Source organism: Streptosporangium sp. NPDC049248, assembly GCF_040678965.1.
Lineage (GTDB): Bacteria > Actinomycetota > Actinomycetes > Streptosporangiales > Streptosporangiaceae > Streptosporangium > Streptosporangium fukuiense.
In genome coordinates, this window is record NZ_JBFAQY010000003.1 from 1 (window position 1) to 420,412 (window position 420,412).

Consider the following 420,412-nt stretch of genomic DNA (forward strand, 5'->3'; position numbering starts at 1 on the left):
GGGCCACCTCGACGGCCTGCTCCTCGTCGAACGGCCGCACCTCGGCCCCGGTGTGGTCCAGGCGCCCGCCGACGGTCACGTCGCGGGGGCGCGGGCCGTTCCGGTGAGAATGGCCGACCGGCTCTCCCACCCTGGCCGGGGCGGGAGAGCCGGTCGGACGCCGGGTCCGGCCGGGCGGCCGGATCCGGTCCCCGGTGATGCTCAGTGCTTGGCGAAGTTCTGGGTCCAGTAGATGCCGCGTGAGCTGTCGGCCACGCCCACTCCGAGATGGGTGTAGGCGCAGTTCATGATGTTGGCCCGGTGACCGGAGCTGTTCATCCAGGCCCGCACCACTTCGGCAGGGGTGCGCTGGCCCATCGCGATGTTCTCCGCCCAGGCACGCATCGGGCTGAACCCGCTCGCCTTGATGCGGGCGGTCATGTCCGTGCCGTCAGGCGAGGTGTGGCTGAAGTAGTTCTTGGCCGCCATGTCGTCGGAGTGGCCCTGCGCGGCCGAGCGCAGCCGGGGGTCGGAGACGAGCGGGGCGCAGCCGCCCTTCTGTCGTTCGGCGTTGGTCAGGCGCACCACCTCCTCGGAGGTGGTGGACCCTCCCGGTGCGGGGGTGGGAGCGGTGGAGGTCGGAGCCGGTGTCGGCTTGGTGGTGGCCGTCGGGGTGGGGACCGGGCCGGGGGTCGGGGCGGTGGAGGTGGGGTTCGGGGCCGGGGTGGCCGTGGGGGAGCAGGCGAGCCTGACGGCCTTGGAACGGCTGACGTTGCCCCGGTAGTCGGTGGCGACGGAGTAGTAGACGCCGGGAGCGCACCGCAGTCTCACGGTCACCCGCCCGTTGGTCCCGCGCAGGGAGGCGCTCTTGACGACCGGGTCGGCGCCGGCCACGGCGCGCTTGATGCGGACGCGGACCAGCGCGGTGTCGTCGCAGCCCAGCCGTGCGGCGGAGGCCTGGATCCGTCCCGCCGCGGTGACGTAGGGCTTGGCGGCGTACACGCGACACTCGGCCAAGGGGGCGGACGCGGCGTGCGCGGTGGCGATCGGCGTGCTGAGGGCCGCCAGGCTCCCGAGGCACAGCAGTACCCCTAGTGGTCTGCGCATGTCGGTTCCTCCAGTTGGTGAGACGCTGGACGGTTCCGCATTCTGTCGGGGGCGGGTCGGCTTTGTCAGCACATTACCGACATTAATTGCGGGCTCCAGGTAAACCAGAGTGATCACATAGGCGTCTGGGGCTGACGATGCACCGGTCCAAGTCGGGGCTCATCTCCCCCCCGGGAAGTCCCTTTGTGGCCTGCCTGAGCTGGACATTCATCACATCAGCCGGTATGAAGATCGACTGGGCCGGGTGAGGCGAAGGGGGCTCCCCGGCGGGGAAGGTAAAATATTCACGTTCCCTGGGCCTACCAAGCGGTCACTCGCTGCGATTGAATGTGGCATGATCTCCCCGGCGCCCTCACCCGCCGTCGTCACCGTGCCGCGCGGCGTGCGCATCGGCTACGGTGTCGGCTCAATCTGCACCGCGACCTTCTCCACCGTCCCCGGCCTGCTGCTGCTCTTCTACATGACGAACGTGCTGGCGGTTCCCGCCTGGATCGCCGGGGTGGTGGCCTTCCTCCCCAAGCTCTGGGACATGTTCATCAACCCCTGGGTGGGCCAGCGCTCCGACCGGACGGTCTCCCGCTTCGGGGCCCGCCGCCCGTGGATGCTGCTGGGCGCGCTCACCCTGCCGGTGACCTTCACACTCACCTTCGCGGGCCCTCCGCTCACCGGCCTGTCCGCCGCGCTGTACGTCGGCCTCTGCTACTTCCTCACCGCGACGGCCTACGCCTTCTACGAGGTGCCGTACAAGGCCATGCCTGCGGAGATGACCGACGACTACCACGAGCGCTCCTCCCTGCTGCAGTGGAAGATGGTCTTCGTCGGCCTGGGGATCCTGCTCTCCGGGGCCGTCGCGCCGATGATCGCGGGCACCGAGGTCTCCGGCTACCGGACCATGGGGCTGGTCGTCGGCGGGGTGCTGCTGCTGTCGATGCTCGCCGCCTTCTTCGGCACGGCCCGCGCCCCGATGGTCGCGCGGGCCGAGGCGGAGTCGTCGCTCGGCGCCCAGTTCACCGCCGCCCGCTCGAACCGGACGTTCATGGTGCTGCTCGGCCTGAGCTGCGCCCAGATGCTCGCGGCCGGGATCATGCTGGCCGGCTCACCGTACTTCGCCACCTACACGCTGGGTGATCCGGCGGCGACCACCACGCTCTTCCTGGGCATCGTCGGCCCGCTGCTGATCACCATGCCGCTCTGGGTCTGGCTGTCCAAGCGTTACGACAAGCGCGGGGCGATGATCCTGTCGTCGGCGCTGTTCACGGTGGGCACCGTCGGGATGGCCTTCTCCGGACCGCTCGGCTCGGCGTACGCGCACGCCTGCGTGCTTCTCGTCGGCATCGGTTACGCGGGGTTCCAGCTGCTGCAGTTCTCGATGCTCTCGGACGTGATCGTCCACGACACGCTGGTCACCGGAAAGCGGCGTGCCGGAGTGTTCACCGGGCTGTGGACCGCCGCCGAGACCGTGGTCTTCGCGTTCGGCGCGTTCATCCTCGGCTGGCTGCTCGGTGCGACCGGGTTCGTGGAGTCCGACCCCGCCACGCCGGTCGCGCAGCCCGAGTCGGCGACCACGGCCGTGTTGTACGGCACGACGCTGCTGCCCGCGCTGCTGATGGTGGTCAGCATCGTGCTGACCACGCGCTACACCCTGACCGCGGAGAAACTCAGGAAGGCCGGGGCGGGGGCGGCCGAGACCGGAGCGACAGAGACCCAGAACGGCTGAGGCGCGGCCAGGGGCAGGAACGGCCTCGGGGTGATCATGGTGTGAGGTCGAGGGCAGCCGTTCGGAGCACCCCTCAGGGAGCGTCCGCCGGGAGCCCCCGGGCTCCGGCTCCGCTGAGCGCTTTCGGCCGCGAGGTCATGACAGCAGCTGAGGCGTGATCATCAGGAAGCCGCAGTCGCCGAAGGAGACGACGTCGCCCGGCCGGACCTTCGCCGGGCCCACCAGGCGCCAGTCGTTCAGCCGGGTGCCGTTCAACGAGCCGAGGTCGACGAGGACCCAGCCGTCCTCGTCGCGGCGGAGCTCGGCGTGCACCCGGGAGACGGTCAGGTCGGCGAGGACCAGGTCGCAGGCGGAGCCCCGGCCCACCACGTAGCGGGTCCGGTCGTCGGCGGGCAGTGCCAGCCTGGGCAGCCTGGGACGCCGCCAGGCCGACTCCACCCGCTTGGTGAAGTCGGAGGCCGAGGCGACGACCTCGGTGACCATGCGGCGGAACCGGCCGCGTTGCGGCAGGTCGGCGACGAGATTGTCGAGTTCGCCCTGATTGCGCGCACGCAGGGCCATGTCGACGCGGCCGAGGAACGTGTCGTGCGACAGATGCCCCTCGACAGCACGGTCACGGAGCTCGTTGATCGCACGATCGCGATCCCCGTCGGAGGCGCGGGACGGGGGATGCGTCGAGCTCATCCTCCGAGTATCGGCCCCAAGGGTGGAACCTGTCCAGAATATGCAGATCTCTTGCAGCGGGCATACTGAGTATGCATACTCAGTATGCATGGCGATCCGACACGGGCTCCTCGCCCTGCTGAGCCAGGGACCTCGCTACGGCTACCAGTTGCGCGCCGAGTTCGAGGCGTCGACGGGGGCGACCTGGCCGCTCAACATCGGCCAGATCTACACGACGCTCTCCCGGATGGAACGCGACGGCCTGGTGAGCCCCGGCGAGCAGGACGAGCAGGGCCGGGTCGTCTACTCGATCACCGAGGCCGGTCTGGCCGAGATGGAGCGATGGTTCGGCACCCCCGTCGCCCAGTCGGACCGGCCTCGGGACGAGCTGGTCATCAAGCTCGCGATGGCGGTCACCGCCGCCGCGGACATACGGCCGATCATCCAGGCCCAGCGCACCGCGACCATGCGCACCTTGCAGGAGTTCGTCCGAGCCAAGCGGGCGAACGTCGAGGGTCCCGCCCAGCGGCTGGTGCTCGACTCGATGATCTTCCAGGCCGAGGCCGAGCAGCGCTGGCTCGACCACTGCGAGGCAGTGCTCACTGCCTCCCCCCAGACGCAGGAGAAGCAGAAATGAGTTTCGATCCGGTCGTACGGCTCATGGACGTGAGCCGCGTACACGGAGACGGGCCGCAGGCCGTACCGGCGCTGCGGGAGGTGAGCCTGGACATCGCCGCAGGCGAGCTGGTCGCGGTGATGGGGCCGTCGGGGTCAGGCAAGTCCACTCTGCTCAACCTCGCCGGCGGCCTGGACCGGCCCACCTCGGGTGAGGTCGTGGTGGCGGGCACGCCGCTCTCCGGCATGACCGCCGGGGGGCTCGCCGGGCTCCGCCGCCGCCATGTCGGCTACGTCTTCCAGGACCTCAACCTGATCCCGTCGCTGACCGCGGCGGAGAACGTCATGCTCCCGCGCGAGCTGGACGGCGTCAGGGCCGGGCAGGCCCGCCGCGAGGCGGGGGACGCCCTCGCCGAGGTCGGTCTGGCCGACGTCGCCGACCGCTTCCCCGACGAGATCTCCGGCGGCCAGCGCCAGCGAGTGGCGATCGCCCGTGCCCTGGTCGGGGAGCGGCGGCTGATCCTGGCCGACGAACCCACCGGCGCCCTCGACACCCCCACCGGCGACGACATCCTCCAGCTGCTGCGCGCCCGCTGCGACGCGGGGGCCACCGTGCTGCTCGTCACGCACGAACCCCGCTACGCCGCCTGGGCCGACCGAGTGATCTTCCTGCGCGACGGCGAGATCGCCGACTCCACCGCCACGCCCCTGGAGAGTGCCCGGTTGAGCGCGGAACGCACCCCCACCTCGGGGCCGCGGAGCGGAGGAGAGGCATGAGCGCCCTCCTCGCCGCACTGCGGATCTCCCGCCGGAGCATCGTCCGGGCGAAGGCGCGTAGCGCGCTCATCATCGTGATGATCGGCCTGCCCGTCCTCGCGGTCACCGCCGTGCTCACCTTCTCCGCGACCGAGAACCTCCGGCCGGAGGAGCGGCTGACCATGGACCTGGGTGCGGCCGACGCCAAGCTGACGGACACCGGGGCCGCCGGGCCGATCAGGCAGGACGCGACGGGCTACGACTGGCGACCTCGAAAGGACGGTGGGTCGCCACGGTCCCGGGCGGAGATCCTGGCCCTGGCCGGACCCGGCAGCCGGATCATCCCGATGAACAGCGGCTCAGCGGAATACTGGACGGGGACCGCCTATGGTTTCGCGCAGGTCCTGGAGGTCGACCTGCGCGACCCGATGGCGGGTGCCATGTTCCCGCTTGTCCGGGGGGGCTACCCGCAGGCCGCCGATGAGGTGGTCGTCACCGACTCCATGGAGCCGGCCGTGGGCTCGACCCTCCGCTACACCCGTGACGACGTGCCCAAGCGTGTGGTGGGAACGGTGGTCTCGCAGCCGGGCAACCGCAGGCGCGCGATCATCGGGCTGCCCGGCTCGCTGAACCCCGGCTCGGGGGTGACCGACGCCGAGCGGTCCTGGTTGCTGGACGCTCCCGCGCCGGTCACCTGGACCGAGACGCGCCGGTTCAACCAGGCGGGGGTGACCGTGCTGTCGCGGGCGGTGCTGGAGAACCCGCCGCCCGTGGGAGGCGGTCCGGACCAGGCGGTCGAAGAGCCCAGGATGAGATCCACCAGCACGCGCAGCGGCGTCCTGGCAGCCGTTTCCGGGGTGACCCTGGCCGTGCTGGAGGTCGTGCTGCTGGCCGGGCCCGCCTTCGCCGTCGGCCTGCGGCGCCGGCGCAGGGAGCTCGCGCTCATCACCGCCCAGGGCGGCTCGGCCCGCCACCTCAGGCTGGTCGTGCTGGCCGACGGGCTGACCCTGGGCCTGGCCGCCGCCGTGCTGGGAGCCGCCCTCGGGATCGCCGTCGCCAGGGGGATCGTGGCCTGGGCGGGGATCTGGCCGGCCGGTGGTCTTGGGGCGTTCGAGATTCCCTTTGGGCAGATCGTGCTGGTCGCGGCGCTCGCCGTGGTCAGCGGGGTGGCGGCGGCCGTGGTGCCCGCCGTACAGGCCGCCCGGGCCGACGCGGTCGCGGCACTCGCCGGCCGGCGGGCCGAGGCGCGTGACCGGACCGGATGGCCGCTGCTCGGGCTGGTCCTGCTGACAGCGGGGGCCGGGGCCATGGTCTACGGGGTCCGGTCGACCGACGCGGTGGTCCTTTTCGGCGCGGTGCTCGGGCTGCTCGGCCTGGTCATGGTGACGCCCTGGCTCATTCGGCGGATCGGCGGCCTGGCCGGAGGGTTCCCGCTGCCCCTCCGGCTGGCCGTCCGCGATGCCTCCCGCAACCGCGGCCGTACGGCCCCCGCCGTCGTGGCGGTGCTGGCCGCGGCGGCGGCGTTCAGCACGGTCGCCGTCGGCGTCGCCAGCAGCGAGCGGGCGTCGGAGGAGTACTACCGGCCGGCCTATCCGACGGGCACCACGGCGATCCACGGCGACGACGTGACGGAGGAGTCCTGGAAGGAGATCCGGCCGATCGTCGATCGGACGCTTCCCGGCGTGCCGCTGGTGGAGACCTACCGGCCCATCGACGCCAAGGGCAGGACGGTGGACTTCCGCGCGCGAGATGGCAACTGCAACCGCTGCATGACCTCGACGGGCCCGCTGAACGAGATCCCCGTGGGCGGGCCGGACCTGCTCCGCCTCCTGCTGGGCCGCACCGACCGGGCGGCCGAGGCGGCGCTGGCGGAGGGGAAGGCCGTGGTCTTCAATCCGAAAGCGATCAGGGACGGCAGGCTCCGTCTCCGAACCTGGACACATGGCAGCGACCAGGAGGAGCAGGTCCTCACCGTGCCCGCGGTGCTGGTCACCGTTCCGGGACCGTTCAACGTGCGCGGTGTGCTGCCGGTCGCCGCGATCACCAGGGCGGGGTTCATCCCCAAGCTCAGCCACCTGCTTGTGGATCCGGCGGTCGCATCGCTGACCCCGGAGCAGGAGCAGCGGCTCAGCGGGCCGGTGCGCGCCGTCACCCCCAACGTCGCGGTCGAGACCGAGCGAGGGGTCCGGCGGAACAGAGCCGACAGGGTCACCGGAATCATGTGGGTCATGGCGGGCCTCGCCTCGCTGGTGGTGCTCGGCGGAACGCTCACCGCCTCCGGGCTGGCCGCGGCCGACGCCCGTCCCGACCTCGACACGCTCTCGGCGGTCGGGGCGCGTCCCCTGACACGCAGGCTGGTGGCGGCGGGGCAGGCGACGGTCGTCGCCGGATTCGGTGTGCCCCTGGGACTACTCGCCGGGCTGGTCCCCGGGCTCGCGCTGGCGAGTCAGGTGAGCCTGCGGCGTGACGCCGAGCGTGAGATCGCACTCAACGGGGTCCCGTTCGAGAAGCTGGGCGTCATTCTCAGCGTGCCGTGGCAGACGCTGCTGGTGGTGGGCATCGGCCTGCCGCTGCTGGCGGCGCTGATCGCGATGGCGTCCGCCAGGACCAGGGTGACACCGACCCGGCGGCTGGGGTAGCCGGGCCGGCCCGCGGGGCGGGTGCTCAGCGCCCGTGCCCCGCGGACCGGTTCAGTCGGTGACGTCGGCGCAGACCACGTGGGCGCCCAGTTCGATCATCCGCTGCTCGCTGCGGGCGTCGGCGACCCTGGCCATCAGGATCGGCGCCTCGCTCGCGGCGAGCTGCGGCAACCGGGCGCGCACCCCGCGATGGATGTCCCTGACCACGTCCTCGGCCGCCGACATGTGCACCTTCACGTGCAGCATGATTCCCGGAGCGCCGGAGGAGGTGCTGGCCTCGGAGATCCACACGTGATGGACGAGCGGGTAGTCGACGAGCAGGTACGAGATCGCGGCGCGCAGCGCGGGCAGGATCGGGTGCTCGCACCGCCGGTAGCCGGGATCCACCATCTGCATCGGCCCCGACAGGTGGGGCCGGGGCGCGGGGATCCACGGCTGGGCGGGCGCGGCGGGCACCGGCGTTCTCTGCGGGCGCGCCGGCGCGGGACGCGAGACCGTGGCCATCGCCCCGGTCGCGTACGCCGTCGGCGTCGTGCTCGACAGCACGGGCGCGGGGCCGCTGCGCTTCGAGAGCAGGTACCGCTGGAGATCCTCGATCGGTACGGCTGCGGCCGCGGGTCCCGCCGCGTCGATCACTATCTCCCGCACGCCGGTGACCCGCTGGATGTCGAGGACTGTGTCGGCGTCGCACGCCGACAGCGAGTGGCTGCCACGGTGCCGCGCGTAGGTGTCCGCCGAGGTGTATCCGAGCAGGACACGCTCACCGGCCTGCGTCGTGCCGAGCACGACGGAGCGGTCAGGTCGCACGGCGACCAGGAGTCCCCATTCGGCAAGCGCCGCCAGCAGCCGGTGTGGCTCGCCGTGCTGCGCGAGTACGTTGCCGAGAGCGGGGTTCCCGATGCTCATATGAGGAACGATAGGTAGTGACCCACGGCTTATCAGGGTAATCGCGAAGTTTTCTTAGGATCAAGACCAACTTGAATTTTGGTGCATGGGATGTGTCAGGAGCGGGTACCGGCGTGCTGGATCATGGGGCGGTCGCGTCTCGCATCTCGGGACACTCGTGAATACGTTCACAAGCGTCGATAGACTACGTGAGGTCCGTGCACCCTCACCGCCTAGTAAGGATCCAGCCTGTGAACAAGCCCGTCGTACTGGTCGCCGAGGAACTTTCCGAGGCCGGTCTCGCGGTCCTGGGCGCGGACTTCGAAGTCCGCCACACCGACGGCGCCGACCGTGCCCAGTTCCTGCCCGCGCTCGCCGACGTGGACGCGCTCATCGTGCGCAGCGCCACGCAGGTCGACGCCGAGGCGATCGCCCACGCGCCCAAGCTCCGCGTCGTCGCCCGCGCCGGTGTCGGTCTGGACAACGTCGACGTGGAGGCCGCCACCAAGGCGGGCGTCATGGTCGTCAACGCGCCGACCTCCAACATCACCAGCGCCGCCGAGCACACCGTCGCGCTGATCCTCGCCTCCGCCCGCAACGTCGCCCAGGCGCACTCCGCGCTCAAGGGCGGCGAGTGGAAGCGCTCGAAGTACACCGGCGTGGAGCTCGACGAGAAGGTCGTCGCCATCCTCGGTCTCGGCAAGATCGGCCAGCTGGTCGCGCAGCGCCTCCAGCCGTTCGGCGTCGAGCTGATCGCCTACGACCCCTACCTGCAGCCGGCCCGCGCCGCGCAGATGGGCGTCCGCCTGGTCACGCTGGAGGAGGCCCTGCGCGAGGCGGACTTCATCACGGTGCACCTGCCCAAGTCCAAGGAGACCATCGGCCTCATCGGTGACAGGGAACTGCACGCGGTCAAGCCGAACGTCCGCCTCATCAACGTCGCCCGCGGCGGCATCATCGACGAGAACGCCCTCTACTCCGCGATCAAGGAGGGCCGCGTCGCCGGTGCCGGCATCGACGTGTTCCCGAAGGAGCCGGTCACCGACAGCCCGCTCTTCGAACTCGACCAGGTGGTCGTCACCCCGCACCTGGGCGCCTCCACCCACGAGGCCCAGGAGAAGGCCGGCACCCAGGTGGCGCGTAGCGTGAAGCTCGCCCTCGCCGGGGAGTTCGTGCCCGACGCGGTCAACGTCCAGGGCGGCGCCGTCGCCGAGGACGTCAAGCCGGGCCTGCCGCTGGCCGAGAAGCTCGGCCGGGTGTTCACGGCCCTCGCGGGCGAGGTCGCCACCAAGCTCGACGTCGAGGTGCGCGGCGAGATCGCCGCCCACGACGTCCGCGTGCTGGAGCTGGCCGCGCTCAAGGGTGTCTTCACGGACGTGGTCGAGGACTCCGTCACCTACGTCAACGCCCCGCTGCTGGCCAAGGACCGCGGCGTCTCGGTCGAGCTGGTCACCAGCGCGGAGAGCCCCGACTGGCGCAACGTGGTGACGGTCCGCGGCGTCCTCGCCGACGGCCGCGCGGTCTCGGTCTCCGGCACCCTGTCGGGTCCGAGGCAGATCACGAAGATCGTCGAGGTCAACGGCTACCAGATGGAGATCGAGCCGACCGACCACCTGTCGTTCTTCACCTACACCGACCGCCCCGGCGTCGTCGGCGTGGTCGGCCGCATCCTCGGCGACCACTCGATCAACATCGCCTCGATGCAGGTGGCCCGGGACGTCAAGGGCGGCAAGGCCCTCATCGCACTCACCGTCGACACCGCCATCCCGGCCGACGTGATCGACCAGATCGGCGCGGAGATCGGCGCCGACAGCGGCCGCTCGGTCGACCTGGCCGACTAGCGGCAGGCAAAGGATTCACCGAGGTGGCCGTCGCCCCGCACCGCGGGGCGACGGCCACCTTTCGTCTCGATATGTGAGAAGTGTGTACGCCGGGCGAGACGGCGTTCCGGCCGCCAGGTAGCCTGAGATGAAATGCGCCAGGTCCCAACCTGCCGCGACGGGGTCTGACAGGGGTGGGCCGGCGACTCTCCGGTGCCACGCCCAGATCACCGGTCCGTGATCCGGACCCGTGACATCAGGCCTGGTCGGAGCCCTGATCGGAGTCTCGACCATCGCCCTGCTCGCATCCGACCGAGACGAGATTCGCCATGTACGACATGTATCCCTGGAACCACGCCGAAGAGGTCAAGGACGAGGCCGCCGAGGCGCTCCAGACCGCCCTGGACCGCCGGGACAACGGTGGTTCTCCCATCCGCTGAACCGGTTCCCGGCGCCGACGGGGTTCCCTCGGCCGATCAGCCGGCGTGTCTCATCCGTCGGTCGCTAGTTTGATCTGCTCGGTCAACCTGACCCCCTGCGGATCGGGGCGCACCGCGCCGACGAAGGAGGACCGGCGCCAGGCGCTGAGCTTCTCCTCCTTGACCACGTCGCCGCTCCGCGGGGCGTGGACCATGTAGCCGGGCCTGGTGATCATGCCGACATGGCCGAGACCGCTGAAGAAGGCCAGGTCACCGGCCTTGAGGTCCTTCCAGGCGATCTTCTTGGAGAAGGCGGCGTACTGGTCGTTGGTGACGCGGGGCAGCTTGATCCCGGCGGCGCCGTAGGCGCGGAGCATCAGGCCCGAGCAGTCGAAGCCGCCGTTGCCGGTGCCACCCCAGACGTAGGGCGTGCCGCGCTTGGACATGGCCCACTTGACGGCCGTCTGCCAGGCGGGCTTGGGGGCCGCGCTCTTCAGTGCCGCCTTCAACCTGACGGTGCCGAGCGTGGGAGCCTCGGGGGAGGGGAGAGGGGAGGCGGCCAGTGCCGCCGTCGGCGCCATGGCCGAGGCCGCGAACACCGCGGCGCCTGAGACGAGGAGGGACAGGACGCGAGAGTACATCTTGCCGGACAGGATGATTCCTTCCATAAGGCCGGCCGGGTGAGCTGTCGGGCTCGGGCGTGGAGGCCGCCCTACGGCGCGAAAGCGCACCGATTCGCCCCAAGGAATCCCGTGATGGCAGCCGGGAACGCGCTCCGGGGCGGAGCGAGGTTCCCGGGGGCCCGGTGGATCCCGAAAAAAGTGGTTCCCCGGCTCCGTACGGGCCGGTAGGGGGATGGTCCGTACGGATTAGGCATCAATGTGAATGGGGAGGACGATAACGAAACCTCACGAAACGGTCAATAGGGAGCAAAAAAGGACAAAGTGATCACACGGGCGGACGTGCGGACACGTCCGAAGGGTGAGATCGGTGTTCGATCACCGAGACGGACAGGTAAGGTGCCTGCATGGATTCGCGTAACATTCGCCTGGCGGTCATCCCCGGGGACGGGATCGGAGTCGAGGTCGTCACCGAGGGCCTGAAGGTCCTCGAAGCGGTCGGCACCAAGGTGGAGACCACCACGTACGACCTCGGGGCCAAGCGCTACCACGAGACCGGTGAGACCCTGCCCGACCCGCTGCTCGACGAGCTACGCGGATACGACGCGATCCTGCTCGGCGCGGTCGGCGACCCCAGCGTGCCCCCGGGCATCCTGGAGCGCGACCTGCTGCTCAAGCTCCGCTTCCAGCTCGACCACTATGTGAACCTCCGCCCGGTCAAGCTCTTCCCCGGCGTCGAGACGCCGCTGGGCAAGGCCCGCCCCGAGGACATCGACATGATCGTCGTCCGGGAGGGCACCGAGGGCCCCTACGCCGGTGCCGGAGGGGTCATGCGCCGCGGCACGCCGCACGAGATCGCCACCCAGGAGTCGCTGAACACCGCCTACGGTGTCGAGCGCGTGGTGCGCTACGCCTTCGAGAAGGCGGTGGCCCGCCCCCGCAAGAAGCTGACGCTGGTCCACAAGACCAACGTGCTCACCTACGCCGGTGACCTCTGGGCCCGCACGTTCGACCGGATCAGCGTGGAGTACCCCGAGGTCCAGACCGACTACTGCCACGTCGACGCGGCCTCGATGTTCTTCGTCAGCCAGCCGGAGCGCTTCGACGTGATCGTCACCGACAACCTCTTCGGTGACATCCTCACCGACATCGGCGCGGCGATCGCCGGCGGCATCGGCCTGGCGGCCAGCGGCAACGTCAACCCCGACCGCACCGCGCCGAGCATGTTCGAACCGGTGCACGGCAGCGCCCCGGACATCGCGGGCCAGGGCAAGGCCGACCCGACCGCCACGATCCTGTCGGTCGCCATGCTCCTGGACCACCTGGGCCTGGCCGACGAGGCGGCCCGGGTCGAGCAGGCCGTCGCCGACGACCTGCTCGAGCGGCTGGCCGGCTGGGCCGGCCGGACCACCCAGGAGATCGGTGACGACATCACCGCGCGAGTAGCCGGCTGAGGAAGCCGCCCCCTCGACCCCGACGCGCCTGGCGGCTCCTCCGAGCCGCCGGGCGCGTTTTTGTTTCCCACGCACTGCCGGTTTTCGGCATGGATGCAGTAGTTTCCCGTTACCCGGTCCAACACACAATGGACCCAAGGGTAAGCCAGACACCAAGGTAAGGATCCGCGTCATGACCACCGCTCAGAAGCTCAGCTTCGACGTGCAGCTCTCCGACCACGCGCGCACCGCGGCCGAGCGCGAGCAGGTAATGGCGGCTCCGGGGTTCGGCCAGGTCTTCACCGACCACATGATCTCGATCGACTACACCGAGGGCGAGGGCTGGCACGACGCCCGGCTCATGCCGTACGGCCCGCTCAGCCTCGATCCCGCGACCGCGGTCTTCCACTACGCGCAGGAGCTCTTCGAGGGCATGAAGGCGTACCGCCAGCAGAACGGTGCGATCGTGACGTTCCGCCCCGAGGCCAACGCCGCCCGCTTCAACACCTCCGCACTGCGGATGGCCATGCCCGAGCTGCCCGAGGAGACGTTCGTCGAGTCGCTGGAACTGCTCGTCCAGACCGACCGCGAGTGGGTGCCGACCACGCCCGGACACAGCCTCTACCTGCGCCCCTTCATGATCGCCACGCAGCCGGCGCTCGGGGTCAACTACCCTTCCAGGACCTACAAGTACATGGTGATCGCCTCTCCGGCGGCGGCCTACTTCGGCGGCGGGCAGGCGGTCAGCGTCTGGCTCTCCACCGAGTACACCCGCGCGGCCCCCGGTGGCACCGGCTTCGCCAAGTGCGGCGGCAACTACGCCGCGGCCTTCGTGGCCCAGCGCCAGGCCGTCGAGCAGGGCTGTGACCAGGTGGTCTGGCTGGACGCGAGCGAGCACCGCTACGTCGAGGAGATGGGCGGGATGAACCTGTTCTTCGTCTACGGCGACCGCCTGCTGACCCCGGCGCTCACCGGCACGCTGCTGCCGGGCATCACCCGCGACTCGATCCTCGCCCTGGCCGCCGACCTCGGCCTGCGGGCGGAGGAGGGGCGGCTGTCGATCGAGGAGTGGCAGCGGGGCTGCGAGTCGGGCGAGCTCACCGAGGTCTTCGCCTGCGGCACCGCCGCGGTGGTCACCCCGGTCGGCTCGGTCAAGGGCGCCGACCGCGCCTGGACGATCGGTGACGGCACCCAGGGGCCGGTCACCGGGAGGATCCGCGAGGAGCTGGTGGGCATCCAGTACGGTTCCCGCCCGGACCCGCACAACTGGGTCCACAAGATCTGCTAGTCCCGCGTTTCGGGTACGGCCTCGGTCGATCCGGGCGGTCACCCGCGATGTCGGCTCTCATCAGGCATCTGAACTGCGACGTCGCCTCACAGGTGCCGCCAAGGGGTGCGAAGAGACCCGGTCAATACGTTACGGTCGGTCACCGCGATGGTCCCAACGGGGGAAGGCCCGGTCTCCAGCTGGCCGGGCCTCCTCCATGAGCGGGTCTATCCTTCGCTCAGTTTGCCGGTGTCGATCGTGAGATTCCACGGCGCAGGCAGTTCAAGCGGCTTGCCGATCGACTCAGTGATCTCGTCGGCGTAACCCTCAGGGCCCGGTCGGCTGAGCAGTCTGAAACGGTTCGCGAAGGTGTCGATCACCAGGTAGAGCGGAACTCCTGCGAGCGCGCAGGCCCGCGGCTTGACCACATGGTCATCGTGAACGCTGCTCGGGGAGACGACCTCTGCGACCAGCAGCGTGGCGTTCGCGTACACGTGGCTGGGATCCCAGAGGCGAGGGTTCGGGGGAACGACGATGAGGTCGGGTTCGAAGCGGTCCGCCTGCACCTGAAGGAGTAGCCTGGCTTCCGGGTAGACGCGCCATCCTTTCTCCATGGAGAACGGTATGAGCTGGGCCATGAGCTGGTAAACGACGTCGGCGTGAGCGATCGTGGGCGTCTCCCTCACCACGATCCGGCCGTTGATGATCTCGATTCGATGCTTCTCGAACCGCTCGACGAGCTCCAGGTAGAGTCGCTCGAGCTCACCCTGATCGGTGATCTGGTAGGCGATCGATCTTTCCATGAGTAGTCCCACAGGGTCATCCTTTCCCTCCGCGCAGGTGGGCGCAACGTGTTTGACATGTCGCTTAAAGTAATCGGAAAGATTCCCGCCCGCCCCGGATTCGGAAAAGTTCTCGTCAGTGCTTTCGAATCATGGTGAGGCCGTCGGCGATGGGGAGCATGATCGAGGTGACCCGCACGTCGGCGCTGACCATGTCGTTGAACTCGCGGATGTGCCTGACCGTCTCGTCGTCCCTGGCGGGATCGGCGACGTGGCCGCTCCACAGCGTGTTGTCGACGAGGATCACCCCGCCGGGGGCCAGCCGCGACATCAGGATCTCGTAGTAGACGGGATAGTTGACCTTGTCGGCGTCGATGAACGCCAGATCCACCGCGGGATGCTCGGGGAGCTCGTGCAGCCGCTCGGCCGCCGGGCCGATCCTCAGCTCGATGCGGTCCGAGACCTGTGTCTTCTCCCAGTATCTCCGGGCGATCGCGGTCCACTCCTCGCTCACGTCGAAGCAGGTGAGCCCGCCGCCGGGGGCGAGCCCGCGGGCGAGGCAGATGGAGGAGTAGCCGGTGAAGGTGCCCACCTCCACCGCGTTCCTGGCGCCGCCGATCTGGGCGATCATGGTGAGGAACCGCCCCTGGTCGGGAGAGATCTGCATTCCCGCGCTGTCGCCGGTCAGCTCGCGGGTCTCGACGGCGAGTGCGTCGAGGACGTCGTCGGGCAGGGTGGTGTGCGCGAGCAGATACTGCCCCACGGCGGGGTCGAGATAGGTCGCCTTCATGAGCCCCATTCTGGTCGGTGGGAGATGGTCGCGGGGGGTGAAGCCGAGCCGTGTCGGCAGGTCGCGAGTCTCGAATCCTAAGATCGATGTGTCAGATGCTGTCAGCGTGTGGCAGACTCCAGAGCATCATGTTCTACGGTCTGCTCATTATCGGCAGGCGCGCTGGCTGAAAAGGGACACCGCCAGCGCGCAGACCTCTCACGTCCGTGAGGGGTTTTTTTGTTTCTCGAAGCCGAATGAGCGCGCGGCGAATCATCGAACCGCGAAGGAGAACGACATGGCCGACGACCGCTTCCACGTGTACGACACGACCCTCCGTGACGGGGCCCAGCAGGAGGGGCTCAACCTCACGGTGGCCGACAAGCTGGCCATCGCGCGTCACCTGGACGGCCTGGGCGTCGGTTTCATCGAGGGTGGCTGGCCGGGGGCCAATCCCAAGGACACAGAGTTCTTCCGGCGAGCTCAAACAGAGCTCGACCTGAAGCACGCGCAGCTCGCCGCGTTCGGCGCGACCCGCCGGGCAGGTGTGAAGGCAGCCGACGACCCGTTGGTGGCCGCGCTGCGCGAATCCGGCGCGCCGGTCGTGACCCTTGTCGCCAAGAGTCACGACCGGCACGTGCAACTGGCCCTCCGCACCACCCTGGAGGAGAACCTCGCGATGATCCGCGACACGGTCTCCCACCTGCACACGGAGGGGCAGCGGGTCTTCCTCGACGCCGAGCACTTCTTCGACGGCTACAAGTCCAACCCGGCGTACGCGCTGGAGGTGCTGCGCACCGCCGCCGAGGCGGGGGCCTCGGTCGTCGCGCTCTGCGACACCAACGGGGGCATGCTCCCCGACGAGCTGGCCGAGGTCGTGCAGGCCGCCGTCGGCACGTCCGCCAGGATCGGCATCCACTGCCACGACGACACCGGCTGCGCGGTCGCCAACTCCCTGGCCGCGGTGCGGGCGGGCGCGACGCACGTGCAGGGCTGCGCCAACGGATACGGGGAGCGCTCGGGCAACGCCAACCTGTTCACGGTCGTGGCCAACCTGCAGCTCAAGCGGGGGTTCGAGCTGGTGCCGAGGGAGTCGCTGGCCGACATGACCAGGATCGCCCACGCGATCACCGAGGTCACCAACGTCACCCCCAACTCCCACGCCCCCTACGTCGGGGTCTCCGCCTTCGCGCACAAGGCCGGGCTGCACGCCAGCGCGATCAAGGTCGACCCCAACCTCTACCAGCACATCGACCCCGCCGAGGTCGGCAACGACATGCGGATGCTCGTCTCCGACATGGCCGGACGCGCCTCGGTCGAGCTCAAGGGCCGCGAGCTGGGCTACGAGCTGGCTGCCGACACCTCGCGGGAGCTGGTGACGCGGGTCAAGGAGATGGAGTCGAAGGGCTACACCTTCGAGGCCGCCGACGCCTCCTTCGAACTGCTGCTCCGCGACACCGTCGCGGGCGAGCGCAGGCGCCACTTCCAGGTCGAGTCCTGGCGGGTGATCGTCGAGCGGACCCGCGGCGGCGAGGTCGTCAGCGAGGCCACCGTGAAGCTGCACGCCAAGGGCGAGCGGATCGTCGCCACCGGCGAGGGCAACGGCCCGGTCAACGCCCTCGACCGGGCCGTACGGCAGGGACTTGAGCGGCTCTACCCCGAGCTGGCGGGGGTCGAGCTGATCGACTTCAAGGTGCGCATCCTGGAGGGCACGCACGGCACCGACGCCGTCACGCGCGTGCTGATCACCTCCAGCGACGCGGCCGGGGAGTGGTCCACCGTCGGTGTCGACGAGAACATCATCGAGGCGTCCTGGCAGGCGCTGGAGCAGGCCGTCACCTACGGTCTGCTGCGCGCCGGCCACACCGGCTGAGGCGGCACCCGAAAGAGAGCCGGAGGGCGGTCCGGGGGGTGCCCCCCGGACCGCCCTCCCGACCTGGCGGGCCAGGTCGGTCCCGCCGGGGGCGAGGTCGTCAGGAGAGGTCGGCGCCGCCGACGCGGAAACTCACCGGGCCCTCGGAGGTCTCCACGCTGACCTTGCCGCCGGAGCAGGAGAGCGACGGCTTGTCGGTGCCGGGCACCAGCACGGTCAGCACGGAGTCGCCCGAGGCGGGTGCGACGACCGCGGGTGCGGGGTGCCGCCGCAGGTAGGCGGAGGAGACCCAGCCCTGGTAGGGGTTCTTCTGGCCGCGGACCACCTTGAGCCCGCCGACCGGCTTGCAGGAGGGCATCGAGACCTGCACGAGCGTCGCCTTCCAGCCGGCCTTGTCCTTCACCACGACCTGGCCGCCGCTGTTCGAGACGGTGGACAGGTCACGGGAGAAGTGCCAGAGGTTGCGGACCGAGGAGCCCTTGGGGACCGTGTCCAGCACGGCCATCAGGTCCCGTTCGTGGTTGACGAGCACCGAGCGGGTCCTGGGCACGCCGTAGGCCCGGTCGGTCAGCCGGTAGCTCTGCCGCTCGGACCCGATCGAGGATCTGCTCAGGGTGGTGGCGGTCTTGCCGCGGAACCTGGCCCCGGACACGACCGAGGTGTTGTGCGCCTCGGCCGACATCGTCCAGTGCCGGTAGCCGCTGTTCTCGTACGAGTCGAAACCGACGTCGACCAGGACGTCGCGGCCCTGGGCGTAGTAGGTCACGCCCAGGTGGTCCTCGTGGCCGTGGTACTTCATGCCGGGCCCGAAGCGGATGGAGTAGAACGCCGACTCGGGCTTGTTCCAGGCGGTGCGCCCGTAGACGTAGCCGTTGCCGAACACTCGCACCGTCTTCTTCGGGTGGGAGTAGCCGACGGGCCGCACGTCCGCGCCGCCGTCACCGATCGGGACCATGAACCCGTCGGGCTGGGTGGAGTGGGAGATGAAGTCCTCCAGCGACTCCCAGCGGCGTGAGATGTCGGCGGGCACCTTCCGCCCGCACGACTTGATGTTCTCCATCGCGACCTTCAGCCGCTCGTAGACGTAGATCGCGTAGCGGGGGGCCTGCTCGCGCAGCGCGCCCTGGGAGTCGACGTCGAGCTTCACGGTCTCGGTGAGCCGCCTGATCGCGAGGCTGGACCACTGGTCCCGGCCGTAGCGGCAGCCGATGCCGAGCAGCGCGATGTCCTGGTCGATGCCGTGGTTGTGGCCCTTCTCGTACAGCTTCGGGTCCGACAGCATCTTGGCGTGCTCGGCCAGGCTGCGGGAGAGCCACGACTCGTTGACGTGCTTGCTGAGGCAGACCAGCGCGGGGGCGCGCAGCGCGATCGGGTGCTCCTGCCAGGCGTACGGGCTGGCCCCCGCGCCGCCGCGTGGGTTGTCGGCGACCCAGTCCTTGGCGATCTCGGCGGCCCGTGTCAGGTACGCCTCGTTGCCGTTCGTCTCGTAGTCGGCGACGAGACGGCCCATCCAGCGCAGCGAGTGGAAGACCATGCTCCAGGAGCGGTTCCGGTAGGGGTCGGTGCGCCAGTCGACGTTCTTGCCGATCTTCACCGGGGCCAGGTCGAGGAAGGCGACCTCGCCGTTCATGATGTCCGTCGCCGTGGGCGTGGCCGGCAGCCAGTCCCCCTGACACTCGGCGGTGCGTTTTACCTCCCGTGCCTCCGCGGTGCCGACTGTGGCGCCGCAGGTCGTCAGGAGGACAAGGGAGAGAGCGAGTGCTTGTGTGCGGCGGCGCACGCCAGTTCCTTCCGGGCCAAACGAAGAGGGCGGATCATGCTGTCCGAATCCCACCAAACCGGTCAAGTCGGGATGGGTGCTTCCGGGACATCGTTAGCAACTAGATGCGGGTTTCCCAGGTTTCCCAGGTTTCCCGGCACGCGTGGCCTGATCCTGCCGGTCGATGTCCCGGCCGCCTCTCGCGGGCGCCGCCGCGTTTCGGCAGGCTGAGCGGCATGAGACTCGCCGACATCGCGATCCCCGACACCCCGGCCGCCCGCGGCTCGCTGGAGGTGGCGACCGCCTACTGCTCGCCCGCCCTGCTCAACCACTCCGTGCGCGCCTACCTGTGGGCGGCGGCCTACGGTGCGATGAACGACATCGCCTTCGACGCCGAGCTGCTGTACGTCGCGTCGATGATGCACGACATCGGCCTGGTCAAGGAGTTCGACAGCCACACCGTGCCGTTCGAGGAGGCGGGAGGCCATGTCGCCTGGGTCTTCGCCGCCGGGGCCGGGTGGCCCGTCGAGCGTCGCGTGCGCGCGTCGGAGATCGTCGTACGCCACATGTGGGACAGCGTGGACCCCGGGGCGGATCCCGAGGGGCACCTGCTCGAACTGTCCACCGGGCTGGACATCTCCGGGCGGCGGTCGGAGGACTTCCCCGCCGGGCTCCGGGCCGAGGTGCTTGAGCGTTACCCCAGGCTGGGGATCGGCCCGGAGTTCGCCGGATGCTTCGCGGACCAGGCCGCGCGCAAGCCGGACAGCCTGGCCGGGCGGTTCGTCCGCTCGGGGATCGCCGAGCGGATCGCCGCCAACCCCCTGGACCGCTGAGCGCACCGGCCCCGCTCCCGGAAACGAGGGGAGCGGGGCCGGCCGGGCGCCCTTCGGCGAGCGATCAGGCTCCGGGCGCGGGCCCGGTGCTCTGTACGACTTCGAACGACCACAGCTCGGCCCCGGAGGCCGCCGGGCCCTGCCCGTGGCCGTGCCCCTGGGCCGGGCCGGCCGCCTCCTGCCCGTGCCCGTGACCCTGGCCTTGGCCGGCCTCGGCGGTGGCCTGGGCGTGACCCCGCTGGAAGGCCTGGCTCTCGGTCCAGCGCTTGAAGTCCTCATCGGAACGCCAGCGGGTGTAGACCAGGTAGCGGTCGGTGCCGTCCACCGGGCGGAGCAGTTCGAACCACTCGAACCCGTCCGCGGACTCGACCACTCCCGCCCGTCCCGAGAAGCGGCGCTCCAGTTCCTCGCGCATCTCCGCGGACACCGTCAGCACGTTTATCTTCACGACCGAAGGCACATCGTCTCCTCGAAGCGTTGGTTTCCCCGATCACCCTATGCGGCGCTCCGTCAGGTGACGGTCCTGCGGGGGTGCGGCGCGTCCCCCAGGCTCACCCGGGCGACGGCGGGTATGCGCTCGGTCTCCAGGGTCTGGCGCATGTGCGGGATGACCACCCCGCTCAGCTGCTCGCGGACCGCGCTCATCGGCGCGTCCTCGACGATCGCCACCCGCATCCGTACGGCGGGGTGTTCGCTCGTGCCGGTCATCGCGGCGGTGGCGCCGATGATCGAGGGATGCGAGCCAGCCTCGGCGGCCGCCGCGTCGGTCACGCTGTGCGCGTCCACCTCGGTGATCCCGGCGGGACCGCCGTCCAGGCGGATGCCGCTCAGCCTCCGGCTGCGTCCCTGGACCAGCAGCCAGCGCAGGCCGAACAGCGCGAGCACTATCGCCGCCGCGGCGACCACCCACCACAACCACGGGTCGTAGCGGGCGAACGCCGCACGCGTCTGGGCGTCCACGAGCGGTCCGCGGGCGGAGGCCACGGCCGGAGGGAACGCCCCCGCGCCGCGCGCCATCACCAGGGCGCTCAGGGCCATCAGCGCCAGTCCCACGAGCAGCAGCCCCAGCCGGTTGCCCCGGGCGGTCTTGTCGTCCATGGCGCTCACTTCCCTCGCAGGTGCACGTGGACGGGATGGTGCCAGACGGGGGAGAGCGCGGCGATCCGCGCGGTCACCGCCTCCCGTACGGCGTCGGCCAGTCCGGTGGTGTCCCGGACGGCGCTGTGGGCGTCCACTCGGACGGTCTTTCCCACCAGCCGTACCTTGGCCTGGTCCACTCCCCGCACCCGCTCGGCCGCGTGGGCCAGTGACCGGGCGAAGCCCCGGCGCTGCATGCCGATGACCAGGTCTTTGTCGCCCGTCCGCACCGGGATCAGCGTGGGCCGCCCCGGGATGAGCGCGAACAGCACCAGCAGCAGGCCCAGCAGGCCGACCAGGCCCGCGCCCGCCATCACCTGCCGGTCGCTCCACGGCGTCGACGACGCCCAGGTGAGCATCCGGTCGTAGGGCAGCAGGCGCAGCGGGTGGCCCACCAGGGCGGAGATGACCTCCAGCGCCACCAGGACGCCGATCGCCGTCATCACCACGGCGGTGATGACGGCGGGGATCACCCGGCGCGGGCGGAAGGCTCTGACCGCCGCCCGGTCGGCGGAGGCGTTCCTCACCACCTCGTCGGGTGCCCGCGGCGCGGACGGCGCCACGGACGCCGCGCCGGGTGCGGCCGGAATCTCCTCGGTCGGCCCCGTCTCGGAGACTTCGGAGACATTGCCGGAGAAGGACTCGGCCGGGTCGGGGGTCTGGGAGGTCATCGCCCCTCCTCCCGCGACGGGACGTCGGTCCCGTGGGCCGCCGCGTCCGGTGTCCGGAAGTCGGGCCGGCTCCCGCCTTCGGCCCCCGAGGTCTCGGGCGAGGTCTCGTACGAGGTCTCAGGTGAGGTCTCACGCGAGACCTCGTACGAGGTCTCGGGCGGGCTCTCCGGAGCGCGGATCACGTTGGTGACGTCGATGTCGATGTGGCCGACGTCCATGCCGGTCAGCGTCGTGACCCGTTCGGCGACGTGACGCCGGACCTCGTCGGCCACCTCGCGGATCGGGGCCGGGTACTCCATGGTCACGTCCAGCCGGAGCGTCGCGAGCGTGCCGTCGACGGCGGCGCGGGTGCCTCCGCGGAGGGACAGCGGTCCACGCTCGCCGACCTTCCGCACCCGTGCCACCTCCCTGGCCGCACCGGCCGCGATACGCGACACCACCCGGTCGGATATGTCGGTTCTGCCACGCAGTTCGGCCGGTACGGCCCGCTGTGACGGCTGGGCGGGTACGGCGGGTGGCGCGGACCGCCCGGTTCCGGCGGGGGCGGAGCCCGCCCGCTCGGCGGGCAGGCCGCCTGAGTCCGCGGCCGTTTCCGAGGAGGAGGCGCGGTGTTCGACGGGGGTGTTCATCGCCGTCTCGCCGAGATCCTGGACAGGTTGACCTCGCCGACCTCGGCGAAGTGGCCGAGCAGGAATCCGATGGCACCGAGCACCAGCACCAGCAGGAACGCCCAGAAGCCGCCGAAGGCTCCGGCGAAGCCCAGCAGAACGCCGACGATCGTGCCGAGCACGGACCACACTGGGAAATTGTTCATGTCAAACCTCCGATATGGACATTCACCGGCAGGTCATCCGCCAGCGGGGCGACCGCCGCACGTACCTCGTCGGCGATCTCCGGCAGCGGGCGCCCCAGCCTGACGACCACCGAGATCTCGATCCCGTCCTCGTGCAGCGCGACGCCGGACACCCTCTCGCCGGGCAGGTAGGTCGCCACCGTCCCGAACGGGCCGCCCGAGAGGTCGACGACATCGGGGCAGCGCCGTACGGCGTCGGCTATCCCGTGCGCGAGACCCGCCCCCCGGCGGACCGGTTCCCGCTCGGCGGCCGTGGCCGGTTCCTCGCGGGGCGGACCCGTCTCGCCCGGTGCGGCGGCCGTCGTGCGGGCCGGGGCCCGTGGTCTCTGGGCGGGTACGGCCCCGGCCGGGGCCTGGGTGGCGGGCGGGTGGACCGGGTGCTCCGGCCTGTGCGCGGGCATGGCGGTCGCCGGGGTCGGATGCTCCGGTCCGTGCGTGGGCGCGGCGGTCGCCGGGGCCGAGGTGGGCGGCCGGCGGGCCGGATCGCCCGGGTCGTTCGCGGGCGCGGCCATCCGGTGGCCGGACCCCGCCGTCACCGGACGCGTCGTCTCCTCGCGGGCCGGATCCCCGGGCCCGCGCGCCGGATCTCTCACTGGACGCGCGGCCCCGGCTCGGACGACTCCTCCGCGGAGTCCTTGTCCTGGCCGGGCATGTGGACGTCGGAGACCTTGATGTTGACCTCGGTGACCTCGAGCCCGCACATGCGCTCGATCGCCGTGATCACGTTGCGGCGTACGGCGGCGGCCAGGTCGGGAATGGCCATGCCGTACTCGACGACCACTTCGAGGTCGGCGGCGGCCTGACGCTCGCCCACCTCGACGGAGACCCCCTGGGTGATGTTCTGGTCGACGCCGACCATGCCGCGTACCGCGCCTATGGCTCGCGCGGTGCTCGCGCCCATGTTGTGCACGCCGGGAATCTCCCTGGCCGCCAGGCCCGCGATCTTCGCTACGACGCCGCTCTCGATGGTGGTGGTTCCCTTGGGAGTGACCAGGCCACCCTGGGACCCGGGGCTGTCGGTGCGTGCCCGGGGCACAGGCATCTCTTCGCCCTTGAGCCTGTTCGCCGTGCTGGCTTCAGTCACGTCCGTTCCTTCCCCCGAGGGAAGACCTTCTGCTGGCCTCCCCGGTGCTGACAGAAACGGTCATACCCCTCATATTGCCACTAACCATGACATACTTATTTTTAACTCAATCATGGTCGTATCGGGAAAATGGCCTTTATAGGTATTTTTGGCTGTATATAGCCCAGAGGGCTCGGCAGTGTGGTGGAGGGACCGGTCGGGCGGGGGCACGAACCTCCCGGAGACGCGGGTGCGGTCAGCCGAGACCCCGAGCCCTACTAGCCTTGTCGTGTGCGTATAGCGAGGTTCTCCACAGGAGACGGTGTCGGGTTCGGGGTGGTCGAGGGTGGCCCAGGGGAGGAGTTCGTCTCCGCGATCTCCGGTCATCCGTTCGGGCCGATCCAGTTCACCGGTGAGCGTCACTCGCTCTCCCAGGTCAAGCTGGTCGCGCCCATGCTGCCCAGCAAGGTCGTCGCGATCGGCAAGAACTACGCCGACCACGCCCACGAGATGGGCGGCGAGGTCCCCGACGAGCCACTGGTCTTCCTCAAGCCGTCGACCTCGGTGATCGGCTCGGGTGAGGCCATCGCCTACCCGACGACCCTGTCCCGGCGGGTCGACTACGAGGGAGAGCTGGCGGTGGTGATCGGCAGGCTCTGCCGGGAGGTGCCCCGGGAACGGGCCCACGAGGTCATCTTCGGCTACACCTGCGCCAACGACGTCACGGCGCGGGATCTGCAGAAGAAGGACGTCCAGTTCACCCGGGCCAAGGGCTTCGACACGTTCTGCCCGCTCGGCCCGTGGATCCAGACCGAGCTCGACCCGAGCGACGTCGGCATCGTCACGTCCGTGAACGGCGAGGTCAAGCAGAGCTCGCGTACCTCCAAGCTCATGTACGACATCCCCGCGCTGATCGCCCACGTGAGCGCGGTCATGACCCTGATCCCCGGCGACGTCATCCTCACCGGGACGCCGGAAGGGGTCGGCCCGCTCAGCGTCGGCGACGAGGTCAGCGTCTTCATCGAAGGAATCGGCACTCTCAGCAACCGGGTGGTCTCCCGTGATTAGGGTTCGTTTCGCCCCCTCGCCGACCGGCATGTTCCATGTCGGCGGCGCCCGCTCCGCGCTGTTCAACTGGGCCCTGGCCGAGAGGGCCGGCGGCAGGTTCGTGCTCCGCATCGAGGACACCGACGCCGCCCGCAACCGGCCGGAATGGACCGAGGGCATCATCTCGGCGCTGGCCTGGATCGGGATCAACGACGGCGCCCCGGCCTTCGAGGGACCCTACTTCCAGTCCTCGTACGAGAAGCAGCACCGCGAGGCCGCGGCCAGGCTGCTGGCCGAGGGCCGGGCCTACTACTGCACGTGCACCCGCGACGAGGTCAAGGCCCGTACCGGGTCCGAGCACCAGGGCTACGACGGCTTCTGCCGCGACCGGGGCCTGTCCGAGGGCGCGGTCCGCTTCCGCACCCCCGACGAGGGCGTCACCGTGATCTCCGACCTGGTCCGCGGCACCGTCGAGTTCCCCAACAACGCGATGGAGGACTTCGTCATCGCGCGCGGCGACGGCTCCCCGCTCTTCGTGCTGGCCAACGTCGTCGACGACGTCGAGATGCGGATCAGCCACGTGGTCCGCGCCGAGGAGCACCTGTCCAACACCCCCAAGCAGCAGCTGCTCTGGGAGGCGCTCGGCGTCGCACCGCCCACCTGGGCGCATGTGCCGGTCATCGTCAACGAGAAGCGCCAGAAGCTGTCCAAGCGCCGCGACAAGGTCGCCCTGGAGTCCTACCGCGAGGAGGGCTACCTGGCCGAGGCGATGGTCAACTACCTGATGCTGCTCGGCTGGGGCCCCGGCGACGACCGGGAGATCATGCCCTGGTCGGAGATGGTGCCGCTGTTCAGGCTGGAGGACGTCAACCCCTCCCCGGCCTTCTTCGACGAGAAGAAGCTCCGCGCGTTCAACGGCGAGTACATCAGGGCGCTGCCCCTGGCGGAGTTCGTCACCCGCTGCGAGCCGTGGCTGGACCCGAGCTGGGACCGCGAGACCTTCGCCAAGGTCGCCGAACTCGCCCAGACCCGCATCGCGGTCCTGTCCGAGATCACCGCGAACGTGGACTTCCTCTTCCTGGACGAGCCCGTCTTCGACCAGGCGTCGTGGGACAAGGCCATGAAGAACTCCGCCGTGGAGATCCTCACCGGCTACCTCGACCGTATGGAGACGGTCGACATGGATCCCGAGTCGCTGAAGACCGCGCTGGAGGAGGTCGGCCTCGAACAGGGTCTCAAGCTCGGCAAGGCCCAGGCGCCCGTACGCGTCGCCGTCACCGGCCGGACCGTGGGCCTGCCGCTGTTCGAGTCGATCGAGGTCCTCGGTCGTGAGCGCTCCATCGAGCGTCTCCGTGCCGCCCTCGCGAGGCTCAAGGCCTGATCGGGCTTCGCGGCTTCGAGCGGGCTTTCGCACCCGATCGGATGTCTCGAGGGGCCCGGAAGAGAAAGAGGTCCCAGGCCCGGCCGAGCCCGGGGCTCTGGAGAGGCTTCCGGCCTGCATGGCCTGCACGGCCTGAAAAGGATGACGGCCCGCCCTGGTCTCTGCCCCGGGCGGGCCACCACTTTCTCCCGTGACCGCGGCCACGGGAAGGACCTCAGGACGGGGAGCCCGAGGGACGTCCCTGCTTCGTGCCCCGCCCGGCGAGCTCGTCCCAGAAGCCGAGGTTGTGGGCCGAGGCGCGGTCGAAGGGCCTGATACCGTCCCGTCCCGGGGACAGCTCCTGCACGTACGGCGTGCCGTGTCCGGGACGCACGCGCTTCCAGACGGGCAGTCCCGGCCGGTTCGGGTCGCCGGCGGCGGCGAACCTGGACCAGTAGTCGATCATCGTGTCGCCGAGCCGCCGCTGCTCGGGGGTGAGCGGGGCGGACTCCCAGCCGACCCCGAAGAGGAACGACAGCTCGGAGCCGTGCGAGGCGAGCGGCCTGATCCCGTTGGGCAACGGGAAGAGCTCGGGCGCCGTACGGTCGGTGAACTCGTAGGAGAAGGTCGGCACGTGCCGGGCGAGCAGCAGGTCCGTGTCGCGTGCGGGCCAGGCCCAGTCCAGGTCGCTCATGACGGCCGCCACCGTCTGAAGGGGTGAGCCGCCGTGGGCGTCCGGCGGATACTCGGCGAGCACGTCCGATCCCGCGGCGCCGAACTTCCCGTTGACCGCGGACTCGTACTCCCCGGCCGTCATCGGCGGGAACAGCAGCGACGTGAACAGCGTGCCCTCGTCCCTGGTGATGCCCGTCAACATGGGCACGCGGTGGAAGCGGCCCTCCTCGAACACCTTCGAGGGATCCTCGGGCAGCACCGCGTTACCGTACGCGGGCAACGGGAGCGGCTGCTGGGCCAGCAGGTCGGCCACCGGCTTGTCCCGCAGGCAGGCGAGCGCGGTCTGGGGGTCCGCGCACCCCAGCGCGGCGGCCAGAGCCTGTCCGTGGCCGTCGTGGGCGGCCCGGGGCACCCAGAGCGGGATGTCCAGGACCGGCCGCAGCGCGGTGCCCTCGAAGGTCCCGGTCCCGCACGGGGTGCTCTGGGTGATCGCCCGGTGGAACAGACCCGCCGCGGAGGGGGAGGCGAGCTGCGCGCACACCGAGTGCGCCCCCGCCGACTCGCCGAACAGCGTGACGTTGCGCGGGTCGCCGCCGAACGCCGCCGCGTTGCGCCGCACCCAGCGCAGCGCCGCCTGCTGGTCCTCGATCCCGAACGCTCCCGGGTTCTCCAGCCCGGGATACCCGAAGAACCCGAAGACGCCCAGCCGGTAGTTGACCGTCACCACCACGACATCGCCCCGCACGGCCAGCCTGCGGGCGTCGTAGTCGCTGCCGGCCCCCTTGGTGAGGCTCCCGCCGTGCAGCCACACCATGACCGGCCTGGGCCGCTTGCCGCCCGCGGGGGCGGTCACATCGAGGTAGAGGCAGTCCTCCGCCTCGCTTCCCGGCAGGCCCCAGATGTCGGCGGTCTGCGCGCACCGGTCGCCCGGCGCGGTGGCGTCGCGCACTCCCTGCCACGGGGTGACGGCCCGCGGCGACCGCCAGCGCAGCTCACCGACAGGTGGCGCGGCGTACGGGATGCCCTGGAAGGACAGGTGATCCTTACCGGCCCTGCCCCGCACCCATCCTGAGTCGGTACGTACCGTCATCGGGTTCGCGCCGCCCGCGGTGGCCGGCGCCGCGCCCCCCGGCGGCGCGGTGCCGGCGGGTGCCGCCGCGGCCCCGGCTCCCGCGGCCCCCGGTACCAGCAGCAGGGCACAGGCCAGGCCGGATACGAGCGCGGCGCCCGTCATGTTCCATTTCCATGGTCGTTTCACGATGTTCAGTGTGCGTACCGCCCGTGCGAAGCGCATTGAGGGCACGTACCCGGGTGGGGTGCGGTTTCCCGCACCCCACAGCGGGAGGAAGGGCTAAACCAGCAGGCCGCGGCGCTTCAGCAGGGGCTCGATACGCGGGTCGCGGCCGCGGAAGTCGCGGAAGGCGTCCATCACGTCCCGCGAGCCGCCGACCGACAGCAGGGTGGAGCGGAAGTGGTCGCCGTTGCCGCGGGTCAGGCCACCGTTCTCGGTGAACCAGTCGACGCTCTCGGCGTCCAGCACCTCGCTCCAGATGTAGGAGTAGTAGCCGGCGCTGTAGCCGCCCACCCCGCTGACGAAGATGTGCGCGAAGTAGTTGGTCCGATAGCGGGTGCGGACCAGGTCGTAGGCGATCCCGGCGCGCTCCAGGGCCGCGTTCTCGAACGCCTCGGCGTCCTCGACGGTCTCGCCCGCGGCCAGCCTGTGCCAGGCCCAGTCCAGCAGCGCCGCCGCGAGATACTCGACGGTGGCGAAGCCCTGGTTGAACTTCTCCGCGGCCCTCATCTTCTCCAGGAGCTCCGCGGGTACCGGCTCACCGGTCTCGTGGTGCCTGGCGAAGTTGGCGAGGACCGAGGGCCAGGTGGCCCACATCTCGTTGACCTGCGAGGGGTACTCCACGAAGTCGCGCGGCACGTCGGTGCCGGAGACCCGGGGGAAGCGCACGTCGGAGAAGAGGCCGTGCAGGGCGTGGCCGAACTCGTGGAAGGCGGTGTTGACCTCCTCGAACGTCAGGAGCGTCGGACCCTCGGAGGGCTTGGTGATGTTGAGGTTGTTCATCACCACGGGCAGCTCGCCGAACAGGTGCGACTGGGTGACCAGGTTGTTCATCCAGGCGCCGCCGCGCTTGGTCGGCCGGGCGTACGGGTCGAACAGGAACAGGCCGAGCGGTGAGCCGTCCGCGTCGGACACCTCGAAGACCCGGACGTCCGGGTGGTACCCGGCCAGGTCGTCCCGGTCGGCGAAGGTGATCCCGTACAGCTCGCCGGCGGCGTGGAAGACACCGTCCCGCAGCACCCGGTCCAGCTCGAAGTAGGGGCGAAGGTCGGCGGCGTCGAAGTCGTAGCGGGCCTTGCGCACCCGTTCGGCGTAGAAGGACCAGTCCCACGGCTCCAGGGGGAAGCCGGCCTGCTCGCTCAGCGCCTCGGCCTCCCGGCGGGCGTTGGCCACCGCGGGGCCCACCAGCTTGCCGAGCATCTCCTCGACGGCGTCGGTGGTCTTGGCGGTCTGGTCGGCGACGGAGTAGGCGGCGTGGTCGGGAAAGCCGAGCAGGGCCGCCCGCTCGGCGCGGAGCGCCGCCATCCTGGCCGCCAGCTCGAAGTTCTCCGGCGCCCGGCCGACGGACAGCTCGTACAGCCTCCTGCGGGTCTCCCGGTCGGTCAGCTCGGCCAGCGCGGGCTGGTTGGTGTAGTTGAACAGCGGCAGGACGTACCTGCCGTCCTTCTCGATCGCCTTGATCGTGCTCTCGGCGAGCCCGTCCAGCAGCTTGACGTCCTCGACGACCAGCGCGGAGGCCGTGGAGGCCGTGAGCAGGTTCTGGGAGAAGGTCGTGGCGAGCCTGGTCAGTTCCTCGTTGAGCGCCCTGAGGCGATCCTGGTCGTCCTCGGACAGGTCCGCGCCGGCCCTGACGAAGTCGACGCGGTACTTCTGCAGCAGCCACGCCTCCTCGGGGTCGTCGGTGGCCACCTGTCTGATCCGGGCGTACAGGGAGCGGTCCAGGCGGATGGAGTCGGCGTGCTGGGTCAGCCGGGGGGAGACCTGGGTCTCGATCTCCCGGATGCCGTCGGTCGTGTCGGAGGCGGAGATGCTGCTGAAGACGGTCACGGTCCGCTTGAGAATCCGGCCCGAGCGCTCCAGGGCCTCGATCGTGTTGCCGAACGTCGCGGGCTCCGGGTTGTCGGCGATCTCCCGCACCTCGCGCAGCTGCTCGGCCATGCCACGTTCGAAGGCGGGAAGGTAGTGCTCCTCCCTGATCAGGGCGAACGGCGGCAGCCCGTACGGCAGCGTGCTGGGTTCGAAGAACGGGTTCTCGGCCAAGGCTGGGACTCCTCTCGGGTGGACGGATCTCTCAGCAGGGTTACACAACCGACCTTCGTTGCGGCAGCCCGGTGATACCGCGATTCGGCCGCCGGCAATCGTTTTGGTCTTGACCCCCAACCTGGGCTATTCTTTCGGAGGCGCCAGCGAGTCCCGCAAGGGAGTCCAGCGCGGTGGGGTATGGTGTAATTGGCAACACGGCTGATTCTGGTTCAGTTGTTCTAGGTTCGAGTCCTGGTACCCCAGCTGCATCTTCTCAGGAAGATGCCGCAGATTCGGCTCCCTCCGAATCTGATGACAGTGTGTAGGGTCCCGTCGTCTAGTGGCCCAGGACGCCGCCCTCTCAAGGCGGTAGCGCCGGTTCGAATCCGGTCGGGACTACCACTGTCTCTCGCAAGGCTCCGTCGTCTAGTGGCCTAGGACGCCGCCCTCTCAAGGCGGTAGCGCCGGTTCGAATCCGGTCGGGGCTACAAGTGCGAAACCCCCGGGAGCAACGGTTCCCGGGGGTTTTTGTCGTTTCAGGGGCATATGAAGCCCGCCTGACAGGTGAATCTCTCAGATCGCCTTCCACTCCCGGTGTACGGCCAGGTGACGCCTGAACGCTCCTGCCGCGGTGGAACCGGAAAGGGACGGGGCGGCGCCCCGTCCCTTTCCGGTTCCGTTCCTAGTTCTGCCCCGAGCGGGCCTTGAACAGGGCGCGCTTGGCGGCCTTGCCCACCTGCTTGTCCGGATGCGCCTTGCCGATCGCCTCCAGCAGCTCCTCCAGGTGCGGGTGCGGCACCTTCCAGATCACTTCGAGCAGGCTGACCAGGTTCGGCACGTTGCCGATGTCGTCCAGGCTGCTGACGAACTCGGGACGGCCCAGGCCGGCGGAGATGGTCAGCATGTCGAGGATCAGCCAGTGGGTGTCGGCCTGGGTGGGCGTGGGAGCGTCCTCGACACCCAGCTGGGCCAGGTGGGTGGCCGCGTACGGGCGCAGGGACGGCTCGTCGAGGGCCTCCCGCCAGGCGGGGACGGCCACCTCGCCGAGCGAGCCGACCATGCTGGCCGCCTGGACCCGGATCAGCGCGTTCGCGTCGTCCTCGGCCGCGGCCTCCAGCAGGTCCCTGGCGGCCTGCTCGGGGGCGCGCAGCTCCATCCAGGCCTCGAACTCGGCGTCCGCCTCCTCCTCGGGCAGCTCGGAGCCGAAGGAGAGCAGGTCCAGGGCCGTCATCGCGTCGATGGCGGGCCGGGCGTCCAGCTCGATGTCGGCCTCGTCCACGAGGTGGACCACGCCCTCCATGCCGAGCGGGGTCAGCCGCACCTGGTCGTGCTCGACCTCGACCATGCCGTACCCGGCCAGCCAGTCGAGCACCGGGTTGAGCGGGTCGCCGTACTGCGCGGTGGCGGCGGCCCAGGCCTCCGCGCCCAGGTCGTCGTACTCGGCGGCGGCCTCGGCCAGCTCGGTGCGGAGCTCGGCCAGCGGCTTGGAGCCGGTCGCCAGCAGCACCCGGACCAGCAGCGCCCTGGTCAGCCCGGACAGGGCGATCGTGGCCTCCTCGTCCGCCAGCTCCGGGTCGCCGTAGTCGATGGAGTGCAGACCGGCCATCCACGCGTCCAGGGCGTCGTCGTCCTCCTCGAAGGGCCACTCCGCGGTGTCGGCGTCGATGCTGACCGTGTCCTCCCCCTCGGGCTGGAGGAAGTCGAGGTCGATCGCGAGGTTCCAGATGTTCCAGAGCGCGGGGACGGAGTCGGCCAGCGACTTGTCGCCCTTCTCGGGAACCGGGATGCCGAGGACGGCCAGGGCCTCGGTGATCTCGGCGTCGTCGAGCAGGCTCGTCTCGCCCACCCGGCGCTCCGAGCCGACCCAGATCGCGAGGTCGCGGGCCTTGGAGATCAGGGGTGTCCTGCGGGTGGCCTCGGCCAGCTCGGAGTCCGGGCGGAGCCTGATCGTCGGCAGCTCGGAGAGCTCGTCGGCGAACGGCTCGAAGTCACCGAGCCCCTCGGACTCCTCCTCGTCGTACTCGTCGTCCTCGTCCTCCTCGACGACGAGATCCTCCATGGCGTCGACGAAGTCGTCCTCGAGGCGGTCGAGCTCGGCGAGCAGGTCCCCCAGCGGCGCGGAGCCCTTGGCCAGGCGGTCGGACTCCGACAGGAAGGTCAGATAGGCGCGGACCGCGGGCACCATGCCGTCGGCGGCGGCGTCCGGGTCCTCGACGACCTGGGGCATCCGATCGAGGAGAACCGTGCGCAGGTCGGACTGCCTCCACCGGCCGACGTCGTCGGAGGCGATCAGCCGGTGCCACAGCGCGACAGAGCCGACCAGGTTGGAATCGCTGCCGGGCGCGTTCTCACGCGCCCACAGGATGAAGTTCTGGAGCAGGGGACGCAGTTCAGCCGCGGCTGCCTCGATGCGATCTGTCACCTGCCCAGCCTAGGGGGCCGCAGGGGTGCTCGCCTCCTCATATCGCCCACAGATCGCCCACAGGTCGCTCGGTGTCAGTCGCCGCGGAGGTCAGTTGGCGCGGCGCATCGACTCGGTGATCCGCTCGGCGGCGGTGACCACGGGGGCGGCGTGCAGCCTGCCGGGGGTGCGGGTCAGACGCTCGATCGGGCCGGAGACCGACACCGCGGCGACCACCTTGCCGCCCGCGCCCCTGATCGGCGCCGAGACGCTGGCCACACCCTGCTCGCGCTCGCCGACGCTGTGCGCCCAGCCTCTGCGCCGCACGCTCGCGAGCGTGGCCGCGGTGAACTTGGCCCCGCGCAGGCCCCGGTGCAGGCGGTCGGGCTCCTCCCAGGCGAGCAGGATCTGCGCCGCGGACCCCGCGAGCATCGGCAGGGCCGAGCCGACCGGTACGGTGTCGCGCAGCCCGCTGGCACGCTCGGCGGCGGCCACGCAGACCCGCTCGTCACCCTGCCGCCGGTAGAGTTGCGCGCTCTCCCCGGTCAGGTCCCTCAGCTGGGTGAGAACCGGTGAGGCGACGGCCAGCAGCCTGTCCTCGCCGGCGGCGGTGGACAGCTCGGACAGGCGGGGGCCCAGGACGAAACGACCCTGGGTGTCGCGGGAGACGATGCGGTGGTGCTCCAGGGCTACGGCCAGCCGGTGGGCGGTGGGACGGGCCAGGCCGGTGGCGTGGACGAGCTGTGCGAGGGACGCCGGGCCGGCTTCAAGGGCGTTGAGCACGAGGACGGCCTTGTCCAGTACGCCGACTCCGCTAGAGTTGTCCATACACCGATACTGCCGTCTCGACATATGAGAAAGCAAGTGGGTGCGGGATAGCCGATCGCAAGGAGGCGACATGGGCCGCACGCTCGCGGAGAAGGTCTGGGAGCAGCACGTCGTGCGACGTGCGGAGGGAGAGCCCGACCTGCTCTACATCGACCTTCACCTCATTCACGAGGTCACGAGCCCGCAGGCGTTCGACGGCCTGCGCATGGCGGGTCGCCCCGTCAGGCGGCCCGACCTCACCATCGCCACCGAGGACCACAACGTCCCGACCGTACGCGGTCCGATCAACGACCTGGTGTCGCGGACGCAGGTGGAGACGCTGCGCAAGAACTGTGCGGAGTTCGGCGTCCGGCTGCACCCGATGGGCGACGCGGGGCAGGGCGTGGTCCACATCATCGGCCCGCAGTTCGGCCTGACCCAGCCCGGCATGACGATCGTGTGTGGTGATTCTCACACCTCCACCCACGGCGCCTTCGGCGGCATCGCGTTCGGCATCGGCACCTCCGAGGTGGAGCACGTGCTGGCCACCCAGACACTGCCCGCCTACCGGCCGAAGACCATGGCCATCGAGGTCTCCGGCGAGCTGCCCCCCGGCGTCACCGCCAAGGACCTGATCCTGGCGATCATCTCCAAGATCGGCACCGGCGGCGGCCAGGGCCACATCGTCGAGTACCGGGGCGAGGCCATCCGCAAGCTCTCCATGGAGGGCCGGATGACGGTCTGCAACATGTCCATCGAGGCGGGCGCCCGTGCGGGCATGATCGCCCCGGACGAGACCACCTTCGAATACCTCAAGGGCCGTCCGCACGCGCCGTCCGGCGCCGACTGGGACGCCGCGGTCGAGTACTGGAGGTCGCTGGTCAGCGACGAGGACGCGGTCTTCGACACCGTCGTGGAGATCGACGCCGCGACGCTGACCCCGTTCGTCACCTGGGGCACCAACCCGGGTCAGGGCGCCCCGCTGGGCACGTCCGTGCCCCGTCCCGAGGACACCGAGGACCCGGCCGCCGCCGCGCGTGCCCTGGAGTACATGGGCCTGACCGCGGGCACCCCGCTCCGCGAGGTCAAGGTCGACACGGTCTTCGTGGGCTCCTGCACCAACGGCAGGCTGGAGGACCTGCGCGCCGCGGCCGAGGTGCTGCGCGGGCGCCAGGTCGTGACGCGCACGCTGATCGTGCCCGGTTCGATGCTGGTCAAGCTCCAGGCCGAACAGGAGGGGCTGCACGAGGTCTTCAAGGCCGCGGGCGCCGAATGGCGCGAGGCGGGCTGTTCCATGTGCCTGGGGATGAACCCCGACACCCTCGCCCCCGGCGAGCGCAGCGCCTCGACCTCCAACCGCAACTTCGAGGGGCGGCAGGGCAAGGGTGGCCGTACCCACCTCGTGTCCCCGCAGGTCGCCGCCGCGACCGCCGTCACCGGCAAACTCACCGCGCCCGCCGACCTGTAAGGAGCCCTCGCGATGGAAGCGTTCACCACCCACACCGGCCGGGCCGTGCCGCTGCGCCGCAGCAACGTGGACACCGACCAGATCATCCCCGCCGTCTGGCTCAAGCAGGTCAGCAGGACCGGGTTCGAGAACGGCCTGTTCTCCGCCTGGCGCGAGGACCCTGGCTTCGTCCTGAACGACCCCGTTCACGAGGGCGCCTCGATCCTGCTGGCCGGCCCCGACTTCGGCACCGGCTCCTCCCGGGAGCACGCGGTCTGGGCCCTGCAGCAGTACGGCTTCCGCGTCGTGATCGCGGCCCGTTTCGGAGACATCTTCCGTAATAATTCCACCAAGATGGGCCTGCTCCCGGTCGTCCTGCCGGGCGAGATCGTCGAGGCGCTGCAGGCCGCGGTCGAGGCGGACCCGACCCTTGAGATAACCGTTGACCTGGCAGGACGTCAGGTCCGCTGGGGCACGGAGGTCGCTGCCTTCGAGATCGACGACTACACGCGCTGGCGGCTGATGGAGGGCCTGGACGACATCGGGCTGACCCTGCGCAACGCCGACGCCATCGGGACATACGAGAATGGTCGGCAGCCATGGCTGCCGACGACCGTCTGACGAGTTCAGAAGACGAGCTGGCGTGGCGGCTGCGCGAGGCGCACCGCCGCGTCCGGTCCCTGCCTGTCTCCGTCGAGGAGAGAAAACGTCTCACCAGGCGCCTGCTGGCCATCTGCGATATGGCCAAGCGCGACCTCGATCACGCCACAGGGCGTCTTGATTTGTTCCTTCTCAGTATTGATGTCGTGGTTTCAGATACGCCGAGCACTGGAAACATTGCGGAAGGTGATTGAGTCATACGGCTCCGTCCCCTAATTTCAAGCGAGCAGGGGGTTTCTCATCGTGATCGTTGATGAGAGATCTGTGATGAGACCCCTCGCCGTGACAAATCGGGTGAGACGGGTTTTCTGCCCCGTGACCCACTCCCGGACATCGGTAAGCAGGGGGAGCAACCTTATGAACAAAAAGGAACTCGTCGACGCCATCGCGGATCGGGTGGGCGACAAGAAGACGGCCACCGAAGCCGTGAACGCGGTGCTCGACACGATCCAGACCACCGTCGCGAGTGGTGACAAGGTCTCGATCACGGGGTTCGGTGCCTTTGAGATGGTGCACAAGCCGGCCCGCACCGCCCGCAACCCCTCGACGGGTGCCGAGATCCACGTCGCCGAGAGTTGGGGGCCGAAATTCCGGCCCGGTTCCGACTTCAAGGAACTCGTCAACAACGGCGGCAAGAAGGCATCGAAGAAGAAATAGGTCTCGGCGTAGACGCCCGGACTCCCGAAGCGGGAGCCCGGGCGTCCGGCTTTCCGACCGGCGCCGCCGGATCGGGACGCCCGGCCGGAGCCGTCGAAAAGTGTTCCGCCACGTTCGACGGACTCGTCGGCGGGGCGCCGCGGAGATGATCGCGGCTCGGACCGCCGGGGAAGCCGGTTACCCGGCCGCCTCACCGGCCGGGTACGGGGAAAGTCGAGAGGGTGATGTAGGAGACGTCGTCGCCGTTCATGACGATGTTGACCCGCTGACCCGCCCTGAGCAGCCGGAGCGGCCCCGCGTCGAAGGCCGCCGCGCCGAACGGGATCTCGGTCCCGTCGTCCAGGAAGACCGACCCCGACCGGGTCGCCTCCTCGAAGCTCCGCACCGTCGCCTGCACACGCCCAGGGTAGCCCCCGGACGGGAATCCCGCCCCAACCCGGGACTATCGATCCCTGTCGCGTTCCTCCGGCCGCGAAGGGCCGCCGGACACCGAGATCCTTTCCGCCATGGCCAGCGTGCGGGGGCCGACGCCCAGGACCAGCGCCTGGCGGAGGTCGTCCGGGGTGTCCACGTCATGGCGGACCGACTCCACGCCCGCCACACAGAGCTCCTTGGCGCCGCGCCGCAGGTGCCGGTCCCGCGACTCGCCGCCGAACCCCGGCGTGAACGGCGTGCCGGGCCGTACGCCGTAGAAGGTCGTGCCGATCTCGGAGGCGTCGGGCAGGAACATCTGGTCGAACTCCGCGGCGGCGGTCAGCACGCGGGCCAGCTCCGCGGGGCGGAGGGCGGGGAGGTCGGCCTGGAGGGCGCCGACGGCGTCGCAGGGCGCCAGCCGGGCCGCCTCCAGGGCGCCGTGCCGCAGGGCGGCGTTCAGCCCCGCCTCCGGGTCGCCGACCACGTGCGCGCCGACCCCGCCGAGCGCCTCGGCGGCCACGGGGTCACCCGTCACCACGACCACCCGCGTGACGAGCGCGCACCTCAGCGCCGCCTCGACGGTGTCGCAGGCGATCGCCACGGCCAGCGCGGCCCGGTGCGGGCCCGCCGCCGCAGACAGGCGGGTCTTGGCGGCGACCAGCGTCTTGACCGGGACGACAAGGGTCCAGGCGGAACTTTCCTGAGCAGGCATAGCGTTAAGCATCCCGTCTCGACATCTCGGGGAGCCAACCGGGAGACTTGGTGCGCAAACCGCTCATACGGAGGAGCCCATGAGACGCCCCGGCTGGCCCTCACGATTCTGGGTCGCCTTCGCCGTCGCGATCGTCAAGCCGATCTCGTGGCTCCTGGTCAAGAAGGACTGGCGTCGCAGCGACCGGTTGCCCAGGACGGGCGGAATCATCGTGGCGACCAACCACCTGTCGTGGCTGGATCCGATCCTCATCTCGCACTTCCTCTACAACAACGGCCGCTGGCCGGTGATCCTGGCCAAGTCGGGTCTCTTCTCGGTGCCGCTGCTCGGCCCCCTGCTGAGGGCGCTCCAGGTCATTCCCGTCTACCGGGGGAGCTCCGACGCGGGACGCTCGCTGGAGGAGTCGCGGCGCCGGTTCGCCGCGGGGGCGTGCGTGATGTTCTATCCGGAGGGTACCTGCACCCGCGACCCGGACTTCTGGCCGATGGAGGGCAAGACCGGCGCGGCCAGGCTGGCGCTGGAGACCGGCGCGCCGGTGATCCCCGTCGCGCACTGGGGCGCCCAGGAGATCCTGCCGTACGGTGCCAAAAGGCCCAGCCTGCTGCCGCGCAAGACCTTCCGCGTGCTGACCGGGCCACCGGTCGACCTGTCGAAGTACCGGGGGCAGCCGCTCCAGGCCGACGTGCTGCGCTCCGCGACGACCGAGATCATGTCGGCGATCACGGCCCAGCTGGCCGAACTCCGCGGGGAGAAGGCGCCCAAGGCGCCGTTCAAGCGACCTTCCGACAACTGACTTCGGCGTACGGTGTTGACATCCTCCCCTCCCCGAAGGGAGGGGATTCCCACGGTCGCCCGTGAGAGTTCCTGAATCACCGCCGGTCGCCCGCCAGGAGAAATCCCTTGAGGTCCTACACCAGCTCCACAGGCGTTTCACCTCTCCGCCAGCCCGGCGGTGAGGACCTAGCCGGTCACACTCGTAGTGGCCCGGCTGTCGCCACCGCCGGACACGGTACCGAACCGTACGGCGTCGCGCCGTGTCTTCTCCCCCGCCCGGAGGCGGAGGTTTCCACGCCCAAGGAGAACCGATGACCAAGGCGGCTGTATTCGGCACGGGATCGTGGGGGACGACCTTCAGCATGATCCTCGCGGGGGCGGGTACCCGGACGGTCCTGTGGGGCCGCAGCGCGGAGGTCGTCGAGGCGATCGACCGGCGGCACGAGAACCCCGTCTACCTGCCGGGCGCGGTGCTGCCCGAGACGCTGCGCGCCACGACCGACCCGGCCGAGGCTCTCGACGGCGCCGACTTCGTGGTGCTCGCGGTGCCCTCCCAGACCCTGAGGGAGAACCTGACCCGCTGGAAGCCGCACCTGCCGCCGGAGGCGGTGCTGGTCAGCCTGATGAAGGGCATCGAGCTGGGCACCACCAAGCGGATGAGCGAGGTGATCTGCGAGGTCGCCGGGGTGCCCCAGGAGCGGGTCGCGGTGGTGTCGGGCCCCAACCTGGCCGGGGAGATCGTCCGGGGCCAGCCCGCCGCCACCGTGGTCGCCTGCACCGACGAGCGGGCGATGGAGCGCCTTCAGGAGGCCTGCTACCTGCCGCCCTGGTTCCGCCCCTACACCAACCCCGACGTCGTGGGGGTCGAGCTCGGCGGGGCCGTCAAGAACGTGATCGCCCTCGCGGTCGGCATCTCGGCGGGGATGGGGCTGGGCGACAACGTCGGGGCGATGCTGATGACGCGCGGGCTGGCCGAGATCTCCAGGCTGGGCACGGTGCTCGGCGCGGACCCGCACACCTTCGCGGGGCTGGCGGGCATGGGCGATCTGGTGGCGACCTGTACCTCCCCATTGTCGCGGAACCGTACTTTCGGGGAGAATCTTGGGCGGGGTATGACCCTGGCCGAGGTCATCGCCGCCACGAAACAGACCGCCGAGGGGGTCAAATCCTGCGAGTCGGTGCTCGAACTGGCCAGAAAGCACGACGTGGAGATGCCGATCACCGAAGTGGTGGTGGCCGTCGTCCATGACGCAATGCCTCCCAGCGAGGCCGCGGTGCTCCTGATGTCGCGGACTCCCAAGCCGGAACGGTACGGCCTGTGAAGACACGGTGTGGCCCATGAACAGACGGATGCGCAGGCGCAGGGGGGAGAACACCCGGTCGGTGCACCTGCCGGCTCCCGAGCCGCCCCCGCAGAGACCCTTCGGTCTCCCCGTGTGGCGCAGTTCCGCCTGGGGCTTCGGCGACTCCGCCGAGTACGCCGAGGTGTTGGAGGAGAAGGGGTCCGGCCACGTCTACGGCCGGATCGACAACCCCACCACCGCCGCGTTCGCCTCGGCGGTGGCCTCCCTGGAGGGGGCCGCGGCGCCCGAGGACGTGGCCGGGCAGGCGTTCGCCTCGGGGATGGCCGCCGTGAACGCCGTCCTGATGACGTTCCTGCGCGCGGGCGCGCATCTGGTGGCGCCCACCCCGCTGTACGGCGGGACCCACTCGCTGATCACCAATGTGCTGTCCAGGTTCGGGGTCAGCGCGGACTTCGTCGGCTACGGCGACCTGACCGGGGTGCAGGCGGCGATCAGGCCCAACACGAAGATCATCTATGCGGAGACGCTCTCCAACCCGACCATGGCGGTCTCCGACATCCGCGGCCTCTACCGGATCGCCCGCGCCGCGGGGGCGCTGCTGGTGGTCGACTCCACCTTCGCCACCCCGATCGTGTGCCGTCCCCTGGAACACGGCGCCGACCTGGTGATCCACTCCGCGACCACGTACCTCGGCGGCCATGACGACTGCGCCGGGGGCGTCGCGGTGGGCCGTCCCGACCTGATCGCCCAGCTGCGCGAGGTCAGGATCGACACCGGGGGCACGCTCTCCCCCGACGACGCCTTCCTGCTCCGCCGGGGGCTCGCGACCCTGCCGCTGCGGGTCCGCCGGATGTGCTCCACCGCGATGGTCTTCGCCGCGGCCGTGGCCAAGCACCCCGCCGTGCGCCGGGTCGACTACCCGGGGCTGCCGGGACACCCCGGACACCAGCTCGCCAGGCACCTGTTCGATTCGGGACCCGAGGGCACCAGGTACGGCGCCTGCGTGACGATCACTCCGCGCGGTGGCTACGACGCCGGCGTGGCCCTGGCCGACGCCCTCAGGCTCGCCTCGATCGCCCCCTCCGCCGGAGGAATCCACACCAAGGCCGCGCACGTGGCCTCGACCACCCACCGGCGGCTCGGCGGGGCGGCGGGGATCGACGAGGCGGCCGTCCGGTTCTCCATCGGGCTCGAGGACGCGGAAGATCTCATCATGGACGTGACCAAGGCACTCGACTCACTACCCGCATCGAGTAGATAGGCGCGTCTAACAGCCGGATTGCCCCCTAACAGGGGGTAGATTCGAGCATCATGAGTGAGCAGCACGAACCTCTACCGAGGGTCGCCGTCGTCTTCGGCGGTCGCAATTCCGAGCACGCCGTCTCCATTCTCGGAGCGGGAAGCGTGTTGGAGGCCATCGACAGGTCCAAGTACGAGGTGGTCCCGATCGGGATCGCCCAGGACGGCCGGTGGGTGCTCGCCTCCGGGGAGCAGCGATACGGGATCGAGAGCGGCGAGTTGCCCGCCGTCGACGCGGCGAGCGCGACGCTGGCGCTGACATCCGGTGACGGCTCGCTGGTGGCGTACGACCCCGGCAGCATTCCCGTCGAGCTCGGCCACGTCGACGTCGTCTTCCCGGTGATGCACGGCCCCTTCGCGGAGGACGGCACCATCCAGGGGCTGCTGGAGATGGCCGGGGTCCGCTATGTCGGCTCCGGGGTGCTGGCCAGCTCCGTCGGCATGGACAAGGCGTACATGAAGATGGTCCTCGCCGCCTCGGGCCTGCCCGTCGGGCCGTATGTCGCGATCCGCGACCGCGACTGGCGGACCGACCGCGGCCGGGTGCTCAAGGAGGTCCAGGAGCTCGGCTGGCCGGTCTTCGTCAAGCCCGCCCGCGCCGGGTCCAGCCAGGGCATCTCCAAGGCCGCCGACCTGGAGGAGCTTGAGCGGGCCATCGAGTTCGCCCGCGAGCACGATCCCAAGGTGCTGGTCGAGGCCGCGATCACCGGCCGCGAGATCGAGTGCGCCGTGCTGGAGTCGCCGGGCGACGAGGCGCCCCGGGCCAGCATGCCCGGTGAGGTGCTGGTTCACGGAGACCACGAGTTCTTCGACTTCGAGGCCAAGTACCTCGGGGACGACATGTCCCTGTCGGTGCCCGCGGACATCCCCGAGGAGACGGCCGAGCAGCTGCGGGCGATGGCCGTGCGCGCCTTCGAGGCGCTGGGCTGCGAGGGCCTGTCGCGGGTCGACTTCTTCTACACCACCGACGGGCGACTGATCGTCAACGAGATCAACACCATGCCCGGCTTCACCGCGATGTCGGTCGCACCGCAGCTCTGGGCCGCCACCGGGGTGCCCTACGCGGAGCTGGTCGACCGGCTGATCCAGCTCGCGCTGCGCCGCTCACCCGGTCTGCGGTAGCGCTGCCTTGATCGGTGCCGCGAGATCGACCAGCACGTTCTGCGGGGTGTGCTCCCGCGCGACCGTCACCTCGACGTAGGCCGCCCTGCCGACCGACGTGAACAGCGTCGGTCGGGCCGGGTCGGCGTACCACGCCACTTCGTTGATCTCGGGCACCTGGTCGGTGGGCGACATCGTCACCGGCCGCGGCACCCCGCAGCGCAGCGCGATGCGGCCCTGCCCCCACACGGCGACGTAGGGGGAGGCGGGGGTGGACTCGACCCGGTCCGCGCCGTCGAGTCTCCGCGGGAGCCGCTCGGCGAGCGCCTGGCACGCGGCGGCGGCGGGTCCCTCGGGGACGGGCGGCTCGACCCGGACGGCGCCGCCGCATCCCGCCAGGATCAGCAGGGCGCAGGCGCACCCCGCCAGGCGGATGGACCGCAGTGGCATGTCACGTTCCCGACGGTCAGATACGGACTCAGATATGGACGATGGGACACGTCAGTGTACGCGTGATCCCCTCCACACCCTGAATCTGCGCCACCACGAGCTTTCCCAGCTCATCGACGTTGCGGGCCTCCGCCCGCACTATCACGTCGTAGGGTCCGGTGACGTCCTCGGCCTGGGTGACACCAGGAATGCCGGAGATCTCCGAAGCCACGTTCGCGGCCTTGCCGACCTCGGTCTGAATAAGGATGTAGGCCTGCACCACAACGACCTCCGGGGCGATTGGATCAGTGCCGAAGGGCCACCGTACCCTGTGATGAACGGGAGGTGTGTCATCACAGTCGGAGATCTCGGCGAATTCGGAGTTGTTGCACGTATTGCCGGACGCTTGCCGCAGGGAGGGACCGTATTGCTCGGTCCCGGGGACGACGCCGCGGTGGTGAGCGCTCCCGACGGGCGGGTCGTCGTGACGACTGACCTGTTACTCGAGGGTAGGCACTTCCGCCGTGATTGGTCCAGTGGCTACGACATCGGGCGCAAGGCCGCGGCGCAGAATCTCTCGGACGTCGTGGCGATGGGAGCGGACCCCACCGGCCTCGTGGTCGGCCTCGGGCTGCCCGCCGACGCCGCCACCGGCTGGCTGGACGACCTCACGGACGGCTTTCGCGACGAGTGCCACCTCGTCGGCGCCAGCGTGGTGGGCGGCGACATCACCCGCTGCGACCTCGTCGTGATCGCCGTCACCGCCCTCGGCGACCTCGGCGGCCGGGCGCCGGTCACCAGGTCCGGGGCCAGGCCCGGTGACGTGGTCGCGGTCGCGGGCCGCCTCGGGTACGCCGCCGCGGGCCTCGCGCTGCTCCGTGCGGGCCTGGCCGGGCCGGTGGAGCTGATCGACGCCCACCGCCGCCCGTGCCCTCCCTACCCGCGCGGCCCCGAGGCCGCCGCACTGGGGGCCACCGCCATGCTCGACGTGAGCGACGGCCTGCTTCAGGATCTCGGCCACGTGGCGGCCGCGGCCGGAACCGCGCTCGTGCTCGACCCGGAGGCGTTCCACATCCCGCCGGTGATGCGGGAGGCCGCCCGGCTGCTCGGCACGGACCCGCTGGAGTGGGTGCTCTCCGGCGGCGACGACCACGCCCTCGCCGCGACCTTCCCGGCCCGGGTACGGCTCCCGGAGGGCTGGAGTGTGGTGGGCCATGTCATCGAGGGTGAGGGAGTGCAGGTCAAAGGCATGTTGCTGGACCGTGGCGGCTGGGATCACTTCCGGGAGTGACCTTTACCACTCGTTGTTACATCTGCGAAAATTGCCACAAACGGTTATTGAACTGGTATGAAGTTGGGCGGTCGAGATTCCCTCCGAGAAAGGGGCGATATGGGCCGCCATGGTGGAAACGGGGAAGCGGCTTCCCCGGACCGGGGGAAACGCGGGCCGGGGCCCGATCCGGCACCCGGTCACCGGGACGAGCCGATCGGGCGCCGGCTCCGTCCCGAGGAGTCGATGGTCACCGAGCCCCAGACGGGTTTCCTGGGTTCGGGATGGACGTCGGAGTCCGAGCCGTCCGTCACATGGCCGGAGGACGAGGAAAGGTCCGGCGGACGGACCAGAATGACCTTGCTGATCGTCGCCGCGGTGGCGGTGGTGCTCGGCGGGACCGCGTTCGGGATCCGGACGCTGACCGGCTCCGAGAGCTCCGCCGCCGACTGCCCGGTCGCCGGTTGCGCCACGGCGGTGTCGAACCAGCCGGAACCGCTGCCCGACCCCGCCGGTGAGACCGAGCCCACCGAGGACCCCGTACCGGCCGACGAGCCCGAGGAGGCGGGCGACGAGACGACGGAGGCCACGCCCGTCCCGACTCCCGCCTCCACCCGCAGGGAAGGCGGAGTCACCTCCACCCCCAGGCCCACCACGACAAGGAAGGCCACCCGCGCGCCCCTGGCCTCCGACGAGCCGTCGCCCACCGGCGAACCGGAGCCCACGCCCACCTCCGAGCCCCTCGTCGTCGGTAACCACCGAACACCCGCTCCCGAGCAGTCCCCGAGCACCACGGCGCCCGTCCCCGTGCCCACCGCCACCTTCGAGGCGCCCGCGCCCGCCGCGGGAGGCGCCGTGATCATGGTGGGCGCCGCCCTCGTGAAGAGCAGGGCACAGTCGTACACGGTCAGGCTCGTGGTCGCCGCGGACGAGAGCGTCGAGAACCTGAGGGTGAGCGTGCCGGTCAACGGGACGGTCTCCTCGGTGCACGGAGCCGACTGGGAGCAACTCGACGACAGCCTGGTGATCGACTCGCCGGAGGGGCTGGAGGCGGGCGAGGAACTCGTCGTCGTCTTCACCGCGAGCGGTGACGCGGGGATTCCGGAGACCTGTCGGAGCGACCGGGGAGAGTGCGCCGTCGTCTGACCCGGCGTCTGACCCGGCGTCTGACCCGGCGTCCCGGACCCGGCCGGTGCCGTCGGATCCGGCCCGGTCGGGCCTCGGTCGCCCGAGCCGGTGCCGCCGCGGCTCTTCCACGCGGCCAAGGCGTGGCGGGAAGTGGACGGGGGTGCTCAGCCGGTCGGCACGGGGCTGGTTGGATGGGGGCATGACCGTTCTGGCTCCCCCTCGCGTGCTGACCGTCGCCGGCTCCGACTCCGGAGGTGGTGCGGGCATCCAGGCCGACCTGAAGACCATGCTGGCCCTCGGCGTCCACGGCATGAGCGTGATCGCCGCGGTGACCGCACAGAACTCGTTGGGCGTGCAGGGCTACTGGGAGCTTCCCCCGGAGGCGGTCCGCGCCCAGCTCGACTCGGTGCTCGGTGACATCGGTGCCCAGGCGGTCAAGACCGGCATGCTCGCCTCGCCCGTACTGGTGGAGACGGTCGCCGAGGTGCTGGCAGGGCTGGACGTGCCCGTCGTGGTCGATCCGGTGGGAGTCTCCAAGCACGGTGACGCGCTCCTCGCCCCGGAGGCGGTGGAGACGGTCAGGTCGAGCCTGCTGCGCACGGCCACGGTGGTCACCCCCAACCTGTGGGAGGTGCTCCAGCTCACCGGTGTGAAGGTCACCGACGAAGCCGACCTGCGCCGGGCCGCCGACGCGGTCCTGGCGCTCGGGCCCGAGTGGGCGCTCATCAAGGGCGGCCACCTTCCCGGGGCTCCTGTCGATCTGCTGACCGACGGCACGCGGGAGTTCCGCTTCACCGCGGAGCGCCACGACAACCGGCACACCCACGGCACGGGCTGCACCCTGGCCTCCGCGATAGCCTCCCACCTGGCCCTCGGCGAGGACGTCCCCGCCGCGGTGGAGAAGGCGAAGGCGTACGTCACCGGCGCGATCGAGCACGGTTTCCCCCTGGGGGCCGGCATCGGCCCGGTGGACCACGCCTGGCGGCTGCGCTTCCGCTGAACGCGGAGAACCCGCCTCGAACGCGGTGGAGCCGTACCGAACGCGGCAGAGCCGGCCTCGGCGGGCAGGCCCGTCCCCGGCGGCGAGACCCGTTGGGAACGGCGAAGCCCGCCACCCCGTAGAGGGGCGGCGGGCTTCGCGGAAGTCCGACTAGCGGGTGACCTTGCCGGCCTTGATGCAGGAGGTGCAAACGTTCAGCCGCTTCGGCGTGCCGTTCACCACTGCGCGCACGGGCTGGATGTTCGGGTTCCAGCGGCGGCGGGTGCGGCGGTGCGAGTGGGAGACGTTGTTGCCGAAGGTCGGCTTCTTAGCGCAAACGTCGCAGACGGAAGCCACGGTTCGCTCCTTAGATCAGTCGAGAGGCTCGATCCGCCGCACTGGCGGGCGGTCATCGGGCATGCCGGGACGACCGGCTGGCCACACGAGGATACCCGATGTTCGGCCCTACAGGCGAACGTGAGCCGCCGTGAACGGTCGAACGGGGATAATCTCCGGAGGCAACCGTAGCGCATCCCGGGACGCGCCATGGCGGGTCGCGTCCGGCGGGCGGCGATCGGCCGGTGCGGGCCGGGCCGGACAGGCCGTGCGGACGGGTTGTGTGGACGGGTTGTGTGGACGGGGAACCACCGGTCGCGGCATCGGGATCTGCCAGGGGAGACCGGTGGGATCGACGAGGGCGAGCAGGAGCAGGAGGGCAGGAATGCTGCAGGTTCTCGACCCGCCCTCGGTGCGGAGGTGGTCGCGGCTGGCCGCGGAGACGCTGGGGAAGGCGCGCGAGGAGATCGACGCGCTCAACGTCTTCCCGGTGCCCGACGGCGACACCGGTACCAACCTGCACCTGACCATGCTCTCCGCGGCCGAGGCGCTCGACGGGCTGCCCGCGGACGCGGGGACGGCGGCCACCTGGCAGGCGCTCGCGCAGGGAGCGCTGCTCGGCGCGCGGGGCAACTCCGGGGTGATCGTCAGCCAGGTGCTACGCGGCCTCGCCGAGGTGTTCAGAGAGGCCGAGGGGCGCGGCACGGACCTCTGCCGTGGCCTGGTCAGAGCCGCCGAGCTGGCCCGTGCCGCGGTGGCCAGGCCGGTTGAGGGCACGATCCTGAGCGTCCTGACCGCGGTCGCCGCGGCGGTGCGCGACGGCCGCGGAGATCTCGCCTCGATCGCGAGAAGGGCGGCCGAGGAGGCGCGCTCCGCGCTCCGCCGTACCCCCGGGCAGCTCGACGTGCTGGCCCGCAACGGGGTGGTCGACGCGGGCGGCGCGGGCCTGACGATCATTCTGGAGAGCCTCGCCGCGATCGTCACCGACTCCTACACCGGGCGGGTGGACATCCCCGCCCCGGCCCACCGGATCGGCGCGGAGGTCGCGGGGGAGAGCGCGGACGGGCCCGGCTACGAGGTCATGTACCTCCTGGAGGCCGGAGCGGCACAGGTCGCGGCGCTTCGCGCGGAACTCGACGCGCTGGGCGAGTCGCTGGTGATCGTGGGTGGGGACGACCTGTGGAACGTGCACGTCCACGTGGACGACGCGGGCGCGGCGATCGAGGCGGCGGTCCGGCTGGGGCGGCCCCACCGGATCAGGGTGACGTATCTGGTCGGCGCGGACAGGACCCACCCGGCCGCGCGGGGCAGGGGAGTGGTGGCCGTGGCGGCGGGACCCGCGCTGGCCGCGCTGTTCGAGGAGTCGGGGGCCGTGGTCGTCCGCCGCGAGCCGGGCTCCAGCCCGCCGCTGGCGGCGGTGCTCGCCGCCATCCGCGAGGCCGGCTCGGAGGTCGTGGTCCTGCCCAACGACAGCGGGACGCGCGAGGTCGCCGCGGCCGCCGCGGAGGTGGCCAGGGAGGAGGGCCTGGTGGTCGGCGTCCTGCCGACCAGGGCCTCGGTGCAGGGCCTGTCGGCGCTGGCCGTGCACGACCCGCTGCGCCGCTTCGACGACGATGTGGTGGCCATGACCGAGGCGGCCGCGCACACCCGCCACGGGCACGTCTGGGTGGCCGACCGCGAGGTCATGACGAGCGCGGGCCTGGCCGAGCCGGGTGACGTCCTGGGGGTGGTCGACGGGGACGCCGCGCTGATCGGCAGGGACCTCGGGGCCACCGCCCTGGAGGTCGTGGGCCGCATGGTGTCCTCCAGCAGCGAGCTGGTGACCGTTCTGGAGGGCGTCGACGCCCCCGAGGGGCTCGCGCGCGCGGTGCTGGACCACCTGGCCGAGACCAGGCCGGACATCGAGGTGGTGCTGTACGAGGGCGGCCAGGGCGGCTACCCGCTGCTCATCGGCGTCGAGTGAACCGGGTGGGTGAGCGGGCGCCGTGGGTTCGCCGACAGGCGCGCGTGAACCGTTCCGTGGGCCGGGCCGGGCGATTTCTGTCCCCCGCACACGGTAGAAAGCTGGGGTGACGAGCTTCGACGAGCCGCTGGCGAAGGCGCTGGACCCCAAAACCGCCAAGTTGCTGGAGAGCGTTCTCGACCTGCGCACCGTCGGCGACCTGCTGCGGCACTACCCGCGGCGCTACGCCGAGCGGGGTGAGCTGACCGACCTCGACGACCTGCGGGTCGACGAGCACGTCACGGTGGTGGGCGAGGTGACCAGGGCGATGCGCAGGCCGATGCGGAACAAGGGCGGCACCTGGCTGGAGGTCGAGGTCGTCGACGCCCGCCGCAGCAAGATCTACCTGTCGTTCTTCGGGAAGGCGTCCCACATCGCGGAGACGCGGCTGCGGCCGGGCAGGCGCGGCATGTTCGCCGGGAAGGTCGGCGCCTTCGGCCAGGGCGAGAAGCGCAAGTGGCAGCTCTCCCACCCCGAGTTCGAGATGATCGAGGAGCACGAGACGGGGGCCGAGGAGTTCGCCGCCGCGCTCGTGCCGATCTATCCGGCGGGCAAGGACGTGACGCCCTGGGCCATCCGCAGGGCGCTGGGCGTCGTCCTCGACACGATGGGCGAACTCGACGACCCGCTTCCCGAGGAACTGCGCACCCGGCACAGGCTCCCCGGTCTGTCGGACGCGCTGCTGGCCGTCCATCGGCCGCGCGACCACGCCGACGTGGCCAGGGCGCGCAAGCGGCTCAGGTTCGACGAGGCGTTCCTGCTCCAGGCGGTGCTGCTGCAGCGCCGGATGGCCGCGGCCTCCTGGCCCGCCACCCCCAGGCCCGCGATCTCCGACGGGCTGCTCGCCGACTTCGACAAGCGGCTGCCGTTCGAGCTGACCGAGGGGCAGCGCGAGGTGGGCGAGGAGGTCGCGGCCGACCTGGCCATGGCCCACCCCATGCACCGGCTGCTCCAGGGCGAGGTCGGGGCGGGCAAGACCGTCGTCGCGCTGCGCGCGATGCTCCAGGTGGTCGACGCCGGGGGACAGGCCGTGCTGCTGGCGCCCACCGAGGTGCTCGCCCAGCAGCACCACAGGTCGATCTCGGCCATGCTCGGCGACCTGGCAGGCGGGGGCATGTTCGGCGGCACCGCGGTCGCCCTGCTGACCGGCTCGCTGGGCGCCGCGGCCCGCCGCTCGGCCATGCTCGACGCGGCCTCGGGCACGGCGGGCATCGTCGTCGGCACCCACGCGGTCCTGCAGGAGCGGGTCCAGTTCGCCGATCTCGGCCTGGTCGTGGTCGACGAGCAGCACAGGTTCGGCGTCGAGCAGCGCGACGCGCTTCGCGAGAAGGCCGGGGCCGGCCGCCCGCACGTGCTCGTCATGACCGCCACCCCCATCCCCCGCACGGTCGCCATGACGGTCTTCGGCGATCTCACGGTCTCCACGCTCTCCCAGCTGCCCTCCGGGCGTGCCCCGATCACCACGCACGTGGTTCCCGCCGCGGAGAAGCCGCACTTCCTCGACCGCGCCTGGACCCGGCTGCGCGAGGAGATCGGGCTGGGCCGCCAGGCCTACGTCGTGTGCCCGCGCATCGGCGACCTGGAGGGTGACGAGGGCGACATGTCGAAGTCCGACGACGAGCGCAGGCCGCCGCTGGCGGTGCTCGACGTGGCGGAGACGCTCTCGCGGGGGCCGCTGCTGGGGCTCCGTACGGAGGTGCTCCACGGCAAGCTCCCTCCCGAGGAGAAGGACGCGGTGATGAAGGCGTTCACCAGGGGAGAGATCGACGTGCTGGTGGCGACCACGGTCATCGAGGTCGGCGTCGACGTCCCCAACTCCTCGGTCATGGTCATCATGGACGCCGACAGGTTCGGCGTCTCGCAGCTCCACCAGCTCCGCGGCCGGGTCGGCCGCGGCGGGCTGCCCGGTCTCTGCCTGCTGGTGACCGACTCTCCCGGCGGCACGCCCGCCAGGGCGCGGCTCGACGCCGTGGCGGCCACCCTGGACGGCTTTGAGCTGTCCCGTGTCGACCTGGAACAGCGCAGGGAGGGTGATGTGCTCGGGGTGGCCCAGTCGGGACGCAGGTCGTCGCTGAAGATGCTCAGGCTCCTCCGTGACGAGGACGTCATCCACGCCGCGCGCCTGGACGCCGAGGCGATGCTGGAGGCCGACCTCGAGCTGGCGGGGCACCCCGTGCTCCGCGCGGAGATCGACAGGCTCCTGGCGGACGAGCGCGCCGAGTACCTGGAGAAGACCTGAGGGCCGACGGTGGCGATGCCCGGCGGGGCTTCGTGGCCGGGGCCGGCGGACGCGCCGTGCCCAACTGCGGGGACGGCCTCCCCCCGAATGCCGTCCCCGCCTGGGCCCACTCCCGGGTCAGGTGCCGAGAGCACCGGCGTGCGGAAGGGCTCACGATCACGCCGGTCGGCCTCCCCCTGGGTCACTTGGAGGCCGCAGGAATCATCATGCAAGGGACCGGCACCTGACGGAACGACCCTTACGCTTTCGTCGCCACTCCTTGCCCACTCTTGACCTAGATCACCTACCAGGACCCTTTTGACCTGCGGTTATGTGATGCGTCGCGACACGCCGTGCTGCGTGTGGCGCACCCGGGCCGCTCCGGGGGCAGGCGCCGGGGACGGGCGGCGGCACCGTGCGGTGCCATCGCGCGGTGGCGCCGCGCGATGGCACTGAGAGGATGGCCGGGTGAGCCGAGTCATCGCGGGAAGCGCAGGAGGACGGCGGCTGGCAGTGCCGCCGGGGCGGGGGACCCGCCCCACGAGCGACAGGGCCAGGGAGGGGATCTTCTCCACGGTGGGGTCGCTGATCGGCCCGCTGGAGGGGTGCCGGGTGCTCGACCTCTACGCGGGCTCGGGCGCGCTCGGGCTTGAGGCGCTCTCCCGGGGGGCCGCCCGGGTGCTTCTCGTGGAGTCGGACGCCAGGGCGATCCGGACGATCAGGCAGAACGTCACCTCGCTGGGGCTGCCCGGGGCCGAGGTCGCCGCCGACAGGGTCGAGCGGCTGCTGGCCAGGGGCGTCGGAGAGAGCGGGGAGCCGTACGACCTCGTCCTCGCCGACCCGCCGTACGCGCTGGGCGACGAGGAGGTGGGGACGGTGCTCGAACTGCTGCGCGACCGAGGCTGGCTGGCCGAGGACGCGCTCGTCGCGGTGGAGAGGGAGAGCCGGGGAGGGGACCTCCGCTGGCCGGCGGGGTACGAAGAGGAGAGGGTCCGTCGTTACGGTGAAGCGGCCGTTTGGTACGGTCGCGCCGCCGGGAATCCTTAAGAGCAGGGAGTCCACCTTGCGTCGCGTTGTCTGTCCGGGATCCTTCGATCCCGTCACGAACGGTCATCTGGACATCATCGGCCGGGCTTCCCGGCAGTACGACGAGGTCGTCGTGGCCGTACTGATCAACATCGAGAAGAAGAGCCTCTTCACGGTGGACGAACGTATCCAGACTCTCCAGACGGTCACCAAGGAGTACGGGAACGTCCGCGTGGACAAGTTCCACGGCCTCCTGGTCGACTACTGCAGGCAGCAGGAGATCCCCGCCATCGTGAAGGGCCTGCGCGCGATCAGCGACTTCGACTACGAGCTCCAGATGGCGCAGCTCAACTACCGGATGTCGGGGGTGGAGACCCTGTTCATGGCCACCGGGCCCGAGGTCTCCTTCCTGTCCTCCAGCCGCATCAAGGAGATCGTCAAGTATGGTGGGAGCGTGGCCGGGCTAGTTCCCGATCTTGTCCAGGAGCTCCTGGTCGAACGGCTCAGGGGCTAGGCCCTGCTATTCTCTTGTTTCGGCCTTGCACGATGGCGATGATGCGCCATGCCTAACGAGAGCGAAATGACTCATCCCAACCTTGACCCCCGAGCCCCATGGGTGATCTCTACCCATGACCTGGGGCGACGACCAGGGTCGATGCGGCGGATGGACCTCGTTCTCCCGGCACCGGCGGACATCGGCGTCGACATGATCGGCGTTCCCAAGGACGCCGAAGTCGAGCTGGACATCCGGCTTGAGGCGGTCATGGAGGGTGTGCTCGTCACGGGCACTGCGCAAGCCCCGCTGCGGGGGGAGTGCGCACGCTGCCTGGAGCCGGTCATCTCGCGAGCCGAGGTGGGCTTCCAGGAGCTGTTCTTCTACTCGGCAGAGGATGCTGCCGAGGGTGACTCGCTTCTCGACGGTGAACTTCTCGACCTCGAACCCGCGTTTCGCGACGCGGTGGTGCTCACACTGCCGTTGAGCCCGGTCTGCAGTGAGGACTGTGCCGGGCTCTGCGTGGAGTGCGGGGTCAGGCTGGCGGATGCCGGGCCTGACCACGGCCACGAGGTGATCGACGCCCGCTGGGCGAAGCTGCAGGGTCTGATTCCGGAACATAACAACGATCAGGAGAGCTGACGTGGCTGTCCCCAAGCGCAAGATGTCGCGGAGCAACACTCGCTCCCGCAGGTCGCAGTGGAAGGCCGCCGCGGTTTCGCTCGTGAGCTGCCCCCAGTGCCGCTCGCCGAAGCGTCCGCACGTGGCGTGCCCGACCTGCGGCACCTACAACCGCCGTCAGGTGATCGAGCCCTCCGCCTGATCGCAGTCTGACAGACGGATGCCGGCCGGGTCCTTTCCGGCCCGGTCGGCGTCACCGTCCGCCCACCCTGCGATGGCGGTCCGCCCGCGGTTGTGGTGGACGCCGGGGTTCGCGGTAGAACGCGTGCCCTCCCGGCGCCCACCACATCTTCGGGCATCTCTCGTTTCTTCGCCATCGCGCATTCGATGAGAGAGCGTGCGAGGAGAAGCCGTGGGTACGAGTGTCAAACCGGTCGCCGTCGAGTTCGTCAAGGACGAGCTTGAGCGCCTGCTGTCGGTGCGTCTGGACGTCGCCATCCTGGAGCGTGCGCTGACGCACCGTTCCTACGCGTACGAGAACGGCGGCCTGCCGACCAACGAGCGCCTGGAGTTCCTGGGCGACTCGGTGCTGGGCCTGGTCGTCACCGACACCCTCTACCGCAACCACCCCGACCTGCCCGAAGGGCAGCTGGCCAAGCTCAGGGCCGCGGTGGTGAACATGCGCGCCCTCGCCGACGTGGCCCGCTCGCTGGGTCTCGGCCGTTTCCTGCGGCTCGGCCGGGGTGAGGAGGGCACCGGGGGGCGCGACAAGTCCTCGATCCTCGCGGACACCCTTGAGGCGCTGATCGGCGCGATCTACGTGAACAGGGGGCTGGACGAGGCGTTCCGCGTCGTCCACCTGCTCTTCGACCCCCTCATCACCCGCTCCGCCTCGCTCGGTGCCGGGCTCGACTGGAAGACCTCCCTGCAGGAGCTCACCGCCTCGGAGTCGCTCGGCGTGCCCGAATATCATGTTGAGGAGAGCGGCCCCGACCACGCCAAGTCCTTCACCGCGGTCGTTCGCGTCGGCGGAGAGGGATACGGTTCGGGATCCGGCCGCTCGAAGAAGGAAGCCGAGCAGCAGGCGGCGGAGGCGGCCTGGAACAGAATCCGCCAGGACCGCGACAGGCGCGAAGCCGGCTGACCGTCGCCCAAGGAGGGGTGCATGCCCGAACTGCCCGAGGTCGAGGTGGTACGCCGTGGCCTGGAGCGGTGGGTTTCCGGCAGGGTCGTCGCCCATGCCGAGGTGCTCCACCCGAGGGCGATCAGACGGCACCTTCCCGGAGCGGAGGAGTTCTCCACCCGGCTGAAGGGCCGCACCGTCGGTGCGGCGGAGCGCAGGGGTAAGTATCTCTGGCTGCCGCTGGACGGCCCCGACGCCATCCTGGCGCACCTCGGGATGAGCGGCCAGCTGCTGGTCGTGGAGCCGGACACGGTACCGGAGAAGCATCTGCGGGTCCGGATCGGCTTCACCGACGGTGGCCCGGAGCTGCGCTTCGTCGACCAGCGGACCTTCGGCCACGTGCTGGTGACCGCCATGACCCGGGCCGGCGGCCGGGCGGTGCCCGAGCCGATCGCGCACATCGCGGCCGACCCGTTCGAGGAGCATTTCGACGACGAGGCGTTCGCCCGCCGGTTGCGCGCCCGGCAGACCGAGGTCAAGCGCGCGCTGCTGGACCAGTCGCTGATCAGCGGTGTCGGCAACATCTACGCCGACGAGGCTCTCTGGCGGGCCAGGTTGCACGGCGCCCGGCCCACCGGGACGCTGACCAAGCCGAAGATCTCCGATTTGCTGGGCGCCGCCAGGGCGGTGATGTCCGCCGCGCTGGCCGAGGGCGGCACATCCTTCGACAGTCTTTACGTGAATGTCAATGGTGAGAGCGGTTACTTCGACCGTTCCCTCGCGGTCTACGGCAGGCGTGACGAACCCTGCCCGCGGTGCGGCGCCCCGATCGTTCGCGAGTCGTTCATGAACCGTTCCTCCTACAGCTGCCCTCGCTGCCAGCCCAGGCCGAGGAGGGCCGCGGCGTGACGGACGTGCGGCTGACCGCCTGGGTCAGGGGTCGCGTGCAGGGTGTGGGTTTCCGCTGGTGGACCCGGTCCAGGGCGTTGGAGCTCGGCCTGGTCGGCTGGGCGCGCAACACGGCCGACGGCCGGGTCGAGGTGGTCGCGCAGGGGGCTGAGAAGTCCTGCGCGATGCTGCTCGAGCTGCTCAGGGGCGGTGAGACACCCGGCAGGGTGGACGGGGTCGTCGAACGTTGGAGCGAGGTCAAAGGCGGTCTCGAGGGTTTTGTCGAGCGCTGACCACTTTCCTAAACCGCCCAAAATACGGTATAGTTGACTGTCGAGAGTGCCTACTGGTGCATCCATTCGGAGCGTTCAGCTTGACCGTCTCCCTCACCGGTGCGACTCTTGACAAAGAACCACGCGCACCCCTCCCGCGGCAAAGAAGTGCGCGAACCAGTCTGGTCACTCAGCGTGGAGGACCCTTTACTATGGCGAAGGCTCTACTAGGCCACGTCGGCGGTCCCGACCCTCGTATGGTCTCGGAAATGCGTCGTCTCCAGCAGCGCATCCGTGATCTCGAGGGAGAGCTCACCCGGCTCCAGGCCCAGAACGACGAACTCGCGGCAAGCGCCCGCGACGAGGAGTTCAACCGTCTGCAGGATCGCGAGCCGGCTCTCACCTAACGGGGTCGGGGCGGAAACACTGTCCGGGGACGCCTCACCGGGGCGTCCCTTGTCATATATGTCATATATGTCGTGCGAGGAAGGCCAGCTGCTCGGGTAACACCCTGCGGCGGTAGGCCGTGTCCTGGCATCCTTCGCTGATCCCTCCCTCGGCAGTGGCACCCAGTGCCTTCAGGGCCTTCAGCATGGTCTGGGTCTGCCGTGCCCACGCGTCGCGCTCCCCACATCCCAGCCAGACCGGGATGTTCACGAGTTCGCGCAGCGGCGCCTGCGCCGCGCTCACCGCCGGCGACGCCGCGACGACCGCCCCCACCTGTGCGGGGCCCAGCTCCGCGGCCAGCCTCAGCGCCCCCGCGCCACCCGCCGACCAGCCCATCAGCCCGATCTTCGCGGTGTCCATCCCGTTCATGCTCAGGTAGGGCAGCAGGGTTCCCGGGATGTCGGCGGAGGGCCAGTCGTCGATGGCGGCCAGCGCGAAGCGCCCGCCCCCGGCGGCCAGGTAGCGGTCGATCGCGTAGACGTCGAACGGTGTGCGCGCGTCACCCGCGGCCCCGTGAAGCATGATCACCACAGGCAGCCCGTCCGTCGCCCCCGGAGGCATCCCGACGATGACCCGGCGCCGGTCGACCCGGCTGCGCTGGAGCGTTCCAGGAGACGTCACCGGGGGCACGGGGACCGCGCCGCAGACGATCTGGGCGTACGCCCCCCTGATGCCGTCCGGGCCGGCCGCCAGCGCGGCGCCGCCGAGGCCCAGCGCGGTCAGCCCGCCGCCCACCAGGAAGGCACGCCGCCCGAGATGACCCCTGCCGCCCGATGGGCGTGACGGAGCTCCGTCAGCACCGCGTTCCGCGTTCATGCAGGGCACCATAGGCGGTGTGCGGGCGGGTGCGGGTGAAGAACGGTAGTCTTCCCGCGTTGGCGAAGCCGTGGGCTGACGGGGGAAGACGCGTTCATCGGCGCCCGGGGGCACGGCGCGACACGCGGACCGGCGCGACCACACCGTGAATGGGGGGTTCTCCTTGTATCTCAAGACCCTTACCCTGCGCGGTTTCAAGTCCTTCGCCTCGGCCACCACGCTCCGCTTCGAGCCGGGCATCACCGCGGTCGTCGGCCCCAACGGATCCGGCAAGTCCAACGTGGTCGACGCCCTGGCCTGGGTCATGGGGGAGCACAGCGCCAAGTCGTTGCGCGGCGGCAAGATGGAGGACGTCATCTTCGCCGGCACCTCCTCGCGGGCACCGCTGGGCCGCGCCGAGGTCACGCTGACCATCGACAACACCGACGGCATGCTCCCGATCGACTACACCGAGGTGACGATCAGCCGCCTGATGTTCAGGGCCGGCCAGAGCGAGTACGCCATCAACGGCGACACCTGCCGCCTGCTCGACATCCAGGAGCTGCTGTCCGACTCCGGCATCGGCCGCGAGATGCACGTCATCGTCGGCCAGGGCCAGCTCGACCAGGTGCTGCACGCCGGACCCGAGGAGCGCCGGGCGTTCATCGAGGAGGCCGCGGGCGTCCTGAAGCACCGCAAGCGCAAGGAGAAGGCGCTGCGGAAGCTCGACGCGATGCAGGCCAACATGACCCGGGTACAGGACCTCACCACCGAGCTGCGCCGCCAGCTCAAACCGCTGGGCCGCCAGGCCGAGATCGCCCGTAAGGCCGCCGTCATCCAGGCGGACCTCCGCGACGCCAGGCTCCGGCTGCTCGCCGACGACGTGCTCACCCTGCGGACCACCCTGGAACGGGAGATGGCCGACGAGGCGGCGGTCCTCGCCCGCCGCACCGCGGTGGAGACCGAGCTGGAGCAGGGCCAGGCCGCCGAGGCCGAGCTGGAGGCCGCCGATGCCGAGGCCCAGCCGCGCCTGACCGCCGCGCAGGAGACGTTCTTCCGGCTCTCCTCCCTCCGCGAGCGCCTCAGGGGCCTGGCGGGCCTCGCCGCCGAGCGGCACCGGCACGCCGTCGACACCGCGGTGGAGCGGCGGGGGCGCGACCCGGAGGACTTCGAGCGTGAGGCCGAGGAGGTCCGCGAGCAGGAGCGGGTCCTGGTCGAGCTGCTGGAGGGGGAGCGGGAGTCGCTCGCGGAAACCGTGGCCAGGCGTACCGAGACCGAGGCCGCGCTCGCCGCGGAGGAGCGGCGGCTGGCCGCGGAGGCCAGGGCCGCCGCCGACCGGCGCGAGGGCCTGGCCAGGATCAGGGGGCAGGCCGGGGCGGCGCGCAGCCGGGCGGGGGCCGCCGAGGAGGAGATCGGCCGGTTGCGGCGCTCGCTGGAGGAGGCCGAACAGCGCGCCGAGGAGGCCCGCGCCGAGCACGACAGCCAGGAGACGGCCGAGCCGGCCGCCGATCCGGCCCTCGCCGAGGAGCTGGAGATCGCCCTGGAGACGGTCGAGCAGGCCAGGGAGTCCGTCGAGTCGGCCAGGGCCGGGGTCGAGGAGGCCAAGGCGGCCGTCGCGGGCCCGAACGCCGCGCTCGGCGCCGCCAGGGCCGCCCTCGCCGCGGCACGCAAGGCCGACCAGCAGGCGCAGCGCCAGGTGGCCGCGCTGGAAGCCAGGTTCGAGGCGCTGGAGATGGGCCTGGCCGGCGGTGCCGACGGCGGTGCCGCGCTGCTCGCCGCCGACCTGGCCGGGGTGCTCGGGCCGGTGGCGACCATGCTGTCGGTGCGGCCCGGTGCCGAGGTGGCCGTCGCCGCCGTGCTCGGGGCCGCCGCCGAGGCCGTGGCCGTCGAGTCGCTGCAGAGCGCGGCCGACGCCATCGAGTTCCTCCGGGGCCGCGACGGCGGCCAGGCAGGCCTCGTCATCGCCGCCGGTGAAGCGGCGGTCCCGCCGGGCCAGGTGCCGCAGGCGGGCGCGGAGTGGGCGATCGACCTGGTCACGGTCTCCACCGAGCTGCGGGCCGCCGCCACCCACCTGCTGGCGGACGTGCTGGTCGTGGACGACCTCGCGACCGCGAGGAAGACGGTCGAACAGTATCCCGGGCTGCGGGCCGTCACCCGCTCCGGCGACCTGCTGGGGGCCCACGCCGCCGCCGGCGGCGGTTCGGCGGGCGCCACCTCCGCCATTCAGATGCGGGCCGCGCTCGACGAGGCGACCGCCGACCTGGCCGAGGCCAGGGTCGCCGCCGAACTCGCGGCGACGGAGCTGGAGGAGACCGCGGAGGCCGAGGGGAAGGCGCAGTTCGCGGTCGAGAACGCCCAGGCGCGGATCGCCGAAGCGCAGACGGGAGTGCAGAACGCGCAGGCCGGGGTCAACGCGGCACAGGCCGTCCTGGACCAGGTCCGGGCGAGGCAGCGCGACGCGGACCAGAAGGTCGCCGCGGTGGCCAGGAGGCTCGCCCAGCTGGACGCCGCCGCCAGGGCGGCCCGGGACGAATGCGAGCGCCTGGCGGCGGGCGTACGGGCCGCCGAGGAGGCGCGGGACCGCGACGCGGCCGGTCTCGCCGAGCTGGAGGAGCGGCTCGCCGCGGCCGTGGCCGCCGAGGAGCGACAGATCGAGCCCAGCACCGACCTGCGCGACGAGCTCGCCGAGATCTGCGCGGCGGCCAGGCAGGACGAGATGGAGGCCCGCCTCACGGTACGGACGGCGGAGGAGCGGGTCAGGGGCATCGACGGCAGGGCGGAGGAGCTGACGCGCGCCGCGGAGCGTGAGCGCGAGGAGAGGTCCAGGGCGGCCGAGCGCAGGGAGCGGCGGCGCGAGCAGGCTCGGGTGGCCCAGGCGGTCGTCAGGGGCGCGGAGCTGGCGCTGCGCACGCTGGAGGCCTCCCTGGCCGCCGCCGCGGGAGAGCGCGACGAGGCGGAGCGGGCCCGCGGGCAGGTCGACGCCTCGCTCAAGGCGATCCGGGTCCGGGTCCGTGAGCTCACCGGTGAGCTGGACAAGCTGGTCAACCGGGCACACGGCAGCGAGGTGGCCCGCACCGAGCAGCGGCTCCGCCTGGAGCAGCTCCAGGAGCGGGCGGTGGAGGAGTACGGCGTCGAGGCGGACACCCTCATCGCCGAGTACGGCCCCGGTGAGCCGATTCCGACGGCGGACGGCGAGCCCGTTCCCTACGACCGCGAGGAGCAGCTCAAACGGGCCAGGGCGGCCGACCGGCAGATGGCCCAGCTCGGCAAGGTCAACCCGCTCGCGCTCGAGGAGTTCGCGGCCCTCGAGGAGCGGCACTCGTTTCTCACCTCGCAGCTGGAAGACCTCAAGAAGACCCGCCGCGACCTGCTGCTCGTGGTCAAGGAGGTCGACGAGCGGGTCGAGCAGGTCTTCGGCGCCGCCTTCGCGGACGTGGCCCGCGAGTTCGAGACGATCTTCACGCGGGTGTTCCCCGGCGGTGAGGGCAGGCTGCTGCTCACCGACCCGGAGGACATGCTGACCACCGGTGTCGAGGTCGAGGCCCGGCCGCCGGGCAAGAAGGTCAAGCGGCTGTCGCTGCTGTCCGGTGGCGAGCGGTCGCTGACCGCGGTGGCGTTCCTCGTGTCCATCTTCAAGGCGCGGCCCTCGCCGTTCTACGTGATGGACGAGGTCGAGGCCGCGCTGGACGACACCAACACCCAGCGCCTGCTCACCCTTTTCGAGGAACTCCGGCAGACCTCGCAGATCATCATCATCACCCACCAGAAGCGCACTATGGAGATCGCCGACGCGCTGTACGGCGTGTCGATGCGCGGGGACGGCGTCACCCAGGTCATCAGCCAGCGCCTGAGGGAGAACGAGTCCGCCTGAACCTCCCGGGTTCCCGGAGAGGCCGGGCGGTGCTCCGGGGGCGTCCTCCGGGACGGAGCGGTGGGAGGTCGTGAGCCTGCCCGGGTCTCCGGGGACGGTTCCGGAGGGCCGGTGCGGGGCCGGGCGGTCGTGAGCCCGCTCCGGTGCTCGAAACCGTGTTTTCGAGGACGAACCAGGACGGTTCGCGCGGTGAGATGGTGACCGACGGTGAGGAACCGCGAACCCGTCCGGACCCCTTGAGGTCGGAGCATCCCGGGGCGTCTGGAAAACTGTGGTCTTGTGGAAGCCTATCTCGGCATAATCGCGATCATCGTCGTCGTCGCCCTGCTGGCGGCAGGCGGCATGCTCCTGCTGTTCAGGAGGGGGGGCACCAGCGCGCCGCCGCGGGTCGAGGCGCCCGAGGCGCCGCCGGCCCCCGAGGAGACGCGGGCCCCCGGCAAGGGCGCGGTCATGGACGACGAGGCGACGACCACCGTGCCGCCGCCGGCCAGGCCGGTCGAGCCCGAGGTCGTCGTCATCCCGGAGATCGAGATCCCGCCGCCGTCCGCCGGCCGGATGGTGCGGCTCCGCGCCCGGCTGGCCCGGTCGCAGAGCACCCTGGGCAAGGGGCTCCTGGAGCTGCTCTCCCGTGACCGTCTCGACGACGACGCCTGGGACGAGATCGAGGAGACCCTGATCACCGCGGACGTCGGCGTGGCGCCGACCCGGGCGATGGTCGACGAGCTGCGTACCCGGGTGAAGGTGCTGGGCAGCCGGACACCCGAGGAGGCGCGCGCCCTGCTCAGGGAGCAGCTGCTCACCCAGATCGGTGCCGGCATGGACCGTACGCTGCACGTCAAGCCGCACGGTGAGCGTCCCGCGGTGGTCCTCGTGGTCGGGGTCAACGGCACCGGCAAGACCACCACCACGGGCAAGCTGGCGCGCGTCCTCATCGGTGACGGCGGCAAGGTCGTGCTGGGCGCCGCCGACACCTTCCGTGCCGCCGCCGCCGACCAGCTGCAGACCTGGGGAGAGCGGGTCGGGGCCGCGGTGGTACGCGGCCCGGAGGGCGGCGACCCCGCCTCGGTGGCCTTCGACGCCGTCGCCGAGGGCATCAGCGAGAAGGCCGACGTGGTGATCGTCGACACCGCCGGGCGGCTGCACACCAAGACCGGCCTGATGGACGAGCTCGGCAAGGTCAAGCGCGTCATCGAGAAGAAGGCCACCGTCGACGAGGTCCTGCTCGTCCTCGACGCCACCACGGGCCAGAACGGCATGCGCCAGGCCCAGGTGTTCGCCGAGGTGGTCAACATCACCGGCATCGCCCTGACCAAGCTCGACGGCACCGCCAAGGGCGGCATCATCATCTCCGTCCAGCGCGAGCTGGGCGTGCCGGTCAAGCTGGTCGGCCTCGGTGAGGGTCCCGACGACCTCGCCCCGTTCGATCCCGAGGTCTTCGTGGACACGCTCCTCGGGGGGTGAGCCCCGCCGGGCCGGTCGGTCTCGGGGGAGGCCGACCGGCGTGGCCCGGTTCGATCCCGAGGTCTCGGAGATCGAGCCTCGCTCTCAGTGCGGGGCGTGGGACCGGGTGCCGATGGGGACGACCAGCGGGGTGCCGGCCACCGGGTCCTCGATGACCTTGGCGTCCAGCTCGAAGACCTCCGCCAGCAGGGCCTCGGTGAGCACCTCGGACGGGGACCCGGCGGCGACGACCCTGCCGTCTCGCATGGCCACCAGGCGGTCGGCGTAGCGGGCGGCGAGATTCAGGTCGTGCAGGACCATCACCACGGTGCGGCCCAGCTCGCGGTGGAGCCTGCGCACCAGCTCCAGCACCTCGATCTGGTGGGCGAGGTCGAGGAAGGTCGTCGGCTCGTCGAGCAGCAGCAGGTCGGTGCCCTGGGCGAGGGCCATGGAGATCCAGGCCCGCTGCCGCTGCCCGCCCGACAGCTCGTCCAGCGGGCGGTCGCCCAGGTCGAGCAGGCCGGTCATGGCCAGGGCCGCGCCGACCGCGGACTCGTCGTCGGACGACCACTGCCGGTACCAGGTCTGGTGCGGGTGCCGTCCCCTGGAGACCAGGTCGGCGACGGTCAGCCCCTCGGGTGCCGAGGGGGACTGGGGCAGCACGCCCAGGACCCTGGCGACCTCCCTGCCGGGCATCCTGTCGATGCGCTTGCCGTCCAGCAGTACCTCGCCGCCCGACGGCTTGAGCAGCCGCCCCATGGCGCGCAGCAGCGTGGACTTGCCGCACCCGTTCGGCCCGATGACGGCGGTCACCGTCCCGGCCTCGATCCCGAGGTCGAGGCCGTCGACGACGACGCGGTCCCCGTACCCCAGTTTGAGGTCAACGGCCTGGAGTCTCACGTACGGGCCTTCCTGCGCACACGGATGAGGAGATAGATCAGGTAGGGGGCGCCGATGACTCCGGTGACCACGCCCACCGGCAGCTCGACGGGGCTGAACGCGGTCCTGGCGACCAGGTCCGCGCCGACGGTGAGGACCGCGCCGGCCAGGGCCGAGACGACCAGCGGGGGTTGTGCCACCCCGGCCAGGCGCAGCGCGATCTGCGGTGCGGCCAGGGCGACGAACGCGATCGGCCCGGCGGAGGCGGTCGCCGTCGCCGCGAGGAGTACGGCCGCGAGGATCATCAGCCCCCTGGTGAGGTTCATCCGCACCCCCAGGCCGGTCACGGTGTCGTCGCCGAAGCGCAGTGCGCCGAGCGAGGCGGTGCCGAGCAGCGCCGGTGGGACGAGCAGGGCCAGCGCGATCGCGACCGGCGTCACGTGCTCCCAGCCCCGGCCGTTCAGCGAGCCGCTGATCCAGACCATGGCCCGGCTGCTGTCGTTGACGTCGCCGACGGTCAGCAGCCAGAACTTGAGGTTGGTGCAGATCGCCGAGACGCCGATGCCGACCAGGACCAGCCGGTAGCCGTCCATGCCTTTGCGCCAGGCCAGCAGGTAGACGGTCAGCGCGCCGACCAGACCGCCGAGCAGGGCCGCCGCGGGGACGCCCGCCTCGGCGAGGACGCCGCTCACGCCGCCCCAGGTGTTTCCCGCCGCCACGATGACCGCGACCACGGTCACGCTGGCCCCGGTGGTGACGCCCAGGATGTCCGGGCTGGCCAGCGGGTTGCGGGCGATGGCCTGGACGATCGCCCCGGACAGGGCGAGCGCCGCGCCGACCCCGGCGCCGGTCAGCGCGCGGGGAAGCCGGAGTTGCATGACGACGAAATGGTCGGGCCCGTCGCCGGTGATGGCGCGGAGGACCTCGGAGACGCTCATCGGGATGTCGCCGAGGCGCATGCTGAGCGCCATGAGCAGCACCGTTGTGCCCAGCAGGACCAGTGCGGCGGCCACGGAGCGCGGCCGGAACAGCCAGGAGGCGGGACCGATGCGCAGCGCCCGCCTGCTGAGGCGAGGGGGCGCGGTCGAGGTCACCGTCGAGGTCACAGCCGCACCGGCCTTCTGCGCCGTACCAGGGCTATGAAGAACGGCGCGCCCGCGAGGGCGAGGACCACGCCCACCTCCAGTTCGCCGGGATGGGCCACCACGCGGCCGATGACGTCGGCGAGGAGCAGGGCCGAGGCGCCCGCCAGGCCGGAGTACGGCAGCAGCCAGCGGTGATCGGGGCCGGAGAGCGGCCGGGTGAGGTGCGGGACGATCAGGCCGACGAAGGCCAGCGCGCCGCAGACCGCCACGGAGGCGCCGCTGAGCAGGGTGATGGCGGCGATGCCGGCGGCACGGGTGACGGCGACGTTCTGGCCGAGCGCGCGGGCGACGTCCTCGCCCAGGGAGAGCGCGTTGAGGCCGGGCGCGCCTGCCAGGGCCACGATCAGGCCGACGGCGATGAAGGGGAGCACCTGCCAGGCCACGTCCGCGCCCCTGGCCGCTATCGACCCCAGCTGCCAGAAGCGGAAGGTGTCCATGGCCTGCTCGTCCAGCAGCACCAGCGCCGAGGTGAGCCCGTAGAGGAAGGCGCTGACGGCGGTGCCGGCGAGGGCCAGGGTCACCGGCGTGGGGCCGCCCCGGCCGCCGGCCATGCCGAGGGCGAACACCCCGGCGCTGGCGACGAGGGCTCCGGCGAGGCCGAACCAGATGTAGCCGTACGGGCTGCCGACCCCCAGGACCACGATGCTGAGGACCATGGCGAAGGCCGCGCCCTGGGTGACGCCGAGCAGTCCCGGGTCGGCCAACGGGTTGCGGGTGTGGCCCTGCATGAGGGCGCCCGCGACACCGAGGGCGATCCCGGCCATGACGCCGATGGCGGTTCTGGGGATGCGCAGCGACCGGACGATGATGTCGTTCTCGGTACCCGTGGGGCCGGTGAGCGCGTGCCAGACGTCGGCCGGCGGGATCGGTTTGGCCCCGAACGCGAGGCTCAGCGTGACCGCCGACGCCAGGAGAGCGAGCAGTCCACCCAGCACGAGGAGGCGGCGGTGGTGGATTCTCCGGATGGTGCCGGGCGGGGCGGCCCGTGGAACGGACATGGCATTGATCACCTGACCTCCCCTTTTTTGCGTGATCGAGGCTGAGTATGCCAGTTTAGGTATAGCTAAGCTAAATAAGGGTTACCTAAACTTTGTGAGGAGATCCAGGAATCATGAGAGCATTGCGCGCCCTGGCCGTCGGGGTGGCGGGAGCCGTGCTGTCCGCGGGTCTCGCCGCCTGCGGGTCGAGCACCCCGGAGACCACCGGTGCCTCCGGCGCGTCCGCGGCTCCCGCGGCGAGCGACGCGGCGGCCTTCCCCAGGACCGTGAAGCACGTCATGGGGGAGGCGACGATCCCCGCCCAGCCCAAGCGGGTCGTGGCCCTCGACCAGAGCTTCGTCGACGCGGTGCTGACCCTGGAGACCGAGGTCGTCGGTTTCACCAGTTACCGGGGGATCGAAGGGGAGCTCCCCGACTACCTGACCCCGGTCCTCGGCCACGCCAAGGAGGCCACCTCGGTCGGGACCCTGGAACAGCCCAGCCTGGAGCGGATCCTCGCGCTCAAGCCCGACCTGATCGTCTCGGCCAAGGTTCGCCACGAGGCGCTGTACGACAAGCTGTCGCAGATCGCGCCGACGGTGTTCAGCGAGACCACCGGGGCCATCTGGAAGGAGAACCTCCAACTCGTGGGCCAGGCCCTGGGCAAGGAGGACCTCGCCGAGCAGAAGATCAAGGAATACCAGGACCGCGCCGGTAAGATCGGCGAGTCCATCAAGGCCAAGGAGGGCGAGCTGCCCACCGTCTCCATCGCCCGCTTCGCGGGTGAGCCGACGGTCCGGCTGTACGTGGAGAACTCCTACTCGGGCCTGGTGCTCAAGGACGTCGGCTTCCCGCGTCCCGAGGACCAGCCGACCGTGACCGACGCGATCATGGTTCCGATCAGCCAGGAGAACATCTCCCAGCTCGACGCCGACCACATCTTCGTCGCGGCCTACGAGGACCCGGCGGTCGGGCCGGTCAAGGAGAAGTTCGAGGCCAACCCGCTCTGGGGCAAGCTCAAGGGCGCCAAGCACGACGTCAACGACACCGTCTGGATGAGTGCCGTCGGCATCCAGGGCGCGCACGCCATCCTCGACGACCTCGCCAAGATCTTCGAGGTCGACCCGGCCCGGGCCGGCTGACCGGCCGGGAGGGGCGGGCCGCCTGTCCCGCCTTCCGATGCCAGGACCGGCACGGGCTCGACGAGCCGTGCCGGTCCCTGCGCGTCGCGGCCGGTCCGCGACAGGGGCGCCCCCCCGGGCGTGGTCTTCTCAAATACTGATCGATTTCGGGTACCCGCACATCACATACTCGGATGCGAACACGGTACGAGCCGTGTCCGCCAGGGGAAGCGGGCGGTGAACCGCCAGGGGGTGCCGGGCCGTCTTCCAGGTGGTGATTAATTCCGCGACGCGTGGGAAGCGGGGAGACGTGGAGATGGGTCTCGGAACTTCTGCGGGCGCGGGCCCCGACCCGGTGACGGGTCCAGGGGGCGTGGCGGTTGACATCTTTCCTAACCCGAAAGTTGCTGCTACCTGGGGTTATGTGATGATAGACACACCTTCGACTGAATCTGGAGAACGATGTTACGATATTGATACTTGTTCGGCTGTAGGGCGTGTCGTACCCGCCGTTGGCGCAGTCAGCGAGCAGTCTCCCGATCGCGCAGGGCTTTTAACGGCCCCCTTACGGGGTGCCTGCGAGCATCGGCTACGCCGTCAGAAAGGGTGTAGCGCAGTCTTGCCGGGCGGTAGCGGGGGGAAAAGCACGAGGGGGATCCAATGATCACGATGACGGAAGAGCAACGCCAGGACTGGTTCGAGCGCGATGTCGTGCCGGTCACCAGTCAGCTCTACGCGTCCGCGATGCGCCTGACCCGCAACACCGCCGATGCGGAGGACCTGGTCCAGGAGACCGTCACCAAGGCGTTCACCTCCTACCACCAGTTCCGCGAGGGCACCAACCTCAAGGCGTGGCTGCACCGCATCCTGACCAACAACTTCATCAACGACTACCGCAAGAAGCAGCGCTCGCCCAAGCTCTCGGCCGCCGAGGAGATCGAGGACTGGCAGCTCGCCGCCGCCGAGTCCCACACGTCAAGCGGTCTCAAGTCCGCCGAGACCGAGGCGCTGGAGCAGCTGCCGGACAGCGCGGTCATGAACGCCCTGCGTGCCCTGCCCGAGGACTTCCGGGTCGCCGTCTACCTGGCCGACGTCGAGGGCTTCGCCTACAAGGAGATCGCCGAACGGATGGGCACCCCCATCGGCACGGTCATGTCCCGCCTCCACCGGGGTCGCCGCCAGCTCCGCACCATGCTTGAGGGCTACGCGCGCGAGGAGGGCGGTCTTCGCTCGGCGATCGAGCAGGCCAAGGTGGCCTGAGTCGTTTGTGCGGTGGCGATGGGGCGGACGGGTCTGCCGGGCTCGGCCGTCGAGCAGCGGGCCCGGCCGGTTTGAGTCGTTGACGGGGCGAAGGGGTCAGCCGGATGCGATCAGCGCGACCGCGGCGAGCGTGAAGCCGATGCCCACGGTCTGCACGGTGTTGAGCCGCTCCCCCAGCACCTGGCGGGCCAGCAGCAGCGTGCTCGCCGGGTAGAGCGAGACCAGGACGCCGACGAGGCTCAGCAGCCCGCGCTGCTGGGCCAGCATGAACAGCACATTGGCCACCATGTCGAGTACTCCGGCCGCGATGATGACGCGCAGCGTGCCCGGCCCGGGGCGCAGGGTGCGGCCGGTGGTCAGGGCCAGCAGGGCGATGAGGGTGACCGAGGCCAGACGCGCCCCGACCAGAGGCCACGCGCCGCCCTCCGCGGGGGCCTGGGCGAGCAGGATGAAGAAGCCGCCGAAACCCGCGCCCGCGGCGAGGGAGGCCAGGATCGGGCCGTACCCGCCGCCGCTTCCCCCGCCGGAGGAGTCGCGGCTCACCAGCAGCACCGCCAGTAGCGCCAGGACCACGCCCACCAGCGCCATCGGCTCGGGGCGCTCCCCGACGGCCAGCCCGAACAGCACGGGCAGCACCGCCGAGACGGTCGCGGTGATCGGCGCCACCACCGACATCACACCGGTGGCCAGGGCCCGGTAGAACAGCACCACCGCCGCCGCGCCGCAGAGCCCGGAGGCCGCACCCCAGGCCAGCGTCACGGGCGCGGGGGTCCCCGGCAGGATCGGCAGCAGCACGACGGCCACGGCCAGCCCCGCGATCTGGGAGAGGACCACCACGGCGAGCACCCGCGACCGGCGGGTGGCCATGCCGCCCAGAAAGTCCGCGGTGCCGTAAACCATCGCGCAGGCCGTTGCCAGCACCACAGCGGTCATACGTCACCTCAGTTCAATGAAATGTACTCCTAGTACAATATATGGAGTGCAATAGAGTGCAAAACGAGTTAACTAGACTGAACTCATGGACCCAGAGACGATCACCGCCGCGGTCGCCAACAACGTGCGGGCCCAGCGGGCGCACCGGCAGATGACCCTCGACGAGCTCGCCGCGCGCTCCGGGGTGAGCCGGGGCATGCTGGTCCAGGTCGAGCAGGGCAGGACCAATCCGAGCATCACCACGCTCACCCGCATCGCCGACGCGCTCGGGGTGACCGTCGCGCGGATGGTGGAGGTCTCCGACACACCCGTGGTCCGGATCGTCCACAGCACGGACGTGGTCACCTTCCCGCACGGCGACTCCAGCACCGCGCGCCTGCTGGTCGGCACCGACGCGCCCGCCATCCTGGAGCTGTGGGACTGGCGGCTGGCCCCCGGCGACCACCACGACGGCGACGCCCACCCACCGGGCACGCGCGAGATGCTGACCGTGCTGGAGGGGCGGCTCACCCTCTCGGTGTACGGCAGAAGCCACATCGCCGAGGAGGGGGACGCGGTCGTGTTCAACGCCGACCGCCCGCACCGGTACGCCAACGAGGGGGACGTCCCGCTGCGGTTCGTGATGGTCGTGACCGAGCCCCGCGAGACGCCGGATCGCTGACCGATATGAGATGTCCGCTGGAAAGAGCCTTTTTAAGGCTCTAACTGGTCTCATCAGATGAGACGTCGCCCCCGGGTGCGCATCTCATTCGATGTGGCGTCGAAGTGGCGCGTCGGTACAGGCTAATCGGCGGTCTATGTCCCATCCTGGGAAAGACCCGGCTATGACCTTGCGGGGGACGCGGCCGGGGCCGCTCGCCGTCCTCGCGTTGCTTTCGGGGGGAAGCATGCGGGTACGGATGGTGTCGATGGCCCTGCTGCTCGCAGCGGCTGGGTGCGCTTCTCCGATCACCACGACAGGCGCGCCCCCGCCTACCGCGACCATCGCGCCCACCGGGCGGGCCACGCCGATCGGGCCGAACGAGCCGACCGCCCCCATCGTGCCCATCGTGCCCGCCGGGCCGACCGGACCCCCGGGGCGTACCGCGCCCGCCGGTGCCCCCGCCGGCGCTCCCGCCGCCGGCGCGCCCTCGGCGACCGCCTCGGGGACGGCGGGCGCGAGGAAGGCCGAGGCCCGGCCGGACTGGCCGGTGGGAGACTTCCCCGTTCCGCGCCCGGCACGCAGGATCAACTGCGAGCGGGTCAGATGCGTGGCGCTGACCTTCGACGACGGTCCGGGGGCCTACACCGCAGCCCTGCTCGACATGCTCGCCAGGCACCGGGGCAGGGCGACCTTCTTCGTCGTCGGGCAGATGGTGCCCGGGGACGGCGAGCGGATCCTCCGCAGGATGGTGGCCGAGGGACACGAGCTGGGCAACCACAGCTGGAGCCACCCGGAGCTGCCCGGGCTGTCGGAGGCCGGTATCAGAGAGCAGCTGAACCGTACCCAGTGGATCGTCAAGCGCGCGACGGGGGTGACGATGGACCTCATGCGCCCGCCGTACGGGGCGACCGATGCCCGGGTCGCCGCGGAGAGCCGCCACCTGGGGCTCGCCCAGATCCTGTGGGACGTCGACACGCTCGACTGGCGGGACAGGGACTCCTCGATCGTCGCCCGCCGCGCGGCCGAGGCGACACCGGGCTCCATCGTGCTGATGCACGACATCCATGCCTCCACCGTCCAGGCCGTTCCGCGGTTGCTGCACCATTTCGCCGCCAGGGGCTACCGGTTGGTGACGCTCTCCGAGCTGTACGGGAGGCGCCTGGTGTCGGGCAGGAAGTACCCCGTCGACAGCGGCTTCTGAGATCCTCCGAGCCGGCCCTCGTGCCGGATGGGGGTCCGGCGGAGCGTGAACCTCCCGCGCCTGTTTCCCGACTGTTCCTCCTCGAGGAGGCAGGGTGACTGACGAACTGCTGGTGGTCCGGTGCCGGCTCGGCGAGCGCGAGGCGTTCGCCGAGCTGGTGAGGGCCTGGCACGATCCGGTTTGGAACTACGTGCGGCGCATGCTGGGACCCGCGCAGGCCGACGACGTGGCCCAGGAGGTCTGGGTGGCCGTGGTGCGCGGGCTGCCGCGGCTGAGGGAGCCGGGCAGGTTCGCGCCCTGGCTGTTCACGATCGCCAGGCGTGCGGTGGCCGACCGGCTCCGCGAGGAGTACGCCAGACCCGAGGTCCTGACGGAGGAGGAACGCGCGACCGGCGACCCGGCCGACGCCCTCGCGGACCGCGCCGGCCTGCTGGCGGGCCTGTCGGAGCTGCCGGTCAGGGAGCGGGAGATCCTCGTGCTGTTCTACCTGCACGACCTCTCCCTGGAGGACTGCGCGCAGATCTGCGCCGTCCCCGTCGGCACCGTCAAGTCACGCCTGTCCCGCGCGCGGCGCATGCTGCGCGACCGGCTCACGGAGAAGGGATATCGAGAATGAACCCCGACGACATGATCGGCAGGCTGTCCGGGCCGCTGTCGCTGCGCCGCCGGATCGGCAACGTCGTGGCCCTGCTCGGCGGGCTGGGCGGGGCGCTGTTCACCGGTCTGCTGTGGGCCACGGAACCCACCCTGCCGGGTCGTACGCACCTGGCCTTCGGCGCGATGGTCGCGCTCGGCCTGGCCTGGGCCGGCTACGGAGCCTGGGCGTTGACCCGCAGGACGCCGCTGTTCGCCCTCGACCGGGTGGTCGCCGCCTGGCTGGCGGTGGCCGCGACCGTCCTGCTGACGGCGGGAACGGCCGCGATCGCGATCACCAGGGAGACCTGGGCCGGCGCGGCGGGGGTCGCCGTCGCCGCGACGCTGGCCATGCTCGCGGTGACGTTCCTGCTCAGGGCCCGCGCCGACCGCGCCGCCCTGCTGCGACGCAGGCACGAACTCGGTGGCTGAGACCCGCCGCGGCCAGGGCCGCGGCGAGGCAGGCCATCGGGATCGACGGCAGCACATAGCGGTGGTCGAAGTCCAGCGCGGCGATCGGGGCGACGAGCAGGAAGACGGCCGTCGCCCACGGCAGCAGGGCCGGGCGCCGCCGCCCGACGGCTCCGAGGCCGCCCAGCAGCAGGAGCGCGCCGAGCAGCGGGCCGTGCAGGACCCCGGGGTAGGTGTAGCCGCCGAGGAGGTTTCCGTAGGGCTCGACCGACGACATCCCCCGGATGCCGCCGTCGTACTCCCGGCGCACCTGGTCGATCAGCGGGAAGGCGGGCAGCGGCCAGGAACCGACGGGGAACGTCAGGGCGGGGGAGACCCGCAGGGGATGACGCACCGGGGTCGCCGCGAAGGCGAGCGAGGTGTCGCGGGCGACCTCGCGGAGATAGTCGAGCGGCTGCGCGGCGATGGCACGCAGCGCGAAGGACCTGGCCAGGTCGTTGTGGGCGAACCGGCCTCCGGGCAACCTGTTGAGCGAGGCGCCGGCGGCCCAGACGTACTCTGACGCGGCGTCGACCACCGTGCCGTTCGGGCAGAGAACCGCCTCCCGGGCCGGTGGTCTGATCACCGAGCAGTCGGCGAACGTCATCGTGCGCGCCCACAGCGCCACACCGTCGGAGCCGCTGAGCGCGAACCGCCCGTGATGCTGCTGATACCAGCCCGCGTAGGCGGCGAGCGGCAACGTCCCGGCGACGACCAGCGCGACCACCCGCCGCCGACCGGCCCGCCGCAGGAGCAGGTGGAGCAGGACCAGCCCCAACAGGGGCACCGCGACCGTGCGGGTGAGCCCGGCCAGTGCCAGCAGCAGGCCCGTGGCCGCGGCCGCCCGCGCCGAAGGGCGCTCCCGCCACATGAGCACCGTCAGGGCGGCCGTGACGAGGAAGATGACCTGGGTGTCGGAGAGCACGGCGTGTTCGAGCCGCAGGAACGCGGGGTTGAACAGGATCGGCAGGGTGGCCAGGGCCGCCCCCCACCCGGGGAGTGCGTGGCGGCGCAGCACCAGGTAGATCATCAGGGCCGTGCCGAGGCCCATCAGGTGCTGGAGACCCGCGATGAGCTGGACGCTGTGGAAGGGCAGCAGCAGCCGGAGCAGGAAGGGGTACCCGGCCGGATGGAACGCGCCGGAGGGCTCCAGATGGACCGCGGTGTTCAGATAGGTGAAGGAGTCGTACCAGTAGAGCTGGGCGGTGTCGTAGCCGAGCATGACGAGGACGCGGAGCCCCGCCGCCGTCGCGATCGCGACGGCGAACGGCAGGTGACCGCCGAGGAGCCGGTCGCGCGGCCCGCTCCGGCCGGGCGCGGTGGGTACGGTCGTGACGGCGCCGGGTGAGGCGAGCATGGATGGTTCCCCCGTTCAGGGGCCGGGGGGTTCCCGGCACGGTGGGAGCAGTCCAGCGAGTGATCGATAACCTTGACGTCACCGAATCCGGTTACGCCCGCGTTATGCCGCCTGTGGCACGCTGGCGCGACTCGGAGCCAGGGGAGGCACGTTTTGCGGGTGTTGGTGGTCGAGGACGAGAGGATGCTCGCCGACTCGATCGCGGAGGGGCTGCGCGGGGAGGCGCTCGCCGTCGACGTCGCCTACGACGGGGAGGCGGCGCTGGAACGGCTGCGGATCCACGACTACGACGTGCTCGTCCTGGACCGGGACCTGCCGGGCCTGCACGGCGACGACGTGTGCCGGGCCGTGGTCGCCGAGGGCGGCCTGGTGCGGATCATCATGCTCACCGCGGCGGGTGACGTGCGCTGCCGGGTGGCGGGACTGGCCCTGGGAGCCGACGACTACCTGCCCAAGCCGTTCGCCTTCGAGGAGCTGACGGCCCGCGTCCACGCGCTGGGCCGCCGGGTGCGCCCCGCCGACCCGCCGCTGCTGGTACGGGCCGGCATCAGCCTGGACCGGGCGCACCGGCAGGTGTTCCGCGACGGACGCTACGTGCCGCTCGCCCGCAAGGAGTTCGGCGTGCTGGCCGAACTGCTGCGCGCGGACGGGGCGGTGGTCTCCAGCGAGATGCTCCTGGAGAAGGTGTGGGACGAGCACACCGACCCGTTCACCAACACCGTGCGGACCACGATGATGAAGCTGCGCCGTAAGATCGGCGATCCACCGGTCATCGAGACCGTCACGGGAGTGGGATACCGCATTCCATGAGGATGAGCGTTCGTTTCCGGTTGGCCGTCGTCTGCGGCACGGTGGTCCTCTACATCGGCGCCGTTCTGGTCGCGGGACTCGCCTTCCTCGTACGGCAGAGCCTGGAGCCCCGTGACGGGTTGCGGCATCCCCAGCACATCCGGGTCGCGGGCTTCTACTACAGGCCGGAGCATCCCGAGTACCGGGTGGCGGAGCAGCGGGTGGCGCAGGTAAGGCGCGTCTACCAGGCCGACACGATCAACAACGTCCTCACCGTGGGCGGCCTCGCGGTGCTCGTGGCCGCCGGGATCGCGACGGCGGTCGGCTGGCGGGCCGCAGGCTGGGCGCTCCGCCCCGTCGGGGAGGTCACCGCGAGCGCGCGGTACATCGCCCAGAGTCATGATCTCACCGGGCGCATCACCTACGCCGGGCGGGACGACGAGGTCAAGGAGCTCGTCGACATCGTCGACATCATCGTCGGCCGCCTGGCCCGCTCCTTCGACGGCCAGCGGCGCTTCGTCGCCAACGCCTCCCACGAGCTGCGCACCCCGCTCACCATCAACCGCACCCTGGTGGACGTGGCGGTCAGGCGGCCCGACGCGACGGAGGACGTCAAGCGGCTCGGTGAGTCCCTGCTGCTGGTCAACGCCCGCCACGAGCGGCTGATCGACGGCCTGCTCGCCCTGACCGAGGGGGAGCAGGCGGTCCTGGACCGCCGTCCCTTCGACCTGACCGACGTGGTCGAGCATGTGCTCGACCTGGCGGGCAAGGAGGCGGGAGAGCGCGGGGTGACCATCCACCGGCTGCTGGACCCCGCGCCGACCGCCGGTGAGCCGGTGCTGGTCGAGAGGCTCGTGCAGAACCTCGTGGAGAACGCGATCCGGCACAACCACGATGGCGGCCAGGTGTGGGTGACCACTCGGCAGCGCGCCGACCGGGTGGAGCTGGTGGTGGCGAACACCGGGTTGCCCGTACCGCACTACGAGATCGAGACCATCTTCGAGCCGTTCCGGCGGCTGCACGGCGACCGGCTGCGCTCCGATCGCGGCAGCGGTCTGGGACTGTCGATAGTCCGGGTCGTCGCCGAGGCGCACGGTGGTGTCGTGATCGCCGGCTCCAGGGAGGAGGGCGGCCTGACGATCACCGTCGAGCTGCCGCACGAGAGCCCCTGACGGATCCGGTACGGCTCCGTCCCCCCGGGCGGAGGCCGTACCGGGTGTGTGCTCAGGTGAGCAGTAGCAGGAGCGCGGCGAAGGCCGCCCACGCGAGCAGCAGGGCCAGATGTATCCGGCCGGTCATGACCTGCATGGCGATGATCCCCCTTTCCATGGGAAATCCTGCCCGGCCGCTCTTGGAGGACGGTTGGAAGCCGCTGGAGCCTGCGACCGGCGACAACGCGTCGGGCGGCGGATCCTAGTTCCTGGTGATCACGCCGCAGGCGACGCGTCCGCCGGAGTCCCCGGCCTTGAGGGTCTCCGCGTCCGGGCCGCTGCCGCCGGCCGGGTCGCCGGGGTCGGCGGGGCGGTAGCGGTCCGGGATGTTGGCGTGGTTGTCGGGCAGCGTGTGGATGACGATGGAGCTGCCGTCGGAGTCGAAGAGCTGGCCCACCCGGAAGCGGTCGGTCACGACCGTGGTCTCGCCGGTGCCGTCCTCGGCGACGAGGAGGTTGGGCAGGTCGCCGGAGTGCTCGCCGTGCGTGGCCGGGTGGATGGCGAAGTGCGCGCCCGCGCTGGAGAAGGGGCTGCCGGTGACCGGGTCGACCGCCTTGGGATCGCAGACGCCCCGGGTGTGGACGTGGAAGCCGTGATAGCCGGCGTTCAGGCCGCTGACGGTGACGGTGAGCCTGGACTTGTTGTACAGCCTGTGGTCGATGCTCAGAAAGCCGACGTTCTTTCCGGCCGTGTCCTTGATGACGGCCTCGGCCGACGGCCAGGGCCGGCGTGGCGCGTCTGAGGTCGCCTGAGCGTTCGCGCCGCTGCCGGCCACCGACGTGCCGAGTGCGACGACCAGGACGAGACAGGTCCTGCGAAACATGAGAGATCCCCCGTACGGTTCCCGGGCTCCCCGCTGTGGAGGGGAGCGGCCCCAGCACAGGTTCATATCCCAGGAAGGGCGGGCGCCCGCGTCACCACGCCGCGCTTTCGCGGTTTCGGCCTTACCGGAGCCCCTGACAGGCGGTCATCGGGCATTGAGCATCGCCTACTCATGACCGCCACTGAGTGCTCCGGAACGCTGTGCTCAACGAATACCGGCAAGCGCGCGGCCCGCGCCGGAGTGGCGAGGGCACGGGTTGCCACTGGGGAGCTGATGACAGTGATCTGGAAGAGGGCCGCGGCGCTGACCGCGGCGGCGCTGGCGATGGCGCTCGGGGGCTCGACGCTGTCCGCGCAGTCGGCGAGCGCCGATCCCGCGGGCGTCTTCAGGACCCTGAACTGGGAGAACGCCGCCGACCGGACCATACCGGGAACCCCGCCGCCCGGCTTCATCAAGCAGTGGGTGAGCAGTCACGGTGCCACCACCGTGACCAGCCCGGTGCGGGACGGCTCCTACGCGGCGCGCTTCCAGCTCAACAAGAGCGATCCCTTGATCTCCAACGGCAAGCGCGCCGAGATCAGCCAGAGCAACAAGCAGCCCGTCAACGCCGAGCGGTGGTACGGCTTCAGCATCAACCTGCCCAGCGGCTGGGTCCACGACCCCTCGGCCGAGATCGTGAGCCAGTGGCACCAGTGCGACGAGAGCAACTGCCCGAAGGGCTCGCCGCCGCTGGCACTGCTCACCGACGAGGGACACTGGAAGATCGACTTTCGGGGGAACATCATCGACCTCGGCCCCTACGCCACCGGCAGGTGGACCGACTGGGTCTTCCACGTCAAGTGGCGCACCGACGACAAGGGAGTGCTGGAGGTGTGGCGCGACGGGCAGGTGGCCATGCCGCCCTATACCGGCGCCACGCACGCGGGAGGCCCGTACTCGCCGTACTTCAAGTTCGGCATCTACAAGTGGGACTGGAACAAGGAGCAGTCACAGTCCACCACCACCCAGCGGGTCATGTTCTACGACGCGCTGCGGCTGGGCGACGAGCGGGCCGGCTACCAGGACGTGAACCCGGCCGGTGGCGGCACGGACTGCGGCACGGCCACCCTCCCGATAGCGTCCGCGTCCGCGACCACCTTCGAGCCGATCAACCCGCCGGCCCAGGCCGTCGACGGCAACCTGTCCACCCGCTGGTCGGGGCAGGGCTTCGGCGCCTCGCTGTTCCTGGATCTGGGCTCGGTGCGCCGGACGTGCGGCACCCGGGTCGCCTGGCACCTGGGCGACCAACGGTGGAACGACTACACCGTCTACACCTCGCTGGACAACGTGACCTACACCAAGGCGTGGGAGGGCCGGAGCTCGGGCACGACGACCGGGCTTGAGCAGAAGCTGTTCACGAACGGTCCGCGTGACGCCAGGTACGTGAAGATCTCCTTCTGGCAGAACCCGCAGAACGACTGGGCGAGCATCACCGAAGCGGCCGTCCTCGGCTCCTGACCGGTGTCCCACGCGATCCCACCGCTCCCGTGCCGCCGCGCGGCACGGGAGCTCCCCCGGTGAATTCCCCCCATGGAGAGGCGACTCCCGATGCGACGACCCCGCCCCCTTTCCCTGATGATCGCGCTGGCCGCCGCCGGCACCCTGTCCACCACCGGGTTCACCACCGGTGCCCCCACCTCCACCCCCACCCCGGCGCTGGCGTCGTTGGCCGGCCCCGACCCCGTCGACGGGGTGACCATGATCTATCCGACCAGGGCCGGGGGACAGGTCTGGCACCTGTCGAAGACCCCCGCCGCCGACCCCCGCCTCGACGGGGCGACCCTGGCGCCCAACTCGGACGGCACCTTCACCGTGCGGGACACCGCCACCCGGATCGGTGTCTCCACGACCACCTACGACCAGGACGAGCACGAGGACGACCTCGTCTGGCGCCAGCCCGACCTGCGCTCGCGGGGCTTCATGCACGACCGCAACGACTGGCGGAACGTGGAGATCACCGGATACGTCCGCTACGTCAGCGGCACCGACGACGGGGACGCCTTCACCTGGTACGCCCGCGGCGCCCGGCACACCGGCAGCGGCCAGACTCCCGAGGCGTGCTGGGGTACCGCCTACAAGGCGGACCTGCGCTACGCCGACGGGGCCGTCAAGATCGAGAAGGAGATCTACCACCGCAAGGGCGACGGATACGCGAACGGCACCTACACCGGTGGCGGTGCCTCGATCAAGGGCAAGACGGTCGGTTTCAAGGTCGTCATGTACGACATCCCCGGCGGCGTGCGGGTGGAGGCGTACCTCGACCGGGCGGGGAACAACACCTGGACCCGCGTCACCTCCCGTGACGACACCGGTGGATGGTCCATCGACACGGACAACCCCTGCGGCGGCACCCGTACCGAGAAGGTGACCTGGGGCGGCCCGAAGGCGGCGTTCCGCTGGGACGACGCCACCAGGGTCGACGTGAGCAGGCTCAGCGTCCGGGAGATCGACCCCGCCGGCCAGGCGGAACCCTGTTCGGTGAGACTCACCCCCGCCGGTGCCACCGCCAGCACCTGGGAGGCGGCCAACCCGCCCGCGAACGCGATCGACGGGAAGCCGGCGACGCGCTGGTCGGGGGAGGGGTTCGGCGCGAACCTGGTGCTCGACCTGGGCGCCTCGCGGCCGGTGTGCGGGGTCGACGTCGCCTGGTACCAGGGCGACCAACGGTGGAACGACTACACCGTCTACACCTCGCCGGACAACGTGACCTACACCAAGGTGGTGGAGGGCCGCAGCTCGGGCACCACCCTGAACGCGGAACCGTACCGCTTCCCGCGGCACCAGGCCCGGTTCGTCCGCATCTCGTGGTGGAACAGCTCCGCGGGCAACGGCTGGGCCAGTATCGCCGAGGCCACCGCCGTCGGCGCCTCCTGATCCCTCGCGTCCGTGCTCTTCGAACCGTCACGCCCGCGCCTTCCGGACCCCGGCCGGTGTTCCGCGACCCGGGGTCCGGGCGGCCCCCACCGCCGACAGGGAGATCACATATGTCACGAAGGAAACCCGTACGGGCCGCGCTCTGCGCCCTCCTGCTGCTGTCGGCGCTCGGCGCCGGAGGCACCGCGCAGGCCGACGAACAGGCCGACGAGCAGGTTCGAGGCCGGGCCGTCGCCGTCCCCTCCGACGTCGTCCCGGTCATTCCCGGGTGTACCACCGCCCAGCCGGTCTCCGGTGTGACGGCCAGTACCTGGGAGCCGGTGAACCCGCCGCGGCAGGCGGTCGACGGCGACACCTCCACCAGGTGGTCGGGGGAGGGGTTCGGCGCGAACCTGGTGCTCGACCTGGGCCAGGCGCGCACCATGTGCGGCCTGAAGATCGCCTGGCACCGGGGCGACCTGCGGTGGAACGACTTCGACATCTACACCTCGCCGGACGGCGCGGCCTACACCAAGGTCTGGGCCGGCCGCAGCTCCGGGAGCACCGCGGGCTTCGAGAGCTACCCGTACGCCGCGCCGGTCAGCGCCCGCTACGTGCGGATCTCCTTCTGGCAGAGCCTGGAGGGCTCCTGGGCCAGCGTCAGTGAGACCGCCGCGCTCGGCCCCGACGGGGGCCAGGGCGGCGAGCAGGTGGTCGTGGCGGCGGGTGACATGGTCACCACCTGCCAGGGCAGCGGATGCGCGCACACGCGCACCTCCGACAGGGTCCTCGCCATCGACCCCGCCGTCGTGCTGACCCTGGGCGACAACCAGTACGAGAACGGCACCTATGACGAGTTCACCCGCTACTACGCGCCGACCTGGGGCCGGTTCAAGGCGAGGACCAAGCCGACGCCGGGCAACCACGAGTACGGGCTCGGCGACGGAGCGGCGGGCTACTTCGAGTACTTCGGCGCGGCGGCCAAACCCGCGGGGAAGAGCTGGTACAGCTTCGACCTGGGCAACTGGCACATCGTTTCGCTCAACTCCGAGACGAGCCGGACCGCGGGCAGCGAGCAGGTCACCTGGCTCCAGAACGACCTCGCCCGCAACACCAAACCCTGCGTGCTGGCCTACTGGCACCGCCCGCTCTTCAGCTCCGGCTCCTCGCACGGCGACTTCCCCAACATGAGGCCGTTCTGGGACGCCCTGTACGGCGTCCGCGCGGACCTGGTGCTCAGCGGTCACGACCACGACTACGAGCGGTTCGCGAAACAGAAACCGACCGCCGAGCCCTCCTCGTCGGGGATCCGGCAGTTCATCGTCGGCACCGGAGGCGCGTCGACGAAACCCTTCGGCACGATCCGGGCCAACAGCGAGAAGCGCCTGCTGGCGAACGGGGTGCTCAAGCTCACCCTGGCCGCGGGCGGCTACTCGTGGCAGTTCGTGCGGTACGACGGCGCGGTCCTCGACAGCGGGGGTCCGGTCTCCTGCAACTGACCAGGTCCTCACCCGCGGGTGACCGGCCCGGTCACCGCTGCACCGCTCGCAGAGGAGGCGGTTCCACGTGTACCTGTCGACCGTCGGGTCCGCGCCCGTGGCACGGGAGGGCGGCCCGGTCCGTCGCCTGCTGTCGGGCAACGTGCTCGCACTGGGCCTGGTCAGCCTGGTGACGGATGTCTCCGCCGAGATGGTGACCGCGGTGTTGCCCGCCTATCTCGTGCTGGGGCTGCACCTCGGCATGGTCCAGTACGGCGTGCTCGACGGGCTCCACGCCGGCATGACCGCGGTGTTCAGGCTCGCCGGCGGCTACGCGGCCGACAGGTGGCGCCTGCGCAAGGCGGTCGCCGGTCTCGGGTACGGCCTGTCGGCCCTGGCCAGGCTCGGCCTGCTCGCGGCGGGGTCGTCCGTGGCGGGGATCGGCGGCGCGCTGGCGGCCGACCGGATCGGCAAGGGACTGCGCACCCCGCCGCGCGACGCGCTGATCACTCTGTCGGTTCCGGAACCCATGCTGGGGCGGGCCTTCGGGGTCCACCGCACGATGGACGCGGTGGGAGCCTTTCTCGGGCCGCTGGCCGCGCTCGGGGTGCTGGCCCTGGCGGGCTCCGGCCAGGCGTTCCCGGCGGTGTTCGTGGCGAGCTTCTGCGCCGCGACCCTCGGCGTGCTGCTGCTGGCGCTGTTCGTCCGGGACCGGCGCGAGCCGGCTCCGCCCGCCGAGCGGCGGGCCCGGACCTCACCGTGGGAACTGCTCCGGGCCCCGGGGACGCGGCGGGTCTGGTCGGCCGCGGTGCTCCTCGGCCTGGTCACGATTGGTGACGGGTTCGTCTACCTGATCCTGCAGCGCCGCGAGGATCTGTCGATCATGTGGTTCCCCCTGCTGGCGGTGGGGACGAACCTGGCCTACCTGCTGCTGGCGGCGCCGATGGGCTGGCTCGCCGACCGGGTGGGCCGCGGCACGACGGTGATGGCCGGTTGCGGGGCCCTGCTCGGCGTGTACGTGCTGCTCGCGACGGGAGGCGGGTCCATCCCGCTGGTCCTGCTGCTCTACGGAACCTTCTACGCCGCGACGGACGGGGTACTGATGGCGTGCGCCGGGCCTGTCGTGCCTGAACGGTGGCGTACCAGCGGGATGGCGGTCGTGCAGACCGGGCAGGCACTGGCCTACCTGGTCTCCTCGGCGGCCTTCGGCGCGGTGTGGCAGATGTGGGGACCGGCCCCGGCCTGCTGGGCCGCCGCCGGGGCCGTCGCGCTCGCGCTCCCGCTGTGCGGGCGGTGGCTGCGATGAGGGCCCGCGTCGCCGTCGCGATCCTGGCCACCGCCGTCCTGGCGGCGGTGGCGGTCGGGTTCGCGCTGCTGTCCGGCGCCGCGCGGCCGGCCGCGCCCGCGCCACCGTTCACCGCCTCCCCCACCGCGCCGCCGGCCTCCTCGCCCGTCACCGGCCTGCCGGCCGGGCCCGGCGTGCTGGTGCGCGGCACCGCCGAGGGGCCGGAGCACGGCAGGCTCGTCGTCGCGGGCCAGGGCCGGCGCGACGTCCTGGCCCTGGCCTGCGTCCGCGCGTACGTGGCGGGCGGCACCGGCGTCTGCCTGCGCGAGGAGGCGGACGCGCCGGGCTCCTACGAGACCGTGCTGTTCGACGCGCGCCTGCGGGAGACCTGGTCCAGCCCGTTCGCCGGGGTGCCCAGCCGCGCCAGAGTGTCGGCGAGCGGGCGGATGGTGTCGTGGACGGTGTTCGTCCAGGGCGACTCCTACAGCGACGCCGGTGCGTTCTCCACCCGCTCGGGAATCCTCGACACCCGCACCGGGGACGTGGCCGGCACCCTGGAGACCTTCGCCGTCACCCGTGACGGCCGCCCGTACGAGGCCGCCGACGTGAACTTCTGGGGCGTCACGTTCGCCGCGGACGACAACCGCTTCTACGCCACCATGTCGACCGGCGGCCGGACCTACCTCGTCGAGGGCGACTTCGCGGCGCGGCGCGTGCGGACCCTCCGCCGGAACGTGGAGTGTCCCTCGCTGTCGCCGGACGGCACCCGGCTGGCCTTCAAGAAACCCCAGCCGGACGGGACGTGGCGGCCCGCCGTCCTGGACCTGGCGACCATGTCCGAGACCCCGCTGGCCGAGACGCGCCCCGTCGACGACCAGCCCGCCTGGCTCGACGACCGCACGGTGATGTACGGCGTGACGCGGGACGCGCGGCACTCCGACGTCTGGGCCGTTCCCGCGGACGGCGGGGGCCGCGCGCGCCTGCTGGTCCCCGACGCGGAGTCCCCCGCCCCTCTGGGCTGACCCGCCCGGTCCCGCCGCGGAGTCCGCGGCCGGGTTCCGTCACGGCATCCGCCCGGCCTCCCCTATCAGGGACCGCCGCTGCCGGTCCGGCCGTGGGGGTCGTCCGAGGTCCCGTCGCCAGGAGGCGGTCCTGTCAGGGGAAGGGGAGCCGGTCCGGGCCGGTCGCGTCGCCCGGCGGATCCGGTGAGAGCCAGGTCAGGCCCACCGGCGGTACCGGCCGTGGCAGGCCGAGGGCCTCGGCCAGGTCCTCCCGGCCGCGGACACCGAGTTTGCCGTAGGCGCGTTGCAGGTGGTTGGCGACCGTCCGCCTGGACAGGCCGAGGTGCTCGGCGATGGCGTCGTTGGTCATGCCGCCCGCCGCGAGCTCGCACGTCTCGCGCTCGCGCTCGCTCAGCGCCGCCTGCGGCTCGGCCCGCACCGCCCACGGCGGCCCGTACCCCTCGCACAGCCGGGCCAGGCCACGCCCCTGGATCCGTAACCGGGCCGCCAGGCGGTCCGCGCCCCGCCGGGCGGCGAGGTCGGTCGCGGTCGACAGGGCCTCCCTGGCCAGGCTGTTGTACCCGCGCTCCGCCAGCTCGCCCGCCACCGAGACCAGGCCGTCGACGTCCCCGCCGGCGGCCGCCCGGCCGTGCCGGTCGAACAGGGTGAACAGCTCGCTGTCGCAGCGGGCGACGACCTCGTGCAGGGCCTCCGCGACGGCGTGCGAGGGGCGCAGCCGTACCGAGTGGTAGAACGCCTCGACCGCCTTGGTGAACCACCCCGCCGACCGGTAACGCGTGCCCAGCGAGGCCCCGGCCGCCGCGACCCTCGCCCGGTCCGCCTCGGCCTCCGTCTCTCCGCCGGTCCCGCTCTCCGCCCGGTTCCCGTCGGCCAGGGCGTCGACGCGGAGCCTCGCCAGCTCCAGGTGGTTGTGCAGGTTCGACGTGGCGGGCAGCCGCCGAGTGATCTCCTCCAGCGTCCGGCGCCCCTCGTCGAACCGGCCCACCGCGGCCAGGCAGGCGGCGTGCTCGGCGAAGACGTAGATCTGGATCGGAAAGGGCACGTTGCGGTCGAGGAGCGTACGGGCCTCCCGGAAGTGGGGCAGCGCCCGGCTCGGCCGTCCCGCCCACACCTCGCAGATGCCCAGCTCGAAGGTGAGCAGCGCGGCCTCGGCCGAGACCTCCTGCTCGACGGCCGCCCGGTAGCCGGAGCGGGCCACGGCGAACGCCTCGTCGAGCCGGCCCGCCAGGGCGAGGGCCTGCACGTGGCAGGCCGCCGTGGCGGCACCCATCGCGCCCCACACCCGAGGGGCGCCCAGCCGCCCCGCCGTGTAACCGTCGGCCACCTGCGAGGGCCGGCCGAGGTAGATGTTCAGGTATGCCTGGAGCGGGTCGCAGACGCTCGCGATCACGCCGTCCCGCACCCCGGCGGACAGCCGGGCCAGGTCGGCCGGGACCAGTTCGGAGACGAGCCCCGTCGCGCCGTTGCCGAAGGCGATCAGCGCCAGCTCGGCGACGGCCAGCTCGGCGGTGGCCTCTTCGCCCAGGGGCCCCGCGGCGCGGGCCTGCCGGACGATCTCCGCCGCCTCGGCGGGGCGCCGCAGGTTCCAGAACAGGTTGAGCGCGCGCAACGCCGCCACCTTGGCGAGTTCGTCCGGCGAACCGGTCCCGCCGGACATGCGCCTGCCCAGCAGGTACTCCGCCTCGGCCGCCTTGTCCTGGGCGACCAGGGCCCGCGCCAGCAGGTCCGTGCCCGCCGTGGTGCCGGCGTGGCGTGCCAGCCGTTCGGCCAGCGGGGCGTCGCAGCGTGCCAGCGCGTCGGAGGCGGCGCCCACCACCTGGTCGCCGGGCACCGGGTCGCCCGCTGCCAGTTGCCACGTCACCGCTCGCAGCCGCGCCTGGTCCACGGGCACCCGGCCGTGGAGCACCGCGCGGGCGAGCGTGCGGTAGACGCCCCGACGCTCGTCCTCGCCGGATCGGGCCCGGACGGTCTCGCCGTACAGCGGATGTCCCAGCCGGACCACGAGGTCGCGACGTACCCGCTCGACCGCGATCAGCGCGCGCTGTTCCAGCTCCACCAGTACGGAGGTGTCCACGAGCGCCTCGATCACGTCGAGCGACACCGGCTCGGCGTGCGCCACATACGACAGCGCGCGGGCCTCGTCACCGGTGAGGCCGCCGAGCAGGCCCGAGACCAGGTCGCGCAGCCGGTGCTGGGACGGTATCCGGCCCTTCCACCGCCACATCTCGCCGACCCGGCGCAGGGTTCCCGAGGTCAGGCAGGCTTCCACGAGATGGCGGAGGAACAGCGGGTTGCCTCGCGTGACGCGCCACAGCCGGTCGACGGTCAGCCCGTCGACCGGCCCGTCCAGTGCCGCGCCGAGCAGGGCGCCGACCGTCGCGCGGTCCAGCGGTTCCACCGTCGACGTCTGGACGAAGGGACGGCGCAGCAGCGCCGCGACGGCCGGTGCGTCCGTGTGGCCGGTCCTGGCCGTGGCGAGGACGCGCGCCCCCGTGGTGGCGGCCAGATGCTGGACCAGGGCGGCGGACACCTCGTCGAGGTGATGCGCGTCGTCGACGACCACGACGCACGTGCGGTCGCCGGCGGCCTCGCGCAGCGCGCCGGCGGCGGCGGCGAAGACGTTCGCCGTGTCCCGGTGGACCTGTTCGGGCAGCAGGGCCGCCATCGTCGCGAACGGCAGGCCGCTCGACGCCTCGGCCCCGGCCGTCACCGCGACGTGCATGCCCTCGTCACGGCAGCGGAGCACGATCGGGTCCAGCAGCCGGGACTTGCCGACTCCCGCCTCGCCGACGAGCAGCACGCCCGGCTCGCCCTGCCGTCCGAGCCGGGCCACGGCGGCCCGGACCTCGGCCGCCCGTCCGACGAAGGGCCAGGCGGGGCGGTGGTCACCGGCGCCGCGTCCGTCGTCGGGGCCGTCGTGGGGCCCGTCGTGGGGCCCGTCGTGGGGCATCGCCTCCGTCGCGTCGCCGTACGGGCGCACCTGACCCTCCTTGACACCGGAAGTTCATCAGGAATCGACCTTTACCCATGATTATGGTCGGGATACCGCTTGGAATCCGTGGACGGCCATGAATAATCCAACTCACCGGAGCCTGGAGCCGGTGCGGGGACCGATCGGCAGGGAAACGGCCAGACGGGAGTAAGCCCGGACATCCGGAGGTCATGATCGACGATTCCGGAGCCATCGACGCCGTTGGGCCCGTCGCCGGCGGGGGATGGCCCACGGTCGGCCGGGAGGAGGAGGTGCGCGAGATCCTCGCGGCGCTGGCGATGCCGCCGGGATCGGGGGTGCTCCTCACCGGTGAACCGGGGGTGGGCAAGACCCGCCTCGCGGACCTCGTCCTCGACCTGTCCGCCGCGGCGGGAGCCCTGATCATCCGGGGTGCCGCGACCGAGGCCACCCGGGGCATCTCCGGGGTGGGGATCGCCGGCCTGCGGGTCTCCGGTGGTTCCACCGGTTCCCCTTCCGGGCTTTCCGTTGTTTCCGGCCTGCTGGCCGGTGCTCCGCGGGGCGTTCACGACGCCGCCTTGGAAGAGGGGGAGGGGCCGGCCCGGTGGGTGGTGCTCGGCATCGACGACGCCGACCAGCTCGACGCGGCCTCGGCCGCCGTCGTGGGCGACCTCGTCAGGACCGGAGGCGTCACGCTGCTTCTCACCGCGCGCTCCGGGGCGCCTCTCGACGGACCCCTCGCCCGGGTGTGCGGCAGGGGGCCGCTGGTCGTCCTGCCCGTGGCGAACCTCTCCCGCGCCGTCGTCCTCCACCTGCTCACCGACGTCCTGGAAGGGCCGGTCGACGGGCTCACCGCCGACGTGCTGTGGCGGATCACCCGCGGGAACCCGCTGCTGCTCCGGCGCGTCGTCGGCATCGGCCTCGAAACCGGAGACCTCGCGCGATCGCGCGAGGTCTGGTCCTGGCGCGGGTCTCCCGGCGGCCATCCCCGCCTGCACGAGCTCGTCGCGGCCGACCTCGCCACACTCGGCGCGGAGGAGACGAAGGCGCTGGAATACGTCGCCCTGACGGGTTCCCTGCCCCGGGCGACGGCCGAGCACCTGGCCGGACCGGCGATCGTCGGGGAACTGGCGCATCGGGCCGTCATCACCCTCACCCCGCGCGGGGGAACGGACGAGGTCACCATGTCCCATCCGCTTCACCGGCAGGCCCTGCTCGCCGGGATCGGGCCCCTGCGGCGAAGGCAGAGATACCGGGAGCTGGTGGCAGCCGCGGGCGAGGCGGGTGTGCCCGACCCCGGAGACCCGGCGGCGGTGCTCTGGCGACTGGAGGCCGACCTCGACGTCCCGGCGTCACAGGCGCTCGTGGCGGGTGGGCGCGCGCTCGCCTCGGGCGACCCCGTGCTCGCCGAGAGTCTCGCCCATCACGTCCCCGGCGCGCCGGGCGCGGTCCTCCGAGGCCAGGCGCTGATCGCCCAGGGACGGGCGGCGGACGGCGAACGCCTGCTGGCCGACCACGGGGGAGGCACCGCCGAGACGGTGGCGCTGCGCTCGCTGAACCTGTTCTGGGGACTCAGCCGGCCCGGTGAGGCGCACGAGACGATGGCACGCCATCCGGGCACGGAACGATCCGCCGACCTCCGCGTGGCCGAACTCGGACTCGCGCTCTTCACCAGGGCCACCTCGGCGGCCGGGCCCGCGGTGCTCCCCGACGGGGCGGCGTCCGGGGCCGGGCCGCCCGAGGCCCCCGCTCACGGCCCGCTGAACCCGTTGGTCGCCGACGCCGCCACGGTCCTGCGGGCCTACCGGCTCACCTTCCGCGGCAGGCCGGCGCGGGCGGCGGAGGACTTCGACCGGGGACCGCTGGGACTGCCGGCGCGGTGGCCCGCCATGCGGGGCTCGGCCGCGGCCTGTCACGTTCACGCGCTCGTCCTGGCGGGCAGGCTCCGCGAGGCGCTTCTCCTCGTCGACACCTACTACGAGGAGGCCGTACGACGCGCGGAGCCGTCGGAAGTCGCCATCGTCGGGCACGTGCGGGGTCACTGCCGGCTGTGGGCGGGCTCACCGCGGCGGGCGCTCGCCCCGTTGCGGGAGGCACGAGCGCTGGTCGACGAGCACATACCGTTTCCGATGCGGGTCTTCATCGGCTGCGAGTACGCCGTGTGCGTCGCCGCCCTCGGACACTCGCAGGAGGCGTTCCAGGAGCTGGACCGGCTCCGCGAGCTGATACCCGGCGACCTGGGACTGCGCGACAGGCTGGAGTTCAGCCGGATCCGGTTGCTCGCCCACTCCGGCAGGCTGGCCCACGCCACCGATCTCGCCAACCGGCTCGCCGACCGCTACCTACGCGACTCGCGGCTCACCACCGGGGTCGAGTGCGCCTACTACCACGTCCGGCTCCACCCGTCGTCCAGGGCCGCGGCCCGCCTTCGGGAGGCCGCGGGCGCCTGCGACAGCCCGCTCTTCGAACTCTTCGCCGACCACGCCGAGGCGCTGACCGCGCGCGACGGCGCGGTGCTGCGCGGCATCGCCGACCGGTTCGCCGAGCTCGGCTACCTGGGACTGGCCCTGGAGGCCGCGAGTGCGGCGCCCGGCGGCGGCCACGCGGCACGGCGGCGCCTCGACGACCTCGTCGAGCGCTGCGACGGCCACCGTCCCCCGTGGCCCCCGTCCTCGGCGGACGCCACGGCCCTGACCAGCAGGGAGCGGGAGATGTGCGAGCTGGCGGCGGCGGGGCTCAGCGACTCCGCCATAGCCGCGAACCTCGGTGTCTCGGTGCGTACCGTGACCAATCTCCTGGGGAGGGCCTACCACAAGCTGGGCGTCCACAGCCGACGGCAGCTCGGCGCCGTACTCCCGCTGGCACCGGACCCGGAAGGCGGCGGGTGACGGTGCCACAGGCCCCGGACAGGTCCGGCCCGCGTGGTGACGCGGGCCGGACAGGGGCGGTGGTGATCAGTTGGCGCGCTTGGCGCGGGCGGTGGTCCTGGCGCGGGTCGAGGCGTCGAGGACGACCTTGCGGATGCGCACGTTCTCCGGCGTGATCTCCACGCACTCGTCCTCGCGGATGAACTCCAGCGCCTGCTCCAGCGAGAGCTGGCGCGGCGGGATCAGCGTCTCCGTCGTGTCGCTCGTCGAGGAGCGCATGTTGGTGAGCTTCTTCTCCTTGGTGATGTTCACATCCATGTCGTCGGAGCGCGAGTTCTCACCGACGATCATGCCCTCGTAGACCTCGGTGGTCGGCTGCACGAACAGCACGCCGCGCTCCTGCAGGTTCAGCATGGCGAACGGGGTCACCGGGCCCGGCCGGTCGGCCACCAGCGAGCCGTTGTTGCGGGTGCGCAGCTCACCGAACCACGGCTCGTAGTTCTCGAACACGTGGTTCACGATGCCGGTGCCGCGGGTCTCGGTCAGGAACTCGGTGCGGAAACCGATCAGGCCGCGGGCCGGGACCACGAACTCCATCCGGATCCAGCCGGTGCCGTGGTTGGTCATGTGCTCCATGCGGCCCTTGCGGACGGCCAGCAGCTGGGTGATCGCCCCGAGGTACTCCTCCGGGCAGTCGATGGTCACCCGCTCGACCGGCTCGTGCACCTTGCCGTCGACGAGCTTGGTGACGACCTGCGGCTTGCCGACGGTCAGCTCGTAGCCCTCGCGGCGCATCTGCTCGACCAGGATGGCCAGCGCCAGCTCGCCGCGGCCCTGCACCTCCCAGGCGTCGGGGCGGTCGGTCGGCAGGACGCGCAGCGACACGTTGCCGACGAGCTCCTTGTCCAGCCGGTCCTTGACCATGCGGGCGGTGACCTTGGAACCCTTGACCCTGCCGACCAGCGGCGAGGTGTTGGTGCCGATGGTCATGGAGATCGCGGGCTCGTCGACCGTGATGAGCGGCAGCGGGCGCGGGTCCTCGGGGTCGGCGAGGGTCTCGCCGATCATGATGTCCGGGATGCCGGCGATCGCGATGATGTCGCCGGGACCCGCCTCCTCGGCGGGCTTGCGCTCCAGCGCGTCGGTCATCAGCAGCTCGGTGATCTTCACTCGCTGGATGGTGCCGTCGGTGCGGCACCAGGCGACCTGCTGGCCCTTCCTGATGGTGCCCTGGTGGACGCGGCAGAGCGCGATCCTGCCCAGGTAGGAGGAGGCGTCGAGGTTGGTGACGTGCGCCTGCAGCGGGGCCGTCGGGTCGTACGTCGGCGCCGGGATGGTGTTCTTGATCACCTCGAACAGCGGCTCCAGGTCCTCGGAGTCCGGCATGGCGGCGTCCTCGGGACGGTTGAGCGAGGCGCGGCCGGCCTTGGCCGAGGCGTAGACGATCGGGAAGTCGATCTGCTCCTCGGTGGCGTCCAGGTCGATGAAGAGCTCGTAGACCTCGTCCACGACCTCCTTGATCCGGGCGTCGGGGCGGTCGACCTTGTTGATGCACAGGATGACCGGCATCTTGGCGGCGAACGCCTTGCGCAGCACGAACCGGGTCTGCGGCAGCGGGCCCTCGGAGGCGTCGACCAGCAGCACCACACCGTCGACCATGGACAGACCCCGCTCGACCTCGCCGCCGAAGTCGGCGTGGCCGGGGGTGTCGATGATGTTGAGCGTCATACCGCCGTGCTTGACCGCGGTGTTCTTCGCGAGAATGGTGATGCCCTTCTCGCGTTCGAGGTCGTTGGAGTCCATGACACGGTCGTCCACGTCCTGGTTGACGCGGAACGCGCCCGACTGCCAGAGCATGGCATCCACGAGAGTGGTCTTGCCGTGGTCGACGTGCGCGATGATCGCGATGTTCCGCAGGTCGTCGCGGCTGTTCAAAGGCATGATGGAGTCTCACTCTGTGATCGTGGAGGCGGCCGCGGAACCTGCGGCCCTCCTATTTTAGTTGATCCGGACAATCGCTCTCACGCCTCTGACAGATGAAGTGCGGCAATTCACGCTCCGAGCCCCTTGTTTCCGCCTGATGAGGCCGGTCGCGACCGGCCGTCGGACGGGCGATCCCTAAGCTCGGTTCCATGCCTTACGCACCGTCGTTCCCCGTGATGCTGATGACCCGGGACAATCTGCGGATCGACGCCGCGCACACCCCGCCGCGCGGGGCGGCCGACCTCGGGATCGTGCTGGCCCACGGCTTCACCGGATCGCACCGGGAACGCGCCACCCGCCGCATCGCCCACGTGCTCAGCGGGTTCGGCGGGGTGGTGGCGTTCGACTTCCGGGGGCACGGCCGCTCGGGGGGACTGTCGACGGTGGGCGACCTGGAGATCCTCGACGTGGACGCGGCGGTGCGGCACGCGCGGGCGATCGGCTACCGCAAAGTGGTGACCGTCGGGTTCTCCCTGGGCGGGGCGGTGGCCCTGCGGCACGCGGGGGTGCTCGGCGGGGTGGACGCGGTGGTGTCGGTGAGCGCGCCGGCGCGGTGGTACTACCGGGGGACCAGGCCGATGCGCCAGGTGCACTGGGCGATCGAGAGGCCGGTCGGGCGGTTGTTCACCCGGCTGGGCAAGAACACCCGGATCATGAGGGGTGTGTGGGACCCGCTGCCGCTGGCGCCGTACGCGGCGGCCGCGCAGATCTCACCGGCGCCGCTGCTCGTCGTGCACGGGGACGCGGACCCGTTCTTCCCCCTCGACCACGCGTACCAGATCTACGGGTACGCGGGCGAGCCGAAGGAACTGTGGATCGAGCCCGGGTACGGCCACGCGGAGTCGGCGGCCACCCCGGAGCTGGTCCGCCGCATCGGTGGGTGGGCCGTCGCCCGTTTCGGTCCGCCGGAGGGTGTTTACTCCTCTTGAGGATCGGTCACAGCGGGGGACGGGGCGCATGCGGAGCATCTACGTGGCGGGGCTCGGGCGGGGAGACGGCAGGCAGATCGTCGAGCTCGGCCTGATGGAGCTGCTCACCCGGCGGGCCGGTCGCACGGGGGTGTTCCGGCCGATCACCGGGGACGGCGAGGACCGTATCCTGGACCTGCTCAGGAGCAGGTACCGGCCCGCCGCCGCGGCGACGGGGGTGAGCGCCGAGAAGGCCGCGGAGATCTACGCGGAGCGGGGCGTCGAGGATCTCGTCGGCCGGCTGGTCGCCCGTTTCCACACGCTGGAGCGGGAGTGTGACGCGCTGCTGGTGCTCGGCAGCTACTTCGACACCGACGACCTGCCGCGCGAGCTGGGTTTCAACGCCCGCCTGGCCGCCGAGTTCGGCGCCCCGGTGATCGTGGTGGTGGGCGCGCACGGCGACGCCGCCGAGGAGATCGCGGCCGAGATGCGCACCGGCTACCAGGTCTTCTCCGATCTGGGCTGCACCGTGCTCGCGGTGATCGCCAACCGGGTGCCCGAGGGCACGGTCGTCGACTGTGCGCTCCCGGTCCCCTGCTACACCATCCCCGAGCGGCCGTCGCTGTCGGCGCCGACCGTCGGGCAGGTCATGCGGGCGGTGGACGCGGAGCTGATCCAGGGCGACGAGGACAGCCTGCTCCGCGACGTGTTCGGATTCGTGTTCGGCGGTGCGACGCTCCCGGTGTTCCTGGAGCACCTGGCCGACGGTGCGCTGGTGATCGCGCCGGGCGACCGCGCGGACCTGCTGCTGGTCTCGCTGGCCGCCGAGGCGGCCGGTACGGTGAGACCGGCCGGGGTCGTGCTCACCGTGGGGGAGCGGCCCACGACGACGGTACGGGCGCTCACCGCCCGTCTGGCGCCCAGCATGCCGGTGCTCGCGGCCGACGGGGGCAGTTTCGAGGTGGCGACCGTCCTGGCGGGCCTGGAGGGGCGGCTCACCGCGGACAACCCCCGCAAGATCGAGACGGCCCTGGGCCACTTCGACGCCCACGTGGACGCCGCCGCCCTGGCCGACCGGATCGAGCTGACCCGCTCGAAGCGGGTCACCCCGATGATGTTCGAGCACACCCTGCTGGAGCGGGCGCGGACCGACCGGCGGCACATCGTGCTGCCCGAGGGCGAGGAGGATCGCATCCTGCGGGCGGCGGACATCCTGCTGCGGCGCCGCATCGTCGACATCACCCTGCTGGGCAGGGAGGACGTGGTGCGGCGGCGGATCGCCGACCTCGGCCTCGACCTGTCGGGTGTGGCCGTCGTCGACCCGCTGACCTCGCCGCTGCGCGAGTCGTTCGCCCAGGACTACGCCGGATTGCGGGCGCACAAGGGCATCACCTTCGAGCGGGCCGTGGACGTGCTCGCCGACGCCAACTTCTTCGGCACGATGATGCTGCACCGGGGCCTCGTGCACGGCATGGTCTCCGGGGCCGCGCACACCACGGCCGCGACGATCCTGCCCGCCTTCCAGGTCATCAGGACGGTCCCCGGCACCTCGATCGTCTCCTCGGTGTTCTTCATGTGCCTGGCCGACCGGGTGCTCGTCTACGGCGACTGCGCGATCAACCCCGACCCGGACGCCGAGCAACTCGCCGACATCGCGATCTCCTCGGCCCGTACGGCGGAGCGCTTCGGCATCGAGCCGAGGGTCGCGATGCTGTCCTACTCCACCGGCGAGTCGGGCAGCGGCGCCGACGTCGACAAGGTCCGCGCCGCCACCGCCCTGGTCACCGAGCGCGCGCCGGACCTGCTGGTCGAGGGGCCCATCCAGTACGACGCGGCGGTGGACGCCCGCGTCGCCGCGGCCAAGCTGCCCGGGTCGCGGGTCGCCGGCCGGGCGACCGTGCTGATCTTCCCGGACCTGAACACCGGCAACAACACCTACAAGGCGGTGCAGCGCTCGGCCGGGGCCGTCGCGGTCGGGCCGGTCCTGCAGGGGCTGCGCAGGCCGGTCAACGACCTGTCACGCGGCGCCCTGGTCGACGACATCGTGAGCACCGTCGCCATCACCGCCATCCAGGCACAGGAGGTCACGCTGTGAGCCGGGTGCTGGTCCTCAACTCCGGGTCGTCCTCGGTGAAGTACCGGCTGCTGAGCGGTGCCGAGCACCTGGCCTCGGGAGTGGTGGAGCGGATCGGCGAGCTCGGCTCCCCGGTGCCCGACCACCGGGCGGCCCTGAAGGTGGTCGCCGACCTGCTCGCCGCCGAGGGGCTGGGGCTCGACTCTACCGAGCTCGTCGCGATCGGGCACCGGGTGGTGCACGGCGGCACGACCTTCACCGAGCCCACGCTGATCACCGACGAGGTGGTCAGGAAGATCGAGGAGCTCATCCCGCTCGCCCCCCTGCACAACCCCGCCAACCTGACCGGGATCGAGGTGGCGCGGCGGCTCCGCCCCGATCTGCCGCAGGTGGCCGTCTTCGACACCGCCTTCCACGCGACGATCCCCCCGGCCGCCTCGACGTACGCGATCGACCAGGCGGTGGCCGAGCGGCTGGGTGTGCGGCGCTACGGCTTCCACGGCACCTCACACGCGTACGTCTCCCGCCAGGCCGCGCTCCTCACGGACCGGCCGGAGGCCAACGTGATCGTCCTGCACCTCGGCAACGGGGCCAGCGCCTCGGCGGTGGCCGCGGGGCGGTGCGTGGACACGTCCATGGGCATGACCCCGCTGGAGGGCCTCGTCATGGGCACCCGCAGCGGCGATCTGGACCCGGCGATCGTCCTCTATCTGGCGCGCGCCGGAGGCATGTCCCTCGACGAGATCGACGTGCTGCTCAACCGCCGCAGCGGGATGCTCGGCCTCTGCGGTGACAACGACCTGCGCGCGGTGGCGGAGCGGGTGAGCGAGGGCGACCCGGACGCCGAGCTGGCCATGTCGGTCTACTGCCACCGGCTCCGCAAGTACGTCGGCGCCTACTACGCGGTCCTCGGCACCGTCGACGTCATCGCCTTCACCGGAGGGGTGGGGGAGAACTCCGCGCTGGTCAGGGAGCGGTCGCTGGCCGGTCTCGGGGCGCTCGGCATCACCGTGGACCCGGCGCGCAACGTGCGGGGCGGCACGATCATCTCCCCCGACGGAGGCGGTGTGCGGGTCGCGGTGATCCCCACGGACGAGGAGTTCGAGATCGCCAGGCAAACTCTGCTGGTGGTTTCGCGAACCAACGGGGGATAGGGCACGTCTACCCATGGTGGACGTGCGAAATCCGCCGGGAGTGCTCCGGGGACACGGACCGTCGTTCGACGGGCCGTGGGACGGTCAGGCGGTCGCCCAGCGTCGCGGGGGCGTGCTGGGCCGTACGTCCGGCGGGGGTGCCCGTACGGCTTACGGGCACCCCCGAAGGCTCCGGATCAGCCCAGGCGGGCGATCGACTTGTACTCCAGGAAGGACGACAGTCCCTCGGGGCCCAGTTCGCGACCGAGGCCGCTGCTCTTGAAACCGCCGAAGGGCGAGCTGGTCTCGACCATGTAGAGGTTGACGCCGTAGGTGCCGGCGCGCACCTGGCGGGCGATGTCCATGCCGTGCTCGGTGTCGGCGGTCCACACCGTCCCGGCCAGGCCGTAGTCGCTGTCGTTGGCGATCCGGATCGCGTCGGCCTCGTCCTCGTACGGGATCACCGCCAGGACCGGGCCGAAGATCTCCTCACGGGCGATGCGCATCTCGTTGGTCGCCCCGGCGAAGACGGTCGGGGCCACGTACCAGCCGCGGTCGTGGGGGCGATCGAGGCCGCCGACGACGGCCTTGGCCCCCTCGTCAAGGCCGATCTTGATGTAGCCCTCGACCCGCTCCTGCTGCCGCTTGGCGACCAGCGGGCCGATACCGGTCGCCGGGTCGGACGGGTCGCCGACCTGCATGCCCCGCACCATCCCCGAGACCGCGTCCACGACCTCGTCGTAGCGGTTGCGCGAGGCCAGGATGCGGGTCTGGGCGATGCAGGCCTGGCCGTTGTTCATCAGCGAGGCGATCGACAGGAAGCCCATCGCGGCGGACAGGTCGCAGTCGTCCAGGATGATCGCCGCGGACTTGCCGCCCAGTTCGAGCGTGCAGCGCTTGAGCTGCTCGCCGCAGATCGCCGCGATGCGGCGCCCGGCGGCGGTGGAGCCGGTGAAGGCGACCTTGTCCACGCCCGGGTGGGAGACCAGGTGCTCGCCCGCCTCGCGTCCGGCGGCGACGATGTTGACGACGCCGTCGGGGATACCGGCCTCCTTGACCATCTCGGCCAGCGGGTAGGCGTCGAGCGGGGTCTCCGGCGCGGGCTTGACCACGATCGTGCAGCCCGCGAGGAGGGCGGGGGCCAGCTTGATCATGATGACGAACTGCGGGACGTTCCACGGGACCACGGCGGCCACCACGCCGACCGGTTCGCGGCGTACGGTCACGGAGCCGAACGTGCCCGGACGCTCCTCCTCGACGGGGAAGGTCTTGCCGAGCTCGGCGTAGTACTGGAGCATGCCGAGCGGCTGCGGGGCCTGGGCCATCTGGGAGAAGGTGATCGGGGAGCCCATCTCCAGCGTGATGATCTCGGCCATCTCGCCCTGGCGGGCCGCGTAGAGCTCGGCGAGCCTGGACAGGACGGCGGCGCGCTCGGGCATCGTCATCCGGGGCCACGGGCCGTGGTCGAACGCCTGCCGGGCGGCGGCCACCGCCCGGTCCATGTCGGCGGCGGTGCCGTCGGGGACCCGGCCGACCACCTCCTCGGTGTGCGGGGAGATGACGTCGATGGTGCCGGTCCCGGCGGGGGCCACCCAGTCGCCCCCGATGAAGAGCGTGTCGTGCTGGCGCATGATGTGTTGCCTCCTGGTGGCGGGCCAGAGTCACAATTTGAGCGAATGCTTGCTTGGACAGTGTGTCATCCGTGGGGAAGGGCGCCACAAGCCCCACCGCTGCTTGAGACCGAATCATGTTCTGTCTCCGATGGCAAGGGTGACGGAAGTCTCTGCCGGATGGGCGGGGTGGGGTGCCCTGTGCGAGGATTCATCAGGGTTAAACCAGTGACACGTCAGGAAATGTTTACTCAAATCACCCTAAATGGGCAGATGGTTCGTCAATGGTGCGCGAGTTCCTCCGTTCCGGTGGCGAGCCTCAAGATCGTCTTCTATAGTTTCGCTCCGTCCATGAGGGGGGCGCCGGAGGTGAGCGAAGCGTGAGACCGACTCGCTCGGCGATCCTGGCAGCCCTGCTCGCGGTGCTGCTCCTGTCGCCGGCCGTGGCGGGGGCGGCCCCGCTCCGCGCGGCCAAGCCCAACCCGGAGGCCGAGCTCAAGAGGCTGACCCGGGAGGCGGCCGAGATCAACAAGAACTACCGCGGCCAGGTGCAGAGCCTGGAGGAGACCCGGGTCCAGGCCAGCAAGGCCACCGTCAACGCCAAAAGCCTCAAACGCGCCCTGGCGGCGGCCGAGGCCGACATCGTGCGCTTCGCCCAGACCGCCTACATGGGCGGTGCCCTGGACGACGGCAGCCTGCTGAGCTTCCAGGGCGACCCCACCATGGCCCTCAGCCAGGCCGCCACCATGTCCTACCTGGCCAGCCGCCGTGCCACCCAGCTCAACCGGGTCAAGAACCTCATCAAGAAGGCCAAGACCGCGGAGAAGACCGCCGACGCGAAGATCGTCGCGCTCAAGAAGGACATCGCCGACCTCAAGCGCCAGCGGGTCAGGATCGAGGGGCTGCTGGCCAAGTACGGCTTCCAGACCCCCTCGGGCAACGGCGGCCTGACCCCCCGCACGGTCACCATGCGCAACGTCGTGCTGCAGACCTTCCCCATGCCCTACGGTTACGGCTGCCTCCGCCCCGGCGACCCGGGCGACCACGGCACCGGCCGGGCCTGCGACTTCATGATGAGCACCGGTGGCCGCGTCCCCACTCCCGACGCCCTGGAGCGCGGCAACCGCCTCGCCCAGTGGGCCATCGACAACGGCAACAAGTACGGGGTCATGTACATCATCTGGCAGCAGAAGTACTACGACGTCCGCACCGGCGCCGGCTGGAAGATGATGTCCAACCGAGGCGGCAACACCGCCAACCACATCGACCACGTGCACATCTCGATGTTCTGATAAGGGGACGAATAGGCGACTTCCCGGGCGGCGGCTGGTTCGGAGCGGTCACGAACTGCTGCCGTGTCTCCGCGGACACCGACCACGTGAGCATCCGGCTTGAGGCGTCGGACGACGTACCCGAGGAGCAGCGCGAGCCTTGGGCGTGTTTCGGTCGGAGACCGGGGAGATCTGCGCGGCGGAGCTCTACACGGACGCGCAGGACGGGTTCCTCCCCCTAAACGAGTAGGTCCTAAGTCCGATCAGTTGATCGAGTGATGGATTGGGCGGTGGCCCGGTTGCGCCCGTAGGTCACCCGATGCGGCAGGGGGCCGGCCAATGGAGGCAGATGGGAAGTCGACTTTTCGCATCCAGTACCACCCGGTCGCCCAGCGGTTCCCCGAGCCGGACGGTGCTCTTGCCGGATGCGCCGACGCCCATGCACAGGCCGTTGCCGATGCGCTCGTGGACCTCGATTCCGAGGACCACGACGTCGGGCCGCTCGTCGGCCCGCAGGTGGACGGTCGGCATCTTTCGGCCGAGACAGACGCCGTAGTCGTAGCTCACCCGCAGCGTGCGCTCGTCGAGCACCTCGAAGCCTCTGACGTCGGGGGACAGGTGGTCACCGATGGCGTCTTCGACGGTGCCGAGCGTGGCCCGGTCGACCGCGACGTGGTCGATCGGGCCGGGCAGGTTGGAGAAGTACAGCCGCCACGCCGGGACGGTGGCCATGCCGCGCAGGGTCCGCAGGCGCATGGTCGTGAAGGTGGCGGCGGTCATCTTGTACGCCCGATCGTCCTGGCTGGAGGCCTCCTCCTCGTAGGGGGACAGTGCGATCAGCGCCTGGCGTGCGCTGATCACGGGGACCTGCGTGGTGGAACCGTCGTCCCAGCGGATCCGCGCCTCGTCCGGGGGCGGGGGGAGCGGGCCGGCCACGGCGAAGCCGTACTCCTCGTCACTGGAGATCCGCTGCTCCACGTCGTGCGGCATCTTGCTCAGGTCCTCCGTCGGGACGAAGCCGTTGCGCCAGATCTCCGCCGCGCCGCTGGCCCGCCAGGTCCAGACGGCGCGGGCGGCGTGGTCATCGAAGGTGAGCCGTCCGACGAGGAGGTGGCCGCCGCTGACGAGCAGAGTCAACATCAGGAGCATCACGAGTAATCGCGGCATCCGAAGATTATCGAGGGTTCCTGGGACCGACAGGGCACCCTGTAAGGTCGGCGCGCCCGTACCCCGAACTCGGTGCGAGGGACCAGGTATCGCTCAGCGCCTCCTGGCACTGAGCGCTGCCGTTCGGCCACAACCACGCCACCGCCCAGCCCATCACCCGATCATGAGACCTGACACGATGGATGCCTCACTTCCGTTGCGACAGCCTCGCATGCGGCGCGAGTGACCCACAGTGGGAAAAATATATCGCCCAGGTCGGGTTCAAGGATCTGAACTGCGATGAGTATCCATTCAAGAATACATTGGAGGGGCTGTGGGTACCGGCTGGGACTTCTCAATCCGTGCGATCAGAGCAAAGGAAAACCAGGACCAGGGCAATGCTTCTATGCCGAATTCAGAGTCGGCGACGAGAACTCTTTCTGGGTGATGACCGAATAGTGGTCGGCGCACTGCTGGGTACCGGATTCGAGGTTGGTGTCGAATTCGGCACCCAGGCACCGGACCTTTCCGCGTAACCCTTGATCGGTCACAACCGATCAAGGGTTACTTTGGCTCCAGCAAGTACGAGTTACGCGGAACGTAGGTCACACCGCAACGACGAAAGGGACATCAACGCGCGTATCGCATTCTCAGCTCGTCCATTGCGAGGTCCCAGAAGGACCTGTAACGGTTGGCGCCGGGCAGCCCTGGCGCGAGATGCCAGGCTTCCCACTCACCTTCGGCGGTGCTGACGTGGGGATTAAGGAGAGCCACTCCGTCAGCCCAATACCCGATCAGAAGGGTATCGGGCACATACTCCCCTCTGTAATGGATGGAGTCCTGCTCCAGTCCGTAGACGAAGTAGAGCTCGTCGGGCACGCTCCATGAGTTCTCCTGCTTGGGTGCCGACCAGATCTCGGCCCTCGAGGGATCGACATCACGGAGCCGGCCGACTTCTTCGACACGCAGCAGGCAGCAGTCGTCGTCGCTGCCCCACCCGTTGGCGAACAGGAGAAACCGCCGGTAACTCGGCGGCAGCTCCACACCCAGCCGCTCTTCAAGCCGGCGGACCTCTGCTTCGGTAGCCGGGGGATACAGATCGCCGAGTGGACCGACCGCCGGGTGATCAGAACTTTTGGTCACCGGATGCCTTGCGGGGAAGCGTTCAGACCATGCGTGCTGGGCACTCATGGTGAAGAAGATATCCCCGTCCCGTACCACCGGCTCCGGCGTCGCGCGGCCGCGGCGCCGGCTGCCGCTTCCACAGAATGCCCGGCATATACCGCGGGGCGTGCTGCGCCGCCGCGCCCGGCTCGGTGTCGTGCCCTTCGGCTTCGAACTCGGCACGAGGTGCGCACGTACGTGTCCAATCGCCGCCTTGCCCGAGTATGGGGCGGCGGTCACCTGCAGGAGGACCTGCGGGTTCACCCATTCAGAACTTCACGAATCCGTACAGCGCGAGATGGTTCGACTTCGTGCTGCCTACCGTGTGGCCGATGCTCGACGGTTGCACGGTGCCCTTGACGAACAGGTAGTCGATCTTTCTGGAGCCGGAGGTCGCCTTCGTTCCGTAACCGGTCATGCCGAAGCCGCCGAGCGTTGTCGGGGCGATGCCCGTGCGATTGCTGGCTGCACTTGTGCGTGCCGCCCCACACCTCGGGGTCGTCCCAGGCCACGATCGCCTTGTAGGTGCCCGCCGGATAGCCGAACTTGGCCGAGAGTTGATCGGCGTACGCCGTGGCCTGTCCGGTGCCACGTACCTGTTGCACGATCAGGAGGTCGGGTGCCTGCACGTCTGAGGTGCCGGTTTTGCCGTTGTCGTCGACCAGCATCGACGTGAGGTGGTCCGGACCTGAGACCCGGGTGCACGAGCCGTCGGCGTTGTTCCTGACCAGATTCTCGATGTTGTTGTTGTAGACCCGTAAGACGCGATCCGCCGTGGTCGTGGGCGCTTCGTGCGCCCGCGCGGCCGAGGGGGCGGCTGTGGTGAGCGAGGCGGCCACCATCAGCGCTGTCGCGCCAATAGATCGATGATCGAATGACATTGCCGCAGACTACCGATTCTCCCGGGTTCGTGATGGCGCGGGAACATTTGTCCAAGACCGATAGTCGACCGCCCGTGCATATTCTCCGCATGAGTGAGTACGACGTTGAGCGTTCGCATGGGATGCACGTGGTCCACGACGGCCCTCGGCAGGCGCGGCCGCTGTTGCTCATCCACGGATCGGGTGCCTCGAGCGGCACCTGGAGCCCGATGGTCCCGGCACTGGCCGACCGTCATCACGTCATCCGGGTCGACCTGCCGGGCTGCGGCCAGTCTCCGCCCGCGCCGTCGTACGACGTGCCCGCGCAGGCGGGCCGGGTGGCGGCGCTGCTCGACGGGCTCGGCCTTCGTCACGTCGCCGTGGTCGGGCACTCCAGCGGCGGCTACGTCGCCACCGCGCTTGCCGAACAACGTCCCGACCTGGTGGGTTCGCTCGTACTGATCAGCAGCGGCCCGAGTCCTGATGCGCTCCTTCGGCAGCCGTTCATCCTTCGGGTCCTGTTGGCCCCGCCTTTGGGCCCGCTCCTGTGGTCGAGGCGTTCGGATGCGATGATCCGCAGGGGGATCAGCGCGACGGCCGCTCGCCCGGTGGACGTCCCGGACGATGTGGTCGCCGAGGTGCGGGGGATCACCTACCGCGTGATGAGGACGGTGCTGCGCCGGAACACCGCGTACATCGCCGAGCGGGGCGTGCCCGAGCGTCTCGCCGCCCTCCGGGTTCCCGTGCTGGTGATCTTCGGCGCTGCCGACCCCCGCTGGGAGCCGTCGTCGGCGCACCAGTACGACGCGGTGCCGAACGCGCGGGTCGAGCTGCTGCCCGGCGTCGGGCACCTACCCATGTTGGAAGCGCCCGAGACGACCGGCGAACTGCTGCTGGGCTTCACGACAACGGCCGCTGACAGCCCGCCCATGATCCCTGAGACCTAGGCTGGTCACGTGTTGTCGACCGGGACGCCATTCCCCTGGGCGGCGGTGGACGTCGCAGTCCCGCGCCCGTCAGGTCGGCTGCCGGGGGTCACCATGGCCGGGTTCCGCCATCGTGCCCCCGGACTCATGGACATCGCCATGGTCGCGCACCCGTCCGTCACCCTGATCGTCGACCTGAGCGAGGGAGAAGGCATCGTTTACGACGTCCATGGCCGGCGCGAGCGCGGCAGTGTCGTCGTCGGGCTCCTTCCCGGCGATCTTCGGGCAGCCGGCTGCGGGGCCGGCGAGTGCCTCCAGATCCGGCTGGAGCCGGTCGTGGCGGGTGCGATGCTCGGCACATCGGCCGAGCTCAGTGGGACGGTGGTATCCCTCAAGGATGTCTGGGGCCGTGACGCCGGGCGAGCCGAGGACAGGCTGCGCGCCGCCGCGTCGTGGGACGAACGGTTCACGATCGCGGTCGAAATCCTCAACCGCCGGCTGGGCGACCGCCCGCCGGTCGACCCGGAGGTCGCCCACACCTGGCGGCGGACACTCGCCGGCCGGGGGCGAGTGCGGATCGACGGCCTGGCGGACGAGGTCGGCTGGAGCCGCAAGCGCCTGTGGTCCCGCTTCCGGTCCCAGCTCGGCATCACCCCCAAACGCGGGGCCCGACTCGTGCGCTTCGACCACGCCGCCCACCTTCTCGCGGCGGGTCACGCCGCGGCCGGCGTCGCCACCCGGACCGGCTACGTCGACCAGTCGCATCTCCACCGCGAGGTCAAGGCGTTCGCCGGGCTCACACTCACGGCCGTGGCCGTCGCGCCGTGGCTCGCGATCGACGACGTCGCATGGCCGGCTTCATCGCCGACCCGGCCATGACGGGCATCCACGGCGCCGGCACGAGCATGGCCGGGGATTGTCGGTCAGGGCGTGTCGCCGTGTCCGTACTCATCGAGTACGACGTTCCGCGCCACGGCCGGTGACGCCTGATGGCTCGAAGCCGTGGACCGTCTTCATGAGATGGCGGTGAGTGTAGGCGTACAGCCCGGTACGGCCGAAAATCGCTTGCCTCGCGTGGTGGGCTCGGGGAACGTGGTGTCCATGACGCTCTGACGGACAGCACCCCGCCACTCCGAGATGCCACGGCGCCGACGCGCCCCGCAACGCTGTCACCCCATACCCCTTTTAGGGAAGAGAGCCTTTTGTCTCAGCAACACTCCCGGCAGGAGTCCCCGCCGCCGTCCACCACGGCCACGGGTCCGGCCACCGTCACCGTGTTCGCCTCCCCCGCGAGCTGGATCGAGTCCGACGCCCTCGCGCAGTGCCACCAGGTGGCCGCCCTCGACGGTATGGTGCACGTCGCCGCCATGCCGGACCTGCACCCCGGCAAGGGCGCCCCGATCGGTGCCGCCATGGCGTCGACCGTGCTGTACCCGTTCCTGGTGGGCTCCGACATCGGTTGCGGCATCGCCGTGTTCCCCATGAAGCTCAAGCGCGCCGTACCCGAGAAGCTCGCCGCCCGCTTCCCCGACCTCGATCGCGCGCTGGATCCCGAGCAGGATGCCGACGACCCGGCCTGGGCCGTGGTGAAGGGCGACATCCCCGCCGGTCACGTCGAGGGCCTCGGGACGGTCGGCCGGGGCAATCATTTCGTCGAGCTGGCGCGGATCGGGACCGTCTTCGATCCGGGCCACGCGAGCCGTCTCGGACTCGCCGACGGCGACCTGGTTCTCATCGTCCACAGTGGTTCCCGGGGGCTGGGCGAACGGATCCTGCGGGCGCACACCGCGGCCTGTGGCGCGGGCCCCGCCCCCGACCCCGGCGCCTACCTGGCGATGCACGACGACGCCGTACGCTGGGGATCGCTCAACCGGCGGTTGATGGCCGCCCGGGTCGCCCATGCCCTGGGGGCCGAGCCCGCCGAGCCGCTCGTCGACCAGTGCCACAACCTGGTCGAGGTGCGCGACGGGGTCTACCTGCACCGCAAGGGGGCGGCGCCGGGTGACGGCCGCGACGTGCTCATCGCCGGTACGCGAGGCACCCCCTCCTACCTCGTGGCCGCCCACGCCGGGCCGGACGCCGGCCATTCCGTCGCGCACGGCGCGGGCCGCAAGATGTCGCGTGCGGACGCCCTGCGCCGGGGCCGGGCCAAGCACACGGTCGAGGAGCTGCGCCGCACACCGGTGGGGTCGCTGGTGGTGTGCGGAGACCGCCAACTGCTCTTCGAGGAGGCGCCGACGGCCTACAAGCGCATCGAGCAGGTGATCGCCGACCTCGTCGACCATGACCTGGCCACGCCCGTGGCCACCACGGTCCCTCTGGTCACCTACAAGACGCCCGATCTCGGGTCCACGCCCCGGCGGGACCGGCGCCGCGAGCGAGGCGCGCGGTGAGCGTCCACCTGCTCCTGTCGGCCGGGCGTGGCCCGCAGGAGTGCGCCTGGGCGCTGGCCCGGCTGCTGCGCCGCCTGGAAGCCGACGCCACCCGGCAGGACCTGGAGACCCATCGGGCCCAGACCGTTCCCGGTGACCGGCCCGGCACCTACCGATCGGTCCTGATCCGGATATCGGGAGCCGGTGCCGAGGCGTTCGCCGCCTCGTGGACCGGAACCCTGTGCTGGCAGGCCCCCAGCCCCTACCGGGCCGGCACAGGCCGGAAGAACTGGTACGTCATCGCCCAACCGTGCCAGGTCGACATTCCGCGCACGACGTTCGCGGAGGCGGACGTCGACATCGTCGCCTGCCGCACCGGCGGCCCCGGCGGTCAACATCGGAACAAGGCCAGCACGGCGGTACGGGCGACGCACCGGCCCTCGGGGATCGTCGTCGTGGTCGACACCGAGCGGCGGTTCAGCCTCAACCGCCGCATCGCCATGCGGTTGCTGCGACAGCGCATCGAGGACGGCGACGAGACGGCAGGGCGCGCCGTCACCACCGCCCGCCGCCGCGTCCACGACGAGCTCGTACGCGGCAACCCCACCCGCATCGAACGCCCGGAGACGCCGAAGCAGGACCTGGCTTCACAGGAGCAGACGCGCCGACGACCGTGACGGTCCACCCGGCCGTGCCCTACCGAGGAGGACGAACGGTTCCGGTCGCCCCTCGGGCACACGCCGGTACCCGTGAGGAGGCCGTCGGCCTGGCCGGTCGATGGCCGTTCCCCACTACAGAGGATCATCAGGTTGTTCGACCGCGGGTGCGGGCGACGGCCCTTCCCGGTTCGCGGTGCCTGCCACTGGGGTGGCCCAGTCCTCTGAGGTGTTCGCCCAGGTCATGGAGCGATACGAGGGCTCCTTCCGGCGATCTGGAGGTCGTCGTCCGCCGGTGAAAATCGGGTGACATCTCGCATCGCCTGCCGCAATGCTGGGGACGGGCGATGAGTTTTGTCGGTGGCGTCCGTCAGTCTTTGCATAACCACGACTTCTCGCGAGACCCAAGGCCGGGGCGCCGGCCCAGCCATGACCGCGTCGTGTCCGACAACCCCGATCGAGGTGCCGTGCTCAGCCCACAGCTCGACTCACCAGCCAAGCCCGCGACCGCCGTCTCAGGTCGCACCCCGGCCGTGATCCGGCTGCTGGTGCTCGCCACGTTCGTGGTCATCCTCAACGAGACGATCATGATCAACGCGATCCCGCGGCTGATGGAGGCGCTGCACATCACCGAGCAGACCGCACAGTGGCTCTCGACCGCCTTCATGCTGACCATGGCCGCCGTCATCCCGATCACCGGATGGTTCCTGCAGCGGGTGTCCACCCGCAGTGCGTACACCACCGCGATGGGCCTGTTCCTGCTCGGCACGGCGTTGGCCGCCGTCGCGCCGTCGTTCGAGGTGCTGCTGGGCGCCCGCATCATCCAGGCGTCCGGGACGGCTGTGATGATGCCGCTGCTGATGACCACGCTGATGCAGGTGGTGCCCGAGACGGACCGGGGCCGGGTGATGGGCAACGTCTCCCTGGCCATCTCGGTCGCGCCCGCCATGGGCCCGACGGTCTCGGGGGTGATCCTCCAGTTCGGGTCCTGGCGGCTGCTGTTCGCCGTGGTGCTCCCCATCGCCGCCGTGATCACATGGCGCGGCCTGAAGCAGCTCAAGAACGTCGGAGAGCCCCGGTTCAGCACCATCGACTGGTTGAGCGTGGTGACCGCCGCCGTCGGCTTCGGCGGTCTGGTCTACGGGCTCAGCTGGTTCGAGGGTGGTGACGTCCGCGTCGCCGTCGCGATCGTGGCGGTCGGCCTGGTGGCCATCGCCGTCTTCGTCGTCCGCCAGCTGGCGCTGCAGAAGCGCGGCGTACCGCTGCTGGACCTGCGTACCCTGCGCCACCGCACCTATACGGTCGCGCTGATCCTGATGTCGGTGGCCTTCATGGCGATGCTCGGCTCGATGATCCTGCTGCCGCTGTACCTGCAGAACGTCCGCGAGCTCAGCCCCCTGCAGACCGGACTCCTCGTGATGCCGGGCAGCCTCGCGATGGGGCTGCTCGGTCCGACCGTCGGCCGCCTGTTCGACCGGTTCGGTGGCCGGGTTCTGGTCATCCCCGGCGCGATCGGGATCACGCTCGCGCTCACCGGCTTCACCCAGGTCACGATGACCATGCCGTTCTGGCAGCTTCTCGGTCTGCACGCGCTGCTGATGGTGAGCCTGGCCGCGACCTTCACCCCGGTGTTCACCCTCGGGCTCGGAGCGGTCCCACCGCCGCTCTACTCCCACGCCAGCTCGATCCTGAGCACGCTGCAACAGGTCTCCGCGGCCGTCGGCACCGCGCTCGTGATCACCGTGATGAGCGCGCGAGCCGAGGCGCTGAGATCCGCGGGAGCCACGGAGGTGCTCGCCAACCTGGACGGCATGCGGCTGGCCTTCGTCATCGGCGCGGTGCTGTCCGTGGTCGTGGTCGTCACCGCCTTGCTCCTACCGGCCCGAGCGGACAGCGCCGACGAGTTCGAGGAGGCCGACCGATGAAGCCGGCGTGACGGCGGTGAAGTGGGGCACCGTGGTCTATCTCCGCCTGATGCCCGTGGACGCCGGTAGACGATCTCGGGCTGGCCGCGAACGCCGGTGTCGGCAAATGTGCCGGACGACCGCGGTGCCCCAGGACGTGATCACGTCCTGGCGCCTTCGGAGCGCCCCGGGTGTGTCGCTCAGCGCTCGCGTCGGCGTCGGGTCTTACCGCCCACTCCGCCGAACAACGCCAGGCCCCTCACCACGACCACCGGCGCCGACGGGTCGACGTCCGAGCTGCCGTGCACGTCGAAACCGCCGAAGATGCCGACGCCGTGGCAGCGCACCTCCGTCCCCTCGGGCACGATGATCTCGGCCCCACCGAAGATCGCGTTAACCGTGATCTCGACCTCTTTCGCCTCGAACTCGGCGTCGGTCAGGTCGAACCGCAGGCCGCCGAAGACGGCCAGCGCTCTGGTCCGCCGCCGCACCCGCCAGCGGCCCTTGCGCTCGGAACCGCCGAAGATGGCGATGATGTTCTCGGGTTCGGAGTTCGCCCCCGGCAGGTAGGACACCGGGTTCGCGGCCGGACGCTGCCGCTCGACCTGCAGGTCATTGGTGAGGACTTCGAGCTCTCCCACGGTCTTGGCCTGGTAGAGCCTGTCCAGGCGCTCGGAGTACTCCTCGTGGCTCAGCTGGCCGGTGCTCAGGGCTTCACCGAGCAGGGTGCTGACCTGCTCCCTGTTGCTGTCCGAGGCGCGCAGGTGCGACATCTGGGAGTCCCTACGCTGAGGGGGATTTTCCATGCTGGTCACGATAGTTCTCATTCATCCTGCCAGGGAACTCACCAAGGGGGTCGGTCACGTTCAGCTCACCCCGCCTCGGTGATGACGGGTTCCTCACGTCGTGTCCAACCTGTACGGCTCCATCTACCGCGGCGGCGAAACGAACCGGTCGAGTCAGCGACCGGATCGGCTACAGCCGTGCCAACCAGTCGGCGATGACGACGAAGTCGGTGTGCGTGAGGCCACGGCGAGGATCAATGCGATGAAGGAGCGCCTGCCCGTGATGGTGTGCGGACACCCAGGCACGATCGGGGTCGGTGATCTCGTCGTCGACCCAGACGAAGGAGCGTCCGGCCGCCCAGTCGACCAGGCCGCGGGTCTTCCAGTGCAGCGGGCCCTTCTCCTCCGAGTCCGGCCAGTCCACTACCGGTAACTCGGGCAGCCCGAGCAACGGGCCGATCACCTCGTTCGCGTCGGCCATCCATGTCGTCGCCCACACGAGGTCGCACGACAACGCCGACAACCGCGGCCCGTGCCGGGGGTCGATCCTGGACAGCAACGGGTTCGCCCCGATCGGCAGCGGAACATGTTCGGCCGCGGCTACCTGATCGTCGTCGCCGCCGAGGCGATCCTGCTCTTCGGCAGACTCCGGGTGCTCGCCGCCTGGGAACGTCCTGAGCAGACCAACGTGGCCTGGGTGGCGTTCGTGGTCGGGGTGCACTTCGTCGCGTTGGCGCCTGTGTGGAAGGACTGGAGCATCGCCGTAGCCGGTGTGGTTCTCACCCTGCTCGGCACCGCCACCTTCGGCTGGCGCACCATGACGGCTCGGACGGCCTAGCCAGGCCGCCTGCCGCGGGAGGGTACGGGCGAATGTCGGGTTTGACCGCCCACGCGGATGAGCCGGAGCGACGCACCGGCTTGCGTTGACGTCAACGTCAAGGTCTAGCTTCGCGTATGGCGGTTCTCAGCCGCTCGGTGTGCCCGGGATGCGGCGGTAGCCTGCCCGATCCTGGGATTCGCCGGGTTTCACCTTCTGGCGTGAGAGGTCTGTGTGGAAGTTTTCATTGTCGGTGCCAGCGGATATGTCGGCGGTGCGATCGCTGACAAGCTCATCGAGCAGGAACATCAGGTTGTCGGGCTCGCCAGATCGGCTGAAGCGGCGGAAGCCCTTCGCCGGAAGGGCGTGAAAGCGCATCGAGGTGAGGTCGGGGACCTCTCGCAGTGGGTCGACAGGGCCGGAGAGGCCGATGCGGTGGTCTTCGCCTGGCTGGCACCCGATTCCGATGCGTTCCGGGACATGGACATCGCTGCCGTTCGGGCGGTGCTTGCCCGGCTGACCGGCAGCGGAAAGGCGTTCATCTATGTGACGGGCTCACTGGGTACGGGTGATACCGGTCCGGATGTCGAGGTCGACGTCGACACACCTGACAACCCCCCGGCTTTTCTTCGCTGGCGTTCCGACCTCGAAGCCGAGATCCGCCGCTCCTCCCACAGCGGTGTCCGGTCGGTGGTCGTGCGTGCCCCCATGGTGTACGGGCGTACCGACGGCTTCATCGCGGGATCTCTTCTCGCCGAGGTCAAAACCTCCGGGCGGACGCACTACGTCGGTGCCGGCGACAACCTGCTGGCCTTCGTACATGTCGAGGACCTGGCGACGTTGTGTGCCCGCGCGTTGCAGGCAGCGCCGGCCGGCGCCCTGTATCTGGCGGCCAACGGTGAATCCTTGTCCTTCAGGGACTTCGCCATGCGGGCGAGTTCCGCACTTGGCGCCGGCGGCGCCGTCGCCTCACTGCCCCTGCAGACCGCCCTCGCCGTCATGGGGCCGTTCGCAGAGGCCCTGACGTACTCCCAGCGCTTGTCCAGCGCTGCCGCCGAACAAGGACTCGGCTGGAGGCCGACCATGCACGGTGTCGACGCGGAACTTCGTTCACTCGGGGCGGCGATGCGGAGCTGACTCCCTCACCTGTGCTGTAGCCAGGTGTAGTCGACCGGCTGGGCGGTGTTCCACTCCGCGGTCAGGTGGGCGTCGACCGGCAGGTAACCGGCTCCCCGGTAGCAGCGCAGCGCTCGGTCGTTGTCCGGGTGCACGCGCATGAAGACGTTCGCGCGGCCCGCCTCCCAGGCCAGCGCGGTCAGCCCGCGCACCAGTTCCCGCCCGATTCCCCTGCCGCGGGCGGCCGGGGCCACGATGAGGTGGGCCAGTTCGACCTCGTCCTCCTCGGCGTCGAGCCACAGTTCCCCGTAGCCGAGCGGGTCGCTGCCCTCGACGAGCAGGTGGGTCCGTACGTCCTCCCCCCGCTGCCAGTCGGCGACGACCCGCGCTGGCAGCGGGAACTCCTGCCGTCCGCACCACATCGCGACCTCCCGCGACGAGGTGGGCCAGCTCGCGACCGTGGCCGCGTGCGTCATCGCGAAGGGCTGTAGATCCATATCCGCCTCATCCATTCCGTACGCCCGGGTCGCCGCCCCCTTAGGCATGTGCCGGGGAACGGCGCGTCGCTGCGCGGGTGAATGTCAATCCTTCGAGTGACGCGGGCGCTCCTCGGCTGCCCGCACAATTCTGGGCATGACTTCGAGCGACCTGCTACTGGAAAGAAAGATCGGCCCGGTCTCCGTCCTCGATGCGGCCGTCGCGATCGGTCTCGCGCTCTGGGCCGTCGGGTCGGCCTGGAACGGTTACGACGTGCCGGTGCCGTTCCTGCTGCTGGCGACCCTGCCGCTGGCCTTCCGCCGGGTGAACCCGCCCGCGGCGCTGGTCGCGACGGCTGTCGGCGGTGTCGGGCTGCTCCTCAGCGGGATCCATCCCCTGTCCAACCTCGCGATCGCCACGTCCGCCGCCCTCGCCCTCTACACCCTGTTCAGGCCGCTGCCGCGGGCGCAGGCCTGGGGGGTGACCGGGACTATCCTGACCGGGCTGTTCATACTGGGCATGCTGCTGCTCTGGAGAGGCAGATTCGAACTCGCCCTTACCGCGGTTCCCATGATCGCGTTCTGTGTCGGCGGTGTCGCGCTCCTGGCCGACCTCGCCCGCGCCCGTGGCGAGGTCAAGGAGGTCCGCCAGGAGAGCATGGAGCAGATGATCGCCGCGCAGCGCGAGCAGGCCGCCATGGCCGAGCGGGCCAGGATCGCGCGGGAGATGCACGACATCGTGGCGCACTCCATCTCCAGGATCGCGGTGGAGGCCGAGACCGCCCCGTACACGATCAAGGATCTCGGCGAGCCGGCGCGCGAGGGCTTCGAGCAGATCGCGACCACCGCCCGCGAGACGCTGGTGGAGATGCGGCGGCTGCTCGGCGTGCTGCGCACCGACGGCGGGGCGGGCGGCACCTCGCCGCAACCGGGCCTGGCACGCGTACCCGAACTGCTGGAAGAGCACCGCAAGGCAGGGGGGACGGTCGATCTCGATGTCATCGGCGATGCCGTCCCGCTGCCCACGGCCGTCGACCTGTCGGCGTACCGAATCCTGCAGGAGGCGCTGACCAACGCCCGCTCCCACGCGCCGGACGCGAACGTGCGCATCGAGCTCGCCTACCTGCAGGACACGCTGGCCATCAGGGTGAGCGACGACGGCCCCGGACCTTCCCCGAACGCGGGCGGCCACGGCCTGATCGGGATGCGGGAACGGGTGGTCATGCTGGGCGGCTGGCTCAACACCGGTACGGCGCCCGAGGGGGGTTTCCTCATCGAGGCGGGCCTTCCGCTGACGCAGGTGGAGGCGGCGGCGTGATCAGTGTCCTGGTCGCCGACGACCAGAGGAGCGTCAGGCACGGTTTCGCCGCGGTGCTGAACGCCCAGCCGGACGTGACCGTCGTGGGCACCGCCGCCGACGGGGCCGAGGCGGTACGGCTGGCCAGGGAGTTCCGGCCCGACGTGGCGCTGATGGACATCAGGATGCCGGAGCTGAACGGCATCGAGGCGGTCCGCCGGATCGTCGCCGACCTGCCCACCCGCGCCCTCATGATCACCACTTTCGACCTGGACGACTACGTGTACGACGCGCTCTCCGCGGGGGCGAGCGGGTTCCTGCTCAAGGATGTCAGGGCGATGGATCTGGTGGAGTCGGTCCGGGTGATCGCGCGGGGCGACGCGTTGCTCGCTCCCCAGGTGACCAGGCGGCTGATCGCCGAGTTCGCCCGGCAGCGATCCCGCTCGCACCCTCCCGCCGACCTCACCCCCCGCGAGCTGGAGGTGCTGCGGCTGATCGCGAGAGGTCTGTCCAACGCCGAGATCGCCGGGGAGCTGGTCGTCACCGAGCACACCGTCAAGACGCACGTCGCCCGGCTGCTGGCCAAACTCGGCCTGCGCGACCGCGCCCAGGCCATCGTCTACGCCTACGAGTCGGGACTCGTCGTGCCCCACGCCTGAAGCGGTGGAACCGCTGTCGGGGTGCTCTGTTCGGCGAACATGAAGTATAGGAATCGCTATCCTTCTGACGTGGATGGTCACTGGCAGGTCTATCACGTCAATGAGGTTCGGGACTGGATCAACGGTCTGCGCCTGACGGATCCGGAGACCTTCGAACTCATCGATGACGCGATCTATGCGTTGAGCCGTACAGGCCCTGCTCTCAAACGACCGCTGGTCGGTAAGATCGAATCCTCTCGGGTGCCCAACATGAAAGAACTGCGTCCCGGTTCCTCGGGGCGCAGCGAGGTTCGTATCCTTTTTGTGTTCGACCCCTGGCGATCGGTCATCCTGCTCGTAGCCGGTGATAAGGCTGGAAACTGGCGAAGGTGGTATCGCACGGCGATCCCGCTAGCGGAAGATCGTTACGAGATCTACGTGAAGGAACGCGCGGAAGAGGACAGGCCATGAGCAGTTACAGCAGGTGGGATCCGGATGCCTACGTGGAACGTGTCGGAGGGGCCGAAGAGGCCGAACGCAGGCATCGTGCTGTCACCGCCCGTGTCGACGCCTACCAACTTGCGGAGATCCGTAAGCAGACTGGTCTCACGCAGGTCCAGCTCGCTGAGCGGATGGGGGTGACCAAGGGCCGGGTCTCCCAGATCGAGCAGGGCAAGGTCTTCACTGTCGAGGCCATTGCCCGTTATGTCGAGGCGCTGGGCGGACGTCTCGATCTGGTGGCCGACTTCGGAGACCACACCTACAAGGTCGGTGGCGCCGAACAGCTCAAGGCGAGCTGATCGCACCGCTCACCTGGAGGTGTCGTCATGGTCGATCGTTCCGCCGGTGGGCGGGCGGGGCTCGCCCGGGGCTGGCGAACGCGGGACGGGCGGACGCTGGTCGCCGGGCCGGTGGAGCCGTGGGGTGCCGGTCCACCCGGCCTCCGCGAGGTCTTCGGCGGTGAGCCCGTCGACCCGGGCGGCGGGGGAGTGCGCACCTACTACGCGCTGGACTCCTCGGGAGCGGTGCACCGGGTGTACGACACCCGGATGTTCTCGCTGGAGGACGAGCTGTACGTGACGGTGTACCGGGTCGAGGGGGACGCGCTGTACGCCCACCACTCCGTCTACGACCATCGGCACGCCGAGGCGCGGCACGAACGGTCGCTCGAATGCGCGGAACTGGTCCCGCTGGCTCCGGCCCAGGTGCCGCCGTTGGAGTCGGTCCTGGCCGCGGTCGCCGAACTGGCCGACCGGGAACGGGCCGAGGCCGCGGTCCGCGAGGGCGGGCTCGACGCGGTACGCGCCGCTTTCGCCTCGGCGCTGCCGGAGCACCCGGGGGACGGTGTGCTCCGGCTGGAGCTGACCCTGGAGGGGGAGCGGCCGGTCGTACGGCTGAGCGGCGGGCGCGTCCTGTGGCGGGCCACCACGACGGACCTCACCCACAGGGAGCTGCTGGCCCTGCTGCGGGGCGTCCTTCCCGCCGGATACGGTAACCGTCCGGTCGAACTCGTACCGTCGCCGGCCATCGTCGACCACGACCTCTGGGATCCCTGGAACTGACGGGGAACTCAGGCGGTCGGCACCACCATGGGGGTGCCGGTGACCGGGTCGGGCACGACGACGCAGGGCAGGTCGAAGACCTCTTCGATGAGTTCGGCGTCGACGATGTCGGCGGGGGCTCCCTCCGCGACGACGCGACCGGCCTTCATCGCCACCAGGTGGTCGGCGAACCGGTGCCGTAGGCCGCCGATGGTGGAGAAGAACGCCCGCAACCCGGCGGCGGTGGCCGCACGTCCCGTCATCGGCCCGGCATCGCCGAACACCGGCGTGGCGTCCCCGGCCGGCGACCGCACGAAGCCAGGAGGGGTACATGGCCGGAACCGGTCGGCGTGGTTGGCGGGACAAGGTGAAGCTGGCGGAGGAGTCGGCCTACGCCTGAAGCGGCAGGGGCGCCGCCCTACTCGCCGGTGACGCCGTCGATTCGCTCGCGCAGCAGGTCGGCGTGGCCGTTGTGCCGGGCGTACTCCTCGATCATGTGGACCAGGATCCAGCGGTGGGAGCAGTCCTCTCCGTGGCGTTTCCGCTTTCCGATGGCGTCCAGCGATACCTCGGCCGAGAGCTTGCGGGCGTGCTCGATCTCGGCCCGCCAGGTGGCGAAGGCCTCCTCAGCGGAGGCGGTGTCCACGTCGTTGAGGTCGGCGTCGGGGTCGTCGGTCTTGTAGAGGAGGGGGACGTCCTCGTCGTTCAGCACGTGACGGAACCAGACGCGCTCCACGTGTGCCATGTGGCGGACCAGGCCGAGCAGCGACAGGGGCGAGGGCGGCGCGGAGCGTTCACGGAGCTGCTCATGGGAGAGCCCCGCGCACTTGACGGCCAGGGTCTCGCGGTGCCAGTCGAGGAAGTTGTTCAGCATGGCGCGCTCGTCGCCGATGAAGGGAGGGTCAACGCGGTTGTCGATCATGATCCACGATTCTCTCACCGGAGAGTAGCGTCCGGCCATGGCCGATGATCCGCTGGAGTCGCTGCGCCGGCTCTGCTTCGCTCTCCCCGAGACCGCCGAACGACTCAGCCACGGCGAGCCGGCCTGGTTCGTCGGCGGCATCCCCTGACCGGACCCCGACCGCGGCGATGACCCGCACCGCTCACACCGCCCTGCCCGATCAATGCCTTGAAACCGCGCTGTCCGCCATGGCCTGCACCATCGCAGGGTGAAAGCAGGTGGATCACCCCTCGCCGACAGCCGTAAGAGTTCGGTGATCAGGAAGCCGCCGAAGAGCTCGGGGCAGGCATCTCCGGGGCGCGGGATCGAGGGGGTGACGAACGACGAACTGAGCGGTCCCGGGAAGCAGCGGATCGGGAAGGGCAAGCGTTCCTAGAGTATGAACGCTGAGATATCGCGGCTGGCGAAATGGGCGTCCCGGGCGCGGGGCCTGCCCGCGGTCCCGGCTGAGGCGCTGCTGACGGCCCTCTACCGCAGCCACAGGCTCGACCTGATACGGCTCGCGGTACTCCTTGTCGGCGATCGGGAGACAGCCGAGGACATCGTTCAGGACGTGTTCGCCCGGTTGCACGGCCGCCGGCCTGAGACTCTCACGCTCGCCTACGTCAGAACATGTGTGCTCAACGGCTCCAGATCGGTGCTCAGACGACGGATGGTGGAGTCGCGCTGGACGGAGAGGGGCAAGGAGGCGCTCGACTCGTCGGAGACGGCCGTGCTGCTCGGGGAGTCGCGCCGGGAGGTGCTGGACGCGCTGGGCAGGCTGCCGAAGCGGCAGCGAGAGGCTCTGGTGCTCCGCTACTACCTGGACCTGTCCGAGTCGGAGACGGCCCGGACCATGCGCGTCAGGGCGAGTACCGTCCGGTCCACGACCGTCAGGGCACTGGCAAGACTCCACCGCGAGCTGGGAGGCAACGCATGAGCAGGATCATCGAGGACCGGCTGCGCGACGCGATGGCCGCCAGGGCATGGACCGTGCGGGACGATGGTCCACCCCCGCCTCTCCCCGGACCGCGCCGCCCCTTGTGGGGGAGGTGGACGTTGCCGCTCGCGGTCGCGGTGGCGACCGTTGCCGTAGTGGCCGGAATCGGGGTGACCTTACGGGGCGGGGAGAGCGGACGGCCGCCGGTGCTCGCGCCCGCGATCGCCCCCGCGCCGCCGTTCTATGTCGCGGCCGTGGTGACCTCCTCCACGGTCGAGACCAAGAACGCGACGCACACCAGCTCGACCCGAGGCCCGCTGGGCGTCTACGACAGCAGGACCGGTGAACGTACGGCGTGGTTGCCCGCGCTTGCCCACAGCCAGGTCGCCGGACTCGGTGACGGCCGTACCTTCTTCATGGCCGGGAGAGAGCGGGAGGGTGCCCCGCTGCGGTTCTATCGGATCACCCTGACATCGGACGGCGAGATCGGTGAGCGGGTCGCGCTGTCGCTCCCCGCCGATCTGCGAACCGAGACGCTTGATGTGCTGGCCGCCTCACCGGACGGGCGAAAGCTGGCGTACAGCGTCAGCAGGCCGGGGACCGACCGGATGCGCGAGGTGCGAGTGGCGGATGTCGTGACCGGCGAGGTGCGTCGCTGGCGTACGGCCAAATCCGGCTCCATCTACCGGATGGCCTGGGTGGGAGGCGCCCGCACACTGGTGTTCTCCTGGCAGGACAACGATCGGCCGTTCGGCCAGGAGGCGATGCTGCTCGACACCTCCGTCGCGGGCCGCGACCTGTTGTCCGCCAAGCCGGTCGACGGCGACACGACCTTCTTCGCTGCCAGGCCCGGCGGATCGAGCTTCGTCACCCAGGAAGGGGGGAGAAATGTGAGGGCTCCCTCCCTGGTCGAATTCTCAGTGACCACCGGTAGGCGAGTGCGCGCGTGGGTTCCCCAGGAGTGGTTCAAACCGGTGGCGTTCGACGCGTCGGGGCGGGTGCTGCTCGGTATCGTCCGAGGTGGGGCTCCTGCCCGGCTGGACGGTCAGCGGGTGACCCGGATCAAGACGCCCGAACTGCCGCAAGGGCAGGACGTAAGCCTGGAAACCACCTGGTAGGGGCATGGCGATGCGCGGTCCCCGTGTTCGGGCCGCCTGGCGGGTGAAGGTCAGGCGGTCGGCACCACCATGGGGGTGCCGGTGACCGGGTCGGGCACGACGACGCAGGGCAGGTCGAAGACCTCTTCGATGAGCTCGGCGTCGACGATGTCGGCGGGGGCTCCCTCCGCGACGACGCGACCGGCCTTCATCGCCACCACGTGGTCGGCGAACCGGCAGGCCTGGTTGACGTCGTGCAGCACCGCGATGATCGTGCGCCCCTCGTCGCGCAGCCGCGCGAACAGCTTGAGCAGCTGGTACTGGTGGGCGATGTCGAGGAACGTGGTGGGCTCGTCGAGCAGCAGGTAGGGCGTCTCCTGGGCCAGCACCATCGCGACCCAGACGCGCTGGCGCTGGCCTCCGGACAGCTCCTCGACGCCCCGCTCGGCCAGTTCCGCGACGCCGGCCGCGGCCATGGCCTGCTGTACGGCCCGCTCGTCCTCGGCCGACCAGGTGGACAGCATCGACTGGTGCGGGTAGCGGCCCCGGGCGACGAGCCGTCGCACGATGATGTTCTCCGGGGCGACCAGGCCCTGGGGCAGGAACCCGACCTGTCTGGCGATGGCCTTGGGCCGGTAGCCGTTCACATCGCGGCCGTCGAAGCCGACCGTACCGGCCGAGGGCTTGAGCAGCCGGACGAAGGAACGCAGCAGCGTCGACTTCCCGCAGGCGTTGGCGCCGACGATGGCGGTGAACGCGCCGTCGGGCACGTCGAGGTTCACGTGCGCCGACACCACCCGCTCGCCGTAGCCGAGGGTGATGTCCTGGGCGGTCAGGCGCGCTGCCACGGTCGCCTCACTTCCTTGAAGAGCAGCCAGATGAGATAGCACCCGCCGATCGCGGTCGTCACCACACCGACCGGCAGCGCGACCGGCGCCAGCAGCAGTTGCGCGATGAGATCGGCGGCCAGTAGCAGCACCGCGCCGGTCAGCGCCGCGGGCACCAGGGGCACCCCGGCCGCGCCGGCGAGGCGGCGGCCGATCTGGGGGGCGGCGAGCGCGATGAACACGATCGGCCCGGCGACCGCCGTCACGGTGGCGGTGCAGCCGACGCCGACCAGCACGATCAGCAGCCGGAGGCGGCCCAGGCCCACACCCGAGGTGACGGCGAGCTCGTCGCCGAGCGCGGCCTGGTGCATCGCCTGCGACAGCGTGACGAGCAGCAGCGTGAGCACGCCGATGACCAGGAACGGCAGGCGCACCTCGTCCCAGTCGACGCCGTTCAGCGAACCCGCGCTCCACCCGGTCGCGGCGAGCGCGACGTCGAGCTCGGCACGGAGCACGATCCAGGAGTTGACCGCGGTCAGGATGGCGTTCATCGCGATCCCGATGACGACCAGCCGCAGGCCGCTGAGCCCCGCGTCCAGCGACAGCAGGTAGATGGCCGCCGCGGTCAGCAGGCCGCCAAGCACCGAACTCGTGGCGAGCTGCGCGGAGGTTCCGCTCAGCACCGTGATCGCGGCCAGCGCGCCGGTGTAGGCGCCCGCGTCCAGGCCGATGACGTCCGGGCTGCCGAGCGGGTTGCGGGTGAGGTTCTGGAAGATCGCCCCGGCCAGCCCCAGGGCGGCGCCGAAGACGAGCGCGGCGGCCACCCGGGGCAGCCGCCACTCCCGGATCACCAGGGCCGAGTCCCCGTGACCGGCGAGCGCCGCGAACACCTCCGGGGGCGCGGCCCAGGAAGGGCCGTGGCTGAGGCCGAGGAAGGCCAGGGCCAGCGCGACGCCGGCGAGCGCGAGCGACATCAGAAGCGTCCGGCGTTCGATCCTGACCGAGTGGGAGCCCGCGCGCAGCACGACGGCGTTCACAGCGACGCCGCCCCGTAGCGCCGTACGACCCAGATGAGCACCGGGCCGCCGAGGAAGGCGGTGACGACGGCCACCGGGACCTCGCCCGTCGGCAGCAGCACGCGCGATCCGATGTCGGAGATCAGCAGCAGGATCGGGCCGAGCACCATCGTGTAGGCCATCAGCCACGGAATCGAGCCGGCGGCCGGCCGGCGGGCCAGGTGCGGAATCATGAGCCCCACGAAGGTGATCGGTCCGGCCACGGCCGTGGCGGCGCCGGCGAGCAGGGTGACGAGTACGAGGACGGCGAGTTTGGTCCGTGCGGTGTGACCGCCGAGCGTATGGGCGACCTGCTCGCCCAGGACCATGGCGTTCAGCGGCCTGGCCACCGCCATGGCACAGACCAGGGCGATGCCGATCGCCAGCAGCGGGACGGTGTGCGACATCTGCTCGCGGCCGGCCAGCGCTCCGACGGACCAGAAGCGGAACCGGTCGAAGACGTCGGGAAGCATCAGGCGCATGCCGAGCGAGAGGCCCGCGAGCACCGAGCTGAGGGCGACGCCGGCCAGCACGAGCCGGAGCGGGGAGGTCCTGCCGACGGAGTAGACCAGGAGCACCGCGAGCACGGAGCCGGCGAACGCGAGCGTCAACTGCGCGGGCTGCGACCCCGCGACGCCGAGCACACCGCCCAGGTTGATGGCGAAACCGGCACCGGCGGTCACCCCGAGGATGCCGGGTTCGGCCAGCGGGTTGCGGGTCAGCGTCTGGATCAGCGCGCCCGAGGCGCCCAGGGCGGCACCGACGAGGATGCCGAGGATCGTGCGCGGCACCCGGACATCGCGGATGATCAGATGATCGTCGGTGCCGGCGTAGTCGGCGAAGGCACGCCAGATCTCGGCCGGTGCGATCGCGCGCGTTCCGACGCTCACGCCGGCCACCGCCACCACGGCGAGCAGTGCGAGGGCCGCGAGGAGGAGTGCGGCCCTCGCCGGTGGATCAGTCCTCAAGCCCGGCAACTCCGCGCTTCCAGTATCCGGTGAACAGCGAGTCCAGCCGTCCCGCGCTCCACGAGCGCAGTGGCTTGATGTCACCCGCCTCCCCGGCCGCGAACAGGAAGGTCCGCTCCTCGGGCAGGGCCAGGGAGCGCACCGTCTCCGCGAGCGAGGAGCGGTCGCCCTCACGGGCCAGCCAGACGACCTCCACCCCGTCGCGTGCCGCGAGCGGGTAGGCGTGCTCGGCGGCGTCGTCGGTCTCGATCACCACCTGGGCCGAGACGTCGGCCGGGGACTCCTCCAGCCAGCGCGCGACCGCGGGCAGCGCGGTGGCGTCGACCGCGAAGACGTAGTGGCCGTAGTTGTGCGGGAACGCCTTGGCCCCCGGCGGACCGGCGATCGTGAGCTCCTCGCCCACCTCGGCGGCGACCGCCCACGCCGACGCGACCCCGCCCTCGTGGAGCACGAAGTCCAGGTCGAGCTCGCCGGCCTCGGCGTCGTACCGCCGCACCGTGTACTTGCGCGTCGTGGGCGACGGCGTCGGCCAGTCGAGCTCCAGGTGGTCGTTGGCGACCGGGTCGCGGCGGGTGCCGTCCGGATCAGGGAAGACGATCTTGATGTGGTCGTCCGCCTGGTAGCTGTGGAATCCTTCGAGCCCGGGGCCGCCGACGGTCAGCCGGAGCAGGCGCGGGGTCACGTACCGGCGCGCGAGCACCGAGACGGTGCGGACCCCGATCGGGTAGCCGATCCGCGCGGTGCCGGTTCCGGACCGGTGGTGGGCGGCGACGCGACCCCTCGGGTCGCTACGGTCGACGCTCATCGGCCGAGCAGCGGCGCGAGCGCCTCATCGATGGCGTCCAGCGTCTTGATGGCCGAGCCGTACGTCGCCGCCTCGGTGTAGCGCAGCGGGAAGACCTTGCCGGCCTTGACCGCGGGCAGGTTCTTCCACAGCTTGGAGTCGAGGACGTACTGCACCGGCTCGCTTACCGAGCCGTCGCTCTCCAGCGTGTAGGTGACGGCGTCGGCCTCGGCGAAACCGTCCGGCAGTTCCTCGATCGAGGGGTACTCGGTGACGTCGAGCGCGCCGCCGCCCTTCTCCTTGACCTCGCCGTAGTAGGTCACACCGATGTCGGAGGCGATGTTGGTGCCCCACGACCCGGCGAACTCGCGGTGGAACGTTCCCTTGGCGATGTCGCCGTAGGCGCCGACGTGGCCGAACTTCACGCCGTCCAGCGCGCCCTCGTACTTCTCGGCGAGCTCGGCGGCCTTCTTCTCGTACGCCGCCTTGGCGGTCTCGAAGTCGCCGAGGCGGCCCGCGGCGTCGGACTGGCGCCGGGACAGCTCGCGCCAGGCGGAGGGGACGGTCGGGCCGATGACGACGACCGGGGCGATGGACTCCAGCCGCTTCATGTCGAGGTCGGCGAGGGCCGGCTTGGGGACGCCGATGACGATCAGGTCGGGCTTGGCCTTGGCGACGGCCTCGTAGTTGGTCTCGGCGGCCGTCTCTCCGGCGATCTTCTCAAGGCCGTTGTACGTCGCGAGGTCATCCTCGGTCATCATCGCCAGACCGCGTCTCCAGCCGGAGATGCCGACCAGGGGGGCGTCGGCCTCGATGAGCGCCGGCACCGCGTAACCGGTCGCGACGACGCGCTTGGGGGCGGCGGGGATCGTGATCTCGCCGTTGTCGGCGCTGAAGACGCGGGTCTCGGGTGCCGCGGCGGCGGACTCCTCGCCGGAATCGGTGGAACCGCAGCCGGCGACCAGGGCGAGGGTGAGGGCCAGAGCGCCGGCCAGGCGCCGGGGCTGTCGGGAGGACATGGGCGTGTTCCTTCAGTGTGCTTCAGAACGGGCGAACAACCCGACCTCATGGTCAGGCGGTACTTAGGTTAGCCTTACCAATACTTTTTCGATGTCGTCGGGAGGCCATCCAATGTCGATGGGAAGTCACTCTGCGACCGGTGCCGGCCACTTCGGGACCGATCCGCTCTGGTGCGAGGAGTACGGCTACGGCCTGGGCACGCTCACCGGTGTCCTCGTGCTCAGGTACCGTTCGGCGGCCGTGCTCGAATTCGGCCAGAGCAGGCAGGACTTCCTGCACCAGCTCTACTGGTCACCCGACGGCATGCTCTCGACCCGGTACGGTGCCGACACGCAGTTCGTGGGCGCGCGGGAGGCGTTCTGGGCCCACCGCGCGGTGAGCCACGAGGTGCGGGCGGCGGACCGGCAGACCGTGTACCGGATCTGCCTGCGCCAGGTGCCCGAGATGCTCGGCGGGCTGCGCGCCGGCGCGGTGTCCATCGACGACGAGGCGGCCCGGCTCGTCCAGGCGATCGCCCGCCCGGGGTACGACGAGCAGGCGGCACTCGTCGCCCGCGAGCGCATCATGGCCGGGCTCGGCGCGTCGACCCGTGACTTCGTCGGCCACCACGCCACCGGTACCGGATTCGCGATGACCGTCGCCCGCGCGCTGTCACACGACCCGGGCGACCCCGTCCGCCTTGAGGAGTGGGCCGAACGGCTGCACGTCAGCGTCAAGACGCTGCAACGCGACTTCGTGCGCGAGTTCGGCATGCCCTACTCGCAGTGGCGAACCAAGTTGCGCCTGCGTGCCTCGCGGGTGCTGCTGGAGGGCCGGCCGGTGGCCGAGGTGGCCCGCCGCGTCGGGTACGCGACCCCCTCGGCCTTCATCACGGCCTTCGCCAGGGAGTACGGATGCACGCCCGGCCGCTATGCCCTGCACGAGGCCGACTCGGCCTGATCGAAGGGACCGCGCACCGCCCGGGACCGGGCGGTGCGCGGGGGTGTCAGCGGAGCAGCTCGAAGAGGGTCAGCCACCGGTCGGGGTGGACGAAGGCCACCACCGTGTCGCGGTCCACCCGCGCCTCCGCGAACGCGGCGTCGACCCGGTGGGCCGCGTACCGCATCCGCAGCGAGGCGTGCAGCGAACCGCCAAGGCCGGTGAAGCCGTACTCGACGAACTCGCGCCAGGCCGCGTCCCGCCCCGCGGGCAGCAGCCGGACACCGCGCGGCTCGATCCGCAGGATCGCCGAGTCGACGGCGGGAACCGGCCGGAAGCTCATCCGGCCGACGCGGCCGGCCAGCTCCCAGGAGTGACCCGGCCAGCTCAGCACGGTCAGCCTGCTCCAGCGGCCGAAGTCGCCGGACCGCTTGCGCGCGTACTCCAGCTGGGTGAGCAGGGTCGCCGAGGTGAGCCCGGGGGCGCGCAGGCACCAGTCGACGATCCTGGAGGTGATCGAGTACGGGATGTTCCCGGCGACCGCGAACGGCTCGCGCGGAGCCCGCGCGGTCAGGAAGTCACCCCTGATCACCTCGATTCCGTCGTCGCCGCGGGTGCGGGCGGCGAGCCTGCCCGCATGCCGCGGGTCGATCTCGTACGCCACGACCCTCGCGCAGCTTTCGGCGAGGGCGAGGGTGAGAGCACCGGTGCCCGCGCCCGGCTCCAGAAGCAGCCCGTGTGATCCGGCCGCGGCGGCCATCCGCCGGACGGCGTGCGGATCGACGAGGAAGTTCTGCGAGAGGGTGCGTCTGGCCCGGTCGCGTTCGCCGCGACCGTTGCCGTTCCTTACCTTTCCCTGGGTGTGTGAATGGTTTCCGTGCGCGAAGGAGTGCGCCACAGCCGTCGCCCTTTCGGGTCCGAGGTGAAAAAGGTCTCGGAAAAGCCCTGGGCGCGCATCGGGGACGCGTGCGGAACGGAGTGCCGACGCGTCCCTAGCGGGCCAGAGCCCGGCTGCCGCGAGGACGGATCACGTAGCCGACCAGAAGGTTGGCGAAGTAGGTGCACATGGTGCTGGACGCTACGGCTCGTCTCGTCACCTCGCAACGGGTTTTCCGCTCCGCCCCAGGTCAGAGGGGCCGGGTACGGATACGTTCTGGCGGTCGCCCCGGCGGTGTGCTCGAATGACAGGCGTTTGCCCATGAGGCATCCGTGTTCGGCGCGTGCCGCCGACGGCCGCCCCGGGTCGTCGGCGGCCGCTCAAGGAGAGAAGTACTGATGATCACTTTGAACAACGGGGTCTCCATGCCCCGGCTCGGTTTCGGCGTGTACCAGGTGCCCCCGGAGCAGACCGCCGAGGTGGTGACCGAGGCGCTGGAGGCGGGATACCGGAGTATCGACACCGCGAAGCTGTACCGGAACGAGCGGGGAGTGGGCGAGGCGCTGGCCGCCTCAGGTCTGCCGCGTGACGAGGTCTTCGTCACCACCAAGCTGTGGAACGACGGCCAGGGCTACGACTCCACCCTCGCCGCCTTCGACGCGAGCATGGAGAGGCTGGGCCTGGACCGGCTCGACCTTTATCTCATCCACTGGCCCACCCCGGCCAGGGACCTGTACGTCGAGACCTGGAAGGCACTGGAGAAGCTGTACGCCGACGGCCGCGTCCGCGCCATCGGGGTGTCCAACTTCCAGCCCGCCCATCTGAGCCGCCTCATCGAGGAGTGCGGCGTCGTCCCGGCGGTCAACCAGGTCGAGTTGCACCCGGCCCTGCAGCAGGCCGAGTTGCGCGGGTTCCACGCCGAGCACGGCATCGTCACCGAGGCGTGGAGCCCGCTGGCGCAGGGGGCCGTGCTCGACGACCCGGTGATCGTCGCCCTCGCCGGGAAGTACGACAAGACCCCGGCCCAGGTCGTGCTCCGCTGGCACCTCGACCTGGGGAACGTCGTCATCCCCAAGTCGGTGACGCCTTCGCGGATCAGGGAGAACCTCGACGTCTTCGACTTCGCCCTCACGGCCGAGGACATCGCCGAGATCGCCAAGCTGGACGCCGGCACCCGCATCGGCCCCGACCCGGACGCTTTCAACCGCTGAGTGCGGTGTCCGTGCCGTGACGGTGAGGTTCACCGCCACGGCACGGGCCGGCGCCGGGGGCGCGATGCCGGCTCCCGGTGTACGCGGACGTCCGAGCACGCGGCGCCGGGTGTGAAAGACGTGACGTCAGCCCTGTGAGATCCGCCGGCGCAGCCATTCGTAGGAGGCCTTGGGGGTGCGCTTCCCGGTGGGGAAGTCGACGTGGACGAGTCCGAAGCGCTGGCTGTAGCCCTCGGCCCACTCGAAGTTGTCCAGCAGGGACCAGACGTAGTAGCCGCGCACGTCCACCCCCTCCGCCCGAGCCCGCTCGACGGCTTCGATGTGGCCGTCGAGGAAGTCGATCCTGGCCTGGTCGTCGACCGTCCCGTCGGGGGCCGGTTCGTCGGGCTGGGAGCAGCCGTTCTCGGTGATGTAGACCGGTGGGAGGGCGTCGCCGTACCGGGCGCGGAGGCCGACCAGCAGCTCGCGCAGGCCGTCGGGGACGACGGGCCAGCCGAAGGCGGTGGTGGGGTAGCCGGTGACACCCGCGTCCTCGAAGGGGAGGCCCTCACCGGTGGGCGCGGCGATCCGGGTGGGGTTGTAGTAGTTGATACCGATGCCGTCGAGGGGCGCGCCGATCAGATCCAGGTCGCCGTCTCGGACACAGTCCAGGCTCACCCCGTACGCCGACAGGTCGGGATAGGAGCCGAGCAGCACCGGGTCGTTGAACAGGCGGTTGTGCAGGATGTCGTAGGCGTCGGCGGCGGCCAGGTCGGCGGGGTCGGCGGAGGCGGGCCAGACCGGGGTGCAGTTGTTGGTGATCAGGACCTGCTCCGCGCCGCGCGCCCGCAGCTCCCGCACCGCCAGGCCGTGCCCGAGCAGCTGGTGGTGGGCGGCGGGTAGCGCGTCCAGGACCAGGGTCCTGCCGGGAGCGTGGGCGCCCAGCGCGTAGCCGAAGACCATGTGGACGAAGGGCTCGTTCAGAGTGATCCACATCGGGATCCGGTCGGCGAGCCGGTCGGCCACCGCCGCGGCGTACTCGGCGAAGCGGTAGGCGGTGTCGCGGTTCAGCCAGCCGCCCTCGTCCTCCAGGGGCTGCGGCAGATCCCAGTGGAACAGCGTGGCCGCCGGGACGATGTCCCGCTCGCGGAGCGCGTCGGTCAGCCGGTCGTAGAAGTCCAGGCCGGCCTGGTTGATCGCGCCCTTGCCGTCCGGCTGGACGCGCGGCCAGGCGATGGAGAAGCGGTAGGAGTTCACCCCGAGGCCGGACATCAGCTCGACGTCCTCTTCCCAGCGGTGGTAGTGGTCGCAGGCCACGTCGCCGGTGTCGCCGCCGCGGACGCGGCCGGGCTCGTGGGCGAAGGTGTCCCAGATCGAGGCGCCACGCCCGTCCTCGGCGACGGCGCCCTCGATCTGGTAGGACGCGGTCGCCGTACCCCACAGGAACATTCCGGCCTCCAAATGTATGAGTCTGGCTCATGTTAACCCTCGGGCCTGCCCGTGGGGGATGATGGAGAGATGACGAACGTCTCCGGGGGAACGCTTCGCCGCCGCCCTGCCCAGCGCCGCAGCCTGGAACGGGTCGAGCGCATGCTGGACGAGTGCGCGCGGCTGCTGGACGAGGTCGGCTACGAGGCGCTGACCACCAAGGAGGTCGCGCGCCGCGCGGAGGTGCCGATCGGTACCTTCTACCAGTTCTTCCCCGACAAGCAGGGGCTGGTACGGGCGCTGGCGCTGCGCAACCTGGAGGCGTTCCTCGGCCGGATCACGGCCAGGCTCGCGGAGGTGCGGCTCTCCGACTGGACGGAGATGGTCGACCTCGCGATCGACGAGTTCGTCGCGATGAAGCGGGCCACGCCGGGATTCGCCGTCGTCGACTTCGGGGAGGTGCTCGCCGCACCCGGCGGGCCCGTGGTCAAGGGGACCGAACGGATGCTCGACGCCGCGCTGGAGAACAACGTCATCGTGGCCGACCGGCTCCGTACGATCACCGTCGAGCTGCTCGGCGCCCCGATCGGCCCCGAACTGGACCGGGCGCTCTTCGTCGCGGTCGAGGCCGCCGACGCGGTGCTCAAGCTCGCCTTCCGCTCCCTGCCCGACGGGGACCCCGAGCTGATCGCCGAGTGCAAGCACCTGGTCCGCCGCTACCTGTCGGCGCACCTGTCGCAGGGATGACCCCGGGCGCCCGCCCGCGTTGGTGCAGGGGCCGGTCATGAGCGTGTTGTGCGCCCACAGGGTCAGATCGGGCTCCGAGCACAGGTGGTCGAGCATGTCGTCCTCGACCAGGACGTGACCTGAGTCGGGCGGCCGCGTCCCGCACCTGGGTGTAGAGCGAGGGCGCGGGCGTGCTCCAGACCCACTGTGGCCCGATCGGGTTTCGGCGACATCTGGTCGCGTCGCCTCTGGGACCGGATCGGCCGCTGTGCCGACGCGACGGCTCTGACCTGGATGGATGAGATCCGGTAGACCGGAAAGAATGCAAGATCTGTTTTGTCGCGGCTGTCCGCGGTTTCCTCGACCCCGGGTCGCGCGCGGCGCGCGGCAGGGGCGGTGCCGCGTCCAGGGCTGTCCCTGCGGCGTGCCGCTGGGCGGGCGGCGGGTTCCTCTATCCGAGGCGACTTGGGGTTTTCTCGACGAGATCTCGCTTAGTCGATCTCAAGTCGGCAGGAGTACAAAAATCGCGTTTTGCACCTGAATAACCCGGTTTGTCATGGAGGCCTCGTGCGGGCACGTGGACTGCTCAGAATATTGTGTGCGGTGCTCGTCACGGTGAGCATGACGGCCGGGCTACCTCAGACCGCGTCGGCGCGGTCCCAACGGGACGCCGAGACCACCGCCCTGCTGGCAGGGGTGAAGCGGTTCGCCGAGGTGAGCCGGGGCTTCGCCACCCTGGGCAGGCTCGGTGAGCGGCTGCCACTGGTCGGGCTGGTCCCCGGAGCCGAGGCGGGCCTGGGCCTGGAAACCCTGTTCGATCAGGCGATGTACGACCCGATCAAGGACATCACCAGCCTTTCCGAACTCGAACCGGAGTACACCACGCCGGGCCCGCGGGCAGGCAGGCTTCTCGCGAGCACCCGCGAGGAGGGCGGCCTCAAGCGCCTCGACCTGACCCTCGACGTCACCAGGTCGGTCGGCGACCAGCCGGTCAGCATCTCCAGCGCGACGCCCAGGGTGTCGTTCACCACGTCGAAGAGCGTGGACGTCGACCTGAAGCTGAACGCGAAGCTGTCCTTCGGATACGACCAGGTCACCCGGTCCGTCTACCTGATCAAGGACGCCTCCGGCCCCGCGCTGACGGTCCAGGCCGCCGGACGGCTGGACTCCGCGGCGAAGGCCACGGCGGCGTTCGGCATTCTCGGCGTGGACGTGCTGGGAGACTCGGCGCTCGACATCGGCTCCACCCTCACCTTCTCGGCCGCCGATCCGAACGGCGACGGCAGGCTGGACCTGACCGGGACAGGCGAGCTGGCCGCGGAGGGCGCGGCCGCCGGTCTGTTCCGCGTCTCCCCGGCGGGGTCGGCCGCCGCCACCTTCAACCTGCGGGCCCAGCCCTTCGCGGGGGCGCCGGTCGACGGCGCGACCGCGACCGTCAAGGTGAACTGGCCGGACATCGCGACCGGGACGCCACAGGTCACCGTCGCCCAGTCCGACCTGGACCGGCTCAACCGCTTCCAGCACCTGACGCCCAAGGACCTGCTGGACGGGCTGGCGCACCTGGCCAACGCGATCAACGCGGTCCAGCGCTCCCAGTGGCGCAAGGACGCCCAAAGCCCGCTGAAGGGCAACCTGGACCTACCGTTCATGCGCGGCAGCCTGGCGGACGCGGTGCGGGTCTCCGAGGCGATCGAGAAGTTCGTCAAGGACAGCGTCAACGGTGACACCGGCGAGCCGACGTTCACCTCGATCCAGAGCATGCTGGCCGCGCTGGGAGCGGCGAAGAACCTTCCCGGCGGCGCGGTCGTCAAGGTCACCGAGGCCGGATACGACGACTCCGACAAGAAGATCGCCTTCACGATCGTCGTCGACCGCAACGTCAACGCGACGCCGGAACCGCTCAACCCGGCGGGCCAGACGACCAGTGGCGGCGGCACCGGCGTCACCTATGCCGCCCGGACTCTCAAGCACACGGGCAGGAAGTGGGAGAAGGACGAGTTCAAGGGGCGCACGGTCACCGCGGGCACATCGAGCGGCATCGTGGCCGGCAACTCCGCGGACACGATCACCCTGGCCGGCGACTGGCGCACGAGCCTCCCCGCGCCCGGCGCGACCTACCGGATCGCCTCGTCCGATCCGCTGATCGGCCAGGTGACCTTCGGCGACACCTTCAAGGCCGACGCCGGGATCACCAGGGCGAACGCCGCGGCGTCGACGGCACAGGTCATGCGGGGCTACCACGCCTCGGCGACGGTCGTACTCGACCTGAGCGACCCGGTCACCGGCCAGGGCTGCGCGAGCAGGCCGGACGGCCAGGGCAAGGCGTGCCCCTACCGTCACACCAACCCGGACGGCACCTCGACCGTGGTGTCCGAGCTGCCCCGCGCCGCCGACCGCACCCTGCTCCGCACGGGACGCGACCTGTTCGGTGCCCAGCTGTCGGTGCTGACCGGAGTGAACGTCGACGCGGGCGTCGGTTACCTGGGTGTGCGGCTCACCGGCAATCTGTCGATGGGGGCCAGGAACACGGGCGACCTGCTCAGGGTGACGCTCAAGGACCAGGGTGACGTACGGCTGACGCAGCTGTTCGAGCGGCTCGCCGCCAAGCCGGACGAGCTACTCGACGTTCGGGTGAACGCCGAGGCCAGGGGCAGGCTCGCCGTGGGTGTTCCCGGAGCGTCCGACTTCTTCGGCGGCACCATCTCCGGAGACGTCGTGATGCCGGACATCGGCGATCCGGCCACCGTCGAGTTCCGCGGGTTCGACAGGCTCGGCGAGGTCGGGGAGTTCGGTTTCGACCCCGACAACCCCCGCGCGCTCTTCGGCACGCTGATCAAGTCACTGGGGGCGCTGGCGGCCTACCTCGACAACGTCAAGGGGACCGGCCCGGTGCAGGACGCCCTGGCCGCGAGGCTTCCCCTGGTCGGCCGCTCGGTGTCCGAGCTCGTCGCCGCCGAGGAGACAGGCGGCGGCTCCGGTGTCCTCTACGGCAACGGCGGCTGCCGCCCCGACCTGGGCCACCTCACCGACCCCTCGCACACGTTCACCGACGCCTACGTGGGCCGGGGGGTGCACATCGGCAGCCGGCTCCTGCGGGTGGCCGCCGTCTGCGGCGACGACACCCTCGCCTTCACCGAGAAGTTCACCGGCAACCTCCCCGAGACCGGCACGCGGTACCGCCTGCGACCTCCCCTCAGGGACGCGATCGACCGGCTGACCGCGGCTCCGCCCGACACCCTGCAGGGTCTGGTGGACGAGCTGAACAAGGCGCTCGGCGGGCAGGTCGGGATCAACTACCTGCCGGGCTCCCCCGGTGAGCTCAAGATCACACTGAACTACGACAAGAAGGCCACCTCCGAGGAGCCGCTGCGGTTCTCGTTCGGCGACAAGAGCCTGGTCGCCGCCTCCGGCTCCGGAACTCTCGACGTCGGCGTGGACGGCGGGGTCCAGCTCGGCCTCGTCGTGCCGCTCAAGGCCGCCTTCGACCCCGCCGAGGACCTGCGGATCGACCCCACCTCGAATGTGTGGCTCGGGGCCCAGGCGGAGCTGAACGGCACGGTCGAGGGCACCATCGGGCCGCTGCCCGTCGCGCTCGGCAAGAAGGACGACGACCCCCTGCAGGTCAAGCTCGCCTACAGCGTCAACCTGCGCTACCCGGGAGAGACGGAGGAGCCCGTCAAGCTGGCCGACTTCTTCACCGGCATCGACCTGTCGCTCAACGAGACCAGCGACTCGGTCCAGTGCGCCCAGGACCCGCAGCGCGAGCAGACGGACCTGGCGCTGTGCGCGGTGCTCCCCACCTACCTCAACGGCGGTCCGGTGACCACCGACGGCGAGCACGCCTTCGTCGTGCGGCTCCCGCGCGTGGCCCCGCTGTCCGACATGTTCGACCTCACCACCGAACTGCCGGACGGGATCAAACGGCTGGAGGTGCCGGACTTCGATTTCGGCACCCTGCCCGCCGGTATGGAGCTGGACTGGTACAACCTGGGCGACGGCATCGAGCGTTACCTCACGCTGATGGAGTCCGGCCTGCGGTTCGCCGCGCAGGACGGCAAGCTGCCCGCCGTCGGCGACGACCTCCAGCAGGGTGCCGACTTCATCGGAGCCAAGCGCCAGGAGATCAAGGAGGCGCTCTCCAAGCTGCCGAACCAGGGCAGGGTCCCCACCGGCAAGGACCTGCGGACCTGGTACACCACCTACCTCGCGCCCAAGATCGGCCCAGGAGTGCAGCCGGTGATCAGCTGTGTCACCGCGCAGGGGCCCGCCGAGGGAGAGACGTGCGACGCCGTACCGGGCCCGCAACTGACCGGCATCAAGTTCACCATCGACATCGGCGTCGGAGAGCTCGACCCGGTCAAGGGGTGCTCCGGCGACTGCGAGAGCGTCGAGCGGCGGCTGGACATCGGCGTCCCCGGCCTCGCACTGCGCCAGGGAGAGGGGGACGGCGTGCAGGCGAACCTCGCCTGGAGGCTGCACGCCACCGTCGGCCTGGACCGCCAGAGCGGGTTCTTCGTCAACTCCGAGCAGGACGACCGGCCCAACCTCGGAATAGGGGTGAACGTCAAGCTGCCCAAGGAGATCAACGCCAAGCTCTCGATTCTGGACGTGAAGCTGGAGAACCGGCCCACGGCGGCACCCGAACTCTTCGCGGGCGCGTTCATCGTCGGCCTCAAGCCCGTCGGCCGGATCGGCATGGCCCAGCTGGCCGACCCGGGAGATCTCGTGGAGACCACGATGTCGGCTCGGGCGAACATCGACTGGAAGTTCACCGTCCAGGCGGGTTCACCGATGCTGCCCGGCCTGTACGGCGGATTCCGTCTCGACTGGGACCTCACCAAGGGGGGCACACCGGACCCCGACGACCTGCACATCTCCTTCAACGACGTGACCCTGGAGGCGGGCGACTTCTTCCGCACCGTACTCGGCCCGGTGGTCACCCAGGTCAAACGGCTCACCGAACCGGTCAGGCCGGTCATCGACCAGCTCTACGCGCCGATCCCCGTACTGTCGGACCTGAGCAGGGCGGCCGGGGGCACGGACGTGAACCTGATCACGATCGCCGAGAAGTTCAACACCCTCGGCGGGGGAATGGACACGGAGTTCCTGACCAAGGTGGTCGAGGTCACCAGGGTCCTGTCCAGCCTGCCCGACTGCCAGGGCTCGATCGCCATCCCGATCGGGAGCTTCCAGGTGCTCGGCGGCCAGGCGCTGAACACGCCGAACTCGCCGGACGTGGCGGACTCGCTCATCACCGGGGAGCGCTTCGCCACCGAGGATCTCTTCAAGGCGCTGGACGACAAGGCCAGGACCTGCGCGAAGGCCGGTGCCAAGAGCGGCGCCAAGAGCGGCGCGAAGGCGAAGGCCGCCCCGTCCGGCCCCATCGACCACGCGGAGAGCGCCGGGTTCGCCTTCCCCGTGCTCGAGAACAAGGGGAAGGCGATCTTCAGCCTGCTCATGGGCAAGGACGTGGAGCTCGTCGAGTACGACTCGGGCCCGCTGCGGCTCGGGTTCAACTACAGCCAGTCGTTCGGCCCGGTCTACGCCCCGCCGCCGATCATGGTGGTCATCTCCGGCAGCGCCGGCATCGAGGGGCGCATCAAGGCGGGCTTCGACACCTACGGCATCCGCAAGGCGATCGAGGAACGCAAGGTCGACATCCGCGTTCTCGACAGCCTCTACCTGGTGACGACCGACGAGCGCGGGCTCCCGCTCCCGGTGATCACCCTGCGCGGTGAGCTGGAGGCCGGGGCGGCGGTGGAACTGTTCCTCATCAAGGCCGGGATAAACGGGGGCATCTCCCTGACGATCGCGATGAGCTGGGCGGACCCGACCAACGACGGCAAGTTCCGGTTCGGCGAGTTCGTGACCGTGCTGCTGCGCAACCCGCAGTGCCTGTTCAACATGGACGGCAAGCTCAAGGTCTACCTGAAGGCATGGGTGGAGATCGGAGTCTCGATCTTCAAGAAGCGGTTCGACTGGACGATCGTCGAGGCCACCCTGCTCGACTTCGCCGTACGGCCCGACTGCGGGGTCGAACCACCGAAGCTGGCGACGGCGAGTGGAAACGCCCTCGTCCTGCACATCGGCCCCATGCGCGGGGCTCGCGGTGGCGACTGGGCGGATCCGGGCGACGACGCCGAACAGTGGACGGTGATCCAACTCCCCGCCGACGACACGCAGGAGGCGGGATTCGCGGTCAGCGCGCTCGGCTTCCGTGAGGAGTACCGAGGCGATGGGTTCGACCGGGTGCTGGCCGACGGTCGTGGGGCGACCGGCGACCTGCGGTTGCTCTTCCAGGGCTACGCGGGCTCGGACGGCAAGCCGTACCCCTTCGACAAGAAGGTGGTGGCCTTCGGCGGCGCGGCGAACGACGTGGTCATGACGGGTGTGGGCGCGTCCGTGGTGGACGGCGGCGCGGGCGACGACCAGATCACCACGGGTGACCAGTACGGCGGTGCCAGGGCCTTCGTGGCCGGCGGGCCGGGCAACGACCACCTGACCGTGGGCGGCGCGGGCGACTGGGTCGCGGGCGACGGCGGGCTCGTTCCCGGCAAACGCAGGGTCGGTGGCGTCGAGGTCGCGGACTGGGACGGGGACGACACTCCGGAAGAACCGCAGGATCGCGCCGACGACGGCGACGACAGGATCACCGCGGGTCTGGGCGGCAACCACCTGTGGGGCAACGGCGGAGCCGACACGATCAGCGTGGGCTCCGACAGCCCGCTGGCCGCCGGCGACCCGTCCCCGCGCTACCGCGCCCAGCCGAACACCCTGGTCGGCGGGCCGGGCGGGGACACGCTGACCGGCGGCTCGAACGACGACGAGATCTACACGGGTCCGCGGCAGGCCACCGGGCCGGAGGACGAGGGCCCGGAGGACTCGGGGGTCAACTACGTCGACACCGGCGCGGGCGACGACAAGGTCTACGGCGGCAGGGGCGTCGACCTGGTCGCCGGGCGCTCGCAGCCCGGCCAGGTCAGCCGGATCTTCGGCGGCGGTGGCGAGGACGTGCTCGCGGGAGGCTACGGGAAGGACGAGATCTTCGGCGGCCCCGGCGACGACTGGGTGATCGCCGAGCCGTCCGAGGTCGGCGAGGTCACCGGGACGGAGCCGTACGGGCCGGTGCGCGCGGTGAACCACCTGCCACTGCCGGCAGGGGTGACCGCCTCGGCCAAGCTGCTGGTGGGCGGGTACGGCGACGACCACCTGGTCGGCGGGGACGGCGGGGCCACCGTCTTCGGCGACCGTCGTCGCGCCGAGCCGTGCGAGGAGGCCGAGGACGCGAAGGACGGCCGGGACCTCATCCTGGGCGGCGCGGGCCGCGAGGTCGTGTCGGCGGGCGGTGGCGACGACCGCGTCGTGGCGGGCGGCGGCGACGACCGGATCTGCGGCGAACGCGGTGACGACGAACTGTACGGCGGCGCCGGCGACGACGTCGTCGAAGGCGGGTCGGGCAAGGACACCGGATACGGCGACGACGGGGTCGACCAGGTGTCGGGCGGCGGCGGTGACGACACCCTGTACGGCGGCGCCCAGGCCGACACGGTCGAGGGCAACGACGGCGAGGACATGCTCTTCGGCGGCGCCGGGGACGACCTGGTCGTCGGCGGAGACCGTCTCGCCGGAAAGGACGACGGGGCCGACACGCTGTACGGCGACACCGGCGCCGACCGGCTGGTCGGCGACAACGGCACGGCGACGGGGTCGCACGACCTCGACGGGACGCCGGCGACGGCGGGCGCCGGGGACGTGATCCATGGCGGGGACGGCGACGACACCTCCTTCGGCGGGATCGGCGACGACGAGATCCACGGCAACGACGGCGCGGACCACCTGGAGGGCGGCAACGGCGCGGACACCGTGTACGGAGAGGCGGGCGAGGACGAGATCGTCGGCGGAGGAACCGGGGCGCACCCTGACAAGGGGGACACGCTGTCCGGCGGTGACGGGCCCGACGTGATCGCGGGCGACAACGCCGTCCTCGCCACGACGGGGGAGGCCACCCCCGTGGCCCGCAGGCCAGGGCAGCAGCGCGCCCACCGGGTGCAATTGCTGGGCGGCGGCTCCGGCGCGGACGTGGTGGACGGCGGCGCGGGCGACGACGCCCTCTTCGGGCAGGAGGGCACCGACCGGCTGCGCGGCGGGGAAGGAGACGACTACGCCGAAGGCGGCCAGGACACCGACTGGGTGGAAGGCGACCAGGGCGACGACGATCTGGTCGGCGGCTCGTTCACCGGTGCGGCCGACCAGGCCGACGCGTTGTACGGCGGGCCGGGCGACGACGTCGTGCTGGGCGACAACGCCGAGATCCTCCGGGTGGCCGGGGCGGAGAAACCGACCCGCGCCACCGTGCGGCTCGGGTCGCGGGGAACTCCGATGACCGCCAGGACGGTGCGGTCGCTGGGCGGCGCGGCGGGTGCGGACCGGATCTCCGGCGGCACGGGAGTGGACGTGCTCTGGGGCCAGGACGGCGACGACTTCCTCTCCGGCGGCGGCGACGGCGACTACGTGGAGGGAGGCGGCGGAGCCGACGTGCTCCGCGGTGACCTCCCGCTGTCGGCGAACTCCGCGCAGACCACCGTCACCCCGTTGCCCGACCCGGGCTGGCCGGGAACGGCGGGCGGGGCCCAGGACCTCGAAGGCACCGATCCGCAGGCGGGACAGGACGACCTGATCGGCGGATCCTCGGTCCCCGGGGCGCCGGACGGTGACGACGCGATCGAGGGCGGCGGCGCGGACGACGTGCTGCTCGGTGACAACGGCTCACTCGTCCGCACCCTGACCGGGACGGCGGAGCGGGTCTACACCGAGCGGTACCCCGCGGGCCAGGTGCCGGCGAACGCCACACGCGGCCGCACCCACGACCCGGACCTGCCCGGCTCCGCCACCCGGTTCTGCACCGAGGCGCAGCGGACGTGTGAACCCGCGGGCGCGTTCGGCGCGGACCGGATGTACGGCGACGACGGCGACGACGGACTGTGGGGTCAGGACGGCGACGACCGGATCTTCGGCGGCGCGGGGAACGACGACCTGTTCGGCGAACTCGGCGACGACGAGATGGACGGCGGCGCGGGCGAGGACGCCATGCTCGGCGACCGGGGCGGTGTCGTGAACGAACGCGTCGACGCGGGGGACGCGCGACGGCTGAGCTTCACGGTCAGCCTCAAGTCGCCGCCCAAGGAGAGCTACACCGGTTTCCGCGAGGGCACCTACGACCGGCGGGCCGATCTGCTGCACGACGCCGACGGCGATGTCTGGGTCGGCGCGCCCACCGATCCGGCCATGCCGCACGACGGCCTCACCTCGGGTGGCGACGACACCATGCGAGGCGGTCCCGGCCGTGACAGCCTGCACGCCGGGTACGGCGACGACCTGGCCAACGGAGACAGCGGCGGCGACGAGGTCTTCGGCGGCGGCGGCGCGGACGTGCTGTGGGGCGGCAAGGGCTGCGACCCCGTCCTGGACGCGGCGACCCCGGACTGCCTGAGCTCCGACGGGACGTTCGATCCGGGCGCCAGGGGCACCGGCGATCGGATGGTCGACCACGTGTTCGGTGGCGCAGGGGGAACGGAGCCGGCCGTGCTCGGCTCGGACCTGCTCGACTACAACCCCCGGGGCTCCTACCCGGGCAACTGCGCCCCCGGGCGCTGGCCGGCCGACACGCCGACCACCAGCGTGGACCCGTGCCTGTGGTTCAAGCTGACCGACAAGGCCGACGCCCAGGGTGGCGACGACCAGCATCACCAGGGCGTCGACTGGCTGTACGGAGGAGCGGGCCGGGACGTGCTGCAGGGCGACATCACCGCCAACGGGCCGAACCCGGGGGACAGGATGATCGACTGGAACGGCTCGTACAACCTGTTCAGTCACTGCGGCGCGGCCAACGGCGGCCACAACATCGTCCGCCAGCACTCCCCGGCCATGCAGGACTTCCTCGCCAAGGTGGCGTGGGGTTCGGGCGCCGGCCGTACGGCGGCGGACGCGACCACACCCGGTACGTCCGCGTACGTGGAGCTGGCGATACCGGCCAATGACAGCGGCTCGGCCTACCCATCCACACCTGGACATTTCGATTCGCCGTGGGCATGCGCGAGCTGAGAAAGGATTCGTCAATGCTGCATCGACTACTGGCGGTGGTGCTCGTGGCCACCGGCCTCTCCGCCGGAGGGGCGATCGCCCACGCGGAGACCGGACCCGCCGCCGCGAAGCGGTGCGTGCCCGGCGACTGCTTCGCCGTCACCGCCACCCTCGACCGGGCACCGGCCGTGGGGCAGACCGCCACGCTGAGCGTCACGGTCACCTCGAAGGAGAAGGCGGCGAACGTGCGGGTCCTGATGGACCTGCCCGAGAACCTGCGCTGGGTGAGCCCGCCCTCGGGAACGAGCCGGGGCCCCGCGACGATCGGGCGCAGCCACCTGGACCGTGCGAGCCGTACCGGCCCGATGCGGAAGAACGAGCAGGCGCGTTACGTCGGCACGGTGACGGCCACCGCGCCCGGCCCGGCCGCCGTCAACGTCCACGTCACGGACGGGCGGCCCGGCCCGGGCAACGAGGCGCTGGCCTACGTCACCGTCGGGCAGGAGAAGTCCTTCTTCGGCATGGCGCGACCCGCGACCGTGACCCTCGCCCCTCCGCCCGCCGAGACGTTCGCGGCGGTGGACACGACGGTGGACGCGACAGTGGACGTGACAAAGGCGGACACCTGCGTGCAGGGCACGGTCGCGCACCTGACGGTCGAAGGGACCGTCCAGGGCGTTCCCCGGCTCAGGCTGCACGTCATGGACCGGGACGCGGAAGGGGGTGACGACGTGCTCGCCAGAGGCGAGACCGATGACCAGGGCGACTACGAGCTGTGCTTCGACGGAGACGACAGCGACGAGAGCGGTGGTCAGGACGTCTACGTGACGGGTCTGTCCTTCAACGACCACTGGTCGGTCCAGGATCCGAGGAACAGGGCCCTCTACACGTTCCAGACGCCCGTCGTCCCGGATGTCGAGCAGGGCGAAAGAGAGATCGTCGACTACCTCCCCGCGCCCGGCAGCACGGACGAGGGCACGTTCCGGATCTTCACGGCCGCGCACGCCGCGTGGAAGGCGTACACCGGCTGGATCGGGAACCCGGGCGGCTGCTGGGTCGCCGGCGCCTCACCCTGCCGCTCGATACCGATCAAATGGGCCCCCGACTTCACGGTCCCGTACGCCGTCTTCAACAACTGCGTTTCGAGCTGCTCCGAGCCCGACCACATCATCATGAACGCGACGGATCACCTCGCGAAGATGACCGTGGCCCACGAGATCGGCCACTTCATCATGGACTACGCCTACGCCGACGCGTACCCGTCGGCCCCCTCGTGCGGCGGCCTGCGCTGGATGAACCAGGTGACCTCGGAGGGATGCGCCTGGACGGAGGGGTGGGCCACCTGGCTGGCGGTCCAGGCCTACGGGGAGACTCACCGGCGCTGGGGGCCGCTGGACGCGTCGGTCGACCTGGAGAACGCCACCTGGGACACCCCCGAATGGGGAGGAGCGACGGGACCCGACATCGAGGGCCGGGTGGCCGGCGCGCTGATGGACATCGCCGACGGTGACCCAAGGAACGAGATCTACTGGGACCTCTCCTCAGAAGGCCCGGAGAAGGTCGCCTCCGTCGTCGCGGCGAGCAGGCCGAACACCGTCAGCGAGTTCAAGAACGCCCTGCTGGCGGGGATATCGACCCCGGCGGGAAAGCAGGAGGCGCTGGCCGCCTTCTACCAGAACACCATCGATCCGGAGTTCTTCGAACCGCTGCTGGACAGGGTCGAGCTCAACCGCCCGCCCGTGCCGTCCGGCGACTACTCCCTCACCACCGCACGGCCCACCTGGTCGGTGGTGGCCGCGCTCCTGGTCGAGTCTCCCACGCGAGACGTCCACGTGAGCCTCTTCAAGGATCGGTCGCACACGAACGGGATCTCGAGCAAGCAGACCGGCAACGACAAGCCGGACTTCGTCGCCGTCGACGCCACGTCCGGTCCGAAGACCTACTTCCCCCGGGTCCACAACGCGAGCGCGCTCGACAGCGATTCCTACCTCGTCGAGTTCGCCGAGTCGGAGGGCTCGCTCGCGCCGGCGACCTCCACCGAGCTGTCCATGGAATCGGCCGACATCGTCGAGATCCGCACCGCGGACCTCACGACGGGCGAGCCGGTGAGTTTCACCGTCACCCCCCTCGACGGCCAGGATCTCGACATCTTCACAATGGCGCCCAGCGCGTCCAAGTGGGCGAGACCGAGAGCGGACGCGAAGGGCGCCTTCGCCCGGGGACCGGGCATGGCCGAGCGCATCACCATCACACCGACCGTGACCGGCTCCCATGCCGTGATAGTGATCCAGAAGAACGGGAGCGGGCGCTTCACCCTGGCCCGTTCCTGAGGGCCGACCCGGTCGCCGACACCACCGGCGGGGTGCCACCTGCGCCGACGATCAGGTGGTGCCTGGATCCGGGCCGTCACCGGTCAACCGGTGACGGCCCGGCCTGGTCCCCCTTTGAGGGGCCCCGGGCCCCGTGACCGGGGGCGGGATCCCGGCGGCCTTTCAGCGGGCGGCGTCCAGGCGGGCGCGGTGTTCGTCGTCGAGCTTGACGTCCAGGGCACCCAGGACCTCCTCCAGCTGGGCCACCGAGCTCACCCCGACGAGCGGGACCGTCGTGACGTCACCGCCGGTCAGCCAGGCCAGCACCACCTGGTTGACCGTCGCGCCCAGCTCGTCCGCGATCTCCCGTAGCGCGGCGAGCCCGCGGGTGGTGCCCGGGTGCTCGTAGGCGTCCTGCATCGGCCGGTCCGCGCGGGTGTAGGAGCCGGCCATGAGCGCGTTGTACGCCCACAGGGTCAGACCGGGCTCGGCGCGCAGGTAGTCGAGCATGTCGTCCTCGACCAGGGTGTGACCCGCCTCGGGCAGCCGCGTCCCGTACCGGGGGTGCAGGTAGGTGTGGCGGAGCTGCACATGGGTGTAGAGCGGCCGGCCGGTGGCCCGGGAGGTGGCGCGGGCGCGCTCCAGGCTCCAGGCCCGCACGTTGCTCGCGCCGATCTCACCGACCTTGCCCGCTCCGACCAGCTCGGCGAAGGCGCCCAGGGTCTCCTCCAGAGGGACGGTGCGGTCCTCGACGTGGGCCCAGTACACGTCGACGTGGTCGGTGCCCAGCCGCCGCAGGCTGCCCTCGGCGGCGGCGGCGATCGTCGCGGCCGACAGGCCCTCGGCGGAGTCCAGGGTCCGGGCGCCGGGGACGGTCGGCCGGGCGCCGCACTTGGTGCTCAGCATCACCCGGTCACGGTTGCCCCGGGCGGCCAGCCAGCGGCCGAGGGCCAGCTCGCTCTCGTCGCCGGTGGCCCCCTCCTTCCAGAAGGCGTAGTTGTTCGAGGTGTCCAGCAGGGTGCCGCCGGCCTCGACGAACCGGTCGAGGATCGCGAAGGCGGTCCTGTCGTCGAGGAGGGTGCCGAAGTACATGGTGCCCAGGGCGAGGGGAAGGTGTGTCATGGAGATGACCTTGAATGCTGGAGTGGACTCCAGGTCAAGATGATTTCGCCGGGAAGTTTTTGGGCTTGACCTGGAGTGGGCTCCAGGTGGCATGCTGCCCGGTGTGAGTGTGTACACACCGGGACAGGTGGTGGAGGAGACCGGCTTCAGCCTCGACACGCTCCGCTACTACGAGCGGATCGGGTTGCTTGAGTCGATCGACCGCAACGCGGCCGGACAGCGCAGGTTCACCCAGAAGGACGTCGGCTGGCTCGGCATGATCCGCTGCCTGCGCGACACCGGGATGCCGATCGCGGAGATGCTCCGCTTCGCGGAGATGACCAGGGCGGGCGACCACACGGTCCGCGAGCGGATCGCGCTGCTCGAAGCCCACGACCAGCGGGTGCAGGAACAGGTCGACAACCTGCGCGAGCGGCAGGTGGCGATCCGGAACAAGATCGCTTACTACCACTCGGTGGTCGACTAGCGCGCCGGCTCCCCGGCTGCTCCAGCCGAGGTCGTCGCTGCGGCCCCGCCGTCGAACCCGGTGACCATGGCCGTGGACTCTCGCGGCTTATGGTCGGCTAGAACCCGTACGGCGGCTTTGCCACTGGTCGAGGTGCCCTTTTCGGTCCGGCTGTTAAACCGGTATCGGGGAGGGGTCATGATCGCACCGCGCGCACGCCGGATCAACATTCCGCTGCGGCACGTCGCCCTGATGTGCGGCGGGATGCTGTTCGCCCTCCTCGCCAACGTGACCTACCTCCAAGGGCTGGACTCCGAGCGGCTCAACGAGGACCCGCGCAACCAGCGGACGATGATCGCCCGCTTTCACAGCCCCAGGGGACAGATCCTGCTCCACGACGGCACGGTCATCGCGACCAGCCGGAAGGCCGGCGGCGCCACCTACCGGTATCGGCGGTTCTATCCAGACGGCCCGCTCTACGCGGCGATCACCGGGCACTTCTCGCTCCACGGCGGCGCGGGCATCGAGCAGGCGGAGGAGGCCCTGCTCTCGGGAGGCGACCCCCGGGTGAAGGTGCGCGGGCTGGTCGGGGGCACCCGCGGCGGCGCCACGCTCCGGCTCACCGTCGACCGCGGCGCCCAGCGGGCCGCCTACGACGGGCTGCGCGCCACCGGAAAGCCCGGCGCCGTCGTCGCGATCGACCCACGCACCGGCGCGATCCTGGCCATGGTCTCGCTGCCCTCGTACGATCCCAACCTGTACGCGAGCTTCGACGCGGCCAGGCTGGACAGGGTGGACAAGCGGCTGCGGGGTGACCCCGCGAACCCGCTGCTGAACCGGGCGATCCAGCGGAACTACCCGCCGGGGTCCACCTTCAAGGTCGTCACCGGCGCGGCGGCCCTGCACTCCGGGCGGTACGGCCTCGGCACCCGGGTCAGCGCCCCGGCGTCCCTGCGCCTCCCCGGCACCAGCACCTACCTGCGCAACTTCGGCGGCGATACCTGCGGCAACGGCAACCCGCCGCTGCTCCAGGCGTTCAAGCTCTCGTGCAACACCCCCTTCGCGAAGATCGGGGTCGACCTCGGCCAGGACGTGCTGCGCGAGCAGGCCGAGGCGTTCGGATTCGACACGGACGATCTGGAGGTCCCCATGCCGGTGGCCAGGAGCGTCTACCCTCCCGTGCTGGACGACGCGCAGACCGCGATGTCGGCGCTTGGCCAGTTCGACGTCCGGGCCACCCCGCTCATGATCGCGATGATCGCGGCGGCGGTGGCCAACGACGGCTCGCTGATGCGCCCCCACCTCGTGAAGGACGTACGTCTCGCCGACGGCACGATGATCGACAAGGCCGAGCCGTCGGCGTACCGCCGGGTGCTCGGCGCGGAGGAGGCCGAACGGCTCACCGTGATGATGGTCGCCGCCACCGGGAAGGGGAGCACCGGTTCCGCCGCGGCCATCCGGGGGGTGAAGGTGGCCGGCAAGACCGGCACCGCGGAGAACACCGCCAAGGGCAGGGCCCACGCGCTCTTCACCGGCTTCGCCCCGGCCGTCTCCCCCCGGATCGCCGTGGGGGTCCTGGTCGAGGGGGGCGGATCCGGGGGACGGGTGGCGGCTCCCATAGCCAAAGCCGTCATGGCGGAGTTTCTGGGCGGTCAGGCGGAGTAGGTCGTCGAGGGTGGCGGGTGGCGGCTCCCATGGCCAAAGCCGTCACGGAGACTAGACGGAATAGGCCCTGGCCTGGAGGCCGTAGAGGTCGGCGTACAGGCCGTCGAGGCCCATGAGCTCGTCGTGGGTGCCGTGCTCGACGACCTTGCCGTGGTCCAGGACGTAGATCCGGTCGGCGTAGCGGACGCTGGCCAGCCGGTGGGTGATCAGCAGGACGGTGCGACCGTCGGCGTGCTGCCGGATACGTTCGAACAGGGCGTGCTCGGCGCGGGCGTCCAGGGCCGCGGTGGGTTCGTCGCAGATCAGCAACGGGGCGTCCCGGTGGAAGCCGCGGGCCACCGCGATCCGCTGCCACTGGCCGCCGGACAGCTCCTGGCCGTCCTTGAAACGCCGGTCGAGCAGGGTGCTGTAACCGTGCGGCAGCTCGGCGACCACCTGGTCGGCGCCCGCGACCTCGGCCGCCGCGACGAGCGCGGGCTCCCCCTTGTCGGTGCCCATGCTGATGTTGTAGCGGGCGGTCAGCGGCCAGCGGGTGTGGTCCTGGGCGATGACCGCGATGCGGTGGCGCAGCTCGTCGGGATCGACCTCGGCCAGATCGACGTCGTCCCAGCTGACCCGGCCGCCGTCCGGTTCGTACAGCCCGGAGAGGAGTTTGGCCAGCGTGGTCTTGCCCGAGCCGTTCTCCCCGACGAGGGCGATCACCTCGCCCCTGTCGATGTTTATCGTGAGTCCCTGGAGCGCGGGCACGGTGGAACCCGGATAGGTGAAGACGACGTCCTCGGCGGTGATCCGCTGGAAGCTCTCCGGTGCCCGCGCCGGCCGCCCGGAGGGCAGCCTGCGCTCCGCCTCCGCGCAGAAGTCGAGGAAGTCGGTGAAGTACAGCCCCTCCTCGTAGAGGCGGTTCGTGGCGTACATCAGGTTGGCCAGGTAGGTCTGGCCCGAGCGGATCGCCAGCACGGCGGTGCCCGCCACCGCCAGCGGGACCGCGCCCATCGCGAGCAGCACACCCAGGGCCACGTAGACCACGGCGGTGCCGACCCCGCCCAACGCCTCGCCGACGACCTTCGCGAGCACCTGCCGCCGGGCCAGGCCGAGCATGACCGTCTGCTCGGCGGTGGCCACCGCGTCGTACATCCGCATCAGGAAGCCGCGCATGGTGAACGAGCGCACCTCGGCGGCGGGTTCGCGCTCCGCGAGCAGCTCCGCGATGATCCATTTCCGGCGGCGGGCGGGGATCAGCGCGTACATGGTGGTGTAGCGCATGCGCGCGGAGCGGACCGCCGCCCAGGCGTCGGGCAGCACCGCCAGTACCAGCAGCGGCAGCAGGACCGGGTGGAGCACCCCCAGCACGCCCGCCGCGGCGACGATGCCGATGATCGCGGTCAGCGCGTTGATGGCCGTGACCACCACCTCGTCCGCCATGGACACCCCGCGTGCCCTGGCCCGCTGGAGCGTGTCGTGGAAGTCGGGGTCGTCGAAGGCCGCCAGGCCGACCTGGCTGGTCAGCCCGTACAGGCGCTCCTCGGCGATCCGGCCGACCTGGGGCTCCAGCCGTGACTGAGCCCAGCCCGCGCCCGCCTGGGTGAGGGTACGCAGGGTCGCGGCCACGCCCACCAGGATCAGGCTCGGCAGGGCGGCCCGCACTCGCTCGGGAGTCGGGCCCGCCTCGAACAGCGCCGACAACACCCCGGTCGTGGCGAGCAGCCCGAACGCGGTGAAAGCTCCGCCGAGCAGGTTCAGCGTGATCGCGACGGCGGTGTCGCGGGGACTGGCCAGCCACGCCAGCCTGACGGCCTGCGACACCAGCGCGGGAAGCCTGCGGGCGATGGTCAGGAAACCGACCTTCGCCATCTTGTCGGTGTGCGCGTACCACTCGGAGAGGCTGAGCTCGCCGAGCTCGGGGGCCGGATCGGGGGGAGAGTCTGCCATGCGAGCAGTGTGAGCCGCCGCACCGGCGATGGCCATCGAATGGCCGGTTACGGTCGGCGTCGCCTCGCGCGCGGACCGTCACCGTCCGCGACGGGTCGCCGCTCGGAGGCGGTGTGCGCGGCCGCGGCCGGGGACGGGATGATCCGAGGGGCGGAAATGGCCTAAGACTGGGCATGGTTCGGTAATTGATGTCACACTTTCTGTGACGGTTCTACCCTCGACCTCTTTAAGAGCCGATGACCCAGGAAACCGCACATGCTTCCCTCACCGGAGGCAACCTGCCTCTCGAACCCAACGGCTTCGTGGGGCGTGAAGCCGACGTGGAAGAACTCGCAGACCTACTGGGCGTCGCCCGGGTGGTCACCCTCTGCGGGGCGGGCGGCATCGGCAAGAGCAGGCTGGCGATCCGGGTCGCGACCCAGCTGGCGGAGGAGTTCCCCGGCGGTGTCTGGCTGGTCGAGCTGGCCGACGCGGTGCCGGGCGACCTGATCGAGCCCCGGGTGGCCGCCGTGCTCGGGGTCAAGGCCGAGCCGTCCCGCGCGCTGGCCGACACCCTGATCGACGCGCTCGGCGAACGGCGGCTGCTGCTGGTCATGGACAACTGCGAGTCGCTCATCGAGGAGTCCGCCAGGTTCTGCCGCGCCGTGCTCACCGTCTGCCCGGACGTTCGCGTGCTCACGACCAGCCGCGAGCCCCTGCGGGTGGCAGGGGAGACCGTGTGGCGGGTGCCGCCGCTCAGCCTGCCCAGGGGCGAGGGCCACGACGCCGGCGCCAGCGAGGCGGTGCGACTCTTCGTCGACCGCGCCACCGCCGCCTCGCGGGGCTTCGCCATGACCGAGCAGAACGCGGCGGACATCGCCGGGCTCTGCGAGGCGCTCGACGGGATGCCGCTCGCCATCGAGCTCGCCGCCGCCCTGTGCAGGGTGCTGACCGTGGAGCAGATCAACGCCAGGATCCGGGACCGGTTCCGGCTGCTGTCGGCGGGCGACAGAACGGCCCCGGCCAGGCAGCGGACGCTCAGGGCGACGGTCGACTGGAGCTACCAGCTGCTCAACGAGCCCGAGCGGATCCTGCTGCGGCGGCTGGCGGTCTTCACCGGCGGCTGGACGCTCGACATGGCCGAGCAGGTCTGCGCGGGCAACGCCCTGTGGGCCGAGGACGTCCTGGGGGTGCTCTGCGACCTGGTCGACAAGTCGCTGGTCCTGGCCGACGCCGAGGTCGCGGGCGAGACGCGCTACCGCATGCTGGAGACGATCCGCGAGTACGCCGCGGAGCAGCTCGAAGCCTCCGGCGAGGAACCCGAGTTCCGGCGGCTGCACCGCGACCACATGATCGAGCTCGCCGCCCGGATCCACCAGACGATAGTCCGGCGGCCCCGGCCCACCTGGGCCGAGATCTGCCCGATGCTGGTCATGCTGGACGAGCTCCAGGCCAACGTCTGGGCGGCGGTGCGCTGGTCGGTCGAGGCCGCGAGCGACCCGGAGAGCGCGCTCCGCCTCCTGGTGCTGCTCCGCTGGCCGATCATCGCCGGGGGAAGGTTCACCCCGACCGACAAGTGGCTGGACCGCCTGCTCGACACCGCCCCGGACGAACTGGCGCCGTACGTGCGTGGCGACGCCCTCGCGCTGCGCGGGCAGGTGGCCTTCGGGCAGGGCGATCCGGACACCGCGCAGATCGCCTGCACCGCGGCGGTCGAGCTGTGCCGTGAGACGGGCCTGCCCGGACCGCTCAGCGGCGCGCTGGCCATCCTCGCCTGGGTGGCGATCTACCAGCGCCGCCCGGAACGGGCCAGATCCCTGCTGGACGAGGCGCTGGAGGCCGTGCACACCGTCGACGACCCGTGGCACGAAACGGTCATCCGCTCCATGGAGGGCACTTTCGCCCTGTCGGAGGGCAGGGCGAAGGAGTCGCAGCGCTCCTTCGAGGCCGCGCTGGCCATCGCCCACGAGCTGGACAATCACTGGGCCGCGCCGGTGGCCCTCATCGGTCTGGCCCAGGTCGCCTGGCTCCGCGGCGACCTGGCGGAGGCCCGCGCCCACTACGAGCGCGCCCTCGACATGCTCCAGGACATCACCGCTCACTGGCAGTCCATCACCTGCCTGTCAGGTCTGGGCCGGATCGCCCTGGCCCAGGGGGACCTCGTCACCGCGCGGGCCAGGCTGATCGAGAGCCTGCGGCTCTGCATCGGGACCGGCCAGCGGCTCGGCGTGGCCCGCCGGATCGAGACGCTCGCCCAGCTCGCCCTCGCCGAGGAGGACGACCGCAGGGCGGTGCGCCTGGCCGGAGCCTCCGCCGCGATCAGGAGCGCGATGAGCGGGGCCGTGCTGCCGCCCGGGTTCGGGGCACGGATGGAGGAACTGCTCCAGCCCGCCCGGGTACGCCTCGGTGACGCGCTGGTCGCCCAGCTGTGGGCGCACGGCCAGGAGATGTCCCAGGAGCAGGCGGTCCGCTACGCACTTCAGCTCGACGAGCCGTGCGAGACGCCGGTGCTGCTCGGCAGGCCTCCGGTCGTCGCCCCGCTGACCACGCTCACCTGCAGGGAGGCGGAGATCGCCGAACTGATCGCCAGGGGAATGAGCAACAGGGCCATCGCCGACGAGCTGGTGATCAGTCCCGCCACCGCGGCCAGGCACGTCGCCAACATCCTGGCCAAGCTCGGCTTCTCCTCGCGCACTCAGGTCGCCACCTGGGTCGTCGAGCAGAATCGTTCCTGACAGGCGGGCCGGGAGCGGTCACCGGGTCGACCGCTCGGGCTCTACACACCCGGGCTACACATGTGCGGGTGTGAAGATACATCTCGGGATACCCAGTCCGGAGTATGTGCCGGGACCGCCGCTCGCCGTACGTTTTCCTGGTGTTCGACCGATGACGTCCAGCCTTCCGCACCGTGCCGGCCACAGTTCCGGTCCGGAACGGCAGGTCCACACCATCCCGGGCGTCTCGGTCGAGCACGTCGCGGACGTCGCGTGTCCCGGTAGACGGCGAGGCCCCCTCGGAGGGGTGGGGGCCGAAGCCAAGGGCCGCACGCGGCAGCGGGCTCGAGTCGCGCAGGGCTCGAGCCCGCCTTCCGTTGTGGGGGACCGCTCAGGGGTCTGATTTCGGGGGGCGTGGCTCAGAGGGGTCGCTGAACGTCTGGGGCGGACGCCCCGTCTTGGGGGAGGAAGCATTGCTTGTCGTGCGGGTGCGACTCGGCGGGGTCGGGGGGTTCCGTCGACAACCCCCTTCTGAAGAGGGGGCTTGCGGCGCGGCGATGCGCCTCGAAGCACCGCGTCGACCAGCCCCGGCCATGAACGCGGCGGGGTGTGTCGGTGTTCGCGCGGGTCGGTGAATCGCGAACCGGCGGACCCGACCGGCGGGTCGGGTGCTGGAATCCCCGGTTTTCGAGACATGGGAGGACGTCAAGGGGCCGAATACACAGCCATCTACATACATCTGTCGATGCCCCTGTGGACAGGCCGACCCTACCCTCATCGGAATGAGACCCACCTCGCCGTCCACCAGCTGCACACTCACCGAGGCGGTGTTCGGCTACGCGCACGGACGAGGTGATCGGCCGGCACTGATCGACCTCGGCGCCGGCCTGGTGTACGGCTACCGCAGGCTGGCCGCGGAGGTGACCCGAGGAGCCTCGGGCCTGGTGCGGCGGGGGGCACGGCGGCGTCAGGTGGCCGGAATCCACGTGGACAGCGCGGTGGCCCAGACGTTGGCGGTGCACACGGTCATCGCGGCCGGAGGGGTGGCGGCGCCGATCACCTCGGGGTGTGCGGAGATGGCGGACCTGCTGGCCGAGTGGGAGGCACGGCTGCTCATCACCACTCCGCGCCTGGCGGACGCCTCGTTGCGGGCCGTGGAGGACTCGCGGGTCCGGCAGGTGATCGCGTTCGGTCAGGCCCGCGACACCGTCGACTTCGCCGACCTGTTGCTCCTGGAGCCCGTCCCGCTGCCCTTCCTCGACCCCGCGGTGCAGCCCGCCCTGCTGATCGAGGACGGAGGGGTGCTCACCCACCAGGACCTGATCACGAGGATGAGCCTGCTCGACAGGGGCACCGAGCTGGGGAAGTCCGACGTCCTCCTGGTGACCTGGCCACTGAGGTGCAGCCTGGCCCTGACCACCCTGATCGGGCTGGCGTTGATGCGCGGCTCCCTGGTCGTCGTGGCCCCGGGCCTGTCGTCCGAGGACCTGGCGGCGACCATCCATGACTTCGGCGTCACCGTCGTCGCGCTCTCCGACGGCGCGGTCCAGCGCGTCTGAGCCCCGCCCGCCGGTCCTTACAGCCATCCTTTTCCCGTCCCCATCGTCCGGTGCGCCGCGGTTCCGCACCGCCGTGCGGCCGACCGGTTCGCCGTCACCGGAGAGTGTCGTCCGGCGCTCATATCCCGGGATATTGAGCTGTTATCCGCGCGACCTTGACGGCGCTTGGTGTGGAGTGGCTTGATTGCCGTACTGACAACGTTGTCATATTTTCGGGGATTCTGTGCACCCCAAACCCCGAAGGGACGGAGAGCTGTGCGACGACAGTGGATGGCAGCCGTCGCGGTCACCGTGGCGGGCCTGCTCGCCCTGACCGCCTGTGGTGACGGCGGCGGTGACGGTGCCACGCAGAGCCCGCAGGCCGACGCGAAGAAGAAGGTCGAGGTCTTCTCCTGGTGGACGGGACCCGGCGAGGCCGACGGCCTGAAGGCCATGAAGGAGATCTTCGAGAAGCAGAACGCCGGGCTTGAGTTCTTCGACGCGGCCGTGGCGGGCGGGTCCGGGGACAAGGCGCGAGCCCTGCTGACCACCAAGCTGCAGGCCCAGACTCCGCCGGACACCTTCCAGGGGCACGCGGGCGCCGAACTCCAGGGCTACATCAAGGCCGGGCAGCTCGAACCGCTCAACTTCCTCTACGACGAGCTCAAGCTGAAGGACGTCTTCCCCCAGCAGTTGATCGACCAGATCAGCGTCGAGGGCCAGGTCTACTCGGTGCCGGTCAACATCCACCGCTCCAACGTGATGTGGTTCAACCCGGCGGTGCTGAAGGAGGCGGGCGTCACCGAGGTGCCGAAGACGATCCCCGACTTCGTCGCCGCGCTGGAGAAGGTCAAGCAGAAGGGCAAGATCCCGCTTTCGATCGGCTCGGAGTGGACCATGGTCCACCTGCTGGAGAGCGTGCTGCTCGGCTCGCTCGGCACCGACGCCTACAACCGGCTCTGGACCGCGGGCTCCGACTGGTCGGGCCCGGCGATGACCAAGGCGCTCGACGACTTCAAGACGATCCTGTCCTACGCCGGTGACCCGGCCGACGACTGGCAGCCCGCGGCCAAGCAGGTGGCCGACGGCGAGGCCGCGTTCAACATCATGGGCGACTGGGCGTACGGCTACTTCCACAACCCGCCGGACGGTGGCCTGGGCAAGACCTCCAAGACCGACTTCGACTGGGCGCCCTCGCCGGGCACCGGCGGCACGTTCATGTGGCTCTCCGACAGCTTCACCCTGCCCAAGGGCGCGCCGAACCGCGACGGGGCGGTGGCCTGGCTGAAGGTGGCCGCGAGCAAGGAGGGCCAGGACGCCTTCAACCCGAAGAAGGGCTCCATCCCGGCACGCAAGGACGCCGACACCGCCCTCTACACCGACTACCTCGCGGACGCGCTGAAGGACTGGGGCGGCGACAAGCTCGCCGGCTCCATCCAGCACGGCGTGGTGGTGAACGACGCCTGGCGCGTCGCGATCAACGAGGCGGTCGGCCTGTTCCACGGAGACAAGGACGTGGCCGCGCTGCAGAAGGCGCTGGCCGAGGCCGCCAAGAACTCCGGTCAGTGATCTTCGGTTGATCTTCGGTACGGCCCGCTCCCGTGCGGGCCGTACCTCTCAGAAAGGGTGGCCGTGACACGGGTACGCAGATGGCTGCCGGGGCTGCTGCTGGTCACACCGTCGATCATCGCGATCGCGGTCTTCGTCTACGGCATGCTCGGCTGGAACTTCCAGTTGGCGATGACCGACAAGCACGACGAGGTGTCCGAGGGGAGTTTCGTCGGCCTGGAGAACTTCTTCACCCTCTGGGACCAGAAGCGCTGGGGCATCTCGGTCAACCACGCCGTCGTCTTCACCGTGGTCTTCGTGTTCGGGGCGCTGCTGCTCGGCTGGCTGCTGGCGTTCCTGATGGAGAAGGGGATCAGGGGCGAGGGGACCTTCCGGGCGGTCTACCTGTTCCCGATGGCGATCTCCTTCGTGGCGACCGGGGTGGTCTGGCGCTGGCTGATGAACTCCGGTCAGGGCGAGCGGGCGGTCGGGCTGAACCGGCTGTTCGACAGCCTCGGGCTGGAGTTCCTGCAGTGGCAGTGGTTCCGCGATCCCGACTGGGGGATGGCCGCCATGGCCATTCCGGCGATATGGCAAATGTCGGGATATGTGATGGCGTTGTTCCTGGCGGGGTTCCGGGGGGTCCCCGAAGACCTCCGGGAGGCGGCCCGGGTCGACGGGTGCGGCGAGTGGCAGGTCTACCGGCACATCGTGCTGCCGATGCTCCGCCCGGTCACCCTCTCCGCCCTGATCATCCTCGGCCACATCTCGCTCAAGGTCTTCGACCTGATCGTCGCGGTCTCCGGCAAGCAGATCATCACCGACGTGCCCGCCGTCTTCATGTGGGTCGCGGTCTTCGACTCCCACGATCCGGCCAAGGGCGCCACCATCGCGTCGTACATCGTGCTCGCGGTCAGCGTCTTCGTCATCCCCTACCTCGTCTGGACCCTCCGCAGGGAGCGGCGCTCATGACCTCTATCCCTACAGGGGGCGCGGATCCCAGGGACGCCGTCCCCTGCCCGCCCTGGACACTTCGCAGGGAGCGACGCGCATGACGACCACCGTGACCGGTTCCCCCGCCAGTCCCGTACGGGGTGGGAGCCCCGGTGCCGCCGGCGGGCGGGCCAGGCGGCGGGCGCGGCTGTCGCGCGGCGTACGGCTGACGCTGCTGGTCGCCTTCCTGCTCGTCTTCCTGATCCCGATCTACGTGCTGCTGGTCACCAGCTTCAAGCCGCTGACCGAGGCCGATCCCGGCCGGGCCTGGGCGCTGCCCGAGGTGTGGACGGCCGAGCCGTGGCGGGTGGCCTGGGAGAAGCTCGCACCCGGCATCTGGAACAGCGTGCTGCTGGCCGTGCCCGGCTCGCTGATCTCGGCGGTGCTCGGCTCGATGAACGGCTACGTGCTGTCGAAGTGGCGCTTCCCCGGCTCCGATGTGCTGTTCACGCTGTTCCTGTTCGGCATGTTCATCCCGTACCAGGGCGTCATGATCCCGCTGGTGCAACTGCTGGTGAAGCTCAACGAGGTCACCCTGGCGGTCACCGGGGTACCGGGTGTCTTCTACGGCGCGATCCCCGGGCTGCTGCTGGCGCACGTGGTCTACGGCATCCCGATCTGCACCCTGATCTTCCGCAACTACTACGTCACCATCCCCGACGAGCTGATCGAGGCGTCCAGGGTGGACGGCGCGGGGATGCTGCGGACCTACTGGTCGGTGGTGCTGCCCGTCTCGGGACCCGCCTTCGCGGTCGTGATCATCTGGCAGTTCACCTCGATGTGGAACGACTTCCTGTTCGCCGTCTTCCTGACCGGTCCGCAGAGCTGGCCCACCACGGTCATGCTCAACAACATCGCCGGAGCCCAGACCGTCCCCTACAGCCAGCAGATGGCCGCGGCCCTGCTCGCCTCCATCCCCACAATGATCATCTACGTCCTCCTTGGCCGCTTCTTCATGCGCGGCCTGATGGCCGGAGCATTGAAGGGCTGATATCTTGACGATTTTGTGTTAAATATCGCCTCTTTTGCTGGTGTGTGGGCTATTCGGTCTTTAGCGTGCAGGTCATGCTCTCTGTCTCACGGGCTGGTGCGTCGCCGGATGGCAGAGCGGCCGCCGTTGTCACCGAACTGGTCTGCTATCCCGTCAAGGGGTGCGCCGGCGTCTCGATGACCGAGACGCTGCTGACGGAGGCGGGCCTGGCACACGACCGCACCTTCATGGTGGTCGGCGACAACGGTGTGTTCCGCAGCCAGCGGCGCGATCCGCGGCTTGCCGCCATCAGTCCCGAGGTCAGCGCGGACGGGGATCGGCTCACGCTCCGGCTGCCGGGTTTCGACGCGCTGACCGTCCAGGTGGACCTGCTCTCCGCCAGGCGCGAGGTGGAGCTGTTCGGCACGCCGTACCAGGGGATCGACCAGGGCCGGGCCGCGGCCGAGTGGTTGTCGGAGGTGCTGGGCGCGCCGAGCAGGCTCGTGCGGGTGCCGCCGGAGCACCGCCGGGTGACCGACGGCTGGATACCCGGCACGTCCGGCTACGCGGACAGCAGCCCGGTGCATCTCGTCTCCGAGGCCACCCTCGCCCTGCTCAACCGGCGGCTCACCGAAGGGGGCGGCGTCCCGCTGCCGATGGCCCGGTTCCGCCCCAACGTCGTGATCGGCGGAGGGACGCGACCGCATTGGGAGGACGGGGCCCGGCGGATGCTCGTCGGCGACACCGAACTCGGTTACGCCAAGCTCGCCATCCGATGCGCGGTCACGATGGTCGACCAGGACAGCGGCACCAGAGCGGGCCCGGAGCCGCTGCGCACGCTGGCCACCTACCGCCGCGCACCCGAGGGCGGGGTCGCGTTCGGGGTGAAACTCTCCGTCGTACGCCCCGGCAAGCTGGCTCTGGGCGACGAGGTGAACGTCACATCCTGGGGTGAGCCGGAGCTTCGGTAGTCGCGGCCGCGGCGAGCACCGCTTCCAGACCGGGCAGCACCACGGCGCGGAACGCCGCGTCCATCTCGGCGGGTGTGCCGGTCAGCTCGCCGTCGGCCCACCTGCGCAGCAGGGCCATGAACGCGCCGGTGACGCAGGTCACCATCATGTCGAGCGAGGCCGGCGGGGTGGCTTTCCCGGGAAGCGCGGCCAGCAGCTCGTCGCGGACGACGGCGGCCATGATCTGTTCTCCGCGCGTGCCCACGGCGATGCTCCCGCGCCGGCCGAGCAGCGCCTGAGCCAGCCGGCGCTGCTCCTGGAGATGTTCGAAAATCGGCAGGCTGAATGAGAACAGGGTCTCCGAGCGATATCCGGGAGTGAAACGCAGCAGCTCGGAGAGCTCGTCAAGGCTACTGAAGAGCACCTCCTGCTTGTCGGTGAAATGCGCGTAGAAGGTCGAGCGGCCGACATCGGCGCGGTTGATGATGTCGGTGACCGTCACCGCCTCGTAGCCCTTGCTCAGAATCAGTTCCACCAGTGCCTGCCGGATGAGCCTGCGGGTCCGTCGCACCCGCCGGTCCGTGCTCTCCCGCTCCTGGGCTCCGAACACTTTTCCCGCTCCCGTTCGGTTCAGCACGGCCTGGTGAATCTGATTGTTGACCACTTCACGTTGATGAACTGACCATTCATAACCAAACAACCTATGCGGAAAAAGGGGAAGCACCATGGGTATCGGAAAATCCCTGCACGACCATTCGAAGCACGGCGACGGGGGCGGTGTGATCAACTACCCGCGCGCCTACGAGGTCCTGGCCGAGATCGGCTTCGCCGGGCGCCGCCGCCGGGTCTTCTCCCACCTGGCCGCGCTGACGGGCATCCGGCCAGGGGAGCGGATCCTGGACGTCGGCTGCGGCACGGGTTACCTGACCCGGCTACTCGCCCCTATCGCGGGCCCCGCCGGGCAGGTGACCGGTATCGACCCGTCGGCATCGATGCTCGACCATGCCCGCGAGCGCGCACCTCACAACTGCTCCTACCGGGTGGGCGAGGGGCAGGCTCTCCCCTTTCCCGAGGCCTCGTTCGATGTCCTGGTGTCAACCGTCGCGATCCACCACATGCCCTCCTCCGCCCGGGGCACTGCCATCCAGGAGATGTTCCGGGTCCTGCGGCCTGGCGGTCGGTTGCTGATCGCCGAGTTCCACCCGCCGGCCAACCCCGTCGCCGCCCACCTCGTCGGCGTCCTGGTCGGGCCGGCCATGCGGCCCGGCATGCCGGAGCTGCTCGCCGAACTGGTGCCCGGCGCCGGTTTTCAGGTCAGGGCCACCGGCAGGGTGAAGCCGCTGCTGTACTACGTCGAAGCCGTTCGCCCGTCCTCTTGAAGACTCCGATGCGAGCCCCTGAACGGCTGAACCGAATGGATCCCGGCAACGTCTCACGATCATGAGACTGCCGGTCCTGCTGCTTCTTGGCGCGCTGACCGCCTGCGGCGCCCCCGCGACCATGGCCCGAACCCCGGATATCCCGGCAACGGCGTCCGCACCCTCCGCGCGGGAGGCGCCGGAGGTCCTCAAAGCCTCGGCGACTCCACCGCCGTCCCCGGCCTCGACGGACCCGACACCCGAATCCGCGTGTGCTCCGGCGCCCACCAGGAAGCTGAATGTCAGGCTGCTCCGGCAGACGGCCTTCGACTACGACCCGCTCAACTCCCCGGAGGAACTCGCGGAGAAGACCCCGCTGGTCGTCGCGGGCACCGTCGAGGACTTCCTGCCGGGACAGATCGTCGAGGAGGGGATCCCCGGTGACCGCACGCACTACTTGCTGATGCCGGTGCGGGTGACCGAGCGGTTCAAGGGGCCGGCCGCCCGTCTGGTCCACGTGAAGTTCTTCCAGGGCGGTATATGGAGGAACCAGACCCCGGTCAACTCGGTGGCCGACTTCCGGCGGGCGGTGCCCCGGGGTAGCCGGGTCATGCTGTTCGTCTATCCGGACGTCCGCGAGGGAACCGTCATCAAGGACCGCGCCGCGCTCCCGGCCGGAACGCCGATCTACTCGGCCCACCCGCAGGGCGTGCTCCTCGGCCGGGGCCTGACGGTCATCGGCGGCATGGAGGAGATCAACCCGGCCTCCCGCTGGGCCGACCCCTGCGGCCTGGACGGCATCGCCACCCGCCTACGCGCCGCAGGCCACCAAGGACATTGACCAGCACAGGCGGCATCCCTCACCCGACCTCCATGAACGATTCCCGAACGCCCGTCAGCCGTCCCGACCTTCCCGACTGATCGGGATGTCGCTGAACGGCCTCACCGAGAGGCGTCGAGGGCCGGTGAGCGGTTGACCAGGGAGTCGCCCAGGGGGGTGCGGTGGTAGAGGATGGTGCGGCCGATGCGGTTGCCGGTGATGAGGCCCGCCTTGCGCAGGGCGGAGATGTGGCCGCCCACGGTGCCGAGGCCGAGGCCCAGCTGGGTGACGAGCTGGGTGGTGGTGGCCGGGGTCGCGAGCTCCAGCAGCAGGCGGGTCCTGGTCCTGCCGATCAGGTGGGCCAGGCCGTCCGCCCTCTCGGGCGGGATGCCGGTGCCCCGAGCCGGATAGCTGATCGCGTACGGCCAGTCGTCCTCCAGGTAGGAGCCCATCTTGATGGGGAAAACGGTCGGCACGAAGAGCAGCCCGCGCCCGTTGAGCCGGTGGGTCTCGTCCGCGTCCCCGGCCAGCACCTCGATGACACCGTCGGGATCCCACCGGATCCGCGGGGTGAGGTCGTCGAGCGCCGCCGCCCAGCCGTAGGTCGCCAGGCGGCCCGCCCGCTGGATCACGTCCCGCTCCAGGATCGCGTGGAAGCGCGGCCACGCCGGGGAGACGATCTCACCCCACGTCGCCTGGAGCGCCTCGGCGAAGAGCCGTACGACATCGGAGGAGAACAGCACCTCCCTGACGGGCGCGGGGGGACGCGGCATCCCCTCCAGGTTCCTCGCGATCTCGTCGTGCGCCTGCGCCGCCGGAGTGGCCCGTACCACCGCGAGCTCCGCCTCGAACGGGGTGTCCACTCCGGTCGGCGGCGGTGCGGGGAAGTCGGCGTTGTAGTGTCGCTCGCGGAAGAGCGCCACCAAAGGGGCCAGTCCCGGCTGCGTGCGCAGCAGTCTCTCGTACGGCTCCCGCATCCGGTCCGCCCACGACCGCCACTGTCCGGAGCCCCTGGCCCCGGACAGGACCCAGAGGGCGTGCTTGGTCACGATGAGCGGGGAGATGGCGAACCTGCTGGCCATGATGTCGTGCGGGGTGACCTCGATGCGATAGACCACTGAGCGACCTTTCGGATATACCCGAAAGATTAGCCAGCCGTCCGAACGCTCGCCCAGCATCGTCCCCATGACCACACAAGAACGCGGCGCGACCTACACGGAGGTCTTCGCGAGCGGTGAGTTCCGTGTCCTGTTCGGAAGTTTCACCCTTCTGGTGGCCGGTGACCAGGTCAAGATGCTGGCCCTGTCGGCGCTGGTCTACGCGCGGACCGGCTCGCCCGGGCTGTCGGCGGCGGCGTACATGCTGGGGTTCCTGCCCTACGCCGTCGGCGCCACCTTCCTGCTCTCGCTGGCCGACCGGATCCGGCCGCGCGCGCTGATGATCGCGGGGGAACTGGTGCGGGTGGTGACCTGCCTGCTGATCGCCTTCGCCGGGCTGTCCGTCTGGGCGATGCTCGCCCTGGTCCTGGTCACCGGCCTGTTCTCACCGGTCTTCGGGGCCGCGCGGATAGCCCTGCTGCCCGACCTGCTGCCGGGTGACGCGTTCGTGCTGGGCAGGTCCGTGCTGACCGTGACGGCGGCGGGCGCGCAGATCGGCGGGCTGGCCGTGGGCGGCGGCATCCTCGCCGCGACCGGACCCTCGGGGGCGCTGGCCGCCACCGCCGCGCTGTCCGCGCTGGCCGCCGTGGTGCTCCGCTTCGGCCTGCCCGACTTTCCGGCCAGGGGCGCGGAGGCCGGCCCGCCCGGTGAGCGTACGGAGGACGGAGGTCTCCCGGCGGGTGAGGCGGAAGGCGGGGAGGTGCGCACCGAGCAGGCCAGAGGCAGAGGTGCCGTCTGGGAGACCCTGCGGGTCAACCGGGTGCTGCTGGCGGACGCGCGGATACGCGGCCTGCTTCTCGCGCAGTGGCTGCCGGTGACGTTCGTGGCGGGCGGCGAGGCGATGCTGGTCCCCTATCTGGGCAGCACCGCCGGGTACGCGCTCGCCGCGGCCTCCGTGGGCCTGGCGGCGGGGAGCTTCGTCGTCGGCCGGCTGGTCTCGCCCTCCGGCCGGGAACGGCTGGCGTTTCCCATGGCGGTGGCCTCGGGCCTGCCGCTGCTGGTGTTCGCCTTCCAACCGGGGCTCGGGGGAGCCGCGCTGCTCGTGCTGCTCGCCACGGTGGCGTCGACCTCCTACGAACTCGGGTTGCAGCGGTGGTTCGTGGAGGCGGTGCCCGAGCCGGTCAGGGGGCAGGCGTTCGGCCTGGCCTCGGCGGGAATGATGTCCGGACAGGCGCTCGGCGGGGTTCTGGTGGGCGTGGCCGCCGAACTGACCTCCCCGCACATGGCGATCGTCCTGGCGGGGGCCGCGACCGTCTGCTGCTCACTCGCCCTGCACCGCTCCCTGCGGCCGGAGCCCTCCTGACCGGGCCTCCTTGTACGGTCGGAGAGAATGGAGAACATCTCACCGAGCGCTAGGAGATCACCTACGTTGTCCCAGAAGCACGAAGTCCCTCTGGCGGGCGGAGACCGCCCCGGCCTGCGGGCCGACTGTGCGAACTGCTTCGGGCTGTGCTGTGTCGCGCTGCCCTTCGCCGCCTCGGCCGACTTCGCGGTCGACAAGGCCGCGGGGAAGCCGTGTGTGAACCTGCGGGCGGACTTCCGCTGCGGCATCCACGCGAACCTCCGCGAGCGGGGCTTTCCCGGCTGCACGGTCTTCGACTGCTTCGGCGCGGGGCAGCAGGTCTCCCAGGTCACCTTCGGCGGGCAGGACTGGCGGCGGGCTCCGGGCACCGCCGGGCGGATGTTCGAGGTGTTTCCCGTCATGCGGCAGCTCCACGAGCTGCTCTGGTACCTGACCGAGGCACTGGCGTTGCCGCAGGCCCGCCCCATCCACGATGATCTCCGCCGCGCACTGGACGACACCGAGCGCCTCACCCGTGGCAGTGCCGAGGCGCTGGTGGAAACGGACGTGGCGACGGTCCGTCAGGGTGTCAACGCCCTGCTGCTCCGCGCCAGCGAGCTGGTACGGGCCGAGGTGCCCGGCCGCAAGAAGAACCACCGGGGAGCAGATCTGATCGGGGCCAGGCTCAAGGGCGCCAATCTGCGCGGGGCCAACCTGCGCGGGGCCTACCTCATCGCGGCCGACCTGCGGAACGCCGACCTGCGTACGGCCGACCTCATCGGGGTGGACCTCCGTGACGCCGACCTGCGCGGCGCCGACCTCACCGGGAGCATCTTCCTCACCCAGGCCCAGGTCAACGCGGCCAGGGGAGACACCGCGACCACGCTGCCCGCCGGGCTCACCCGCCCCGCGCACTGGTCCTAGGCGGGAAGCTCCCCCGAGCCCCGGGGGATGAGCCGGGTCGGCAGCTCGACCCGCTCGGGAGTGCCGTGGTCGCCCGACAGACGGCGGAACAGCAGCTCGGCTGCGGTCCTGCCGAGCCGCACCGGGTCCTGGGCCACCACGGTGACGCCGGGGACCAGCAGGTCGGCCAGCTCGAAGTCGTCGAAGCCCACCAGGGCCGGACGGTGCCCGGTACGCAGCACGGCCACGGTGATCCGGCCGTTGCCGGTGAACACCGCGGTGGGCGGGGCGTCATCGGAGAGCATCCGGTCCAGCGCGGGACCCGCCTGCTCGGCCGGGCCGGTCGCGACCAGTGACGGGTCGAAGGGCAGGCCCGCCTCCTCAAGGGCGCGGCGGTAGCCGTGCAGGCGCTCGCCGGCGGTGAAGATGGACGCGCTGTCGCCGATGAAGGCGATGCGGCGGTGACCGTGCCGGATCAGGTGGCTCACCCCCGCGCGCGCGCCGCCCGCGTTGTCGCACAGCACGGTGTCGGCGTCCAGCCCGCCCGGCCGGTCGGCGAAGACGGCGGCGATGCCCGCGTCGAGTTCGGGCCGCAGGTAGTCGTGGTCGGTCCCGGCGGGCACGATGACCAGGCCGTCGACCCGGCGCGAGCAGAAGGCGAGGATCAGTTCCCGCTCGCGCCGGGCGTCCTCCCCCGAGGAGCCGCTGAGTACCAGCGAGCCGTGCCGGAGCGCCACGTCCTCGACCGCGCGGCTGAGCCCCGAGTAGAAAGGGTCGGCCACGTCCTCGATGACCAGGCCGATGGTCGCGGTCCTGCCCCGGCGCAGCACGCGGGCGCTCTCGTTGCGCCGGTAGCCGAGCCGCTCGATGGCGGCCGTGACCCGTCCGGCCGTGGCGGGATTGACGCCCGGCTCCTCGTTGACGACCCGGGAGACGGTCTTCAGCGCCACCCCGGCCGCCTCCGCGACGTCCTTCATGGTGGGACGGCCTCGCACACTCTCTGTCACGACTCGATCATCGCCTATGCGCGGCGTACTGACAACGTTGTCAACCGGTCGCGTGGACGATGGTTTCGGTCCCGTCGTCCCAGCGCCAGGGCGCGTGACGCCCGTGCAGGTGCACCCCGCCGATCCACCGGTCGACGCCGTTGAGCGTCACGTGGTCCGCCACACCGGCGAGCACCCGTGCTCCGGTGTCGGTCAGGCGCAGGCCGGTCCCGCGACCGACCGGACGGTCCGCCCGCTCGGCGTCGAGCAGCGGGACGGACGCGCGCGCCATCCGGTCCATCATCGCGAAGCACCAGGTGTCTCCGAGGTACGGACGCGTCTCCCGCGCCCCGGCACGAACGAACGCCGTCTCGGCGTCGGGCGCGCCATCGGCGACCGCGGCCAGGATCCGCCGCTCGGTGAGAGACAGTCCGTCGCGGGTGGCCGGGTACTCCCGGCTGAGCCGGTCGAACGCCTCGCCCAGAAACCGGAGCTCGCCGGAGCGGGCATCGGCGACGGCGCGCAGACCGTCCGGAGTCGGCGCGCGGAAGGCGGCCCAGGCATGGGCGGCGAGCTCCAGCGCGGCGGGGGTCAACCGGATGCACGCGTTCGTGGCGGGCAGTTCGCGCAACTGCGCGGCCGTCAGCTGGCCGAGACCACCGAAACGGGCGATACCCGCGTGCTCGCCGATACAGATCAACGTGACGCGCTGCGCCGGCACCCCAAGGTCGGCGAGGCCGGCGAGGATCTGGATGATCTGAAGCTGGTCGTACAGGTCCGCCTCGAACCACAGCACGTACTCACCGTCGCGACCGGCGGCCAGGAGGCGGTCCCGCTCGGCGAACATGCCGGCGGCCTCGGCCCTGTCGTCGCAGTTCGCCTGAAGGAGGAAGGCGGCTCTGATCCGGCGAAGCTCCTGCGGCCCCACCGCGGGCACCGGCCCTTCGTGCAGCACGTCGCGCCAGTACAGCACGCGCTCGGCGAGCCCGGTCCCGGGCAGATCCGTGGCATCGCCGTTGGTCACGTGCAACGCCGCCCTCATCCAGGCGGGGGGCGGAGCATCCGGCCGTTCCGCGAGGATCTGGCTGCGGGCGGTCGCGTACGACTCGCGGGTCTTGGCCATGCGGGCGCGCACCCGCCGTTTGAAGTCGGACTGCCTGGTCATCGTCATCTCCCGCGGCCCGTCCGCGGGTCCCCCAGCGACCGGTACGGCGGGCGCACGATCGACGACACAACGACCCGGCCGAGAGGTGGACCTCCCTTTGCCTCCTGGGGTGACCCGGCTGGGGCGGGTCGCCGGAGGTTGGGCGCGGACGGACGCCGGCAATCACAGTACCCGGGATCGGGGAGGAGGAGTGATTCGGAACGGGATCCGATCCCACGCCCGGATCAGGACATGGCGGCCCGTACCGCGTCGGCCGGCGGTGTGCCGGGCCGGCCGATCAGGCGGCTGAGGTCGTCGCCGGAGGTGTCGAGGTCGCCGCGCGCGATGGCCCCGTCCAGGCCGGCGACGAAGTGGGCGGTGCCCTCGTCGAGGCCGGCGGACCGGAGGAGGCCCGCCAACTCGGGGACCGTGACGTCGCGGTACACGACCTTCGTCCCGGTCACCTCGGTGATCGTCGCGGCGAGTTCCGCCAGCGTGAACGGCGTGCCGCCCAACTCGTAGACGGCGTTGTGGTGGCCCTCGCCGGTCAGTGCGGCGGCGGCGGCCGCGGCGTAGTCGGCCCGGGTGGCGGCGGCGATCCGCCCGTCGCCGGCGGCCCCGAGGATCTCGCCGCGCTCAAGGTACCGGCCGAGTTGACCGGTGTAGTTCTCGGTGTACCAGCCGTTGCGCAGCAGGGTGAACGGGACGCCGGACTCGCGCAGCACGATCTCGGTGGCCCTGTGCTCGGCGGCGAGGGAGAGTTCGGTGGTGTCGGCGCGCAGGACGCTGGTGTAGGCGATGCGCGCGACTCCGGCGGCCTTGGCGGCCTCGATCACGGCCGTGTGCTGGGGCACCCGCCGGCCGACCTCGCTGCCCGAGATGAGCAGCAGGTTGGTGACGCCCCGCAGCGCGGCGGGCAGCGTCTCGGGCCGGGAGTAGTCGCCCTCGCGTACCACGACGCCCCTGGCGGCGAGGTCGGCGGCCTTGGCGGGGGTGCGGGCGACGGCGACGACGTCGGAGGCGGGGACGCCCCCGGCGAGCAGCGCGTCGATGACGAGACGGCCGAGGGGGCCGGTGGCACCGGTGACGGCGTGGACGGTCATGATCTCTCCTGGAGGTCATCTGTGGTTACCAAGCGATAGTACTAACTTTTACACAGTACTAGTTGTTTTACGACATATGTACCCTTGGGGTATGCCGAACGCGTGTGCCCCCGACCCCGACGCCGGTGAACCCACCGACGAACTCATCAGCGACGTGTTCGCCCGCGGCTGCACCTCCCGGGCGGCCCTGGAGGACGTGGCCGGCAAGTGGGGAATCCTCGCGCTGCTCGCCCTCGGGGAGTCCGGTTACCGGTTCAACGCCCTGCGGCGACGGGTGGCGGGCGTGAGCGAGAAGATGCTGGCGCAGACCCTGCAGACCCTTGAGCGAGACGGCATGGTCACCCGCGAGGTACTGACGGTGATACCCGCCCGGGTGGAGTACTCCCTGACCCCGCTCGGCGCCCGCGTCGCCGAGCGCCTGCGCGATCTCGCGGATCTACTCGAAGGCTCGGTGGACGAGATCGGCGCGGCGCGCGAGGCATACGACAGCCGCCAGGCGTGACCGCGGGCGGGAACGGCTCAGGAGGACTCGCGCCAGGAGGCCCGGGTGGCGCCTCCCGCCGTCCCGGCCGCGTGCAGGTCGGCCTCGACGCGGGCCGCCGCCGCGAGCAGCGGCGGCAGCAGGTCACGGCGGGCGGACTCGGGGATGGTACGGCTCGCGTGGGAGGAGATGTTCATCGCGGCGGCCACCCGGCCGGAGCGGTCGCGGACCGGTACGGCGATCGAGCGCAGCCCCTCTTCCAGTTCCTGGTCGACCATCGCCCAGCCCTGGGCGCGAATCCGCTCCAGCTCGGCTCGGAGCGCGCCCGCGGTCGTGACGGTCCTCTGGGTGAACCTGGGCAGTTCGGCGTGCTCCAGGTAGGTGTCCAGCTCGTCCGGGGGCAGCCAGGCGAGCAGCACCCGGCCCATCGAGGTGCAGTGGGCCGGGAAGCGGGTGCCGATGTTGATGGTCACCCGCATGATCCGGGTGGTGGCCACCCGGGCCACGTAGACGACGTCCTCGCCGTCGAGCACGGCCACCGACGCCGACTCGTGCACCTCGGCGACCAGCCGTTCGAGGTGCGGCTCGGCCATCTCGGGCAGGGAGAGGCCGGACAGGTAGGCGTACCCGAGGTCCAGGACGCGGGGGGAGAGCGCGAACAGCCGCCCGTCGGTCCTGACGTAGCCGAGGTCGACGAGCGTCAGCAGGAACCGCCGGGCCGCCGCCCTGGTCAGGCCGGTCGCGCGGGCGACCTCGCTGAGCGTCAGCTCGGGACTCGTCGCGCTGAACGCCTTGATCACCGAGAGCCCGCGCGCCAGCGACTGCACGTGGCCGGAGCCGCGGTCAACCGGTTCGATCATCGCCGTCCTCCTCGTTCCGATCGAACTCTAGTGCCGCCCGCGCCACCGCGAACGCCCGGTTCGCGGCGGGTACGCCCGCGTAGATCGCGGTCTGCAGCAGCACCTCCTTGATCTCCTCCTCGGTGAGACCGACGCGGAGTGCGGCCCGCACGTGCATGGCCAGCTCGTGCTCCTGCCCGAGCGTGGCCAGCATGGCGAGGGTGATGCAGCTGCGGGTGCGCCGGTCCAGGCCGGGGCGGTTCCAGATCTCGCCCCAGGCGTACCTGGTGATGAACTCCTGGAAGTCGGCGGTGAACGGGGTGGCGCTCGCGGTGGCGCGGTCCACGTGCTCGTCACCGAGTACGGCCCGGCGTGTCGCGTCCCCGGCCTCCCAGCCGCTCATCTCCCTGCTCTCTCCCGCGCTCATGTCCCTGGTTCCTCCCATGCTCGTCCGCCGGTCTTCCCGGCGCTCACCTGCCTGGTCCCGCGAGGTTCCGGTGGGCGGCGAGCGCCCGGTCGACGAAGGTGAGGGCGGAGCCCAGGGCACCCGCCGGGTCGAGGGCCGCGTCGACCTCCTCGGCGGTCAGCGAGACGCCGGGATCGGCGAGCAGGACCTCCCGCAGCGTCAGGCCCCCGGCGGCGGCGCGGGCGCAGGCGGCGTCCACCAGCCGCCGGTCCTGCGGGGTGCCGCCGAGCCGGACGACCACCTGCTCGGCCATCAGCAGCCCCCGGGTCGCGTCGAGGTTGGCGCGCATCCTGGCGGTGTCCACGGTCAGGCCCTCCAGCACCTCACGCAGCCAGCGGGCGGCGCTGCCGGTGAGCCGGAGCAGCTCGCCCAGCGTCTCCCATTCGGCCTGCCAGGGCCCGGCCGCGCGCTCGTGCTCGGCGATCATGCCGCCGAGGAGGGAGGCGACCAGCCCGGGGACGCGCTGGACGCAGGCGAGCACCGACATCGAGCCCACCGGGTTCCGCTTGTGCGGCATCGCGCTGGAGGTGCCCCGTCCGGGCCCGGTGGGCTCGGCGACCTCCGCCACCTCGGTCTGGGCCAGCAGCTTCACATCGTTCGCGATCTTGCCGAGTGTCCCCGCGACGGTGCCGAGCGCGCAGGCCAGCCGGGCGATCGGGGTCCGGTCGGTGTGCCAGGGAACGACCGGCTCGGCCAGCCCGAGCTCGGCCGCGAGCAGCGGCGGCACCTCGTGGCCCCGCTCGCCGAGGACCGACAGGGTGCCCGCCGCCCCGCCGTACTGGGCCGGCAACGGAACCCGCGCCAGCTCGGTTCGGGAGCGGTCCAGCGCGCTCAGCCAGCCCGCGGCCTTCAGCCCGAACGTGACCGGTACGGCGTGCTGGCCGACCGTACGCCCGGCCATGACGCTGCCGCGGTACTCGGACGCCAGTCGCGCGCACGCCCCGGCACAGGCGGACAGGTCGGCCAGGACCGGGGCCAGGGCCCGGCGGGCGACCAGCATCGCCGCGGTGTCGTTGATGTCCTGGCTGGTGGCGCCGTAGTGCACGAACCGCCGCAGGCCGGGCTCGATCCGTGTCCGCAGGGCGGCCACCAGGCCGATGACGGGGTTGCCGCTCCGGGCCGCCTCGGCACCCAGCCCGGCGAGGTCGTAGAGCTCGGGGCGGCAGGCCGCGGCCACCGCCGGGGGCACCTCGGCGGGGACCAGTCCGATCCCGGCCTGCGCGGCGGCCAGCGCGGACTCGACGTCCAGCATGGCGGCCAGCCACGCGACGTCCGACACCTGCGCGGCGGCCCCGCCCCGGGCGAACATCCCGGAGAACAGCCCGGCGGTGGCGGGAGAGGTCACGGTCACCTCCGGATGGTTCGAATGTCGTTCAGGGAGCCTCGTGCACGAGATCGGCCACCGCTTCGGCGAGCGGAACCACCGTGGCCATCGCGCCCCTTCACACATGTGCGCCATGCGAACGAAAGTTCTTTTGGTGAACCTACTGACCCATCGTGCGGACGGTCAACGTGGCGACCATCGTTCCTTGACCTGATGCTCGAAGGGTGCCGACCCCGGCCTTCGGGCCGGGGTCAGCACGAGCGGGGGTGCCTGTTAGGGCGCGAGCATGTCCCGGTTCGCACGTTCCTGCTGTTCGGCCCACCAGGTGTAGGGGACAAGGACAGCTTGGTCTCGCCGTACTTCTCCACGATGGTGTGCTCCCCCTCACAGGCCACCGAGCGGGCTGTGGGAAGGTTGGCCAATGGTCGAGCGGGGGGTCGGTGTGTCGCGGGTGTCGCGGGTGTCGCGGGTGGTGCTCATCGCGGGCTTCGCGCTCGCCTCGCTCAACCTGCGGCCCGCACTGGCGAGCGTCTCCCCGGTGCTGGACGAGATCATGGGCGACCTCGGGCTGACCGCCGCCGGGGGAGGGGCGATCACCACGGCCATGGTGGTCTGCCTCGGCGTGCTGGGCCCGCTCGCCCCGCTGCTCGCCCGCCGTTTCGGCCTGGACCGCACGCTGATGGCCGGACTGCTGATCCTGGCCGCCGGGGTGATGCTGCGCAGCGCGGGAAGCGTCCCCGCGCTCTACGCCGGAGCGGCCGTCGCCGGCATGGCCATCGCCGTGATGAACGTCTCGATGCCCGGCGTGGTCAAGCAGCACTTCCCCTCGCGGGTCGGCCTGTTCACCGGGATCTACGTCTCCGGCCTGGTGCTGGGCTCCGCCGCGGCGTCCGGGCTGATGATCCCGCTGGAGCGTGCCACCGGGTACGGCTGGCGCGAGGTGACCGCGATGGCCGCGATCCCGGCGCTGGCCGCCGCGGCGCTCTGGCTGCCCCAGGCACTGCGCCGACCGGCCCGCTCCGAGGTCGCGCCCAGACCGTTCGCACCGCTGCTCCGCGCCCGGATGACCTGGTACGTCACCGCCTACATGGGCCTGCAGTCGCTGACCTTCTACGTCATGCTGGCCTGGCTGCCGACGATCTTCAAGGACGCGGGGCTCCCCGCCGACCAGGCCGGATACCTGCTCGGCCTCACCAGCCTGGCCCAGGTGGCGGCCACCTTGGCGGTCCCGATCCTCGCCGGGCGCGCGCGATCGCAGGTGTCGTACGTCACCGCCGCGACCCTCATCACGGTGGTCGGATACCTCGGCGTGCTGCTCGCCCCGGCCACCCTCCCGTGGCTCTGGATGATCGTCCTGGGGGTGGGGCAGGGTGCCTCGATCGCGCTGGCCCTGCTCATCATCACGCTCCGCGCCCCCGACCCGGTCTCGGTGACCGCGCTCTCGGCCGTCGCCCAGTCCGTCGGGTACGTGCTGGCCGCGCTCGGACCGCTGGTGGTCGGCGCGATCCACCAGTTCTCCGGCGGCTGGACGCTGCCGCTGCTGGCCGGTCTCGGCGCGTGCGGCCTGCAACTGGTGGCCGGATTCCTGGTGGGCCGCCCGGCGACGCCGACCGGCGTGGGCGAGCCACGACCGGCCGAGGATTCGCCCTCCCGGGCCTGACCCACCCCGGCGATCCCAGCCTTTGTCGATTCCTGAATCACCTGTTTCGCAGGTCGCCGTTCCGATCACGGTCCCGGCCTCGTACGTTCCCAGGCATGATCCGTAGGTTTCAGGTCGCGCTGCTGGCGTTCCTCGCGACCGGTACCGTCGCCTTCGTGTTGCCAAAATCCGAACCCGTGATCGCCGAGCCTCGCGGCGGCGAACCCATCGTCATCGGCCACCGGGGCGCCAGTGCCCACCGGCCCGAGCACACCCTGCTCTCGTACGAGGCGGCCATCGCGCTCGGCGCCGACTACATCGAGCCCGACCTGGTCGCGACCAAGGACCACGTGCTGGTCGCCAGGCACGAGAACGAGATCGGCGGCACCACGGACGTCGAGAGCCATCCCGAGTTCGCGGACCGCCGCACCACCAAGACCGTCAACGGCAGATCGATCACCGGCTGGTTCACCGAGGATTTCACGCTCGCCGAGCTGAAGACCCTCAGGGCCGAGGAGCGCATCCCCGACCTGCGCCCGCAGAACGCCGTCTTCAACGGCCTGGCGGAGATCCCCACCTTCGACGAGGTGGTCGAGCTGGCGCGGCGGCACGGGGTCGGGGTCTACCCGGAGACCAAGAGCCCGAGCTACTTCGACTCCCTCGGTCTCTCCCTGGAGGATCCGCTGCTGGAGGTGCTCGGCAGGCACGGCTGGAACGGGAACGGTGCCCCGGTCTTCATCCAGTCCTTCGAGACCGCCAACCTGCGCGAGCTGAGCAAGAGGACGGAACTGCCGCTGATCCAGTTGATCACCGCCGGCGGCGCCCCGTACGACTGGATCGCGGCCGGAGATCCGCGCAGCTACGACACCATGGTCACCCCCGCGGGGCTGCGTGAGGTGGCCGGTTACGCGGACGGTGTCGGCGTCGACACCCGGCGGATCGTGCCGGCGGGACCCGACGGCCGCCTGCTGCCGCCCACCACGTTCATCCGGGACGCCCACGAGGCGGGACTGAAGGTGCACGCCTGGACCGTCAGGAACGAGAACTCACACCTTCCGGTGGACTTCCGGCTGGGCAACCCGGCCAGCCCGGCCTTCCCCCGGGCCACCGGCGACGTGATGGGCTGGCTGGAGCGGCTCTACCGGCTCGGCCTGGACGGCGTCTTCGCCGACGACCCGGGCATGGCCAGGGCGGTGCGGGCGCGGGTGTTCTGACCCGCCGGGTTCGGTGGGCCTCCGCCCACGGTCTCCTCGGAACGGCCGACCAGAACATCCTCGCCGGGTGATGATCGTGCCCATGAAGGTCTTGGTACTGGGCGGAACTCGGGGAACATCAGCCCCGGACATAGTCCTGGCTGGCCATGGCCAGCCAGGACCTGCTTGGCGTACGGTGCGAACAAGCGCGGCGGTAGACCACCATCCCAGGCGTACATCGCCGTGCTGTCCCTGCGGGCGGTTGGAAACACTCAAGCCGTCCGCAGGGACAGCGGCGAGGTCAGAACGGTCCTCCAGCGGTAGCCCTCATCCCGGTTCAAATCGATCAGGGCGATGCACGACAAGGTGACAGGCACAGCATCGGCGTGCCGACCAAGCATCTCCCGGAGCGGAGCCAGCGGCACCCCGCTGGTGTTCACGTAGGCGAGACTGACATGTGGCCGGAAGCCCTCGGCGGCCTCCGGCACCCTGCCCTGTCCCCAGACCTCGGCGATGGCTTCACGGACAAGCCGGCGCGCCGCGGCCACGGCCTCGACAGGCCGCACCGGCAGATGTACGCCTTCGGCATCCGCCACCACTGGGCCTAGCGTCACCCGAATCGAGCCGAGGCCGGCCACCCGCTCGCTCACCGCGGCGCCGATCGCCGCCGGTTCCTCCTCGCCCACCTCGTCGGCGAAGCCGACGCCCTGAGTGGTCATATGCAGCCACTGGGGCGGGATGGGGTCGAGTATCGCCACGTCATCGAGATCGGGACGCATCCGCGCCACGAGATCGTGCACCTCGGGCTGGTCATCCACGAGGAAGTGCCAGGTGTAGAAGCTGCGGCCTGGCCGCCAGCCTGGCCGCCACCACCAGTGGTCGCGGGTCTCGATGTCGTCTCCTGCCAAGGGGGGGCACCCTTCCGTGTATGGTGTCTCGTCGCAGAACGCGCCGATAGCTTCTTTGATCACTCTGCCCTGCCCCCCGTTGCGGGACGCATCCGGGATCCGGCCGACGATCTCCGCGAGTTGGAGGAGCAGGGGCGCCGCACGCGCCTCCGGAGGGGTTTGCAGGACCGGCGCGAGCGCCTCGACCGCTCCGTCCAGAGCGCCGCCATCGATATGGGCCCGAACCATGTGGAGCACGGTCATCCGCTCGGTTCCCAGGTTCCGGGTCCGCCCGGGTCTGCCCTGGGAGATCTCCACGCTGCGGCTGGCCATCTCCAGCGCCTGGCACGGGTCCGACAGCACCAGGCAAGCGTCCGCCCAGTAGCTCAGCGCGCGTTCCGGCGCGCAGCTCAGCGGCCCGCCGGGGTAGTCCGCTCGCCCCGGTCCGACCTCCTGAGCGTGGCGTAGCATGATGCGCGCTTCGTCGCCGCGGCCGAGCCGGGCGTAGTCCAGGGCGAGAGTGCTGGCCAGCATCACCTCGGTCTCCCCGCCGGCCCGCATGGCGTAGCGAAGCCCGTGCTCGGCGTGGCGCAAGGCATTCTCTTTGCGGTCATCCCAGTAAGCGGCGACCTGCCGGGTCTTGCACACCCAGGCGAGCAGGCCACTATGTCCGCATTCCTCGGCAAAATGCCATGCGGCTCGTGCGTGGCCTTCGGCCGCGTCTGGGCGGCCCAGGTCGGTGCTGACCCACGCCAGGAACGTCATCGCCCAACCGGTGATTAGATACAGGTCTCTACGGCGACGCAGCGGCTGGTGTCTCTCCAGCAGTCGCAGGGCCTCATCTCGGATACGCCGCACGTCGACCAGCAGTGGCCCCGTGGGCACCTTCAGGTAGCTGGCCGCGATGCGCTGGAGGTCAGCGTTGAGGCGCTCGATCGTCGAGGCGCCGGCGTTACTGTTTTCGGCCTCGCTGAGAATGAGGTCGGATTCCCGGGCGTAGAGAGATAACTGTTCGCTGCTAGAAAGCGGCCGGAGATCACGTGTCTACGAAAGGGATGGTGACGCTACTTCGGCGGTTCCGGGAAATGCAGGCGATGCGCCCGGACTCGGCCCCGCTCCGGTGAAGTTAGCGTCAAGATGCCGGTAGTCGATGCGATCGATCTCGGCGCGGTCGGCGGCGTTGTATAGGGCGTACTCGGCGTTGGTGAGTAGCCGACGCCCCTGTACCTGGTAGATGCGGGCGAGGGCGTGCAGTGCCGCTATGCTCGGCCGCCGACCTTTCTCCGGCCAATGTTCGAATTGATAGATCCTGGCCTTGACCATGGTTGACTCGCCGGAATCGAGTTCGTTCCAGCGGTCGGCGACTTCCTGGTGGCTCGCGTTGATCGCCCACCGGAGCGCGATGCGGGGGCCGATTTCCGGATGGTCCGTTTCCCAGACGGCGGCGATTTGATCCCACGTCAGACCGCGGATCCTGAGCTGCTGGGAACGGTGCGCGCGTTGCCGCCTACCAGGATTGGTGGATTTGTCCATTACTGTGTCCGCCTGGTGTAAATAACGAAGCGCTTGGCTTTCACGGCGTACGCGCAGATTCGGCTTCTTGACAGCTAACTATTAAAGCGGGTCCAGAGTTCGCGCCCAGGCCAGAGCCTCGCCGGGCGCTAACTCTTCTGGCTCTCTACCCGCTGGGAATGCCTCCGGACACTTGGAGATCCCGCCACATAAAAGCGGAGCCCGCCACTGGTAGCCGACATCAGGACGGGCTCCTTGATCGCAAAGGAGCTGCGATCCATGAGCAAGGTTAGAGCCATTCGGATCCGCTGGGGAGCAGAGAAACCGCCGCTGCCACTCGGCTGCCGTTGGTGCGGACACGCCCCCTATGCCTACGACGCGCACTCTCTGCCGCATCGCCGCGACCACCGGTGGGAGCAGCCCACTCCCCGGCAGGTATGCGCCCGCATGGCCACCCGGCGGCGCCTGGGCCTGTGCGGTCCGATGCCTGCCGCTGTGCCGTCGCGCCCGCTGAAGACCCACCCGCCCATTACCACCCCCCAGCTATGGTCCGGCCGTCACACGCGGCCGATGACGGCCGCCCCCGGCCGGAGCCACCCGCCGGACGCCTTCCCGCCCCGACGATACGAGCCGCACCGGCGGGAGGTCTTCGCATGACGACCCCAGAGGGCGACACCCCCACAAGCAGGCGCGGCGGCAGTCCCGCCTCCCAGGCGATCGCCGCCGCGCCGTCGTCCGCCGCCCGGCTTCGCGCCGAAGAGCTGGCCGCCGAACTGGACCGCACCCACGGTATCTCGGCCGACGTCCACGAACTCGCCTCCGGCAACGCCATCGTTTCCGTCTACCGCGGCCTCCTGGCCTACACCGACGGTGAGAACTTCTGGTGGACCAGCCCCGAGCTCACCGGACCCGGCGACCACCCGCTCAGCGCCGCCTTGGAACCGGCCGCCGCCGCCGAGCGGCTCGCCGAGCACTACGCGATCCTGCGCACCCGCCCCGCCATCTCGCTGCTGGACGGCGAACTGCCGCTGCTGGCCGACGCGATCCTCGCCGACCATGTTGTCCCGCGCTGATGCCGACGCGGCCCGCGCCGCCCAGCAGGTGCAGGAGTACGCGCCGACCTGGCTGATTATGTGGAGCCTGCGACACCGCCGCTTCGAAGCCTGGCAGTGCGCCGACCCCAACGAATGCCGCATCGTCCACGCGGCCAGCGCCGCCGAACTGTGGGACCTCATGCAGCAGGCAGAAGTCAAGCTGCAGCGGATCTCGCCACCGCCGCTCCTGGCCTTGGGGCTCGTCCCCCACCCCCGCGTCCTGCCCATAGGGGGCGACGAACGAGTCCCGAGGCCCCACCACTCCCCGCAGGAAAGAGACAGGTCTTGATCCCGCCTCACGACACCCCGGCAGGCGACCGGCTGAACGTGGCCACCTGGCACCCGGGCGCCATCGCCGCCCTGCAGAGCCTGCGCATCGAGCTGCACACCCACCGCATCTACCCGGAGATCTTCTACGACCAAGGCCGGCCGCGACTCGTGGTCAGCGCTGACCTGACCGTGTGGGCCGACCAGGCGGGCACGGTCTTCTGCTGGGGCGCCTCCTTCATGGAAGAACCCGCCGACCAGGCGCCGACCGACGACGTGCCGCGAGTTGCGCACCGCATCGCCGGACGACTCGGCACGCACTACGCCGACCCGGTGACCCCACCCTGAGCTGGTGCGGCGGCACACCACACCCCGTCCCGTGCCGCCGCACCTTCAACTCCCCGCGGGCGGTGGTGCACAACCAGGGGCCGCCCGCGGGGCAGGCGACGCGCCATTGGAAAGACGGTCGCCATCTGGCCTGAATCTGTATGGCTGGTCATCCTGAACGCAGACACACGGTAACCGGCTATCTCCACCCCTTTTCGGTCACTTTGAGCACTTGTTTCGTTACAAGCTCCACCAAAGGGAGAACCGTGAAACGTCTCATCATCGACACCCATGCCAGCTCCTGCTACTTCCGGACATCGGTCGGAGGAGACGAGCGCAAAGCACTGGTGCAGATCACCGAGCGCTGCAACCTGCACTGCGCCCACTGCTTCGTCTCCTCCGGCGACTGGGGCGAGCACATGCGCCTGGAGGACCTGGTCGAGACCGTGTTCCCCCGGCTGCGCCGCGCCCGGGTCGAACGCCTGACCCTGACCGGAGGCGAACCGTTCGTCCACCCGAACATCATGGAGATCTGCCACGCCGTCGCCGACATGGGGCTGCCCCTGGGGATCTGCGCCAACGCCACGCAGACCACGCCCGAGCAGATCGCCACCCTGGCCAACCTCGGCAACGTCCACATCAACGTCAGCTTCGACGGGTTCCGGCCCGAAAGCCACGGCAAGTTCCGTGGCAACGTCAAGTCGTTCAACACCACCCTGGTCACCACCCGCGCCTTCGCCGAGGCCGGCCTGCTGCAAGGGCTACTGTCCACTCCCAACGCGCTCACCGATGTGGAGGAGTTCGGCGCGCTGTGCTCCTTCGCCGTCGAGATCGGCGCCGAGTACGTGCTGATGAACCCGCTGTCGTCGTTCGGCCGCGGGGTGAAGAGCCAGGGCCGCCTGGCCGCCGACGCCGACAAGATGCGCGCCATCGCCGACATCACCGGGCGGTTCCGCGAGCAGGGCATCGACGTCGTCCACATCCGCTTCCCCAACGACGACGGCAAGCCGCTCGCCGGCTGCGACGCCGGCAAGCTCATCTACGTCTTCGCCGACGGGCTCACCGCGGTCTGCCCCTACCTGGTGTTCGCCGCCCGCACCCCGCAGTCGCCCTACTCCGACCGAGAGTTCCTCGTCGGCAACATCCTCACCGACGAGGTCGTAGCGGCCCTGGACAGCTACGACCTCGCCGACAACCTCGGCATGGGCGACAACCCCACCTGCCGGTCGTGTTCGATGAACAGCAGCTGCGGTAAGGGCTGCCCGGCCGCGCTCATCTCCCGGGGGCAGCGGATCGGTGAAGTGGACACCGAACAGTGCCCCGTCCCCTTGTTGCAGATCACCACCCGCCCGTCATGACCGGCGGCCTGTTCATCGCGGTGGAAGGCCCCAACGGCGTCGGCAAGACCACCGCCGTCGCGCGCTTCGCCGACCGGCTCCGCTCAACTGGCCGCGCCGTCCACATGACCACCGAGCCGTCCGACACGCCGCTGGGGCGCCTGATCCGCACCAGCGAAGGCGCCCTGACCGGCCGGGCCCTGGCCCTGGCGGTGGCCGCCGACCGATACGCCCACCTGGAGGCCGAGATCCTCCCGGCACTCGCGGCCGGGAAGGTGGTGATCAGCGACCGCTACGTGCAGTCCTCCCTGGTGCTCCAGCGCCTCGACGGCCTGCCCCTGAGAGAGATCTGGCATTACAACGCTCATGTGCCACCTGCATCCCTATCCTTCTACCTGCACCACACCCCCGAAGTGCTATGGCAGCGGTTGGAGCAGCGCGCCAAGCGGTCACGCCTGGAGCGTGCCGGCTCACCCCGGCGAGAGCTCGACCTGTACGAGGACGCGTTCAGCTTTCTTGCCGCTCGCGGCTGGCGTCAGGCACGGATCGACTGCCGCGTTCTGACCCCGGACGGTGTGGTGGCGCAGCTCCTCCAGCACCTGAAGCAGTTCGAAACGTGATACGAGATGAGGTGAGCCAGATGGTCACAGCGCTGACCGTCAACATCGGGGCCGCATCCAGGGAGCGCGCCGAGCTGCTGCTGCGCTGGCTCATCTCCCGTCCCGAGGACGTGTTCCTGCTGACCGAGACCAGCGCGGGCACTGGCACCGCTTACCTGCTGGATCGGTTCCGCCGCGCAGGCTACGCGGTCGTCAAAACGCCCGACGAGGGCGAGCGAGGGGCGGCCCTGGTCAGCCGGATTCCCCTGGCCGGAGATCCCCTCCTGCTCCCCGGGGTGAGCATTCCCGGCCGGGTCGCCGCCGCGGTCCTCGACACGACTCCGCGGACATGGTTCCTCAGCGTCTACGTGCCCAGCCGGGACCGCAGCGCCGACAAGACCACCCGCAAGGAGCTGTTCATCACCTCCCTGCTCAAGGCCCTGCACGAGCTGCCCGCCGAGCAGCGCGACCACCTGGTGGTCGGCGGTGACTACAACGTGATCGCCGCCGATCACGTCCCTCGCCACCCGGGGTTCCTGCCGTTCGAGTTCAGCCTGCTGACCGAGCTGGAAGACCTCGGGTTCGTCGACGCCCACGCTCATCGCTCTCCGGGCGTGCAGGCACACAGCTGGATCGGCCGGACCGGCGCGGGCTACTGCTACGACTACTTCCACGTGGGCGCGGCCCTGGTCGACCGCATCGACGACTGCACCTATCTCCAAGAGACCCGCGAGCTGGGTCTGACCGACCACGCCGCGGTCCGACTGGACCTGGCCCTCGACGCCGTCCGCCTGCCGTACGGAAACCTCGCCGAGCCGGACGAGATCACACTGTTCTAGGCCGGCGCCAGCGCGGCGCGGACCAGCGAGTCGTAGGTGTCCCTCGTGCGCTCCAGCTCAACACCGAGCGAGCGGGCGAAGGCGTCCAGCTCGTCCTGTACGGCGGTGCCGGACTCCTGACCGCTCACCGTGCGCTCGATCTCGACGAACACGCCCGCGTGCTCGACTTCGTCCACGCAGATCACCATGCCGCCGAGTGTCGCGGTTCGGCGGGTCTTCACGATGCGGACCGTGGGGTGGAAGCCCATCGCGACGATGGCGTGGTGCATCTGCTCCCGGTCGGCGACCTCGGTCTCGTGCTCAAGGCAGGCCATCACGTTGTCCAGTGGCCGTTTGATCGTGAACAGGTGCCGATCGCGCTGGGTGCGCAGCCGGGCGAATGTGACACCGAGCTTGCTCTGCTCGTAGGTCCAGCCGTTCTCGGCGTACGCCTGGTCATCCTGCCGCGCCGGAGGCGAGAGGACCGCCCCGCGTCGGGCCAGCGCCTCCTCCAGGGCCGGCAGATCGCGCACCCGGTACTTGACCTCGATCTCCCGCACCCCATGTATCACGTCGGCCTCCCGTGTCTGCTGCGACGCAGGGAGCCTATCGAGAGCACTCTCAGCACGACGTGAAGTCCGCGTACACAGCTGACCCGAATGCGGATAGCCGCACAACACGAACACGGCCCGGCCCTCCGAAGAGGACCGGGGCCGTGTTCGTGCTCCCCGCCGGATCTTCGCCCGGGCCGTCCGTGCTCAGGCGACCTCGACCAGCTGCCCGGCGTCGTCCAGCGGGCGCAGCTCGTCTGCGTAGCTGACCGAGACGCGGCGCATCACGCCGCTGTCGCTGATCGAGTACTGGCCGAGACGCCAGAGCGGCGGCGAGTAGGCGTGGATCGAGACGCTGCCGTGCACCGCGCCGTTCAGCCGGTGGATGTGGTCGGGGCCGAAGGAGAAGGACTCCCCCTCGGAGATCACGGTCTCCAGGTGCTCGCCGCCGATCCGGGGGTTGCACTCCAGCAGCGTCCCGGCCACCACCCGGACCGCGCCGGAGGAGGTGTCGTGGTCGTGCCAGCCGGTGTCGTCCTCGGGCCGCCAGCACAGCAGCCAGACGTCGACGTGGGAGTCACGGTAGAGGGAGGCGTAGTGGCGGCCCCCCTCCTCGGGGAACTCGACCTGCTCCTCCCACCGCGAGGGGTCGGCGGCCAGCTCGTTGACCAGGTCGAGCAGCTCGCGCCGGTCGAGGACACGGGCGGGCAGGGTCTCGTAGCTCATGAGGACTCCCCGCCGCCGCTGTGCACTCGGGTGGCGCTCTCGGCGCTCGGGGCCGTCGTCGCCGGGAGCGCACAGCTCTCGCGGCCCTGGGACTGGTTCACTGACGCGACTCCTTCCGGTTCAACAGACGGTTGGGATTGGTGACCGCGATGGCGTGCCAGGCGGCGTCGCCGAGCCCGGGGTCCGGGGCGGTGGCATAGGGCTGGTCGGAACCGCTGACCACGACGTCGACACCGAGCTCGCGGATGATCGCGTCGATGGCGCGCGGACCGTAGGAGGAGGTCTCCAGGAAGACGCCGGGGTCGACCTGCCCCCGGCCCTCCCCGCCGCGGTTGGCCAGGCGCTCGGAGTGCAGCGGGGCCAGCCCGGCGAGCAGCGAGAAGCAGACCCGCAGGCGGGGGTGGCGGGCCCGGCCGAAGGCGGCGAAGGCGTACCAGGCGGCGTGCATCTGCTGCACGTACGGCACGACGGCGGGCCACCAGCCGGGCACTCCGGCCTCCTCGGCCTCCGGGGCGGGGCCGGGGTGCACGAAGAGCGGCAGGTCGCGCTCGCTGAGCACGTCGAGCAGTGGGGCGACCTCGGCCAGGCCGGCGGCGTCGCGCAGGGTGGTCGCGGGCAGCTGGAGCCCGGCGAACCCTCGCCCCGCATGCCGGGTGTCGAGGCTTTCGGCGAGTCTGCCCGGATCGATCTCGCTGAGGCAGGTCGCCGCCCAGGCGCCGAACGGCGCGGGCAGGGCCAGGGCGTCCTCGTGGTAGGCGTCGATGATCGGCCAGGACTCCTCGGGCGGCAGCGACTCGATGCCGAGCGGGCTGGACAGCGACACCAGGGCCAGGGCGAGGTCCGAGTTCAGCGCGAGGCGTGCGGCGAGGTCGTGGTCCGCGGGGTTGACCCGGTAGGGGGGCTCGCCGTCCGTGTGGAGGATCCAGCCGTCGAGGCGGGGGGCGGCCGTGCGGCGCCTGAGCGTGTCGACGAACGCGGGCGTCCACAGGTGCTGGTGAACGTCGACGGTCACGACCGGCCTCCTCCCGGGCTATCGAGGTATTCCCTACCTAGAATATAGGTAACCACTCTCACCATGCCACATCCAACAGTGACACGGTTCAGTGAACCGTTTCAGTGAACCGTTTCACCCCATGTTGTGTCAATACCTCCGGAAAGATGCGATCCGCTCCGGAGCGCACTCCCGGAGGCCCTGAGGAATAGGCTGGTCCGATGCCCCAGCCTCGGAAACGAGCGACCATACGTGAGGTGGCGAAGGCCACCGGCCTGTCACCCGCCGCCGTCTCGTACGCGCTGCGCGGCATGCAGGTCTCGGAGGAGACCATCGAGCGGGTACGCCGGGCCGCGGCCGAACTCGGCTACGAGGCCGACCCCATCGCCCGCGCGCTGGCCAGCGGCAGAACCGGCATGATCGGCCTGCTCTGCGGTTCGCTGGAGGATCTCTGGCAGCAGGCGCTGGCCGTCGGCATCGGCCGCGCGCTCAAGGACAACGACCGCTACGCCCTGATCCTGGACGCCGCGGGTGACCCCGCCAGGGAGCACACGCTCGCCAGGCAGCTCCGCGACCAGCGGGTGGACGCGCTGATCGTGCAGCCGGTCGACCCCGCGGCACCGCTCTGGGCCGAGCTGTGCGAGGGGCTGCCGGTGGTGTCGATCGGTGACGCGCTGGCCGGCGCGCGCGCCGCGGGCGAGGTCGTCTTCGACAACAGGGCCGGGGTGACCCTGGCCCTGGAACACCTGCGCGAGCGGGGGCACCGACGCCTGGCCATCCTCACCTCGACCAGGGCCAGCACCCCCGACAGGCCCGCCGACGTGCACGTCATGGCCGAGGCCGGCCGGCTGGATCTGGACATCGAGCTGGTCACCGCCCCGCAGTCGCCGGCCTCCGCCACCAGGGTGGCCGGCGAGATGCTCGACGCCGGGCACCGGGCGTTCTTCTGCTTCGCAGACTCGATCGCCTACGGGGTCTACGCGGCCTCGACCGAGCGGGGGCTGGTCATCCCGTCGGAGGTGTCGGTGATGGGCTACGACGACCACCCCATGTCGGGACTGCTCACCCCCGGCCTGACCACCGTCGACTGGGACATCGACGGCATCGTCCGCGCCGCCGTCCGGATGGTGGTGGCCGCCGCCGACGGCAACCCGCGCCGTCGCCGCATCGTCCAGGCACCCCAGCTCCGCGAGCGTGGCTCGGTCGGCTGACCGGCGGGCGGTCAGCGAGGGGCGAGGCCGGGCAGTAGTCCGCGTGCCACGTCGAGGTCGGCGTCCAGCGGGCGGTCGGCCGGCGCGGGATCGAGGGGCAGGTCGCAGGGGACGCCGCGCAGGCGCAGGGTCCGTACGGAGGCCACCAGCTCGCAGGCCAGGACGATCTCCAGCGGCTCGATGGCGGCGAGCGCGGAGCGGGCCGCCTGCGGGGTGAAGCTCGCGTGGTCCTCGGTCCCCAGGGAGAGCACGGCGCCGCCCAGGGTGACGGGGGCGGCCAGATGGCGCAGCTCGGCCAGCGCGGAGTGCGCGACGTATTCGAGGATCATCACCCCGGAGCCGCCGGGGTGCTCGGCGAGGAAGGGGAGCAGCCCCGTATGGGCCGGGTCGTTCAGGGTGGCGAGCCTGGCGGCGCTCATCGTCGCGGTCTGCACGAGCGCGGCCCGCAGGGCGTCGAGGGCGAGCGCGACCCGTGCCGAGTGGAAGTTGCCGTTGTGCCACGCCCGGCCATCGGCGATCAACGGGTTCTCCGGAGCCGCGTTCATCTCCTCGGCGACGGTCCGCTCCGCGTGGCGAAGAGCGTCGAGTGCGGCCCCGTGTACCTGCGGGAAGGCGCGGTAGCCGTACGGATCCTGCACGCGGCGCGGGCTGGTGACGCCGACCAGGTCACGCAGCCCGGCCGCGACCGAGGTCTGTTCGGGGCCGCGCTGCACGACGGGGGAGAGCGGTTCCAGTGAGGCCTCGACGGCGAGGAAGGAGCGGGCCGCGACCGCGGTGGCGGCGGACAGCAGGACTCCCAGGCGGTGGCAGGCCAGCGCGGCGTCCGCCAGGGTCGCCGCGCCCGAGCTGATGAACGGCAGCGCGTCACCGGCGGCGAGCGCGAACCGGGGTACGGGCTCACCGGCCCGCGTTCCGGGAGCAGGGCTTTCGGCCTGTGCGTCTTCGGTCTGTGCGTTCTTCTCGGTTCGTACGCCCTCGGCGGGAGGTCTCCAGGCGAGCTCGCCCACCAGGCAGAGCGCGGTGGTGGCCAGGGCGGTGAGGTCGCCGGTGCCGATGGCGCCGTAGGTGCGGATCGGCGGGGTCAGGCCCCGGTTGACGGCGGCGGCGAGCACCGGCAGGAGTGCGGGGTCGACCCCCGAGCCGCCGGCGAGTAGCTGGTTGAGCCGGACGACGAGGGTGGCGCGGGCACGAAACTCCTCGATCCGCGGTCCCGCGCCGCCCGCGTGGCTGCGGAGCAGGTCGAGACCGGCGGCCTCGGTCTCCACGTCCTTGTTGGCGCCCACCCCGGTGGTCCGGCCGTACACCGGCCCTTCGAGCAGGGTGGCCGTCCGCCACGCCGCCCGCGCGCGGGCCGTGGAGCCCAGTGCGACCCCGGAGCCGTGAGCCGCCCGATCGACCTGCTCGCAGGTCAGGTGGGCGCCGTCAAGGAGGACGACCATCGACTCAGTCGCCGACGATCGCGTCGAGGATCAGGTCGAGGATCCAGCTGACCAGGCCGATGACGATCGCGCCCCAGAACGCGGGCCAGAAGCCCTCCACGTGGAAGGGCAGGCTGAGCTCCTTGGCGATCCAACTGGTCAGCATGAGCAGTCCGGCGTTGACGACCAGGGCGAACAGGCCCAGCGTGAGGATGTAGAAGGCGCAGCCGAGCGTCTTGATGATGGGCTTGAGGACGGCGTTGACGATCCCGAACACCAGGGCGACGGCGAGCAGCGTGCCGATCTCCTTGACGGGGGTCTGCGCGGACACTGTGATGCCGTCCACGAGCCGGGTCGCCGCCCACAGGGCGGCGGCCACCACCAGTATTTTGATGATTATCTTCACGTTTGGGCATCCTCGCATGGATGGTCGGGCGGGCGGCAGATCTGCAGCCCGAAGCGGATATATACGGACACTAGACACTTTGCTAGTCGGCTGAGCGCCTGCTGATCCGATCGATACCGAGTGCCACGGGCACGGTGATCATGGTGGCCGGGGAGGCGGACCGAGTTCCGGCTTCCGGGCAAAGTTTCGCATCCATGACCGGATGCGGTCACGAAAGTGGCGAGATCTTGTCAGGTGCGTCGCCGTCTCGCGAGGAGGACCGCTACCGGATGAGAAAGTCCCAGATGAGAAGTGTGAATCGCCGAGGGGGCCTCATCATGTCGGACGATCGACCATCCAGCGGCCGATCAGGAGATCAGTCCACCGGAGGCGGGACGGAACCCGGAACCCGGCCCGTCCCCAAGCCGGGCCCAAGGCCGGGTCCCGCCCCCAAACCCGGCCCCGGCCCGGCTCCCAAGCCTGGTCCCGGTCCCGGTTCGGCTCCCAAACCCGGACCTGTCCCCGGCCCCGGCCCCAAGCCCGGTCCCAAGCCTGGTCCTGGCCTCAAGCCTGGCCCTGAGTCCGGCCCCGGTTCGGCTCCCAAGCCTGGCCCTGAGTCCGGCCCCGGTTCGGCTCCCAAGCCCGGCCCTGAGTCCGGCCCCGGTTCGGCTCCCAAGCCCGGCCCTGAGTCCGGCCCCGGTTCGGCTCCCAAGCCCGGCCCCGGGTCCGGCCCCGGTTCGGCTCCCAAGCCTGGCCCCGGTTCGGCTCCCAAACCCGGTCCCAAGCCTGGCCCCGCCCCCGGACCCGGCCCCAGGCCCGGTCCCACCCCCGCCTCCGGTCCCGGCACCGGAGGCGGCACCGGCGCCGGGAGGACCGCCGCCGCGAACGGGACGCCGGCACGTGCCGCCGGACGTACGGTGTCGCGGGAGATCCGGCTGGCGTCACGGCCCTCGGGCTGGCCGGTCCCGGAGAACTTCGAGCTGGCCGAGGTCGAGTCTCCCCCTCCGGGGGAGGGGGAGATCGGGGTCCGCAACCTCTTCATGAGCGTCGACCCGTACATGCGGGGACGTATGAACGACGCCGAGTCCTACACCCCGCCCTTCCGGATCGGCGCCCCCCTCGACGGCGGGGCCGTCGGCGAGGTCGTCGTGTCGCGCTCGCCGGACCTCGCCCCCGGGGACATCGTCACCCACGGGTACGGCTGGCGCGAGTACGCCGTGCTCGACGCGGGGCAGGCCCGCAAGGTCGAGGAGATCCCGGGCGTCCCGCTCTCCGCCTACCTCGGGGCGCTGGGCATGACCGGCCTCACCGCGTACGTGGGCCTGCTCGACATCGCGCACTTCAAGAAGGGCGAGGCGGTGTTCGTGTCCGGCGCGGCCGGGTCGGTGGGCAGCCTGGTCGGGCAGATCGCCCGGCTGAAGGGCGCCTCGCGGGTGGTGGGCAGCGCCGGGTCGCCGGAGAAGGTCGCGTACCTGATCCATGACCTCGGCTTCGACGCCGCCTTCGACTACCGCGACGGCCGGATCCGCGAGCAGCTCGCCGAGGCGGCCCCCGACGGGATCGACGTCTACTTCGACAACGTCGGCGGTGACCAGCTGCAGGCGGCCATCGACGAGCTGAGGATGTACGGCAGGGTCGCGATGTGCGGCGCGATCTCGGTCTACAACGCCACCGAGCCGGTACCGGGCCCGAACAACCTCTTCCTGGCCGTGGGAAAGCGACTCACCCTGCGCGGATTCATCGTCTCCGACCACCAGGCGCGGCTGCCCGACATGATCGCCGAGCTGGGCGCCTGGCTCCGCGAGGGCAGGCTCGTCTCGATGGAGACCGTCGTCGACGGCCTGGAGAACGCCCCTCGGGCGTTCATCGACATGCTCCGCGGCGCCAACACCGGAAAAATGCTGGTCAGGCTGGCGCGCTGACTGCGCGTACCGCCGATCGCGCATGATGGTCGCAATCTCGGGGCAGAAGGGGCGTGAGGGGGTGGGTCTGTTGGAAACGGATGAGCTTGAGTCGCTGTCGGCCCAGGAACTGCATGATCGCGCGGTCCACTACGCCGTGCATCACGGAGATCTCGGCTTTCTGTGGGAGTTGCTCTCCTTGATCCCGGCGGCGGAGGCGTCATCGGGACGCGAGGACGAGACGACCAACGACCTCAGCCGGATCTCGGCCCTGCTCAGTGACGCCATGGTCTCGGGTCACGGGGAGCTGGGTGAGGCACTGCGCCCGTTCTACATCGAATACCTGTCCAAACATCCCGATGCCTGAGGCGGGTGTCCTCCCTCGGTAGGGTGATCCGCAGATCGAGGAAGGCCGGGGAGGAGCGCCATGGCGCGGGTGAGAGTGGAACGGACCGAGGACGGGTTCGTGGCGCGTAACGACCGCGGAGCCGAGGTCGCCATGGGCAGCGGTGACGAGCAGGGCACTTTCACCCCGGTCGAACTGCTGCTCGCGGCGCTCGGCGGCTGCAACATCGTCACCGTGGAGCCGCTGACGGCCCAGCGCGGCCACCGCATGGTCCGCCTGGCGATGACCGTTCAGGCGGAGAAGATCGAGGCGAGCAGGCTGGGGCCGATCACCATCAGCTACGACGTGGAGCTGCCCGAGGGCGACGAGAAGGCCGCCGAGGTGCTTCGCGCGGTGGCCCACCGCGTCGAGGAGAGGTACTGCACGGTGAGCCGGGCACTGCGGGAGAAGACCGAGGTCGGCCTCGAACTCCCCTGACCCGGACCGGCCGGCTCCCGGTCCGAGCTCGAACCAGGGAGATCGGTCTCCGGTCCGTGTCCGAAACAGGCCGATCTACCGGAGAAAAGGCGAATTTTCGGGTATTCGGTGGGGGTGACGGAGGCTTCGGTGATACCGGGTCAAGGTTGGGTGTAGGCGCAAAATCAACCTTTGGATGACGCGCCCGTTACATTTGGCCAGGTAGTGTTGTTGCAGGTCAAGGGGTCTGCGAAGCCCGGGGGGAGCGTTGCAGAGACTTTTCACCGGATAAAGAACGCGAGGGGGATCGCGTTCCTGAGCGGAGCCGCCGGAGTCTTGGGGGAGACGATGGCAAAGCCCGCGAGGAGATCGGGGCCGGACAGTTGGGGGACTGTCCGGCCCCGAGTCTATTCCGGAGCAGGACAGCCGCCGGAGTCGACGGCAGACCCCGCGAGGAGATCGGGGCCGGGCGGTCGGGGGACTGTCCGGCCCCGACCCTGTGTGCGGGCCGGACCGCCGAGAACGGCCCGGCCCCGAGCCTCTCGCGGGGAGCAGGGCGGCGGTCAACCGAGGTGCGATCGCGCCGGAGCTGCTGCTAGAGTTACCCCCGTCGCAAGCGCCGCTAGCTCAGTTGGTTAGAGCAGCTGACTCTTAATCAGCGGGTCCGGGGTTCGAGTCCCTGGCGGCGCACTTGCGAGAAGCCCAGGTCGGCATCGTCGGCCTGGGCTTCTCTTCGTGTGCGGGCCGATCTGGCGACGAGCCCTCCGGCCACCTGGGACGTTCGTTGGCGGACCTCGCCGGCCGGGCTCGAACCGGCGTCCACCCGGTCCCGAGCCGGGCGCTCTACCTCTGAGCTACAGCGAGGCCACGTCCATCGCGTGCGGCACCGCCGGCCGGGCTCGAACCGGCGCCCACCTGGATGAAGAGCCAGGCGTTCTACCACTGAACTACAGCGGGCCGCACCCCAGTGTGCTCGATACCGCGTGGCGGACGCCACCGAATAACGGCGTCGCCGACAGGCCCGCACCGGCGTTCATCCGATCCGAGGCCGGGCGGCGCCACCGCTGATCCTGCGGCAGGGCCGCCGGCCTATTTCCCCGGAAGGTCCGTGGCGGGCAGATCGCTGACCACCACCCCGGAGGCCAGCCCGTGACGGGCGTCGTCAGCCAGTTCGGGCTTCACGCTCCTGCCGCTGAACACCCCGGCACGCCGCAGCAGGGCCGCCCACACCGGATCGGCGACGCTCACTCCGTGCACCAGTTCGGGCGTCGGCCGGAACACCGCCACCCCACGTCGAGCCGCGGGCGCGGTCCAGCCCGTCCGCGCCGGGTCCAGCCCGGCCGCACGGCAGGCCGCCTCCACGTCGGTGCGCGTGCAGGCCGCGGTGCCGTCCAGCACCTGCCAGGGCGGCGGCAGCGCCGCCCACACCGCGGTGTTGGGGTCGACGTCGCCGCCGGTACCGCGATGCCAGGCGGCCAGGTCGGCGGCCATCAGACGCATCACCTTGCCCGGACAGGCCACCTGAAGCAACTCCAGCGCGTCCAGCGACGCCAGGCAGGCCAACCAGCCGGTCCGGGCCGCGTTGTAGGCGACCGCCAGGTTGTTCCACGTGGTGGAGTCGTCGCCGGGCCGTACGATCATCGTGGTGCGGTCGGTGCCGGGGTTCCAGCGGGCACGGAGCAAGTCGGCGCTGTGCCGCATGGCGGCCGACCACTGGCCAAGCAGCCGTCCACGCTCCTCGTCGGTCAGGCGTTCCAGGACGTCAGGGGTCGTCCGAACCTGGGCGATCATCCACCAGTCGCTCCGGTCCGTGCACCGGCCGAGCAAGACCTGGGCGATCTCGTCGAACGGGTTCTCCCGCCCGGACAGGCTGAACTCCCGGCGCACCTTGCGCCGCGCGGCGTAGTACGCCACGAAGCACGCGGCGTCGACGTCGGTGACGAACCGCTCCAGGGGGGTGTCCGCGGCGAAGCCGGTGACACCCACCATGAGCAGGCGCCGCTTGTCCTGCTCGGTGCTCAGCGTGCCCGCCTTGGCGGCGATCCGGCCCAGCAACCTGAACCGGCGGTTGTACTGCCGCTTGGACAGATCCATGCCCGCCGCCGCCCGGGCGTCCCGGTTGAGTCGGTCGGCCAGGAAGTCATCGCGGTCCGGCGTCCACCGGATCTCGTGCCCCACGCTCGCCGCGAACTCCAGCAGCGACTCGGGATCGTCGGGGTCGACCTCCACCGACCGCTCGAACAGGCGGCTCGCCGCCGCGACCTGCCGGGCACCACCCACCGGCCTCGCGTAATCGGTGGACATCGAGGAGAACCGGCCCTTGCGGCGGGAGGAGTGTTTGGCCGCACGCTCCAGCACCACACGCTCGCGCCGCGACAGCTGCCCGTCCAGTGCTCGCAGCACCAGGTCGGCGACGTCCTCGGGCCGGTGTCGCCGATCCAGCGAATCGTGCAACTCGGCGAGGATCTGCCGGCGGGACCGGTCTCTGTCCTTGTCCTTGCGGAACGTCATGGGAGCCATGATCCTGGCTGGTTCGATCCGACTTCGACTGGTTTTATCCGGTCGCAGCTGTCTGCTCGGTGGTGTCGCAGGGTCGGCGCAGGCCGTCGAGCGTCAATGTGAGCAGCCGCTCGGCCCTACCGGGATCGGTGGTCGCCTGGGCGATGCCCGCGGTCAGCTCGACCAGGTCGACGAACTCGACGTCCGCCCGTACGGATCCGGCCCGCTGGGCTGGGTGGAGCAGACGCTCGGCGGCACCGCGCAGCATCGCCCAGCAGTCCACCCCGGCCGAGGAGGTGGCGAGCATCATCCGCGCGCCCAGCCCGTGGTCGGTCATGGCGTGCGTGATCAGCAGGCGTAGCCAGGCGACCAGCGCCTCGCCGGGTGGCATGGCCTCGGCCAGCTCTTTCGCCTGCGCGCACAGCCTGGTCAGTCGCCCCTGGAACACCGCCGCGAGCAGCGCGTCGCGGGTGGGGAAGTGCCGATAGAGCGTGCCCGGCCCCACCCCGGCCCGCCGCGCGATCTCGTTCAGGGACGCGTCGGGCCCCTTTTCGGCGATCACGGCCATGGCTGCCGCCACCAGCAGGTCATGGTTACGGCGCGCGTCGGCGCGCATCGGCCGCGTTTGCACGGGACACCTCGGAGGTTGAAGCGGAGAGACTCTCCGTATTATAGTCCCCGGAATATCCGGAGAACCTCTCCGGAAATTCCGAATGGGGCAGGAGACCATGACAAGCACGCGCAAGAACGATGCCCCGCGCCTCGGCAGGGTCGGCCTCTGGACCTTCGCCTTCGACGGCGAGCCGGCGGGCGAGGTGCGCGACGCGGCGGCCGAGATCGAGGAACTGGGCTACGGCGCGGTGTGGTTCGGCGAGGGGTTCGGACGCGACTCGGTGAGCCAGGCGTGGCTGCTGCTTTCGGCGACCCAGCGGATCACGGTGGCGGCGGGCATCGCCAACATCGCGCTGCGCGACCCGATCTCCATGGCCGCCGCCGAACGGGCGCTCAACGAGGCGCACCCGGGCCGGTACGTTCTGGGCCTGGGCGGGCACCGGGTCAGCGACACGCCGATCCAGATGGACGGCTACGCGATCCCCAGCCGGGGCAGGGCGGTGGCCACGATGGGTGCGTACCTCGACGCGATGGACGCCATCCCGCTGAACTCGCCCGCGCCGCCGTACCCGCCACACCGGATGCTGGCCGCGCTGGGCCCGAAGATGCTGGCGCTGGCGGCCCGGCGCACGCTGGGCGCGCACCCGTACTTCGTGCCCGTGGAGCACACCGCGCGGGCCAGGGAGATCATGGGGCCGGGCGCGCTGCTCGCGGTGGAACAGGCCGTGGTGCTGGACCCGGACCTGGACAGGGCGCGAGAGGTGGCCAGGGAGCACGTGTCCCTCTACCGCGGCGCCGCCCCACACCAGATCGCCAACCTACGCCGGCTCGGCTTCGACGAGGACGAGGTCGCGCACGGCGGGGACAGGCTGATGGACGCGATCGTGGCCTACGGCGACGTGGAGGCGATCGAGAAGCGGGTCCGAGCCCACTTCGACGCGGGCGCGGACCACGTGTGCCTGCAGGTGCTCACCGCACGCCCCGGCGAGATCCCGCTGGCCGAGTGGCGTGAGCTGTCCGCCCTGACAGCCCTGTAGTGGCGAGAGCAGATCGGTTCGATGATCGCCCGGCGGGATGGGCCGTTCGCGAGCAGGCTCTACGACCGGCCTGCGAGAGGAGGCTCCGTTTACCGCTCAGCGGCCGGGTTTTCCTACCATGCTGGGGTGGAAGTGCTGAGCGAGCGGGAGTGGCGGGGCCGGGCCTCGGCGCATCGGGACCGGGTCGGGGCCTGGATCGAACCGCATCTGCGCCGTGGCCGGGAGCAGGTCGCCCACCCGGTCGAGGACTTCCTGTTCACCTACTACACCTTCCGGCCCGGACGACTGCTGCGATGGCATCCGGGGGCCGAGGTGATCCTGGCGGGGGCGAGTTCCTACGGGGCGAACTACCGCGACTGCGCCGAAGGCGCGGTGCTGGACCTTGAGCTGGTGCTGCCGCAGCGCACGGCCGCGATCAGTTGGACGAGGGAACTGCTGGCCGCCACCGCGAGCCGTCCGCCCTATCTGGGCTGCTTCGGGATGCACGAGTGGGCGATGGTCTACCGGACGCCGGAGGTGGAGATCCGGCACTCCTCCTTCCCGCTCCGGCTCTCCCCCGAACGGATCGAGGAGATCGTCGACCAGCGCGGAGTACGGTGCGGCCACTTCGACGCGTTCCGCTTCTTCACGCCCCCCGCCCGCCCGCTCAACGTGATCCAGCCGACCCGCGAACGCCAGCGGGAACTGGAGCAGCCGGGTTGCCTACACGCCAACATGGACCTTTACAAGTGGGCCTACAAGCTGTCGCCGCTGATCGGCAGTGAGCTGGTCGCCGACTGCTTCGCGCTCGCCCGCGACATCCGGATCGTGGACATGCGGGCCAGCCCGTACGACCTGAGCGCCCTGGGCTACCGGCCGATCCAGGTGGAGACCGCCGAGGGCCGCGCCGAGTACGCGACCGCCCAGCGCGCCTTCACCGAACGCTCCGCCCCCCTCCGCAGGCGTCTGCTACAGGAGTGCGACCGGCTGCTGGCCCTGACCTGACCGGCACCGCCGCGAGGTTCATGGCCTGCCGAACGGGGCTGCCACCGGGTACCGCACGGCTCAGGGGTCCAGAACGGTGTGCCGGTGGAACAGGCCGCAGAGGCGTTCGAGGCCGAGGCCGCTGATGAGGAGGCGCTCCTTGGCGTCGCTGAGGAGGCCGGCGGTCCAGGTGGTGAATCCGCCGTCGCCGAGGCTGTGGTCGTCCCCGGTGGAGGTGGTGGCGCGAATCTCGAAGCAGGCGCCGTCGTAGTAGCCGCGGCCGCTCACCCGGTCGTCGTCGAAGGCGAACGTGGTGCCCGGATGCGCCCGCGCGAGCCGATCCAGGACGTGTTCGCGTAGGGCCTGGCGATGCCGCCCCTCGGTCAGGTCGGTGAGGAACACGTGTACGGCGGAGATCCGGTGGCCGAGCTCGCGGGCACCGCGCAGGACGTCGAGGTGAACGCCGATCTGCTCGGCCAGGGCAGCCGTCTCGAAGGCGAACGAGCCCTCGGCGCGACCGGCGGTGCACAGCGCCAGCAGCGCGAAGTGCGCCGGCATGCCGGGCCCGGCGAAGAGCTGGGCGCGCACCACCCGATGGGTGGCGGCGAGCCGGACCCGCCGGCGCGATCGAGGGTCGGCCCGCAGTAGTTCCCGGCGGCGCACCGCGCATTCCAGGGCCAGGACGTTGGTGGCGTCCGAGACGACCTCGGTGTTGCGGACGGTGGTGACCATTTTGTGCTGGTCCACGGTCGCCACCGCCGAGTTGGTCCCCAGCGGGCAGACCGGCGACAGCGCCAGCCCGGTGAAACCATGCCGGGCCAGCCGTTCGTGACCGAGCGCGTCCAGGCGGGCCAGTTCGCCCGCGTCCAGCACCGACGGCGCGGTGAAACGGTTGCGCTCGTAGGCCCGCAGCAGGCCACCCGGTGTCACGGTGGCGGCGCGGCGGCGGTAGACCTCCAGCAGCAGCGTCTGCAGGTCGGTGGGCGAGAGCCGTTCGACCAGGGCGCTCAACAACCCGGGTGCGGCCCCCTCACGCAGGACCCGATCGAGCCAGGGGTCGGACTCCGACAGATCACTCATCACCTCATCGTGCTGGACGGCAGAGCACCGCCGCATCAGATTTATCCGTCACGCCCACGCCGCCGCACCTGACTTCTCGTGGAGCCCGGCTCACTCGGCGGGGTCGGTACGAGGGCGATCGCGAAGGTCTGGAGGTAGAGCGGGACGGCGGCATCAGACCGAAGACCGACGCCGAGCAGGGGAACGGCGTCGCGACGGACGAGGCGAAGGCCCGGTAGATCGTCACTCGGGGCTTGACCTGGTCGTCAGAGTTTGCTGACAGGTCGGCAAGGCCCCAGAATCCCCTTCTGGAGGGGATCCATGGGGCGGAGAGCGGACTACGCGGTGCGAGCCGTGGCCCTGGCCCTGGGGGCGCTCGGCCTCGCGGCGCTGGCCGCGCACCTGGTCATCGAGCTCGCGATCAACCCCCGGCCGCCCGGCGTCGGCGACACCGCCCGCGTCCAGGCACTGCTCAGCACCCCGCTGGGCATGCTGATCGTGCTGCGCCGTCCCGGGCTGATCGTCGGCTGGCTGCTCCTGCTGGTCGGGGCGGCCAACGGCTGGGTGACGCTCGCCATCTCCCTGTACGAGGTGTACGGGCAGGGTGCGGTGCCGCTCCCGCCGCCGCTCTACTGGCTCCTCTGTTTCCGTAGCGCCGTCACCACCTGCACGGCGCTCATGCTGCCGCTCGCGCATCCGGACGCCGGCCTGCTGCGGCCCCGATGGCGCTGGGTCTACCTGGCGCTGATCTCGTGGCAGCTGCTCCTGCTGGTGATCGCCATCCCGCGGCTGCACGAGTCCGCCGGGCCGCTCGCGAGCCTGTACCAGGTGTCCGCCGCGATCTGCGAGCCGCTGCTCTGGGTCAGCCTGCTCGTGCTGCTCGTCCGGTTCTGGCGCGCCGGCCCGGACGTACGGCGGCAGATCGCCTGGCTGGCGCCCGTCGTGGCGTTCGACAACCTCGCCTTCAACGAGATCCTCGGCTGGGACTACCTCTGGCTGGACACCGTCGGCGAGGCGGCCGTGCCGATCGCGGTGGCCATCGCCGTACTCCGCTACCGGCTCTACTCGATCGACACGCTCGCCAGCCGGGCCCTGGTCGGCGGCGCCCTGGTGGTCTTCGTCGCCACGGCGTACCTGGCCGTCGGCGCGCTCACCGGACTCTTCCTGGCCGACTACGGCGAGCTCTTCGGCGTGGTCGCGGCGATCTTCGCGGGCCTGTCGTTCCTGCCCGTCCAGCGGCGCCTGCAGCGCCTGCTCGACCGGCTCCTGTACGGCAGGAGCGGCGATCCCCAGGTGCACGCCGAAGCCCTGCGGCGGCAGATTCGGCACGCCGGTCCCGCCCAGGCGCTGGAGGCGGCGGTGCGGGCGGTGGCCGAAGGCCTGGCGGTGACCGGGGCGGCGGTCGAGACCGAGGAGAGCCACGTCGTCGGCGAGCTCGGGGACGACCCTCGCAAGGTCCCCCTGGTGTGGCACGGTGAACCCGCCGGGACGCTGCTCCTCGGCCCGCCCGGGGCGCGGCGCTTCCCCCGGGCGTACGAGCGGCGGATGCTGGCCGTCCTGGTGCCGATCGTCGCCGACGTCGCGCACGCCGTACAGATGGCTCATGACCTGCGGCGCTCATGGGAACAGGCGGCCGGGGCGCGGGAGGAGGAGCGGCGGCGGCTGCACCGGGACCTGCACGACGGGCTGGGGAGCCGGTTGACCGGGATAGCGATCGGGCTGGAGGCGGCGCGGCGATCCCTGGGGAAATCCCCCGAGCTGGCCCATCGGCTGCTGTCCGATCTCCGGGTGGGGATGGACGCCGTGAACGGGGAGATGCGGGAGCTGGTGCAGGGCCTCCGGCCCCGCACTCTGGACACGGTCGGGCTGGAGCAGTCGATCCGGCTGCTGGCGCTGGAGGTGCCGGTCACCGTCGAGGGGAGCCTGGAGGGACTGCCGCCCGCGGTGGAGATCGCGGCGTACCGGATCATGCAGGAGGCGCTGACCAATGCCCGGCGCCATTCCGGTGCGGAGGTCATCACCGTGGCGCTGGAGCGGGCGGGCGATCTGCGGGTGCGGGTCACCGACGACGGGGTGGGCGTCGGCGAGCCGGCTCGGGGCTCGGGCTCCGGCCTGTCGACGATGCGCGAACGGGCCGTCGAGGTGGGCGGCACCTGCTCGGTCCGTGGCGGCGAGCACGGCGGCACCGTGGTCGAGGCCGTTCTCCCCGTCCCGGTATGACCGGTGCGGGCCGGTGGGTACAGGTGGCCGGGAGATGAGCCGGCCCGCGGCGCGCGCACAGCGTAGTGGTGAGAAGCATGGACTTCTGTCGTCAGCGGACCGGTTTCGTGGGGCCGGGTCATCTCCAGGCGCGGCGTCGCAGCAGGAGTCCGGTGGCGGCGGTGAGGATGAGCAGGGAGCCGGTCAGCAGGAACACCCGCCCGTCGGGCCCGCGCTCACCGCCACCCCCGGTCGCGGCGGGCCCCGACGGGGTCTGCTGCACCTTGCCGTTCCCGTCGGTCCCCGTATCGGTCTCCGGCTCCGTCCCCGCGTCGGATTCGGTATCCGTATCGGTTTCGGTTCCCGTATCGGTCTCGGGCTCGGTTCCCGTCTGGTCGGCCGCGGTGACCGTGAGGGGGTAGGTGGTCAGGGCGGTCCGGTTCTGTACCTCGCACTCGATCGACGGCGCGTTGGCGGCGGTCCCGAAGTTCAGGGCGGCCGGCCGCACCGTCGCCGTGCCCGCGTTGGACGGGGTCGTCTTCAGGCTGACCGAAACCGTCGGTAGCGGGATGACCTGGTTCGCGGCGACCGTGGTGAGCGTGCCCACCCCGGTGGCGGAGGTCAGTCCGGGGAGTTCGCTGATGGACGCGTACGCGTACAGGCCGGTGCCGGTGGTCAGTCCCGTCGCGGGTGCCTTCAACCCGGTGCCCTCGGCGTAGGTCCCCTGCCAGCCGATGCTCATCTGCTCGCCCGTCGTGGCGGTGGTCGGCATCGTCAGCGCGACCTCGACCTTGATGTCCTGCTTCTCGGCCGAGCCGGTGGTGGTGCACTGGTATTCCACGATGCCGGTGAGGACACCCGAGTCCTGCCGCACCTCGGTGACGGCGGCGCCGACCGGCTGGAGGAGGAGGACCAGGCCAACGGCCAGGACGGTGACGGAGAGAACGGATCGGACCCGCAAGGCGACTCCCATTGCGACAAATGTGGCGTTAGGGAAGACGTACTAGGAAATTATCCGGTTGTCACCATGTCCGCATCCGGACAGAAGCGTGCCGTCGCCCTCGGAAGACCCTGTAGGTGCGGGCGTACGGCACCGTCCGGGGCTACTCCCCGTGGGGGACGAAGGTCTACGGTGCGTAATGTCATCGCGGTCATCACCGCACTGCTCGTCGTCACGATCGGATTGGGGGCGCCGGCCATGGCAGCGGACCCGGCCTACAAGGTGCTCGTCTTCTCCAAGACCGCGGGATTCCGGCACGACGCCATCCCCGCGGGCGTCACCGCGCTGCGCGAGCTGGCGGCCGAGAACGGTTTCACCGTCGACGCCACCGAGGACGCCGCCGTCTTCGGCACGGCGGACCTGGCCGGATACCGGGCGGTGGTCTTCCTGCTGACCAGCGGCGACGTGCTGAACACCGCGCAGCGGACGGCGTTCGAGTCCTACATCGCGGGCGGCGGCGGATACGTGGGCGTCCACTCGGCCGCCGACACCGAGTACGACTGGGCCTTCTACGGCGGCCTCGTCGGCGCCTACTTCTCCTCCCACCCGGCCATCCAGCGGGCGACCGTACGGGTGGAGGACCGCACGCACCCCTCGACGGCCCACCTGCCGGCGACCTGGGTGCGCACCGACGAGCTGTACGACTACCGCACCAACCCACGCTCCGCCGTCCACGTGCTGGCCACGCTGGACGAGTCGACCTACTCGGGCGGGTCGATGGGAGCGGACCACCCGATCGCCTGGTGCAGGCCGTACCGGGGTGGCCGGGCCTGGTACACCGGCCTCGGTCACACCATCGAGTCCTACACCGAGCCGGACTTCCGGGCGCACCTGTACGGCGGGCTCCGCTACGCGGCCGGGCTCGCCCCCACGCCGAGTCCGACGGTGTTCCCGGGGAACGCGCCGCTGTCGGCGGGGCGTCCGGTCACCGACCGATGACCACTTCCGCGGCGTTCGCCATGCAGCCCCTGCTGCTGCCCGAGCTCTTCCCCCCCGACCTGCGGCACCGGCTGTCGCTGGTGACGCGGACGGACGAGCGAGTGATCGAATCCTTCGACGGGCCGCTCGACGTGGAGATCCTGATCACCGGCTGGGGGTGTCCGAGGATCGACGCGGACGTGCTGGCCGCGGCTCCACGGCTGCGGGCGGTCGTGCACGCCGCAGGCAGCGTCAAGGGGCACCTCACCGCCGAGGTGTTCGACAGGGGCATAGCGGTCTCCTCGGCGGCCGAGGCCAACGCGCGGCCGGTGGCCGAGTTCACCCTGGCGATGCTCGTGCTGGCCGCCAAGCAGGCGATCGTCAAGGCGCGCGCGTACTCCACGCGGGGCTGGTCGGGCGACCCGCTGCCCGGAGTGGCGACGCCGAGCGAGGGCGGTGGCCTGATCGGAGCGGTGGTCGGCGTCATCGGCGCCTCCCGGGTCGGGCGGCTGGTGATGGAGCGGCTCCGCGATCACGGCGCGCACATCCTGCTCAGCGACCCGTACATCAGTCCCGCCCAGGCGGCGGACCTCGGGGCCAGGCCGGTGCCGCTCGACGATCTCTGCCGCGAGGCCGAGCTGGTCACCGTGCACGCCCCCGCGCTGCCGGAGACCCGCGGGCTGCTCGACGAGCGCCGCCTCGCGCTGCTGCGCGACGGCGCGGTGCTGGTGAACACCGCCCGGGGCTCCCTGATCGACACCGACGCCCTGGTACGGCACTGCGCCACCGGTCGCATCGGCGCCGTCCTCGACGTGACCGATCCCGAGCCGCTGCCCTTCGGGCATCCGCTGCTCGCCCTGCCGAACGTGCTGGTCACCCCGCACCTCAGCGGAGCCAGGGGCAGGGAGCTGCGCCGCCTGGGCGAGTTCGCGGTCGCGGAGGTCGAGCGGCTGGCGCGGGGCCTTCCGCTTCGCGGCGCGGTCCGGCCGGCGGACCTGGATCGGATCGCCTGACGCCCCGGCCGACATTCCCCGCGCCGAGACCGAGAAGACGACGTGCGCCACGCGACTGCGCCGATCCGGCTCTGAACCCGTGGAACGACCTGGGCATCGATAGCCTCTCGCTGCCGGAACTGATTCGACGGCTCGGAAAGCGGTTCCAGGTGACCGTCCCGGACGAGGACACCGGCCAGGCCCACACGGTCGGCGACCTCGTCAGGATCATTCAGCGTCTCGCGGGCTCCGACCCGCCCGCGGACCCGACCAGATAGGCACACGATGACGGAACGACTTATCGAACCCCGCGGGCGCGGGTTCCTGCTGTTCGACTCCCACCCCGCCGGATGCGAGAAGATCGTCGGCGACATGTGGGACCGTGTCGCTCCCGCGACCCCCGACAAGAAGGCCGAGCGTCGTCCGGTCGCCCTGATCATCGGCTCCAGCGCCGGCTACGGGATGGCGGCCACGATCGCGGGGATCCGTCGTTACGGCCTCGACGGCGTCGGCCTGTGCTTCGAGCGCCCGCCCACCGGACGTCGCACGGCCACCGCGGGTTGGTACCGCACCATCGCGACCGCCGAACTCGCGGCCAAGGCCGGCCGCGACTGGTCGTTCGTCAACGGCGACGCCTTCGCCGAGACCACCAAGGAGCAGGTACTCGACCTGCTCGCCGAACGGTTCGGCGGCATCGACTACCTGATCTACAGCGTCGCCGCACCTCGGCGCACCGACCCCGTCACCGGGCAGGCCCACCAGTCGGTGATCCAGCCGCTGGGCGAGGGCTACAGCACCAAGACCCTCGATGTCGGCGGAGACGAACCGGCGCTGAAAGAGATCTGGGTCGAACCGGGTAGCCACACCGAGCGGGCCGACACCATCAAGGTCATGGGCGGCGAGGACTGGGCCCTGTGGGTCGACGCCCTGGTCGGCCGTGGCCTGCTGCGCCAGGGGTTCACCACGGTGGCCCTGTCCTACATCGGCTCGCACCTGACCGCGCCGATCTACCGGGACGGGACCATCGGTGCGGCCAAGGCCCACCTGGAGGAGACCGCGCTCACGCTGAACGGAGATCTGGCCCAGGTCGGCGGGCGGGCCATGACATCGGTCAACGGCGCCGCCGTCACCCAGGCGTCCACCGCGATCCCCGGCATCGCCCTGTACGTCAGCCTCCTGCGGGGCGCCCTCGGCGAGGCCATGCAGTCCCCGCTTCAGCAGTCCGTCGAGCTGTGGGACCGGCTCACCGGCGCCCAGGCGCTCGGCCTCGACGACCAGGGACGCATCCGCCTGGACGGGTGGGAGCTGCACCCGCTCATTCAGGAGCAGGTGACCGAGCGGTGGGAGGCCGTCGCCCCCGACACCGTCGGCGACCTGGCCGATATCGACTGGTTCACCTCCGAGGTGCGCCGTCTGTACGGCTTCGACGTGCCCGGTGTGGACTACCACGCGCCGAGCGAGCCTGACCTGCTCTGGCCCACCCCTGCCGAGTAGCGACCGACTGGAGGAGACGTGCTCCGGTTTCCATGTTCGATCTCCGCGCGGTCGCCGTACGACGGACTGTGGTCCCCTTCACGCCGGGATCCGGAGCACATGTGTTGACCTCGATCATGCTTGAGGTTGCAGGCTGGGTGGCGGCGTACACGAGTGAAGGGGAACCCTGTGAAGGCAGCTGCTTTTTTCGAGTTCGGCGGCCCAGAGGTGCTGCGGCTGACGGAGCTTCCCACACCCGAGGCGGGCGAGGGGCAGGTAAGGGTGCGGGTCAGGGCCGCGGGGGTGCAGCCCGTCGACCTGGCCATCCGGCAGGGCCGGCCCGTGCCGTGGGTGGACGGGGAACTGCCCCGGGTGCCGGGCAACGAGTTCTCCGGGGTCGTCGACCAGGTGGGGGAGGGTGTGGCGGGGCTCGTGGACGGGATCTTCGTCGGCGCCGAGGTGCTGGGCTTCACCCTGCTCAACGCCTATGCCGAGTACGTGGTCGTGCCCGCGGGGAACGTCACGCCCAAGCCCGCGAGCATGCCCTGGGAGGTGGCGGGCGGTTTCACCGCCGGGACCCAGACGGCCCACATGGCGCTGCGGCAGCTCGGGGTGGGGGAGGGGGACACGCTCCTGGTGCACGCCGCCGCGGGCGCGGTCGGCACCGCCGCGGTCCAGCTCGGCCGGCTCTGGGGGGCCACGGTGATCGGCACCGCGCGCGAGGAGAACCACGACTACCTGCGCGAGCTCGGCGCGATCCCGGTCGCGTACGGCGAGGGCCTGCTGGAGCGGATCCGCGACCTGGCGCCCGGCGGGGTGGACATGGTGCTGGACGGCGCGGGCGGCGAGGCGTTCGACATCTCCCTGGAACTGGTGAAGGGGGAGCGCCTCCTCACCCTGGTCGAGCACGACAGGGCCGCCGAGCTGGGGGCACAGCGGACCAGGGGGGAGCGGCTGGCGTCCCGCCTGGCCGAGCTCGCCGCCCTGTACGCCGAGGGCAGGCTCGTCTTCCCGGTGCGCAGGACCTACCCGCTGGAGCGGGCCGCGGACGCGCATCGCGAGCTCGGGACCAGGCACGGCAGGGGCAAGATCGTGCTGGTCGTGGGCTGAGGCCGGGGCTTCCGGGGGGAACAGGGGCGCCTCCGGAAGCTCGGGGCCGGTACGGCAGGGGCGAGGTCGTGCCGGCCCGGGGCTCGGGGTTCCGGTGAACGGAGGCGCGGTCGGGCGGGGGCGCGGAACCCGCTCGGTGGGGCCTGGGATCGTGCCGGTCAGGGATCTGTATCCTCGTCCGACTGGCATTATGGGACGTACTCTTAGTAAGGTTTCTTGTTAATAACGTGCTATCCGTCGGCTCGTTGGACATGTCCTGCCTCCATTCCCCGACCCAGGAGGAGTCCACGTGCATCTGCGACACAAGGTGGCCACCGGTGCCGCCGCGGCGCTCAGCGTAGGGTCCCTGCTCGCGCTGCTGCCGTCCACCGCGGCGGTCGCCCACGGTTCCATGTCGAACCCGCCCAGCCGGGCCTACGTCTGCAAGACGGAGGGTCCGGAGACCCCCAAGTCCGACGCCTGTAAGGCGGCCGTCGCGGCCGGAGGCACCCAGGCCTTCTACGACTGGCACGAGGTGTCCCGGCTCGAAGCCGGCGGCAACCACCGCCAGATCATTCCCGACGGCCAGCTCTGCGGCGCCGGGCGCGACAAGTACCGGGGACTCAACCTCACCAGGGCCGACTGGCCCGCCACCCAGGTCTCCCCGGGGCCGCTGACGGTCACCTACCACGCGACCGCGCCGCACGCGAACAGCAACTTCGAGTTCTACATCACCAAGCAGAGCTGGAACCCGACCCAGCCGCTGAAGTGGTCGGACCTGGAGCACATCAGGACCTTCAACAACCAGAACCCCAGCACGTTCACCAACTGGACGATCAACCTCCCGCAGCGGAGCGGCCGCCAGCTCATCTTCTCGATCTGGCAGCGCGTCGTGGGCAGCACCGAGGCCTTCTACACCTGCTCGGACGTGAACTTCGGCGGGGGAGGCGATCCCAGTCCCACACCGACCCCGACGGTGACCCCCACGTCGACCCCGACGCCGACCCCGACCGTCACCCCGACGAGCCAGCCGGGCGGCACCTGGCAGGCGGGCACCGCCTATGCGGCGGGCGCCACGGTGACCTACGGGGGCGTGACCTACCGGTGCCTGCAGGCGCACACCGCGCTGGCGGGCTGGGAGCCGCCGAACGTGCCGGCTCTCTGGCAGCGCGTCTGACCCGTTGACGTCCGGCCGGGACGAGCCACCGTCCCGGCCGGGCGTTCCCCCCGAGGTCCCGCACCGGTTCCGCCTGCCCGACGGCGAGGGCGCCGCGCGGCACGCGCACGGCGGACCGGTCCTCGCCGCCGCACAGCACACCGAGCACCACGCCGAAACACGCGGCACCGTGCCGCGCTTCCTCCCCCGGGGTCAGAGTCCGGGGTCTCCACCCTGGAGGTATTCGATGAGACGTGCGGTCCCGGCGGTCGTCCTGGGCGTCCTGCTGCTCGCGGGCTGCGGTGCCCACAGCATCCAGGAGCTTCGGGGCGGCGCGTCCGGTCACGCGGGGCACGGCGCCGCCGCCCGGAGTGCCGGCCAGGATTCCGGCCACGACGCGCACGACGGACACGGTGCGGGTCAGGGGGTGCCCAGCCCGTCGCCCGCCCCGCCGACGGGGACCGCCGAGGGGGTCGCCTTCAACGCCCCCGACGTGATGTTCCTGCAGATGATGGTGCCGCACAACGCGCAGGTGGTGCGGCTGGTGCGGCTGGCGCGGGAGCGGCAGGTCCGCCCCGAGGTCTCCGAGCTCGCCGAGGCGATCGGCGTGACCCAGGAGCGCGAGTCCAGCACCATGTCCGGCCTGCTGGCCGCCTGGGGGCAGCCCGCGACGGCGCCGGACGACGAGCACGCCGCGCACGGCGGGATGCCCGGGGTGAGTGACGAGGAGGTGGCGGCGCTCACCGCGGCGCCCCCGGCCGAGTTCGAGAGAAGGTTCCTCGACATGCTCATCGCCCAGCAGGACGACGCCTCCCAGATGGCCAAGGTGGAGGTCGCGACCGGGCTGCACGCCAAGGTCACCGAGATGGCAAAACGCGTCGATATCTCGCGTACAGCGCAGATCGCGCAGATGCTGGCTTTGCGTGACAAGTAAGGATTTGTCCCTTTCCCCGCTTCTGTGAGATATTTCCTACCAGCTGTAAGGGGAATTAGGGGAGAATCATGCGCAAGATATTCGGGATCGTGGCCGGACTGATCCTGGCCGGGACCCTGGCCGGATGCGGGGGGACGTCCACCGACACGGCCCAACCGGCCGACGGAACGCCGAAGGCCGACGCCCCGCTCAAGGTCGGGGTCAACCCCGTACCCCACGGCGAGGTGCTCAAGTACGTCAAGGACAACCTCGCCGCCGGCGCCGGGCTGAACCTGGAGATCGTCGAGTTCACCGACTACGTCCAGCCCAACACCCAGCTCGACGAGGGCAACCTGGACGCGAACTACTTCCAGCACATCCCGTACCTGGAGGAGTTCTCCAAGGGCAAGAACATCCAGCTCAGCTGGGTCGCCCCGGTCCACATCGAGCCGCTCGGCCTGTACTCCAAGAAGATCAAGAACGTCTCCGAGCTCGCCGAGGGCGCCCAGGTGGCCGTGCCCAACGACGCGAGCAACCTCGGCCGCTCGCTCAAGCTGCTGGCCGACAACGGCCTGATCACCCTCGCCGAGGGCGTCGGCGTCAAGGCCACCGAGCGCGACGTCGCCGACAACCCCAAGAAGCTGGAGTTCAAGCCCCTTGAGGCCGCCCAGCTGCCCCGCTCCCTGGAGGACGTGGACGCCGCGATCGTCAACGGCAACTACGCCCTGGAGGCCGGGCTGCAGCCCGCGACCGACTCCCTGCTCCTGGAGAAGGGCGAGGGCAACCCGTACGCCAACGGCCTGGTCACCGTCCCCGCCAAGGTGGACGACCCCCGGATCAAGAAGCTCGCCGAGATCCTGGCCGGCGCCGAGGTCAAGAAGTTCATCGAGGACAGGTACAAGGGCGCGGTCCTGCCCGCCCAGTGACCGGCTCCGCGCCGGCGACCCACGGGCCTGACGACTTTTCCGAGGTCGTCAGGCCCGTGACGTCCGTGGGAACGCCGTGGTCGGCAGCTGTCTCCGCCGGGTGACGTTTGGGAGCCGTGTGGGGGATAGATGTGATGCGTTGGCTCGAAGGAGGAGATCCCATGACCATCGCAGGCGGCATCATTCTCATCATGCTCGGCGCCATTCTCACCTGGGCGGTCGAATTCGACATCGCCGGATTCGACATCAACATCGTCGGTGTCATCCTGATGATCGGCGGTCTCGCATGGCTCCTGTTCGCCGTGTACCGGCTCAGCATCGCCCGCCGGGCGGTGGCGGACTCGACGGCCACCACCGTGGTCGAGGACCCGGTCACCCACCGTCGCGTCTACGAGGAGCGGCACTACAACGACCCCCCGGTCGTGTGAGTTAGGTACCGGTCCGGAAGGGTAGGCGTGCCTTCCGGTCAATCGAACGGAGGGCGAGACGTTGAGCAGGGTCGTATCCCGCAGTATGAGCGCCGCGAGTGGAATGCTCGGTGGCGCGATCGCCGGAGCCGTCTTCAAGCAGGTCTGGAAGTTCGCGTCGGGCAAGGACGACGCGCCCCAGGCGACATCGGATGAGTACGGCTGGCGAGAGGTTCTCGTGGCGGCTGCCATCCAGGGAGCGATCTTCGGTGTGGTCAAGGCCGCGATCGACCGTTCCGCGGCGCGCAGTATCCACAGAGCCACCGGCAAGTGATCGACTGCCGGGCCCTTCGGGGCCCGGCGCCCGATCTCCGGCCGAAGGCCCCCGGTCCCGACGGGACCGGGGGCCTTTCTGGTTTTCCGTCCTGATTCCGGGACCGGGGAGCCGTCAGGCGACGCCCGGGTACGAGCGGGCGCCGCCCTTCCGCCATGCCGGGGCGTGGGAGGAGAGCACCCCCGCGTACACGGCGGCGGTCTGGGCGGCGATCTTGTTCCAGTCGTAGTCGGTGCGTGCCCGTACGGCGGCGGCGGCGCCGTACGCCGCCAGCAGGCCCGGCGCGGCGAGCAGCCGGCGCAGCGCGTCCCCCAGCGTGCGCGGCTCGCGAGGCGGGACCAGCAGGCCGGTGACCCCGGGGACGACGGTGTCCAGGTGCCCGCCCACCGCGGACGCCACCACCGGCACCCCGCAGGCCATGGCCTCCACCGGCACGATGCCGAACGGCTCGTACCAGGGCATGCTGACCACGGCGTGCACCGAGCGCATCAGGACCGGGACGCGCTCGCGGGCCACCTTGCCGAGGAACCTGACGCGGTCCGCCACGCCGTGCCTGACGGCCGCCCGCGAGAGCCGGCCCACCTCGGGGTCGTCCGGGTGGCCGCCGGCGACGAGCAGCCTGGCGCCGGGGACGTGGGCGAGGGCCTGGACCGTGGTGTCCACGCCCTTGCGGGGCACGGGACGGCCGATGGCGAGCAGGACGGGGCCCGGACCGAGATCGGCGCGCGGGCCCACCGGGGTGAAGGAGCGCACGTCGACGCCGCAGGGCACGACGCTCGTACGGCGGTGCGGTACGCCCATCCGGCGCAGTTCCGCCACCTCGTCGGCGCAGGTCGCGACGACCGCGTCCGCCTGGTGGGCGATCATCGCCTCGATCCCGAGACGCTCGCGCGGGCTGGTGTCCGCCGAGCCCTGGTGGCGGAGCTTGACCGTACCGAGGGCGTGGAAGGTGTGTGCGACGGGGACGTCGACCTCCCTCGCGGCGACCAGGGCCGCCAGGCCGCTCATCCAGAAGTGGCTGTGCACCATGTCGGGCGGTGCGGCGTTCCAGCGCCTGGCCAGCCACAGGCCGAAGTCCGGCATCCAGGGGAGCAGGTCGTCCTTGGACAGGGTCATGGCCGGGCCGGCCGGGACATGGACCACCGTGACCCCGGGGGCCAGGGCGACACTCTCCTGCTGGAAGGCGCACTCCCTGCGGGTGTAGACCGTCACCTCGTGCCCGCGCGTGGCGAGCGCGATGGAGAGGGCGGCGACGTGGACGTTCTGGCCTCCGGCGTCGGCTCCGCCGACGGTCGCGAGGGGGCTGGCATGCTCTGAAACCATGGCGATCTTCATAGGCACGTCTCCACCGGGTCATGCGGGGCAGGCGTGCCCGCGTCCTGGGCACAGCCGTCTCCTCTGCCCTCAGCGAGTGCTTTAAACGTGTTTGACCTTTAGCTCCCTGGGAAGGCGAGCTTTTTTGGACGGAAAGGAGTTCGACGATGGAGGCTCCGCAGTACGTCGCCGCGCGTGTGCAGCGCGCGCTCGCCGAGGACGAGAGAACCACGGAACTCGGCGTCCGGGTGGATGTCCGAAGTGATCAGCTCTACCTGCGCGGCCAGGTCACCAGCGCCGACCGCCGCGAACTGATCGCCAAGGTGGCCGGGGAGGCGGCCCCCGGCCTGGCCGTCCACAACGAGATCGATGTCGTGAGCGTGGTGGAGCCGGTGAGGGAGGAGCAACTGTGAGCGCGCTGCGGATCGCGGCGGTCGGGGACGTGCACCTGGACGAGAGTCTCAAGGGGAATTACCGCAGGCGGCTCGACGGCATCGAGGATCGGGCCGACGTGCTGCTGCTCGCCGGCGACCTGACCCGGCACGGCACCATGGAGGAGGGGGAGGTGGTGGCGGAGGAGTTCCGCGACCTGCCGATCCCGGTGGTGGCCGTGCTCGGCAACCACGACCACCACTCCGACCGGCCCGCCGAGATCGCCGCGCTGTTGCGCGGGGCCGGGATCGAGGTCCTGCACGACGACGCGACAGTGATCGACATCGACGGGGTGCGGCTCGGCGTGGCCGGGGGCAAGGGCTTCGGCGGAGGGTACGCGGGCAAGTGCGCCAGCGACTTCGGCGAGCCGGAGATCAAGGCGTTCGTCGGCCACACCAAGCGGATCGCCGATCGCTGGCGGGTGGCGCTGAAGGAGATGGAGGCCGACTACCGGATCGTGCTGTCCCACTACTCGCCGGTCAAGGACACCCTCGAAGGGGAACCGCTGGAGATCTACCCCTTCCTCGGCAGCTACCTGCTGGCCGAGGCGGTCGACGCCGAGGGGGCCGACCTGATCATCCACGGGCACGCGCACGCCGGTACGGAGAAGGGCGTCACCCCGGGCGGCATCCGGGTGCGCAACGTGGCGCTGCCGGTGCTGGGCCGGGCGTACGGGGTGTACCTCCTTTGAAACCCTCCCCGGCCTGAAGGCCGGGGAGTCTCCTGTCGCGTCGCGGTCAAGCGGCGCGCGGGGGTGGACGGGCGCCGCCCCCTCCCCCGCGCCACCGGGCGCACCGCCACGGGGGCCGTCGGCGGTGGGGGAGGGGGGACATGAAGAAGCGGGCCGGGGAGACCCGGCCCGCGAGGCTTCTTGGGAGTTCGGGGCGACTTGCGTTTCTGCGAGCGCGAAACTCGCGTCGAATAATCTAGTGGGTTGACATCGAACAGGTGTTTTCGCGAGCGCGGGGCCCGCGTCAGACATTGAAGATGCTCACACCCCCGGGGCCGACGAGGAAACCGAGGACGATGAGGACGATCCCCCAGAGGAGGTCGCGACGGGCCAGGATCACATAGATCCCGGAGATGACGAGGATAACTGCGATGATCCAAAGTAGAGTAGCCATAACCGGCCTCTGCCCTCACAATTCATGACTTAACATCCTCGTCATCGTCATCCTCTGTTCGGTACAGATCGATTATTGGCTGCACGAACCACAGCCAGGCGCTGGACAGGGCCACGACTCCGCCGAACACCGCCGCGGGCCAGGCGTTGATGACCGTCTCCGCGACCAGCGCGACCGAGCTCGTCATCGCGATCGCGAGCCCGGCGGCCCCCGCTATGCCGAGCCCGTTGGCGCGGTGCAGCATCTTCTCCTTCAGCCCGGTCCGGAACAGCAGGCGGTGCTGGGCGGCGGGGGTGATGAAGCAGACGGACGCGATGGCGGCGCTCAGCAGGGCGATGAAGAACAGCCAGTGCCCCAGGGCGTCCACCTTGTTGAAGCCCGCAGCGAACGGCAGCGTCAGCAGGAAGGCGAAAAGCACCTGCACGCCGGTGACCGCGACACGCAGGCCCTGTAGAAGCTCGCCGAGCTCGCGGTCGACGCGTTCCTTACGGCTTTCTCCGGGATGGGGGGTTTCTTTTTGCGTATGTTCGACCTGAACCATACGCTCCGTTTACCCGAGTCAAAGTCCGGCATGCCTACCGTGGAGGCTATGGGGTACGCGTGAGCCATGGGAAGCCACAGTCATGAGGTCACGGACGCAATCCTGGAAACGCTGAAGCGGGCGAGCAGCGGGCTGAAAGAGGCGGATGTCAGGTTCGCGCTCGCCGGAGGTTGCGCGGCGTACGCGCGCGGAGCCGCACCCTCGCTGCACGACGTCGACTTCGTTCTCCCTGTCGAGGACGTGCCGCTCGCGCTCGAAGCGCTGGCCAAGCTGGGCTTCGAGACGGTCAAGCCGCCGGAGGACTGGCTGGTCAAGGCATTCGACGAGGGCAGGCTGGTGGATCTGATCTTCTCGATCTGCGACCATCCGATCACCCCGGAGTTGCTGAAGCGAGCCGAGCCGATGAAGACCTCGGCGGTGATCCTGCCCGTCCTGGAGGCCACCGACCTGGTCATCTCGTGGCTGCTGCCGTTCTCCGAGCACACCTGCGACTACGGCTCGCTGCTGCCCCAGGTCCGTGCGCTGCGCGAGCAGGTCGACTGGAACCGCGTCGCCGCCGTCGTGCAGGACTCCCCGTACGCCTCCACCTTCCTCACCCTTCTCGGGCGCCTCGACGTCATCCCCGACTCCCTCGACTCCTCGGGCGACCCGACCTGGCCCTGAAACGCCGGCCGGACCTTCCGGGGCGGTATCGGAAACGAGAGGGGCCCCGCCAGATGGCGGGGCCCCTCTCGTTTCCGGCGTTCCGGATCAGACGGTGCCCGGTCCGCTCCCGAACGGGAAGCGGCCGTAGTACTCGCCGACGCGGTCCCGGTAGGCGGGCTCCTTGAAGTTGGCCTCGTCGAACTCGGGCGCGCCCTTGATCTCGTGCTTGGTGCGCGCGACGTAGACCTTCTTCTCCTGCGGGTCGATCTGGGTCACGGTGCTCGCCGGCAGGAGGACCTTCTTGCCGAAGATCCACGGGCCGGTGTCGACGACGAGGTAGCTCTCGCCGACCTCGTACGTCGCCTCGTCGACAGAGCCGATCTTCCCGTCGGTGGCCTCCACGTGGTACCCGGCGACATCGAGCGTCCTGTCCTGGCCGTACACGTCGGCGCGGTAGTTCCAGAGCTCAGGCTGCATGATCGAACATCTCCTTTGACTTGGATTCTCCGGGCTCCGGACCAAGTACCCGAGCGAGGAGCCCTAAACGGGATCCGTCCGGGCCGGCCGGTACGGAACACCGCGCGGCCCCTCTCGAACCGCAGGTGGCCGCGCGATTCCATCCCCCACCCCACTCCGCGAAATAACATGCTCATATGTCGGCTCATGTACGGACTACAGCGCCGGGTCCGGTAGTCTTGTCGAGGTCGGGCGCCGCTAGCTCAGTTGGTTAGAGCAGCTGACTCTTAATCAGCGGGTCCGGGGTTCGAGTCCCTGGCGGCGCACTTTGGTACAGGCCGACGACATGGGCATCCTCGCTTCCGGCGGGGGTGCCCACAGTCGTTTCCGGGCCCGGGCGCGCGGTCACCTCCAGCGGAGTGGTGGATGAGTTGATCTCCGCGTGATCCTGTTTCTGCAGACATCGCCACGTCATCGGACAAGTGGGTAAATACCTCCCTGGGTTCATCCGGCGGATTCGTGGAGGTGGCGATGCGGGACCGGCAGGCGTCAGTCCTGTGATCGTCACCGTGCTGCTGGGGCTGGCGGCCTCGGGCCTGCTCGGACTGGGGTTCGTGGCTCAGCAGCACGCGGCCTACACCGAACCGCTGGGGGAGATGCTGCACCCGCGCCTGCTCCTGGACCTGATCCGCAAACCACTGTGGCTACGCGGCATCGCCGCGATGATCTTCGGCCAGGTCCTCGGCGCGCTGGCCCTGCAGCGTGCCGACGTCGCCCGCGTCGAACCGCTCCTGGCGACCAACCTCATCTTCGCCCTGGCCGTGGCGGCGGTCGCATACCGGGAGCGCCTGGGCCGGTGGGAGTGGCTGGGAGCGGTGCTGGTCAGCGGGGGAGTCGCGATGTTCCTGCTGTCCGGGCAGCCGCAGGGCGGCGGCGTGCCCGGCTCGACCTCGGTGGTGTGGGTGGCCATCCTGGCCACGCTGATCCTGGCGGCCGTGCTGGTGCTGGTGGCGGTACGAGCCGCGCTGCCGGTCAAGGCGATGCTGCTGGCAGCGGCAGCGGGCACGCTGTACGGGATCCAGGACGTGCTGACCCGCGCCTCGCTGGTCACGCTGGAGCGGGCGGGGCAGGGACTCACCGGGCTGCTGACCATCTGGCAGCCGTACACATTGCTCGTGGTCGCGGTGCTGGGCATCCTGCTCAACCAGAGCGCCTTCGACGCCGCGCCGCTGCGCGTCTCCCTGCCGGCCACCACCGCGGCCGAGCCCGTCATCGGGATCGTGCTGGGCGTGGCGATCCTCGGCGAGCGCCTGCGCGTGGACCCACTCGCCCTCGCGGGCGAGGTCGCGGGCCTGATCGCGCTGGTGGCGGGAATCGTCATCCTGGGCCGCTCGCCGTTCCTGGCCAAATCCGAGCGGGGCACCCATCGGCGTCCGGGCAGGGAGCGGTGATGATCACGGTCGTCTTCGCCGTGCGCTGCGCGGCCGGCAACGCGGCGGCGTCGGCATCGGATTCGCCGCCACGTTCACGCTGAACCGCCCCCGGTAGCCGGTTCGGTGCAGGGGCCGGTCACATCCTCTCCTTTGATCTTGCCGATGTTCCGCGCGGGCACGATCCGGGTCAGTGAGGCCGCTGGTGGACGTACAGTTCCCGCCGGTCGGCCGGGCTCAGGGCGCGCTGGTCGGGTACCGGCAACTCGTAGCGGACGGCGGCACGGGCGCCGGCCGCGCGTCATCGAACCCTGTCGTATCGGCTTCGCCGGGGTCCGTGACGAGCGGTCCACCACGCCGTACCGCAGGTGAGGATGACGATGGCTGTCAGCGGCAGGTAGGACTTCAACCGGTTCACGACCCACTCTCCCGGGCGGCCGCCTCCTCCAGGCGGGCGCGTTGCGGTTGGACGGTGTACCGCGGGTCCCGGGACGATTCCAGGCCCGCGTGGAAGATGCCGAAGCGGGTGCACAGGGCTCCGGCCAGCAGGGCCGCTCCGGCGCCGACGGCCGCGGTCCTGTCGCGGCGGGCGAGGGTCTGCGCGGCCACCGCCCCGGTCATGTTCAGGGCCTTGCCCAGGCGCAGCAGGACGCCGCCCCGCCCTGTGCCCAGCGGGCGGGCGACCATGCCGAGCCGACGCTCCATGCGGCGGGCGGCGGCGTACTCGGCCAGTGCGCCCGCCACGGCGAGATGGGGCCGGCCTCGGAGACGGGGGCGGCCAGCATGCCCAGGCCACCGGCCGAGGCAGCGGCGGAGCCCGCGAACAGCCAGGGCAGTTCGCGGTACGCCTCGTGCCACACCGGCACGGCCGTGTCGGCGATGAGCGCGGCGGTGTAGGTCGCGAGGGCGGGGCCGATCAGCCCGGCGGTGGCGGTCGCCGCGCGCCCGGTCCGCGGCAGGCGGCCGGTGACGGCGGTCAGCGCGGCGAGGCCGGCCGGCGGCCCGTACGCGCCGAGAATCCAGGCCCCCACGCTCATCGGCGAGGTGACCTTGAACACCCGAAGCATGTTGAGGAACCGGGCCGGACGGCCGAGGTCGTGGATGAGGGTGTACAGGGAGCCGCCGAGCGCGCAGGCGGCACCGGCCTTGGCCGCCCGCGCCAGGCATCGCCGCCCGGTCAGGTCCGCCGCGGCGGCCAGCGTGGAGGAGGCCCCGGCCAGCCCGCCGAGGAAGAGGTAGCCGGCGATGTCGTGGTCGGTCCACGGGATCGGGCGGCAGGCCGTACACTTCCGGCTCGTCCAGCAGCAGGGAGAACGCGCCCGTCCCGCCGACGCCGTCGCCGGGGTCGTGGCCGTACAGGCGGGCCGAGCCCACGCCGGCCTCGTGCAACCGCGCGAGCCTGCGCTCGGCGCGCGCCCGCAACTCGGACAGCTCGCCGAACTGGATGGAGTCGGTCGGGCAGCTCTTGGCGCAGGCCGGCTCCTGGCCGACGCCGAGCCGGTCATAGCACATGGTGCACTTCCAGGCCAGGCCGTCCCGCTCCCTGCGGGCGATCACGCCGTACGGGCACGCGGGCACGCAGTAGCCGCACCCGTTGCAGATGTCCTCCTGCACGACCACGGTGCCGAACTCGGTGCGGAACAGCGACCCGGTGGGGCAGACGTCCAGGCAGGCGGCGTGGGTGCAGTGCTTGCACACGTCGGAGGACATCAGCCAGCGGAACTCGGCGCCGTCGGCCCCGGCAGTGCGGCCCGGCTGCTCGATGAAGGCGACGTGCCGCCAGGTCGAGGCGCCCAGGCCGCCGGTGTTGTCGTAGGACATGCCGGTGAAGCCGAGCGGGTCGTCGGGGATCGCGTTCCACTCCTTGCAGGCGACCTCGCATGCCTTGCAGCCGATGCAGACACTGGTGTCGGTGAAGAAGCCCATCCGCTCCCACCACACCAGCCGTTTGCTTTCGCTCCACGGGCGGCCCTCGGGATCGGCGGAGGCCCGGTTGTACAGCACGCGCCGGTTGGCGGGCCAGGCCCAGGCCCACTCCGCGGCGATCCAGTCCTGCTCCTCGGCCGGTTTGCGGCGTGCGGCCTGGTTGACGCCGTCGGCGTACACGCCGCAGTAGATCCAGCAGCCGCACGCGGTCGAACCGTCGTCCTTCAGGGCGGTGTACGCGGACAGGGGGCGGCCCTCGGCGTCCCAGCCGTTGATCTCGGCGAGCACGGCTTCGGCGACCGGCTCCGCGACCCGCCCCTCGGTGGGGTAGTCCCAGGTGAGATCCAGGATCGGGGCGTCCATGGGGTCGGTGGAGCCGGCGAGCCTGCGGCGGATGATCCGGCCGAGGTGGTACATGAACCACAGGTCGCTGCGGGCGTCGCCGGACGGCTCGACCGCCTGGTGGTGCCACTGCAGCATCCGGTTGGTGTTGGTGAAGCTGCCGCTCTTCTCGGTGTGGGCGGCGGCGGGGAAGAAGAACACCTCTGTGCCGATGGCCTGTGTGGCCAGTTCCCCGGTCTCGATCTCCGGGCCGTCCTTCCACCAGGTGGCGCTCTCGATCAGGGTGAAGTCGCGCACGACGAGCCAGTCGAGGTTGGCCATCGCCATCCGCTGGAACGCCTGCCCTCGTCGTGCCGCTCGTAGTCCTCGTCCCGGTCGCCGGCGGCGGCCACGACCCGCATGCCCTGGTACTGCCAGGTCTCGAAGTCGTAGTGGCGGGTGTCGGCGTTGAAGCCGGAGAACAGCCCGTCGAGGTCCTCGGTGTCGCGGTACTCCTCGGTGATGAGGGTGGCCGCGTTGGTGTAGTTGAGGACGTACTCGCGGAAGTACAGTTCGTTCTCCAGCACGTGGTGGATGATTCCGCCGAGGAAGGCGACATCGGTGCCGACGCGGATCGGCACGTGCAGGTCGGCCAGGGCGCTGGTGCGCGTGTATCGGGGGTCCACGTGGATCACGACGGCGCCGCGCGCCTTGGCCTCCATCACCCACTGGAAGCCCACCGGATGAGCTTCGGCGAAGTTGGAGCCTTCGATGACGATGCAGTCCGAGTGCTGAAGGTCCTGCATGAAGGTCGTGGCGCCGCCCCGGCCGAAGGAGGAGCCCAGGCCGACCACGGTCGAGCTGTGGCACACCCGGGCCTGGTTCTCGATCTGCACCACCCCGAGCGCGGTCAGCAGCTTCTTGATCAGGTAGTTCTCCTCGTTGTCCAGGGTGGCCCCGCCGAGGGCGGCGATGCCCATGGTCCTGGCGGTGCGCCTGCCGTCGCGTTCCCACTCCCAGGTGGCGCGCCGGGTGGCGATGATCCGGTCGGCGACCATCTCCATCGCCTCGTCGAGCCCGATCTCCTGCCAGTCGCGCCCGTACGGCGGCCGGTACAGCACCCTGTGATGGCGCCCCGGCCCCGTCGTGAGCTGGAGGCTCGCGGCCCCCTTGGGGCACAGCCGCCCCCGGCTGACCGGGGAGTCGGGGTCGCCCTCGATCTGCACCACCTTCTCGCCGCGGACGTAGACGTTCTGGGCGCAGCCGACGGCGCAGTAGGGGCACACGGACTTGACCACGCGATCGGCGGACGCGGTGCGCGCGGTCGACTCCTCGCTGCGCCGCGACTTGACGGCAGCCCCCCTTCCCAGCCGGTCGGGGCCGGTGAGCTGGCGCAACAACGGCCAGGAGCGGAACGGGACGCGCCGGCTCATCGAGCCTGTCCCGCGTTGGCGCGCATCTGCGGGTCGGACCAGGCGCGCCGACGCATCCACTGGTGCACGTTGCCCCGCGCCGACGGATTCACCTCCCGTGGATTGACCAGACGCTGGCTGCGCGAGGGCAGCATCCCGGGACGCTCGCGCTGCTCCCGGGTCACCGTGTCGCCGCCGTCGGCGGGCACGCCGGTCGCGACCAGGTAGGCCCGCCCCGGTGGCATGCCGAGCATCTCGCCGATCTCCACATAGCCCTGTCCGCACGCCAGCAGCCGCAGGATCCGCTGTTTGCCCGGCATCTGTCCCCCTTGGTGACCGTTTGCGGATCGATGCCCTGCCCAGGCTGTGCGCACCGCCAGAAAAGCGTCAAGGAATCGGCTGGGCTCTGCGACCCCGCGGCCTATGCGCGACTCGGAGACCGAAGGGTGGCATGAGCCACCCGCCGCCGATCCACCGCGGTTGTCGAGTCGCATCCTCATGATCATGGGGACTCTGGGAGTAATGGTACGTAGTCGCCTGTGTGGTTTAGGCGGTTCCTGTCGGTGAACAGCATTCGATCGGCCGGGTCGCTGCCGGCGAATCGCGGGTCCAGGTCCTGACCGGCACGGCCAGGACCTGGACCCGCGATCTCCGGGGTGGTGATCAGCCGACGTTGGCGCAGATCGCGTAGACGCTGATGCCGACGTCGTTGTAACCGGGCTGGCGGCCGAGGCCGATCCAGCCGCCGCCGTCATCGGTGGGGAAGGAACCCACCAGGACGGCCTGGTTGCCCTGTGCCTCGGCGCCGCCGCCGACGGCCTTCTTCCCGGCGGGGCAGCGGACCACGCGGCGCTGGAAGTTGGGGACGTTGGCGTTCGGGAGCTTGACGATCTGGTAGCCCGTGAAGTCGGCCGCGGCCTCCGTGTCGGCGGCGGCGGATACGGAGGCGGTTATCGCGGTCAGGCTCGCGATGCCGACGGCGACGCTCAGGGTGACGGTCATGAGCTTCCTGCTTCGCATGATCTCTCCTGGGACGGGGAGTGCCTGAATGGTCACGCACAGTAAATTAGCCGTCACGCTGAGTGTCCAGCCTTGATTTTGTCACCGTTCCGCCAGTTGCGGCCGCCGCGCCGATGGGCAGGCGCGCGCGGGCGGAGGTGCCGGGTCCGGCGGAGAGGGCCGCGCGGGAGCTGGAAGTGGAGGTGGCCGGCGGTCGGCCGATGCTGGATGTCGATCACTGCTGAGAGCGCTCTCAGATCAGGATAGGCCCATTTCTTGATTGTTGGCCAGGGGGGCGATGTGTCGCCTGCGGGGGCGAGGTGCGGGTGTCATGCGATGGAACGCCCTGTTTTCTGGGCCTATGCCGTCCCGCCTGCATATCTGCTCTTTACTTATTCGTTACCAACGCGAAACGTTGACTGCTGTGACGCGGGCCGTTACTTTGCGGTGAGAGAGCGCTCTCTCATTCCGGTCCGCTTCGGAGCCCGACTCCTCTCCCCGGAGGCACCCCCCAATGGATCCCTCGATCCGGACCACGGGTCCGGACAACGCGTATCCCCGCGAAGGACGACTCGCCCACCGCATCCGGACCCGCCGCAGGCGCCTCGCCGCCGGCGTGGCCGTCGCGCTGGTGGCCGGGCTGCTCGGCCTCGGCGCCGCCCACTCCGCCGAGGCGGCCACGGTCGGCGCCGGTGGCTACGCCGACACCCTCCCGGCCGGCCGCTCGCTGCCGACCGGCTGCGGCTCCCTCTCCACCAACCCCCGCCAGTGGGTGACGGCCAACGCCCCTGCCGGAGCCGTGCCCACCAACGACTGGTGGTCGTCGATCCTGTTCAAGAAGACCGACTGCGCGTACGGCGAGCCGCTGCATGCCCACCCGATCTCCTACGACACCTTCGGCAATGGCCTCGGCTTCTCCTACAACACCACCCCGCAGATCAGCGGCACCGCCACCGGGGTGGGGGAGTACCACTACCCGTACGTCGAGAACATCAGGGTCGGTGTCGCGGGCCTGAACTCGCCGGACGTCAAGGTCGACGGCTGGAGCGACTGGACCGTCACCCCGTACTGGAGCGGTGGCGGCCGGACCATGAAGGCCACCATCGGCCATGGCCTGCCGTTCGCCTACTTCCAGATCACCGGCGGCGACGCGCAGATCACCGCGGCCGGCACCCCCTCGGTCTGGTCCAACAGCGGCGCCACCATCGGTTTCACCGCGGGCGGCCGCGACTACGTCGCCTACGCCCCGACCGGCGCGACCTGGTCGGTGAGCGGCACGACGATCAGCTCGTCCCTCGCGGGCAAGGGCTTCTTCTCGGTGGCGGCGCTGCCCGCGGGCGGCGACCGCGCGACCCTGGCGAACACCTACGGCCAGTACGCGCACGCGCACGTCACCGGCACCCGGGTCTCGTACTCCTACACGCCGTCCAACAGCACGCTCACCACGACGTATGCCTTCACCACCACGGCCAGGCAGGGCAGCGCGACCGGCACGGTCATCGCGCTCTACCCGCACCAGTGGAACCACCTGACCGGCTCCACGCCGCTGGCGCAGACCTACGTCTCGGCGCGCGGCCAGATGAAGATCGTCACCGGTACGCAGTTCAGAACGTCGATGAAGTACACCGGTGTGCTGCCCGAGGTTCCCGCGGTGGCCGACAACTCGGGCGCCGACCTCACCACGATCACCAACCACCTCAACGCCGAACTCGGCAACCCGATGGACAACCGCGGCGACGACACCTACTGGACGGGCAAGGGCCTGGGCAGGGCCGCCCGCATCGCGGAGATCGCCGACCAGCTCAACCTGACGTCGGTGCGCACCGCCGCGCTGAACGCCATCCGCACCCGCCTCAACGACTGGTTCACCGCCTCACCCGGCAAGACCAGCCGGGTCTTCTACTACAACCCGGCCTGGGGAACCCTGCTCGGCTACCCGGCCTCGTACGGCTCCGACCTGGAGCTCAACGACCACCACTTCCACTACGGCTACTACATCGCGGCCGCCGCGACCCTGGCCAAGTTCGACCCCAACTGGGCGAAGACCAGCCAGTACGGCGGCATGGTGGACCTGCTGATCCGCGACGCCAACAACTACGACCGCGACGACACCCGCTTCCCGTACCTGCGTGACTTCGACATCTACGCGGGCCACGACTGGGCGGCCGGGCACGGCTCGTTCGGCTCGGGCAACAACCAGGAGTCCTCGTCCGAGGGCATGAACTTCGCCAACGCCCTCATCCAGTGGGGACAGGCCACCGGCAACACCGCGGTCCGCGACGCGGGCATCTACATCTACACGACCCAGAACGCGGCGATCCAGGAGTACTGGTTCGACGTGCGCGACCAGAACTTCCCCGCCGCCTTCGGCCACAGCACCGTCGGCATGGTCTGGGGCTCCGGCGCCGCCTACGCCACCTGGTTCAGCGCCGAGCCGGAGATGATCCAGGGCATCAACATGCTCCCGGTCACCGGCGGGCACTTCTACCTGGGCGACAACCCCGGCTACGTGACCACCAACTACAACGAACTGGTACGCAACAACGGCGGCCCGCCCACGGTGTGGCAGGACATCATCTGGGAGTTCCTCGCCCTGGGCAACGGCGACACGGCACTGGCGAACCTCAGGGCAGGCGGAGGCTTCACCCCGGAGGAGGGGGAGAGCAGGGCTCACACCTTCCACTGGATCCGCAACCTGGCAGCTCTGGGCAACGTGGACAACTCGGTGACCGCCAACCACCCGCTGGCCAAGGTGTTCAGCAAGAACGGCGCCCGGACCTATGTCGCGTCCAACATCACCGGCAGCGCGATCACGGTGACCTTCTCCAACGGCACGACGCTCAACGTGCCTGCGGGCAAGACCGTCACCTCGGGAGCCCTCACCTGGAGCGGCGGCAACGCCAACGGGGGCACCACCGGCCCCGACCCGACTCCCACGCCCACCTCGACCCCCACCCCGACCCCGACGGTGGGCCCCTTCACCGCGACGCGCTACCTGCAGTCCGGTGGCGGGCTGCCGGGCACGGCGGGCAGCGCGGGCACCGTCACGCTGGCCGCCGCCAACGGCAACCGCGACGGCACCCCGACCAACGCGCAGGTCTTCACGGCGACCGGCCTCACCGGCACCTACAACGGCGGCTCCACCACGTTCGACCTCTTCGTGGACGCGGGCACCACGGTCGCCAACGGCACCCAGATCCGCGTCTCCTACGATCTGACCGGCAACGGGAGCTGGGACAGGGTGGAGACCTACGCCTACTTCGCCACCGACCCGGTGACGGGCTGGGAGCACTACACGCAGGGCGCGGGGCCGCAGTCCGCCTCGGGGACGCTCGGCAACCTGTCGGGAGGCCAGGTGAAGGTCGAGGTCTGGAGCGCCATCGGCAACGGCACCACCGCCCTCGGCGTCGGCAACCAGTCCCTCGTACGGCTGCCGTTCAGCTGATCCACGACGGGGCGGCGGGTCTCCCGCCGCCCCCGACCTCAGCCGATCTTCGAGGGGAAGGCCGGGAGCGAGAGCTCCCGGCCGTTCTCGCTTCCGGCCGGCAGGCCGATCGGGCTCAGCGTCGGCGGGATGCCCGCCTTCACGACGGCCTCGGTCAGCGGGCGGAGCAGCCGGGCGAGGACGGAGGTCCGCTCGTCACCGAGGGCCCGCCAGGGACCGGCCGCGGCCTCGTCGGTCAGCCGTTCGATCCGCGCGCGCACCCGGGTGCCCTCGGCCGTGAGAGCGCCGGAGGCGTCGACCCATCCGCGCTCGCGCAGGGCGGCGGCACCGGACTGCCACTCCTCGTCCGGCCAGGGGCGTGCCACGCGCAGCAGGTCCAGGTCCGTCTCCCCGGCGGCGACCTTGAGCAGATGGGCCTGGGTGGGGGAGACGCCGTGGGCGACGAGCGCGGCCACGTGCCCGTCTCCCCGATGTTCGCGCAGCGTGGTCGCGGCCTGCCAGAGCAGCAGGTGCGGCTCGTCCGGCGCCGGCAGCGCCTGGTTGGCCGCGCTCAGCACCCGGCCGGCGGTGTCGGCGAGCCGGGCGGCCCGCCAGGCGAGGTCGGCCGCCGCGCGCAGGTCGTCCGGGCCGGCCACCTCGTCGGTGAGCAGGTTCCGCAGCGCCGCCTTCGCCCCGTCGAGCCGGGCGCGGAGCACGTCGCCGGGGGTCGCGAACGTCCACGCGTCGGGGAGTGCCCTGGAGACCTTGGCCGGAGGGAAGCCGTGGAAGGCGGCCGTGACGACGTCGGGGCCGACCGGTCCGAGCGGCGCCGCCCTGGTCGCGAAGTACCCCATCCAGAAGCCGCGCATGCCGACCGCGTCGGACGCCGCCCGAGCCTCCGGGGCGAAGTAGGTGACGGCGTGCAGAGGCTCCAGCAGTCGCCACATGACACGCGGAACGTTCGGTTCGTGCTCCGGCACGGTCTCACACCCTGTCTCATGGATCCTGGCGGATCGGCTGTGCATGTTCATACGGTACTCGGCGAAATGACCGTTGATCGCCTTTGGGAAGATCCGCTCATCTGGTCCGAACACTGACCTGATCAGCGAAGATGGGTCATCCTCCCGGTAAGGTTGGGTCTTCTCAAGGGATGCCGCGCGGGTTATCAAGAACTCGGAGCGAATTGTGATCCCAGACGGTCCATTCTCTGCCGCCGAGCTCCCGGTGCCACCGTCACGTCTGGTCGCCCAACCCCCCCGAGCCGATGGAGAACCGCGTGCGTCAGTTACTCATAGTGATCACAGGAATCCTTTGTGTCGTCGCCATGCTGGCGACGGGCGTCACGGCCGCGCAGGCGGCCGTCCCCGACAGATGGGGTTTCGCCGTCGTCGACGTCACCTCGGGTATCCCCAACCCCGGCCACCAGGCCGGTAGCTGGCCGGGAGGCTTCAACGTCACCGTCTCCCCGGGCGGGGTAGGGCAGACGTTCGTGAGGTTCCCGCAGATCGCGACCACCAAGGGCGTGGTCCACGTCACGGCGATCTCCCAGACCGCCTACTGGTGCCAGGTGCAGAAGTGGGGACCCGCGGGGGCCGACCTGGTGGTGGCGGTGCAGTGCTATCGCTACGGTGGGGCCCCGGTCTCCACCCCGTACAGCATCGTCTTCGAGGAGAGCACCGGCCTGCTGCCCGCGCCGGAGGCGCTCGGCTACGTGTACTACGACGGCACCTCCATCGTCAACCAGTTCAACTCGGCCGGGGCGGGGAACGCCGTCGCCGGCGGCGGAGGCTCCTGGACGGTCACTCTGCCCGGCCTGGGCTCGGCCGGCTTCGCCGGCAACCTGCAGGTCACCGCGGTCGACTCCGTTCAGCCCGCCCGGTGCAAGGTCGCCAACTGGGTCCCGAGCGGAGGCGCGCAGACGGTCCAGGTGCGCTGTCACAACGCGACCAGCGCGCCGCTCAACACCGGCTGGACCCTTACCTACCAGCGGGAGCGGGCCATCACCGGCGCGGCGATCCCGCCGAAGAACTTCGCCTACACCTTCGACAACACCCCGGCCAACCCCGGCCCGTACGGACCGGTTCCTCCGGCGGTGAACTACAACTCCCAGGGCGGGCTGAACACCGTCCAGAGCTCGGGAGTCGGCCAGCGCATGGTGCTCTTCCCGATCGTGGGAGTCCTGCCGGACCACGTCCAGGTCACCGCGTACGGACCCGGTCCGGAGTTCTGCAACCTGCAGACCCTCTGGGCCACCAGCGGAGGTACCGCGTACGTTCGCAACGTCGTCTGCTACAACGCCGGCACCCGCCTCGACTACCCGTCCCTGGTCACCTACACCTCGGCCTTCTGAGACCGCGGGCACGGTCCCGGCCGGACCCCGGCCGGGACCGTGCCCGCGGCGGCGCGACCCCCGCCCGCACCGGCCGCCGCCATCCCTCGGGCGCGTCCTTCCGGAATGGACGCCCCTCTTCCGGGTAGCCGGGGACGATGACGACCTACGGCTTTCACTCCTCACACGAGCAGATCCATCCGGCAGAACTGCTGAAGGCGGTCACCCGGGCCGAGCAGGCGGGGTTCGCGGCGGCGATGTCGTCGGACCACTTCTCCCCGTGGAGCGGGCGGCAGGGGCAGTCGGGGTTCGCCTGGTCCTGGCTGGGCGCGGCGCTGCAGGCCACCGGCCTGCCGTTCGGCGTGGTCAACGCCCCCGGGCAGCGCTACCACCCCGCGATCGTGGCCCAGGCGATCGGTACCCTCGGGGCGATGTACCCCGGGCGCTTCTGGGCCGCGCTCGGCACCGGCGAGGCGAGCAACGAGCACATCACCGGCGAGCGCTGGCCGCGCAAGGAGGTCCGCAAGCGGCGGTTGCGGGAGTGCGTCGACATCATCCGGGCGCTGCTGGCGGGGGAGGAGGTCAGCCACGACGGCCTGGTGACCGTGGACCGCGCCCGCCTGTGGAGCCGCCCGGACGTCCCGCCGAAGCTGGTCGGCGCGGCGGTGAGTGTCGAGACGGCCCGCTGGTGCGCGGAGTGGGCCGACGGACTGATCACCGTGAACGGGCCCGTCGACCGGCTGCGCGAGGTCGTCGGTGCCTATCGGGACGCCGGCGGCCGTGGAAAGGCGGCACTCCAGGTCCACCTCAGCTGGGCCGAGAACGAGGACGAGGCCATGGACATCGCCCACGACCAGTGGCGGAGCAACGTCTTCTCCCCGCCGGTGAGCTGGGATCTGGAGACCGCCGAACTCTTCGACGTGGTCTCCGCGGACGTCTCGCGGGAGAAGGTGGCCGAGGCGGTCAACGTCTCCTCCGACCTGGGCCGGCACGCCGCCTGGATCAACGAGTACGCGGACCTGGGGTTCGAGGAGATCTACCTGCACCACGTGGGCCGGCAGCAGGACGCCTTCATCGACGCGTTCGGCGCGAAGGTCCTTCCCCAGCTGCGCTGACCTCCGGTGCGGCGGCCGTGGCCCGCCGGTGACCTGGGGAATCCGCACCGAAGAGGTCCGGGTGATATCCGGTGACCCCCCACGGCGGCCAATGAAGTGAATTTTCCTCACTTTCGTGACATAGGACGGAAACAATTAAGGCGAAATCAATTCACAGATGCGGTTAGATGTTCTACCTTTGTTGTGGGAGCGCTCCCATCAGAAGGAGGCGCGGTGTCTCTCCACCACAGCTCATCCGCGGCGTACCTCGACGCCGTCCCCGAGTGCGCGGCCGAGTGCCTGCTGTCCGCCGCTCCGTCGAGCGTGCGTGACGCCCGTTCGATGGTTCGCCGGGAGCTCTCCCTGTGGGGTGCGGACGACCTCATAGACGACTGCGTGCTGGTCGTCAGCGAGCTGGTCACCAACGCCGTCAAGCACGGCGGTGCCGCGTGCGCACTGCGAATCCGCGGTGGCGGAGGGCTGGTCCACGGCGAGCTCTTCGACCCCGGGACGGGCGCGCCCCGCGTGTGCGCCCGCGACATGGAGGCCACCGGTGGCCGGGGCCTGCAGATCGTCGACGCCCTCGCCGACGACTGGGGTGTCACCTATTCCCCCTCGGGCGGCAAGACCGTCTGGTTCGTCCTCGGCCGCCCCGAGCCCGCCCGCCCTCATCCCACCGGTATCCCGGCCCTGCGGCTCTGACGGCGGTCCCGAGCACGACGGTCACGCGCCGGATGCGGGCCGCCCGGCGGGGCGTGTTACCGCACCCCGGCAGGTGAAGGCACAATCTCGGCGTATCTCCCCATAGGCTGCGGACAGCCGGCCCCCAGGGAGAGACACGCATCGCCCATGACCACGTACGACCACACCCGTCGCGCCTGTTACACGGGATATGTCACCCAGGCGATCGTCAACAACCTGGCTCCGCTGCTGTTCATCGTCTTCCAGACCCGTTACCAGCTGCCACTGGAGATGCTCGGCCGGCTGGTGCTGCTCAACTTCGCCACCCAGCTGGTCACCGACATCGTGGCAGTGAAGTTCGTGGACCGGACCGGTTACCGCATCCCGCTGGTGCTGGCACATGTCCTGTCGGCGCTGGGGCTGGTGTCGCTGGCGGTGGTCCCGGAGCTGTCACCCTCCCCGTACCTGGGACTGTGTGCCGCCATCGTCGTCTACGCCGTCGGCGGCGGTCTGCTGGAGGTGCTCGTCAGCCCCGTCGTGGACGCGCTGCCCAGCCCGCAGGAGGGCAAGGCCGCGGCGATGAGCCTGCTGCACTCCTTCTACTGCTGGGGACAGGTCGCGGTGGTGGCGGGCAGCACCCTGCTGCTGGCCTGGATCGGTCAGGGCGCCTGGCAGGTCCTGCCCGTCGCCTGGGCACTCATACCGCTGGTCAACATGGTGGCCTTCCTGAAGGTGCCGCTGCCCGCGACCGTCCCGGACGAGCACCGCACCGCACTGCGGGAACTCTTCCGCGCCCCCGCCTTCGCCGCGGCCGTCGTGCTGATGCTCTGCGCCGGCGCGGCCGAGCTGACCATGTCGCAGTGGTCCTCCCTCTTCGCGGAGGAGGGGCTGGGGGTCTCGAAAGTCTGGGGTGACCTGGCGGGTCCGTGCCTGTTCGCGGTCCTGATGGGCGTCGGACGCATCGTCTACGGACTGTGGGGCGAGCGGATCCCGCTGGTACCCGCGATGACCTCGTGCGGCGCGCTGGCGGCCGTCTGTTACCTGGTGGCCTGCCTGTCCGCCGACCCGGTGGTCAGCCTCGTCGGCTGCGCGGTGTGCGGCCTGGCAGTCAGCCTGCTGTGGCCGGGGACCTTCAGCCTCGCCGCCGCCCGCTTCCCGCTCGGCGGCGCGGCCATGTTCGGCGTGCTGGCCGTCTTCGGCGACGCCGGCGGCGCGGCCGGTCCCTGGATCGCCGGAGCCGCCGCGGACGCCTCCGCCGCGGCCACCGGGCTTCTGGGTGATCTGTCGGCCGTGCTCCCCGACGACGGTGGTTCGGGTCTGCGCGCCGGCATCCTCGTCGCCACCGCCTTCCCGCTCGCCGTCGTCGCGGTCACCCTCGCGTACGGCATCCGGGCCGGGCGCGCGGGCATCGTGACAGGCGACATCGTGACGGGTGATGCGGACGGTGAGGCGGCCGGTGACCCGCCCAGGGATCCTCGCCTCACAGGATGAGTCGCGGCGGTGCCGGCGCCGGGCCCCTGCCGACGCTCCGAGTGGTTCAGGGGGTTCAGAAGGGTATGACGAGCCTTGTCATACCCGATCACCGGGCCGCCGACCACAGAGGAGTATTTGATGGATTCGCACCCGTCCGACAGGATCGCCGTGGTCGACGGCGTGAGCGGGGGCATCGGCCCGGCCGTGGCCCACGTGCTCGGCGGGGAGGGCGCATGAGGGACGGCCGCCCCCGCGGTCTCGGGGGAAGACGGTGAGCGAGATCGGCGCGCGGCTCCGCGACGCGCTCCACGCCGAGTTGCCCGCCGCCTACCGGCTGCGCCGGGAACTGCACGCCGAGCCGTGCCTGTCCGGCCAGGAGGAGCCGACGCTCAAACGGGTGCTGGACGCGCTGCCCGAGGGCAGCGCGATGGAGCGGGTGGCCGGGACCGGCGCGCTCCTCCGGGTCGGCGGCGACGGCCTGGCCGTCGGGGTGCGCGGGGAGCTGGACGCCCTGCCGATCCCCGAGGAGACGGGGGTGCCCTGGGCCTCGCAGAACGGTGCCATGCACGCCTGCGGCCACGACGTCCACCTCGCCGCCCTGGTCGCGCTGACCAGGGCGATCGACCACGTGAAGGCGCCGGCGCCGATGGTCGCGGTGCTACAGCCTCGCGAGGAGGGTCCCCCCTCCGGCGCCCGTGACATCGTCGAGTCGGGCGCGCTCCAGCGGAACCTGATCGGCGCCATGATCGCGGCACACGTCCAGCCGGTGCTCGCCGCCGGTCAGACGGCCTGCACTCCCGGCGCGGTCAACGCCTCCGCGGACCAGTTCACCGTCATCGTCAAGGGGCAGGGCGGGCACGCGGCCTATCCCCATCTGGCCCGCGACCCGATCCTGGCACTCGCCCAGGTCATCGTGGCCGCCCAGCAACTGGTCAGCCGCGACGCCGACCCGATGACGCCGACGGTGGTCACCTTCGGGACCGTGGTGGCGGGCAGCGCTCCGAACGCGATTCCAGGGCAGGCCGCCGCTCGCGGCACCATCCGTACGATGTCGGAGTCCTGGCGCCGGCATCTGCACCAGCGCTTCCACGAGCTCGCCGAGGGCGTCGCCCGCGCCTACGGCTGCGAGGCGGAGATGCGGATCACCTACGGGGATCCGGTGCTCGTCAACGACGCCCGCCTCGCCGAGGAGACCGGCTGCATCCTCGTCGACGCCGCCCACCACATGCCCGCCACGTTGCGCTCCTGCGGTGCCGATGACTTCGCCCACTTCGCGTCGGTCGTGCCGTCGCTGATGCTGTTCGTGGGCACCGACACGAAGGCGGGACTGCACAGCCCGTACTTCCTGCCCGGAGACGACACGGTGCGGGCGCTCGCCGAGAGCCTGCTCGCCGGCTACCTCGGCGCCGCGCAGGTGATCGGCGCGGGCCAGGGCCACTGATCCGGTCGCGGGTCAGTACCCCGCGGCGGGATCGACGACCCCCTCCAGCGGGAGGCCCGCCCGCAGGTTGCGCACGTTCCGCTCCAACCGCTCGCAGAACATCCGGGTGACGTACTCGGCGGAGTCGGCGCAGTGCGAGGTGATGAGCACCCTGGGGTCGGCCCAGAGCGGGTGCCCCTCGGGGAGCGGTTCCGGGTCCGTCACGTCCAGTCCGGCGGCGGAGATCGTCCCGGCGCGGAGGGCCTCGACGAGCGCGTCGGTCCGGATGTGCGCGCCGCGGGCGACGTTGACGACGACGGCGTGCGCAGGCAGCAGGGCCAGCTCGGTGGCGCCGATGACGTGGGTCGTCTCCGGCGTCAGGGCGAGGGCCAGCACCAGGATGTCGGTCTCCGGAAGCACCGTGGGCAGGGCTCCGGGCGGCAGCGTCTCCTCGGCGCCCTCGATGCTCTCCGCCCGGCGGCGGATCACCCGGATCCGGCACTCGAACGGCCGCAGGAGCCGGATGAGCTCGCCCGCTATACCGCCGCCGCCGAGGATCGTCACCCGCCGGCCGTGCAGGGACCGGGGATCGACCGGGCACCAGCGGGGGGTGCGCGCCTGCCGGGCGAGGTTGCGCAGGCAGGCCAGCATCAGCGTGAGCGCGTGCTCGCCGACCTGCCCGGCGAACGACCCCTTGGCACAGCTGAAGACCACCGGGCGGTCGAGCACGCCGGACGCGGTGAATCTCTCCACTCCCGCCCAGGGGAACTGCACCCAGCCGATCCGGGGGTGGGCGTCCAGAGTCGAGCGGAGCAGTTCCGGCTCACCGGGGATGAGCCACACCAGGCCGTCCGCCTCGGCGAGCGGGACGTTGACGCCCCCGCCGCCGGACACGGCCTCCTCGACCGCGAGGCGCAGGAGGTCGAGGCCGGGGGAGTTGGGGCGGTCGTAGGCCGCTCCCGCCCCCGGGGACGGGGCTATCGCGATTCGGGCTTCCATGACCGACATTCTGTATGTGGCCCACCGGCCGGGTTTCTCGGCGTCCCGCACTCGTCGCCGGACGCTGGCCGGGATCGATCACCCGGACCCGTGCTTCTCGCGTTCCTTGACCAGCTTGAAGAACTCCTGCTCGGAGGCCGCGAACTCGGTGACGCCCCGCTCCGGGTCGGTCACCACGAAGAACAGCCAGGGGCCGGCCGCCGGCCTCAGCGCGGCCTCGACGGCATCGGCGCCCGGGCTGCCGATGGGGCCGGGCGGCAGGCCGGGGCGCGCGTAGGTGTTGTACCGCGACGTGCTCCGGAGATCCTTGGTCGAGGCGCCGACGCTGAACTTGTTCAGGCCGTACAGGACTGTGCTGTCCAGTTGCAGCCTCATCTCGGGGGTGTGATCGAGCCGGTTGTGGATGACCCGCGCGATCTTGGGCATGTCCCGCCTGTCGGCCGCCTCGGCCTGGACGATGCTGGCGATGGTCAGGATCTCCAGTGGCGTACGGCCGACACGCCTGGCCCCCTCCACCAGCCTGGCGTCCTCGGCGGCGCGGGCGAAGCGCGCCACCATCGCGGCGAGGATCTCCTGCGGGCTCGACGCGGGCGAGACCTGATAGGTCCCGGGGAAGGCGAACCCTTCCAGCGCACCCTTGGCGTAGCCCGGAAGGCCGAGCGCCCCGCCGTCGGCGGCGGCCCGCCTGAACTCCGCCACCGGCCTGCCGGTGGCGGTCGACAGCCGCTCCAGGATCTGCGAGAGCCGCAGCCCCTCTTTCACGGTGACGCTCTTCGCGACCACCTCGCCGGTGCCCTGCCCGATGGGGGCCTCCGCCACCCGGGAGGACAGCCCCCCGACCACGAGCGTGGACCCGAGCGCCAGTACGGTGACGGCCGCGGCCGCCGCCAGGGCGAGGCCACGGCGGCGGGGCCGGCCCCCGGCGGCCCGGAGGAATCGGCTGGGTGGCGGCGGTTGCTCCTGGCCGGCCATGTCGGAGAGGGTCTCGCGCACCAGATCCTCGATGTTCATCGCAACTCCCTTACGGTGCTCAGTTCGGGGGCGGCCTTCCTCAGGCGCTCCAACGACCGGTAGATCTGGCTGCGCACCGACCCCACCCTGACACCGAGCAGTCGCGCGATCTCGGTCTCGGACAGGTCCTCGAAGTAGCGCAGTACGAGCATGGTCCGCTGCCGGGGCGTCAGCCGGGCGAGAGCCGTGCGCATCACCAGGCGCAGGTCCACGCTCTCGGCGTGCCCCTCGTCGGCCTGATCGGGCAGCCACTCGGTGGACACCTCCGCGACGCGGGAACGGCGTCGCCACCAGCTCACCTGCTCGTGGTACATGACGCGGCGGACGTACCCCTCGATGGCCGCCGGGTCGCGAAGAGAGCGCCACTTCGCCGCCGTCTTCGCCAGTGCCGACTGCACCAGGTCCTCGGCGGCGTGCCGGTCACCGGTCAGCAGGTACGCGGTACGGAACAGCGCCCCCGACCGATCGATGACGAACTCCCGGAAGCCCGCCTCAAATCCTGGATCCACCCGTCCTCCTCGCCATGTCACCAAGCAAGGACGCGGACAGGACGCCGATCTATGCCGACACGGCCGAACCGATCCGCACCGTCCGGTGCGGTGGCTCGGTGTCGCGGGTGGTGGACGAGGGCCGTTGATGTCTGTGGCGCGGTGCGGGGTGGAGGGTGAGTGGGTGGTTGAGCGCTGTTCGGTTTTGCGGGTTGGGGAGGGGGCTGAGGGTCAAAACCCCTGCGGAAAAGCCTGTCCCCTCACCCCGCACATACGAGCGGCCCCCGACCGGTCTGGTCGAGGGCCGCTCACCGGGGATGCGTCAGGTCTCCACGCCGATGTGCACCGGACCGGCGTCCGGCCTGACCGCGGTGAGGACGCTCGTCGGGATGCGGAACACCCGGCCGGGAGCCGCCGGCCACCACAGCCGCTTCCGGGCGATGACCCTCCCCTCCTGTCGGAGAACGATCCGGGGGAACGGGATGTAGCGGTCGCTCCACAGCAGCAGGCGGCGGCGGGCCGGGGCCGGATCCTTCGGGCGGAAGATCTCCGGCGCCACCCAGCGGAAGGGCGCGTCGGCGATGAGACGCACCTGCTCGGCCGGGGGGCTGCCGCCGCGCAACCAGGCGATGACGGCGCGCACGACGTGGGCGCCGTCGATCGCCGCGATGTCCGCGGTGTCGACCGGGTGGAGCAGGTTGCCCACGGCGAACACGCCCGGGGTGTCGGTACGCAGCGCGTTGTCGACCAGCGGGCCGTTCGTGCCGGGGTCCATGGTGATTCCCGCCGCGCGTACCAGCTCGTGGTCGGGGATCCAGTCACCGGTGAGGACGAGCGTGTCGCACTCGACGACCCGCCTTTTGCCGGTGTCGAGGTCCTCGATCTCGACGGCCCGCAGTTCCGGCCGGCCGATGACCTTCGTCACCCGGGTGCGGGTGGCGACCCTGGTACGGAAGAGGATCCGGCCGGGGACGCTGAACAGGGAGTAGGAGTCCGGCCGGGGATGCTCGGTGGTCATCAGGACGGTCCGGCAACCGGCCTCGCGCAGGGTCAGCGCGGCCGACCAGCTGACCAGCTCGGCGCCGACGACGACGGCTCTCTTCCCGACCTTCCCGTGCTGCAGGTGGACGAGATTCTGCAGGTGCCCGGTGGTGTAGACGCCGTGGGCGCGGTCTCCGGGAATGAGCCGGGCCGGTCGTGGGCGTTCCCGGGCACCGGTCGCCAGGATCACGGCCCGCGCCTCGACCCGGACGCGGCCCCGCGGGGTGGTGGCCTCGATCGTCCGGTCACCGGCCCAGTTCGTCACGGTGGCGTTCGTCAGGATCTTCGCACCGGCGGCCTCGGCCTGCCGGACGAGCCTCCTGGCGTAGGCAGGACCGCTCATGAAGCGCCGCATGTCCCTGATCCCGTAGCCGGGATGGTCGCTGTGCCGGGGGATGCCCCCGGCCGTGCTCTCCCGGTCGAGGACGAGGACGTCACCGTTGATCCTCGGCGCGAGTTCACGGGCGGCGCTCAGCCCTGAGGGGCCGGCGCCGACGATGACGACGGCCGGGGTGAGGACGGTGACGTCGCCGGTCGACGTCTCCGATGTCGTCGGTGTCATCGTCGCTCCTCCAGCAGCTTCTTGACCTCGGCGCCGCAGAAGAACCCCTGGCAGCGCCCGTTCATCGCCCGGGTGCGGCGGCGCAGTCCCTCCAGGGTGGCCGGCGGGATCGGCGACCGGAAGGTGTCACGGACCTCACCGGCGGTGACCCGCTCGCAGAAGCAGACCACCTTGCCGTAGGCGGGGTCGGCGGCGATCCGGGCGGCGTCCTGGTACGGGCGGGTGAACGCCTCGCCGAGGTTGGGCATGCGGGGCGGCTCCGGCAGCCTCTCCCGTGGTACGAGCGCCAGCCCGGCGTCGCGGGCCAGGCCGGCGACGTGCTCGGCGATGGCGATGCTGGCGGTCAGGCCGGTCGAGCGGATCCCGCCGACCAGCACGTAGCGCCGCCCGGCGTCGGCCTCGATGAGGTAGTCGGGATGGTCGCTCGCCGCGCGCAGGCCCGCGTAGGTCGCGGTGACCTCCTCAAGCAGCAGGTCGGGCATCAGCTTCTCGCCCTTGCCCAGCAGGAACTCGAATCCCTTCTCCGATGTCCCGGTGTCGGTGCGGTCGACGAGGTCCTCGGCGGTGGGACCGAGCAGCACGTTGCCGTAGACGGTGGGGCTGATCAGCACGCCCTTGCCCCGCGAGCTGGGCACCGGCAGAATGATCTTGTTGACCATCGGGCGGGCGAGCTTGTCGTAGACCAGCAGCTCGCCGCGGCGCGGCGTGACCGTGAAACGGTCGTGGCCGAACAGCCGGTCGACGACGTCGGCGCCGAGCCCGGCCGCGTTGACCACCCAGCGGGCGTGCACGTCCCCGCCGGAGGCGCGCAGCACCGTGCGGTCGCCGAGGTCCTCGACCGAGGTGACCGCCCGGTTCAGCAGCAGCGTCACCCCCCGGTTGACCGCGTCCGTGGCCAGGGCGAGGTTGGTGGTCCAGGTGCAGATGATCGACTCGTCGGGAACGGTCAGGCCGCCCAGGGCGCCTTCCCCGAGGTGGGGAAGTTGCCGGTACACCTCCTCGGGGCCGACGATCTCCGTCCTGTGGTACCCGTTCTGCTCCGCCTTCTCGCGCAGGCCCGGCAGCGCGTCCAGTTCCTCGGCGGTCCAGGCCACCAGCAGTGCCCCGGTGTGCTCGACCGGGATGCCGGTCAGCTCGGCGTACTCCGACAGCAGGTGGTAACCCTCACCGACCAGCCGGGATTCGAGGGTGCCGGGCTTGGCGTCGAAACCGGTGTGCAGGATGGCGGTGTTCGCCTTGCTCGTGCCGTCACCGACGTCGTCGCGCGCGTCGAGCAGCGCGACGCTCAGCTCGTGGCCGGCCAGCTTCCTGGCGATGGCCGAGCCGACGATGCCGGCACCGATCACCGCCACGTCGAACGTGGTGTTCATCGTGTTCCCTCCCGCGCCAGGGTGGCGCCGACCGCCTCCGCCCAGCGGGAGCGGAAGTCGGCCGCCTGATCAGCGGACCATCGGGGTTCGTAGGTCGTGCTGGGCTCCCACGGGTCGACCGCGTCCGCGAGGGAGAGCGACGGGTCGAGCGAGGCGCGGGCCAGCGCCACCGCCCCCATCGGGGTGGCGTGCTGGGAGGGGTAGACGTCGATCCGGATCCGCATCAGGTCGGCGACCGCCTGCATGAGGACCCTGCTGCGGGTGAGCCCGCCGTCCACCCGCAGCCGGGTCAGCGGCTGCCCGAGGTCGGCGGCGACGAGGTCGCCGAGCTCGGCGACCTGTGCCGCGATCCCCTGCAGCACGGCGAGCACGAGGTGCCCGGAACCGGTGGAGAGGGTCAGCCCGGAGAACGAGGCCTTGGCGTCGGGACGCCACCAGGGGGCCGCCAGGCCGGCCAACGCCGGCACGCACAGCACCCCCTCGGCATCCGCCGCCGCGACCACGTCTAGGTCCGCGGCACCGCGGATGAAGCCGAGATCCTGGATCCACCGTACGGCGGAGGCGGCCGTGTAGACCTGGCCGTCGAAGCAGTACGAGGTCTCCCCCCGGACCCGCCAGGCGACCGAGGCGGCCAGCCCGGCGGTGGAGCGCGCGGTGGAGGTGCCGGTGTTGGCCAGCAGGAACGCGCCGGTGCCGAAGGTGCACTTCGCCTCGCCCGGGTTCAGGCAGTTCTCGGCCAGCAGGGCGGCCTGCTGGTCGACCACGAGTCCGCCGACGGGGACGTTCCCGCCGAACGCGGAGGTGTGGCCGACCACCTCGTCACAGGAGACGATGCGCGGCAGGCGCTCGGTGCCGAGCCCGAACAGCTCCAGCAGCTCCGGGTCCCAGTCGCCGTCGTCGAGCCGGGTGACCAGCGACCGGCCGGCCGTGGCGACGTCCGTGACGAACTCCCCGGTCAGGTGGTGGATGATCCAGGAGTCGGAGGTGGTGACCACCCCCTCCCCGGTCACGTTCCGGCGTAGCCAGGCCATCTTCGGGGCGGAGAAGTACGGGTCCAGGATCAGCCCGGTGGTCGCGGCGATCCGGTCCTTGAACTCCTCCAGCTCCGCGCAGATGCTCTCCGAGCGGCGGTCCTGCCACACGATGGCGGCCGAGAGCGGTTCCCCCGTGGCGGGGTCCCACGCCAGGACGGTCTCGCCCTGGTTCGCCAGCGTGACGGCGTCGATCCGCACCCCGGCCCGCGCGACGGCCGCTCGGCCGGCGTTGAGCACCGAGTCGAGCAGTTCCCGGGGGTTCTGCTCGACCCCGCCGCCGGGCAGGTAGGTGGGGCGGACCGGGAGCTCGACGAGGCCGAGCACCTCACCGCGGGCGTCGACGACGATCGCCTTGGTGCCGGATGTTCCCTGATCTATCGCCAGTACCGTGGTCACCGTCGGTGGGTCCCCTCCGCGTGCCTGCCCTTGGCCGTACCCGAGGCGTCGGCGGTCAGCTCCGCGTCGATGGAGTGCATGTCCGGCATCACCAGGCCCTTGGCGCCCCTGGTGAACAGCAGGTAGGCGAAGTACACGGCGCCGAGGGCGAGCATGAGGAGCACGTAGACCCACGACTCCACGAACGAGGAGTCACGGAAGAGCAGCAGCTCGAACACCAGCCAGATCAGCGCGACGATGATCACCGGGATCTCCCAGCGGCCCAGGGCGAACCCCTTGCTCGGCGGCAGCGACTTCCGCTTGACCACGTACAGGACGACGGTGCCGGTGTAGATGATCGCCGGCAGCAGGGTGGCGGCGGCGAACAGGCCGAAGAGGGCGTCGGTCCGGGTGGAGAAGACCGCCAGGATCAGCTCGCCGATGACGAACATGAAGAGGGTGGCGTTCAGCGGGGTGCCGAAACGCGGGGAGACCTTGTGCAGGCCCTGCCAGCCGGGGAAGCGCTGGTCGCGGGACATCGCCCAGACCAGCCGCACGCCGGTCATCAGGATCACCATGCCGCAGGCGAAGATCGCGATGACCACCAGCACGAGCAGCGCCGTACCCACCACGGGGCCGAGCGACCGGCTGATCACGTCCGCGACCGGGGTTCCCGACTTGGCCAGCTCGACCGGGTCGCCGGCGAGCAGGGTGACGGCGACGAGGAACAGGAAGCCGAGCACACCGGAGGCGAGGACCGCCTGCCACATGGCGCGGGGGACGACCCGGGCCGGGTCCTTGGTCTCCTCGGCGAGGTTGGCCGCCGACTCGAAACCGACGATGGTGAACGCGCCGAGCAGGAAGCCCAGCATCCACGGGCCGGCCGAGGTGAGCGTGCCCATGCTGAGGTAGCCCTCGGACGGGATGGCGCCGGTGCTGAACAGGTTGGCGAAGTTGACCTCCTTGGCGACGAATCCCACGATCAGCAGCAGCAGGACGAGGGCGATCATGCCGATCAGCTCCGCCGTCACGGCGAAGTTGTTGACCCGCTCGGTCCACTTCGTGGAGAGCCCGACCAGCAGCGCCTGGCACAGGATGACCACACCGGTGATCACCCAGGCGTTCAGCGCGGTGCCCTCGTAGCTCAGCAGCACGGGCATCACGGTGGAGGCGATGGTGTAGTCCACCGCCACGACCACGACACCGAGGAACGAGAACGAGACCCAGCCGATGATCCAGCCGAGCACGGGGTTGGCCAGCCGGGACATCCACTGGTAGGAGTAGCCGGTCACCGGGATGCGGGCGGCCAGCGAGCCGAAGATGAAGGCGACGGCGAGCTGGCCGACGATCACGAGCGGCCAGGTCCAGATGCCCGCGGGGCCCGAGGTGTTCAGCACCGAGCCGTAGGTGGTGAAAATGCCGGTGGCGATCGAGACGAAGGCGAATGCCACGGCGAACGAGGCGAAACGCCCGGTGCCGCGCTTCATCGCCTGCTTGTAGCCGAATTCCTCAACACTTGCGCCGCTCTCCTGATTGCCCGGCGCGGGTGGTGAATACTGGGTCATGGACCTACAACTCCTGTGTTTCCTGTCAGATGGTGCATCGGCGTGGTAGTCCGAGCCGGGTGGCGTTGCCGCGCCGCCCGGCTCCTTCGACGGTCGGGAACGTTCAAGAGAGCACGATCACCCCGTTCCCGCGGGTGATCGCGTCCTGGATGCCGGAGGGTGGTTCCGCCTCGGTGATGAGACCGCCGAGCTCGCCCAGCTCGGCGACTCGGTGCCGGGCGACCAGGCCGAACTTGCTCGAGTCGGCGAGTACGTACGAACGCGTCGCGTTCCTGAGGATGATCTTCCGGACCGCGATCTCGTCCAGGTAGTAGTCGGTCAGGCCGGTCGCGGCGTCGACACCGCCCGACCCGAGGAACGCGACGTCCGGGTTCAGGTCCGCGAAGAACGCCTGGGCCACCGAGTTCGAGAGCGCGAGGTCTCCGCCGCGCAGCCTGCCCCCGCAGACGAGGACCTCGATGCCGGGCCGCTCGGAGAGTTCCGCCGCGACCAGCAGGGAACAGGTGGCCACGGTCCCGGTGAAGTCGAGCGGCAGGGCACGGGCGACCTGGACGGCGGTGGTTCCCACGTCGATCACCACGGTCTGGCCGGGGTGCACCAGCCCGGCGGCGGCACGGCCGATGCGCGTCTTGGCGTCCGCGGCGGTCCCGGTGCGTTCGGCGAAGGGAGCCTCCTCGCCGGCGGCCTGCCCGAGCGTGATGGTCGCGCCCCCGTGCACGCGCGACAGCCTCCCCTGGCGCTCAAGCGCCACGAAGTCTCGGCGGATCGTCTCCGCCGAGACGCCGAGCTCGTGCGCGAGGTCGTCGGTGCTGACGACGCGGGAGACCCGCAGTGCCTCCCCGATGCGCGCGTGCCGCTCAGCGGGCAGCACGATTGCCCACTTCTGTGGAAGTTTGTGCATGCATGAGGGGAATTATGCTTTGGTGTGGTTACCGCGTCAATACTTTGCGCTACCGGGCCGGAAAGCTTTACCGGGATCTCCGCCTGGCGGTAGGCGGAGTGCGGCCCTTTCGTCTGGGCTCATGATCCCCTGGGGCTTTCTCGCCGGGTGACCGCCTCGGGCGTTCCCGGTCATCGGCGGGCATCGGGCGTGTGCGACCGGCCGGCGCGGGCCGGGCGATGACGGACGTACCGTGCGGCCACCGGTGCCGTTCCACGTCGCGGGGGCTTCGGCCGGTCGAACACGAGAGGCCCCGCAGCGGGCCGGATCGCCGAAATGATTAAGAGATATGGCTGACGTTTGAAAGTGGCCGCGATCGCCTCGGTGCCGGTTGGGGGGAGTTTTTTGGTTCCTGGTTACCGGCAGAATCGGTCGTGGCCGTCGTCGTAGCCGTCCAGCCAGCCCCTGTCGTAGTCACTTATTCTCAGTGCCAGGCCGGGCAATTCTCCCGATTTCGCCCTTGGCCTTGAGCAGTCCTGTCCGGCGGCCCGGTAGCCGTCTCGATAGCCGTTCCAGTATCCGCCTCTCGGGTCCCTGGCCGGCGGGGTCGGCTCCGTCACCCTGGCAGGCAGGGTGCTCGCCGCCGGTGACGCGGGATCAGGCGTGGCCGAGGCGTGTGAGAACGGGACCGGTCCAAGGGCCAGGGCCGCGAGAAGCGCCGGGCCGAGCACCATCAACTGTCGCTTTCCGTACATGGGTTCCTCCTCTGAACGGCCGCGAGTCGGATCACTTTGCGGCCATGGGCACCAGGCACGATATAAGGCGAACCCTTTGGAGTCAGGGAGCTGATTGTCTGCTTTCGCATTCTTGAAGTAGGTATATTTGGTGCAAATTTCCCTGCGAATCCGTTTGTTCGGGCAATTTCCAGGAAAAGCGGAAGGCCGCGGTGGCTCGTCCGACGTGGACGGCGTCTTCTGAGGCCTCGGTGCGAGACCGATTCAGGGAACGTGTTGTAGCCTTTCGCGCTCCCCGGGTGAAGGAGTTCGCCGTGTCCTCGACCCCGCAGGAGATCTTCGAGCGTTATGTCTGGGCCGGGATGACCGGGAACGCCGTCGCGCCGGCCGAGATGTTCACCGCGGACGGCGTTTTCGAGGCGCCGCTCGTTCCGGCCGGCTGCGCCTTTCCGGGCCTCCTGGCGGGGCGCGAGGCGATACGCGACGGCATGGCCGCGTACTACGAGCGACCGGTGGACGCCGGCCGTACGGTGAACATGGACAGGTCCCCGGTACGTGCTGCACGCCGCCGCCGACCCGGACCTGAGTGAACGCTGCCAGATGGTGTTCGCCGGCCGGCTTTCGGGAAACAGGGTTTTGTGGAGGTCAGGCGTCCACCGGGCGGAATCCAAGCTATCTGCAAGCCTCCTCCAAGGAGGCTGCGGAAGCTTTGGCCGCGATCGATGGGATAAATCAACCGAATAAAAGAGGAAACCATGCTCGCGCGTTCCAAGCCCAGTACTGTTCTGTCGATGCTAGGCCTCCTTGGGGTGCTGGCCCTTGCCACCGCCGCCCCGGCCGGCGCCGCTCCTGTCGCCACCGCCCCCGCCCTCGTCGAAACCGAACTCGGCATCACCGTCTACGCTCACGACATTGACGAGGAGGGGACCTTTAGCAACGGTGACGAAGTATTCATCAATGTCGTGCGTAATGGAGTAAGTCAGCGCTTCGCCCCGACCAATGGCACGGTCGACGTCAACGAGGACGAAGAGGGCCGGATAGTCGAATTCCCATCGCATTACCCCATCAAGTTTTCGCCGGGTGAGAAGGTGACGGTCCAGGTGTGGGAAGACGACACTTCCGGAGATGACCTCCTCGCCGAGGCCAAGGACGTCATCGTTCAGTGCAACCGCCCGTTCAGCGGCGTAACCGAAATCTCAAAGCGGAAGTACTATCACTACTCGTTCGACGCCAAGTTCGCCGCCTTCAGCTGCTGATTTTCGCATTGTGATGTTCTACGGACGGTGAGAGGGCCGGGCCACCGCGGTATCCCTGTCCACGCGGTATGCGTGAGGCGGCGGGTTGTTCGCCTGACGACGGGCCGAGTGTGAGAAGGGACGGCCGCGCGTGGCCGACCTGTCCGCATGGGGGCTACCGGCCCCCAGGCCGCCGAGGTGGTGGGCGGCCGGATTGAGGAGACGCCGGCCTCCCTTTCCAGCGGAGCGGCGGGGAGGCCGGCGGTGTGGTGTTCATGCTCCTCCCAGTTGGAACCAGACCACACGGCCGGTGGTGGTCTCGTGCCAACCCCAGGCCGTGGCCAGTTTCTGGACCAGCCACAGGCCCCGTCCCCCGCCGCTGTCGAAGTCGACCTCGGTACGGAGCCAGGGGATGCGCCTGGCCGAACCGGCGTCGATCACGTCGCAGTGCAGCGTTCCATTGTGGCGGGCGACGGCCACGATGACCCGTCCGCCGGGGACGCGTCCGGAGTCGGAGTGGCACACGGCGTTGGTGACGAGTTCGCTGACCAGCAGGAGCGCGTCGTCGGTCTGGGCGTGCGCCGAGCCCTCCAGCAACTCACGGACGTAGCGCCGCGCCTTGGGCACGGAGGTGACCTCCGCGGGCAACTCGACCTGGCCCAGCGTTTCCAGCTCCTTCACCATGCCACCCCCCAGTGACTCGCGGAGACGACCTCCGCGAGTACTCCGACCTGCCCACGGAGGCGGCGGATGAACGGCTTCCGGAAGTACGGCCGGCTGATTCGGCGGTGAGCGGGTACCACGAGGGTCGACCACGGCGACGGACAGCAGAGAAGTGGGGTTGTCGAGACCCCACTCCTCTTCTCCTCTGTCCGTTGTCGTGGCTAGTGACCGCATCGACTGCAGGTGTTTCCGCCGCAGTGATCCGGTGCCTGGGCAGAGGTGAGATCGACGACAGGTTCGAACACAAATGTCTGGTCGACGGTGGTCTCGGTCAGGGTCTCTGTGCTCATGGGTTTCCTTTCGCAGTGTGACCCGCCGTGGGCGGGTCACAGCTCGACGACCCGTTGCCGGGCCGCTTTCCGCGCCGTTCGGGTGACCTCTGTGAGGTCGGCGCGGAGCCTGATGGGGAGCCGGCTCAGTAACGGCCGGGGGCGAGGCGTACCACTCCGGCCGCCGCGAACCGGGTGAGCATGCCGGTGACCCGTTCGGCGTCGGCGCCGACCTCCGCGATCACCTCTGCGATCACCTCCGCGACGTTCCGGGTGCCGTCGCAGCGGCCCAGCAGGGCGGCGGTGGCGTCGTTGATCCGGTAGACCCGGAGCGCCGGCTCACCCCACTGGCGTCGCAGCAGGATCGACGTGCGCCGGGCGGGCAGTCGCGAGGGCGGCGGCTCGGCGGTGACGTCGTGGTCGAAGAACGCGACCCGGGCGGCGGGGGAGACGCCGGGCATCCCACGTAGCGGTCCGTCCGGAACGAGGACCGGTTCTCCGGCCGCCTGGGCGGCCCGCCGGTCACCGGCGAGTTGTCCGCACAGCAGTTCGTAGCGGGCGAAGTCGACCAGTGGCGTCGGCACCCGGCCGTCGATCCACGTCACCAGTTGCCCGGCCTCCCCGGAATCCGTAACCCCTTCGCCCGGTCGCGGCCGGCGGACGGTGGCGGCGGCGAACCCGTCCAGCAGTTCCGGGTGGTGGGCCTTCAGCTCGGCGACGGTGGCGGGCAGACAGGCCGTCACCTTCTGCACCAGCTTGCCGCGGACGCTCTCGCCGGTGACCCGGAGTCCCGCGGGGGAGGCGCCGGTCAGCATGGCCAGCTCGGCGTCGCTCAGCCCGTAACGGCGCCGCAGCCGGGCGGGGTGCTCACGCAGCGTCGCCAGCTCGGACTCGCGGGTCAGCACCGCCGCCAGGGCCTCCAGCAGGCCCATCAGACGCTCCCTGCCAGCAGGGTCCGGGCCCGGTCGATCTCCGCCAGCAGCTCGTACGGATCGTCGGGGAAGTTGCGGTCCCGTTCCACCAGGGTGGCCCGAACGGTGGTGCGGCCCACCAGTTCGGCCAGCAGCTCCCACACCCGGGGCGGTACCGGTTCACCATGGGTGTCGAGGGACGGCTCGCCGTCGTCGTTGTCCTCACCGCCCGCCAGATGCACCTGCGCCACCCGCTCCACCGGGATGGTGCCGAGGAACTCCAGCGGGTCGAAATCGTGATTGCGGGCGTTGATGTCGAGATTGGTCAGGTCCAGTAGCAGATGACACTCGCAGTTCTCCATCACCTCGGCGATGAACTGCGCCTCGCTGAGCGGGCCGGCCAGATCCACGTAGTAGGTGATGTTCTCCAGCAGGAACGGCGCCCCCACCGCGTCCTGCACCCGCTGCGCCCGGCGCCCCAGCCGGCGTGCCGCCTGGCGGGTACGGGGCAGCGGCACGAGCACCCCGAGCGCCACCTGATCGGTCCGGGTGAAACAGAGATGGTCGCTGAACCACGGCGCGTCGATCTCGGCGACCAGAGCCGCCAGCGCCTCAAGGTAGACCCCGTCCACCTCGCGGTCCGATCCGATGGACATCTCCACCCCGTGCGGCACGATCGGGAAGCGGGTGGCCAGCGCGCGCAACCGTTCCCGCCTGTCGGCCGGGGCGAACAGGAAGTGCTCAGTGATCACTTCCAACCAGTCGATCCGGTCGGCGTGCTGGTCGATCATCTCTGCGAGCTCGGCCCGGTAACCCAGGCCTGAGCCCAACTCGCGCGGTTCGAACACCGTGCACCCCCAAGATCCGGCGTGTGTCGCCATCCAGGGATCCCGCGTTGTCGGTACTCCCGACATAATTCCCGGGCCCGTTCCCGCCACACTCCCACTATCGGCAAATGCTGAATTATGCTGAAAAAAGCTGATATACACCGAAATATGGAAAGCGTTGATGACGGGTTGCCGGCGACCATGAAGATCTAATCTTCCAAAGATCTTGGATATACAGGCCCGGGAGCCCTTCTCCTCGGCCTCCGGAAGTCCTCCGCCGAGGCTCCCGCCGGAGCGGTTCGCTGCTTTCGCGGTGGTCGCGAGCGGTGCGGACGGACGCGCCGTGGGCGGTGCGCCGTTCCTCGCTGTTCCGGGTCCGCTGGGCGGCCATAAAGTGGGGCTCCAATGGCTTCATATCCGCGTCGGCGCTCCCGCCGGCCGGGAAGGGGTGACCGATGACGGCCCTGGGCGGATTCCACCACGTCAAACTGCCGGTCTCGGACGTGCGCAAGAGCGTCGAGTGGTACGGGCGGGTACTCGGCCTCGAAGTGGCGATCGAGTTCGTCGAGGCGGGAGTGCTGCGCGGCGTGGCACTGCGCGACCGGGACGGCACCCTCATGCTGGCGCTGCGCGAGGAGCCCCGGCTGGCCGGGGAACTGCGGGGCTTCGATCCCGTCGCGCTCGGCGTGCCGACCTACGACGCGCTGGTGGAGTGGTCGGATCACCTCGACGCCGCCGGCACGGCCCACTCCGGAATCGCCGAGGCCAGCATCGGATGGCTGATCAGCGGGGTGACCGACCCCGACGGCATCGAGATCCGCCTCTACACCCTGCAGAAACGCGGCTGAAGCCACCGCCGACCACCGGCGGCCAGGACGACGCGGGTCCGCCGGTGGGTGCTCGGCGCCTCGGTGCTCAGCCGGCCGGAGGGCGCGCGTCCTCTCCGGGCGCCGGGTCGGGACGCATCACCACGGTGAGCAGGACGGCGGAGTCGTCGAGCGCGGTCAGGCTGTGCCGCTCCGCCGGGATGGCGACCTGGTCACCTGCCGTCCCCTCCCAGCTGTCCTGGCGGGTCGACAGGCGTACGCGCCCGTGCAGCACCTGCAGGGTGGCCTCGCCGGGGCTCTCGTGCTCGTCGAGGCCCCGTCCGGCGGCGAGCGCGAGCAGCGTCTGACGCAGGGAGTTCCGGCGTCCGCCGTGGACGGTGTGGGCGCTGCGTCCACTCGCGGCTTTTCGCGCCGCGGCCAGGTGCTCGTTCGTCAGGGTGGTCAGAGAGGTCGTCAGCATGGTGCTTCCCTTCCGTCCCGGCCGGTTCACGCCGTCAGCAGCAGGATGCCGGTGACGAGCAGGGCGGCGACCTTGGCGGTCTCAAGGACGATGTAGGCGTGGTGGTCCTTCGAGCGTGGGGCGTCCTCACCGGCGAGGACACGGTCGGTGCGCCGGGTCAGTCGTGGCCGGATCAGACCGAGCTGCACCGCCAGGACCGCGACGGTGACGACGGCGGCGACCACCGTCCCGGTCGGCGGGCCGGCAATGAAGATCATGGCGATGAGCGCCACGGCGAGGACGGCCTCGACGGTGTTGAGGGCACGGAAGACCAGCCGGCCGATCCCGAGCCCGAGGCGCAGGTCCACCCCGGGCGCGCGGAACTTCAGTGGTGCCTCCAGGAACGAGATGGCCAGCACCATCCCGAGCCAGACGAACGTCACACCGGTGGCGGCGGCCGATGCCGGGGTCATCCGTGGTTCCTTTCTCCATCGCGGGCGTTGCCGGTCACCGGGTGCCGCCCGCTGTCGTGAGGTGTGCGAGGCACAGGTCGGGTTCGGCGAACGGGACGAGCCGGTCGACGGTCACCTGGGCGCCGAGCGCCGCCATCGCCCCCCGCATCAGCCCAAGGTGCAGCGGGCAGATCACCGCGGCCTGGGTCTCGACCAGTTCGACGAACGGGCAGTGCCGCAACCCGATCTGCCGGGGATCGCCCGCCGGCCGTTCCTCCGGCGCGAAGCCGAGGTCGTCGAGCAGCCGTACCAACTCGCGCACCGCCTCCTCGCGGGAAAGAGCGGCGGGCCGGTCGACCAGGAAGCCGCCCCAGGCGCGTCCGGCCTCGGTGGCCCTGGCGGCGGGGTCCGGGTCCGCGGCCAGGTCGCCGACCAGGATCTCGGCGAGCAGGCGGTAGTTGCGCGGCCCGCCGAGATCCATCCCGGGCCGCGCCCGGAACACCAGTGGCGGCCGGCCGGGGCCGGTGGGCGCGACGTGGACCCGCTCGACCTGGCCCGTTTCCGCCAGGGCGTCGAGATGGAACCGCACCGTGTTGGGATGGACGTCGAGTCGCGCGGCGATGTCGCCGATGCCGAGCGGCGAGGTGGATTCGCGGAGCATCGTCAGGATGAGCCCTCGACGGCCGGTCGCCGGCGCCACGGGGCGTTCGGCGGTCCACGTCGGCGTCTCGGGACGCCGGGCGCCTCGCGCGGGCGCCCCTTCGGGCGTCGCGCCGCCCGAGCCGTCGGTGTCATCGGCCCCGTGAGGTCTCCTTCGCCCGGTCATGTCCGGCTCACGCCCCCTGCGGCGGCAGCGCCGTGACCATCGCGGTGTCGACGCCCAGCGCGCCGATCCTGGCCGCACCGCCGGGCGACCCCAGGGGAGCGTCCCTGCCGGGCAGCGGCTCGGTGAAGAACCGCTCGTTGTCGGCCAGGTAGACGCCCAGCGGGGCGGGGAGGTCGTCCTCGTAGTAGATCGCCTCGACCGGGCAGACCGGCTCGCACGCACCGCAGTCGATGCACTCGTCCGGGTTGATGTAGAGGCTCCGGCCGCCCTCGTAGATGCAGTCGACCGGACACTCCTCCACGCAGGCCAGATCCTTCTCGTCCACGCAGGGGAGCCCTATCACGTAGGTCATGCTCCGAGTTTACACAAAAGAAAATTGTATAAATAGACCCGACGGGAGGAACGCGATGCCCGACCGCACGGCAAAGGCCCGGCGCGGGCGTTAACGCCGCTGTTACCGGTGGTCGGATACGACTTCGATCATGCGAATACTGGTGGTGGAGGACGAGCGGGATCTGGCCGACCTGGTGGCGATGGGGCTGCGGCGGCACGCGATGGCGGTCGACGTGGCCTACGACGGCGAGGCCGCGGCGGAACGGCTGGCCGTCAACGACTACGACGTGCTGGTGCTGGATCGGGACCTGCCCGGAATATCCGGCGACGTGATCTGCCAGGACCTGGTGCGGGCCGGGGCGCGTACCCGCGTCCTGATGCTGACCGCGGCCGCGTCGGTGCCCGAACGGGTCGCCGGGCTGGGGCTGGGGGCCGACGACTACCTGCCCAAACCCTTCGACTACGCCGAACTGGTGGCGCGGGTGCGGGCCCTGGGCCGACGCAACCAGCCGCCGCTGCCACCGGTGCTGGAACGGCACGGGATCGTGCTGGACCCCCAGCGGATGCAGGTCTCCCGCGACGGCCGCTTCCTGAGGCTGTCGCTGAAGGAGTATGCGGTGCTGGAGGTGCTGATGCGGGCGAACGGGAGCGTGGTGAGCGCCGAGACGCTGCTGGAGTCGGCGTGGGACGAGCACGTCGACCCGTTCACCACCGTGGTGCGCGTCGTCATCAGCCGGTTGCGCGCCAAGCTCGGCGACCCGCCGTGCATCAGGACCGTGCCGGGCGCCGGGTACCTGCTGTGATCCGGAGTACGACCCGGAGACCCGCGGCGCACCCGGCACGCGGTCGGGGAACGTGCGGCGCCGGAGGTCCGCGGTGACCCGGCACGCGGCCTGGAAGCCTTCCGGCACGGTACGGACGCGCCTCACCCTGCTGTACACCGGCCTGTTCCTGGTCACCTCGACGATCCTGCTCACCGTGGTGAACCTGCTGCTCACGAGCGCGCTGGAGAGCCGGGTCAGCTCCATCACGGAGGACTTCCCGCCCTTTGGCGAACTCCCCCCGACAGCAGGGCCCGCGCCGAGGGCACCCGGGGCGCCTGACCGGCTGGTGCGGCCCGAGGTCGTCGACGCCATGAGCGGTCTGCCCGGCGCCGTGCTGCGCTACCAGTGGACGGTCAGCGCGATCGTGATCGCGGTGCTCACCGTCGTCTCGGTGGTCGCGGGCTGGTGGCTGGCCGGACGGGTGCTGAGCCCGCTGCGGCACATCACCGCCACCGCGCACCGGCTCTCCCTGTCCAACCTGCACGAGCGGATCGCGCTGGCCGGTCCCCGCGACGAGCTCACGGACCTCGCCGACACCTTCGACGCGATGCTGGAACGGCTGGAACGGTCGGTGGACAGCCAGCGCCGTTTCATCGCCAACGCCGCCCACGAACTGCGGACCCCGCTCTCCGTCCAGCGGGCCGCGATCCAGATCGGGCTGGACGACCCGCTGCCGGACCGTCTGATCCCGGTACGGGAGAAGCTGCTGACCGCCAACCGGCGGACCGAGCGGCTGATCGACTCGCTACTCCTGCTCGCCCAGGCGGAACACGGTCCGGGCGGCATGGAGCCGGTGACCCTGGACCCGCTGGTCCGCCAGACGGTCGAGGAGACGGCCGCCGACGGTGTCGTCGTCACCGCGGACACCCGGCCGGTCGTCGTCGAGGGCGACCCGGTGCTGCTCGGCAGGCTGCTGACCAACCTGTTGCAGAACGCGGTCCGCTACAACCGTCCCGGCGGGACCGTGCACGTCGGCCTCACCGCGACGGGCGTCCTGACCGTCCGCAACACCGGCCCGGAGGTACCCGCCGAACGGATCGCCGAGCTGTTCCAGCCGTTCCGCAGGCTGCACTCCCGGACCAGGACCGCCGACGGCGCCGGTCTCGGCCTGTCCATCGTGCTCTCGATAGCCCGAGCCCACCGTGCCGACCTCACCGCCCGCCCCAACCCGGGGGGCGGCCTTGAGCTGACCGTACGGTTCCCCGTCCACACCGGTGCGGAGCCCGGCGGCCGCCGGGCTCCGTGATCGGTGCGGGCCTACTTCAGCAGGGTCAGGGCCTTCGCGACGCCCGGGTCGCGTCCGGCGGACAGGTCCGCGGAGGTCGTCGGGGCCTGGTGGTCGGGGACGACACCGATGGTGTTGACGACCTCCCGGTTCGCCCCGATCTCATGGAACCTGGGCAGGATGAGGACGCTGCCGTCGTCGAGCAGGTAGCCGGCTCCGGGACCCGACACCGCGCCGGCGGTACGGGTGCCGACCAGGGTGCCGAGCCGGAGATCCTTGACCGTACTGGTGAAGGAGTCGCACGCCGAGGCGCAGCCGCGGTCGGTGAGCGCGACCAGGGGCAGGCCCAGCAGCGGCACGGTGTCGTCGCTCCGGTTGGCGGTGCAGTGGTCGCGCACGTCGCACCAGTAGCTGGTGGTCTTCCCGCGCGTCCAGGCGCCGAGCAGCCTGGCGACCTCCTGCGGGCTGCCGCCGCCGTTGCCGCGCAGGTCCAGCACGACCCCGCGCAGGGGCGCCTTCTCCCGCAGGGAGGCGATGGCCGCAAGGACCTTGTCCGCCGCGCCGGGGAAGAAGGCCGGCAGCTTGACGTAGGCGACGGAGCCGGACAGCAGCCTGGAGGAGACCTTCGGCTCCGATCCGGAGACGGGCGCGGGCGTCACCGAGGCGGTGACGGTGCCGCCGGTGGAGGGGCGGCGCAGGGTGAGCCTGATCGCCTTCCCCGCCGGGAGCCCGGCCAACCCGTCAAGAACCCCCTGGGAGAGCACCCCGTTGACGACGAGCGGCACCCCGTCGACCGAGACGAGCTCGTCGCCCGGCCGGATGCCCGCCTTGGCGGCCGGTCCTTCAGGAAGGACGTCGGTGATGAAGAACGGCGGGGTGGCCGCCGGATCGGCCACTCCCGGAGGACGGAGGCCGGAGAGGCGGGCGCCGAGCGACATCCCATCGGGAGTCGGACGATTCCAGTTCGCGTGGTTGTCGTCGAGGCTCTTCACCATGCCCCGCATCGTCGCCTCCGCGACCGCCTGCCGTACCTCGGGAGCGGCGGGCAACGTGTCGACGACCTTCTGGTGGACGGAGCGGAACGCGGCCCAGTCGGCGTCCCTGCGGCCGGTGAGTGCCGGCAGGGTGGCGTTCGGCCGGTCCAGCCCGCGGCGTTGCAGTTCCTGGGTGAGCGCGGCGAACGCGGGCACCAGCAGCGTGCGGGAGTCCAGGACCGGGCCGCTGTAGTAGTTGGCGAAGACGCAGCGGTACGCCTGCTCGATGGTGGTGACGGTGGTCGGCTTCAGTGCCGGAGGTCCGGACGGGCCGGACGGGGGTGTGCACGCCGGCGGCCGGTCGCCGGCCGCGCGGTCGGCACTCGCGCCGGCGGTCCCGGAACCGATGAGAGCGGCCAGCGCGACCGCGACGACGAACGATTTTCTGTTCCTCATGCCACCGAGCATCGCGATCACGCTGTTGCCGGGGGGTGAACGCGAACGTTAACACCGCTGTAGCGGTCCACCTGGTAGGGAGCGGGATTCGCTCGGCACCGCCGGCCGCGGCGGGTCAGCCGGGAGCCTGACCGAGGGCGGTGGCCAGATCCTCCCCGGCCCATCCGGTGCCGTCTCTCCAGATCGTCGTGATGTCGAAGGCGGTGGTCAGCATCGCCGGTGCCCACGCGGGTTCGGGGGCCTGGGGGAGCACGAGGAAGCGGTGCTCCGCGCGGTCTCCGCCGACGTGCTCGACCTCCATGATCCGCAGTACCGCCTCGCGCATCCGCTCGTAGGTGTGCCCGCCCTCTCCCAGGACCTCGTACAGGACCGCTCCCCGCGGCCCCTTGCAGACGATGTCGGCGAGAGGGGACTGGGAGGGGACGAGCCTGGCCCCGTGCAGCTCGGCGATGAGCCGGTAACGCACCTGCTCGTGGACGTGGCACCGCCTGTCGGCGCCGACCCGCTCCTCCAGCGAGGAGACGAAGGACCGGAAGCTCTCATCCGTGGCCGGGGTGTCGGGCTCCATCGTGGTGTTCTCCTCGGGGATGGTGGGTTCCTCCGGTACGGGGGGTGCCGATCCGTTCTGCGCGATGAGCGGTGAGATGGTGGGTTCTTCCGGTACGGGGGGTGCCGATCCGTTCTGCACCGTGATCGGGGAAGTAGCCGGTTCTTCCGGCGCCACGAGCGCCGGGGCCTCCGGTGCGCCCAGCAGCTCGGGGAGCGGCGCCGCGTGGACGACGGTGAGCGACTGGGTGCACCTGGTGATCGCCACATAGAGCCGGCGCGGTCCCGCGGGCCCCTGGCCGGCGATGGCGGCGGGTTCGACCACCACGACGTGGTCGAACTCCAGGCCCCTGGTCATGGTCGCGGGCAGCACGCTCACCGGCGGTACGTCGTCCGCCGCGACGGTTCCCTGCAGCGCTGCGACCTTCCGCTCCAGCTCCTCCAGCAGTGCGGTGCCGTCGGGGGCGATCAGCGCGACCGACCGCGACCGCTCCAGGTCGGCCGTGGCGAGATCCAGTGCCCGGGCGAGGGCCTCGTCCGCCAACCGCTCGGGTCCGGTCCGGGCGATCGTCAGCGAGGTCTCGTCGGCGGGGCGCGCCGACACCGGGACCGTGGTGGACAGGGACACGGCCCTGGCCAGCGGCGCCGCGAACCGCATGACCTCGTCGGGGACCCGGTAGCCCACGGCCAGCTCGGCCAGGTGCCAGCCGTCGCGCCCGCTCAGGATCCCGGCGAGCCGTCCCCACACGTCGTACTGGCGGGCGCCGGTGGTCTGGGCGAGATCGCCGAGCACGGTCATCGAACCGCCGGGGCAGCGGCGGGCGATGGAGCGCGCCTGCATGGGAGTGAGATCCTGGGCCTCGTCCACCACGATGTGCCGGTAACGGCGTGGCTCGTCCCCGGACAACAGATGGCGCAGCTCCTCAAGGCAGACGAGGTCGTCGAGAGTCCAGGGCTCCTCGGAGGCACGGCTCACCCGGGGGCGCAGCACCGCCTCCCGCTCCTGCTCGGTCAGCACGCCGGGAGCCGCCGCGTGGATCGCGTCCGGGTCGTTCAGCGTCCTGCGCAGGATGGTCTCGGCATTGAGTGCCGGCCACACCGCGTTGATCAGGGAGGCCACCCGGCCGTGTTTCTCGATCCCGGACCGCAGGGCGCCGTCCGGGCGCTGCCCGGGGAGCGCCTTGGCGTACCTGCTCAGCAGGCGGTCGACGAACGTATCGACGAACTTGCGGCGGCGGACCAGGTAGGGGCCGCTGGAGTCGCGCGCCTCGACGACGAGCGCCTCGATCTCGGCGCCGGGAAGCGTCAGCGCGGCTCCCCGGTACGGGGTGCTGAAGACGTCGTCACTGATGTGCGAGGCCGGCGCCTCGGGCCGGATGCCGCTCTCGACGACGCGGCGCAGCACCTCGGCCATCCGCTCGTCCGACTTGACCAGGTGCGCCGCGGGAGTGTCGACGGCGCGGACCTCGCCGTCCCAGAGCCGCGCCACCTCCACCGTCGCCACCCCCCGGCTGCCGAGCCTCGGCAGGACCTGGCTGACGTAGCGCAGGAACCCCCGGTGCGGTCCGACCACCAGGACGTCGTCCGGGGCGAGCCCTCGGTTCGTCGGGTCCAGCAACCAGACGACGCGGTGCAGGCCGACCGCGGTCTTTCCGGTCCCCGGGCCGCCCTGCACGACCAGCACCCCCGGCCGCCCGTCGGAGACCAGGTCCAGCTGGTCTCGCTGGATGGTCTCCACGATGTCGCGCATCAGCCCGTCGCGGGCCCGGTCGAGGTCGGCGAGGAGGAAGGCGTCGGCGTTCTCGCCGGGCGGCTCCTCGGCGGGGGAGACGGCCTCCGGGACCTCCTGGAGTCTGCGGTTCGCGACCCGGGGCCGGATGTCGTCGAGGTAGTCGGTCACTGTGCGCCCGTGCAGGCGCAGCTTGCGGCGGAGCCGGATCTCGCCGGGGCGGGAGGCGCGGGCCTTCATCCAGCGGATCGCCTGTTCGGTGGTCCAGCTGATCACGACGAGATCGCCCTCGGCGTCGCGGACCGCGCGGCGCCCGATGCGCCAGGTCTCCCTGCCGTCCGGGTCGTCGGCGACGTCGACGCGCATGAAGACGAGCGGCTGCTCGCCGAGGTCGTCCTCCACCCCGAACTCGGGGGGAACGTCCGGGACGAAGGGGAGGCCGACGTCGGGGTGCTCCTGGCCGTGCGTGCTCCTGATCCGGTCGACGCCGAGCCGCCTGCGCTCGACGCAGTCGTACGCGTGGTCGACGGCGCGCTGCTCCTCGGCGATCACGGCGATGCGCTCTTCGTGCGGAACCACCAGGGCGCGGATGCCCGCGCCCGTCCCGCCTGTCCGGTCGCCACTCACCGCTCCGGCGGCGCGGTCACCACTGGCCGCCAGGGCGACGGGGTTGCCGCCCCGGGTCAGGGTGGCACGGTCGACGCTGCCCATGTTTCCTCCGAGGTCGGTGCCCGGGGCACTGCTGGACTGGGATTTCCCTCGCCGGGACGCGCGGCCCACACCGGATCGGAGTGAGAGGACTCCGCTCGGTAATCCGATCGAGTGTGCGCCGCGTCACACTCATGGACCGTAAGCCATCTTTCGGAAAATGTGAACTGAACGCACAAAGATTTTTTATGTGAACTATGGACTATGGTGTGGTGTCCGCGGTGGAGCTCTCTCGGGAGATCCGCCGCGGCTTCCACCGGAGAGTTACCTTGAGATCGTGGTGAACTCTTCGGTACGGGACACGCGGTCGCTTCGATACTGGGAAAGGCAGGCCGACGCGTACGACCGGCGGATGGCGCTCGTCGAGCGCCGGTTCTTCGCCGGCAGCCGTCCATGGCTGTGCGAGCAGGCGTCCGGCGACACCCTGGAGGTGGCGGTCGGCACCGGCATGAACCTCGCCCACTACCCGGAGGGTGTCCGGCTGACCGGGGTGGAGTGGAGCGCCGCCATGCTCGCGGTGGCCCGGCGCCGGGCCGAGACTCTCGGCCGGGCGGCCGATCTGCGGCAGGGCGACGCGCGCGCACTGACCTTTCCCGACGAGAGCTTCGACACGGTCGTCTGCACGTTCTCACTCTGCGGCATCTCCGACGAGCGGGCGGCGCTGGAGGAGATGGCCCGGGTGCTCAGACCGGGCGGCCTGCTGCTCCTGGCCGACCACGTGGCCTCGTCGTCCTGGCCGCTGCGAATGGGGCAGCGGCTGGTCGACCTCTTCAGCGTGCCGACGGCCGGCGAGCACTACTGCCGCCGGCCCCTGATCGGGGTGCGCGAGATGGGATTCGCGGTGGAGCGGCACGAGCGTTTCAAACTCGGCGTCATCGAGCGGCTCGCGGCCAGGAAGCCGGCCGCCGGGTAGTGGCCTCCGCCCGGTCGCGCCGGCTCAGCCGAGGGCGTGGCCGACGGTGGCGTCGATGTGGTCGGGAACCGGGTCGTGCCGGTCGCCGACCGACGAGGTGCCGGTCGGTTCGAACATCAGGATCGAGGCGCCCCTGGCCGACGACGGCCGGTGCTCGACACCGCGAGGTACGACGAACACCGCGCCCTGTGGCAGCGTGACGGCGCGTTCGCCGGTGTCGGCATCGCGCAGGGCGATGGACAACTCGCCGTCGAGCACCATGAAGAACTCGTCGGTGTTCTCGTGGACGTGCCAGATGTGCTCGCCGGACACCTTCGCGATCCGGACCTCGTAGTCGTTCACCCGGGTGACGATCCGCGGGCTCCACAGCTTGTCGAAGCCGGCCAGCGCGGTTCGCAGGAGGATTGGTTCACCGTTCATGGGGCCATCGTGGCGGGTGGCGTCCGGGCGGTGTGAGTGCTAGGAATCGCACATGTCGCATGGATCCTCGCAGGGGCACCGGGTGACCGTGATCGTGGACAATGGCTCGAACCCGTTCGAGCTGGGCGTGGCGACCGAGCTGTTCGGGCTGCGCCGCCCCGAGATCGACGTGCCGTGGTACGACTTCACGCTCAGCGCCGCGCTGCCCGCCGTCCGCATGCACGCCGGAATGTTCACCCTGTCGGACGTGGCCGGGCTTGACGCGGTCGACGCGGCCGACACCGTGATCGTGCCCAACCGGCCGGATCCGCTGGTGGAGCCGGCCCCGGAGGTGCTGGAGGTCATCTGGCGCGCCGCCGGGCGGGGCGCCCGGCTGGTGAGCTTCTGCACCGGTACGTTCACCCTGGCCGCGGCGGGCGTCCTCGACGGTCGCAGGGCCACCACGCACTGGCGCTGGGCGAAGGCGTTCACCGCCCGCCACCCCGAGGTCCGGCTCCAGCCCGACGTGCTGTTCGTCGACGACGGCGACGTGCTGACCGCGGCGGGCAGCGCGGCGGCGCTGGACCTCGGCCTGCACCTGATCCGCCGCGACCACGGCGCGGAGGTGGCCAACACGGTGAGCCGCCGCCTGGTGTTCGCGGCGCACCGGGACGGCGGTCAGCGACAGTTCGTCGAACGGCCGGTGCCCGCCGTGCCCGACGCCTCCCTCGGCTCCGTGCTCGCCTGGGCGCAGGAGCGGCTGGACCGGCCGCTGACCGTCGCGGACCTGGCGGCCCGCGCGGCGGTCAGCCCCGCCACCCTGCACCGGCGGTTCACCGCCCAGCTCGGCATCACCCCCCTGGCCTGGCTCACGGCCGAACGGGTGGCGCTGGCCTGTCGGCTGATCGAGCGAGGCGAGCTTCGGTTCGACATGGTGGCCCGGCTCAGCGGGCTCGGAACCGCGTCGAACCTGCGGGCCCGGATGCGGCGGCAGACCGGGCTCAGCCCGCTGGCCTACCGGCGGCGGTTCGGGACGGGCGCCGAGCCGGCCCCGGCGGGCTGAGTCCCCGGTCAGTTGGTACGGGTGTTGGGAAGATGATCGCCCAGGTAGCCGATCCAGATCCTGCCGGTGCTGCCGGCGGAGTCGTCGTGGAAGTACATCCGAGGGGCCGGGTACCCGACGGGCCGGAGCTTGATGTGCGACTCCATCAGAATCCGCCCGCTCGGATGCACCTCGGGCGGGACGGCGAACCTGCGGGGTGCGCTGAACTTGGCACGGGTGACCACGCTCTTCGACTCGCGCATGGAGAGCATCCCGGTGGGGATGGTGCGGCGGCCGGGGGAGTCACCGGCGCACCAGTCGTAGAAGCCGCCCGCGAACCTTCCGCCGGACCGTGCCCCCGCGAAGTCGTCCAGGGCACGCAGCGCGTCCCAGGCCTTCGCCGCCCAGGTACGGCACTGGATGTGATGCTCCAGGTCCAGCCGGGCGGCGGCGCCGTAGGTGTCGCCGACCCCGATGTGCCGCAGGCTCTCGCGGGCCTCGGCCAGCACCTCGACCAGGCCGCCGGGCTCGAACACCGGATCGTCCTCGGTCACCCCGTACACCAGCTGGCCCGCCTCGGCGAGCCTGCGCTCCAGCCAGCGGACCCGCTCGGCGAGCTTCCTGGCGCTCGTGACGGCCTCGGCGTACTCCTCGTTGAGCAGCCGGTGCTCGTCGCGGAGGTTCCTCTCCGCCTCGGTGGCAGGCCCGTCGCCGCGCCGTTCCGCGGCGATGTCACGCAGGCCGGAAAGGTGCGCGCCGAGCACGCGGATCTCGCGGAGCACCTGGCCGGAGTCGCCCGGGACCTGCGACGACGTGGCGAGCCCGAGTGCCGCCTCCAACTCCCCGCGCAGTTCCTTGACCACCATGTCCGCGACACTCCGAGCGGTCTCCGCGGTGGCTTCGGCGGCGGTTTCCACGGTGGTCTCGGCGGTGATCTCGGCGGTGATCTCGACGGTGGCCTGCACGGCGGCCTTCGCGGGGGTGACGGCTTCGGCCTTCGGCGCGGTGGGGCGCCTGGTCATGGCCATCATCCGCCGCCGCATCTCCTCACGGGCGAAATCGACCTTCGAGGGCCGGGGCGCGGCGGCGTCGGCGATCTCGCCAGGTTCGGCCCGTCCGGCGAGTACGCGGCACACCACGTCGAGCGTCCGCCGCACGTCGTCGGGGAGCTTACGGTGTGCGGTCTCACCGATCGCCCCGTCGACGATCCGGTCGAGGGCGGCGGCGCCTCGGCTGCGGATCGCGGCGTCGCCCATGGGCGGGTGCCGGCGGGGGTACTGCTCCCCGGCGGGATCGAAGGGGGCGAAGTAGGTGCGGACCGCCGCGCCGAACACGCCCAGCTCCGGGCCCATCGTCTCGTTGAACCGGTCCTGGGCGCGCAGGTCGGCCAGCCGTACGACCAGGCCCGCCCCGGCGACGCCGTCGGCCAGCTGATCGGCGCGCTCCCGCGCCACCTCGGGGTCACGAGGGTCTGGGGAGACGACCAGTATCGGTACCCGGCGCCGGGGCTCGGTCATCACGGAGACGAACCGCTGCACGCCGTCCTCGGTGAGGAGCACCGCGGCGCCCTCCACCTGGACGGCGCCGTCGCTGATTCGCGCGGTGTTCAGGTACGCGCGGAGGAAACCCGGCGCCTTCACCATCGCCGGTTCCGGCTGCCGCTCGGCTCTCTGTCTCCCGCGCTGCTTCGCGCCCCGTCTCGCGGCCGGATCAGGTCCCCCGTGCTGCTCCACGGTGACGACCACCCATCCGGTCATGCCCGGCACCGATTCCGCGTAGGTCACCCGGGTCCGCAGGCGTCCCTGCTCGTACGGCTCGTCCAGCGTGTAGCGGCCGCAGTCGCCGCGTCGCTCCATCACCAGCCGGGCCCCGCCGGCCTCGGCCTCGTCCTTCACCACCGCGGCGCTCGGCGGCGGGAACCCCTTCCGTACGACCCAGTCGGAGAAGCCGCGGCGCAGCCGGATCGAGATCGGAGCGGTGGGATCGCGCAGCACCGCCTGATATAACCGCGTCACATTCGACGTCATGATCACGACACCTTCGTCAACATCGGGGGTACGGCTCGCATCCGGTGAATGGACGTCGGGCGCGTACGAGGTTGGATGTCAGCGGGGCCCGAAGATTCCCGCAGGTGCGCATAGTGCGGCATGAACGCTTATTTGGGAGGGGGTTCCGCAATATCGGTGGTTAATAGGGTGGTATCAGGTGCTTTCGCGATAGGGCGAGGGTGACCCGACGTACCCGCACCGCCAGGGCCGGCTCCGATCGTCGCCGCGCTGGAGGCCGTCAGGGCACGGCGGGACGCCGGCCTCGCGGGAGGCGGCCGCCGACTGGTCGACAGCGTGCTGCGGTGTCCCGACGAGCCCGGTGAGGCGCTGGCCTATTCCGCCGGCTCGGCGGGACCGACATCCCCTCGGCGGTTCAGCGCCATTTCCACGGCCACGACCGGATCGTCATCGTCACCGACGAGCAGACCCGCCCCGGCTGGCTGCCTTCCAACGGTGCCTCCTACGGAGGCGGACCGGAGCGGCGGATCGACGACCTGGTGCCGCGGGACGTACCGCGGTACATGTGGAACTTCGGCGGCTACAAGCACGGTGCCACCCCCTCGGGAAAGGAGAACCGGCACACCTTCGGCGGCCTGACCGACGCGGCCTTCCGAATGATCCCGCTGCTGGAATCCGGCCGCAACGCGGACTGGCCCTTCTGAACGGGACGCGTTGTCGTGATCCGCTGACGTTGTCGTAGCCGAATGTAATGATGGCCTCACGTACTGCCATTAAACATTCCTGGTGGCGGGCGAACGACGATAAGAGCTGAAAACGACTGATAGGAGTAGCGTGGCACTGGGACGAATTCGGGGAGGCGCCGTGATGAGCAGACCTCTTGAGTCGCCCAACCCCCTGGCCAGTGCGGTCCTCGCGATGCTGAAGGCGGCTCGTGAGACGGGCGTCGAGCTCACCCCGGAGACGCTGGCGAGGCTCCTCTATCTCGCGGACCTGGATGCCATCGAGTCGGGGCGAACGCAGTTCAGTGGGGCCACCTGGCGATGGGACGACTCCGGACCCTACGATCACGCACTCACCCGTGCCGAGGACTGGGTGGTCGAGAGCGAGCTGGTGGAGCGGAGAGAGACGCCGTATGTCGATCGCGATTCGTACGCGCTCACCGTGACCGTCGACATCGAGGATCCGCTGAGCGCGGCGGACATGGAGTGTGTCCGGAGTGTGCTGCGCCTCCATGGAGGCAGGAGCGCGGCCGACCTGGAAGAGTTGTCCGCCGAGACCGCGCCCGTGATCGAGGCCCAGGTGGCGGGGGATCGGGGGGTGCTGCTCGATCTCAACCGGGCACGGCGCCGTCAGCAGGTAAAGGCGCGCCTTGAGCGGTTCCGATCGCGGCGTGCGGCACGCCCTCCGGTGGAGGACGATCCCGGAGTGGATGACGCGCTCAGGGCGGAGTTTCTGGAGATGAGGGCCGGCCTCCAACGGGCCAACGCGAAGATGCTGGATGATCGATGAAGGGATCCATCCGCAAGGGTGGCGTCTACCTCGTCTCCGACCGGTCGCTCACGATGCCCCCCAACGATCAACGCAACTACCACCTCAAACGGCCAGTGATCATTCTCAGCGGTGACGCGAAGAACGAGCAGGCCACCTGGTCTCTGGTCTACGTCGTCCCCACATCGACGTCGACCACGCTCAGGACCGAATACTGTGTCAAACTCGCCCAGGGCACCGGCAACCTACCGAGCAAATGCCGGGCGAGGACGATCTGCGCCCAGCCCTTCCTCCAGGAGGAACTCGGTGACTACCTCGGACGGTTGTCACCCCAGGTCCTCCTCCTGATCGAGGAGAACCTGTTCGCCTACCTGGGCACGACCGACTAAGTGCAAGGCCGTCCATCTGGACATTCACTGGCACGGAGGTGTCGCCGGACTCCGGGTCGATCGCGGGTGTCAGCCGGGCTGGCTGCTGTCCTTGTGTTTGCCCCAGCCGTGCCAGCGGTCGATCTCGATCCAGGCGCTGACCCGGCCGCGGTCCCGCTGCGGGTACTTCTTCCCGAGGTACTGCTGGGCCAGCCGGTCGATGTCGGTCAGATCCCTGTCGTCGTGCATCTCGGCGACATGCCCGATGATGCTGACGTGCGTGTACCAGTTGTTCTCTTCGAGCACGGTGAGGGCGACCCGGGGGTCGTCGCGTAGGTGGTTCAGCCGCTTGCGGCCCTCGTCCATGTTGACCAGGATCCGGCCGTTGTCCCAGAGATACCAGGTGGCGGTGGACACCGGCCGGCCGTCGGGCTGAAGCGTGGTGATGACGGCCGGATTCGGCCTCTTCAGCATGGCGACTGCTTCCTCGGGAAGCGGCGGGTTCGACATGACCTCTCCTCTTCGCGTCGGCGTCTCACGTCCCGGACGGTGACGGTCACGCGACCTTCCGTACGCGGTCCGTCCCGTGCTGGAGCGCCGAGGGAACGCCTGTCGAGGCCGGAATCCCCGGCCACGCACAACCGGCCGCAGGAGTGAGAGTGCCCATCTCAGGTCGAGCCGCAAACCCGTGACCCTGGCACTTTTCCCAGATCAAGGCCGGTACGGGGCTCATCAAGGGCGTTCACGGACACAGCCGAGCCCCCGCTCACCGCGATCGGGCGAGCCGGAACCCCAGGTCGTCGATGCGGAAGGTCGGGTGACTCTTGCGGCGGCATGACGCCCGGCATCCCCGGGGACGGTCGTACAGACCTCCGCCCCGGAACACCCGGTACGGGCCGTAGACCTCGGGATCGTAGACGTCCCAGCACCACTCCCACACGTTGCCGATCATGTCGTACAGCCCCCACGCGTTCGGTGCCCTGGTCCCGACATCGTGCACCTCGCCGCCGGAGTTCCCGCGGTGCCAGGCGATCTCGTCCAGCTCCCCGTAGCGCACGCCGGAGGTCCCGGCCCGGCACGCGTACTCCCACTCCGCCTCGGTCGGAAGGCGGTAGCCGTCGGCCTCCCGGTCGCGGACCACGTCCTGGCCGTCGGGGTCGTCGCCCGTCGAGTAGCAGGGACCGAGCCCCGCCGCTTCGGAAAGCAGGTTGCAGAACCGGACGGCGTCCATCCAGGAGACCTCGGTCACCGGCGTCCGCGGCCCCGCCGGACTCGCGGGCGCCTCGCCTCGGACGGCGCGGTACAGCTCGCGGGTCACCGGATGCGGCGCCAGCTCGAAGGCCCCGACCTCGACCTTCCAGATCGCCTTCGTGCCCTCGTCCCGCAGGAAGATGTTCCCGGCGGGGATTTCGACCATGTGCTCGGCGACCGTTCGGCGCGGTGTCGACTCAGGGCTCATCGCAGGTCCTGTTCCACTCGGCTGGTCCGGGTGAACGACATGCGGATACACCCGTTCGGGAACGCTACCAGGCGCCCCGCTCGAGCCTCATCCGAGCGCGACCGCGTCTCAGCGCAGCAGCGATCGCGCGGTGGGTGCCAGCCGGAGTCGCCGAGGAGCGCCGGTGAGCGTTTCCGACAGTTCCGGGAGCACCCGATCGTGCCAGGTGCGCGAGCGGGCCAGCCGCTCCTGGTGATCGGCGAGTTGGTCGGGACCGGTGAACCGGGAGAACCACACGAAGACGTTCTCCCCGGTGCGGACCGGCAGGGCGGGGAAGGTGTTCTCGGCGTACTCGGTCCGCAGGCGGGCCAGCGGTCGTGCTCCGGTCTCGGCCAGCACCGGTCGTACGGAGCGGTCGAAGAAGTCCACGAAGGCGTCGTCGAACGGCCGGTCGCGGTGGTAGATCGTCGCGGTGACGATCGACGGCGGCGCGGCACCGCCGACCGGAGGTCGCGCCGATGCCGGAAAGTCCGCTCCCGAGCGCAACAGCAGCACGTCATCGGAGTCGATCATCGTCGCGTTGGCCCGGTCCCGGTTCGCCTTCCAGACCGGACCGCCGTAGAAGGAGCGCAGTGCCTCGGCCCGGCGTTCCATGTCGGGGAATCCGCGTAGCCAGACGAACCGGTTCGGGGCGTCGAGGTCGCGGAACTGGCCGATGACGGTCATCCCCGCCGCCTCCTGGGACTCGATGAACTCCCTCTCGAAGAGGTCGATCAGCACATCGCGTCCCCCCTCGTGCAGGGTGTACTGCCTGAGCTCGACGATCGGGTATCGGCAGTTCTCCACCGGCGAAGATCCTTCCGTGTCGCTGGAACGAACATTGTTGCTACTGAGGGCATGCGTCATCGCGCCTACAGGCAGTCCCGCAGCACATCGGCGATCGAGGTGCGACCGAGTTCGCGGCGCAGGCTCTGGTCGGCCCGCTCGTAGACCACGCCCAGCACGGGCCGGATGCCCCGGCCGATCGGGCACTCCAGGTTGGGCTCGGTGTGGTGCATGGCGAAGAGCGGTTCTCGCTCCACGGCGTCGTACACCTGGAGCAGGGTGATGTCCTCAGGTGCGCGGGCCATGCTCCAGCCGGCCCCGGCCCCGTGACGGACCTCCACCAGGCCCGCCCGGCGCAGATCGCCGAGGCTGCGCCGGATGATCACCGCATTGGTGTTGACGCTGGCGGCGACCTGCTCCGAGGTCAGCCACTCCTGCCCGCGCCGCTGGGCGAGCGCGATCCAGGTCAGAGCGTGTACGGCGATCGTCAGCCGGCTGTTCGCAGCCATCGCCCTCCTTATTGTAACAACATATGTTACATCCAAACGGCCGACGCCGAACCGGATGCCGGGTGAAGGAGCCGGGCGCGGGCAGGCGCGGCGGTGTCGGCGACCGCGCTCGCGGGGGCCGGGAGGGGTTCACGGTCCGAGACCGGGGCGGCCCCGCCGGGGGACGAAAATCGGATGCGGACAGGGGGTGCTTGCGGGGAACATGGGGCCTGTGAGTGTGCGTATCGACGATCCTGTCCGGCTCGGTGAGAGCCGGCTCCCCGACGGTCGGCTGCTCGGCTGGGCTGAGTGGGGCGCACCGGACGGCATCCCGGTGCTGCTCTGTCCCGGGGCGGCCACCAGCCGGTGGCTCGGTTTCGGCACGGATGCCGTCGACGAGCTCGGAGTGCGTCTCGTCTCCGTGGACCGCCCGGGACTCGGCGTCTCGACCCCCGCACCCGGCCGGACGTTCGCCGACTTCGCCGAGGACGTCCGCCGTCTCGCCGAGCTGCGCGGGCTGGGATGCCCGGCGGTGGTCGGCAGCTCGCAGGGCGCGCCGTTCGCGCTCGCGTGCGCCGTCGAGGGGATCGCCGCGGCGCTGGCCATCGTGTCCGGCGCGGACGAGGTCGCCGCGCCGGAGTTCGCCGAGATGCTGCCCGCGGAGCTGCGCGGGCTCGTCGACCGGGCCGTGCACGATCCGGACGGGGCGGAGGAGTTCTTCGCCGGCTTCGGCGCGGACGCGATGTGGGACATGGTCATGGCCGGGAGCCCGGCCTCCGACCTGGCGGTGTATCGGGATCTGAGGTTCGGGGCCGCCTACCGCAGGGCGCTGGACGAGGGGTTCGCCCAGGGAGCGGCCGGTTATGCCCGTGACACCGTCCTGGCCATGGGGCGATGGCCGTTCGACCTGGGGAGGATCACCGTTCCGGTCGACGTCTGGTACGGCGAGCAGGACACCGGCCACTCCCCGGACCGGGGAGCGACGCTCGCCGCCCGGATCCCCGGCGCGGTACGGCACCTGGTGCCGGAGATCGGCGGCGCGGTGCTCTGGACCCACGCCGAGCCGATCCTCCGCTCCCTTGTCGGGAATGTGGCCCAGGAGGTCCCGGTGGAACGGCGGGCGCGCACCCGCTAGGGTCTGCCGCGCGCCGGCCTTTGCCCTGATGGGCCATCGTCACGGCGCGTGGCGACCTCACCGGCGACGAGTGGTCCCTGCGCCGACGTCACATCCGGGCCGGGGGCGCCGGTACGGTCGGCCCGCGGATTCAGTCGCCGGTGAAGTCGGGCCGGCGTCCTTCCTGAATCGAGGCGAAGCCTTCGCGGAGGTCCTGGGTGCCGAACATCAGTTGGTAGCCCCGGCGTTCCAGGGCGATGCCGGCCTCGAAAGAGGTGTCCAGGCCGAGGCGTACGACCTCCTTGATCTGCCGTACGGCCAGGCGTGGGCGGGAGGCGATCAGCGCGGCCAGTTCCACGGCCCGGTCGATGGCGTTTCCTTCCACCACCTCGGAGACGTAGCCGAGCCGGTAGGCGTCGGCCGCGCTCAGGGGGGCTCCGGTGAGGAGGGCGTACATCGCGTTCTGCCGTCCGATGGCGCGGGGCAGGCGCTGGGTCGCGCCGCCGCCGGGTACCAGGCCGATGGTGACCTCGGTCTGCGCGAAGCGCGCGTTCTCCGCCGCGATGACGAAGTCACACTGCAGGATGAACTCGTTGCCACCGCCGAACGCGTCTCCGTTCACGGCGGCGATCACCGGTTTGCCGCTGTACCAGAACGCCTGGTGGGTGTAGGCGCGGATCGCGCCCACCACGTCGCGGCCGGCCTGTTCGTTCAGGTCGGCGCCGACGGCGAAGACGGTGTCGCCACCGGTCAGGACGATCGCGCCGATGTCGTCGTCCTTGTTGAGGGTGTCGACGGCGGCGGCGAGCAGCTCACGTACCTCGGTGTTGAGCGCGTTGCGCACCTCCGGCCGGTTGAGCCGGACGATCGCGACGCCGTCGCGGGGCTTTTCGATCTCGACGACTGCCATGGTGGCCTTTCTGATGGCCCGATCACGGGCGGAGGGGTGTCAGTGGTGGGACTCGAAGGTGTCCATGTTCGGGTTGTTCCTAAGCCTTCCGAAGATCTCGGAGCCGTTGTTGATCCAGTGCGGGGACTCGGGCGTGCCGGTCGCGCCGTCGAAATCGGCGACGCCGATGAAGCAGATCATGAACCAGATCAGTTCCGCCGCGAACATCTCCGGGTGCTCGCGCGGGATCCGCCCGCCGACCCGTCGGGTCCACTCGGTCATGGCCGTGTCCAGGTCGATCCGGAAGCCCAGTGTGGTGTCGGGGATGTCCGTGTCGTGGAAGGTCACCAGGAGCCGGTCCTTGCCCTCCTCCTTCGTGTGGGTCACCCCCTCGAAGGTGAACGCGGGCCAGAAGGGCCGGTCGTGGAGGTACTCGTCCTCGGTCGGCGAGTGCGAGGTACGGCGGTTGGTGCGGTAGCGGTCGCTCAGCAGCGACCACATGTTGTCCCGGATCACCCCGAACAGCGCGGTGTCCTCGGCTCGGCCGCCGTCATGCGCGTGCGTCGTGCCGTCCCCGGCGGGATTGCCGTTCACGTTGCGTACGCTCCCTGGCTCGTCATTCCTTCGGACTGGATACGCGCCTTCATCCGCATCACCGCACGCGGCGCGTTGACCCCGGCCGCGGCGACGACCCGGCCTTCCCGGAAGTAGGTCGCGAACGGGTACCCGGCCGCCCCGGCCGTCTCGACACGGACCTCGTCGTAGCCGCGCGCGTGGCCGACCATCTGGTACTTGAGCCCGTACTGGTCGGACCAGAAGTACGGCACGTCCGCGAACGCCGAAGGTTCCCGGCCCTCCTGCCCGGCCTGCCAGCTCTCCACGGCGTGCCGCGCCTGGGCCGACGCGTTGCTCCAGTGCTCGACCCGCATCCGCCGCCCGAACAGGGGGTGCCTCCAGTTGGCGACGTCCCCGGCCGCGAAGATGTTCGGCCGCGCGGTGCGCAGGGCCTCGTCGCAGCCGAGACCGTCGGAGAGGTCGAGCCCGCCGCCTCTCAGCCAGTCGCAGGCGGTCACCGCGCCGAGCCCGAGGACGACCAGGTCGGCCGTGGTCTCCCCGCCGTCGTCGAAGGTCAGGACGACCGGGCCGTCCGGCCCCGCCGCCGACAGGCCGGTGACGGTCGTCAGCAGCCGGGTCGTGACACCGTGGGCGTGGTGCTGGTCCAGGCAGAACCGCCCCAGCTCGGCGTCGAACACGGGCTCCATCGGCAGCCGCCCCTGCACGACCAGTTCCACCGGCAGTCCGCAGGACCGCAGCGACGCGGCCATCTCACTGCCGACCAGGCCCGCGCCGACGACCACCGTGCGTGGCCGCCCGGCCAGCCGCTCCCTGATCCGCTCGGCGTCGGCGAGGGTTCGCAGGCAGTGGACCCCCGGCAGCCCCGCGAACCCCTGCGGTACGCGGGCGCGCATCCCGGTGCAGACGAACAGGGCGTCGAAGGGGATCCATTCGCCGTCGGACGGCTCCTCTCCCGCCCCCGTCTCACGGGTGACCAGCACCCGGTCCGCGTCCGGGTCGAGCCGCGCGCACACCGCGCGGTCCGCGATCCGCAGCCGCAGGCCGTGCTCCTTGGGGGCCGGCAGGCGGATCTCGTCGCGGGTGACCTTGCCCTGGATGAGTTCCTTGGACAGGGCGGGCCTGGAGTACGGGGCCGTACCTTCGGGGCCCCGTACCCAGACGACTTCGCCGGTGAAGCCGCGCCGGTCGAGTTCGGTGACCACGGTGTGGCCGGCGAGCGAGCCGCCGGCCACCACGATGGTCTTCGAGGTGTTGCCCACCACGGTCGCTCATTCCTCCAGGGTCAGGGCGAGGACCGGGCAGGAGGTGATCGACTGCCGGACCCGGGCGTGGACGGCCGGGTCGTCGGGGATCTCGTCCACGATGTGCAAAGTCAGGTCGTCGTCGATGTCGAAGACCTCGGGGGCGATGCCCATGCACACGCCGTTGCCGTCGCACAGGTTGCGGTCAACAGTGAGTTTCATGTCGTGTCCTCATACGGGTTTTCAGGAGGCGGTCGAGGGCGCGAGGGCGCTGTCGGCCAGGTCCACGTAGTCCTGGTAGCGCTTCAGCAGCCACTGGTTGAACTGGAGGAGCGACTCCTCCTGGTAGGAGTAGCGGCCGGGGCGGCGGAAGCGGGAGCGCATGCCCTTCTGCAGGGAGGCGTCCGAGCTGGCGTCCTGCTGGTGGAAGAGGACGAGACCATCCTGGGCGATCTTGTAGAGCTGTTCGAAGCGGGGGTGTTTGGTGGACTCCTCCGGATACAGGTGGCCGATGCGCAGGTTCATGTGTTCGGGCCCGTCCGGCAGGACGAGGTAGTAGAACAGGCCCTCCGGCACCGCCCCGAAACCCAGGTTCGGCGGGATAGACGCGAACATGACCTGGTTGCGTTCCTTCTCAGTGAGTGTCGGGATCACCGGGAGCAGGGCCTTGGTGGTCGGGTTGAAGCCGGCGTCGGCGTGGTAGAAGCCGGTCGGGTGGTAGATCGCGCCCTCGTCGGGGCTGATGTCGGCGAAGCTGGTCAGCCTGACGTGCGCGAAGTCGTGCAGCATGCCGTGGAGGTAGGCGCTGTGGTACGGCTCGATGCCGTTCTCCAGCTGGGACTTCCAGTTCCAGTTGTTGCCGCGCAGTTCGGCCACCGGCATGCTCACCATCTCGCCGATGTGGTAGTTCTCCAGTTCGGCGGTCAGTTTGGTGAGCGTGGGCGCGAGCGGCTTCGCGTCCGGGTCGAGGTTGGTGAAGACGAAGCCGTTCCAGATCTCGACCCGGTGCGAGGGCAGGTAGGCCTCTCCCTTCAGGTTCTTGAGGCCGATGGTGTCGTTCATGGACGGCGCCGCGATGAGGTTGCCGTCCAGTCCGTAGGTCCAGGCGTGGAAGGGACAGCGGAAGAGTTTGCCGGTGTTCCCCGACCCCTCGCACACCAGGTGGGCCCGGTGCGCGCAGATCGGACTGAGCACCCGGATCTCCATGTCCTTGCCGCGGACCATCATCAGGGGTTCGTCGCCCATGTCGACGCGCACGAAGTCGCCGGGCTTCGGGATCTCGTCGACGCGGCCGAGGCACAGCCACTGCCGCATGAAGATGGCCTCCTGCTCGAAGGCGTAGAACTCCGGATCGACGTAGCACTCGCGGGGAAGGTTCCATCCGGTGGCCATGTCGCGGGAGCCCTCTTCGATGACCTTGAGGATCCGCCGGAGGTGTGTTGAAACGGGCGCCTGACCCATGATGATGGTGCTCCTTAGGGCTTCTGCGATAGGTGTGAGACGACGCCGGGGGCGTGGGAGTCACACCGTGTTGTCGGTGCTCTCCTGAGCGCCGTGACTTTTGCCGGCCTCGGTGGCCGGTGTGCTCTTGCGGACCAGCAGGTGGTTGAAGAGCAGGTTGAGCAGCAGCGCCACCAGCACGGTGGCCGTGATGGCGCTGCCGAGGATGAACTGCGCGTCCTGGTGGAAGTTCTGGTAGATGGCGGGCACCACGACCGGCAGCATGCCGACGCCGAGGGCGACGGCGACGATGAGCAGGTTCTGGTTTCCCTCGAAGTCGACCTTCTGCAGCATCTGGATGCCCACGGCCGCGGTCATCGCGAACATCACCAGGCCGGCACCGCCGATCACGGGTCCGGGCAGGCTGGCGACGACCTCGCCGAGTTTGGGAATGGCTCCCATGATCAGCAGCAGAATGCCGGTGACCGTGATGACGTAACGGCTTTTGACCTTGGTCAGGCTGATCAGCCCGACGTTCTGCCCGAACGTGGAGTCCGGCACGGAGTTCATGAATCCGGCGAGCACCGCGGCGAGGCCGTCGGTGGCCAGGCCCCGGGCCATGTCCTTGTCGGTGACCTTCTTGCCGACGGCGTCGCCGATGGCGAGAACGCACGCGGTCATCTCGCTGAAGACCACGATCATGGCCACGCACATCGCGATGATCGGGACGACCCGGAATTCCGGCGCGCCGAAATGCAGTGGAGTGGAGAAGCCGAACCATTTGGCGCCGGCCACGGACGAGAAGTCGCCGAGGCCCATGAACCAGGCGATCACCGCCCCGATGACGAGGCCGAAGAGCACCGAGACGTTGCGGGCGAACCCCTTGAACAGGCGGTTCACCAGCACGATGATCACCACGACGGCGAAGGCCAGCAGGATGTACCGCACGCTCGCGTAGTCCGCCGCGGCCGGATCGGAGCCGATGATCAGATCGGCACTGACCTTGATCAGCGAGAGTCCGATGATCGTGATCACACAGCCGGTGACCAGGCTCGGGAAGAACCTCAGCACCTTGGAGAACGGCCGGGCGACCAGGATCCCGAAGACGCCGGCCACGATCATCGAGCCGTACATGGTCGGCAGGCCGTACTCGGAGCCGATCAGGATCATCGGGGTGAGGAAGGTGAACGAGGCGCCCGCGACCACCGGCATCCGGATGCCGAAGAAGCGGGTCAGGCCGACGCTCTGGATGATGGTGGCGATTCCGGCCACCAGCAGGTCGGCGTTGACGATCAATGCGATGGTGTGCGTGTCGAGTTTCAGCACCGCGCCGAGCACGAGCGGAACAGCCACGCAGCCCGCGTACATGATCAACATGTGTTGCAGGCCGAAGAAGAACAGCTGGGGGACGGGCAGCACTTCGTCTACCGGGTGGCGATTCGAAGCCGCTGGCTGGGGGGCGCGGACGGTAGGTGACACGGCGGTCTCCTGGGCACTGAGTGGAACGAGCCCTGGTCCCTCCGGCGGCGTCGACAAGGCCAAGATCCGGAGCTATGGGCAGGCGTGTGCAATACCTGCGTGAGCAGGAATCCTCGCTGCTCCGACGATCGAGGTCACCCGTCGAAGAGCCGGTTCAGTGGGTATCCGGTAGTGCGGTATATGGAGATTAAGGGCGACCCATATCACTGTCAACGACTTGTTTTCCTGCGGACCACTTCTTAGGATCCTGTATACCGTATCCCCAATTCGACCCCCTGAGCGGAGACATAGTGCAGCCGACCGCCCGGCGGATAGGCATGATCACCCCGTCTTCCAACACCGTGGTGGAGCCCGTGACCGGCGAACTGCTGACCTCCCGGCAGGACGTCTCGGTCCACTTCACCCGGCTCCGGGTGACGAGCATCAGCCTCGATCCCGCCGACACCGGCCAGTTCGGCCAGGACTCCTTCACCGACGCCTCACGCCTCCTCGGCGACGCCCGCGTCGACGTCGTCGCCTGGAACGGCACCTCGGGCTCGTGGCTCGGCCCCGGCCGGGACGAGCACCTGTGCCGGGCCATGGAGCAGGTCACGGGCACTCCCGCGACGACCTCGACGCTGGCCGTCCTGGAGGCGCTGCGGACCTTCGAGGTCCGGCGCCTGGGCCTGCTCACGCCGTACACCCGGGACGTCGGCGACGCCATCGCCGCGCACTACGCGGAGCATGGCCTCCCCGTGCACGCGGCCCGCCACTTCGGCCGCACCACCAACTACGACTTCGCGCTGACCACGAGCGCGGAACTGGACGGAGCCTTCGACGAGCTCGCCGCCGCGGACTGTGACGCCGTCGCGGTGGTGTGCACCAACCTGCGCGCCGCCCACCTCGCCGCGGGCTGGGAGAACCGGACCGGCGTCCTGGTGGTCGACAGTGTCGCGGCGACGCTGTGGCAGACCCTCGGACTGGCCGGGGACACGACACCGATCACCGGGTACGGCCGGCTGCTCGCCGGCCTGCCCGCAACCTCCAGGCAGAGATGAGGAACGCCATGGCCAAGGAAATCAAGATCCTTATCGGGGTCGACGTCGACGCCGTCGCCGGCTGGCTCGGCTCCTACGGCGGTGAGGACTCGCCGAACGACATCCAGCGCGGGGTGTTCGCCGGCGAGGTCGGCACCCCGCGTCTGCTCCAGCTCTTCGAGCGGTACGGCCTGCGGACCACCTGGTTCATCCCGGGCCACTCCATCGAGACCTTCCCCGTCGAGATGGCGGCCGTCGCCGACGCGGGACACGAGATCGGGGCGCACGGCTACTCCCACGAGAACCCCATCGACATGTCCCCGGAGCAGGAACGGGACGTGCTCGGCCGCTGCGTCGAGCTGATCCGGCGCCTGTGGGGACGCCCGCCGCGCGGCTACGTCGCCCCCTGGTGGGAGATGAGCCGCGACACCCCGGCTCTCCTCAAGGAGTACGGCTTCTCCTACGGTCACTCGCAGAACTACAACGACTTCCACCCCTTCTACGCCCGGGTGGGCGACGAATGGACGAAGATCGACTACAGCCGCCGGGCAGAGGACTGGATGAAGCCCCTCCAGCACGGCACCGAGGTGGACCTCGTGGAGTTCTGCGGCAACTGGTACGTCGACGACCTGCCGCCGATGATGTTCGTCAAGAAGTCCCCCAACAGCCACGGCTTCGTCAGCCCCCGCGACGTCGAACAGCTGTGGCGCGACCAGTTCGACTGGGTCTACCGCGAGTTCGACTACGGGGTGTTCCCCGTGACGCTGCACCCCGACGTGTCCGGGCGGCCCCAGGTGCTGCTGATGCTGGAACGGCTCTTCGAGAGCTGGCTCGACCTGCCCGGGGTCGAGTTCACCACCTTCGACGCGGCGGCCGACGACTTCCGGCGGCGTTATCCTTTCCAGGGCACCGAGCGGCCGGCACCGGTCGGCGGTGGTCCGGGACCGAGACGGAAGACCGGGGGGACGGCCCTGTGAGCAGGCAGGCGGACGCGTCGGGCTCGTTCGACATCGACGCCGACTACAAGCCGCTCAGGGACCGCGTCCGCGACGAGTTGCGCCAGCGCATCATCGACGACGTGTACCCGGCCGGCACGCGGCTCGTCGAGACCGAGATCGCGGCCCAGCTCGGGGTCTCCCGGCTGCCGGTGCGCGAGGCGATCCGGGCGCTGGAAAGCGAAGGGTTCGTCAGGACGATTCCCCGCCGCGGCGCGGTCGTCGTGGAGCTTTCGGCGCAGGACGTCGAGGAGTTGTTCGACGTGCGCGAGGCACTGGAGGTCCTGGCCAGCCAGCAGGCCGCGACCCAGGCCACCAAGGCCGAGCTGCGGCGGGTGAGGGGCATACTCGCCCGCGGCCGCAAGGCGCTCGACGCCGGGGACCGGGTCGCGCTCGGCAAGGCCAACGAGGCGTTTCACGACGAGATCCTGAAACTGTCGCACAACAGCCTGCTCCAGACCGTGCTGGAGCCTCTGCAGGGGCGCCTGCACTGGCTGCTGCGGCAGACCGGCGACCCGCACGACCTGTTCGAGGAGCATTCCGCGTGGTTCGAGGCGATCGCCTCGGGCTCGGCCGATCTCGCCGCCGAGCATGCGCGCAGGCACGCCCGGCTGAACCGCGAGATCGTACGGACGCTCCTGGCCGAGCGGCAGCACCAGGCTCCGTCGGCCTGAAGCCCCCACGACCTCCGCGGCGCCACCTGGGCCTCGCCGCGTAGCGCGGGTCCCCGTCGCGCCCTCTCACCCCACACGTCGCTCCGCGATGCCGTGATCTCTTTTTCGCATTCCCACCGACCAGGAGCAGCACCATGTCCGATCCCACGCGGGCGACCCTCGACGCCCTGAACGGCACCGACGTCCGGCTGCGTCACGTCTGCAAGGCACGCGACGCCACCGACCAGGTCGGGCCGAGGCGATTCCTGCACGCCGGGCCGCCGATCGAACTCGCCGACATACCCGGGCCCATGCGGGGCGCGATCATCGCGGGCCTGCTGCTGGAACGGCAGGCCGGGTCGGCCGCCGAGGCCGAAGCGATCATCGATTGCGGCGAGGTGAGCATCAGCCCCTGTCACGACGCGAACGCCGTCGGGGCGATGGCCGGGATCATCACGCCGAACACCCCCGTCGTGGTGGCCGAGGCCACGGGTGGCATCAGGACGTTCTCCCCGCTGAACGAGGGCGTCGGCGGGGCCATGCGCTACGGGTCGTACGACGAGGTGACCCTGGCACGGCTGCGGTGGCTCGGCGACGTGCTCGCCCCGGCCCTCGACGCGGCCCTCCGGCGCTCCGACCCCCTCGACCTGCTCGCCCTGGTGGCCGAAGGGCTGCGGCGCGGCGACGACTGCCACAACCGGCTGGTCGCGACCAGCGCGGCCCTGCTGGTGACGCTCACCCCGGGCCTGCTGCACGCTCCCTTCGGTCGCGAGGACATCGCGAAGGTGGTCTCGTTCATCGCCGGCAACGGGCACTTCGCGCTGCCCTTCGCGATCTCCGCCGCCAAGGCGGTCACGCTGGCCGCCGGCGGGATTCCCGGCAGTCCGATCGTGACGGCCATGGCGAGCAACGGACGGGAGTTCGGCATCCGCGTCAGCGGGCTCGGCGACCGCTGGTTCACCGTGCCCGCCCCGATCGGCGACCCGGTCCTGCTGGAGGGGGCGACCCTCGACGACGTCACCCCGACCATGGGCGACTCGATGATCTCCGAGACCGCGGGCTTCGGCGCCTTCGCGATGACCGCGGCGCCGGCGATCATGTCCTTCGTCGGCGGCGACACGGCCAGGGCTCAGGAGATCACCCGGAGCATGCGGGAGGTGTGCGCCGGGACCAGCGGGCGTTTCCTCATCCCCGCCGAGGACTTCCGGGGAACGCCGCTCGGCATCGACGTGCACAGGGTGCGCGCCACCGGCATCGAGCCCGTCATCAACAACGGCCTCGCGCACCGGGAGCCGGGACGCGGGCGGGTCGGCGCCGGGATCACCCCTGTTCCGGTGGAGCCGTTCGCCGCGGCGAGCCGGGCGCTGGAGGAGACCGCTCCCGAACGGGTCGGCGCGGCGGACGAACCGGGGCGCCACGCGTGAGCGATATGAGCATTCCCGCCTTCACACCCGCCGACCTCACCGCCGTCGCCGGCCGATGGGGCCTCGACCCCGGCCTGGTGGACCGGCTCGGCCCCGCGATCGACCGGATGCGTGACACCTACGGTCGCGTGCGGGAACTGGCCGCCGAGGGGCGTCCCCCCGAGCCGCCGCCCATCGCGGTCACCCGGGTCCCGCGCGGCCCGGAGGATCCGTACGGCGCCTGGCTCTACCGGATCGACGATCCCGGGCGGACGGGAAACGGGCCGCTCGCCGGGCGGACGGTGACCGTCAAGGAGTCGATCGCGGTACGCGGAGTGCCAATGACCCTGGGCAGCCGCCTGATGGCCGGCTTCGTCCCCGGGTCCGACTCGGCGGTCGTCGGCCGGGTGCGGGACGCCGGAGGGATCATCGTCGGCACGTCGGTCTGTGAGGACCTGTGCTACTCCGGGTCGAGCTTCACCAGCGCGCACGGCCCCGTCGGCAACCCCTGGGATCCGCGCCGCTCGGCCGGCGGTTCCTCCAGCGGCGCCGCGGTCCTGGTGGCGACCGGGCAGGCCGACTACGGCATCGGCACCGACCACGGCGGCTCGGTCCGCAACCCCGCCGCCTGGTGCGGCGTCTTCGGTCTCAAACCGACGTACGGGATCGTCGAGTACGACGGCGCGATGCCGACCGAGCGCACGCTGGACCACATCGGCGTGCTCACCCGGAGCGCCGCCGACCTGGTCGCCTTCCTGGAGGCGACCGCGGCGCCGCATCCGGGCGGGGAGCACGGGGCGTACGCCGGCCGGTACGCCCGCGAGATCACCGGGCTGCGCGCCGGAATCCTCGCCGAGGGATTCGGCTGGCCCGGCCGTTCCGACCCGCGTCTCGACGACCAGGTCCGCGAGTCCGCGCGGGCGCTGGAACGGCTGGGGCTGACCGTGTCGGAGGTGTCGGTGCCGCTGCACCGGTACGGCAGGGACATCCATCTGCCCATCTCGATCGAGGGCGGGCTCACCACCGTCTTCGAGTCCCGTCTCCAGGGCAACAACCACTTCGGGCCCTACCACCCGAACTTCGGGGAGACCTTCGGCGAGGCGGTCGCCCGCCGCCCCGAGGACATACCGGTCGGAGGGGTGTTGGCGCTCGTCGGCGCCACGCTGCTGCGGGACGCCACCCACGGCAAGGTCATGGCGTACGCGCAGCAACTGCGGGTGCGGCTGCGCGAACAGGTCGATCGCGCGCTGCGCGAGGTGGACCTGCTCGTCCTGCCGAGCGTCCCGATGCCGCCCCACCCGCTCCCGGCCGACCCGCGCGAGGCGGTGATCGGCACCGACCTCCCCTTCGAGATGCACGACAACAACTGCGTGTTCAACCTCACCGGGCACCCGGCGCTCAGCGTCCCGTGCGGATTCGTGGACGGACTGCCGGTCGGCATGCTCCTCGTCGGACGACCCGGCGCGGACGCGCGGCTGGCCCGCGTCGCGGCCGAGTTCGAGGAGCGCGTCTTCCGCTGCCCCCCACCCCCGCGTCACACCCCGGACGCGGGCCTTCCTACCGCGAGGAGCGGACGATGACCGAGCCGGCGCTGAACTTCTTCGGCGAGCCCCTCGAATCCTGCGGCTTCGACCCGATCACCGGATACCGCCGCGACGGCTACTGCTACACCGGCCCCGACAACCCCAAGGGGCACACCGTCTGCGCGATCGTCGACGAACGCTTCATCGCCTTCCAGACCACGGTCGACAACGACATCGCGACTCCCCGGCCCGACCTCGCCTTCCCCGGGCTGAAGCCGGGTGACCACTGGTGCGTCATCGCGTCGAAGTGGTACGAGGCGTATCTGGCCGGCTGCGCCTGCCCGGTTAACCTCGCGGCGACCAACATCCGGGCACTGGAGGTGGTTCCGCGCGCGGCGCTGCTGGAGTACGGGGTGGACCCGCGTACCACGGCCCGGGACGGCGGCCGGGACCCCTCACCGTGAGCCGCTGGAACGCGCTGCGCGCCTACACCGCCCTGCCCGCCACCACCGGATCCTGGTTCCTGGCGGTCACGCTGATCGGCCGTATCCCCGCGACCATGGGGCAGTTGGGCTCGCTGCTGCTGGTCAGCGGGGCCACGGGCTCCCTCGCGCTCGGCGGCGTCACGGCCTCCGCCTTCGCCGCGGGGCAGGCGGCCGGCGGGCCGCTCGTCGGACGGACCGCGGACCGGTACGGGCACCGGCCGGCCGGGCTGGCAGCGGCGCTGCTGCACACGGCGGCCCTCGTCCTGCTGGTGGTGTGCGTGGTGCGGGGCATGCCCACGTGGGCGGCGCTGGTGTCGTCGGCGGTCGCGGGCTTCTCGGTGCCGCAGGTAGGCCCGCTGTCCCGGGCCCGCTGGACCGCGCTGGCCCACCGGGGACGGCTGCCCATGAATCGCTTCCCCGCGGCGATGAGCTTCGAGGGAACGGGCGACGAGTTCGCGTTCGTCCTCGGGCCCGCACTGGTCGGCGTCATCGCGACGGCGACCTCGCCCCCTACGGCGGTGCTCGTGGCGGCCGGGCTCACCGCCACGATGTGCGTGGCGTTCGCCCTGCATCCCACGGCCGCCGCGGTCACCAGGGACGAGCGTCGGGACGGGGGCACCGCGGCCCCGGTGCTGCGCGGCCCCGTGTTCCTCCTCGCCACCGGGCTGGCCGGCCTCGGCTGCTACTTCGGCTCGGTGCAGGCCGGCGTCACCTGGCGCGCGGTCGACGCCGGCGCCGACGGGGCCGCCGGGCTGATCTACGCGGTACTCGGGCTGAGCAGCGCCCTCGCCGGCGTGCTCGTCCCGATGCTGCCCGCGTCCTTCACACCGGCCCGCCGGCTCCAGACCGGCTTCGTCCTGCTGGCCGTTCTCACCCTGCCCCTCGCGATCGTCGGCGGGCTGCACATCGGCGGTCTCTGGCCACTGGGCCTGCTGATCGTGCTGCCCGGTGTCACCATCGCACCGATTCTCGTCACCGCCTACACCCAGGGGGAGATGACGGTCCCGGTGGAGCGGATCTCGTGGGTCATGACCCTGCTCACCTCCTCCGTCGTCGTCGGCTACGCAGTCGGCGCGCTGCTGTCGGGCACCCTCGCCGACCGCTACGGCCCACTCGCCGCCTTCCTGATCGCGCTCTCCGCGGCCGGCGTCGGCGCCACGGCCAGCACCGTCGGTCGGCGCCACCTGGCAGCGCTGCGCCCCGGACTCCCTCCGAGGTAGCACACGCCGCCCACCAGCGGCCAGGTCGACCGCCTAACTTCGCACCAGGGCCCCGGACTCCATCGCGACCCAGATCGCGCCGTCGGGTCCGACCGTGAGCCCGTGGGGTTCGGCGCCCTCCAGCGGATACTCCTCGATCTCGCCCTCGGTGGTGATGCGGCCCAGCCTGCCGATGCCCCACTCGGTGAACCAGAGGGCGCCGTCAGGCCCTGCCGCGATCGCCGACGGCATCGCGCCTTCGGTGGGCAGCGGGTGGAGGGTGACCTCGCCCGCCGCGGTGATGCGTCCGATCCGGTCACCCTGGAGCTGTGTGAACCACATGGCCCCGTCGGGACCGGCGACGATGCCGTACGACGACTTCACTTCGAAGGCGGTGATCGTGCCGTCCAGGGTGATCCGCCCGATCCGGCCGCCGACGAACTCCGTGTACCACAGCGATCCGTCGTGTCCCACGGTGATCACTGTGGGTCGGCCGTCGGCAGGATCGAGCTGGAAGATCGTGGGGTCCTCGCCCGGCACGACCCGCCCGATCTGTCCCTGGTGGACGAGCGTGAACCACAGCGCGCCGTCGGAACCGGTGACGACGCCGTAAGGAGAACCATTGATCAACACTGGAGCTCGCGCGTGAGGAGCCGTGGCCGATACCCGACACCGGCTCCTTTCAGGATGATCTGAGGGAGGTCGTCCGGCTGGTGCAGGGCGGGTTCGCCGATCCCGTCGCCGGGCCGATCTCCGCCGCGTTCGTGACGGCGGCCGTGCAGAACGGCGACGCCGCGCGATCCCTGCACGACTTCTTCATGGCCCGCCACGAGCAGGCGGCCGAAGTGGTGCGGCGAGCCGTCGAGCGGGGCGAGGTGCCGGCGGACACGGACGGCGCCGACGTGATCAGGATGGCCGTCGCCCCGGTCTACTACCGGCTGTTCGTCACCCACGAGCCGGTCACCGAACGCGACGCGGTACGCGCGGCCAACGCCGCTGCCGCCGCCGCCCGCGCGGGCGGCGTCCAGTGCACCGGCCGTAGACCCTGATCATGTCTCGTGAACGGCCTGCCGCCGGTAATGGCCGGTCCGGGCACGGGCTTGGTGGTCCGCTCCCCAGCCCGCCCACACCTCCCGATCATGGGCGTGCGCGCCGAGCGGCTCCATCACCCCGGAGAAGATCTCGGCGAGCAAGGCGTCCAGCGCGTCGCATTCTTTCGGACCGTACGAATTCACATCCTTGATCTTCGCTACCAGCTTCGGAGTGCGGTCGTGCCAGACCTGCCAGGCGTAACCCTTCGGATCGCTGTTCAGCAACTCGGGCGGCGGCTCGTCATTCACCGGAATTTCTCTCGCTCCTTGTCGGCGGGCGTCCGTATGACAACCGTACGCGTCGAGTTCGTGAAATCCGAACACCACCCGTGGCCTTTCCCCTGTCCCGTCGGCACGCCGAGCTCCGGTTTTTCGGTCACCCGTTATCCGCGCTGAATTTTAGATCTCTGCCGCTTTGCGCGACGAATGACACACGCGACATCCACGAGCTGCTCAGGGGCGACAGGATCAGGCTGGACGCGGCCGACCGGGCGGCCTGCCGGGATTCTCCGGGAAGGCCCGGCGGTCCGGCGACATCGGTTTCTGTCGGATCGAAATGCTACTGATTGCGATCACAGTGATTCCGATGACTTGTGGAGCTGCCAGATGGCGACGGTCACCTTCAGGGATGAGACCGCGGCGGGAAAGCCGATAGAGGAGTTCACCCTCCCCGATCTGCCGGAGAGCATCTCGGCGCGGGAACTGGTCCGGCTCCGGGTCCGGGAGGAGGTCGCCCGGTACAACGCGGCCCCCGCCGCCCGGTTCAACGGCCTGGTCCGTCCCGAGGACGCCGAGGTGGAGCTGAACGGCTACCGGATGGGCGCGAAGCGGCGGATCGACTGGGAACGCCAGGCGGACGCCGCCGAGCGGGCGTTCGGCCGCAACGGGTTCCTGCTGCTCGTCGGGGAGCGTCAGATCGACGACCTGTCCGAGATGATCGACCTGACCGTCGACCCGGTGGTGTCCTTCATCAAGCTCGTCCCGCTGGTCGGAGGCTGAGGAATGGGTGTAATCGACGACTTTCCCAGATCGCACGGCTATGTCATGGAATATCTGGACGCGCCGACCCGTGAGACCTTCGCCTGCTTCGACGCGGCCTTCGAGGCGGGGCTGGAGTCGCCCGGCGCGGAGAGCGACCCGAGGATGTTCGGCCGCTGGGCGCAGCTGAGACTCGGCAACGGGCACCACGGGATCGACCACTACGACGAGCGCGTGCTGCGTGTGACCCGGTCGGCCGCCGACGGCGACACCCCGTGGACCTTCGAGGACGTCCGTTTTCTCTGGATGGCCGCCAACGCGCTGATGACCTGGAGACACACCGACTACCCGGAGCTGTACCGGCTCCCGCTCGCCGCGATCCGGCGGCTGGACCACCGGGGACGCCGCCAGATCCTGGAGGGGACGCTGGGGTGGTTCCGGAAGTACCACCGGCCGGTCTGGGACGCCCTGCACGACCAGATGGAGGTTCTGCTGACCGAGCCCGCCGAGCACGGTCCGGCCGGTGTGGTGCGGAACGTCATCTGGGACTGCGACGTCGTCGCGCGCAGGCTGGCCGAGGAGTACGGCGCACGCCTGGCCGCCCCCGAGGTCCTGCCTCTGCTTCTGCACTGGAACACCGCGCGGTCCTCCAAGCCGAGTGAGAGATGGCTCAGGACCGCGAAAGCGCTGCTGACTCCCGAGGCCGCCGGCCTCGTCCACGAGCTCCTCGTCCTGGTGGCGGCTCACCGGGAGAGGCCGGAGGAGAACGTTCACGAGTGGCGGGAGACCGTCTTCCTGCACGAGCGCACCGCCGTGCCGGTCCGCGGCATGGTGTGGACGTGCGAGCTGATCGACGAGCCGTGGGTGACCTCGCTCCTCGGCGACGTCGCGCTGACCTGCGGGACCGGGATCGGCGGGTCGGGCGCCAACTCCCGCAGCGAGCTGCTCGCCAACGCCGCGGTGAACACGCTGGCCCGCCGGGGCGGGCTGGAGGTGGTCGCGGCCCTGGCCAGGGTCCAGGTCAAGGTCCGCAAGAAGAGCGTGCTGGGCAACGTGGCACGCACCCTGGACGCGGTGGCCGCCGAGGCGGGGCTGGGCCGCGAGCAGTTGCTGGACCGCACCGTGCCGGCCTTCGGGCTCGGCCCGGACGGGGTGCGGGAGGAGAGGATCGGCGACTGCCTGGTGCGGCTCCGCGCGGACGGTCCCGTCCTCCAGTTCGTCAACCCGGCCGGGAAAACGGTCAAGTCGGCGCCGCAGGCGATCCGCCAGGCCCCCGAACTGGCCGCACTCAAGACCACTCTGAAGGACCTCAAGCAGGCGCTGCCCGCCGAGCGGTTCCGGCTGGAGCGGGCGCTGATCGAGGAACGGCTCTGGCGCTGGAAGGAGGTGACGGAGCTCTTCCTGGACCACCCTCTCACCGGCCGGTACGCCAGGAATCTCATCTGGCAGGTCCTCCAGGGCCCGGCCGGGCTCCCGGTCGGAACCGACACCGGCTGGGAACTCGCCGATCCGCGAGGCCGCCGGATCCAGCCGGAGCCGGATACTCCGATCCGGCTCTGGCACCCGATCCGCGAGGCGGCCGAGGAGGTACGGGCCTGGCGCGACCACCTGCTGGAGCACGGTGTCCGCCAGCCGTACAAGCAGGCGTTCCGCGAGGTCTACCTGCTGACCCCGGCCGAGGAACGGACCCGCACGTATTCCAACCGGTTCGCCGGGCACACGCTCCGCTACGGCCAGGCCAAGGCGTTGCTGAACCAGCGCGGCTGGAGTGGGCTGTCCATCGGTCACTGGGGCTACGAATACGACAGCCACCAGGGTGAGGCCGTCAAGGAGCTGTCCGGCTGGCAGGCCCGTTGGTACATGTACGTGACGGGAGACGCGGAGGCCGACGGGTGGGGGACCGCGTCCTTCTGCGCCAGTGAGCGGATCCGCTTCCACCGGGCCGACGACCCCGTCGGCCCCGGCGACGACGAGGGGGTCCCGCTGACCGAGGTGCCGCCGCTGGTGCTGTCGGAGGTGCTCCGCGACGCCGACCTGGCGGTGGGGGTCACCTCGATCGGCCTCGACCAGCAGGCCGTCGCCGGGCACGAGGAGTACTGGAACTCCTACGGGTTCGGCGAACTCACCGAGACCGCCGGCACCCGGCGCGACGCGCTCGCCCGACTGCTGCCCAGGTTGAGGATCGCCGACCGGACGGAGCTGACCGACCGGTTCCTACGGGTACGCGGAGACCGGCGGACCTACCGGATCCACCTGGGTTCGGGCAACATCCTGATGGAACCCAACGACGCCTACCTGTGCATCGTCCCCGGCCACGACCGCGACGCCGCCTCCGTCTTCCTGCCCTTCGAGGAGAACGGCGGCATGCTGTCGGTCATCCTGTCCAAGGCGTTCCTGCTCGCCGACGACACGGCCATCACCGACCCGTCGATCACCCGCCAGCTCGGCACCTGAGAGTCGCCCGAAGGACGAGGCGCCCCCGGACGCGGACGACCGCGCCGGGGGAGGATCCGGCCACCCATCGGTGAGATCACGGCGGCTCGCCGAGTCGCACTCAGGAGAGCTGGCGGGTGGCCAGCTGGGCGAACAGGCCGTCCTTCACGGCCAGTAGTTCTTCGTAGGTGCCCTGTTGGACGATCCGTCCCTCGTCCATGACCACGATGCGGTCGGCGGCCACCACCGTGGAGAGCCGGTGGGCGATCACCACCCGGGTGGCGTTGAGCCGGCGGGTGCTCTCGGCGACCCGGCTCTGGGAGGGGTTGTCCAGCGCGCTGGTGGCCTCGTCGAAGAAGACGATGCGGGGCCGGGCGACCAGCGCCCGAGCGATCATGAGGCGCTGTCGCTGACCGCCCGACAGCGTGCTGGTGCCCTCGGAGAGCACGGTGTGCATGCCCATCGGCATGGCCCTGATGTCATCGGCGAGCCCGGCCATCTCGGCCGCCGCCCAGGCGTCGTCCACCGTGTGGATGCTGCTGCCGACGATGTTGGCCTGGATGCTGCCCGCCTGCAGCGCGCCGTTCTGGAGCACCACCCCGCACTGGCGGCGGACGGCGGAGACGTCGAGTTCGGCGAGGTCCTGGCCGTCGTAGAGCACGGTACCCGACAGCGGGATCTCGAAGCCGAGCAGCAGCCGCAGCACCGTGGACTTGCCGCTGCCCGAGGGGCCGACCAGGGCCACGAACTCGCCGGGTTCGATCGACAGGGCGACCCCGTCCAGGGTCAGCGGACCGTCCTGGCCGTAGCGGAACGACACCTGGCTGAGCGCGAGCCGCCCGGACAGGTCGCCGGGGTCGGCCTTGGTGCCGTCGGTCTCCGGCCGGGCCTCCAGGATCGGCTTGATGTTCTCCATCATCGGCACGACGCCCATCGCGCTGACGGCGGCGGCGGTGAACTGGAGGCTGGAGGCCAGCAGCAGGCTGAGCGCGGTGAAGAACGGCAGGAAGGTGGCGACCGAGATCTGGCCCGCCATCGGCCCCGCCACCACCGCGAACACGACCCCGGTGCAGACCAGCGGGAATCCGGCGTTGAACGTGGTCACCGCGTTCTGGATACGACGGGCCGAGGCGGTCAGCGAACGGCCCCTGGTGGCCTCGCGGGTCCACTCGGCGAACGCCCGCTCCTCGGCGGCGGCGGCCCGCAGCTTCGGCATCGCGGTGAGCATCTGGAAGACCCGGGCCGACATGGTCCGCTCGTGCTCGTAGGACTGCCGCTGCCAGCGGAGCTGCATCCGTCCCGCGATGATGGCGAACCCGAGCCCGAACAGCATCAGCCCGGTGGCGACCAGGGCCAGGCGCACGTCGTAGAAGTAGACCAGGACCAGATTGGCCGACCCGGTGAGCAGCCCCAGCGTGGCCGTGGTCAGCATCCCGGAGAGCATCTCCTGCGCCGAGCTGATGCCCAGCACCGTGGTGCCCAGCTCACCGGTGGAGTAGCGGGCGAAGAACCCGGCGGGCAGTGAGAGCAGCCGGGTCCACAGGCCCGACTGCAGGGCCGAGGTGGTGCGGCTCTCGACCCGCAGCACCGCGATGTTCTGCACCACCGACAGGGCCGCGACCACGAACCCGGAGCCGATCACCACCAGGGAGCCCTGCACGATGAGGTCGAGTTCGGCCCGGACCGTGAACACGCCGAGCACCTTGCCCGTCATGATCGGGACGAGCAGCCCGAGCAGCGCGACCAGCACCCCCATGGCGGCGAACCGCAGCAGGTCACGGTAGTTGCCGCTGTCGAGGAACCCCAGGCGCAGCAGCGCGCCGACGGACTTGATCGAGGCGGGCAGCGGCCGGTACAGCACGTGCGCCCGCTTCTCCAGGCCGCGGGCGACGGCCGCGGTGACCGGGGTGAGCACGCCGTCGTCCACCATGACGTAGCCGCGGCCCATGGTCAGCAGGGCCACGGGACGGCCCGCGGAGTTGCTGCCCACCATGGGCCCCAGGTCCTGCGTCCACCACGGGCCGTCCAGTCGTACGAGCCGGGTCCTGACGCCGGAGGCCAGCGCTATCGCCTGCAGGTCGCCCACCGGGCGGTCCTGGTTGCCGCGCCGCACCGGCGGCCGGACCTCGAACCCCTGGTGCGCCGCCACCAGCCGGGCCGCGGCCAGCGCGGGCGGATCGTTGGCCACGTCGGCCAGTTTCACCTGGACCTCGGTGTCCCGCAGCACGGCGTCGAAGCTCCGTACGGCCTGTGTCAGCACGGTGCTCTCGCGTTCACGCAGGCCGGTCAGGGCGGCGCGCTCCTCCTCGCGTCGCCGTTCGATGCGTTCGTCGACGGTGGTCAGCAGGCGGGCGGCATGGGCGGCGAGGAACTCGCAGAGCAGGCCCTCGTCGAAGACCGAGTGCAGCGAGCGGGTCCGCAGCCGGGTCCTGGTGCGGGCGACCAGCCAGTCCCTTTCGGTCAGGCAGATGTCGCTGCCCGCGCCGAGCACCAGATCGTTGCCGTCGCCGACCTCCACGTCACCCGACTCGACGCGCACGCAGCGCACGCCGTCGACCGATCGCACGGCGCGGCCCGCGTCCAGCTCGGCCGTCCCGTTGACGGGCAGTGGGACGAACTGGCGGGGCGGCAGGGGAGCGGGCAGCGCCCGGGACAGCAGTTCGATGCCGCCGCTGAGTCCCTTCACCAGCCAGGCGGCGGCCTCGGCGGGGAGCTCGTGCAGAACCGCGACCGGGACGTCGGCGAGTACGGCGCCGGGCACCGGGCGGGCCACGATCACGTGGCGCGGACCCGACCGCACCCCGCAGGCCAGCACCGTTCCCGCCTCGGCCCGGCCCAGGAAGTTCCAGCGGCCGTCCAGCTCGCCGTCGGCGGTCCGGACCGCGAACAGGTCCACCAGGCCCGACTCGACCAGCAGCATCCGCCCGGGGTTGTCGAGGATCATGAACCGCTCGGTGCCGAGGTCCAGCGGGATGGCGACCCCGGCGAGAGCGGCGGGGCTCACAGTCCCCCTCCGGTGTTGAACAGCCGTGTGTAGATGCCGTCGGCGGCGAGCAGCTCCTCGTGGATGCCGCGCTCGGCGACCTCGCCGCGGTCCAGGACGATGATCTCGTCGGCGTCGCGGATGGTGGACAGCCGGTGGGCCATCAGCAGGCAGGCGCAGCCGCGGCGGCGCAGGTTGTCCATGATGACGTGCTCCGTCTCTGGGTCCAGGGCGCTGGTGGCCTCGTCGAGGATCAGCAGGGTCGGCTCGGCGGCCAGGGCACGGGCCAGTTCGAGCCGCTGCCGCTGGCCGCCGCTGAAGTTGCGGCCGTCCTCGCGGACGAACGAGTTGATCCCGCCGGGACGGGCCAGCACGGCGTCGTAGACGGCGGCGTCGCGGAGCGCGTCGAGCACCACCTCGTCGGGGACCGCCTCGTCCCACAGGGTCAGGTTGTCGCGTACGGTCCCGGCGAACAGCACGATGTCCTGGTCGACGTAGGCCATCGAGCCGGCGAGCACGGTGCGCGGGATCTCGTCCAGCGGGTGGCCGTCGAGCAGGATCTGGCCGGCGCGGGGCTCGTACAGGCCGGTCAGCAGGCGGCCCAGGGTGGACTTTCCGCTGCCGGAACCGCCCACGATCGCGACCCGGCTGCCCGGTGTCATGCTCAGCGAGAGGTTCTTGATGACCGGATCGCTCAGCGGGCCGTACCCGAAGGTGACCTCCCGCAACTCCAGGCGGCCCTCCAGGCGGGCGCCGAGTTCGGTCTCGCCGCCGGTGCGCTCGAAGCAGCGGGCGATCGGGTGCCGTTCCACGTCGTGGATGCGCTTGGCGTCGGCGCTGAGGTCCTGCAGACGGCCGCCGAGGTTGGTGAGCTGGGTGACCGGCCTGCTCAGCGCGGCCAGCAGGGTCTGGAAGGAGATCAGGATGCCGATGCTGAGCACGCCTTCCACCACCCGCAGCCCGCCGATCAGCAGCATCAGGCCGGTGTTCACCGTGGCCAGCAGGGGCGGGACGACGACCAGCACCGCGGTGGGCACGCCGAGCCGCTGCTGGGCGGAGACGACCTTGGCCAGGAAACCCGCCCAGCGGGTGAAGGCGTCGGGCTCCGAGCCGGTGGCCTTGACCGTCTCGATCATGCTGAGCGTGGCGAAGGTGGTGCCGGTGAGGTTGCCGCGGTCGGTGCGCAGTGCGGTGACCGCGTCCTTGCGGGCCCGGGCGACCCAGCGCAGCACCAGGATGTTCAACGCCGCCATGCCGACGCCGATGACGCCGAGCAGCACGTCGTAGCGGACCAGCAGGGCGGCGTAGAACGTCACCAGGACCATGTTGATCACTGTCAGCGCGAGGTCGCGGGAGAGGATCTCGGCCACCGTGTCGTTGGTGGAGATCCGCTTGGCGACCTCGGCCGGCCGGCGTTGCAGGAAGAACTCGATGGGCAGCCGGAGCAGGTGACGGAAGAAGCGAGCGGAGCCGACCAGGCCGACCCTGATCTCCAGCCGCAGGAGGTAGTACTGCTGCACCGAGGTCAGCACGAAGATGGCCGCCGCGGTGAAGACCATGACGATCAGCAGCGGCGGCAGGATGTCAGGGGAGTTGCCGCTCAGCACCCGGTCGATGAACACCCGGTAGTAGGCGGGCCCGGCGATGCCGGGCAGCAGCAGCAGCGCGCTGGCCAGCAGCACCAGCGGCAGGGCGCGTCCGGACGGCAGCCGCCACTGGAGCAGCGCCTTGCTGAGCTTGGCGCGTTCCCCACCCGGCTTGAAATCGGGGCCGGGTTCGAAGGTCAGCATGATCCCGGTGAAGCCGGAGTCGAACTCCGACCACTCCATCAGCCGCGGACCCGACGACGGGTCGTTGATCGCGACCATGGTGCGGCCGAACCGGGTCACCAGTCCCTCGACCACGATGAAGTGCTGGAACGCCCAGAAAATGATCACCGGCCCGGTCTGGTCGCGGAGCAGTTCGGCCTCGACCTGGAATCCTTTGGCGATCATTCCGTAGGAGCGGGCCGCGGCGAGCATCGAGGACGCCTTGGATCCGTCCCTGGACACCCCGCACCGGCCCCGCAGTTCCTCAAGCGGCACGTGCTTGCCGTAGTGGCCCAGGACCATCGCCAGCGCGGCCGCGCCGCACTCGACCGACTCCATCTGGATCACGGTCGGCACCTGGTGGCGGTTCTTCCTGCGGGGGCGCGGGGGCTGCGGCTGCTTCCTGGGCGCGGGTTTCGCGGGGTTCAATGTCGTGTTCGTCATCGGTGCCTCCTCCGCTCAGCGCCCGAGCACCAGGTTGAACGGCGTCTGCTCGCCCAGGTGGATGGAGGCCGACACGGTCACCTGGGAGTCGAGCTGCACGGGCGGTCCCTGCGCGGTCGACCAGGTGTACCCCGAATGCGAGTCCTGGTCGGGGATCAGGTCCACGATGATCATCAAGGGGGCCTGGACCGCCGCGTATCTCTTGGCGGCCAGCTCGCCGCCCACCAGCCCGGCCAGCGCCTCACCGGTCAGGGGGTAGCGGCTGACCGAGGTGACCCGGCCGCGCAGCAGCCCGAAGGCCGCGGCGGGCGCGGTGGACACCTCCAGGTCGACCGGGCGGCCGGGGGCGATCCAGGCCGCCCGGTCGGCGGGTACGAACACCATGGCGACCAGGCGGTCGTCGGGCAGGTCGGTCCGCTCGACCGTGGCGACCGTGGTGCCGACGGCGACCACCTGGCCGTCGCTGACCGTGGTGCCGACCACCTGGCCGGTGAACGGGCTGGCCACCTCCTGGGTCTTGCCGTCGGCGTCCTGCAGCTCGGCGACGGACTGACCGACGATCACCCGGTCGCCCGGCCGGACCAGCACGCGGCGGGCCAGCCCCGAGTAGTGACTCTGGATGCGGGCCGTGCCGCCCGGGTGGGTGAGCACGCCCGGGGCGGCGACCGAGATGCGCAGCTCGCCGACGAACGCCCAGACCAGCCCGCCCGCCATCACGATCATCACGACGAAGACCGCGATCCAGCCCCGGGGGGTGGCCAGCAGGGTGGGGGAGTCCAGCTCGTCGGGCTCGCGCATCCGTTGCAGCGCCTGGTAGCGGAATCTCATCGCGGTCTACTCCTCCGTCCGGGGCCGGGAGCCGAGTACGAGTTCCCCGACCGTGCCCTCAAGGAGCGGGTCGCGCCCCGAGGCGGTGGCGAAGGCGGCGGCGTCCCCGCCGCCCAGGCCGCACACGGCCAGGTCCATCGCGGTGGCCACCAGGTAGAGGGTCTGGTAGAGCACGCCCACGTGCTTGAGGACCAGCGGGTAGGCGACGGTCTCGTACTTCCACATCACCCGGCCGAACCGGGCCGCCACCAGCAGCACCACCTGTGGATCCGCCTCCAGCATGGCGGCGCCCCGAGCCTGGCCGACCAGCGCCTCGGTGGCCTTGCCCGGCTCGGCGACGAGTTCCAGCTCGTGCCGGTCGGTCGCGTAGTGCCACAGCCCGGGCGCCAGCCCCTCGCACGCCGTCACCAGCGGGTAGACCTCCAGCTCGTGTACGGCACCGCCGCTCGGGTACGGCCGGTCGGCCAGTTCCTGGCCGTCGCCGCCGGTCATGGTGCCCCGCCTGCGCAGGCTCCGGTAGAGCAGCTCGCCGAGCTGGGCGAGGGTGATCGGTCTCCGCTGGTCGTGGGCGCGGATCGAGCGGCGCCGTTCGAGCACCTCGGTGAGCGACGGGTCCCCGGCCGCGATCTCGTCCAGGTCGGGCACCGGCAGCGCGACGGTCCGGGTGCCGGCGGGCGGTGGGGAGACCGGCTCCGGTGCGAAGCGGTCCCTGATGGGATAGGTCCCGCCGTATCCGCCGACCGAGGCGGGGAAGCGGGTACGGGAGTGGAAGGCCAGGTCGGCGGGGTGCCACTGCGCGTAGGGGCGCTCGGCCACCTCCACGTCCTCATCGGGACCGCCCGGCGCCAGCAGGCCGGCCGTGGCCAGCAGCCGCAGCACCGGGGCGGGTACGGAGGTGTTCCAGGTCGCCAGCTCGCCGAGCAGCCCGGCGGCCTGCGGCATCAGTTCGACGGCCAGGTGGCGGCCGGGGGTCTGCAGGGTCAGCGTGCCGTCCACCACCCGCGCCTCGGCGAAGCGCGACAGCCGTACCGGGCCGGTGGGGGCCGCGGCCAGCAGCGTCGGACCCCGGCCGACGGAGAAGAGCCTGGCCACCGCGGTGCCGTCCACCGCCGCGGCGTGTTCGAGCAGCCCGGAGGTGTTCAGCCCGCGGAACAGCATGTGCCAGCGGAGCAGTCCCGCCTCGCCGTCCGCCGTGGTGACCGCGCCCGCCAGGGCGGCGTCATCGTGGTCGCCCTCGGCCAGCAGCTTCAGGGCCGTGCCCTGTCCCGGTGACAGGTTCCTCAGTTCGAGAGCCGTGGTGGTCAGTTGGATGCGCTCACCGGAGAACGACGCGTCCCGGCGCAGCCGGGAGACGATGATGGGGTTCATGGGAGGACCGTTCGCTTAGAAGAACACGTTCCAGGAGTTGATCTCGTCCTGGGGGGTCGGCCGGTCGAGCCAGCCGAGCCGTACCGGCGCGTCGTAGAGGCGGCCGGGTGCCAGGCGGCGCCAGAAGTGCCGCAGGCCGGGCGCCATCACCTTGACGACGTTCAGCTCCAGGTCGGGACGGGTCTGGTCGAGGACGATCACTTCGGATCCGGCCGCCTCGATCGAGTCCACGCACCGGCGCACGCACACGGCCAGGTCGGTGGGGGCGGGTGGGCCGACGGTGACCGGCGGGAGACCGGGATCCGGCAGCAGCCAGGGCTCCCGGTCGACCTTGGCCTCCTTGCACCAGGCCAGCATCTCCGGGTCGTCCACCCGGTAGAGCGTGTTGCCCTGCTCGTCACGCCGGTCCACGGTCGGCAGGAACTGGTTGAGCTCGGTGAGCGCGCGGAACGCCGCGATGCGCGGGTCGGGGTGGCAGCCGAAGCCGACCATGACGTCCTCCACCTCGTGGCGGCGCCGGGAGACCGCGGCGTACACCGGGATGCCCACGTCGGTGGTGAGGTCGAGCATCCACAGGTCCCGGTCCATGGCCCCGTAGAAGTCCCGCAGCTCGCCCACGTAGGGGTCGTCCAGCGAGTCGAGGTCGAAGGCGGGGCGGCGCAGCCGGTTGTACCACCACAGCGCCACGGAGTCGCGCTCGACCAGCTCGCAGATGCCCTGCAGGATGGCCTCCTCCAGGGTGTTGCCCGCCGCGCTGCCGTTGGAGTCGGCGATGCAGAAGAAGTGCTGGTAGAGGTCGGGGTGGCCGTACCAGCCGTAGGCGGCGGGGACCAGCCGTTCCTCGTCGCGGGTCAGCGACCAGGCCCGCGACCAGTCGAACGGCACGTCCTCCTTGAACGGGTCGGGCACCTGCTGCAGCCGGTGCGCCGGGTCGGCGTTCCACTCCTTGCGTCCGGCCCGCTGCTCGTCGGAGAAGAGCAGCAACCGGTCCGGGTGCACCGCCGTCGCCGGATCCAGGTCGGCGTAGGCGGCCCGGATGACGGGCTCGTCCCCGCGCCAGACCCCCGAGTACCGTTCGACCGCCTCGCAGAGGGCGCTGACCTTCGCCTGGATCTCCGAGCGCCCCTTGCCGCCGCTCTGCCCGCGCAGGTTGCGGCGGAGCAGGTCCATGCTGTCGTTGACCATGGCGAAGTTGTGGCCGGCGGCGTAGCTGTAGGTCAGGCCGCTGGGGTCGGTACCGATCGAGACCAGCTTGGTGATCGCGCCCAGGTGCGGGCTGATGTGCCGCTCCAGCCGCGCGAACGTGTCCTGCGGCTGGTCGACCCGGTAACCGCCGTCGGTGACGTGGTTGGCCTGCCGCGGGGTGAGCACGATCTTGGGGTTGTCGTCGGGCGGCGTGCCGCACGAGGGGCACTGCGGCTGGCGGATCAGGACGTGCCTGCTGGTCTCCATGGTCGCCAGGTCGAGGGCGACCATCTGGCCGCAGAGCGCGCCCGGCTCGCCGGTCGCCACGATCCTGGCGACCTCGGCCGCCAGCATCCCGGCCAGCGCCAGCGGTCCGGCCGGGATCTGCGCGCGCACCGGGTGGAACGGCGTCCGCTCGCCCCGCTTGCCCGCCAGGTAGCGCTCCAGCTGGCGGTTGCCGCTGAGCCGCTGCGCCAGGCACGACCAGCAGCCGGTGTGGTCGGGATCGAGGAAGGGGCCGAGCCACGGGCTGACGCCGCCCGGCTTGGCCAGCAGCCAGGGGAGCCCGGACGCCAGCTGTGAGGCGTTGCGCCGCTCCAGGGCCGGGTCGAGGTAGTCGTCCACGAGCACGACCGAGACCCCTTCGGCGGGCACCTCGTCGATCGCGCCGGTGAGCACTTTCAGCCCCAGCTCGGTCAGGGCGGCCGTGACCGGGGCGGCGTCCACCCCCTCGGCGGCCGCGACGGTGACCGGCGTGCCCTTCGTGACGGCCGCCGGGTCGATGCCCAGCGCGTCCCAGTAGGCCAGCACCTTCTCCGGCAGGTCCGGCCTGCCCTCCGCGAGGTGCCCCGCCGCCTCGTAGCGGCGCAGCGTGGTCAGCACCGTGGTGAATGGAACGCTCCCGGCCAGCTCCTGGACGATCTCGCTCACCGTCCTGCGGCCGTCGAGGTAGGGGAGCACCGCCGCGGCGGCCTTCCCCGGCACCAGGAAGTCCTTCCCCTCGGCGAACAGGAAGACCCGGGATCCGTCCACGACCTCGACATGGAAATGGGCTTTTAGTCGTGGACTCTCCATCAGCATCCGCCTTTTTATATGAAGCTCTCGACAACCCTCTTCAGTGCGGATTTAAACACGGGGGGACCCGGATGGTGAATGCGCAAAAAATCGTACGCATCGCGCGGCCGATACTTAGGGCGCCGACGTATTCGCCTCGGTATCACCGCGCCGGACGCCCGGGATCGGCGCCGGTGGCCCGGTCCTGAACCGGTATCGCCGAGAAAGACGGGTACCGAACCCGTTGAGATCCGTATCGGGAGAATGGGACGATGAGGCATGGCACCGCTTCTTCACAGAGACAGAGAACTGGCTGTCTTCCGAGAGGCTCTCGACGAACTACGGGCCGGCCGCCCTACCGTCGCGGCGATCCTGGGCGGAAACGGAATGGGCAAGAGTTCCCTGCTCGGAGCCATGACCGAAATGCTTCCCCCGCGCAGTCTGGTGCTGCGGGCGCGCTGTCACCCGAGCGAGAGCCATTTCGCCTACGGCATGGTCCGCCAGCTCTTCGACCCGGTGATGTCCGCCGGCGAGCGGCCCCGCGGGCGGTTCGACCACGCCGCCGCCGACGACGACGGCGCCGCCACCCAGGACCTGCTGATCAGCCTGTTCCACATGACCCGCGACCTGGTCGCGGAGCAGCCGGTGGTCATCGCGATCGACGACCTGTCCTTCGCCGACACGCCGTCGCTGCGCTGGTTCTCCTACATCGCGCGCCGCCTGGACGACCTGCCGGTGATGATGATCGCCACGCTGCCCGGCAGCCCCCCGGCCGGGCTGGGCACGGATCTGGCCAAGCTGCCGTACGCGCGGTTCGTCCAGCTCAGACCGTTCTGTGCCACCTGTACGGCCGACTTCGTCGCCGAGGCGCTGGGTGCGCCGCCCGATGTGGAGCTGGCCGCGCTCTGCCACACGCTCTCGCAGGGGAACCCGCTGGTGCTGCGCCAGCTGACCAGCCGGATGCGGCAGGCCAGGATCAGCCCGGGCGAGCCCGATCCCGACCAGGTGCTGGAGGTCGGCACGGCGGCCCTGTCCGCCACCGTGCTCGAATGGCTGCACGACCACGACCCGGTGGCCTACGAACTGCTCACCCAGCTCGCCGTCATGGGCCCGGACACCGACGTCACCGTGGCGGCGATCCTGCTGAGTCAGGGCGAGCCGCAGATCCGGCAGGCCCGCCGGGCCCTCGCCCAGGCGGGGCTGATCACGGCGGGGCCGCCCGTGCGGTTCCACAACCCGCTGATCCGCACGGCCGTACTGTCGCGCATCGACAACCAGACCCGGCTCGGCCTGCACGAACGCGGGGCCGCGCTGTTGGCCAGGCTGGGCGCGCCGGCCGCCCAGACCGCCGAGCACCTGATGCTCACCGATTCCGACTGGGGCGTTCCGGTGCTGCGCAGGGCGGCCACCGAGGCGGTCGCGGCCCGCGAGTACGACGACGCGACCCGTTACCTGCGCCGCGCGCTGGCCTGCTCCGACGATCCGGCCACCATTCACGAGCTGACCCTGCAGCTCGGCACGGTCGAGCTCCGCCACGACCTGGACGCCTGCGTCCGGCACGCGGAGACGCTGGTCAGCACCGCGCCCGACCCCGTCAGGCGGGCCAGGTCGCTGCTGAACCTGGCCAGCCCCGCGCTGGTCGCCAGCACGGTGGGGGTCCGGCCGTTCGTCACCGTGGCCCACGAGCTGGCGGGCATGGCGGACCCGCCGAGGGAGCCGCTGCTCCGGCTGACCGCGCAGGGAGTGCTGTCCGGGTACCGCGCCGGGTTGCGCAGGTCGGTGCGGATGGCCTCGTCGGGCGTGCCGGACTCGGCCGCCAAGGAGCTGGCCGGCGCGCTGGCGGCGATGGTCGCGGCGAGCGGACGACATCCGGGCACCGCCAGGCGGCTGGCGGCGCGGGCCTGCCGAGAACGCTCCCGCCGGGATCGGCCCGCGGGGACCGGGCTGGTGGGCGCCGCGCTGGCGTTCGGCTGGACGGGGCGCCCGGAGGAGGCGCTGGCCGTGTGCGGCAGGATCCTGCAGGACGCCCGCACCTGGGACCAGCCGGATCTGCACGCGCTCGGGCTGCTGCTGCGGGCCGATATCGGCCACCGGCGGGGCGACTCGGACGACAGCCTGCGGGACGCGCTCGACGCGCGGGAGGGGGCCGAGCGGATCGGCGCGCGGGTGCTGACCACGGCGGCGCGCGCCTGTGGCGCGCGGGCCCTGATCCGGATGGGCCGCACCCGGGACGCCGCGGAGCTGGTACGTGAGATGACGATGCCCGCGGACGCCCATCCCCTGATCAAGAGCCTGATCCTGGAGGTCCAGGGACTGATCGCGGCGGCGGCGGGCGACCACGTCACCGCGCTGAGCCTGTTCCTCGACTGCGGGCACCGGCTCTCCGCCCGCGGCATCACCAATCCCGCCTGCCTGCCCTGGCGCGCGCACGCCGCCAAGGCGTACAACGCGCTGGGCGAGCACACCGCGGCCCGTACGATCGCCGCCGAACCGGCGGCGAGCCCGGAGCACGCGCCGGACGCGCGGCCGGCGCAGGCCCAGATCCTGCTCACCCCCGCCGAGCAGCGGGTCGTCGAGCTGGTACGGCAGGGCATGAGCAGCATGGAGGTCGCCGAGCGGCTCTGCCTGAGCAAGCGCACCATCGACACTCACCTGGGCCGCATCTACCGCAAGCTCGGTATCCGAGGGCGGCACCAGCTGGCCGCCGCCCTCGGCCCGTGACCGGTCCCTGATCGGCCCCTGATCAGTGGGGTGACACCGGCTCGGTGGCCCGTCCGATGCCCAGCCTCGGCTCGGTGACCAGATACAGCCCGGCGGCGCCGGCGCTGTCGGCGGTGTTCTCGCGGTCCTGGCCCGCGGTCAGCTCGCCTGCCAGCACCATCGCGTCCAGCGGCACCGCACCGCCGACGCGGGTGGCGTCGTCCAGGTCGGTCAGGCCCGCGGTGATCGAGGCGAAGGCGCCGTCGGTGGGCGCCTGGGCGCCGCGGACGCGTTTCTTCATCAGCTCCGGATACTGGCCCCTGGCCAGGCGCTGTGCCAGCCAGAAGTAGCTGTTCTTCCCCCGGTACTGCTCGTAGAAGCCGGCGACCATGGAGAACATCCGGCCGTAGGCGTTGCGGTAGTGGGACTCGTAGAATCCCAGCGCCTCGCGCTCGGTGACCTCCCCCGCGTGCGCGGACAGGATGGTCGCGGCCGCCAGCATGCCGCTGTACATGGCCAGGTGCACGCCGGTGGAGAGCAGCGGGTCCAGGAAGCAGGCGGAGTCGCCCGCCAGGAAGTAGCCGGGGCCGCAGAAACCGTCAGCCGAGTAGGAGAAGTCCTGCTCGACGCGGACCTGGCCCTGGAAGTCGCCGCTCGCCACCAGTTCCGCGACCGTCTCCGACTCCGCGACCAGGGTCAGGAACATCTCGTCCGGCGAGGAGAAGGCGGACCTGCGGGCCAGGAACTGGTCCTTGTGGGTGACGAAGCCCACGCTGTAGACGTCGCCGCTGAGCGGGATGACCCAGTACCAGCCGTTGGGGGAGGAGATCACGTTGATGCCGCCCCTGGGGGTGTCGGCCAGCAGGGCGCCGCCCCGGTAGTAGCCCCAGATGGCGACGTTGCGGAAGACGTCGTGCGGCCGCCGGTTGCGGAAGTGCTGCGCGGAGAGCACGCCGGCGCGGCCGGAGGCGTCCACCACGAAGTCGGCCGCGGTCTCCTGGCGGTGCCCTTCGTGTACCCATTCCACGCCCACGGCGCGGCCGTCGTCGAAGCCGACCTTCCTCACGCGGGCCCCGTGGACCACCTCCACGCCCTGTTCGGCGGCGTGCTTGAGCAGGACGTCGTCGAAGTCGGCGCGGTCCACCTGCCAGGATCGCACCTGGTCGCCGAAGAGGTCCGGCCAGTTGATCGTCCAGTCGCGCTCCGCGCCCCAGCGGAGCAGCAGGCCCTCCTTGACCTGGTAGCCGCGGGCCTCGACCTTCTCCCGCGCGCCGACCAGGTCGATGATGGCCCGGCAGGAAGAGGAGATCGACTCGCCGATGTGGTACCGGGGGAAGAAGTCCCGTTCCAGCAGGCGCACCCGGGCGCCGGCCCGGGCCAGCAGTGCCGAGGAGATCGCTCCCGCCGGGCCGCCGCCTATGACCACCACGTCAGGCGCCATGGAATACTCCTCCCGCAGGAAAACTGCTAACCGTTTAATCCTCGCAAGGTGCGGTGAATATTGTTAATACGTATTTATACGCATTTATGGATTAATTTAGGGTGGTGAGGCCGAAGACCGCGCCCAGCGGGTCGGCGAGCAGTCCGCCTTCCAGCGGGCGGGCCCCGGCCGCCAGAGCCGCCGCGACGGCACCGGCACCGGCACCGTCGCCATCACCGGCGCCGGCACCGAAGAACGGCACCCAGCCGGTTCTGGCGGAGGGGCGGATCACCAGGGGCGCGTCGCCGTACAGGCTCCGGTAGAACTCCGTCGCCGTCTCCCGGCCGGAGGTGTGCAGCTCGCAGGCGCACAGGGCGCCGGGCTCGTCCACCAGGACCACGCCCTCGTCCCGGCCGCCCTCCCAGAAGCCGACCGCCGCCCCCGAGGGGTCGACCGCCAGGCAGAGTCGGCCGTTCTCGCCCGCGGGCACCGGGCCCATCACGATCCGGCCGCCCAGGCGCCCGACCTCCGTCCGGGTGTGGCCGAGGTCCTTGGCGGCCAGGTAGACGTTCCAGGACGAGCCGAAGGCCGGGCCCATCGGGCTGGGACCGAGGCCACCGATGATCTCTCCACGCAGGGTGATCAGGTGGTATCCGCGGCTGTTCTCCCTGGTGAACTCCCAGCCGAAGAGGTCACCGTAGAACTGTTTCGCGCCGGTCAGGTCGACAGTGATGTGATCAACCCAGCACGGTGTTCCCGGTCCGTACGCGGTCCGCCGTGGCATGGGGGCTCCTTCTGGATCCTGTCGTCGATGAGTGCCGCGGCCTCCTCCGCGCCGCCGAACTCCGGCATGAGCAGCCGGTAGCGGGGCGCGTCGGCCAGTTCCGTGGCGGCCGGCGGCCAGATGTGCGGCTGGAACGACCAGGGTTCGAGCCTGCAGCGGTCGTCGTCCCCCTGGCAGAGCCTGACCAGCGTGGGTGGGGCCAGCCTGGCGGTGATCGGGACGGGCGGGCCCAGCCGCTCGGGGCGGACCAGGACGGACTCCCCGGCCAGTGCGGGATGAGCCTGCCGCCAGATCGCCGGGTCCGGCTCCTGGCCGATCAACCCGCCGCTTCTCGCCGACTCCAGGGCGCTGCCGCGCAGGTCCAGCGGGATGTGGAAGGGAAGGGTGTGCCCGGTGGTCCGGTCGACCACGAGGAGTTGCCCCGACACCGGCCGCCAGGACCGGCCGGCCAGTGCGGCCGCCACGCCGGCGCCGGGCGAGCAGGCACTGCCGATCAGCGCGACCGTCATGTCGTCCTTGGCCATGACGACGGCACGCATCACCAGGTAGAGATGGTCGAGTACGGCGAACGGAGGGAGCGGTGGTGGCATGGTGCTCCATCCTCGGAACACGCGACGCTGTAGCAACATCCCGTCGGGACGCTGGACCAGCAGTTCTCCCTCTGAGGACTTGTTGGTGAGAAGCTTCACGACCAGTTGTGGTTCGGCGGCCTCCACCAGATGGGGGCCGAACAGGAACGCCAGGTCGGTGGGGTCGAGTTTGGTCAGCACCATGACGGTCATACCGAAGAAACTCAATAACAGGGGCAACTATCCCCCCCTTACGGTTGTCCTTTTATAGGCATTTCTACAACCAGGTCAAGCAGTGTCTACTCTCTCAGATAACGCCAGCCCCGCAAATACGGCTTTAGCCGACATCTCTGGACATTCAAGCAGGGGAAGGTGTCCGGAGTGGTAAATCGTGCGGATGTCGCATTGTGCCACCATTTTTTCCAGCATTTTGGCATTGTCCACGAAGACAGGCATATCCGAATCTCCGATGATCACCGTGGTCCTGGCCCTGATCCGGACCAGATCCTCGGCCGAGTGCCGATGCGCGGTGAGACCCGCCATCGCCCCGCTGTCCAGCTCGGCCCAGGAGTGCCTGCCGATCACCTCGCGTAGCCGGGCACGCAGTTCCGGATGGGCCTCGGTGCCGCGGAAGATGTCCGGCGGGGAGCTCATCCACAGCTCGGCCATCTGCTCCCGCGCGCCGCCCGCCCTGCGCAACATCATGAGCTCCAGGTAACGCCGCCTGGCCGCGGGGTCGGGTGGCGCACCGCCGAGCGTCGGCGCCGCGAGCACCAGGTGACGTACCACCTCGGGTGCCTCCAGGGCCATCTGCAGCGCGACGCAGGAGCCGAAGGAGAGTCCCACGACCCGGTCCGCCCGCTCGGCCGAGGCGATCTCGGCCAGCCGTGCCGCCAGGGCGGGCAGCGTCACACCGGGCCGCAGCGGCTCGGAGCCGCCGTGACCGGGGAGATCCACACCGATGTGCCGCCAGCCGGGCAGCAGCCCCCACAGCGGTTCCCACAGGGTGAGGTCCATGGTGTAGCCGTGCAGCCACAGCACCGCAGGACCCGTCCCCGACTCGACCACGCGCAGCCCGTTCACGCCGGCTCCCGAAAGCCCGCGCAGAACCTCCGGTAGGCCACCACGGCCGCGTCCCCGCCGTCGAAGCGGGGCACCACCCGCGGATTCAACCGTTCCCAGACCACCGCGTCCTCGGCCAGCGCCCGCTCGCTGCCGCCGATGAGCAGCGGCAGCTCGCCCCGCTGCTCGGGGCGGACGCCGATCGCCACCCGCGCCACGCACCCGCCGCTCTCCCGGGGCACGGCGGCGGTGACGATGACCTGCTCCCACCCCGGCGGCCCGAACCGGGTGACGACCACGCCGGGACTGTAGGCGCACGCCAGGAAGCGCGCCCGGGTGACCGAAGGACCGGAGGTGCTCCCCGGCTTGGCCCCCATGACGAACTCGCCCTCGATGATCAGTTCGCCCTCGTCCCCGTCCCGGTGCGCCATCCCGCGGAGCCGCGGCACCTTGTGCACCTCGGTGAAGTGGTCGATGTCGAAGGCGTTCTCCACGATCATCGCAGGATCGACGTCCACCGGCTTGATCACGGCCGCGGTGAGCGGATGGGTCCCGCCCAGCTCCTTGAGCGCCCGGGTGAGCCCCCGGTCGTCGTCGGGGGTGTCCGCGAGCCGGACGAACACGGCCTCGCCGGAGACGATCACGTGGTGCTCGCGTACCGACCACCGCCTGGTGGTGTCGCCCAGCGCGATCCGGCGGCCGTGGAACGGGCAGACCAGGCAGTCGCCCGAGAGCCGTCCCCCGTAGCCGAGATGCGCGCCCCGATGCGGGCAGTCGGCGTCGAAGACCCGGATCCCCGCCTCGTCCCGCACGGCCACCAGCCGCCGGGTCCCGATCTCCAGGGGGGTCACCTCGGCTGTCAGCTCGGAGGTGAAGGCCGGTAGGTACCAGCCGGAATGTGGTTTCCCCAACTGCGCCGTCATCAGCCCATCGCCTCCAGGAGCCGGTCGGCGGCGAGCACCCCGCTGGCGATCGCCCCCTGAACCCACGGCAGTCGCGTTCCCGAGACCGTGGCCTCACCCGCGAAGAAGAGTGTGTCGGCGACCGGCTCGGCCCAGCGCGCGGGAGCCCGCTCGGCGCCGAGCAGCGGCGCGGTGAACGCGCCCCGGCTCCACGGGTCGGCCCCCCAGTCGGCGATCCGCCGCTCCAGCACCCGGGCCCCCGCCGCCCAGGGCAGCGCCACCGTGAGCATGGCCGACAGATCGGGACCGGTGGCGGCCCGCACACAGGCGGCCGCCGCGTCCTTGGCCACGATCAACGCCTCGGGGCGCCCCTCGCGGCAGCTCACGAAGCCGCTGACGCCGTCCGCGTCGAACACCGACGCGGTCTCCGGCGCGGGCACCGACAGGGTCGCGACCACGCAGCAGCCGTCACCCGCCGCCAGCTCCCGGGCAGCCTCGATCTTGTGCTCGGGCAGATCCTTGATGGTGAGCGTGCCGTGGGTCACCACGGCGGGCGGCACGGTCACCACCACCCGCTCCGCCTCCACGGTCCCGGCCTGCGTCAGCGCGGCGATGCGCCCCGGTGACCAGCCGAGCACCTGGACCGGGCGTCCGGTGTGCACCTCCAGCCCCGCCGCCAGCCGTCGCGGCAGCAGGTCGAACCCGCCGGACACGACGTACTCTCCCGGCCCGCCGTCGTCCCCCCGCTGGGCCGCGGCCACACCGGCGGCGCTGAGCCGGTCCGGGTCCGCGGCCCAGATCTGCCGGAACCACTCGCTCGCCACCGGGTAGGGCCCGCCGACGTCGCCGAGCCAGCCGTTCACCGACCCGCCGGCCCCGGCGCCCTCCGCGTGCAGCCTGGCCTCCAGCAACCAGGGCGGATGCGGGGTGCGGGCCAGCGCCCCCATGGGACGGCCCACCCGCCCGCTGATCACCCGGGCCGCGGTCGGCCGCGGCGCCGGCCCGGTCTCCACGAGCCCGTGGACAGGGTTGCGGTCACCGTGCACGACCTGCGCGCCCAGCTCCAGCGGGGGCCCGCCGTCCGCGGGCCGGAAGGTCTTTATCCGCCCGCCGACCCGTGACCTGGCCTCGACGACCACGGTGCGCACCCCGGCCCTGGCCAGGCGGTCGGCACAGGTGAGCCCGCTGACGCCGGCGCCGATCACGAGGACCTCAGTACGCATCCCCGCCTCCCAGCCGCACCGGGAGGGCGCGCAGCCGCCGGGGGATCAACGTGCCGGCCCAGGCCGGCTCCGGATCGGCCAGCGACGCGGCGGGGAACCGCTCGGCCAGCCGGGCCAGCAGCACCGCCCCGGTCTGTCGGACGAGCTGCGCCGCCAGGCAGAAGTGCGGCCCTCCGCCAAAGGCCAGGTGCGGGTTGGGCGTCCGGTCGAGCACCAGCTCCCCGGCCCTTTCGAAAACGGCCGGGTCCCGGTTGGCGGCGGCCACGATCGCCAGCACCCTGGCCCCCTGGGGCACCTGCCCCCCGGGCAGTGCCACGTTCCGGGTCGCGACCCTGGCGGTGAACGGAATCGGCGCCTCCAGCCGCAGCAACTCGTCCATCGCGACGCGCGCCGGCTCGCGGCCGCCCTCGCGCAGCGCGGCCAGCGCCTCGGGCCGGGGCAGCAGCCAGTACAGCGCGTTGCCGATCGCCTCGGCCAGCGGCTGCCACCCGCCCACCACGGCCAGCCCGAGCACTCCCAGCATCTCCGGCCTGCTCAGCCGGTCGTCGGCGGCCAGCCGGGCCAGCGGGCTGGGCGGCGCGGACGCGCAGTGCGCGTCCAGGAACCGGGTCAGCTCTCCCATGGCCGACCTGCCCAGCGCCGCCACCTGCGGCCCGGCCAGCGGGTCCAGATTGATCGAGGCCGCCTGGGCGAGCTGCGCGAAGACCTTCCGGTCGCTCTCCGCCAGCCCGAACAGCCGCAGGAAGACCGAGGTGGCCAGCGGGCCGCCGATCTCCGCGACCGCGTCGACCACGGACCGCTCCGCCAGCCGGTCGAGAAGCCCGTCCACGTCGGCGGCGATCGCCTCGGCCACCGACGCGATCGCCGCGGGTCCGAGCAGCAGCAGCCCCGGGGCGCGCAACCGGGTGTGATCGGGGGGGTCCGTGGTGAGCATCGACGGCGGCAGCTCCTCGTCGCGCGCCCGCCCCTGCTGCCCGGCACTCGCCGAGAAACCCTGGTCACGCAGTACGGCGGCGCAGTCGGCGTGCCCGGTCACCAGCCAGAGCCGCGACGCCGCGTCGTGGTGGACCGGAGCGCGGGCCCGCAGCCAGTCGTAGGCCGGATAGGGATCGGCCCGTCCCGCGGGGGAGAAGGGGTGAGCCAGGTGGGCAGGAAAGCGGATCTGGGTGCCTACCGTCACGCGTCAGTCTCCCTTGCGATCTCTTACCTGATCAGCGCACACGCGCGTTGCGCCAGCCGAACGTCAACGCGGTCAGCAGCAGGCCGCCGACCGCCCACAGTCCGAGGACCAGCGCGATGCGGCCGAGCTCCCACCCGCCCGCCGGTTCCACGACGGTGAAGCCGTCCGGCAGGAACACCGAACGGAACCCCTGCGCCATCCACTTCACCGGGAAGAGCGCGGCCGTGTTCTGCATCCACTCGGGAAGCTGGTGAAAGGGGTAGAAAACCCCGGAGATGAACTGCAGCACCATGAACACCGGCGTCACGATCGCCGCGGCGGACCGGCTGTTCGGGATGGCCGCGCTGTAGGCGATCCCGGCCAGCGCGCAGGTGACGGTGCCCAGCGTCAGCACCCAGGCGAGGGTGAACCAGCGGTGCGCGGTGCTCGGCCAGGGCAACCCGAACGCGGTCACCGCGATGCCGAGCAGCAGCACCGTCTCCACCACGGTGGTCACCACGACCTTGACCAGCTTGCCGATGAAGTAGGCGGGCTTGGGCATCGGCGTCATGGCCAGCCTGCTGATGAGGCCGGTGTCCCGCTCGATGGCGATGTTGATGGCCAGCCCGGAGAAGGCGGTGCTCATCACCCCGGCGGCCACGATGCCCGCCATGAAGACCTGCCGGAAATCGGTCTGGGTGCCCTCCACCTTGCCGTCGAAGATCGCACCGAACACCACAAGCAGGATCACCGGAAAGAAAAGGGTGAAGACCAGGGACTGCCTGTTGCGGAAGAACGACTTCAGCTCGACCGACGACCGGGCGGCACTGGCCCGCCACAGTCCGGGCAGCAACCCCTCCCCGAGTTCCCGGCCGGGGGCACGAACGGAATCGGTGACGCTCACTTGTTCTCCTCCGGCTGTTGTCGGTGCCGGTCGATGAGGTTGAGGTAGATCTCTTCCAGGGTGGGGCGGTGCACGATCAGCTCGGGTAGTTCGGTCTCGGCCCAGGACGCCAGCAGGCTCACCAGCCGGGTCGGCTCCGAGGTCAGCACGGTGACCAGGTCACCCGCGCCCGTCGGTCCCGGTTCGAGCACCGCTCCACGGGGCAGCTCGGGAAGTTCCCGGCCGGCCAGCGACTCGGAGCGCCGGAAGGACACGGCGGCCGAGGTCGTCGCACGCCCACCCAGCTCGCCCGGCGGTGCGCAGGCCACCAGCCGCCCGCCCGCGATCACGCCGACCCGCGCGGCCAGCGTCTCGGCCTCGTCCAGGTAGTGGGTCGTGAGCACCGTGGTGCGGCCGCGGGCGGAGAAGAACCGCACCAGGTCCCACGCCTCACGGCGGGCGACCGGATCGAGCCCGGTGGTGGGCTCGTCCAGAAAGATCAACTCGGGATCGCCGATCACGCCGACGGCCACGTCCAGGCGGCGCTGCTGGCCGCCGGAGAGCTCCGTCGTCCTCTTCTTCTCGTACGCTCCCAGACCGACCATGTCGAGCACCTGCGTGGGCGGCAGCGGCCTGGGGTACATGGCGGCGAACTGCCTGACCACCTCACCCACGGTGAGATCGGGGTAGGCGCCGGTGGACTGGCCGACCACCCCGATACGCGCCCGCCATTCCCGGGGGTCCCTGGCCGGATCCTGGCCGAGGACCTCCACGTCTCCACCGCTCCGCCGTCGCACGCCCGTCAGTATTTCGACGGTCGTGGTCTTTCCCGCGCCGTTCGGCCCGAGCAAGGCGAACACCTCGCCACGGTGTACCCGCAGGCTCAGATCGGTGAGCACCGGGTGCTCTCCATAACGCTTGCTCAGGCCGGTGACGGCGACCGGGTCGTTTTCCGCGGCGGCGGAAACCATCGACTTACTCCTCCGATGGAGACGGGAACGGGAACGGCATGGCGAATTTGGAGATCCAGCGTGTTCAGTGAATTCGGTGAATTCGGTGAATGCCGGAGAATCGGTGGATCAGGTGCAGCAGCAGCACGGGCAGCAGCAGTAGTAGCAGGCCTCCGCGGCGTTGGCGCCGGCCGCGATGTCGGACAGGTCGCCCTCGCTGAGCTCGGCCGCGTCGACCACCGGGGTCTCGGGGATGTGCAGCTCGTACTGGCCGGTCGCCAGGCCGACCTCCCAGAGGCCGACCTGGACGTCCAGGTTGCCCTCCTCGTGCCCCTCGGGGATGTGGCGCACGATGACGATCTCGGCGTCCTCCGGGATGGTCAGACCGGACTCGGCCAGCGCGGAGCGCGGGTCCGCGTTCAGCCGGGCCGCGTACTCCTCGTCCGACCAGGCGGTGATGAGGGTGCGGGTGTAGGCGTTGATGAATTCTGCCCGCTCCTGCGGTTCGAGCGCCATGTCATTCTCCCTCTGTTTGTTTACCGCTGCTTTCTGCGTCGGCAACTGAAAGGACTGTCGCATGGCCTGCGGCATATACCAAGACTTAAGTTGTTCGCCATTGATGTAAGTATTGATACCTTCATCAACGCAGTGTTACATTGGCAGCATGCCACAGTACGGATGTGCTCATCAATGACATTCAATACGTATATCCGGTACTTGTGAATACGTATCGGAGATACTTAAGCACCGTTAAGCGGAGGCGTCGGTGACGACTATCGGCACGCAGCTGCCCCCGGGCCCGCCCGGCCCGGTGGACATGGAACGCATGCGTAGCGACCCACTGGGGTTCGTGACCGGCCTGGCCCGGCGCTACGGGGACGTCACCGGCCACCATGCGAACGGCGAGCCCGTGTTCATGGCGCACCGCCCGGATCTCGCCCGGCACATCCTCAAGGACAACGTCGGCAACTACACGAAGGAGAACACGCCCGACGACCACATGCTCCGCCCGCTACTCGGAAACGGCCTGCTCACCAGCGACGGCGCGGAATGGGCCCGGCAGCGCCGGCTCTGTGCCCCGGCCTTCCGCCGCAGCGCGGTCGCCTCCTTCGACCAGATCATCACCGACGAGACCTCGGCGCTGCTGACCCGCTGGCGTGCCGCCGCGGAGACCGGCGCACCCCAGCCGATCGACCACCACCTCACCTCGCTGACCCTGTCGATCCTGACCCGCGCGGTGCTCGACGTGGACCTCGGCGCGGCGGGCGACGGGTTCGGCCGCGCGGTGGACGCCGTCAATCGCTTCATCGGCCACTACGTACCCGACCCCGATCCCGATCCGGCGGACACGAGCCGCCGCCGGCGGGAGTACGCACGCGCCCGCGCCCTGCTCGACATGATGACGCGCACCGTCATCGCCTCCCGCCGGGCCTCTCCCGCCGCGACCGGCACCCTGCTCGACACCATGCTCGGCGCCCTGTCCGACGCCGACCTCCGCGACCAGGTACTGACCTTGATCATGGCCGGTCACGAAACCACCGCCAAGGCCCTGACCTGGACCTGCTATCTCCTGGACCGCCATCCCGAGGAGGCGGAACGCATCCGGGCCGAGGTCGACCGGGTGCTGGGCGGACGCCCGCCCACGGCCGCCGACCTGCCCGACCTGCCGCTCTGCCGCCGGGCCGTACAGGAGGCGATGCGCCTGTACCCGCCGGTCTGGCTGATCTCGCGCCGCGCGACCGGCCCCGACGAGCTCGACGGCCATCCGGTACGGCCGGGCACGCTCGTCTGCGTCAGCCAGTGGGTCCTGCACCGTGACCCCCGCTACTGGGACCGCCCGGATGCGTACGTACCCGACCGTTTCGACGGCGTCGACCTCCCGAGTCATCTGTACCTGCCGTTCGGCGGCGGCGAGCGCATCTGCATCGGCCAGCACCTGGCGCTGATCGAGGCGACGCTGGTCCTGGCGATGCTCTCTCAGTCGGTACGGCTGACGCTGGAACCCGGTTTCCCGGTGGAACCGGAGGCACTGGTGACGCTACGGCCGAAGCACGGCATGCACATGATCGTGAGCCCCCGATGACCACTCTCCCCACCCCCCCGCACCCCCCGACCTCGTACCCGGGTCGGCCGGATCCCGTTTCCTCAACCCCGAACGCCGGTTCGTACAACCCCGCCACCACCACCGCGGGTGGGCTGGCGGGTGAGCTGGCGCGGCTGGAGGCGCAGGCGGAGCTCTCGTTCGACGAGGAGCTGAACCTGCTGCGCGAACTGGGCCTGACCGCGTCGGGCGGCCCGCTGGTCGAGATCGGCGCGGGATCCGGCGCGATCACCAGGCGACTGCGGCGGGCGCTGCCCGAGTTGTCACTGGTCGCCGTGGACATCGACCCGGACCTGCTCGCCCATGCCGAGGGCGCCGGCGCCGAGCTGATCGTCGCCGATGCCGCCGACCTGCCCCTGGAGACGGCGAGCGCGCAGTACGTACTCCTCAGGTACGTCCTTCAGCACCTTCCCGATCCCGCACCGGCCCTCGCCGAGGCCCGCAGGATCCTCCGCCCCGGTGGCCGCATCCTGGTCACCGAGGTGGACGCCTCCTGCTGGGGACTGGCCGACCCGGTCTACCCGGAACTGGTGGGAATCCACGCCAAGATGGCGGCGACCCAGCAGGCCGCCGGCGGTGACCGCACGATCGGCCGCCGCCTCACCCGCCTGCTCCGGGACGCCGGCTTCACGGAGGTCGCCCTCCGCCCGTTCGCCACCACCAACGACACCCGACCCACGGATGACTTCGCCCCCCACCTCGGCCCAGGACGGCTACAGCCGCTCGTGACCGCCGGAGTGTTGTCGCTCCGCGAGTTCGCCCTCGCCGCCGACCGCTGGAACCGGTTCCGCGCAGACCCCGACGCCTGGGTGATGCTCCTCGGGTTCACCGCAGCCGGTACCGCCCCCGACGCCTCTCAGAACGGCCGTCACCCCACCGAAGGAATCCAGTGAGCACCAACGTCAAGATCTTCATCACGATCTTCTGCTACATCAGCGCGGTGATGGGCCTCGTCACCGCCGTCATGCAGGCCAGCACCACCCCGCCCAACACCCCCGGAGCCATCGGTTCCGGAGTCGTCGGCGGCATCTTCCTGATAGCCGGAGTGGCCCTGAGCCGCAAACCCCGCTACTGATCTCAGAGGCCGGGGTCACGGGCCGGTCGTGACCTTCGAAAAGATCACCTTGTCCTTCTCACGGTTGCCCGACGTCAGGTGCCTTCGAGTTCGGGGATGCCGAGGCGCAGCCGTGGGTGACGAAGTAGATCTCCATGGAGATCGACCCGTTCGGGGCGGAGAGGTCGTGGAAGTTCCGGGTCACGGCCGTTCCGAAGATGCGCGGGTACGTCTCGCGGATGGCCGTGTTGACCCGGGTGGCCAGCTGAACGCCGCCGCTGGCGCCGCCGTCGGAGTCGGAGCCGAAGGTGAGCACCATGCCGACGCGCCGCCCGGCCAGGTTCTCCCGGTGCCTGCGCAGTTCCTGGCGGACCTGTGCGGCCAGTACGACGTCACCGGCGCCGGGGGTGACCCGGAACGAGAGCGTGACCGGTTTCGCCCGGACACCTCCGACGAGGCCGGTGCAGGGGGACGGTGAGGGGGCGGGCCGGGCGGGACTTTTCTCTCCCGGCTCCTTCTCGGCCGGGATCTTCTCCTCCGGGGGATCCTCGGTCCGGGGCTCTCTCTCCGAGGTTTCCCTCTCCGAGGGCTTCTCAGCTGAAGGCCCTTCGGCCGAAGGCTTTTGAGCCGGATCTTCGACCGGGGGCCCTTCGGCCGAGGGTTCTTCAGCCGGAGACCGAACGGAGTCGGCCGGGGACCGGAGGGGACCCGGTTGGAGTCGAGCGGTGTCCGCCACGGGGTCGGTGGGCGAGGGGGGTGGTGCCTGTGCTCCCAGCAGGATGATCGTGAGTCCGAGCAGCAGGTCGGCGAAGAGCCAACCGGCCAGCAGGGTCGTGGTGGAGGTTCTTCGGCGGGCGGTCATTGCGAGGTTCGGGCTCTCTGGCGTGAGTCCGGCTCGTCGTCGCCGCTGTCGTCTGTTCCGCCGTTGCCGTTGCCGATGGCGTGTTCGTTGTCGCCGCCGTCGGCTCGGCCGCCGCCGCCGTTGGGGTCCTCGCCGTTCCCGCTGTCCTTGCCGTTCCCGCCATTCTCGCCGGGGCCGCCCTCCTTGCCGGGACCGCCCGCCGGGAGAGTCCAGAGGCCGTCGGCCGGAAGCCGCAGCCGGGTGCTCGCCCGCTCCGAGCCGGTCACCTCGCGCTCGGCGAGCTCCCTCGACGGCAGGTCGGCCAGCGCGCTCGCGAGCGCGCTGGGAAGCCGGTCGAGCGCCTCCCTCGTCCGCTCCAGCAGGGTGACCGTCTCGATGGTGGTGTCGACCCGGGAGGCATGGGTCCCGGCGACGGCGGACCAGCTCTCCAGGGCCTCCCGAATCTCCGTACCGGCGCCCTCGAAGGTCCGGTGCAGCTCCCTGGCCGTGCCCGCGATGGTGTCGGTGACCCGTGCGCCGAGCAGGTCGACCGCCTTCTCCGTCGAGGAGCCGACCGAATCGATCGAGATGGCCGCGCGGTCGACGGCATGGCCGATGCCCGCCGTCACGCCGACCAGCTCGTTGATCCGGAGATTCAGACCGGAGACGCTGCCCTGGACCGACGTGATGGATCGTACGAGTTCGTCGTTGAACGCCTGGCGCATGTCGAGGGTGGTCCGGGAGATGGTCGTCGACAACTGGTTCCCGACATCGGTGACGGCACGGCCGGCCGTGGATCCCACGGTGTCGATCACGGCCGAGAACCGGGCCACCGCCGCGGCGAGGTCGTCACAGGTGCTGTTGACGGCGGCCAGGTGCCCGCCCAGGTGTTCGACGGCGTCGCGCACGTCGATCGCGCTACCGGCCAGCGCGTCCGTGGTCTTACGGGTGGCCTCCAGGGTCAGGGTGAGCGCCTCGACCAGCTCGGTGTGCACCTTGCGCGCCGTGGTCCCGACGAAGCCGATGTCGGCCGCCGCCCTGTTGAGCTCGGCCCCGAACCGCTCCGGCGCGGAGAGCCGTACCTGGCCGAGTACCAGGCTCGCCTCGGTCAGTGCCCCGCGGAGCCGGACGCGGAGGGCACGGAGCTCCCGCTCCGAGGCGTCCTCCCTGCTGTTCCGCGTGATGTTCTCGAACACGGTCCAGCAGATGAGGCAGAAGATGGCCGCGAGGGTGCAGAGCGCGATGTTGTCGAACTTGAAGAACCCGGGCAACCGGCCGTCGAAGCCCTGCTGCCACATCTCCAGGAAGGGCCGCCGGGCCGCCTCCACGCCACCGGCCGCGAGGACGTCGCCGTAGGCGCCGGTGGCCATCATCAGGCCGAGCCAGGTGATGAAGATCGGTACGAAGACGAGGGCGGGACCGACGGCGCCGCTGAGCCCCCGTCGCCATCCCGGCCTCCTCGGCGAGGACGTGCTCTCCGCCGGTTCCCCGTCCACCAGGATGGTGTCGTCGGGGGAGAAGGCGGCGAACAGGTCGACCTCGCACCAGTGTCCGGCCATGTCGGGATCGGCGACCGCGTCCGCGAGATCACGTAGCTGGTCCTGACGGGCCGCCAGGTGGGGATGATCGGCAAGCTCGCGAAGCTCGCCGGCGAGCTCCAGATCCGTCACGGACAACCGACATCCTCTCCTGATGGCGCTGAGCGCCTTTTCGGCAATCCGGATGGACCGATTCACGCCTCCGGGAGGCGTGATCATTTTGGCATATGGCGCGTATGTCGGCGGAAGGAACGGACCGAGACGGAGGAGAGCGCGGACGGTGCCGTGCGGCACGGTGGGTCAGGTCCATCCGAACTCGAGCGCGCCGTCACCCTGGCCCGCGAGACGTGCGCCTCCGGCGTCGCGGTCCCCCTGGTCGTCCACGAGCACAAGTGGCTCGGCCGCGGCCTCGCGCCGGCCGAACTCGCCGAACGACCGCGCGCCTGCGACGTCGGCCTGGAGTTCCCCCACCCCGTTGCGCAGCGTACGAGCTGACATTGCGCCAAGCGGATCAAGGGCTCGGATCACAAATAGTACGGATTTTTCGTTCCATGTCGCCATAGCTCTAGGCAGGCTGCCCTTGGGTGTGGAAATGTTTCGGCGCCGCACCCGGATCGTCGATTGCGTGTGAAGTGTGGTCGCCTCCTGACCTCGCCGGGTGGGCGTTGGAAAGGTGCACGGAGCGAGATGGCAGGACGCAAGGCGCTGCTGGTGGGGACGCTACCTGGAGAGACTGCCGAGGAGGCGATGCGGGGGGCTCTGGAGCGGCTCGGGCCGCACCTGCGGCAGCTGCCGGACGGAGAGACCGGCGATCGGCGGATCTGGGTCGTTGGGCTGATCATGAGTCTGCTTGGGCATCCGGACCTGGAAGTCGCCCGCGAAGGGGACTGGTCGGACTACAAGCATCAGCGCAACTACCGCGTCCGGCGCGGGCACAGGTTACGCGGGGACAGCCTCGATTTGGGCTATCTGCGCTGGTACGAGATCAACCGACCGGTGTTCGACAAGCTCGTTGAGGGTGACCTCGCATTCCAGGTCGGCGTCCCCGGTGATTTGGACATGACGATGTTCACGCTCGGACCGACCCGGATCGCCGGAAACCGGCAGCCCTTCCGCGAGGCCACCGTCCGTGACATTGCGGCGATCCACGCGAAGTCGCCGTCCGACGTCGTGTTCCAGCTGGAGGTCCCGGTGGAGACGGTCTTCGTGGCGAAGGCCGGTCCGCTCGGCGGCGTCGCCGCCGCCCGCCTCGCCGCCGGTCTGCACCGCACCGTCCGCGACGCGCCGACCGGCACCCGCTTCGGCATCCATCTCTGCCTCGGCGACCTCGGCCACAAGGCACTCAGCCGCCTCTCCTCGACCCGTCCACTGGTACGGCTGGCCAACGCGATCGCCGACGGGTGGCCGAGCGGGCGCACGCTGGAGTACATCCACGCACCCCTCGCCGCCGGCGACGAACCGCCGGTCACCGCCACCCGCTTCTACCGGCCACTCACCGGCCTGCGGCTGCCCTCCACCACCCGTTTCGTTGCCGGTTTCCTGCACGAGGACCGAACCGTCGACGACCAACGCCGCCTCCTCGACACGATCGAGAAGGCCGTCGGCAGCACCGTCGATGTGGCCGCATCCTGCGGCCTCGGCCGCCGCGGCGACACCGCCGCGTACGCCACCATGGACCAGGCCCGCGCTCTGTGCGAGACCGAATAACCGCAGACCATACTTTGCAGAGGACTCTTGACAGAGAACCCTCTGCGAAGTCCTGCGATATGGGGTGTCGGCAACGAAGCTGTCATGAAGTACACGCGATGGCGTCCGGCTCAATCGGCGGGTGAACGCGATCCTTCGGGCCGGTCGGCCGTGAGCATCAACGGGGTGCCGACCCCGTTGTGGGAGGCCGCCTCGGCGAGGAAGGCGGCCAGCCAGCCAAGCGCGTCCAACGACCACTCGGTGAGCACGCCGCGGAATGTGGCCCGGTGCCGGGCGGGCCCGCGCCACAGCTCGTCGATGACGGGGGATTCCAGGACCGTGCCGTCGTCGGTCAGATCGTCGGTCAGATCGTCGGGCAGGGAGACCGAGTCGCACGCGAAGACGTCCTGGGTGAAACCCCGCATCCACCGGAGCATCTCGGGCGCCGCCGAGCGGATGGACGGCTCCTGCCCGCCGTCCAACGTCACCCGCACCGGTGTTCTCCACCGCGGGTCACCGTCGGCGAACCAGCCGGCGTCCTGGAGCAGGGGTATCACGGCTCTCGCCCGCGTCGAGGCGTCGAGGCTCTGCACCGGCAGCAGGAGCTGCACCGCGCGCAGGCGCGGAGCGCCGATACGCGCCACCACGTCGCCCGCACACGAGAGGAACGGCTGGACCGGCAACGGCCGGCCGTCGGGAACCGGCTCGGTCAACGACACCTGAAACCACGCGACGCGTGACGGTTCCGGGCCCTGCCCGGCGTCGTTCATCCCCCACAGGCCGCCGGACACGTTCTCGACGGCCTCGGTGAGCCATCCCAGCGCGGACGACCTCGCGACGAACAGGCTGTACGCGTCCGAGGAGGCGACGTGAGGATCTCGCCACGGATGTGACACCAGCTCGCCGTGCAGAGCCGCGAACATGGTGCTGTCGGGTCTGATGCTCACGTCGCCCTCTTCCGCTATCGCCTGCAGTAGATGTTCCGGCTCGGTGTGTAGAGCTTGCCCGGGTCGTCGGGCAGGCCGACCAGGTCCACATCGACGACGCTACGCCATCCCGTCAGGCTGTTGCTGTTGCATCCGCCGCGTCCGGTCGCCCGGTTGCCGGCGCCGCCGCCGGACCGCACCGTCGCACTGCCCGCCGTGCCGGCGTTTCTCCAGCTGCCGTCGGAGTAGTACTGCTGCAGCTGCACGGTGACGACCGCCAGGGTGGCGTTGCAGTTGCCGTTGACCCACCAGCCGTGCCCGGAGGCCTCGAAGGCGGACGAGGAGACGTGGACGTAGTCCCCCGCGGTGTTGAAGACGCACAGCGCCCGGGTGTTCGTCGCGGAACCGGTGTTCTCCAGGCTCGCCTCGCCCCCTGCCGGAGCCCGGCCGGTATCGGGGGCCGGAGCGGGGGTGGGAGGGGGTGCGAGGACGGACGCCGACGGAACCGCGATCGCCGCGGTCTGCGACATCCCGAGGAGCGCCGCGCTGACGATGCCGGCCGTCATGGAGACCTTGCGGAGTGATTGACGCATGATCGTACCTCCGTGCTGAGTCGAGTCGAGCAGGGGCAGGAACTGTCGTGCGAATCCTGTCCGGCGATTGAAAAAGTGCACGGTGCTGATCTCACGTGATGGCGCCAGACATTGGTAAACGTGTCATTTCCGCTCTGTCGTGTCAACGGAAAAAGAATTATTGGCGACTTTCCACTGGCCGCTTGACCTGCGATTCTCGCATACAAGTGGACAATTCATCGAATAACTATTTATTTCCCATTAAGGCCGTCAGGGGTCTCGTATTTTCCTGGGTGATAATTCATGACAAAGCTTGGAAAGGCGGGCGCCGTATGGAGTCGCCTCGCCGGTCGTCGGTCTTCGACTCGTGGAGCCCGGTGGTCCGACGGAGTCGAACGCCGACAGCCGGGGCGATCATGCCGCCGTCTGTACGGGTGAGGTGCCGGGCGTGGCGGACGGCAGGCTCAGTTCGTCCCCGTCACCCGCGGCCCGATGCGGTCACGTACCGCCACCGCCCGCGGGTCGTCGTAGCCGGCGAGGAGGCTCAGTGCCCCCGCCCAGTGCCGGCGGGCCGCCTCCGGTTCCTCGTCGATCAGAGCCGCGGCCAGGCCGTCGAGCGCCAGGGCCTCATGCCAGGCGTCACCGAGTTCGTGATGGACCGCGGCCGCCTGGCGGTGGAAGTCGGCCGCCTCCGCGTGGCGGCCGAGGTGGCGGTAGGTCTCACCCGCGCCGTGCCAGGCCAGCGCCTCCCGGCTGCGGTCGCCGAGGCGGCGATGGAGCGTGGCGGAGCGGTGGTAGGAACCCAGCGCCTCGGCGAACCGGCCGTCGGCCCGCTGGGCGTTGCCGAGGGTGATGAGCCAGAAGCCCTCCAGCCGGTGATGGCGGAGGCCGAGGGCGATGTCCAGCGCGGCCTGAGCCGACTTCATGGCCTCCTCCACCTCTCCCCGCTCGCACTGCAGGTCGCTCATGAGGCGTAGGACGTTGCCCTCACCGCGCTGGTTGTCCAGGGATCGATGCGCGGCGAGAGCACGCCGGACGGCGTCCGCGGCCTCCGGCAGGCGGCCCGCGTGGTAGTGGGTGCTGGCGAGGTTGGACAGCATGGTGGCCTCCCAGTGAGCGGAGTCCTGCTCCTGGAAGGCGGCGGCGGCCTGCTCGAAGTGCCGTGCGGCGTCGTCCAGCCGCCTCGTGCGGAGATGCGCCAGTCCGATCAGGTTGAGCGAGTGCGCCTCGCCGAGCCGGTCACTCAGCTCGCGCCAGATCGCCAGTGCGTTCCGATGGCATTCGAGGCTCTCGGTCAAGCGATTGATCCGGGTGTATCCCATGCCCAGCTCGGTGAGCAGTTGCCCTTCCGCGACGCGGTCGCCCAGCCGCCCGGCCGCGGCCAGCCCCAGGCGGCCCACGGCCAGCCAGTCGGCGACCGGAGCCGAAGGGGACTGCGCGTTCGACAGGACGGCCGACAACTGCCAGGTGAGCCGGTCCTGCCCGGTCGCGGCGGCGGCTCTGACAGCCTGCAGGAGGTTCGTGTGGTCGCGTTCGGACCAGTCCACGGCGGCGTTGTAGTCGGCGAAGCTCAGCGGATGCGTGCCGTCCGCCGGCGGGGCGAGTTCCAGCCGGGCTTCGGCGGGGTTGATCCAGCTCTGGGCGGCGTCGGCGGTGTGCAGGTACCAGTCCAGTACCCGGCGCAGCGCGGCCTCCTGTCCTTCGGGCGGCTCCTCCTGTTGTGCCTGGTCGGCGGCGTAGGCACGCAACAGGTCGTGGAACTGGTGGCGGTCCGGGGCCGTCTGCTCCAGTAGATGGGCGCCGACCAGGGAGTCAAGGAGCTGCCGGGTCCGGTTGGGAGGCAGCCCGGCGAGGGCCGCGGCGGCGTGCAGGCCGAACTCGGGGCCCGGATGCAGGCCCAGCAGACGGAACAGCCGGGCGGCCTGCTCCGGCAGGGCACGGTAGGACCACGCGAACACCGTACGGACGGCTCCGGCCTCTTCGTCGTCTCCCGTGCTCAGGGCGTCCCACAGGGCGGACTCGTCGCGCAGGTCGGCGATCAGGTCGTCCAGCCGCATGTGCGGGTAGCTGACGGCGCGCTCGGCGGCGATGCGCAGGGCGAGTGGCAGCCGGGCGCACAACCGGGCCAGCTCGGTGAGCTTGTCCTCGTCGTCCTCCGGCCGGTATCCGGCGGTGACGGCCCGCAGCAGCGCGACGGCCTCCGGCTCGGGCAGCGTGCCCAGCGTCAGCCGGTGGGCTCCGTCGCGTACGGCAAGGCTTGACAGGCGGTTGCGGCTGGTGACGACGGTCAGACAGCCCGCGCTCCCGGGCAGCAGCGGACGGACCTGGTCCGGCGTCGCCGCGTTGTCCAGGACGACCAGCACCCGGCGGCCGGCCAGTCGCGAGCGGTAGAGCGCGGCGGCGGCGTCAGGGTCCTGCGGCACGGAATGGGCACGGACGCCGAGAGCGACCAGGAAACGGTGCAGGGCCTCCTGGGCGGTGACCGGCTCTCCCGGATCGTAGCCGCGGAGATTGATGTAGAGCTGCCCGTCGGGAAAGCGGTCCCGAACCTGATACGCCCAGCGCAGCGCGAGCGATGTCTTCCCCACGCCCGCGGTCCCGGCGATCACGCACACCGAGATGACGCGCGGATCGCCGTCTTCGCCGATCAGGATCGTGTTCAGTTCTTCGAACTCGCCGGTGCGGTTGACGAACCCGCGCACATCGGCCGGCAGCTGCCGCGGGGTGAGGTTCGCGTCGGATCTGCCGTGCTCGTGGAAGTGGACTCCGCCGCTGACGTCCCTGGCCTGTACGACATCGCGCGAGGACCCCGACAGTTCGGAATGCGAACTGGCGGGGTGTTTCTCGTCTTCTCCGGGCTTTTTAACGCCTACTCCGCCTTCGTCGTGGGCGAGGGAAGGTGTGCCACCTCGCGGTCGAAGTAGGACATCACATCTTCACCGGCCTCGTAGAGGCTTTTGATGTATTTTTCCCAACCGCCGATGAGGCCGGGATCGGTGTAGCGAACCGCGCCGTTCGGGACGCCGGTTTCGGTGTAGAGAACGTGGTAGAGAGTTCGGCCGCCGAGGATGACCACTTCCGGCAGTGGAGCGGCCCTCTCCGAGGCAGTCACCTTTTCCACGCCGACCACACGGACCCGCTCGCCGCATTCGGCACGCAGTCGCAGCGAGTGCAGTTCCCACCGCATATATGGTGTGAGCGGCCTCTCGACCACGCGTACCCGGTGGAAGAAGGAACCGCGGCGTTCGTCCTCCCGGGTGACCGCGAGCAGGTCGTCTCGCCTTTCGTCGAGAAGCCGCAGCGCTTCCTCCCAATCGCCCCGGCGAAACGCGTCATGGCTGGGACTGCCCTGTTCCTCGAAGTGCTGCCGCCGCTCGAACTTCCAGGAGTCCCGGTTGCGAATCTGCGCGTCCCGTTGCCGGAAGTCGCGCCGGTAGGCGTCCCTGACGAGTCTTTCGCCCTGTGCGGGAACGAGGAAGGGAGCGCGGGGATCAAGCATCGGCGATGTCCGCCTTCGCCGCGCTGAGCATGATGCCCGGGATGACGACCAGTCGCTCGTCCGGGGCGAGGGACACGCCCTCAGGCAGGCGGAGGGTGTACGCGGCGGTGAGGTCCCTGCCGATCACCGCGATGTCACCGTTGTCGAGTTGCCAGATATCTGGGCATTCGTCGCGGCCATCCGAACGGTCCAACTCTTTGGCCGACTTCCCTAATCGCCGCTCGAATGACGCGGAAGGGTCGGCTTCCCAGGAACGAGCCATGCCCGCCTCCACTTGGCTTGGCTGTACGTTCTACCTGTGCGGAGCATATGTTGGACGGCACACTAGGACAACGGAATGGGTGGATTATCGCGCGAACACAGCCGAAAAAAACCCGCCTGTCCGAAACAGGGGGCAAACGAGCTGAGTGGAAGGTGTTCACGGCACCTTCGCGCCGATTTTCGGTACGTAGGGTTACGAAGGTTTGACGCCGAACCGGCCTCGACCTGCCGGTCGTCGATCAGGGGCGGACCGCAGTGGGCCTTTTCCGGAACCGCGCTATGGCCGCGCATTCCGACATCGAGCACGTCGATGCTTGATCTTGGTTGTCGGTGGACTCCGAAGACGCCGAGAACATCATGGCAGGAACAGTGCGTGCGGGATTCTCTGCTGCCGGAAACTCTCATATTCAATGAGAAGGGACAGAAAAGCCGGTGTCATCACCGCCCAGGACTCCATCGGAGGCACGATCCGGGATGGTCAGTCCGTTTCCTGTGGTCTGTAGGGCTTTGGAGCATCGAAGGTGATCCCACCTTCGATATCCCTGGCCTGTACCGCGTTGCCGTGCACGGTGCCGCTGATCTCGTTGTGCACACCACCGGGCTCGGGTGCGGGCTCGGCGACTTCGGGGCGGGCGGAAACGGCGCCGAAAACCGCCAGCCCCAGTCCCAGCAGCCCGACGAAGGCGCCGAGCACGCTGGCGAGCTTGTCGGCACGATCCAGACCGACCGCGATGAAATACCATCCCAGCGCGACCAGGGCTGCCAGCGCCACGGTTACGCCCGACCAGACCAGTGTGCGTCTCGACATGCGTTCAGTGTCGGCCAGGTTCCATAACGGGGGAAGCCCGGCGCCCCGGTGCGTTGATCGCGACGCTCGGTCCTTCGCGAGCGGGCGTCCGTCGACTTCGCGCTACGAGACGGACGTGGGCTTCGCGGAACTGCCCCCCGTAACGCCGTGCGTCAAGCGGTTCAGGGGTTCACAGCAGCCGTCTCTGTACGACGTCGGCGATGACCGCGGTCACGACCTTGCCGACGGCTTCGGCCTCCGCCGGGGCGGCTTCACGGTCGGCGAACAGCAGGTGCCCGGCCCCGATCAGTGAGAGTGCGAGCGCGTCGACGTCGGCGTCGACCGCGATGCGGCCCAGCTCGCATTCGTCGTTGAGGTAGCAGGCGATCATGGCCACGGCTTCCGTCATGACCGGGATGCCGTGGCCCGGCCTGGCGTGGCGCAGCCGGGCGCGCAGCTCGTCCCGGAAGATGACGAGACTGACGATCGCCACCGCGACCGGGTCGAACAGGTCCATCAGCGCGCCGGTGAGGTTGCCGGCGACGGTGCCGGTTCCGGCGGACTCGCGCAGGGCGGCGGTCTGGTCGTCGATCCGGGCGATACGGTCTCGCACGAGCTCGGCGAGGAAGTCGTCGAAGTCGGCGAAGTGCCGGTGCAGGACGCCCTTGGCGACGCCCGCCTCGGTGGTGACCGCACGGCTGGTCAGCGCGTTCGGCCCGTCCTGAAGCAGGACGCGCTCGGCGGCGTCGAACAACTGCCGGCGGACGTCACGGATGTGCACTCCGGTCGGCACCGCGCGTTCCTCCTTACGCTCACCGCGGACGTTACCCTGTTGGCAAGTGGGCGTGTGCCCACTATGGTGGGCGCATGCCCACTATGTCGCAGGGACAATCGCACCCTTCAGAGAATGAGCCGCACAAGGCCAGGCAGGTGGCGGAGTCGTTCGGAGCGGACGCCGAACGCTACGACCGGGCCCGGCCCCGCTATCCCGACGCCCTCGTGGCGCGGATCGTCGCCGCCAGTCCCGGGCCAGACGTCCTGGACGTCGGCTGTGGTACCGGCATAGAGGCCCGGCAGTTCCAGGCGGCCGGCTGCACGGTGCTGGGCGTCGACCCCGATGAGCGAATGGCCGAGTTCGCGCGGCACAGCGGGGTCGAAGTACAGGTGGCGACGTTCGAGACCTGGGATCCGGCCGGCCGGACGTTCGACGCGGTCATCGCGGGCCAGGCCTGGCACTGGGTGGACCCGGTCGCGGGCGCCGTGAAGGCGGCCCAGATCCTGCGGCCTGGCGGCCGGTTGGCGGTGTTCGCGCATGTCCTCGAGCCTCCGCCCGCCATCGCGGAGGCCTTCGCGGCGGTCTATCGGCGGGTGGTGCCCGACTCGCCGTTCAACGGCCGGCCGCCGAAGCAGGGCCTGGACGCCTACCAGGAGATGTTCGCCATGTTCGCCGACGGAATCCGAAAGGCGGACGAGTTCGGCGACCCGGAGCGGTGGCGATTCGACTGGGAGCGGTTCTACACCCGCGACGAGTGGCTGGATCTGCTGCCCACGACCGGTGGCCTCACCCGGCTCCCGGCGGACAAACTGGCCGAAGTGCTGGCAGGCGTCGGGGCCGCCATCGACGCGATCGGGGGCGGCTTCACGATGCCCTACACCACGCTGGCGGTCACCGCGGCACGAACCGGCACCATCTGACCCGGCTTCCCGGCACCGGTTTCCCTCTCGCCTACCGGAAGATCGTCCCCCGTCATCCGGATCCGCTCGTACTGTCGGCAGTGCCACACTCCCCGGTGAGCCGGTCGCGCCGGACATGCCTGGTTCGGGTGCGCGTCGACGCCCACCCGGCCCCCATGCCGCCCCGGCCGGTGTCGGTGCACAAGGAACCACTGTGGACGGGCTACGGGGTCCTGGAGTCGTACGAGCCGGGTGACGACGACGGCGATCCCTACGAGGACGGCCCGCCCGACCTGCTGAACAAGAACGAGCTGGTGGCGGCGCTCCTCGATGGGAGCCGCGTTCATGGCGGCGCGGCCCCGGGTCAGGGGAAGCAAAGAGGGCGCGGTCCGGAGACCGCGCCCTCGGGGGCATGAAGCCCCGGATAAGCCTGTGCTCGCTTTCGCGGCTCCTCGAATGTACGGCATCGGAGCGATCGACCGCGATTTTTTGGAAAGCCTCCGCCGGAGTCCCAGCACTCCAGCCGCACATCGAGATCTTGGCTTGAACTGGTCGTTCCGAACGTCTAGGACATAGCAATCAGGAGGTGAGCCGGGAGAGGAACTCCTGGGTCTCCGGGTCCGTGGAGTAGACGAACGTGCCGATCATTCCTCGGGTCAGGAGCACCTTGTAGGTGTTACGGATCAATCGATCCGCCTGCTCGTCGGTGGTTCCCCGGGTGAGCGCGGGATCCTTGCTGAACGCTCTCCTCGTGTGGAACCTGCCGTCCCGGACGACGAGATCGGGCCCGATGATCACACCGTTCCAGTCGTACTCGAATCCCTGCGCGGTGTAGACACAGCCGACCTGTTCGAACCCTCCGTCCAGGGTCGCCCACAGCGCGCTCGCGGGCGCGCTGCCCACGGCCCTGTCGTTTTTGACGTTCCACGGACGGGACCAGTCGCCGATCCGGACGTCGTGAACGAGGGTGTCGTCGCTCTGCGGGTCGCTCCACGGCCAGCAGAAGCCAGCGGTCATCCGCGCCGAGTAACCCTCGTCCAGTCTCGAACGCAGCAGGGTCTCAAGCTCCTGCGGAGACTCCGCCGGTGACACCGTGAAGTGGTCGTCTCCCGACCACGGAACAGGCTGGTCGCCCCGCAGGCCGAGAAGGTGCAGCACCCACTCCTCGTAGGCGCGGCTGCCTCCGCAGCGGAACTGCCCGTCGAGCGAGATCTCGTGCACCCGTAGGCTCCGGGCCTCGGCGTGCTCTCTGATCTCGGCGGTGGTGCCCATCTCGCCGGGCCGCACGACCTGGTGCTCGTCCAGCAGGAAGACGGGAACGCGGGCGGCGTCGATCAGCTCGTCGACCTGACGGCGGTCGCTGCGCAGCCGCGCGGGTGTGTAGCGGTTCTGTGAGGTCTCGCGGAGGCGGTGGGACTCGTCGCAGATGAGAACCTCAAGGCCGTTCTGCTCGGCGGTCATGAAGCTGTTGAAGTACTTGAAGAGGTTTTTCACCTTCGAGGAGCCCTTGCCCGGGACCTTGCGCAGCGTCCCGGTGAACGACCGAGATCCGGTGGCGTGCAGAACGGCCCGGCCCTGCCTCGACAGCTCGCCCAGCAGGGAGAGCGCGATGACGCTCTTGCCGCTTCCCGGGCCGCCGGTGACGATGACGACCTCCTTCGAGTCCGCCCGGCGAGCCCGGTCCACGGCGTTCAGCACGATCTCGTACGCGAGCCGCTGCTCCGCCAGCAGCACGAACTGCTCCCGGTCCTTGATCTCCCGGGCGGCCAGCTTGAGAAGCTGCTTGGAGGGGCGCACCGCGCTGTTGAGCAGCCGGTCGGCCACGTCCGCGCCGGGCTCGGGAGCGAACTGGTCACGCAGATAGGTGAGGAAGGCGCCCCGCCGGGTCTTGGTGAACAGGCGGCTCCGCTCGTCCTGCTCCCGCGCGTAGAGATCCTGGATGTCGAGGTCGGCCGCGTTGTGCAGGTAGGCCACGCCCCTGAGCGCGTCGTCCCTGCCCTCCAGGGCGCCGACGAAGTCGGCGAGGTAGTCGCAGTAGCCCCGCACCTGGAGCGCGGGGTGCAGCTTGGGGCCGCCCGGAGTGCCCTCGACCAGCACGAGGTCCGGATCCTCCTCGAAGAGCTCGGCCCGGCTCCACTGCTTCAGCTCCACCACCAGGTAGGCGTCGCCACCGGTGCGGCGGTCCACCCCCGCCAGCACGACATCGGCCCGTTTGCTGGTCAGCGGGAGCTGGTACTCGATCAGCATCTCGACGTCGCCCAGCCCGGCGTCGACCAGGTCGCGGGCGAGGACGGGCAGGCTGCGATCCCAGGATCTGCGCTCGGCCTCGGAGGGATTGACGCGCACCGTTCTTCTGAGATGCTCGGCGATGACCTCGCTGAGCCGTTTTTCGGGGACCGAACCGTCGGTCGCCAGCTTGGCCAGACTTTCGGCGGAGTGCCGAAATGCCGTCACGGACCTACCCCCAGGCAGCACGAGAGACTCGTGCGGTATGGGAGCGTGTCCGCGATCAGGCGATCGGCGGAAGCCCGTCGGGCCGCATCACTACGCCCGGCACATTACCGCGATCATCCGACAAAATCAGACGAGCGGTGGCGCCTTCCTGGCCGACCCCCGGTAAGCCTCCACGTCGTAGCGTCTGTCGCTCTGGTCGAGCTTGGCGTGGGCGGCCTCGACGAGATCGACGTTCAGCACATCGGCGAGCCGGGTCAGGTAGACCATGACGTCGGCGAGCTCGGAGCGCAGCCGTCCGGCAGCCTCCGGATTCTCCATGGCCCGCGCGGATTCCTCGGGAGTGAGCCACTGCAGCTCCGCGAGAAGCTCTCCGACCTCCCCGGCCAGGGCCATGGCCAGGTTCTTCGGGGTGTGGAACTGCTCCCACTCTCTGTCGTGCGCGAACCGCCGCAACCTGCCGGCCAGTTCCTCAAGCTCCGTCATGGCAGCACGCTACAAGCCGCGAAAACCAGGGTTCGAGCAACCCCGGTACAGTCTCCGGGATTCCGGTAGATCAAGAGAGGACGAGGTGAGTCAAGACTCCCGGACGCTGTGCGCGATCCTGCTGAATCCCGCGCTCCGGCCCGCCCCCGAGACCATCTCGTTCCGCAACCTCGGCTGCGCTCTTCCCCTGGTGGGCTGTGATCGGATCCGGTTGGCGAACCTGCTGGACGTTCCTACCAAGGATCAGGGGCAGCTCGGTGCCACCGTGATCGAGGAAGCGGAGGTGGCCCGGTCCCGGACCCTGCTCGCGGAGGCGGTCCGCGCCGCCGACGAGATCCTGTTCGCCTGGGGATCGAACCGGGTCACCGGCCGCGTCGGCGTCGTGCTGCGGGAGCAGGTCTCCTGGCTGCGCGGGCACTTGAAGGACGCCGGGGTCCGCCGGACCTGGATGGTGGCGGGCACCCCGCGCCACCCCTCCCGCTGGCGGCAGTACGTCGGGCCGGAGAAGGCGAGGGTGCAGGGCAGTACCTTCGAGGCCCGCCTGGCGAAGGTGCTGGCCGCACACCCGCTCGAATAGCGCGCGGCTCCGGTCGAGGCGAGCGTCATGGCCTCGGCCATCATCGCGACCCCCCGGAGGTGAAAGGCCTTTTATGGCTGAAGGGGAAGAATGCCCAGTATTTTGGTTATTCACCCCTAATAGTATTTTTGGGTGGCCCGTTTGGCCGGGAGAGGACCTGGGGAATGGATTTCGGCGGTCGGGGCGGTGAATCGGTGTAGTTTTGCCGCATAACAGAGCCCTTCGGGTGACCGGTGGAGGCGGATCGGGTGATCATCGACGGTCGCTACGAGCTCGATGCTCTTCCTCTGGGGCAAGGTGGAATGGGCGAGGTCTACGGGGCCTACGACCAGAAGCTCGACCGCAGGGTCGCCGTCAAGCTGCTCCGCTTCCCCTACGGCAAGCCCGACGAGGAACTGGCGAAGCGCTTCCTCCACGAGGCGCGGATCATGGCCAAGCTGGAGCATCCGGGCACGCCGCCGATCCATGACGTCGGAGTCTTCGAGGACCCGAAAGTCGGGCCTCGGCCGTTCATGGTGATGCAGTTCGTCGAGGGCGCCACGGTGGACCACATCCTGGGGGAGCACGGCGTGCTCCCCGTCGGCTGGGCCGCGGGGATCGCCGCGCAGGTCGCCGCCGTGCTGTGCGCCGCGCATGAGCGGGGCGTCTTCCACCGTGACCTCAAGCCGTCGAACCTGATGGTCTGTCCGGACGGCACCGTCAAGGTGCTGGACTTCGGCCTGGCCATGTTCCACGATCCCGAGCTGTCCAGGCTCACCAGGACCGGCACCATCCTGGGCACGCCGCTCTACATGTCGCCGGAGCAGGTCCGGGGTGCGGTGGTCACTCCGCAGAGCGACCTCTACTCCCTCGGACTCATCCTGCACGAGATGCTCACCGGGGAGCGGGTGTTCGACGGGACCTCGGAGTACCGCATCCTCGAGCGGCAGGTGCATGAGGCCGCGCCCTCGGTGCGGGAGCAGCGTTCCGACGTGCCGGCCGAGCTGGACCGGCTCGTGCTGCGGCTGCTGGCCAAGCGCGCGGAGGATCGACCGGCCCGGGCGAAGCTCCTGCACACCGCTCTGCTGTCCTTCGTGGACGAGGTGGGACCGCTGCCGGGGGTGACGAGTCCCGGTCCCAGCCCGGTGCGGATGTACGCGGAGGTGGTCGGTCGCATCACCGACCCCGGGAACAACCGGCCGGAAGCCGTCATGTCGGAGCCGTCCCGGCAGGCCGACCCCGGGAACTTCAGCAGGGAGGACCTGTCCCGGGCCCGGAGCGAGGCCGAGGAGTTGGCGAAGGCGTCCCGCTACGGCCAGGCGGTCGAGGTGCTCGACGCGGTCGTCGCCCCCGCCAGCCGGATGGCCGGTCCTCTCGACGAGGAGGTGCTCGCCGCGCGTCTGCGTCTGGGGGATGTGCTCTTCGAGGGCGGTGACTACCGCCGGGCGGCTCCGGTCTTCGGGGAGCTACGCGTTGACCTGACACGCAAGCACGGCCCGCACGACGAGAAAGTGCTGCACTGCCGCCGCCAGGAGGCGACCTGTCAGGCCCTCATGGGGGAGACGGGGCAGGCTCTGCGGATGTTGAAGAGCCTGTTGGTCGAGGAACAGGCTGTCTACGGCAGGCACGACCCCCGGCCGTTGGAGCTGAGACGGCAGATCGGGCTCCTCGAACTCGGTGCGGGTGATACCGAACGTGCCCGGTACACCCTGTCCGGCCTGCTGGAGGATCTCGTCCGGCTGTACGGGTCGGAGCACCCCGACACGGTCAAGGTCCGGGACGGGCTCGCGCGCCTCTCCATGTGAAGAGGCAGGCCGTAGAGTACGCAGCCAAAAATCAGTGAGCTGAGTACACAACTTTTCTTGCGGTGGCCGCTGTTTTGTGTGTACGTTTTACTTGAGCTTGGGAAATTCTAGTGCGGCCCGCGGCAATGGGAAAACCGTGCGCCCTATTTATGGAACATAGACGTCCTTGGCAGTTGTGTCTGATTTGTGAACTTGTGCCGACTGTGGCCGGACTAGATGGTTTCGGCCTGCCGCAAGCTACTCCAAAGTCCACCAAATCGGGCGAATGTCCTGAAGGCATATTTTGACCGCTTATTTATTTATGGACAGACCGAAAGAGATTTAAGCGCTGTGAGATGTCTACCCCGTCCAGTCCGCGGGGTCCCGCGATGACAGGGGCCAGGCTGGAAGACCTCACCCCCGGCACCCTCGTCGGCGGGGTGACGCCGGACGGTGACGTCACCGTCGTCGCGATCAGGTGGTACGGATCCAACGCGATCAACCTCACCTACAAGACCGGCAACGGTCAGGTGGCCGAGCAACTCCTCTACCGCGACCACGAGAGCAGGCTCACCCTGCATCGGGCGTCCGCCGCCTACGGGTTCGACGGCGACGGCGCGCTGTTCAAGCTCGCCGCCGAGGCGCTCCGCCTCCGGATGGCCGCCCGCTTCGACCCGATGCTCGCGGTGACCACCAGCGACCTGGAGCCGCTCCCGCACCAGATCCAGGCCGTCTACGGCGAACTGCTCGACCGCACCCCGCTCCGCTTCGTCCTGGCAGACGATCCCGGCGCCGGGAAGACCATCATGGCCGGTCTCTACATCAAGGAACTGATGCTCCGCGGCGATGTGGAACGATGCATGATCGTCGCGCCGGGCGGGCTGGTCGAGCAGTGGCAGGAGGAGCTGCTGGAGAAGTTCGGCCTCCGGTTCGAACAGCTCACCCGCCAGCTCATCGACGCCCAGCTCGACCGAAGCGTCTTCGACGGCCACCCGCTGCTCATCGCCCGGATGGACCAGCTCTCCCGCAGCGAGGAGCTGCAGGCCCAGCTCGCCCGGAGCGACTGGGACCTCGTCGTGGTCGACGAGGCCCACCGGATGTCCGCCCGCTACTTCGGCGACGAGCTGAAGAAGACGAGGCGCTACCAGCTCGGCGAGCTGCTCGGCAAGCACGCCCGCCACCTGTTGCTGATGACCGCGACCCCGCACGCCGGCAATGAGGCCGACTTCCAGCTCTTCATGGGCCTGCTCGACTCCGACCGCTTCGAGGGCAGGTACCGCGAGGGGCTCAGCTCCGCCGACACCGACGGCCTGATGCGCCGCATGGTCAAGGAGGACCTGCTCACCTTCGAGGGCACGCCGCTCTTCCCCGAGCGCCGCGCCTACACCGTCCCGTACGAGCTGTCGGAGGCCGAGGACGAGCTGTACGGGGTGGTCACCGACTACGTCCGCGAGCAGATGGGCCGGGCCCAGCAGCTCGCCGCCCGGGGCGAGGGCCGGCGCGGCAACACCGTCGGCTTCGCGCTCACCGTGCTGCAGCGCCGCCTCGCCTCCAGCCCGGAGGCGATCCTGCGCTCCCTGGAGCGCCGCCACAAGCGGCTCGGCCGGCTCCGCCAGGAGATGGCCGCTGGCCCGAGTCCGCTGGAGGGCCGGTTTAAGGACCGGCTCGCGGGCCTGCTGGGCAAAGCCCCCGAGACCCTCGACGCCGACCTCGACGACCTGTCCAGCACCGAGGTCGAGGAGCTGGAGGACGACGTCGTCGACGCCGCGACCACCGCGCAGACGATCGCCGAACTCGACAAGGAGCTCGCCCTCCTCGTCGACCTGGTCGAGCTGGCCCGCAGGGTGCGCAACTCCGGCACCGACCGCAAGTGGACCGAGCTGTCCGAGCTGCTGCAGGGCAACACCCTGATCCGCGACACCGACGGCACCCCCCGCAAGCTCATCGTGTTCACCGAGCACAAGGACACCCTCGAATACCTCGTCGAGCGGATCCGCGGACTGATCGGCCGGGAGGAGGCGGTGGTCGCCATCCACGGCGGCGTCTCCCGCGACCAGCGCCGCCGGATCAAGGAGCTGTTCACCCAGGACCCGGAGTGCCGGATCCTGGTCGCGACCGACGCGGCGGGCGAGGGCCTGAACCTGCAGCGGGCCCACCTCATGGTCAACTACGACCTGCCGTGGAACCCCAACCGGATCGAGCAGCGTTTCGGCCGGATCCACCGCATCGGCCAGACCGAGGTCTGCCACCTGTGGAACCTCGTCGCGATCGGCACCCGCGAGGGCGACGTCTTCTACCGGCTGCTGGAGAAGATCGAGGAGCAGCGCCGCGCCTACAAGGGCAAGGTCTTCGACGTCCTCGGCGAGGCGTTCCAGGACGAGCCGCTGCGCAAGCTGCTGATGGAGGCGATCCAGTACGGGGACCGGCCGGAGATCCGCGACCGGCTCAACCAGGTCATCGACGCCTCGGTCGGCGAGGGCCTCGACCGGCTGATGGCCGAGCGCGCGCTGGCCCACCAGCGGCTGGGCGAGAGCGACGTCGCCGAGTGGCGGCTGCGGATGGAGGAGGCCCAGGCCCGGCGGCTGCAGCCGCACTACGTCCGGGCGTTCTTCCTCGCCGCCTTCAAACTGCTCGGCGGACGGGTCGCCGAGCGCGAGTCCGGCCGCTACGAGATCAAGCACGTCCCCGGCGACCTGCTGGCGCACGACCGGCAGATCAGGGTGGGCGTCCCGGTGCTGCGCCGCTACGAGCGCGTCACCTTCGCCCGCGAGCTGGTCAGGCCCGTGGGCCGCCCCCGCGCCGATCTGCTCGCGCCCGGCCACCCGCTGCTCGACGCGGTGGTCTCGCTGGTCGTCGAGCGGTACGGCACGCAGCTCAAGCAGGGCGCGCTGCTGGTCGACCGCCGGGACGCGGGCGAGGAGCCGCACCTGCTGGCCGCCGTCTCCCAGGAGGTCGCCGACGGCCACGACCGGATCGTCAGCAAGCGCTTCGACTTCGTGGAGATCGGCCCCTCCACCGCCCGTACGGCCGGCGCCGCCCCCTACCTCGACTACGCGCCCGCCTCGGCGGAGGAACGGCACCTGGTGACCGGGGTGCTGGAGGAGGGCTGGCTGGCGAGCGGGGTGGAGGACCTCGCCGTCGGCTGGGCCGTCGAGAACGGCCTGGCCTCGTTCGTCGACGAGCTCAGGGCGCGGCTGGCGGCGGAGACCACCCGCACCCGCGGCCTGGTACGGCAGCGGCTGCTCCAGGAGATCAACTACTGGGACACCCGGCACGCCGACCTGCTGGACGCCGAGCTGACCGGCAAGACGCTCAAGATCCGCCCGGAGACCGCCGCCCGGCGGGCCAGGGACCTGGAGGCCCGGCTCCGCCGCCGGATGGAGCAGCTTGACCGGGGCGAGCTGCTCCAGGTCCGGCCGCCGCAGGTGGCGGGTGGCGCGCTGGTCGTCCCGCAGGGCCTGCTCGACCGGCTGGCCGGGCTCCGCGACGACCCGGCGACGGCGTACGCGCGACAGACGGCCGAGGTGGAGCGGCGCGCGGTGGACCGGGTGCTGGACGAGGAGCGCAGGCTCGGCCGGCTGCCCGAGGAGATGGCGCACAACAACCCCGGCTACGACATCCGCTCTCGGACTGTGGACGACCACTGGGTCTTCATCGAGGTCAAGGGCCGGATCGCCGGGGCGAAGGACTTCCACGTCACCCGGACCGAGGTGCTGACCGGCAAGAACGCGGGCCGGTCCTTCCGGCTCGCCCTGGTGAGCGTGCACCCGGACGGCCCGGCGTACGACGAGGTCCGCTACCTCGTCGACCCGTTCAGGGACGTGGACTTCGGCGACTTTGTCGCCACCGACCTCGGTGGCGACTGGAACAGGGAATGGGCACGAGGAGGAGCACCGGTATGAGCACTGGTACGGGTACGGACGGATACCGGCGCAAGCTGATCGAGGTGGCCCTTCCGCTGGAGGAGATCAACAAGCAGTCGGCCCGGGAGAAGTCGATCCGGCACGGCCACCCGTCGACCCTGCACCTGTGGTGGGCCCGCCGCCCGCTGGCCGCCTGCCGGGCGGTGCTCTTCGCCCAGCTCGTGGACGACCCTTCCTCGCGGCCGGAGGAGTTTCCCACCGAGGAGGACCAGGCACTGGAGCGCAAGCGCCTCTTCAACATCATCGAGCGACTGGTCAACTGGGACAACATCAACGACAAGGCCCTGTACGCGGAGGCCAAGGCTGAGATCTTGAAGTCGTGCGACGGGAATCCGCCGCCGATTCTTGACCCGTTCGCTGGGGGCGGTTCAATTCCGCTGGAGGCCCAGCGTCTTGGGCTGGAGGCGCATGCCTCCGATCTGAATCCGGTTCCGGTGCTCATCAACAAGGCACTGATCGAGATCCCACCGAAGTGGGCGGGGCAGCCTCCGGTGTTTCCGGGGGCTGCCGAATCCCGGATGGGTGACTGGCCTGGTGCGACCGGTCTGGCCGAGGACGTTCGCCGCTATGGGAAGTGGATGCGGGATGAGGCCGAGAAGCGCATCGGGCACCTTTATCCGAAGGCCAAGCTAGCGGACGGAACTGAGGCGAATGTTATCGCTTGGCTCTGGGCTCGTACGGTTATCTGCCCTAACCCGACCTGCGGTGGCACCATGCCGCTGGTTCGTTCTTTCTGGCTTGGTAAAAAGAAAGGAAAGGAGCGTTATGTCGAACCGATTGTGGAGGGTAAGCGTGTTCGCTTTGAGGTTCGCGGCCCTGAAGGTCAGCCTCGGAGTGGCACGATGGATAGAGGGCGGGCTACGTGCTTGATTTGCAACTCCCCGGTTCCAGCTGACCATATCCAGGCTGAAGGAAAGGCTGGACGTATGGGAGTTCAGCTAATGGCAATTGCGGTCGAGGGGCCTCGGATGCGCTATTACCTCGCCCCCAGTGAGGAGCACGATCAGGCGGCGACGGTCCCTCGTCCCGACGATGTTCCGGATGCAGATTTGGCTAATGACCCCAGAAATATCTGGTGCGTAAACTACGGCTTCGACACTTTCGATAAGCTATTCACTAATCGGCAACTTGTCGCACTAACTACTTTTAGTGATCTAGTTTCTGAGGCTCGAGAAAAAGTTCGTACAGATACTCTTGCATTTTCAATTAGTCAAAATTCTATCTCCAGGGCGAGTGATCTAGAGGTTGAATCATATGTGGACGCGGTTGCAATCTACCTTGCCCTTGCAGTTAGTCGACTTGTCGACTATTCGTCGACCGTAACAACTTGGTCGAGTAATCCACAGAATGAACTTCTGCGCAGCACTTTTGCTCGGCAAGCTCTTCCGATGACGTGGGATTTTGGGGAGGGGAATATCTTCGGCTCGTCATCGGGGACGCTGGACATTCTTCTCTCCGCTATAACAAGGAGCATGTCGATACTTCCGGGTGATGGGCATTCTGTAGTAGCGCAAGTTGATGCTGGGGGCCGATCTTACAAGGGGATGGTCATTTCAACTGACCCGCCCTACTATGACAATATTGGCTACGCTGACTTGGCGGACTTTTTCTATGTTTGGCTTCGTCGTTCGCTGGGTTCTATTTTTCCTGATCTTTTAGGTACGCTTCTGACTCCAAAGGCCGATGAGCTTATTGCTAACCCGTACCGTCATGGCGGTATTGAAGGTGCAACACGATTTTTCGAAGACGGCTTTCGGCGAGTTTTTGCGCTAATTCGAAATGGTGCGGTAGAGAACTTCCCTATGACCATTTTCTACGCCTTCAAACAGTCGGAGACTGACGACGGTGGCGAAGCTTCAACCGGTTGGGAGACTCTGCTTGAAGGAATGATCCGCTCGGGTTGGAAGGTCACTGCGACTTGGCCGATTCGTACTGAACGGAGCGGTCGTATGATCAGTGTTGGAACCAATGCGCTTGCCTCCTCGGTAGTGCTGGCCTGTCTGCCTCGGCTCGAAACCGCAGGAACGATCGATCGGCGAGGGTTAATTAGCGAGCTTAAAATGAAACTCCCCGATGCGCTGCGGGATCTTCAGCAGGGCGGTATCGCCCCAGTAGACCTGGCGCAAGCGGCGATTGGGCCAGGAATGGCAGTATTTTCCCAGTACGCGCAGGTAGTCGAGGCAAATGGCTCTCCGATGCGGGTCCGCGCGGCGCTGATTCTGATCAACCAACTCCTTGCCGAAGTGTTGTCTGAGCAAGACAATGACTTCGACTCCGACACCCGCTTCTGCATCAACTGGTTCGAGATTCACGGCTTCGATGAGGGCAAGTTCGGGGACGCCGAGTCGATTTCCAAGGCCATGGATACCTCCGTTGCGGGCCTCGACCGTTCGGGGGTGCTCAAGTCTCGCGCCGGGATCGTGCAGCTTTTCAGCCCGGGGGAGCTCCCAGACATCTACGACCCGGAGGCCGATGACCGGATCTCGGTCTGGGAGGTCGTCATGCACCTGGCCAAGCGGCTGGATGAGCAGGGGATCGGCGCGGCCGGGCAGTTGATGGCCGCCGCGAAGCTCAGGATCGACCTCGACATCGCGAAGGAGTTGGCCTACCGGCTCTTTGCGATCTGCGAGCGACGCAACTGGGCCAAGACCGCACTGCTCTTCAACGCTCTCGGCTCCGAGTGGCGGGAGATCGAGAATGCGGCGCGTACCGCCGCGCCGGTCGGGAGCGGTCAGGGCATGTTCGACCTCACCCCCGAGGAGGACTGACGACATGGCGCTGAGCAACAGGGACAGGATCGGCCGGGGTCTGGAGATTCTCGGGAAGGGTCTTGAGCCGTTCGTCGAGATGATGATGAGCATGGCCACGACCGGTAGCCATGACTGGCTTCAGGTCATCGAGGCACGGGACGCCGTCAAGCACGGCGCGAGCAAGACCTACGAGAAGACCGATGTGCGTTTCCTGCTCCGTGTCATCACCGAGGAGTGGCGGGTCTTCAAGGACAGGCTCTCGCGGGGAGAGCAGAACTTCGCCAGTGAGCTGCGCGAGGTCGGCAACAAGTGGGCGCACACCAAGCCGTTCTCCGGTGACGACACCTACCGTGCTCTTGACACGATGGAGCGGCTGCTGATCGCGGTCGGTGCCATGGACCGGGCCGACGAGGTGCGCAAGCTCCGGCTGGACCAGCAGCGGAGCCTCTACGACGGTGAGACCCGTAAGGCCGCCCAGTCGGTGACCTCCATGCCCAGCATCGAGGCCAACGGGCTCAAGCCATGGCGGGACATCATCACCCCGCACGCGGACGTGCAGGTGGGCAAGTTGGATGCCGCCGAGTTCGCCGCCGACCTGCACATGGTCTCCATCGGGGAGAGCACCAGCCAGGAGTATTCCGACCCGCTGCAGTTCTTCCGCCGTACCTATCTCACCGAGGGGCTGAAGGACCTGCTGCAGCGGGCTGTCGCCCGGGTCGGTAAGGACCCGAACGCCACCCCGGTCTGGAACCTGCAGACCAACTTCGGCGGTGGCAAGACCCACTCGATGCTCGCCCTGTGGCACATCTTCTCCGGGACACCGCTGCACGAGTTCCCGCAGGAGGTCGTCGACCTGCTCGCGGACGCGGACACCAGCGCGATCGGCACCCAGGTCCAGCGGGCCGCGCTCGTCGGCAACCACATCGACCCGAGCGCCGGGAAACTCCACGAGGACGGCGTGCACACCCACACGCTCTGGGGCGAGCTGGCCTGGCAGCTCGGCGGGCGCAAGGCGTACGAGATCATCCGGGAGTCCGACGAGGCGCACACCAACCCCGGAGACGCGCTCCGGCAGCTCATCGCGGCCTACTCGCCGTGCCTGATCCTGATCGACGAGTGGGTGGCCTACGGCAGGCAGCTCTACGGCCGCGACGATCTGCCGGCCGGGACGTTCGACACCCAGTTCACCTTCGCGCAGACGATCACCGAGGCGGTCAAAGCCGTGCCGGGTGCGCTGCTGGTCGTCTCCATCCCCGCCTCCAGCCACAAGGAGGCGGAAGAGGGGATCATGGGCAGTGCGCTGGAGGTCGGCGGAGTCAACGGCCAGGCCGCACTGGACCGGCTGCAGAACGTGATCCGCCGGGTGGCGCTGCAGTGGCAGCCCGCGCGGGCGCACGAATCCTTCGAGATCGTCCGGCGTCGCCTCTTCGAGGAGCCCGACGCCCAGGCGAAGGCCGAGATCGCGGCCATCGCCAAGCAGTTCTGGAAGTTCTACAACGACCACAAGGGCGAGTTCCCGCGCGAGTGCTCCGAGGTCTCCTACGAGAAGCGGATTATCGACGCCTATCCGATCCACCCCGAGCTGTTCGACCGGCTCTATGAGGACTGGTCGACGCTCGACCGCTTCCAGCGCACCCGGGGTGTGCTCCGGCTGATGAGCATCGTCATTCAGCAGCTCTGGCAGGCACAGGACGCCGGACCGCTGATCATGCCGGGTTCGCTTCCGCTCAACCACCCGGCCGTGGTCAGTGAGCTGACGCAGTACCTCCAGGACAACTGGAAGGCCATCATCGAGACCGACGTCGACAGCGAGACGGCCACGCCGGTCCAGGTCGACAAAGAACGGACCGTCTTCGGCAAGCGGGCGCTCACCCGCCGTCTGGCCAGGACGCTCTTCTTCGGCTCCGCGCCGACGCTGACCAAGCAGCACAAGGGCATCGAGCAGCAGAACATCCGGCTCGGCGTGGCCATCCCCGGCGATGTCGTCGGCAACTTCGGTTCCGCGCTGCACGTGCTCAGCGACCGGGCCACCTTTCTCTACGTGGACGGTGCCCGCTACTGGTACGACACCCAGGCATCGGTCACCCGTACGGCCAAGGACTATGCCGAGCGGCTGCACAAGGAGGACGTCTGGTTGGAGATCGTCACGCGACTGCGGGCCAAGGAGCTCAGGTCTCGCGGCGACTTCTCCGCCGTGCACGTCACGGACGACAGCAACGACGTGCCGGACACCGGTGACGCGCGACTGGTCATCCTGCATCCGAGCGTCGTCCACGCCAAGAACGACGCCAACTCCTCAGCACGGAACCTCGCCCAGAAGGTGCTCGACAAGCGGAGCAGCGCGCAGCGGATCAACCGCAACATGCTGGTCTTCCTGGCCGGCGACGCCAAGCGGATGGAGGAGCTGTCGGACGCCGTACGGGAGTATCTGGCCTGGCGGAACATCGCCGGGCGTAAGGACGAGCTGGATCTCACCGTCCAGCAGATCAAGCAGGTGGAGACCCGGCTCGCCAACGCCAACCAGGCCGTCGAGCTGCGGATCCGCGAGACCTACTACTGGGCGTTCGTCCCCGACCAGCAGCCCGGCGGCCACATCACCTGGCAGGAGGAGAAGGCCGACGGCGGCAAGGACCGGCTGGCCGAGCGGGTCAGCGTCAAACTGAAGCAGCGCGACATGCTCCGGGTCGTCCAGGCCGCGTCGGTGATCCGGGGGAACCTCGAGCGGGAACTGGCCAGCGTTTGGCAGCGGGGACACATCACCGTCGGTGAGCTGTGGAGCTACTACTGCCGCTACCCCTATCTGCCGAGGCTCCGCGACCGCGAGGTGCTGGACGGCGGGCTCGCCGCCGGGGTCGACGAGCTCGACTGGGAGCGCACCGGCTTCGCTCTCGCGACGAGCTATGACGGGCAGCGCTTCGAGGGGCTGGCGATGCCGCCGAAGGGCTGGTCCGGACAGCTCACTGACAACACGCTGCTGGTCCGGCCCGATCTCGCCCTGGCTCAGCAGCGCGCCGACGCCCAGGCCAAGGCCGAGGCCGACGCGGCGACCGCCGCAGCGGCCGGTTCGGCGACGATCACGGGGGGCGTCGGTTCCTCGGGCTCGACCTCCGGCGCGGGCACCGGATCGGGCGGGGTGACGGTCGTCGTCCCGCAGCCCGGCGGCGGCACCCCGCCACCACCGCCCGGCCCCAAGAACGTCAGGTTCTTCGGAGCCGCCAAACTCGACCCGGAGTTCTATCAGAAGAGCTTCACCAAGATGGTCCAGGAAGTCATCCAGCACCTGGCCGCGGTGGAGGGGGTGGAGCTGGAACTCAGCATCGAGATCACCGCCCGCAAGCCGGAAGGCTTCCCCGAGGACAAGATCCGCATCGTCTCGGAGAACGCCCGCGTCCTGAAGTTCGACCAGTTCGGCTTCGAGGATCGCTGAGGTCAGCGGTGCACCGCCTTACTGCGGTAGGTGCACCGCTTCCCTATACAAAAGACGCAAAGCTGATTTTCCGGTTTTTACCGAACGTACAGTCATCTTGTCATCGACAAATAATCGCCTTGTTATGCCGGCCCATTGAAAATTGGAATTCGGCCAAGCAAGGTGAAATTCAGAGCGATACCAGACCCCCGACTGATCGCATGGAGCCCGCATGCCGGTGGAGAAAACAGAGCGCGATGTTCAGACCCTGGTGGACCAGATCTCCAGGGGAGAGATCAAGCTCCCGGAGATCCAGCGTGGTTACGTCTGGAAACCCACCCAGGTCGCCAAGCTGATCGAGTCGCTCTACCGAGGCTATCCCAGCGGATCGCTGCTGTGCTGGCGCACGCTGGAGGAACCCGCCACGCGGGACGTCGCGATCGGCGGGGAGCAGGCTGCTCCTGCCGTGCAGCCGCTCTTCCTCCTCGACGGGCAACAGCGGCTGACCTCGCTCCACCGGGTGCTGAGCGATCACCCCGACGCCCAGATCGTGTTCAACGTCGAAACCGAGGCGTTCCAGAACCAGAGCGCGGCGACGGCGAAGGACCCGCGCTGGATCAAGGTGCACGAGGTCGTCCGATCCGACGCCAAGCTGTACCGGCTCATCAGCACGACGCAGGCCGCAGTGCCGGCGCTCGATCCGGATCTCATCGGTGAGCGGCTGGGGCGGCTGGCCGCCACCCGCAATCGTGCCTTCCACATGGAGATCCTCACGGAGTTTCCGTACGAGGAGATCGCACAGATCTTTGTCCGGGTGAACAGCGGCCGTCCGCTCAAGACCAGCGACCTGGCGTTGGCGACCCTGTCGGCCCGTTGGACCGGGGTGCTGAAGAAGCTGGAGGACGAGGCGGCCCATTGGGCTCAGCAGCACTACCAGGACCTCGATGTCACCTTCCTGACCCGGGCGCTGACCGGCACCGTGCTGGGCAGAGGTCTGTCCACGTGGTCCCACGGTCGGCTCGTCGCCGCCAGCGACGAGGAGTTGGAGAACGGGTGGGCCGCCGTCCAGCGGGGTCTGCGTCACCTCGTCCCGTTGCTCCGGGAGAATCTGAAGGTCGGGAACAGCAACCTGATCCCCTCTCATGTGGCGCTGCTCCCGCTCATCGTGCTGCTCGGCGAGCGGCCTGACACCGGACTGGACGGCGAGACGGCCAACGGGATCATCTACTGGTTCCTGCTCGCGAGCATCCGCAACCGCTACAGCGGTTCGACCGACACCCGGCTCGGCCAGGACATCCCGGCCGCGCGCGGTCCCGAGCCGGTGAAGCAACTCCTCGCCAACCTCGGCGTCCGGGGTGGCCACTTCGAGGTGACGGCTCAGGACCTGGTCGGTCGTACGGTCGGAAGTCCCTACTTCTTTCTCAGCTTTCTGGTGGCCAAGAACGCCGGCGCGCAGGACTGGTGGTACGCCACGGAGATCTCCGCGACCGCCGAAGCGGGTCAGAAGCTGGAGTATCACCACATCCACCCGCAGTCGACGTTGAAGAGTCACCGGAACGGTTACAGCAAGACCGAGATCAACGACCTGGCCAACCTGGCGTTCATCTCCGGCAAGGCCAACCGCAAGATCAGCGATCGCTCGCCCAGTGACTATTTCGTCGACCCCAAGCCACCGCTGTTGACGGAGTCTGAGCTCGCGGCCCATTTCGTGCCGTACCAGGAGTCGCTCCGTCATGCCGATGCCTATCGCGACTTCCTGGACGCCCGCCGGGTCCTGCTCGCTCAGGCGATGACCGGCCTGCTCAATCGTTTCCGACCCACCTGGATGGACGAGACCGAGGTGACGTCCGACCCGCTCGCGGGCTGTTCCGTCGAGTTCGTCCTTTACCAGAGCTCCTGGGACACCGGCCAGGTCGTGGTCAACGCCAAGAAGGACGAGTCCGGCTGGACCGGGTCGTTCAGCTTCGCCGACCTCGAATCCGCGATCCAGGCCGCGGACAGTGGTCTGGACAGCGACCTGGAGATCGCGGGCGTGACCGTGCCGGTGCGGGTGGAGAGCGACACCGTCGTGATCCCCATCGGGCCGTTCCTGGTCTCCGGCACTCTCGACGCCTGGCACAAGATGCTCGAACGCGAGCAGGTCGACGCCCAGCCGCTGTCACAGTGCCCCGTCGTCGCTCCCCAGCCCTGGGAAGGCGATCCGATCTCGTTCCCTGTTACCAGTATCGAATAGTGACCGCTGTTTCCCCTGAAAGGCTTCCAGATGAAACCAAAGTCAGCCGGTAGCCAGGAGGAATGGTGACATCCGGCCGCTATCGTACTGTCTTCCATACTGCCCAGGAGCCGGCCGACGCATTCATCGACGCCACCAGAGAATTACGCTCGTGGTTGATCAAGAAGGCTGAACGCAAAGATATCGACATCTCCGCTTATGACGCCGGGCGAGCACGGCTGGGTAGCGGAATTATATTTCTCCACAATGCCAGCTCGGATGGGAGTGGTGCGCAGACCCGGCAGTGGCAGCTTCGCGAGTATCAGGACGATGGATACTGGCTCAGTTCATTGGTCGTTCACGCGCCGCCGAAGCCCAGGAACGCGGAACCGCTCACCTGGTTCTGGCTCGATGTCGAGTATGTGCGAACCGCCGACAAGGTGGATGAGGACCGCAAGCCTGTACAGGCCGCTGTTCCTGGTATCGCTCGTCAACTGCTGGCGGCTGTGAACGCTCGCGACCACTGGGCCGAGCTGACCCCGAATCCCATTCTCATCAGACCTGACAGAGTTGACGAGCTGCTGGAGATCCTCACCGACGAGGAGCGGCGGCTTCCCGCCGTGGTGGCGTCATCACACAGCCATATTCCTTTTCACACGTGGCGCGGAAAGGTTGAGGAGGTGACAAGGTTCCTGCCCGGCCTCGCGAGCCTCTACATCCTCGAACCATTGGCGGAAGCCGTTTTCAACGAAGCCGTGGGTGCTGCTTTCGGCGTCTGGGGAGGCGCGGTGCGGACCTATCTCCCCGGCCTGGATCTGGCGGTCGACGAGGATGCGGTCCGCCATCGGGTGCTGTCCGAACCGCGTATTCAGACTGACGCTCGCCGGGCTAGGCAGCTTCTCACGGGGCTTCCCCGGCGGCTGGCGGCCGATGGCCACCTGCCTGGGCCGCTGAGCAGGCTGGCCCGTACGGCTGTCGCCGCGACCTCCAACTGGCCCAAGCCGCCTCCCGTGCCGGAGGAGAGTGTCGGCCCGTCTCCTGTAGCCCTTCAGCGGGAGGTCACGGACCTTCACCGGGAGAACAGCGAACTCCGGGATCTTCTCGAAATGGCAGGACATGAGGAGAAGAAATTTCGAGAAGAGATCGCTGACTCGCAGAGCGATCTGGTGGACGTCTCAGCAGACCTGGAAGCGGCCAATGAGAAGATCGCCGAACTGGCGGACTGGGTTCGTGTCCTGCGAAGGCGGCTCAAGGACGCCGGGCGTGCGGCTGAGGCGTATGTGCCAGCCGAAGAGCCGACCAGCCTTCCCACCCAGCTGCCGGAGGTTCTGGATCGGCTGGCCGAGCTCGATCGTGTCGAGTTCACCGGAGACGCCGACGCGGTGTGGAAACTTGAAGAGAAGGCGCAGTCGTCGACATGGGCCCAGACCGCCTGGCAGGTCGTCCTCGCATTTCAGGATTATGCCGAAACGGTAGCCGAGGGGAAGTTCAACGGAGACTTCCGGAGATGGTGTTCCGAACCGCCTTCGGGCGTTTCCGCTATTTCCGCAGGAAAAGTTAAATCGGACGAATCGAAGACGGTGCACAATAATGTCAAGATGCGTCGTCAGCGAGAGTTGCCTGTTCCGCCTGAAGTTGATCCTTCGAGGCGCATCCACATGTGGTCGCATATTTATATCGGTGGAAATGCGGGAATGAGTTCGCCGCGACTATATTTTCACGATGACGTGCACGGGACCGGAAAAATCTATATCGGATACCTCGGCCCACACCTGACCGTCAAGTCCACCAACTGACCATGCTGTTGGACCTGTTCTAACACGATCAACACCGACTCGGAGGCGTTCTCCCGAAAATCGTTCGTCTTCCGAGGCTCTATGACGACCTTCGGGGGAACGCCTCCGTTCTCGGTGGATGGTTTCGCCGTTCAGGTGAGTTCGCCGAAGCCGTCGCTCCCGATCTCACCGACGAAGGCGGCCCGTTCGATCCGGCGGAACGTGGAGGTTCCGCCGTCATGCTTCTTGGTGTCGCGGACGGCGAGGGGACCGTCGACGAATACGGCCTCAACGTGGATCGCTCCGCCACCGCTCGGGCTGCTCTTGTGCCGGAGGCGAGGAGGAGGTCAGGGTCCTGGACCTTGTTTTCTCACTCTTTGGAAGTCAGACGAGGTTGTCGTAGTGGCCGTTCTTGATGCCGTTGATGAAGGTGGTCCACTGGTTACGGGGGAAGATGAGGGTTCCGCCGTCGCGGTTCTTGGTGTCGCGGACGGCGACGTCGTTGCCGACGAAGGCCATCTCGACGCAGCTCGGGCCGTCGCCGCTGAGGGTGCTCTTGCGCCAGCGTGCACCGGACAGATCTGGTTGCATCTCGGTTCCTTTCGCTAGTGATCTCTGTGGAGAGATGCGAGTAGCGCAGCCGTGTCGGCGGGGCTGAGCGCTATCGCGCGAAGGTGCTCACATATCTGGTTATACCTCTGAATATCCGTTTCTTTCTCAAGAAATAAGTCGCCGGCCATGCTGTCGATGTGGATCACATCGGGGGCATCCGGGCCGAACTTCAGGACGATGAAGCTGCCGGGCATTCCCGGGTGGGCTCCGGCGGAGAACGGGATGATCTGAACGGTGATGTGCGGACGCTTGGCCTGCTGAGCGAGGTGTGCGATCTGATCGCGCATGATGGCGTCGCTACCGACCTTCCGGCACAGAGCGGCTTGATCCAGGATCGCCCACAGTCGGATCGGTGTGTCTCCCTCCAGGAGTGCCTGCCGCTGCATCCGTGCGGTAACCCGATGCTCGTTTTCGTCGTCAGGGGCGGTCGGTCGCACGCCTCGGATCACCGCTCGCGCGTAGTCCTCGGTCTGAAGGAGTCCGGGGACGAACAGCGATTCGTAGTTGATGGTCTGCTGGGCCTCGGCTTCCAAGCCGATGTAGGCGCTGTACTGGCCGAGAAGGTTCGCTTCGAAGCCGTGCAGCCAGCCGCGCTGCTTGGCCTCCTTCTGCAGGGCCATCAGGTCGGCGCGGGTGTCGTCGGTGACGCCATAGACGTCGAGCAAGGCTATGAGCGTCCTGAGCTGCGGTTTGGTCTGGGCGGTCTCGATTCGGTAGAGCGTGACGATATTGACGTGGGTTTTCTCCACAACGTCATCCTGGGAGAGTCCGGCGGCCTGACGAAGGCGACGTAGCTCGGATGCCAGGCGTCGCAGACGCACCGTGGGAGGTTGACGTTTGCTGGATGGCAAGGGTGCCTTTTCGCCCATTCCCTACCTCTCTCGCGTTCGGTGCATTTCCGGATCATGTGTGAGATACAAATGAAGCCCTTGCGTTAACTTAAAGTGATGCTGCATGCTCACAGAGTCAACCCTTCCAGGTTGGGTTCTTACTGGAAGGCGAAACGCATGTTTTCCCCAGACGGCCGGGCGGGCGATCTTCCCTCCCGAGGCGGCCCACCCCGTACCGGGTGTCCGTCCGGCCTCAGTGGTACGACCGGCGATACATCTGCGACGCTCCCCGGCCGTACTTCCCGTAGGACCGGCACCGTGCCCCCGTCCCCCGTGGGGAAGCGCGGCGTCCCCGGCTGCGAACGGTGCCGGTCCTATGCCCGACGTACCAACCAGGAGCGGGTGAAATGACCGGTGCCACCAGCAGCACGCAGTACCTCAAACTCTCCGTCTTCCCGACCTCGCCCTACTACGCCCGGGTGCACGTCCGGCGCGTACTGGAGAGCTGGCACCGGGACGACCTGATCGAGACCGCCCAGCTCATCGCCTCCGAGCTGGTCTCCAACGCCATCACCGCGCACGCCGCGTGCCCCGACGCCGCCAAGGCGATCCGCTACGCCGATCCGGACCAGATCTGGATGGACCTCTACCGGATGGGCGAGACCATCGTGCTCCGCGTCTGGGACGCCAGCCCCCTCACCCCGGTCGTCCGCGACCCCACCCCCGACGACGAGAACGGCCGCGGCCTCCACCTCGTCGACCTCCTCGCCGCCGACTGGGGCTACTACCGCCCCACCCCTGGCGGCAAAATCGTCTGGTGCACCCTGACTCCGGACTCCGGACCAACGTCCGGAGAGCCGAAGGGCTCACCCGGTCAGGGACCTGGGAGAGGGCCGGGAGCGGGTCAGCCGCCTTACCGCAGATGCGACGACGGCCAGCAAGCCCAGAAGTAGGAAGATCCGGCCTACCGGATGAGTGAGGTGCTTCATCATCGAGGCGCCGGTGGGAGGGCTCTGCGAACTGGACCGGAGAGCACCCCGGGGCGGGGCGGGAGCCGTACGGTAGACCTCGTCGAGGATCCGGTTGAAGCGGCGTTCCCGCCGGGTTCCGGCGCTCAGCGTCCGCCTTTCCCTGACATCGGTCCAGAACTTCCAACCGATGGGGCCGGACAGCACAACGCTGGAAACCGCGCGCAGGTGTGCTTCGGTGATGGAGCGGAGCTCCCACATCATCAGCCAGTGGTTGACGATCATGTTGACGTACATGTGCGCGCGTTGCGCGTCGGTGTCCTCCGAGGTGAAGAAGGCGCCCCAGGAGGCCCGGTACAGCGGGTCCTCCATGGCCATCCGCATCAGGTCACCGTGGAGAGCCCGCAAGGTCTGCTCGCGGTTGGCCTTGCTCTCGCGCGCCTGGAGGATCAGCGACACCGTCACGCCCATCAGCGCGAACACGGCGAGCACCGCGGACGCGGCACCGTAGGTCTGGCCGATGTCGCTCAGCCTGCCCCAGTCGGTGACCTGGTCGTTCAGCAGGGTGAGGAAGAGCGGGGAGAGCACCACGAAGCCGGGTACCGCCAGCACCGTTACGAGGAGCAAGGTGATGGTGAGAAAGCGGCGCCCGCCGTCGGACATGGTGTTGAGCAGGCGCCGGCCTCGCATTACCGGGACTCGTGGGTGGCGTCCGATAACGGGGGAGGGAGCGCGGCCCGGTCCCGGTCCAGGAAGGTGAGCAGGTCCTCGCCTCGGGCGAAGAGGTCTTCGACGTCGTGCCTGCAGGACTCGATCAGAGCGGGGTCTGAGATCTTGCGGGCGCCGCTGAGGGTGCCGCTCTGGTCGTAGACGACCTCGTACATCACCGACGAGCCCAGGATGACCAGCTCGGGCAGGGGCCGCCGGCCTTGGCCCAGTGCTTCGGTGTCCAGGACCCGAATCCGCTCTCCGGCCTGTGCCCTGAGCCGGATGAAGTGCAGCTCCCAGCGCAGGTAGGGGGTGTACGGCCGGGTCACGAGGCGCAGGCGGTGCATTGGGAAGCCCGGGGAGTCCAGGATCGGGGCCTGGATCTCCGTCGCGGTCTCGTCGATGATGCGCAGCGCCTCATGCCAGTCTCCCCGGTCAAGCGCCTGCCAGCTGGGGTTGCGCGGTTCCCTGAACGACTGGCGGCATTCGAGCTTCCAGAACACCCCCTCCAGCTTCTGGAAGTACGGCCAGAAGTCCGAGAGGTATTCGTCGGCGCTGAGCTTCTCCGACTGATATCCCGTTAGATGATCAAGCATCTGGTATATCCCGTTTAGCGGAAATGAGTTGGTTTCTGGGAATGACCACGAGACGCTCATCGTGGGTGAGAGTTACCCCGTCGGGGAGCCGATTTCGGTACGAGTCGGTGAGGTCGCGGCCGATGACGGCGATGTCGCCATTGGAGAGTTCCCAGATATCAGGACAGTCCGGGCTGGCCGTTGTGTTGCCGAGTTCCTGTGCGGACTTCCCCAGCCGTCTGCGCAGCTCGGCGCTTGGATCGGCCTCCCACGGACGGGACATCGCCCACCTCGTTTCGCCCGCTGCCCTCGGAGTTCTCGACGCCCCGAGTTTTACACGCCATCCCTGACCGGGCAACGATCCTTGCCGCCCATCCACTGGATGATCATGGTCGACGCTCCAGGCCGCAAGGAGGCGGCGCGGGCAAGGGCACTTCGGTGGATGGCATTGGAGTTGGAGACCGGAGTCCGTCACCTGATCCTCGATCGCCGCCAGGATGCGCAGAACGCGGCGGACCGGCGAGTCCTCGGCGGACCGGCAGGGCGACCGCCCCGATTCACCCTGGAGCATCGGAGTCCGGCCGACGAACCGCTGCTCTGGCCGGCGGACATCGTGGTGGGAGCGGCGGCGGCCCAGGTATTGGGCCGCACTTCCGTCTACGTGGACATGCTGGGAGAGGTGCTGAGGTCGGTGAGTGTCGACAGGCCCGAAGGGGGCGGTTAAAACGCGATGGCCGGGTGCCCGTCATGCGGCGGGAAGCCCGGCCTCACTTCGCGGTTCGTACCCGACCGCGCATTACCCATCGTAGTTGCGTCGTCGCTCCTGTCGATCGCTATCGAATATCGCGCCAGTTGGCAGCCAGGTGGCAGAAGCGGCTCAACCTCGCCGAGGACGGATTTCCTGCCGGCCTGTGGCTGCGGAGCTGTCTGCCGTCGAATGTGGTGGTCGATCCGCATCGGGCGTTCGGGCAGCCGATCTTCGCGGAGACGTTCCGGACGCACGGAGTCGACGTGCTGGATCAGCTCCTGAACGGCGTTACGACGGGGTGTCTTTTTCGCCGCGGAGTACCCGGAGTGCCTCCTCGGCCCGATTCTGGGCCTCCTGATGCGTCAAGCCGTCCACGGAGGCGACGAAGGAGACGAAGACGTCCTTGTCGGGGGCCTTGAAGCTGAAGGTGTCTCCCAGCGAGGGGAAGATTCTGCGCGTGAGTTCCATCGTGGACGCGGTGATCTTCTCGTTGGGGGTACTGTCCCCGCCGATTGCCGAGAGCATGCCGAACCATGCGCCGAGGCGCCACGTCAGGGCCTTGGCGAAGGCGATGTTGAACGGAATCCCCACGATGGGAATGGAGCCGACGAGCTTGTCCCAGAGCAGGTCCTGGGCGAGGAAGGGAATGTTCGGCTTCAGGTATTCCTTGGCGGCCTCCGCGGTGATGTGGCCCCTGCCGTAGATGCTCCGTACGTCGTTCCACAGGTCGATGTAGAACGGAATCGCGATCACGTCGACGACCAGGTTCGCTCCGCCGCCGAAGAACCCGCTCGCCCCCTGCGCCAGCACGTTTCCCGTCGCGAGGGTGCTGGTTCTTTCGTAAACCCGCGCGGCGCGCTCCTCTTTTTCTTTCATGTTCCCTTCCGCTTTTTCGTGTCCTGCCAGATGGAACGAGGCCGGGGGGCTGGCCGTACCGAGTGTAGAACGAGGATTGATCTCTGGATACGGTCCCGTTTCCCGGGGCGATGGCCGCTCCGCGGGCTGTTGTCCCCGGTGCGTGCCGCAGGGACCTGACGGTGTCCCTCATCCCTTCAGGGGCCGGCGGGGCGAGAGCGGCGTCCGTGGCCGGGGGTAGTGCCGAGCCGGTCGGCCAGGCGCTGTCCGACGCGCCCGAGTGGGAATCCATTCGATATTGACAAGCTTGGGAAGGGCCTGAAAAGGTCTCGCGTACAACGAAGATCATCCGACGTTTTTGGGTCTGACCATTCAGGGAGATCGCGGTGACGCGGAAGAAGCCTCTTGCGCTGACACTTGGCGTGTCATTGCTCCTGTCCACGGGGGTAGCGGCTGACGCGTCCGCGACCAGCTCCGGCGAGGAGCGCTTCCAACCGGGTGTCACCTACGATCTGTCGGTGACCGACGCCGAGCGCGACGCGATCCACGCGGAAGTCGAGGCGTTGGCTGGACGCGTCAACAGCGCGCGGGCGGGGGACGGCACCTACGACCCGCTCAGTCTGATCGGGGCGATGCTGGACGGGTCGAGCTACGACTCCATCTCCCGAGGCGGCACGGCCGCGACGGCGTACCCCTTCCCGGTCAGCAACACCGAAGCCAACCAGAACGAGTACGACCGCAAGGTCGCCAAGCTCGCCTGGGTGGTCAAGCTGGCCACCGACCTGGGTTTCCCGGTGGTCGTCCAACGCCAGCCCGACAAGTACGTCTACGCAGAGATCGGTGATCCGGACGCCCCGGAGATGGTCATGGCGTTGAGCCACCTCGACTCGCCGACGGCTTCCGTTTCGCCGGCCCAGCTGGCGCGCTGGCGGAACGCCGATGGCAACCTCGGCACTCCTGGTGCGTACCACTCGCCCTATGTCCAGGACGGCTGGGTCTACGGGGCGGGCGTGCAGGACGACAGCGGTCCGACGCTGGCGACGCTGCTCGCGGCCAAGGCGCTGCTCAAGGCGGGGTTGCCCCTCGACCGACGCATCCGCATCGTCATGGGAATCTACGAAGACGGCGGTCCCGGCACGCCCTCGACGACGAACACCGCCACCTTCCAGTCCATCCCGTACAACTCGAACCCGAGCTTCTACGACAACTGGGCCTACAAGAACCTCAATCGGGAGGAGATCCCGATCGCGGCCTACACCTCCGACTCGCGGTTCCCGGTCATCGTCGGCAACTCCGGATCGGTGACCCCGTCGGTGTCGATGAGCTTGTCCGCAGACAGTACCAAGGCCTTCCGGCTGACGGATGCCACAGCCGGCGTCACCCTGCGTGAAGGCGATCCGACGCTCAAGGACATCGCCTACGGCAGCACCACGCAGATCGCCTCCCGGGCAATCTTCACCCTCGACGTGGCGGGGGCCGGCTCCGCCGAGCGCGACCGATTCGTAGCGGCGATCACCGCCGCCGCGACCACGAAGGGTTGGCTCCCGGCTGCTCCCCGCACCACCCCCAAGGTGCAGACCATGATCACCGGCGACTCGCTCACGCTGGAGATCAACACCGATGTGGCGATGGAGATGCCGACCCCGCAGTACGGCAGGAATGCCGTCGTGTGGGGGATGTTCCTCCTCTCCAAGGGACTCGGCGCACTGGGAACCACGGCCGCCGACATGCAATTGAAGAAAGCCGCCGACGGCATCGCCGACCTGTTCTTCCGCGACGGTGTCGAAGGCGAGGCCTATATCGGCAAGTACATGGGCATCCCGGCGAGCCTGTTGCGCAACCCGAGCAACGGCACCCCGAACCTGACCTTTGCCCTTATGGGAGGCATCAATTCGGAGACCCCGACGAGCTTTTACCCGGACGCCTCCGGAAGCCTCAGCATGCCGATGTACGTGCGCAGCATGCACGTCACCGCGACTGACTCCAGCCAGGCAACGACGGCGGTCACGGCCGCCTTCCAGGCGAAGGGGTTCACCATCGGCAACCTCGGCTCGCCCGTCGGCGCCGGGTTGTACGTCACTCACGACAACCCGCTGACGGCTCTTCAGTTCGGGAGCTACCAAGCCTCGATCAACCGCAACCCGGAGAAGTTCGCGGATCCATATTCCCTCAGGGACGTGGTCTATCCGCAGGGCACGACCGGCGGCACCCTGGCCGGCAACTTCCGCAACAAGATGACCGCCTTCGGCGCGGTGATCCCGGGTAACGAGCGCTGGTGGCACACGGCCAACGAGCGGATGAAGGTCGACTCGGCAGTGCAGATGACCAAGATGATGGCCGATGGCATGCTGGAGATGGCCCGGTACTCCGGGCCCGCCGGTGCCAAGTTCATGTGGGCAAGCATCCCGGGGCTGAACTCCGACCGGGCGGACCTCGACCTGCTCGACGTCACGATCGGAACCTACAAGGACGCGTCGGCCGCTGTCGGCACGAGCCGGTTGGGCACCCAGGCCCTGCTCGGCGCCACCTCGTTCAACATCCCGATGTGGAACGGGCGCGGCAACTCGGCTCCGACGGCCTCGGCTTTCGCGCTGGGGCACGCCCCGGGAGGGGTCTACCTGCCCCTGACCGACACCGAGTACCTGAACACCACGTACGTGTCGCCGATGCGCTTGGAGTTCAAGGTGGAGCGCCCCGACCACATGTCGGACGCGGCTTGGGCGAAGTTCGTGGCCGGTGGCTACGGCGACTTCCAGTTCAACATTCTCGTCGGCGACGCGGTTGTGCCGCTGGCCGTTCCTGCGGGGCAGAATGCGGACAAGTACTTCTCCTCGCGCATCTCGGCCAACAACCCCGACGCCATCTACCTGTCGGTCAACCTCGCGATCACCGATGCCCCGTACGCCGGGGTGCAGGCCGTCCTCGCGGATTCCAAGACGGACCTGTACACGGTCAATCCGACGTACCTGGCCTCAAACCCAGATCCGTTCCCCGGGCGCGGAGCCATCGAACAACGGGGCTTCTTCCTGTTCGGTGATGGGCAAAAGAACGCGGAGTTCTCTTCGCCCGACGCGGTCTACGTGACAGTCGCCAACGCGGTCATCGATGCCAAGCCGTCGGCGGTGGTGAAGAAGTTGAAGGGCAACAAGAACGAGTTGACCATCACGGTGAAGCAGACCCACATCGACGGCAGCGAGTCTCCTGTGACGGCCACGTTCACCATCGACAACAACGCCGCCGGCACTTACACCGTCGGCGATTACAAGGTATATGTCGAAACCAAGGGCAACACCCAGGTGCGGTCGATCTCCATCGTGTGACGCGTGTGAACCGGAAGTTCAGTGCGCGCACGAGAGGGCAGGCGCGGCGGCGGCAGGATGCCTCGACTCGGGGTTTGCGGCCGCCGGGGTGCGAGGCCGCATTGACAACGGAAGACATCCGGACTCGGCTGGGTCTGCTGAATCAGCGCGACGCCGACCGCTTCCTCGATATCCGGCAGCGGACCTTAGAAGGTGTAAGCGCCGGGCTCGCGATTCCATCGGGGGGTTCCCGGCGCCACTTCCGTGCCCCAGAGAGCACGACACCGTCAGTGTCTGCTTGCTCCCCCTCGGTCGTCAAGCCGAATGGGAGATCGGTGCTCGGTGTGAGTCTGCTCAGCAGGCTGTACCCCGCCCGTCCTGCGCACCCCCGCCCCGAACGACCGGTTCGCCTACGCTTGCAGACAGGTTCTGGCGTGTGGCTACGAACGGCCCGCGCCAGAGCCTCCTGCTGTTCCATTCGCAGAGAGGTCCGACCGCTGTGGCAGTCCTTCTTGCCAGCGCTCTCGACTCCATCACCATCTCCCCGGACGTTCGAGTATCGGGACGTGCTCCGGTCTGTACGGAGGCATTGTCCGAGTGCTCGCCGAGGCGGTGCGTGCTAAGGGCGAGGTCGGTCCAGGTCGAAGGAGCGCACAGGGCGTTACGCGCGATCGTGAGCAGCCACGCCGCCGCGTTCTCCCCCCCGCCAGCCGAGCAGCGCCCTGGTCGCCTTGATGAACGTCTCCTGCGCCAGGTCCTCGGCGAGATGCGGATCACGGGTCCTGCGCAGGAGGAACCCGCACACGAGCGGCCAGTGCTCGCGGTACAGCTCCTCGATGATGTCGCCCCCCGAACGGTTTCGATTGTCACGTCACATGCAGACGCAACCGCGGCGGGAATGGTCACACGGCTTGCCGGCTGAGACAGCGCATCATCCAGGCACTTCGCTGAGACCCTCCGACTGGATCCGCCCCCCTCGAAGGCGGCCGGTGGCGGCGTTGAGGTGCCTGGCCGCCAGGTGCCGTACGGGTGGAGCCTCGTCGGGAGAGGGCAGGCGGCCGGTTTCGCAGACGGGTGCGAAGAGAACGATCAGAATGCGATGGCCGGGTGTCCGTCATGCGGCGGGAAGCCCGGTCTCACTTCGCGGTTCGTACTCGACCACGCGCCGCTCAGCACAGTTGGGCCGTCGATCCTGTCTGATGATCGGAAGGCAGAGCCGATCGGCCAAGGGCATCCCACTTGGCGGAGCGTTACAGCGGGCGACGATGGATCTCGATCAGGGTGTAGGCGGCAAAGGCGTAAGCAGGACTGTAGAGGAAGGGCGGAATGCCGACCCCTGTGCCGTTCCTGTAGCAGGAGTACCAGTCGGGAAGAGACAGGTGATCGGTCGGCGGGCATTGGGTCAGGTCCGACCAGGGGCCGACGACGTTGGCGGCGAGGTTGACCACCGCGAGAATTCCGAGAAAGACCGCCAGGACCAGGGTGGTTCGATCCCGCCACCTTCGCCGGAGCAAGGCCGCCACGGCCACCATGGGTACGGGGAGCGCGAAGGCCAGCACGACGACTTCGGCGTTCCACAGCACCCGCATGATGTCCACGCCGACAGAGCCCAGATAACCGATGCCAAGGCCCTGCGACAGAGGGAGGATCCCGATCCCGTCGATGACGTGGAAGTCGTAGTAGAAGAGACCGGTGCTCGCGATGGCGTCGCTGCCGAACCAGGCCATGACCGAGGGGAGGAGTGCGAGCAACGCGGCCGCCAACCACCACCGCTGTAACCGCATCTGCCCTGCTTCCCGCTACCGGTGCCGAATAACACGAAAAGCATGTCATGCGGGCTTCATGAACCGTCCGGAGTTCGCGGTGCGGCGGCCGGGCGAGTATCCCTTCGACGGCTCCGAGTGGTCCTGACGCCTCCCACCACTCCCAGCTGTCGTTCACCGTCTCCGAAACCATCGCCTCCAGGCTGTTCTTCAGTGAAGGGTCTGGGTGCCGATGACGGACAGCAGGTTCAGCCTGTCGTGGCTCTCGCTGCCGGGAATGGCGGTGTAGACGAGCAGTGAGTGGGCCTGGTCGGGGTCGACCAGCCTCTGGCAGGTCAGTTCCAGGGCTCCGACTTCGGGGTGGATGAAGTGCTTGACCGCGCGAGGGCGTATCCCGATCTCGTGGGCGTCCCACACGCGCCGGAACTCGTCGCTGTGGGCGAGGAGCAGGTCGGCGAGGTGTGCGGCTCGGGATCCGGGGCCGCGGAGGGTGACGATCTCGCGCAACCCCGAGGCGAACATCCGGGTGAGGAACGGATGTTCTTCTGGCGCGTAAAGCTGCCGGACGGCTGGATCGGTGAACCACCGGTAGCCCAGGCTGCGGGCGGGCCCGGTGTATCGGGTCGTGTCGCCGGTGAGCGCGACGCCCGTCGAGGTCTGCCGCAGGGTCTCGCCGAGCTCGGTGACGATCTCCGCGGGAGTGTCGTCCAGACGGTCGAAAATGCGCAGCAGGCCGGGGCTGATGTGCTCGCCGACTCCGCCGCGGGCGGGCGGGTTCTGTCCCGCGAGGCGGAACAGGTGGTCTCGTTCGTCGAGCGAGAGGTGCAGGCCCTGGGCGATCGAGGCGAGCATCTGGCTCGACGGCCGCGGTCCGCGTTCCTGCTCAAGACGGGAGTAGTAGTCGGTCGACATGTGGCACAGTGTGGCGACCTCCTCGCGCCGTAGCCCGTTCGTCCTGCGGCGGGGACCGCGCGGGAGACCGACGTCCTCAGGTTGCAGCACTTCTCGACGACTGCGGAGGAACTCCGCCAGCCCGGCGCGATCGATCATGGCATTCCCTCCGCTCGCGGTGCTGCTCCGTTTCTATCGTCCTCGCGCGACGGCAACCACGGACCGTTGATCCCCCTCTCCGAGGTCTCCGAGGCGGATGAGCCCGCATCCATGGATCGGCAGTCCCTGGAACATCCACGCGGCGTCCGGGACCGTGGATCCGAGACGACAACACAAGGAGCAGAGCAATGTCGCGTCAAGCGATCGACATCACCGTTCCGGACCTGTCCGGAAAGCGCGCGCTCATCACCGGCGCCGGCGACGGAATGGGACTGGGAATGGCCGCGCGACTCGCCGCGGCCGGTGCGGACGTCCTCATGCCCGTCCGCAACCCCCGCAAGGGCGAGAACGCGATCGCCGCGATCCGCCAGAGCCTCCCGAACGCGAAGGTCTCGCTGCGCAGTCTCGACCTGTCGTCGCTCACGTCGATCGAGGCCCTCGGAGACGCTCTCCGCGAGGAGGGGCGGCCCATCCACATTCTGATCAACAACGCGGGCGTGATGACCCCGCCGACTCGGCAGACCACGGCGGACGGCTTCGAACTCCAATTCGGCACCAACCACCTCGGCCACTTCGCCCTCGTCGGCCGCATCCTCCCGCTGCTGCGCGCAGGCCAGGCCCGTGTCACATCGCAGGTCAGCATCGCCGCGAAACGCGGCGCCATCAACTGGGACGACCTGAACTGGGAACGCGGCTACAACGCCATGCGCGCCTATCGGCAGTCCAAGATCGCATTCGGGCTCTTCGGTCTCGAACTGGACCGTCGCAGCAAGACCCACGGGTGGGGCATCACCAGCAACCTCTCCCACCCCGGAGTAGCCCCCACCAGCCTCCTCGCCGCCCGCCCCGAGCTCGGCCGCGACAAGGACACCGGCGGCGTCCGCCTGATCCGCGCGCTCTCGGCCCGCGGCATCCTCGTCGGCACCGTCGAGACCGCGATGCTGCCCGCGCTCATGGCCGCGACCGACCCCGACGCCAAGCCCGGCGCCCTCTACGGACCCAAGGGCCTCGGCGACCTCGGCGGCCCGCCCGCCGAGCAGCGGATGTACTCCCCGCTACGCGGCACGGACGACGCCGAGCGCATCTGGCAGATCTCGGAGCGGCTCACCAGGATCACCGTTCCGACCATGTGACCAACGCCGAAGCCCTCTTCTCCGCCTGCCGAACGGGAAGGGCGATGCTTCTGTCTCGCGTCGATCAAGGAGTCCTGCGATGACTTTCCCGGCATCTCCGAAATTGCCACCGAACCGCATCACCTCCCTGTACGGGGTGATCCGAGGCCGGATACTGAGCCGATCATAAGTTCTGGGACTTTTGCGAAGACCGGAAGGCGAGTCGTCCCTGCTGGGGCGGCAGGCGGACCAGCGGGACCTCCGGAGAATCCCAACACTTGTGATCGCCTCGGTACCCGTCTTCTTCGAGGGGGACGTCTCGGCGTTCAGACGGTGCCGGACGGTTCCGCCGCCCGTTGGGAGCGCGGCAGGTTTGACGGTGGGGTATGGCTTTCCGCGTCCCCAAGCGAAGGAGTTCGCGGTGTCCTCAGCTCCGCAGGAGATCTTCGAGCGTTATGTCTGGGCCGGGATGACCCGGAACGCCGCTGTACTGGCCGAGATGTTCACCGCGGACGGCGTCTTCGAGGCGCCGCTCGTTCCGGCCGGCCGTGCCTTTCCGAGGCGCCTGGAGGGGCGCGAGGCGATACGCGATGGAATGGCCGCGTACTACGAGCGGCCGGTGGACACCGACCGCACGGTGAACGTGGATGCCTCCCGGTACGTGCTGCACGGCACCGCCGACCCGGATGTGTTCATCGCCGAGATCGACACCGCCTTCGACGGGCCCGCGGGAGCCACGACCATGTCGCTGGTGCAGATCTTCCGCCTTCGCGACGGGAAGATCGCCCTGCTGCGTGACTACTTCGCGCCCGAGCAGGTGGACTGATCCGGCCGCCCGGTGGGCTGACAGCGGTGGTGGCCGTCCCCGGGCCCCGCACCAGGGTCGCGAGCGGAGACCTGCTGGCTCTGGCGGGCACTGCCGCCGAACGCTCTCTCCCACGCGGTACGCGGCCGTGCACGGCCTGCCGGCAGTGCTCCGGGCCCGCCGACCCGCGGCCGTGGCGAAGCGGCGCGCCTCGGTCACCGTGGCGTGAGTGCGCGCCCCGCCACCGCTCACGGCTTCAGCTTGAGCCTCTTCCTCGACGCGCCCGGGAACACGACGACCAGGTGCTGCTCCTCTCCCGCATTGACCCGCACGTAGACACGGAGCCGGTAGCGGCCCTTCCCCGCGATCGCCAGGTTCGGCATCGGGGCACCCGCGCCCACCTCTCCGCCCTCGCCCATCTCCGGCACGGTGAGCCGGCCGCTGCGGCTGACGATCGGCACCTCGTTGACCTGATCCCACCCGGCCGTCCGCCGTGGCGGCGCGGTGCGGAGGGCCTTCACGGTAAGGCACAGATCAACGACGTCTTCGACGTGCCCGACGAGCACCGCGCTGCCGGCCACCCCGATGAGGGTGCGGTCGTCGTAGAGCTTGTCTATCGCCCGTTCCGCCGCCTCGCCGACCGCTTCGTCTCCGGGGTCGTGGACCAGATAGCCGTGATCGCCGTCGGCGAACAGGAAGTATTTGGCCGTGGCCTGGACGACCCCCTTCGTCCGGGGCCACGGGTCGCGGCACCTCGCGTTCTCCTCGGCGATGTAGGCGGTGTTCGCCGCCTCCGTCTCCGCGGTCGACCGCAGCAGCTCGGGATGGGTCGCGCCGACGACCTCCGGGCAGACGTAGACGAGGTCCCACGGGTCCGCGCCCCAGGCGGGCCGCGCGCTCCCGGCCCGCGTCAGAATCGCCTCCTGCTCGTCGCGGTCCTTCGTCCGGCACAGCGCCCGCCCGTACGCGAGGACCCCCTGGTCCGACAGGCTGTCCGGGAACATGGGCGGGACCCCGCCATCTGTGCTCCGCGCCCGGCACAGGAACGCGGCGTCGCGTTCCGCGGGTTTCAGGTCGCCGAAACTGGGCCGGTCATAGCAGTCCATCGACCAGCCGGTGTAGGTGAGGTGCGGGGTCTGTTCCGGGTGGACCAGTGCGATGATCGGCAGTACGGCCACGGCCGCCACCGCGACGCGGGGCACGCGCCGCCGCGCGGGCGGAAGGTCCGCCGGGCGGCCCTCAACGGGCAGTTCACGGGCGGTCGCCGCGATCCACACGGTGCCGACGAGCCACACCGCGTCCATCGTGACCAGGATCGCCAGATAGCCGCCGGAGATGCTTCCGAGCAGAATGCTGAGCGGGATCACCAGCGCGTGGGAGCCTACCGACGACCACCCGGCGATCTGCGTGCCGCGGCTCCACCGGCCGTCGCGCCACTGCCCGATGACCGTGATGGCGATCGTCGCCACTCCGCCCAGCATGAAGCCCAGTTCGGCGATGTCGCCCGATCCGAGCTCTGGGAGGTCGAGTTCGTCGAGCAGTTCGTCGGCTATCGCGGCCAGATTGACCGCGAACATCGCGCCGGCCGTCGCGCGCAGCATGCGGGACCGCCAGCGGATGACCAGCAGGTAGAGGACGTCGATCGCGGTCCACAGCGCGAGCTGGAACGCCGCGTCGACCGCGTCGGGAAGCAGCGCGATCGGGTAGCGCAGCACGAGGGTGTACGCCACCGCCAGATACAGCAGCCGGCGCAGCGCCTTCTCCCGGCGGTCCAGCGGTCCGGGCGCGGGGGCACGCAGGATCAGCCAGAGGAACGCGGCCTTCACCAGGGCGGCCACGAGCAGCGCCGCGGTCGTCAGGGTGTCGAACTCGCCGTTTTCGTATAACCCCGCGTAGGCAGGCGGCGACCATTCGACGGCCACCCAGAGCCAGGCGTCGCCGAGCACCAGGCCCGCGACCGCCGCCGCAAGAACCAGACCTACTAATCCAATCCTGATAATCCGCCAGAAATTATCTGAAAGCACGAAGCGCGATCTTAGCGCGGCACCGCCGTACCGGCGGACATGGCGGAACGAGCGGTCCCGCCTCGCCGATCAGAGGATGCGGGATATTCGGCGGGAAATATCCTCATATATCCGTTAATGTTATTCATGTCTGCTTCGACATTCAGAGCCAGGCCGGAAACAGGGTTACGTTTGTTTCGGTGAACGGCCAGACGTGAGCTCTGCGAGGTGTCGGCGGGCGTGACGGGCGACCAGGAAGATCTATCTCCGGACTTAGGGGACAAGCAGCAACGGCTTAATCTGTCATCCCAAATTCCCGCCGAACCGATCGAAAGCAAACAGCGGCCCCTGAGTCGGACACTTCCCGGACATTCGAACCGGGAACCTCCTTTCGGGTGCGTAACGCGTTCGAGGAGCTCGCGGCCTGGCTGGGCGGGCGGAAGGGCCGGATCCCGGAGCTGCCCGAGCCGCTCCGCGGGGCCGGTGTACCAGGCGGAGCAGGCCGCGAAACGCATCCGGGACGGCATCGAGCCGCTCCCCGAGTGCACCGCCGACGCCTCGGCCACCGTCGATCTGCTGTTTTTCTGAATATCATTCACTTTTAGCCGACGAAATCACTCATTCGTTGGAACACGAGCCGTGGTCCGGCCGATCAACCTATGCGTCTCCTCGGAAGATCCCGAGGATTCACGACATCTCCGGAAGGCGGGCGGTTTTGAGCAGGCGGACGATCATCGGGGCCCGCTACGAGCTGGACCCCCTGTCGCGTCGCTCGGGAGGAATGGGCGAGGTCTGGTTCGGCTACGACAAGCGCCTCGACCGGCCGATCGCCATCAAGTTCATCAGGGCCGACAAACTGCCCGACGGCCGGAGCGACGAGGAACTGACCAGACGCTTCGTGCGCGAGTCACGGATCACCGCCCGGCTTGAGCACCCGGGGGTTCCCACGGTCTACGACTGCGGATCACACGGCGACGACCTCTACCTCGTCATGCAGCTCGTCGACGGCGCCTCCGTCTCCGCGCTCCTCGACGAGACGGAGGTGCCCGTCGGCTGGGCGGTGGCGATCGCCGCCCAGGTCTGCTCGGTGCTGGCCGTGGCCCACGCCAACTCGCTGGTGCACCGCGACCTCAAGCCCGCCAACCTGATGCTCTGTTCCGACGGCACGGTGAAGGTGCTCGACTTCGGGATCGCCGCCGTCCGGGCCGGCGCGGAGACGACCCGGCTCACCAGAACGGGCGAGGTGCTCGGCACACCGGCGTACATGGCGCCGGAGCAGGCCACGACCGGAGTCGCCGGCCCGCAGAGCGACCTCTACTCCCTCGGCGTGATCCTGGACGAGATGCTCGCCGGCGAGAACCAGTTCGCCGCCCCCACCGCGCTGGCCTCGATGCGCAACCACACGGACGTCCCGCCCCGGCCGCTACGCGCCAGAAGGCAGGGCATCCCCGAAGGTCTGGAGCGGCTGGTCCTGTGGCTGCTCGCCAAGTCTCCCGAGGAACGGCCGGCCACCGCGGAGGTGGTCTACGAGCGGCTGCTGGACTTCTGCCGCGAGCTGCCGCCCTTTCCCGGTTATGTGAACCTGGACGCGCCGCACCCGGTGCGTATGTACGCCGCGGTCGTCGGACGCGTCGCTCCCATGGGAGCGAACCGGAACCGCCGGCCCGCCGATCCGGTACGGCCGCCACGGATCAGGCTCGCCGGAGAGTCGGCGCATATCAACCGCGACGACCTTGAACGCGCTCGGCGGGATGCCAAGATGCTCAAGGTGGAATCGCGTTTCACCCAGGCGGCGGATGTGCTGGCGGAGGTGATGCGTCCCGCCGAGGGCTCGTTCGGCTCGGCCAGCTCCGAGGTGGTGGACCTGCGGATCGAGCTCGCCGAGGCGCTCTTCCTCGGCGGGGACTACCGCCGGGCGGCGCCCGAGTTCCAGCGGCTGGCGGCCGATGTCGCCAAGGTGGAGGGTCCGGGCAACAACCTCGCACTGCGGTGCCGGTTGATGGAGGCGAACTGCCATGCGGCGGTCGGGGAGATGAGCCTCGCCCTGGCACAGTTCCGTGAGCTCCTGGCCGACGAGAGGCGATTCGGTGCCGACGAGGAGCGGATCTTCGAACTCCGGCGTCAGATCGGGCTGGTGGAACTCGGCTCGGGCAACCGGGCCCAGGCCAGACGCACGCTGGGTGACCTGCTGGGCGACCTGGAGCGGAGATACGGTCCGCAGCACGCCGAGGCCGGTAAGGTCCGCGCGCTCCTCGACGGGCTCGACGATCGATGACGCCCCCGCGAGATTGCGTCCGCGGCCGTGCTGTACGACCTCGTCTCAGCGGCCTCTGGTCGCTCGCGGGGCCGGCTCAGTCGAAGACGGAGACGCGGGTGCGGTGGTGTCGGGGTGTGTCGATCTCGTCGATCACCGCCACCGCGAGGTCCGCGTAGGACAGGTGCGCCGATGCCGCCTGCGGCACGGTCTCTCCCCCGATCCGGTAGCGGCCGGTTCTGGGGCCCGTCGATTCCAGCAGCGCGGGCGGGGTCAGCATGAGCCAGTCGACCGCGGTGTCCCCGGCCTCCCGGAGCCGGTCCAGACCGGCCGTGTGCGCGATGGCGAACGGCCGGATCTCAGCGGGGAAGACCGAGGGGTCGTCCATCACCGGACGCCCGTGGGCGTCGCGGAGGTTCGCGAACAGCCCGACCAGGACGAGCCTGGGCACCCGCGCTTCGGCCAGGCCGTGCAGCAGGGCGTCGGCCGCCTTCACGAAGAACCGCGGGTCGAGGTCGGCGAAGCCCTGCTCCGGGCCGGAGAACGGGCTCACCGCCTGAACCGCGGCGTCATGGCCGGGCGCGATCGAGGAGATCGCCGATGCGTCCGTGACGTCGCCCCGCACCACGCGGACGCCGTCCGCCTGAATGCCGGGGTACCTGTCCGGATCCCGGACCACTGCCGTGACGCGATGTCCGCGCTCACGTGCCTCGGCCGTGACCGCCCGTCCCGCCCGGCCTCCCGCCCCGAAGATGACGATGTCGCTCATGTCGCTCCAATCCGGCCGCGTAGGTCGCCGCCGGACAGGACGGTATCTGGGAGATACTGGTTACCTCAAAGATACCGGGATAGCCTCGTGTCCATGATCGAACCCCTGGACCCGCAGATGTTCGACCCGGTGTGCCCGTCCAGCGCCATGCCGATACAGATCGGCGACAAGTGGACCGCGATGGTCGTGCTCTGTCTCGAAGGCGGCCGGCGGCGGTTCAACGAACTGCGGGGACCGCTGCGCGGCGTCACTCCGAAAGTGCTCACCCAGACCCTGCGGGCGATGGAACGCGACGGTCTGGTCACCCGCACCGCGTACGACGAGAACCCGCCCCGGGTCGAGTACGAGCTGACGACGCTGGGGCGCAGCCTGCTGACCCTCATCGCGGCCGCACGCGCCTGGAGCGGGGAGCACCTCTCCGCCCTCCTCGAAGCCCGTGACGCGCACGACTCCGCACCCGGCCCACCACCGCTGAGAACCGCTGAGACAGGCGTAGACGGGGATCAGCGGTCTCGTTCCGGTAGCCGCAACCACAGATCCGGTGGGCCGACGACGGCCCGCGCGTCGGACGGTCGCAGCCCCGCCGCCGCGCAGCAGTAGGCCACGGCCTGGCCCTGGTAGAGGTACTCGGCGAGAATCTCGTCGGCCGTCAGGTGGCCCCCGGCGTCGCCGCCGCCGGGATGCGTGTCCGAGTCATCGAGGACGCCGTCGCGGCTCACGGCCCCCTGGTTTCCGCTCTTGGGATTGGCGCCCATGCTGTAGCAGACGGTTCCCACGGACAGCGGCAGGGTCACTTCGGGGGTGGAGGGGACGTATCCCCATGGTTGGGTGACGACGCATCCGCCGGGAACGTCGGTGACCCCGACGATCCTCAGACTGCCGTCGAAGTCGGACCACGGATCGTCCAGGGCCGCCTCGACGTCGGCGTCATCGGCCGGCCGGGCCGCCAGCCGCCGGGCGGCCTCGGCCGCGCTGATGTTCGCCACGCACGCCACGCTCAAGCCTTCTTCGTCGAATTCCCCCAGCGCGGCGATCAGGCGTCGCGCCTCCGTGACCGTCGCGGCCTCGGCGGGGGACAGGCCGGGGTGCCCGGCGGGGACCGGGAACAGGTCGGGCGCCGGACCGGCGAGGGCGAGTCGTCCAGGAGACCATCCGGCCATCATGGGCCGCCACGGGTCCGCTCCGGCGGCGACCAAGGCGCGGGCGTTGTCCAGGCGGTGGGCGAAGACGGCCACCCACAGGGCGGTCCGGTCGTCGTACTCGGCGTCGACGTCGTCGACGTGACCGGCCAGCTCGGTCACCGACTGAGGGGTTCCCCACTCGGCCGCGAGGTGCAACGGCTTTCCGTTATAGCCGCCGAAGGCGTAGGCGCCCGAGTTCGGGTCGGCGCCCGCTTCCAGCCTGGCGCGGATCACATCGCGATCGGCCCAGCCGCGCGCGCTGACGCCGAACCATCCCGCCGCCCCGGAACCGGTCATGACGCTCCTCGAATCGGCGTGCAACGGGCAGGGCGATTATGTCGTATCCGAACTGTCCGTCGTTTCGCCTCGGCCCTCTGCCGAGCGGGCAGAGGGCCGAGGTCAGGTTCAACTCCTGGTTCTCACCAGGAACGGGTCTCCGTCGCCTCCACCGGTGGCTCCTGTGCTGCGGGCCACTGACGGGCTTGCCGGAACAGCGCCCATTGGCCGACCCGGTTCGTTCTGTGGGATCGAGGTCAGTCGTCCCACCACTTGCTTCCGCCGGGGCCGGTCTTGTTGCCGTTGGTCGCGCACTGGGTGATGCCGTCGACATTGACGCACACGCGCATCCACTTCCCCTTGTGGTAGGAGAAGTAGGTCCGGTCGCGGTAGTACGGGCCGCACTGGGTCCAGCTCTGTCCCTGGTTCTCGGAGACGTCTATCCACACCTTGTCGCCCGACTTGTAGCCGGAGGCGATGTTGCCCTGGCTGTAGTCGAAGGTCGGTTCCGTGCGCAGCTGGAACACGCGGCCACGGAACGAGGTGAGGCCGTTGTTCTGCGAGGGGGTGCCCGCCCCCTTGTGGGTGATCAGGGGATCCACGGTGACGGTGGTGTAGCCGCACGACACGGCGGCCTGGGCGGCCTGGACACCGGCGAACGGCGCCACGGTCGCGGTCAGCAGCAAACTACCGGCGATTGCCAGGCGGCGGGATGTTTTCATCTCTTCCTTTTCTCCTGTATTTCCGGTGGTGAGGGAACCGATTCGGCGTGCTGCCGGTCTGGTCGATTCCGTGGTTTTTCTTTGGGAATCGACAACTCGGTCGCGGTCGCCGAAGGTGATCCCGGCAAGGCCGGTTCGACGGTCTGCCCGGAAGACGGTTACTCGATCAAATGATCGAACACGGGGTGGGGGTACGGGAACCTGGAAGCTTCCAGGGGTGACGAGAACGTGGCAGATGGTGCGGCCGTCGAGGATGGCCGGCATCGCCCATTCCGTGACCGGGGCCGGTTCATTCGGACGTACCGATGGCGAGACGGGCCGCACAGCGGCGGGAAATAAGGAAGAAGAAGGGGATATGTCGGTGCTAGCCTTCCGGGGTCGGCCGCGGGACTTCGGTGCGACTTCCGGGACCCGCCTTTGAAGCGATGATTCGCAGCTCGTGCCCCCATTCCCCGGCCGGCCCCGTACACCACCTCGGGAGGCGGAGATCGAGACCAGTGCGGATCTGATCGCCGCCGAGGACGTCCTGCTGTTCGTGAACGCGGCGATCACCGCCACCGGCCAGCGTGAGTTCCACTCCGGCGCGGAGGAGCAGAGCCTCTCGCTGGACTTCCTGCACGAGTACCTGCTGGGCAACTACCGCGACCTGTACGCGGCCACCCTCGCCCTGGACGTCAACGATCACAACGCCGTACTGATCGCTCGAAACCTGCTGGTCACGGCGGGGGAGGCGGACCTGGAGCAGCGCCGGGCCGAGGGGCGCCTGATCGCCCGGCGGCTGGCCCTGCTGCCGCCGCCCCGGGTGTACGGGCTCTTTCGCGAGCTGCGCCGCGCCAGGGTCAACAACCGGCGGACCAGGGCGATCATGCGGGACTGGCTGGCCGCACGTCCCGACCTCGCGTTCGACGCGGTGAAGTACCGCGGCGCCGTCAGGGACGCCGTCCGCCATGCCCACCTGAGCCCGGCCGGGGAGCTGGGGCCGTTCCTGTTCACCCCGCACCGGCCGGCCGCCTACACCACACCGATCCTGGAGACCTGGCGGCGGGCCCACTACGAGCAGGCCGCGCTGTACAGGCTGCCCTACACGGTGGCGGAGGGGTTCGCGGCGAAGCACCGCATCGCCCGCGCCACCTTCCTGGAGCGCATCGCACCCCGGCTCACCCGGCTGGAGCGGCTGCGCCTGCAGGAGTCGGCGCGCGGCCTGAAGGTCGACGCGGTGCGGGCCGACCTCACCACGATGCCGCTGACCCGGCTGGCGTCGTACGTGCTCGCCCTCTCACTGGATGATCGCGTGCGCCGCCGCGCCGAGCTGACGGCGGCGCTGCGCGCGGCCGCCCGCCGGACCGCGGGCGATCAGGCCGGGAGCTGGGGCGCGGTGGCCGCCGTCCTCGACGACAGCTTCTCCGCGTACGGCTCGGGGCACAAGCGCCGCCGTCCGCTCGCCGTCGCGCTCGCCTGCCATTTCCTGCTGGAGGCGCTGGCCGCCGAGTACACGCCGCTGTGGCTGTCGGGTCGTACGGACGCGCTGCTCGTCCATCCGTACGGGGCGACGCCGCTCGGCGAGCGCATCCTGGACGGCCTCGAACGCGGGTCCGGGCGCCTCGTCATCGTCTCCGACGGATGGGACAACTCACCGCCGGGGCTCGCGGGAGAGGTGCTGCGGATCTGGCGCACCCGGCTCGACCCGGACCACACCTGCGCCGTCGTGCACCTCAACCCGGTGTACGACGCCGCCGACTTCGACGTACGGCGGTTGGCGCCCACCGTCCCGACCGCCGGGATTCGCGACGCCGAGAACCTGGTCGCCCTGGTGGAACTGGCCCGGTTCGCGGAGGGGCGCACCGGGATCTTCGAGCTCCGTGCCCACCTGGCGCGCCGCGTCGAGGGGTTCCTGCGGGAGGACGCATGACAGATCTCGCTCTGACCGGGCTCACCACCCGCCCCGCGCAGGTCTGGGGTGGCGTACGGCTCGTCCCGCTGGTCCGCGAGGAGCCGATCGAGGACCTGCGGCTCGACGCCCGCCTCTACGACGCGGAGTCCGGCGTCGTCGAGGTGGACTCGCGGACCGAGTACTTCTCCTACATTCCGCACGGGTTCGTGGCGAGCTGGACGCGCGACGGCACCCCCGCCGCGGCGTACGGAACCCAGCTGCGCGGGCCGGCCGAGCGTGACCGCACGCCCGGCCGGATGCCGCTGCGGTTCCACCGCCGGATGGCTCGCCGAGCCGACCGGAACCGGCTGCGCTTCCTGCCGCTGCACCTGGCGCTGGAGGGTTACCTGGCGCTGCACTTCGGCGGCCCGGAGATCGTGTGGGAGGAATGGTCGCACCGCGCGATCAGCCACGGGCTTTCGCCTCGCGTCGAGGAGGCGTACGTGGGCGCGGAGGTCGGCGGCCTGGAGGACGCCCTTCGCGTCTTCGAGATCCACCCCGGTCAGTGCGGCGTCCTCGTCTACGTCGCGGACGCGCTCGCCGCCGCGTTCGTGGTGCCGCATCCCGATGACTACCGCGCCCTGTACGCGACCCTCGTGCACGATCTGTACGGCGAGCTGATCTACCACTACGCGATGCTCAGCGGGCCGGTGCCCGATTTCCGGGCCCGCATCATGGACGCGACGGTGCACTCGCTCGCCGACCTGCGCGCGCGGGCCCGCCGGCAGCAGGACGAGTGGGCGGCCTTCCATGACCGGGTCATGGCGGGCGGGCTGCTGGACGCGGACTACACGTACCGGCGCGTCTACCAGATGGGCGGGTATCGGCTGTCCCGCTTCCTGCCGCCCTTCGAACGTCGGCGTGAGAACCACATCGGCGAGCTCGTCACCGACGGCGCCGGCCGGCTCGCGTACCTCAAGACGTTCCGTCTGTCGGAGAACCAGGTCCGCCGCGGTCATCTGCTGACCCGGCTCGCCGCGGCCGACTGGAACCTGGCCGACACCGCCGTCACGCTCGGCGTGACCGAGCCGCAGCTCGGCCTGCGCATCGAGGCCGCGGGCTTCGGTCACCTCCTCCGCCAGGACGTCCTCGACCACTACCGGGCTCAGGCCCGCCGCGCCGCCCGGTGACCGCCCGGGATCGGCACAGGCGTGCCGGGGAAGGGTGCCGTCGCCGTCGCCGACCGGCTTTCCGGCCCTGCCCCGTGCCATCTCGGTGAGCCACGCGGCGGGGAACATGCCGTACCGGAGCAGGGTCGCCGGCTCGCCGTCCGGCGCCTTCTTGAGGTCGCCCGCCTGCCACTCCGAGCCGAGCAGGACCGGCTGCGCGCCGACCGCGGTGGCCAGGGCGTCGCCGATCACCTTCCGGTGCCCGTCGGCCACCTTCTTGTCGTACCTGTCCAGACGGCCGAGCATGCCGAGGACTGCTTCGGCAGGCCGGCCTCCACTCCCGGCACGGGCAGGTCCTGGTTGATCGTCTGCAGGCGTTCGCGCAGCCCTTGGGGTGAGGTAAAGCCCGTAGTCCGGCCTGCCCGGCCGGGCTCCAGCGGTTCCTTCGCCCGGTGTCCGGCAGCGGTCCGTACGGTGGGCCCGAGCCGCGCGGCGGAGTCGGTGCCTGCCCCGGGTCGCGGCCCGATGTGACAGGGAATGCGCATGGGGTGGCGTATTCGCAGTCCAGGGGCGTGACGGTGGGGCAGTGTCGATTCCCGGCCCCCTCGTTCGACGCGTCAGCGAGGCCGGGTGAGACCGGCGGACCGAGTACGGCGACGGATCCCCGTCGCACCAGAGAGGAATCTCAATGACCGCCGTCCAGTCTGGCACCGTCATCCCCGTCATCCCCGCGACGCGCGCCCTGCTCACCTGCTCCGTCGCCGCCACGACCCTCTTCGCGGTCGTGTCGCTGGCCCAGGCCTTCACCCGCGAGGGCTTCGACCTGACGCGTCACCCCCTGAGCATGCTGAGCACCGGCGATCTGGGCTGGCTGCAGATCGCCAACTTCCTGGTCAGCGGTGCTCTGACGATCGCGGGCGCGATCGGCCTGCGCCGCGTGCTGCGCGGCACGCCCGGCGGCACCTGGGCGCCCAGGCTGATCCTGGTCAACGGCGTCGCGATGGCCGCCGCCGGGGTGTTCGTCATGGACCCGGGCGACGGCTTCCCGGCAGGCACCCCGCTGGGCCAGACGGGTACGTTGAGCGGGAGCGGCCTCATGCACATGGTCGCCGGATCCATCGCGTTCACCGCGCTCATCGCCGCCTGCTTCGTGCTGGGCCGTCACTTCTCCCGCGTCGGCCGCCCCGGCTTCGCCGCCGCCTCGCGGCTCAGCGGCCTGGTCTTCGCCATCGGCGACATCTGGGCGATGTCGGGTGGGCAGGCGGGATCGCTGACCCTGGCCATCGGCGCTATCACCGCGATGGTGTGGGTCGCCGTGGTGGCGGCGGACCGGTTGGCCTCGCTCCGCTAGAGACACCCGGTGGAGACCCGCCGCGGGCCGTGTCCCCTCGCATCGCGAGGGGACACGGCCCGTTCTGCTCGGCCAGGTCGTCTCGCCTGTCGTCACCCTCCATAGCCGGGCCTCGGCGCCCGAGGGCAGGGACGAGGCGTGCGGACATCGGGTCAGACCTTGATCTGACGGGTGATGGACGGGTCGGTGATCGCGGTGTCGTCGGCCAGCAGGAACGCTTTGGAGATGATGACCGACAGCATGCCGCCCTCCTCCTCGAACGGCAGGAAGACCGAGTCGGACCCGCCCCGGGGGACGATGCAGAGATAGGCGTCGTTGGGCTCCATCAGGATGTTGCCCGACCCCAGGTGGATCCGGTAGGTGCGCAGGTCACCGCGGACCCGCAGGAAGCGGTCGGTGAGTTCGGCCCGGTCGGCGATGCGCAGGCGGGGGAGCAGCCGGGCCAGGGCGTCGCGACGGATCTCGGCGGTCTCGGTGAGATCGCCGAAGTTGTAGGACTGCCAGTAGTCGCCCTGCCCTTCGGGGTCAAGACCGACGGAGGAGACACCGACGGCGAGGTCGGCGTCACGCATGACCTCCGACAGCACCAGCGACGGCACCTCGGTCAGCGGTGCCGGTCTACGGAACTCCTCCTGCGACGACTCCTCGTCGGTGCGGTAGAACCGGATCGGGCCACTGACGCAGAACGCGGCGGTGCCACCACCGTCGGTCTCCCAGGACTCCCAGGGAAGGTGCATGTCCCAGCGCGCCTGCCAGCCGAGGACGTCCTTGACGGCCTCGCCCTGCTCAGAGCCGCCCGCCGCGTCCCAGTGACCGAGCGAGAGACCGGTCCAGCCACGTTCGGACAGCAGCGCCTTGGCCTGGCCGTACCGCAGCCGGTGCTCGGCGAAGCGGTTGGAGAGCGCCCCGGACCGTTCCTCGGCCGGGGTGAGCAGGTAGACCTCGCGAAATGCCTGCTTGAACGGCTGCCGTGACCCGATCTCCAGGAGGTGGTCGCGCCAGGCGCGGACCTCCTCGACGGTCTCCCTGATGGGATGCCAGAGCTGCATCGGGGTGTCCGCACGAGGCTGGATCCGGCGGCCGAGCGGGTCGGTGAGCTCCCAGCCGTCGCCGGCCCTGACCGGTGTCCCGGCGGGACCCTGCAGGATCTGCCAGATCAGCCGCCTGCCGTGGACGCCGGTGACGGGGTGGTCGAGGAAGAACTCCTCGACCTGACCCCAGCGCCAGACCCGGTCTTCGGCAAGCGCTCGCTCGACGCGGAACCGTTCGGTGGGCAGGGTCCCGCGTATCTCCTTGAGTGTGTTCCTGAACTCGGAGAGCAGCGCGCCGTGGCTCTCCCTGACCGCTTTCGGCACTGATTTGACTGGTCTGCCTGCCGGGTTGAGGAAGGTCAGCAGCGGTGTGCCCGCCTCGTTCAGCGCCAGGCGGATGACGTGCTCGCCCGCCCTCTCCTCGCGTACGCCGTCGAGGCCGAGTCCGAACGTCGGCGCGGTCCGGTCGAGTAACTGCTCGCGGCTGAGCCCGGCATGGACGGCCACCGTGTCCAGCACCTGTGCGACCTTCGCCAGAATCGACTTCCTCCTGACCTTGGCCTGCATCCGGGCCAGCGGAGCCACCACCTCCAGGCCGCCGTTCCGGCCCAGTACCAGCAGGGCGGCGTTGACCAGCATCTCGCAGCGCGAGTTGGGTCCGGACCCGCCGATTCCGGTGCCCGCCGCCAGCGCCACCTCTCCGAGCAGCGGGACCGTCCAGGGCTCGCCGATCAGCTCGCAGGTCCACACCATGCCACGCAGCAGTGTGGCGGTGCGTTCATGGAGGTATGTCGTCGTGGTCCGTACATGATCGCCGTATCGCTGCTGGACCGTCGACTCCCGATAGGCGGGCACCCGACCCAGGATCTCCCGGATGAGCGCGGTGGCGTCCGGCGTGAGCAGGTCGGCGGCCTGCCCGAGCCAGGCGGGCTTGGGACGCGCCGAGGTGGCGGTCATCCAGTGGCGCAGCAGGGGGAACGTCCGCGGGTCACCGAGGCGCGAGCCGTACTCGGTGACCAGCAGGGCGGCGAAGCCGTCGCCGCCGCCGACCAGGCAGGTGGCGGCCGTTACGGGGTTCTCGGCGTGCCCGGCCAGGAAGACGTCCATGTCGCGCTTGAGCCGCGAGCCGGAGTGCCATGGGTGGGCGGTCATGATCTCCTGGATCCGGCGCATCGTGGGAAGATGGCGGCGTTGTTCCTCGTGGGTGAGCTTCCTGGTGACCGCCCACGGGATGAGCAGCGGGGCCTCGTGGGCGTAACCGTGCAGGATCGGCTCGACCGCTGCCCGCCAGAGCAGTTCGATCTCGTCACCGGTCCAGGCGGGTCTCCGCTCGGAGACCCGCAGGGCCAGCAGCGCGGAGCCGGGGCGGTGGTCGCGGGGCATGCTCATCCGCAACTGCGCCCACACTCCCACCGCGCGCCACTGCGCGTCGCTGAGATCGGACCCGAGCGCGGCGGTGACCTTCTCGGTGAACGTCGGTGCGGGCCAGCACTGCTCCGGTACGTAGAACTCGTCGAGCCGGGCGAACACGTCCGCGCGGGTCCGGTCGAGGTCGCCGAGCCAGCCGAGCTGCTCGGCGGAGAGCTCGTCGAGAAGGCCCATGTCAGAAGTCAACGGTCGTCTCCAGCGATAGGGGGCACCGCCATGACTACCAACCGGCTCCGACAATCCCGGCCGCGGTTTCAGGCGGGCAGATGAGCATCGAGCCAGGTACGCTCGCCCGGATGCGCGGCCATACCGGTCGCCAAGGTCAGCAGGCCCGCGGTGGTCTCGGCGAGGGCGGAGACGGCGAACCGGCTTACGGCAAGGACGTCCGCGGCCGACCGGCTGCCGCCACGCGCCGCGTTGAGCGTCCTGGCCGTGGCCTTCGGGCTCGGAACAGCCGTCATGGCGATACCCGGACTGCCGGTGTGGGCGGTCTTCGCGGCCCACACCGGCCTCGGGCTGGTCGCCGCGCTGGTGGCGTACTTGGGCCTGGCGCGCCGGCCGGCACGCGCCTCCGGCCGTCCGTCCATCGCCATCACCTGGCGCAACAACGTCCGGCTGTGGTCGTCGGTGGTCTTCGATCCGCCGAGGGTCAGGACGGTGACATGCTCTGGATGCCGATGACGGCGAGCAGTCTCAGCCTGTCGGCGGCCTCGCTGCCGGGGGCGGCGGTGTAGGCGACGATGCGGAGATCGCTGCCGTGCACGGTGAGCACGTCGCAGTCGAGCGTGAGCGGGCCGAGCTCGGGGTGGTCGACGGTTTTGGTGTCCGACTCGTGGACGCCGACGACGTGCGCGTCCCACAGTTCCGCGAAACGGGGGCTGAGGTTCCGCAGGTCGGTGACGAGCGATCTCAGGTCGGCGTCGGCGGGATAGCGGGCGGTCGCCGATCTGAGGTCGGCGACCGTGGCCGCCTCGAACCGGGCCTCCTGCTCGGCGGTGTGGCTGACGCGACCGGACCCGCCGGAGAAGTGGCGCCAGAGCAGGTTGCGGTCGCGTCCGCGCAGCACGGACGGGTCCCCGAAGAGCGCGGCCCACAGCGGGTTCCAATCGAGCAGGGTCCAGGCTGCGTCGTGGACGCTGACCGGGGTGCCGTCCAGCTGGTCGAGCAGCCGCCGCACCCCCGGCGTGATGTGGGCCGACATCTGCCCGGTGGTGGGCGGCGGCCGGCCGGCCAGCAGGAACAGGTGCTGCCGCTCCGTCGCGGACAGCCGCAGGGCCCGCGCCAGCGCGGTGAGGATCTGCGCGGACGGGGAGGAGGCCCGGCCCTGTTCGAGGCGGGTGATGTAGTCGGCCGACACCCCCGCGAGCATCGCCAGCTCCTCGCGCCTCAGCCCGGCCGCCCGGCGCGGGCCGCCGGCCGGTAGGCCGACCGTGGTCGGGCCGACCCGGTCCCGCCAGTGCCGAAGCGCGGCACCCAGCTCTCCGTTCCCGGTCATTCATCCAGTATGCGATGGTTCTCCGGCCCCTGCCTGGTACCGCCTGTACCAGGCAGGACGGATTCCCGGTGTTTCCTGTCCGGGGCGGCGTCCGTTGCCTGGTACCGCCGTTCCCAGGAAGCGCGAGGTACTACCTGTGCGGTTCCGCGCCGACGACAGTGGTGGGCATGACAACCACACTGATCACCGGAGCGAACAAGGGGCTCGGCTTCGAGACCGCCCGCCGCCTGATCGCGGCGGGACACACCGTCTACCTCGGGGCACGCGACGAACTGCGCGGGAAGGAGGCGGTGGAGAGCCTCAACGCCCGGGGTGGAGCGGGCGAGGCCCGCCCGCTGCTGATCGACGTCACCGACGACGACTCCGTCCAGGCCGCCGCGGCGGTCGTCCGCGAGCAGGTCGGCCACCTCGACGTCCTCGTCAACAACGCGGGTATCGCCGGACCGCGCAAACCGGTCGGAGAGGTCACCGGTTCCGACACCAGGACCGTCTACGAGACCAACGTCTTCGGCGCCGTGCGCGTCACGCACGCGTTCCTGCCGCTGCTCGAAGCCGGTGACGCCCCCGTCGTCGTGAACGTCGGCAGCGGTCTGGGCTCGCTGGCGGTGACCACCGATCCCACCCGCTTCGAGTCGAAGATACCCGCCCTGGTCTACTGCTCCTCCAAGGCCGCGCTCAACATGCTCACCGTGCAGTACGCCAAGGCGTACCCGAAGATCAGGATCAACGTGGTGGACCCCGGCTACACCGCCACCGACCTCAACGGCCACAACGGTGTGCAGACCGTCGAGCAGGGCGCGGAGGTCATCGTGCGCCTGGCCATGGTCGGCGCCGACGGTCCCACCGGTGGCTACTTCGACGCGGCAGGTCCCGTCCCCTGGTGACAGCCGTTCCGCCCCGGTCGGCCCGCCCCGGACAACGCTAGATTCCGACGTGGATGTGCGAGGCCCACAGAGTCGGGCTGGCCGGGTAGTCGTCGCGGAGCCGCCGGATGGCGTGGTGCAGGGCATGGGCCGCTCGCTCGCTGCGCGGTTCGGTCGTACCGCCGTCGGTGAGGTGGGTGTAGACCTCGTCGGCGACGGTGACGGCGACCCTGTCGTTGATGCTCCACAGGGTGCCGATGACGTGCTTGTAGCCGACCAGTTGGAAGGCGGCGGTGATGTGGACGGCCTGGTCGGCCAGACGCTGGCTGGTCTCCGTGGTGCCGCACGCCGACAGGTAGGCCAGGTCGGCACGGGCGAGGTGGAGCCGGGCCAGAGCCGTGACGGTGAGCGGTCTGGTCTCGTGGTCGTACAGCAGCAGCCTGCCGGCGGCGGGGTTGTTCGCGTCGCTGAGCCCGTGGCAGGCCAGATGGACGATGCGATGACGGGGCAGCGCGGCCAGCACGCCGTCGTGGTCGGCGGCCGGTCCGGTGAGAAGGAGAGAGCCGGGGAGTAACTCGGTCAGGCGCTGTGCCTCGGAGCGGGCACCCGGCAGGGCGGAGACGAGGGCACCGGGGGTTTCCGGCATCGCGACGATCAGCGCGCCCTTTCCCCGGCCGGCATCCGGTCCGGGGGAGTCGCGGTGGGCCTGCCGGGCGTAGCGCAGCGCGCGGAGGGTGGTCGTGTAGGAGGAGACGACCCGGTCCATCACCGTCGGCGGCGTGTCGTGGAGATCGTCCTCGCCGGTGTCCGGCGGAGCCGCACCGTGGTGGCCCGCGGCGTGCAGCGGCAGGAACGCCATCTCCCCGACCGGGCACCACCACAGACGCGGCCACCTACCGCCCACCTCGACCGGGCCGGTCAGGCCGAGTTCGGAGAGCACGGGGCCGGTGATCTCGTCCCACAGCCAGGAGAGCACGGCTCGCACCTGCTGCTGGCCCCGTAGCCGTTCGCCTGGTGAGCCGGTGGTGAGGGCGAGCGCGGACTGGAAGCGGTTGACCTGTTCGACCACGTCGCCGATGGTGATGCCGGGCAGCTCCACCAGCTTGACCGGCTGTCCGGCGTCCGAGGTGAGAATCAGCACGTCACATCGGAAGTTGCTCACGTTCACGATCGCCACCGGTCCGTCGGCCGCCTGTCCGCGCAGGTCGTCGATCCGCGGCGGGAGCAGGAACGTCGCCAGGCCGGGAACCTCGCGAATCCGGGTGAGCAGTTCCTCCCACTCGTCGGCCAGCCGCCGGCGCCGGTCGGCGAGGTGCCGGATCGCCCACCGTGCCTGTTCCTCGCGGGTCTCACCGACCGCTTCACCGCCGGGCGAGGTCATGGGAGGAAGGGCCGGGCCGCCGGTGGCGGGGTCGAAGCCGGAAGGGTCCGTGGCGTCCAGTTCGTCGCGGAGCCGTACGAACTCCGCCGCCTGCTCCGGCGCGTGAGCGTGCAGATCGGAGAGATCTCCCCGGGCCCCCATGGTCTCGGCCAGCAGCACCCCGCGAGCCTGTTCGAGCAGTTCCACCGCCCGGTCCGGGCGTCCCGCCCCGATCGCCGCGGACGCCGCCTCCGCGGCGACCCAGGCCGCTCTTCCCAGGCCGTGTTCGCGATCCGCCCGCGACAGCCGGCGCGGCGAGAACTGCGATAGCAACGCGACGGCGTTCTCCAGTGTGGTGAGCGCCGTCGTGGCGTCCCCCGCCGCCATCGCCAGCACCCCCGTTCCTCTCATCGCGTTGAATCTCGTGCTCACCGATGAGGCCGTCGAGGCGGTGGCCCGGGTGAACAGGGCGCCGGCCTCCCGCTGTGCATCCGGATCTCCGGTCCGCTCGAAGGAGCTCCACAGGGCCCGCCCCAGGGCGAGGGAGATCTCGCCGTGAACGGGATGTTCGGGTGAGGTGGTGGCGAGCGCGTCCCGGTAGGCCCGCACCGCCTCGCCGAGGGTGTTCATGTCTCCGGTCCGCTCGAACATCCTGCCGAGGGCCGCTCCGAGGTTGGCCGAGTACGCCGTGTAGGCGGCGTGTTCGACCGGGGTCGCGGCCAGGGACCGGCGGAACAGCTCCAGCGCCTCGGCTTCGGCGTCCGGATCCTTGGTCCGCTTGGCCAGGTCGAGCAGAGTCATGCCGAGGGTGTTCAGGTACGCGGTGTGGTTGATGTGTTCCGGCGGGGTGACGGCGAGCGCGTCCCGGTTCGCCCGCACCGCCTCCCGAAGGTCTTCCAGATCGCCGGCCCGCTCGAATCTCAGCCGCAACGCGTTGCCGAGCAGCATGGAGCACGGAGCGTAGCGGAGGTTGCCGGAAGGGACGGCGGCGGTCGCGGCCCGGCACACCTCCACCGCCTCGGTCAGTGTGCCGGTGTCCCCGGTCCGGCCGAACAGGATCATCAGGGCACTCCCGAGGTCACGCAGGTAGCCGGCACGGTCGGGGTCGCCGGGCGGGGTGACGGCGAGCGCGTCCCGGTTCGCCTCCACGGCCTCGGTCAGGGCATCCGCGTTCCCGGTCCTGATGAACAGGGCCATCAGGGCGATCCCGAGCTCGCGCAGGCCCCTGCCCCGGTGGGGGGCGTTCCGAGGGGTCGCGGCGATCGCCTCCCGGTACGCCTCCACCGCCTCGGTCACCCTGCCCAGGTCCCCCGTCACCTGGAACGACAGGCGCAGGGCGACCCCGAGCTCGTTCAGGTGCCCGGCGCGGTCGGGGTGTCCGGGGGGAGTGGCGGTGACCGCGGCCCGGCCCGCCTCCACCGCCTCGGTCAGGGTGTCCACGTTCCCGGTCCGCTCGAACAGCGCCTGCAGGGCGGCCCCGAGCCGCGCCAGACGTCTGGCGTGCTCGGGGTGTCCGGGTGGGGTGGCGGCGACCGCGGATCGGTACGCCTGGACCCCCTCGGTCAGCGCGTCCACGTCGCCGGCCAGCCAGAACAGGCTCTGCAGGCAGATCGCGAGGCCCGCCAGAACGTAACCGTGATCCGGGTGGCCGGGCGGGGCGGCGGCCAGGGCCTGGCGGAACAGTGAGATCGCCTCGCGGGTGGGTTCCGGGTCCCCGGTCGCCCCGGACAGGGTCCGCAGGGCGAACCCGAGGTTGGCGCGGCCGGTGACATGGTCCGGGTGGCCGGGAGGGGTGGCGGCCAGGGCGCGCCGCAGCAGGTTCACGGCCTCGACGGCGAGGGCCGGATCCCCGCTTCGCCGGGCGCGCCCGAGCAGGTGCCGAGCCTGCTCGGTCCACTGCTCGGGCCCGTCCTCGCCGAGCTTCGGAAAGCCGGCGACCACGCTCGGATTCTGCCGGAAGTAGGTTCGCAACGGTTCGGGAACGCGGTCGGGAGCGACCCGGTGGACCTGCGCCAGCAGGATCACCGCGGTCCGCATGTCGTCGTCGTCCTTGCCCCCGGACAGCGACTGCCAGCGGAACATGTACAGCATGCCGACGGTGTGCGCGACCTCCATGTCGCCGGCCACGTCACCGACGAGCTCCAGCAGCCGTCTCACCTCGTCCAGGGCGTCGGCACCCAGGAGCCGTCCGGGGTCCCCGGTGGTCGGGAGCGCCAGGATCCGCCTGCGGATCGCGGCCAGAAGAAGCTCTCGCACTGGCGTCCTCCCGGTACCGGCACCGTGTGATGACCCTGCCCGCCTCGCCGTTTTCTGATGTTAGATCACGTATGAACCGCACGCCTTACACTCGCCATGGCGCATACCGGGAGTGAGGATCATGGACGGGCTGGCGGAGCGAGTCGGAAACCTGTGCGCCCTGCTGGGTGCGGACGACGACCTGTCCGGGTACGTCGAGCAGGCGGGTGCGGGTGAGACGCTGGCGGCCGTCGTGGACGCCCTCGGCCGTGGCGAGTACGGCGCGGCGCTGGAAAGAGATCTGGACGCGCTGGACGAGGCGATGGCCAGGTTCGGGCTGGGAGCCGTGACGACCTCCGAGCGCGTCTACCGCCCGGTGGCGGGCACCGGTGGCGGCCATCCCGTGGTGCAGGCGTGGGCCTGTCCCCTGGTGAGGCGGTGCGGCCGCGTCGAACCCGTGACGCGGGAGTCCGCACCACCCGTGTGCGCGGCCCTCGGCACCGCGATGGCGCTGGTACGGGTACCGACATGACCGTCTTCCTGGCCGAGTTGGGCAAGAAGCTGGCCGAGAGATGGCTGACCCTCCTCGTCCTCCCCGGTCTGGTCTATCTGACCTGCGCCGTGGTGGCCGCCACCCTGCGGCACGGCCGCGCCCTGGACGTGGCGGCACTTCGCGACACCGCCAACCGGATCGCCGCGCAGCCGGCCTCCGCCAGCCCCGGCGCCGTCCTGCTGGCCGCGGCCGGGATCCTGGCCGCGGCGGCCGCCGCGGCCCTGACCGCCGCCGCACTCGGGCAGGCGGTCGAGCGGGTCTGGACCACCCCCGGACGCAACCCGCTGGCCCGGCGGCTCACCGAGCGCCGCAGGAAGCGCTGGGACGAGGCCGACGCGCGCGTCCGGCGGGAGATCACCGCCGCGGTCCGGGCCGGAGCGGGCTCCGCGCCCCAGGTCTCCGGCGCGCCGGCCCACGAGGTCGGCGACGCGATCGGCGCGCGGAACGCCATCGGCCTGACACGCCCGCAGCGGCCCACCTGGATCGGCGATCGCCTGTACGCGGCCGACCAGCGTGTCCACGCCGCCTACGACCTCGATCTGGACTCCGCCTGGCCACGCCTGTGGCTCATCATGCCCGAGCAGACCCGGGCGGAGCTCACCGTCGCCCGCGACAACCACACCGCCGCCGCCCGCCTCGCGGGCTGGGCGATCCTCTACCTTCCCCTCGGCTGGTGGTGGTGGCCCGCGATCCCGGTCACCGTCGCCATCGCTCTCACCGCCCGGGTCAGGGCCCGCCAGGCCGCCGCGGTCCTCGCCGACCTCGTCGAGGCCACCGTCGACCTGTACGGCCGGGATCTGGCCGTACAGCTCGGGATCTCCCACGACGGCCCCCTGACCCGCCAGACGGGACTGGCCATCACCGGCACCCTCCGCAAAGACCTGGAATCCCTGCCGGCCGTTCCCGCGACATCCGTGGAGCAGCGGGCGGTCCCCGAGGTCAGGGACCGGGATACCTCCTGAGCCAGGCGTCGGTGATCTCGTGATCTCCGGTGGACCAGGCCGCGAAGTCGTCCGCCAGTTCGGTGATGGCGTCGCGGCCCTCCAGACGGGTGAGCCAACCGGCGGGCAGCGCGGCCTCGCCGTGCAGGGCGCCCAGCAGGTTGCCGCAGAGGGCCCCGGTGGAGTCGCTGTCGCCGGAGTGGTTGACCGCGAGCAGTAGCGCCCGTTCGACGTCGCCGGGCGCGGGGTGCGCCAGGGCGCAGTAGACCGCGATGGCGAGCGCCTCCTCGGCGACCCACGCCCCGCCGAGTGACTCGATCCGCTCCGGGCTCGGGTCTCCCTTCGCCGCCAGGGACACGGCGGCGCGCAGCGCCCGGCTGGTCTCCTCGTGCGCGGGGTAGGTCTCCAGCAGGTCCGTCGCCTGCCGTACGGCCCGCGCGAGCGGCTCGCCCTCCGCCACGGGGAGGTCGCTCTGCCCGGCGGGAGTGACCAGGAAGTGCACGACGGCCGCGAAGGCGCCGGCGGCGAGGTAGCCGGTGGGGTGGCCGTGGGTGAGCTGGGCGCACTCGGCGGCCAGGTCGAAGGCGTGCCGGGGGCCCAGGGGGCTTCGGGGACGCAGGGGGCTCTGCGCGCGCAGGCCGAACGGGGCCGAGCGCATCACCGTTCCGCAGCCCTTGGAGTCGGGGTTGACCGGACCCGGCTCACCGAACGGCGCGGGGACGACCGCGCCCCGGTGTCGCAGGCCCGACAGGCAGGCGTTCCCGGGGGCGCGCCGGGAGTAGAGCCACCTCTGCTCGCGGAGCAGGCCGGTGCGGATCGGGTCGCTCCCAGAAGAGCCGGGGGGCGGGGAGGGATGCCGCTGGGTGTCCAGCCAGCGCAGGTAGGCGCGGTGGACCGCGCCGACATCGCCCCCGCGGATCAACCCCTCCACGGTGAACAGCGTCATCTGGGTGTCGTCGGTGATCAGGCCCACCGCGCCGCGCCAGTCGGGAACCAGCCCGGTCACTCCCTCGGGGCCGTGCTGATGACGGATCCGGCCGATCGACTCGAACTCGATGGGAGCTCCCAGCGCGTCGCCGAGCGCGCCGCCCAGCAGGCAACCTCTCACGCGACTGCGATGGTCCGGCAGGTCATGGGCGGGAGGGCGCACGTCTGTTCACTCCTCGGTGTCGGGATCGGAGTTTGAGACTGTACGCGGAGTCATAACGGAAAATGACCGATATGGGGTGAGCTGGCCGCGTTTTCGAGAGGCACCCAGAACGTGGAGAACGGCGGCCGGGTGAGAAGCCTCCGAAACATGGCGCGGTGCGACATCCGGGAGACGTCCTCGTCGTTTTCGGGAACCGCGAGCGCTCGGGAAGGCAACAACGGGTGTCCTGACCGAGAGCCGAGAGGCCGGATATGAGCGAGACGAGCCGGACCGGGACGGAGGTCGGCGCGGTCCTTCTCCCCGACGAGGTCCTTTCCCACGACGAGGAGGCCCCCGCCGAGGGGGTGGACGACGCCTCCCTCATCGAGCGGTCCCGGCGGGAGCCCGAGGCGTTCGCCGAGGTCTTCCACCGGCACGCGCCGGAGATCAAGCGCTACGTCACCCGGCGGCTGGGGGTCGACGCGGCGGAGGACGTGGTGGCGGACACCTTCCTGGTGGCGTTCCGCGGGCGGGAGGGTTACGACCCGTCCCAGCCCAGCGCGCGCCCGTGGCTGTACGGCATCGCGACCAACCTGATCAGGCGGCACCGGCGCGTCGAGGTGCGGCAGCTGCGCGTTCTCGAACGGACCGGCGTCGATCCGGTGACCGTCCCGTTCACCGAGCGCAGCGACGAGCGGCTGAGTGCCGGCGCGGTACGACGGAGCCTGGCGGCCGCCCTGGCCGGGCTGCCCGCGGGCCACCGGGACGTGTTGCTGCTGGTGACATGGGGTGGCCTGACCTACCCGGAGGCCGCCCGGTCGCTGGGCATCCCGGTGGGCACGGTCCGCTCGCGTGTCAACCGCGCCCGGAGCAAGGTACGCAGGCGGCTCGGCGGAGTCGATCCCACATCTGTCAGCGAGGAATCCGTCCATGAATGAGATGACCCGGTTGAACCGGCTGCGCTCGGAGGTACCCCGGGCAGGAGTGTCCGAGCTACGTGCCGAGGAGCGGCGGCTGCTATCGGAGATCGCCGCTCTCGGCACGGTGCCGCCCGGCCGTCCCGGTCGCCGGACAGGCCGCCTGCCGGGCCGTCCGGTGAGCCTTCGGGCGAACCTCCGTACGAGCGTCGCGTTGGGTGCCGCGGCCATGGCGGTCACCGGGGTCGCGTTCGTCGGCGCCCGTTCGCTCCCCTCGCCGGAATCGGCGGTCCGGGTGGCGCCCGTGGCGGTGGTGGAGGTTCTCCGGCGTGCCGCCGACACCGCGGGCAGCCAGGAGGAACTGCATCCGAAGCCCGGCCAGTTCCTCGTCTACGAGTCGCAGGCCATGTTCCGGGTCAAGCCGGAGGAGGGCCGCTACCTCGACCGCGTCACGATCAAGCTCTGGCTGCCGGTCGAGGGATCCCCCCTGGATGAGGGGGTCATATCGGTCAGGCACCTGGAGCCGGAGCCGTACCCGGGAGAGCCGCTGCCCGCCGAGGCCAGGCGGCGGGTGGGGAGCGGGGGCGAGCCGTCGAAAATCGAGGGCGTCGACATCCGTCCGGACCACCTGCGCACCGACTACGCCTACCTGAGCCGGTTGCCCACCGACCCCGCGGGGATGCGCGAGCACCTCTACACCGGCCTGTCCGGGAGGCCCCTCGATCACTACGAGGCCTGGGGGCGGGTCGGTTCGATGATCACGCAGGCGTACCTGCCGGCCGCCCAGCGGGCCGCGCTCTTCGCGGCGACCGGCACCATCCCCGGGGTGGAGACCGTCGGCGGGGTCAGGGACGCCGCGGGACGCGCGGGGGTCGCGGCGGCCATGGCCAACCGGGAGGGCGGGGTGCGGCACGAGTACATCTTCGACCCGGCCACCTACCGGTACCTGGGTGAGCGCGTCGTGGTGGTGGACGCGGCCAGGGCCGCCGCCCCGGTGGGCAGCGTGCTGACCTCGACGGCGCTGCTGAAGGTCGAGGTGGCCGACCACGCGCCCAGGGTCGCCCGATAGCCGGGGCCGTGCCGCCCTCTTCCGAAGCCTCGCGAGTGACGCCACCGGCGCGGGCGCCCCGTGCGCGCACCGGGGGCACCGAGGGCACCGAGGGGATCGCCAGGTCGGGGCCCCGAAGGTGAGCGGCCCCGACCACCCGATCGTGGCGCACCCATCGAGCGATACGAATCCACGCTTTCACTGCGAATCGGGGGTATGGCGAAGGCACCGGTCTCTGTCACCATTGCCCTATGCACGCCTTCCGCCTCCTGCGCGCCGCGGTGTTCGCGGTCGTGTGCGTGACGGCGTCGCTGGCCATGCACGTGCTGGCCGGAGGCAGCCCGGTCGGGCCGGGCGTGCTGGTCTGGGCGGTGCCGCCGACCGCGGCGGGCGCCCTCCTGCTCGCCAGGCGGCAGCGTGGCTTCGGCATGCTGCTCGGGGCGAGCTTCGCCGCGCAGTACGGCATGCACCTGTGGTTCACCTCCGGTGAGGTCACACCGGTGACCGGGCACGAGCACGGTGCCGGCGGCCTGTACGCGGGTGTGTTCATGCTGCTGGTGCACGCCGTGATGGCGCTGCTGTCCGCCCACTGGCTGGAGCGGGGGGAGCGCGGTCTGGCCATGCTCCTGTACCTGCTCTTCGCCTCGCTCCTCACCCTGCTGCTGTGGCGCGCGCCCGTCGTCCGCCGCGTCGCTCCGCCGGCCGCGCCCGACGACCGGGTGCCACTCCGTACCCGGCTGCTCGCCGCCGCGGTGTCACGCCGCGGGCCGCCCGCGCTCCCGCTCGCCATCTGACATCGGGCCCGCGCCCGGATGCCGTCGTGCCCGCCGGGCACACGACCCCGGACGCCGTGTGTTCCCGGACCGTGAGCCGTCGCGCCCTTCCCGGACGGCTGCCGGCACGGCCGGTCGGCCCGAACTCCTCCGCGCCCTCCCCGGGTGGTGAGCCGGCTTCCCGTCTCCTGCCCGGGGCGGCGAGCGCGGCTCTCGCAGTGCCCTCCCGGTTTTCCGCCCCGATGCCGTCACGCTCTCGCGACGGCCGTCCCGGCGAACCGAACCCCACACCGCGGTGACGCGTACCTGTCGGTGCGTGCGTTCCCTGCGAACGGAGAACCTCCATGACGTCGAACGTCGAGCTCCAGCCCGAGACCGGGCCGTCCACACCGGCCGCCCCACGCACGCCCTCCACCTGGACGACGCTGCGCTCGCTCCTGCTCCGCCTGCACTTCTACGCCGGCATCCTCGTCGCGCCCTTCCTGCTGGTGGCGGCGACGACCGGCCTGCTGTACGCGGCCTCCTTCCAACTGGAGAAGGTGGTCCACTCCCACGAGCTGACCGTCCCCGTCCCCGAGGGGCAGCGGAAGGTGCCGCTGGCACAACAGATCGACGCCGCCACCGCCGCGCACCCCGAGGGAACGCTCGGAGCCGTGCGGACCTTCGACGAGCCGGGCCAGACGACCCAGGTGCTGCTCGACGTGCCCGGCCTCGCGGAGAGCACCCGCCTGGCGGTCTTCGTCGACCCGTACACCGGTCAGGTCCGGGGCGCCCTGGAGAGCTACGGCAGCTCGGGTGCCCTGCCCGTGCGGACCTGGATCTCCCAGCTCCACCGCCACCTGCACCTGGGCGAGCCGGGACGCCTCTACAGCGAGATGGCCGCCAGTTGGCTCTGGCTGGTCGGACTCGGCGGGCTGGTGCTCTGGCTGACCCGTCGCCGCCGGGCAGGCCGGCGGCTGCGCCGCGTCGTCGCGCCCGAGCGCGGCGCCCGCGGCCTGCGCGGGACCCTCTCCTGGCACGGCTCGGTCGGCCTGTGGGCGCTGATCGGCCTGCTCGCCCTGTCGGCCACCGGTCTGACCTGGTCGAAGTACGCCGGAGCCAATGTCGACGTGCTGCAGACCTCGTTCGGCTGGTCCACCCCGTCGCTGCCCTCCTCGGGCGGCCACGGTGACCACGCCGCCGGGGGACACGGGGGAGGCGGCCCCCGGAGCCTCGACGCCGACCAGGTGGTCCGGGCGGCGGCGGGCAGCGGACTGTCCGGGCCCCTGGAGGTCGTCTGGCCGTCCGAGCCGGGGAGCTCGTACGTGGTCAAGGAGATGGACCGGCTCTGGCCGCAGCGCAACGACCAGGTGGCGGTCGATCCCGCCACCGGCCAGGTGACCGCGGAACTGCGCTTCGACGACTTCCCCGTGGCGGCCAAGCTGACCAGGTGGGGCATCGACGGGCACATGGGCGTGCTGTTCGGCCTGGCCAACCAGATTCTGCTGGCCGTGCTGGCGGTGGCGCTGATCTCGGTCATCGTGTGGGGCTACCGCATGTGGTGGCTGCGCCGCCCGACCCGGGGTTTCGCCGCCCCCTACCGGCGCGGCGGCCTGCGGAGGCTGCCCCTGGTCGTGGCCCTTCCCCTGATGGCGGCGGCGATCGCGGTGGGCGTGTTCCTCCCGCTGCTGGGCGTCTCGCTGCTGGCCTTCCTGGTGATCGACGTCGTCCTCGCCAGGATCGCGGGGGCGCGCGCGGGAAGGTCGGGCACCGACGGGTCCGGCACCGACGAGTCCGGTGCCGCCAGGTCCGGAGCCGGGGTCTCCGGCTGAGCGACGGGGGTGCGGGCACGCCCGCACCCCCGTCCGGGTCAGTCCGGGTGGTGCTGGTGCTGCAGGTAGGCGGCGGTCTCCGGGTTGGCCGGGAAGTACGCCTCGATGGCCAACTCGGCGACGGTGATGTCCAGCGGGGTGCCGAAGGTGGCCATGGTGCTGAAGAAGGCCAGCTCCCGGTAGCCGCGGCGGAGCCTGAGCGGGATCACGATGTGACCGGGCCCCGGCCGGTCTATCTCCGGCTCGGGCTGGTCGCAGGGGTAGTCGTCGAGTTCCCGCCAGAGCGCGGCCAGCTCGGGGTCGGCGGTGAGGCTCATCTGACGGCGGAGCCGGTGCAGGAGGTGGGCCCGCCACTCGCCCAGGTTGATGATCCGCTGCGCCATGCCCTTGGGGTGCAGGCTCAGCCGGAGCACGTTGACCGGGGGTTCCAGCAGTTCCGGCGCGACCCCGCGGAGCAGCAACCCGGTGGCGGGGTTGCGGTCGATGAGGTTCCAGCGCTGGTCGACGACCACCGCCGGGTACGGCTCGTGCCCGCTGAGCACCTGCCCCAGCGCCTCGCGCACGGACGCCATGTGCGGGGAGTTGAGCGGTGTCTCCGAGTAGAGCGGTGCGAAACCGCCGGAGAGCAGCAGGTGGTTGCGCTCGCGGAGGGGGAGGTCCAGCTCCTCGGCGAGGTGCAGGATCATCTGCCTGCTCGGTTTGGACCTGCCGGTCTCCACGAAGCTCAGGTGCCGGGTGGAGATGTCCGCCTGGATCGCCAGGTCCATCTGGCTCATTCGCCGGCGCTCCCGCCACTGGCGCAGAAGCTCACCTACCGGCCGGGACGCGCTGGTGGTGGTCATGCGGCCCACGATAACCGGTGATGATCAGCGAAACCATTACTGAAGATGTAATGCTCGCCATGATGTGGAGGAGGCGGCCAGGTGTCCCTTTCAGATGAAGTTGGCGGAAGGGACACGTGTTGAACTGCGACACGACTCTTAGGCTTGGACGACTTCGCGTGGAGCTGTTCAGGTCTTCCTGTCGGCGAGAATGCCCCAAGGCCGGTGGTTCGTGGCCAGGCCAAAGCACCGTCGAGGACGCAATGGGGGCAGACCAAGTACGGGAGAAAGGGACAGGCGTGCCTCTGACCTCGGCACAGTAGGCGGCGGGGGCATGACCTTTCTCCTCGATTCCGCGTGCTCTGGAGGGCCGGTCGGCGAGGATGTCCGCGAAGACATAGCGCCTGGTTAGAGCGGGAGACGAGGAGCTTGCGGAAGGCGCAGCGTCGCCGACGTGACAGCTGACAGCATGCTTATCGTCGCAGAACATGCCTCCGTCGAGCTCCGCAGTGACCGCGAACAACCAGAGGCTGCTGCAGCCCGCACCCATGAAGCCGTTGGATCCACCTTGGTTGGGTGGGGCTGCGGGCGCGTGTCAGCCCAGTGCTTTGCGCAGCAGCGCCGTCAACTGATCCTGTTCGTCGGGTGAGAGTCGTCCGACCGCCGTGCGGGCGAAGGTGAAGGCTGTTGCGAACCGGTGGTTGATCTCGTCTCCTCGGGAAGTTCGCGCGACGAGTCGTGCGCGGCGGTCCCGGGGATTCGGTTCGCGGGTCACGAGGCCGAGCGCCTCGAGACGCGCGACGATCTGGGTGATGTTGGAGGCATCGCAGCCGAGCTCCTCGGCCAAGGCGCCCATACCGCGTCGCTCATCGAGTCGCCCGAGCACACATGCCTGCGCCGAGCTGAGCGACAGCTCGGCCGCGGCCGCCTCGTAGGCGCGGTCATATACGTCGACCAGGTCGAACAGGACGGCCTCGGCCTCGGACGAGGTGGCTACGGGTCCGTTCGGCAGCGCCATGGCTCCCAGTTTAGAGCAGTTACTTGATTCCCTCAAATAGCTGTGGTCCAATAATCCTTGATTCACTCAAGTAAACGAGGAGAGCCGATGGACAGCAGAGCCGAGAGCACAGCGGATGGCGCGATCGTGGTGCCGCAGATGGACGCGATCGTCCTTGACCGGTTCGGCGGAGTCGACGAACTCTCGCCGCGCCGGATACCGCTCCCGGAGATCGGCGACGACGACGTCCTCGTCTGGGTGGAGTTCGCAGGCGTCGCGTCCTGGGACGCGGTCGAGCGAGAGGGGGACTATGACGACGCTTTCGGCGTCGCGTCGGCCTTCCCCTATGTCCTCGGCTGGGACGCGGCGGGTACGGTGGCTGCGGTCGGACGCAACGTCACCCGGTTCGACGTGGGCGAGCGTGTCTACGCTGCGACGATGCCGGTGCGGCGTGGCGGCTTCTACGCCGCGTACGGCGTCGTTGAGGCGGAGTTCGTGGCGCGCGTGCCCGACCGGATGCCGACCGAACAGGCTGGCGCGATGGCTTGGGATGCTCTGACTGCACTGAGCGGCCTCGATCTGCTCGGCCTGCGGCCGAACGAGACGCTCATGGTCTTCGGGGCCAGCGGGGGTGTCGGCCACATGGCCGTGCAGCTGGCGCGGCACAGCGGCATCCGAGTGTTGGCCGTGGCCTCTGGTGACGACGGTGTCGCCCTGGCCCGGCGGCTGGGCGCCGACGACGCCATCGACGGACGCAAAATGGATGTGCTGGCCGCGGCGCTCGAGTTCGCACCAGGCGGGCTCGATGCGGCGCTGGTCACCGTGGGAGGCGAGACCGCCGAACGATCTCTTCGCGCGATCAAGAGCTCGGGACGGATCGCCTGGCCGAACGGTGTCCTGCCCGTGCCCGTAACGCCGCCGGGCGCGACGGTGTCCTACTACGACGGCGATCGTAGCCGCACCGCCACCGATCGGCTGAACGCGATCATTGAGGCGAGCTCCTTCGAGGTCCACGTCGCCCGGACCTTCCCGATGGAGCGAGTCAAGGATGCGCATCGCGCCCTGAACGATCACTACGTCGGGAAGCTGGCCCTCAAGGTCGGATAGGAAGCAACAAGCGGCCCGAGGCTCCGGCTGTCAACGGCATCAACGCCGCTCCCCTCTGTGCCAGGCTCAAGTGGGACACATAGTGAGGAAGTTCTCAGCATGGCATGAGTAGGGCGAGACATGGTGTAGCAGACTGTGACGTAGATGACGGGCAGCCGATGCCGATCCCCGGGGTGGCGTTTGCGGATGTGACGTTCGTGGGTGCGGCCCAGCTGGGTCAGCGCGGTGGTCTTGCCGGTGCCGGACGCGCCGGAGATGATGACGCCGCGGCGAGCCGATACCTGCCTGCGGTTGAGCTGGACCAGCAGCCGGCTGGTGTTGATGACCTGGCGGATCGTCGGGGTGTTCACCAGCGGCAGGTCGCCGTGGTAGTCGCGGCGGCCCTCATCGTAGGCGGCGCGCTCACGACGCGACAGCGCCAACAGCTCGTCAGCCGCGAGCAGCACCGGCGCGGGGGTGCCTCTATGTCTTTCGTCAAGGCACCCATGTTGGGTTTGGGGTGATTTGGGGGCCTGTCGCGCTCGGTGGTGAAGTGTTCAGTGGCGGGGCAGCGCCTCGGCCACGGTGGTCTGGGATGGGTCGACGGTGGTTCGTCCGTCCTCGATGTCCCACAGCGTGTTCTGCAGCAGCCGGGCGAGGGTCCAGCCGGCCGCGTGCTGGCGGTCCAGTCCGAGCGCCTCGGTCAGCAGGTCGAAGCGGCGCCGCACCACCCGGGGAGCGTCCCCGGTGGCGTGGAGCTTCTCCCACCCGGTGTCCAGTGCCGGCCACAGGTCGAAGCCCGGGTCGCCGACGAGGGGTTCGGGGTCGATGGCCAGCCACGGCTCGCGCTCGGCGGCGAGCACGTTGTCGTAGTGCAGGTCCCAGTGCAGCATCCGGTCGCCGGGCTCGCCGACCAGTTCGGTGACTGCCGACGCCCAGCCGTGCAGCCGCCGCTGGTCCTCGGGGTCCGGCAGGGCGGCGACCGCCGCAGGCACGGACGCCAGCATGTCACGCGCGACGTCACCGAGGCAGCGCAGGCCCTCAGGCGCCGGGACGGAGTGCAGCCGGGCCATAAGTTGGGCCAAGGTGCTCATGGCCACATCGTCGTCCTCGACGGAAGCCAGGGTGCGTGAGCCGTCCAGGCGTTCCAGCAGCACGGCGCTGCTCTCCGGGTCGTGGTCGAGCAGCCGCACGATGCCATCGCCGTTCCACGCCCGCAGCCCGATCAGCGCGGCGGTCGTCTCCTCGCGGGGCATCTGGAGTTTGAGCACGGCGCGGGTGTCGTCCGTGCGGCGCACCGGCACCACCAGTGAGGCCTCGCCGGACCCGATGCCGCCGTCGTGCTCCAGTTCCCAACGGTCGAGCAGCTCTGCCACCAGCGCGGGCAGCCGGGCGATCCAGGTCCGTTCCTCTTCACCACCGTTCCTCGTGTACGACGCGACCAGGGCGTCAGGGACTTCGATAACCTGCGGCGAACTCATGGGGGTTGTCCTTCGGGGGAGTGGGCTTCCCACCGCGACCACAGGTAAGGCCGGGGGTCGTGCGGCGGCTGCTTCGGGGATGCGGGGTTCGTAGAAGGTGCCGTCTCGGAGCATGGCAAACAGGACGCTGATGCGTTGGCGGGCGAGGCGGAGGAGGGCTTGGGTGTGGGTCTTTCCGCGGCCTCGCTGGCGGTCGTAGTAGGTGCGGGAGGCGGGGTCGGCGTTCATGCAGGCGAAGGCGGAGAGGAACATGGCGCGTTTGAGCTGCCGGTTTCCGCCCCGTGGGGCGTGTTCGCCATGGATCGAGGTGCCCGACGACTTCGTGGCCGGGGCCAGGCCGGCGTAAGAGGCGAGGTGGGCGGCGGTGGGGAAGCCGGTGCCGTCGCCGACGGTGACCAGCAGGACGGCGGCGGTCCTGACGCCGACGCCGGGCATCGACGTCAGGACCGGGGAAAGAGGGTGCGCCTCCAGCAGGGTGTTGATCTGGGCTTCCAGAGCCCGGCGCTGGGTGTGGACGGCGGCGAGCGAGGCGGCCAGGGAGGGCACGACGATGTCGAGGGTGCCGGTGCCGGGCACGACTACGGTCTGTTCGTCGAGCGCGTCGAAGATGTCGTCGATCAGCCGCTGGGCCATGCGGGGCGCCTTGGGCCGGATGAGGTCGACGAGTCTGCGGCGGCCGGCCTTGCGCAGGGCGGTCGGGGAACCGTAGCGCTCCAGGAGCCAGGTGACGGCCTGGTGGTCGAGGCGAGGGCCGAGGACGCGTTCGAGGCTGGGGTGGAACTGGGTGAGCAGGCCGCGTATCCGGTTGGAGGTGCGGGTGGCCTCGGCGGCGAGGTCCTGGTCGAAGCCGACGAGCACGGTCAGCTCGGCCGTGATCTCGTCGGTCAGTTCCAGCGAGCGCAGGGTGTGCGGCATCGTCCGGGCTGCGTCCGCGATCACCGCGGCGTCCTTCGCGTCGGTCTTCGCCTCGCCCGGATACAGGTCGGCGATCCGGCGCATGGCCAGGCCGGGCAGGTAGGCGACCTTGCAGCCCGCGTCCCGGGCAACGGTCAGGGGGAGAGCACCGATCGAGGCGGGCTGGTCCACGATCACCAGCACGGTGCCGAACTTCGCGAGCAGCCTGTCGAACACCGCCCGCAGTCTCGGCTCGCTGTTGGCATGGCCTTGTCGAAGACCTTCTTGCCAGCCGGGGTGAGCCCGTGCCCGTGGTGGGCGCTCTTGCCGACGTCCATGCCGAGGAAGACGCTTACAGTGCTGGTGTCGAACATCGCACCCTTCCAGAGGAGTTGAACGTGCCGGCCTCGGCAGTGGTGTCGTACGCGCGCATCCACGTTATGCAGACCTGCCGCCCGCGAGCTGTCCGGCATTGCACCGGACCGGGCGGCGGCCGGACCTCTCATCAGCGTCTCCGACGGCACCTCCCGGGCCCGGTGACACCACCTCCCAGGTCATGCCTTCGACAGGGGGGACACAGTCATGCCGGGCCCGGAGGCCAGCGGCCCTCTTGCAGGACCACGAAAAACATAACGGGGGTGGTAGTCGACGAAGTGCCGCCACCCCTCCTTCGTAGTCAGCGGCGCATCGGGAGGAACCTGCCCGCCTCCTCCGTCGGCGCCGGGAAAGTCAGGCCAGGCGTCGAAGCTGCGCGTCATATCCACCTTTCCGCTTCCGCTTCCACGTCGAAGATCCCGAGCGGGACCACCACCCCGGTCAGCGCGTCGCCGGGCTCCTCAGCCGCCTCGACCGGCCCGGGCGGCTCGGACGACTGCGGGTCGGCAGGCTCCAACACGGGAGGGCGGTGAGCAGCCGCGCCGAGACGGGTGCGGGCCGCGATGCGCGATCCGGTGACGTCCACCAGCGCGTCCCCAGCATCGGCGGGGCCGGCCTGAGCCCGGGTCAGCAGCGCGTCCAACACCGTGGCCACCACGGTCTCGTTGGTGTCGTCCAACCCGGCCTCGGCGGTCAGGCGGCGAGCGTAGCGCCAGGTGAAATCCGCAAACGGCGCCGCGACCATCGGCAGGTGCGCCCGCGGGGCGCTCACCCAGCCGTCCGGCGTGCGTACGAACACCTGCGACAGATCGTAAGGGTCGTAGTGGATCTCCCAGAGGCCGTTCTTGTCGGAGCCGAAGGGGAATCCGACAACTCAACCTGAACACCGACACGAACACCGACAGCTTCAACTGCAACCGACACCAGGAGTCCGTGTTCGCCGGAACGCTGGTCCCTGCAACCTTCATTGGCTAGAATTATGTACATGACGGTTCTTTCTCTGGCAGACGCGCGAAACCGGCTCTCCGGCATCGTCGAGTCCGCCGTCAGCACCCACGAGCGGTTCGAGATCACCCGTAACGGCGTGCCCGCCGCCGTGCTGCTGGCCGCCGACGACTACGACACGATGCGCGAGATGATCGAGATCCTCGCCTCGGCCGAAACCGTGGCGGCCATCCAAGAGGGGCTTGCCGACCTGGAATCGGGACGCACCTCCTCACAGGAGGAGGTGGAGGCCGAGCTTCGCCGGACCGGCCGCCTGTGAGCGAGCGGTACGAACTCAGCCTCACCCGTCGGGCCAGACAGGATCTCGCCGAGCGACTGCCGGCGAAGGTCGTGCCTGCGGTCTGGGAGTTCATCACCGGCCCGCTTCTCGACAATCCTCGCCGGGTGGGCAAGCCTCTCGACGAGCCCCTCGCCCCGCAGTGGTCGGCGCGGCGAGGCGACTACCGGGTGCTCTATCTGATCGACGGCGGCCGGATCGTGGTGCAGGTGATCACTATCCAGCATCGGGCGGACGCCTATCGGTCACGATGAGTGGTGAGCTGCGCTTTGATCAGCGGTGGCGGACCTTGGTGGTGAGGCGGTTGAGGATGCGGTCCCACTCGGTGCCGAACGGGTTGTCCTGGACGAGGTAGGTCCAGGTGGCGGTGGGGCGCTTGAGGCCCGCACCGTCGAGGTCCAGGCCGTCGGCGGTGACGACGGCGGTCTCGAAGGTCTCGACCGAGCGTGACTCGATCTCGGCCAGCAGGCGCTGGTAGGCCGGGACCGCGTCCTTGTGGAACTCGTCGATCGGGTTGAGCCGCCCGAGAACCCGCAGGTGGATGCCCTCTCGCAGCTCTCCCAGATAGGCCAGGTGGTCGGCCCAGCCGCGGTCGAGGTGAAACAGCACGATCTGGCGGGCGGCCTCGTGGAGCACCTCCTCGCCGACGCTCTCCACCAGCTCCGACCATCGCTCGGGAGCCGCCGAGGCCAGGGCCTCGCCGGCCACCCGCCCGCGCAGGACCCGGTCGCGGCGCTCCAGCAACTGGCCACGCTGGCGTTCGAGCAGCCGGGTGTAGCGCCAGGTGTTGCGGTGGATCTCCATGTTGACGCCCTCGGCGACCCGCTGGGCATGGCCCACCAGGGAGTGCTCGGGCACGCCCTTGGCGTACTCGTCGGCGACGTAGTGGGCGATCAGCTCGTCCTCGCCGCTGACGTAGAAGACCGAGCCGCCGGGGTCGCCCTGACGGCCCGCGCGCCCGCGGAGCTGGTCGTCCAGGCGGCTGCTGGTGTGCCGGCCCGAGCCGATGACGTACAGGCCGCCGAGTTCGTCGACGCCCTCGCCGAGGCGGATGTCGGTGCCGCGCCCGGCCATCTGGGTGGAGACGGTGAGCGCGCCGCGCTCCCCGGCCCGGGAGATGATGGCCGCCTCCTCGGCGTCGTTCTTGGCGTTGAGGACCACGCACTCCAGCCCTCGGCCGCTCAGGGTCAGCGCCAGGCGCTCGGATTCGGCCACGTCCATGGTGCCGATCAGGATCGGCCGGCCGGTGGCGTGCACCTCGGCGATCTCCTCGACCAGCGCGAGGTCCTTCTCCATCCGGTACTCGAAGAGCCGGTCGGGCTCGTCGGTCCGCACGCACGGCCGGTTGGAGGAGACCACGGCCACCTTGAGGTCGTAGAACTCCCGCAGCTGGTCGCCGACCGCGACCGCGGTGCCGGTCATGCCGCACTTCTCCGGATAGCGGGTGATCAGCGCCTGGACGGTGATCGAGTCGAGGATCTCGCCGGTCTCCGAGGGCGACAGCGCCTCCTTGGCCTCCACCGCCGCCTGCAGGCCGTCCGGCCAGCGCTGCAGCAGCGCCACCCGGCCCCGCGACGGGTTGATCAGGTGCACCTTGCCGTCCCGGACGATGTAGTCGACGTCCTTGGTCAGCAGGGCGTGCGCGTGCAGGGCGAGGTTGACCTCGGTCAGCGTGGCGGGGGTGTCGTAGAGGTCGAGGCCGAGCGCCTGCTCGACGGTGTCGATCCCCTTGGTCGTCAGGTGGACGTTGCGCGCCTGGTCGTCGAGTTCGTAGTGGTAGCCCTTGACCAGCTGCCTGACCAGCGCCGCCATCTCCGGCACCGCGTCACCGGGGTCGGCGGCCCCGGCCAGCACCAGCGGCACCCTGGCCTCGTCGACCAGCACCGAGTCGGCCTCGTCGACCACCGCCACGGCCGGCGCGGGCACGATCAGGTCCTCCACCCGGGTGCTCAGCCGGTCGCGCAGCACGTCGAAACCGATCTCGCTGACCGAGCCGTACGTCACGTCCGCCGCGTACGCCGCCCGGCGCTCCTCGGGCGTGGAGCTCTGCCCGATCCAGCCGCAGGAGACGCCGAGCGCCTCGTACAGCGGGCCCATCCACTCGGCGTCACGCCGGGCCAGGTAGTCGTTGACCGAGATGACGTGGACCCGCTTGCCCTGCAGGGCGTATCCGGCGGCGGCCATCGCACCGGACAGGGTCTTGCCCTCGCCGGTCGCCATCTCCGCGACGTTTCCCGACAGCATCGCCAGCATGCCGACCAGCTGCACGTCGTACGGCCGCAGGTCGAGCGTGCGGCGCGCGGCCTCCCTGACGATCGCGCAGAACTCCGCCAGGTCGTCGACCGAGGGCGTGGGCAGTTCGTCGAGCGCGCGGATCCGCTCCTCGCGGGTCCCGGCATCCGCCACGACCCGCTCGAACTTCGACAGGTCGATGGTGCCGGGGCGTTCGAGGAAGCGCCTGAAGAGCTGAGTTATCGAGGCCACGTCTCCTCCAACGCCCGTTTGCGGGCTCGCGTTCCGTCTCTTCGCACATTGTGGTGCAAAGATCGATTGTTCATGGATCGGAGCGGGCAGGCGAGACCCGGTCGGTGCCGGGCGGCGGCGGGTGGCTCACCGTGGACATCGGGCCGGTGGGACACCGAGGGACACCGAGGGACACCGAGGGACACCGAAGGGCCAGGTCACCGGCCCGGCCGATGACGCGAGATACGAATTTATCCAAGGTTTGTTATGTCATAGCGTAATAAATCGGACTTATTCTCTGCCGGGGAGGCGTGGACATCCCCGATGATCGGCACGAAGGTTGTGAGACCGCCGAACATACGACGACCGCCGAACATATGACGACCACCGTGGAAACGACGACCGCCCTGGAGGCACGATGAGCCTGTCCGACCTGCAGCCCGTTCCCACAGACCAGCTCGCCTTCCGGCTGCCGCAGAAGTTCGACGACGTGAAGGAGGAGCGGCGGCACCGCCAGGAGCGCCTGACCGCCGCGCTGCGGCTGTTCGGCAGGTTCGGCTTCGAGGAGGGGGTGGCCGGGCACATCACGGTCCGCGACCCGGAGCACCTGGACCACTTCTGGGTGAACCCGTTCGGCATGTCGTTCAAGCACATCAAGGTCAGCGATCTGATCCTGGTCAACCACGACGGCCAGGTGGTCGAGGGCCGCTACCACGTCAACCAGGCCGCGTTCGCGATCCACTCGATGGTCCACCAGGCCAGGCCGGACGTGGTCGCCGCCGCGCACAGCCACTCGGTGTACGGCAAGGCGCTGTCGTCGCTCGGCACGCTCGTGGAACCGCTCACCCAGGACGCCTGCGCGTTCTACGAGGACCACGCGCTGTTCGACGACTACACCGGTGTCGTGGTGGAGACCGAGGAGGGCCGCCGCATCGCACAGGCCCTCGGCTCCCACAAGGCCGTCATCCTGCGCAACCACGGCCTGCTCACGGTAGGCGACAGCGTGGACGCCGCGGCCTGGTGGTTCATCACGATGGAGCGCTCGTGCCAGGCGCAGCTGCTGGCCAAGGCCGCGGGGCCCACCGTCCAGATCAGCCACGAGAACGCCAAGCTCACCCACGGGCAGATCGGCAACGACACGGTCGGCTGGATCAACTTCCAGCCGCTGCACGACCAGATCGTCGCCACGGAACCCGACCTGTTCGACTGACGGCCCGCGAGCCGCGTCGCCCTCCTTCGGGGACGGCGCCGCGGCTCGCGGTGATTCGGCACGGCTCAGGTCGTGCCGTTCCCCCCTCCCCTCTCGCCCGCGGCGAGCAAGGCGACCGCGCCGAGCAGCAGGGCGCCGCCGCACGCCGCCGCCACGGTGAGCCGCTCGCCGAGCAGCAGGACGCCGAGGAGCGCCGCGCCGACCGGCTCCACCAGGGAGATCACCGAGGCGGTCGTGGCACGCACCCCGGCGAGCCCGGTGAAGAAGAGGCCGTAGGCCAGCGCCGTCGGAACCGTGCCCAGAAAGGCGATGATCGCCCAGGAGGCGAGCGGGTCGCCGGAGGGCAGCAGGCCCTGGGCCAGTGCGACGGGCAGCAGGCAGAGCCCGCCGACGACGAAGCCGCCCATGGCGGTGCGGTACGGCTCGCCGGAGGAGGCCCGGTTGAGCAGGGTCACGCCCGCGTACCCGGCCGCCGACAGCAGCGCCCACCCGATGCCGGCCGCGGAGAAGGTCGCGGAGCCGTCGTCGAGGGTCAGCATCGCCAGACCGGTCAGGGCGATCGTGACCGCGCCCAGCCCGGCCGCGCCCAGCCGCTCGCCCAGGAGCAGCCGCCCGCCCGCGGCGACGAGGACGGGAGTGGCGCCTATGGTGACCACCGTCGCCACGGCCAGTCCCGATCCGGCGATCGCCGCGAAGTAGGCGGTCTGGTAGACGGCCATCGCCACGCCGGTGACCAGGATCCGCCCGAGGGCGGCCCCGAGCCGGGGCCGCGGCGAGCGGGTCCCGCGGATGGTGGGCGGTCCGGCGGACCGGGGGCCGCCGAGGCCGAGGAGACGGCCGGCCAGCAGGAGCATGGCGGCTCCGGCGGCGAACCGCCAGAAGGAGACGGCGACGGGGCCGAGCCCGCCCGCCTGGTAGAGCAGCGCGCCCGCGGCACCGCCGGTGCCCCAGGCGGTCGCCGCGACGGACACGTACAGCAGGCCCCGCCGCACGGAGACATGCGTCATGGAGGTCTCTCCAGATGAGGTGATCGTCGTCAGGTCGCACGTATGCGGACGGCAAGCACCCACCGGACCGCTCGGGTCCGGTCGTCAGGAGAGAGGGCCGCCCGCTAGCGGGCGGTCGGCGGGGAAGTGATCAGAAACACGGACTCACCCTAGCCAGACGTTCTGTAGATTCTCAATTCGCATTCCCATGGAAACCGGGCTCACGGAAGCTCCCGACGACAGGCTGGTCGCACCAGCGGAGGATCAGATGACGAGGAAGCCGGGCCGGGCCCTGGCGGTTCCCGGGACGCGACGTGATCCGGACGGTGGCCGCACGCTGCACGGCAGGTGGTTCGCCGACCCCTACGCCTGGCTGGAGCGGCTCGACGACGCGGAGACCCAGGCGTGGATCGCGGCGCAGGAGGCCGTCACGCACTCCGTGCTGCGCGCGGAGCCCGGACGCGACTGGCTGCGCGCGGCGGTGTCCCGATCGGCGCGCCACGCGCGGCTGTCGCCGCCGATTCCCGCCGGGCCGCCCGGACGCGAGTTCGTCTGGCGGGCGGAGGCCGGCGACGAGAAGCTCTCCCTCATGCTCCGGCGCCACGGGGGCGCACCGCTGGAGGCGGTGCTCGACCCCAACACCTGGCCGAGCGACGAGGCACTGGTGTTCGCCGTGCCGTCGCCCGACGGCGCGCTGGTCGCGTTCGGGAAGGCCGTCGGCGGTACCCACGACGCGGTGATCCAGGTGCTCGACGTCGAGACGGGGCGGCTCCTTCCCGACCGGCCCCGCGGCACGGGCCACACGGCACCGGCCTGGCGACCCGACGGGTCGGGGTTCTTCTACGCGGCCTGTCCCGAGCCGGGCGAGGTGCCCGCGGGCGACGAGGCGCACTGGAACGCCGTCTACGAGCACCGGCTCGGGTCGGACGAGCCGGCCCGCCGGATCTTCGGTGACGACCACGAGAAGGAGTACTGGTGCTCCGTCAGGATCAGTGAGTGCGGGCGCTTCGCCGTGCTGTACAAGTGGGACTACGTGCACGCCAACGTCGTCCACCTGCTGCGCCTGGCCGACGACGCGTTCCTGCCGGTCGCTCCCGTCATGCGCTCTCTCAACCAGGTGCAGGTGGTCGGCGACTCCCTGCTCGTCCACACCGACCTCGACGCGCCGCGTGGCCGCCTCTGCGTCGCGCCGCTCACCGCCCCGACGGAGTGGCGGACGCTCATCCCGGAGAACTCGGACACGCTGCAGACGGTCACGGGCATCGGCGGCCGGCTCTACGCCGTCTACTCGCACGCGGCGTCGCACCGGGTGCGCATCCACGCCGAAGACGGCGCCTATCTGCGCGACCTGGCGCTGCCGGGGCTCGGCTCGGTGAATCGCAACGAGGGCGAGGGCATCGTCAGCGGTGTCAGCGGCTCCTGGAGCGGCGACGAGGTGTGGGTGAACTTCACCTCGTACGTGCAGCCGCCGTCGGTCTACCGGTACGACTACGCGGCCGACCGCCTGTCGCCGTACCACGTACCCGACGTGGGGCTGGACGCCTCCGCGTACGTGACGGACCAGGACTGGTACGAGTCGCCGGACGGTACCCGGGTGTCGATGTTCGTCGTTCATCACCGGGATCTGCCTCGCGACGGTCGCCGGCCCGTGCGGCTGAACGGCTACGGCGGCTTCAACATCCCGCTGGAGCCGCGCTTCTCCGCGCTGAACGCCGCCTGGCTGAAACTGGGCGGCGTGCTCGCCTTCGCCAACGTGCGAGGCGGCGGCGAGTACGGCCGCGCCTGGCACGAGGGGGCGGTCAAGACGCGGCGGCAGAACGCCTTCGACGACTACATCGCGGCGGCCCGCCGGCTGGAGTCGGCGGGCTACACGACACCCTCCAGGCTCCTCTCGCGCGGCAACAGCAACGGCGGTCTGCTCGTCGCCGTCACCGCCATGCAGGCACCCGAGGCGTTCGGAGCCGTCTACTGCCGCGCGCCCGTCCTCGACATGCTGAACTTTCCGAGATTCGGCCACCTGAGCTCGGCGACCGTCGAATACGGCTCGCCCGACGACCCCGTCGAGGGCGCCTATCTCGCCGGGTACTCGCCGTATCACAACGTCCGAGCCGATCGCCGCTATCCCGTGATGGCGTTCGTGCCGGCGTTGAACGACCGGGTCGCACCGCCGCACGATCCGCTCAAGATGGTCGCCATGCTCCAGTCCGAGGCCAAGGAGGGCGGCCCCTATCTCCTGCTGCCGCTCCGGGCCTCGGGACACGGCGGCGGCACCACGCTGACGGCGCTCGTCGAACAGGACGTCGACGAGCTGAGCTTCTGCTGCTGGGCGCTCGACGTCGCGGTGCCCTCGCCGGACGAGGCGTCCGGTGTGACCTCGCGGGCCGCGCGCTGAGCCGGGCCGGGGACGCTCGTCGTGGGCTCGGAGAACGGGGCCACCGGTTTTCGCCGGTAAACGGTCGGTGAACGTGACAGCGGCTGACAGGTATGGGCGAGAGGATCGTGCCATGACCATGACAGCGAAACTCCTCGCCGTGACCATAGACTGCGCCGAGCCCAGGCGACTGGCCGAGTTCTACGCGGCCGTCTTCGGCTACCAGGTGCAGTACGCGGAGGACACCTACGCCGGTATCGGCGACGGCACGATGACCCTCTACTTCCAGCAGAACCTGGACCGCAAGCCCGCCGCGTGGCCCGGCCCCGACAAGCAGTTCCACCTGGACGTCCGCGTCGCCGACGTGGAGACGGCGGTCCGGGACTACCTGGAGCTCGGGGCCACCAGGCCCGCCTTCCAGCCGGGCGAGGGAAAGTGGGTGGTGCTCGCCGACCCCGAGGGCCACCTGTTCTGCGTCTGCCCGACGGGCGACCAGTAGGCCGTCTCCGGGCCCCGCCGCCGAACCCGGCGAGCGTGGACGGTCATCGCACCCGGCGGCGGGCCGCCGCCGGGTGCGATGAGAGGCGGCGCAAGTCTCTACCCGTTCGTCGTGCGCTCTAAGCTTGCGGGGTGACCCAAGAAGCGCTTCTTCCCAGATGTCCTGTTCGTTCTGCGGGGTGGCGATGACCTGGGTCGGGATATCGATCGCGTTGGTCGGTGCGCTGGGCTACGCCCTGGGGGCCGCGCTCCAGCAGTTCGAGGCGGTCTCCGAGGGCGCCTCGCTGAAGCTGATGAGGCGGCCCCGCTGGTGGATCGGCGGTGTCATCGGGTTCACCGGGGCGTCCCTGCACGCCGTCGCCCTCAGCTTCGCGCCGCTGATAGCGGTACAGCCGATCAGCGTGGCGACGCTGGTGTTCGCGGTGCCGCTGGCGGCGATACTGCACGGCAGACGCCCGCACCGGGCGGAGATCAGCGGTTCGATCGCGGTGGCCGTCGGGCTGCTCGGCCTGCTGCTGCTGGTTCCCGTGCACCCGGTGAAACCGCACCTGACGAACCAGGAGGCGCTGGGCTTCCTCGGCTGCGTCGGGCTGGTCATCCTGGTGACCCATCTGCTGGGGCGGAAGATGGGCGGCTCGGCCAAGGCGCTCATGCTGTCGGTCGCCGCCGGAGCGATGACCGCCAGCGTCTCCACCTTCGTCCGGGTGGTGGGCGGCAACTTCGGCGGCGACTTCGGCAAGCTGCTCAGCTGGTTCACGGTCGCCATCCCGGTGCTGCTCGTCTGCGCGGTCGTGTTGCTGCAGAAGACCTACGAGGTGGGTTACTTCGGCATCTCCTACGCGGCGGTGCAGGTGGTCGACCCGATCACCTCGATCCTCGCCGGCGTGCTCCTGCTCGACGAGGCGGTGCCCACCGGCTGGCTGAACGTGGTCCCCGCGCTCTTCGCGGGCGCGCTGGTGGTCTGGGGGACGGTCGTCCTGGGGAGGCTCTCCCCGGACCAGGGGGTCCCGGCCGCGGCGCGCGAGAAGGCGACGGTCTCGCCGTAGCCGCCCCGGGCGGCGGGTCAGGCCGAGGGTGGCGTCCAGCCGAGCACCTCGTCCATCGCGCCGTTCGCGCGTGAGGGGGCGATCCGCCAGCTGAGCGCCGTCATCGTGTCGCGCAGCCGCACGGCCAGCGGGTTGCGCAGCCGGGTGACGCGGCAGACCGCGGCGGACCGGGCCACGATCCTGGAGGTGCGCTCCAGCCGGGCGGCGGTGTAGTCGGCCAGCCTGCCGGTCTCGCCGTCGCCGACCACGTGGGCCAGCACCACCGCGTCCTCGATCGCCTGGCAGGCGCCCTGGCCGAGGTTGGGGGTCATGGCGTGCGCGGCGTCGCCCAGCAGCGCGACCCTGCCCCGGTGCATGGCGGGCAACGGGGTGGCGAGGTGGTGGACGTCGTTCCGCAGCACCCGTTCCGGTGTGGCGGCGGCGAGCAGTTCCGGGATCGGGGAGTGCCACTCTGCGAACAACCGGCGCAGCTCGGCCGACTGGTCCCCGCCACCGCCGCCCGCGGGGACGGTGTCGGTGGCGTAGCAGTAGGCCGTGTCCCCGGCCAGCGGCATGACCCCGAAGACCTTTCCGCGTCCCCAGCTCTCGTAGGCCTGGCCGGGTATGCCCGGAGCCGGGACGAGCAGCCGCCAGGCGGTGACGCCCGAGTAACTCGGGGCGGGATGCGCCGGAAACAGCGTGGACCTGACGGGGGAGTGGATGCCGTCGGCCCCGACCACCAGGTCCGCCTCCGTCCGCCCGCCGGCGAAGGTCACCAGGCCGCTGTCCGCGTCGACCCCGGTGACCTCGGTGTTCAGCCGGACCGTGCCGCTCGTGAGGCGTGCGGAGAGCGCGGTGACCAGGTCCGCGCGGCGCAGTAGCACCCCGAAGTCGCCGCCGTTGCGCGCGGAGACGGCCTCCGTACTGGTCTTCGCCAGCCATCTGCCGTCGGAACGCCGGAGGCCGCCCGCGCCCTGGATCGCCGACAGCCCGCGGATCTCGTCGCCGGCCCCGATCGTGTCGAGCGCCCTGAGTGCGTTGGCGGCCACGGCCAGGCCGGAGCCGACGGGTTCCAGGGACGCGGCCCGCTCGAAGACCGTCACCTGCCAGCCCCGCCGCTGTAACGCCACCGCCGCCGTCAGCCCGCCGATGCCCGCTCCGACGATCGCCGCGTGTGCCATGGCCCTCTCCTTCACTACGGATGTAGTGAAAGTTACTACGTCCGTAGTTAAACTACAAATGTAGTATTCGAGGGTGAAGTCCCAGCGCGCCGAGCTCATCGCCGACACCGCCATCGACCTGCTCGTGGAGCGGGGGATGCGCGGCCTGACCCACCGGGCCGTGGACGAGGCGGCGGGACTGCCGCCGGGGTCCACCTCCAACCTGGCCCGTACCCGGTCCGCACTGCTGGAGCTGACCCTCGACCGGCTCACCCGGCTGGAGTCCGCCCTGTTCGCGCCGATCCTCGACGCGCCGGGGCTGGACGCGGTCGACGTGCTCGCCGAGATGACGGCCCGGCTGCTCTGGTCGCAGCTGACCGTCGGCCGCCGCCGGACGGTCGCCCGCTATGAGCTGGCCCTTGAGGCCACCCGCCGTCCCGAGCTGCGCACCATCTACGACCGGGCCGGCGAGCGCTTCCGCGATCCCGTGGTCGCGATCCTCGCCGCCGCCGGGTCGGCCGATCCGGTACGGCACGGGCGCCAGGTCGTGGCCTTCGGCGAGGGGATGATGTTCGACGCCATGGTCGGTGCCGGAGCCGAACCGACCCTGGACGACCTCCGCCTGGGGATCGGAGAGCTGCTGCGCGGCATGCTGGGCCGGGAAGGGTAGGGCTCGGCCGGAGCGTCGCGGAGACCGGAGAGGTCCGGAGCTCGAATGGTTCGGGGCTCGGCAGGGTTCAGCGGTGATCCGGGAGACCGGAGAGGCCCGGAAGGGCGGACGGGCCGGTTCGGGAGCCGCTCAGCGGGTCAGGCCGGTGAGGCGGGCGCGGTGGGCGGGCCACTCGTCGTCCAGGATGCCGAAGTAGACGGTGTCGCGCCAGGTGCCGTCGGCGCGGCGGCGGTGGCGGCGCAGGGTGCCCTCGTGAACGCCGCCGATGCGCCTGATCGCGTTCTGCGAGCGGATGTTCAGGTTGTCGGTCTTGAGCTGCACCCGGTTCACGCCCAGCTTGTCGAAGGCGTGGTCGATCAGCAGGACCTTGCACGCGGTGTTCACCGCGGAGCGCCACACGGTTCTGCCGTACCAGGTCCAGCCGATCTCGATGCTGTCGGCGTACCCGGGAGTGTCGATGTAGGTGGTCCAGCCGACCGCCCGGCCGGTCTCCCTCAGCACCACCGCGAACGGCACGTGGTCCGGTGTCTCGATCAGCCGCGCCGCGATCAGGGCCAGTTCGGCCTCGGTGCGCGGGGCGGGGCCGGTCACCCAGCGCCACACCTCGTCGTCGCCGCCGCCGGCGGCGAACAGGTCGGGGATGTGGCCGTCGGTCAACGGCTCCAGCCGTACGGTGTCGCCTTCGAGGGTGAGGGGAGTGGGCATCTGCGCGGTCATGGCAGGTGACTCTAGGGCTCCGAGCGGACCTGCTCGAAGGTCCACTCGGCAGGACTTTCCGGCGACCACTCGGCGGCCGGGGCGCGGCCCCCGGTCCCGTCGCGGAACGGGATCCCGTGAATTTCGGCAGGGTCGGGCGTGTCGACAGGCGTACCGTCTGGTCGGTACACTCTCGGCAGACCGTGAGGAGATCCCATGGATTTCGTGTTCCAGACCGGGACCGGGCAGTCGCGGGGGCGGCTGCCCGACGTCATGGACGGGTTCGCCCGTCTGGTGCTCGCGGCCCGGGTCGCCGGGCGCTGCGGATCTTCTGAAAAGCACCTGACCTGACCTCGCCGTTCCCCCTCCCGCGTGCCGGGACTGCGGGCGGTGCCAGGGGGCCCGGGGTCGCCGGGCGCCCGAATCGATGAAGATCGACGAAGGGAGCGTTCGTGGCGCTGGACGAAGAGGCGGTCAGGGAGCGCGCTGTCGCGTTCCTGGCCGCGCACGATCCCGCGGGGGATCGGCTGGAGTTCCTGCGGGCCAGGTTCGACGCCGGGCTGGCCTGGGTGCACTTCCCCGAGGGGCTCGGCGGGCTCGGAGCCGCCCGCGAGTTGCAGCACGTCGTGGAGCACGAGCTCGCGGGGACGCCGCAGATCAACCTCGGGCTGCAGACGATCGGGCTGGGCATGGCCGCGCCCACGATCCTGACGTTCGGCACCGACGAGCAGCGCAGCCGGTTCCTGCGCCCGCTGTGGACGGGTGAGGAGATCTGGTGCCAGCTCTTCAGCGAGCCCGGCGCCGGCTCCGACCTGGCCACGCTCGGCACCCGCGCGGTCAGGGACGGGGACGAGTGGGTCGTCGACGGGCAGAAGGTGTGGACCTCCGGTGCCCACCACTCCCGGTGGGCGATCCTGGTCGCCAGGACCGACCCGGACGTGCCCAAGCACCGGGGGCTCACCTACTTCGTGTGCGACATGCACGCCCCCGGGGTCGAGGTCAGGCCGCTGCGGCAGATCACCGGTGAGGCCGAGTTCAACGAGGTCTTCCTCACCGGGGTGCGGCTCGGCGACGACCTGCGGCTGGGAGAGATCGGCGACGGCTGGCGGGTCGCGCAGACCACGCTCATGAACGAGCGGGTCGCCATCGGCGGCACGCCGGTCAAGCGGGGCGGCGGCATGGTCGGCCTGCTCTCGGAGGTCTGGCGTTCCCGGCCCGAGGCGCGCACCCACGACCTCCACCAGCGGCTGCTGCGCCTGTGGGTGGAGGCGGAGGTGACCCGCCTGGCCGGGACGCGGCTGCGCGAGCAGCTGTCCGCCGGGCAGCCGGGCCCCGAGGGTTCCGGTATGAAGCTCGCCTTCGCCTCGCTCAACCAGGCCCTGTCCGGGCTGGACGTCGAGCTGCGCGGCGAGGAGGGCCTGGCCTACGACGACTGGACCTTCCGCCGCTCCGAGGGCGTCGACTTCGTCGGCCGGGGTTCCGGGTACCGCTACCTGCGCGCCAAGGGGAACTCCATCGAGGGCGGCACCTCGGAGATCCTGCGCAACATCGTCGCCGAGCGCGTGCTCGGCCTGCCCTCGGAACCCCGCGTCGACAAGGACGTGCCCTGGAAGGACCTGCCCCGATGAGGTACGACGCGAAAGTGGTGAGCGACCGGTGACACTGCTCTACACCGAGGTCGAGGAGGAGCTCCGCGCCTCCGTACGGGGCCTCCTCGCGGACCGCTGCCCGGCTGACGCCGTGCTGAAGCGGGTCGAGTCCGAGGCGCCGTACGACATGGACCTGTGGAAGACGCTGTCGCGGGAGATCGGGGTGGCGGGCCTGCTGGTGCCGGAGGACCACGGCGGGGCGGGGGCGTCGGCGCGCGAGGTCGCGGTGGTGCTGGAGGAGCTGGGACGGGCGGTGGCGCCGCTGCCGTTCTTCACCAGCTCGGTGCTCGCCACGAAGGCCCTGCTGCAGGTCGGCGAGGAGGACCTGATCCAGGAGCTCGCCTCGGGCGAGACGACGGCGGCGCTGGCGGTGTCGCTGGCGGCGTCTCCGTACCGGCCGTTGCCGGAGACCGTCACCGTCACCGACGAGGGGCTGCTGAACGGGGAGGTCAGGGCGGTGGCCGGCGCGGACGTGGCGGACGTGCTGCTGGTGCCCGTCGGAACGGCGCTCTACCGGGTGGAGGCGGAGAACGTCCGGATCGAGGTGCTGCCCTCGCTGGACCTGACCCGGCCGATCGCCACCGTCACCTTCTCGGACACCCCCGCGTCGGCGCTCGGCAGGCTCGACGTGCGAAGGGTGCTGAGCTTCGGCGCGGGGCTGCTCGCCTCCGAGCAGCTGGGCGTCGCCGAGTGGTGCCTGGGCACGACGCTCGCCTACATCAAGGAGCGTCACCAGTTCGCCCGCCCGGTGGGGTCCTTCCAGGCGGTCAAGCACCGGATGGCCGATCTCTGGCTGGACGTGGTGCGCGCCCGCGCGGCGGCCAGGAACGCGGCCGACCTGCCGGCCGGGGACGCCGGGGACCGGGCTGGCTTCGGCGACGCGGAGACGGTCCAGAGCCGTGAGCTGGCCGCGGCGGTGGCCAAGTCGTGGTGTTCCGAGGTGGCGCTGCACGTCGCCGAGGAGAGCGTCCAGCTCCACGGCGGGATCGGGATGACCTGGGAGCACCCGGTGCACCTGTATCTCAAGCGCGCCAAGGCGACCGAGATCGCACTCGGCACCCCCGGTGCGCACCGGGAGGCGGTGGCGGCTCTCGCGGACCTGCCCGCGCCCGCCTGATCCCGCCGCCCCGCTCCCGCTCGCGGGTCGGTGTCATCCGGCTCGCGAGCGGGGAGCGGGGCTTGCCCCGTGCGCCGGGTAGGGGACTTACTTCGTAAAGGGGGGCGTCGGCTCCGGGCGGAGCGAGGTGAGGAGCAGGTCGGCGAAGTGCGCCCCCAGCTCCGAACCCGAGAGCGGGCCCTCCGGGCTGTACCAGGTGCCCAGGTGGTGCACGGAGCCGAAGAAGAAGTCGACGACGATGTCGGCGGGCACGTCCTTCCTGAAGGTGCCCTCCTGCTGTCCCTCGATGACCAGGTCGCGGAAGCGTTCGTGGTAGCGGCGCCGCTCGGCGCGGACGACCTTGCGGATGTCGGGCGCGAGCAGGTGCATCGACCGGAAGAAGATCTTGGAGTCGTCCAGGTTCTCCACGGTGGTCGCCACGACGTCCGCGGCGGCGGTGTGCAGGCGCTCGGCCACCGGTCCCGAGCTCTCGGCGAAGTGGGTCAGCCGCTCCATCTGCATGCGCAGCACCCGGCCGTAGATCTCGCGGAGCAGGTCGTCCTTGGAATCGAAGTAGTGGTACATGGCGCCCTTGGTGACACCGGCCGCCGAGACGATCCCCTGCACCGACGTGCCCTCGAAGCCCCGCTCGGCGAAGAGGCGGGTGGCCTCGCCGAGCAGGCGCTGCCGTACCGGCTCCTGGTCCTGAGTCATACGTGTCCCCCATGGTGTGGTGAGGGAAAGCGTACCGACTGGTTGGTCAAACAGGCGGTCGATTGTCGGAGACGTGTTACTTGCGTCACCTTCGCGGTTACGCGATAGCTGGAGCCCCCAATTGGGTATTTCATAGTCCAAGGATCTTCAGTGTGGCAGGTCCCCCCACATTTCCTTCACGACCACATCGAGCCATGGGGGTTCGTCATGCCCGGCGGATCTATCTACGTGACGCCAGTCGACCAGGTCCACGGCCTGTCACCCCAGGTCATGTACGAGCAGTTCTGGCTCAAGGAGGTCGTCCACCGCAGGAAGATGCGCGGGGTCAAGGCGGCGGTCGGCCTGGTGGTGGGCGTCGCGCTGGCCTACCGGTTCAACCTGTCCGCGCCGATCCTCGGGCTGCTGTGCGGGCTGCTCGTCGGGGCCGCGGACGCGTTCTGGACCTGGCGCGAGTACGACGCCACCGCCGTCTGGCGCGGCAGGCGCAGGGGCGAGACCATCACCGGCAGGCTGCTCCGCCGCAGGCTGCGCAGGGCCGGCTACCACATCCTCGACGGCCGGGCCATCCCGGGCAAGGCCTCGATCGACCACCTCGTCATCGGTCCCGGCGGCGTCTGGGTGGTCGACAACGAGGCATGGCACCCGGAGACCGAGATCGCCCGGTACGGTGACCGGCTGTTCCTCGGCGAGAAGTACGGCACGAAAACGGCGAAGGCGCTCGTCGAGGTCTCCGAGTCACTGGCCGAGGTGCTCTCCCGCGAGTCGGGCATCCCCGTCACCATCGAGCCGTTGCTCGCCGTGCACGGCGGGCAGCTCAGGCGGTCGGTCACCGCGGAGGGGCTCACCCTCCTCAAGCCCCGCCTGGTCGCGCGCTGGATCAAGGACGGTCCGCGGGCGGACTTCGACGACGCCCAGGTGGAGGTGCTCGCCAGGACCGCGGCCCGGGTGCTGCGCCGGATGAGCTGACCGTACGCCGACCGCGGAGGTGGGGGCCGCTCAGGCGAGCTCCTCGATGAAGGCCGCCAGCTGCGCGACGTTCCGGCACTCGTACATGGGCACGATCCCCCCGTACGCCGTCGCCACCGAGTCGCCGGTGTCCCACTGGGCGGTCGGCTCCGGGTTGAGCCAGTAGCTGTGCCGGGCCTCCCTGGTCAGCCGCTTCAGCGTCTCCAGCGCGGGCGGCTGGTAGTTGGACCGGGCGTCGCCCAGGATCAGCAGCGACGTCTTCGGCCCGATGGCGTCGCCGTACCGCTCGGCGAACCTCTCCAGCGCATGGCCGTAGTTGGTCCGGCCGAAACGCACCATGTCGGCCTCCCGCACCAGCCGGGTCATCGCCTCCGCCACGTCGGCACCGGGCACGAAGAACCGGGTGATCTCGTCCACGGTGTCCACGAACCCGAACGCGCGGACCTTGGTGAACTGCTCGCGCAGCGCGTAGGTCAGCAGCAGGGTGAAGTGGGCGAAGGCGGCGACCGAGTCGCTGGTGTCGCAGAGCACGACCAGTTCGGGCTTGTGCGGGCGGCGCGGCCTGTTGAAGGTGGTCAGCGGCACCCCGCCGCTGGACAGCGAGGCCCGTACGGTCCTGCGGAAGTCGAGGCGGCCGCGGTGGCCGAGCCGGTGCTTGACGGTCAGCCTGGCGGCGAGGCGCCGGGCGAGCGGGTGGACCTCCCTGCGGAGCCTGGCCAGGTCGGCCTTGGTGATCCGCAGGAAGTCGAGCTGCTCCAGCGGCGGGCGTACCGAGGATCGGGCGATCCGCTCGATTCCGGAGTCCTCGGCGATCCGGCGGCGCACGTCGCGGGAGACGGCGTCCTCGAAGCGTCTGGTGTTCTCGCCGATCCGCTGCCGGGCGACCTTCTCGGCCAGCCCGCCGCGCTCCTGACCGGCGAGGACCTCGGCGAGCAGGCGCGCCATGAGCGTCTCGGGGGAGAGCGCCCGCATCACCGAGTAGGAGAACCAGTTCTGCCTGCCGGGACTCGCCGCCTGGCGGCCGAAGCGCTCCACCATGGCCCGTGCGAACTCGTTCATCCCCTCGGCGCCCAGCAGCAGCCCGGCCAGCCGGTCGCGCAGCTCGGGGAGCTCGGCGGTCTCCAGATCGAGTTCGGTCTCGTGCGAGGGCCGCAGGCCGGTCGTGGAGGCGGGGAACCACAGGTCGAACAGCGTGTCGAAGCCCGGCCGGTGCGAGGGCCGCTTGACCAGCGTCGCGGCGTACGCGGCCCGCAGCGACTCCCGCTCGGTCAGGTCGATCACCTCCAGTGCCCTGGCCGCGTCCAGCCCCTCGGCCAGCGACACCGGCAGTCCCGCCTCGCGTAGCGCGTGCACGAATCCCACGTGCCGGTCGAGCAGGCTCACCTTCCGCCTCCCGCCCCGTGGGCCGGGTGCCCCGTGTCGGTCACAGGGCCAGCTCCTTGCGGGCCCGGGTCTGGTCGGAGGCGTGCTTGAGCACGACGCCGAGGGTGGCCCCGATCGCCGCCTCGTCCAGTTCGGTCCTGCCCAGCGCGATCAGGGTGTTGGCCCAGTCGACCGTCTCGGCGATCGAGGGCGCCTTCTTCAGTTCCAGGGTGCGCATGGTGGCCACCGTGCGGGCGAGCTGCTCGGCCAGGGCGGCCGTGATCGTGGGCACCTGGGCCAGCACGATGTCGCGCTCGCGCTCCGGCGTCGGGTACTCCAGGTGCAGGTAGAGGCAGCGCCGCTTCAGCGCCTCGGAGAGCTCGCGGGTCGCGTTGGAGGTCAGCACCACGTACGGCCTGCGCACGGCGGTGATCGTGCCGAGCTCGGGGATGGTGACCTGGTAGTCGGACAGGATCTCCAGCAGCAGCCCCTCCACCTCGACGTCCGCCTTGTCGGTCTCGTCGATCAGCAGGACCGTGGGCGTCCGGGACCGGATCGCCGCGAGCAGTGGCCGCTCCAGCAGGAACTCCTCGGTGAAGATGTCGTCGTGGGTGGCGTCCCAGCTCTCGTCCTGCCCGGCCTGGATGCGCAGCAGCTGCTTCTTGTAGTTCCACTCGTACAGCGCCCTGGCCTCGTCAAGTCCCTCGTAGCACTGCAATCTGACCAGTTCCGCCCCGGTCGCCGCCGCCACGGCCTTGGCGAGCTGGGTCTTGCCCACGCCGGCCGGTCCCTCGGCGAGGAGTGGTTTGCCGAGTGCTCCCGCCAGGAAGACCGAGGTCGCGATGGAGTCGTCGGAGAGGTAGTCGACGGCGCTGAGCCGCTCGCTGGCGTCGGCGGGCGAGGCGAACCACATGTGTGCTCCCAGTACAGGACCGAATGTTGTTCTAGCTTACCCGTTGATCGTCACGGATTTCGAAGCCCTGCCCGATGTGCGCTATCCTTCAAGGGCTTCAAGCGCCGCTAGCTCAGTTGGTTAGAGCAGCTGACTCTTAATCAGCGGGTCCGGGGTTCGAGTCCCTGGCGGCGCACCTGCGGAAAAGCCCGGATCGGCAGCGCCGATCCGGGCTTTTCTCTGTGTGAATCCGCGCTGACCCGGGTCAGCGGACCCGGCGGCCGGGGCTGGGCTCGCTCTGGCGGTTCGCCCGGTCCACGGCCGTCACGTGGTAGTTCGCGCCCCGTGCTCCCTCGGGGTCCACCCAGCGCACGTCGCGGCCCGCGGGGATGACCGCGACCAGGTTGCGGGCGTCGGCGAAGTCGCCGGAACCGGCCTGCCGGTCGAACCTGAAGACCGCGAACTGGAACGGGACGTCCCTGCCGGGGGCGACGATGTGCAACTCGGCGCCCCCGGCCACCTTGTGGGCGGCGGCCAGGACCGGGCGGCGCGGTGGCCGGCCGCTCGCGAGGCGCGGCAGCAGCGGGGCGAGGGCCGGGCGGGTGTAGTGGTCGGTCACGGCGGTGCTGACGCTGCCCAGCCGGTCCTCCCGTACATCGCCGGAGTTGTACCAGATATCACCGCTGACCTGGGGGTTGTCCAGGTTGAGGGTGAGGTGCCGGGAAAGCTCGTCCGGCTGGAACCACTGGGCGGGCTGCCCGGCGGCGCCGGCCTTGTAGGCGGCCTGGCCGATCCAGAGCTGGACGTCGGTGCCCGCCGCCACGCCGGACCACCAGGGGATCAGCTTGGCGTAGTCGGCGTTCGACTGGCCGATGTACCAGTAGATCTGCGGTGCGATGTAGTCCAGCCAGCCCTTCCTGACCCAGCCCCGCGTGTCGGCGTGCAGGTTGTCGTACGACTGGCTGCCGGCGGTGTCCGAGCCGAGGGGGTCGGTGGAGCTGTTCCGCCAGATGCCCGAGGGGCTGATGCCCCAGGCGACCTCCGGCTTGGCCTGCCGGACCCGCTGCTGCATCTCCCGGACGAGCAGGTCCACGTTGTCGCGCCGCCAGGAGGCGAGATCGGGGAAGCCCGCGCCGTAGCGCGCGTAGGCCGCGGCGTCGTCGAAGGCCGTGGTGTTGACCGGGTAGAAGTAGTCGTCGAAGTGCAGGCCGTCGATCTCGTATCGGGTGACCGCGTCCATCATCGCGTCCTGGACGAACGCCCGCACCGCCGGGATGCCCGGGTTGTAGTACAGCTTGCCGCCGTAGGAGACGATCCAGTCCGGGTTTTTGCGGCCCGGGTGCTCGGGGTGCAGCTTGGCCGGGTCCGGCTGCATCGACACGCGGTACGGGTTGAACCAGGCGTGGAAGGCCAGGCCGCGCCGGTGCGTCTCCTCGACCAGGAAGGCCAGCGGGTCGTAGCCCGGGTCCTGCCCCTGAACGCCGGTCAGGTACTCCGACCACGGTTCGTGCGGCGAGGGCCAGAAGGCGTCGGCGGTCGGCCGGATCTGGACGAAGACCGAGTTGAGCCGACGGGCCCGCGCGATGTCCAGCCAGGCCAGGTACTCGGCCTGCTGCGCCTCGACGGTCAGGCCGGGCTTCGACGGCCAGTTGATGTTGAGCACCGAGGCGATCCACATCCCGCGCATCTGCCGCAGCGGCGGGACATTGTCGGTGGCGCTGTCGGTGGCGCTGTCGGTGGCGCTGTCGGTGGTGCTGTCGTCGGCGGTTTCGGCGGCGAAGGCGGGCATCGAGGTGAGGGCCGACAGGGGGAGAATCGTCGCGGCCGAGGCCAGGGCCAGACCGTTCAGGACGGAACGTCGGGTGGGTGCGCTCATGCGGACCTCCGGGGGCTGAAGAAGAAGGCGCCGAGCGTGACATTGGCAGAAACTTACTTTCAAATCAATGACAATGAAAGAAAACATCGTCGAGCCGCTCGACAGCGTCCGGGCGACCCTGGACATAAACCGATATAAGCAGTAGGAATAGTATGAAAGATTCCATGACATTCAGGGAGCAGCCATGGCAGCCAAAGTGATCGACGTGGCCACCTACGTCCAGGAATGGCAGGACTGGCACCACCGGCACGAGGCGGTGCTGGCCGATCCCCACGGGTTCCTCGCCGTCACGAACCTGCACTGGCTGACGTCCGAACCGCAGCGCCTGCCGGACGCCCCGGGGGAGTGGTCGACCGGCGGCGAGGGCGTCGTGGTGACCCTCGGCGACGCGGAGGAACTGGTCGTGGACGGCACGCCGGTGCGTGGCCGGTACGTGTTCGGCCCCATCCCCGAACGCGGCGCGATCAATGCCACCTGGGGTGACGCGGTGATCGAGGTGGCCAGGCGGGGCGGGCATGACATCGTCAGGCCGAGACACCCGGACCACCCGCTGCGGGTCGCGTTCGCCGGCACCCCGGTGTTCCCGCCGGACCCGCGATGGCTGGTCACCGGCCGCTACCTGCCGTTCGACGAGCCCCGGCCGACGGACGTCGGGGCCGCGGTGGAAGGGCTGCGGCACGTCTACGACGCGCCAGGGCGGGTCGAGTTCGAGCTCGACGGGCGGACGCTGAGCCTGACGGCGTTCAACGGCCACGCGCCGGGCAGCCTGATCGCCCTGTTCACCGACGCGACCTCCGGCGTGACCACCTACGCCGCGAACCGCGTCCTGCAACTGGGGGTGCCCGACGCCGACAACCAGGTGACCGTGGACTTCAACCGGGCCACGAACCTGCCGTGCGCCTACACCGACTTCGCCACCTGCCCGCTGCCGCCGGCGGAGAACCGGCTGCCGGTCGCGATCGAGGCGGGCGAGAAGATCCCCTACGAGCGCGGCTGACGTCCGGACGGGCGCGCCCGTGCCCCCGTCACGGCCGGAGGTCCGCCGGGTGGCGGGCGCGCCAGGCGGTGTAGTGCGGCTGGCTTTCGAGGGATTCGCGGTGGGCCTCGGTGGCGAGGCGCGTCAGCTCCTCGGCCCGGTGGGCGAGGGCGCCGTCGCGGCGCCAGGCCGCCAGGTGCCTGATCCACAGTGGTGATCCGGCGATCGGGCGGACCACCAGCCCCTGCCCCGAGGGGAAACTGGCCTGGCAGGGCGAGATCGCGTGCTTCTCGGCGATGAGATTACGGATCATCATCGGCTCGATCATGATGTACGGCATCTTCGGGACGAAGCCCTCGTTCTGGCAGGTGGTCACGAAACACTCCGGCCACCCGGCGCCGTCCGGTGGCGAGAGCACCCAGTCGTCGTCCGCCAGCTCCGCCAGCGGCACCTCCTCCAGCACCGCGAGGGGATGGGCCTCGGCCATCGCCACGAAGACGGGTTCCACGGCGATGGGACGCACGCCCACCGAGGGCGGGATGACCAGCTCGTGGCCGGGGTAGTCGATGAGGGTCGCGGCGTCCAGCCGCCGGGAGGCCAGCAGATCCAGCAGCAGGCGGGGCGAGTGCTCGGTGTGCACGGTGATCGAGGCTCCCGGGACCTCGAACAGCCGCCGCAGCAGGCCGCTGAACAGGGGGTTGGCGTAGCCGCCGATGCGGGCGACGCTCGTCTGGCCGCTGGGCGGCAGGGCGCCTGTCATCAGCTCGTCCACGGTGTGCAGCGCGGACCTGGCCCGGGTGAGCACGAACTGGCCGAACGGGGTCGGTGTCACGCCCAACCGGCTGCGCCGGAAGACCTGGCCGCCGAGCGTGGACTCGATCCGGTGCAGCTGGGCGGTCAGGGCGGGCTGGGAGACGCCCAGGGAGGCCGCCGCCTTGCTGAGACTCCCCGCGCCGGCGATGGTGCATAACGCTCGAAGGTGCCGTAGCTCCAGCTGCATGGGCCAAATATAGTGCGGCATAACGCTGGATTTATATGTCTCTGGGATAAGACGAGGCTCCTCGGTTTGGCGCACAGTTAACGGTGATCCCGACTTTTGAAGGAACCCCTATGCCAGTGACCTACCGTCGTTCCGACCTCGTCTTCACCGATCACACGATCACCGTCCCGCTTGACCACTCCAGCCCGGACGGTGCGACGATCGAGGTGTTCGCGCGGGAGGTGGTCGCGGCGGGGCGGCAGGGGGACGGCCTGCCGTGGCTGCTGTACCTGGAGGGCGGACCCGGCCACAGCGCCCCCCGCTCGCCGGCCGGGTGGTTGCACCGGGCCACCCGGGAGTACCGGGTGCTGCTGCTGGACCAGCGCGGCACCGGGCGCAGCACTCCCGCCAACCGGCAGACCCTGGCCGGCCTCGACGACCCCGCCGCCTACCTGCGCCATTTCCGGGCCGACTCGATCGTCAGGGACGCCGAACTGCTCCGCGCGCACCTTGCGGGGGACCGGCCGTGGAGCCTGCTGGGGCAGAGTTTCGGCGGGTTCTGCGCGCTGACCTACCTGTCGCTGGCCCCCGAGGGGCTGCGCGAAGTCATGATCGCGGGTGGGCTGCCGCCGCTGACCGGCCGGCCCGAGGACGTGTACCGGGCGGCCTACCCCCGCGTCCTGGCGCACAACGAGCGGTTCTTCGCCCGCTATCCCGGTGACCTGGCGATCGCCCGTCAGGTGGTCGACCACCTGCACCGGCAGGAGGTGTTCCTGCCCGGCGGGGAGCGGCTGACCCCGCGGCGCTTCCAGACCCTCGGGATCACGTTCGGCACGGAGGGCAGGTTCGACACGCTGCACCATCTGCTGGAGGAGGCGTTCGCCGGTGAGAAGGAGCTGTCCGACGTCTTCCTGCGCCGGGTGGACGCGATGGTCTCCTACGCCGAGCACCCGCTGTACGCGGTGCTGCACGAGGCGTCCTACTGCCAGGGCGAAGCCTCCGGCTGGGCCGCGCACCGGGCGCTGGGCGAGTTCCCCGAGTTCGATGTGGAGCAGGGCGGGCCCGTCCGGTTCTTCGGCGAGATGATCTTCCCGTGGTTCTTCGACGAGGACCCGGCGCTGGTCCCGTTGCGGGCCTGTGCCGAGGCACTGGCCGCCTGCGAGTCCTGGCCGCGCCTCTACGACCTGGACCGGCTGAGCGGCAACACCGTCCCGGTGGCGGCGGTGATCTACCACGACGACCTGTACGTGGACCGCGACAGCTCCCTCCGCACGGCGGGCGCGGTGCGCGACCTGTCCTCCTGGATCACCAACGAGTACGCCCACGACGGGTTGAGCGCCTCGGGCGGGGCCGTGCTGGACCGGCTCGTCACGATGGCCCGCCGGTGAGCCCATCGCTCCATCTCAACTGCCCATAACCCGTCGGTTATGGGCGGCCTTGACCTGCGACTCCCCAGCGGACGCGAACGGGGCGGCAAGCTCGACACTCTCGCGTGATCACCCCGTTATCCGACACCGGTGACAATCTGCGACATTCCCCAAGCAAGGAGAACCCGTGCGCAGATCGTCCGTGGTGGTCGCCACGCTCATGGTCATGGCGTGTCTGTCGACCGGCCCGGCTCACGCCGAGGATCCAGGTCGGACGCGAAAGGTCGAGGTCTTCGGCGAGAACGCCCCCCAGGGCTACACCGAGGTTCCGGTGGAGAGCGGCAAGGCGAGGGGCCTGGCCACGCCGTCCGCCACGGTGACGCCGATCGAGGTCAACGGCCCCAGCGACAAACGCATCGACCTGGTCTATCTCGGCGACGGTTTCACCGAGGCCGAGCAGGCCGCCTACACCGCCCAGGTGGCCAACAGCTGGAACATCCTGGTTCAGCGCGAGCCGTTCAAGAGCTACCGCAAGCTGTTCAACGTCTGGCAGGTGAACGTCGTCTCAGGCGAGTCCGGCGTCGACAACGACCCGGTCAAGGGGGTGCGGAAGGACACCGCGCTGGGCGGTGAGTACTGGTGTGAGGACCTGGAGCGCCTGGTCTGCGTGGACGTTCCCACCGCCGAGTCCTACGCCGCGCTGGCCCCCGCCTTCGACCAGATCGCCGTCGTGATCAACAGCCCCACCTACGGCGGTGCCGGCTACATCGAGGAGAACCTGGTCACCTTCTCCGGCGGGCACCGGAGTGGCCCGGAGATCCTGCCGCACGAGTTCGGCCACTCCATCGGCGACCTGGCCGACGAGTACCCCTACTGGGCCTACCCGGACGACGGCAGCACCTACACCGACGACGAGCCGGTCGAGAAGAACGTCTCGATCTACAACGCCGGGCAGCAGACCGCCCAGCGGACGAAGTGGTGGTACTGGCTGGGCGCCCAGACCCCCGACGGCGGCGTGATCGACACCTTCGAGGGCGGCGCCTACTACAACCTCGGCATCTACCGGCCCAGCGACAACTCGCTGATGCGCACCCTGTACCGGGAGTTCAACCTGGTCGGCCGCGAGGAGATGGTCCGCACCTTCGTCGGCACGACCGGCCTGATCGACGACTCCACCCCGAGCGGCAAGGTCAAGCCGGACAGCACCCTGACGGTCACCCCGGTGGGTCTGCCGACCGTGTCCACCCGCTGGTTCATCAACGGCCACGAGATCACCGAGTGGGTGGGCAGGACCTCGGCGGTGGCCCTGACCAAGAAGCCCAAGGGCCACGGGAAGCCCGAGGCGCCGTGGTGCGGGCGCAAGGACCTGAAGGCCAAGAAGGGCGACTGCGCCTACTCGGTGCAGGTCGGTGACTCCACCGACTTCGTGCGGAACTCCGCCTACAAGGCGGACGTCCTCACCCAGTCGATCACCTGGACGGTCGACAAGCACTGAACCAGGCGGTCCTGCCGCGCCCCGAGCGGGGCGCGGCAGGACCGCGATCGCCGAAAGTCGCTGCACGGGAGCGGGCGTCTCTCGGCGATCTCGTGCGTTCAGGGCCGGATCGTCATCCGGTCTTGGCGAGAATCGCCTTGGTCATCGCGTCGAGACCGACCAGGTTGAACTGCCTTCCGAGGGTACGCATGATCGAGTTCTCCGACGGGCGGTAGATGCCGTACGCGTAGTCGGCGGCCCCCTGGTAGGCGCCGATCACGCCACCGTCGGGGGTGGCCTGGCCCAGGTACCGGTACCACTTGCGCCTGCCCGAGGTGAGCTGCGCGGCGGTGTACTTCGACGCGTTCGCCGCCGACGGCTCGCCGCCGGTGTAGGTGCTGTTGACGGTGGAGTACTCGTCCGCGAGATTACCCATCGAATGTCCGAGCTCGTGGATCGCGACCTGGCCGGAACTCGCGTTGCCTCCCGAGGCCGTGGCGACGCCGCCGCCCGCGCCGTACCCCGCACCGCCGTACTTGGTGCTGTTGGCCAGCGCCACCACCTGGTCGGAGCCGGGGGCCAGCGCGGCGTAGGACTTGGCGGTGGTGGTGTTCACGCAGAGCAGGCGCTCGATTCCCGAGCACCAGAACCCCATTCCGAGCGTGGTGTTCCTGCTGATGCCCTGGGTGGGATCGTTGTCGACGCCCGACTGGGTGGAGACGACGTTGACCATCCAGACGTTGAAGGAGTTCTTGTACGTTTTGAACGGTTCGACGGTGGTCATCTCGGCCCACTTGCTCGCGGCGTGGGACTGGAAGGTGGAGATCTCGGAGGAGGTGTAGCCGTCGCCCACGAAGACCAGGTCGAAGCGCTGGGAGGAGGCTCCGGTCTGCTGCAGGGCGGTGACCGTGGCGGCGACCGCGGCGCGTGCGGTGGCGGGCGCCTCCCGCTTCGGGATCTCGACCTGTCGGATCGTGCCGTCGGGGGAGAAGACCTCCACCCACTCGGTGGATCCCGGCGGGGAGGGTGCGGCGGCGGCGGACGTCGGTACGGCGAGGAAGGCGATGAGGGCCGGTACGAGCAGCGCCAGGCGGACGGGACGGGGCACGGCGTCTCCTTGGGGGTGAGCGCAGTGGATCTAGTGCCCACATCGTGTGTTATCGCCATACGCCCAGATAATCCCCTTTCGACATAACCCACCCGTTATGGCGGTGAATCCTGAGCCCTCGCCCCTCCGCGTCAGGCCCAGGCGGGGCAGACTCCACCGGAACGATCACCGTCCAGGCCCGGCCGGGGCGGAAAGCAGGCGTAGAGTAGGAAGTACCGAGGACATTTCGTGCGTTGACATTCAGGTCGACGTCGCCCAAGGCGATAGGCGACTTCGGTCCCTCACGGACCGAGACGGGCCGGGCGATCATGACGCCAGAGCTTCTTTCCCACAGCACACCGCTCACCGACACCACTCCTGAGGCACGCCTCAGCCTGGATCCCGCCCTCGGCCGCAGGGGCGCCGTGGACGGGGCCTGGTGGCCGTACTCACAGGACGCGGCGGTGGAACTGCCGGACCTCATCGCCGCCGTCGACCGGCGGCTGGACCGGCCCGTCAGGCGGGTGGGTCTGCCCCTGGGGTCCTGGGACGACATCCCGCACCGTGTCGTGGCCCCCGGCCGCCAGGTCAAGGTGGGCTGGTTCCGCAACATGGACCCGCACGTGGTCACCCTGATCTGCGAGGCCATGGAACCCGTCAACCTGCTGGTCATTCCACCCGGCACCGAGAGCGACACGGCCGCGCACGCGCTCATTCTGGCCACCAGGTGCGCGGGCGCCACCCGCCCGGCCGACATCCTCACCGCCGCGGCCTCCTCGGACGTCAGTTCGATCGCCAGGGATGACAGCCAGGCCGTCTGGGAGGGCGAGGGCGGACAGATCGCCGGCTGCGCACCGGCCGTCGGTCACCAGGGCTCAGCCCCTCTCCGAGAGGAGACATCATGACCGTCCTGCAAACTCAGACTTCTCACGGAGCGGGTCCCCAGGCCGCCGGCCCCGCCGCCACCGTCATTCATCTGCACGGCGAGGTCGACGTCTTCACCAGCGCGGCACTGCGCGAGCGACTGCTCCGCGCGTTGCGGCGCGGAGCGAACCCGCTCATCCTCGACCTGTCCGGGGTGTCGTTCTTCGACACCTCGGGGCTGGCCGTACTGGTCGGCATCCAGCGCCGCGCCAGATCACTCGGAGTCACCTTCGAGCTGTCCGCGCCTCGCCACCAGACGGCGGCCCTGCTCCGGATCACCGGCCTGGACCGCACCTTCACCATTCGCTGAGCGTCAGTGGAGCGGATTCCCCGTCACCAGAGCGCGATGGAGCGGGTCAGGATCTTGGTGAGGTCGTCCTCGGTGACCGGCCGGGGAGCGGTGCCGAGCAGGCGCTGCTGCCTCATCGCGCCCTCGGCGAGCGCGGGGACGTCCGCCTCGGTGTAGCCGACGCCGCCGATCCCGTCGGGGAGGCCGATGTCGCGCATCAGCCTGGTCAGCACGCCGGGCAGGTACTCGGAGAGGTCGTCGGGCCTGGCGGCGGACGGGTCGAGCAACTCGGCCGCGCGCAGGTGCCGCTCCGGCAGCGCCTCGAAGGTGAACCTGAACGCCTCGGGAGCGGTCAGCGCGACGGCCATGCCGTGCGGCACCATCGGCTCGCCCGCCGGGTAGCCCTCGGGATGGAAGTCCCTGACCCGCCCGGCGATCGGGTAGGCGTTGGCGTGCGGGATGTGCACGCCCGCGTTGCCGAACCCCAGCCCGGCGAACGTCGCCGCCAGCGCCATCCGCCCCCTGGCCTCCGCGTCGTCCCCGTCGCGCACGGCGGTGCGGAAGGACCGCGCGAGCAGCGCGATGGCCCGCTCGGACCACATGTCGGCCACCGGGTTCGAGCCGCAGTAGGGCACCCGCTCCTCGGGGCGCCTGCGCTCGTAGGAGGTGTACGGCCGGGCGGTGTAGCTCTCCAGGGCGTGGCAGAGGATGTCCATCCCGGCGGCCGCGGTGACCCCGGCGGGCTGGCTCATCGTCAGGTCGGGGTCGACGACGGCGAGCACCGGGCGGAGCCGGGCATGGCTGATCCCGGTCTTCACCTTCAGGTCGAGCACGTCGAGCACGCAGATCGTGGTGCTCTCCGAACCGGTGCCCGTGGTCGTGGGCACCGCGACCAGCGGCTTGAGCGGCCGGGACGGGGCCAGGCCGCCGCCCACCGGCGCGTTGACGTAGTCCATCAGCTCACCCGGGTTGGTGGTGAGCAGGTTGACCGCCTTGGCGGTGTCGATGCTGGAGCCGCCCCCGATGGCGACGAAGGCGTCCCACGGCCCACCGGCGCGGGCGTGCTCGACCGCCGCCAGCAGGCTCTCGTCCGTCGGCTCGACGCGTACGCCCTCGTACACGCTCGCCTGGATGCCGAACCCGGAGAGCTGCTCGGCGATCCGTCGCGGCGCGCCGGTCGCGGCCACCCCGGGGTCGGTGATGACGAGGACGTGCCGGGCGCCGTACTGCCCGAGATCGAAGCCGATCTCGGCCGAGGCACCGGAGCCGAACTTCAGGGCGGGGGCGCCGTAGGTGAAGACGGACTCGGGGTTGCTCGGAGTGCTGAACACGCCCGGCTCCTCTCTCGATGATCTTACCGGTGGCACGGGGAGCCGTACGCGGTACTCCGTGACACTTGATGCCCATTTACCCGCTTGCCGACCCCGGATCTCGCCGATCTTCCCGGCAGGGTCAGAACGGTGCCGGAACGGGCGTCAGCGTGATGTTGACCTGGTAGTCGGAGGTGTCGGTCCTGCCGGCGTTCGGCCGCAGGGTGTAGCGGCTCTCCTGGGTCAGCGGGTTGAGGCGGAAGGACTGGAGGAAGACGTCGTCATCGGCGAATATGACGTCGTTGTCCCGGATGTTGATGGTCGCCAGGCCGCCATTGGCGAGGAAGATGGGCTTGCTCGGGGTGATGAGCTTCCAGGACTGGTCGTTGCTGCCCGGCGGGCACGGGGCGTTCTCGAAGGTGTAGCAGTAGCCCGAGGTGACCGGATGGACCCCATTGCTGGGCGGCCAGACCCGGTAGGTCGTGGTCGTGAGCGGTATCAGCCCGGGACCGGAGATCTTGACGAAGATCTCGTCACCGCCGTTCCCCAGCGTCCGCCACGGGACGATCGTGTTCAGGGTGATCCGGACGTACGGGGCCGCGTCCGAGGCCGAGGCGGAGGTGGCGGGGGCGAGGAGCGGAACCACGAGAGCCGCCCCCGCGACGGCCCTGAGCAGGCTTTTCAGCAGGTTCATGCGGCCATCGTGACCCCGGCCACTTGGGTACCTCTTAAAACCGACTTCGAAGGTCGCCGGCACGTCCCGGGTCGACATCCCAAGTAGCGATATATGCCCTTTTCGCAAGAGAAATGCATGCAAACGGCAAGCCGTCCTCACTAGCATCGCCGCCATGATGAAAAGAACGATCGCGGTGACCGCTGTCGCCGGAGCCGCCGTGCTGGCGGCCCAGCTTCCCGCGTCCGCGAGCTCCTCCACCGCGCTGCTCCGGCTGCGCGGCGGTCTGACGCTGGAGATCCCGAACTCCTGGCGGGTGTACGGGACCGCGGACCAGGTCCGGGTGGTGACCGGTGCCTGCGCGCGGCCCAACGGCGGCTACTTCCAGCCCAAATGCGACAGCTTCTGGATCATGGGGCCGAAGGCCCTCAAGACCGGCGCCGAGGGCTTCGGGCGCTACAACCCCGACCAGGGGCCGTTCTACCCGGCATCCGACGTGGTGCCCTGCGCGACCAACCCCAGGTACGGCCAGGTCCTCGGCAAGGCGATCGCGGTCGGCTACCGCAACATCGGGGTGGCGCACAAGGCGCACTACCGGGTGTGGCCCGGCCGGTGCGTGACGTACACCGGCGGCGAGCAGAAGTCGACGTTCAACCAGCGCGAGTGGTACCTGCCCAAGTCGAAGATCCTGATCGTCGACCAGTGGGCCACCCCCGGCCTGGCCACCATCCTGAAGAACGCGGCCTGGGACAACTGACCGTCAGACCCGCCACCTGGAACCGGACCGGCCTGCCCGCCCCTCGATCGCGGGCAGGCCGACCAGCCACGACTCCCGCCCGCCGTCGCCATCGGGCCCCGATACGGGTACGGCGGGCGTGCTCGCGGCGGACCATCATGCTGGTACGGGCCAGGTGGCGGTCACCCGGCGTCAGGTGAAGATCATCGGTTGTGCTCGCCGAAACCGTGCAGCAGGGTGTCGACCAGGCGGGTGGCCAGGGCGTCGGCGTCCTGCCCCTCGTCCGGTCCCGTCGCCGCCTCGTGGATCAGGGCGTAGTAGACGCGGCGGGTCCAGTCGAGGTCGGCGTCCGCGCGGAGCAGGCCCGCGTCGCGTGCTCTGCGGAACATCTCGTCGCACCGCTCCCGGGCCACGGCGTACACGCGGGCGACCTCGGTGGCCTCGGCGATCTGCTCCATGCTCGCGGCCGGATTCCGGCTGAGGACGCGTTCGGCCGCCTCCAGGATCGTCCGCACGGTCCGTTCCGTGTCCGAGCGCAGCTTGTTCACCCCGTAAGGCTCCTTAAATGTCCCCCTTTGAGGATTACTTGCAACACATATGTTGCATGTCGCACCTTCACTGCATCACAAGTGTTGCGAGTGGATGGGAAGGCTCTGTCATGGATCTGGGACTGAACGGCAAGTCCGCGGTGGTGACCGGTGCCGGCAGGGGGATCGGCCTGGCGATCGTGCGGACGCTGACGGCGTTCGGAAAGGCGCTGAACGACGAGTTCGGGCCGAAGGGCGTGCGGGTCAACACGGTCTCGCCCGGACCGGTGCGGACCTCGCTGTGGGAGGGCCCGGCGAGTTACGGCGCGGAGCTCGCCAAAGCGATAGGGGTGCCGCACGAGGACCTGCTCCGGCTGCTGCCCGCGCGGATGGGCATGACGACCGGCCGGTTCGCCGAGCCCGCCGAGGTGGCCACACTGGTCGCCTACCTGGCCTCACCGCTCGCGGCCAGTATCGCGGGAGCCGACTACCTGATCGACGGTGGCGCGATCAAAACGGCCTGACCGGTCACCCGGACCTCACCTGGCTTCGAAAAAGTGCGATCTACCAGTAATAACGTTTCGCGGGCAGGCTCGGTCGCATGACGATAATCAACCGGCTGAACTACCGGCCGTTTCCCGAGGACCCGCACAACGACAAAATCTCCGCGGAATCGGCCACGACGATGACCTGACAGCGGCGCCGCTTGGCGAGCCAGGCCAGGTACACCCGGACCCGGGAGGGCGTAGGTGCGGCGGGTGTCGGCCGACAGCGGCACCTCCTCACCGGAGTGTACTTCTGAGAACCGGTCACTCTCAGAAGCCGCCCGAACGGGATCGCTGCCATTTCACCGCCGCGAGGCGCGATACCCGCTGGGGGCGGAGATAGAGCGATGAAGATGGCCGAATGCGGTCGCTGTGACCGTATTGATCCGAAATGCGATCGCGGTCAGTGTGAGTGGACTTCAGCTCACGGAGGTGGCTATGGCGGCTCAGGATGCCCTGCTCAAGGTGTACGGCGATCGGACGTACGCGCATGTGGCGATGGTCCGGCACCAGGGTGTCACGGTGGCGTTCGCGATGGACTCGGCGCGACGGATCGTCTACAACGTCCTGGATCTGGGCAAACAGGATGCCACCAAGGGCGTGCTCGACTCCGCGTACTGGGCCGACAACCCAGTCGAACTGCCGTTCCCGACAGAGATCACCGAGGTCGGCTACAGCATCGCGGGCGCGACGGCGATGCCGACGGTCAAGCGGGGCGGCCGGATAGAGGCCAAGGCGAGCGAGCAGCTCGACCCCGACGAGACCAACAGGTTCCTCTCCACGACCGCGCGGCTCTCGGCGGCGGCCCCGTTCCAGGTGATCTCGGACGGCACCTACGTGGTGGTGCTGCGGCAGTCGATCCCCGACGGCCACGCCGACGCGGTCCACAAGCTGACCGGCGGCGGCTGCTCCGGCGACCCTGCCGCGGCCGGCTACCTGCTCAGCGGCGGCAAGAAGGTGCCGCTCGTCCGTGACACGCTCTTATGCGACCGCTTCCTGCTGGTGGAGGGGAAGCTCAAGCCGGTGCTGGAGGTGCGCTTCCGGCGCAGCCGCCACGCCTCCCGCCCTGACTCGGCCAAGGACACGCTGGGCACCGAGGACATGGAGAGCCGGCCGTTCTACGAGCCGACCAGGGAGCTCTCCTTCATCCGCAACCTGAGCGGCGGGCGCTTCACGGCGGTGCTGGTACCGACCGCGATCAGCGGCAGGTGGCGCTGGCAGATCTTCGCGTACAACAGCGTCACCGACCGCGTCGACGGCTTCAACATCGAGCAGGACGCCGACGGCGGCTTCAACACCCAGGGCACGCGTCACTACACCAGCCCCGACCCCAGGTACCGTGACTCCGTCTTCGAGCGCGCCCCTGGCAAATGCCCCTTCACCGGCCTGGACCTGGTGCCGGTGCCGGGCGTCGCGGGGCACGCGGAGACCGCGCTGCTGCTGGACGGCACGGCCGGGCACGTGGACCTGGGCACCTCTGGAGCGCTCCAGTTCGGCCCCGGGGCGTACACGATCGAGGCGTGGATCAAACCGGCGGCCCTCGGCGGGACCGTCCTGGCCAAGGGCGCGGCCTGCCGGTTCGGGGTGAACGCGAACGGCACGGTCTTCCTCGCCCACAACGGCGGGGCCTGGTCGGTGACCTCGCTCGAGCCGATCTCGCTGAACGAGTACACCCACGTGGCCGGGGTCTACGACGGGAGCAAGGCGACCGTCTTCATCAACGGCAGGGCGAGCCAGAGCGCGAGCCTGCAGTACCAGGCGGGCCAGGCCGCACCGGTCCTGATCGGCGCGGCCAACGACACGGGGCAGCCGGCCAAGTTCTTCAACGGCGAGATCGACGAGGTACGGCTCTGGGACCGCGCCCGCACGACCGAGGAACTCAATCGGGAACTGGGCCACCGCCTGATCGGCAACGAGCCGGGGCTGCTCTCGTACTACCGCTTCGACGAGGGATCGGGCACGACCGCCTACGACCAGAGCGACCGCGCCGTCAACGGCACGCTCCGCGGCGGGGTGCGGTGGGTCGGCTCGCAGGCCCCGGTGGGCGATCACCCCGGCGTGCGCCGTGACAGCTTCTCCGTCAAGGACCGGAGCGTGGTCTCCGGACTCTCCTCCGTCATCTACCACCAGCAGCAGTCCACCGCCGTCGGATACAGCACGACCGCCAAACCGGCCAAGCGCCAGGCGCGGGTGCTGCTCGCCTTCGCCACCAAGACCGCCGCCGACTCCGGCGGCCAGGTGGCGGCTGTGGACTTCGGCGTGGGCCGGGACGGGCGGCTGACCCAGGCGCCCGACCTGCTGGACCTGCCGCTGCTGGACCGCCCGAAGCAGAGCCAGGACCTGGACGCGGTCAGCGCGCTGGAGCAGCGGATCAAGTCCCTGGAGACCGAGGTGCGGGACCTGCCCTTGGAGATCGACCGGATCTCCAAGGCCACCGGGAACCTGCCCGCGCTCCAGGCCGACCATGACAGGCAGGCCGCGATCGCCGCCCGCTGGCAGCAGAACCTCGATGGCGACAAGGGCAATTACCTGGCCTGGCTATGGCGGCTGGAGCTGAAGGGGTCTCCCGACCGGCCGGTCATCGCGGTCATGAACGACAGCCCCGATTCGGGGGCGGAGCTGGTGCGAACCTCCGACCGTAACTCGCCCACCGGCCTGTGGAAGTTCGACAGGGTGCCCACGTCGACCAACGACGCCTTCACCTACCGGGCCATCAACGTCTTGTCGGGCAAATTCATCAACGTGGTCGGCCTCTCCCCATTGGACATGGCGAGGCTCAACCAGCAAGGAGACGGCGCGAGGTTCCGCTTGGAGCAGATCGGCGAGTACCACCGGCTCATCAACAGCCACAGCGGGTGCGCCGTCTCCTCGTCGGGCTCCGGCAACACGGTGGTCCAGTCGCGAACGGCCACGACAGATGATTCCGGGCTTATCAAGATGGTGCCCGTCAAGCATGCGAGCGGCTGGGACACCTACCTGAAGGACGCGCAGACCGCGGTCGTCAACCTCCGCATCGCCATCGACGAGGCGCGCATGGCGCAGAGCAGGCTCGATGGGCTGCGCCGCACCCTGGCCACCAAGACCACCGATCTGGACACGGCGCGCAACCAGCTCGCCCAGATGACCGGCGCGGCCCAGGGGTCGACCGACCTGACGGTGGCCATGCCGCTGCTGGCCCTGGACCGCACCGGGCTGAGCTGCGCCGGAGCCGTGCTGGGCTTCGCCCGATGCGCCGACGCGCCCACCCTGATGGAGAGCGCCACCGGCAACGTGGTGCTCTACTTCCGGGGCGTCAACGACCAGTTCTTCGCCGCCTACCTCGACACCTTCGTGATCCCGTCGACGCAGGAGCTGCCCGTCGGCAGCGGCGCGGTCCTCTTCACGGCCCGTGACGCGGGCATCGACCTGGGCGCGCTCACCATCACGGTGACCGACGGCGACTCGCCCAGCCGATGCGACCTGACCATCTCCGGCGGCCAGGAGGGCGAGACCTGGCGCTCGCTGCCGCGCGACACCGCGCGGCTGACCGCGGTGCTGGCCGGAGCCCCGGGCGAGCCCGTCAGGCTCGGCACGGTGGCCAAGGTGAACGGCACGCAGGTGGAGCTGGCCGAGCCCCTGACGACCGCCGTGCCGAAGGCCTCCCACATCATGATCGGCTCTGACGGTTACAGCGCCGGCGCTGACCACGCGGTGGGGGCCAAGAGCCTCACCCTGACCGCCGCCAACCAGACGATCACCGCCGGCGCCCTGGTCACCCTGGCCGGCTACGACTACCAGCGGGCCGTCTGCGCCCGTCCCGGAGTGCCGCTGACGGAGGGTTCGCGCCTGGTCGTCCTCACCGCGGGCACCGTCGCCTCCATCGCGAACGGGACCGCCAAACGCCTGGTCAGCGGGCACGGCGCTCGCTGGCGTGGCGAGATGCCGGGCCGCGCCTACTCCTTCGACGGCCGCCAGCAGCACCTGCGCCTGCCCGCTGCCCAACTGGAGCGCGTGACGGTGACCGGCGACCTGACCATGGAGAGCTGGGTGAACGTCGGGCCGGTGAACGGCAAGGCCAGGATCCTGCAGGCCAACAGCGGCCAATCGCAGTACACGCTGGCACTCGCGGACGCCCCGTTGAAGACCGCCAAGGCGTTCAACGGCGCCGAATCCCACGAGCTGAGCAGGAGCATCGAACTGGCCAACAGGGACTTCACCATCGAACTGTGGGCACGGCTCGAGCCCGGGCAGACCAACACCCAGCCGCTGCTCCTCCACGGCTACCCGATGGGGGCGCAGAACCAGACGCTGCACCTGCAGATCCACGCCAACAACACCTTCGGCTTCAGCCTCTACGGCGACGACCTCAACGTCAATCTGCCCTCCCTGGACCTGGGATGGCACCACTGGACGGTGGTGTACGAGAACGCCACCCGCACCCAGATCCTCTACCTCGACGGCACCGAGGTCGGCCGCCGCATCTCCAACGCCCCCTACACCGGGCGCGGCCCGCTCCTCCTGGGCCACAAGCCCTTCGCCGGCCACTACCTGGCCGGCCAGCTCGACGAGGTACGCGTCTGGAGCCGCATCCGCACCCCCAACGAGATCAGCAGCGAGCGCAACCAGCGGCTCTCGGGCCACGAGCCCGGCCTGCTGGGCTACTGGACCTTCCCCGGCACCTCGGCCAAGGCCTCCCCGATCAAGGGCTACCAGCTGGTAGCCGGGGTCGGCGGCCGCTTCGTCCGCAGCCAGGAGGCCTTCCCCTGCAACGAGTGGACGCACCTGGCCGCCGCCTTCCAGCAGTCCTGGGCCGTCAAGCTGGACGGCGGCGCCTACCTGGAGGTGGCCAAGGACGAGGCGCTGAACGTGACCGAGGACCTCACCCTCGAGGTCTTCCTACAGGCCGATCGGCTCGGCGGCACCATGGGGCTGGTCTCCAAGGGCGAGCTGGGCTTCTCCGGCGGGGTGCCGTACCAGCTCAGTGTGCGGGGCGACGGCAGGCTGGAGTTCGCCTTCGAGGAGCCCGGCGGCCAGGTCGTCCGCTACACCTCCACCATCGGCATCACCCCGAAGGCCTTCCAGCGGGTGGCCGTCGTACGGAAAGGCCGCAAGGTGGAGGTCTCCACCTCCGCCCAGACCCCGCCGGACACCAACCCCGGCAAGGACATCCGCTTCTACATCAACGGGCAGCCGGCCGGCGCCGAGCACTACACCGGCCCCGGAGCCCAGAGCAACAGCAGCAACCTGATCATGGGCAAGGTGGGATCCTCCTCGACCTTCGCCGGTGTGCTGGGCGAGGTACGCATCTGGAACGTGGCCCGCGAGGCGGCTCAGCTCGGCCTGCCGGTCGTCGGGCGCGACAGGGGGCTGCTGGCCCGCTGGCCCTTCGAGGAGAACAGCGGCAACGTCACCCTCGCCGCCGACGGCTCCTACCCGGCGAGCCTGCGCGCCACCCAGTGGGTGCGCGACCCCGATCCGACCGCCAGCCCGTTCCGCCTCTACCGCAACGGCGTGCCGGTCGTCGCCGACCCCATCCCCGACCCGGGCCCTGCCGACTACGGCGACCAGCAGCTCACGCTGGGCGCCCGGCTGCTCGGCGGCGCGGTGGGCGAGCCGTTCAGCGGCATGCTGGAGGAGGTGAGGCTCTGGCGTACGGCACGGAGCGGGGAGCAGATCCTCGACAACCTCTTCACCCGCCTCAAGGGCGAGAAGCAGGAACTCGTCGGCTACTGGCCCTTCGACCGGGACTCCACCTCCCCCACCGCCACCGAGGTGCACGACGAGGGCCTGCGCGGCAACCACCTCGAATTCCCCGCCTCGGCACGCCCGCGCCCGATGCTCTCCAACGCCCCCATCGCCACCGACACCGCCCAGGTGCGCTCCGCGCTGGCCGCCATCCGCACCCCCTTCCACGACATGATCGGCGCCACCCCGGCCGTCGGCGAGTACGCCGACATGCAGCAGACGCTCAAGGGCGAGCCGTTCGGCGTGCTCAAACGCTGCTACAGCTACCTGCGCCAGGGCCGCTGGCACCTGGTGACCGGCTACAAGGTCGGCAACCTCATCTCCGAGTGGGTGGGCCAGGCCCAGTTCGACCCGCAGCTCATCGGCTACATCGAGAGCGCCCCGCCGGTGCCGTCGGAGAACCTGACCGGCGCCGACTCCTTCGCCGGCGCCTCCTCCGTGGAGTTCACCGAGGCCGACCAGGTCACCTACAGCATGTCCTCCAACCGCAACAGCAGCGTCGACACCTCCTTCGGCGTCTCGCTCGGCCAGGACTCCGACCAGAACCTGATGACGATCACCGCGCCGCTCGGCGTCGGGACCGCCATCCCGATCCTGGAGATCGACTACAAGCTCTCGACCACGACGAACCTGGAGTTCTCCAACGCCTGGTCGAGCGATACCAAGCTCTCCCAGGGCCAGAACACCACGCGGGCGGCCAAACTCCGGCTCACCGGCAACCTGGAGGACCCCACCCAGTTGCTCAACTCCGCCGTCGGCCGCCGCTACGTGCCCGCCAACACGGGCTTCGCGCTGGTGCAGTCGGAGACGGCCGACATCTTCGCGCTCCGCCTGGCCCACACCGGCGCGCTGGTCGCCTACCGGATGACGCCCAACCCCGACATCCCCAAGGACTGGAACATCATCACCTTCCCGGTCAACCCCCGCTACACCAAGCAGGGCACCCTGGACGGCGCGGTCGGCTTCGACGACCGCGGCAAGGTCCTCGATCCCGACTATCCCGCCGCCGCAGGCTACGGCCAGCACAGCTTCTTCAAACCCCAGGAGGCGTACGCGCTCAAACGCCGCATCACCCGCGACCAGCAGCGGCTGCGCGCCTACTACGAGGCCGTCTCCGTCCAGACCCATGCCCCCGATCAGACGCAGGCGCAGGCCCAGAAGATCCTGCGGGGCATGGGCGTGACCGCCGACCCCCCCTCGGGCGGCGACCGCAACGCCAACAGCTCGACCCCTGACAAGTTCTCCCACCGCGACCTGGTCAACACCTACGTCTGGACGGCCAAGGGCGGCTTCTTCGCCGAGACCACTCAGGCCACCGACGCCGTCACGCAGACCCACAGCGGCACCTACGCCTTCAAGACGAGCGAGTCGTTCAGCGTCGACTTCACCATCAAGGCACTCGGCGTCGGCCTAGCCGGCAACATCGACGCCTCCGTCGGCGGCAGCACCTCCGTGACCCGCTCCCGGGCCAAGGACGTCAGCCGCACCTTCGGCCTCACCGTCGACTGCGCGCCCTCCGGGGACCTGCAGCGGTACGACAACGGCAAACCCGTCTTCACCGCGCAGGGCAAGCCCGTCCTGGTGCCGGGGAAGGTGGACGCCTACCGCTTCCTCACCTTCTACCTGGGTGAGAGCAGCGCCAACTTCGACGACTTCTTCCACAAGGTCGTCGATCCGATCTGGCTGGCCAACAGCGGCGCCCCCGACGCCGCCGCGCTGCGCCAGGCCCGCCAGACCGCCACCAAACCGCCCTGCTGGCGGGTCATGCACCGGGTCACCTTCGTCAGCCGGGTGCTCCCGCCCGTCCCGCCGCCGGGCGCGCCGCCGGTCGAACGGGCGATGCGGGCCGAGAACATCGCCAGCAACTACGAGCTGATCCAGCGTCTGGCCCCCTACACCCGCACCGCCACGGCGAGCAAGGCGGTACTCGCCACCGCCACCCGGGCCGCGCTCGCCAAGCACCTGCCCGAACTGCTGCCCCACGCCGCCGAGGTCATCGACTACCTGGCCGACTACTACGGCATCCATGACTGACCTACGCCTTCCGGCGACAGATCGCAGAAGCCGCCTTCCCCGAATAACGGCGGCGCCCTTCCGAGGGTCTCCTTGCCGGGTGGCCCCGGTGCATCGCTGCACCGGGGCCACCCGGCAAGGAGGAGGCCGACCAGCAGGGTCCCTGGGCCGATGCTCACCACATCAGGTGAGAACCGACGCCGCTCCGCCAGATCACTTGAGAACTCGCCACTTCGGCTGAGACCTCACAAGACAGGACGGCTGCCAAGACCACCACATCGTCTCCTGCTGAGGCTACTCTGAATCTAGACAGACTAGACAGGGGGACGCTGGTGAGCGGATGGCAGGTCCAGGAGGCGAAACAACGCTTCAGTGAGGTCGTTCGGCGTGCGGTGAGCGAAGGGCCCCAGGTGGTCACCCGGCACGGAGAGGAGGTGGCCGTCGTCATCGACATCGCCGAATACCGCCGCCTCAAAGGTGACGCTCCGGACTTCGGACGGTTCCTGCTCGCCGACCCCGACTGGGACGACGACGTGGAGTTCCCGCGGAACCGGGACCTTCCCCGGGAAGTCGATTTCGACTGATGGGCATCGGCTATCTGCTCGACACGAACGTGGTCTCCGAAGCACGCAAGCGGAATGGCAGCCCTCAGGTCAAGGGCTGGATCGCCGCGGCGCACGGACCCACCCTCTACATCAGCAGCCTGACGGTCGGAGAGATCCGCTGCGGAGTCGAGCTTCGCAGACGCCGGGACCCCGGCCAGGCGACGGTGCTGGAACGCTGGCTGCACGGCCTTCAGCGGCAGTTCGGTGATCGCATCGTCCCCGTCACCGTGGAGGCCGCCGAGGAGTGGGGCCGCCTGAACACCATCCGCCCGCTCCCCACGACGGACGGCCTGATCGCCGCGACGGCCCGGGTGAACGGCTGGACCCTGGTCAGCCGGAACATCAAGGACTTCGCCGGCACGGGAGTGTCCGTCGTCAACCCGTTCGACGTGCTGATCTGAGTCCTGCCGCCCTGGGCGCCGGTGGCGGAGACTACCCCGCCATCTGGAACCAGACCGATCTGCTCGCTCCGTCGTAGCGGGAGCCCCACTCGGTGGCGAGCAGGTCGACCAGCCACAGCCCCCGCCCGCCGTCGTCGTCGGCCTCCGGTACGCGTACGGCGGGCACGCTCGTGACGGAGCCGTCGTCGGTGACCTGCACGTGGACCATCGTGGTGGTACGGGCCAGGTAGACGGTCAGGCGCCCGTCCGCGGTACGCCCGGAGTCGGAGTGGGCCACCGCGTTGGCGGCCAGCTCGCTCAGCAGGAGCAGCACGTCGTCAAGGAGCGGGACCGCGACGCGTCCGGCCAGCAGGTCCCGCGCCCAGGCCCGCACCTCCGGCACGGATGCCACCTGGCCGGGAAAGACCTGCCGCCACGCGCTGTACGGCCCACCCGCCCACGACATCGCGGGAAGTTTGTCTTCTTCCCCGAGCACCGTCGAAGTCCCATCATCGCGATGTCCGAGGTGGCCGTCCTCTTCCCCTGGCTTTTTCGGAACCCTGTCACCGTGGCGTTCGGGGCAGTCCTCCTCTTCCCCCGGCGTTTTCGAGGCTCCGTTGCCGGGGCAACCGTCCTCTTTCCCCGGTGCCTCCCGCTCGGGTCTCATGCGGTCACCGCTGACATGATCATGTCGGCCGCGTTGTCGGCCTCCGCCCAGACCCATTCGCCGCGCTGCCAGAGCCGCGCCCACCAGGGCCGCCAGACGAACGCCCAGCCGCAGTAGCGCCGGACGACCGTGATCCTGACCAGTGCCGTGCCCGTCGCCGTCCGGATCTCCAGAATCGGCTGCCCGGCCACCGGAAGGACCAGCGAGGTGCACACCCCGAGGCCGTGCAGATCCCAGCTGAGCCGGGTCAGATGAACGAATCGCGCACGCCGCTCGACCGCCGTCACGCTCCTGTCCTCCGGATGCCCCCGGCGAACACGACCGAGGCGCGAAAGGTCACCGTTCTGATCGTTCATCACTCGTTCTCGCCCCTGATTTAAAGGTATGAGGATGCTTTCTTTTTCGTCCTGTCGAACCGAGAAGACGTGTGATTAGATTGCCCGCGTGGCAGGTGGATTCATTGCTGGATTGGCACCCCGGTGGATGCTCTGGAATGTCGGGCGAGGGTTTCCCCATACCAGGGCCTGGAATCGCCGCTATAACTAAAAATCCGTTTTTCTCTATTTCAGGAGGAATGCGATGAGCGACGAGATCCCCCCGGACCCGGGCTCCCCCCGGGCGCGCTTCGGCGCCGAGATGCGCCGCCTGCGCGAGGCCGCCCAGCTCTCCCAGAGCGCTGTGGGCAGACGCCTCGGCTGCACCCAGACCCAGATAAGCCGCCTGGAGAGCGCCACCCGCACCCCGTCCAAGTCCGACGCCGAGCGCCTGGACGCCCTCTTCGGCACCGACGGCAGCACGTACTTCGTGGACCTGCGCGAACACATCGTTGCCCGCTATGGCGGCCCGGTCTGGTTCATGAGCTGGGCACAGGAGGTCGAGCCGTTCGCCCTCGTCATGCGCTCGTGGGATCCGCTGCTCGTCCCCGGCCTCCTGCAGACCGAGGCGTACGCCCGAGCGATCTTCAAGCATGCCCCTCGGATCACCCCGGAGGAGATAGAGGAGCGGGTTAAGGCGCGCATGTGGCGTAAGAAAATCCTCGAAGGGGACAATCCCCCACTTTTTCTTACCCTCATCGACGAAAGTGTGCTGCGCCGTAATGTCGGCGGTCCGGAGGTAATGTGGGAACAGCTCACCTACTTGCTAGAGATCGCCCAGCGTCCCTCCGTCTCCGTCCAACTCGTCGATCGGCTCTGCCTCTCCGGAATGGTGGGCCCTTTCATGATCGCGGAACTTCCGGACAACCAGCCGGATGCGATTCATGCAGGCTCTGCAGTGGAAGGACAGGTTTCGGCTGATCCCAGCGTCGTAACCCCGATATGGAATCGCTATGAAGCGATACGTGGATGGGCTTATCCTGACCACATGTCCCTCAAAATGATCGAGGAAGCGAGGCAGGAATGGACCTGAGTGTCGCGGTATGGCGGAAGTCATCGCTCTCCGCAGACGATGGTGGTCAGTGCGTCGAAGTCGCCTCGAACCTGCCCGGTGCTGTCGCGGTTCGCGACAGCAAGGACCCCGACGGTCCCAACCTGCTCTTCACTCCCGGTGAGTGGCGATCCTTCGTCGGCGGTATCAAGTCGGGGAAGTTTGACCGCCTGGTCTGACTCTCTCGAAGGCCGTAAACAGGAAGGAGACAGGGATGGATCTGAGTACCGCCGTGTGGCGGAAGTCGTCACTCTCCGGAGACAACGGCGGCCAGTGCGTCGAGGTCGCCGCCAACCTGCCCGGTGCCGTCGCGGTCCGCGACAGCAAGGACCCGCACGGCCCCAACCTGCTCCTCACCCCCGCCGGATGGCGGTCCTTCGTCCACGGCATCAAGGCGGGAGACTTCGACCGCCTGAGCTGATTGCCGGGATTGAACCCTTTTCGGTTATCCCTTAATGGCGAATAGGATTTCGTCCTTTTCACTATCGCAACCCCCGATCGGTCAACCGGTCGGGGGTTTTGTGCGTCCAGTAACGCTGCCGGGATGAGCCGGGATATGAAGTCTGAGAAACCGCGTTGCGCGGAGAGTGGGCAGACTCGCACGCACTTGGCCGTTGACATCTTCTCGCCTATCCGGCGCTCCCCGACTCGGCCGGCCGCCACCAGTCTGGTAAGCCAAGAGATTAACTCTTCACTGAACACCCCTTATCGTTTATCGTTATTAACGATAAACGATAAGGGGCGGTTTATGGGATGGGTGAGACTGCGAGCATGGTCGATCCGTACCTGGTGGGTGATTTTTGAGAACCTGATCTATCTGGCTTTCGCGATTGGTGTCATCGCCCTGCTCGGCGCCGGATGGATGGCCTCGGGAGTGACCCACACGGGTCCCGCCGTGATGGAGGTACCCCGGCTACGGGAGTGGCCTTTCACCAACCCTCAGCAGGTAGGGCCGTTGAGGATCGGCCTGGACTACAGCGCCTATCTCTCGCTTGACCGTCCGGCGCGGTGGCAGATCCTGCTGCTGAACATGCCATCGGTGGTGACGGCGCTGCTGACCGCCATCATCGCATTTCTGCTGTGGCAGATCGCCCGGACCCTCAGGTCCGGTGATCCATTCGTGCCGCGTAACGCTCGCCGGATTTTCATCATGTCCGGATGCGTGGCCGGATACGGCCTGCTCGTCGAGCCGCTCAGGACGCTGGTGGCGGTAATCATGGTGGACGGGACCTCCGCCGGGGGGATGATCGACACTGACTGGCCGTTCACTCCGGCCCCCATTGGGTTTGCCCTCCTCGTGATCGCACTGGGGTCGATCTTCAAAAGGGGCGCCCGCCTGCGCGAGGACGCGGAAGGGCTCGTCTGACATGCCGCCCGATGCCGAGCACCGCATCCGCGTCCACCTGGATCACTTGCTCGCCGAGCAGGAGATGACACTCACCGAGCTGGCGGATCGAGTCGGCGTGACGATCGTCAATCTGTCGATCCTCAAGAACGGCAAGGCCAAGGCGATCCGATTCTCCACGCTGAGCGCGATCTGCCGCGAGCTTAGGTGTCAGCCCGGCGATCTCCTCACCTACGAGAGTCGGCCCGGCCGCGAGTAGCCGAAACAGGCCAGGGCCGCGATCGAGATCCGGCGTCGGGAGCGGCCTCGTACGGTGATGACCGTGGTGCGGCCGCGCCGTGCCCAGGTGCGCATGATGGACGGCGTCATCGACAGGCCGGTCTCGTCTTCGAAGACGATCCAGGCGCCGAGCGCCGCCGCGTATCTTCCGCGTTCGGCCAGGTCTCCTTCACCCAGCCGGTCACCGCCGCCGCATCGCGCTCGATCGCACGCCGGGCCGGTACCTGGCAGGAGTAGCCGTTGCGGATCAGCAGCTTGCGCACGCCTTGGAGGGTGTAGGGCAGGTGGAAGCGCCGCCCGATCACGGCCGTGATGCGTGCCAAGGTCCAGCGCCGGCCGGGTCGGCCGTGCGCGCTCGGCCCCTTGGTCGGTTCCTGTTCCAGTTCGGCGAGTTGCCGCTCGCCGAGCCGGGGTAGGGAGGCCGGCCCGTGCGAGCGCAGCGCACCGGCCCCGCCGGCCTGCCAGTTCCTGCGCCATCGCTCGTGAGTTCCCGCAGTAGCCGGGTGTCGCCCTCCCGCAGCTTGTCGGGGCGGGTGAGCAGGAGCCGAGCGAGACGGCGTGGGGTGATGACGGGCCGGTCCCTCTCGGCTCGGCCCTGGGTGATGTAGCGGTAGAGCAGGTTGAGGCTGCCCGTGTAACCGAGTTCCTTGATCTCACGGAACAGCTGGAGGAGGTCGGCTAGGCGGCGCGCTGCTCCCGCAGGTGATCGCGATAAGGATCAACGAGGGTGGGCCGGTAGCGCGGAGCGCGGCGCAGCGCCTCGGGCTCACGGGTGCGGGCGTAGCGCTTGACGGTGTTCAAAGACAGATTGAGACGGCGTGCGCATTCCAGCAGGCCGACGCCCTTGTGCAGCAGGTCGTGGATCTGCTGCCAGCGTTCGCGGGTGGTCTGCTCCCGGACACCGGCAGGCCGAGCCGGGTTGACCGTGGCCCAGCAGTAGCTGTGGGAGCGGACCTCGGCGAGGGTCTTGTCACAGAGGTTCTTCCACACATGCCACCTGTCGCTAACCTGCACCGCATCTGGCAACGCCCTTCGTATCGCCTCGCCGTAGGCACCCGAACCGTCCCGGCAGACGATCTCCACTCCGGGGTGGGTACGTAGCCACGCCTCAAGGGCGTCGGCACCGCGACCGGGCAGAACGTCGATGCGCTCGCCGGTCTCGGCGTCGGTGAGGATGGTGGCGTACCGGTGGCGGCGTTTCAAGGCGAAATCATCGACCCCGAGCACCCTCGGGATCCGCAGCGGTGGCAGCGGCAGCCGCGTTAGTGGCCGCAGCGCCGTGGACCTCGACACCGCGACGTCCAGCGCTTGTGAGAGGCGAGCGCCCGCCCGGCCCGCTAGCTCTCTCACCACCGCGCCCAGCTGGCCGGTCAGCCGGCTGGTACGGCGCTGATAGCGCTCCAGCAGCCCGGGCACCTGTTCACGGAACGTCTGCCGTGGGCATTTCCGTGCCGGACAGACCAGCCGCCGTACTACTCGCACCGAGACCAGCACCCGCCGCCCGTCGACCGGGACGTCCGCGACCGTCCGGCCGCAGAAGCCATGCACCCGGCCGGTCAGCACCCCGCACACTGGGCACGGCATCGGCTCATCCCGAGTATGGGCCATGATCCGAATGTGATCGTCCTCGTCCTCTACATCCTCGATGACCAGGGCAGACAGGCCCGAAAACACCACACCCATCAGATCGTCGATCTCCAGCACGCCTCAGGCTGACAGGTGATCACGCAGCGCTACCATCGAATACGGGACAGAGCCGTTTAATTGACAGACCCGATCTCTGCAGGTTGGTGCTCCTCGCGGTCCGCCGCGCGCCAGACCGCGAAGGAGGGGTCTGGCGCGTGGCAGACCCCTCCTTGTTCGCGAAGAGCTGGGGCGTGTCGGGACCCTCGTGAAAGGGCCATAGATGGTGGTGCGGCTATTCGGGCGGCAGATGGCGGGCCGGTCGTTCGACGCGGTTGCCGTCGGGTGTTTCCTCGAAGTAGGTGGTGCCGGACCTTCCGGGGTATTCACCGGTGACGTAGTAGTCGGTGAGGAAGCCGAGGGAGGCGCTGGGGCCCAGGCTGTCGCCGTTGCCTCGCATGGCGGTGAGGGTGTGATGTTCCATCCACAGGCAGGCGGAGCTGTGCGGAGGGATGTTCAGGCCGCGATCTTTGGTCTCCTCGCGCATGGTGGAGACGGTGTTGCGGCGTTCGTAGCCGGTTTCGATGGAGGTGGACACGGAGTTGGTCACGGTGGTGGAGACGCCCACGCCGAGGGGCGCGGCGCTGACTTCGACGCCCACCTGAACTCCCACGGTGATGCCTACCGACCGGGAGAAGGCATCGCTGACCTCTCTGGTGACGCCGGTGGTGACCTCCTGGCGCTCTGGCTGCGGCAGAGTGCCGTTGCGGTTGTCGCGGTAAAGGACCAGCTCGTAGTGCCGCCTGCGCAGAATTCGGTAGAAGGGTGAGTGCGTGACCTTCCACTGGACGTCGCGGGCATCGTCTTTGACCATGAAATAGGGCACGGTCACGGTCCGGTCGGTGATGAGGGCCTGAGCCGGCGGCCGGGCGTGCGAGGTGAGCTCGGGAATCTCCGGGCCTGGTCGCCGGTCGATGACCGCCGGCAGATCCAGGATCCAGGTGACCGGCGTGGGGGCAGGGCGGCCGGAGGAGTTCACGGCGGTGAAGCAGCCCAAAGGCAGGATCAGGCGCTCCTCCAGGTCGTCGTCGGGATGGTGCGGGGTGACGATCGACCACAGTCGCCATCCGCCGGCCTCGAACAGCTGCTGGCCGCACTCGGCGGGGCGTACATAGCTGCGGCCGTTGTGGACGCGTTTGACGCAGACGGTGTCGGCGTACCCGGCATACTGCTCCGGGGGCATGTCGTTGCGCACGGCGATATCACCCAGGGCTACGTAGCCCTCCGGTGGGATCGGCCGCCACAGCGCGCCTGCGGAGGGGAGCGGGCCCAGATACTGCCAGCGGACGGGTCGGCGCAGCAGACTCTGATCGCTGGAGACATCCCGGAGGCTGATTGCCCCGGGCAGTGCGCCGGGGCTGCCGGGCCCGAAGTGCATGCCCGCGGCCCAGCGGTTGTTACCGGGCATGGTTCCCAGGCGCCAGATCCCCGAAGGGTGGGTGCTGCCGTCGGGAACTGGCCAGGTTCGGATGGCGTTACCAAAGCCGATCTCGAGGTCGCCGTAGCGCTGCGTGGCCGACCACGTCAGCGTCTCCGCAGATGGAGCGGAAGGGGCGCCCTGGGACGAGACGAACCCGGACCCTGGAACGGGCGAATCGGGTATGAGATCAGAACTCATCGCAACCTCCATCGTGGGGCAAGCACAAGCGGAACACCGGCGGTCTGCGTTTGCGCATGGCTGCGGTGCTCAACCGGTTGCCGATCCCCTCCCCCTATCCTTCTCGAGTCCCGGCCGCCGCTCTCATCTCAGAGCTTTGCGGTGGCACCGCTCGCCCTTGCTCCGTGCCCCGCAGTTCGCTTTTGTCAGTATTAGCTCCAATTCAGCGGCTGTCACCGGCCCGCCGCTGACCACATCAGGACAGGTGCGTCGGCAGCTTGCCGGGTGGCCACCATGGCCGCTGCTCGGCGAGCTGGTCGTTGACCTCTTGGCGATCCCAGGCGGCGCCGTCCCAGCGGCTGGCGCCGAGAATGTCACGCGTCTGGCGGTACTTGCTGCCCTTCTTGTGCCATAGCGCGCGCAGCAGGTCGGCGAACCCTTCGGGGCCGCCGCTGTCTTCGGGCGGGCAGGCGCGTCCGCCGACGCCACGCCATTCGCCTGGAAAAGGCACTCGCCGGATATACCGGTATCCGGGTCCTCACCCCTACCGGCCTGGACCGTACCAGCACGCTGTATGCCTTCGTCTTCACCGTCGACCCGCACCTCGCCGGATTCAGTCGCGCGGACCTGCTCCGGATCCTGCGGGAGCGAGGTTGCACCGATGTCGAAACGTGTGACTCGATGCCGCCGCTGCACACCTACCCCGCCTTCCAGAGCCCGCGTTCTCCGGTCACGACATACCACCGTGGCCCGATCCGCGGCGATCTGCCCGTCAGCGACCGTCTGGCTGCGACCTCGCTGCGGATCGCCGTCCCCGCTGGCGATGACCAGGAGGGGCTGGCCCACACCGACGCGGTGAGGGGCGCTAACCTCGCCAGATGGCCGATCTTCAGCACCTCGTCGACGACGCCGACCGTGACGGAATTCAGAAGCTTGTGGTCGGCGCCGTCGTGTATCGCGACGAGCGGGTGTTGATCCTGCGCCGTTCCTCCGGTGACGACTTCCTGCCCGGTATCGAGGAACTGCCCTCCGGCGGTGTCGATGACGGCGAGGACCTCCGGTCGGCGCTGGCCAGGGAACTGGCCGAGGAGATCGGCTGGAGCGGCCCGCTCGCCCTCGACCGGGATTTCGTCGCCGCCTTCGACTACGTGTCCGGGGCAGGGCGCAAGGCCCGCCAGTTCACCTTCGCTCTTTCCGGCGACACGAATCCCATCTTCCTGTCCGACGAGCACGAGTCCTACCGGTGGATCACTCTCGACGAGCTGTCCGACTCCGACCTCACCGACGAGACCGCCGAGGCCATCCACGACTGGGCCGCGACCCGCCACTGACCTGCTCCCGGGACGTGAAAGCTCAGTCCTCACTTCTCCGGAACCGAAAATCTGTAGTGGTCGAAGTAGACATCAGTGCTGGGTGGGGGTAGAGTTTCTGACATCGCAAGGAACGGATCCACCAGGGCAGAGCAGGACGTAGGCATCACGACGAACTGCCCGGACGAGTGTGGATGGCAGAAGACGACGCAGAAAGACGGGCAGAAGGTCGGACGTGCCGGGACCGAAGTAGTTGAAGGGTCCTGGCCGTGGACGCGC

Annotated in this window: 376 protein-coding genes, 8 tRNA genes, 5 pseudogenes and 1 riboswitch; of the genes and pseudogenes, 205 read left to right on the forward strand and 184 right to left on the reverse strand. The window is 70.2% G+C overall.

The genetic code is table 11. The annotated features are described in order from the left end of the window. Positions 1 to 201: 201 nt before the first annotated feature. Positions 202 to 1,086, reverse strand: coding sequence for a CAP domain-containing protein (locus AB0K21_RS06645; protein WP_364148409.1), 885 nt, complete (start codon positions 1,084 to 1,086; stop codon positions 202 to 204). Between the two features lie 334 nt (positions 1,087 to 1,420). Between AB0K21_RS06645 and AB0K21_RS06650 the strand changes: the two genes are divergently transcribed. Then, complete coding sequence (locus AB0K21_RS06650) at positions 1,421 to 2,803, forward strand: MFS transporter (RefSeq protein ID WP_343969947.1); 1,383 nt, start codon at positions 1,421 to 1,423, stop codon at positions 2,801 to 2,803. A 135-nt stretch (positions 2,804 to 2,938) separates the two neighbouring features. On the opposite strand, the gene AB0K21_RS06655 is transcribed toward AB0K21_RS06650, so the two are convergent. Next, complete coding sequence (locus AB0K21_RS06655; RefSeq protein ID WP_343969944.1) at positions 2,939 to 3,487, reverse strand: DUF1707 and FHA domain-containing protein; 549 nt, start codon at positions 3,485 to 3,487, stop codon at positions 2,939 to 2,941. 88 nt (positions 3,488 to 3,575) lie between these two features. Here AB0K21_RS06655 and AB0K21_RS06660 point away from each other — a divergent pair, with 88 nt between their 5' ends. Genes AB0K21_RS06660 through AB0K21_RS06670 form a run of 3 tightly spaced genes read left to right on the forward strand, consistent with a single transcriptional unit; the run spans position 3,576 to position 7,476 of the window. Further along, a complete protein-coding gene (locus tag AB0K21_RS06660; protein ID WP_343969941.1) occupies positions 3,576 to 4,103 on the forward strand; it encodes a PadR family transcriptional regulator in 528 nt (175 codons plus the stop codon). Beyond that, positions 4,100 to 4,858, forward strand: a complete 759-nt coding sequence (locus tag AB0K21_RS06665; RefSeq protein WP_364148414.1) for an ABC transporter ATP-binding protein — start codon at positions 4,100 to 4,102, stop codon at positions 4,856 to 4,858. Before AB0K21_RS06660 ends, AB0K21_RS06665 begins: the two co-directional genes overlap by 4 nt. Beyond that, positions 4,855 to 7,476: an FtsX-like permease family protein gene (locus tag AB0K21_RS06670; RefSeq protein WP_364148417.1), complete on the forward strand. Its 2,622-nt coding sequence runs from the start codon at positions 4,855 to 4,857 to the stop codon at positions 7,474 to 7,476. The genes AB0K21_RS06665 and AB0K21_RS06670 overlap by 4 nt, the downstream gene beginning before the upstream one ends. A gap of 51 nt (positions 7,477 to 7,527) precedes the next feature. Here AB0K21_RS06670 and AB0K21_RS06675 read toward each other — a convergent pair whose 3' ends face one another. Then, the gene (locus tag AB0K21_RS06675; RefSeq protein ID WP_343969932.1) at positions 7,528 to 8,382 is read right to left on the reverse strand and encodes a hypothetical protein; all 855 of its coding nucleotides are present in this window, start codon (positions 8,380 to 8,382) and stop codon (positions 7,528 to 7,530) included. A 230-nt stretch (positions 8,383 to 8,612) separates the two neighbouring features. Here AB0K21_RS06675 and serA point away from each other — a divergent pair, with 230 nt between their 5' ends. Continuing rightward, complete coding sequence (gene serA, locus AB0K21_RS06680) at positions 8,613 to 10,202, forward strand: phosphoglycerate dehydrogenase (protein ID WP_343969929.1); 1,590 nt, start codon at positions 8,613 to 8,615, stop codon at positions 10,200 to 10,202. 469 nt (positions 10,203 to 10,671) lie between these two features. Here the strand turns inward: serA and AB0K21_RS06685 are convergent, their stop codons facing one another. Beyond that, positions 10,672 to 11,241, reverse strand: a complete 570-nt coding sequence (locus AB0K21_RS06685; protein WP_364148421.1) for a C40 family peptidase — start codon at positions 11,239 to 11,241, stop codon at positions 10,672 to 10,674. Positions 11,242 to 11,255: 14 nt separating this feature from the next. Continuing rightward, positions 11,256 to 11,486, reverse strand: a riboswitch (cyclic di-AMP (ydaO/yuaA leader). Between the two features lie 141 nt (positions 11,487 to 11,627). On the opposite strand from AB0K21_RS06685, the gene AB0K21_RS06690 reads away from it, so the two are divergent. After that, positions 11,628 to 12,674: a 3-isopropylmalate dehydrogenase gene (locus AB0K21_RS06690; protein WP_343969923.1), complete on the forward strand. Its 1,047-nt coding sequence runs from the start codon at positions 11,628 to 11,630 to the stop codon at positions 12,672 to 12,674. A 172-nt stretch (positions 12,675 to 12,846) separates the two neighbouring features. Next, entirely contained in the window at positions 12,847 to 13,941 is a 1,095-nt protein-coding gene (locus AB0K21_RS06695; protein WP_343969920.1) for a branched-chain amino acid aminotransferase, read from the forward strand. A 206-nt stretch (positions 13,942 to 14,147) separates the two neighbouring features. On the opposite strand, the gene AB0K21_RS06700 is transcribed toward AB0K21_RS06695, so the two are convergent. Together AB0K21_RS06700 and AB0K21_RS06705 are read right to left on the reverse strand one after the other, a co-directional pair. Beyond that, a complete protein-coding gene (locus AB0K21_RS06700; protein ID WP_364148426.1) occupies positions 14,148 to 14,723 on the reverse strand; it encodes a Uma2 family endonuclease in 576 nt (191 codons plus the stop codon). A gap of 115 nt (positions 14,724 to 14,838) precedes the next feature. Next, entirely contained in the window at positions 14,839 to 15,492 is a 654-nt protein-coding gene (locus AB0K21_RS06705) for an O-methyltransferase (RefSeq protein ID WP_343969914.1), read from the reverse strand. Positions 15,493 to 15,769: 277 nt separating this feature from the next. On the opposite strand from AB0K21_RS06705, the gene cimA reads away from it, so the two are divergent. Then, a complete protein-coding gene (gene cimA / locus AB0K21_RS06710) occupies positions 15,770 to 17,344 on the forward strand; it encodes a citramalate synthase (protein ID WP_343969911.1) in 1,575 nt (524 codons plus the stop codon). 100 nt (positions 17,345 to 17,444) lie between these two features. On the opposite strand, the gene AB0K21_RS06715 is transcribed toward cimA, so the two are convergent. Then, positions 17,445 to 19,124 (reverse strand): heparinase II/III family protein, encoded by a 1,680-nt coding sequence (locus AB0K21_RS06715; RefSeq protein WP_364148428.1) that lies wholly within the window; start codon positions 19,122 to 19,124, stop codon positions 17,445 to 17,447. A 215-nt stretch (positions 19,125 to 19,339) separates the two neighbouring features. Here AB0K21_RS06715 and AB0K21_RS06720 point away from each other — a divergent pair, with 215 nt between their 5' ends. Continuing rightward, positions 19,340 to 19,936: an HD domain-containing protein gene (locus AB0K21_RS06720; RefSeq protein ID WP_343969905.1), complete on the forward strand. Its 597-nt coding sequence runs from the start codon at positions 19,340 to 19,342 to the stop codon at positions 19,934 to 19,936. A 64-nt stretch (positions 19,937 to 20,000) separates the two neighbouring features. On the opposite strand, the gene AB0K21_RS06725 is transcribed toward AB0K21_RS06720, so the two are convergent. The 7 genes from AB0K21_RS06725 to AB0K21_RS06755 are packed head-to-tail and all read right to left on the reverse strand — an operon-like array spanning position 20,001 to position 23,639. Then, the gene (locus AB0K21_RS06725; protein WP_343969902.1) at positions 20,001 to 20,396 is read right to left on the reverse strand and encodes an antibiotic biosynthesis monooxygenase; all 396 of its coding nucleotides are present in this window, start codon (positions 20,394 to 20,396) and stop codon (positions 20,001 to 20,003) included. Between the two features lie 50 nt (positions 20,397 to 20,446). Further along, positions 20,447 to 21,034 (reverse strand): alkaline shock response membrane anchor protein AmaP, encoded by a 588-nt coding sequence (locus tag AB0K21_RS06730; protein WP_364148432.1) that lies wholly within the window; start codon positions 21,032 to 21,034, stop codon positions 20,447 to 20,449. 5 nt (positions 21,035 to 21,039) lie between these two features. Continuing rightward, the gene (locus AB0K21_RS06735) at positions 21,040 to 21,744 is read right to left on the reverse strand and encodes a DUF6286 domain-containing protein (RefSeq protein WP_343969896.1); all 705 of its coding nucleotides are present in this window, start codon (positions 21,742 to 21,744) and stop codon (positions 21,040 to 21,042) included. Next, complete coding sequence (locus AB0K21_RS06740) at positions 21,741 to 22,373, reverse strand: Asp23/Gls24 family envelope stress response protein (protein WP_364148436.1); 633 nt, start codon at positions 22,371 to 22,373, stop codon at positions 21,741 to 21,743. Before AB0K21_RS06740 ends, AB0K21_RS06735 begins: the two co-directional genes overlap by 4 nt. Continuing rightward, positions 22,370 to 22,558, reverse strand: a complete 189-nt coding sequence (locus tag AB0K21_RS06745; protein ID WP_343969890.1) for a hypothetical protein — start codon at positions 22,556 to 22,558, stop codon at positions 22,370 to 22,372. The genes AB0K21_RS06740 and AB0K21_RS06745 overlap by 4 nt, the downstream gene beginning before the upstream one ends. Further along, positions 22,555 to 23,133 (reverse strand): hypothetical protein, encoded by a 579-nt coding sequence (locus AB0K21_RS06750; protein ID WP_364148439.1) that lies wholly within the window; start codon positions 23,131 to 23,133, stop codon positions 22,555 to 22,557. Before AB0K21_RS06750 ends, AB0K21_RS06745 begins: the two co-directional genes overlap by 4 nt. A 53-nt stretch (positions 23,134 to 23,186) precedes the next feature. Then, positions 23,187 to 23,639: an Asp23/Gls24 family envelope stress response protein gene (locus AB0K21_RS06755; RefSeq protein WP_343978023.1), complete on the reverse strand. Its 453-nt coding sequence runs from the start codon at positions 23,637 to 23,639 to the stop codon at positions 23,187 to 23,189. Positions 23,640 to 23,951: 312 nt separating this feature from the next. Between AB0K21_RS06755 and AB0K21_RS06760 the strand changes: the two genes are divergently transcribed. Both AB0K21_RS06760 and gltX read left to right on the forward strand, forming a co-directional pair. After that, positions 23,952 to 24,728 carry a fumarylacetoacetate hydrolase family protein gene (locus tag AB0K21_RS06760; RefSeq protein ID WP_343978017.1) on the forward strand — a complete coding sequence of 259 codons (777 nt, stop codon included), beginning with the start codon at positions 23,952 to 23,954 and terminating at the stop codon, positions 24,726 to 24,728. A gap of 28 nt (positions 24,729 to 24,756) precedes the next feature. Then, a complete protein-coding gene (gltX, locus tag AB0K21_RS06765) occupies positions 24,757 to 26,088 on the forward strand; it encodes a glutamate--tRNA ligase (RefSeq protein ID WP_343978020.1) in 1,332 nt (443 codons plus the stop codon). Between the two features lie 214 nt (positions 26,089 to 26,302). Here the strand turns inward: gltX and AB0K21_RS06770 are convergent, their stop codons facing one another. Together AB0K21_RS06770 and AB0K21_RS06775 are read right to left on the reverse strand one after the other, a co-directional pair. Further along, entirely contained in the window at positions 26,303 to 28,000 is a 1,698-nt protein-coding gene (locus AB0K21_RS06770; RefSeq protein WP_364148441.1) for a carboxylesterase family protein, read from the reverse strand. Between the two features lie 93 nt (positions 28,001 to 28,093). Continuing rightward, positions 28,094 to 30,073: a M3 family metallopeptidase gene (locus AB0K21_RS06775; protein ID WP_364148444.1), complete on the reverse strand. Its 1,980-nt coding sequence runs from the start codon at positions 30,071 to 30,073 to the stop codon at positions 28,094 to 28,096. Between the two features lie 174 nt (positions 30,074 to 30,247). On the opposite strand from AB0K21_RS06775, the gene AB0K21_RS06780 reads away from it, so the two are divergent. From AB0K21_RS06780 to AB0K21_RS06790, 3 genes are all read left to right on the forward strand, one after another. Further along, positions 30,248 to 30,319 (forward strand) — tRNA-Gln (locus tag AB0K21_RS06780). 62 nt (positions 30,320 to 30,381) lie between these two features. Further along, positions 30,382 to 30,457, forward strand: a tRNA-Glu gene (locus tag AB0K21_RS06785). 13 nt (positions 30,458 to 30,470) lie between these two features. Then, positions 30,471 to 30,543 (forward strand) — tRNA-Glu (locus AB0K21_RS06790). 194 nt (positions 30,544 to 30,737) lie between these two features. On the opposite strand, the gene AB0K21_RS06795 is transcribed toward AB0K21_RS06790, so the two are convergent. Both AB0K21_RS06795 and AB0K21_RS06800 read right to left on the reverse strand, forming a co-directional pair. After that, positions 30,738 to 32,477 (reverse strand): hypothetical protein, encoded by a 1,740-nt coding sequence (locus AB0K21_RS06795; RefSeq protein WP_364148447.1) that lies wholly within the window; start codon positions 32,475 to 32,477, stop codon positions 30,738 to 30,740. A gap of 90 nt (positions 32,478 to 32,567) precedes the next feature. Continuing rightward, the gene (locus tag AB0K21_RS06800) at positions 32,568 to 33,284 is read right to left on the reverse strand and encodes an IclR family transcriptional regulator (protein WP_030913609.1); all 717 of its coding nucleotides are present in this window, start codon (positions 33,282 to 33,284) and stop codon (positions 32,568 to 32,570) included. A 70-nt stretch (positions 33,285 to 33,354) separates the two neighbouring features. Here AB0K21_RS06800 and leuC point away from each other — a divergent pair, with 70 nt between their 5' ends. The 4 genes from leuC (at position 33,355) to AB0K21_RS06820 (ending at position 36,027) form a co-directional block, all read left to right on the forward strand. After that, entirely contained in the window at positions 33,355 to 34,731 is a 1,377-nt protein-coding gene (gene leuC / locus AB0K21_RS06805) for a 3-isopropylmalate dehydratase large subunit (protein WP_343982259.1), read from the forward strand. Positions 34,732 to 34,743: 12 nt separating this feature from the next. Then, the gene (gene leuD, locus AB0K21_RS06810; protein WP_364148451.1) at positions 34,744 to 35,331 is read left to right on the forward strand and encodes a 3-isopropylmalate dehydratase small subunit; all 588 of its coding nucleotides are present in this window, start codon (positions 34,744 to 34,746) and stop codon (positions 35,329 to 35,331) included. After that, entirely contained in the window at positions 35,310 to 35,564 is a 255-nt protein-coding gene (locus tag AB0K21_RS06815) for a hypothetical protein (protein ID WP_343982264.1), read from the forward strand. The genes leuD and AB0K21_RS06815 overlap by 22 nt, the downstream gene beginning before the upstream one ends. Before the next feature lie 163 nt (positions 35,565 to 35,727). Next, positions 35,728 to 36,027: an HU family DNA-binding protein gene (locus AB0K21_RS06820; protein WP_030913604.1), complete on the forward strand. Its 300-nt coding sequence runs from the start codon at positions 35,728 to 35,730 to the stop codon at positions 36,025 to 36,027. Between the two features lie 190 nt (positions 36,028 to 36,217). Here AB0K21_RS06820 and AB0K21_RS06825 read toward each other — a convergent pair whose 3' ends face one another. After that, complete coding sequence (locus AB0K21_RS06825) at positions 36,218 to 36,424, reverse strand: hypothetical protein (protein WP_343982269.1); 207 nt, start codon at positions 36,422 to 36,424, stop codon at positions 36,218 to 36,220. Between the two features lie 45 nt (positions 36,425 to 36,469). Continuing rightward, the gene (gene cofC, locus AB0K21_RS06830; RefSeq protein WP_364148456.1) at positions 36,470 to 37,165 is read right to left on the reverse strand and encodes a 2-phospho-L-lactate guanylyltransferase; all 696 of its coding nucleotides are present in this window, start codon (positions 37,163 to 37,165) and stop codon (positions 36,470 to 36,472) included. A gap of 67 nt (positions 37,166 to 37,232) precedes the next feature. On the opposite strand from cofC, the gene AB0K21_RS06835 reads away from it, so the two are divergent. From AB0K21_RS06835 to AB0K21_RS06850, 4 genes are all read left to right on the forward strand, one after another. Then, a complete protein-coding gene (locus AB0K21_RS06835) occupies positions 37,233 to 37,946 on the forward strand; it encodes a lysophospholipid acyltransferase family protein (protein ID WP_364148459.1) in 714 nt (237 codons plus the stop codon). A 292-nt stretch (positions 37,947 to 38,238) separates the two neighbouring features. After that, complete coding sequence (locus AB0K21_RS06840; RefSeq protein WP_343982278.1) at positions 38,239 to 39,249, forward strand: NAD(P)H-dependent glycerol-3-phosphate dehydrogenase; 1,011 nt, start codon at positions 38,239 to 38,241, stop codon at positions 39,247 to 39,249. Positions 39,250 to 39,265: 16 nt separating this feature from the next. Beyond that, positions 39,266 to 40,492, forward strand: a complete 1,227-nt coding sequence (locus tag AB0K21_RS06845) for an aminotransferase class I/II-fold pyridoxal phosphate-dependent enzyme (RefSeq protein ID WP_343982281.1) — start codon at positions 39,266 to 39,268, stop codon at positions 40,490 to 40,492. A gap of 50 nt (positions 40,493 to 40,542) precedes the next feature. Then, positions 40,543 to 41,652: a D-alanine--D-alanine ligase family protein gene (locus AB0K21_RS06850; RefSeq protein WP_364148463.1), complete on the forward strand. Its 1,110-nt coding sequence runs from the start codon at positions 40,543 to 40,545 to the stop codon at positions 41,650 to 41,652. Here the strand turns inward: AB0K21_RS06850 and AB0K21_RS06855 are convergent. Both AB0K21_RS06855 and AB0K21_RS06860 read right to left on the reverse strand, forming a co-directional pair. Continuing rightward, entirely contained in the window at positions 41,635 to 42,081 is a 447-nt protein-coding gene (locus AB0K21_RS06855) for a DUF3515 family protein (protein ID WP_343982287.1), read from the reverse strand. The genes AB0K21_RS06850 and AB0K21_RS06855 overlap by 18 nt on opposite strands. Before the next feature lie 28 nt (positions 42,082 to 42,109). Continuing rightward, positions 42,110 to 42,343 (reverse strand): Lrp/AsnC ligand binding domain-containing protein, encoded by a 234-nt coding sequence (locus AB0K21_RS06860; RefSeq protein WP_030913587.1) that lies wholly within the window; start codon positions 42,341 to 42,343, stop codon positions 42,110 to 42,112. Between the two features lie 51 nt (positions 42,344 to 42,394). Between AB0K21_RS06860 and AB0K21_RS06865 the strand changes: the two genes are divergently transcribed. From AB0K21_RS06865 to thiD, 3 genes are all read left to right on the forward strand, one after another. Beyond that, complete coding sequence (locus tag AB0K21_RS06865) at positions 42,395 to 43,351, forward strand: thiamine-phosphate kinase (protein ID WP_364148467.1); 957 nt, start codon at positions 42,395 to 42,397, stop codon at positions 43,349 to 43,351. Positions 43,352 to 43,684: 333 nt separating this feature from the next. Continuing rightward, positions 43,685 to 44,476 (forward strand): hypothetical protein, encoded by a 792-nt coding sequence (locus AB0K21_RS06870; protein ID WP_364148470.1) that lies wholly within the window; start codon positions 43,685 to 43,687, stop codon positions 44,474 to 44,476. 181 nt (positions 44,477 to 44,657) lie between these two features. Then, entirely contained in the window at positions 44,658 to 45,458 is an 801-nt protein-coding gene (thiD, locus tag AB0K21_RS06875) for a bifunctional hydroxymethylpyrimidine kinase/phosphomethylpyrimidine kinase (RefSeq protein ID WP_343982299.1), read from the forward strand. Between the two features lie 150 nt (positions 45,459 to 45,608). Here the strand turns inward: thiD and rpmB are convergent, their stop codons facing one another. Further along, complete coding sequence (rpmB, locus tag AB0K21_RS06880; RefSeq protein ID WP_012894387.1) at positions 45,609 to 45,794, reverse strand: 50S ribosomal protein L28; 186 nt, start codon at positions 45,792 to 45,794, stop codon at positions 45,609 to 45,611. A 364-nt stretch (positions 45,795 to 46,158) separates the two neighbouring features. On the opposite strand from rpmB, the gene AB0K21_RS06885 reads away from it, so the two are divergent. The 10 genes from AB0K21_RS06885 to AB0K21_RS06930 all read left to right on the forward strand — a co-directional run bounded on the left by AB0K21_RS06885 (position 46,159) and on the right by AB0K21_RS06930 (position 54,823). Next, the gene (locus tag AB0K21_RS06885; protein WP_343982319.1) at positions 46,159 to 47,736 is read left to right on the forward strand and encodes a DAK2 domain-containing protein; all 1,578 of its coding nucleotides are present in this window, start codon (positions 46,159 to 46,161) and stop codon (positions 47,734 to 47,736) included. A gap of 106 nt (positions 47,737 to 47,842) precedes the next feature. Further along, positions 47,843 to 50,014 (forward strand): ATP-dependent DNA helicase RecG, encoded by a 2,172-nt coding sequence (gene recG / locus AB0K21_RS06890; protein ID WP_364148474.1) that lies wholly within the window; start codon positions 47,843 to 47,845, stop codon positions 50,012 to 50,014. Between the two features lie 447 nt (positions 50,015 to 50,461). Continuing rightward, a complete protein-coding gene (gene rsmD, locus AB0K21_RS06895) occupies positions 50,462 to 51,040 on the forward strand; it encodes a 16S rRNA (guanine(966)-N(2))-methyltransferase RsmD (protein WP_343982328.1) in 579 nt (192 codons plus the stop codon). A 16-nt stretch (positions 51,041 to 51,056) separates the two neighbouring features. Continuing rightward, positions 51,057 to 51,533, forward strand: coding sequence for a pantetheine-phosphate adenylyltransferase (gene coaD, locus AB0K21_RS06900; RefSeq protein ID WP_030913570.1), 477 nt, complete (start codon positions 51,057 to 51,059; stop codon positions 51,531 to 51,533). Between the two features lie 66 nt (positions 51,534 to 51,599). Then, positions 51,600 to 52,154 (forward strand): YceD family protein, encoded by a 555-nt coding sequence (locus tag AB0K21_RS06905; protein ID WP_343982332.1) that lies wholly within the window; start codon positions 51,600 to 51,602, stop codon positions 52,152 to 52,154. Between the two features lies 1 nt (position 52,155). Next, positions 52,156 to 52,335: a 50S ribosomal protein L32 gene (rpmF, locus tag AB0K21_RS06910; RefSeq protein ID WP_012894381.1), complete on the forward strand. Its 180-nt coding sequence runs from the start codon at positions 52,156 to 52,158 to the stop codon at positions 52,333 to 52,335. 267 nt (positions 52,336 to 52,602) lie between these two features. Next, complete coding sequence (gene rnc / locus AB0K21_RS06915; RefSeq protein ID WP_051752506.1) at positions 52,603 to 53,277, forward strand: ribonuclease III; 675 nt, start codon at positions 52,603 to 52,605, stop codon at positions 53,275 to 53,277. 21 nt (positions 53,278 to 53,298) lie between these two features. Beyond that, positions 53,299 to 54,165, forward strand: coding sequence for a bifunctional DNA-formamidopyrimidine glycosylase/DNA-(apurinic or apyrimidinic site) lyase (gene mutM, locus AB0K21_RS06920; protein WP_364148477.1), 867 nt, complete (start codon positions 53,299 to 53,301; stop codon positions 54,163 to 54,165). Continuing rightward, positions 54,162 to 54,437, forward strand: coding sequence for an acylphosphatase (locus tag AB0K21_RS06925; RefSeq protein WP_343982339.1), 276 nt, complete (start codon positions 54,162 to 54,164; stop codon positions 54,435 to 54,437). Before mutM ends, AB0K21_RS06925 begins: the two co-directional genes overlap by 4 nt. Before the next feature lie 191 nt (positions 54,438 to 54,628). Beyond that, positions 54,629 to 54,823 (forward strand): hypothetical protein, encoded by a 195-nt coding sequence (locus tag AB0K21_RS06930; protein WP_084195478.1) that lies wholly within the window; start codon positions 54,629 to 54,631, stop codon positions 54,821 to 54,823. A 61-nt stretch (positions 54,824 to 54,884) separates the two neighbouring features. On the opposite strand, the gene AB0K21_RS06935 is transcribed toward AB0K21_RS06930, so the two are convergent. Continuing rightward, on the reverse strand, positions 54,885 to 55,679 hold the full coding sequence (locus AB0K21_RS06935; RefSeq protein WP_343982344.1) for a dienelactone hydrolase family protein: 795 nt from the start codon (positions 55,677 to 55,679) through the stop codon (positions 54,885 to 54,887). A 163-nt stretch (positions 55,680 to 55,842) separates the two neighbouring features. Here AB0K21_RS06935 and smc point away from each other — a divergent pair, with 163 nt between their 5' ends. After that, positions 55,843 to 59,529 (forward strand): chromosome segregation protein SMC, encoded by a 3,687-nt coding sequence (smc, locus tag AB0K21_RS06940; RefSeq protein ID WP_364148482.1) that lies wholly within the window; start codon positions 55,843 to 55,845, stop codon positions 59,527 to 59,529. A 279-nt stretch (positions 59,530 to 59,808) separates the two neighbouring features. Continuing rightward, positions 59,809 to 60,990 carry a signal recognition particle-docking protein FtsY gene (gene ftsY / locus AB0K21_RS06945; RefSeq protein WP_343978762.1) on the forward strand — a complete coding sequence of 394 codons (1,182 nt, stop codon included), beginning with the start codon at positions 59,809 to 59,811 and terminating at the stop codon, positions 60,988 to 60,990. 84 nt (positions 60,991 to 61,074) lie between these two features. On the opposite strand, the gene AB0K21_RS06950 is transcribed toward ftsY, so the two are convergent. The 3 genes from AB0K21_RS06950 to AB0K21_RS06960 are packed head-to-tail and all read right to left on the reverse strand — an operon-like array spanning position 61,075 to position 63,991. Next, on the reverse strand, positions 61,075 to 61,869 hold the full coding sequence (locus AB0K21_RS06950; RefSeq protein WP_343978759.1) for an ABC transporter ATP-binding protein: 795 nt from the start codon (positions 61,867 to 61,869) through the stop codon (positions 61,075 to 61,077). Continuing rightward, positions 61,866 to 62,954 carry an iron chelate uptake ABC transporter family permease subunit gene (locus tag AB0K21_RS06955; protein ID WP_364148486.1) on the reverse strand — a complete coding sequence of 363 codons (1,089 nt, stop codon included), beginning with the start codon at positions 62,952 to 62,954 and terminating at the stop codon, positions 61,866 to 61,868. The genes AB0K21_RS06950 and AB0K21_RS06955 overlap by 4 nt, the downstream gene beginning before the upstream one ends. Beyond that, complete coding sequence (locus tag AB0K21_RS06960) at positions 62,951 to 63,991, reverse strand: iron ABC transporter permease (RefSeq protein ID WP_364148489.1); 1,041 nt, start codon at positions 63,989 to 63,991, stop codon at positions 62,951 to 62,953. The genes AB0K21_RS06955 and AB0K21_RS06960 overlap by 4 nt, the downstream gene beginning before the upstream one ends. A 113-nt stretch (positions 63,992 to 64,104) precedes the next feature. On the opposite strand from AB0K21_RS06960, the gene AB0K21_RS06965 reads away from it, so the two are divergent. Both AB0K21_RS06965 and AB0K21_RS06970 read left to right on the forward strand, forming a co-directional pair. Then, a complete protein-coding gene (locus AB0K21_RS06965) occupies positions 64,105 to 65,112 on the forward strand; it encodes an iron-siderophore ABC transporter substrate-binding protein (RefSeq protein WP_364148491.1) in 1,008 nt (335 codons plus the stop codon). A gap of 639 nt (positions 65,113 to 65,751) precedes the next feature. After that, on the forward strand, positions 65,752 to 66,351 hold the full coding sequence (locus AB0K21_RS06970) for a sigma-70 family RNA polymerase sigma factor (protein WP_343978747.1): 600 nt from the start codon (positions 65,752 to 65,754) through the stop codon (positions 66,349 to 66,351). A 96-nt stretch (positions 66,352 to 66,447) separates the two neighbouring features. On the opposite strand, the gene AB0K21_RS06975 is transcribed toward AB0K21_RS06970, so the two are convergent. Next, complete coding sequence (locus AB0K21_RS06975; RefSeq protein ID WP_364148494.1) at positions 66,448 to 67,284, reverse strand: DMT family transporter; 837 nt, start codon at positions 67,282 to 67,284, stop codon at positions 66,448 to 66,450. Positions 67,285 to 67,369: 85 nt separating this feature from the next. On the opposite strand from AB0K21_RS06975, the gene AB0K21_RS06980 reads away from it, so the two are divergent. The 4 genes from AB0K21_RS06980 (at position 67,370) to AB0K21_RS06995 (ending at position 70,193) form a co-directional block, all read left to right on the forward strand. Further along, positions 67,370 to 67,945 (forward strand): XRE family transcriptional regulator, encoded by a 576-nt coding sequence (locus AB0K21_RS06980; RefSeq protein WP_343978741.1) that lies wholly within the window; start codon positions 67,370 to 67,372, stop codon positions 67,943 to 67,945. A 163-nt stretch (positions 67,946 to 68,108) separates the two neighbouring features. Continuing rightward, on the forward strand, positions 68,109 to 69,128 hold the full coding sequence (locus AB0K21_RS06985) for a polysaccharide deacetylase family protein (protein WP_364148497.1): 1,020 nt from the start codon (positions 68,109 to 68,111) through the stop codon (positions 69,126 to 69,128). 94 nt (positions 69,129 to 69,222) lie between these two features. Next, positions 69,223 to 69,744, forward strand: coding sequence for a sigma-70 family RNA polymerase sigma factor (locus tag AB0K21_RS06990; protein ID WP_343978734.1), 522 nt, complete (start codon positions 69,223 to 69,225; stop codon positions 69,742 to 69,744). Then, positions 69,741 to 70,193, forward strand: a complete 453-nt coding sequence (locus tag AB0K21_RS06995) for a hypothetical protein (protein WP_364148500.1) — start codon at positions 69,741 to 69,743, stop codon at positions 70,191 to 70,193. The genes AB0K21_RS06990 and AB0K21_RS06995 overlap by 4 nt, the downstream gene beginning before the upstream one ends. Here AB0K21_RS06995 and AB0K21_RS07000 read toward each other — a convergent pair. Next, positions 70,135 to 71,568 (reverse strand): hypothetical protein, encoded by a 1,434-nt coding sequence (locus AB0K21_RS07000; protein WP_364148503.1) that lies wholly within the window; start codon positions 71,566 to 71,568, stop codon positions 70,135 to 70,137. The genes AB0K21_RS06995 and AB0K21_RS07000 overlap by 59 nt on opposite strands. 153 nt (positions 71,569 to 71,721) lie before the next feature. Here AB0K21_RS07000 and AB0K21_RS07005 point away from each other — a divergent pair, with 153 nt between their 5' ends. Together AB0K21_RS07005 and AB0K21_RS07010 are read left to right on the forward strand one after the other, a co-directional pair. Continuing rightward, positions 71,722 to 72,378 (forward strand): response regulator transcription factor, encoded by a 657-nt coding sequence (locus AB0K21_RS07005; protein ID WP_343978725.1) that lies wholly within the window; start codon positions 71,722 to 71,724, stop codon positions 72,376 to 72,378. Between the two features lie 2 nt (positions 72,379 to 72,380). Beyond that, complete coding sequence (locus tag AB0K21_RS07010) at positions 72,381 to 73,529, forward strand: HAMP domain-containing sensor histidine kinase (RefSeq protein ID WP_343978722.1); 1,149 nt, start codon at positions 72,381 to 72,383, stop codon at positions 73,527 to 73,529. Positions 73,530 to 73,770: 241 nt separating this feature from the next. Here the strand turns inward: AB0K21_RS07010 and AB0K21_RS07015 are convergent, their stop codons facing one another. Further along, positions 73,771 to 74,391, reverse strand: a complete 621-nt coding sequence (locus AB0K21_RS07015; protein WP_364148506.1) for a superoxide dismutase family protein — start codon at positions 74,389 to 74,391, stop codon at positions 73,771 to 73,773. A 273-nt stretch (positions 74,392 to 74,664) separates the two neighbouring features. Here AB0K21_RS07015 and AB0K21_RS07020 point away from each other — a divergent pair, with 273 nt between their 5' ends. The 5 genes from AB0K21_RS07020 to AB0K21_RS07040 all read left to right on the forward strand — a co-directional run bounded on the left by AB0K21_RS07020 (position 74,665) and on the right by AB0K21_RS07040 (position 81,068). Beyond that, the gene (locus tag AB0K21_RS07020; protein WP_364148509.1) at positions 74,665 to 75,888 is read left to right on the forward strand and encodes a heparin lyase I family protein; all 1,224 of its coding nucleotides are present in this window, start codon (positions 74,665 to 74,667) and stop codon (positions 75,886 to 75,888) included. A gap of 90 nt (positions 75,889 to 75,978) precedes the next feature. Then, positions 75,979 to 77,304, forward strand: coding sequence for a discoidin domain-containing protein (locus tag AB0K21_RS07025; protein ID WP_364148512.1), 1,326 nt, complete (start codon positions 75,979 to 75,981; stop codon positions 77,302 to 77,304). Positions 77,305 to 77,414: 110 nt separating this feature from the next. After that, complete coding sequence (locus tag AB0K21_RS07030) at positions 77,415 to 78,782, forward strand: discoidin domain-containing protein (RefSeq protein ID WP_343978710.1); 1,368 nt, start codon at positions 77,415 to 77,417, stop codon at positions 78,780 to 78,782. Between the two features lie 67 nt (positions 78,783 to 78,849). Continuing rightward, positions 78,850 to 80,067, forward strand: coding sequence for an MFS transporter (locus AB0K21_RS07035; protein WP_364148515.1), 1,218 nt, complete (start codon positions 78,850 to 78,852; stop codon positions 80,065 to 80,067). Then, the gene (locus AB0K21_RS07040) at positions 80,064 to 81,068 is read left to right on the forward strand and encodes a hypothetical protein (RefSeq protein WP_364148518.1); all 1,005 of its coding nucleotides are present in this window, start codon (positions 80,064 to 80,066) and stop codon (positions 81,066 to 81,068) included. The genes AB0K21_RS07035 and AB0K21_RS07040 overlap by 4 nt, the downstream gene beginning before the upstream one ends. 133 nt (positions 81,069 to 81,201) lie before the next feature. Here the strand turns inward: AB0K21_RS07040 and AB0K21_RS07045 are convergent, their stop codons facing one another. Continuing rightward, positions 81,202 to 84,048 (reverse strand): LuxR C-terminal-related transcriptional regulator, encoded by a 2,847-nt coding sequence (locus AB0K21_RS07045; RefSeq protein WP_364148520.1) that lies wholly within the window; start codon positions 84,046 to 84,048, stop codon positions 81,202 to 81,204. Between the two features lie 182 nt (positions 84,049 to 84,230). On the opposite strand from AB0K21_RS07045, the gene AB0K21_RS07050 reads away from it, so the two are divergent. Further along, complete coding sequence (locus AB0K21_RS07050; RefSeq protein WP_364148523.1) at positions 84,231 to 86,906, forward strand: LuxR family transcriptional regulator; 2,676 nt, start codon at positions 84,231 to 84,233, stop codon at positions 86,904 to 86,906. A gap of 66 nt (positions 86,907 to 86,972) precedes the next feature. Here AB0K21_RS07050 and typA read toward each other — a convergent pair whose 3' ends face one another. Next, complete coding sequence (gene typA / locus AB0K21_RS07055) at positions 86,973 to 88,826, reverse strand: translational GTPase TypA (protein ID WP_343963043.1); 1,854 nt, start codon at positions 88,824 to 88,826, stop codon at positions 86,973 to 86,975. A gap of 191 nt (positions 88,827 to 89,017) precedes the next feature. Between typA and AB0K21_RS07060 the strand changes: the two genes are divergently transcribed. From AB0K21_RS07060 to AB0K21_RS07070, 3 genes are read left to right on the forward strand one after another with little or no spacing between them, the layout of a single operon-like run. After that, positions 89,018 to 89,797: an alpha/beta fold hydrolase gene (locus AB0K21_RS07060; protein ID WP_343963042.1), complete on the forward strand. Its 780-nt coding sequence runs from the start codon at positions 89,018 to 89,020 to the stop codon at positions 89,795 to 89,797. Positions 89,798 to 89,825: 28 nt separating this feature from the next. Next, positions 89,826 to 91,871 carry a phosphate acetyltransferase gene (gene pta, locus AB0K21_RS07065; protein ID WP_343963041.1) on the forward strand — a complete coding sequence of 682 codons (2,046 nt, stop codon included), beginning with the start codon at positions 89,826 to 89,828 and terminating at the stop codon, positions 91,869 to 91,871. Beyond that, positions 91,868 to 93,004 (forward strand): acetate kinase, encoded by a 1,137-nt coding sequence (locus AB0K21_RS07070; protein ID WP_364148528.1) that lies wholly within the window; start codon positions 91,868 to 91,870, stop codon positions 93,002 to 93,004. The genes pta and AB0K21_RS07070 overlap by 4 nt, the downstream gene beginning before the upstream one ends. A 176-nt stretch (positions 93,005 to 93,180) precedes the next feature. Here AB0K21_RS07070 and AB0K21_RS07075 read toward each other — a convergent pair whose 3' ends face one another. After that, positions 93,181 to 94,614: an aldehyde dehydrogenase gene (locus tag AB0K21_RS07075; protein ID WP_343963039.1), complete on the reverse strand. Its 1,434-nt coding sequence runs from the start codon at positions 94,612 to 94,614 to the stop codon at positions 93,181 to 93,183. Positions 94,615 to 94,973: 359 nt separating this feature from the next. Here AB0K21_RS07075 and AB0K21_RS07080 point away from each other — a divergent pair, with 359 nt between their 5' ends. Next, a complete protein-coding gene (locus tag AB0K21_RS07080; protein WP_343963038.1) occupies positions 94,974 to 95,885 on the forward strand; it encodes a hypothetical protein in 912 nt (303 codons plus the stop codon). Positions 95,886 to 96,176: 291 nt separating this feature from the next. On the opposite strand, the gene AB0K21_RS07085 is transcribed toward AB0K21_RS07080, so the two are convergent. From AB0K21_RS07085 to AB0K21_RS07095, 3 genes are all read right to left on the reverse strand, one after another. Further along, on the reverse strand, positions 96,177 to 97,031 hold the full coding sequence (locus AB0K21_RS07085; protein ID WP_364148532.1) for a hypothetical protein: 855 nt from the start codon (positions 97,029 to 97,031) through the stop codon (positions 96,177 to 96,179). A gap of 609 nt (positions 97,032 to 97,640) precedes the next feature. Next, entirely contained in the window at positions 97,641 to 98,201 is a 561-nt protein-coding gene (locus AB0K21_RS07090; RefSeq protein WP_364148535.1) for an SMI1/KNR4 family protein, read from the reverse strand. Positions 98,202 to 98,434: 233 nt separating this feature from the next. Continuing rightward, the gene (locus tag AB0K21_RS07095) at positions 98,435 to 99,055 is read right to left on the reverse strand and encodes a hypothetical protein (protein ID WP_364148538.1); all 621 of its coding nucleotides are present in this window, start codon (positions 99,053 to 99,055) and stop codon (positions 98,435 to 98,437) included. A gap of 89 nt (positions 99,056 to 99,144) precedes the next feature. Here AB0K21_RS07095 and AB0K21_RS07100 point away from each other — a divergent pair, with 89 nt between their 5' ends. The 5 genes from AB0K21_RS07100 (at position 99,145) to AB0K21_RS07120 (ending at position 104,913) form a co-directional block, all read left to right on the forward strand. After that, positions 99,145 to 99,981: an alpha/beta hydrolase gene (locus tag AB0K21_RS07100; protein WP_343963032.1), complete on the forward strand. Its 837-nt coding sequence runs from the start codon at positions 99,145 to 99,147 to the stop codon at positions 99,979 to 99,981. Positions 99,982 to 100,026: 45 nt separating this feature from the next. Then, complete coding sequence (locus AB0K21_RS07105) at positions 100,027 to 100,839, forward strand: helix-turn-helix domain-containing protein (protein WP_343963030.1); 813 nt, start codon at positions 100,027 to 100,029, stop codon at positions 100,837 to 100,839. Between the two features lie 323 nt (positions 100,840 to 101,162). Continuing rightward, entirely contained in the window at positions 101,163 to 102,353 is a 1,191-nt protein-coding gene (locus AB0K21_RS07110) for an RNA ligase RtcB family protein (protein ID WP_343963029.1), read from the forward strand. Next, positions 102,350 to 103,009 carry a peptide chain release factor H gene (gene prfH / locus AB0K21_RS07115; RefSeq protein ID WP_343963028.1) on the forward strand — a complete coding sequence of 220 codons (660 nt, stop codon included), beginning with the start codon at positions 102,350 to 102,352 and terminating at the stop codon, positions 103,007 to 103,009. Before AB0K21_RS07110 ends, prfH begins: the two co-directional genes overlap by 4 nt. A 419-nt stretch (positions 103,010 to 103,428) precedes the next feature. Next, the gene (locus tag AB0K21_RS07120; protein ID WP_343963026.1) at positions 103,429 to 104,913 is read left to right on the forward strand and encodes an MDR family MFS transporter; all 1,485 of its coding nucleotides are present in this window, start codon (positions 103,429 to 103,431) and stop codon (positions 104,911 to 104,913) included. A gap of 179 nt (positions 104,914 to 105,092) precedes the next feature. Here the strand turns inward: AB0K21_RS07120 and AB0K21_RS07125 are convergent, their stop codons facing one another. Further along, entirely contained in the window at positions 105,093 to 105,698 is a 606-nt protein-coding gene (locus tag AB0K21_RS07125; protein ID WP_343963025.1) for a DUF1707 domain-containing protein, read from the reverse strand. Between the two features lie 169 nt (positions 105,699 to 105,867). Next, positions 105,868 to 106,236 carry a hypothetical protein gene (locus tag AB0K21_RS07130; protein ID WP_343963023.1) on the reverse strand — a complete coding sequence of 123 codons (369 nt, stop codon included), beginning with the start codon at positions 106,234 to 106,236 and terminating at the stop codon, positions 105,868 to 105,870. A 27-nt stretch (positions 106,237 to 106,263) separates the two neighbouring features. On the opposite strand from AB0K21_RS07130, the gene AB0K21_RS07135 reads away from it, so the two are divergent. Next, positions 106,264 to 106,515 carry a hypothetical protein gene (locus AB0K21_RS07135; protein ID WP_343963022.1) on the forward strand — a complete coding sequence of 84 codons (252 nt, stop codon included), beginning with the start codon at positions 106,264 to 106,266 and terminating at the stop codon, positions 106,513 to 106,515. Positions 106,516 to 106,728: 213 nt separating this feature from the next. Further along, positions 106,729 to 107,631 (forward strand): NAD-dependent epimerase/dehydratase family protein, encoded by a 903-nt coding sequence (locus AB0K21_RS07140; RefSeq protein WP_343963021.1) that lies wholly within the window; start codon positions 106,729 to 106,731, stop codon positions 107,629 to 107,631. Positions 107,632 to 107,636: 5 nt separating this feature from the next. On the opposite strand, the gene AB0K21_RS07145 is transcribed toward AB0K21_RS07140, so the two are convergent. Further along, positions 107,637 to 108,107, reverse strand: coding sequence for a GNAT family N-acetyltransferase (locus AB0K21_RS07145; RefSeq protein ID WP_364148546.1), 471 nt, complete (start codon positions 108,105 to 108,107; stop codon positions 107,637 to 107,639). 136 nt (positions 108,108 to 108,243) lie between these two features. Between AB0K21_RS07145 and AB0K21_RS07150 the strand changes: the two genes are divergently transcribed. The 5 genes from AB0K21_RS07150 to AB0K21_RS07170 all read left to right on the forward strand — a co-directional run bounded on the left by AB0K21_RS07150 (position 108,244) and on the right by AB0K21_RS07170 (position 111,583). After that, complete coding sequence (locus tag AB0K21_RS07150; RefSeq protein ID WP_364148549.1) at positions 108,244 to 109,404, forward strand: sensor histidine kinase; 1,161 nt, start codon at positions 108,244 to 108,246, stop codon at positions 109,402 to 109,404. Then, the gene (locus tag AB0K21_RS07155; protein ID WP_343963018.1) at positions 109,401 to 110,042 is read left to right on the forward strand and encodes a response regulator transcription factor; all 642 of its coding nucleotides are present in this window, start codon (positions 109,401 to 109,403) and stop codon (positions 110,040 to 110,042) included. The genes AB0K21_RS07150 and AB0K21_RS07155 overlap by 4 nt, the downstream gene beginning before the upstream one ends. A gap of 69 nt (positions 110,043 to 110,111) precedes the next feature. Then, on the forward strand, positions 110,112 to 110,492 hold the full coding sequence (locus tag AB0K21_RS07160; RefSeq protein WP_343963017.1) for a type II toxin-antitoxin system RelE/ParE family toxin: 381 nt from the start codon (positions 110,112 to 110,114) through the stop codon (positions 110,490 to 110,492). Then, entirely contained in the window at positions 110,489 to 110,821 is a 333-nt protein-coding gene (locus AB0K21_RS07165) for a helix-turn-helix transcriptional regulator (protein ID WP_364148553.1), read from the forward strand. Before AB0K21_RS07160 ends, AB0K21_RS07165 begins: the two co-directional genes overlap by 4 nt. A gap of 27 nt (positions 110,822 to 110,848) precedes the next feature. Further along, positions 110,849 to 111,583: a hypothetical protein gene (locus AB0K21_RS07170; protein ID WP_343963015.1), complete on the forward strand. Its 735-nt coding sequence runs from the start codon at positions 110,849 to 110,851 to the stop codon at positions 111,581 to 111,583. 8 nt (positions 111,584 to 111,591) lie between these two features. Here AB0K21_RS07170 and AB0K21_RS07175 read toward each other — a convergent pair whose 3' ends face one another. Then, positions 111,592 to 111,825 (reverse strand): hypothetical protein, encoded by a 234-nt coding sequence (locus AB0K21_RS07175; RefSeq protein ID WP_343963013.1) that lies wholly within the window; start codon positions 111,823 to 111,825, stop codon positions 111,592 to 111,594. A 155-nt stretch (positions 111,826 to 111,980) separates the two neighbouring features. After that, positions 111,981 to 112,484: a DinB family protein gene (locus AB0K21_RS07180; RefSeq protein ID WP_343963012.1), complete on the reverse strand. Its 504-nt coding sequence runs from the start codon at positions 112,482 to 112,484 to the stop codon at positions 111,981 to 111,983. 418 nt (positions 112,485 to 112,902) lie between these two features. On the opposite strand from AB0K21_RS07180, the gene AB0K21_RS07185 reads away from it, so the two are divergent. Then, the gene (locus AB0K21_RS07185) at positions 112,903 to 113,442 is read left to right on the forward strand and encodes a sigma-70 family RNA polymerase sigma factor (RefSeq protein WP_343963011.1); all 540 of its coding nucleotides are present in this window, start codon (positions 112,903 to 112,905) and stop codon (positions 113,440 to 113,442) included. Next, complete coding sequence (locus AB0K21_RS07190; RefSeq protein ID WP_343963010.1) at positions 113,439 to 114,560, forward strand: hypothetical protein; 1,122 nt, start codon at positions 113,439 to 113,441, stop codon at positions 114,558 to 114,560. Before AB0K21_RS07185 ends, AB0K21_RS07190 begins: the two co-directional genes overlap by 4 nt. Before the next feature lie 50 nt (positions 114,561 to 114,610). Here the strand turns inward: AB0K21_RS07190 and AB0K21_RS07195 are convergent, their stop codons facing one another. From AB0K21_RS07195 to AB0K21_RS07215, 5 genes are read right to left on the reverse strand one after another with little or no spacing between them, the layout of a single operon-like run. Further along, positions 114,611 to 115,387, reverse strand: coding sequence for an ABC transporter ATP-binding protein (locus tag AB0K21_RS07195; protein WP_343963009.1), 777 nt, complete (start codon positions 115,385 to 115,387; stop codon positions 114,611 to 114,613). Further along, the gene (locus AB0K21_RS07200; RefSeq protein ID WP_343963008.1) at positions 115,372 to 116,403 is read right to left on the reverse strand and encodes an iron chelate uptake ABC transporter family permease subunit; all 1,032 of its coding nucleotides are present in this window, start codon (positions 116,401 to 116,403) and stop codon (positions 115,372 to 115,374) included. Before AB0K21_RS07200 ends, AB0K21_RS07195 begins: the two co-directional genes overlap by 16 nt. Beyond that, positions 116,400 to 117,389 carry an iron chelate uptake ABC transporter family permease subunit gene (locus AB0K21_RS07205; RefSeq protein WP_364148560.1) on the reverse strand — a complete coding sequence of 330 codons (990 nt, stop codon included), beginning with the start codon at positions 117,387 to 117,389 and terminating at the stop codon, positions 116,400 to 116,402. Before AB0K21_RS07205 ends, AB0K21_RS07200 begins: the two co-directional genes overlap by 4 nt. Continuing rightward, positions 117,379 to 118,194 (reverse strand): siderophore-interacting protein, encoded by an 816-nt coding sequence (locus AB0K21_RS07210; protein ID WP_343963006.1) that lies wholly within the window; start codon positions 118,192 to 118,194, stop codon positions 117,379 to 117,381. Before AB0K21_RS07210 ends, AB0K21_RS07205 begins: the two co-directional genes overlap by 11 nt. Further along, positions 118,191 to 119,192: an ABC transporter substrate-binding protein gene (locus AB0K21_RS07215; protein WP_364148563.1), complete on the reverse strand. Its 1,002-nt coding sequence runs from the start codon at positions 119,190 to 119,192 to the stop codon at positions 118,191 to 118,193. Before AB0K21_RS07215 ends, AB0K21_RS07210 begins: the two co-directional genes overlap by 4 nt. A gap of 118 nt (positions 119,193 to 119,310) precedes the next feature. Here AB0K21_RS07215 and AB0K21_RS07220 point away from each other — a divergent pair, with 118 nt between their 5' ends. Then, complete coding sequence (locus AB0K21_RS07220; protein WP_343963004.1) at positions 119,311 to 120,132, forward strand: AraC family transcriptional regulator; 822 nt, start codon at positions 119,311 to 119,313, stop codon at positions 120,130 to 120,132. Between the two features lie 46 nt (positions 120,133 to 120,178). Here the strand turns inward: AB0K21_RS07220 and erm are convergent, their stop codons facing one another. Further along, a complete protein-coding gene (gene erm, locus AB0K21_RS07225; RefSeq protein WP_343963003.1) occupies positions 120,179 to 121,009 on the reverse strand; it encodes an ErmE/ErmH/ErmO/ErmR family 23S rRNA (adenine(2058)-N(6))-methyltransferase in 831 nt (276 codons plus the stop codon). Positions 121,010 to 121,386: 377 nt separating this feature from the next. Between erm and AB0K21_RS07230 the strand changes: the two genes are divergently transcribed. Further along, the gene (locus AB0K21_RS07230) at positions 121,387 to 122,199 is read left to right on the forward strand and encodes an aldo/keto reductase (RefSeq protein WP_343963002.1); all 813 of its coding nucleotides are present in this window, start codon (positions 121,387 to 121,389) and stop codon (positions 122,197 to 122,199) included. A gap of 126 nt (positions 122,200 to 122,325) precedes the next feature. Here the strand turns inward: AB0K21_RS07230 and AB0K21_RS07235 are convergent, their stop codons facing one another. Then, positions 122,326 to 123,627: a GH1 family beta-glucosidase gene (locus tag AB0K21_RS07235; protein ID WP_364148965.1), complete on the reverse strand. Its 1,302-nt coding sequence runs from the start codon at positions 123,625 to 123,627 to the stop codon at positions 122,326 to 122,328. A 69-nt stretch (positions 123,628 to 123,696) separates the two neighbouring features. On the opposite strand from AB0K21_RS07235, the gene AB0K21_RS07240 reads away from it, so the two are divergent. The 3 genes from AB0K21_RS07240 (at position 123,697) to AB0K21_RS07250 (ending at position 136,742) form a co-directional block, all read left to right on the forward strand. Then, the gene (locus tag AB0K21_RS07240) at positions 123,697 to 124,353 is read left to right on the forward strand and encodes a TetR/AcrR family transcriptional regulator (protein ID WP_343963000.1); all 657 of its coding nucleotides are present in this window, start codon (positions 123,697 to 123,699) and stop codon (positions 124,351 to 124,353) included. Positions 124,354 to 124,935: 582 nt separating this feature from the next. Continuing rightward, positions 124,936 to 134,433 (forward strand): calcium-binding protein, encoded by a 9,498-nt coding sequence (locus AB0K21_RS07245; RefSeq protein WP_364148568.1) that lies wholly within the window; start codon positions 124,936 to 124,938, stop codon positions 134,431 to 134,433. A 14-nt stretch (positions 134,434 to 134,447) separates the two neighbouring features. Beyond that, positions 134,448 to 136,742, forward strand: a complete 2,295-nt coding sequence (locus AB0K21_RS07250; protein WP_364148571.1) for a hypothetical protein — start codon at positions 134,448 to 134,450, stop codon at positions 136,740 to 136,742. Positions 136,743 to 136,904: 162 nt separating this feature from the next. Here AB0K21_RS07250 and AB0K21_RS07255 read toward each other — a convergent pair whose 3' ends face one another. Beyond that, a complete protein-coding gene (locus AB0K21_RS07255) occupies positions 136,905 to 137,843 on the reverse strand; it encodes an aldo/keto reductase (RefSeq protein ID WP_343962996.1) in 939 nt (312 codons plus the stop codon). Positions 137,844 to 137,946: 103 nt separating this feature from the next. On the opposite strand from AB0K21_RS07255, the gene AB0K21_RS07260 reads away from it, so the two are divergent. Beyond that, entirely contained in the window at positions 137,947 to 138,309 is a 363-nt protein-coding gene (locus AB0K21_RS07260) for a MerR family transcriptional regulator (RefSeq protein WP_364148575.1), read from the forward strand. A gap of 177 nt (positions 138,310 to 138,486) precedes the next feature. Next, on the forward strand, positions 138,487 to 139,953 hold the full coding sequence (locus AB0K21_RS07265) for a penicillin-binding protein 2 (protein WP_343962994.1): 1,467 nt from the start codon (positions 138,487 to 138,489) through the stop codon (positions 139,951 to 139,953). A 51-nt stretch (positions 139,954 to 140,004) separates the two neighbouring features. On the opposite strand, the gene AB0K21_RS07270 is transcribed toward AB0K21_RS07265, so the two are convergent. Further along, positions 140,005 to 141,882 (reverse strand): ABC transporter ATP-binding protein, encoded by a 1,878-nt coding sequence (locus tag AB0K21_RS07270; protein ID WP_343962993.1) that lies wholly within the window; start codon positions 141,880 to 141,882, stop codon positions 140,005 to 140,007. A gap of 320 nt (positions 141,883 to 142,202) precedes the next feature. Between AB0K21_RS07270 and AB0K21_RS07275 the strand changes: the two genes are divergently transcribed. The 6 genes from AB0K21_RS07275 (at position 142,203) to AB0K21_RS07300 (ending at position 150,595) form a co-directional block, all read left to right on the forward strand. Then, on the forward strand, positions 142,203 to 144,596 hold the full coding sequence (locus tag AB0K21_RS07275; RefSeq protein WP_343962992.1) for a tetratricopeptide repeat protein: 2,394 nt from the start codon (positions 142,203 to 142,205) through the stop codon (positions 144,594 to 144,596). Positions 144,597 to 145,357: 761 nt separating this feature from the next. Continuing rightward, positions 145,358 to 146,134, forward strand: a complete 777-nt coding sequence (locus tag AB0K21_RS07280; protein ID WP_343962991.1) for an AMP-binding protein — start codon at positions 145,358 to 145,360, stop codon at positions 146,132 to 146,134. Between the two features lie 255 nt (positions 146,135 to 146,389). Continuing rightward, positions 146,390 to 147,682 carry an ABC transporter substrate-binding protein gene (locus tag AB0K21_RS07285; protein ID WP_343962990.1) on the forward strand — a complete coding sequence of 431 codons (1,293 nt, stop codon included), beginning with the start codon at positions 146,390 to 146,392 and terminating at the stop codon, positions 147,680 to 147,682. Positions 147,683 to 147,745: 63 nt separating this feature from the next. Beyond that, positions 147,746 to 148,633 (forward strand): sugar ABC transporter permease, encoded by an 888-nt coding sequence (locus AB0K21_RS07290; RefSeq protein ID WP_343962989.1) that lies wholly within the window; start codon positions 147,746 to 147,748, stop codon positions 148,631 to 148,633. Between the two features lie 79 nt (positions 148,634 to 148,712). Then, positions 148,713 to 149,645 carry a carbohydrate ABC transporter permease gene (locus tag AB0K21_RS07295; RefSeq protein WP_364148582.1) on the forward strand — a complete coding sequence of 311 codons (933 nt, stop codon included), beginning with the start codon at positions 148,713 to 148,715 and terminating at the stop codon, positions 149,643 to 149,645. A 74-nt stretch (positions 149,646 to 149,719) separates the two neighbouring features. After that, entirely contained in the window at positions 149,720 to 150,595 is an 876-nt protein-coding gene (locus AB0K21_RS07300; protein ID WP_364148584.1) for an MOSC N-terminal beta barrel domain-containing protein, read from the forward strand. Here the strand turns inward: AB0K21_RS07300 and AB0K21_RS07305 are convergent. Continuing rightward, complete coding sequence (locus AB0K21_RS07305) at positions 150,564 to 151,301, reverse strand: TetR/AcrR family transcriptional regulator (protein WP_364148587.1); 738 nt, start codon at positions 151,299 to 151,301, stop codon at positions 150,564 to 150,566. The two genes, AB0K21_RS07300 and AB0K21_RS07305, sit on opposite strands and share 32 nt — an antisense overlap. On the opposite strand from AB0K21_RS07305, the gene AB0K21_RS07310 reads away from it, so the two are divergent. Together AB0K21_RS07310 and AB0K21_RS07315 are read left to right on the forward strand one after the other, a co-directional pair. Then, the gene (locus AB0K21_RS07310) at positions 151,300 to 151,953 is read left to right on the forward strand and encodes a methyltransferase domain-containing protein (RefSeq protein WP_343962984.1); all 654 of its coding nucleotides are present in this window, start codon (positions 151,300 to 151,302) and stop codon (positions 151,951 to 151,953) included. The two genes, AB0K21_RS07305 and AB0K21_RS07310, sit on opposite strands and share 2 nt — an antisense overlap. A gap of 61 nt (positions 151,954 to 152,014) precedes the next feature. Then, entirely contained in the window at positions 152,015 to 152,773 is a 759-nt protein-coding gene (locus tag AB0K21_RS07315; RefSeq protein WP_364148591.1) for a hypothetical protein, read from the forward strand. 101 nt (positions 152,774 to 152,874) lie between these two features. Here the strand turns inward: AB0K21_RS07315 and AB0K21_RS07320 are convergent, their stop codons facing one another. Further along, complete coding sequence (locus AB0K21_RS07320; protein ID WP_364148594.1) at positions 152,875 to 153,870, reverse strand: ArsR family transcriptional regulator; 996 nt, start codon at positions 153,868 to 153,870, stop codon at positions 152,875 to 152,877. 67 nt (positions 153,871 to 153,937) lie between these two features. On the opposite strand from AB0K21_RS07320, the gene AB0K21_RS07325 reads away from it, so the two are divergent. Beyond that, positions 153,938 to 155,212 (forward strand): MFS transporter, encoded by a 1,275-nt coding sequence (locus AB0K21_RS07325; protein WP_343962981.1) that lies wholly within the window; start codon positions 153,938 to 153,940, stop codon positions 155,210 to 155,212. Between the two features lie 66 nt (positions 155,213 to 155,278). Next, positions 155,279 to 156,115 carry a pentapeptide repeat-containing protein gene (locus AB0K21_RS07330; protein ID WP_343962980.1) on the forward strand — a complete coding sequence of 279 codons (837 nt, stop codon included), beginning with the start codon at positions 155,279 to 155,281 and terminating at the stop codon, positions 156,113 to 156,115. On the opposite strand, the gene AB0K21_RS07335 is transcribed toward AB0K21_RS07330, so the two are convergent. From AB0K21_RS07335 to AB0K21_RS07345, 3 genes are all read right to left on the reverse strand, one after another. After that, the gene (locus AB0K21_RS07335) at positions 156,112 to 157,071 is read right to left on the reverse strand and encodes a LacI family DNA-binding transcriptional regulator (RefSeq protein ID WP_343963053.1); all 960 of its coding nucleotides are present in this window, start codon (positions 157,069 to 157,071) and stop codon (positions 156,112 to 156,114) included. The two genes, AB0K21_RS07330 and AB0K21_RS07335, sit on opposite strands and share 4 nt — an antisense overlap. Positions 157,072 to 157,141: 70 nt before the next feature. Beyond that, complete coding sequence (locus AB0K21_RS07340; protein WP_343962979.1) at positions 157,142 to 158,245, reverse strand: hypothetical protein; 1,104 nt, start codon at positions 158,243 to 158,245, stop codon at positions 157,142 to 157,144. 224 nt (positions 158,246 to 158,469) lie between these two features. Next, the gene (locus AB0K21_RS07345) at positions 158,470 to 159,327 is read right to left on the reverse strand and encodes an SDR family oxidoreductase (RefSeq protein ID WP_343962978.1); all 858 of its coding nucleotides are present in this window, start codon (positions 159,325 to 159,327) and stop codon (positions 158,470 to 158,472) included. A 91-nt stretch (positions 159,328 to 159,418) separates the two neighbouring features. Between AB0K21_RS07345 and AB0K21_RS07350 the strand changes: the two genes are divergently transcribed. Then, a complete protein-coding gene (locus AB0K21_RS07350; protein ID WP_343962977.1) occupies positions 159,419 to 159,829 on the forward strand; it encodes a helix-turn-helix domain-containing protein in 411 nt (136 codons plus the stop codon). A 17-nt stretch (positions 159,830 to 159,846) separates the two neighbouring features. On the opposite strand, the gene AB0K21_RS07355 is transcribed toward AB0K21_RS07350, so the two are convergent. The 3 genes from AB0K21_RS07355 to pcaB are packed head-to-tail and all read right to left on the reverse strand — an operon-like array spanning position 159,847 to position 162,464. Next, on the reverse strand, positions 159,847 to 160,668 hold the full coding sequence (locus tag AB0K21_RS07355) for an IclR family transcriptional regulator C-terminal domain-containing protein (RefSeq protein WP_364148600.1): 822 nt from the start codon (positions 160,666 to 160,668) through the stop codon (positions 159,847 to 159,849). Then, entirely contained in the window at positions 160,652 to 161,074 is a 423-nt protein-coding gene (pcaC, locus tag AB0K21_RS07360; protein ID WP_364148603.1) for a 4-carboxymuconolactone decarboxylase, read from the reverse strand. The genes AB0K21_RS07355 and pcaC overlap by 17 nt, the downstream gene beginning before the upstream one ends. Positions 161,075 to 161,117: 43 nt before the next feature. Beyond that, positions 161,118 to 162,464 carry a 3-carboxy-cis,cis-muconate cycloisomerase gene (pcaB, locus tag AB0K21_RS07365; protein WP_364148606.1) on the reverse strand — a complete coding sequence of 449 codons (1,347 nt, stop codon included), beginning with the start codon at positions 162,462 to 162,464 and terminating at the stop codon, positions 161,118 to 161,120. A gap of 394 nt (positions 162,465 to 162,858) precedes the next feature. Between pcaB and AB0K21_RS07370 the strand changes: the two genes are divergently transcribed. Continuing rightward, the gene (locus tag AB0K21_RS07370) at positions 162,859 to 164,097 is read left to right on the forward strand and encodes an MFS transporter (RefSeq protein WP_364148609.1); all 1,239 of its coding nucleotides are present in this window, start codon (positions 162,859 to 162,861) and stop codon (positions 164,095 to 164,097) included. Positions 164,098 to 164,192: 95 nt separating this feature from the next. Continuing rightward, a complete protein-coding gene (locus AB0K21_RS07375) occupies positions 164,193 to 165,290 on the forward strand; it encodes a glycerophosphodiester phosphodiesterase (RefSeq protein WP_343962971.1) in 1,098 nt (365 codons plus the stop codon). 251 nt (positions 165,291 to 165,541) lie between these two features. Here AB0K21_RS07375 and AB0K21_RS07380 read toward each other — a convergent pair whose 3' ends face one another. Further along, positions 165,542 to 166,921: a 2'-5' RNA ligase family protein gene (locus tag AB0K21_RS07380; protein ID WP_364148611.1), complete on the reverse strand. Its 1,380-nt coding sequence runs from the start codon at positions 166,919 to 166,921 to the stop codon at positions 165,542 to 165,544. A 279-nt stretch (positions 166,922 to 167,200) separates the two neighbouring features. Next, a complete protein-coding gene (locus tag AB0K21_RS07385; RefSeq protein WP_343962967.1) occupies positions 167,201 to 167,689 on the reverse strand; it encodes a hypothetical protein in 489 nt (162 codons plus the stop codon). Positions 167,690 to 168,321: 632 nt separating this feature from the next. Here AB0K21_RS07385 and AB0K21_RS07390 point away from each other — a divergent pair. From AB0K21_RS07390 to AB0K21_RS07415, 6 genes are all read left to right on the forward strand, one after another. After that, positions 168,322 to 168,741: a hypothetical protein gene (locus AB0K21_RS07390; protein WP_343962965.1), complete on the forward strand. Its 420-nt coding sequence runs from the start codon at positions 168,322 to 168,324 to the stop codon at positions 168,739 to 168,741. After that, entirely contained in the window at positions 168,725 to 169,051 is a 327-nt protein-coding gene (locus AB0K21_RS07395; protein WP_343962963.1) for a hypothetical protein, read from the forward strand. The genes AB0K21_RS07390 and AB0K21_RS07395 overlap by 17 nt, the downstream gene beginning before the upstream one ends. Beyond that, positions 169,048 to 169,377, forward strand: coding sequence for a hypothetical protein (locus AB0K21_RS07400; protein WP_343962962.1), 330 nt, complete (start codon positions 169,048 to 169,050; stop codon positions 169,375 to 169,377). The genes AB0K21_RS07395 and AB0K21_RS07400 overlap by 4 nt, the downstream gene beginning before the upstream one ends. Positions 169,378 to 169,622: 245 nt before the next feature. Next, positions 169,623 to 170,714 carry a radical SAM protein gene (locus AB0K21_RS07405; protein WP_343962960.1) on the forward strand — a complete coding sequence of 364 codons (1,092 nt, stop codon included), beginning with the start codon at positions 169,623 to 169,625 and terminating at the stop codon, positions 170,712 to 170,714. Further along, positions 170,711 to 171,313 carry a dTMP kinase gene (gene tmk, locus AB0K21_RS07410; protein WP_343962958.1) on the forward strand — a complete coding sequence of 201 codons (603 nt, stop codon included), beginning with the start codon at positions 170,711 to 170,713 and terminating at the stop codon, positions 171,311 to 171,313. The genes AB0K21_RS07405 and tmk overlap by 4 nt, the downstream gene beginning before the upstream one ends. A 20-nt stretch (positions 171,314 to 171,333) precedes the next feature. Next, complete coding sequence (locus AB0K21_RS07415) at positions 171,334 to 172,131, forward strand: endonuclease/exonuclease/phosphatase family protein (protein ID WP_343962957.1); 798 nt, start codon at positions 171,334 to 171,336, stop codon at positions 172,129 to 172,131. Here AB0K21_RS07415 and cyaB read toward each other — a convergent pair. From cyaB to AB0K21_RS07430, 3 genes are all read right to left on the reverse strand, one after another. Beyond that, positions 172,128 to 172,682 (reverse strand): class IV adenylate cyclase, encoded by a 555-nt coding sequence (gene cyaB, locus AB0K21_RS07420; RefSeq protein WP_343962955.1) that lies wholly within the window; start codon positions 172,680 to 172,682, stop codon positions 172,128 to 172,130. The genes AB0K21_RS07415 and cyaB overlap by 4 nt on opposite strands. 186 nt (positions 172,683 to 172,868) lie before the next feature. Then, positions 172,869 to 173,387, reverse strand: a complete 519-nt coding sequence (locus tag AB0K21_RS07425) for a cysteine dioxygenase family protein (protein WP_343962954.1) — start codon at positions 173,385 to 173,387, stop codon at positions 172,869 to 172,871. Positions 173,388 to 173,484: 97 nt separating this feature from the next. After that, entirely contained in the window at positions 173,485 to 174,399 is a 915-nt protein-coding gene (locus AB0K21_RS07430; RefSeq protein WP_343962953.1) for an amidohydrolase, read from the reverse strand. 236 nt (positions 174,400 to 174,635) lie between these two features. Here AB0K21_RS07430 and AB0K21_RS07435 point away from each other — a divergent pair, with 236 nt between their 5' ends. After that, positions 174,636 to 175,589 carry a LacI family DNA-binding transcriptional regulator gene (locus AB0K21_RS07435; protein WP_343962952.1) on the forward strand — a complete coding sequence of 318 codons (954 nt, stop codon included), beginning with the start codon at positions 174,636 to 174,638 and terminating at the stop codon, positions 175,587 to 175,589. An 11-nt stretch (positions 175,590 to 175,600) separates the two neighbouring features. On the opposite strand, the gene AB0K21_RS07440 is transcribed toward AB0K21_RS07435, so the two are convergent. Together AB0K21_RS07440 and AB0K21_RS07445 are read right to left on the reverse strand one after the other, a co-directional pair. Continuing rightward, positions 175,601 to 177,028: an aromatic amino acid ammonia-lyase gene (locus AB0K21_RS07440; protein ID WP_343962951.1), complete on the reverse strand. Its 1,428-nt coding sequence runs from the start codon at positions 177,026 to 177,028 to the stop codon at positions 175,601 to 175,603. 4 nt (positions 177,029 to 177,032) lie between these two features. Next, positions 177,033 to 177,413 (reverse strand): phage holin family protein, encoded by a 381-nt coding sequence (locus tag AB0K21_RS07445; protein WP_343962950.1) that lies wholly within the window; start codon positions 177,411 to 177,413, stop codon positions 177,033 to 177,035. A gap of 896 nt (positions 177,414 to 178,309) precedes the next feature. On the opposite strand from AB0K21_RS07445, the gene AB0K21_RS07450 reads away from it, so the two are divergent. The 4 genes from AB0K21_RS07450 (at position 178,310) to AB0K21_RS07465 (ending at position 180,785) form a co-directional block, all read left to right on the forward strand. Continuing rightward, positions 178,310 to 179,314 (forward strand): NADP-dependent oxidoreductase, encoded by a 1,005-nt coding sequence (locus AB0K21_RS07450; RefSeq protein ID WP_343962949.1) that lies wholly within the window; start codon positions 178,310 to 178,312, stop codon positions 179,312 to 179,314. A gap of 61 nt (positions 179,315 to 179,375) precedes the next feature. Further along, a complete protein-coding gene (locus AB0K21_RS07455; protein ID WP_343962948.1) occupies positions 179,376 to 179,660 on the forward strand; it encodes a hypothetical protein in 285 nt (94 codons plus the stop codon). Positions 179,661 to 179,720: 60 nt separating this feature from the next. Beyond that, positions 179,721 to 180,116 carry an OsmC family protein gene (locus AB0K21_RS07460; protein WP_343962947.1) on the forward strand — a complete coding sequence of 132 codons (396 nt, stop codon included), beginning with the start codon at positions 179,721 to 179,723 and terminating at the stop codon, positions 180,114 to 180,116. A 595-nt stretch (positions 180,117 to 180,711) separates the two neighbouring features. Next, a tRNA-Lys gene (locus tag AB0K21_RS07465) sits at positions 180,712 to 180,785 on the forward strand. A 102-nt stretch (positions 180,786 to 180,887) separates the two neighbouring features. Here AB0K21_RS07465 and AB0K21_RS07470 read toward each other — a convergent pair. The 4 genes from AB0K21_RS07470 to AB0K21_RS07485 all read right to left on the reverse strand — a co-directional run bounded on the left by AB0K21_RS07470 (position 180,888) and on the right by AB0K21_RS07485 (position 183,210). Then, positions 180,888 to 180,959, reverse strand: a tRNA-Pro gene (locus tag AB0K21_RS07470). Between the two features lie 20 nt (positions 180,960 to 180,979). Further along, positions 180,980 to 181,052: transfer RNA gene (locus tag AB0K21_RS07475), tRNA-Lys, on the reverse strand. Positions 181,053 to 181,184: 132 nt separating this feature from the next. Beyond that, positions 181,185 to 182,606, reverse strand: coding sequence for a hypothetical protein (locus AB0K21_RS07480; RefSeq protein ID WP_343962945.1), 1,422 nt, complete (start codon positions 182,604 to 182,606; stop codon positions 181,185 to 181,187). A 43-nt stretch (positions 182,607 to 182,649) separates the two neighbouring features. Next, a complete protein-coding gene (locus AB0K21_RS07485) occupies positions 182,650 to 183,210 on the reverse strand; it encodes a helix-turn-helix domain-containing protein (RefSeq protein WP_343962943.1) in 561 nt (186 codons plus the stop codon). A 112-nt stretch (positions 183,211 to 183,322) separates the two neighbouring features. Between AB0K21_RS07485 and AB0K21_RS07490 the strand changes: the two genes are divergently transcribed. Next, entirely contained in the window at positions 183,323 to 184,243 is a 921-nt protein-coding gene (locus tag AB0K21_RS07490; protein ID WP_343962942.1) for a TIGR03620 family F420-dependent LLM class oxidoreductase, read from the forward strand. 126 nt (positions 184,244 to 184,369) lie between these two features. Next, complete coding sequence (locus AB0K21_RS07495) at positions 184,370 to 185,227, forward strand: 3-methyladenine DNA glycosylase (protein ID WP_343962941.1); 858 nt, start codon at positions 184,370 to 184,372, stop codon at positions 185,225 to 185,227. Between the two features lie 60 nt (positions 185,228 to 185,287). On the opposite strand, the gene AB0K21_RS07500 is transcribed toward AB0K21_RS07495, so the two are convergent. Continuing rightward, a complete protein-coding gene (locus tag AB0K21_RS07500; RefSeq protein ID WP_343962940.1) occupies positions 185,288 to 186,286 on the reverse strand; it encodes a hypothetical protein in 999 nt (332 codons plus the stop codon). A gap of 300 nt (positions 186,287 to 186,586) precedes the next feature. Here AB0K21_RS07500 and AB0K21_RS07505 point away from each other — a divergent pair, with 300 nt between their 5' ends. Then, positions 186,587 to 188,485 (forward strand): sensor histidine kinase, encoded by a 1,899-nt coding sequence (locus AB0K21_RS07505; protein ID WP_343962939.1) that lies wholly within the window; start codon positions 186,587 to 186,589, stop codon positions 188,483 to 188,485. A gap of 118 nt (positions 188,486 to 188,603) precedes the next feature. On the opposite strand, the gene AB0K21_RS07510 is transcribed toward AB0K21_RS07505, so the two are convergent. After that, positions 188,604 to 189,437 carry a hypothetical protein gene (locus AB0K21_RS07510; protein WP_343962938.1) on the reverse strand — a complete coding sequence of 278 codons (834 nt, stop codon included), beginning with the start codon at positions 189,435 to 189,437 and terminating at the stop codon, positions 188,604 to 188,606. Positions 189,438 to 189,596: 159 nt separating this feature from the next. Here AB0K21_RS07510 and AB0K21_RS07515 point away from each other — a divergent pair, with 159 nt between their 5' ends. The 10 genes from AB0K21_RS07515 to AB0K21_RS07560 all read left to right on the forward strand — a co-directional run bounded on the left by AB0K21_RS07515 (position 189,597) and on the right by AB0K21_RS07560 (position 197,672). After that, a complete protein-coding gene (locus tag AB0K21_RS07515) occupies positions 189,597 to 190,403 on the forward strand; it encodes a ThuA domain-containing protein (protein ID WP_343962937.1) in 807 nt (268 codons plus the stop codon). Next, the gene (locus tag AB0K21_RS07520) at positions 190,400 to 191,395 is read left to right on the forward strand and encodes a hydroxyacid dehydrogenase (RefSeq protein WP_343962936.1); all 996 of its coding nucleotides are present in this window, start codon (positions 190,400 to 190,402) and stop codon (positions 191,393 to 191,395) included. Before AB0K21_RS07515 ends, AB0K21_RS07520 begins: the two co-directional genes overlap by 4 nt. 89 nt (positions 191,396 to 191,484) lie before the next feature. Further along, positions 191,485 to 191,652, forward strand: coding sequence for a phosphopantetheine-binding protein (locus AB0K21_RS07525; RefSeq protein WP_364148967.1), 168 nt, complete (start codon positions 191,485 to 191,487; stop codon positions 191,650 to 191,652). Positions 191,653 to 191,659: 7 nt separating this feature from the next. After that, the gene (fabV, locus tag AB0K21_RS07530) at positions 191,660 to 192,868 is read left to right on the forward strand and encodes an enoyl-[acyl-carrier-protein] reductase FabV (RefSeq protein ID WP_343962934.1); all 1,209 of its coding nucleotides are present in this window, start codon (positions 191,660 to 191,662) and stop codon (positions 192,866 to 192,868) included. Positions 192,869 to 193,036: 168 nt separating this feature from the next. Next, positions 193,037 to 193,957, forward strand: coding sequence for an NADP-dependent oxidoreductase (locus tag AB0K21_RS07535; protein WP_343962933.1), 921 nt, complete (start codon positions 193,037 to 193,039; stop codon positions 193,955 to 193,957). A 289-nt stretch (positions 193,958 to 194,246) separates the two neighbouring features. Further along, positions 194,247 to 195,113: a lytic polysaccharide monooxygenase gene (locus AB0K21_RS07540; RefSeq protein ID WP_343962932.1), complete on the forward strand. Its 867-nt coding sequence runs from the start codon at positions 194,247 to 194,249 to the stop codon at positions 195,111 to 195,113. 226 nt (positions 195,114 to 195,339) lie between these two features. Beyond that, positions 195,340 to 196,026 (forward strand): DUF305 domain-containing protein, encoded by a 687-nt coding sequence (locus AB0K21_RS07545; protein WP_343962931.1) that lies wholly within the window; start codon positions 195,340 to 195,342, stop codon positions 196,024 to 196,026. A gap of 68 nt (positions 196,027 to 196,094) precedes the next feature. Continuing rightward, positions 196,095 to 196,931: a MetQ/NlpA family ABC transporter substrate-binding protein gene (locus AB0K21_RS07550; protein WP_343962930.1), complete on the forward strand. Its 837-nt coding sequence runs from the start codon at positions 196,095 to 196,097 to the stop codon at positions 196,929 to 196,931. Between the two features lie 161 nt (positions 196,932 to 197,092). Beyond that, on the forward strand, positions 197,093 to 197,359 hold the full coding sequence (locus AB0K21_RS07555; protein WP_343962929.1) for a DUF6458 family protein: 267 nt from the start codon (positions 197,093 to 197,095) through the stop codon (positions 197,357 to 197,359). Positions 197,360 to 197,444: 85 nt separating this feature from the next. Continuing rightward, positions 197,445 to 197,672, forward strand: coding sequence for a DUF4235 domain-containing protein (locus tag AB0K21_RS07560; protein ID WP_030913067.1), 228 nt, complete (start codon positions 197,445 to 197,447; stop codon positions 197,670 to 197,672). A gap of 114 nt (positions 197,673 to 197,786) precedes the next feature. Here AB0K21_RS07560 and AB0K21_RS07565 read toward each other — a convergent pair whose 3' ends face one another. Continuing rightward, entirely contained in the window at positions 197,787 to 198,995 is a 1,209-nt protein-coding gene (locus AB0K21_RS07565; protein WP_364148622.1) for a glycosyltransferase, read from the reverse strand. A 158-nt stretch (positions 198,996 to 199,153) separates the two neighbouring features. Between AB0K21_RS07565 and AB0K21_RS07570 the strand changes: the two genes are divergently transcribed. Both AB0K21_RS07570 and AB0K21_RS07575 read left to right on the forward strand, forming a co-directional pair. Then, positions 199,154 to 199,399, forward strand: a complete 246-nt coding sequence (locus AB0K21_RS07570; RefSeq protein ID WP_343962927.1) for a BON domain-containing protein — start codon at positions 199,154 to 199,156, stop codon at positions 199,397 to 199,399. After that, positions 199,396 to 200,109, forward strand: coding sequence for a metallophosphoesterase (locus tag AB0K21_RS07575; protein WP_343962926.1), 714 nt, complete (start codon positions 199,396 to 199,398; stop codon positions 200,107 to 200,109). Before AB0K21_RS07570 ends, AB0K21_RS07575 begins: the two co-directional genes overlap by 4 nt. Before the next feature lie 283 nt (positions 200,110 to 200,392). Here AB0K21_RS07575 and AB0K21_RS07580 read toward each other — a convergent pair whose 3' ends face one another. Both AB0K21_RS07580 and AB0K21_RS07585 read right to left on the reverse strand, forming a co-directional pair. Next, positions 200,393 to 200,542, reverse strand: coding sequence for a GPGG-motif small membrane protein (locus AB0K21_RS07580; RefSeq protein WP_165959640.1), 150 nt, complete (start codon positions 200,540 to 200,542; stop codon positions 200,393 to 200,395). A gap of 22 nt (positions 200,543 to 200,564) precedes the next feature. Beyond that, positions 200,565 to 201,083, reverse strand: a complete 519-nt coding sequence (locus tag AB0K21_RS07585; RefSeq protein WP_343962919.1) for a DUF6328 family protein — start codon at positions 201,081 to 201,083, stop codon at positions 200,565 to 200,567. 66 nt (positions 201,084 to 201,149) lie between these two features. Here AB0K21_RS07585 and AB0K21_RS07590 point away from each other — a divergent pair, with 66 nt between their 5' ends. Next, positions 201,150 to 201,746: a hypothetical protein gene (locus tag AB0K21_RS07590; protein WP_343962917.1), complete on the forward strand. Its 597-nt coding sequence runs from the start codon at positions 201,150 to 201,152 to the stop codon at positions 201,744 to 201,746. An 87-nt stretch (positions 201,747 to 201,833) separates the two neighbouring features. Here the strand turns inward: AB0K21_RS07590 and AB0K21_RS07595 are convergent, their stop codons facing one another. Then, positions 201,834 to 202,205 carry a PRC-barrel domain containing protein gene (locus AB0K21_RS07595; RefSeq protein ID WP_343962915.1) on the reverse strand — a complete coding sequence of 124 codons (372 nt, stop codon included), beginning with the start codon at positions 202,203 to 202,205 and terminating at the stop codon, positions 201,834 to 201,836. Between the two features lie 231 nt (positions 202,206 to 202,436). Here AB0K21_RS07595 and AB0K21_RS07600 point away from each other — a divergent pair. Further along, positions 202,437 to 202,510: transfer RNA gene (locus tag AB0K21_RS07600), tRNA-Lys, on the forward strand. Positions 202,511 to 202,741: 231 nt separating this feature from the next. After that, positions 202,742 to 203,635, forward strand: coding sequence for a DMT family transporter (locus tag AB0K21_RS07605; RefSeq protein ID WP_343962913.1), 894 nt, complete (start codon positions 202,742 to 202,744; stop codon positions 203,633 to 203,635). Positions 203,636 to 204,028: 393 nt separating this feature from the next. On the opposite strand, the gene AB0K21_RS07610 is transcribed toward AB0K21_RS07605, so the two are convergent. The 5 genes and pseudogenes from AB0K21_RS07610 to AB0K21_RS07630 form a co-directional block, all read right to left on the reverse strand. Beyond that, entirely contained in the window at positions 204,029 to 204,301 is a 273-nt protein-coding gene (locus AB0K21_RS07610) for a hypothetical protein (RefSeq protein ID WP_364148626.1), read from the reverse strand. Continuing rightward, positions 204,238 to 205,540 (reverse strand): annotated as a pseudogene (locus AB0K21_RS07615) (4Fe-4S dicluster domain-containing protein). Before AB0K21_RS07615 ends, AB0K21_RS07610 begins: the two are co-directional and overlap by 64 nt. 3 nt (positions 205,541 to 205,543) lie before the next feature. Continuing rightward, positions 205,544 to 207,294: pseudogene (locus AB0K21_RS07620) on the reverse strand (molybdopterin-dependent oxidoreductase); the annotation flags it as partial. Next, positions 207,291 to 207,593: a hypothetical protein gene (locus AB0K21_RS07625; protein ID WP_343962909.1), complete on the reverse strand. Its 303-nt coding sequence runs from the start codon at positions 207,591 to 207,593 to the stop codon at positions 207,291 to 207,293. The gene AB0K21_RS07625 and the pseudogene AB0K21_RS07620, both read right to left, overlap by 4 nt. A gap of 343 nt (positions 207,594 to 207,936) precedes the next feature. Next, complete coding sequence (locus tag AB0K21_RS07630; RefSeq protein WP_343962907.1) at positions 207,937 to 208,293, reverse strand: hypothetical protein; 357 nt, start codon at positions 208,291 to 208,293, stop codon at positions 207,937 to 207,939. A gap of 493 nt (positions 208,294 to 208,786) precedes the next feature. On the opposite strand from AB0K21_RS07630, the gene AB0K21_RS07635 reads away from it, so the two are divergent. Further along, entirely contained in the window at positions 208,787 to 211,717 is a 2,931-nt protein-coding gene (locus AB0K21_RS07635; protein WP_343962905.1) for a glycosyl hydrolase, read from the forward strand. A 38-nt stretch (positions 211,718 to 211,755) separates the two neighbouring features. Here the strand turns inward: AB0K21_RS07635 and AB0K21_RS07640 are convergent, their stop codons facing one another. Continuing rightward, positions 211,756 to 212,676, reverse strand: a complete 921-nt coding sequence (locus tag AB0K21_RS07640) for a hypothetical protein (protein WP_364148629.1) — start codon at positions 212,674 to 212,676, stop codon at positions 211,756 to 211,758. 296 nt (positions 212,677 to 212,972) lie between these two features. Here AB0K21_RS07640 and AB0K21_RS07645 point away from each other — a divergent pair, with 296 nt between their 5' ends. The 5 genes from AB0K21_RS07645 to AB0K21_RS07665 all read left to right on the forward strand — a co-directional run bounded on the left by AB0K21_RS07645 (position 212,973) and on the right by AB0K21_RS07665 (position 218,714). Continuing rightward, positions 212,973 to 214,046, forward strand: coding sequence for a hypothetical protein (locus tag AB0K21_RS07645; RefSeq protein ID WP_364148631.1), 1,074 nt, complete (start codon positions 212,973 to 212,975; stop codon positions 214,044 to 214,046). A gap of 137 nt (positions 214,047 to 214,183) precedes the next feature. Next, positions 214,184 to 215,140 (forward strand): TIGR03885 family FMN-dependent LLM class oxidoreductase, encoded by a 957-nt coding sequence (locus AB0K21_RS07650; protein WP_343962899.1) that lies wholly within the window; start codon positions 214,184 to 214,186, stop codon positions 215,138 to 215,140. Between the two features lie 213 nt (positions 215,141 to 215,353). Beyond that, on the forward strand, positions 215,354 to 215,821 hold the full coding sequence (locus tag AB0K21_RS07655) for an ATP-binding protein (RefSeq protein ID WP_343962896.1): 468 nt from the start codon (positions 215,354 to 215,356) through the stop codon (positions 215,819 to 215,821). Between the two features lie 147 nt (positions 215,822 to 215,968). After that, entirely contained in the window at positions 215,969 to 217,291 is a 1,323-nt protein-coding gene (locus tag AB0K21_RS07660) for an MFS transporter (RefSeq protein ID WP_343962893.1), read from the forward strand. A gap of 253 nt (positions 217,292 to 217,544) precedes the next feature. After that, on the forward strand, positions 217,545 to 218,714 hold the full coding sequence (locus AB0K21_RS07665; RefSeq protein WP_343962891.1) for a M20 family metallopeptidase: 1,170 nt from the start codon (positions 217,545 to 217,547) through the stop codon (positions 218,712 to 218,714). A 12-nt stretch (positions 218,715 to 218,726) separates the two neighbouring features. Here AB0K21_RS07665 and AB0K21_RS07670 read toward each other — a convergent pair whose 3' ends face one another. The 9 genes from AB0K21_RS07670 to AB0K21_RS07710 all read right to left on the reverse strand — a co-directional run bounded on the left by AB0K21_RS07670 (position 218,727) and on the right by AB0K21_RS07710 (position 228,773). Next, positions 218,727 to 219,692 carry a D-isomer specific 2-hydroxyacid dehydrogenase family protein gene (locus AB0K21_RS07670; RefSeq protein ID WP_343962889.1) on the reverse strand — a complete coding sequence of 322 codons (966 nt, stop codon included), beginning with the start codon at positions 219,690 to 219,692 and terminating at the stop codon, positions 218,727 to 218,729. A gap of 78 nt (positions 219,693 to 219,770) precedes the next feature. Further along, a complete protein-coding gene (mltG, locus tag AB0K21_RS07675) occupies positions 219,771 to 220,703 on the reverse strand; it encodes an endolytic transglycosylase MltG (protein ID WP_343962887.1) in 933 nt (310 codons plus the stop codon). After that, the gene (locus AB0K21_RS07680) at positions 220,700 to 221,212 is read right to left on the reverse strand and encodes a SigE family RNA polymerase sigma factor (protein WP_343962885.1); all 513 of its coding nucleotides are present in this window, start codon (positions 221,210 to 221,212) and stop codon (positions 220,700 to 220,702) included. The genes mltG and AB0K21_RS07680 overlap by 4 nt, the downstream gene beginning before the upstream one ends. A gap of 301 nt (positions 221,213 to 221,513) precedes the next feature. Then, complete coding sequence (locus tag AB0K21_RS07685; protein WP_343962882.1) at positions 221,514 to 222,794, reverse strand: NAD(P)/FAD-dependent oxidoreductase; 1,281 nt, start codon at positions 222,792 to 222,794, stop codon at positions 221,514 to 221,516. Further along, a complete protein-coding gene (locus AB0K21_RS07690) occupies positions 222,791 to 224,164 on the reverse strand; it encodes an NAD(P)/FAD-dependent oxidoreductase (protein ID WP_343962880.1) in 1,374 nt (457 codons plus the stop codon). The genes AB0K21_RS07685 and AB0K21_RS07690 overlap by 4 nt, the downstream gene beginning before the upstream one ends. After that, positions 224,161 to 225,594, reverse strand: coding sequence for an FGGY family carbohydrate kinase (locus tag AB0K21_RS07695; protein WP_364148636.1), 1,434 nt, complete (start codon positions 225,592 to 225,594; stop codon positions 224,161 to 224,163). The genes AB0K21_RS07690 and AB0K21_RS07695 overlap by 4 nt, the downstream gene beginning before the upstream one ends. Further along, complete coding sequence (locus AB0K21_RS07700; protein ID WP_364148638.1) at positions 225,591 to 227,138, reverse strand: amino acid permease; 1,548 nt, start codon at positions 227,136 to 227,138, stop codon at positions 225,591 to 225,593. Before AB0K21_RS07700 ends, AB0K21_RS07695 begins: the two co-directional genes overlap by 4 nt. Positions 227,139 to 227,241: 103 nt before the next feature. Then, entirely contained in the window at positions 227,242 to 228,039 is a 798-nt protein-coding gene (locus AB0K21_RS07705; protein WP_364148640.1) for a DeoR/GlpR family DNA-binding transcription regulator, read from the reverse strand. A gap of 395 nt (positions 228,040 to 228,434) precedes the next feature. Continuing rightward, positions 228,435 to 228,773, reverse strand: a complete 339-nt coding sequence (locus tag AB0K21_RS07710; RefSeq protein ID WP_364148642.1) for a hypothetical protein — start codon at positions 228,771 to 228,773, stop codon at positions 228,435 to 228,437. 293 nt (positions 228,774 to 229,066) lie between these two features. Here AB0K21_RS07710 and AB0K21_RS07715 point away from each other — a divergent pair, with 293 nt between their 5' ends. Together AB0K21_RS07715 and AB0K21_RS07720 are read left to right on the forward strand one after the other, a co-directional pair. Further along, on the forward strand, positions 229,067 to 229,342 hold the full coding sequence (locus tag AB0K21_RS07715) for a hypothetical protein (protein WP_343962869.1): 276 nt from the start codon (positions 229,067 to 229,069) through the stop codon (positions 229,340 to 229,342). 165 nt (positions 229,343 to 229,507) lie between these two features. Then, positions 229,508 to 230,008 (forward strand): hypothetical protein, encoded by a 501-nt coding sequence (locus AB0K21_RS07720; protein ID WP_364148644.1) that lies wholly within the window; start codon positions 229,508 to 229,510, stop codon positions 230,006 to 230,008. A 252-nt stretch (positions 230,009 to 230,260) separates the two neighbouring features. Here the strand turns inward: AB0K21_RS07720 and AB0K21_RS07725 are convergent, their stop codons facing one another. From AB0K21_RS07725 to AB0K21_RS07735, 3 genes are all read right to left on the reverse strand, one after another. Continuing rightward, a complete protein-coding gene (locus AB0K21_RS07725; protein WP_343962865.1) occupies positions 230,261 to 230,668 on the reverse strand; it encodes an ATP-binding protein in 408 nt (135 codons plus the stop codon). A 457-nt stretch (positions 230,669 to 231,125) separates the two neighbouring features. Next, positions 231,126 to 231,911: a hypothetical protein gene (locus tag AB0K21_RS07730; protein WP_343962863.1), complete on the reverse strand. Its 786-nt coding sequence runs from the start codon at positions 231,909 to 231,911 to the stop codon at positions 231,126 to 231,128. Next, on the reverse strand, positions 231,911 to 232,738 hold the full coding sequence (locus tag AB0K21_RS07735; RefSeq protein ID WP_343962861.1) for a DUF692 domain-containing protein: 828 nt from the start codon (positions 232,736 to 232,738) through the stop codon (positions 231,911 to 231,913). Before AB0K21_RS07735 ends, AB0K21_RS07730 begins: the two co-directional genes overlap by 1 nt. A gap of 434 nt (positions 232,739 to 233,172) precedes the next feature. Between AB0K21_RS07735 and AB0K21_RS07740 the strand changes: the two genes are divergently transcribed. Next, entirely contained in the window at positions 233,173 to 233,565 is a 393-nt protein-coding gene (locus AB0K21_RS07740; protein WP_364148647.1) for a VOC family protein, read from the forward strand. A 67-nt stretch (positions 233,566 to 233,632) separates the two neighbouring features. On the opposite strand, the gene AB0K21_RS07745 is transcribed toward AB0K21_RS07740, so the two are convergent. The 4 genes from AB0K21_RS07745 to fdxA form a co-directional block, all read right to left on the reverse strand. After that, on the reverse strand, positions 233,633 to 234,004 hold the full coding sequence (locus AB0K21_RS07745; protein ID WP_364148649.1) for a cupin domain-containing protein: 372 nt from the start codon (positions 234,002 to 234,004) through the stop codon (positions 233,633 to 233,635). A gap of 26 nt (positions 234,005 to 234,030) precedes the next feature. Next, positions 234,031 to 234,456, reverse strand: coding sequence for a hypothetical protein (locus AB0K21_RS07750; RefSeq protein ID WP_343962855.1), 426 nt, complete (start codon positions 234,454 to 234,456; stop codon positions 234,031 to 234,033). A 34-nt stretch (positions 234,457 to 234,490) separates the two neighbouring features. Beyond that, complete coding sequence (locus AB0K21_RS07755) at positions 234,491 to 235,135, reverse strand: helix-turn-helix domain-containing protein (RefSeq protein WP_343963051.1); 645 nt, start codon at positions 235,133 to 235,135, stop codon at positions 234,491 to 234,493. A gap of 133 nt (positions 235,136 to 235,268) precedes the next feature. Next, the gene (fdxA, locus tag AB0K21_RS07760; protein ID WP_343962852.1) at positions 235,269 to 235,613 is read right to left on the reverse strand and encodes a ferredoxin; all 345 of its coding nucleotides are present in this window, start codon (positions 235,611 to 235,613) and stop codon (positions 235,269 to 235,271) included. Positions 235,614 to 235,743: 130 nt separating this feature from the next. Here fdxA and AB0K21_RS07765 point away from each other — a divergent pair, with 130 nt between their 5' ends. Continuing rightward, positions 235,744 to 236,397 carry a response regulator transcription factor gene (locus AB0K21_RS07765; protein ID WP_364148651.1) on the forward strand — a complete coding sequence of 218 codons (654 nt, stop codon included), beginning with the start codon at positions 235,744 to 235,746 and terminating at the stop codon, positions 236,395 to 236,397. A 73-nt stretch (positions 236,398 to 236,470) separates the two neighbouring features. Continuing rightward, a complete protein-coding gene (locus tag AB0K21_RS07770) occupies positions 236,471 to 237,664 on the forward strand; it encodes a HAMP domain-containing sensor histidine kinase (protein ID WP_364148653.1) in 1,194 nt (397 codons plus the stop codon). Positions 237,665 to 237,675: 11 nt separating this feature from the next. Here the strand turns inward: AB0K21_RS07770 and AB0K21_RS07775 are convergent, their stop codons facing one another. After that, positions 237,676 to 239,073, reverse strand: coding sequence for a S41 family peptidase (locus tag AB0K21_RS07775; protein ID WP_343962846.1), 1,398 nt, complete (start codon positions 239,071 to 239,073; stop codon positions 237,676 to 237,678). A 115-nt stretch (positions 239,074 to 239,188) separates the two neighbouring features. Further along, positions 239,189 to 242,059, reverse strand: a complete 2,871-nt coding sequence (locus AB0K21_RS07780; protein ID WP_364148655.1) for a hypothetical protein — start codon at positions 242,057 to 242,059, stop codon at positions 239,189 to 239,191. 274 nt (positions 242,060 to 242,333) lie between these two features. On the opposite strand from AB0K21_RS07780, the gene AB0K21_RS07785 reads away from it, so the two are divergent. Beyond that, positions 242,334 to 242,969 carry a class I SAM-dependent methyltransferase gene (locus AB0K21_RS07785; RefSeq protein WP_343962842.1) on the forward strand — a complete coding sequence of 212 codons (636 nt, stop codon included), beginning with the start codon at positions 242,334 to 242,336 and terminating at the stop codon, positions 242,967 to 242,969. 24 nt (positions 242,970 to 242,993) lie between these two features. Here the strand turns inward: AB0K21_RS07785 and AB0K21_RS07790 are convergent, their stop codons facing one another. Next, positions 242,994 to 243,389 (reverse strand): cupin domain-containing protein, encoded by a 396-nt coding sequence (locus tag AB0K21_RS07790; protein ID WP_364148657.1) that lies wholly within the window; start codon positions 243,387 to 243,389, stop codon positions 242,994 to 242,996. Positions 243,390 to 243,441: 52 nt separating this feature from the next. Between AB0K21_RS07790 and AB0K21_RS07795 the strand changes: the two genes are divergently transcribed. After that, a complete protein-coding gene (locus AB0K21_RS07795) occupies positions 243,442 to 244,431 on the forward strand; it encodes a helix-turn-helix domain-containing protein (protein ID WP_364148659.1) in 990 nt (329 codons plus the stop codon). Between the two features lie 8 nt (positions 244,432 to 244,439). On the opposite strand, the gene AB0K21_RS07800 is transcribed toward AB0K21_RS07795, so the two are convergent. Next, the gene (locus tag AB0K21_RS07800; protein ID WP_364148661.1) at positions 244,440 to 246,437 is read right to left on the reverse strand and encodes a hypothetical protein; all 1,998 of its coding nucleotides are present in this window, start codon (positions 246,435 to 246,437) and stop codon (positions 244,440 to 244,442) included. Positions 246,438 to 246,955: 518 nt separating this feature from the next. Between AB0K21_RS07800 and AB0K21_RS07805 the strand changes: the two genes are divergently transcribed. The 3 genes from AB0K21_RS07805 to AB0K21_RS07815 all read left to right on the forward strand — a co-directional run bounded on the left by AB0K21_RS07805 (position 246,956) and on the right by AB0K21_RS07815 (position 248,296). Next, positions 246,956 to 247,120 (forward strand): hypothetical protein, encoded by a 165-nt coding sequence (locus AB0K21_RS07805; RefSeq protein ID WP_364148663.1) that lies wholly within the window; start codon positions 246,956 to 246,958, stop codon positions 247,118 to 247,120. Between the two features lie 163 nt (positions 247,121 to 247,283). After that, positions 247,284 to 247,928: a hypothetical protein gene (locus AB0K21_RS07810; RefSeq protein WP_364148665.1), complete on the forward strand. Its 645-nt coding sequence runs from the start codon at positions 247,284 to 247,286 to the stop codon at positions 247,926 to 247,928. Next, positions 247,925 to 248,296, forward strand: coding sequence for a type II toxin-antitoxin system PemK/MazF family toxin (locus AB0K21_RS07815; RefSeq protein WP_364148667.1), 372 nt, complete (start codon positions 247,925 to 247,927; stop codon positions 248,294 to 248,296). The genes AB0K21_RS07810 and AB0K21_RS07815 overlap by 4 nt, the downstream gene beginning before the upstream one ends. A 69-nt stretch (positions 248,297 to 248,365) precedes the next feature. Here the strand turns inward: AB0K21_RS07815 and AB0K21_RS07820 are convergent, their stop codons facing one another. The 4 genes from AB0K21_RS07820 to AB0K21_RS07835 all read right to left on the reverse strand — a co-directional run bounded on the left by AB0K21_RS07820 (position 248,366) and on the right by AB0K21_RS07835 (position 251,047). Beyond that, the gene (locus AB0K21_RS07820) at positions 248,366 to 248,785 is read right to left on the reverse strand and encodes a PPOX class F420-dependent oxidoreductase (protein WP_343962830.1); all 420 of its coding nucleotides are present in this window, start codon (positions 248,783 to 248,785) and stop codon (positions 248,366 to 248,368) included. Positions 248,786 to 249,041: 256 nt separating this feature from the next. Next, a complete protein-coding gene (locus AB0K21_RS07825; RefSeq protein WP_343962828.1) occupies positions 249,042 to 249,734 on the reverse strand; it encodes an SUMF1/EgtB/PvdO family nonheme iron enzyme in 693 nt (230 codons plus the stop codon). 108 nt (positions 249,735 to 249,842) lie between these two features. After that, complete coding sequence (locus AB0K21_RS07830; protein ID WP_343962825.1) at positions 249,843 to 250,559, reverse strand: NIPSNAP family protein; 717 nt, start codon at positions 250,557 to 250,559, stop codon at positions 249,843 to 249,845. A 65-nt stretch (positions 250,560 to 250,624) separates the two neighbouring features. Continuing rightward, on the reverse strand, positions 250,625 to 251,047 hold the full coding sequence (locus tag AB0K21_RS07835; RefSeq protein ID WP_343962823.1) for an Rrf2 family transcriptional regulator: 423 nt from the start codon (positions 251,045 to 251,047) through the stop codon (positions 250,625 to 250,627). 202 nt (positions 251,048 to 251,249) lie between these two features. On the opposite strand from AB0K21_RS07835, the gene AB0K21_RS07840 reads away from it, so the two are divergent. Continuing rightward, the gene (locus tag AB0K21_RS07840; RefSeq protein ID WP_364148670.1) at positions 251,250 to 252,161 is read left to right on the forward strand and encodes an alpha/beta hydrolase; all 912 of its coding nucleotides are present in this window, start codon (positions 251,250 to 251,252) and stop codon (positions 252,159 to 252,161) included. Positions 252,162 to 252,291: 130 nt separating this feature from the next. On the opposite strand, the gene AB0K21_RS07845 is transcribed toward AB0K21_RS07840, so the two are convergent. Genes AB0K21_RS07845 through AB0K21_RS07870 form a run of 6 tightly spaced genes read right to left on the reverse strand, consistent with a single transcriptional unit; the run spans position 252,292 to position 257,705 of the window. Then, positions 252,292 to 253,050 carry an enoyl-CoA hydratase-related protein gene (locus tag AB0K21_RS07845; protein WP_343962819.1) on the reverse strand — a complete coding sequence of 253 codons (759 nt, stop codon included), beginning with the start codon at positions 253,048 to 253,050 and terminating at the stop codon, positions 252,292 to 252,294. Positions 253,051 to 253,089: 39 nt separating this feature from the next. After that, positions 253,090 to 253,623 carry a hypothetical protein gene (locus AB0K21_RS07850; protein ID WP_343962817.1) on the reverse strand — a complete coding sequence of 178 codons (534 nt, stop codon included), beginning with the start codon at positions 253,621 to 253,623 and terminating at the stop codon, positions 253,090 to 253,092. Continuing rightward, positions 253,620 to 254,867 (reverse strand): FAD-dependent oxidoreductase, encoded by a 1,248-nt coding sequence (locus AB0K21_RS07855; RefSeq protein WP_364148673.1) that lies wholly within the window; start codon positions 254,865 to 254,867, stop codon positions 253,620 to 253,622. The genes AB0K21_RS07850 and AB0K21_RS07855 overlap by 4 nt, the downstream gene beginning before the upstream one ends. Positions 254,868 to 254,873: 6 nt before the next feature. Beyond that, positions 254,874 to 255,068, reverse strand: coding sequence for a ferredoxin (locus AB0K21_RS07860; protein WP_343962813.1), 195 nt, complete (start codon positions 255,066 to 255,068; stop codon positions 254,874 to 254,876). A gap of 21 nt (positions 255,069 to 255,089) precedes the next feature. Continuing rightward, a complete protein-coding gene (locus tag AB0K21_RS07865) occupies positions 255,090 to 256,307 on the reverse strand; it encodes an aromatic ring-hydroxylating dioxygenase subunit alpha (RefSeq protein WP_343962811.1) in 1,218 nt (405 codons plus the stop codon). Positions 256,308 to 256,367: 60 nt separating this feature from the next. Continuing rightward, on the reverse strand, positions 256,368 to 257,705 hold the full coding sequence (locus AB0K21_RS07870) for a nucleobase:cation symporter-2 family protein (protein WP_343962809.1): 1,338 nt from the start codon (positions 257,703 to 257,705) through the stop codon (positions 256,368 to 256,370). 377 nt (positions 257,706 to 258,082) lie between these two features. Here AB0K21_RS07870 and AB0K21_RS07875 point away from each other — a divergent pair, with 377 nt between their 5' ends. The 7 genes from AB0K21_RS07875 (at position 258,083) to AB0K21_RS07905 (ending at position 265,060) form a co-directional block, all read left to right on the forward strand. Further along, the gene (locus tag AB0K21_RS07875) at positions 258,083 to 258,802 is read left to right on the forward strand and encodes an aspartate/glutamate racemase family protein (protein WP_364148676.1); all 720 of its coding nucleotides are present in this window, start codon (positions 258,083 to 258,085) and stop codon (positions 258,800 to 258,802) included. An 8-nt stretch (positions 258,803 to 258,810) separates the two neighbouring features. After that, positions 258,811 to 259,758, forward strand: coding sequence for a polysaccharide deacetylase (locus AB0K21_RS07880; protein ID WP_343962805.1), 948 nt, complete (start codon positions 258,811 to 258,813; stop codon positions 259,756 to 259,758). Continuing rightward, a complete protein-coding gene (locus AB0K21_RS07885; RefSeq protein ID WP_343962803.1) occupies positions 259,755 to 260,450 on the forward strand; it encodes a GntR family transcriptional regulator in 696 nt (231 codons plus the stop codon). The genes AB0K21_RS07880 and AB0K21_RS07885 overlap by 4 nt, the downstream gene beginning before the upstream one ends. Positions 260,451 to 260,584: 134 nt before the next feature. Then, complete coding sequence (locus AB0K21_RS07890) at positions 260,585 to 261,853, forward strand: DUF1116 domain-containing protein (RefSeq protein ID WP_364148678.1); 1,269 nt, start codon at positions 260,585 to 260,587, stop codon at positions 261,851 to 261,853. A 5-nt stretch (positions 261,854 to 261,858) separates the two neighbouring features. Then, a complete protein-coding gene (locus AB0K21_RS07895) occupies positions 261,859 to 263,412 on the forward strand; it encodes an amidase family protein (protein ID WP_364148969.1) in 1,554 nt (517 codons plus the stop codon). Beyond that, entirely contained in the window at positions 263,409 to 263,819 is a 411-nt protein-coding gene (locus AB0K21_RS07900) for a DUF2237 domain-containing protein (protein WP_364148680.1), read from the forward strand. The genes AB0K21_RS07895 and AB0K21_RS07900 overlap by 4 nt, the downstream gene beginning before the upstream one ends. Further along, on the forward strand, positions 263,816 to 265,060 hold the full coding sequence (locus AB0K21_RS07905; protein WP_343962797.1) for an MFS transporter: 1,245 nt from the start codon (positions 263,816 to 263,818) through the stop codon (positions 265,058 to 265,060). Before AB0K21_RS07900 ends, AB0K21_RS07905 begins: the two co-directional genes overlap by 4 nt. A 33-nt stretch (positions 265,061 to 265,093) precedes the next feature. Here AB0K21_RS07905 and AB0K21_RS07910 read toward each other — a convergent pair whose 3' ends face one another. After that, entirely contained in the window at positions 265,094 to 265,672 is a 579-nt protein-coding gene (locus AB0K21_RS07910; RefSeq protein ID WP_343962795.1) for a hypothetical protein, read from the reverse strand. 29 nt (positions 265,673 to 265,701) lie between these two features. Here AB0K21_RS07910 and AB0K21_RS07915 point away from each other — a divergent pair, with 29 nt between their 5' ends. Beyond that, positions 265,702 to 266,088, forward strand: coding sequence for a TetR-like C-terminal domain-containing protein (locus AB0K21_RS07915; RefSeq protein WP_364148971.1), 387 nt, complete (start codon positions 265,702 to 265,704; stop codon positions 266,086 to 266,088). Here AB0K21_RS07915 and AB0K21_RS07920 read toward each other — a convergent pair whose 3' ends face one another. Next, positions 266,089 to 266,379, reverse strand: coding sequence for a hypothetical protein (locus AB0K21_RS07920; RefSeq protein ID WP_364148682.1), 291 nt, complete (start codon positions 266,377 to 266,379; stop codon positions 266,089 to 266,091). Positions 266,380 to 266,736: 357 nt separating this feature from the next. On the opposite strand from AB0K21_RS07920, the gene AB0K21_RS07925 reads away from it, so the two are divergent. Further along, entirely contained in the window at positions 266,737 to 267,129 is a 393-nt protein-coding gene (locus tag AB0K21_RS07925; RefSeq protein WP_343962791.1) for a hypothetical protein, read from the forward strand. Positions 267,130 to 267,132: 3 nt separating this feature from the next. Then, on the forward strand, positions 267,133 to 269,562 hold the full coding sequence (locus tag AB0K21_RS07930; protein WP_364148684.1) for a DUF4132 domain-containing protein: 2,430 nt from the start codon (positions 267,133 to 267,135) through the stop codon (positions 269,560 to 269,562). A 100-nt stretch (positions 269,563 to 269,662) separates the two neighbouring features. On the opposite strand, the gene AB0K21_RS07935 is transcribed toward AB0K21_RS07930, so the two are convergent. Genes AB0K21_RS07935 through AB0K21_RS07955 form a run of 5 tightly spaced genes read right to left on the reverse strand, consistent with a single transcriptional unit; the run spans position 269,663 to position 279,237 of the window. After that, positions 269,663 to 272,545 carry an NHLP bacteriocin export ABC transporter permease/ATPase subunit gene (locus AB0K21_RS07935; protein WP_343962786.1) on the reverse strand — a complete coding sequence of 961 codons (2,883 nt, stop codon included), beginning with the start codon at positions 272,543 to 272,545 and terminating at the stop codon, positions 269,663 to 269,665. Continuing rightward, positions 272,542 to 274,776: an NHLP family bacteriocin export ABC transporter peptidase/permease/ATPase subunit gene (locus AB0K21_RS07940; protein ID WP_364148686.1), complete on the reverse strand. Its 2,235-nt coding sequence runs from the start codon at positions 274,774 to 274,776 to the stop codon at positions 272,542 to 272,544. Before AB0K21_RS07940 ends, AB0K21_RS07935 begins: the two co-directional genes overlap by 4 nt. Before the next feature lie 15 nt (positions 274,777 to 274,791). Then, complete coding sequence (locus AB0K21_RS07945; RefSeq protein WP_343962782.1) at positions 274,792 to 275,604, reverse strand: HlyD family efflux transporter periplasmic adaptor subunit; 813 nt, start codon at positions 275,602 to 275,604, stop codon at positions 274,792 to 274,794. A 6-nt stretch (positions 275,605 to 275,610) separates the two neighbouring features. After that, positions 275,611 to 276,972, reverse strand: a complete 1,362-nt coding sequence (locus AB0K21_RS07950; RefSeq protein WP_364148688.1) for a SagB family peptide dehydrogenase — start codon at positions 276,970 to 276,972, stop codon at positions 275,611 to 275,613. Positions 276,973 to 276,987: 15 nt separating this feature from the next. Continuing rightward, complete coding sequence (locus tag AB0K21_RS07955) at positions 276,988 to 279,237, reverse strand: TOMM precursor leader peptide-binding protein (RefSeq protein ID WP_364148690.1); 2,250 nt, start codon at positions 279,235 to 279,237, stop codon at positions 276,988 to 276,990. Between the two features lie 252 nt (positions 279,238 to 279,489). On the opposite strand from AB0K21_RS07955, the gene AB0K21_RS07960 reads away from it, so the two are divergent. Next, positions 279,490 to 281,931: an AAA family ATPase gene (locus AB0K21_RS07960; protein WP_364148692.1), complete on the forward strand. Its 2,442-nt coding sequence runs from the start codon at positions 279,490 to 279,492 to the stop codon at positions 281,929 to 281,931. Between the two features lie 22 nt (positions 281,932 to 281,953). Here AB0K21_RS07960 and AB0K21_RS07965 read toward each other — a convergent pair whose 3' ends face one another. The 10 genes from AB0K21_RS07965 to AB0K21_RS08010 all read right to left on the reverse strand — a co-directional run bounded on the left by AB0K21_RS07965 (position 281,954) and on the right by AB0K21_RS08010 (position 291,378). Next, positions 281,954 to 283,351: an NAD(P)/FAD-dependent oxidoreductase gene (locus AB0K21_RS07965; RefSeq protein ID WP_364148694.1), complete on the reverse strand. Its 1,398-nt coding sequence runs from the start codon at positions 283,349 to 283,351 to the stop codon at positions 281,954 to 281,956. Between the two features lie 91 nt (positions 283,352 to 283,442). Beyond that, complete coding sequence (locus AB0K21_RS07970; protein WP_364148696.1) at positions 283,443 to 284,114, reverse strand: VOC family protein; 672 nt, start codon at positions 284,112 to 284,114, stop codon at positions 283,443 to 283,445. Then, the gene (locus tag AB0K21_RS07975) at positions 284,048 to 284,896 is read right to left on the reverse strand and encodes a hypothetical protein (RefSeq protein ID WP_364148698.1); all 849 of its coding nucleotides are present in this window, start codon (positions 284,894 to 284,896) and stop codon (positions 284,048 to 284,050) included. Before AB0K21_RS07975 ends, AB0K21_RS07970 begins: the two co-directional genes overlap by 67 nt. 75 nt (positions 284,897 to 284,971) lie before the next feature. Then, entirely contained in the window at positions 284,972 to 285,766 is a 795-nt protein-coding gene (locus AB0K21_RS07980) for an alpha/beta hydrolase (protein ID WP_343962767.1), read from the reverse strand. Next, on the reverse strand, positions 285,763 to 286,668 hold the full coding sequence (locus AB0K21_RS07985) for a Rieske 2Fe-2S domain-containing protein (protein ID WP_343962764.1): 906 nt from the start codon (positions 286,666 to 286,668) through the stop codon (positions 285,763 to 285,765). Before AB0K21_RS07985 ends, AB0K21_RS07980 begins: the two co-directional genes overlap by 4 nt. Next, a complete protein-coding gene (locus AB0K21_RS07990; RefSeq protein WP_343962762.1) occupies positions 286,668 to 287,870 on the reverse strand; it encodes an FAD-dependent oxidoreductase in 1,203 nt (400 codons plus the stop codon). Before AB0K21_RS07990 ends, AB0K21_RS07985 begins: the two co-directional genes overlap by 1 nt. Then, positions 287,860 to 289,050 (reverse strand): cytochrome P450, encoded by a 1,191-nt coding sequence (locus tag AB0K21_RS07995; RefSeq protein WP_364148701.1) that lies wholly within the window; start codon positions 289,048 to 289,050, stop codon positions 287,860 to 287,862. The genes AB0K21_RS07990 and AB0K21_RS07995 overlap by 11 nt, the downstream gene beginning before the upstream one ends. Positions 289,051 to 289,081: 31 nt before the next feature. After that, a complete protein-coding gene (locus tag AB0K21_RS08000) occupies positions 289,082 to 289,933 on the reverse strand; it encodes an ABC transporter permease (RefSeq protein WP_343962758.1) in 852 nt (283 codons plus the stop codon). Beyond that, complete coding sequence (locus tag AB0K21_RS08005; protein ID WP_343962756.1) at positions 289,930 to 290,883, reverse strand: ABC transporter ATP-binding protein; 954 nt, start codon at positions 290,881 to 290,883, stop codon at positions 289,930 to 289,932. The genes AB0K21_RS08000 and AB0K21_RS08005 overlap by 4 nt, the downstream gene beginning before the upstream one ends. Positions 290,884 to 290,991: 108 nt before the next feature. Beyond that, positions 290,992 to 291,378: a hypothetical protein gene (locus tag AB0K21_RS08010; protein WP_343962754.1), complete on the reverse strand. Its 387-nt coding sequence runs from the start codon at positions 291,376 to 291,378 to the stop codon at positions 290,992 to 290,994. 250 nt (positions 291,379 to 291,628) lie between these two features. Here AB0K21_RS08010 and AB0K21_RS08015 point away from each other — a divergent pair, with 250 nt between their 5' ends. From AB0K21_RS08015 to AB0K21_RS08025, 3 genes are read left to right on the forward strand one after another with little or no spacing between them, the layout of a single operon-like run. After that, entirely contained in the window at positions 291,629 to 292,945 is a 1,317-nt protein-coding gene (locus AB0K21_RS08015) for a cytochrome P450 (RefSeq protein ID WP_343962752.1), read from the forward strand. Next, on the forward strand, positions 292,942 to 293,856 hold the full coding sequence (locus AB0K21_RS08020) for a methyltransferase domain-containing protein (protein ID WP_343962750.1): 915 nt from the start codon (positions 292,942 to 292,944) through the stop codon (positions 293,854 to 293,856). The genes AB0K21_RS08015 and AB0K21_RS08020 overlap by 4 nt, the downstream gene beginning before the upstream one ends. Continuing rightward, positions 293,853 to 294,038, forward strand: a complete 186-nt coding sequence (locus AB0K21_RS08025; protein ID WP_343962748.1) for a hypothetical protein — start codon at positions 293,853 to 293,855, stop codon at positions 294,036 to 294,038. The genes AB0K21_RS08020 and AB0K21_RS08025 overlap by 4 nt, the downstream gene beginning before the upstream one ends. A gap of 58 nt (positions 294,039 to 294,096) precedes the next feature. On the opposite strand, the gene AB0K21_RS08030 is transcribed toward AB0K21_RS08025, so the two are convergent. From AB0K21_RS08030 to AB0K21_RS08040, 3 genes are all read right to left on the reverse strand, one after another. Then, entirely contained in the window at positions 294,097 to 294,879 is a 783-nt protein-coding gene (locus AB0K21_RS08030; protein WP_364148705.1) for a hypothetical protein, read from the reverse strand. Beyond that, positions 294,876 to 296,534 carry a hypothetical protein gene (locus AB0K21_RS08035; RefSeq protein WP_364148707.1) on the reverse strand — a complete coding sequence of 553 codons (1,659 nt, stop codon included), beginning with the start codon at positions 296,532 to 296,534 and terminating at the stop codon, positions 294,876 to 294,878. Before AB0K21_RS08035 ends, AB0K21_RS08030 begins: the two co-directional genes overlap by 4 nt. Before the next feature lie 162 nt (positions 296,535 to 296,696). Continuing rightward, entirely contained in the window at positions 296,697 to 296,894 is a 198-nt protein-coding gene (locus tag AB0K21_RS08040) for a hypothetical protein (RefSeq protein WP_364148709.1), read from the reverse strand. 189 nt (positions 296,895 to 297,083) lie between these two features. Between AB0K21_RS08040 and AB0K21_RS08045 the strand changes: the two genes are divergently transcribed. Beyond that, positions 297,084 to 298,103: a hypothetical protein gene (locus AB0K21_RS08045; RefSeq protein ID WP_364148711.1), complete on the forward strand. Its 1,020-nt coding sequence runs from the start codon at positions 297,084 to 297,086 to the stop codon at positions 298,101 to 298,103. Positions 298,104 to 298,213: 110 nt separating this feature from the next. Here the strand turns inward: AB0K21_RS08045 and AB0K21_RS08050 are convergent, their stop codons facing one another. The 7 genes from AB0K21_RS08050 to AB0K21_RS08080 form a co-directional block, all read right to left on the reverse strand. After that, on the reverse strand, positions 298,214 to 299,029 hold the full coding sequence (locus AB0K21_RS08050; RefSeq protein ID WP_364148713.1) for a hypothetical protein: 816 nt from the start codon (positions 299,027 to 299,029) through the stop codon (positions 298,214 to 298,216). A gap of 14 nt (positions 299,030 to 299,043) precedes the next feature. After that, on the reverse strand, positions 299,044 to 299,601 hold the full coding sequence (locus AB0K21_RS08055) for a hypothetical protein (RefSeq protein ID WP_343962735.1): 558 nt from the start codon (positions 299,599 to 299,601) through the stop codon (positions 299,044 to 299,046). 443 nt (positions 299,602 to 300,044) lie between these two features. Beyond that, positions 300,045 to 302,282, reverse strand: coding sequence for a tetratricopeptide repeat protein (locus tag AB0K21_RS08060; RefSeq protein ID WP_364148715.1), 2,238 nt, complete (start codon positions 302,280 to 302,282; stop codon positions 300,045 to 300,047). A gap of 167 nt (positions 302,283 to 302,449) precedes the next feature. Further along, positions 302,450 to 303,079, reverse strand: coding sequence for a DUF6879 family protein (locus AB0K21_RS08065; RefSeq protein ID WP_364148717.1), 630 nt, complete (start codon positions 303,077 to 303,079; stop codon positions 302,450 to 302,452). Then, positions 303,072 to 303,341 carry a hypothetical protein gene (locus AB0K21_RS08070; protein ID WP_364148719.1) on the reverse strand — a complete coding sequence of 90 codons (270 nt, stop codon included), beginning with the start codon at positions 303,339 to 303,341 and terminating at the stop codon, positions 303,072 to 303,074. The genes AB0K21_RS08065 and AB0K21_RS08070 overlap by 8 nt, the downstream gene beginning before the upstream one ends. A gap of 477 nt (positions 303,342 to 303,818) precedes the next feature. Then, a complete protein-coding gene (locus AB0K21_RS08075) occupies positions 303,819 to 304,148 on the reverse strand; it encodes a hypothetical protein (protein ID WP_364148721.1) in 330 nt (109 codons plus the stop codon). Between the two features lie 169 nt (positions 304,149 to 304,317). After that, complete coding sequence (locus tag AB0K21_RS08080; protein ID WP_364148723.1) at positions 304,318 to 304,920, reverse strand: TetR family transcriptional regulator; 603 nt, start codon at positions 304,918 to 304,920, stop codon at positions 304,318 to 304,320. Positions 304,921 to 304,994: 74 nt separating this feature from the next. Between AB0K21_RS08080 and AB0K21_RS08085 the strand changes: the two genes are divergently transcribed. Both AB0K21_RS08085 and AB0K21_RS08090 read left to right on the forward strand, forming a co-directional pair. After that, a complete protein-coding gene (locus AB0K21_RS08085) occupies positions 304,995 to 305,822 on the forward strand; it encodes a class I SAM-dependent methyltransferase (protein WP_364148725.1) in 828 nt (275 codons plus the stop codon). A 128-nt stretch (positions 305,823 to 305,950) separates the two neighbouring features. Beyond that, positions 305,951 to 306,217 (forward strand): hypothetical protein, encoded by a 267-nt coding sequence (locus AB0K21_RS08090; RefSeq protein ID WP_364148727.1) that lies wholly within the window; start codon positions 305,951 to 305,953, stop codon positions 306,215 to 306,217. 163 nt (positions 306,218 to 306,380) lie between these two features. Here the strand turns inward: AB0K21_RS08090 and AB0K21_RS08095 are convergent, their stop codons facing one another. Together AB0K21_RS08095 and AB0K21_RS08100 are read right to left on the reverse strand one after the other, a co-directional pair. Then, complete coding sequence (locus AB0K21_RS08095; RefSeq protein ID WP_364148729.1) at positions 306,381 to 308,255, reverse strand: DUF2075 domain-containing protein; 1,875 nt, start codon at positions 308,253 to 308,255, stop codon at positions 306,381 to 306,383. A gap of 126 nt (positions 308,256 to 308,381) precedes the next feature. Beyond that, positions 308,382 to 308,738 (reverse strand): nucleotide pyrophosphohydrolase, encoded by a 357-nt coding sequence (locus tag AB0K21_RS08100; RefSeq protein ID WP_364148731.1) that lies wholly within the window; start codon positions 308,736 to 308,738, stop codon positions 308,382 to 308,384. On the opposite strand from AB0K21_RS08100, the gene AB0K21_RS08105 reads away from it, so the two are divergent. From AB0K21_RS08105 to AB0K21_RS08135, 7 genes are all read left to right on the forward strand, one after another. Then, positions 308,737 to 309,315: a DUF1643 domain-containing protein gene (locus tag AB0K21_RS08105; protein WP_364148733.1), complete on the forward strand. Its 579-nt coding sequence runs from the start codon at positions 308,737 to 308,739 to the stop codon at positions 309,313 to 309,315. The two genes, AB0K21_RS08100 and AB0K21_RS08105, sit on opposite strands and share 2 nt — an antisense overlap. A 248-nt stretch (positions 309,316 to 309,563) precedes the next feature. After that, positions 309,564 to 311,099: a protein kinase gene (locus AB0K21_RS08110; RefSeq protein ID WP_364148735.1), complete on the forward strand. Its 1,536-nt coding sequence runs from the start codon at positions 309,564 to 309,566 to the stop codon at positions 311,097 to 311,099. A 368-nt stretch (positions 311,100 to 311,467) separates the two neighbouring features. Continuing rightward, positions 311,468 to 314,980 carry a helicase-related protein gene (locus AB0K21_RS08115; protein ID WP_364148737.1) on the forward strand — a complete coding sequence of 1,171 codons (3,513 nt, stop codon included), beginning with the start codon at positions 311,468 to 311,470 and terminating at the stop codon, positions 314,978 to 314,980. Next, positions 314,977 to 317,769 carry a DUF1156 domain-containing protein gene (locus AB0K21_RS08120; RefSeq protein ID WP_364148739.1) on the forward strand — a complete coding sequence of 931 codons (2,793 nt, stop codon included), beginning with the start codon at positions 314,977 to 314,979 and terminating at the stop codon, positions 317,767 to 317,769. Before AB0K21_RS08115 ends, AB0K21_RS08120 begins: the two co-directional genes overlap by 4 nt. A 4-nt stretch (positions 317,770 to 317,773) precedes the next feature. Next, on the forward strand, positions 317,774 to 321,178 hold the full coding sequence (locus tag AB0K21_RS08125) for a Swt1 family HEPN domain-containing protein (protein WP_364148741.1): 3,405 nt from the start codon (positions 317,774 to 317,776) through the stop codon (positions 321,176 to 321,178). A 211-nt stretch (positions 321,179 to 321,389) separates the two neighbouring features. After that, positions 321,390 to 323,390 (forward strand): DUF262 domain-containing protein, encoded by a 2,001-nt coding sequence (locus AB0K21_RS08130; protein WP_364148743.1) that lies wholly within the window; start codon positions 321,390 to 321,392, stop codon positions 323,388 to 323,390. Between the two features lie 62 nt (positions 323,391 to 323,452). Beyond that, positions 323,453 to 325,165: a hypothetical protein gene (locus AB0K21_RS08135; protein WP_364148744.1), complete on the forward strand. Its 1,713-nt coding sequence runs from the start codon at positions 323,453 to 323,455 to the stop codon at positions 325,163 to 325,165. Positions 325,166 to 325,296: 131 nt separating this feature from the next. Here the strand turns inward: AB0K21_RS08135 and AB0K21_RS08140 are convergent. The 3 genes and pseudogenes from AB0K21_RS08140 to AB0K21_RS08150 all read right to left on the reverse strand — a co-directional run. Next, positions 325,297 to 325,461: pseudogene (locus tag AB0K21_RS08140) on the reverse strand (DUF397 domain-containing protein); the annotation flags it as partial. 67 nt (positions 325,462 to 325,528) lie between these two features. Continuing rightward, positions 325,529 to 325,735, reverse strand: coding sequence for a DUF397 domain-containing protein (locus AB0K21_RS08145; protein ID WP_364148746.1), 207 nt, complete (start codon positions 325,733 to 325,735; stop codon positions 325,529 to 325,531). Positions 325,736 to 325,749: 14 nt separating this feature from the next. Beyond that, the gene (locus tag AB0K21_RS08150) at positions 325,750 to 326,577 is read right to left on the reverse strand and encodes a helix-turn-helix transcriptional regulator (RefSeq protein ID WP_364148748.1); all 828 of its coding nucleotides are present in this window, start codon (positions 326,575 to 326,577) and stop codon (positions 325,750 to 325,752) included. Positions 326,578 to 326,993: 416 nt separating this feature from the next. Here AB0K21_RS08150 and AB0K21_RS08155 point away from each other — a divergent pair, with 416 nt between their 5' ends. Further along, positions 326,994 to 327,539, forward strand: coding sequence for an ATP-binding protein (locus AB0K21_RS08155; RefSeq protein WP_364148750.1), 546 nt, complete (start codon positions 326,994 to 326,996; stop codon positions 327,537 to 327,539). On the opposite strand, the gene AB0K21_RS08160 is transcribed toward AB0K21_RS08155, so the two are convergent. From AB0K21_RS08160 to AB0K21_RS08170, 3 genes are read right to left on the reverse strand one after another with little or no spacing between them, the layout of a single operon-like run. Then, on the reverse strand, positions 327,453 to 328,244 hold the full coding sequence (locus tag AB0K21_RS08160) for a DUF6082 family protein (protein WP_364148752.1): 792 nt from the start codon (positions 328,242 to 328,244) through the stop codon (positions 327,453 to 327,455). The genes AB0K21_RS08155 and AB0K21_RS08160 overlap by 87 nt on opposite strands. Then, entirely contained in the window at positions 328,244 to 328,858 is a 615-nt protein-coding gene (locus AB0K21_RS08165) for a DUF6879 family protein (protein WP_364148754.1), read from the reverse strand. Before AB0K21_RS08165 ends, AB0K21_RS08160 begins: the two co-directional genes overlap by 1 nt. Beyond that, positions 328,851 to 329,120, reverse strand: coding sequence for a hypothetical protein (locus tag AB0K21_RS08170; protein ID WP_364148756.1), 270 nt, complete (start codon positions 329,118 to 329,120; stop codon positions 328,851 to 328,853). The genes AB0K21_RS08165 and AB0K21_RS08170 overlap by 8 nt, the downstream gene beginning before the upstream one ends. 105 nt (positions 329,121 to 329,225) lie before the next feature. On the opposite strand from AB0K21_RS08170, the gene AB0K21_RS08175 reads away from it, so the two are divergent. After that, on the forward strand, positions 329,226 to 329,561 hold the full coding sequence (locus AB0K21_RS08175; protein ID WP_364148758.1) for a hypothetical protein: 336 nt from the start codon (positions 329,226 to 329,228) through the stop codon (positions 329,559 to 329,561). A gap of 312 nt (positions 329,562 to 329,873) precedes the next feature. Here AB0K21_RS08175 and AB0K21_RS08180 read toward each other — a convergent pair whose 3' ends face one another. Further along, positions 329,874 to 330,461 (reverse strand): hypothetical protein, encoded by a 588-nt coding sequence (locus AB0K21_RS08180; RefSeq protein WP_355627109.1) that lies wholly within the window; start codon positions 330,459 to 330,461, stop codon positions 329,874 to 329,876. Positions 330,462 to 330,826: 365 nt separating this feature from the next. Here AB0K21_RS08180 and AB0K21_RS08185 point away from each other — a divergent pair, with 365 nt between their 5' ends. Next, entirely contained in the window at positions 330,827 to 333,760 is a 2,934-nt protein-coding gene (locus AB0K21_RS08185; RefSeq protein ID WP_364148761.1) for a M20/M25/M40 family metallo-hydrolase, read from the forward strand. Between the two features lie 640 nt (positions 333,761 to 334,400). Here AB0K21_RS08185 and AB0K21_RS08190 read toward each other — a convergent pair. From AB0K21_RS08190 to AB0K21_RS08200, 3 genes are all read right to left on the reverse strand, one after another. Then, entirely contained in the window at positions 334,401 to 334,544 is a 144-nt protein-coding gene (locus tag AB0K21_RS08190) for a sigma factor (protein WP_364148763.1), read from the reverse strand. 445 nt (positions 334,545 to 334,989) lie between these two features. Then, positions 334,990 to 335,523 (reverse strand): hypothetical protein, encoded by a 534-nt coding sequence (locus AB0K21_RS08195; protein WP_364148765.1) that lies wholly within the window; start codon positions 335,521 to 335,523, stop codon positions 334,990 to 334,992. Between the two features lie 189 nt (positions 335,524 to 335,712). Further along, positions 335,713 to 336,552 (reverse strand): helix-turn-helix transcriptional regulator, encoded by an 840-nt coding sequence (locus AB0K21_RS08200; RefSeq protein ID WP_364148767.1) that lies wholly within the window; start codon positions 336,550 to 336,552, stop codon positions 335,713 to 335,715. Positions 336,553 to 336,740: 188 nt separating this feature from the next. On the opposite strand from AB0K21_RS08200, the gene AB0K21_RS08205 reads away from it, so the two are divergent. Together AB0K21_RS08205 and AB0K21_RS08210 are read left to right on the forward strand one after the other, a co-directional pair. Continuing rightward, positions 336,741 to 337,685: an SDR family oxidoreductase gene (locus AB0K21_RS08205; RefSeq protein WP_364148769.1), complete on the forward strand. Its 945-nt coding sequence runs from the start codon at positions 336,741 to 336,743 to the stop codon at positions 337,683 to 337,685. A 400-nt stretch (positions 337,686 to 338,085) separates the two neighbouring features. Further along, positions 338,086 to 338,490 (forward strand): nuclear transport factor 2 family protein, encoded by a 405-nt coding sequence (locus AB0K21_RS08210; protein ID WP_364148771.1) that lies wholly within the window; start codon positions 338,086 to 338,088, stop codon positions 338,488 to 338,490. Between the two features lie 227 nt (positions 338,491 to 338,717). Here the strand turns inward: AB0K21_RS08210 and AB0K21_RS08215 are convergent, their stop codons facing one another. Continuing rightward, entirely contained in the window at positions 338,718 to 340,493 is a 1,776-nt protein-coding gene (locus tag AB0K21_RS08215; RefSeq protein WP_364148773.1) for a hypothetical protein, read from the reverse strand. 694 nt (positions 340,494 to 341,187) lie between these two features. On the opposite strand from AB0K21_RS08215, the gene AB0K21_RS08220 reads away from it, so the two are divergent. Continuing rightward, positions 341,188 to 342,747: a serine/threonine-protein kinase gene (locus tag AB0K21_RS08220; protein WP_364148775.1), complete on the forward strand. Its 1,560-nt coding sequence runs from the start codon at positions 341,188 to 341,190 to the stop codon at positions 342,745 to 342,747. A gap of 76 nt (positions 342,748 to 342,823) precedes the next feature. On the opposite strand, the gene AB0K21_RS08225 is transcribed toward AB0K21_RS08220, so the two are convergent. Beyond that, positions 342,824 to 343,495, reverse strand: a complete 672-nt coding sequence (locus tag AB0K21_RS08225; RefSeq protein ID WP_343974338.1) for an NAD(P)H-binding protein — start codon at positions 343,493 to 343,495, stop codon at positions 342,824 to 342,826. Between the two features lie 93 nt (positions 343,496 to 343,588). Here AB0K21_RS08225 and AB0K21_RS08230 point away from each other — a divergent pair, with 93 nt between their 5' ends. Next, complete coding sequence (locus AB0K21_RS08230) at positions 343,589 to 344,095, forward strand: helix-turn-helix domain-containing protein (RefSeq protein WP_343974333.1); 507 nt, start codon at positions 343,589 to 343,591, stop codon at positions 344,093 to 344,095. Here the strand turns inward: AB0K21_RS08230 and AB0K21_RS08235 are convergent. Together AB0K21_RS08235 and AB0K21_RS08240 are read right to left on the reverse strand one after the other, a co-directional pair. Further along, positions 343,999 to 344,973 (reverse strand): ankyrin repeat domain-containing protein, encoded by a 975-nt coding sequence (locus tag AB0K21_RS08235; protein WP_364148778.1) that lies wholly within the window; start codon positions 344,971 to 344,973, stop codon positions 343,999 to 344,001. The two genes, AB0K21_RS08230 and AB0K21_RS08235, sit on opposite strands and share 97 nt — an antisense overlap. Positions 344,974 to 345,209: 236 nt before the next feature. Next, on the reverse strand, positions 345,210 to 345,674 hold the full coding sequence (locus AB0K21_RS08240; protein WP_343974325.1) for a hypothetical protein: 465 nt from the start codon (positions 345,672 to 345,674) through the stop codon (positions 345,210 to 345,212). Between the two features lie 439 nt (positions 345,675 to 346,113). Here AB0K21_RS08240 and AB0K21_RS08245 point away from each other — a divergent pair, with 439 nt between their 5' ends. From AB0K21_RS08245 to AB0K21_RS08255, 3 genes are all read left to right on the forward strand, one after another. Next, positions 346,114 to 347,583 (forward strand): hypothetical protein, encoded by a 1,470-nt coding sequence (locus AB0K21_RS08245; RefSeq protein WP_364148780.1) that lies wholly within the window; start codon positions 346,114 to 346,116, stop codon positions 347,581 to 347,583. Then, positions 347,580 to 348,734 carry a hypothetical protein gene (locus tag AB0K21_RS08250; RefSeq protein ID WP_364148782.1) on the forward strand — a complete coding sequence of 385 codons (1,155 nt, stop codon included), beginning with the start codon at positions 347,580 to 347,582 and terminating at the stop codon, positions 348,732 to 348,734. The genes AB0K21_RS08245 and AB0K21_RS08250 overlap by 4 nt, the downstream gene beginning before the upstream one ends. Before the next feature lie 667 nt (positions 348,735 to 349,401). Further along, complete coding sequence (locus AB0K21_RS08255) at positions 349,402 to 350,064, forward strand: DUF998 domain-containing protein (RefSeq protein ID WP_364148784.1); 663 nt, start codon at positions 349,402 to 349,404, stop codon at positions 350,062 to 350,064. Positions 350,065 to 350,216: 152 nt separating this feature from the next. Here the strand turns inward: AB0K21_RS08255 and AB0K21_RS08260 are convergent, their stop codons facing one another. The 3 genes from AB0K21_RS08260 to AB0K21_RS08270 all read right to left on the reverse strand — a co-directional run bounded on the left by AB0K21_RS08260 (position 350,217) and on the right by AB0K21_RS08270 (position 354,018). Continuing rightward, a complete protein-coding gene (locus tag AB0K21_RS08260) occupies positions 350,217 to 352,709 on the reverse strand; it encodes a DUF4132 domain-containing protein (protein ID WP_364148786.1) in 2,493 nt (830 codons plus the stop codon). A 68-nt stretch (positions 352,710 to 352,777) separates the two neighbouring features. Then, positions 352,778 to 353,110 (reverse strand): hypothetical protein, encoded by a 333-nt coding sequence (locus AB0K21_RS08265; protein WP_343974309.1) that lies wholly within the window; start codon positions 353,108 to 353,110, stop codon positions 352,778 to 352,780. 62 nt (positions 353,111 to 353,172) lie between these two features. Beyond that, the gene (locus AB0K21_RS08270; RefSeq protein WP_343974306.1) at positions 353,173 to 354,018 is read right to left on the reverse strand and encodes a helix-turn-helix transcriptional regulator; all 846 of its coding nucleotides are present in this window, start codon (positions 354,016 to 354,018) and stop codon (positions 353,173 to 353,175) included. A 167-nt stretch (positions 354,019 to 354,185) separates the two neighbouring features. Between AB0K21_RS08270 and AB0K21_RS08275 the strand changes: the two genes are divergently transcribed. Then, complete coding sequence (locus AB0K21_RS08275; protein WP_343974303.1) at positions 354,186 to 354,902, forward strand: SDR family oxidoreductase; 717 nt, start codon at positions 354,186 to 354,188, stop codon at positions 354,900 to 354,902. A gap of 37 nt (positions 354,903 to 354,939) precedes the next feature. Here AB0K21_RS08275 and AB0K21_RS08280 read toward each other — a convergent pair whose 3' ends face one another. Further along, positions 354,940 to 358,497 (reverse strand): CHAT domain-containing protein, encoded by a 3,558-nt coding sequence (locus AB0K21_RS08280; RefSeq protein ID WP_364148789.1) that lies wholly within the window; start codon positions 358,495 to 358,497, stop codon positions 354,940 to 354,942. A gap of 121 nt (positions 358,498 to 358,618) precedes the next feature. On the opposite strand from AB0K21_RS08280, the gene AB0K21_RS08285 reads away from it, so the two are divergent. Continuing rightward, positions 358,619 to 359,008 carry a hypothetical protein gene (locus tag AB0K21_RS08285; protein WP_364148791.1) on the forward strand — a complete coding sequence of 130 codons (390 nt, stop codon included), beginning with the start codon at positions 358,619 to 358,621 and terminating at the stop codon, positions 359,006 to 359,008. Continuing rightward, entirely contained in the window at positions 359,005 to 359,991 is a 987-nt protein-coding gene (locus AB0K21_RS08290) for a hypothetical protein (RefSeq protein WP_364148793.1), read from the forward strand. Before AB0K21_RS08285 ends, AB0K21_RS08290 begins: the two co-directional genes overlap by 4 nt. Here the strand turns inward: AB0K21_RS08290 and AB0K21_RS08295 are convergent. Beyond that, complete coding sequence (locus AB0K21_RS08295; protein ID WP_343975018.1) at positions 359,969 to 361,078, reverse strand: ADP-ribosylglycohydrolase family protein; 1,110 nt, start codon at positions 361,076 to 361,078, stop codon at positions 359,969 to 359,971. The two genes, AB0K21_RS08290 and AB0K21_RS08295, sit on opposite strands and share 23 nt — an antisense overlap. Before the next feature lie 293 nt (positions 361,079 to 361,371). Between AB0K21_RS08295 and AB0K21_RS08300 the strand changes: the two genes are divergently transcribed. The 4 genes from AB0K21_RS08300 to AB0K21_RS08315 all read left to right on the forward strand — a co-directional run bounded on the left by AB0K21_RS08300 (position 361,372) and on the right by AB0K21_RS08315 (position 365,648). Then, complete coding sequence (locus AB0K21_RS08300; RefSeq protein ID WP_343975021.1) at positions 361,372 to 362,037, forward strand: RNA polymerase sigma factor; 666 nt, start codon at positions 361,372 to 361,374, stop codon at positions 362,035 to 362,037. Beyond that, the gene (locus tag AB0K21_RS08305) at positions 362,030 to 363,085 is read left to right on the forward strand and encodes a CU044_5270 family protein (protein WP_343975024.1); all 1,056 of its coding nucleotides are present in this window, start codon (positions 362,030 to 362,032) and stop codon (positions 363,083 to 363,085) included. Before AB0K21_RS08300 ends, AB0K21_RS08305 begins: the two co-directional genes overlap by 8 nt. A 230-nt stretch (positions 363,086 to 363,315) precedes the next feature. After that, positions 363,316 to 363,858: a hypothetical protein gene (locus AB0K21_RS08310; protein ID WP_343975027.1), complete on the forward strand. Its 543-nt coding sequence runs from the start codon at positions 363,316 to 363,318 to the stop codon at positions 363,856 to 363,858. A 323-nt stretch (positions 363,859 to 364,181) separates the two neighbouring features. Next, on the forward strand, positions 364,182 to 365,648 hold the full coding sequence (locus AB0K21_RS08315; protein WP_364148796.1) for a PepSY domain-containing protein: 1,467 nt from the start codon (positions 364,182 to 364,184) through the stop codon (positions 365,646 to 365,648). Positions 365,649 to 365,686: 38 nt separating this feature from the next. On the opposite strand, the gene AB0K21_RS08320 is transcribed toward AB0K21_RS08315, so the two are convergent. Then, positions 365,687 to 366,490, reverse strand: a complete 804-nt coding sequence (locus AB0K21_RS08320) for a helix-turn-helix transcriptional regulator (RefSeq protein ID WP_343975033.1) — start codon at positions 366,488 to 366,490, stop codon at positions 365,687 to 365,689. 574 nt (positions 366,491 to 367,064) lie between these two features. After that, entirely contained in the window at positions 367,065 to 367,487 is a 423-nt protein-coding gene (locus AB0K21_RS08325) for a MarR family transcriptional regulator (RefSeq protein WP_343975036.1), read from the reverse strand. An 87-nt stretch (positions 367,488 to 367,574) separates the two neighbouring features. Between AB0K21_RS08325 and AB0K21_RS08330 the strand changes: the two genes are divergently transcribed. Beyond that, a complete protein-coding gene (locus tag AB0K21_RS08330; protein ID WP_364148798.1) occupies positions 367,575 to 368,573 on the forward strand; it encodes an NADP-dependent oxidoreductase in 999 nt (332 codons plus the stop codon). On the opposite strand, the gene AB0K21_RS08335 is transcribed toward AB0K21_RS08330, so the two are convergent. The 4 genes and pseudogenes from AB0K21_RS08335 to AB0K21_RS08350 all read right to left on the reverse strand — a co-directional run bounded on the left by AB0K21_RS08335 (position 368,540) and on the right by AB0K21_RS08350 (position 372,101). Further along, a complete protein-coding gene (locus AB0K21_RS08335; RefSeq protein WP_364148800.1) occupies positions 368,540 to 369,019 on the reverse strand; it encodes a hypothetical protein in 480 nt (159 codons plus the stop codon). The genes AB0K21_RS08330 and AB0K21_RS08335 overlap by 34 nt on opposite strands. Positions 369,020 to 369,109: 90 nt before the next feature. Then, positions 369,110 to 370,033 carry an aminoglycoside phosphotransferase family protein gene (locus tag AB0K21_RS08340; protein WP_343975208.1) on the reverse strand — a complete coding sequence of 308 codons (924 nt, stop codon included), beginning with the start codon at positions 370,031 to 370,033 and terminating at the stop codon, positions 369,110 to 369,112. A gap of 81 nt (positions 370,034 to 370,114) precedes the next feature. Further along, positions 370,115 to 371,301: pseudogene (locus tag AB0K21_RS08345) on the reverse strand (IS110 family transposase); the annotation flags it as partial. 380 nt (positions 371,302 to 371,681) lie between these two features. After that, positions 371,682 to 372,101, reverse strand: coding sequence for a hypothetical protein (locus AB0K21_RS08350; protein WP_364148802.1), 420 nt, complete (start codon positions 372,099 to 372,101; stop codon positions 371,682 to 371,684). A 186-nt stretch (positions 372,102 to 372,287) separates the two neighbouring features. Between AB0K21_RS08350 and AB0K21_RS08355 the strand changes: the two genes are divergently transcribed. Both AB0K21_RS08355 and AB0K21_RS08360 read left to right on the forward strand, forming a co-directional pair. Then, on the forward strand, positions 372,288 to 372,566 hold the full coding sequence (locus AB0K21_RS08355) for a type II toxin-antitoxin system Phd/YefM family antitoxin (RefSeq protein ID WP_364148804.1): 279 nt from the start codon (positions 372,288 to 372,290) through the stop codon (positions 372,564 to 372,566). Further along, positions 372,563 to 372,838 carry a type II toxin-antitoxin system RelE/ParE family toxin gene (locus tag AB0K21_RS08360; protein ID WP_343975050.1) on the forward strand — a complete coding sequence of 92 codons (276 nt, stop codon included), beginning with the start codon at positions 372,563 to 372,565 and terminating at the stop codon, positions 372,836 to 372,838. The genes AB0K21_RS08355 and AB0K21_RS08360 overlap by 4 nt, the downstream gene beginning before the upstream one ends. Before the next feature lie 19 nt (positions 372,839 to 372,857). On the opposite strand, the gene secA2 is transcribed toward AB0K21_RS08360, so the two are convergent. Then, positions 372,858 to 375,059 (reverse strand): accessory Sec system translocase SecA2, encoded by a 2,202-nt coding sequence (secA2, locus tag AB0K21_RS08365; protein WP_343975211.1) that lies wholly within the window; start codon positions 375,057 to 375,059, stop codon positions 372,858 to 372,860. A gap of 406 nt (positions 375,060 to 375,465) precedes the next feature. Between secA2 and AB0K21_RS08370 the strand changes: the two genes are divergently transcribed. Further along, positions 375,466 to 376,257 (forward strand): class II aldolase/adducin family protein, encoded by a 792-nt coding sequence (locus tag AB0K21_RS08370; protein ID WP_343975053.1) that lies wholly within the window; start codon positions 375,466 to 375,468, stop codon positions 376,255 to 376,257. Between the two features lie 65 nt (positions 376,258 to 376,322). Here the strand turns inward: AB0K21_RS08370 and AB0K21_RS08375 are convergent, their stop codons facing one another. Then, positions 376,323 to 377,264: an EamA family transporter gene (locus AB0K21_RS08375; RefSeq protein WP_364148807.1), complete on the reverse strand. Its 942-nt coding sequence runs from the start codon at positions 377,262 to 377,264 to the stop codon at positions 376,323 to 376,325. A 247-nt stretch (positions 377,265 to 377,511) separates the two neighbouring features. On the opposite strand from AB0K21_RS08375, the gene AB0K21_RS08380 reads away from it, so the two are divergent. The 3 genes from AB0K21_RS08380 to AB0K21_RS08390 all read left to right on the forward strand — a co-directional run bounded on the left by AB0K21_RS08380 (position 377,512) and on the right by AB0K21_RS08390 (position 381,158). Continuing rightward, positions 377,512 to 379,635, forward strand: coding sequence for a prolyl oligopeptidase family serine peptidase (locus tag AB0K21_RS08380; protein ID WP_343975059.1), 2,124 nt, complete (start codon positions 377,512 to 377,514; stop codon positions 379,633 to 379,635). Between the two features lie 112 nt (positions 379,636 to 379,747). After that, a complete protein-coding gene (locus AB0K21_RS08385) occupies positions 379,748 to 380,113 on the forward strand; it encodes a VOC family protein (protein WP_343975062.1) in 366 nt (121 codons plus the stop codon). Between the two features lie 157 nt (positions 380,114 to 380,270). After that, complete coding sequence (locus tag AB0K21_RS08390; protein ID WP_343975065.1) at positions 380,271 to 381,158, forward strand: DMT family transporter; 888 nt, start codon at positions 380,271 to 380,273, stop codon at positions 381,156 to 381,158. A gap of 17 nt (positions 381,159 to 381,175) precedes the next feature. Here the strand turns inward: AB0K21_RS08390 and AB0K21_RS08395 are convergent, their stop codons facing one another. Further along, positions 381,176 to 382,318: an FAD-dependent oxidoreductase gene (locus AB0K21_RS08395; protein ID WP_343975068.1), complete on the reverse strand. Its 1,143-nt coding sequence runs from the start codon at positions 382,316 to 382,318 to the stop codon at positions 381,176 to 381,178. Positions 382,319 to 382,391: 73 nt separating this feature from the next. Between AB0K21_RS08395 and AB0K21_RS08400 the strand changes: the two genes are divergently transcribed. After that, positions 382,392 to 382,967, forward strand: a complete 576-nt coding sequence (locus AB0K21_RS08400; RefSeq protein WP_343975071.1) for a TetR/AcrR family transcriptional regulator — start codon at positions 382,392 to 382,394, stop codon at positions 382,965 to 382,967. A gap of 129 nt (positions 382,968 to 383,096) precedes the next feature. Here the strand turns inward: AB0K21_RS08400 and AB0K21_RS08405 are convergent, their stop codons facing one another. Further along, positions 383,097 to 383,684, reverse strand: coding sequence for a GNAT family protein (locus AB0K21_RS08405; RefSeq protein WP_343975074.1), 588 nt, complete (start codon positions 383,682 to 383,684; stop codon positions 383,097 to 383,099). 195 nt (positions 383,685 to 383,879) lie between these two features. On the opposite strand from AB0K21_RS08405, the gene AB0K21_RS08410 reads away from it, so the two are divergent. The 3 genes from AB0K21_RS08410 (at position 383,880) to AB0K21_RS08420 (ending at position 386,429) form a co-directional block, all read left to right on the forward strand. Beyond that, the gene (locus tag AB0K21_RS08410) at positions 383,880 to 384,014 is read left to right on the forward strand and encodes a hypothetical protein (RefSeq protein WP_364148810.1); all 135 of its coding nucleotides are present in this window, start codon (positions 383,880 to 383,882) and stop codon (positions 384,012 to 384,014) included. A 107-nt stretch (positions 384,015 to 384,121) separates the two neighbouring features. Then, positions 384,122 to 385,291, forward strand: a complete 1,170-nt coding sequence (locus tag AB0K21_RS08415) for an acyl-CoA dehydrogenase family protein (protein ID WP_343975214.1) — start codon at positions 384,122 to 384,124, stop codon at positions 385,289 to 385,291. Between the two features lie 28 nt (positions 385,292 to 385,319). Then, positions 385,320 to 386,429, forward strand: coding sequence for an acyl-CoA dehydrogenase family protein (locus AB0K21_RS08420; RefSeq protein ID WP_364148812.1), 1,110 nt, complete (start codon positions 385,320 to 385,322; stop codon positions 386,427 to 386,429). Between the two features lie 87 nt (positions 386,430 to 386,516). Here AB0K21_RS08420 and AB0K21_RS08425 read toward each other — a convergent pair whose 3' ends face one another. Beyond that, the gene (locus tag AB0K21_RS08425) at positions 386,517 to 387,122 is read right to left on the reverse strand and encodes a TetR/AcrR family transcriptional regulator (RefSeq protein ID WP_343975085.1); all 606 of its coding nucleotides are present in this window, start codon (positions 387,120 to 387,122) and stop codon (positions 386,517 to 386,519) included. Between the two features lie 228 nt (positions 387,123 to 387,350). Here AB0K21_RS08425 and AB0K21_RS08430 point away from each other — a divergent pair, with 228 nt between their 5' ends. Further along, positions 387,351 to 388,088, forward strand: a complete 738-nt coding sequence (locus tag AB0K21_RS08430; protein ID WP_343975088.1) for a nuclease-related domain-containing protein — start codon at positions 387,351 to 387,353, stop codon at positions 388,086 to 388,088. 30 nt (positions 388,089 to 388,118) lie between these two features. On the opposite strand, the gene AB0K21_RS08435 is transcribed toward AB0K21_RS08430, so the two are convergent. Next, positions 388,119 to 389,471: a VWA domain-containing protein gene (locus AB0K21_RS08435; protein WP_364148815.1), complete on the reverse strand. Its 1,353-nt coding sequence runs from the start codon at positions 389,469 to 389,471 to the stop codon at positions 388,119 to 388,121. Positions 389,472 to 389,511: 40 nt separating this feature from the next. Continuing rightward, positions 389,512 to 390,363: a MoxR family ATPase gene (locus AB0K21_RS08440; protein ID WP_343975094.1), complete on the reverse strand. Its 852-nt coding sequence runs from the start codon at positions 390,361 to 390,363 to the stop codon at positions 389,512 to 389,514. Positions 390,364 to 390,464: 101 nt separating this feature from the next. Here AB0K21_RS08440 and AB0K21_RS08445 point away from each other — a divergent pair. Continuing rightward, positions 390,465 to 390,538: transfer RNA gene (locus AB0K21_RS08445), tRNA-Lys, on the forward strand. 69 nt (positions 390,539 to 390,607) lie between these two features. Here AB0K21_RS08445 and AB0K21_RS08450 read toward each other — a convergent pair. Then, on the reverse strand, positions 390,608 to 392,218 hold the full coding sequence (locus AB0K21_RS08450; protein WP_364148817.1) for a family 10 glycosylhydrolase: 1,611 nt from the start codon (positions 392,216 to 392,218) through the stop codon (positions 390,608 to 390,610). 184 nt (positions 392,219 to 392,402) lie between these two features. Between AB0K21_RS08450 and AB0K21_RS08455 the strand changes: the two genes are divergently transcribed. Continuing rightward, positions 392,403 to 393,215: a DUF1684 domain-containing protein gene (locus AB0K21_RS08455; protein ID WP_343975099.1), complete on the forward strand. Its 813-nt coding sequence runs from the start codon at positions 392,403 to 392,405 to the stop codon at positions 393,213 to 393,215. A 28-nt stretch (positions 393,216 to 393,243) separates the two neighbouring features. On the opposite strand, the gene AB0K21_RS08460 is transcribed toward AB0K21_RS08455, so the two are convergent. Further along, positions 393,244 to 394,194 carry a LysR family transcriptional regulator gene (locus AB0K21_RS08460; protein WP_343975103.1) on the reverse strand — a complete coding sequence of 317 codons (951 nt, stop codon included), beginning with the start codon at positions 394,192 to 394,194 and terminating at the stop codon, positions 393,244 to 393,246. A 110-nt stretch (positions 394,195 to 394,304) separates the two neighbouring features. On the opposite strand from AB0K21_RS08460, the gene AB0K21_RS08465 reads away from it, so the two are divergent. After that, positions 394,305 to 395,561: an alpha/beta fold hydrolase gene (locus AB0K21_RS08465; RefSeq protein ID WP_343975106.1), complete on the forward strand. Its 1,257-nt coding sequence runs from the start codon at positions 394,305 to 394,307 to the stop codon at positions 395,559 to 395,561. A 166-nt stretch (positions 395,562 to 395,727) separates the two neighbouring features. After that, positions 395,728 to 397,035 (forward strand): M64 family metallopeptidase, encoded by a 1,308-nt coding sequence (locus tag AB0K21_RS08470; protein ID WP_364148820.1) that lies wholly within the window; start codon positions 395,728 to 395,730, stop codon positions 397,033 to 397,035. A gap of 112 nt (positions 397,036 to 397,147) precedes the next feature. On the opposite strand, the gene AB0K21_RS08475 is transcribed toward AB0K21_RS08470, so the two are convergent. Continuing rightward, the gene (locus AB0K21_RS08475) at positions 397,148 to 398,122 is read right to left on the reverse strand and encodes a M64 family metallopeptidase (protein ID WP_364148821.1); all 975 of its coding nucleotides are present in this window, start codon (positions 398,120 to 398,122) and stop codon (positions 397,148 to 397,150) included. Between the two features lie 233 nt (positions 398,123 to 398,355). On the opposite strand from AB0K21_RS08475, the gene AB0K21_RS08480 reads away from it, so the two are divergent. Together AB0K21_RS08480 and AB0K21_RS08485 are read left to right on the forward strand one after the other, a co-directional pair. Then, positions 398,356 to 399,006, forward strand: a complete 651-nt coding sequence (locus tag AB0K21_RS08480; RefSeq protein ID WP_364148823.1) for a DUF5994 family protein — start codon at positions 398,356 to 398,358, stop codon at positions 399,004 to 399,006. After that, complete coding sequence (locus tag AB0K21_RS08485; protein ID WP_364148825.1) at positions 399,003 to 399,335, forward strand: STAS domain-containing protein; 333 nt, start codon at positions 399,003 to 399,005, stop codon at positions 399,333 to 399,335. Before AB0K21_RS08480 ends, AB0K21_RS08485 begins: the two co-directional genes overlap by 4 nt. A 23-nt stretch (positions 399,336 to 399,358) precedes the next feature. On the opposite strand, the gene AB0K21_RS08490 is transcribed toward AB0K21_RS08485, so the two are convergent. Together AB0K21_RS08490 and AB0K21_RS08495 are read right to left on the reverse strand one after the other, a co-directional pair. Further along, the gene (locus tag AB0K21_RS08490; protein ID WP_364148827.1) at positions 399,359 to 400,645 is read right to left on the reverse strand and encodes a hydroxyacid-oxoacid transhydrogenase; all 1,287 of its coding nucleotides are present in this window, start codon (positions 400,643 to 400,645) and stop codon (positions 399,359 to 399,361) included. A gap of 121 nt (positions 400,646 to 400,766) precedes the next feature. After that, positions 400,767 to 401,318 (reverse strand): hypothetical protein, encoded by a 552-nt coding sequence (locus tag AB0K21_RS08495; protein WP_364148829.1) that lies wholly within the window; start codon positions 401,316 to 401,318, stop codon positions 400,767 to 400,769. A 154-nt stretch (positions 401,319 to 401,472) separates the two neighbouring features. Between AB0K21_RS08495 and AB0K21_RS08500 the strand changes: the two genes are divergently transcribed. Continuing rightward, on the forward strand, positions 401,473 to 402,054 hold the full coding sequence (locus tag AB0K21_RS08500; RefSeq protein WP_343975127.1) for a hypothetical protein: 582 nt from the start codon (positions 401,473 to 401,475) through the stop codon (positions 402,052 to 402,054). Between the two features lie 182 nt (positions 402,055 to 402,236). On the opposite strand, the gene AB0K21_RS08505 is transcribed toward AB0K21_RS08500, so the two are convergent. Then, positions 402,237 to 402,581: a hypothetical protein gene (locus AB0K21_RS08505; protein WP_343975130.1), complete on the reverse strand. Its 345-nt coding sequence runs from the start codon at positions 402,579 to 402,581 to the stop codon at positions 402,237 to 402,239. A 110-nt stretch (positions 402,582 to 402,691) separates the two neighbouring features. Here AB0K21_RS08505 and AB0K21_RS08510 point away from each other — a divergent pair, with 110 nt between their 5' ends. From AB0K21_RS08510 to AB0K21_RS08525, 4 genes are all read left to right on the forward strand, one after another. Further along, positions 402,692 to 403,084 (forward strand): SDR family oxidoreductase, encoded by a 393-nt coding sequence (locus tag AB0K21_RS08510; RefSeq protein WP_343975133.1) that lies wholly within the window; start codon positions 402,692 to 402,694, stop codon positions 403,082 to 403,084. 459 nt (positions 403,085 to 403,543) lie between these two features. Next, positions 403,544 to 410,863, forward strand: a complete 7,320-nt coding sequence (locus AB0K21_RS08515) for a LamG-like jellyroll fold domain-containing protein (RefSeq protein ID WP_364148832.1) — start codon at positions 403,544 to 403,546, stop codon at positions 410,861 to 410,863. A gap of 311 nt (positions 410,864 to 411,174) precedes the next feature. After that, positions 411,175 to 411,426 carry a type II toxin-antitoxin system Phd/YefM family antitoxin gene (locus AB0K21_RS08520; protein ID WP_343975139.1) on the forward strand — a complete coding sequence of 84 codons (252 nt, stop codon included), beginning with the start codon at positions 411,175 to 411,177 and terminating at the stop codon, positions 411,424 to 411,426. Further along, positions 411,426 to 411,848, forward strand: coding sequence for a type II toxin-antitoxin system VapC family toxin (locus AB0K21_RS08525; RefSeq protein ID WP_364148834.1), 423 nt, complete (start codon positions 411,426 to 411,428; stop codon positions 411,846 to 411,848). Before AB0K21_RS08520 ends, AB0K21_RS08525 begins: the two co-directional genes overlap by 1 nt. 31 nt (positions 411,849 to 411,879) lie before the next feature. Here AB0K21_RS08525 and AB0K21_RS08530 read toward each other — a convergent pair whose 3' ends face one another. After that, complete coding sequence (locus tag AB0K21_RS08530; RefSeq protein ID WP_364148836.1) at positions 411,880 to 412,293, reverse strand: ATP-binding protein; 414 nt, start codon at positions 412,291 to 412,293, stop codon at positions 411,880 to 411,882. A gap of 197 nt (positions 412,294 to 412,490) precedes the next feature. Further along, positions 412,491 to 412,781: a hypothetical protein gene (locus AB0K21_RS08535; protein ID WP_343975148.1), complete on the reverse strand. Its 291-nt coding sequence runs from the start codon at positions 412,779 to 412,781 to the stop codon at positions 412,491 to 412,493. A gap of 292 nt (positions 412,782 to 413,073) precedes the next feature. On the opposite strand from AB0K21_RS08535, the gene AB0K21_RS08540 reads away from it, so the two are divergent. From AB0K21_RS08540 to AB0K21_RS08560, 5 genes are all read left to right on the forward strand, one after another. Continuing rightward, a complete protein-coding gene (locus tag AB0K21_RS08540) occupies positions 413,074 to 413,901 on the forward strand; it encodes a helix-turn-helix transcriptional regulator (RefSeq protein WP_364148838.1) in 828 nt (275 codons plus the stop codon). Then, the gene (locus AB0K21_RS08545; RefSeq protein ID WP_343975155.1) at positions 413,892 to 414,098 is read left to right on the forward strand and encodes a DUF397 domain-containing protein; all 207 of its coding nucleotides are present in this window, start codon (positions 413,892 to 413,894) and stop codon (positions 414,096 to 414,098) included. The genes AB0K21_RS08540 and AB0K21_RS08545 overlap by 10 nt, the downstream gene beginning before the upstream one ends. 35 nt (positions 414,099 to 414,133) lie before the next feature. Continuing rightward, entirely contained in the window at positions 414,134 to 414,340 is a 207-nt protein-coding gene (locus AB0K21_RS08550) for a DUF397 domain-containing protein (RefSeq protein WP_364148840.1), read from the forward strand. Positions 414,341 to 414,676: 336 nt separating this feature from the next. Beyond that, positions 414,677 to 415,285: a DUF2975 domain-containing protein gene (locus tag AB0K21_RS08555; RefSeq protein ID WP_364148842.1), complete on the forward strand. Its 609-nt coding sequence runs from the start codon at positions 414,677 to 414,679 to the stop codon at positions 415,283 to 415,285. A gap of 1 nt (position 415,286) precedes the next feature. Beyond that, positions 415,287 to 415,523: a helix-turn-helix transcriptional regulator gene (locus tag AB0K21_RS08560; RefSeq protein WP_343975163.1), complete on the forward strand. Its 237-nt coding sequence runs from the start codon at positions 415,287 to 415,289 to the stop codon at positions 415,521 to 415,523. 106 nt (positions 415,524 to 415,629) lie between these two features. On the opposite strand, the gene AB0K21_RS08565 is transcribed toward AB0K21_RS08560, so the two are convergent. From AB0K21_RS08565 to AB0K21_RS08580, 4 genes and pseudogenes are all read right to left on the reverse strand, one after another. Next, positions 415,630 to 415,983 carry a winged helix-turn-helix domain-containing protein gene (locus AB0K21_RS08565; protein ID WP_343975218.1) on the reverse strand — a complete coding sequence of 118 codons (354 nt, stop codon included), beginning with the start codon at positions 415,981 to 415,983 and terminating at the stop codon, positions 415,630 to 415,632. Positions 415,984 to 416,021: 38 nt separating this feature from the next. Then, positions 416,022 to 417,205 (reverse strand): annotated as a pseudogene (locus tag AB0K21_RS08570) (ISL3 family transposase); the annotation flags it as partial. A gap of 256 nt (positions 417,206 to 417,461) precedes the next feature. Continuing rightward, positions 417,462 to 418,844, reverse strand: a complete 1,383-nt coding sequence (locus AB0K21_RS08575) for a hypothetical protein (protein WP_364148844.1) — start codon at positions 418,842 to 418,844, stop codon at positions 417,462 to 417,464. 235 nt (positions 418,845 to 419,079) lie between these two features. Next, positions 419,080 to 419,334: a hypothetical protein gene (locus AB0K21_RS08580; protein ID WP_364148846.1), complete on the reverse strand. Its 255-nt coding sequence runs from the start codon at positions 419,332 to 419,334 to the stop codon at positions 419,080 to 419,082. 367 nt (positions 419,335 to 419,701) lie between these two features. On the opposite strand from AB0K21_RS08580, the gene AB0K21_RS08585 reads away from it, so the two are divergent. Continuing rightward, complete coding sequence (locus tag AB0K21_RS08585) at positions 419,702 to 420,154, forward strand: NUDIX domain-containing protein (protein ID WP_364148848.1); 453 nt, start codon at positions 419,702 to 419,704, stop codon at positions 420,152 to 420,154. Positions 420,155 to 420,412 lie beyond the last annotated feature (258 nt).

Excerpts from the sequence above, each read along its gene's own strand:
- AB0K21_RS07630 (WP_343962907.1), bottom strand. The coding sequence starts at position 208,293 with ATGCGAAGCAGGAAGCTCATGACCGTCACCCTGAGCGTCGCCGTCGGC.
- AB0K21_RS08205 (WP_364148769.1), top strand. The coding sequence starts at position 336,741 with ATGTCGCGTCAAGCGATCGACATCACCGTTCCGGACCTGTCCGGAAAG.
- AB0K21_RS07310 (WP_343962984.1), top strand. The coding sequence starts at position 151,300 with ATGGGTATCGGAAAATCCCTGCACGACCATTCGAAGCACGGCGACGGG.
- AB0K21_RS06965 (WP_364148491.1), top strand. The coding sequence starts at position 64,105 with ATGAGAGCATTGCGCGCCCTGGCCGTCGGGGTGGCGGGAGCCGTGCTG.
- AB0K21_RS08410 (WP_364148810.1), top strand. The coding sequence starts at position 383,880 with ATGGATTTCGTGTTCCAGACCGGGACCGGGCAGTCGCGGGGGCGGCTG.
- AB0K21_RS08550 (WP_364148840.1), top strand. The coding sequence starts at position 414,134 with ATGGATCTGAGTACCGCCGTGTGGCGGAAGTCGTCACTCTCCGGAGAC.
- AB0K21_RS07385 (WP_343962967.1), bottom strand. The coding sequence starts at position 167,689 with ATGGACAAATCCACCAATCCTGGTAGGCGGCAACGCGCGCACCGTTCC.
- AB0K21_RS06685 (WP_364148421.1), bottom strand. The coding sequence starts at position 11,241 with ATGTACTCTCGCGTCCTGTCCCTCCTCGTCTCAGGCGCCGCGGTGTTC.
- AB0K21_RS08275 (WP_343974303.1), top strand. The coding sequence starts at position 354,186 with ATGACAACCACACTGATCACCGGAGCGAACAAGGGGCTCGGCTTCGAG.
- AB0K21_RS07730 (WP_343962863.1), bottom strand. The coding sequence starts at position 231,911 with ATGGGCCTGCTGGAGGCCCTGGCGGCGGTGCTGACCCGCGAGTCCGAG.
- AB0K21_RS08165 (WP_364148754.1), bottom strand. The coding sequence starts at position 328,858 with ATGCTTGATCATCTAACGGGATATCAGTCGGAGAAGCTCAGCGCCGAC.
- AB0K21_RS08115 (WP_364148737.1), top strand. The coding sequence starts at position 311,468 with ATGACAGGGGCCAGGCTGGAAGACCTCACCCCCGGCACCCTCGTCGGC.
- AB0K21_RS08085 (WP_364148725.1), top strand. The coding sequence starts at position 304,995 with ATGCCCACTATGTCGCAGGGACAATCGCACCCTTCAGAGAATGAGCCG.
- AB0K21_RS08575 (WP_364148844.1), bottom strand. The coding sequence starts at position 418,844 with ATGAGTTCTGATCTCATACCCGATTCGCCCGTTCCAGGGTCCGGGTTC.
- AB0K21_RS08135 (WP_364148744.1), top strand. The coding sequence starts at position 323,453 with ATGGTGACATCCGGCCGCTATCGTACTGTCTTCCATACTGCCCAGGAG.
- AB0K21_RS07815 (WP_364148667.1), top strand. The coding sequence starts at position 247,925 with ATGAAGGGATCCATCCGCAAGGGTGGCGTCTACCTCGTCTCCGACCGG.
- AB0K21_RS07750 (WP_343962855.1), bottom strand. The coding sequence starts at position 234,456 with ATGACCCCGGCATCGGCCGCCGCCACCGGTGTGACGTTCGTCTGGCTC.
- AB0K21_RS08270 (WP_343974306.1), bottom strand. The coding sequence starts at position 354,018 with ATGACCGGGAACGGAGAGCTGGGTGCCGCGCTTCGGCACTGGCGGGAC.
- AB0K21_RS07185 (WP_343963011.1), top strand. The coding sequence starts at position 112,903 with ATGAACGCTGAGATATCGCGGCTGGCGAAATGGGCGTCCCGGGCGCGG.
- AB0K21_RS06745 (WP_343969890.1), bottom strand. The coding sequence starts at position 22,558 with ATGAACAATTTCCCAGTGTGGTCCGTGCTCGGCACGATCGTCGGCGTT.
- AB0K21_RS08465 (WP_343975106.1), top strand. The coding sequence starts at position 394,305 with ATGCCAGTGACCTACCGTCGTTCCGACCTCGTCTTCACCGATCACACG.
- leuD (WP_364148451.1), top strand. The coding sequence starts at position 34,744 with ATGGAAGCGTTCACCACCCACACCGGCCGGGCCGTGCCGCTGCGCCGC.
- AB0K21_RS07015 (WP_364148506.1), bottom strand. The coding sequence starts at position 74,391 with ATGTTTCGCAGGACCTGTCTCGTCCTGGTCGTCGCACTCGGCACGTCG.
- AB0K21_RS07350 (WP_343962977.1), top strand. The coding sequence starts at position 159,419 with ATGCCGAACGCGTGTGCCCCCGACCCCGACGCCGGTGAACCCACCGAC.
- AB0K21_RS08300 (WP_343975021.1), top strand. The coding sequence starts at position 361,372 with ATGAGCGAGACGAGCCGGACCGGGACGGAGGTCGGCGCGGTCCTTCTC.
- thiD (WP_343982299.1), top strand. The coding sequence starts at position 44,658 with ATGACCGTTCTGGCTCCCCCTCGCGTGCTGACCGTCGCCGGCTCCGAC.
- AB0K21_RS08160 (WP_364148752.1), bottom strand. The coding sequence starts at position 328,244 with ATGCGAGGCCGGCGCCTGCTCAACACCATGTCCGACGGCGGGCGCCGC.
- AB0K21_RS07625 (WP_343962909.1), bottom strand. The coding sequence starts at position 207,593 with ATGCCGGGCAAACAGCGGATCCTGCGGCTGCTGGCGTGCGGACAGGGC.
- AB0K21_RS08285 (WP_364148791.1), top strand. The coding sequence starts at position 358,619 with ATGGACGGGCTGGCGGAGCGAGTCGGAAACCTGTGCGCCCTGCTGGGT.
- AB0K21_RS07865 (WP_343962811.1), bottom strand. The coding sequence starts at position 256,307 with ATGGGTCAGGCGCCCGTTTCAACACACCTCCGGCGGATCCTCAAGGTC.
- AB0K21_RS06820 (WP_030913604.1), top strand. The coding sequence starts at position 35,728 with ATGAACAAAAAGGAACTCGTCGACGCCATCGCGGATCGGGTGGGCGAC.
- AB0K21_RS08530 (WP_364148836.1), bottom strand. The coding sequence starts at position 412,293 with ATGTCGTGGGCGGGTGGGCCGTACAGCGCGTGGCGGCAGGTCTTTCCC.
- AB0K21_RS07190 (WP_343963010.1), top strand. The coding sequence starts at position 113,439 with ATGAGCAGGATCATCGAGGACCGGCTGCGCGACGCGATGGCCGCCAGG.
- AB0K21_RS07440 (WP_343962951.1), bottom strand. The coding sequence starts at position 177,028 with ATGGTCGTCCTCCTTGACGGCGCCCACCTGACCTGCGAGCAGGTCGAT.
- AB0K21_RS06665 (WP_364148414.1), top strand. The coding sequence starts at position 4,100 with ATGAGTTTCGATCCGGTCGTACGGCTCATGGACGTGAGCCGCGTACAC.
- AB0K21_RS08310 (WP_343975027.1), top strand. The coding sequence starts at position 363,316 with ATGCACGCCTTCCGCCTCCTGCGCGCCGCGGTGTTCGCGGTCGTGTGC.
- AB0K21_RS07295 (WP_364148582.1), top strand. The coding sequence starts at position 148,713 with ATGACGACCACCGTGACCGGTTCCCCCGCCAGTCCCGTACGGGGTGGG.
- AB0K21_RS07010 (WP_343978722.1), top strand. The coding sequence starts at position 72,381 with ATGAGCGTTCGTTTCCGGTTGGCCGTCGTCTGCGGCACGGTGGTCCTC.
- AB0K21_RS07325 (WP_343962981.1), top strand. The coding sequence starts at position 153,938 with ATGACCACACAAGAACGCGGCGCGACCTACACGGAGGTCTTCGCGAGC.
- AB0K21_RS07485 (WP_343962943.1), bottom strand. The coding sequence starts at position 183,210 with ATGCGCGCCGACGCGCGCCGTAACCATGACCTGCTGGTGGCGGCAGCC.
- AB0K21_RS08240 (WP_343974325.1), bottom strand. The coding sequence starts at position 345,674 with ATGAAAACATCCCGCCGCCTGGCAATCGCCGGTAGTTTGCTGCTGACC.
- AB0K21_RS07250 (WP_364148571.1), top strand. The coding sequence starts at position 134,448 with ATGCTGCATCGACTACTGGCGGTGGTGCTCGTGGCCACCGGCCTCTCC.
- AB0K21_RS06695 (WP_343969920.1), top strand. The coding sequence starts at position 12,847 with ATGACCACCGCTCAGAAGCTCAGCTTCGACGTGCAGCTCTCCGACCAC.
- AB0K21_RS07090 (WP_364148535.1), bottom strand. The coding sequence starts at position 98,201 with ATGAGTGCCCAGCACGCATGGTCTGAACGCTTCCCCGCAAGGCATCCG.
- AB0K21_RS08100 (WP_364148731.1), bottom strand. The coding sequence starts at position 308,738 with ATGACGGAGCTTGAGGAACTGGCCGGCAGGTTGCGGCGGTTCGCGCAC.
- tmk (WP_343962958.1), top strand. The coding sequence starts at position 170,711 with ATGACCGGCGGCCTGTTCATCGCGGTGGAAGGCCCCAACGGCGTCGGC.
- AB0K21_RS07970 (WP_364148696.1), bottom strand. The coding sequence starts at position 284,114 with ATGCCACGGCGGACCGCGTACGGACCGGGAACACCGTGCTGGGTTGAT.
- AB0K21_RS06800 (WP_030913609.1), bottom strand. The coding sequence starts at position 33,284 with ATGGACAACTCTAGCGGAGTCGGCGTACTGGACAAGGCCGTCCTCGTG.
- pcaC (WP_364148603.1), bottom strand. The coding sequence starts at position 161,074 with ATGAGCGCGGGAGAGAGCAGGGAGATGAGCGGCTGGGAGGCCGGGGAC.
- AB0K21_RS08010 (WP_343962754.1), bottom strand. The coding sequence starts at position 291,378 with ATGGCGCTCGAACCGCAGGAGCGGGCAGAATTCATCAACGCCTACACC.
- AB0K21_RS07345 (WP_343962978.1), bottom strand. The coding sequence starts at position 159,327 with ATGACCGTCCACGCCGTCACCGGTGCCACCGGCCCCCTCGGCCGTCTC.
- AB0K21_RS07265 (WP_343962994.1), top strand. The coding sequence starts at position 138,487 with ATGATCGCACCGCGCGCACGCCGGATCAACATTCCGCTGCGGCACGTC.
- AB0K21_RS07875 (WP_364148676.1), top strand. The coding sequence starts at position 258,083 with ATGATCACCCCGTCTTCCAACACCGTGGTGGAGCCCGTGACCGGCGAA.
- AB0K21_RS07790 (WP_364148657.1), bottom strand. The coding sequence starts at position 243,389 with ATGAACGGTGAACCAATCCTCCTGCGAACCGCGCTGGCCGGCTTCGAC.
- AB0K21_RS08180 (WP_355627109.1), bottom strand. The coding sequence starts at position 330,461 with ATGAAAGAAAAAGAGGAGCGCGCCGCGCGGGTTTACGAAAGAACCAGC.
- AB0K21_RS07890 (WP_364148678.1), top strand. The coding sequence starts at position 260,585 with ATGTCCGATCCCACGCGGGCGACCCTCGACGCCCTGAACGGCACCGAC.
- leuC (WP_343982259.1), top strand. The coding sequence starts at position 33,355 with ATGGGCCGCACGCTCGCGGAGAAGGTCTGGGAGCAGCACGTCGTGCGA.
- cimA (WP_343969911.1), top strand. The coding sequence starts at position 15,770 with ATGGCCGACGACCGCTTCCACGTGTACGACACGACCCTCCGTGACGGG.
- AB0K21_RS07165 (WP_364148553.1), top strand. The coding sequence starts at position 110,489 with ATGAGCAGTTACAGCAGGTGGGATCCGGATGCCTACGTGGAACGTGTC.
- AB0K21_RS08440 (WP_343975094.1), bottom strand. The coding sequence starts at position 390,363 with ATGTGGTTCGCCTCGCCCGCCGACGCCAGCGAGCGGCTCAGCGCCGTC.
- AB0K21_RS07490 (WP_343962942.1), top strand. The coding sequence starts at position 183,323 with ATGACAAGCACGCGCAAGAACGATGCCCCGCGCCTCGGCAGGGTCGGC.
- AB0K21_RS07835 (WP_343962823.1), bottom strand. The coding sequence starts at position 251,047 with ATGGCTGCGAACAGCCGGCTGACGATCGCCGTACACGCTCTGACCTGG.
- typA (WP_343963043.1), bottom strand. The coding sequence starts at position 88,826 with ATGCCTTTGAACAGCCGCGACGACCTGCGGAACATCGCGATCATCGCG.
- AB0K21_RS06650 (WP_343969947.1), top strand. The coding sequence starts at position 1,421 with ATGATCTCCCCGGCGCCCTCACCCGCCGTCGTCACCGTGCCGCGCGGC.
- AB0K21_RS08455 (WP_343975099.1), top strand. The coding sequence starts at position 392,403 with ATGGCAGCCAAAGTGATCGACGTGGCCACCTACGTCCAGGAATGGCAG.
- AB0K21_RS07825 (WP_343962828.1), bottom strand. The coding sequence starts at position 249,734 with ATGAGCCCTGAGTCGACACCGCGCCGAACGGTCGCCGAGCACATGGTC.
- AB0K21_RS08450 (WP_364148817.1), bottom strand. The coding sequence starts at position 392,218 with ATGAGCGCACCCACCCGACGTTCCGTCCTGAACGGTCTGGCCCTGGCC.
- AB0K21_RS07840 (WP_364148670.1), top strand. The coding sequence starts at position 251,250 with ATGGGGCCTGTGAGTGTGCGTATCGACGATCCTGTCCGGCTCGGTGAG.
- AB0K21_RS07780 (WP_364148655.1), bottom strand. The coding sequence starts at position 242,059 with ATGGGCAGCGTCGACCGTGCCACCCTGACCCGGGGCGGCAACCCCGTC.
- AB0K21_RS07580 (WP_165959640.1), bottom strand. The coding sequence starts at position 200,542 with ATGGCTACTCTACTTTGGATCATCGCAGTTATCCTCGTCATCTCCGGG.
- AB0K21_RS08290 (WP_364148793.1), top strand. The coding sequence starts at position 359,005 with ATGACCGTCTTCCTGGCCGAGTTGGGCAAGAAGCTGGCCGAGAGATGG.
- AB0K21_RS07240 (WP_343963000.1), top strand. The coding sequence starts at position 123,697 with ATGACGAACGTCTCCGGGGGAACGCTTCGCCGCCGCCCTGCCCAGCGC.
- AB0K21_RS08325 (WP_343975036.1), bottom strand. The coding sequence starts at position 367,487 with ATGGCGCTGCCGAACGGACCCGTAGCCACCTCGTCCGAGGCCGAGGCC.
- AB0K21_RS07220 (WP_343963004.1), top strand. The coding sequence starts at position 119,311 with ATGGGAAGTCACTCTGCGACCGGTGCCGGCCACTTCGGGACCGATCCG.
- AB0K21_RS07000 (WP_364148503.1), bottom strand. The coding sequence starts at position 71,568 with ATGCTCGCCTCACCCGGCGCCGTCACGACCGTACCCACCGCGCCCGGC.
- AB0K21_RS06960 (WP_364148489.1), bottom strand. The coding sequence starts at position 63,991 with ATGTCCGTTCCACGGGCCGCCCCGCCCGGCACCATCCGGAGAATCCAC.
- AB0K21_RS08495 (WP_364148829.1), bottom strand. The coding sequence starts at position 401,318 with ATGAACCTGCTGAAAAGCCTGCTCAGGGCCGTCGCGGGGGCGGCTCTC.
- AB0K21_RS06870 (WP_364148470.1), top strand. The coding sequence starts at position 43,685 with ATGACCTTGCTGATCGTCGCCGCGGTGGCGGTGGTGCTCGGCGGGACC.
- AB0K21_RS07020 (WP_364148509.1), top strand. The coding sequence starts at position 74,665 with ATGACAGTGATCTGGAAGAGGGCCGCGGCGCTGACCGCGGCGGCGCTG.
- AB0K21_RS07510 (WP_343962938.1), bottom strand. The coding sequence starts at position 189,437 with ATGGGAGTCGCCTTGCGGGTCCGATCCGTTCTCTCCGTCACCGTCCTG.
- AB0K21_RS08370 (WP_343975053.1), top strand. The coding sequence starts at position 375,466 with ATGAGCCTGTCCGACCTGCAGCCCGTTCCCACAGACCAGCTCGCCTTC.
- AB0K21_RS07180 (WP_343963012.1), bottom strand. The coding sequence starts at position 112,484 with ATGATCGACAACCGCGTTGACCCTCCCTTCATCGGCGACGAGCGCGCC.
- AB0K21_RS06720 (WP_343969905.1), top strand. The coding sequence starts at position 19,340 with ATGAGACTCGCCGACATCGCGATCCCCGACACCCCGGCCGCCCGCGGC.
- AB0K21_RS07945 (WP_343962782.1), bottom strand. The coding sequence starts at position 275,604 with ATGAGATTCCGCTACCAGGCGCTGCAACGGATGCGCGAGCCCGACGAG.
- AB0K21_RS06675 (WP_343969932.1), bottom strand. The coding sequence starts at position 8,382 with ATGAGCATCGGGAACCCCGCTCTCGGCAACGTACTCGCGCAGCACGGC.
- AB0K21_RS07175 (WP_343963013.1), bottom strand. The coding sequence starts at position 111,825 with ATGACGGGACGTGCGGCCACCGCCGCCGGGTTGCGGGCGTTCTTCTCC.
- AB0K21_RS07335 (WP_343963053.1), bottom strand. The coding sequence starts at position 157,071 with ATGAAGGACGTCGCGGAGGCGGCCGGGGTGGCGCTGAAGACCGTCTCC.
- AB0K21_RS07955 (WP_364148690.1), bottom strand. The coding sequence starts at position 279,237 with ATGCTGATGGAGAGTCCACGACTAAAAGCCCATTTCCATGTCGAGGTC.
- AB0K21_RS07565 (WP_364148622.1), bottom strand. The coding sequence starts at position 198,995 with ATGGTTTCAGAGCATGCCAGCCCCCTCGCGACCGTCGGCGGAGCCGAC.
- AB0K21_RS08510 (WP_343975133.1), top strand. The coding sequence starts at position 402,692 with ATGGATCTGGGACTGAACGGCAAGTCCGCGGTGGTGACCGGTGCCGGC.
- AB0K21_RS06845 (WP_343982281.1), top strand. The coding sequence starts at position 39,266 with ATGAACAGACGGATGCGCAGGCGCAGGGGGGAGAACACCCGGTCGGTG.
- AB0K21_RS07985 (WP_343962764.1), bottom strand. The coding sequence starts at position 286,668 with ATGACGGCGCAGTTGGGGAAACCACATTCCGGCTGGTACCTACCGGCC.
- AB0K21_RS07300 (WP_364148584.1), top strand. The coding sequence starts at position 149,720 with ATGCTCTCTGTCTCACGGGCTGGTGCGTCGCCGGATGGCAGAGCGGCC.
- AB0K21_RS07570 (WP_343962927.1), top strand. The coding sequence starts at position 199,154 with ATGGAGGCTCCGCAGTACGTCGCCGCGCGTGTGCAGCGCGCGCTCGCC.
- AB0K21_RS07710 (WP_364148642.1), bottom strand. The coding sequence starts at position 228,773 with ATGTACGGAAAGCGACAGTTGATGGTGCTCGGCCCGGCGCTTCTCGCG.
- AB0K21_RS07545 (WP_343962931.1), top strand. The coding sequence starts at position 195,340 with ATGAGACGTGCGGTCCCGGCGGTCGTCCTGGGCGTCCTGCTGCTCGCG.
- AB0K21_RS08040 (WP_364148709.1), bottom strand. The coding sequence starts at position 296,894 with ATGTCAGCTCGTACGCTGCGCAACGGGGTGGGGGAACTCCAGGCCGAC.
- AB0K21_RS06670 (WP_364148417.1), top strand. The coding sequence starts at position 4,855 with ATGAGCGCCCTCCTCGCCGCACTGCGGATCTCCCGCCGGAGCATCGTC.
- AB0K21_RS08125 (WP_364148741.1), top strand. The coding sequence starts at position 317,774 with ATGGCGCTGAGCAACAGGGACAGGATCGGCCGGGGTCTGGAGATTCTC.
- AB0K21_RS07170 (WP_343963015.1), top strand. The coding sequence starts at position 110,849 with ATGGTCGATCGTTCCGCCGGTGGGCGGGCGGGGCTCGCCCGGGGCTGG.
- AB0K21_RS07460 (WP_343962947.1), top strand. The coding sequence starts at position 179,721 with ATGGCGCGGGTGAGAGTGGAACGGACCGAGGACGGGTTCGTGGCGCGT.
- AB0K21_RS07550 (WP_343962930.1), top strand. The coding sequence starts at position 196,095 with ATGCGCAAGATATTCGGGATCGTGGCCGGACTGATCCTGGCCGGGACC.
- AB0K21_RS08055 (WP_343962735.1), bottom strand. The coding sequence starts at position 299,601 with ATGCGTCAATCACTCCGCAAGGTCTCCATGACGGCCGGCATCGTCAGC.
- gltX (WP_343978020.1), top strand. The coding sequence starts at position 24,757 with ATGTTCCATGTCGGCGGCGCCCGCTCCGCGCTGTTCAACTGGGCCCTG.
- AB0K21_RS07025 (WP_364148512.1), top strand. The coding sequence starts at position 75,979 with ATGCGACGACCCCGCCCCCTTTCCCTGATGATCGCGCTGGCCGCCGCC.
- AB0K21_RS08235 (WP_364148778.1), bottom strand. The coding sequence starts at position 344,973 with ATGACCGGTTCCGGGGCGGCGGGATGGTTCGGCGTCAGCGCGCGCGGC.
- AB0K21_RS06970 (WP_343978747.1), top strand. The coding sequence starts at position 65,752 with ATGATCACGATGACGGAAGAGCAACGCCAGGACTGGTTCGAGCGCGAT.
- AB0K21_RS07845 (WP_343962819.1), bottom strand. The coding sequence starts at position 253,050 with ATGGCAGTCGTCGAGATCGAAAAGCCCCGCGACGGCGTCGCGATCGTC.
- AB0K21_RS06690 (WP_343969923.1), top strand. The coding sequence starts at position 11,628 with ATGGATTCGCGTAACATTCGCCTGGCGGTCATCCCCGGGGACGGGATC.
- AB0K21_RS08525 (WP_364148834.1), top strand. The coding sequence starts at position 411,426 with ATGGGCATCGGCTATCTGCTCGACACGAACGTGGTCTCCGAAGCACGC.
- AB0K21_RS08005 (WP_343962756.1), bottom strand. The coding sequence starts at position 290,883 with ATGGTTTCCGCCGCCGCGGAAAACGACCCGGTCGCCGTCACCGGCCTG.
- AB0K21_RS07800 (WP_364148661.1), bottom strand. The coding sequence starts at position 246,437 with ATGACGTCGAATGTGACGCGGTTATATCAGGCGGTGCTGCGCGATCCC.
- AB0K21_RS07745 (WP_364148649.1), bottom strand. The coding sequence starts at position 234,004 with ATGCTGACGACCTCTCTGACCACCCTGACGAACGAGCACCTGGCCGCG.
- AB0K21_RS07280 (WP_343962991.1), top strand. The coding sequence starts at position 145,358 with ATGAGACCCACCTCGCCGTCCACCAGCTGCACACTCACCGAGGCGGTG.
- AB0K21_RS07235 (WP_364148965.1), bottom strand. The coding sequence starts at position 123,627 with ATGTTCCTGTGGGGTACGGCGACCGCGTCCTACCAGATCGAGGGCGCC.
- pta (WP_343963041.1), top strand. The coding sequence starts at position 89,826 with ATGCGGAGCATCTACGTGGCGGGGCTCGGGCGGGGAGACGGCAGGCAG.
- AB0K21_RS07380 (WP_364148611.1), bottom strand. The coding sequence starts at position 166,921 with ATGACGTTCCTGGCGTGGGTCAGCACCGACCTGGGCCGCCCAGACGCG.
- AB0K21_RS07355 (WP_364148600.1), bottom strand. The coding sequence starts at position 160,668 with ATGATCGAACCGGTTGACCGCGGCTCCGGCCACGTGCAGTCGCTGGCG.
- AB0K21_RS08460 (WP_343975103.1), bottom strand. The coding sequence starts at position 394,194 with ATGCAGCTGGAGCTACGGCACCTTCGAGCGTTATGCACCATCGCCGGC.
- AB0K21_RS07950 (WP_364148688.1), bottom strand. The coding sequence starts at position 276,972 with ATGAACCCCATCATCGTCTCCCGGCTGCGCCGGGACGCGTCGTTCTCC.
- AB0K21_RS08170 (WP_364148756.1), bottom strand. The coding sequence starts at position 329,120 with ATGTCCCGTCCGTGGGAGGCCGATCCAAGCGCCGAGCTGCGCAGACGG.
- AB0K21_RS06975 (WP_364148494.1), bottom strand. The coding sequence starts at position 67,284 with ATGACCGCTGTGGTGCTGGCAACGGCCTGCGCGATGGTTTACGGCACC.
- AB0K21_RS07940 (WP_364148686.1), bottom strand. The coding sequence starts at position 274,776 with ATGACGAACACGACATTGAACCCCGCGAAACCCGCGCCCAGGAAGCAG.
- AB0K21_RS06995 (WP_364148500.1), top strand. The coding sequence starts at position 69,741 with ATGAACCCCGACGACATGATCGGCAGGCTGTCCGGGCCGCTGTCGCTG.
- fdxA (WP_343962852.1), bottom strand. The coding sequence starts at position 235,613 with ATGACCTACGTGATAGGGCTCCCCTGCGTGGACGAGAAGGATCTGGCC.
- AB0K21_RS07480 (WP_343962945.1), bottom strand. The coding sequence starts at position 182,606 with ATGACGTTCCGCAAGGACAAGGACAGAGACCGGTCCCGCCGGCAGATC.
- AB0K21_RS06840 (WP_343982278.1), top strand. The coding sequence starts at position 38,239 with ATGACCAAGGCGGCTGTATTCGGCACGGGATCGTGGGGGACGACCTTC.
- AB0K21_RS07520 (WP_343962936.1), top strand. The coding sequence starts at position 190,400 with ATGACCACTTCCGCGGCGTTCGCCATGCAGCCCCTGCTGCTGCCCGAG.
- AB0K21_RS07505 (WP_343962939.1), top strand. The coding sequence starts at position 186,587 with ATGGGGCGGAGAGCGGACTACGCGGTGCGAGCCGTGGCCCTGGCCCTG.
- AB0K21_RS08265 (WP_343974309.1), bottom strand. The coding sequence starts at position 353,110 with ATGGACGGACGGCCGGAGGCGCGTGCCGGCCGGCGCGCCAGGCCCAAG.
- AB0K21_RS07930 (WP_364148684.1), top strand. The coding sequence starts at position 267,133 with ATGGGTGTAATCGACGACTTTCCCAGATCGCACGGCTATGTCATGGAA.
- AB0K21_RS06980 (WP_343978741.1), top strand. The coding sequence starts at position 67,370 with ATGGACCCAGAGACGATCACCGCCGCGGTCGCCAACAACGTGCGGGCC.
- AB0K21_RS07230 (WP_343963002.1), top strand. The coding sequence starts at position 121,387 with ATGATCACTTTGAACAACGGGGTCTCCATGCCCCGGCTCGGTTTCGGC.
- AB0K21_RS07095 (WP_364148538.1), bottom strand. The coding sequence starts at position 99,055 with ATGTCATTCGATCATCGATCTATTGGCGCGACAGCGCTGATGGTGGCC.
- AB0K21_RS06655 (WP_343969944.1), bottom strand. The coding sequence starts at position 3,487 with ATGAGCTCGACGCATCCCCCGTCCCGCGCCTCCGACGGGGATCGCGAT.
- AB0K21_RS07660 (WP_343962893.1), top strand. The coding sequence starts at position 215,969 with ATGACCACGTACGACCACACCCGTCGCGCCTGTTACACGGGATATGTC.
- AB0K21_RS06865 (WP_364148467.1), top strand. The coding sequence starts at position 42,395 with ATGAACGGGAGGTGTGTCATCACAGTCGGAGATCTCGGCGAATTCGGA.
- AB0K21_RS07390 (WP_343962965.1), top strand. The coding sequence starts at position 168,322 with ATGACGACCCCAGAGGGCGACACCCCCACAAGCAGGCGCGGCGGCAGT.
- fabV (WP_343962934.1), top strand. The coding sequence starts at position 191,660 with ATGACGGAACGACTTATCGAACCCCGCGGGCGCGGGTTCCTGCTGTTC.
- AB0K21_RS07960 (WP_364148692.1), top strand. The coding sequence starts at position 279,490 with ATGGCACCGCTTCTTCACAGAGACAGAGAACTGGCTGTCTTCCGAGAG.
- AB0K21_RS08065 (WP_364148717.1), bottom strand. The coding sequence starts at position 303,079 with ATGCTTGATCCCCGCGCTCCCTTCCTCGTTCCCGCACAGGGCGAAAGA.
- AB0K21_RS07895 (WP_364148969.1), top strand. The coding sequence starts at position 261,859 with ATGAGCATTCCCGCCTTCACACCCGCCGACCTCACCGCCGTCGCCGGC.
- AB0K21_RS06645 (WP_364148409.1), bottom strand. The coding sequence starts at position 1,086 with ATGCGCAGACCACTAGGGGTACTGCTGTGCCTCGGGAGCCTGGCGGCC.
- AB0K21_RS07135 (WP_343963022.1), top strand. The coding sequence starts at position 106,264 with ATGTTCGGCCGCGGCTACCTGATCGTCGTCGCCGCCGAGGCGATCCTG.
- AB0K21_RS06835 (WP_364148459.1), top strand. The coding sequence starts at position 37,233 with ATGAGACGCCCCGGCTGGCCCTCACGATTCTGGGTCGCCTTCGCCGTC.
- AB0K21_RS06935 (WP_343982344.1), bottom strand. The coding sequence starts at position 55,679 with ATGAACGCGGAACGCGGTGCTGACGGAGCTCCGTCACGCCCATCGGGC.
- AB0K21_RS08175 (WP_364148758.1), top strand. The coding sequence starts at position 329,226 with ATGGTCGACGCTCCAGGCCGCAAGGAGGCGGCGCGGGCAAGGGCACTT.
- AB0K21_RS08485 (WP_364148825.1), top strand. The coding sequence starts at position 399,003 with ATGACCGTCCTGCAAACTCAGACTTCTCACGGAGCGGGTCCCCAGGCC.
- AB0K21_RS07315 (WP_364148591.1), top strand. The coding sequence starts at position 152,015 with ATGAGACTGCCGGTCCTGCTGCTTCTTGGCGCGCTGACCGCCTGCGGC.
- AB0K21_RS06850 (WP_364148463.1), top strand. The coding sequence starts at position 40,543 with ATGAGTGAGCAGCACGAACCTCTACCGAGGGTCGCCGTCGTCTTCGGC.
- AB0K21_RS08515 (WP_364148832.1), top strand. The coding sequence starts at position 403,544 with ATGGCGGCTCAGGATGCCCTGCTCAAGGTGTACGGCGATCGGACGTAC.
- AB0K21_RS07395 (WP_343962963.1), top strand. The coding sequence starts at position 168,725 with ATGTTGTCCCGCGCTGATGCCGACGCGGCCCGCGCCGCCCAGCAGGTG.
- AB0K21_RS08500 (WP_343975127.1), top strand. The coding sequence starts at position 401,473 with ATGATGAAAAGAACGATCGCGGTGACCGCTGTCGCCGGAGCCGCCGTG.
- AB0K21_RS06930 (WP_084195478.1), top strand. The coding sequence starts at position 54,629 with ATGGCGAAGGCTCTACTAGGCCACGTCGGCGGTCCCGACCCTCGTATG.
- AB0K21_RS07990 (WP_343962762.1), bottom strand. The coding sequence starts at position 287,870 with ATGCGTACTGAGGTCCTCGTGATCGGCGCCGGCGTCAGCGGGCTCACC.
- AB0K21_RS07060 (WP_343963042.1), top strand. The coding sequence starts at position 89,018 with ATGCCTTACGCACCGTCGTTCCCCGTGATGCTGATGACCCGGGACAAT.
- AB0K21_RS07255 (WP_343962996.1), bottom strand. The coding sequence starts at position 137,843 with ATGACACACCTTCCCCTCGCCCTGGGCACCATGTACTTCGGCACCCTC.
- AB0K21_RS08145 (WP_364148746.1), bottom strand. The coding sequence starts at position 325,735 with ATGCAACCAGATCTGTCCGGTGCACGCTGGCGCAAGAGCACCCTCAGC.
- AB0K21_RS08540 (WP_364148838.1), top strand. The coding sequence starts at position 413,074 with ATGAGCGACGAGATCCCCCCGGACCCGGGCTCCCCCCGGGCGCGCTTC.
- AB0K21_RS07880 (WP_343962805.1), top strand. The coding sequence starts at position 258,811 with ATGGCCAAGGAAATCAAGATCCTTATCGGGGTCGACGTCGACGCCGTC.
- AB0K21_RS08155 (WP_364148750.1), top strand. The coding sequence starts at position 326,994 with ATGACCGGTGCCACCAGCAGCACGCAGTACCTCAAACTCTCCGTCTTC.
- AB0K21_RS07305 (WP_364148587.1), bottom strand. The coding sequence starts at position 151,301 with ATGGTGCTTCCCCTTTTTCCGCATAGGTTGTTTGGTTATGAATGGTCA.
- AB0K21_RS06905 (WP_343982332.1), top strand. The coding sequence starts at position 51,600 with ATGACTCATCCCAACCTTGACCCCCGAGCCCCATGGGTGATCTCTACC.
- AB0K21_RS07795 (WP_364148659.1), top strand. The coding sequence starts at position 243,442 with ATGTCGCATGGATCCTCGCAGGGGCACCGGGTGACCGTGATCGTGGAC.
- AB0K21_RS07500 (WP_343962940.1), bottom strand. The coding sequence starts at position 186,286 with ATGAGTGATCTGTCGGAGTCCGACCCCTGGCTCGATCGGGTCCTGCGT.
- AB0K21_RS06730 (WP_364148432.1), bottom strand. The coding sequence starts at position 21,034 with ATGGACGACAAGACCGCCCGGGGCAACCGGCTGGGGCTGCTGCTCGTG.
- AB0K21_RS07685 (WP_343962882.1), bottom strand. The coding sequence starts at position 222,794 with ATGACACCGACGACATCGGAGACGTCGACCGGCGACGTCACCGTCCTC.
- AB0K21_RS07030 (WP_343978710.1), top strand. The coding sequence starts at position 77,415 with ATGTCACGAAGGAAACCCGTACGGGCCGCGCTCTGCGCCCTCCTGCTG.
- AB0K21_RS08340 (WP_343975208.1), bottom strand. The coding sequence starts at position 370,033 with ATGAGTTCGCCGCAGGTTATCGAAGTCCCTGACGCCCTGGTCGCGTCG.
- AB0K21_RS08395 (WP_343975068.1), bottom strand. The coding sequence starts at position 382,318 with ATGGCACACGCGGCGATCGTCGGAGCGGGCATCGGCGGGCTGACGGCG.
- AB0K21_RS07670 (WP_343962889.1), bottom strand. The coding sequence starts at position 219,692 with ATGGAAGCCCGAATCGCGATAGCCCCGTCCCCGGGGGCGGGAGCGGCC.
- AB0K21_RS07965 (WP_364148694.1), bottom strand. The coding sequence starts at position 283,351 with ATGGCGCCTGACGTGGTGGTCATAGGCGGCGGCCCGGCGGGAGCGATC.
- AB0K21_RS07085 (WP_364148532.1), bottom strand. The coding sequence starts at position 97,031 with ATGCCGCGATTACTCGTGATGCTCCTGATGTTGACTCTGCTCGTCAGC.
- AB0K21_RS08225 (WP_343974338.1), bottom strand. The coding sequence starts at position 343,495 with ATGAGCGACATCGTCATCTTCGGGGCGGGAGGCCGGGCGGGACGGGCG.
- AB0K21_RS08425 (WP_343975085.1), bottom strand. The coding sequence starts at position 387,122 with ATGACTCAGGACCAGGAGCCGGTACGGCAGCGCCTGCTCGGCGAGGCC.
- AB0K21_RS07775 (WP_343962846.1), bottom strand. The coding sequence starts at position 239,073 with ATGAGGAACAGAAAATCGTTCGTCGTCGCGGTCGCGCTGGCCGCTCTC.
- AB0K21_RS08130 (WP_364148743.1), top strand. The coding sequence starts at position 321,390 with ATGCCGGTGGAGAAAACAGAGCGCGATGTTCAGACCCTGGTGGACCAG.
- AB0K21_RS07690 (WP_343962880.1), bottom strand. The coding sequence starts at position 224,164 with ATGAACACCACGTTCGACGTGGCGGTGATCGGTGCCGGCATCGTCGGC.
- AB0K21_RS07765 (WP_364148651.1), top strand. The coding sequence starts at position 235,744 with ATGCGAATACTGGTGGTGGAGGACGAGCGGGATCTGGCCGACCTGGTG.
- AB0K21_RS08230 (WP_343974333.1), top strand. The coding sequence starts at position 343,589 with ATGATCGAACCCCTGGACCCGCAGATGTTCGACCCGGTGTGCCCGTCC.
- AB0K21_RS07635 (WP_343962905.1), top strand. The coding sequence starts at position 208,787 with ATGGATCCCTCGATCCGGACCACGGGTCCGGACAACGCGTATCCCCGC.
- AB0K21_RS08250 (WP_364148782.1), top strand. The coding sequence starts at position 347,580 with ATGACAGATCTCGCTCTGACCGGGCTCACCACCCGCCCCGCGCAGGTC.
- AB0K21_RS07075 (WP_343963039.1), bottom strand. The coding sequence starts at position 94,614 with ATGCGCCAGCACGACACGCTCTTCATCGGGGGCGACTGGGTGGCCCCC.
- AB0K21_RS07705 (WP_364148640.1), bottom strand. The coding sequence starts at position 228,039 with ATGCACAAACTTCCACAGAAGTGGGCAATCGTGCTGCCCGCTGAGCGG.
- AB0K21_RS07560 (WP_030913067.1), top strand. The coding sequence starts at position 197,445 with ATGAGCGCCGCGAGTGGAATGCTCGGTGGCGCGATCGCCGGAGCCGTC.
- AB0K21_RS06815 (WP_343982264.1), top strand. The coding sequence starts at position 35,310 with ATGGCTGCCGACGACCGTCTGACGAGTTCAGAAGACGAGCTGGCGTGG.
- AB0K21_RS07975 (WP_364148698.1), bottom strand. The coding sequence starts at position 284,896 with ATGACCGTCATGGTGCTGACCAAACTCGACCCCACCGACCTGGCGTTC.
- AB0K21_RS06985 (WP_364148497.1), top strand. The coding sequence starts at position 68,109 with ATGACCTTGCGGGGGACGCGGCCGGGGCCGCTCGCCGTCCTCGCGTTG.
- AB0K21_RS07125 (WP_343963025.1), bottom strand. The coding sequence starts at position 105,698 with ATGGAAAATCCCCCTCAGCGTAGGGACTCCCAGATGTCGCACCTGCGC.
- AB0K21_RS08560 (WP_343975163.1), top strand. The coding sequence starts at position 415,287 with ATGCCGCCCGATGCCGAGCACCGCATCCGCGTCCACCTGGATCACTTG.
- AB0K21_RS08020 (WP_343962750.1), top strand. The coding sequence starts at position 292,942 with ATGACCACTCTCCCCACCCCCCCGCACCCCCCGACCTCGTACCCGGGT.
- AB0K21_RS08375 (WP_364148807.1), bottom strand. The coding sequence starts at position 377,264 with ATGACGCATGTCTCCGTGCGGCGGGGCCTGCTGTACGTGTCCGTCGCG.
- AB0K21_RS07375 (WP_343962971.1), top strand. The coding sequence starts at position 164,193 with ATGATCCGTAGGTTTCAGGTCGCGCTGCTGGCGTTCCTCGCGACCGGT.
- AB0K21_RS07215 (WP_364148563.1), bottom strand. The coding sequence starts at position 119,192 with ATGTCCTCCCGACAGCCCCGGCGCCTGGCCGGCGCTCTGGCCCTCACC.
- AB0K21_RS08105 (WP_364148733.1), top strand. The coding sequence starts at position 308,737 with ATGGCAGCACGCTACAAGCCGCGAAAACCAGGGTTCGAGCAACCCCGG.
- AB0K21_RS07860 (WP_343962813.1), bottom strand. The coding sequence starts at position 255,068 with ATGAAACTCACTGTTGACCGCAACCTGTGCGACGGCAACGGCGTGTGC.
- AB0K21_RS08075 (WP_364148721.1), bottom strand. The coding sequence starts at position 304,148 with ATGTCGAGACGCACACTGGTCTGGTCGGGCGTAACCGTGGCGCTGGCA.
- AB0K21_RS08070 (WP_364148719.1), bottom strand. The coding sequence starts at position 303,341 with ATGGCTCGTTCCTGGGAAGCCGACCCTTCCGCGTCATTCGAGCGGCGA.
- AB0K21_RS07425 (WP_343962954.1), bottom strand. The coding sequence starts at position 173,387 with ATGAGCTACGAGACCCTGCCCGCCCGTGTCCTCGACCGGCGCGAGCTG.
- AB0K21_RS08380 (WP_343975059.1), top strand. The coding sequence starts at position 377,512 with ATGACGAGGAAGCCGGGCCGGGCCCTGGCGGTTCCCGGGACGCGACGT.
- AB0K21_RS07610 (WP_364148626.1), bottom strand. The coding sequence starts at position 204,301 with ATGGTCGCCCGCCCGCTGGGCACAGGGCGGGGCGGCGTCCTGCTGCGC.
- AB0K21_RS08305 (WP_343975024.1), top strand. The coding sequence starts at position 362,030 with ATGAATGAGATGACCCGGTTGAACCGGCTGCGCTCGGAGGTACCCCGG.
- AB0K21_RS06755 (WP_343978023.1), bottom strand. The coding sequence starts at position 23,639 with ATGCCTGTGCCCCGGGCACGCACCGACAGCCCCGGGTCCCAGGGTGGC.
- AB0K21_RS07270 (WP_343962993.1), bottom strand. The coding sequence starts at position 141,882 with ATGGCAGACTCTCCCCCCGATCCGGCCCCCGAGCTCGGCGAGCTCAGC.
- AB0K21_RS08385 (WP_343975062.1), top strand. The coding sequence starts at position 379,748 with ATGACCATGACAGCGAAACTCCTCGCCGTGACCATAGACTGCGCCGAG.
- AB0K21_RS07925 (WP_343962791.1), top strand. The coding sequence starts at position 266,737 with ATGGCGACGGTCACCTTCAGGGATGAGACCGCGGCGGGAAAGCCGATA.
- AB0K21_RS08390 (WP_343975065.1), top strand. The coding sequence starts at position 380,271 with ATGTCCTGTTCGTTCTGCGGGGTGGCGATGACCTGGGTCGGGATATCG.
- AB0K21_RS07585 (WP_343962919.1), bottom strand. The coding sequence starts at position 201,083 with ATGGTTCAGGTCGAACATACGCAAAAAGAAACCCCCCATCCCGGAGAA.
- AB0K21_RS07040 (WP_364148518.1), top strand. The coding sequence starts at position 80,064 with ATGAGGGCCCGCGTCGCCGTCGCGATCCTGGCCACCGCCGTCCTGGCG.
- cofC (WP_364148456.1), bottom strand. The coding sequence starts at position 37,165 with ATGCTTAACGCTATGCCTGCTCAGGAAAGTTCCGCCTGGACCCTTGTC.
- AB0K21_RS07595 (WP_343962915.1), bottom strand. The coding sequence starts at position 202,205 with ATGCAGCCTGAGCTCTGGAACTACCGCGCCGACGTGTACGGCCAGGAC.
- AB0K21_RS07210 (WP_343963006.1), bottom strand. The coding sequence starts at position 118,194 with ATGAGCGTCGACCGTAGCGACCCGAGGGGTCGCGTCGCCGCCCACCAC.
- AB0K21_RS07415 (WP_343962957.1), top strand. The coding sequence starts at position 171,334 with ATGGTCACAGCGCTGACCGTCAACATCGGGGCCGCATCCAGGGAGCGC.
- AB0K21_RS06700 (WP_364148426.1), bottom strand. The coding sequence starts at position 14,723 with ATGGAAAGATCGATCGCCTACCAGATCACCGATCAGGGTGAGCTCGAG.
- AB0K21_RS08255 (WP_364148784.1), top strand. The coding sequence starts at position 349,402 with ATGACCGCCGTCCAGTCTGGCACCGTCATCCCCGTCATCCCCGCGACG.
- AB0K21_RS07050 (WP_364148523.1), top strand. The coding sequence starts at position 84,231 with ATGATCGACGATTCCGGAGCCATCGACGCCGTTGGGCCCGTCGCCGGC.
- AB0K21_RS07100 (WP_343963032.1), top strand. The coding sequence starts at position 99,145 with ATGAGTGAGTACGACGTTGAGCGTTCGCATGGGATGCACGTGGTCCAC.
- AB0K21_RS06735 (WP_343969896.1), bottom strand. The coding sequence starts at position 21,744 with ATGACCTCCCAGACCCCCGACCCGGCCGAGTCCTTCTCCGGCAATGTC.
- AB0K21_RS07145 (WP_364148546.1), bottom strand. The coding sequence starts at position 108,107 with ATGGATCTACAGCCCTTCGCGATGACGCACGCGGCCACGGTCGCGAGC.
- AB0K21_RS08120 (WP_364148739.1), top strand. The coding sequence starts at position 314,977 with ATGAGCACTGGTACGGGTACGGACGGATACCGGCGCAAGCTGATCGAG.
- AB0K21_RS08195 (WP_364148765.1), bottom strand. The coding sequence starts at position 335,523 with ATGCGGTTACAGCGGTGGTGGTTGGCGGCCGCGTTGCTCGCACTCCTC.
- AB0K21_RS07700 (WP_364148638.1), bottom strand. The coding sequence starts at position 227,138 with ATGACCCAGTATTCACCACCCGCGCCGGGCAATCAGGAGAGCGGCGCA.
- AB0K21_RS08200 (WP_364148767.1), bottom strand. The coding sequence starts at position 336,552 with ATGATCGATCGCGCCGGGCTGGCGGAGTTCCTCCGCAGTCGTCGAGAA.
- AB0K21_RS07820 (WP_343962830.1), bottom strand. The coding sequence starts at position 248,785 with ATGTCGAACCCGCCGCTTCCCGAGGAAGCAGTCGCCATGCTGAAGAGG.
- AB0K21_RS08585 (WP_364148848.1), top strand. The coding sequence starts at position 419,702 with ATGGCCGATCTTCAGCACCTCGTCGACGACGCCGACCGTGACGGAATT.
- AB0K21_RS08045 (WP_364148711.1), top strand. The coding sequence starts at position 297,084 with ATGGCAGGACGCAAGGCGCTGCTGGTGGGGACGCTACCTGGAGAGACT.
- mutM (WP_364148477.1), top strand. The coding sequence starts at position 53,299 with ATGCCCGAACTGCCCGAGGTCGAGGTGGTACGCCGTGGCCTGGAGCGG.
- AB0K21_RS07150 (WP_364148549.1), top strand. The coding sequence starts at position 108,244 with ATGACTTCGAGCGACCTGCTACTGGAAAGAAAGATCGGCCCGGTCTCC.
- AB0K21_RS06705 (WP_343969914.1), bottom strand. The coding sequence starts at position 15,492 with ATGAAGGCGACCTATCTCGACCCCGCCGTGGGGCAGTATCTGCTCGCG.
- AB0K21_RS08320 (WP_343975033.1), bottom strand. The coding sequence starts at position 366,490 with ATGACCACCACCAGCGCGTCCCGGCCGGTAGGTGAGCTTCTGCGCCAG.
- AB0K21_RS06855 (WP_343982287.1), bottom strand. The coding sequence starts at position 42,081 with ATGCCACTGCGGTCCATCCGCCTGGCGGGGTGCGCCTGCGCCCTGCTG.
- AB0K21_RS07740 (WP_364148647.1), top strand. The coding sequence starts at position 233,173 with ATGACGGCCCTGGGCGGATTCCACCACGTCAAACTGCCGGTCTCGGAC.
- AB0K21_RS08030 (WP_364148705.1), bottom strand. The coding sequence starts at position 294,879 with ATGACCGCCCGCCGAAGAACCTCCACCACGACCCTGCTGGCCGGTTGG.
- AB0K21_RS06660 (WP_343969941.1), top strand. The coding sequence starts at position 3,576 with ATGGCGATCCGACACGGGCTCCTCGCCCTGCTGAGCCAGGGACCTCGC.
- AB0K21_RS06885 (WP_343982319.1), top strand. The coding sequence starts at position 46,159 with ATGCTGCAGGTTCTCGACCCGCCCTCGGTGCGGAGGTGGTCGCGGCTG.
- AB0K21_RS07650 (WP_343962899.1), top strand. The coding sequence starts at position 214,184 with ATGACGACCTACGGCTTTCACTCCTCACACGAGCAGATCCATCCGGCA.
- AB0K21_RS07340 (WP_343962979.1), bottom strand. The coding sequence starts at position 158,245 with ATGACCAGGCAGTCCGACTTCAAACGGCGGGTGCGCGCCCGCATGGCC.
- AB0K21_RS07555 (WP_343962929.1), top strand. The coding sequence starts at position 197,093 with ATGACCATCGCAGGCGGCATCATTCTCATCATGCTCGGCGCCATTCTC.
- AB0K21_RS08355 (WP_364148804.1), top strand. The coding sequence starts at position 372,288 with ATGACGGTTCTTTCTCTGGCAGACGCGCGAAACCGGCTCTCCGGCATC.
- AB0K21_RS06740 (WP_364148436.1), bottom strand. The coding sequence starts at position 22,373 with ATGAACACCCCCGTCGAACACCGCGCCTCCTCCTCGGAAACGGCCGCG.
- AB0K21_RS08545 (WP_343975155.1), top strand. The coding sequence starts at position 413,892 with ATGGACCTGAGTGTCGCGGTATGGCGGAAGTCATCGCTCTCCGCAGAC.
- AB0K21_RS07810 (WP_364148665.1), top strand. The coding sequence starts at position 247,284 with ATGAGCAGACCTCTTGAGTCGCCCAACCCCCTGGCCAGTGCGGTCCTC.
- mltG (WP_343962887.1), bottom strand. The coding sequence starts at position 220,703 with ATGAACATCGAGGATCTGGTGCGCGAGACCCTCTCCGACATGGCCGGC.
- AB0K21_RS08405 (WP_343975074.1), bottom strand. The coding sequence starts at position 383,684 with ATGACCGCGCAGATGCCCACTCCCCTCACCCTCGAAGGCGACACCGTA.
- AB0K21_RS07370 (WP_364148609.1), top strand. The coding sequence starts at position 162,859 with ATGGTCGAGCGGGGGGTCGGTGTGTCGCGGGTGTCGCGGGTGTCGCGG.
- AB0K21_RS07590 (WP_343962917.1), top strand. The coding sequence starts at position 201,150 with ATGGGAAGCCACAGTCATGAGGTCACGGACGCAATCCTGGAAACGCTG.
- AB0K21_RS07900 (WP_364148680.1), top strand. The coding sequence starts at position 263,409 with ATGACCGAGCCGGCGCTGAACTTCTTCGGCGAGCCCCTCGAATCCTGC.
- AB0K21_RS07720 (WP_364148644.1), top strand. The coding sequence starts at position 229,508 with ATGCTCGCGCGTTCCAAGCCCAGTACTGTTCTGTCGATGCTAGGCCTC.
- AB0K21_RS08330 (WP_364148798.1), top strand. The coding sequence starts at position 367,575 with ATGGACAGCAGAGCCGAGAGCACAGCGGATGGCGCGATCGTGGTGCCG.
- AB0K21_RS08315 (WP_364148796.1), top strand. The coding sequence starts at position 364,182 with ATGACGTCGAACGTCGAGCTCCAGCCCGAGACCGGGCCGTCCACACCG.